This window comes from Mycobacterium sp. Aquia_216 (assembly GCF_026723865.1).
Lineage (GTDB): Bacteria > Actinomycetota > Actinomycetes > Mycobacteriales > Mycobacteriaceae > Mycobacterium.
In genome coordinates this window covers 4,187,191-4,648,563 of sequence record NZ_CP113529.1, presented here as the reverse complement: position 1 = coordinate 4,648,563, position 461,373 = coordinate 4,187,191, and the positions used below count along the sequence as shown (strand labels likewise).

The 461,373-nt window shown below is 64.6% G+C and carries 401 protein-coding genes, 7 tRNA genes and 9 pseudogenes (2 of these 417 cut by a window edge); 267 read left to right on the top strand and 150 right to left on the bottom strand.

Annotated elements, in window-relative coordinates; translation table 11 throughout:
* Nucleotides 1–1,196: the 3' portion of an MFS transporter gene (locus OK015_RS21685; RefSeq protein ID WP_268126034.1), read on the top strand. Its footprint begins 142 nt before the window's first position; only the last 1,196 of its 1,338 coding nucleotides appear in the window; its start codon lies beyond the left edge, outside the window; its stop codon occupies nucleotides 1,194–1,196.
* Here the strand turns inward: OK015_RS21685 and OK015_RS21680 are convergent.
* The 3 genes from OK015_RS21680 to OK015_RS21670 form a co-directional block, all read right to left on the bottom strand.
* Nucleotides 1,193–1,981 carry an MmpS family transport accessory protein gene (locus OK015_RS21680; RefSeq protein ID WP_268126033.1) on the bottom strand — a complete coding sequence of 263 codons (789 nt, stop codon included), beginning with the start codon at nucleotides 1,979–1,981 and terminating at the stop codon, nucleotides 1,193–1,195. The two genes, OK015_RS21685 and OK015_RS21680, sit on opposite strands and share 4 nt — an antisense overlap.
* Before the next feature lie 68 nt (nucleotides 1,982–2,049).
* Entirely contained in the window at nucleotides 2,050–2,694 is a 645-nt protein-coding gene (locus tag OK015_RS21675; RefSeq protein WP_268126032.1) for an SACE_7040 family transcriptional regulator, read from the bottom strand.
* A gap of 131 nt (nucleotides 2,695–2,825) precedes the next feature.
* On the bottom strand, nucleotides 2,826–3,764 hold the full coding sequence (locus OK015_RS21670; RefSeq protein WP_268126030.1) for an alpha/beta hydrolase fold domain-containing protein: 939 nt from the start codon (nucleotides 3,762–3,764) through the stop codon (nucleotides 2,826–2,828).
* 254 nt (nucleotides 3,765–4,018) lie between these two features.
* Here OK015_RS21670 and OK015_RS21665 point away from each other — a divergent pair, with 254 nt between their 5' ends.
* The 9 genes and pseudogenes from OK015_RS21665 (at nucleotide 4,019) to OK015_RS21625 (ending at nucleotide 12,076) form a co-directional block, all read left to right on the top strand.
* Nucleotides 4,019–5,605 carry a carboxyl transferase domain-containing protein gene (locus OK015_RS21665; protein ID WP_268126029.1) on the top strand — a complete coding sequence of 529 codons (1,587 nt, stop codon included), beginning with the start codon at nucleotides 4,019–4,021 and terminating at the stop codon, nucleotides 5,603–5,605.
* 5 nt (nucleotides 5,606–5,610) lie between these two features.
* The gene (locus tag OK015_RS21660; RefSeq protein WP_268132975.1) at nucleotides 5,611–7,596 is read left to right on the top strand and encodes an acetyl-CoA carboxylase biotin carboxylase subunit; all 1,986 of its coding nucleotides are present in this window, start codon (nucleotides 5,611–5,613) and stop codon (nucleotides 7,594–7,596) included.
* 6 nt (nucleotides 7,597–7,602) lie between these two features.
* The gene (locus tag OK015_RS21655; protein WP_268126027.1) at nucleotides 7,603–8,769 is read left to right on the top strand and encodes an acyl-CoA dehydrogenase family protein; all 1,167 of its coding nucleotides are present in this window, start codon (nucleotides 7,603–7,605) and stop codon (nucleotides 8,767–8,769) included.
* A complete protein-coding gene (locus tag OK015_RS21650; RefSeq protein ID WP_268126026.1) occupies nucleotides 8,766–9,287 on the top strand; it encodes a MaoC family dehydratase in 522 nt (173 codons plus the stop codon). The genes OK015_RS21655 and OK015_RS21650 overlap by 4 nt, the downstream gene beginning before the upstream one ends.
* Complete coding sequence (locus tag OK015_RS21645; RefSeq protein WP_268126025.1) at nucleotides 9,284–10,099, top strand: HpcH/HpaI aldolase/citrate lyase family protein; 816 nt, start codon at nucleotides 9,284–9,286, stop codon at nucleotides 10,097–10,099. The genes OK015_RS21650 and OK015_RS21645 overlap by 4 nt, the downstream gene beginning before the upstream one ends.
* Nucleotides 10,089–10,223: pseudogene (locus OK015_RS21640) on the top strand (hypothetical protein); the annotation flags it as partial. The gene OK015_RS21645 and the pseudogene OK015_RS21640, both read left to right, overlap by 11 nt.
* Nucleotides 10,204–10,350 (top strand): hypothetical protein, encoded by a 147-nt coding sequence (locus OK015_RS21635; protein WP_268126024.1) that lies wholly within the window; start codon nucleotides 10,204–10,206, stop codon nucleotides 10,348–10,350. The pseudogene OK015_RS21640 and the gene OK015_RS21635, both read left to right, overlap by 20 nt.
* A gap of 217 nt (nucleotides 10,351–10,567) precedes the next feature.
* Complete coding sequence (locus OK015_RS21630) at nucleotides 10,568–10,990, top strand: hypothetical protein (RefSeq protein WP_268126023.1); 423 nt, start codon at nucleotides 10,568–10,570, stop codon at nucleotides 10,988–10,990.
* 186 nt (nucleotides 10,991–11,176) lie between these two features.
* Nucleotides 11,177–12,076 carry a bile acid:sodium symporter family protein gene (locus OK015_RS21625; RefSeq protein ID WP_268126022.1) on the top strand — a complete coding sequence of 300 codons (900 nt, stop codon included), beginning with the start codon at nucleotides 11,177–11,179 and terminating at the stop codon, nucleotides 12,074–12,076.
* Nucleotides 12,077–12,079: 3 nt separating this feature from the next.
* On the opposite strand, the gene OK015_RS21620 is transcribed toward OK015_RS21625, so the two are convergent.
* Nucleotides 12,080–12,850: an enoyl-CoA hydratase gene (locus tag OK015_RS21620; protein ID WP_268126021.1), complete on the bottom strand. Its 771-nt coding sequence runs from the start codon at nucleotides 12,848–12,850 to the stop codon at nucleotides 12,080–12,082.
* 131 nt (nucleotides 12,851–12,981) lie between these two features.
* Here OK015_RS21620 and OK015_RS21615 point away from each other — a divergent pair, with 131 nt between their 5' ends.
* From OK015_RS21615 to OK015_RS21605, 3 genes are all read left to right on the top strand, one after another.
* Nucleotides 12,982–13,221: a hypothetical protein gene (locus OK015_RS21615; RefSeq protein ID WP_268126020.1), complete on the top strand. Its 240-nt coding sequence runs from the start codon at nucleotides 12,982–12,984 to the stop codon at nucleotides 13,219–13,221.
* Nucleotides 13,222–13,241: 20 nt separating this feature from the next.
* Nucleotides 13,242–13,511 (top strand): YdeI/OmpD-associated family protein, encoded by a 270-nt coding sequence (locus OK015_RS21610; RefSeq protein WP_268126019.1) that lies wholly within the window; start codon nucleotides 13,242–13,244, stop codon nucleotides 13,509–13,511.
* A gap of 209 nt (nucleotides 13,512–13,720) precedes the next feature.
* Nucleotides 13,721–13,915 carry a hypothetical protein gene (locus OK015_RS21605; RefSeq protein ID WP_268126018.1) on the top strand — a complete coding sequence of 65 codons (195 nt, stop codon included), beginning with the start codon at nucleotides 13,721–13,723 and terminating at the stop codon, nucleotides 13,913–13,915.
* A gap of 107 nt (nucleotides 13,916–14,022) precedes the next feature.
* On the opposite strand, the gene OK015_RS21600 is transcribed toward OK015_RS21605, so the two are convergent.
* The 4 genes and pseudogenes from OK015_RS21600 to OK015_RS21585 form a co-directional block, all read right to left on the bottom strand.
* Nucleotides 14,023–14,712: a cutinase family protein gene (locus OK015_RS21600; protein WP_326498494.1), complete on the bottom strand. Its 690-nt coding sequence runs from the start codon at nucleotides 14,710–14,712 to the stop codon at nucleotides 14,023–14,025.
* A 176-nt stretch (nucleotides 14,713–14,888) separates the two neighbouring features.
* The gene (locus OK015_RS21595; RefSeq protein WP_268126017.1) at nucleotides 14,889–15,176 is read right to left on the bottom strand and encodes a hypothetical protein; all 288 of its coding nucleotides are present in this window, start codon (nucleotides 15,174–15,176) and stop codon (nucleotides 14,889–14,891) included.
* A gap of 16 nt (nucleotides 15,177–15,192) precedes the next feature.
* A pseudogene (locus OK015_RS21590) lies at nucleotides 15,193–15,369 on the bottom strand (class I SAM-dependent methyltransferase); the annotation flags it as partial.
* A 237-nt stretch (nucleotides 15,370–15,606) separates the two neighbouring features.
* Nucleotides 15,607–15,680, bottom strand: a tRNA-Arg gene (locus OK015_RS21585).
* 186 nt (nucleotides 15,681–15,866) lie between these two features.
* On the opposite strand from OK015_RS21585, the gene OK015_RS21580 reads away from it, so the two are divergent.
* From OK015_RS21580 to OK015_RS21555, 6 genes are all read left to right on the top strand, one after another.
* A complete protein-coding gene (locus OK015_RS21580; RefSeq protein WP_268132972.1) occupies nucleotides 15,867–17,114 on the top strand; it encodes an alpha/beta hydrolase in 1,248 nt (415 codons plus the stop codon).
* Nucleotides 17,115–17,259: 145 nt separating this feature from the next.
* The gene (locus tag OK015_RS21575; RefSeq protein ID WP_268126016.1) at nucleotides 17,260–18,732 is read left to right on the top strand and encodes a WS/DGAT/MGAT family O-acyltransferase; all 1,473 of its coding nucleotides are present in this window, start codon (nucleotides 17,260–17,262) and stop codon (nucleotides 18,730–18,732) included.
* Complete coding sequence (locus OK015_RS21570) at nucleotides 18,729–20,507, top strand: HAD-IB family hydrolase/lysophospholipid acyltransferase family protein (protein ID WP_268126015.1); 1,779 nt, start codon at nucleotides 18,729–18,731, stop codon at nucleotides 20,505–20,507. Before OK015_RS21575 ends, OK015_RS21570 begins: the two co-directional genes overlap by 4 nt.
* The gene (locus tag OK015_RS21565) at nucleotides 20,504–22,858 is read left to right on the top strand and encodes a glycerol-3-phosphate 1-O-acyltransferase (protein WP_268126014.1); all 2,355 of its coding nucleotides are present in this window, start codon (nucleotides 20,504–20,506) and stop codon (nucleotides 22,856–22,858) included. Before OK015_RS21570 ends, OK015_RS21565 begins: the two co-directional genes overlap by 4 nt.
* 37 nt (nucleotides 22,859–22,895) lie before the next feature.
* Nucleotides 22,896–24,938, top strand: coding sequence for a cytochrome c oxidase assembly protein (locus tag OK015_RS21560; RefSeq protein WP_268126013.1), 2,043 nt, complete (start codon nucleotides 22,896–22,898; stop codon nucleotides 24,936–24,938).
* A 101-nt stretch (nucleotides 24,939–25,039) separates the two neighbouring features.
* On the top strand, nucleotides 25,040–25,834 hold the full coding sequence (locus tag OK015_RS21555; protein WP_268126012.1) for a PhzF family phenazine biosynthesis protein: 795 nt from the start codon (nucleotides 25,040–25,042) through the stop codon (nucleotides 25,832–25,834).
* 248 nt (nucleotides 25,835–26,082) lie between these two features.
* On the opposite strand, the pseudogene OK015_RS21550 reads toward OK015_RS21555, so the two are convergent.
* Nucleotides 26,083–27,315: pseudogene (locus tag OK015_RS21550) on the bottom strand (HNH endonuclease signature motif containing protein); the annotation flags it as partial.
* Nucleotides 27,316–27,612: 297 nt separating this feature from the next.
* Here OK015_RS21550 and OK015_RS21545 point away from each other — a divergent pair.
* The 5 genes from OK015_RS21545 (at nucleotide 27,613) to OK015_RS21525 (ending at nucleotide 35,813) form a co-directional block, all read left to right on the top strand.
* Entirely contained in the window at nucleotides 27,613–28,095 is a 483-nt protein-coding gene (locus OK015_RS21545) for a single-stranded DNA-binding protein (protein WP_268126011.1), read from the top strand.
* A 91-nt stretch (nucleotides 28,096–28,186) separates the two neighbouring features.
* On the top strand, nucleotides 28,187–29,863 hold the full coding sequence (gene ettA, locus OK015_RS21540; protein ID WP_268126010.1) for an energy-dependent translational throttle protein EttA: 1,677 nt from the start codon (nucleotides 28,187–28,189) through the stop codon (nucleotides 29,861–29,863).
* A 48-nt stretch (nucleotides 29,864–29,911) separates the two neighbouring features.
* A complete protein-coding gene (locus OK015_RS21535; RefSeq protein WP_268126009.1) occupies nucleotides 29,912–34,744 on the top strand; it encodes an NAD-glutamate dehydrogenase in 4,833 nt (1,610 codons plus the stop codon).
* On the top strand, nucleotides 34,741–35,154 hold the full coding sequence (locus tag OK015_RS21530) for an acyl-CoA thioesterase (RefSeq protein ID WP_268126008.1): 414 nt from the start codon (nucleotides 34,741–34,743) through the stop codon (nucleotides 35,152–35,154). The genes OK015_RS21535 and OK015_RS21530 overlap by 4 nt, the downstream gene beginning before the upstream one ends.
* A 32-nt stretch (nucleotides 35,155–35,186) precedes the next feature.
* A complete protein-coding gene (locus OK015_RS21525; RefSeq protein ID WP_268132970.1) occupies nucleotides 35,187–35,813 on the top strand; it encodes a hypothetical protein in 627 nt (208 codons plus the stop codon).
* 8 nt (nucleotides 35,814–35,821) lie between these two features.
* Here the strand turns inward: OK015_RS21525 and OK015_RS21520 are convergent, their stop codons facing one another.
* Genes OK015_RS21520 through OK015_RS21510 form a run of 3 tightly spaced genes read right to left on the bottom strand, consistent with a single transcriptional unit; the run spans nucleotide 35,822 to nucleotide 38,918 of the window.
* The gene (locus OK015_RS21520) at nucleotides 35,822–36,859 is read right to left on the bottom strand and encodes an FAD-dependent oxidoreductase (RefSeq protein ID WP_268126006.1); all 1,038 of its coding nucleotides are present in this window, start codon (nucleotides 36,857–36,859) and stop codon (nucleotides 35,822–35,824) included.
* A gap of 55 nt (nucleotides 36,860–36,914) precedes the next feature.
* Nucleotides 36,915–38,483 carry a glycoside hydrolase family 13 protein gene (locus OK015_RS21515; protein WP_268126004.1) on the bottom strand — a complete coding sequence of 523 codons (1,569 nt, stop codon included), beginning with the start codon at nucleotides 38,481–38,483 and terminating at the stop codon, nucleotides 36,915–36,917.
* A gap of 39 nt (nucleotides 38,484–38,522) precedes the next feature.
* A complete protein-coding gene (locus OK015_RS21510) occupies nucleotides 38,523–38,918 on the bottom strand; it encodes a globin (protein WP_268126002.1) in 396 nt (131 codons plus the stop codon).
* Between the two features lie 144 nt (nucleotides 38,919–39,062).
* Here OK015_RS21510 and OK015_RS21505 point away from each other — a divergent pair, with 144 nt between their 5' ends.
* The 3 genes from OK015_RS21505 to OK015_RS21495 all read left to right on the top strand — a co-directional run bounded on the left by OK015_RS21505 (nucleotide 39,063) and on the right by OK015_RS21495 (nucleotide 40,507).
* Complete coding sequence (locus OK015_RS21505; RefSeq protein WP_268126001.1) at nucleotides 39,063–39,761, top strand: HNH endonuclease; 699 nt, start codon at nucleotides 39,063–39,065, stop codon at nucleotides 39,759–39,761.
* Between the two features lie 67 nt (nucleotides 39,762–39,828).
* Nucleotides 39,829–40,053 (top strand): aa3-type cytochrome oxidase subunit CtaJ, encoded by a 225-nt coding sequence (gene ctaJ / locus OK015_RS21500; protein ID WP_268132968.1) that lies wholly within the window; start codon nucleotides 39,829–39,831, stop codon nucleotides 40,051–40,053.
* On the top strand, nucleotides 40,040–40,507 hold the full coding sequence (locus OK015_RS21495) for a DUF5130 domain-containing protein (RefSeq protein ID WP_268126000.1): 468 nt from the start codon (nucleotides 40,040–40,042) through the stop codon (nucleotides 40,505–40,507). Before ctaJ ends, OK015_RS21495 begins: the two co-directional genes overlap by 14 nt.
* A gap of 9 nt (nucleotides 40,508–40,516) precedes the next feature.
* Here OK015_RS21495 and pepN read toward each other — a convergent pair whose 3' ends face one another.
* Nucleotides 40,517–43,099 (bottom strand): aminopeptidase N, encoded by a 2,583-nt coding sequence (pepN, locus tag OK015_RS21490; RefSeq protein WP_268125999.1) that lies wholly within the window; start codon nucleotides 43,097–43,099, stop codon nucleotides 40,517–40,519.
* A gap of 119 nt (nucleotides 43,100–43,218) precedes the next feature.
* Here pepN and OK015_RS21485 point away from each other — a divergent pair, with 119 nt between their 5' ends.
* The 4 genes from OK015_RS21485 (at nucleotide 43,219) to OK015_RS21470 (ending at nucleotide 45,612) form a co-directional block, all read left to right on the top strand.
* On the top strand, nucleotides 43,219–43,842 hold the full coding sequence (locus tag OK015_RS21485) for a mycothiol-dependent nitroreductase Rv2466c family protein (RefSeq protein WP_268125998.1): 624 nt from the start codon (nucleotides 43,219–43,221) through the stop codon (nucleotides 43,840–43,842).
* 70 nt (nucleotides 43,843–43,912) lie between these two features.
* Nucleotides 43,913–44,392: a ribose-5-phosphate isomerase gene (locus OK015_RS21480; protein ID WP_268125997.1), complete on the top strand. Its 480-nt coding sequence runs from the start codon at nucleotides 43,913–43,915 to the stop codon at nucleotides 44,390–44,392.
* Between the two features lie 19 nt (nucleotides 44,393–44,411).
* Complete coding sequence (locus tag OK015_RS21475) at nucleotides 44,412–45,212, top strand: Fpg/Nei family DNA glycosylase (protein ID WP_268125996.1); 801 nt, start codon at nucleotides 44,412–44,414, stop codon at nucleotides 45,210–45,212.
* Nucleotides 45,213–45,300: 88 nt separating this feature from the next.
* Entirely contained in the window at nucleotides 45,301–45,612 is a 312-nt protein-coding gene (locus OK015_RS21470; protein ID WP_267734332.1) for a hypothetical protein, read from the top strand.
* 81 nt (nucleotides 45,613–45,693) lie between these two features.
* Here the strand turns inward: OK015_RS21470 and OK015_RS21465 are convergent, their stop codons facing one another.
* On the bottom strand, nucleotides 45,694–46,884 hold the full coding sequence (locus OK015_RS21465; RefSeq protein WP_268125995.1) for a serine hydrolase domain-containing protein: 1,191 nt from the start codon (nucleotides 46,882–46,884) through the stop codon (nucleotides 45,694–45,696).
* Between the two features lie 31 nt (nucleotides 46,885–46,915).
* Nucleotides 46,916–46,986, bottom strand: a tRNA-Gly gene (locus OK015_RS21460).
* A gap of 133 nt (nucleotides 46,987–47,119) precedes the next feature.
* Here OK015_RS21460 and OK015_RS21455 point away from each other — a divergent pair.
* From OK015_RS21455 to clpP2, 4 genes are all read left to right on the top strand, one after another.
* A tRNA-Pro gene (locus OK015_RS21455) sits at nucleotides 47,120–47,196 on the top strand.
* 54 nt (nucleotides 47,197–47,250) lie between these two features.
* Nucleotides 47,251–48,642, top strand: a complete 1,392-nt coding sequence (tig, locus tag OK015_RS21450) for a trigger factor (protein WP_268125994.1) — start codon at nucleotides 47,251–47,253, stop codon at nucleotides 48,640–48,642.
* A gap of 125 nt (nucleotides 48,643–48,767) precedes the next feature.
* Entirely contained in the window at nucleotides 48,768–49,358 is a 591-nt protein-coding gene (gene clpP1 / locus OK015_RS21445; protein ID WP_268132967.1) for an ATP-dependent CLP protease proteolytic subunit ClpP1, read from the top strand.
* On the top strand, nucleotides 49,355–49,990 hold the full coding sequence (clpP2, locus tag OK015_RS21440) for an ATP-dependent CLP protease proteolytic subunit ClpP2 (protein WP_268125993.1): 636 nt from the start codon (nucleotides 49,355–49,357) through the stop codon (nucleotides 49,988–49,990). Before clpP1 ends, clpP2 begins: the two co-directional genes overlap by 4 nt.
* Here clpP2 and mmuM read toward each other — a convergent pair.
* Nucleotides 49,987–50,865, bottom strand: coding sequence for a homocysteine S-methyltransferase (mmuM, locus tag OK015_RS21435; protein ID WP_268132965.1), 879 nt, complete (start codon nucleotides 50,863–50,865; stop codon nucleotides 49,987–49,989). The two genes, clpP2 and mmuM, sit on opposite strands and share 4 nt — an antisense overlap.
* Nucleotides 50,866–51,156: 291 nt before the next feature.
* On the opposite strand from mmuM, the gene clpX reads away from it, so the two are divergent.
* From clpX to OK015_RS21410, 5 genes are all read left to right on the top strand, one after another.
* Nucleotides 51,157–52,437, top strand: coding sequence for an ATP-dependent Clp protease ATP-binding subunit ClpX (gene clpX, locus OK015_RS21430; RefSeq protein ID WP_268125992.1), 1,281 nt, complete (start codon nucleotides 51,157–51,159; stop codon nucleotides 52,435–52,437).
* A 341-nt stretch (nucleotides 52,438–52,778) separates the two neighbouring features.
* Nucleotides 52,779–54,722 carry a 2-oxoacid:acceptor oxidoreductase subunit alpha gene (locus OK015_RS21425; protein WP_268125991.1) on the top strand — a complete coding sequence of 648 codons (1,944 nt, stop codon included), beginning with the start codon at nucleotides 52,779–52,781 and terminating at the stop codon, nucleotides 54,720–54,722.
* Between the two features lie 49 nt (nucleotides 54,723–54,771).
* Complete coding sequence (locus OK015_RS21420; RefSeq protein WP_268125979.1) at nucleotides 54,772–55,875, top strand: 2-oxoacid:ferredoxin oxidoreductase subunit beta; 1,104 nt, start codon at nucleotides 54,772–54,774, stop codon at nucleotides 55,873–55,875.
* A 69-nt stretch (nucleotides 55,876–55,944) separates the two neighbouring features.
* Nucleotides 55,945–56,481, top strand: coding sequence for a molybdenum cofactor guanylyltransferase (mobA, locus tag OK015_RS21415; RefSeq protein ID WP_442791319.1), 537 nt, complete (start codon nucleotides 55,945–55,947; stop codon nucleotides 56,479–56,481).
* 1,121 nt (nucleotides 56,482–57,602) lie between these two features.
* A complete protein-coding gene (locus OK015_RS21410; protein ID WP_268125976.1) occupies nucleotides 57,603–58,148 on the top strand; it encodes a transglycosylase family protein in 546 nt (181 codons plus the stop codon).
* A gap of 84 nt (nucleotides 58,149–58,232) precedes the next feature.
* On the opposite strand, the gene OK015_RS21405 is transcribed toward OK015_RS21410, so the two are convergent.
* Both OK015_RS21405 and OK015_RS21400 read right to left on the bottom strand, forming a co-directional pair.
* The gene (locus OK015_RS21405; protein ID WP_268125975.1) at nucleotides 58,233–59,201 is read right to left on the bottom strand and encodes a quinone oxidoreductase family protein; all 969 of its coding nucleotides are present in this window, start codon (nucleotides 59,199–59,201) and stop codon (nucleotides 58,233–58,235) included.
* Between the two features lie 50 nt (nucleotides 59,202–59,251).
* Entirely contained in the window at nucleotides 59,252–59,818 is a 567-nt protein-coding gene (locus OK015_RS21400; protein ID WP_268125973.1) for a TetR/AcrR family transcriptional regulator, read from the bottom strand.
* Nucleotides 59,819–60,053: 235 nt separating this feature from the next.
* Here OK015_RS21400 and OK015_RS21395 point away from each other — a divergent pair, with 235 nt between their 5' ends.
* Together OK015_RS21395 and OK015_RS21390 are read left to right on the top strand one after the other, a co-directional pair.
* A complete protein-coding gene (locus OK015_RS21395; RefSeq protein ID WP_268125971.1) occupies nucleotides 60,054–60,602 on the top strand; it encodes a hypothetical protein in 549 nt (182 codons plus the stop codon).
* Nucleotides 60,603–60,653: 51 nt separating this feature from the next.
* Nucleotides 60,654–61,556: a LysR family transcriptional regulator gene (locus tag OK015_RS21390; RefSeq protein ID WP_268125970.1), complete on the top strand. Its 903-nt coding sequence runs from the start codon at nucleotides 60,654–60,656 to the stop codon at nucleotides 61,554–61,556.
* 93 nt (nucleotides 61,557–61,649) lie between these two features.
* On the opposite strand, the gene OK015_RS21385 is transcribed toward OK015_RS21390, so the two are convergent.
* The 4 genes from OK015_RS21385 to OK015_RS21370 form a co-directional block, all read right to left on the bottom strand.
* The gene (locus tag OK015_RS21385) at nucleotides 61,650–62,099 is read right to left on the bottom strand and encodes a lipocalin-like domain-containing protein (RefSeq protein ID WP_268125968.1); all 450 of its coding nucleotides are present in this window, start codon (nucleotides 62,097–62,099) and stop codon (nucleotides 61,650–61,652) included.
* The gene (locus OK015_RS21380; protein ID WP_268125966.1) at nucleotides 62,096–62,962 is read right to left on the bottom strand and encodes an MBL fold metallo-hydrolase; all 867 of its coding nucleotides are present in this window, start codon (nucleotides 62,960–62,962) and stop codon (nucleotides 62,096–62,098) included. The genes OK015_RS21385 and OK015_RS21380 overlap by 4 nt, the downstream gene beginning before the upstream one ends.
* 349 nt (nucleotides 62,963–63,311) lie before the next feature.
* Nucleotides 63,312–66,131 (bottom strand): helix-turn-helix transcriptional regulator, encoded by a 2,820-nt coding sequence (locus OK015_RS21375; protein ID WP_268125964.1) that lies wholly within the window; start codon nucleotides 66,129–66,131, stop codon nucleotides 63,312–63,314.
* Nucleotides 66,132–66,189: 58 nt separating this feature from the next.
* Complete coding sequence (locus tag OK015_RS21370) at nucleotides 66,190–66,720, bottom strand: hypothetical protein (protein ID WP_268125963.1); 531 nt, start codon at nucleotides 66,718–66,720, stop codon at nucleotides 66,190–66,192.
* A 314-nt stretch (nucleotides 66,721–67,034) separates the two neighbouring features.
* Here OK015_RS21370 and OK015_RS21365 point away from each other — a divergent pair, with 314 nt between their 5' ends.
* From OK015_RS21365 to proB, 11 genes are all read left to right on the top strand, one after another.
* Entirely contained in the window at nucleotides 67,035–67,580 is a 546-nt protein-coding gene (locus OK015_RS21365; RefSeq protein ID WP_268125961.1) for a DUF937 domain-containing protein, read from the top strand.
* Between the two features lie 53 nt (nucleotides 67,581–67,633).
* Nucleotides 67,634–68,260: a LysM peptidoglycan-binding domain-containing protein gene (locus tag OK015_RS21360; protein ID WP_268125959.1), complete on the top strand. Its 627-nt coding sequence runs from the start codon at nucleotides 67,634–67,636 to the stop codon at nucleotides 68,258–68,260.
* An 86-nt stretch (nucleotides 68,261–68,346) separates the two neighbouring features.
* Nucleotides 68,347–70,995: a valine--tRNA ligase gene (locus OK015_RS21355; protein WP_268125958.1), complete on the top strand. Its 2,649-nt coding sequence runs from the start codon at nucleotides 68,347–68,349 to the stop codon at nucleotides 70,993–70,995.
* Nucleotides 70,992–72,437, top strand: a complete 1,446-nt coding sequence (gene folC, locus OK015_RS21350; RefSeq protein ID WP_268125957.1) for a bifunctional tetrahydrofolate synthase/dihydrofolate synthase — start codon at nucleotides 70,992–70,994, stop codon at nucleotides 72,435–72,437. Before OK015_RS21355 ends, folC begins: the two co-directional genes overlap by 4 nt.
* The gene (locus OK015_RS21345; protein WP_268125956.1) at nucleotides 72,434–72,817 is read left to right on the top strand and encodes a DUF4233 domain-containing protein; all 384 of its coding nucleotides are present in this window, start codon (nucleotides 72,434–72,436) and stop codon (nucleotides 72,815–72,817) included. The genes folC and OK015_RS21345 overlap by 4 nt, the downstream gene beginning before the upstream one ends.
* A gap of 29 nt (nucleotides 72,818–72,846) precedes the next feature.
* Nucleotides 72,847–73,257 (top strand): nucleoside-diphosphate kinase, encoded by a 411-nt coding sequence (gene ndk, locus OK015_RS21340; protein WP_268125954.1) that lies wholly within the window; start codon nucleotides 72,847–72,849, stop codon nucleotides 73,255–73,257.
* Between the two features lie 308 nt (nucleotides 73,258–73,565).
* On the top strand, nucleotides 73,566–76,376 hold the full coding sequence (locus OK015_RS21335; RefSeq protein ID WP_268125953.1) for an Rne/Rng family ribonuclease: 2,811 nt from the start codon (nucleotides 73,566–73,568) through the stop codon (nucleotides 76,374–76,376).
* Nucleotides 76,377–77,057: 681 nt separating this feature from the next.
* Nucleotides 77,058–77,369 (top strand): 50S ribosomal protein L21, encoded by a 312-nt coding sequence (gene rplU / locus OK015_RS21330; RefSeq protein ID WP_268125951.1) that lies wholly within the window; start codon nucleotides 77,058–77,060, stop codon nucleotides 77,367–77,369.
* Nucleotides 77,370–77,416: 47 nt separating this feature from the next.
* Entirely contained in the window at nucleotides 77,417–77,683 is a 267-nt protein-coding gene (gene rpmA / locus OK015_RS21325; RefSeq protein ID WP_268125950.1) for a 50S ribosomal protein L27, read from the top strand.
* 42 nt (nucleotides 77,684–77,725) lie between these two features.
* Nucleotides 77,726–79,168 (top strand): GTPase ObgE, encoded by a 1,443-nt coding sequence (gene obgE, locus OK015_RS21320; protein ID WP_268125949.1) that lies wholly within the window; start codon nucleotides 77,726–77,728, stop codon nucleotides 79,166–79,168.
* On the top strand, nucleotides 79,165–80,268 hold the full coding sequence (gene proB, locus OK015_RS21315; protein WP_268125948.1) for a glutamate 5-kinase: 1,104 nt from the start codon (nucleotides 79,165–79,167) through the stop codon (nucleotides 80,266–80,268). Before obgE ends, proB begins: the two co-directional genes overlap by 4 nt.
* Nucleotides 80,269–80,272: 4 nt before the next feature.
* Here proB and OK015_RS21310 read toward each other — a convergent pair whose 3' ends face one another.
* Nucleotides 80,273–80,923, bottom strand: a complete 651-nt coding sequence (locus OK015_RS21310; protein WP_268125947.1) for a TetR/AcrR family transcriptional regulator — start codon at nucleotides 80,921–80,923, stop codon at nucleotides 80,273–80,275.
* Between the two features lie 103 nt (nucleotides 80,924–81,026).
* On the opposite strand from OK015_RS21310, the gene OK015_RS21305 reads away from it, so the two are divergent.
* Complete coding sequence (locus OK015_RS21305) at nucleotides 81,027–82,295, top strand: cytochrome P450 (RefSeq protein ID WP_268125946.1); 1,269 nt, start codon at nucleotides 81,027–81,029, stop codon at nucleotides 82,293–82,295.
* Here OK015_RS21305 and OK015_RS21300 read toward each other — a convergent pair.
* From OK015_RS21300 to OK015_RS21280, 5 genes are all read right to left on the bottom strand, one after another.
* Nucleotides 82,292–83,137 (bottom strand): SIR2 family NAD-dependent protein deacylase, encoded by an 846-nt coding sequence (locus OK015_RS21300; protein WP_268125944.1) that lies wholly within the window; start codon nucleotides 83,135–83,137, stop codon nucleotides 82,292–82,294. The genes OK015_RS21305 and OK015_RS21300 overlap by 4 nt on opposite strands.
* 155 nt (nucleotides 83,138–83,292) lie before the next feature.
* On the bottom strand, nucleotides 83,293–83,706 hold the full coding sequence (locus tag OK015_RS21295; protein ID WP_268125943.1) for a GlcG/HbpS family heme-binding protein: 414 nt from the start codon (nucleotides 83,704–83,706) through the stop codon (nucleotides 83,293–83,295).
* Complete coding sequence (locus tag OK015_RS21290; protein ID WP_268125942.1) at nucleotides 83,703–84,905, bottom strand: glutathione-independent formaldehyde dehydrogenase; 1,203 nt, start codon at nucleotides 84,903–84,905, stop codon at nucleotides 83,703–83,705. The genes OK015_RS21295 and OK015_RS21290 overlap by 4 nt, the downstream gene beginning before the upstream one ends.
* 85 nt (nucleotides 84,906–84,990) lie before the next feature.
* Nucleotides 84,991–85,347, bottom strand: a complete 357-nt coding sequence (locus OK015_RS21285) for an EthD domain-containing protein (RefSeq protein WP_268125940.1) — start codon at nucleotides 85,345–85,347, stop codon at nucleotides 84,991–84,993.
* A 139-nt stretch (nucleotides 85,348–85,486) separates the two neighbouring features.
* Nucleotides 85,487–86,479: a helix-turn-helix domain-containing protein gene (locus tag OK015_RS21280; protein WP_268125939.1), complete on the bottom strand. Its 993-nt coding sequence runs from the start codon at nucleotides 86,477–86,479 to the stop codon at nucleotides 85,487–85,489.
* Nucleotides 86,480–86,691: 212 nt separating this feature from the next.
* Between OK015_RS21280 and OK015_RS21275 the strand changes: the two genes are divergently transcribed.
* The gene (locus OK015_RS21275; RefSeq protein WP_268125937.1) at nucleotides 86,692–87,060 is read left to right on the top strand and encodes a hypothetical protein; all 369 of its coding nucleotides are present in this window, start codon (nucleotides 86,692–86,694) and stop codon (nucleotides 87,058–87,060) included.
* A 218-nt stretch (nucleotides 87,061–87,278) separates the two neighbouring features.
* Here OK015_RS21275 and OK015_RS21270 read toward each other — a convergent pair whose 3' ends face one another.
* The 4 genes from OK015_RS21270 to OK015_RS21255 all read right to left on the bottom strand — a co-directional run bounded on the left by OK015_RS21270 (nucleotide 87,279) and on the right by OK015_RS21255 (nucleotide 90,450).
* Nucleotides 87,279–87,776 (bottom strand): CHAP domain-containing protein, encoded by a 498-nt coding sequence (locus OK015_RS21270; RefSeq protein WP_268125935.1) that lies wholly within the window; start codon nucleotides 87,774–87,776, stop codon nucleotides 87,279–87,281.
* Between the two features lie 246 nt (nucleotides 87,777–88,022).
* Nucleotides 88,023–88,418: a hypothetical protein gene (locus tag OK015_RS21265; RefSeq protein WP_268125933.1), complete on the bottom strand. Its 396-nt coding sequence runs from the start codon at nucleotides 88,416–88,418 to the stop codon at nucleotides 88,023–88,025.
* Nucleotides 88,419–88,446: 28 nt separating this feature from the next.
* A complete protein-coding gene (locus OK015_RS21260; RefSeq protein WP_268125931.1) occupies nucleotides 88,447–89,667 on the bottom strand; it encodes a WXG100 family type VII secretion target in 1,221 nt (406 codons plus the stop codon).
* Nucleotides 89,668–89,910: 243 nt separating this feature from the next.
* A complete protein-coding gene (locus OK015_RS21255) occupies nucleotides 89,911–90,450 on the bottom strand; it encodes a cysteine hydrolase family protein (RefSeq protein ID WP_268125930.1) in 540 nt (179 codons plus the stop codon).
* A 58-nt stretch (nucleotides 90,451–90,508) separates the two neighbouring features.
* Between OK015_RS21255 and OK015_RS21250 the strand changes: the two genes are divergently transcribed.
* The gene (locus OK015_RS21250) at nucleotides 90,509–92,551 is read left to right on the top strand and encodes an NAD(+) synthase (protein ID WP_268125929.1); all 2,043 of its coding nucleotides are present in this window, start codon (nucleotides 90,509–90,511) and stop codon (nucleotides 92,549–92,551) included.
* 149 nt (nucleotides 92,552–92,700) lie between these two features.
* On the opposite strand, the gene OK015_RS21245 is transcribed toward OK015_RS21250, so the two are convergent.
* Nucleotides 92,701–94,035 (bottom strand): aminotransferase-like domain-containing protein, encoded by a 1,335-nt coding sequence (locus tag OK015_RS21245; protein WP_268125928.1) that lies wholly within the window; start codon nucleotides 94,033–94,035, stop codon nucleotides 92,701–92,703.
* A gap of 213 nt (nucleotides 94,036–94,248) precedes the next feature.
* On the opposite strand from OK015_RS21245, the gene OK015_RS21240 reads away from it, so the two are divergent.
* The gene (locus tag OK015_RS21240) at nucleotides 94,249–94,542 is read left to right on the top strand and encodes a hypothetical protein (RefSeq protein WP_268125927.1); all 294 of its coding nucleotides are present in this window, start codon (nucleotides 94,249–94,251) and stop codon (nucleotides 94,540–94,542) included.
* Nucleotides 94,543–94,730: 188 nt separating this feature from the next.
* On the top strand, nucleotides 94,731–95,099 hold the full coding sequence (locus OK015_RS21235; RefSeq protein WP_268125925.1) for a hypothetical protein: 369 nt from the start codon (nucleotides 94,731–94,733) through the stop codon (nucleotides 95,097–95,099).
* Nucleotides 95,100–95,591: 492 nt separating this feature from the next.
* Here the strand turns inward: OK015_RS21235 and OK015_RS21230 are convergent, their stop codons facing one another.
* From OK015_RS21230 to OK015_RS21205, 6 genes are all read right to left on the bottom strand, one after another.
* Nucleotides 95,592–95,999, bottom strand: a complete 408-nt coding sequence (locus OK015_RS21230; protein ID WP_268125923.1) for a hypothetical protein — start codon at nucleotides 95,997–95,999, stop codon at nucleotides 95,592–95,594.
* A 127-nt stretch (nucleotides 96,000–96,126) separates the two neighbouring features.
* Nucleotides 96,127–96,672, bottom strand: a complete 546-nt coding sequence (locus tag OK015_RS21225; RefSeq protein WP_268125922.1) for a YbhB/YbcL family Raf kinase inhibitor-like protein — start codon at nucleotides 96,670–96,672, stop codon at nucleotides 96,127–96,129.
* Complete coding sequence (locus tag OK015_RS21220; RefSeq protein ID WP_268125921.1) at nucleotides 96,672–97,232, bottom strand: LeuD/DmdB family oxidoreductase small subunit; 561 nt, start codon at nucleotides 97,230–97,232, stop codon at nucleotides 96,672–96,674. The genes OK015_RS21225 and OK015_RS21220 overlap by 1 nt, the downstream gene beginning before the upstream one ends.
* On the bottom strand, nucleotides 97,229–98,476 hold the full coding sequence (locus OK015_RS21215; RefSeq protein ID WP_268125920.1) for a 3-isopropylmalate dehydratase large subunit: 1,248 nt from the start codon (nucleotides 98,474–98,476) through the stop codon (nucleotides 97,229–97,231). Before OK015_RS21215 ends, OK015_RS21220 begins: the two co-directional genes overlap by 4 nt.
* On the bottom strand, nucleotides 98,467–99,360 hold the full coding sequence (locus OK015_RS21210; RefSeq protein ID WP_268125919.1) for an isocitrate lyase/PEP mutase family protein: 894 nt from the start codon (nucleotides 99,358–99,360) through the stop codon (nucleotides 98,467–98,469). Before OK015_RS21210 ends, OK015_RS21215 begins: the two co-directional genes overlap by 10 nt.
* 10 nt (nucleotides 99,361–99,370) lie before the next feature.
* Complete coding sequence (locus OK015_RS21205; protein WP_268125918.1) at nucleotides 99,371–100,801, bottom strand: MmgE/PrpD family protein; 1,431 nt, start codon at nucleotides 100,799–100,801, stop codon at nucleotides 99,371–99,373.
* A gap of 78 nt (nucleotides 100,802–100,879) precedes the next feature.
* Between OK015_RS21205 and OK015_RS21200 the strand changes: the two genes are divergently transcribed.
* A complete protein-coding gene (locus OK015_RS21200; RefSeq protein ID WP_268125917.1) occupies nucleotides 100,880–101,698 on the top strand; it encodes a GntR family transcriptional regulator in 819 nt (272 codons plus the stop codon).
* Nucleotide 101,699: 1 nt separating this feature from the next.
* Here the strand turns inward: OK015_RS21200 and OK015_RS21195 are convergent.
* Both OK015_RS21195 and OK015_RS21190 read right to left on the bottom strand, forming a co-directional pair.
* Nucleotides 101,700–102,120 (bottom strand): annotated as a pseudogene (locus OK015_RS21195) (methyltransferase family protein); the annotation flags it as partial.
* Nucleotides 102,120–103,001: a ribokinase gene (locus tag OK015_RS21190; RefSeq protein ID WP_268125916.1), complete on the bottom strand. Its 882-nt coding sequence runs from the start codon at nucleotides 102,999–103,001 to the stop codon at nucleotides 102,120–102,122. The gene OK015_RS21190 and the pseudogene OK015_RS21195, both read right to left, overlap by 1 nt.
* A gap of 125 nt (nucleotides 103,002–103,126) precedes the next feature.
* Here OK015_RS21190 and OK015_RS21185 point away from each other — a divergent pair, with 125 nt between their 5' ends.
* The 10 genes from OK015_RS21185 (at nucleotide 103,127) to OK015_RS21140 (ending at nucleotide 114,024) form a co-directional block, all read left to right on the top strand.
* A complete protein-coding gene (locus OK015_RS21185; protein WP_268125915.1) occupies nucleotides 103,127–105,331 on the top strand; it encodes an adenylate/guanylate cyclase domain-containing protein in 2,205 nt (734 codons plus the stop codon).
* Nucleotides 105,331–106,734 carry a mechanosensitive ion channel domain-containing protein gene (locus OK015_RS21180; protein ID WP_268125914.1) on the top strand — a complete coding sequence of 468 codons (1,404 nt, stop codon included), beginning with the start codon at nucleotides 105,331–105,333 and terminating at the stop codon, nucleotides 106,732–106,734. The genes OK015_RS21185 and OK015_RS21180 overlap by 1 nt, the downstream gene beginning before the upstream one ends.
* Nucleotides 106,735–106,792: 58 nt before the next feature.
* Nucleotides 106,793–108,040, top strand: a complete 1,248-nt coding sequence (locus OK015_RS21175; RefSeq protein WP_268125913.1) for a glutamate-5-semialdehyde dehydrogenase — start codon at nucleotides 106,793–106,795, stop codon at nucleotides 108,038–108,040.
* A gap of 35 nt (nucleotides 108,041–108,075) precedes the next feature.
* A complete protein-coding gene (locus OK015_RS21170; RefSeq protein ID WP_268125912.1) occupies nucleotides 108,076–108,951 on the top strand; it encodes an AAA family ATPase in 876 nt (291 codons plus the stop codon).
* Nucleotides 108,951–110,399: a vWA domain-containing protein gene (locus OK015_RS21165; RefSeq protein WP_268125911.1), complete on the top strand. Its 1,449-nt coding sequence runs from the start codon at nucleotides 108,951–108,953 to the stop codon at nucleotides 110,397–110,399. The genes OK015_RS21170 and OK015_RS21165 overlap by 1 nt, the downstream gene beginning before the upstream one ends.
* Before the next feature lie 268 nt (nucleotides 110,400–110,667).
* Entirely contained in the window at nucleotides 110,668–111,318 is a 651-nt protein-coding gene (gene nadD / locus OK015_RS21160) for a nicotinate-nucleotide adenylyltransferase (RefSeq protein ID WP_268125910.1), read from the top strand.
* Nucleotides 111,315–111,701 carry a ribosome silencing factor gene (rsfS, locus tag OK015_RS21155; protein ID WP_268125909.1) on the top strand — a complete coding sequence of 129 codons (387 nt, stop codon included), beginning with the start codon at nucleotides 111,315–111,317 and terminating at the stop codon, nucleotides 111,699–111,701. Before nadD ends, rsfS begins: the two co-directional genes overlap by 4 nt.
* A complete protein-coding gene (gene gpgP, locus OK015_RS21150) occupies nucleotides 111,698–112,357 on the top strand; it encodes a glucosyl-3-phosphoglycerate phosphatase (protein WP_268125908.1) in 660 nt (219 codons plus the stop codon). Before rsfS ends, gpgP begins: the two co-directional genes overlap by 4 nt.
* 5 nt (nucleotides 112,358–112,362) lie before the next feature.
* Nucleotides 112,363–113,187, top strand: coding sequence for a diglucosylglycerate octanoyltransferase (gene octT, locus OK015_RS21145; protein WP_268125907.1), 825 nt, complete (start codon nucleotides 112,363–112,365; stop codon nucleotides 113,185–113,187).
* Between the two features lie 3 nt (nucleotides 113,188–113,190).
* Entirely contained in the window at nucleotides 113,191–114,024 is an 834-nt protein-coding gene (locus OK015_RS21140; protein WP_268125906.1) for a DegV family protein, read from the top strand.
* Here OK015_RS21140 and OK015_RS21135 read toward each other — a convergent pair.
* The 7 genes from OK015_RS21135 to OK015_RS21105 form a co-directional block, all read right to left on the bottom strand.
* Nucleotides 114,021–116,930 carry an MMPL/RND family transporter gene (locus OK015_RS21135; protein WP_268125905.1) on the bottom strand — a complete coding sequence of 970 codons (2,910 nt, stop codon included), beginning with the start codon at nucleotides 116,928–116,930 and terminating at the stop codon, nucleotides 114,021–114,023. The genes OK015_RS21140 and OK015_RS21135 overlap by 4 nt on opposite strands.
* Nucleotides 116,927–117,355, bottom strand: coding sequence for an MmpS family transport accessory protein (locus OK015_RS21130; protein WP_268132964.1), 429 nt, complete (start codon nucleotides 117,353–117,355; stop codon nucleotides 116,927–116,929). The genes OK015_RS21135 and OK015_RS21130 overlap by 4 nt, the downstream gene beginning before the upstream one ends.
* A gap of 196 nt (nucleotides 117,356–117,551) precedes the next feature.
* Nucleotides 117,552–118,610 carry an NAD(P)H-dependent amine dehydrogenase family protein gene (locus OK015_RS21125; protein ID WP_268125904.1) on the bottom strand — a complete coding sequence of 353 codons (1,059 nt, stop codon included), beginning with the start codon at nucleotides 118,608–118,610 and terminating at the stop codon, nucleotides 117,552–117,554.
* 100 nt (nucleotides 118,611–118,710) lie between these two features.
* The gene (locus OK015_RS21120; RefSeq protein ID WP_268125903.1) at nucleotides 118,711–120,450 is read right to left on the bottom strand and encodes an AMP-binding protein; all 1,740 of its coding nucleotides are present in this window, start codon (nucleotides 120,448–120,450) and stop codon (nucleotides 118,711–118,713) included.
* 56 nt (nucleotides 120,451–120,506) lie between these two features.
* A complete protein-coding gene (pe, locus tag OK015_RS21115) occupies nucleotides 120,507–121,625 on the bottom strand; it encodes an acyltransferase PE (protein WP_268125902.1) in 1,119 nt (372 codons plus the stop codon).
* A 57-nt stretch (nucleotides 121,626–121,682) separates the two neighbouring features.
* Nucleotides 121,683–124,682 (bottom strand): MMPL/RND family transporter, encoded by a 3,000-nt coding sequence (locus tag OK015_RS21110; protein WP_268125901.1) that lies wholly within the window; start codon nucleotides 124,680–124,682, stop codon nucleotides 121,683–121,685.
* 142 nt (nucleotides 124,683–124,824) lie between these two features.
* Nucleotides 124,825–126,246, bottom strand: a complete 1,422-nt coding sequence (locus OK015_RS21105) for a condensation domain-containing protein (protein ID WP_268132962.1) — start codon at nucleotides 126,244–126,246, stop codon at nucleotides 124,825–124,827.
* 301 nt (nucleotides 126,247–126,547) lie between these two features.
* Between OK015_RS21105 and OK015_RS21100 the strand changes: the two genes are divergently transcribed.
* On the top strand, nucleotides 126,548–137,617 hold the full coding sequence (locus tag OK015_RS21100; protein WP_268125900.1) for a type I polyketide synthase: 11,070 nt from the start codon (nucleotides 126,548–126,550) through the stop codon (nucleotides 137,615–137,617).
* Nucleotides 137,618–137,747: 130 nt separating this feature from the next.
* Here OK015_RS21100 and OK015_RS21095 read toward each other — a convergent pair whose 3' ends face one another.
* Both OK015_RS21095 and OK015_RS21090 read right to left on the bottom strand, forming a co-directional pair.
* Nucleotides 137,748–138,854 (bottom strand): acyl-CoA dehydrogenase family protein, encoded by a 1,107-nt coding sequence (locus tag OK015_RS21095; protein WP_268125899.1) that lies wholly within the window; start codon nucleotides 138,852–138,854, stop codon nucleotides 137,748–137,750.
* Nucleotides 138,855–138,861: 7 nt separating this feature from the next.
* Nucleotides 138,862–140,022 (bottom strand): acyl-CoA dehydrogenase family protein, encoded by a 1,161-nt coding sequence (locus OK015_RS21090; protein WP_268125898.1) that lies wholly within the window; start codon nucleotides 140,020–140,022, stop codon nucleotides 138,862–138,864.
* A 195-nt stretch (nucleotides 140,023–140,217) separates the two neighbouring features.
* Between OK015_RS21090 and OK015_RS21085 the strand changes: the two genes are divergently transcribed.
* From OK015_RS21085 to holA, 3 genes are read left to right on the top strand one after another with little or no spacing between them, the layout of a single operon-like run.
* The gene (locus OK015_RS21085; protein WP_268125897.1) at nucleotides 140,218–141,069 is read left to right on the top strand and encodes a ComEA family DNA-binding protein; all 852 of its coding nucleotides are present in this window, start codon (nucleotides 140,218–140,220) and stop codon (nucleotides 141,067–141,069) included.
* Nucleotides 141,070–141,115: 46 nt separating this feature from the next.
* The gene (locus OK015_RS21080) at nucleotides 141,116–142,678 is read left to right on the top strand and encodes a ComEC/Rec2 family competence protein (RefSeq protein WP_268132960.1); all 1,563 of its coding nucleotides are present in this window, start codon (nucleotides 141,116–141,118) and stop codon (nucleotides 142,676–142,678) included.
* A 14-nt stretch (nucleotides 142,679–142,692) separates the two neighbouring features.
* Nucleotides 142,693–143,643: a DNA polymerase III subunit delta gene (gene holA / locus OK015_RS21075; protein ID WP_268132958.1), complete on the top strand. Its 951-nt coding sequence runs from the start codon at nucleotides 142,693–142,695 to the stop codon at nucleotides 143,641–143,643.
* Between the two features lie 16 nt (nucleotides 143,644–143,659).
* On the opposite strand, the gene rpsT is transcribed toward holA, so the two are convergent.
* Entirely contained in the window at nucleotides 143,660–143,920 is a 261-nt protein-coding gene (gene rpsT, locus OK015_RS21070; protein ID WP_268125896.1) for a 30S ribosomal protein S20, read from the bottom strand.
* Nucleotides 143,921–144,066: 146 nt separating this feature from the next.
* Between rpsT and OK015_RS21065 the strand changes: the two genes are divergently transcribed.
* From OK015_RS21065 to OK015_RS21055, 3 genes are read left to right on the top strand one after another with little or no spacing between them, the layout of a single operon-like run.
* The gene (locus OK015_RS21065; RefSeq protein WP_268132956.1) at nucleotides 144,067–145,776 is read left to right on the top strand and encodes a circularly permuted type 2 ATP-grasp protein; all 1,710 of its coding nucleotides are present in this window, start codon (nucleotides 144,067–144,069) and stop codon (nucleotides 145,774–145,776) included.
* Between the two features lie 17 nt (nucleotides 145,777–145,793).
* Nucleotides 145,794–146,768, top strand: coding sequence for an alpha-E domain-containing protein (locus tag OK015_RS21060; protein WP_268125895.1), 975 nt, complete (start codon nucleotides 145,794–145,796; stop codon nucleotides 146,766–146,768).
* The gene (locus OK015_RS21055; RefSeq protein ID WP_268125894.1) at nucleotides 146,768–147,607 is read left to right on the top strand and encodes a transglutaminase family protein; all 840 of its coding nucleotides are present in this window, start codon (nucleotides 146,768–146,770) and stop codon (nucleotides 147,605–147,607) included. The genes OK015_RS21060 and OK015_RS21055 overlap by 1 nt, the downstream gene beginning before the upstream one ends.
* A 23-nt stretch (nucleotides 147,608–147,630) precedes the next feature.
* Here OK015_RS21055 and OK015_RS21050 read toward each other — a convergent pair whose 3' ends face one another.
* The gene (locus OK015_RS21050; RefSeq protein ID WP_268125893.1) at nucleotides 147,631–148,473 is read right to left on the bottom strand and encodes a ribonuclease Z; all 843 of its coding nucleotides are present in this window, start codon (nucleotides 148,471–148,473) and stop codon (nucleotides 147,631–147,633) included.
* Here OK015_RS21050 and OK015_RS21045 point away from each other — a divergent pair.
* Both OK015_RS21045 and OK015_RS21040 read left to right on the top strand, forming a co-directional pair.
* Complete coding sequence (locus tag OK015_RS21045) at nucleotides 148,472–148,672, top strand: hypothetical protein (protein ID WP_268125892.1); 201 nt, start codon at nucleotides 148,472–148,474, stop codon at nucleotides 148,670–148,672. The genes OK015_RS21050 and OK015_RS21045 overlap by 2 nt on opposite strands.
* Nucleotides 148,672–149,100, top strand: a complete 429-nt coding sequence (locus OK015_RS21040; RefSeq protein ID WP_268125891.1) for a CBS domain-containing protein — start codon at nucleotides 148,672–148,674, stop codon at nucleotides 149,098–149,100. The genes OK015_RS21045 and OK015_RS21040 overlap by 1 nt, the downstream gene beginning before the upstream one ends.
* A gap of 104 nt (nucleotides 149,101–149,204) precedes the next feature.
* Here OK015_RS21040 and OK015_RS21035 read toward each other — a convergent pair whose 3' ends face one another.
* On the bottom strand, nucleotides 149,205–149,807 hold the full coding sequence (locus OK015_RS21035) for a type II toxin-antitoxin system PemK/MazF family toxin (RefSeq protein WP_268125890.1): 603 nt from the start codon (nucleotides 149,805–149,807) through the stop codon (nucleotides 149,205–149,207).
* 63 nt (nucleotides 149,808–149,870) lie between these two features.
* Here OK015_RS21035 and lepA point away from each other — a divergent pair, with 63 nt between their 5' ends.
* Nucleotides 149,871–151,781: a translation elongation factor 4 gene (gene lepA, locus OK015_RS21030; protein WP_268125889.1), complete on the top strand. Its 1,911-nt coding sequence runs from the start codon at nucleotides 149,871–149,873 to the stop codon at nucleotides 151,779–151,781.
* A complete protein-coding gene (locus OK015_RS21025; protein WP_268125888.1) occupies nucleotides 151,778–152,506 on the top strand; it encodes a sensor domain-containing protein in 729 nt (242 codons plus the stop codon). Before lepA ends, OK015_RS21025 begins: the two co-directional genes overlap by 4 nt.
* A 6-nt stretch (nucleotides 152,507–152,512) precedes the next feature.
* Here the strand turns inward: OK015_RS21025 and OK015_RS21020 are convergent, their stop codons facing one another.
* The 3 genes from OK015_RS21020 to OK015_RS21010 all read right to left on the bottom strand — a co-directional run bounded on the left by OK015_RS21020 (nucleotide 152,513) and on the right by OK015_RS21010 (nucleotide 156,485).
* Nucleotides 152,513–153,094, bottom strand: a complete 582-nt coding sequence (locus OK015_RS21020; RefSeq protein WP_268125887.1) for a metallopeptidase — start codon at nucleotides 153,092–153,094, stop codon at nucleotides 152,513–152,515.
* A 38-nt stretch (nucleotides 153,095–153,132) separates the two neighbouring features.
* Entirely contained in the window at nucleotides 153,133–155,169 is a 2,037-nt protein-coding gene (locus OK015_RS21015) for a glycoside hydrolase family 15 protein (RefSeq protein WP_268125886.1), read from the bottom strand.
* 65 nt (nucleotides 155,170–155,234) lie between these two features.
* Nucleotides 155,235–156,485 (bottom strand): FAD-dependent oxidoreductase, encoded by a 1,251-nt coding sequence (locus OK015_RS21010; protein ID WP_268125885.1) that lies wholly within the window; start codon nucleotides 156,483–156,485, stop codon nucleotides 155,235–155,237.
* 46 nt (nucleotides 156,486–156,531) lie between these two features.
* On the opposite strand from OK015_RS21010, the gene OK015_RS21005 reads away from it, so the two are divergent.
* The 5 genes from OK015_RS21005 (at nucleotide 156,532) to OK015_RS20985 (ending at nucleotide 160,871) form a co-directional block, all read left to right on the top strand.
* A complete protein-coding gene (locus tag OK015_RS21005; RefSeq protein ID WP_268125884.1) occupies nucleotides 156,532–156,735 on the top strand; it encodes a hypothetical protein in 204 nt (67 codons plus the stop codon).
* Nucleotides 156,736–157,054: 319 nt separating this feature from the next.
* Nucleotides 157,055–158,092, top strand: a complete 1,038-nt coding sequence (locus tag OK015_RS21000) for a sulfate ABC transporter substrate-binding protein (RefSeq protein WP_442791143.1) — start codon at nucleotides 157,055–157,057, stop codon at nucleotides 158,090–158,092.
* Nucleotides 158,089–158,982 carry a sulfate ABC transporter permease subunit CysT gene (gene cysT / locus OK015_RS20995; protein WP_268125883.1) on the top strand — a complete coding sequence of 298 codons (894 nt, stop codon included), beginning with the start codon at nucleotides 158,089–158,091 and terminating at the stop codon, nucleotides 158,980–158,982. The genes OK015_RS21000 and cysT overlap by 4 nt, the downstream gene beginning before the upstream one ends.
* Nucleotides 158,979–159,797, top strand: coding sequence for a sulfate ABC transporter permease subunit CysW (gene cysW / locus OK015_RS20990; RefSeq protein ID WP_268125882.1), 819 nt, complete (start codon nucleotides 158,979–158,981; stop codon nucleotides 159,795–159,797). The genes cysT and cysW overlap by 4 nt, the downstream gene beginning before the upstream one ends.
* A 15-nt stretch (nucleotides 159,798–159,812) precedes the next feature.
* On the top strand, nucleotides 159,813–160,871 hold the full coding sequence (locus OK015_RS20985; protein WP_268125881.1) for a sulfate/molybdate ABC transporter ATP-binding protein: 1,059 nt from the start codon (nucleotides 159,813–159,815) through the stop codon (nucleotides 160,869–160,871).
* A gap of 7 nt (nucleotides 160,872–160,878) precedes the next feature.
* Here OK015_RS20985 and OK015_RS20980 read toward each other — a convergent pair whose 3' ends face one another.
* The 5 genes from OK015_RS20980 to OK015_RS29315 all read right to left on the bottom strand — a co-directional run bounded on the left by OK015_RS20980 (nucleotide 160,879) and on the right by OK015_RS29315 (nucleotide 164,546).
* The gene (locus tag OK015_RS20980; protein ID WP_268125880.1) at nucleotides 160,879–161,208 is read right to left on the bottom strand and encodes a hypothetical protein; all 330 of its coding nucleotides are present in this window, start codon (nucleotides 161,206–161,208) and stop codon (nucleotides 160,879–160,881) included.
* A 36-nt stretch (nucleotides 161,209–161,244) separates the two neighbouring features.
* Nucleotides 161,245–161,985 (bottom strand): sirohydrochlorin chelatase, encoded by a 741-nt coding sequence (locus OK015_RS20975; RefSeq protein WP_442791142.1) that lies wholly within the window; start codon nucleotides 161,983–161,985, stop codon nucleotides 161,245–161,247.
* Entirely contained in the window at nucleotides 161,964–162,710 is a 747-nt protein-coding gene (locus OK015_RS20970) for a phosphoadenylyl-sulfate reductase (RefSeq protein WP_268125878.1), read from the bottom strand. The genes OK015_RS20975 and OK015_RS20970 overlap by 22 nt, the downstream gene beginning before the upstream one ends.
* Nucleotides 162,707–164,377 carry a nitrite/sulfite reductase gene (locus OK015_RS20965; RefSeq protein ID WP_268125877.1) on the bottom strand — a complete coding sequence of 557 codons (1,671 nt, stop codon included), beginning with the start codon at nucleotides 164,375–164,377 and terminating at the stop codon, nucleotides 162,707–162,709. The genes OK015_RS20970 and OK015_RS20965 overlap by 4 nt, the downstream gene beginning before the upstream one ends.
* Nucleotides 164,378–164,489: 112 nt before the next feature.
* A complete protein-coding gene (locus OK015_RS29315; protein WP_442791318.1) occupies nucleotides 164,490–164,546 on the bottom strand; it encodes a hypothetical protein in 57 nt (18 codons plus the stop codon).
* A gap of 342 nt (nucleotides 164,547–164,888) precedes the next feature.
* Here OK015_RS29315 and hemW point away from each other — a divergent pair, with 342 nt between their 5' ends.
* Entirely contained in the window at nucleotides 164,889–166,061 is a 1,173-nt protein-coding gene (gene hemW / locus OK015_RS20960; RefSeq protein ID WP_268125876.1) for a radical SAM family heme chaperone HemW, read from the top strand.
* A gap of 6 nt (nucleotides 166,062–166,067) precedes the next feature.
* Here the strand turns inward: hemW and OK015_RS20955 are convergent, their stop codons facing one another.
* Complete coding sequence (locus OK015_RS20955) at nucleotides 166,068–167,306, bottom strand: sodium-dependent bicarbonate transport family permease (protein ID WP_268125875.1); 1,239 nt, start codon at nucleotides 167,304–167,306, stop codon at nucleotides 166,068–166,070.
* 282 nt (nucleotides 167,307–167,588) lie between these two features.
* Nucleotides 167,589–167,795, bottom strand: a complete 207-nt coding sequence (locus OK015_RS20950) for a hypothetical protein (RefSeq protein ID WP_036470305.1) — start codon at nucleotides 167,793–167,795, stop codon at nucleotides 167,589–167,591.
* A gap of 551 nt (nucleotides 167,796–168,346) precedes the next feature.
* Here OK015_RS20950 and OK015_RS20945 point away from each other — a divergent pair.
* Nucleotides 168,347–169,699, top strand: coding sequence for a salicylate synthase (locus tag OK015_RS20945; protein ID WP_442791141.1), 1,353 nt, complete (start codon nucleotides 168,347–168,349; stop codon nucleotides 169,697–169,699).
* A gap of 3 nt (nucleotides 169,700–169,702) precedes the next feature.
* Here the strand turns inward: OK015_RS20945 and OK015_RS20940 are convergent, their stop codons facing one another.
* The 13 genes and pseudogenes from OK015_RS20940 to OK015_RS20890 all read right to left on the bottom strand — a co-directional run bounded on the left by OK015_RS20940 (nucleotide 169,703) and on the right by OK015_RS20890 (nucleotide 181,281).
* Nucleotides 169,703–170,647: a MerR family transcriptional regulator gene (locus tag OK015_RS20940; RefSeq protein ID WP_268125874.1), complete on the bottom strand. Its 945-nt coding sequence runs from the start codon at nucleotides 170,645–170,647 to the stop codon at nucleotides 169,703–169,705.
* 7 nt (nucleotides 170,648–170,654) lie between these two features.
* Nucleotides 170,655–172,157, bottom strand: coding sequence for a flavin-containing monooxygenase (locus OK015_RS20935; RefSeq protein WP_268132951.1), 1,503 nt, complete (start codon nucleotides 172,155–172,157; stop codon nucleotides 170,655–170,657).
* On the bottom strand, nucleotides 172,154–173,074 hold the full coding sequence (locus tag OK015_RS20930; RefSeq protein WP_268125873.1) for a ferritin-like domain-containing protein: 921 nt from the start codon (nucleotides 173,072–173,074) through the stop codon (nucleotides 172,154–172,156). The genes OK015_RS20935 and OK015_RS20930 overlap by 4 nt, the downstream gene beginning before the upstream one ends.
* A gap of 26 nt (nucleotides 173,075–173,100) precedes the next feature.
* On the bottom strand, nucleotides 173,101–173,961 hold the full coding sequence (locus OK015_RS20925; protein WP_268125872.1) for an SDR family NAD(P)-dependent oxidoreductase: 861 nt from the start codon (nucleotides 173,959–173,961) through the stop codon (nucleotides 173,101–173,103).
* Nucleotides 173,961–174,737: pseudogene (locus OK015_RS20920) on the bottom strand (alpha/beta hydrolase); the annotation flags it as partial. The gene OK015_RS20925 and the pseudogene OK015_RS20920, both read right to left, overlap by 1 nt.
* Nucleotides 174,738–174,863: 126 nt before the next feature.
* Nucleotides 174,864–175,133, bottom strand: a pseudogene (locus OK015_RS29310) (acetyl hydrolase); the annotation flags it as partial.
* 205 nt (nucleotides 175,134–175,338) lie between these two features.
* Nucleotides 175,339–175,842 (bottom strand): cupin domain-containing protein, encoded by a 504-nt coding sequence (locus tag OK015_RS20915; protein WP_268125870.1) that lies wholly within the window; start codon nucleotides 175,840–175,842, stop codon nucleotides 175,339–175,341.
* A gap of 456 nt (nucleotides 175,843–176,298) precedes the next feature.
* A complete protein-coding gene (locus OK015_RS20910; RefSeq protein ID WP_268125869.1) occupies nucleotides 176,299–177,306 on the bottom strand; it encodes an AraC family transcriptional regulator in 1,008 nt (335 codons plus the stop codon).
* 273 nt (nucleotides 177,307–177,579) lie between these two features.
* Nucleotides 177,580–177,819 carry a hypothetical protein gene (locus OK015_RS29305; protein ID WP_442791317.1) on the bottom strand — a complete coding sequence of 80 codons (240 nt, stop codon included), beginning with the start codon at nucleotides 177,817–177,819 and terminating at the stop codon, nucleotides 177,580–177,582.
* Between the two features lie 241 nt (nucleotides 177,820–178,060).
* Entirely contained in the window at nucleotides 178,061–179,179 is a 1,119-nt protein-coding gene (locus OK015_RS20905) for a methyltransferase (RefSeq protein ID WP_268125868.1), read from the bottom strand.
* 438 nt (nucleotides 179,180–179,617) lie between these two features.
* Complete coding sequence (locus tag OK015_RS20900; protein ID WP_268125867.1) at nucleotides 179,618–180,025, bottom strand: hypothetical protein; 408 nt, start codon at nucleotides 180,023–180,025, stop codon at nucleotides 179,618–179,620.
* Nucleotides 180,026–180,256: 231 nt separating this feature from the next.
* Complete coding sequence (locus tag OK015_RS20895) at nucleotides 180,257–180,775, bottom strand: SCO family protein (protein WP_268125866.1); 519 nt, start codon at nucleotides 180,773–180,775, stop codon at nucleotides 180,257–180,259.
* Nucleotides 180,776–180,828: 53 nt separating this feature from the next.
* On the bottom strand, nucleotides 180,829–181,281 hold the full coding sequence (locus tag OK015_RS20890; protein WP_268132950.1) for a nitroreductase family deazaflavin-dependent oxidoreductase: 453 nt from the start codon (nucleotides 181,279–181,281) through the stop codon (nucleotides 180,829–180,831).
* A gap of 89 nt (nucleotides 181,282–181,370) precedes the next feature.
* Here OK015_RS20890 and OK015_RS29300 point away from each other — a divergent pair, with 89 nt between their 5' ends.
* Nucleotides 181,371–181,970, top strand: coding sequence for a DIP1984 family protein (locus OK015_RS29300; RefSeq protein ID WP_442791140.1), 600 nt, complete (start codon nucleotides 181,371–181,373; stop codon nucleotides 181,968–181,970).
* Entirely contained in the window at nucleotides 181,858–182,640 is a 783-nt protein-coding gene (locus OK015_RS20880) for a 3-hydroxybutyrate dehydrogenase (protein WP_268125865.1), read from the top strand. Before OK015_RS29300 ends, OK015_RS20880 begins: the two co-directional genes overlap by 113 nt.
* A gap of 101 nt (nucleotides 182,641–182,741) precedes the next feature.
* Here OK015_RS20880 and OK015_RS20875 read toward each other — a convergent pair whose 3' ends face one another.
* From OK015_RS20875 to OK015_RS20860, 4 genes are all read right to left on the bottom strand, one after another.
* Nucleotides 182,742–183,293 (bottom strand): hypothetical protein, encoded by a 552-nt coding sequence (locus OK015_RS20875; RefSeq protein ID WP_268125864.1) that lies wholly within the window; start codon nucleotides 183,291–183,293, stop codon nucleotides 182,742–182,744.
* A 138-nt stretch (nucleotides 183,294–183,431) separates the two neighbouring features.
* Nucleotides 183,432–186,260: an MMPL/RND family transporter gene (locus OK015_RS20870; protein WP_268125863.1), complete on the bottom strand. Its 2,829-nt coding sequence runs from the start codon at nucleotides 186,258–186,260 to the stop codon at nucleotides 183,432–183,434.
* Nucleotides 186,257–186,655: an MmpS family transport accessory protein gene (locus OK015_RS20865; RefSeq protein ID WP_268125862.1), complete on the bottom strand. Its 399-nt coding sequence runs from the start codon at nucleotides 186,653–186,655 to the stop codon at nucleotides 186,257–186,259. Before OK015_RS20865 ends, OK015_RS20870 begins: the two co-directional genes overlap by 4 nt.
* A 331-nt stretch (nucleotides 186,656–186,986) precedes the next feature.
* Nucleotides 186,987–187,412, bottom strand: coding sequence for a hypothetical protein (locus OK015_RS20860; RefSeq protein ID WP_268125861.1), 426 nt, complete (start codon nucleotides 187,410–187,412; stop codon nucleotides 186,987–186,989).
* A gap of 221 nt (nucleotides 187,413–187,633) precedes the next feature.
* On the opposite strand from OK015_RS20860, the gene OK015_RS20855 reads away from it, so the two are divergent.
* On the top strand, nucleotides 187,634–189,082 hold the full coding sequence (locus OK015_RS20855; protein ID WP_268125860.1) for an FAD-binding oxidoreductase: 1,449 nt from the start codon (nucleotides 187,634–187,636) through the stop codon (nucleotides 189,080–189,082).
* A gap of 66 nt (nucleotides 189,083–189,148) precedes the next feature.
* Here the strand turns inward: OK015_RS20855 and OK015_RS20850 are convergent, their stop codons facing one another.
* Nucleotides 189,149–190,783: a (2,3-dihydroxybenzoyl)adenylate synthase gene (locus tag OK015_RS20850; protein ID WP_268125859.1), complete on the bottom strand. Its 1,635-nt coding sequence runs from the start codon at nucleotides 190,781–190,783 to the stop codon at nucleotides 189,149–189,151.
* A 100-nt stretch (nucleotides 190,784–190,883) separates the two neighbouring features.
* Here OK015_RS20850 and OK015_RS20845 point away from each other — a divergent pair, with 100 nt between their 5' ends.
* The 10 genes from OK015_RS20845 (at nucleotide 190,884) to OK015_RS20800 (ending at nucleotide 213,398) form a co-directional block, all read left to right on the top strand.
* Complete coding sequence (locus OK015_RS20845; protein WP_268125858.1) at nucleotides 190,884–194,423, top strand: non-ribosomal peptide synthetase; 3,540 nt, start codon at nucleotides 190,884–190,886, stop codon at nucleotides 194,421–194,423.
* 20 nt (nucleotides 194,424–194,443) lie between these two features.
* Entirely contained in the window at nucleotides 194,444–195,184 is a 741-nt protein-coding gene (locus OK015_RS20840; RefSeq protein ID WP_268125857.1) for a thioesterase II family protein, read from the top strand.
* Nucleotides 195,177–196,520 carry a beta-ketoacyl [acyl carrier protein] synthase domain-containing protein gene (locus OK015_RS20835; RefSeq protein WP_268125856.1) on the top strand — a complete coding sequence of 448 codons (1,344 nt, stop codon included), beginning with the start codon at nucleotides 195,177–195,179 and terminating at the stop codon, nucleotides 196,518–196,520. Before OK015_RS20840 ends, OK015_RS20835 begins: the two co-directional genes overlap by 8 nt.
* A complete protein-coding gene (gene mbtD / locus OK015_RS20830; RefSeq protein ID WP_268125855.1) occupies nucleotides 196,520–199,576 on the top strand; it encodes a mycobactin polyketide synthase MbtD in 3,057 nt (1,018 codons plus the stop codon). Before OK015_RS20835 ends, mbtD begins: the two co-directional genes overlap by 1 nt.
* Before the next feature lies 1 nt (nucleotide 199,577).
* Nucleotides 199,578–206,192 (top strand): non-ribosomal peptide synthetase, encoded by a 6,615-nt coding sequence (locus OK015_RS20825; RefSeq protein ID WP_268125854.1) that lies wholly within the window; start codon nucleotides 199,578–199,580, stop codon nucleotides 206,190–206,192.
* Nucleotides 206,189–210,658 carry an amino acid adenylation domain-containing protein gene (locus tag OK015_RS20820; RefSeq protein ID WP_268125853.1) on the top strand — a complete coding sequence of 1,490 codons (4,470 nt, stop codon included), beginning with the start codon at nucleotides 206,189–206,191 and terminating at the stop codon, nucleotides 210,656–210,658. The genes OK015_RS20825 and OK015_RS20820 overlap by 4 nt, the downstream gene beginning before the upstream one ends.
* A complete protein-coding gene (mbtG, locus tag OK015_RS20815; protein WP_268125852.1) occupies nucleotides 210,655–211,935 on the top strand; it encodes an NADPH-dependent L-lysine N(6)-monooxygenase MbtG in 1,281 nt (426 codons plus the stop codon). The genes OK015_RS20820 and mbtG overlap by 4 nt, the downstream gene beginning before the upstream one ends.
* Complete coding sequence (locus OK015_RS20810; RefSeq protein WP_268125851.1) at nucleotides 211,932–212,159, top strand: MbtH family protein; 228 nt, start codon at nucleotides 211,932–211,934, stop codon at nucleotides 212,157–212,159. The genes mbtG and OK015_RS20810 overlap by 4 nt, the downstream gene beginning before the upstream one ends.
* 160 nt (nucleotides 212,160–212,319) lie before the next feature.
* Nucleotides 212,320–212,838, top strand: coding sequence for a hypothetical protein (locus OK015_RS20805; RefSeq protein ID WP_268125850.1), 519 nt, complete (start codon nucleotides 212,320–212,322; stop codon nucleotides 212,836–212,838).
* Nucleotides 212,839–212,900: 62 nt separating this feature from the next.
* Nucleotides 212,901–213,398, top strand: a complete 498-nt coding sequence (locus tag OK015_RS20800) for a hypothetical protein (protein ID WP_268132947.1) — start codon at nucleotides 212,901–212,903, stop codon at nucleotides 213,396–213,398.
* Between the two features lie 117 nt (nucleotides 213,399–213,515).
* Here OK015_RS20800 and OK015_RS20795 read toward each other — a convergent pair whose 3' ends face one another.
* Nucleotides 213,516–213,857, bottom strand: coding sequence for a type II toxin-antitoxin system VapB family antitoxin (locus OK015_RS20795; RefSeq protein WP_268125849.1), 342 nt, complete (start codon nucleotides 213,855–213,857; stop codon nucleotides 213,516–213,518).
* Between the two features lie 155 nt (nucleotides 213,858–214,012).
* Here OK015_RS20795 and hrcA point away from each other — a divergent pair, with 155 nt between their 5' ends.
* The 9 genes from hrcA to era are packed head-to-tail and all read left to right on the top strand — an operon-like array spanning nucleotide 214,013 to nucleotide 222,530.
* Nucleotides 214,013–215,044, top strand: coding sequence for a heat-inducible transcriptional repressor HrcA (hrcA, locus tag OK015_RS20790; RefSeq protein WP_268125848.1), 1,032 nt, complete (start codon nucleotides 214,013–214,015; stop codon nucleotides 215,042–215,044).
* 59 nt (nucleotides 215,045–215,103) lie between these two features.
* Entirely contained in the window at nucleotides 215,104–216,249 is a 1,146-nt protein-coding gene (gene dnaJ / locus OK015_RS20785) for a molecular chaperone DnaJ (protein WP_268125847.1), read from the top strand.
* Between the two features lie 24 nt (nucleotides 216,250–216,273).
* On the top strand, nucleotides 216,274–217,080 hold the full coding sequence (locus tag OK015_RS20780; protein ID WP_268132945.1) for a 16S rRNA (uracil(1498)-N(3))-methyltransferase: 807 nt from the start codon (nucleotides 216,274–216,276) through the stop codon (nucleotides 217,078–217,080).
* A 55-nt stretch (nucleotides 217,081–217,135) separates the two neighbouring features.
* Nucleotides 217,136–218,194 carry a PhoH family protein gene (locus OK015_RS20775; protein WP_268125846.1) on the top strand — a complete coding sequence of 353 codons (1,059 nt, stop codon included), beginning with the start codon at nucleotides 217,136–217,138 and terminating at the stop codon, nucleotides 218,192–218,194.
* Nucleotides 218,195–218,212: 18 nt separating this feature from the next.
* On the top strand, nucleotides 218,213–218,746 hold the full coding sequence (ybeY, locus tag OK015_RS20770; protein ID WP_268125845.1) for an rRNA maturation RNase YbeY: 534 nt from the start codon (nucleotides 218,213–218,215) through the stop codon (nucleotides 218,744–218,746).
* Between the two features lie 23 nt (nucleotides 218,747–218,769).
* Nucleotides 218,770–220,011 carry a hypothetical protein gene (locus OK015_RS20765; protein ID WP_268125844.1) on the top strand — a complete coding sequence of 414 codons (1,242 nt, stop codon included), beginning with the start codon at nucleotides 218,770–218,772 and terminating at the stop codon, nucleotides 220,009–220,011.
* Nucleotides 220,012–220,016: 5 nt separating this feature from the next.
* On the top strand, nucleotides 220,017–221,321 hold the full coding sequence (locus OK015_RS20760; RefSeq protein ID WP_268125843.1) for a hemolysin family protein: 1,305 nt from the start codon (nucleotides 220,017–220,019) through the stop codon (nucleotides 221,319–221,321).
* Entirely contained in the window at nucleotides 221,314–221,634 is a 321-nt protein-coding gene (locus OK015_RS20755; RefSeq protein WP_268125842.1) for a cytidine deaminase, read from the top strand. The genes OK015_RS20760 and OK015_RS20755 overlap by 8 nt, the downstream gene beginning before the upstream one ends.
* Nucleotides 221,631–222,530, top strand: a complete 900-nt coding sequence (gene era, locus OK015_RS20750) for a GTPase Era (protein WP_268125841.1) — start codon at nucleotides 221,631–221,633, stop codon at nucleotides 222,528–222,530. Before OK015_RS20755 ends, era begins: the two co-directional genes overlap by 4 nt.
* 6 nt (nucleotides 222,531–222,536) lie before the next feature.
* On the opposite strand, the gene OK015_RS20745 is transcribed toward era, so the two are convergent.
* Nucleotides 222,537–224,012, bottom strand: coding sequence for an amidase (locus OK015_RS20745; protein WP_268125840.1), 1,476 nt, complete (start codon nucleotides 224,010–224,012; stop codon nucleotides 222,537–222,539).
* A gap of 61 nt (nucleotides 224,013–224,073) precedes the next feature.
* On the opposite strand from OK015_RS20745, the gene recO reads away from it, so the two are divergent.
* The 3 genes from recO to OK015_RS20730 are packed head-to-tail and all read left to right on the top strand — an operon-like array spanning nucleotide 224,074 to nucleotide 226,194.
* A complete protein-coding gene (gene recO, locus OK015_RS20740) occupies nucleotides 224,074–224,871 on the top strand; it encodes a DNA repair protein RecO (RefSeq protein ID WP_268125839.1) in 798 nt (265 codons plus the stop codon).
* A gap of 16 nt (nucleotides 224,872–224,887) precedes the next feature.
* On the top strand, nucleotides 224,888–225,766 hold the full coding sequence (locus OK015_RS20735; RefSeq protein ID WP_268132943.1) for a decaprenyl diphosphate synthase: 879 nt from the start codon (nucleotides 224,888–224,890) through the stop codon (nucleotides 225,764–225,766).
* Entirely contained in the window at nucleotides 225,766–226,194 is a 429-nt protein-coding gene (locus tag OK015_RS20730) for a hypothetical protein (protein WP_268125838.1), read from the top strand. The genes OK015_RS20735 and OK015_RS20730 overlap by 1 nt, the downstream gene beginning before the upstream one ends.
* 86 nt (nucleotides 226,195–226,280) lie before the next feature.
* Here the strand turns inward: OK015_RS20730 and OK015_RS20725 are convergent, their stop codons facing one another.
* Together OK015_RS20725 and OK015_RS20720 are read right to left on the bottom strand one after the other, a co-directional pair.
* A complete protein-coding gene (locus OK015_RS20725; protein WP_268125837.1) occupies nucleotides 226,281–226,673 on the bottom strand; it encodes a Fur family transcriptional regulator in 393 nt (130 codons plus the stop codon).
* On the bottom strand, nucleotides 226,670–227,062 hold the full coding sequence (locus OK015_RS20720; protein WP_442791316.1) for an ArsR/SmtB family transcription factor: 393 nt from the start codon (nucleotides 227,060–227,062) through the stop codon (nucleotides 226,670–226,672). Before OK015_RS20720 ends, OK015_RS20725 begins: the two co-directional genes overlap by 4 nt.
* Before the next feature lie 180 nt (nucleotides 227,063–227,242).
* Between OK015_RS20720 and OK015_RS20715 the strand changes: the two genes are divergently transcribed.
* The 5 genes from OK015_RS20715 to OK015_RS20700 all read left to right on the top strand — a co-directional run bounded on the left by OK015_RS20715 (nucleotide 227,243) and on the right by OK015_RS20700 (nucleotide 231,417).
* The gene (locus OK015_RS20715; protein ID WP_268125836.1) at nucleotides 227,243–228,634 is read left to right on the top strand and encodes a glycine--tRNA ligase; all 1,392 of its coding nucleotides are present in this window, start codon (nucleotides 227,243–227,245) and stop codon (nucleotides 228,632–228,634) included.
* 155 nt (nucleotides 228,635–228,789) lie between these two features.
* Entirely contained in the window at nucleotides 228,790–229,968 is a 1,179-nt protein-coding gene (locus OK015_RS20710) for a PPE family protein (RefSeq protein ID WP_268125835.1), read from the top strand.
* Nucleotides 229,969–230,559: 591 nt separating this feature from the next.
* Nucleotides 230,560–230,871, top strand: a complete 312-nt coding sequence (locus tag OK015_RS29100) for a hypothetical protein (protein WP_326498556.1) — start codon at nucleotides 230,560–230,562, stop codon at nucleotides 230,869–230,871.
* Nucleotides 230,852–231,091, top strand: coding sequence for a WXG100 family type VII secretion target (locus tag OK015_RS20705; protein ID WP_442791315.1), 240 nt, complete (start codon nucleotides 230,852–230,854; stop codon nucleotides 231,089–231,091). Before OK015_RS29100 ends, OK015_RS20705 begins: the two co-directional genes overlap by 20 nt.
* 41 nt (nucleotides 231,092–231,132) lie before the next feature.
* Entirely contained in the window at nucleotides 231,133–231,417 is a 285-nt protein-coding gene (locus OK015_RS20700) for a WXG100 family type VII secretion target (protein ID WP_268124020.1), read from the top strand.
* Between the two features lie 93 nt (nucleotides 231,418–231,510).
* Here the strand turns inward: OK015_RS20700 and OK015_RS20695 are convergent, their stop codons facing one another.
* Nucleotides 231,511–233,493, bottom strand: a complete 1,983-nt coding sequence (locus tag OK015_RS20695; protein WP_268125834.1) for a TPM domain-containing protein — start codon at nucleotides 233,491–233,493, stop codon at nucleotides 231,511–231,513.
* A 122-nt stretch (nucleotides 233,494–233,615) separates the two neighbouring features.
* Between OK015_RS20695 and OK015_RS20690 the strand changes: the two genes are divergently transcribed.
* Genes OK015_RS20690 through dnaG form a run of 3 tightly spaced genes read left to right on the top strand, consistent with a single transcriptional unit; the run spans nucleotide 233,616 to nucleotide 237,519 of the window.
* Complete coding sequence (locus OK015_RS20690) at nucleotides 233,616–234,881, top strand: deoxyguanosinetriphosphate triphosphohydrolase (RefSeq protein WP_268125833.1); 1,266 nt, start codon at nucleotides 233,616–233,618, stop codon at nucleotides 234,879–234,881.
* A 30-nt stretch (nucleotides 234,882–234,911) separates the two neighbouring features.
* The gene (gene sodC / locus OK015_RS20685) at nucleotides 234,912–235,547 is read left to right on the top strand and encodes a superoxide dismutase[Cu-Zn] (protein ID WP_268125832.1); all 636 of its coding nucleotides are present in this window, start codon (nucleotides 234,912–234,914) and stop codon (nucleotides 235,545–235,547) included.
* A gap of 55 nt (nucleotides 235,548–235,602) precedes the next feature.
* Nucleotides 235,603–237,519 (top strand): DNA primase, encoded by a 1,917-nt coding sequence (dnaG, locus tag OK015_RS20680; protein WP_268125831.1) that lies wholly within the window; start codon nucleotides 235,603–235,605, stop codon nucleotides 237,517–237,519.
* Here the strand turns inward: dnaG and OK015_RS20675 are convergent.
* Nucleotides 237,494–237,772, bottom strand: a complete 279-nt coding sequence (locus tag OK015_RS20675; protein ID WP_268125830.1) for a hypothetical protein — start codon at nucleotides 237,770–237,772, stop codon at nucleotides 237,494–237,496. The two genes, dnaG and OK015_RS20675, sit on opposite strands and share 26 nt — an antisense overlap.
* 175 nt (nucleotides 237,773–237,947) lie before the next feature.
* Here OK015_RS20675 and OK015_RS20670 point away from each other — a divergent pair.
* The 9 genes from OK015_RS20670 to OK015_RS20630 all read left to right on the top strand — a co-directional run bounded on the left by OK015_RS20670 (nucleotide 237,948) and on the right by OK015_RS20630 (nucleotide 245,766).
* Nucleotides 237,948–238,023: transfer RNA gene (locus OK015_RS20670), tRNA-Asn, on the top strand.
* Nucleotides 238,024–238,054: 31 nt separating this feature from the next.
* Nucleotides 238,055–238,381 (top strand): helix-turn-helix domain-containing protein, encoded by a 327-nt coding sequence (locus OK015_RS20665; RefSeq protein WP_268125829.1) that lies wholly within the window; start codon nucleotides 238,055–238,057, stop codon nucleotides 238,379–238,381.
* Between the two features lie 376 nt (nucleotides 238,382–238,757).
* Nucleotides 238,758–240,470, top strand: a complete 1,713-nt coding sequence (locus OK015_RS20660) for a class I adenylate-forming enzyme family protein (RefSeq protein WP_268125828.1) — start codon at nucleotides 238,758–238,760, stop codon at nucleotides 240,468–240,470.
* The gene (locus OK015_RS20655; protein ID WP_268125827.1) at nucleotides 240,470–241,156 is read left to right on the top strand and encodes a TetR/AcrR family transcriptional regulator; all 687 of its coding nucleotides are present in this window, start codon (nucleotides 240,470–240,472) and stop codon (nucleotides 241,154–241,156) included. Before OK015_RS20660 ends, OK015_RS20655 begins: the two co-directional genes overlap by 1 nt.
* Nucleotides 241,153–241,983: an SDR family NAD(P)-dependent oxidoreductase gene (locus OK015_RS20650; RefSeq protein WP_268125826.1), complete on the top strand. Its 831-nt coding sequence runs from the start codon at nucleotides 241,153–241,155 to the stop codon at nucleotides 241,981–241,983. Before OK015_RS20655 ends, OK015_RS20650 begins: the two co-directional genes overlap by 4 nt.
* Nucleotides 241,984–242,115: 132 nt before the next feature.
* Nucleotides 242,116–242,928, top strand: a complete 813-nt coding sequence (locus OK015_RS20645; RefSeq protein ID WP_268125825.1) for an enoyl-CoA hydratase/isomerase family protein — start codon at nucleotides 242,116–242,118, stop codon at nucleotides 242,926–242,928.
* Nucleotides 242,929–243,025: 97 nt separating this feature from the next.
* Complete coding sequence (locus OK015_RS20640) at nucleotides 243,026–243,787, top strand: SDR family NAD(P)-dependent oxidoreductase (RefSeq protein ID WP_268125824.1); 762 nt, start codon at nucleotides 243,026–243,028, stop codon at nucleotides 243,785–243,787.
* Entirely contained in the window at nucleotides 243,784–245,310 is a 1,527-nt protein-coding gene (locus tag OK015_RS20635) for a flavin-containing monooxygenase (protein ID WP_268125823.1), read from the top strand. Before OK015_RS20640 ends, OK015_RS20635 begins: the two co-directional genes overlap by 4 nt.
* 159 nt (nucleotides 245,311–245,469) lie before the next feature.
* Nucleotides 245,470–245,766 carry a DUF3349 domain-containing protein gene (locus OK015_RS20630; protein ID WP_268125822.1) on the top strand — a complete coding sequence of 99 codons (297 nt, stop codon included), beginning with the start codon at nucleotides 245,470–245,472 and terminating at the stop codon, nucleotides 245,764–245,766.
* A gap of 13 nt (nucleotides 245,767–245,779) precedes the next feature.
* Here the strand turns inward: OK015_RS20630 and arr are convergent, their stop codons facing one another.
* Entirely contained in the window at nucleotides 245,780–246,208 is a 429-nt protein-coding gene (gene arr, locus OK015_RS20625; protein ID WP_268125821.1) for an NAD(+)--rifampin ADP-ribosyltransferase, read from the bottom strand.
* A gap of 171 nt (nucleotides 246,209–246,379) precedes the next feature.
* Between arr and mtnA the strand changes: the two genes are divergently transcribed.
* From mtnA to mtnC, 3 genes are read left to right on the top strand one after another with little or no spacing between them, the layout of a single operon-like run.
* Entirely contained in the window at nucleotides 246,380–248,011 is a 1,632-nt protein-coding gene (gene mtnA / locus OK015_RS20620; RefSeq protein WP_268125820.1) for an S-methyl-5-thioribose-1-phosphate isomerase, read from the top strand.
* Entirely contained in the window at nucleotides 248,008–248,580 is a 573-nt protein-coding gene (locus OK015_RS20615) for a 1,2-dihydroxy-3-keto-5-methylthiopentene dioxygenase (RefSeq protein ID WP_268125819.1), read from the top strand. Before mtnA ends, OK015_RS20615 begins: the two co-directional genes overlap by 4 nt.
* Entirely contained in the window at nucleotides 248,577–249,278 is a 702-nt protein-coding gene (gene mtnC / locus OK015_RS20610; RefSeq protein WP_268125818.1) for an acireductone synthase, read from the top strand. Before OK015_RS20615 ends, mtnC begins: the two co-directional genes overlap by 4 nt.
* On the opposite strand, the gene OK015_RS20605 is transcribed toward mtnC, so the two are convergent.
* From OK015_RS20605 to OK015_RS20590, 4 genes are all read right to left on the bottom strand, one after another.
* Nucleotides 249,266–249,544, bottom strand: a complete 279-nt coding sequence (locus OK015_RS20605) for an ANTAR domain-containing protein (protein ID WP_268125817.1) — start codon at nucleotides 249,542–249,544, stop codon at nucleotides 249,266–249,268. The two genes, mtnC and OK015_RS20605, sit on opposite strands and share 13 nt — an antisense overlap.
* Before the next feature lie 284 nt (nucleotides 249,545–249,828).
* Nucleotides 249,829–250,512: a serine O-acetyltransferase gene (gene cysE, locus OK015_RS20600; protein WP_268125816.1), complete on the bottom strand. Its 684-nt coding sequence runs from the start codon at nucleotides 250,510–250,512 to the stop codon at nucleotides 249,829–249,831.
* Between the two features lie 8 nt (nucleotides 250,513–250,520).
* Nucleotides 250,521–251,453 carry a cysteine synthase A gene (gene cysK / locus OK015_RS20595; protein WP_268132940.1) on the bottom strand — a complete coding sequence of 311 codons (933 nt, stop codon included), beginning with the start codon at nucleotides 251,451–251,453 and terminating at the stop codon, nucleotides 250,521–250,523.
* The gene (locus tag OK015_RS20590) at nucleotides 251,440–252,711 is read right to left on the bottom strand and encodes a TQXA domain-containing protein (RefSeq protein ID WP_268125815.1); all 1,272 of its coding nucleotides are present in this window, start codon (nucleotides 252,709–252,711) and stop codon (nucleotides 251,440–251,442) included. The genes cysK and OK015_RS20590 overlap by 14 nt, the downstream gene beginning before the upstream one ends.
* Nucleotides 252,712–253,077: 366 nt before the next feature.
* Between OK015_RS20590 and OK015_RS20585 the strand changes: the two genes are divergently transcribed.
* The 13 genes from OK015_RS20585 to OK015_RS20525 all read left to right on the top strand — a co-directional run bounded on the left by OK015_RS20585 (nucleotide 253,078) and on the right by OK015_RS20525 (nucleotide 267,553).
* Complete coding sequence (locus tag OK015_RS20585) at nucleotides 253,078–254,001, top strand: family 2A encapsulin nanocompartment shell protein (RefSeq protein ID WP_268125814.1); 924 nt, start codon at nucleotides 253,078–253,080, stop codon at nucleotides 253,999–254,001.
* A complete protein-coding gene (locus OK015_RS20580; RefSeq protein WP_268125813.1) occupies nucleotides 253,988–255,919 on the top strand; it encodes a family 2A encapsulin nanocompartment cargo protein cysteine desulfurase in 1,932 nt (643 codons plus the stop codon). The genes OK015_RS20585 and OK015_RS20580 overlap by 14 nt, the downstream gene beginning before the upstream one ends.
* Before the next feature lie 721 nt (nucleotides 255,920–256,640).
* Nucleotides 256,641–257,408 (top strand): MlaE family ABC transporter permease, encoded by a 768-nt coding sequence (locus OK015_RS20575; RefSeq protein ID WP_268125812.1) that lies wholly within the window; start codon nucleotides 256,641–256,643, stop codon nucleotides 257,406–257,408.
* Nucleotides 257,405–258,253, top strand: a complete 849-nt coding sequence (locus tag OK015_RS20570) for an ABC transporter permease (RefSeq protein ID WP_268125811.1) — start codon at nucleotides 257,405–257,407, stop codon at nucleotides 258,251–258,253. The genes OK015_RS20575 and OK015_RS20570 overlap by 4 nt, the downstream gene beginning before the upstream one ends.
* 4 nt (nucleotides 258,254–258,257) lie before the next feature.
* Nucleotides 258,258–259,526 (top strand): MCE family protein, encoded by a 1,269-nt coding sequence (locus tag OK015_RS20565; RefSeq protein ID WP_268125810.1) that lies wholly within the window; start codon nucleotides 258,258–258,260, stop codon nucleotides 259,524–259,526.
* Nucleotides 259,523–260,551, top strand: a complete 1,029-nt coding sequence (locus OK015_RS20560; RefSeq protein WP_268125809.1) for an MCE family protein — start codon at nucleotides 259,523–259,525, stop codon at nucleotides 260,549–260,551. The genes OK015_RS20565 and OK015_RS20560 overlap by 4 nt, the downstream gene beginning before the upstream one ends.
* Nucleotides 260,548–261,732 carry an MCE family protein gene (locus OK015_RS20555; protein ID WP_268125808.1) on the top strand — a complete coding sequence of 395 codons (1,185 nt, stop codon included), beginning with the start codon at nucleotides 260,548–260,550 and terminating at the stop codon, nucleotides 261,730–261,732. Before OK015_RS20560 ends, OK015_RS20555 begins: the two co-directional genes overlap by 4 nt.
* On the top strand, nucleotides 261,729–263,099 hold the full coding sequence (locus OK015_RS20550; RefSeq protein ID WP_268125807.1) for an MCE family protein: 1,371 nt from the start codon (nucleotides 261,729–261,731) through the stop codon (nucleotides 263,097–263,099). The genes OK015_RS20555 and OK015_RS20550 overlap by 4 nt, the downstream gene beginning before the upstream one ends.
* Nucleotides 263,096–264,220, top strand: a complete 1,125-nt coding sequence (locus OK015_RS20545; protein ID WP_268125806.1) for an MCE family protein — start codon at nucleotides 263,096–263,098, stop codon at nucleotides 264,218–264,220. Before OK015_RS20550 ends, OK015_RS20545 begins: the two co-directional genes overlap by 4 nt.
* Nucleotides 264,220–265,695, top strand: coding sequence for an MCE family protein (locus tag OK015_RS20540; protein ID WP_268125805.1), 1,476 nt, complete (start codon nucleotides 264,220–264,222; stop codon nucleotides 265,693–265,695). The genes OK015_RS20545 and OK015_RS20540 overlap by 1 nt, the downstream gene beginning before the upstream one ends.
* A gap of 9 nt (nucleotides 265,696–265,704) precedes the next feature.
* Nucleotides 265,705–266,382 carry an Mce protein gene (locus tag OK015_RS20535; RefSeq protein ID WP_268125804.1) on the top strand — a complete coding sequence of 226 codons (678 nt, stop codon included), beginning with the start codon at nucleotides 265,705–265,707 and terminating at the stop codon, nucleotides 266,380–266,382.
* Entirely contained in the window at nucleotides 266,379–267,032 is a 654-nt protein-coding gene (locus OK015_RS20530; protein WP_268125803.1) for a hypothetical protein, read from the top strand. The genes OK015_RS20535 and OK015_RS20530 overlap by 4 nt, the downstream gene beginning before the upstream one ends.
* Nucleotides 267,033–267,046: 14 nt before the next feature.
* Entirely contained in the window at nucleotides 267,047–267,553 is a 507-nt protein-coding gene (locus tag OK015_RS20525; RefSeq protein ID WP_268125802.1) for a CAP domain-containing protein, read from the top strand.
* A 6-nt stretch (nucleotides 267,554–267,559) separates the two neighbouring features.
* On the opposite strand, the gene OK015_RS20520 is transcribed toward OK015_RS20525, so the two are convergent.
* From OK015_RS20520 to OK015_RS20500, 5 genes are all read right to left on the bottom strand, one after another.
* The gene (locus OK015_RS20520) at nucleotides 267,560–269,206 is read right to left on the bottom strand and encodes an NAD-dependent malic enzyme (RefSeq protein WP_268125801.1); all 1,647 of its coding nucleotides are present in this window, start codon (nucleotides 269,204–269,206) and stop codon (nucleotides 267,560–267,562) included.
* A 109-nt stretch (nucleotides 269,207–269,315) separates the two neighbouring features.
* A complete protein-coding gene (locus tag OK015_RS20515; RefSeq protein ID WP_268125800.1) occupies nucleotides 269,316–269,894 on the bottom strand; it encodes a rhodanese-like domain-containing protein in 579 nt (192 codons plus the stop codon).
* Nucleotides 269,895–270,013: 119 nt separating this feature from the next.
* Entirely contained in the window at nucleotides 270,014–271,363 is a 1,350-nt protein-coding gene (locus OK015_RS20510) for an MBL fold metallo-hydrolase (RefSeq protein ID WP_268132939.1), read from the bottom strand.
* 171 nt (nucleotides 271,364–271,534) lie between these two features.
* On the bottom strand, nucleotides 271,535–271,786 hold the full coding sequence (locus tag OK015_RS20505; RefSeq protein WP_268125799.1) for a hypothetical protein: 252 nt from the start codon (nucleotides 271,784–271,786) through the stop codon (nucleotides 271,535–271,537).
* Between the two features lie 110 nt (nucleotides 271,787–271,896).
* Nucleotides 271,897–276,066, bottom strand: coding sequence for a bifunctional nitrate reductase/sulfite reductase flavoprotein subunit alpha (locus OK015_RS20500; protein ID WP_268132937.1), 4,170 nt, complete (start codon nucleotides 276,064–276,066; stop codon nucleotides 271,897–271,899).
* 368 nt (nucleotides 276,067–276,434) lie between these two features.
* Here OK015_RS20500 and OK015_RS20495 point away from each other — a divergent pair, with 368 nt between their 5' ends.
* The 3 genes from OK015_RS20495 (at nucleotide 276,435) to OK015_RS20485 (ending at nucleotide 280,177) form a co-directional block, all read left to right on the top strand.
* The gene (locus tag OK015_RS20495) at nucleotides 276,435–276,902 is read left to right on the top strand and encodes an LppP/LprE family lipoprotein (protein ID WP_268132935.1); all 468 of its coding nucleotides are present in this window, start codon (nucleotides 276,435–276,437) and stop codon (nucleotides 276,900–276,902) included.
* Between the two features lie 406 nt (nucleotides 276,903–277,308).
* Complete coding sequence (locus tag OK015_RS20490) at nucleotides 277,309–278,718, top strand: nitrate/nitrite transporter (RefSeq protein ID WP_268125798.1); 1,410 nt, start codon at nucleotides 277,309–277,311, stop codon at nucleotides 278,716–278,718.
* 100 nt (nucleotides 278,719–278,818) lie between these two features.
* On the top strand, nucleotides 278,819–280,177 hold the full coding sequence (locus tag OK015_RS20485; RefSeq protein ID WP_268125797.1) for a PP2C family protein-serine/threonine phosphatase: 1,359 nt from the start codon (nucleotides 278,819–278,821) through the stop codon (nucleotides 280,175–280,177).
* Between the two features lies 1 nt (nucleotide 280,178).
* Here OK015_RS20485 and OK015_RS20480 read toward each other — a convergent pair whose 3' ends face one another.
* Nucleotides 280,179–282,128 carry an acyl-CoA dehydrogenase family protein gene (locus OK015_RS20480; RefSeq protein ID WP_268125796.1) on the bottom strand — a complete coding sequence of 650 codons (1,950 nt, stop codon included), beginning with the start codon at nucleotides 282,126–282,128 and terminating at the stop codon, nucleotides 280,179–280,181.
* 104 nt (nucleotides 282,129–282,232) lie between these two features.
* Between OK015_RS20480 and OK015_RS20475 the strand changes: the two genes are divergently transcribed.
* Nucleotides 282,233–282,955 (top strand): VIT1/CCC1 transporter family protein, encoded by a 723-nt coding sequence (locus tag OK015_RS20475; RefSeq protein ID WP_268125795.1) that lies wholly within the window; start codon nucleotides 282,233–282,235, stop codon nucleotides 282,953–282,955.
* 98 nt (nucleotides 282,956–283,053) lie between these two features.
* On the opposite strand, the gene OK015_RS20470 is transcribed toward OK015_RS20475, so the two are convergent.
* Together OK015_RS20470 and OK015_RS20465 are read right to left on the bottom strand one after the other, a co-directional pair.
* On the bottom strand, nucleotides 283,054–285,645 hold the full coding sequence (locus OK015_RS20470; protein ID WP_268132933.1) for an ATP-binding cassette domain-containing protein: 2,592 nt from the start codon (nucleotides 285,643–285,645) through the stop codon (nucleotides 283,054–283,056).
* A gap of 101 nt (nucleotides 285,646–285,746) precedes the next feature.
* Nucleotides 285,747–286,223: a MarR family winged helix-turn-helix transcriptional regulator gene (locus tag OK015_RS20465; RefSeq protein WP_268125794.1), complete on the bottom strand. Its 477-nt coding sequence runs from the start codon at nucleotides 286,221–286,223 to the stop codon at nucleotides 285,747–285,749.
* 97 nt (nucleotides 286,224–286,320) lie between these two features.
* On the opposite strand from OK015_RS20465, the gene OK015_RS20460 reads away from it, so the two are divergent.
* The 4 genes from OK015_RS20460 to OK015_RS20445 are packed head-to-tail and all read left to right on the top strand — an operon-like array spanning nucleotide 286,321 to nucleotide 291,524.
* On the top strand, nucleotides 286,321–288,393 hold the full coding sequence (locus tag OK015_RS20460) for an ATP-binding cassette domain-containing protein (RefSeq protein WP_442791139.1): 2,073 nt from the start codon (nucleotides 286,321–286,323) through the stop codon (nucleotides 288,391–288,393).
* Nucleotides 288,390–289,247, top strand: a complete 858-nt coding sequence (locus OK015_RS20455; protein WP_268125792.1) for an energy-coupling factor transporter transmembrane component T family protein — start codon at nucleotides 288,390–288,392, stop codon at nucleotides 289,245–289,247. The genes OK015_RS20460 and OK015_RS20455 overlap by 4 nt, the downstream gene beginning before the upstream one ends.
* A gap of 35 nt (nucleotides 289,248–289,282) precedes the next feature.
* The gene (locus OK015_RS20450) at nucleotides 289,283–289,735 is read left to right on the top strand and encodes an SRPBCC family protein (protein WP_268125791.1); all 453 of its coding nucleotides are present in this window, start codon (nucleotides 289,283–289,285) and stop codon (nucleotides 289,733–289,735) included.
* On the top strand, nucleotides 289,728–291,524 hold the full coding sequence (locus tag OK015_RS20445; RefSeq protein WP_268125790.1) for a sulfatase-like hydrolase/transferase: 1,797 nt from the start codon (nucleotides 289,728–289,730) through the stop codon (nucleotides 291,522–291,524). The genes OK015_RS20450 and OK015_RS20445 overlap by 8 nt, the downstream gene beginning before the upstream one ends.
* 186 nt (nucleotides 291,525–291,710) lie before the next feature.
* Here OK015_RS20445 and OK015_RS20440 read toward each other — a convergent pair whose 3' ends face one another.
* The gene (locus OK015_RS20440) at nucleotides 291,711–292,157 is read right to left on the bottom strand and encodes an Lrp/AsnC family transcriptional regulator (protein WP_268125789.1); all 447 of its coding nucleotides are present in this window, start codon (nucleotides 292,155–292,157) and stop codon (nucleotides 291,711–291,713) included.
* A gap of 122 nt (nucleotides 292,158–292,279) precedes the next feature.
* Between OK015_RS20440 and ddaH the strand changes: the two genes are divergently transcribed.
* The 3 genes from ddaH to OK015_RS20425 all read left to right on the top strand — a co-directional run bounded on the left by ddaH (nucleotide 292,280) and on the right by OK015_RS20425 (nucleotide 295,853).
* Nucleotides 292,280–293,158 carry a dimethylargininase gene (ddaH, locus tag OK015_RS20435; protein ID WP_442791138.1) on the top strand — a complete coding sequence of 293 codons (879 nt, stop codon included), beginning with the start codon at nucleotides 292,280–292,282 and terminating at the stop codon, nucleotides 293,156–293,158.
* Entirely contained in the window at nucleotides 293,155–294,396 is a 1,242-nt protein-coding gene (gene rocD / locus OK015_RS20430; RefSeq protein WP_268125788.1) for an ornithine--oxo-acid transaminase, read from the top strand. Before ddaH ends, rocD begins: the two co-directional genes overlap by 4 nt.
* 62 nt (nucleotides 294,397–294,458) lie before the next feature.
* Nucleotides 294,459–295,853: an amino acid permease gene (locus OK015_RS20425; protein WP_442791314.1), complete on the top strand. Its 1,395-nt coding sequence runs from the start codon at nucleotides 294,459–294,461 to the stop codon at nucleotides 295,851–295,853.
* On the opposite strand, the gene OK015_RS20420 is transcribed toward OK015_RS20425, so the two are convergent.
* The 3 genes from OK015_RS20420 to OK015_RS20410 are packed head-to-tail and all read right to left on the bottom strand — an operon-like array spanning nucleotide 295,850 to nucleotide 298,876.
* Complete coding sequence (locus tag OK015_RS20420; protein WP_268125786.1) at nucleotides 295,850–297,184, bottom strand: ABC transporter substrate-binding protein; 1,335 nt, start codon at nucleotides 297,182–297,184, stop codon at nucleotides 295,850–295,852. The genes OK015_RS20425 and OK015_RS20420 overlap by 4 nt on opposite strands.
* The gene (locus tag OK015_RS20415) at nucleotides 297,181–298,005 is read right to left on the bottom strand and encodes a carbohydrate ABC transporter permease (protein ID WP_268125785.1); all 825 of its coding nucleotides are present in this window, start codon (nucleotides 298,003–298,005) and stop codon (nucleotides 297,181–297,183) included. The genes OK015_RS20420 and OK015_RS20415 overlap by 4 nt, the downstream gene beginning before the upstream one ends.
* Nucleotides 297,992–298,876: a carbohydrate ABC transporter permease gene (locus OK015_RS20410; protein ID WP_268125784.1), complete on the bottom strand. Its 885-nt coding sequence runs from the start codon at nucleotides 298,874–298,876 to the stop codon at nucleotides 297,992–297,994. The genes OK015_RS20415 and OK015_RS20410 overlap by 14 nt, the downstream gene beginning before the upstream one ends.
* 59 nt (nucleotides 298,877–298,935) lie before the next feature.
* Here OK015_RS20410 and OK015_RS20405 point away from each other — a divergent pair, with 59 nt between their 5' ends.
* From OK015_RS20405 to OK015_RS29295, 4 genes and pseudogenes are all read left to right on the top strand, one after another.
* The gene (locus OK015_RS20405; RefSeq protein WP_268125783.1) at nucleotides 298,936–300,453 is read left to right on the top strand and encodes a TldD/PmbA family protein; all 1,518 of its coding nucleotides are present in this window, start codon (nucleotides 298,936–298,938) and stop codon (nucleotides 300,451–300,453) included.
* 73 nt (nucleotides 300,454–300,526) lie between these two features.
* On the top strand, nucleotides 300,527–301,900 hold the full coding sequence (locus tag OK015_RS20400) for a TldD/PmbA family protein (protein ID WP_268125782.1): 1,374 nt from the start codon (nucleotides 300,527–300,529) through the stop codon (nucleotides 301,898–301,900).
* Nucleotides 301,901–301,916: 16 nt separating this feature from the next.
* On the top strand, nucleotides 301,917–302,777 hold the full coding sequence (locus OK015_RS20395; RefSeq protein WP_268125781.1) for a carboxymuconolactone decarboxylase family protein: 861 nt from the start codon (nucleotides 301,917–301,919) through the stop codon (nucleotides 302,775–302,777).
* Nucleotides 302,774–302,932 (top strand): annotated as a pseudogene (locus OK015_RS29295) (CDGP domain-containing protein); the annotation flags it as partial. The gene OK015_RS20395 and the pseudogene OK015_RS29295, both read left to right, overlap by 4 nt.
* Nucleotides 302,933–302,993: 61 nt before the next feature.
* Here OK015_RS29295 and OK015_RS20390 read toward each other — a convergent pair.
* Nucleotides 302,994–303,314, bottom strand: a complete 321-nt coding sequence (locus OK015_RS20390) for an EthD family reductase (RefSeq protein WP_163793953.1) — start codon at nucleotides 303,312–303,314, stop codon at nucleotides 302,994–302,996.
* Between the two features lie 189 nt (nucleotides 303,315–303,503).
* Between OK015_RS20390 and OK015_RS20385 the strand changes: the two genes are divergently transcribed.
* Nucleotides 303,504–303,577, top strand: a tRNA-Ile gene (locus OK015_RS20385).
* Nucleotides 303,578–303,902: 325 nt separating this feature from the next.
* On the opposite strand, the gene OK015_RS20380 is transcribed toward OK015_RS20385, so the two are convergent.
* Both OK015_RS20380 and OK015_RS20375 read right to left on the bottom strand, forming a co-directional pair.
* The gene (locus OK015_RS20380) at nucleotides 303,903–304,658 is read right to left on the bottom strand and encodes a hypothetical protein (protein ID WP_268125780.1); all 756 of its coding nucleotides are present in this window, start codon (nucleotides 304,656–304,658) and stop codon (nucleotides 303,903–303,905) included.
* Between the two features lie 36 nt (nucleotides 304,659–304,694).
* On the bottom strand, nucleotides 304,695–305,438 hold the full coding sequence (locus tag OK015_RS20375; RefSeq protein ID WP_268125779.1) for a hypothetical protein: 744 nt from the start codon (nucleotides 305,436–305,438) through the stop codon (nucleotides 304,695–304,697).
* A 99-nt stretch (nucleotides 305,439–305,537) separates the two neighbouring features.
* Between OK015_RS20375 and OK015_RS20370 the strand changes: the two genes are divergently transcribed.
* Nucleotides 305,538–306,101: a hypothetical protein gene (locus OK015_RS20370; RefSeq protein ID WP_268125778.1), complete on the top strand. Its 564-nt coding sequence runs from the start codon at nucleotides 305,538–305,540 to the stop codon at nucleotides 306,099–306,101.
* Between the two features lie 130 nt (nucleotides 306,102–306,231).
* Nucleotides 306,232–306,702: a hypothetical protein gene (locus tag OK015_RS20365; RefSeq protein ID WP_268125777.1), complete on the top strand. Its 471-nt coding sequence runs from the start codon at nucleotides 306,232–306,234 to the stop codon at nucleotides 306,700–306,702.
* Here the strand turns inward: OK015_RS20365 and OK015_RS20360 are convergent.
* On the bottom strand, nucleotides 306,676–307,704 hold the full coding sequence (locus OK015_RS20360; protein WP_268125776.1) for a hypothetical protein: 1,029 nt from the start codon (nucleotides 307,702–307,704) through the stop codon (nucleotides 306,676–306,678). The genes OK015_RS20365 and OK015_RS20360 overlap by 27 nt on opposite strands.
* Before the next feature lie 261 nt (nucleotides 307,705–307,965).
* Here OK015_RS20360 and OK015_RS20355 point away from each other — a divergent pair.
* The 5 genes and pseudogenes from OK015_RS20355 (at nucleotide 307,966) to OK015_RS20335 (ending at nucleotide 314,770) form a co-directional block, all read left to right on the top strand.
* A tRNA-Ile gene (locus OK015_RS20355) sits at nucleotides 307,966–308,036 on the top strand.
* 113 nt (nucleotides 308,037–308,149) lie between these two features.
* Nucleotides 308,150–308,379, top strand: a pseudogene (locus OK015_RS20350) (leucine zipper domain-containing protein); the annotation flags it as partial.
* Nucleotides 308,380–308,384: 5 nt separating this feature from the next.
* Nucleotides 308,385–310,928: an excinuclease ABC subunit UvrA gene (locus tag OK015_RS20345; RefSeq protein ID WP_268125775.1), complete on the top strand. Its 2,544-nt coding sequence runs from the start codon at nucleotides 308,385–308,387 to the stop codon at nucleotides 310,926–310,928.
* A gap of 369 nt (nucleotides 310,929–311,297) precedes the next feature.
* Entirely contained in the window at nucleotides 311,298–311,843 is a 546-nt protein-coding gene (locus OK015_RS20340; RefSeq protein WP_442791137.1) for an MmpS family transport accessory protein, read from the top strand.
* Nucleotides 311,840–314,770 (top strand): MMPL/RND family transporter, encoded by a 2,931-nt coding sequence (locus OK015_RS20335; RefSeq protein WP_268125773.1) that lies wholly within the window; start codon nucleotides 311,840–311,842, stop codon nucleotides 314,768–314,770. The genes OK015_RS20340 and OK015_RS20335 overlap by 4 nt, the downstream gene beginning before the upstream one ends.
* 295 nt (nucleotides 314,771–315,065) lie before the next feature.
* On the opposite strand, the gene OK015_RS20330 is transcribed toward OK015_RS20335, so the two are convergent.
* Together OK015_RS20330 and OK015_RS20325 are read right to left on the bottom strand one after the other, a co-directional pair.
* Entirely contained in the window at nucleotides 315,066–315,542 is a 477-nt protein-coding gene (locus OK015_RS20330) for an EXPERA domain-containing protein (RefSeq protein ID WP_268125772.1), read from the bottom strand.
* 230 nt (nucleotides 315,543–315,772) lie between these two features.
* Nucleotides 315,773–316,420: a TetR/AcrR family transcriptional regulator gene (locus OK015_RS20325; protein ID WP_268125771.1), complete on the bottom strand. Its 648-nt coding sequence runs from the start codon at nucleotides 316,418–316,420 to the stop codon at nucleotides 315,773–315,775.
* A gap of 60 nt (nucleotides 316,421–316,480) precedes the next feature.
* Here OK015_RS20325 and OK015_RS20320 point away from each other — a divergent pair, with 60 nt between their 5' ends.
* Both OK015_RS20320 and OK015_RS20315 read left to right on the top strand, forming a co-directional pair.
* Complete coding sequence (locus OK015_RS20320; RefSeq protein ID WP_268125770.1) at nucleotides 316,481–317,119, top strand: O-methyltransferase; 639 nt, start codon at nucleotides 316,481–316,483, stop codon at nucleotides 317,117–317,119.
* Between the two features lie 64 nt (nucleotides 317,120–317,183).
* Complete coding sequence (locus OK015_RS20315; protein ID WP_268125769.1) at nucleotides 317,184–317,414, top strand: DUF167 domain-containing protein; 231 nt, start codon at nucleotides 317,184–317,186, stop codon at nucleotides 317,412–317,414.
* A gap of 892 nt (nucleotides 317,415–318,306) precedes the next feature.
* Here the strand turns inward: OK015_RS20315 and OK015_RS20310 are convergent.
* Nucleotides 318,307–319,308, bottom strand: a complete 1,002-nt coding sequence (locus OK015_RS20310; protein ID WP_268125768.1) for a class I SAM-dependent methyltransferase — start codon at nucleotides 319,306–319,308, stop codon at nucleotides 318,307–318,309.
* Between the two features lie 493 nt (nucleotides 319,309–319,801).
* Here OK015_RS20310 and OK015_RS20305 point away from each other — a divergent pair, with 493 nt between their 5' ends.
* Nucleotides 319,802–320,461: an HAD-IA family hydrolase gene (locus OK015_RS20305; RefSeq protein ID WP_268125767.1), complete on the top strand. Its 660-nt coding sequence runs from the start codon at nucleotides 319,802–319,804 to the stop codon at nucleotides 320,459–320,461.
* A 486-nt stretch (nucleotides 320,462–320,947) separates the two neighbouring features.
* Here the strand turns inward: OK015_RS20305 and OK015_RS20300 are convergent, their stop codons facing one another.
* Both OK015_RS20300 and OK015_RS20295 read right to left on the bottom strand, forming a co-directional pair.
* Nucleotides 320,948–323,884, bottom strand: coding sequence for an MMPL/RND family transporter (locus OK015_RS20300; protein ID WP_326498493.1), 2,937 nt, complete (start codon nucleotides 323,882–323,884; stop codon nucleotides 320,948–320,950).
* Nucleotides 323,881–324,303: an MmpS family transport accessory protein gene (locus OK015_RS20295; RefSeq protein WP_268132927.1), complete on the bottom strand. Its 423-nt coding sequence runs from the start codon at nucleotides 324,301–324,303 to the stop codon at nucleotides 323,881–323,883. The genes OK015_RS20300 and OK015_RS20295 overlap by 4 nt, the downstream gene beginning before the upstream one ends.
* A gap of 532 nt (nucleotides 324,304–324,835) precedes the next feature.
* On the opposite strand from OK015_RS20295, the gene OK015_RS20290 reads away from it, so the two are divergent.
* The 3 genes from OK015_RS20290 to OK015_RS20280 all read left to right on the top strand — a co-directional run bounded on the left by OK015_RS20290 (nucleotide 324,836) and on the right by OK015_RS20280 (nucleotide 328,118).
* Nucleotides 324,836–325,105, top strand: coding sequence for a hypothetical protein (locus tag OK015_RS20290; protein ID WP_268125766.1), 270 nt, complete (start codon nucleotides 324,836–324,838; stop codon nucleotides 325,103–325,105).
* Nucleotides 325,106–325,652: 547 nt separating this feature from the next.
* Nucleotides 325,653–326,966 (top strand): NtaA/DmoA family FMN-dependent monooxygenase, encoded by a 1,314-nt coding sequence (locus OK015_RS20285; RefSeq protein WP_268125765.1) that lies wholly within the window; start codon nucleotides 325,653–325,655, stop codon nucleotides 326,964–326,966.
* Nucleotides 326,967–327,023: 57 nt separating this feature from the next.
* Nucleotides 327,024–328,118, top strand: a complete 1,095-nt coding sequence (locus OK015_RS20280; protein ID WP_268125764.1) for an alpha/beta fold hydrolase — start codon at nucleotides 327,024–327,026, stop codon at nucleotides 328,116–328,118.
* A 35-nt stretch (nucleotides 328,119–328,153) separates the two neighbouring features.
* Here OK015_RS20280 and OK015_RS20275 read toward each other — a convergent pair whose 3' ends face one another.
* From OK015_RS20275 to OK015_RS20265, 3 genes are all read right to left on the bottom strand, one after another.
* Nucleotides 328,154–329,161: a C1 family peptidase gene (locus tag OK015_RS20275; RefSeq protein ID WP_268125763.1), complete on the bottom strand. Its 1,008-nt coding sequence runs from the start codon at nucleotides 329,159–329,161 to the stop codon at nucleotides 328,154–328,156.
* A gap of 417 nt (nucleotides 329,162–329,578) precedes the next feature.
* Entirely contained in the window at nucleotides 329,579–329,920 is a 342-nt protein-coding gene (locus tag OK015_RS20270; protein ID WP_268125762.1) for a hypothetical protein, read from the bottom strand.
* 719 nt (nucleotides 329,921–330,639) lie between these two features.
* Nucleotides 330,640–331,725: a GGDEF domain-containing protein gene (locus OK015_RS20265; protein ID WP_268125761.1), complete on the bottom strand. Its 1,086-nt coding sequence runs from the start codon at nucleotides 331,723–331,725 to the stop codon at nucleotides 330,640–330,642.
* Nucleotides 331,726–331,954: 229 nt separating this feature from the next.
* Here OK015_RS20265 and OK015_RS20260 point away from each other — a divergent pair, with 229 nt between their 5' ends.
* The 5 genes from OK015_RS20260 to OK015_RS20240 all read left to right on the top strand — a co-directional run bounded on the left by OK015_RS20260 (nucleotide 331,955) and on the right by OK015_RS20240 (nucleotide 336,076).
* The gene (locus OK015_RS20260; RefSeq protein WP_268125760.1) at nucleotides 331,955–332,959 is read left to right on the top strand and encodes a glycoside hydrolase family 6 protein; all 1,005 of its coding nucleotides are present in this window, start codon (nucleotides 331,955–331,957) and stop codon (nucleotides 332,957–332,959) included.
* 67 nt (nucleotides 332,960–333,026) lie between these two features.
* Nucleotides 333,027–333,530 carry a hypothetical protein gene (locus tag OK015_RS20255; protein WP_268132925.1) on the top strand — a complete coding sequence of 168 codons (504 nt, stop codon included), beginning with the start codon at nucleotides 333,027–333,029 and terminating at the stop codon, nucleotides 333,528–333,530.
* Nucleotides 333,531–333,560: 30 nt separating this feature from the next.
* Nucleotides 333,561–334,484, top strand: coding sequence for a TPM domain-containing protein (locus OK015_RS20250; RefSeq protein WP_268125759.1), 924 nt, complete (start codon nucleotides 333,561–333,563; stop codon nucleotides 334,482–334,484).
* Between the two features lies 1 nt (nucleotide 334,485).
* Nucleotides 334,486–334,881 (top strand): YchJ family protein, encoded by a 396-nt coding sequence (locus tag OK015_RS20245; RefSeq protein ID WP_268125758.1) that lies wholly within the window; start codon nucleotides 334,486–334,488, stop codon nucleotides 334,879–334,881.
* A gap of 52 nt (nucleotides 334,882–334,933) precedes the next feature.
* Nucleotides 334,934–336,076, top strand: coding sequence for a zinc-binding dehydrogenase (locus OK015_RS20240; RefSeq protein WP_268125757.1), 1,143 nt, complete (start codon nucleotides 334,934–334,936; stop codon nucleotides 336,074–336,076).
* Between the two features lie 9 nt (nucleotides 336,077–336,085).
* Here OK015_RS20240 and OK015_RS20235 read toward each other — a convergent pair.
* Nucleotides 336,086–336,159 (bottom strand) — tRNA-Cys (locus OK015_RS20235).
* Nucleotides 336,160–336,262: 103 nt separating this feature from the next.
* Here OK015_RS20235 and OK015_RS20230 point away from each other — a divergent pair.
* The 3 genes from OK015_RS20230 (at nucleotide 336,263) to OK015_RS20220 (ending at nucleotide 339,927) form a co-directional block, all read left to right on the top strand.
* Nucleotides 336,263–337,318 (top strand): alpha/beta hydrolase fold domain-containing protein, encoded by a 1,056-nt coding sequence (locus tag OK015_RS20230; protein WP_268125756.1) that lies wholly within the window; start codon nucleotides 336,263–336,265, stop codon nucleotides 337,316–337,318.
* 70 nt (nucleotides 337,319–337,388) lie between these two features.
* Nucleotides 337,389–338,444, top strand: a complete 1,056-nt coding sequence (locus OK015_RS20225) for an aldo/keto reductase (protein ID WP_268125755.1) — start codon at nucleotides 337,389–337,391, stop codon at nucleotides 338,442–338,444.
* Between the two features lie 220 nt (nucleotides 338,445–338,664).
* Nucleotides 338,665–339,927, top strand: a complete 1,263-nt coding sequence (locus OK015_RS20220) for a fatty acid desaturase family protein (protein WP_268125754.1) — start codon at nucleotides 338,665–338,667, stop codon at nucleotides 339,925–339,927.
* 13 nt (nucleotides 339,928–339,940) lie between these two features.
* On the opposite strand, the gene OK015_RS20215 is transcribed toward OK015_RS20220, so the two are convergent.
* The 3 genes from OK015_RS20215 to OK015_RS20205 are packed head-to-tail and all read right to left on the bottom strand — an operon-like array spanning nucleotide 339,941 to nucleotide 342,265.
* Nucleotides 339,941–340,753, bottom strand: coding sequence for a transglutaminase-like domain-containing protein (locus tag OK015_RS20215; RefSeq protein ID WP_268125753.1), 813 nt, complete (start codon nucleotides 340,751–340,753; stop codon nucleotides 339,941–339,943).
* A 47-nt stretch (nucleotides 340,754–340,800) separates the two neighbouring features.
* Nucleotides 340,801–341,499, bottom strand: coding sequence for an N-formylglutamate amidohydrolase (locus OK015_RS20210; RefSeq protein ID WP_268125752.1), 699 nt, complete (start codon nucleotides 341,497–341,499; stop codon nucleotides 340,801–340,803).
* A 10-nt stretch (nucleotides 341,500–341,509) separates the two neighbouring features.
* The gene (locus OK015_RS20205; protein ID WP_268125751.1) at nucleotides 341,510–342,265 is read right to left on the bottom strand and encodes a peptidase; all 756 of its coding nucleotides are present in this window, start codon (nucleotides 342,263–342,265) and stop codon (nucleotides 341,510–341,512) included.
* Between the two features lie 515 nt (nucleotides 342,266–342,780).
* Here OK015_RS20205 and OK015_RS20200 point away from each other — a divergent pair.
* From OK015_RS20200 to OK015_RS20175, 5 genes and pseudogenes are all read left to right on the top strand, one after another.
* Nucleotides 342,781–343,049: pseudogene (locus tag OK015_RS20200) on the top strand (class I SAM-dependent methyltransferase); the annotation flags it as partial.
* A 154-nt stretch (nucleotides 343,050–343,203) separates the two neighbouring features.
* Nucleotides 343,204–344,910, top strand: coding sequence for a serine/threonine-protein kinase PknH/PknJ (locus tag OK015_RS29090; protein ID WP_442791136.1), 1,707 nt, complete (start codon nucleotides 343,204–343,206; stop codon nucleotides 344,908–344,910).
* Between the two features lie 19 nt (nucleotides 344,911–344,929).
* Nucleotides 344,930–345,421 carry an Rv0361 family membrane protein gene (locus OK015_RS20185; protein ID WP_268125750.1) on the top strand — a complete coding sequence of 164 codons (492 nt, stop codon included), beginning with the start codon at nucleotides 344,930–344,932 and terminating at the stop codon, nucleotides 345,419–345,421.
* A gap of 12 nt (nucleotides 345,422–345,433) precedes the next feature.
* Nucleotides 345,434–346,681: a DUF7373 family lipoprotein gene (locus OK015_RS20180; protein ID WP_268125749.1), complete on the top strand. Its 1,248-nt coding sequence runs from the start codon at nucleotides 345,434–345,436 to the stop codon at nucleotides 346,679–346,681.
* An 86-nt stretch (nucleotides 346,682–346,767) separates the two neighbouring features.
* Nucleotides 346,768–347,700, top strand: coding sequence for a class I SAM-dependent methyltransferase (locus OK015_RS20175; protein ID WP_268125748.1), 933 nt, complete (start codon nucleotides 346,768–346,770; stop codon nucleotides 347,698–347,700).
* Between the two features lie 113 nt (nucleotides 347,701–347,813).
* Here the strand turns inward: OK015_RS20175 and OK015_RS20170 are convergent, their stop codons facing one another.
* Nucleotides 347,814–348,644 carry a chitin-binding protein gene (locus tag OK015_RS20170; protein WP_442791135.1) on the bottom strand — a complete coding sequence of 277 codons (831 nt, stop codon included), beginning with the start codon at nucleotides 348,642–348,644 and terminating at the stop codon, nucleotides 347,814–347,816.
* A gap of 361 nt (nucleotides 348,645–349,005) precedes the next feature.
* Between OK015_RS20170 and OK015_RS20165 the strand changes: the two genes are divergently transcribed.
* From OK015_RS20165 to OK015_RS20155, 3 genes are all read left to right on the top strand, one after another.
* Complete coding sequence (locus OK015_RS20165) at nucleotides 349,006–349,620, top strand: TetR/AcrR family transcriptional regulator (protein ID WP_268125746.1); 615 nt, start codon at nucleotides 349,006–349,008, stop codon at nucleotides 349,618–349,620.
* A 274-nt stretch (nucleotides 349,621–349,894) separates the two neighbouring features.
* Nucleotides 349,895–350,674: a hypothetical protein gene (locus OK015_RS20160; RefSeq protein WP_268125745.1), complete on the top strand. Its 780-nt coding sequence runs from the start codon at nucleotides 349,895–349,897 to the stop codon at nucleotides 350,672–350,674.
* A 154-nt stretch (nucleotides 350,675–350,828) separates the two neighbouring features.
* Nucleotides 350,829–351,494 (top strand): TetR/AcrR family transcriptional regulator, encoded by a 666-nt coding sequence (locus tag OK015_RS20155; RefSeq protein ID WP_268125744.1) that lies wholly within the window; start codon nucleotides 350,829–350,831, stop codon nucleotides 351,492–351,494.
* Between the two features lie 210 nt (nucleotides 351,495–351,704).
* Here OK015_RS20155 and OK015_RS20150 read toward each other — a convergent pair whose 3' ends face one another.
* The 3 genes from OK015_RS20150 to OK015_RS20140 all read right to left on the bottom strand — a co-directional run bounded on the left by OK015_RS20150 (nucleotide 351,705) and on the right by OK015_RS20140 (nucleotide 353,078).
* A complete protein-coding gene (locus OK015_RS20150; protein WP_268125743.1) occupies nucleotides 351,705–351,926 on the bottom strand; it encodes a hypothetical protein in 222 nt (73 codons plus the stop codon).
* 174 nt (nucleotides 351,927–352,100) lie between these two features.
* Nucleotides 352,101–352,250 carry a hypothetical protein gene (locus tag OK015_RS20145; RefSeq protein ID WP_268125742.1) on the bottom strand — a complete coding sequence of 50 codons (150 nt, stop codon included), beginning with the start codon at nucleotides 352,248–352,250 and terminating at the stop codon, nucleotides 352,101–352,103.
* A gap of 219 nt (nucleotides 352,251–352,469) precedes the next feature.
* A complete protein-coding gene (locus OK015_RS20140) occupies nucleotides 352,470–353,078 on the bottom strand; it encodes a DUF305 domain-containing protein (RefSeq protein WP_268125741.1) in 609 nt (202 codons plus the stop codon).
* Between the two features lie 900 nt (nucleotides 353,079–353,978).
* Here OK015_RS20140 and OK015_RS20135 point away from each other — a divergent pair.
* Genes OK015_RS20135 through OK015_RS29085 form a run of 10 tightly spaced genes read left to right on the top strand, consistent with a single transcriptional unit; the run spans nucleotide 353,979 to nucleotide 365,267 of the window.
* Complete coding sequence (locus OK015_RS20135) at nucleotides 353,979–354,776, top strand: MlaE family ABC transporter permease (protein WP_268125740.1); 798 nt, start codon at nucleotides 353,979–353,981, stop codon at nucleotides 354,774–354,776.
* Entirely contained in the window at nucleotides 354,773–355,636 is an 864-nt protein-coding gene (locus tag OK015_RS20130; protein ID WP_268125739.1) for an ABC transporter permease, read from the top strand. The genes OK015_RS20135 and OK015_RS20130 overlap by 4 nt, the downstream gene beginning before the upstream one ends.
* A gap of 5 nt (nucleotides 355,637–355,641) precedes the next feature.
* Nucleotides 355,642–357,054 (top strand): MCE family protein, encoded by a 1,413-nt coding sequence (locus tag OK015_RS20125; RefSeq protein WP_268125738.1) that lies wholly within the window; start codon nucleotides 355,642–355,644, stop codon nucleotides 357,052–357,054.
* Between the two features lie 33 nt (nucleotides 357,055–357,087).
* Nucleotides 357,088–358,116 carry an MCE family protein gene (locus OK015_RS20120; protein WP_268125737.1) on the top strand — a complete coding sequence of 343 codons (1,029 nt, stop codon included), beginning with the start codon at nucleotides 357,088–357,090 and terminating at the stop codon, nucleotides 358,114–358,116.
* Nucleotides 358,113–359,540: an MCE family protein gene (locus OK015_RS20115; RefSeq protein WP_268125736.1), complete on the top strand. Its 1,428-nt coding sequence runs from the start codon at nucleotides 358,113–358,115 to the stop codon at nucleotides 359,538–359,540. Before OK015_RS20120 ends, OK015_RS20115 begins: the two co-directional genes overlap by 4 nt.
* 50 nt (nucleotides 359,541–359,590) lie before the next feature.
* Entirely contained in the window at nucleotides 359,591–360,931 is a 1,341-nt protein-coding gene (locus OK015_RS20110; RefSeq protein WP_268132921.1) for an MCE family protein, read from the top strand.
* The gene (locus tag OK015_RS20105) at nucleotides 360,928–362,079 is read left to right on the top strand and encodes an MCE family protein (protein ID WP_442791134.1); all 1,152 of its coding nucleotides are present in this window, start codon (nucleotides 360,928–360,930) and stop codon (nucleotides 362,077–362,079) included. The genes OK015_RS20110 and OK015_RS20105 overlap by 4 nt, the downstream gene beginning before the upstream one ends.
* Before the next feature lies 1 nt (nucleotide 362,080).
* Entirely contained in the window at nucleotides 362,081–363,592 is a 1,512-nt protein-coding gene (locus OK015_RS20100; protein WP_268125735.1) for an MCE family protein, read from the top strand.
* On the top strand, nucleotides 363,556–364,260 hold the full coding sequence (locus OK015_RS20095; RefSeq protein ID WP_268125734.1) for an Mce protein: 705 nt from the start codon (nucleotides 363,556–363,558) through the stop codon (nucleotides 364,258–364,260). Before OK015_RS20100 ends, OK015_RS20095 begins: the two co-directional genes overlap by 37 nt.
* Nucleotides 364,257–365,267, top strand: coding sequence for a hypothetical protein (locus OK015_RS29085; protein ID WP_326498492.1), 1,011 nt, complete (start codon nucleotides 364,257–364,259; stop codon nucleotides 365,265–365,267). Before OK015_RS20095 ends, OK015_RS29085 begins: the two co-directional genes overlap by 4 nt.
* A gap of 2 nt (nucleotides 365,268–365,269) precedes the next feature.
* Here OK015_RS29085 and OK015_RS20085 read toward each other — a convergent pair whose 3' ends face one another.
* Both OK015_RS20085 and OK015_RS20080 read right to left on the bottom strand, forming a co-directional pair.
* Nucleotides 365,270–365,695 carry a hypothetical protein gene (locus tag OK015_RS20085; RefSeq protein WP_268125733.1) on the bottom strand — a complete coding sequence of 142 codons (426 nt, stop codon included), beginning with the start codon at nucleotides 365,693–365,695 and terminating at the stop codon, nucleotides 365,270–365,272.
* Nucleotides 365,696–365,815: 120 nt separating this feature from the next.
* Entirely contained in the window at nucleotides 365,816–366,328 is a 513-nt protein-coding gene (locus OK015_RS20080; RefSeq protein ID WP_268125732.1) for a CAP domain-containing protein, read from the bottom strand.
* A gap of 278 nt (nucleotides 366,329–366,606) precedes the next feature.
* On the opposite strand from OK015_RS20080, the gene OK015_RS20075 reads away from it, so the two are divergent.
* The gene (locus OK015_RS20075) at nucleotides 366,607–367,032 is read left to right on the top strand and encodes a lipoprotein LpqH (protein ID WP_268125731.1); all 426 of its coding nucleotides are present in this window, start codon (nucleotides 366,607–366,609) and stop codon (nucleotides 367,030–367,032) included.
* Between the two features lie 48 nt (nucleotides 367,033–367,080).
* On the opposite strand, the gene OK015_RS20070 is transcribed toward OK015_RS20075, so the two are convergent.
* Nucleotides 367,081–367,974, bottom strand: a complete 894-nt coding sequence (locus tag OK015_RS20070; RefSeq protein WP_268125730.1) for an alpha/beta hydrolase-fold protein — start codon at nucleotides 367,972–367,974, stop codon at nucleotides 367,081–367,083.
* 946 nt (nucleotides 367,975–368,920) lie between these two features.
* Here OK015_RS20070 and OK015_RS20060 point away from each other — a divergent pair.
* Nucleotides 368,921–369,970 (top strand): LLM class flavin-dependent oxidoreductase, encoded by a 1,050-nt coding sequence (locus OK015_RS20060; protein ID WP_268125729.1) that lies wholly within the window; start codon nucleotides 368,921–368,923, stop codon nucleotides 369,968–369,970.
* A 49-nt stretch (nucleotides 369,971–370,019) separates the two neighbouring features.
* The gene (locus OK015_RS20055; RefSeq protein ID WP_268125728.1) at nucleotides 370,020–370,292 is read left to right on the top strand and encodes a hypothetical protein; all 273 of its coding nucleotides are present in this window, start codon (nucleotides 370,020–370,022) and stop codon (nucleotides 370,290–370,292) included.
* A 4-nt stretch (nucleotides 370,293–370,296) separates the two neighbouring features.
* On the opposite strand, the gene OK015_RS20050 is transcribed toward OK015_RS20055, so the two are convergent.
* Nucleotides 370,297–371,046: an enoyl-CoA hydratase gene (locus tag OK015_RS20050; protein WP_442791133.1), complete on the bottom strand. Its 750-nt coding sequence runs from the start codon at nucleotides 371,044–371,046 to the stop codon at nucleotides 370,297–370,299.
* Between the two features lie 261 nt (nucleotides 371,047–371,307).
* Between OK015_RS20050 and OK015_RS20045 the strand changes: the two genes are divergently transcribed.
* From OK015_RS20045 to OK015_RS20020, 6 genes are all read left to right on the top strand, one after another.
* On the top strand, nucleotides 371,308–371,931 hold the full coding sequence (locus OK015_RS20045; protein WP_268125727.1) for a cytochrome c oxidase subunit 3 family protein: 624 nt from the start codon (nucleotides 371,308–371,310) through the stop codon (nucleotides 371,929–371,931).
* Between the two features lie 11 nt (nucleotides 371,932–371,942).
* Nucleotides 371,943–372,209 carry a cytochrome C oxidase subunit IV family protein gene (locus OK015_RS20040; RefSeq protein ID WP_268125726.1) on the top strand — a complete coding sequence of 89 codons (267 nt, stop codon included), beginning with the start codon at nucleotides 371,943–371,945 and terminating at the stop codon, nucleotides 372,207–372,209.
* A 75-nt stretch (nucleotides 372,210–372,284) separates the two neighbouring features.
* Nucleotides 372,285–372,959: a TetR/AcrR family transcriptional regulator gene (locus OK015_RS20035; protein ID WP_268125725.1), complete on the top strand. Its 675-nt coding sequence runs from the start codon at nucleotides 372,285–372,287 to the stop codon at nucleotides 372,957–372,959.
* A 298-nt stretch (nucleotides 372,960–373,257) separates the two neighbouring features.
* The gene (locus OK015_RS20030) at nucleotides 373,258–375,213 is read left to right on the top strand and encodes a flavin-containing monooxygenase (protein WP_268125724.1); all 1,956 of its coding nucleotides are present in this window, start codon (nucleotides 373,258–373,260) and stop codon (nucleotides 375,211–375,213) included.
* A 38-nt stretch (nucleotides 375,214–375,251) separates the two neighbouring features.
* Complete coding sequence (locus OK015_RS20025; RefSeq protein ID WP_268125723.1) at nucleotides 375,252–376,424, top strand: acyl-CoA dehydrogenase family protein; 1,173 nt, start codon at nucleotides 375,252–375,254, stop codon at nucleotides 376,422–376,424.
* Between the two features lie 153 nt (nucleotides 376,425–376,577).
* Nucleotides 376,578–377,780 carry a phosphotransferase gene (locus OK015_RS20020; RefSeq protein ID WP_268125722.1) on the top strand — a complete coding sequence of 401 codons (1,203 nt, stop codon included), beginning with the start codon at nucleotides 376,578–376,580 and terminating at the stop codon, nucleotides 377,778–377,780.
* A gap of 52 nt (nucleotides 377,781–377,832) precedes the next feature.
* Here the strand turns inward: OK015_RS20020 and OK015_RS20015 are convergent, their stop codons facing one another.
* The 5 genes from OK015_RS20015 to OK015_RS19995 form a co-directional block, all read right to left on the bottom strand.
* On the bottom strand, nucleotides 377,833–378,987 hold the full coding sequence (locus OK015_RS20015; RefSeq protein ID WP_268125721.1) for a CaiB/BaiF CoA transferase family protein: 1,155 nt from the start codon (nucleotides 378,985–378,987) through the stop codon (nucleotides 377,833–377,835).
* Nucleotides 378,984–380,552 carry an aldehyde dehydrogenase family protein gene (locus OK015_RS20010; protein WP_268125720.1) on the bottom strand — a complete coding sequence of 523 codons (1,569 nt, stop codon included), beginning with the start codon at nucleotides 380,550–380,552 and terminating at the stop codon, nucleotides 378,984–378,986. Before OK015_RS20010 ends, OK015_RS20015 begins: the two co-directional genes overlap by 4 nt.
* A 2-nt stretch (nucleotides 380,553–380,554) precedes the next feature.
* Nucleotides 380,555–380,749: a ferredoxin gene (locus OK015_RS20005; RefSeq protein WP_268125719.1), complete on the bottom strand. Its 195-nt coding sequence runs from the start codon at nucleotides 380,747–380,749 to the stop codon at nucleotides 380,555–380,557.
* A 19-nt stretch (nucleotides 380,750–380,768) separates the two neighbouring features.
* The gene (locus tag OK015_RS20000; RefSeq protein ID WP_268125718.1) at nucleotides 380,769–382,007 is read right to left on the bottom strand and encodes a cytochrome P450; all 1,239 of its coding nucleotides are present in this window, start codon (nucleotides 382,005–382,007) and stop codon (nucleotides 380,769–380,771) included.
* 165 nt (nucleotides 382,008–382,172) lie between these two features.
* Nucleotides 382,173–383,336, bottom strand: coding sequence for an acyl-CoA dehydrogenase family protein (locus OK015_RS19995; RefSeq protein WP_268125717.1), 1,164 nt, complete (start codon nucleotides 383,334–383,336; stop codon nucleotides 382,173–382,175).
* A gap of 282 nt (nucleotides 383,337–383,618) precedes the next feature.
* Here OK015_RS19995 and OK015_RS19990 point away from each other — a divergent pair, with 282 nt between their 5' ends.
* Genes OK015_RS19990 through OK015_RS19980 form a run of 3 tightly spaced genes read left to right on the top strand, consistent with a single transcriptional unit; the run spans nucleotide 383,619 to nucleotide 386,834 of the window.
* Nucleotides 383,619–385,112 (top strand): carotenoid oxygenase family protein, encoded by a 1,494-nt coding sequence (locus tag OK015_RS19990; RefSeq protein WP_268125716.1) that lies wholly within the window; start codon nucleotides 383,619–383,621, stop codon nucleotides 385,110–385,112.
* Nucleotides 385,113–386,252, top strand: coding sequence for an acyl-CoA dehydrogenase family protein (locus OK015_RS19985; protein ID WP_268125715.1), 1,140 nt, complete (start codon nucleotides 385,113–385,115; stop codon nucleotides 386,250–386,252). It begins immediately after the preceding gene.
* 12 nt (nucleotides 386,253–386,264) lie between these two features.
* A complete protein-coding gene (locus tag OK015_RS19980) occupies nucleotides 386,265–386,834 on the top strand; it encodes a TetR/AcrR family transcriptional regulator (RefSeq protein ID WP_268125714.1) in 570 nt (189 codons plus the stop codon).
* Here OK015_RS19980 and OK015_RS19975 read toward each other — a convergent pair.
* Nucleotides 386,824–387,627: an alpha/beta fold hydrolase gene (locus tag OK015_RS19975; RefSeq protein WP_268125713.1), complete on the bottom strand. Its 804-nt coding sequence runs from the start codon at nucleotides 387,625–387,627 to the stop codon at nucleotides 386,824–386,826. The genes OK015_RS19980 and OK015_RS19975 overlap by 11 nt on opposite strands.
* Nucleotides 387,628–387,707: 80 nt before the next feature.
* Here OK015_RS19975 and OK015_RS19970 point away from each other — a divergent pair, with 80 nt between their 5' ends.
* Entirely contained in the window at nucleotides 387,708–388,505 is a 798-nt protein-coding gene (locus OK015_RS19970; protein WP_268125712.1) for an enoyl-CoA hydratase/isomerase family protein, read from the top strand.
* Between the two features lie 129 nt (nucleotides 388,506–388,634).
* On the top strand, nucleotides 388,635–389,024 hold the full coding sequence (locus tag OK015_RS19965) for a DUF732 domain-containing protein (RefSeq protein ID WP_268125710.1): 390 nt from the start codon (nucleotides 388,635–388,637) through the stop codon (nucleotides 389,022–389,024).
* Nucleotides 389,025–389,046: 22 nt separating this feature from the next.
* On the opposite strand, the gene OK015_RS19960 is transcribed toward OK015_RS19965, so the two are convergent.
* Complete coding sequence (locus OK015_RS19960; protein WP_268132913.1) at nucleotides 389,047–389,844, bottom strand: SDR family NAD(P)-dependent oxidoreductase; 798 nt, start codon at nucleotides 389,842–389,844, stop codon at nucleotides 389,047–389,049.
* Between the two features lie 98 nt (nucleotides 389,845–389,942).
* Here OK015_RS19960 and fabG point away from each other — a divergent pair, with 98 nt between their 5' ends.
* The 11 genes from fabG (at nucleotide 389,943) to OK015_RS19905 (ending at nucleotide 400,480) form a co-directional block, all read left to right on the top strand.
* Nucleotides 389,943–390,677 (top strand): 3-oxoacyl-ACP reductase FabG, encoded by a 735-nt coding sequence (fabG, locus tag OK015_RS19955; RefSeq protein WP_268125708.1) that lies wholly within the window; start codon nucleotides 389,943–389,945, stop codon nucleotides 390,675–390,677.
* The gene (locus tag OK015_RS19950) at nucleotides 390,674–391,441 is read left to right on the top strand and encodes an enoyl-CoA hydratase/isomerase family protein (protein ID WP_268125706.1); all 768 of its coding nucleotides are present in this window, start codon (nucleotides 390,674–390,676) and stop codon (nucleotides 391,439–391,441) included. The genes fabG and OK015_RS19950 overlap by 4 nt, the downstream gene beginning before the upstream one ends.
* Nucleotides 391,441–392,244 carry an enoyl-CoA hydratase/isomerase family protein gene (locus tag OK015_RS19945; RefSeq protein ID WP_268125704.1) on the top strand — a complete coding sequence of 268 codons (804 nt, stop codon included), beginning with the start codon at nucleotides 391,441–391,443 and terminating at the stop codon, nucleotides 392,242–392,244. Before OK015_RS19950 ends, OK015_RS19945 begins: the two co-directional genes overlap by 1 nt.
* Nucleotides 392,241–393,026 carry an enoyl-CoA hydratase/isomerase family protein gene (locus OK015_RS19940; RefSeq protein WP_268125702.1) on the top strand — a complete coding sequence of 262 codons (786 nt, stop codon included), beginning with the start codon at nucleotides 392,241–392,243 and terminating at the stop codon, nucleotides 393,024–393,026. Before OK015_RS19945 ends, OK015_RS19940 begins: the two co-directional genes overlap by 4 nt.
* Entirely contained in the window at nucleotides 393,023–394,672 is a 1,650-nt protein-coding gene (locus OK015_RS19935; protein ID WP_268125700.1) for a class I adenylate-forming enzyme family protein, read from the top strand. Before OK015_RS19940 ends, OK015_RS19935 begins: the two co-directional genes overlap by 4 nt.
* Nucleotides 394,669–395,940: an aromatic ring-hydroxylating oxygenase subunit alpha gene (locus tag OK015_RS19930; protein ID WP_268125698.1), complete on the top strand. Its 1,272-nt coding sequence runs from the start codon at nucleotides 394,669–394,671 to the stop codon at nucleotides 395,938–395,940. Before OK015_RS19935 ends, OK015_RS19930 begins: the two co-directional genes overlap by 4 nt.
* A gap of 62 nt (nucleotides 395,941–396,002) precedes the next feature.
* Complete coding sequence (locus OK015_RS19925) at nucleotides 396,003–396,467, top strand: aromatic-ring-hydroxylating dioxygenase subunit beta (RefSeq protein ID WP_442791313.1); 465 nt, start codon at nucleotides 396,003–396,005, stop codon at nucleotides 396,465–396,467.
* 6 nt (nucleotides 396,468–396,473) lie between these two features.
* Complete coding sequence (locus OK015_RS19920) at nucleotides 396,474–396,728, top strand: hypothetical protein (protein ID WP_268125695.1); 255 nt, start codon at nucleotides 396,474–396,476, stop codon at nucleotides 396,726–396,728.
* Nucleotides 396,725–397,933 (top strand): acetyl-CoA C-acetyltransferase, encoded by a 1,209-nt coding sequence (locus tag OK015_RS19915; protein WP_268125694.1) that lies wholly within the window; start codon nucleotides 396,725–396,727, stop codon nucleotides 397,931–397,933. The genes OK015_RS19920 and OK015_RS19915 overlap by 4 nt, the downstream gene beginning before the upstream one ends.
* Nucleotides 397,933–399,291, top strand: a complete 1,359-nt coding sequence (locus OK015_RS19910; protein ID WP_268125693.1) for an OB-fold domain-containing protein — start codon at nucleotides 397,933–397,935, stop codon at nucleotides 399,289–399,291. The genes OK015_RS19915 and OK015_RS19910 overlap by 1 nt, the downstream gene beginning before the upstream one ends.
* Complete coding sequence (locus tag OK015_RS19905) at nucleotides 399,284–400,480, top strand: acetyl-CoA acetyltransferase (protein WP_268125692.1); 1,197 nt, start codon at nucleotides 399,284–399,286, stop codon at nucleotides 400,478–400,480. Before OK015_RS19910 ends, OK015_RS19905 begins: the two co-directional genes overlap by 8 nt.
* A gap of 24 nt (nucleotides 400,481–400,504) precedes the next feature.
* Here OK015_RS19905 and OK015_RS19900 read toward each other — a convergent pair whose 3' ends face one another.
* On the bottom strand, nucleotides 400,505–401,068 hold the full coding sequence (locus OK015_RS19900) for a TetR/AcrR family transcriptional regulator (protein WP_268125691.1): 564 nt from the start codon (nucleotides 401,066–401,068) through the stop codon (nucleotides 400,505–400,507).
* Between the two features lie 485 nt (nucleotides 401,069–401,553).
* Here OK015_RS19900 and OK015_RS19895 point away from each other — a divergent pair, with 485 nt between their 5' ends.
* From OK015_RS19895 to OK015_RS19875, 5 genes are all read left to right on the top strand, one after another.
* Nucleotides 401,554–402,273, top strand: coding sequence for a hypothetical protein (locus tag OK015_RS19895; protein WP_268125690.1), 720 nt, complete (start codon nucleotides 401,554–401,556; stop codon nucleotides 402,271–402,273).
* A 10-nt stretch (nucleotides 402,274–402,283) separates the two neighbouring features.
* A complete protein-coding gene (locus OK015_RS19890; RefSeq protein ID WP_268125689.1) occupies nucleotides 402,284–402,901 on the top strand; it encodes a TetR/AcrR family transcriptional regulator in 618 nt (205 codons plus the stop codon).
* A gap of 54 nt (nucleotides 402,902–402,955) precedes the next feature.
* Nucleotides 402,956–403,831 (top strand): PaaI family thioesterase, encoded by an 876-nt coding sequence (locus OK015_RS19885; RefSeq protein WP_268125688.1) that lies wholly within the window; start codon nucleotides 402,956–402,958, stop codon nucleotides 403,829–403,831.
* A 446-nt stretch (nucleotides 403,832–404,277) separates the two neighbouring features.
* On the top strand, nucleotides 404,278–405,141 hold the full coding sequence (locus tag OK015_RS19880; protein ID WP_268125687.1) for an SDR family oxidoreductase: 864 nt from the start codon (nucleotides 404,278–404,280) through the stop codon (nucleotides 405,139–405,141).
* 30 nt (nucleotides 405,142–405,171) lie between these two features.
* Nucleotides 405,172–406,854: a class I adenylate-forming enzyme family protein gene (locus OK015_RS19875; protein WP_268125686.1), complete on the top strand. Its 1,683-nt coding sequence runs from the start codon at nucleotides 405,172–405,174 to the stop codon at nucleotides 406,852–406,854.
* Between the two features lie 811 nt (nucleotides 406,855–407,665).
* Here the strand turns inward: OK015_RS19875 and OK015_RS19870 are convergent.
* Nucleotides 407,666–408,268, bottom strand: a complete 603-nt coding sequence (locus OK015_RS19870; RefSeq protein WP_268125685.1) for a TetR/AcrR family transcriptional regulator — start codon at nucleotides 408,266–408,268, stop codon at nucleotides 407,666–407,668.
* A 274-nt stretch (nucleotides 408,269–408,542) separates the two neighbouring features.
* Here OK015_RS19870 and OK015_RS19865 point away from each other — a divergent pair, with 274 nt between their 5' ends.
* Both OK015_RS19865 and OK015_RS19860 read left to right on the top strand, forming a co-directional pair.
* A complete protein-coding gene (locus OK015_RS19865) occupies nucleotides 408,543–409,292 on the top strand; it encodes a hypothetical protein (RefSeq protein WP_268125684.1) in 750 nt (249 codons plus the stop codon).
* A gap of 145 nt (nucleotides 409,293–409,437) precedes the next feature.
* On the top strand, nucleotides 409,438–410,121 hold the full coding sequence (locus OK015_RS19860) for a hypothetical protein (RefSeq protein ID WP_268125683.1): 684 nt from the start codon (nucleotides 409,438–409,440) through the stop codon (nucleotides 410,119–410,121).
* 58 nt (nucleotides 410,122–410,179) lie between these two features.
* Here the strand turns inward: OK015_RS19860 and OK015_RS19855 are convergent, their stop codons facing one another.
* Nucleotides 410,180–410,893 (bottom strand): hypothetical protein, encoded by a 714-nt coding sequence (locus OK015_RS19855; RefSeq protein ID WP_268125682.1) that lies wholly within the window; start codon nucleotides 410,891–410,893, stop codon nucleotides 410,180–410,182.
* Between the two features lie 172 nt (nucleotides 410,894–411,065).
* Between OK015_RS19855 and OK015_RS19850 the strand changes: the two genes are divergently transcribed.
* Genes OK015_RS19850 through OK015_RS19825 form a run of 6 tightly spaced genes read left to right on the top strand, consistent with a single transcriptional unit; the run spans nucleotide 411,066 to nucleotide 416,669 of the window.
* Nucleotides 411,066–411,470: an SCP2 sterol-binding domain-containing protein gene (locus tag OK015_RS19850; protein ID WP_268125681.1), complete on the top strand. Its 405-nt coding sequence runs from the start codon at nucleotides 411,066–411,068 to the stop codon at nucleotides 411,468–411,470.
* A 4-nt stretch (nucleotides 411,471–411,474) separates the two neighbouring features.
* Nucleotides 411,475–413,013: an acyl-CoA synthetase gene (locus OK015_RS19845; RefSeq protein ID WP_268125680.1), complete on the top strand. Its 1,539-nt coding sequence runs from the start codon at nucleotides 411,475–411,477 to the stop codon at nucleotides 413,011–413,013.
* Entirely contained in the window at nucleotides 413,010–414,275 is a 1,266-nt protein-coding gene (locus OK015_RS19840; RefSeq protein ID WP_268125679.1) for a cytochrome P450, read from the top strand. The genes OK015_RS19845 and OK015_RS19840 overlap by 4 nt, the downstream gene beginning before the upstream one ends.
* Before the next feature lie 7 nt (nucleotides 414,276–414,282).
* Nucleotides 414,283–415,074 carry a coniferyl-alcohol dehydrogenase gene (locus OK015_RS19835; RefSeq protein WP_268125678.1) on the top strand — a complete coding sequence of 264 codons (792 nt, stop codon included), beginning with the start codon at nucleotides 414,283–414,285 and terminating at the stop codon, nucleotides 415,072–415,074.
* 18 nt (nucleotides 415,075–415,092) lie between these two features.
* Nucleotides 415,093–416,478, top strand: a complete 1,386-nt coding sequence (locus OK015_RS19830; protein WP_268125677.1) for an aldehyde dehydrogenase family protein — start codon at nucleotides 415,093–415,095, stop codon at nucleotides 416,476–416,478.
* Complete coding sequence (locus tag OK015_RS19825) at nucleotides 416,478–416,669, top strand: ferredoxin (protein WP_268125676.1); 192 nt, start codon at nucleotides 416,478–416,480, stop codon at nucleotides 416,667–416,669. The genes OK015_RS19830 and OK015_RS19825 overlap by 1 nt, the downstream gene beginning before the upstream one ends.
* 81 nt (nucleotides 416,670–416,750) lie before the next feature.
* Here the strand turns inward: OK015_RS19825 and OK015_RS19820 are convergent, their stop codons facing one another.
* Nucleotides 416,751–418,454 (bottom strand): phytoene desaturase family protein, encoded by a 1,704-nt coding sequence (locus OK015_RS19820; protein WP_268125675.1) that lies wholly within the window; start codon nucleotides 418,452–418,454, stop codon nucleotides 416,751–416,753.
* 323 nt (nucleotides 418,455–418,777) lie between these two features.
* Here OK015_RS19820 and OK015_RS19815 point away from each other — a divergent pair, with 323 nt between their 5' ends.
* From OK015_RS19815 to OK015_RS19780, 8 genes are all read left to right on the top strand, one after another.
* Nucleotides 418,778–419,917: an epoxide hydrolase family protein gene (locus OK015_RS19815; protein ID WP_268125674.1), complete on the top strand. Its 1,140-nt coding sequence runs from the start codon at nucleotides 418,778–418,780 to the stop codon at nucleotides 419,915–419,917.
* A 110-nt stretch (nucleotides 419,918–420,027) separates the two neighbouring features.
* Nucleotides 420,028–421,656 carry a pyruvate, phosphate dikinase gene (locus tag OK015_RS19810; protein WP_268125673.1) on the top strand — a complete coding sequence of 543 codons (1,629 nt, stop codon included), beginning with the start codon at nucleotides 420,028–420,030 and terminating at the stop codon, nucleotides 421,654–421,656.
* Nucleotides 421,649–422,254 carry a MarR family transcriptional regulator gene (locus OK015_RS19805; protein ID WP_268125672.1) on the top strand — a complete coding sequence of 202 codons (606 nt, stop codon included), beginning with the start codon at nucleotides 421,649–421,651 and terminating at the stop codon, nucleotides 422,252–422,254. The genes OK015_RS19810 and OK015_RS19805 overlap by 8 nt, the downstream gene beginning before the upstream one ends.
* A gap of 74 nt (nucleotides 422,255–422,328) precedes the next feature.
* Complete coding sequence (locus tag OK015_RS19800; protein ID WP_268125671.1) at nucleotides 422,329–423,483, top strand: acyl-CoA dehydrogenase family protein; 1,155 nt, start codon at nucleotides 422,329–422,331, stop codon at nucleotides 423,481–423,483.
* Between the two features lie 65 nt (nucleotides 423,484–423,548).
* Complete coding sequence (locus OK015_RS19795; protein ID WP_268125670.1) at nucleotides 423,549–424,310, top strand: hypothetical protein; 762 nt, start codon at nucleotides 423,549–423,551, stop codon at nucleotides 424,308–424,310.
* 239 nt (nucleotides 424,311–424,549) lie between these two features.
* Nucleotides 424,550–425,440, top strand: a complete 891-nt coding sequence (locus OK015_RS19790) for a hypothetical protein (RefSeq protein WP_268125669.1) — start codon at nucleotides 424,550–424,552, stop codon at nucleotides 425,438–425,440.
* Nucleotides 425,441–425,450: 10 nt separating this feature from the next.
* The gene (locus tag OK015_RS19785) at nucleotides 425,451–427,076 is read left to right on the top strand and encodes a PEP-utilizing enzyme (protein ID WP_268125668.1); all 1,626 of its coding nucleotides are present in this window, start codon (nucleotides 425,451–425,453) and stop codon (nucleotides 427,074–427,076) included.
* A gap of 188 nt (nucleotides 427,077–427,264) precedes the next feature.
* A complete protein-coding gene (locus tag OK015_RS19780; RefSeq protein ID WP_268125667.1) occupies nucleotides 427,265–430,135 on the top strand; it encodes an MMPL/RND family transporter in 2,871 nt (956 codons plus the stop codon).
* Nucleotides 430,136–430,150: 15 nt separating this feature from the next.
* On the opposite strand, the gene OK015_RS19775 is transcribed toward OK015_RS19780, so the two are convergent.
* The gene (locus OK015_RS19775; protein WP_268125666.1) at nucleotides 430,151–430,405 is read right to left on the bottom strand and encodes a hypothetical protein; all 255 of its coding nucleotides are present in this window, start codon (nucleotides 430,403–430,405) and stop codon (nucleotides 430,151–430,153) included.
* A gap of 303 nt (nucleotides 430,406–430,708) precedes the next feature.
* Between OK015_RS19775 and OK015_RS19770 the strand changes: the two genes are divergently transcribed.
* Complete coding sequence (locus tag OK015_RS19770) at nucleotides 430,709–432,328, top strand: FAD-dependent oxidoreductase (RefSeq protein ID WP_268125665.1); 1,620 nt, start codon at nucleotides 430,709–430,711, stop codon at nucleotides 432,326–432,328.
* A 36-nt stretch (nucleotides 432,329–432,364) separates the two neighbouring features.
* Here the strand turns inward: OK015_RS19770 and OK015_RS19765 are convergent, their stop codons facing one another.
* Complete coding sequence (locus tag OK015_RS19765; RefSeq protein WP_268125664.1) at nucleotides 432,365–433,003, bottom strand: TetR/AcrR family transcriptional regulator; 639 nt, start codon at nucleotides 433,001–433,003, stop codon at nucleotides 432,365–432,367.
* 209 nt (nucleotides 433,004–433,212) lie between these two features.
* Between OK015_RS19765 and OK015_RS19760 the strand changes: the two genes are divergently transcribed.
* The 8 genes from OK015_RS19760 to OK015_RS19725 all read left to right on the top strand — a co-directional run bounded on the left by OK015_RS19760 (nucleotide 433,213) and on the right by OK015_RS19725 (nucleotide 441,768).
* Nucleotides 433,213–434,256 (top strand): hypothetical protein, encoded by a 1,044-nt coding sequence (locus OK015_RS19760; RefSeq protein WP_268125663.1) that lies wholly within the window; start codon nucleotides 433,213–433,215, stop codon nucleotides 434,254–434,256.
* A gap of 166 nt (nucleotides 434,257–434,422) precedes the next feature.
* The gene (locus tag OK015_RS19755) at nucleotides 434,423–435,160 is read left to right on the top strand and encodes a hypothetical protein (protein WP_268125662.1); all 738 of its coding nucleotides are present in this window, start codon (nucleotides 434,423–434,425) and stop codon (nucleotides 435,158–435,160) included.
* Nucleotides 435,157–435,759, top strand: a complete 603-nt coding sequence (locus OK015_RS19750) for a cytochrome c oxidase subunit 3 (RefSeq protein ID WP_268125661.1) — start codon at nucleotides 435,157–435,159, stop codon at nucleotides 435,757–435,759. The genes OK015_RS19755 and OK015_RS19750 overlap by 4 nt, the downstream gene beginning before the upstream one ends.
* A 3-nt stretch (nucleotides 435,760–435,762) precedes the next feature.
* Nucleotides 435,763–436,032, top strand: coding sequence for a cytochrome C oxidase subunit IV family protein (locus OK015_RS19745; protein ID WP_268125660.1), 270 nt, complete (start codon nucleotides 435,763–435,765; stop codon nucleotides 436,030–436,032).
* A 1-nt stretch (nucleotide 436,033) separates the two neighbouring features.
* Nucleotides 436,034–437,041: a hypothetical protein gene (locus tag OK015_RS19740; RefSeq protein WP_268125659.1), complete on the top strand. Its 1,008-nt coding sequence runs from the start codon at nucleotides 436,034–436,036 to the stop codon at nucleotides 437,039–437,041.
* Between the two features lie 174 nt (nucleotides 437,042–437,215).
* The gene (locus OK015_RS29080) at nucleotides 437,216–438,871 is read left to right on the top strand and encodes a PEP-utilizing enzyme (protein ID WP_326498491.1); all 1,656 of its coding nucleotides are present in this window, start codon (nucleotides 437,216–437,218) and stop codon (nucleotides 438,869–438,871) included.
* Nucleotides 438,872–439,335: 464 nt separating this feature from the next.
* The gene (locus OK015_RS19730) at nucleotides 439,336–440,343 is read left to right on the top strand and encodes an alpha/beta fold hydrolase (RefSeq protein WP_268125658.1); all 1,008 of its coding nucleotides are present in this window, start codon (nucleotides 439,336–439,338) and stop codon (nucleotides 440,341–440,343) included.
* Nucleotides 440,344–440,376: 33 nt separating this feature from the next.
* Nucleotides 440,377–441,768, top strand: a complete 1,392-nt coding sequence (locus OK015_RS19725; RefSeq protein ID WP_268125657.1) for a wax ester/triacylglycerol synthase domain-containing protein — start codon at nucleotides 440,377–440,379, stop codon at nucleotides 441,766–441,768.
* 7 nt (nucleotides 441,769–441,775) lie between these two features.
* Here OK015_RS19725 and OK015_RS19720 read toward each other — a convergent pair whose 3' ends face one another.
* From OK015_RS19720 to OK015_RS19695, 6 genes are read right to left on the bottom strand one after another with little or no spacing between them, the layout of a single operon-like run.
* Nucleotides 441,776–442,009 carry a hypothetical protein gene (locus OK015_RS19720; protein WP_268125656.1) on the bottom strand — a complete coding sequence of 78 codons (234 nt, stop codon included), beginning with the start codon at nucleotides 442,007–442,009 and terminating at the stop codon, nucleotides 441,776–441,778.
* On the bottom strand, nucleotides 442,006–443,052 hold the full coding sequence (locus OK015_RS19715) for an acyl-CoA dehydrogenase family protein (protein ID WP_268125655.1): 1,047 nt from the start codon (nucleotides 443,050–443,052) through the stop codon (nucleotides 442,006–442,008). The genes OK015_RS19720 and OK015_RS19715 overlap by 4 nt, the downstream gene beginning before the upstream one ends.
* A complete protein-coding gene (locus OK015_RS19710) occupies nucleotides 443,049–443,816 on the bottom strand; it encodes an SDR family NAD(P)-dependent oxidoreductase (RefSeq protein WP_268125654.1) in 768 nt (255 codons plus the stop codon). The genes OK015_RS19715 and OK015_RS19710 overlap by 4 nt, the downstream gene beginning before the upstream one ends.
* 24 nt (nucleotides 443,817–443,840) lie before the next feature.
* Nucleotides 443,841–445,034: a thiolase family protein gene (locus OK015_RS19705; RefSeq protein WP_268125653.1), complete on the bottom strand. Its 1,194-nt coding sequence runs from the start codon at nucleotides 445,032–445,034 to the stop codon at nucleotides 443,841–443,843.
* A gap of 29 nt (nucleotides 445,035–445,063) precedes the next feature.
* Nucleotides 445,064–445,483, bottom strand: coding sequence for a nuclear transport factor 2 family protein (locus OK015_RS19700; RefSeq protein WP_268125652.1), 420 nt, complete (start codon nucleotides 445,481–445,483; stop codon nucleotides 445,064–445,066).
* A 51-nt stretch (nucleotides 445,484–445,534) separates the two neighbouring features.
* The gene (locus OK015_RS19695; RefSeq protein WP_268125651.1) at nucleotides 445,535–446,008 is read right to left on the bottom strand and encodes a PaaI family thioesterase; all 474 of its coding nucleotides are present in this window, start codon (nucleotides 446,006–446,008) and stop codon (nucleotides 445,535–445,537) included.
* A 191-nt stretch (nucleotides 446,009–446,199) separates the two neighbouring features.
* Between OK015_RS19695 and OK015_RS19690 the strand changes: the two genes are divergently transcribed.
* From OK015_RS19690 to OK015_RS19660, 7 genes are all read left to right on the top strand, one after another.
* Nucleotides 446,200–447,030 carry a mycofactocin-coupled SDR family oxidoreductase gene (locus tag OK015_RS19690; RefSeq protein WP_268125650.1) on the top strand — a complete coding sequence of 277 codons (831 nt, stop codon included), beginning with the start codon at nucleotides 446,200–446,202 and terminating at the stop codon, nucleotides 447,028–447,030.
* 44 nt (nucleotides 447,031–447,074) lie between these two features.
* A complete protein-coding gene (locus tag OK015_RS19685; protein ID WP_268125649.1) occupies nucleotides 447,075–448,250 on the top strand; it encodes a spirocyclase AveC family protein in 1,176 nt (391 codons plus the stop codon).
* Nucleotides 448,250–450,013 carry a nitric oxide reductase activation protein NorD gene (locus OK015_RS19680; protein ID WP_268125647.1) on the top strand — a complete coding sequence of 588 codons (1,764 nt, stop codon included), beginning with the start codon at nucleotides 448,250–448,252 and terminating at the stop codon, nucleotides 450,011–450,013. Before OK015_RS19685 ends, OK015_RS19680 begins: the two co-directional genes overlap by 1 nt.
* Before the next feature lie 47 nt (nucleotides 450,014–450,060).
* Nucleotides 450,061–450,852, top strand: coding sequence for a CbbQ/NirQ/NorQ/GpvN family protein (locus tag OK015_RS19675; RefSeq protein WP_268132911.1), 792 nt, complete (start codon nucleotides 450,061–450,063; stop codon nucleotides 450,850–450,852).
* Between the two features lie 138 nt (nucleotides 450,853–450,990).
* A complete protein-coding gene (locus OK015_RS19670; protein WP_268125645.1) occupies nucleotides 450,991–452,079 on the top strand; it encodes a spirocyclase AveC family protein in 1,089 nt (362 codons plus the stop codon).
* Nucleotides 452,076–453,161 (top strand): spirocyclase AveC family protein, encoded by a 1,086-nt coding sequence (locus OK015_RS19665; RefSeq protein WP_268125643.1) that lies wholly within the window; start codon nucleotides 452,076–452,078, stop codon nucleotides 453,159–453,161. Before OK015_RS19670 ends, OK015_RS19665 begins: the two co-directional genes overlap by 4 nt.
* A 4-nt stretch (nucleotides 453,162–453,165) precedes the next feature.
* Nucleotides 453,166–453,957 (top strand): hypothetical protein, encoded by a 792-nt coding sequence (locus tag OK015_RS19660; RefSeq protein WP_268125641.1) that lies wholly within the window; start codon nucleotides 453,166–453,168, stop codon nucleotides 453,955–453,957.
* 21 nt (nucleotides 453,958–453,978) lie between these two features.
* On the opposite strand, the gene OK015_RS19655 is transcribed toward OK015_RS19660, so the two are convergent.
* Nucleotides 453,979–454,728 (bottom strand): hypothetical protein, encoded by a 750-nt coding sequence (locus OK015_RS19655; RefSeq protein WP_268125639.1) that lies wholly within the window; start codon nucleotides 454,726–454,728, stop codon nucleotides 453,979–453,981.
* A 178-nt stretch (nucleotides 454,729–454,906) separates the two neighbouring features.
* Nucleotides 454,907–455,134, bottom strand: a complete 228-nt coding sequence (locus tag OK015_RS19650; RefSeq protein WP_268125637.1) for a helix-turn-helix domain-containing protein — start codon at nucleotides 455,132–455,134, stop codon at nucleotides 454,907–454,909.
* A 272-nt stretch (nucleotides 455,135–455,406) separates the two neighbouring features.
* Here OK015_RS19650 and OK015_RS19645 point away from each other — a divergent pair, with 272 nt between their 5' ends.
* A complete protein-coding gene (locus tag OK015_RS19645) occupies nucleotides 455,407–456,720 on the top strand; it encodes a protoporphyrinogen/coproporphyrinogen oxidase (RefSeq protein WP_268125635.1) in 1,314 nt (437 codons plus the stop codon).
* A 136-nt stretch (nucleotides 456,721–456,856) separates the two neighbouring features.
* On the opposite strand, the gene OK015_RS19640 is transcribed toward OK015_RS19645, so the two are convergent.
* A complete protein-coding gene (locus OK015_RS19640; RefSeq protein ID WP_268125633.1) occupies nucleotides 456,857–457,477 on the bottom strand; it encodes a TetR/AcrR family transcriptional regulator in 621 nt (206 codons plus the stop codon).
* Between the two features lie 89 nt (nucleotides 457,478–457,566).
* Between OK015_RS19640 and OK015_RS19635 the strand changes: the two genes are divergently transcribed.
* The 4 genes in view from OK015_RS19635 to OK015_RS19620 are tightly spaced (at most 46 nt apart) and all read left to right on the top strand, a layout consistent with a single transcriptional unit that may run on beyond the window.
* Entirely contained in the window at nucleotides 457,567–458,913 is a 1,347-nt protein-coding gene (locus OK015_RS19635; RefSeq protein ID WP_268125631.1) for an FAD-dependent oxidoreductase, read from the top strand.
* Entirely contained in the window at nucleotides 458,910–460,034 is a 1,125-nt protein-coding gene (locus OK015_RS19630; RefSeq protein ID WP_268125629.1) for a spirocyclase AveC family protein, read from the top strand. The genes OK015_RS19635 and OK015_RS19630 overlap by 4 nt, the downstream gene beginning before the upstream one ends.
* A 46-nt stretch (nucleotides 460,035–460,080) precedes the next feature.
* On the top strand, nucleotides 460,081–460,866 hold the full coding sequence (locus OK015_RS19625; protein ID WP_268125627.1) for a hypothetical protein: 786 nt from the start codon (nucleotides 460,081–460,083) through the stop codon (nucleotides 460,864–460,866).
* Nucleotides 460,867–460,900: 34 nt separating this feature from the next.
* On the top strand, nucleotides 460,901–461,373 hold the start of the coding sequence (locus tag OK015_RS19620) for a spirocyclase AveC family protein (RefSeq protein ID WP_268125625.1). Its footprint extends 721 nt past the window's final position; only the first 473 of its 1,194 coding nucleotides appear in the window; its start codon is at nucleotides 460,901–460,903; the stop codon falls past the right edge of the window.

The following is a 461,373-nucleotide window of genomic DNA, read 5'->3' as shown; positions in this document are numbered from 1 at the left end:
TGCCCGGCAGCACCACGCCGGAGAGCTGGCTGGGCCGCGCGGGGGCGCTCGCCGGGTTGACGGTCGCACTGCTGGCGCCGCTGGTCGGCGTGTGGGTGGAATCACCGCAACGCAGACGAGTGGCCCTGAGCGTGTTGACCGGGCTGGCGGTGACGCTGACCTGCGCAATGTTCCTGATCCACGACCGGCCCGCCTACATGTGGGCCGGGTTGGCGCTGCTGGGCGCGACGGCGGCCTGCGGTGACCTGGCCAGCGTCCCGTACAACGCGATGCTGCGGCAGCTCTCGACCCCGGGCACGGCCGGCCGGATTTCCGGTCTGGGCTGGGCGGCGGGCTACCTCGGCAGCGTCCTGCTGCTGTTGCTGATCTACACGGGTTTCATCGTGGGCGCCGGATCCGGGCCGGGCGCGGTGCGCGGGCTGCTGCGCGTGCCGCTGGCTGACGGGCTCTACGTCCGGGAGGCCATGCTGGCCGCCGCGGCGTGGTTGGCGGTGTTGGCGCTGCCATTGCTCTTGGTCGCGCACCGGCTGCCCGACACCGGCGAGGTGTACCAGCCGACGACCATGCTCGGCGGCTATCGCAAGCTGTGGACCGAAATCTCCGCCGAATGGCGGCGCGACCGCAACCTGGTCTACTTCCTCGGCGCCAGCGCGCTTTTCCGCGACGGGCTTGCGGCGATATTCGCCTTCGGCGCCGTGTTGGGCGTCAATGTGTACGGCATCTCGCAGGCCAACGTGCTGATCTTCGGTGTGGCGGCCAGCGTGGTGGCCGCCGTCGGGGCGGTGGCCGGCGGCTTCGTCGATCACCGGATCGGATCCAAACCGGTCATCGTCGCGTCGCTGGTGGCGATCGTCGTCACCACGCTCACCATGATGGTGCTCTCCGGTCCGGTCGCCTTCTGGACCTGCGGGCTGTTGTTGTGCCTGTTCATCGGGCCGTCGCAATCATCGGCGCGTGCGCTGCTGTTGCAGATGGCCACCAACGGCAGGGAAGGCGTGGCATTCGGCCTGTACACGATGACGGGCCGGGCGGTCGCGTTCGTGGCACCGTGGCTTTTCTCCGTGTTTGTCGACGTGTTCGGCGCCGTCCGCGCCGGGCTGGGCGGGATATCGCTGGTGCTGATCGCCGGACTACTCGCGATGCTGGCGGTGCGTGTCCCGCCGCGCCATGCCGCCGCGGCGGTGGAACGGTCTTAGCGTCCCGCGGCGTCGCAGACGGTGATGCCGCCCCCGACGCGTTGGCGCACCTGCACCCCGTCGACGGTGACCGAGCAGGTGACGTTGTGGCCGATGTTGATGATCGTGACGCTGGCCGGATGGACGGCCGACTGCGACAGACTGACCTGCTTGCTCCACGGCAGCGCGACATTGAACTCGGTCTGGATCACGTCGCCGGTGTCCCAGTAAGTGATGCTGATGGCGCGACCCTCGCCGCTGACGTTGTAGACGACGTTTTGCGTCGCGCCCGGGGTGGGCGCGGCTGACCCGCTCGGTGGCGGCGCCGGCACGACGGTCCGCGGCGGCGGCGCCGCGCGTGTCGAGGGGGTGGGCGTCGGGCTTTGCTCACTCGATCCGGGCATCGCCGGCAACGGCGGCACGGCGGTCTGGTTCTTGAGCGCGCCGTTCGTGAGGACCAGCGCGATCAACAGCGCGACAACCAGCAGCACCGCCGCGCCGGCGCCGATCAACAACCAGCGGGGCGACCTCGGGCCTTCCGGCGGCGGGGGAGCCGAGCCCTCGGGCGGAAGCCCACCCGGCGGCGGCTGGTCTTGCTGCCAATACGCCGGCAACCGTTTGGTCGGGTTGGTCTCGTTCAGCCCCGGCGCCCATTGCGGCGCGTACCCGCCGTAGGCAGGCGCATACGGCGCTTGGTCGGCATAGGCCGGATCAGCGAGCGGCGCGTTCCGCGGGCCAATCGGCCCGGTCGGTTCGGATCCCGTTTGAAGGGGACTAACCCGCTCGGGTCGACGTGGATCGTTCATGTCCACCTCACAAATTGCAGGGTACCTAAGCCGAGCGGCTGGGCGCGGATTCGTTCGATGACGCCCGATTAGCGGACTTGGCTTCCGGCTCCCAGTGCGGCGACCGTCATGGCGCGCATGACGGCGCGCGACCGCGCCCCGCGGGTCGGCTTTTCTGCCGCCTTCATGCTGTGCGGTGTCGAGTTCAGCAAGCCGAATACCGCGTGCGCCGCCAGCCGGGCATCGGCTTCCGCCAGTGCCGGGTCCAGCTCGCGCAGCACGCCGACCCAGACCTCTACGTATTGGCGTTGGGCTTTGCGTACCTGCCGTTCGGCGGCCGCGGGCAGGTGTGCCAGGTCGCGGTCCTGGATGCGGATCAGGTCGGGCTCGCCGATCGCGAAGTCGAGGTGAAAATCGATCAGGCCATCGAGCGCGTCGGCCGCGTCGGCGCTGCGGCCGGTCACCTCGCGAGCCCCGGCGAGGAGTCTGGCGCTGATCCCGACCAGTAACTCGACCAGCATCGACTCCTTGTTGGGGAAGTGGCGATAGATCGCCGGGCCGCTTACCCCGGTGGCGGCGCCGATGTCTTCGAGTCGCACCGCGAGAAAGCCGCGTTCGGCGAAGAGCCGTTCGGCCGCCGCCAGAAGTTGCAATCGCCGGTCGGATTTCAACTGGCTGCGGCGATTTGGCGACTCGGGCTGACCCGGCGAGGTGTCCGGGGTGGACGCTGTCATGACGGCCCTCCGCCTACGTCCGGAAGTTCCGGTTAATCGTCGCTAACATAACACGAGTTATTGGTGATTAACTCAAGCCCCTGATCGCGATTCATCGTTTTCCTTCCGGCTTTCCAACCACGCTCGGCGAACTAGGTGCCAAGCAGCTGGTGGTAGATCTGCGAGCGGACCCCGCGCGCCTCGGGCAGCCACGAGGTCATGGCCCAATCGTGCATTTCGCCGTAGCGCAGGTCGAAGCTGAACTTGGTGCCCGGTGTGGCGAGTGATTTCGCTTGCAGTGCAACGGCATCGGGGCCAAGTACGTCCAACGATCCGGCGTAGACCGCGGTCGCTCCAAGGCCGCTCAACGATCCGTGCAGCGGGCTGACCAAGGGATCGGCCAGGTCGAGGTCTGCGGCCCAAAGCGCGAAATTCACTTTGAGCGCATCTGTGCTGAGGACAGGGTCGTTGACGAATTGAATGTCCGGGTTGCTCAACGTGGCATCGAGCAGCGGTGACAGCAGAACCATCCGGGCCGGCGGCGTTGCGTTGCGCCGTACCAATTCCTGCGCGGCACAGAGCGCGATCCCGCCGCCGGCGGAGTCGCCGTAGACGCTCACGTTGTCTAGCCCGTGTTCGCCGATCATCCAGGTGATCAGGTCCGCCATCTGTGGGACGACGGTACCGGCGGTGCCGTGCGGTGCCAGCGGGTACGCGGGTACGACGACCGTCGCGGAGGTCTGGCGGGCGATCGCCGCATAATCTCGCCAGTGCAAGACGGTGGCTTCACACACAAAGGCGCCACCGTGGATGGCCAGCACGTGTTGGCCCGACAGCGACTCGGGTCGCAGAGTGCACACGTCCCAGCCATTGAACTCGCGATGTCGCACGGTCACGGCACGGGTGGTACGCCGCGGCGGGTGGCGGCTGGCAATCAACGTGTTGATGCTGGTGCCCAGGTCGACCCCGACCAGGCCGGCAATCGAGCGCAGCAGCCGCAGCGTCGGCGCACTGATCCGGGCCTGCACCGAGGGTCGACCGGTGAATCCGGACGACCGTGCGTCGTTCGAGTGGGCTGGAGTGGCGGCCATGACTTCCCCCGAGGTAATTGCGCTCTCTCGATAGCGATAATCGACCAAAAGAGTCGGGAATTTGGGGAGGTCCGGGAAAGCAAACACGCGTTGTCTTTCCCGCGCGGGTTTGTTCGCCCAACGGTCGACTGGTCCCTGGACGCCGTAGCGTCGCCGATGGTATTGTCGGCGCCAGTTAATGAGGATTAACTGAAGTGCCTAGACCCCAATGGCGAGGAGGCTGCCGCGGCGATGGACGAGCTCCCGGAACAGTCATGAGCGCGTCCGTGCAGGCCGCACCGTCGTTCGCCGATGAGCACCGTCGGCTGGTCGGCGAGTTGAACGCCAAGCTGGCCGCCGCCGCGCTGGGGGGCAATGAACGCGCACGGGAACGTCACGTCAGCCGAGGCAAGCTGTTGCCCCGCGAGCGGGTGGACCGGCTACTCGACCCGGGCAGTCCCTTCTTGGAGCTGACCCCGCTGGCGGCGAACGGGATGTACGACGACGAATCCCCGGGTGCCGGGATCATCACCGGCATCGGGCGGGTCGCGGAGCGCGAGTGTGTGATCGTCGCGAACGACGCGACGGTCAAGGGCGGCACCTACTACCCGATCACGGTCAAAAAGCACCTGCGCGCCCAGGAAGTCGCGTTGCAGAATCGACTGCCGTGCATCTACCTGGTCGACTCCGGCGGCGCCTTTTTGCCCCGCCAGGACGAGGTGTTTCCCGATCGCGAGCATTTCGGACGAATCTTCTACAACCAGGCGACCATGAGCGCCAAGGAAATTCCTCAGGTCGCCGCGGTGCTCGGCTCGTGCACGGCGGGCGGCGCCTATGTGCCGGCGATGAGCGACGAGGCCGTCATCGTTCGCGAGCAGGGCACGATCTTCCTCGGCGGCCCGCCGCTGGTCAAAGCCGCTACCGGAGAGATCGTTTCGGCCGAAGACCTCGGCGGCGGCGACCTGCACTCGCGGGTCTCGGGGGTCACCGACCATCTCGCCGACGATGACGAGCACGCACTGCGCATCGTGCGCGCGATCGCGGCAACGTTCGGTCCGCGCGCGCCCAGCCCGTGGGAAGTGCGTTCCCCTGTCGAACCCAAGCATTCGCAGACCGAGCTCTACGATGTCGTACCGCCCGATCCGCGGGTGCCCTACGACGTGCACGAGGTCATCGTGCGGCTGGCCGACGGCAGCGAATTCAGCGAATTCAAATCCAAATACGGCAAGACCCTGGTAACCGGATTCGCCCGCATCCAGGGCCACCCGGTCGGGATCATCGCCAACAACGGCGTGCTGTTCAGTGAATCCGCGCTCAAGGGAGCGCATTTCATCGAGCTCTGCGACAAACGCAAGATCCCGCTGCTGTTCCTGCAGAACATTGCCGGCTTCATGGTCGGCCGCGACTACGAGGCCGGCGGCATCGCCAAGCACGGCGCCAAGATGGTGACCGCCGTGGCGTGTGCCCGGGTGCCGAAGCTGACCGTCGTGATCGGTGGATCCTATGGCGCGGGCAACTATTCGATGTGCGGCCGGGCGTACTCGCCGCGCTTTTTGTGGATGTGGCCCAATGCCCGCATCTCGGTGATGGGCGGCGAGCAGGCGGCTTCGGTGTTGGCCACGGTGCGCGGCGAACAGCTCAGTGCGGCGGGCAAACCGTGGTCACCCGACGAGGAAGAGACATTCAAGGCGCCGATCCGCGCCCAGTACGAGGACCAGGGCAACCCGTACTACTCGACGGCCCGGCTCTGGGACGACGGCATCATCGACCCGGCCGACACGAGAACGTATGTCGGGCTTGCCCTTTCAGTGTGCGCCCAAGCGCCCCTGGAGGGGGTCTCCTACGGCGTCTTCCGGATGTGAGCGCAGTGTTCGACACCGTCTTAGTGGCCAACCGCGGCGAGATCGCCGTGCGGGTGATTCGGACCTTGCGCCGGCTTGGCATCCGCTCCGTTGCCGTCTACAGCGATCCCGACGCTTCCGCGCGACACGTACTGGAAGCCGACACGGCGGTGCGGCTGGGACCGGCGCCCGCGCGCGAGAGCTACCTCGCTATCGAGAAGGTGCTCGATGCCGCCGTACGCACCGGCGCTCACGCGATCCACCCCGGTTACGGGTTTCTTTCGGAGAACGCCCATTTCGCGGCCGCATGTGAGCGCGCCGGGGTGGTGTTCCTGGGGCCACCGGCCCGCGCGATCGAGGTGATGGGCGACAAGATCACCGCCAAGAACGCGGTCGCCGCGTTCGATGTGCCGGTTGTCCCCGGTGTGGCGAAGTCGGGCCTGACGGATGACGAACTCGCCGCCGCGGCCGACGAGGTCGGTTATCCGGTGTTGATCAAGCCCTCGGCCGGTGGCGGAGGCAAGGGCATGCGGCTGGTGGAAGATCCGGCCCGGCTGCGCGAAGCGTTGGTCGGCGCGCGGCGTGAGGCCGCGTCGTCATTCGGCGACGACACGCTGTTCCTGGAACGATTCGTGTTGCGGCCCAGGCATATCGAGGTGCAGGTACTTGCCGACGGCCACGGCAACGTGGTGCACCTCGGCGAGCGTGAGTGCAGCCTGCAGCGCCGTCACCAGAAGGTCATCGAGGAGGCGCCCTCACCACTGCTGGACGCGCCGACCCGCGCGCGGATCGGGGCGGCGGCCTGCAACACCGCTCGCAGCGTCGACTACGTCGGGGCCGGCACGGTGGAGTTCATCGTCTCCGCCGAGCGACCCGACGAGTTTTTCTTCATGGAGATGAACACCCGCCTGCAAGTGGAACACCCGGTCACCGAGGCGATCACCGGCCTCGACCTCGTTGAGTGGCAGTTGCGCGTGGGCGCCGGCGAGAAACTCGCCTTCGCCCAAGACGACATCGAGTTGCGCGGGCATGCGATCGAGGCCCGGGTGTACGCGGAGGATCCGGGGCGGGGATTTCTACCCACCGGCGGACGGGTGCTCGACGTCTTCGAACCCTCGGGTCCCGGTGTGCGAGTGGACTCGTCGCTGTTGGCGGGCACAGTGGTGGGCAGCGACTACGACCCGATGCTGAGCAAGGTGATCACCCACGGAGCCGACCGCGACGAGGCGCTCGCCGCGCTCGACCTTGCGCTGGCGCAGACGACGATTCTGGGCGTGCAGACCAACGTCGAATTCCTTCGCTTTCTGCTCGCCGACGAACGAGTGCGGGCCGGCGATCTGGACACCGCACTGCTCGAGGAGCGACTGCCGGACTTCGCTCCGCTACCCGCGCCCGATGACGTCCTCGCGGCGGGCGGCCTGTACCGCCAGTGGGTGTTGGCCCGTCACGCGCGGGGGAACGTATGGGCGGAGCCGACGGGCTGGCGCGTCGGCGGTGATGCGGCGCCGGTGCGCACCGCGATGCGAACCCCGCTGCGCACCGAGACTGTCTCGGTGTCCGGACTGCCGGCGGCTGCCACCGTGCGGGTCGGCGATGGCGAAACCCACTCGGCGAGTGTGGAAGTCGAGCCACGAAAGATGAGCGTGGCGCTGGACGGGCTGCGCCGCGAGTACCGCTGGGCCCAGGCCGACCGCCACCTGTGGGTCGCGGACGAACGGGGAACGTGGCACCTGCGCGAGGCTGAGGAAACCAAGATCCAGCGCGCGACCGACACAAGGCAGGCCGAGGTCCTCAGTCCCATGCCCGGCAGCGTGATCGCCGTGCAGGTCGACTCCGGTGCCGAGGTATCCGAAGGCGATGTGGTCGTGGTCGTCGAGGCGATGAAGATGGAACATTCGTTGGCCGCACCGATTTCGGGACGCGTGGAGTTACAGGTGTCCGTCGGTGATCAGGTGACGGTTGACCAAGTGCTGGCCCGCCTGGTCCCAGACTCCGAAGAGAACAAGGATTAGAGGATCATGACGACAACGATCACCGCGGGGACGTTACCCAAGGAATACGAAGATCTTCGTGACACCGTCGCCGAGTTCGCGCGCACGGTGGTCGCACCCGTATCGCCCAAACACGATGAGGAGCACAGCTTCCCGTACGAAGTCGTCGCCAAGATGGGCGAGATGGGGCTGTTCGGCCTGCCGTTCCCCGAGGAGTACGGCGGCATGGGCGGCGACTACTTCGCGCTGGCGCTGGCCCTCGAGGAACTGGGTAAGGTCGACCAGTCGGTGGCGATCACGCTGGAGGCTGGGGTGGGCCTGGGCGCTATGCCCATCTACCGGTTCGGCACCGAAGAGCAGAAGCAAAAGTGGCTGCCGGATCTCGTGTCCGGCCGCGCGCTTGCGGGCTTTGGGCTGACGGAGCCGGGCGCGGGTTCGGACGCCGGCGGCACCCGCACCACGGCCAAACTCGACAACGGCGAGTGGGTGGTCAACGGATCCAAGCAGTTCATCACCAACTCGGGCACTGACATCACCTCACTGGTCACCGTCACCGCGGTGACCGGGACGATCAGCGATACCAAGAAGGAGATCTCGACGATCGTCGTGCCCAACGGCACACCGGGATTCACCGTCGAACCGGTCTACAACAAGGTCGGCTGGAACGCATCGGACACCCACCCGCTGTCCTTCGCCGACGCCCGGGTCCCGGAGGAGAACCTGCTCGGCGCGCGTGGACGCGGTTACGCGAACTTCCTGTCGATCCTTGACGAAGGCCGCATCGCGATTGCCGCACTGTCGACCGGTGCGGCGCAAGGCTGCGTCGACGAGAGCGTCAAGTACTCCAAAGAGCGCCAATCCTTCGGGCAGCCGATCGGCTCCTACCAAGCGATCAGCTTCAAGATCGCCCGGATGGAGGCCCGTGCCCACGTCGCACGCACCGCCTACTACGATGCTGCTGCAAAGATGTTGGCGGGCAAGCCATTCAAAAAGGAGGCGGCGATCGCGAAGATGATCGCGTCGGAGGCGGCGATGGACAACGCCCGCGACGCTACCCAGATTCACGGCGGCTACGGCTTCATGAACGAGTATCCCGTGGCGCGTCACTATCGCGACAGCAAAATCCTCGAGATCGGCGAGGGCACCACCGAGGTGCAACTGATGCTCATTGCGCGATCGCTGGGACTCTCATGACCGACGCCGAACGAGGCGGCACATCGGTTGTGCAGCGGGGCTTGTGGTTTGAGGAGTTCGAGATCGGCACCACCTACCTGCATCGGCCCGGGCGCACCGTCACCGAGGCCGACAACGTGTTGTTCACCACGCTGACCATGAACACCCAGTCGCTGCATCTCGACGCGGCGTGGGCCGCCGAACAGCCGGGCTTTCGCGGCGAGCGGCTGGTCAATTCGATGTTCACTCTTTCGACGCTGGTCGGGCTTTCGGTCACCCAGCTGACGCTGGGCACCGTCGTGGCCAACCTTGGTTTCTCCGAGGTGTCCTTCCCCAAGCCGGTCTTCCATGGCGACACGCTGTATGCCGAGACCGTCTGCACCGGCAAGCGCGAGTCGAAGAGCCGGCCCGGCGAAGGCATCGTCGCGCTCGAGCACACCGGCCGCAACCAGGATGGCGATATCGTGGCGCGTGCTGTGCGCACCACCCTGGTGCACAAGCGACCAGCCTCCGAAACAAGCGGGGAGGAGCCCCGATGAATCTCGCTGCCGCCGGCCCCGGGTGGCTGTTCTGCCCGGCCGATCGGCCCGAGCGTTTCGCGAAGGCCGCCGCGGCGGCCGACGTCGTGATCCTCGACCTGGAGGACGGGGTGGCCGAGGCGGACAAGCCCGCCGCCCGCAAGGCGCTGCAGGAAACCCCGCTGGACCCGGAGCGCACCGTGGTCCGGATCAACGCGGCCGACACCGCGGAATACCCCCGCGACCTCGAGGCCCTTGCCGGTACCGCGTATACGACGGTGATGCTGTCCAAGACCGAATCGGCGGCGCAGGTGGCGGCGCTCGCGCCGCGCGAGGTGATTGCGCTGCTGGAAACGCCGCGCGGCGCGGTGTTCGCCACCGAAATCGCGGCGGCGCAGGGCACGGTGGCGTTGATGTGGGGCGCCGAGGACCTCATCGCCACCCTCGGCGGCAGCTCCAGCCGCAAGGCCGACGGCAGCTACCGGGATGCCGCCCATCACGTGCGGTCGACGACGCTGCTCACGGCAAACGCATTCGGGCGGGTTGCGCTCGACGCGGTGCACCTGGACATCCCGGACTTGGACGGGTTACGGGCCGAGGCCGAAGACGCCGTGGCGCTCGGCTTCGCCGGTACCGTCTGCATCCACCCGACCCAAGTGGCGGTGGTGCGCAAGGCCTTTCGTCCCACCGAGGAGAAGCTGGACTGGGCCCAACGGGTATTGGCGGCGGCGCAAAACGAACGCGGGGTGTTCGCGTTCGAAGGGCAGATGGTCGACTCGCCCGTGCTCAAGCACGCGGCAACACTGGTGCGGCGAGCGGGAGATTCCGGCTAAGAGCTCACCCACGGGTGCAACGCAGTTTGACGGCAAGGTTGCATTCGTCACCGGCGCCGAGCGCGGGCAGGGCCGGTCGCACGCTGTTCGGTTCGCCGAAGAGGGTGCCGACATCACCCGCCTTCGGCGCCCAGGGCAATGAGATGGGGGCGTTCGCCGATGCGGTCGACACTTTGCTCAACGGGCCGATGATCGAAGCTGCCGACGTGACCGAAGCGATGGTTTATCTGTGTGGGCAATCCGGGCGCTAAATCACCGGTACCTCACTTCCCGTCGACGCGCGTTACACGGTCAAATAGCGGCCCTGGCCACCGGTTGCGGCATTGCGGACCCGGTGTTTCGTGACTTAACGAGATCGCAAAAGAGCGGAAACATTTGCGAACGCCCAGTCCGCAAATCTGTCGTAATCTGTGATCCACCAGAACAGTTGCTCGTTGCACTGACTAGCTCCACGGAAGGAACGAAACCATGACCATCGCGCGGGGCTTCGCCGCCACGGTTGTCTGCGCCGGTTTAGCTGTCGGGTCAGCCGGCACGGCGTGGGCCACACCGACGATGAGCGGCAGCTACACCGAGACCGTCACGACGCCGAGTGGCAAGTCCATCGACAACAGCTGGGCCGTCAACTCCTGCGGTGACGGATGCCTCTGGATCAAGGCGGGCTTGGGCGCCAGTCAGGCCCGGCTGGTCGATGGTCAATGGGTCCTGGACACGATGAGCAACGTCAGTTGCCCGGACGGTTCCTACACGATCTACGGCACGAACACTCACACGGTGTGGGATCCCAACAGTCTCACCGGCACGTCCGCTCACACCTACATCATGGGAGCCTGCGGCAACCCGCCGGGATTCACGCAGGTCGACCAGATTGCGATCAAGTCGGCGTCCTGACGCATTCTTGCTCTCAAAACCCCTGAAACCCTCGGGATTCAGGGGTTTTGAGTCGTTTGTCGGCGTTTGGTCCCGTGTCTTCGGGCAGCCCGGCCGGTTGCGCGCCGGGCAAATAGCTGCTGTATAGGGCAAGCTAACCAACCGTGCCGGCCAAATGGCGGCAGCGCAACGACACCGTGGAGCGTTATGGGCAACCAGTACTTTCCGTTGGTCATTGCGGTGGTCATGCTCGCCCTTGGGCTGACACTCACCGTGGCCGATTTCAAGCGGGCCGCCACGCTGCGGCGACCGCTGGCGGTAGCGCTGTTCTGCCAGACCGTGCTGTTGCCGAGCCTGTGCCTGCTGATCGCCGAGGCCTTCCACCTCGAGCCGCATCTGGCGGTCGGGCTCATGCTGATGGCCGCCACTCCGGGTGGGACGCTGGCCAACATCCTCAGTCATCTGTTCAACGGGGACCTGGCGCTCAATCTGACACTGGCCGCGATCAACGCCGCGCTGTCGATCGTGGCCCTGCCCGCGATCCTGGCCGCATCGATGACCTGGTTCCTCGGCGAGGGGCGCTTCATCCCGCTCCAGCTGGACAAGTTCGTCACGGTGTTCGCCCTGGTGCTCATCCCCACCGCGATCGGCATCGCGATCCGCCACCGCTTCCCCGAGCTGGCCCGGCGATTGAAAACGCCCGTCAAAATCGTCGCGGTAGTGCTGATGATCGTCGCGGTTCTCGGGGCCATCGCCGGAGGAAAAACGACGCTGTTGAACAACTTCGGCGTGGTGAGCGGGGCGGTCGTGTCCTTCTGCGCGATCAGCCTGACCGTCGGCTATCTGGTGCCGCGTTTGATGCGCCTGGGTCCACCGCAGGCCATCGCCATCAGCCTGGAGATCGGACTGCACAACACCGTGGTGGCGCTGGGCGTGGCGCTCAGCCCGCAACTGCTTAATAGCGCCGAGATGGCAACTCCCGTAGCGATTTACGGCGCTTTATCGCCGCTGATGGCGCTGACCTTCATCTTCGCGGTCCGCCTGCTGGACCCGGCGTTCCGGGTCAAGGCGCAGCCCGACGCCGTCGCGAGCGAACCCGGGGCCTAGGCCCTACTTACGCCGTGCCGCGGCCAGCCGGTCGGCGAACTCCGGCGACTGAATCGAGGACACCTGCGGCCCGAGCTCCGTGTGCATGGCGAGCTCGTGGTGCTCGTTGTCCAGCGATCCCGGGCTGGCGGTAGCGCGCATCGTGGCCTTGGTGGCCAGCACGACCTCGCGCGGGGCGGCCGCGGGTCCGGCGGCGAGTTCCAATGCCGCCGCGACCGGATCGTCGGCAACGCGGAGCGCCAACCCGTGCCGCACCGCGGCTTCGGCGTCGAAGCGCATGCCGAACAACAGGGCCGCACGAGCGGCCTGCGGGCCCACCGCGCGCTGCAGCATCCAGGTCGCACCGCCGCCGGGATGCAGTCCCAGCTTCTGGAAACGGGGGTCGAACAGTGCGCCGGGCCCGGCGATGCGCACGTCAGCGGCCAAGGCCAGGTTCAGGCCCGCGCCGACCGCCGCGCCGTTGACGGCGGCGATGGTGGGCAGGGTGCAACTGCCCACGGCCATGAAGCCGTCGTAGAGCTGCTGCAGGGCTGATTCCGCGGCTCCGGCGCCCGCGGCGCCCAGGGCGCTCAGGTCGGCGCCGGCGCAAAACGCCTTGCCCGCCCCGGTGACGACGACGGCGTGCACACCGGGGTCGGCTTCGGCCTGCTCGACGGCGGCGCGCAGCTGCGTCGATATCTCGCCCGTCAGCGCGTTGCGCCGATCAGGGTCGTTGACGGTGATCAGTGCGACGCGATTGTTCACGCTGAACAGGACGGAATCGGACTGGGCCATCGCGCACCTCCGCGGTCGGTCATCGGGCGAGCTAAAGGGTACTTGGGGCTGCGGCTTCAAGAATCCGTAGAGGATGCCTCAAGCCTGGCTGGTGATGCTGAAGACACCGCATCACGACGAGGGGGCAGCCAATGCGCACGACGACCATCACCACCAAATCGCAGGCGATCCGTTGGGCGATCTTCTCGGCGGTGGCGGTGGGGTTGACCGCACTCGGCCTCGGTGTCGCGGAGGCCAACCCGCCACGGCAGGACCAGCCGTGCTCCCTGCGATACGCGACGATGCGCGACGCCGACGGACACATGATGCAATGCGAGCGGATGATGAATGGAACCCACGGCTTGGTGTGGCAATACACCCTGGGGTCGTAGTCACTGGCTAATCTGGCCGGGTGAGCGGCAACCAAGTGCCAGGTGGGGTAGTGCACAAGCTGCCCGCGGACCTGCGCGAGGCGCTGACTACGAACTCCACCGCACTCGCGGCGTGGAACGACATCACGCCGCTGGCGCGCAACGAGTTCATCTGCTGGGTCGAAGACGCCAAGCAAGCGGCGACGCGCCAGCGCCGCATTCGCCGGACCCAGGAGGAGCTGGAAGAAGGTCAGCGCCGGCCGTGCTGCTGGCCGGGCTGCAAGCACCGCGAGCGCACCGGCCGGCCGTAAATCTGAAACAGGCTGCCCGCCAACGGTTTTGTGGGTAGCCATCGCCATCGGCGGCTCCGGGGGGTTCCTCGAGTTGCGATTTGCCGTGGCCTATTTCAGGCTTGGGGATGACCGACCCGACCGCGAGACAACCCCGGATCCGCCGAACGCCGGGTGGGAGAGCAGTCAAGCTCGTCTTCCGACTCATTCGTCCGGCGATAGTCACCGGGATGATTGCGGTCCCGATTGCTGGCGCCGATGCACCCGCGTTCTTGCCGCTGGCGTGCGGGATTACGTGGACGATGGTGGCGGGCACCATCATCTTCGAGCCCGACTGCGCGCATCCGGTGCCGGGCGGCCCGCCGCCATATCCCCCCGACCCGCCGCCGGATCCCGGTGCGCCACCCGCCCCGCCGCCTCCGTAGGCGTTTGCTGCTGCCGACCGTCGTGGTGGCGTGCTTACCTCGGCTGCGCTGAGCTCAACGCACAGAGCACCGGTGTGACGAGCCGCGGGTTCGCAGTTACACGAGCGTCAGAGATGGCTCGCTACGAAAGTCGCTGCCTGACCGGGCATTCCGGACTGCGCATAAGACAGGTGCACCGGCGAAAACAGCTCGTCGTGTGAAGGCAATGCCAGCGCCCCGCCCGGCGTGCAGACCGGATCGGCCGCCGCGCACAGGTCAATGGCCTTGGGCCCGTACCACGGGCTGACCTCGCTGACCGGTCCCCCCAGGTATCTGTCCGACGGATTACCGAAGAGCGCGAGTGCCGCGACGTGGTCAGCTTCGTCCGCCGTGAGGATGTCGGGGATCAGGCCCGCAATCGGTGCCCGGGCGATGGTGGCCTCATCTATCGCCATGGCGCCCAAGGAATATCCACCGAGCACCAGCTTGGTGTTGGGGCAGTTGGCAACCATCGACGCAACGTGCGCGTGGACATCGCTGCCGCCGGCGGAGGCCGACGGGGCGAAATCCTCGCCGGCGGAATAGTTGACCGGATACACCCCGAGGCTTCGGCCACCAACCTGCGAGCGCAGTGCATCGATGAATCGCTGTCCGACCCCGCCGACACCGGGCGGCTCGTTGGTGCCGCGGGCGAACGTCACCTCGACGTCGGGGCAGGGAGCAGCCGACGCGGGCGCAATGAGGATCGGTGCACTCAGCAGCGCTGTCGAAGTCAGCACTGCGACACCCAGCGAATAAGCGAACTGGCGTGCATTCACGCCCCCATGCTGGCATACCGTTCGCCGACACTAAGGGTCGCCTTACCGATTCGGCCGCGGTTCCCAGCTGTCGGTCGGGTACGCGCAGAACAGCGCGACACCTTCGGGGGACTGGGCGGTAAACGACCCGTTGTTGTCGGGAGCAAGGGTGAATCACCCTCCTGCGGGGCCGACCGTCAGTCGACCAGGCTGTCCGCGAATCTCCGAAGCAACTTCGCGATGGCCGGTCCGTCCGGCAACGGCGCTTGATGTTCCAGATGGGTTGCGGCGTCTCTCAGCTGACTAGCGGTGTCGAACACCTCAAGAAGCCTGCTGCGTACTGCACCCCTGGTCGACGGGAGGCTTAGGGCCTGCTCGATTTCCTGAGGCGAGCCAACGAGGTGAATTCGTTTGGAACCGACTTCATGGATGACGTAGATGTCGCCGAGCTGTTCGAACTCGTAGATAAATGAATTGCAAGCCATCGGGTGTCCTTGTCGACTACTTGACCAGGGTGAACTGGCAGACGTTGGTGTATCGGTCGCCGGACAGGTCCGGGCAGCCGGTCAGATAATGCATGTAGATGCCGTACCTCTCCTGCCCCTGGAGCTCGATGGCCTTGTCGGCTTCCAGCGCAGCCGCCCGCGCGTTCAGAGTCGGCACGTAGTGCTCTCCGATGTGCTCTCCGATCACGTGGTGGCGTTCCGGGAAATTCGGTTGCCGAGCTCGGGCCGGGCAGGAGCCAACCGCCTCCCGACACCCGCAAAACAGCGCCACCCGAACCGGCGCTTACAAGCGATTCGTAGCTACGTGCCCGTCGGATGGGTGCGAATTAGGGCCGGGCGCTCGTCTGGAGTCTTGGCGGCCAGTTTTTCCTGGTAGTCAGGCCGAAACTGGCCAAAGTGTCGATATGAGTGCCCCCGGCACGACTCGAACGTGCGACCTAGGGATTAGAAGGCCCTTGCTCTATCCACCTGAGCTACGGAGGCAATGCGCAGGTCAGTCTATCCAACTAGCGACGCTACCCCGACTCGCCGACACGACACGCGCGAAAAGCCTTGCACCGCTATCGAAACCGGATATTGTATTGAACCTCGACACACGTACAACACCAGCTGGTAAACAGCTGTTAACCGCAACGAGGCGTGTGCATAAGGTCGAGGAGACCGGTGTCAATGGGCGTGGCCATGAGTATGACTGCGCGGTACGCGAGGGCGGGTTCCCAAGCGTTCCGCCTGGTAGCCGATGCCAGAGGTGCCTCCCGGGCAGCTGGCCTGCTGCTGCGTGGATCGCCGTTTGCGCTGGGCTGGTTTGCCGGTTGGCTGACCACGGAGTTTCCTCCACACGTGGTGACCGGGCACGCGTTGTCCCGGGTATCGGCCCCTTCCATCGGCCGCGTCGGCGCCTCGTGGGCCGGGCAGCGGGCGGAGCAAACGCTGACCGCCGCCCTCGAGGAATCTTTCGGCTCCGGGTACACCGAGCAGGTTTCCCATCCGGCCTGCGAAGCATCCGAGTGCGCACCCCGCGGCGGCCTGTTGCGCCGGCCGGGGCCGCACGCCCGGTACGCGGCGCAGACCTCGGACATTTCCTACGGTCCGGGTGGTCGCGACAACCTGCTCGACATCTGGCGGCGCCATGACCTGGCGCCGGGCCGCCGCGCGCCGGTGCTGATCCAGGTCCCGGGCGGCGCGTGGGCCGTCAACGGCAAACGCGGCCAGGCGTACACACTGATGAGCCGGATGGTCGAACTCGGCTGGATCTGCGTGTCGATCGACTACAGCAAGAGCCCCCGTTCCACGTTTCCGGCCCACCTGATCGACGTGAAGCGAGCGATCGCGTGGGTCCGCGAGAACATCGCCGACTACGGCGGCGATCCCAGCTTCATCGCGATCACCGGCGGCTCGGCGGGCGGGCACCTGGCCTCACTGGCCGCGCTCACCCCCAACGACCCACGGTTTCAGCCCGGATTCGAACACGCCGACACCAGAGTCCAGGCGGCCGTGCCCTACTACGGGGTCTACGACTTCACCAACGCCGAGGTCATGCACGAACTGATGCTGCCGTTCCTCGAGCAGTTCGTCATGCGCGCTCGATACGCCGACACGCCCGAGCGGTTCGAGGCGGCGTCGCCGATTTCCTACGTGCACGACGAAGCACCCCCGTTCTTCGTGCTGCACGGCGAGAAGGATGAGCTGGTTCCCTGCACCCAGGCCCGGACCTTCTGCGCGGCGATGCGCGCCGCCGGAGCCCCGACCGTGACGTACGCCGAGCTCGCCAACGCCCACCACGCATTCGACATCCTGTCCACGGCCCGGTCGCGGCACGCCGCCAACGCGGTGGCCGACTTCTTGGGCATCGTCTACGGGCGGCGGGAGAGCGCGCTGCTTGATTCGTGGCCGCTGTCGGTGACGTCGGCCAGCTGAGTTGAACGCCTGCCGCGACGTTTCATCTGCCACGCCGCTGCGCCCGCTGTAGCGACCGAATCGTGCCTTTCACCAGCGCGTCAACGCGACTAGCGTTGGTGTGTCTATCCGGTTGGCGGAGCTGAGGCAGGAGGCTTGACGGATCATGACTGAGCCCGAGGGGCTCGTCGGATTGTCCGACGAGCTCGGACCGGTCGACTATCTGCTGCATCGAGGCGAAGCGAATCCGCGGACCCGCTCGGGGATCATGGCGCTGGAGCTCCTCGACACCACGCCGGACTGGGACCGGTTCCGGACGCGGTTTGAAAACGCGTCGCGAAAGGTGCTGAGGCTACGGCAGAAGGTCGTCGTGCCGACGTTGCCGACGGCCAATCCGCGCTGGGTGGTAGACCCCGACTTCAACCTGGACTTCCACGTCCGGCGGGTGCGCGTGTCCGAACCCGGCACCCTGCGCGAAGTATTCGATCTCGCCGAGCTGATCCTGCAGTCACCGCTGGACATCTCGCGGCCACTGTGGACGGCCACCCTGGTCGAGGGTCTGCCCGACGGCAAGGCCGCGACGTTGCTGCACGTCAGCCATGCGGTCACCGACGGCGTGGGCGGTGTCGAGATGTTCGCCGAAATCTATGACCTCGAGCGCGATCCGCCGGCCCGCCCGACCCCTCCGCTGCCCGTCCCGCAGGACCTGTCACCCAACGATTTGATGCGGGAGGGCTTCAACCACTTGCCGATAGCCCTTATCGGCGGCGTCGTCGGTGCGGTCTCGGGAGTGGTGTCGACGGCCGGGCGTGCGCTCTTGGAACCGGTGTCGACGGTGTCGGGGGTCGTGAACTACGCCATCTCCGGCATGCGGGTGATCAACCGGGCCGCCGAGCCGTCGCCGTTGCTGCGCCGGCGCAGTCTGGCCACCCGTTCCGAAGCGATCGACATCCCGCTCGCCGATCTGCACAGGGCCGCAAAAGCCGGCGGAGGATCGATCAACGACGCCTATCTGGCGGGACTGTGCGGTGCCCTGCAGCGCTACCATCAGGCGCTCGGCGTCCCGATCGGCACGCTGCCGATGGCGGTGCCGGTCAGCCTGCGGGCCGAAGCCGACACGGCCGGCGGCAATCGCTTCACCGGCGTCAACCTGGCGGCACCGGTGGGTGCCGGCGACCCGGTGTCCCGGATGCGCAAGATTCGCGCCCAGATGACCCAGCGCCGTGACGAGCCCGCGATGAACATCATCGGGTCGTTGGCGCCGGTGCTCAGTGTGCTGCCCACAGCCGTGCTGGAGGGAATCACCGGCTCGGTGGTCGGCGCCGACGTGCAGGCCAGCAATGTTCCGGTCTACCCGGGGGACACCTTCATCGCGGGTGCAAAGGTATTGCGGCAGTACGGCATCGGCCCGCTGCCCGGGGTGGCGATGATGGTGGTGCTGATTTCCCGGGGCGGGTGGTGCACGATCACCGTGCGGTATGACAGAGCATCGGTACGAAAGGAAGCCTTGTTCGCTCAGTGCCTCTTAGAGGGCTTCGACGAGATTCTCGCGCTGGCCGGTGATCCGGCGCCGCGCGCGGTGCCGGCTTCGTTCAGTGCGCAAACCGATTCGGTGTCTCGATCGGTTTCGGGCTCATGAGCGCTGCCGAAGCGCGCGGGAAGTCAACGCCGGCAAAGGATTTGCGGCTACCCGGCTCGGTCGCCGAGATCCGCGCCAGCGCCCCCGGTCCCAAAGTCGGCGCCTTCTTCGACATGGACGGAACGCTGGTCGCGGGGTTTACCGCGGTCATCCTCACCCAGGAACGCTTGCGCCGGCGCGACATGGGGGTGGGGGAGCTGCTCAGCATGGTTCAGGCCGGTCTGAACCACCGGCTCGGGCGCCTGGAATTCGAAGACCTGATCAGTAAGGCATCCGAGGCGCTGCGCGGCCGGATGCTGACCGACCTGGACGAGATCGGCGAGCGGCTCTTCGCCCAACGGATCGAGTCGCGGATCTACCCGGAGATGCGTGAGCTGGTCCGCGCCCACGTGGCTCGCGGCCACACCGTGGTGCTCAGCTCGTCGGCGCTGACCATCCAGGTCAATCCGGTGGCCCGCTTCCTCGGGATCACCAACACGCTGACCAACAAGTTCGTGACCAATGAAGACGGGTTGCTGACCGGCGAGGTGGTCGAGCCGATCCTATGGGGGCCGGGCAAAGCCACTGCGGTACAACGGTTTGCGGCCGAACACCAAATCGACCTCAAGGACAGCTACTTCTACGCCGACGGCGACGAGGACGTCGCATTGATGTACCTGGTCGGCAATCCGCGGCCCACCAACCCCGAAGGCAAGATGGCTGCCGTCGCGAAGCGCCGCGGTTGGCCGGTCCTGGAATTCAGCAGCCGGGGCAGCGTGGGGATTCGGCCCCAGGTGCGCACGCTCGTCGGCATCGGTTCGATGCTCCCGGTCGCGGCCGGTGCGCTGGGGGTCGGTCTGCTGACCCTGAGCCGTCGGCGTGGCGTGAATTTCTTCACCTCGACCTTTCCCCAGACATTGTTGGGGGCCAGTGGTGTGAGCTTGAACGTCATCGGCAAAGAGAACCTGACCGCGCAACGTCCGGCGGTGTTTATCTTTAACCACCGCAACCAGGTTGACCCCGTCATCGCCGGAGCGTTGGTGCGCGACAACTGGGTTGCCATCGGCAAAAAGGAGCTGAAGAAGGACCCGATCGTAGGCACCCTCGGTAAGCTCACCGACGGTGTGTTCATCGACCGTGATGATCCGGTCGCCGCGGTCGAGACGATGCACGAGGTCGAAGAGCGGGCCAAAAACGGCCTGTCCATCCTGATCGCTCCCGAGGGTACCCGGATCGACACCACCGAGGTCGGGCCGTTCAAGAAGGGGCCGTTCCGCATCGCGATGGCGGCGGGAATTCCCATCGTCCCCATCGTGATCCGCAATGCGGAGATCGTCGCCGCACGAAACTCCACCACGATCAATCCGGGCACGGTCGATGTCGCGGTGTTCCCGCCGATACCGGTGACGGACTGGACGGTCGGGACGCTGCCCGACCATATCGCCGAGGTGCGCCAGCTGTACCTGAACACCTTGGCCAACTGGCCCGACGACGAACTGCCCGAAGTCGATCTGTACACCGAGAAGAAGGCGGCAACAAAGGCCCGCGCCAAGCCCGCCGCCAAGGCCGCCAAAGCCAAGGCTGCCGGGACCAAGGCACCGGCGAAGAAGGCCGCCGCGAAGAAAGCCGCTCCCAGGAAATCTGCGGCAAAAGCCAAACCCGCGGCCAAATCAGAACCGCCGCAGCCTAATCCGAACGAGTCCAAAGTTGTTCGCACCGACGGCGAGCCGCCACAGCCCGGTACGGACCAGCCCGGCAGCGCCGAATCGACGGCTCGGCCCCGAGGGCGCGCGTGACACAACCGGCGGCAACTACCAGCGCAGTCCTGACCGCGCAAGATTCGCTGGTACTGGCGTCCATGGGGTCCGGCGTCGAAACGCAGCTGGTGATGGACTGGCTCAGCCAGCAGCGCGCCCAGCATCCGGATGTGAAGCTCGACGTGCTCAAACTGCCTTCCGGCGATGCTCCGCCGGCGGCGTTGAATCTGCTTGTGGACCAGCTCGACTCCGGAGAAGACCGCTCGATCGTGCCGGTCCGGGTGTTCTGGCTGCCGGCGCCTGATCGCGGCAGGGCCGCGAAGCTGGCCGGGCTGCTTCCGGGCTGGGATCCCTACCATCCCAACCAACGCCGGCAGCGCAGCATCGTGCGCAACGATCGCCACCGCGCCCGGGTGGTGGCCGGCGAGGCGGCCAAGGTGTCCGAACTCCGTCAGCAGTGGCGCGACACCACCGTCGGCGAAGACGAGCGGGATTTCGCCCAGTTCGTCACGCGCCGTGCCCTTTTGGCGCTGGAACGGGCCGAGTATCGAATCCTCGGACCGCAGTACAAGTCCCCGCGATTGTTGAAGCCAGAAATATTGGCGTCCACGCGGTTTCGCGCTGGTCTGAAAAAGATTCCGGACGCCGGTGTCGACGAAGCGGGCAAGATGCTCGACGAATTGGCCACCGGATGGAGCCGGGTGTCGGTCGACCTGGTTTCCGTTCTGGCCAGGGCGATTTGCCGCGGATTCGAACCGGAGATCGACTACGATGCGTTTCAGATCGCCGCGATGCGCAATGGGCTGGAAATTCATCCGGCGGTGCTGCTGTTCTCGCATCGGTCCTACATCGACGGCGCGGTGGTGCCGGTTGCGATGCAGGAAAACCGGTTGCCGCCGGTGCATGTGTTCGCCGGTATCAACCTGTCGTTCGGATTGTTGGGCCCGCTGTTACGCCGCTCCGGTGTCATCTTCATCCGCCGCGACATCGCGAATAATCCGCTCTACAAGTATGTCCTGCGCGAATACGTCGGCTACATCGTCGAAAAGCGATTCAACTTGAGCTGGTCCATCGAGGGCACCCGCTCCCGCTCCGGCAAGATGCTGCCCCCCAAGCTCGGTCTGATGTCCTATGTGGCGGACGCTTATCTGGACGGCCGCAGTGAAGACATTCTGCTGCAACCGGTTTCGATCGGTTTCGACCAGCTGCACGAGACCGCCGAATACGCCGCCTACGCCCGGGGCGGAGAAAAGACACCCGAGGGCGTGCTGTGGTTGTACAATTTCATCAAGGCCCAAGGCGAACGCAACTACGGCAAGATCTACGTCCGGTTCCCCGAAGCGGTCTCGATGCGGCAGTACCTCGGGCCGCCGCATGGCTCACTGGCCCAAGACAGCGATGCTAAACGACTTGCGCTGCAAAAGATGTCGTTCGAAGTCGCGTGGCGGATCCTGCGCGCAACCCCGGTGACGGCGACGGGTTTGGTGTGCGCGTTGCTGCTCACCACCCGGGGCGCGGCGCTGACCCTCGACCAGCTGCGCCACACGTTGCAGGACTCGTTGGACTACCTCGACCGCAAAAACACCCCGGTGTCGACGAGCGCGTTGCGGTTGCGCACGAGCGACGGTGTGCGCGCGGCCGTCGATGCGCTGTCCAACGGACATCCGATCACCCGTGTGGACAGTGGGCGCGAGCCGGTTTGGCTCATCGCGCCCGACAAGCAGCACGCCGCGGCGTTCTACCGGAACTCGGTCATCCACGCTTTCCTGGAGACATCGATCGTCGAACTCGCGCTGGCGCATGCCCGGCACACCGAAGGCGACCGCATGGAGGCGTTCTGGGCTCAGGCGATGCGGTTGCGCGATCTGCTGAAATTCGACTTCTACTTCGCCGATTCGGCGGCATTCCGCGACAATATCGCCGAAGAGATGGCGTGGCATGGCGATTGGGAGGCCCACGTCGCCGCCGGCGGCGAGGAGATCGACGCGATGCTGTTCGCCAAGCGGCCGTTGATGTCCGATGCGATGCTGCGGGTGTTCTTCGAGGCCTACGAGATCGTCGCCGATGTGTTGCGTGATGCGCCGGCGGATGTCGAGCCGAAGGAACTCACGGAGTTGGCGCTCGGGGTCGGCCGGCAGTACGTCGCGCAGACCCGGGTGCGCAGCAGCGAATCGGTGTCGACGCTGCTCTTTGCCACTGCCCGTCAGGTCGTTGCCGATCAGGACCTGATCGCACCGGCCGCGGATCTCACCGAACGCCGGACCGCATTCCGCCGGGAATTGCGATCGATTCTGCGGGATTTCGGCTACGTCGAAAAAATCGCGCGCAACCAATTCCTCGCGCGCGAGGTCCAGGCGCGTCGGGAGCGCACCGCTCGCCAGGACGGGTAGCGCGGGCCTCGCGGGCGCGCGCCCATACCCTGGACGCATGACGGTTGGCCAGTCCGGCGCCAAGACCCGAGAGCTGGTCTGGCCGCTGCTCACCGGCGTCGCGGTGTTGGCCGGTTGCACGGCGGCCGGCATCGGGGTGTTGTCGCTGGCCGACGCGCTGACCGCCACCGGATTACCCAATCCGGGTCCGGCGACCACGCTGGGGCTGCCGTTCGTCCGCGCGGCGGGCGAGATCGCCGCGGTGCTGGCCGTGGGCTCGTTCCTGTGCGCAGCCTTCCTGGTGCCGCCGCAAAAGTCCGGCGTGCTCGACGCCGGCGGGTATCGGGCCCTTCGGCTGGGCACCGTCGCGTCGGGTGTGTGGGCGGTGTGTGCCGCCGTGTTGATCCCGTTGACCATTTCCGATGTGTCCGGTCACCGGCTGGCCGAGAACCTCAATCCGGTGCGACTCTGGTCGTTGGCCAGCCTGGTCAACACCGCCTCCGCGTGGCGCTGGACCGCGGTCCTGGCCGCCGTCGTGACGCTGGCGAGTTTGGCGGTGCTGCGCTGGTCGTGGACGCCGTTGCTGTTGGCCGGGTCGCTGATCACCCTCATTCCGCTGGGCTTGACCGGCCACTCGTCGGCCGGCGGTTCGCACGACCTGGCCACCAACAGTCTGTTGATCCATCTCGTCGCCGCCAGCCTGTGGGCCGGGGGGCTGCTGGCCCTGCTCGCCCACGCGCTGCGCGGCGGCGACCACCTCGCGCTCGCGGCCCGGCGCTTCTCGGCGATCGCGTTGTGGTGCTGGGTGGCGATGGCGCTCAGCGGTGTGATGAACGCCCTGGTGCGGGTGTTGCCATCGGACCTGCTCACCACCACCTACGGGCGCCTGGTGCTGGCCAAGTTCGTCGCGCTGTGTGCGCTGGGCGTGTTGGGCTGGCGCCAGCGGCGCACCGGAGTCGTTGCGCTGCAAGCCGATCCGGGCCTACCCAAGGCGCGTGGTGTCCTGATCCGGCTGGCGCTCGTCGAGGCGGCCCTGTTCGGCGTGACGTTCGGTATCGCCGTCGGGCTCGGCCGCACCCCACCGCCGCCGCCGCCGATCCGCCTCCCGTCGATTCCCGAGGCCGAGATCGGCTATGACTTCGATGGCCCGCCGACGGTGGTGCGCGTCCTGCTCGATTGGCGCTTCGATCTGGTATTCGGCACGGCGGCGATCATTTTGGCCGCACTCTATGTGGCAGGGGTGCTGCGACTGCGCCGGCGCGGCGATCACTGGCCGCCCGGCCGGGTCCTGGCGTGGTTGCTGGGCTGTCTGACATTGCTGTTCGTGACGTCGTCCGGGGTCGGCCGCTACATGCCGGCGATGTTCAGCATGCACATGGCCGCGCACATGGGGCTGTCGATGCTGGTGCCGATCTTCCTGGTGTTGGGCGCACCGGTCAGCCTCGCATTACGCGCGTTGCCCGCCGCCGGCCGCGACGACCCGCCGGCCATGCGCGAATGGCTGTTGGCCGCCCTGCACAGCCGGTTGTCCCGCATCCTGACCAATCCGATCGTGGCCACGGTGCTGTTCATCGCGGGCTTCTACGGCCTGTATTTCGGGAGCATCTTCGACGACGCGGTGGGCAGTCATGCCGGGCACCTGGCGATGAATGTGCATTTCCTGGTCAGCGGCTACCTCTTCTATTGGGTGGTGATCGGTGTGGACCCCACCCCGCGACCGATCCCGCCGCTGGCCAAGGTGGGCGTGGTGTTCGCGTCCCTGCCCATGCATGCGTTTTTTGGCGTGGAGCTGATGGGCACCCCAACCGTGCTCGGGGAGGCCTACTACCGGTCACTGGGCTTGAGTTGGCATACCGATCTGCTGGGCGATCAACGGTTGGGTGGCGGAATCGCTTGGGCGGCAGGAGAAGTGCCGCTTGTGATCGTGATGCTCGCTTTGCTGGTGCAGTGGGCACGCAGTGACGCGCGGACCGCGCGGCGCCTGGACCGGGCAGCCGACCGCGACGACGACGCCGACCTGACCGCCTATAACGCGATGCTGGCCGAAATGGCCCGCGGAACAGGACCGCCGGGGCGGTCTTCGCGCCACCCGCGAGCATAACGTTACGGCGGTCACCGGCGGATTTTCGCAGTGGTGCTCCGCTCGCGGGACCGGTCGGGAGCGGATGTGGGTCTGACTAGGTGTCGGGCAGGATTACCGAGATGCGTATCTTCACCGTGGACACGTTCGCCGACCAACTTTTTGCCGGTAATCCGACGGCGGTGTGCCTGCTGGATTCGGGTTGGCCGCCGACTGAATGGCTCCAGCGACTCGCAAGCGAATTAAACTTGCCCGCAAGTGCATTCGTGTATCGCACTGGTGCCAATACGGCATTACGTTGGTTCAGTCCGCGCAGCGAGCTTGAACTGTGCGGCAGTGGCACGCTGGCCGCAGCGCACATATTGTGGGAAGTCGGCGACTGTTCTGAGACCCTTCTATTCACAACTGCCGGCGGCCTTCTCGGCGCTCAACGAGAGCCGGGCGAACGGATCACCTTGGACTTCCCGTCCGACAACCTTCGGCCGGTGTCGGCACCGCCGGGATTGGCTGCGATGCTTGGCGTTACGCCCCTCGCGGTTTGGCGTGGACGGTTGGACCTGCTTGCCGAGTTGGACGGCGCGCAATCTGTCGCCGTCTTGAAGCCGGACTTGGAAGCTCTGGCCGAGCTCGATGCCCGCGGTGTGATTGTCACCGCCCGCGGCGACGCCGATGTCGATTTTGTCTCCCGATTTTTTGCGCCCGCCGCAGGGATAAACGAGGACCCCGTGGCGGCTTCGGCTCACTGCAGCCTGGGCGCCTTCTGGTCGACGATCCTTGGGAAGCAAACGCTTACCGGTTCTCAGTTGTCAGCGCGTGGCGGGCGAGTCGAGGTCCGCCTCCGCGATGACCGAGTGAATCTGACCGGGCAAGCGGTCACCGTGATCAGGGGTGCGCTGGCAATACAACGTGCCACCTAGTGCTTCGGTGCTGTTACGACCGTGGATGCGTCGAGGACCCCGGTTCGACGTCCCGAGCCGACGCCTGTCAAACCCGACTTGGCTCACATCGGTGTGCACGTCGGCGCGGATCGGGGCGAGCGGCGTTGTGGGTGTGGTGGTCGGCTGCGACTGTCGCGGTGCGGTGGATGCGCCTGTCGCGGACGTATGTCTTGCTGCTCGACTTCGTTTGAATGTTGGTCCCGGATCCGGTAACTGGCCTCGTTATGTGGTGGTGGTTGGGGTTGGAAGGGTTGGTACCACCACCAGTGGGCGCGTTCGCCGGTGGGCCCGGGCCATGGTGGGACCGCGGGCGGGGGACGGTTGGGTGGGCGCGCGAGCGATCCGGTGCTGAGCTGTCGGCCGGCGTTGTCGGTGACGATGAGATGGTCTGCGGGTCCGGTGATGGTGATGATGCCGCGGTGGTGCAGCCGGTGGTGGTAGGGGCAGACCAGTACCAGGTTGGCCAACTCGGTGGGGCCGCCGTCTTCCCAGTGGCGGATGTGGTGGGCGTGTAGGCCGCGGGTCGCCCCACAGCCGGGGACCGCGCAGGTGGGGTGGCGGTGCTCGAGCGCGCGGCGAAGCCGCCGGTTGACGGTGCGGTTCGCCCGCCCGGCGCCGATGACCTCGCCGTCACGTTCGAACCAGACTTCACAGGTGGCATCACAGGTCAGGTATCGGCGTTCGGCGTCGGTGAGCAGCGGACCCAGATGCAGCGCCGCAACGTGCTGGGCCGCGTCGACGTGGACCACCACTGTGGTGTGCTGCCCGTGTGGGCGGCGGGCCGCCTCGGCGTCCCACCCCGTCTCGACTAGGCGCATAAACGCGTCGGTGGCGTTCGGGAACGGGGGCCGCTGATCTGATTGGCGGTCGCCGTGGTCGTGTTTCCACTGGGCGATCAGCGCATCCCGATGCGACGCCAGCGCGGCGTCGAACTTCGCCGCATCCAGGTGCCCCAGTGTGATCCGCCAACAGCTGAACTGCTCGTCGGAGGTCATGGTGATCGAGGGCTGCGGTTCGGGCCGAGGACCGGGTTGGGGTCGTGGTTCCAGTTTGACCGCGGTGCGCAGTTGGCTGACCGTCGCGACCTCGGCCAGCTGCGCATAGTGCGCATCGGATCCCTCGCCGGCCCGCGCGGCGATCACCCCGACCTGATCCAGCGACAGCCGACCCTGGGCCATCGCCTGCACACAGCGCGGAAACTCCTCAATCCGACGCGCCACCGTGGCGATCGTGTGCGCATTTCCTGACGACGAGCCAAGCTTCCAGGCAATCAACGCCGCCACCGACCGCGCGCCCGTCGCGCCGCACAGCTCGTCGCGATCGATCTCAGCGGCAATCTCCACGATGCGCCCATCAATCGCGTTGCGCTGACCCGCCAACTCCGCCAACTCCTCGAACAACACCTCCAAACGCTCAGCAGGACTCACCACCACGGCGCCAGCGGATGCGATCGAAGACATAACCACATCATCGCAACCGGGTACGACAAATCTCGGCGCCATCCGCGCCGGGCTCGTCGGTGACGTGGCCGCCGCTTACAACGCGATGCTGGCCGAAATGGCACGCGGAACAGGACCGCGGCCGGCGTCACAGGGACCGGCCGCCGGGGAGTAATCCCCAGTCGCGGCTTTCTGCACAGGCCGGCCGCGCACCGGTCGAGATCGGACCGGATGGGCGGCGACTCGTCGGTGTCCGGGCGCTCAATGAACACCAAGCAAGAGCGCTACCGCAGAAAAGTGCGAAAGGAAACTGAGCCCATGTTCGAAACCCAGCTGACCGTCGTCGGTCACATCGTCAACGACCTGCAGCGCCGCAAGGTCGGCAATCAGGAACTCATCAAATTCCGGGTGGCCAGCAATTCCCGCCGTCGTACCGGCGACGGCAGTTGGGAGCCGGGAAATTCGCTGTTCATCACCGTCAACTGCTGGGGAAAGCTGATCACCGGGGTCGGCGCCGCCCTGGGCAAGGGCGCACCGGTGATCGTGGTGGGCCACGTGTACACCAGCGAGTACGAGGACCGGGACGGCAATCGCCGGTCGTCGTTGGAGATGCGAGCGACGTCGGTCGGCCCGGATCTGTCGCGCGCGATCGTGCGCATCGAAAAGCCCGGCTATACCGGCCCCGACACGGAACCGGTCGCCGATGTCACGGACACCGGCGTCGAGCCGGCCGTCGATGATGACCCGGCCGAATCCGGCGACGGCGCGCAGAACCCCAGTCCGCTATCTCTGTCGGCTTAGCTGACGGTCGGGCGTCGGGGTAGCGCCGTCCGGTGATGCCTAGGATGGTCCGCGAGATCATTCTCAAAGACCAGAAAGGCAAAACCGCGGCATGGCTGAGTTCATCTACACGATGAAAAAGGTCCGCAAGGCGCACGGCGACAAGGTGATCCTGGACGACGTCACGTTGAGTTTCTTCCCGGGCGCCAAGATCGGTGTCGTCGGACCTAACGGCGCCGGTAAGTCGAGCGTCTTGCGGATCATGGCCGGTCTGGACAAGCCGAACAACGGCGACGCGTTCCTGGCCAACAACGCCACGGTCGGCATCCTGCAACAGGAACCGCCGCTGAACGAGGAGAAAACCGTTCGCGGCAACGTGGAAGAGGGCCTGGGCGAGATCAAGGTCAAGCTCGACCGCTACAACGAGGTCGCCGAATTGATGGCCACCGATTACTCCGACGAGCTGATGGAGGAAATGGGCCGACTGCAAGAGGACCTGGACCATGCCGACGCGTGGGACCTCGACTCTCAGCTGGAGCAGGCCATGGACGCGCTGCGCTGCCCGCCGCCCGACGAGCCGGTGACCAACCTGTCCGGTGGCGAGCGCCGCCGGGTGGCGCTGTGCAAGCTGCTGCTGTCCAAGCCCGACCTGTTGCTGCTCGACGAGCCGACCAACCACCTGGACGCCGAAAGCGTGCAGTGGCTCGAAGCGCATCTCGCGGCCTATGCCGGCGCGATCCTCGCCGTTACCCACGACCGTTACTTCCTGGACAACGTCGCCGAATGGATCCTGGAACTCGACCGCGGCCGCGCGTATCCCTACGAGGGCAACTATTCGACCTACCTGGAGAAGAAGGCCGAGCGCCTCTCGGTCCAGGGCCGCAAGGACGTCAAGTTGCAGAAGCGATTGACCGAAGAGCTGGCCTGGGTCCGGTCCGGGGCCAAGGCGCGGCAAGCCAAAAGCAAGGCCCGCCTGCAGCGCTACGAGGAGATGGCCGCCGAGGCGGAGAAGACGCGCAAACTCGATTTCGAGGAGATCCAGATCCCGGTCGGGCCTCGGCTGGGCAACGTGGTCGTCGAGGTCGAACACCTGGACAAGGGCTACGGCGGACGCACCCTGATCAAGGATCTGTCGTTCACCTTGCCCCGCAACGGCATCGTCGGCGTCATCGGTCCCAACGGCGTCGGCAAGACCACTCTGTTCAAAACCATCGTGGGTCTCGAGGAGCCGGACAGCGGCACGGTCAAGGTCGGCGAGACCGTCAAGCTGAGCTACGTCGACCAGACCCGCGCGGGCATCGATCCGAAGAAAAACGTCTGGGAAGTCGTCTCGGATGGACTGGACCACATCCAGGTCGGCCAGACCGAGGTGCCATCGCGCGCCTACGTATCGGCATTCGGCTTCAAGGGTCCCGATCAGCAGAAGCCTGCCGGTGTGCTCTCCGGTGGCGAGCGCAACCGGCTCAATCTCGCGCTGACGCTCAAACAGGGCGGCAACCTGATCCTGCTCGACGAGCCGACCAACGACCTCGACGTCGAAACCCTGGGTTCGCTGGAGAATGCCCTCGAGCAATTCCCGGGCTGCGCGGTGGTGATTTCGCACGACCGCTGGTTCCTCGACCGCACCTGCACGCACATCCTGTCGTGGGAGGGTGACGACGACAACGAGGCCAAGTGGTTCTGGTTCGAAGGCAACTTCGGTGCATACGAGGAAAACAAAGTGGAACGACTTGGCGCCGAAGCCGCCAGGCCGCACCGGGTCACCCACCGCAAGCTGACGCGCGGCTAATGTCAGCTCTGCCAACGAAGGCATGAGTCGTGAATGGGAGCTAGCGGCATGACGATCGGTTCCGGACCGAAGCAGGAAACTACGCCGTGGACCGCGTTCACCAAGATGTCGGACATTCCCGATTGGATTTCGAAGGCCTACATCGAGTCCTATCGGGGCCCCCACGACAAAGAACCCGGAACCATCGAAACCGGTGTCCTCGACCTGACCATCCCGGCCGCCATCGTCACCCCCTCGCTGCTCAGCGCGCACTACCGGCTGGGCCGGCACCGCCCGCCCGGCGAGAATTGCGTCGCCGTCTACCCGCCCGACGATCCCGCGGGTTTCGGGCCCGCGCTGCAGGTCGTCACCGACCACGGCGGCATGCTGATGGACTCCGTCACGGTGCTGCTGCACCGGCTCGGCGTCTCCTACACCGCGCTGATGACGCCGGTGTTCGAGGTGCATCGCAGCTCGACCGGAGAATTGCTCAGCATCGACCCGAAAGCGCCCGGCGCCTCGCAATACGTTGGCGAGGCCTGGATCCACATCCAGTTCGTGCCATCCGTCGATACCAAGGCACTCGCGGAGGTTGAGCGGGTACTGCCCAGGGTCCTCAGCGACGTCCAACAGGTGGCCGCCGACGCGGCCGGGATCATCGCCGCCCTGAGCAACCTGGCCGCCAATGTGGAAGCCAACATCGACGGCCGCTATTCGGCGCCCGACCGCGAGGATGTCGCGGCGTTGCTGCGCTGGCTGGGTGACGGCCATTTCCTGTTGCTGGGCTACCAGCGTTGCCGGGTGCATGACGGTCTGGTCTCCGGCGACGGGACGAGCGATCTCGGCGTGATGCGCAGCCGGATCGGGTCCCGCCCGCGGCTGACCGACGACGACAAGTTGCTGGTGCTGGCCCAGGCCACCGTCGGCAGCTATCTGCGCTACGGGGCGTATCCGTACGCCATCGGGGTGCGCGAATACGTCCAGGGCGGCGTGATCGAGCACCGCTTCGTCGGGCTGTTCACGGTCGCCGCGATGAACGCCGACGTCCTGGAGATCCCGTCGATCTCCCGCCGGGTCCGCGACGCGCTGGCGATGGCCGACAGCGACCCCGTCCATCCCGCTCAGTTGATCCTCGACGTGATCCAGACCGTCCCGCGCTCGGAGCTGTTCACCCTCAGCGCCGAACGGCTATTCGCGATGGCCAAAGCCGTGGTGGATCTGGGATCCCAACGGCGGGCGCTGTTGTTCGTGCGTGCCGACCGGCTGCGCTACTTCGTCTCCTGCCTGGTTTATGTGCCCCGCGACCGCTACACCACGGCCGTGCGGTTGCAGATCGAGGACATCCTGGTTCGCGAATTCGGCGGCACGCGATTGGAATTCACCGCGCGAGTCAGCGAATCGCCTTGGGCGCTCATGCATTTCATGGTGAGGCTGCCGGAGGATGCGGGTCCGGTCGACGTCTCCGAAACCAACCGGATGCGAATCCAGGCGCTGGTCAGCGAGGCCGCGCGCACCTGGTCGGACCGGCTCGTCGCCGCCGCACCCACCGGCGCGATCTCGCACGCCGATGCCGAGCACTATTCCGTGGCGTTCTCCGAGGCATACAAGTCGGCGTTGACTCCCGACGACGCCATCGACCACATCGCGATCATCAACGGGCTGACCGACGATTCGGTCAAGCTGGTGTTCGCGGATCGGGGCGAGGAAAACGCTCAGCTGACCTGGTTCTTGGGTGGACGCAGCGCCTCGCTGAGCCAGCTGCTGCCGATGCTGCAGAGCATGGGTGTCGTCGTGCTCGAGGAGCGCCCGTTCACGGTCACCCGGCCGGACGGTTTGGCGGTGTGGATCTATCAGTTCCGGATCTCACCGCACCCGACCATCCACCTGGCGCAGACGCAGGCCGAACGGGACGCGATGGCACAGCGTTTCGCCGACGCGGTCACCGCGATTTGGCACGGCCGGGTCGAAGTCGATCGGTTCAACGAGCTGGTAATGCGCGCCGGACTGACCTGGCAGCAGGTGGTGCTGCTGCGCGCCTACGCAAAGTACTTGCGGCAGGCCAACTTTCCCTACAGCCAGTCCTATATCGAATCGGTGCTCACCGAGCACCCCTCGACCGCGCGATCGTTGGTGCGGCTGTTTGAAGCGCTGTTCGATCCCAGCAACTCGGGATCGGCGACCAGCCGCGAAGCGCAAACGGCGGCCGCCGCGGTCGCCTCGGACATCGACGCGTTGGTCAGTCTGGACACCGACCGCATCCTGCGCGCCTTCGCGTCGCTGGTCCAGGCCACCTTGCGCACCAATTACTTCGTGACAGGCGAGGCTTCGGCCCGAGCCCGCAATGTGTTGGCGATCAAGCTGGATGCTCAGCTGGTCGACGAGCTGCCGATGCCGCGGCCCAAGTACGAGATCTTCATCTACTCACCCCGCGTCGAGGGCGTGCACCTGCGGTTCGGCCCGGTGGCCCGCGGCGGGCTGCGCTGGTCGGACCGGCGCGACGACTTCCGCACCGAGATCCTGGGCCTGGTCAAGGCGCAGGCGGTGAAGAACGCCGTCATCGTGCCGGTCGGGGCCAAGGGGGGCTTCGTCCTCAAGCGGCCGCCACTGCCCACCGGCGACCCCGCCGCCGATCGCGATGCGACCCGGACCGAAGGTGTCGCCTGCTATCAGCTCTTCATCTCCGGACTGCTCGACGTCACCGACAACGTCGACCACGCCACCGGGAAGGTCAGCCCGCCACCGCAGGTGATACGCCGCGACGGCGACGACGCCTACCTGGTGGTGGCCGCGGACAAGGGCACCGCCACCTTCTCCGACATCGCCAACGACGTCGCCAAGTCCTACGGCTTCTGGCTGGGCGATGCCTTCGCGTCCGGCGGATCGGTCGGCTACGACCACAAGGCCATGGGCATCACCGCCAAGGGCGCGTGGGAGGCCGTCAAACGACACTTCCGCGAGATGGGTGTCGACACCCAGACCGAGGACTTCACCGTGGTGGGTGTCGGCGACATGAGCGGCGACGTGTTCGGCAACGGCATGCTGCTGAGCAGGCACATCCGGTTGATCGCCGCCTTCGATCACCGGCACATCTTCCTGGATCCCGATCCCGACGCGGCGACGACGTGGCCGGAACGCCGGCGGATGTTCGAGCTCCCACGGTCCAGCTGGGAGGACTATGACAAGTCGTTGATCAGCGAGGGCGGCGGGGTGTACAGCCGCGAGCAGAAAGCCATCCCGGTCAGCCCGCAGGTGCGTCTGGCCCTCGGCATCGACGACGAGGTCGAGGAGATGGCCCCGCCGAACCTGATCAAAGCGATTCTGCTCGCGCCGGTGGACCTGCTGTTCAACGGCGGCATCGGTACCTACATCAAAGCCGAATCCGAGTCCGACGCCGACGTGGGCGACAGGGCCAACGATCCGGTGCGGGTCAACGGAAATCAGTTGCGCGCCAAAGTGATCGGCGAGGGTGGCAACCTCGGCGTGACGGCCTTGGGCCGCGTCGAGTTCGACCTGGCGGGCGGGCGGATCAACACCGACGCGATGGACAACTCGGCCGGTGTGGACTGCTCGGACCACGAGGTCAACATCAAGATCCTGATCGACTCCCTGGTCACCGCCGGCAAGGTGAACGCCGACGAGCGCAGCCGGCTGCTGGAATCGATGACCGACGAGGTCGCGCAACTCGTGCTCACCGACAACGAGGACCAGAACGACCTGATCGGCACCAGCCGCGCCAACGCCGCCAGCCTGCTCCCGGTGCATGCGATGCAGATCAAGTACCTCGAAGAACGCGGCGTCGACCGCGCACTGGAAGCGCTGCCGTCGGAGAAGGAAATCGCGCGGCGTACCGAAACCGGTATCGGGCTCACCTCTCCGGAGCTCTGCACGCTGATGGCCCACGTCAAGCTGCTGCTCAAAGCGGAAATGCTGACCACCGAACTGCCGGAGCAGGACGTCTTCAAGTCCCGGTTACCCCGTTATTTCCCGGCACCGTTGCGGGAGCGGTTCACCCCGGAGATCCGCACTCACCAGCTGCGCCGGGAAATCGTCACGACGATGTTGATCAACGACATGGTGGACACCGCCGGCATCAGCTACGCCTACCGGGTCACCCAGGACGTCGGTGTCGGGCCGATCGACGCGGTACGCACCTGGGTCGCCACCGACGCCATCTTCGGCGTCGACCAGATCTGGCGGGGCATCCGTGCGGCCGACATCCCGGTCGCGCTGTCGGACCGGATGACCCTGGATACCCGACGGCTGATCGACCGGGCCGGACGCTGGCTGCTCAACTACCGCCCGCAACCGCTGGCCGTTGGTGCCGAGATCAACCGGTTCGCCGCCAAGGTCAAAGCGCTGACGCCCCGGATGTCGGAGTGGCTGCGCGGCGACGACAAGGCCATCGTCGAACAGGAAGCCGCGGCGTTCGCCGCCGAGGGTGCCCCCGAAGATCTGGCCTACCTGGTGGCGGCCGGCCTGTACCGCTTCAGCCTGCTCGACATCATCGACATCGCCGACATCACCGAGACGGACACCGCCGACGTCGCCGACACGTATTTCGCCCTGATGGACCGGCTGGGCACCGATGGCCTGCTCACCGCGATATCCGCGCTGCCCCGGTACGACCGCTGGCATTCGTTGGCGCGCTTGGCGATTCGCGACGACATCTATGCCTCGCTGCGGTCGCTCTGCCTGGACGTGCTGGCGGCGGGGGAGCCGGACGAAAGCGGGGAGGAGAAGATCGCGGAGTGGGAGCACATCAGCGCATCCCGGGTGGAGCGGGCGCGGCGCACGCTCACCGAAATTTACGAAAGCGGCGATAAGGATCTCGCGACGCTGTCGGTGGCCGCGCGCCAGATCCGCCGCATGACCCGCACCAGCGGGCGGGGGACTTCGGGATGACCGTCGGGTTCGTCGCGCCGGTGCTGGTGCGCTGGTCGGACATCGACATGTACCAGCACATCAATCACGCCACGATGGTCACGCTGCTGGAAGAGGCGCGGGTTCCCTTCCTCAAACCGGCCTTCGAGATAGACATCTTGGAGATCGGGCTACTGATCGCCGACGTGCGGGTCACCTACAAGGCGCAGCTGCGGCTGGTTGATTCGCCTCTGCAGGTGACCATCTGGACCAAACAACTGCGGACGGTCGACTTCACGCTGGGCTACGAAGTACGTTCGGTCAGCGCCGATCCGGAGTCCAAGCCGGCCGTCATCGCCGAGTCACAGTTGGCCGCTGTTCACATCGAGGAGCAGCGGCTGGTGCGACTCTCGCCCCAGCATCGGGAGTACCTGCAACGGTGGCTGCGCTAGCTGATCGCGGATTGTGGCTGGGCCCGGCATCGATGGAGGCCCACCGCGCCGATCTGGCTGCATTCGTCGATCACTCGATGCGCCTTGACGATGCCGCGGTCATTCGGTTGCGGGCCCGCTCTTCCGGTTTGCTAACGGCATGGATGGCAACCGGATTCGAGGTGCTGGCCAGCCGCGTGGTGGAGGGCAAGGTGCGCCCGGTCGACGTGACGGTCGCCGCGGACGGCTTGGCGCGCGGGCTGTCCGCGATGGACGACACCGGTTATGTCGATCCGGGTTTCGCGATGGACTCGTCGTGGCACAGCGCGCTGCCCCCGGAATCCGGCTTCACCTACCTCGACGATGTGCCGGCCCAGGTGATGCTGGACCTGGCGCAAGAAGGCGCGCGGCTTGCGAAGGAGCACAGCAGCTCCCATGGTCCGCCGGTGTCGCTGCTCGACCAGGAGGTGATCCGGGTCAGCTCGGCCGACACCAGCGTCGGGTTGCCGATGCGTTGTGTATTCGCTTTGACCGCAATGGGTTTCCTGCCACAGTCAAGGGATGCAATCGACGCGAGCGAAATGATCCGGGTTCGGACGCTTCCGGCGTGGTTGCGTCTCGACGCCCGGTTCGGTTCGGTGTACCGCCGCCGCGGCGAGGCAGCGCTGGTGCTGCGCTGAGCGGTGCGTCAGGTCCGGTACAGCAGCCACAACGGCAAGACGGAATCCAGGTAATCCATAAACTTTTTCAGCCCGACCCGGTATTGGCCGAACCCGTAGGGGTCCTTCGCATATTCCGGAAACGCAATGCCCAGGCCGAACAGGCCGGGGGCGATGATTCCGTTTTGTTGGTTGTAATCCAGCTGACCCCATTGGGGCGTCTCGGGAAGCTTTCTGCGCTGGAAGCCGACCGTATAGACCGCGCGATCGCACAGCGCGAGTTTGTCGTCGAATTCCGGGCTGGACACCCAGCACCTGTCCAGCCGGTCCGGGTAGACGCCGTCGATGTTTTCCCGGGCCCAGTCGGCCGCTCGGCCCTTGAGCCCGGTGTCGTCGAAAAGAATCCAATCATCAAGATAAACAGCATATTTCAGTGGGCTTTGGTAGAAATTGATCACCCGCTCGACGGGATGGCGCAGCAGGTTCGGCAACACGATCATCGACGAGTGCGACGAGCCGAACACGGCCACCGTCGCGCCGTCGAGCGACTGCTGGGCGAGCTTGTCGGGATCCAGAGCGACCTCGACCGGAATTTCATCCAGCCCCGGGTAAGCAAGCTTTTTGGGCACCGCCCCGACGGCGAGGATCACATTTTCGGAGACGATTTCTTGTTGCTCGGTGGCAATGGTCCATTGCCGATTACCCAGATGGAGCGACGTCGCCGTCGTTTGGAAGACGTGTATTTGCTCGCGCAGGTGCTCAGTAATCCAGACCAACGGATCTGCGACCAGGTCGAGGGCGCACGTGTCGGACGGATCGATATCGTGCAGCGGCAGGTGCGGTGCCTCCGAGAACCGAAACGCCTTGGAGCCGTTCAGAAAGCCGAGGAAGGTCTCGGCGATGGTGTTACTCGACACGGGCCGCCACTTCTGACCCAGATCGCCTGCCGCAAAAGCGGGATCGATCCAGGCGATCTTCTCCGTCGCGATGCCTTGATCTAAAAGCCTTCCCACCGCCGCAATTCCGGCGGGGCCGGCTCCGACGACTGCCCACGCATACGCTGCCATGTAACACATATAGAGGAGCGCGGGCCGCGGCGCGAATCGGCTGCTGACGGAAAAGCTAGACCAGCCAGGCCACCGCGTCGGCCGGGAGTTGACCGTCGACCAATGGTGCGCTGGTCAAAATGAGTTCGCCGGCGGGCAGTTCTATCGGACGCTTTCCCGAGTTCAGCGCGCATACCAGACCGCCTGCGCCCCGCCGGAATACCAGGGCTTCGGGCGTTACGGTCAGCCATTCCAGTTCGCCGCCGTCGAATTCGGCGCGCTCCCTGCGCAATTTGAGCGCCGCGCGGAAAAAAGCCAATGTCGAGTCGGGATCGGCCTCCTGCTTTTCGACCGTCAGCGACGCCCAATCGGCGGGTATCGGCAACCAGGTGTCGGGCGAGCTGGAAAACCCGAATGGGGGAGCCTCGCCCGACCACGGCAGCGGAACCCGGCACTTGTCGCGGCCCCGCTCGGTGTGGCCCGAGCGCTCCCACGTCGGATCTTGCAACACCTCCTCGGGCAGGTCCAACACGTCGGGCAGGCCCAGCTCCTCGCCGTTGTAGATGAACACTGTGCCCGGCAGGGCGAGCATCACCATCGCCATCGCGCGCGCCCGGCGCAACCCGACCTCGCCACCGCCGTAGCGGGTGACCTCGCGATCCACATCGTGGTTGGACAGTGTCCAGGTCGGAACCGCGTCGTAGATCGCGGTGGCCGCGAGTGAATTCTCGATGGCGTCGTGGACTTCGCCGGCGTCGAAGCCGATCTTCGTCAGCCGGAAGTTGAAACCCAGATGCAGTTCGTCGGGCCGCAGATACTCGGCCCACTGCAGGTTGTCCATCACCCACACCTCGCCGATGGTCACCGCCCCGGAATAGTGATCGACGATCTTGCGGATCTTGCGGTGGATGTCGTGGACGCTGGGGTTATTGAACCGAGGGTCGTCGTCGCTGTGACTCAGCACCTTGACGTCTTCGTTCGCGTCGGGCAGGCCGGGTGGCTTTGCCATCCCGTGCGCCACGTCGATGCGGAAGCCGTCCACGCCGCGTTCCAGCCAAAACCGCAGCGTCTTCTCGAAGTCGTCGAAGACTTCGGGGTTCTCCCAGTTCAGGTCCGGTTGCTCGGTGTCGAAGAGGTGCAGGTAGTACTGGCCGGGGTTGCCGTCCGGCTCCACCACCCGCGTCCAGGCCGGCCCGCCGAACACCGACGTCCAGTTGTTCGGCGGCAGCGCCCCATCGGGACCCTGGCCGTCGCGGAAGTAGTAGCGCTCTCGCGCGTCGGTGCCCGGGCCGGCGGCCAGCGCGGCCTGAAACCACGGGTGCGCCGAGCTGGTGTGGTTGGGGACCACGTCCATGGTGATCTTGATGCCCCGCTCGTGCGCAGCCGCGATCAGCCGTTCGACCGCGGGCATCCCGCCGAACAGGGGGTCGATATCACGGGGATCGGCGACGTCGTAGCCGTGGTCGGCCATCGGCGAGACGGTGACGGGGCTGAGCCAAATCGCGTCCACCGCCAGCCGCTCGAGGTGATCCAGATGGGCCACCAACCCATCGATGTCGCCGACTCCGTCGCCGTTGCTGTCGGCGAAAGACCGTGGATAGACCTGGTAAAAGACCGCGTTCGACCACCATGCTTCGGGGCTCATGCTGCTCCGTTTCAGTTGCTGGGCATCAAAGGCTAGAGCTCAAATAGGCGCATTGACGAGTGAGTGTGCAGCCATTTCCAAATAGTTGAGCAGCTCTCGGCGGTGCTCGTCGTCGAGAGTCTGCGAGTCGATCGACGCGACCGCGGTGTGCATGCACCGCAGCCACGCGTCGCGCTCGATCGGGGTGATCCGGAACGGAACGTGGCGCATCCGCAGCCGGGGATGCCCGCGCTGGTCGGAGTACGTGCGCGGGCCGCCCCAGTACTGCTCGAGGAACATGCGCAACCGTTCTTCGGCGCCCTCCAGATCATCCAGGGGGTACAGCTCACGCAGGATCTCGTCCTCGGGGACCTGCGCGTAGAAGCGCGCGACGATCGTCTTGAATGTCTCAGCACCGCCGACGGCGTCGTAGAACGACTGTTGTACCTGTTCCATCACCGCCCATTGTGGTGCATCCGCGGTGCAGCGACATCAGGCAGGCCCCGACCGCTCCTTTCTGTTAACCGGCTGGTCACGGCGCGCACCAGCAATAGGCGTGCGATCGGCGGCGAATCATGGTGGACTATCCGCGGAGGATTTATGGCGCAGGGCAAGAGACGCCGCAGCCACCGAGGTTCCGGGGCCGCGGCAGGGTTAACCGGTCCCGCAACCGCGCCGTCTCTGCACAGTGTTGGTTCCCACCGCCCCACCCCGGTTGGGCCGCACCGCCCCTCCCCGGGGGCCGACACCCATCCACCCACCCGGCACGAGAGCGCGTCGATCTGGAGTCGCCGCCGGGTGCTGCTGCTGAATTCCACTTACGAGCCGCTGACCGCGCTGCCGATGCGGCGGGCGATCGTGATGGTGATCTGCGGCAAGGCCGACGTGGTGCACCACGATCCCACCGGACCGGTCATCCACTCGGCGACCAGCTCGATCCCGGTGCCGTCGGTGATCCAGCTACGCTCCTATGTCCGGGTTCCGTACCGGGCCCGTGTCCCGATGACCCGCGCCGCGCTGATGCACCGCGACCGCTTCTGCTGTGCCTATTGCGGAGCGAAGGCCGACACCGTCGACCACGTCGTGCCCCGCAGCCGTGGCGGCGGCCACTCCTGGGAGAACTGCGTCGCCTGCTGCTCGACGTGCAACCACCGCAAGGGCGACAAGCTGCTCACCGAACTCGGTTGGACACTGCGTCGCGCGCCGCTCCCGCCGACCGGACAGCACTGGCGACTGCTGTCGACGGTCAAGGAGATGGATCCGTCCTGGGTCCGATACCTCGGCGAGGGCGCGGCCTGACCGCCAATCTTGTGTCCAAGCGCGCCGCGGCATCACTCGGTGGGATACGGTTTCCGTCGTGAGCGCAATGGAGATTCACCTGTACTTGGTTGGAATCCCGGCGTTGCTGGTGATCGTGCTGGCGGCGCTGATCTGGTCGCGCAAGGGGCCGCACCCCGCGACCTACAAGATGTCCGAACCGTGGACGCATCCGCCGATCCTGTGGGCTGCCACCGACGAAGCGGTCGGCGGCGCGCATGGGCATCACGCATCGGAGTTCTCAGTCGGAGGTGGCGCCAGTGGCACATGGTGAGGTAGCGACGAGAGAGCACGCCGCGCTGCCCGCGGGCTTTGCGATCACCAGCAGCGGACGGGTGTCCGGGGTCACCGAGCCCGGTGAGCTGTCGGTGCACTACCCGTTTCCGACCAAGGACCTCGTCGCCATCGACGACGCCCTGAAATACGGCTCGCGCCAGTCGATGACGCGGTTCGCCATCTACCTCGGCGACCTGGGTAGCGACACCGCGGCCCGGGCTCGCGAGATCCTGGCCGACGTGCCCACCCCGAACAACGCGGTACTGCTGGCCGTCTCGCCAGATCAGGCCGTCATCGAGGTGGTCTACGGCTCGGAGGTCCGCGGACGCGGTGCCGAGTCCGCCGCGCCGCTGGGCGTGGCCGCCGCGTCGTCCGCATTCGAGCAGGGCCACCTGGTCGACGGGCTGGTCAGCGCGATCCGCGTGCTCAGCGCGGGGATCTCTCCGGCGTAACAGCGCTAGCTACGCACCGTCGAAGGTGCGGGCTCGCAACGCCCGCTTCACCCCGGCCTGGCCCTCCAGCACCAAACGGCGCAAGGCCGGCGGCACCTCGGATTCCGGCGCACTCAGGAACTTCTCGGCGGCGGCGATGCCGTCCTCGCTGATGTCCCACGACGGGTAGAGACCGATCACCACCGTCTGCGCGACCTCGCTGGAGCGCCGCGCCCAGACGCCGGGAATGGCCCGGAAATAGCGCTCGGCGAACGGCTTGAGCAACTCACCCTGGCCGGGTGCCCCGAAGCCCGCGATGATCGCGCGTGCCGACGCGTTGGCCACGGTGTCGTCCTCGACCACCGTGGTGAACGCTTGCTCCTTGACGTCGGGCTGCGGGCGGGCCGCGGCCGCCTGGGCGCCGTAGCGCTTGCCGGTCGCCGTCGGGTCGCGCTGCACCTCGGCATCGATGAACGGCGTCGCCGTGCCGTCGGCGTCGATATCGCCGGCAGTGGCCAGGGCCGTCACGATGCGCCAGCGCAGGTCGGTGTCGATGTCGAGGCCCGCCAGGCCCAACTCGGACGGGTCCTGATCGAGCAGATCGGCCATCGTCGCGATATGCCTGGGGGACAGCACCGAGGAGCACAGCGTGTTGACGAAGGCGAGCTGGTGATCCGATCCCGGCTGCGCCGCGCGGGCCAGCTCCAGCACCCGATCGGCGAACTGCGGCCAGCCATGCTCACGGGCCCAGCCCGGCTCGGCGTAGGAGCCCAGCGCTGTCTGCGCCTGCAACAGCAGCCGTTGTGCCACACCGACTTCCGTCTCGGCCTGCACGCCACCGGAAACCAGTGCCACGAAGTCGCGGGCACGCAGTTCGGCATCGCGGGTCATCTCCCACGCCGCCGACCACACCAGCGAGCGGGGCAGCGGCTCCGCGATGTCGGCGATGCACTCCAGCGCGGTGCGCAACGACTTCGCGTCCAGGCGAAGCGAGCAATAGGTCAGGTCGTCATCGTTGACCAGAATCAACTTTCCGGACGAAATACCAACCAGCGCAGGGACTTCCGTCTCTGAACCGTCGACGTCGAGTTCCTCGCGGTGCACCCGCACCAACTTGCCCGCGTCGTCTTCGTCGTAGATACCGACCGCCAGCCGGTGCACCCGGGTTTCGCCGGCCCCCGGTGCGGCGCCGCTCTGGCTCACCGCGAACCGGGTGAATTTCCCGTCGGCGTCCACGTCGTATTCCGCGCGCAGGGTGTTGAGACCGGTGGTCTTCAGCCACTGCTGACCCCAGTTCGACAGGTCCCGACCCGACGCCTGCTCCAGGGCGGACAGCAGATCGCTGAAGGTGGCGTTCCCGAATGCGTGCGTGCGGAAGTAATCGCGCAGCCCGGCCAGGAAGTGCTCCAGCCCGACGTACGCGACGAGCTGCTTGAGTACCGAAGCGCCTTTGGCGTAGGTGATGCCGTCGAAGTTCACCTCGACGGCGGCCAGATCGGGGATGTCGGCGGCGATGGGGTGCGTCGACGGCAATTGGTCCTGGCGGTACGCCCACGATTTCTCGACGGTCGCGAATGTCGTCCAGGCCTCGGTGAATTCGGTTGCCTCGCTTTGGCACAGCACCGAAGCGAACGTCGCGAACGATTCGTTCAGCCACAGGTCGTCCCACCAGGTCATGGTGACCAGGTCGCCGAACCACATGTGCGCCATCTCGTGCAGCACCGTCTCGGCGCGTCGCTCGTAGGAGGCGCGGGTGACCTTGCTGCGGAACACGTAATCCTCGAGGAAGGTCACCGCCCCGGCATTTTCCATTGCGCCGGCATTGAATTCGGGCACGAACAGCTGGTCATATTTGCCAAACGCGTAGGGAAGACCAAAGTTCTTGTGGTAGAAGCCAAATCCCTGCTTGGTTTGGGTGAATAACCGCTCGGCGTCCATGTGTTCGGCCAGCGACGCCCGGCAGTAGATGCCCAGCGGGATCTCGCCGTACTCGTCGCTGTAGGAGTCCTTCCACTGTGCATACGGACCCGCGATCAACGCCACCAGATAGGTGCTCATCCGCGGTGTGATCGCAAAACTGTGTACGCCGTCCTCGATCGAGGTGGTGGCCCCGTTGGAGATCACCTTCCAGTGCCCGGGCGCGGTCACCCGCAGATCGAACGTGGCCTTGAGGTCGGGCTGGTCGAAGCAGGCGAACATGCGCTTGGCGTCGGCGGTTTCGAACTGCGAGTACAGGTAGGTCTCGTTGTCGACCGGGTCGACGAAGCGATGCAGTCCCTCGCCGGTGTTGGAGTAGCGGCAGTCGGCGTCGACGACGACGACGTTGCGGTCGGCCAGTCCGCGCAACGGGATGCCGGTCGACTCGTCGTATCCGGAGACGTCCACGTCGCGCCCGTTGAGGGTGGCGCTGCGAACGGTTTCGGCGGCGAGGTCGATGACCGTGTCGGCGCCGGCGAGTGCGTCGAACACCACGGTGGTGGTGGAGCGAAAGGTTCGTTCGCCGGGACCGCCAGAAATACCGTCGGTGACATCGAGGCTGATCTGGTAGCTGTCGACGGTGATCAGGGACGCTCGCTCGACGGCTTGGTCTCGGGTGAGGTTAGGAAGGGCCACCCGTCCAACTTAGTAGCGTCCCGGGCCGACGGTGTGGAACGGGAACACGTGCGCGGCGACTACGGTTGTGCAGGACGGTGTTATGACCGTTCCTGATCTCATTCGGAGAGGACTGCGCAATGTCCGAGAAGGCCCCCGCGAAAAGCCAAGCCGGTTTCTGGTTCGACCCGCTGTGCCCATGGGCATGGATCACGTCGCGCTGGATCCTCGAAGTCGAAAAGGTTCGCGACATCGAGGTGAACTTCCACGTGATGAGCCTGGCGATACTCAACGAGAACCGTGAAGACCTGCCCGAGCAATACCGCGAGAACATGAAGCGGGCCTGGGGACCGGTGCGGGTGGCGATCGCCGCCGAGCAGGCGCACGGCGCCGAGGTGTTGGCTCCGCTGTACACCGCGATGGGCACCCAGATTCACAACAAGGGCAACAAGGAGCTCGAAGACGTCATCAAGCTGGCGCTGGACGAGGTTGGTCTGCCCGCCGAGCTGGCGGACGCGGCAACCAGCGACGCCTACGACGAGGCGCTGCGCAAGAGCCACCATGAGGGCATGGACGCGGTCGGCCCGGACGTCGGGACGCCGACCATCCACGTCAACGGCGTGGCGTTCTTCGGCCCGGTGCTGTCGCGGATTCCTCGCGGCGAGGAGGCCGGCAAGCTCTGGGACGCCTCGGTGACCTTCGCGGCCTATCCGCACTTTTTCGAGCTCAAGCGCTCGCGACACGAAAAGCCCGAGTTCGACTGATCCCGTTGCCCTCGGGCGACGCGGCACCCCGGCGTTGCGTCGCCCGGGCATGCGGGTAAGGATTGCGGGCATGCGCGTCTACCTGGGTTCTGACCACGCTGGATTCGAGCTCAAGCAACAGATCATCGAGCATCTCGGGCAATCCGGACACCAGCCGATCGATTGCGGCGCCTTCACCTACGACGCCGAGGACGACTATCCCGCGTTCTGCATCGACGCCGCAACGCGCACGGTGGCCGACCCCGAAAGCCTGGGCATCGTGATCGGGGGATCGGGCAACGGTGAGCAGATCGCGGCCAACAAGGTCCCGGGAGCACGCTGCGCGCTGGCCTGGAGCGTCGAGACCGCGTCGCTGGCGCGTCAGCACAACAACGCACAGCTGATCGGCATCGGCGCTCGCATGCACACCGTGGCCGAGGCACTGACGTTCGTCGACGCTTTCCTCACCACGCCATGGTCGAAAGCTGAACGACACCAACGGCGTATTGACATTCTCGACGAGTACGAGCGCACTCACCAGGCCCCGCCAGTGCCCGGCGCGCAAGCTTAAGGACTGCTGAGAGGATCCCGTGCCCGAAGGGCATACGCTGCACCGGTTGGCCCGGTTACACCAACGCCGATTCGGGCGGTCGCCGGTCGCGGTGTCCAGCCCGCAGGGGCGTTTCGCGGACGCGGCAGCCAAGGTGAACGGCCGCGTCCTGCGTAAGGCCAGCGCCTGGGGCAAGCATCTTTTCCATCAGTATGCAGATGGCCCGATCGTGCACGTACATCTCGGTCTCTACGGCACGTTCACCGAATGGGAACACTCCGGCGTGCTTCCGGAACCGGTCGGGCAGGTACGGATGCGGATGGTCGGCGCCGAGTACGGAACCGACTTGCGTGGCCCGACGGTGTGCGAGGTGATCGACGAGGCGCAGGTAAGCGAAGTCATCGCGAAGCTCGGTCCCGACCCGTTGCGCAGTGACGCCGATCCGGCCTGGGCGTGGAGTCGAATCACTAAGTCCCGCAGGCCTGTTGGTGCGTTGCTGATGGATCAGACGGTCATCGCGGGCGTGGGCAATGTGTACCGCAGCGAGTTGTTGTTCCGGCACCGCATCGACCCGTACCGGCCCGGTCGCGGCGTCGGTGAAGCGGAATTCGACGCGGCCTGGACCGACCTGGTGGCGCTGATGAAGGTCGGCCTGCGGCGCGGCAAGATCGTCGTGGTGCGCCCCGAACACGATTACGGCCCGCCCTCCTATGCGCCCGGCCGGCCTCGCACGTACGCGTACCGGCGCACCGGTGAACCGTGCCGGGTGTGCGGCACGCCGATTCGCACGGCGGTGTTGGAGGGTCGAAATGTGTTCTGGTGCCCGACGTGTCAAAAGTGACACACACCGGCAAATTGACAGGAAACTGACAGGAAGAAACGCTGGCGTCTACAGTTTGGGACGTCGCGCTCTCGGGTAAGACCGGCTGGTGAAAACAATTCCACGTTTTGCTGCAACGATTTTGGCCGGAGCCGCCGTGGGGCTGGCCGGCGTGGGTGTCGCCGCAGATGCTCAAGCGCAGCCAGGTCCCTTCCCGCAGTGGTGTCCGGGGGAGTACTGGGATCCGGGCTGGGGCAACAACTGGGACTGGAACGGTTGCCACGACTGGCGCGGCGGTCCGCCCGGCTATGGGCCCGGAGGCTGGAACCCGCCTGGACCGGCCGGGGGACCTGGCTGGGGTCCCCCAGGACCGCCGCCTCCGCCTTGGGGACCGCCGCCGCCTCCCGGTTGGCACCCCTGATAGATACAGCACACCAACAATCGCGCCCTGCCGACATCGTTCGGCGGGGCGCGGTTTATGTCGCGGTTTGTGTCGAGGGAGTCAGGAGACGTCTACGCCCAGCGCGGCATAGACCTCGTTGCTGAGCGCGAGGCTGCGTGGGTCCGCGTTGGCCTTGGTGGCGTCGAATCGATTCGCCACGTACGCGTAACCGATGCGGTGCTCCAGGTCGACGAACCCGAATGAACCGCCCAGCCCGCCGTGGCCGAAGATCCGCGGGTTGGGACCGTTGACGCGGCGTTGGTTGAGCATGTAGCCAAGCCCCCAGCCGTGGTCGGCGACCCGGGGTCCGAGCACCAGATCCGTCGCCAGGCCGCCTTGGCACTCCCGGATCACGTCCATGTGCTCGCGGCTCAGCAGTTTCTCCTGGGCTAACGCGTTGTAGAACGTCGCCAACCCCAGCGCGGACACCTGGCCATTGGTGCCGGGGAATTCGAGCGCGCGCCAGCGGTCGAGATCGTAGGAGCTGACCTCGTCGTCGGGTGCGAACCCCATCGCGACCGCCAGCCCTGCCTTGGGGTGGTCGTCCAGGCTGGTGGGGTGGCTGGGGACGTGCGTCAGCAGGTCGCGCATGTGCGGCTTGTTCACCCGCTCGGCGCAGCGTTGCTGGTCGGCGGGGTACAGGCCGATGTGCACGTCGGCACCCAGCGGTTCGGCAATCTCGGTGCGCAGGTACTGGCCGATGGTGCGGCCGGTCACCCGGCGAAACACCTCGCCAAGGATGAAGCCGAACGTGGTCATGTGGTAGCCCTGGGCGGTGCCCGGCTCCCACCACGGTTCGGCGATGACCAGTTGTTCACAGACGTAGTCCCAGTCGCAGACCTGTTCCCAGCTCATCGGGACTCGCGGCCCGATGGCGCCGGACCGGTGGCTCAGCACCATGGCCAGCGTGATGTCTTCCTTGCCCGCCTGCCCGAATTCGGGCCAGTAGCGCGCGATCGGAGCATGCAGGTCCAGCTCGCCGCGGTCGACAAGCTGGTGAACGCAGGTCGCCGACAGGCCCTTGGTGCCGGACAACACGGTGGTCAGGGTGTTTTGTTGCCAGGGCCGGGTGCCGGCCGCGTCGGCCCAGCCGCCCCAGAGATCAACGACGAGGTCCCCGTCGACCCACACCGCGACGGCCGCGCCCTGCTCGAGTCGCAGCGTGAAGTTGCGCTCGAACGCGTCGCGAACTCCGGCGAACGCCGACGCGCATGAGCCATTGATGTCAGTGTCCGTTTTCAGGTCGCTCATGGCGCCTTTCTGTGGAGCACTACTTACCCCGAGCGGGCGACGGGAATCGAACCCGCGTAGCTAGTTTGGAAGACTAGGGCTCTACCATTGAGCTACGCCCGCATGCATTAGTCGAGCGAGACTGTATCTGGCGGCGAAGATCAAATCTAATCGAAGCAGATTCGTGATGGCTTCGTAAGGTCTTGAGGTCGCTTCGAAGCCGATGCTGTCGGCCCGTAGGATCGCGAGGTCAGCGCGGGGTGTAGCGCAGCTTGGTAGCGCATCCGCTTTGGGAGCGGAAGGCCGCAGGTTCAAATCCTGTCACCCCGACCAGGACCGCGCCGCAACCCGCCAGGCCACCGAAGACATAGAACGAGGAGTACACCCGTGAAGAGCAGCGTCGAGCAGTTGAGCCCCACCCGGGTGCGCATCAACGTGGAGGTGCCTTTCACCGAGCTCGAGCCCGACTTCCAGCGCGCGTACAAGGAGCTGGCCAAGCAGGTCCGGCTGCCCGGGTTCCGGCCAGGCAAGGTGCCGATGAAGTTGCTGGAGGCCCGCTTCGGCCGCGAGGAGATGCTCGAGCAGGTCGTCAACGAGGCGCTGCCCACCCGGTACGGACAGGCGGTCACCGAGACCGAGGTGCACCCGATCGGCCGGCCCGAGATCGAGGTGACGAAAAAGGAGTACGGCGAGGACCTCGCATTCACCGCCGAGGTCGACGTCCGTCCCAAGATCACCCTGCCGGACCTCAACGCGCTGAAGGTGTCGGTGGATCCCATCGAGGTCAGCGACGACGACGTCGACGCCGAACTGCAGTCCCTGCGGGCCCGGTTCGGCACCCTGACCGGAGTGGATCGGCCGGTCGCCGACGGTGACTTCGTGTCGATCGACCTGTCGGCGACGATCGATGGCGAGGAGATTCCGGGTGCCGCCGCCCAGGGCCTGTCGCATGAGGTCGGCTCCGGCCGGCTCATCGAGGGTCTCGACGACGCGATCGTCGGCCTGTCCGTCGATGAGTCCAAGGAATTCACCGCCAAGCTGGCGACCGGCGAACACGCCGGCCAGGACGCCCAGGTCACCGTCACGGTCAAGTCGATCAAGCAACGCGAACTGCCGGAGCCCGACGACGAATTCGCGCAATTGGCAAGCGAATTCGACACCATCGACGAACTGCGCACCAACCTGCGCGACCAGGTGGGCAACCTCAAGCGCGCCGAGCAAGCGGGGAAGATTCAGGAAGCCACGGTGGAGGCCCTGCTCGAGCAGGTCGACGTACCGCTGCCGGAGGGCATCGTCGCCGAGCAGTTCGACAGCGCGGTGCATGGCGCCATCGACAGCGTCAACCACGACGAGGCCAAATTCGCGGAGGTGCTGGCCCAACAGGGCAAGACGCGCGAGGAGTTCGAGGCCGAGACACGCAGCGCGGTAGAGAAGGACGTCCAACGGCAGCTGTTGTTCGACGTGCTGGCCGATGAGCTGGAAGTCCAGGTCGGCCAGGAGGACCTGACCGAGCGACTGGTGGCGACCTCGCGGCAGTACGGCATCGAGCCGCAGCAGTTGTTCGCCTACCTTCAAGAGAACAACCAGCTACCGGCCATGTTCGCCGATGTGCGCCGTGGTCTGGCGATCGCGGCAGTGGTGTCGAAGGCGACGGTCACCGATACCGACGGAAACGCCATCGACACGAGCGAGTTCTTCCCGGACCGCGCGAAAAGCGATGCCGCCGACGAAGACGCAGATGCCGTCGACCACGTGGCCGATGAGTCCAGCGAGGAATGACCCAGCCGTGACGCTGTGAGCGAACGCGCCCGGTTCAAGGGTGCGTGGCCGCGAAACGGTGTGCTTGGTTGGTTAGTGTCGTGAGTACAGATCTCGAGAAAGCAGGTAACCCGGTCGTGACTGACATGCGTTCGAATTCGGTGGGTCTTAACCTCACGGACTCGGTCTATGAGCGCTTGCTCTCCGAGCGCATCATCTTCCTGGGTTCTGAGGTGAACGACGAGGTCGCCAATCGGTTGTGCGCGCAGATTCTGCTGCTCGCCGCCGAGGATGGCGACAAGGACATCAACCTCTACATCAACTCTCCTGGTGGATCGATCAGCGCCGGAATGGCGATCTACGACACGATGGTGCTGGCGCCCTGCGACATCGCCACGTACGCGATGGGCATGGCCGCCTCGATGGGCGAGTTCCTGTTGGCGGCCGGGACGAAGGGCAAGCGTTACGCGCTGCCGCACGCCCGCATCCTGATGCACCAGCCGCTGGGCGGCGTGACCGGTAGCGCGGCCGACATCGCTATCCAGGCCGAGCAATTCGCCGTCATCAAGAAGGAGATGTTCCGGCTCAACGCCGAGTTCACCGGCCAGCCGATCGAGCGCATCGAGGCTGATTCGGACCGCGACCGCTGGTTCACCGCGCCGGAAGCGCTGGAGTACGGCTTCGTCGACCACATCATCACCCGCGCCGCTCACATCACCAATGGAGAACCTCAGTGAACCCCGAAACCCAACCCCAGGCGCGCTACATCCTGCCGTCGTTCATCGAGCACTCCAGCTTCGGCGTCAAGGAGTCCAACCCGTACAACAAACTGTTCGAGGAACGCATCATCTTCCTCGGCGTCCAGGTCGACGACGCGTCGGCGAACGACATCATGGCCCAGTTGCTGGTGCTCGAGTCGCTGGATCCCGACCGCGACATCACCATGTACATCAACTCGCCCGGTGGCGGTTTCACGTCGCTGATGGCGATCTACGACACGATGCAGTACGTGCGGGCCGACATCCAGACGGTTTGCCTGGGTCAGGCCGCCTCTGCGGCCGCGGTGCTACTGGCCGCGGGGACACCGGGTAAGCGGATGGCGCTGCCCAACGCGCGGGTGCTGATCCACCAGCCGTCGCTGTCGGGCGTGATCCAGGGTCAGTTCTCGGACCTCGAGATCCAGGCCGCCGAGATCGAGCGGATGCGCACGCTGATGGAGACCACGTTGGCTCACCACACCAACAAGGACGCCGCGGTGATTCGCAAGGACACCGACCGGGACAAGATCCTGACCGCCCAAGAGGCCAAGGACTACGGGATTATCGACACCGTTCTCGAGTACCGGAAGCTCTCCGCGCAGACCGCCTAAGGGCTTTCGGCGACGGCCCCCAGGCCGGCGATGTCGGCCGGACCGACGCGGCAGCAACCGCCGACGATGCGCGCCCCGGCCGCAATCCACTGGCGGGCAAGCTCGGCGGAGTATTGCGGGGCGCCGGTCCACCTGCCGCCGTCCCATCGTTCGCCACTGTTCGGGTAGACGATGACGGGCTTGCCGATCGCCGACGCGATGTCGATTGCCGGCAGTACGTCCGCGGGCGCGCAGCAGTTCACGCCGACCGCGACGATCTCGTCGACGCCGGCGGCCACCGCGAACGCCTCGGCGAGCGGTTGCCCGGCGCGTGTCGCGGTCCCGTCGATGGTGTAGCTGAGCCAGGCCGGGACACCGACCGTACGGACCAGGTCGACCAGGGCCTCGGCTTCGTCGGCGTCCGGAATCGTTTCGCACGCCAGCACGTCGGCGCCTGCGGCCGCCAGCACCTCCAGTCGCGGTCGATGCCACCGCGTCAACGCCTCGACGGAGAGACCGTAGCGTCCGCGGTATTCGGATCCGTCGGCCAGCGCCGCGCCGTAGGGTCCGATCGAGGCGGCGACGAGAAGGTCGCCGGCACCGGTCTCGTCACGCGCCGCCTGGGCGAGTTCGACGCTGCGGCACAGCAATTCGACGGCCCGGTCGCGGTCAATTCCGTGGGCCGCAAAGCCTTCGAACGATGCTTGGTAGCTGGCGGTCGTCGCGATCTTCGCGCCGGCCCGAAAGTAGGCGGCGTGCACCGCGACGATTTCGTCCGGGGCGTCCGCCAGCAGCCTCGCCGACCACAGCGGGTCCGACAGGTCGTGACCGCGTGCTTCCAGCTCGGTGGCCAGGCCGCCGTCGCTGATCAGCGCGGATTTGGCGGGACGAGAAATTTCCGCAGCCAATCCCACTCGGCCACTGTAGGGTGGTGGCCTGGCAACCAGCTCATTTGGCGTAGCCAGCATCGGTCGGGTAACGGCCGCGACACGCCAAAGACACGGAAAGCGCGTCTCAGCCAGCGACGGGGGGTGTCGGGCTATATGTTTTCGGACAGGCATGAATACCACCGACGCGATTCGGCGCTAATGGTCGCGGCGGGCCCGATCTAGCGGGTAGCGTCGTGGGGATACATGCGGCAGGCAGGTTGAGGCGTACGGCGAACAGGAAGTAGGCACTGAGGCACCATGGCGCGCATCGGAGACGGCGGTGATCTGCTGAAGTGCTCGTTCTGCGGAAAGAGTCAGAAGCAGGTCAAGAAACTCATTGCGGGCCCGGGCGTCTACATCTGCGATGAATGCATTGATCTCTGCAACGAGATCATCGAAGAGGAGCTTGCTGACGCCGACGACGTCAAGCTCGACGAGCTGCCCAAGCCTGCTGAGATCCGCGAGTTCCTCGAGGGATACGTCATCGGGCAGGACACCGCCAAGCGGACGCTGGCCGTCGCGGTCTACAACCACTACAAGCGGATCCAGGCCGGCGAGAAGGGTCGTGACTCCCGGTGCGAGCCGGTCGAGCTGACCAAGTCCAACATCCTGATGCTCGGCCCCACCGGCTGCGGCAAGACTTACCTGGCCCAGACCCTGGCCAAGATGCTGAATGTGCCGTTCGCGATCGCGGATGCCACCGCGCTGACCGAGGCCGGTTACGTCGGTGAAGACGTCGAGAACATCTTGCTCAAGCTGATCCAGGCCGCCGACTACGACGTCAAGCGCGCCGAGACCGGCATCATCTACATCGACGAGGTCGACAAGATCGCCCGCAAGAGCGAGAACCCGTCGATCACCCGCGACGTGTCGGGCGAGGGCGTGCAGCAGGCCCTGCTGAAAATCCTGGAAGGTACGCAGGCCTCGGTTCCCCCGCAGGGCGGCCGCAAGCACCCGCACCAGGAGTTCATCCAGATCGACACCACCAACGTGCTGTTTATCGTCGCGGGTGCGTTCGCCGGCCTCGAGAAGATCATCTACGAGCGCGTCGGCAAGCGTGGCCTGGGCTTCGGCGCCGAGGTTCGGTCCAAGGCCGAGATCGACACCACCGACCATTTCGCCGATGTGATGCCCGAGGATCTGATCAAGTTCGGCCTGATCCCCGAGTTCATCGGGCGGCTCCCGGTCGTTGCTTCGGTCACCAACCTCGATATGGAGTCGTTGGTCAAGATCCTGTCCGAGCCGAAGAACGCGTTGGTCAAGCAGTACACCCGTCTGTTCGAGATGGACGGCGTGGAGCTGGAGTTCACCGAGGACGCGCTGGAAGCGATCGCCGACCAGGCGATCCACCGCGGCACCGGTGCTCGTGGTTTGCGCGCCATCATGGAAGAGGTCCTGCTGCCGGTGATGTATGACATCCCGAGCCGCGACGACGTCGCCAAGGTGGTCGTGACGAAGGAGACTGTGCAGGACAACGTGCTGCCGACGATCGTGCCGCGCAAGCCGTCGCGCACCGAGCGCCGCGACAAGAGCGCCTAGCCAGAGCGCCGTTGACCCTTCGGGTAACCCCGCAAGGGTCAACGACTTATTTGTGATGCCGTCGGAGGAACAATGCCTGGACGGTGGCGGATTAGGGCGCGGCGACGTGACCAAAACCACAGTTTCGTGTCGTACTCGCCGGTAGCCCTCGCTGACTACGCGTTTTGCCTAAGATATTGGTAAGTATGCGCAGTCAGAGACGTCCTTCTGACCCGACAACGAGTGCAATAATTGGTACTACCAGTCTCATACAACCGTATGAGCGCGGGGACTCCTTTGATGGCGCGTAACCTGAAGCTTCGGCAGAGTGCCTGTCCGGTTAACAAATGGAAGGCGGAGACGTGGATTTGAACGGCAGTGGAGCCGGGTCAGATTCTCATGGCGGGTCGTCGGACCGTCAACGCCTAGAACAGGTCGTCATCCGATTCGCCGGTGACTCCGGTGACGGTATGCAGCTGACCGGTGATCGGTTCACGTCGGAGGCAGCGCTTTTCGGCAACGACCTGGCGACCCAGCCGAACTATCCCGCCGAGATCCGAGCTCCCGCAGGCACATTGCCCGGCGTCTCGTCGTTCCAGATTCAAATCGCCGACTATGACATCCTGACCGCCGGCGACCGGCCGGACGTGCTCGTCGCCATGAACCCGGCCGCATTGAAGGCCAACATCGGCGACCTGCCGCGCGGCGGAATGGTGATCGCCAATTCCGACGAATTCACCAAACGCAACCTGACCAAGGTGGGTTACGTAGCAAACCCGTTGGAGACCGACGAGCTGTCCGACTATGTCGTGCATTCCGTCGCGATGACCACGCTGACCCTGGGGGCCGTCGAATCGATCGGCGCGACCAAGAAAGACGGGCAGCGGGCCAAGAACATGTTCGCGCTGGGCCTCTTGTCGTGGATGTACGGGCGGCCGATCGAGACCAGCGAGACCTTCATCAGGGAGAAGTTCGTCCGCAAGCCCGACGTCGCGGAGGCCAACGTCCTCGCGCTCAAGGCCGGCTGGAACTACGGCGAAACGACCGAGGCTTTCGGCACCACCTACGAGGTGTCCCGGGCCACCTTGCCGACCGGCGAGTACCGCCAGATCTCGGGCAACACCGCGCTGGCCTACGGCATTATCGCGGCCGGTCAGGTTGCCGACCTTCAGGTTGTGCTGGGTAGTTACCCGATCACACCGGCGTCGGACATCCTGCACGAGCTGTCCAGGCACAAGAACTTCAATGTGATCACCTTCCAGGCCGAGGACGAGATCGGTGGCATCTGCGCCGCGATCGGTGCCTCCTACGGCGGTGCGCTCGGTGTCACCACCACGTCGGGGCCGGGGGTATCGCTGAAGTCCGAAGCGATCGGGCTCGCGGTGATGACGGAACTGCCGTTGCTGATCGTCGACGTGCAGCGAGGCGGGCCGTCGACCGGTCTGCCCACCAAGACCGAGCAGGCCGACCTGCTGCAGGCGCTGTTCGGCCGCAACGGAGAGTCGCCGGTGGCCGTGCTGGCCCCGCGGTCGCCGTCCGATTGCTTTGAAACCGCTCTCGAGGCGGTGCGCATCGCGGTTTCCTATCACACGCCGGTGATCTTGTTGTCCGACGGCGCAATCGCCAACGGCTCTGAGCCCTGGCAAATACCGGATGTCGGCTCGTTGCCGCAGATCCAACACACCTTCGCCAAGCCCGACGAGCCCTTCCAGCCGTACGCCCGCGACCCGGAAACACTGGCTCGCCAGTTCGCCGTGCCGGGCACTCCCGGCCTCGAACACCGCATCGGTGGACTGGAAGCGGCGAACGGTTCGGGTGCCATCTCCTACGAACCGGTCAACCACGACCTCATGGTGCGGATACGCCAGGCCAAGATCGACGGCATCTCGGTTCCCGACCTGGAAGTCGACGACCCGACCGGCGACGCGGAGTTGCTACTGATTGGGTGGGGCAGCTCGTACGGCCCGATCGGCGAGGCGTGCCGGCGCGCGCGCCGTAAGGGCATCAAGGTTGCGCACGCCCATCTGCGCTACCTCAACCCGTTCCCCACCAACCTCGGCGACGTGCTGCGGCGTTATCCGAGGGTGGTGGCACCGGAGATGAACTTGGGCCAGTTGGCGCTGCTGCTGCGGGCTAAGTATTTGGTCGACGTCCAGTCGGTCACCAAGGTCCAGGGCCTGGCGTTTTTGGCCGACGAAATCGGGCGGGTTATCCGGGCCGCACTGGCCGGGACGCTGCCCGAAATCGAGCAAGACAAGGCGATGGTCGCCAGAATGGCGGCAGCAACGGTTGGAGCTAACGCATGACGCGCGACGGCGACGATGCAGAGCGAAGCGATGGGGAGGAGCGGCGCTCGTGACTAACGCGATCGGCAGTGACCTGACGGGCACAGACCTCGGCTTGACTCCGAGGTTGAAGAAGAACGACGGTGTGCCCACATTGTCCGTTGACGACCAGCCGCAGAAGGGCAAGGACTTCACCAGTGACCAAGAGGTGCGCTGGTGCCCGGGCTGTGGTGACTACGTCATCCTCAACACGATCCGCAACTTCCTGCCCGATCTGGGCCTGCGCCGCGAGAACATCGTGTTCGTCAGCGGTATCGGCTGCTCGAGCCGTTTCCCCTATTACTTGGAGACCTACGGGTTCCACTCGATCCACGGCCGCGCGCCGGCGATCGCGACCGGCCTGGCACTGGCCCGCGAGGACCTGTCGGTCTGGGTGGTCACCGGCGACGGGGACGCCTTGTCGATCGGCGGCAATCATCTGATCCACGCGCTGCGCCGCAACGTCAACATCACCATCCTGCTGTTCAACAACCGGATCTACGGGCTGACCAAGGGCCAGTACTCGCCGACCTCCGAGGTCGGCAAGATCACCAAGTCGACGCCGATGGGCTCGCTGGACCACCCGTTCAACCCGGCCTCGCTGGCGCTGGGCGCCGAAGCGACGTTCGTCGGCCGCGCGCTGGACTCCGATCGTGCCGGGCTCACCGAGGTATTGCGCGGCGCCGCCGAACATCGCGGGGCCGCCGTGGTCGAAATCCTGCAGGACTGCCCGATTTTCAACGACGGTTCGTTCGACGCGCTGCGCAAGGAGGGCGCCGAGGACCGGGTGATCAACGTCCGACACGGCGAACCGATTGTGTTCGGGGCCAACGGCGAATACTGCGTGGTGAAGTCCGGCTTCGGCCTCGAGGTGGCCAAGACCGCCGACGTCGCGACCGAAGAGATCGTGAAGCACGACGCGCACGCCGACGACTCCGGCTATGCGTTTGCGCTGTCGCGGCTGTCGGACCAGAACCTCGACCATACGGTGCTGGGCATCTTCCGAAACATCAACCGCCCCACCTACGACGACGCGGCCCGCTCCCAGGTCGCCGCGGCCCGCGAAGCAACGCCGTTCGACGCCGCCGCGCTGCAATCGCTTTTGCGTGGGCGCGACACCTGGACCGTCGACTAGGGGGCTGTGCTGGTGCCCGACGCAGTGTCATTGGCCGGCGTAGTACTCGCCGGAGGCGAATCGCGGCGCATGGGCCGCGACAAGGCCACCTTGCCGGGTCCCGGCGGAAGCGCCACGATGGCCGAGTACGTCGTCGGCGTTGTCGCGCAGCGCTGCGACCCGGTTTTCGCCGTGGCTGCCCCGGGCCAACCGCTGCCCCGGCTTGACGCGCGTGTCATCCGTGACGAAATACAGGGGCTGGGACCGCTGCCGGCGACGGGGCGGGGACTGCGTGCAGCCGCGGAAGCAGGCGCGCAGTTCGCGTTCGTTTGCGCCGTCGACATGCCGCTGCTGACAGTCGAATTGATCGACGAACTCTTGGCGCTCGCCACCAAGACCGACGCCGAAGTCGTGTTGCCGTGGGACGGTCGCAGCCACTACCTTGCCGCGGTGTACCGCACCGATCTGGCCGACCGGATTGACGCGCTGGTGGCCGCGGGCGAGCGCAAGATGAGCGCCCTCATCGATGCTTCCGACGCTCAGCAGATCGTGTTGCCGGATTCGCGCGTGTTGACCAATGTCAACACCGACTCCGAGTTCCGCGCCCTGGTGCAGCCCGGAGCCTGAGTGACGCTCGTTGGATTTCGCAGAATTAAACTAATTCTTTAGCCAATTTCTTGTATTACATTCCTGACTTACGTATTCGTCGTCGTTAACTGTTTGTTCATAAGAAACACTATTGGTTTTCTCGCGCCCTATCGATTAAGTTCCTCGCCAACTCGGTGGCAAATTCAGCTTGAGGCTGCTCAACGCCCCGCATAGTCCTGGCGCACAACAAATTTCGCGCAGTGGTGGCGGATCCAGGGTGAGCTCGGCGGGGTGTGGCACTGCCGAGTCCGCCCGGAGTGGACTCGGCGAAATCATTCATGGCTAATTCGATTGCACCAATTCGCTCGGGTTAGGTTTCTGGGCCGCCGTGCTTGGCGCCGGGCCTGCACCATGGCACCAGCGGCAGGCACTGGCGCAACGACCGTGACTAAAGCTGTAGCGACAGTGCGTAATTCAAGGTCAAGTCGACGACCAGAAGTGTTTGTGCGCGCCTAACCCGGTTCTGTGCAGGAGTTTTCGAAGGACGCCGAACATCCAGTTCGATGAACGCCGTTGTCGTGAAGCGTATTTGACCTCCAGAAACGGCATGACAGGCCTAGATCACAATCAGCATGTACTGTGCGCCATCGCACGACGGCCCACCTATGTGATGCTCGGCGGGCTAATTGCCGCGCCCATCAGCCAACCGATCCACACTGTGGCAAATGCGTGGCTCAGCTCACAAATATGGTGTGAGTCGTATCACAATTGTGTAGTCTTCACGTCAGATGGATACGCGCGAAAAAGGTACTGTTGACCTGCGTTAATATTTCCGCGGTCGCGTCGTAATCGGCTCGTTATTGGATTGAGATATCGGCGTGTCGGAGATGACGAACGCAATCTGGTCTCCTACTGTGCCCTTTAGCCCGAACGGGTTAATGAAAAATTCAATCCACGAGTCCGCGTGTGAGCGGGGCTGCGGGCGGCGACGGTCGCGAGCAGCCACCGGCTATCAGCCGACTGGGCAGATGCAGATCATGCCCGCCGCTGTCGTGCCCGAACGAGACGGCACGAGCCAAAGCACCTATTTCACATCGACATAGCACCTCGACCCACGCCCATGGGTTGAGTTTGGCGCGCGCGCATGCGAAAGGAACAAGTTGAAGAACGTCCGCAAGACGCTCATCCTGGCCGCGGTCACAGGAACGCTGGTAGCTGTGCCGTCAGCCACCGCCAACGCGGAACCGGTGGGCTTTGACCCGAACGTTGCTCCGGCGGCGCCTGCCCCTGACGCGCCGCCGCCACCGGCCCTGGACGCCCCGGCTCCTGACGCCCCGCCGCCACCCCCGGCTCCTGACGCACCGCCGCCACCCCCGGCGCCGGACGCCCCGCCGCCCGCCCCGGTGGGTTTCGACCCGAACGTCTCCCCGCCGCCGCCCGCCCCGGCTCCGGAGGCTCCGGCGCCTATCAAGGCCTATAGCGTCAACTGGGACGCCATTGCCCAGTGCGAGTCGGGCGGAAACTGGGGGATCAGCACCGGCAACGGCTTCGCCGGAGGCCTGCAGTTCACCTCGAGCACCTGGCACTCCAACGGCGGCTCCGGTTCGCCCTCCGGTGCGAGTCGCGAGGAGCAGATCCGGGTGGCCGAGAACGTGCTGCACTCGCAGGGCATCGGCGCGTGGCCAGTCTGCGGCCGCCGCGGCTAACCAACTGCTGTCATTGGCGGCCTCGCCGTCCTACCGAACGGGAAATGCCGGGCTGCGTGCCCGGCATTTCCCTGTTAAGGCCGATCACGGCACCAGTAGCAGCTTTCCCACGGTCTTGCGGTTCTCGATGTCGGCATGCGCATTCATCGCGTCTGCCAGGCGATACTCGCCGAAGATCCGCACCTCCAGCTTCCCGTCCGCAATCCAGTCGAAGAGTCGCTGCGTGCGGGCGCGCAGCAGTGCGGGGGTAGCGATGTGGTCGGCGAATACCGCATAGCCGATCTTGATGCTCTTCGGCAGGCTCATGATGTCGATCGGACCGGGGCCGCCGAGGACCGGGCTGTACCAGCAGAACGTGCCCGACCGGCGCAGCACGTCGAGCGAGCCTTGGAACGTCGCGGGTCCGGAGCCGTCGTAGACGACGTGTACGCCTTCGCCGTCGGTGAGCTGCAGCGCCTCCTCGGCGAACCGGCCCTCGGCATCGACGATCACGTGGTCGGCGCCGGCCTCCTTGGCCGCGGGGGCCTTGGCATCGGAGGAGACGCGGCCGATGACGTGGCCACCGCGTAGTTTGATGATCTGGGTCAGCAGCAGTCCCAGCCCCCCGGCGGCCGCGTGGACGAACGCGGTGTCTCCGGGCCGCACCGGGTAGAAGTCGGTCGCGAAGTGGCTTGCGGTGAGTCCCTGCATCATCACCGACGCGGCCACGCGGTCCTCGATCGCGTCCGGGATCGGGACCAGCGACGTGGCCGGAATCGCGATCCGCTCCGCATAGCTTCCGGGCGCGTACACCCAGGCGACGCGCTGGCCGATGGAAATGTCTTGGACGCCCTCACCCACCGCCAGGACGCGCCCGGCCCCTTCGACTCCGAGGATCTTGGGGTTGGGGATTTCGGTCCACGCCATGCCTTGTCGCACACCGATGTCCATGAAGTTGACGCCTGCGTAGGCGATCTCCACCAGGGCTTCGCCGGGGCCTGGGGTGGGCTCGGGACGCTCGACGTATTCCAGCATCTCCCGGCCGCCCGTGGCTTTCATGATGACTGCCTTCATGTAACCGCTCCCATCGTGAATGATCGTTCAATAAATCGGTGAATTCGACGCTACCGAATCGCTCGCAGTGTCATGTCGGCCATCCCGGTCAGGATTGTGGGGCCCGCGCCGCCGCGGCCCGCGACTCGGATGCCGGAGATACTGGCCATGAGGAACTCGGCGGCGGTTTCAGGATCGATGTCGACGGCTCCGTCACCCTCCTGCTGTGCATCGCGGATGCGGCCGGCGACGGCTGCCCGCAGCCCGGTGCCGAGTCGTTCGTTGATCTGTGCGAGGTCCGGGCGTGAGGAGCCGAACTCGTAGATCGAGCCGACCCCGAGGCAGGGTTGATCAGCAGTTTCCACGACGCGGCGCAACATCGCACCGATTCCGTCGATGGCTCGCGGGCCGCTGCGCAGGGCGTCGAGATGGGCGGCGCATTCGCCCATTCCGTACCGCCGTACCGCCGAGCGATACAGCTGCCACTTGTCGCCGAAGGTCGCGTAAAGGCTCTGGCGTCCGATCCCCATCGCATCCACCAGCAGCTGTGCTGAACTGCCCTCGAATCCATGCTCGCGAAAGACGCCAATCGCGGCGTCCAGCGCCGCGTCCGCGTCGAACTCTCGGGTTCTGGCCATGCGCGAATTCTATTGTTTCGGGAATGAACATTCAAGAATAGCGGCCTGAGGCATTAGGTGCCCGCTTCACGACGGCGCTCGCCTTCGCGCGTAGCCTGCCCGCCGATAGCTGCCCCGCCCGCTATAAGCGTGGTCGATGGCAGCCACTGGAAATTGCGATTGGACAGGCTACGTAGGTCGTCGCAAGAATTCTGTACAGGTCGGCGGCGATGAACGCGCCCGATAGGAGCGGACGATGAGCGTGACGGTTCGGCAGGATTTGGTGCTCTCGCACATCGTGGTGACTGCCGATGTCGAGGCGCCGTTCGAGCGGGTCGATATCGCTCAGTGGCTCAAGACTTTACCGACGCATGAGTATCAGCGCTGCGCGCCGCCGGACCATAAGGCGGCCGGCTACACCGTCGATGACGATGGCACGCCGATGTCGATCAATGTGGAGATGATCGGTACCGGGCTCGTGGTGCAGCAGTATCGGTTTGAGGTCGCCGAGCCGCACTACTGCAAGATGGTGTCGCTGTCGGATGTCCTCACCCCGCACGGATGGACCACCAGCCAGGTGATCTGGGAATTACGGATGGAGCAGCTCGAAGGTGAGCGTTGCCGCTACACCAACACAGTGACCTCCCATCCCACCGAGGGTTTCCTGGAGTTCATCACCGCACAGGGGCAGACGTTTCAGGAGGCAGCCGAGGCCCGCCAAGACGCCTCTGGACGGCATTGTCGAATGGAGACTCCGCTGTACGCACAGAGCATCGCGCGGTGGGCGGTGGCCCAAGAAGGCTGAGACCTGGGGCGTGGTGGTCGAGGTTGGCGCCCGCGCCTCATGCTGAACCCCATGGATTTGCGCAGTCTGGAGTATTTCGTCGCGGTCGCCGACGAGGAGTCGTTCACGAGGGCCGCGGCGCGCTGCCGGGTCACGCAGCCCTCGATCAGCGCCCAGATCCAAGCATTGGAGCGCGAGCTGGGCGAGTCGCTGTTCGAGCGGCTTCCGCGGGGAATCAGTTTGTCGGTCGGCGGTCATGTCCTGTTGCCGTATGCGCGGCAGTGCCTGGCTGCCGCGGCGGCCGCCAAGTCGGAATTCTCCGCGCGTGCGGGTCTGCTGCAGGGAGAGCTTCGCCTTGGCACGGTCAGCGGAATCGAATGCACGCTGGTGCCGGAATTGTTGGGGACCTTTCATGAGCAGTTCCCCGGCGTCGATGTGACCGTGACTGAGGGGACCTCCGCCCCATTGTTGGACCTGGTGAATCACGGCGGGCTCGACACCGCGGTGATCGCGCGTCCGATATCGCCTCTGCCGCCTACAATCTCGGCGGCAACGCTGCTGGCCGACCAACTATTTGCGGTGTTCAACCCGGAAGTCTTCGCGTTCGACTCGCGGCCCGTTCCGGTGGCGGTGCTGCACGCCCATTCGATCATCAGCTACGCGCCCAGCAGCGGGCTACGTTCCATCATGGACGCCGCGTTCGCCGCCGCGGGTCTCGCGTTGCATGTCAACCACGCCGCCAATGACGTCCGGCTACAGCTCGCCCTCGCCCAGCAAGGCGTCGGGGTCGCCATCAGCGCCGGCTCCGACCCCGTATTGGCTGATGTCACCGGGCTGTCCAAATGCAGCATCGACCCCGCGATCGGCTACGAGAAGATCCTGATCTGGCGTAACGACTCGACACCGCGGGCCTCGCTGCGGGCATTCCTACGCCTCTGGACGGAGCTTCGGGCCGGGACCGAACATCAACGCTGAGGTGGCTTCACCGATAAAAGGAGTGACGCGACGGTTCCACGTCAACGGCGAGATCGCAGGGTTTCCCGGACGGCTGGCCACCGTCGCCTGCGATCACCGGTCGCGTTCGACTGGTCGGGCCCACACCAGCGTCGATCGGATCATGCGACCGTGTGACGGTGCCTCGGCAATCAGTGTGAGCCGGTTCGACTCGAGGATGCTGTGGCGTAACTGCAAGGTTCCCAACCAGTTCGGCAGCAGCGAGACGACCACTTCGTGGTGCACGATGCCGGTGGCCTCGTCAACAGCGTAGGGACCGCTATAGGCAAGATATCCCGCCGCGGCAGCCGCATGCTGTGCCTCGGTGCCGCCGGCGGTGTCGGGCTGCTCGTAGTCCGGCCGGTCGGGCCTCATCAGCTGCGCGGACATGTAGCCGTCGTGGGTGTACATGATCAATCCCAGGGCATCGGGGCCCAGCGGGTAGCTGACGGGTCCGCCCCGTTCGTCCTCTGTCGTGTACGAGACCAATGCCCAGCTGCCGCGGATGTCGTCGTGCAGCGTCACGATGCTGGGATGGTGTTGAGGGGGAAACCGAACATGAGCCACGACTGGTGACTTACCCAATCCGGGTAGAGCCTCGCCATCTCGTTATACAGATCTTCGTCGGAGAGTGCCGATTCCTTAAGGCGCCCAAAGTCTTTGAGATAGCGTTTGGAACCCTCGATGGCGTCCGGAGTATCCGGTGCCCCGGTCTTCTTGTGACCGGCAATGGCGATCTTGGGATTAAGGTCGGCCAACCGATCCAACGCGGCGATCCAATTGGCCCGGCTTTCAGCGGTGCTGTCGCCGACGAACATGTGGCATTGGTTGTACAGAACATCTCCACCGACAACAAGGTCGATCGAGGGCACGTGCAACGACGTGCTGTCCAGGGTGTCGGTCCAACCCTGCTCGATGATCCGAATCTCGTTGCCCTCGAGGAAGAATGTGTCGTCGGGGTAGGGTTGGGGCAGCGTGATCTTGGCCGGGAACTGTCCCGGGAAGAGGCTGGCGAAGAAGCGGCTGAGCTCCGGGTCTGTCCGCGCGACCAGTTCGATCGATTTTGGCGTCGCGATGGCCTTGGCGTCGGGAAAGCGGTCCAGTAGGACGCTGAGCCCGAAGAAGTGGTCGAAATGTCCGTGGGTGATGTAGATGGTGGTCAGGTTGCGATGATGCAGCCCAACCCATTCCGCGAGTGCACTGGCTTCCGCCACGGTGGTCAGCGGGTCGACCAGGACAGCGTCGTACTCACCGTAGATGAGGGTCGAGGTGATGGGGTCCCAACCCAGCGGTGGTCCGAAGGGTTTGGGGCGTTCACCGACCACGGCCTTGCCAGGGGCAGTGAATACGTTGACGCCCAGCGTGTTCGACGTAGCAGGTTCAGACATCGCGGTGGTCCTTTCTAGGCTGAATAACTATGGGTTTCGATACTGCGGTGAGCCTGAAACCATCCGCCGACGCTCACGAGGCGGTTGGACGCTGGGCGCGTGGCGGGATCTGTATCCGCCGCACGCCTGAACTGTCGTCGCGCCGTGGGGTGACGATGAAAAAGCACCCTCATGGCTGTCCGCCTTAGTATTCGCGGGTTATGACTACGCCAGCGTCGCATCGGCGCTCAGTCCGGCGCATCACTCGTTCGAGTACTTCTGGGAGCAGGTTGAATCCAGCGCGCCCAGGGATCCATCACTCGATGCTCGTAGGTGTGCGGATCTAGCTGACGATGCTCGATCTCAGGGTTCAGCGTGCGTCGCGTTGCGCGGTGAGCCGGGCCAGTTCAACCCGCGAACGGAGACCGAGCTTGGCGAATATCTGCCGAAGGTGAGCGTTAACAGTATGCGGTGAGAGAAATAGTTGTTCTGCGACTTCACGATTGGTCGACCCGGTTGCCACCAGCCGCACCACCGCGAGTTCCGAGTCACTCAGTTCGGGCCAAACGGCTGACACGGTGGTCCGAAGGTTCATCCTGCGGACGCCACGTTGGCGCAGCAGGGCTCGAACCCGAGCCGCATCGCGGCGCGCGCCCACTTGCACATAGATCTCCAACGCTGACTCGAGCCGCTCGACGGCTTCGTCCCGCAGATTCCTCGGTCGAAAGTGTCCGGCGTCTTCAAGAGCGCGCGCGATCAGTACCGGCTCCTCACCGCCTTCGTACAATGCCGCCGCTTTGTCCGCCAGACCGAAGTCATTGTCCAGCAGTGCATCGGTGTGAGTCGACGTCGCGGCCAACAGGGGGAAATCCGGGTCGTTGGCCGCCATGGCGCGGAGGCGACCAGCCACTGCGATGGCGTCTTCGCGGTGGTCGCCGGCCAGCAGCACACGCACCAGCTCTGGTTGATCGACATAACGACGTGGGCTGCTGACGTGTGGGGTTCCGTTGATCAGCGGATCGAGCAGAGCAATGTCAAGTTGTCGGGACTGTGCCGGAGTACCTTGTGCCGCATCCAGTCTGGCGAGCATCCACGCGGCTAGAGGACGGGCGCGACCGTGGGTCACCTGCTGCATCTGGATGGCAGCCCGCCTTGCTGCCGACAACCCGGCAGTGTCGCCGGTGTGCAGCGCGATAGTGCAGAGCACATGGGAGGCGATGTGATTGATGTAGCCGCGCCCGCCTTCGCCGATCTCGTCTGACATCTCCATGACTGCCTCGGCCTCGGCGGTCGCGTCGGCGAACCTGCCCAGCGCGAGCATAGTGCGGCAGCGTAGCATCGACCACACCCGTAGATTGGCCGAAATCCCTTCGCGTTCAGCTGATCTCGTTCCGGCGTTGATAAGCTGCAACGCCTGCTGATGCTGGCCGAGGGCGATCAGGATCAACGCATACCATGCGTCGAACATCCATGCGCGACGGGCGGGTACATCGGCAAGATCCTGATCCCTGACTCCCCGGTCGGCGAGGTCTACGGCCGCCCGCCAGTCGCCACGATCGAATGCGACCAGCGCCCGCGGCGGAAGCGTGACGACCGCCTCGAACGTCTCGTCCAAGACATACGCCGCGGCGGTTGCCTCATTTGCGCACGCCGCGGCGGCATCGATGTCCCCAACCATCTCCAGCGCGCACGCGCGCAGTGATAGCAAAGCGACCCGCAGCTGCGGTGGCAGATCAGGAAGCTCCAGCCCTCTGCCGCAGTGTTCGGCGCAACCCGCTGGGCCGTATTGAAGTTCCAGCGACCCCAGGGTCATTCGCGCCGCAGCCTCAGCTTCGCGATCGATCCGTCCTGTGGTTTGGGCGATCAGGTTCTCAGCCTCAGCCGCCTGACCCGAGTGCACCAACAAGTCTGTCGTCTCGACCACCCGCGCGCTCCAGTCCGGGTCGCTATCCGGTGTGAGCTCCAAAAGGCGACGGCTCAGCTGCGCCGCGACCGTAGGGGACACTCGCCCGATTTCCACGGTCGCCCGATGCAGCAGGTCGATCGCCGGCCGGTCACCAGGGCGGGCAACCTCCATTACCAATGTTGCGGCATCGGCCGCCGGTGCGCCGTGCTCGAGCAGCACGTCAAGTGCTCGGCGTTGCAGGCTCCGCTTCAGCGCCGACGGGAGTTCGGCCTCAGTTGCTTCTCGGATCAGGTCATGACGGAACCCGAGCCGGTCGCCGTGATCGACGATCAGCCCGGCGGCGAGCGCTTCGCGCACAGGTTCGATGACGGCAGCGGCGGGAAGGTCCATCAGGCTGGCAAGCTCGTCCACAGAGAAGCTTCGTCCCAACACCGCGGCCATCTGCAATCCGCGTCGAGTCTGAGGCGACAAACGTGCGAGCTGATCACTGACAGACTCCAGCAACCGGCGCGGTATCGCGTCGCCCAGCAGGTATGCCACATCGCCGACCACATCAACCAGGCGTTCGTCTCTAAGACCTCGAAGCAGTTCCACCAACCAAAGTGGTTGACCGCCAACCCGGTTGATGATGCTTTGCAACCTGGCGTCGGGGTCACCGCCCAAGGTATCGCGACAGACGGCCCGGATAGCGCTGTCGTCGAGCGGGTTCACAGTGAGAATGTCGGCATTCTCAGCGCGGATGCGCGCTACCGCCAGTTGTGCCGACGTCGAAAGCTCACCGGATCTCACGACGAACAACCACAAGATCCGGTGTGTCGCCAGCCGCCGGGGCAGGATGGTAATCGCGTTGAGGGTCGCGGCATCAGCCCATTGGATGTCATCGATCCCGATCACGATCGCATCTGATAGCGCCGCTCGTTCCAGCCGCTCCTGCAGCTCACGCAACAGCCAGTAGCGCTGGTCGACCGATCCGCTGAGCTCACGCAGCACCGTAACGTCCACCGGCGGGTCATCGGCGGTGACCAGCGCGTCCAGCAGAGGTCCGAGCGGAAGCGAGCGATCAGCGACATGACTTCCTCCGTGATACACGCGCGCGCCCCGCTTGCGGGCCATGGCTTCCGCTTCGGTCAACAGAGCGCTCTTGCCCAACCCAGCGGTGCCGCGGATCAACACCACGCCGCCTCGGCCCTGACCGAGCTCATCCAGTCGACGTGACAACATACCGATTTCGGGGTCACGGCCCCGAAGCCGGCGAGGTCGCCCGCTGTCCACCCGCTTCGTCACATCGCAACCGATCCTTTCACGCGTTCACCGGTCACGGCGCGGGAACGACGCGCGCTCGTCAGGAGACGTGGGCGAGCTCGGGCGGCACGGGAACGTCCAACTGAATCAGCAGCGCCACCAACACCCGGCAGAACTCTTTGGCCACCGAATCGAGTACGGGATCCCCATACGCCGAGAGCAAATCCGCCGGATGATCGATCGTCAGCTGCGCATCTCCGGCATCGTCACTGGCGATCACAACTCGCAGGGGCACGTAGAGAAAGCATCCCGGATGCTGCCGAAAACCCGGCTCCGCCTTGATGATATTGCCGATCAAATACGTCACCGCGTTCCCTGTGGAGCCGTTCAAATGCATGACGGGACTCGGGTCGAAAACAAAGAAGTTAACGAAACCCTCAACGGCCGTCGCCTCCGAAAGGCGCCTGATCGCGTCCCAGCCGCTGCCGCTCAACGCCACACCGACCGCCTCCAAGTGGTCGAAGTGCGGTACTGCCCGCTCATAATCGCGTCGGAACTCCGACCACGGCCGCCGGGTGCTCAATGTGATCTGACGGACCGGGCGGGTCACGACCTGAATGTCGCGCGGCATGTGTGGCTCCCTCGATTCCGTGCGCTACTTCCTCCTAGCCTGCCGAAACGGCGACGCAACCTCATCACTCGATCGAGTCGTCGGCACTCTTGTGTGCGTTCGCCGCATAGCGTGGCCCGGACGGTCAGACCGTGGGCCGCGCGGCAATATCGGAAACGGACTGCGGCGCGTAGCCCCTCACCCAAGGATGGACGCAAGGGCCCGTACCGGCTGGATTAGACAAGCTGCCGCAACGGGTTTCGATCCGCATTGAATCGGACTAGTGTCGTAGTCGACTTGCCTGAAACATCCGTGCAATCAAGGTGGAGATACCGATGGCCGGTCTCGATGATCTGTACGCCCAGATTCCTACCGCCGACATCGCAAGCACGCTCGGTGCCGACGAAGGCGAAGTCGACACGGCGGTGCATACGCTGGTGCCGGCGCTGCTGAGCGGCCTGCACCAGAATTCGCAAGACCCCGAGCAGGCCGGCCGGATCGAATCCGCCGCCACCGCTCCCGAGAGTGACGGGCACCAGGCAATCGCGACGCTGTTCGGTGGCAGTGACGCCGACCAGGTCGCGTCGGCGCTGGCCCGCGGGGGAGCGGGCAACAGCGAGCTGCTGAAGCAGCTGCTGCCGGTTGTGCTCCCGATTGTGCTGGCGTACATCGGAAAACATCTTTCCGGCGGTGCCGTGCCGCAGGACAATGCGCCGAAGACCACGCACGCGCAGTCCGGCGGCCTCGGTGAAGTGCTGGGCAGCATTCTGAGCGGTGGCGGCGGTGACAAGTCGCTGGGCAACATCCTTTCCAGCGTGCTGAGCGGCAAAGGCGGCGCATTCGGCGACATCCTTGGTGGCCTGCTCGGCGGCAAGAAGTAACCGAACCCAAGTCCGGCGCCAGCGCGCGGGACTCGATCAAGAGAGGGAAAGCCATGTCAGACACGCTTACTGAGGGACAGCAGCTGCAGCGGGGACAATCGTTGGCCTCCAGCAACGGGGCCTATACCCTCACGCTGCAAGACGACGGCAACCTCGTGCTGGCGGCGCGGGGCGAGGCGCTATGGGCAACCGCGACCAACGGTCAGGACGTGGTGCGCGCGGAGGTGCAGCGGGACGGCAACTTCGTGTTGTACACGTCGGACAAGCCGATCTGGCACACCGACACAAAGGGCAAGAAGGACGTCCGGCTCGTCCTTCAGGACGACTGCAACCTGGTGCTCTACGCCGCTGACGGACCGGCGTGGTCCAGCCACACGCACACCGACGGTCCGCCGCCCCCGCCGCCCGCGGCCGAGCCCGGCGCCCCGGATGTGACAACCGCCACGGCCGAGCCCGTGCCCGAACCGACGTCCGGGCCCGTCGACGGCGCCCCGGAACCCGTCGGCGAAGCCGCGCCCGGCCCCACTCCGCGCACGTACACCGTCGTCTCCGGCGACACGATGTGGGCCATCGCGGAGCGCTTCTACGGTGACGGGAGCAAGTATCAGGTGATCGCCGACGCCAGCGGAGTCGCCGATCCCGACCTGATCCATCCGGGCCAGGTGCTCACCATTCCCTGATTTGGGGCGGCCGAACCGAGTCAGACCGATCACGTGCGTGTTCGGGCGCTTACACGCGGGCCCGTCACGGTTCCTAGAATTGACCGGTGACCGCCAGCCGCAACTCCGCCGCCGACCTGCCCAAGTCGTGGGATCCCGGCGCGACGGAGACTGCGATCTATCAGAAGTGGCTGGATGCCGGCTACTTCAAGGCCGACCCAGCAAGCTCCAAGCCCGGGTACTCGATCGTGCTGCCGCCACCGAACGTCACGGGCAGCCTGCACATGGGCCACGCCCTGGAACACACGATGATGGATGCCCTGAGCCGCCGAAAGCGCATGCAGGGATACGAGGTGCTGTGGCAGCCGGGGATGGATCACGCCGGCATCGCGACCCAGAGTGTGGTGGAAAAGCAACTCGCGGTCGATGGCAAGACCAAGGAGGACTTCGGCCGGGAGCTCTTCGTCGACAAGGTGTGGGACTGGAAGCGTGAGTCCGGCGGCGCCATCGGTGGCCAGATGCGCCGTCTCGGTGATGGGGTCGATTGGGACCGCGACCGCTTCACGATGGACGAGGGTCTGTCCCGCGCGGTGCGGACGATCTTCAAACGGCTCTACGACGCGGGGCTGATCTATCAGGCCGAGCGACTCGTCAACTGGTCGCCGGTGCTCGAGACCGCCATCTCAGACCTCGAGGTCAACTACGTCGACGTCGAAGGCGAACTGGTGTCGTTCCGGTACGGCTCGCTGGACGACTCGCAACCGCACATCGTGGTCGCCACCACCCGGGTCGAGACGATGCTGGGCGACACCGCGGTCGCGGTGCACCCCGACGACGAGCGCTACCGAGACCTGGTCGGCACCACGCTGCCGCACCCGTTCATCGACCGGCAGCTCATCATCGTGGCCGACGAGCACGTCGACCCCGAATTCGGTACCGGTGCAGTCAAAGTCACGCCCGCTCACGACCCGAACGACTTCGAGATCGGGCTGCGCCACGAGTTGCCGATGATCTCGATCCTCGACACCAAGGGCCGGATCGTGGACACCGGTACGCAATTCGACGGCATGGACCGTTTCGAAGCTCGGGTCGCGGTTCGCGAGGCGCTGGCCGCGCAGGGGCGGGTGGTTCAGGAGAAACGGCCCTACCTGCACAGCGTCGGGCACTCGGAACGCAGCGGTGAGCCGATCGAGCCCCGGCTGTCGCTGCAGTGGTGGGTCAGGGTGGAATCGCTGGCCAAAGCCGCTGGTGACGCAGTGCGCAACGGGGACACCGTGATTCACCCCGCCAGCTTGGAGCCACGCTGGTTCGCCTGGGTGGATGACATGCACGACTGGTGCATCTCGCGTCAGTTGTGGTGGGGCCACCGCATCCCGATCTGGTATGGCCCCGATGGCGAGCAGGTGTGCGTCGGCCCGGACGAGACTCCGCCGGAGGGCTGGGAGCAAGACCCCGACGTGCTGGACACCTGGTTCTCGTCGGCGCTGTGGCCGTTCTCCACCTTGGGCTGGCCGTCGCGGACCTCTGAGCTGGAAAAATTCTATCCGACAAGCGTTTTGGTGACCGGATACGACATCCTGTTCTTCTGGGTGGCGCGGATGATGATGTTCGGCACATTTGTCGGCGGCGACGACGCGATCACGCTCGGCGGCACCCGCGGCCCGCAGGTGCCGTTCACCGACGTCTTCCTGCACGGGCTGATCCGCGACGAATTCGGTCGCAAGATGAGTAAGTCCAAGGGCAACGTGATCGACCCACTGGACTGGCTGGAGCTGTTCGGGGCCGACGCGTTGCGCTTCACGCTCGCTCGCGGCGCCAGTCCCGGCGGCGACCTCTCCGTCGGCGAGGACGCCGTGCGGGCTTCGCGCAATTTCGTTACCAAGCTGTTCAATGCGACCCGCTTCGCTTTGCTCAACGGAGCGCAGCTGGCACCGCTGCCGCCGCATGCCGAGCTGACCGATGCCGACCGGTGGATTTTGGGACGGTTGGAAGAGGTTCGTGCTGAGGCGGATTCGGCTTTTGACAGCTACGAGTTCAGCCGGGCCTGCGAAGCGCTCTATCACTTCGCGTGGGACGAATTCTGCGACTGGTACGTCGAAGTGGCGAAGGTGCAGCTTGCCGATGGGTTCACCCAGACCACCGCGGTACTGGCCGCGGTGCTCGACTCGCTGCTGCGGCTGCTGCATCCGGTCATCCCGTTCGTCACCGAGGCGCTGTGGCAAGCGTTGACCGGCGAAGAGTCCCTGGTGATCGCCGAGTGGCCGAAGCCGTCCGGTGTCAGCCTGGATCCTGTTGCAGCCCAGCGTGTTAGCGATATGCAACGGCTGGTGACCGAGGTGCGCAGATTCCGCAGCGACCAGGGTCTGGCGGACCGGCAGAAGGTGCCGGCCCGGTTGGCGGGTGTCGAGGACTGCGATCTGAGCGGTCAGGTGCCCGCGGTCACGTCGCTGGCTTGGCTCACCGCGCCGGGGCCGGACTTCGGGGCCTCGGTTTCCCTGGAGGTCCGGCTCAGCGGCGGCACTGTCGTCGTCGAACTCGACACGTCGGGCACCATCGACGTCGCCGCCGAGCGGCGCCGCCTCGAAAAGGAACTGGTCGCCGCACAGAAGGAATTAGCTTCCACCGCAGCTAAATTGGCCAACGCGGACTTCTTGGCCAAAGCACCGGAACCGGTCGTCACCAAGATCCGCGATCGTCAGCGACTGGCCCAAGAGGAAACCGACCGCATCACCACCAGGTTGGCGGGGCTGCAATGACCGAGCAGCCCGACTGGCTCGACCATCCCGAGGTCACCAGCGTGGCTCCGACACCAGACGAGATCGCGGCGCTTCTGCAGGTCGAGCACCTGCTGGACCAGCGCTGGCCCGAGACCAAGATCGAACCGAGCCTGACCCGGATCAGCGCCCTGATGGATCTGCTCGGCTCGCCTCAGCTCGGCTATCCGTCGATCCACGTCGCGGGCACCAACGGCAAAACGTCGGTGGTGCGAATGATCGACGCGCTGCTGACCGCGCTGCACCGGCGCACCGGCCGCACCACCAGCCCCCACCTGCAGTCGGCGGTCGAACGCATCGGGATCGACGGAAAGCCAATCAGTCCAGCACAATACGTGGCGACCTATCGCGAGATCGAACCGTTCGTGCAGATGGTCGACACACAGTCGCAGGCCGCGGGCGGTCCGGCGATGAGCAAGTTCGAGGTCCTCACCGCGATGGCGTTCGCGGCCTTCGCCGATGCGCCCGTCGAGGTCGCGGTCGTCGAAGTGGGAATGGGCGGTCGCTGGGATGCCACCAACGTGATCAACGCACCGGTCGCGGTGATCACCCCGATCGGCATCGACCACGTCGAATATCTCGGTGCGGACATCGCCGGAATCGCCGGCGAGAAAGCGGGCATCATCACCAAGGCCCCGGACGGCGCACCCGACACCGTCGCGGTCATCGCGCGGCAGGTGCCGGAGGTTACGGAAGTGCTTCTGGCACAGTCGATTCAAACCGAAGCTGCGGTCGCGCGCGAGGATTCGGAGTTCGCGGTGCTGGGCCGTCAGGTTGCGATCGGCGGGCAGGTGCTGCAGCTCCAAGGCCTGGGCGGGGTGTACTCCGACGTGTACCTGCCGCTGCACGGCGAACATCAGGCGCACAACGCGGTGGTGGCGCTCGCGGCGGTCGAGGCCTTCTTCGGCGCCGGCGCTCAGCGCCAACTCGACGTCGAGGCGGTGCGGGCCGGTTTCGCCGCCGTCACCAGCCCCGGCCGGCTGGAGCGCATGCGCAGCGCGCCCACGGTGTTCATCGACGCCGCGCACAATCCGGCCGGCGCGGCCGCGCTGGCGCAGACGCTGGACGGTGAATTCGACTTCCGATACCTGGTCGGGGTTCTCAGTGTGATGGCCGACAAGGACGTGGACGGCATCCTTGCCGCGCTGGAGCCGGCGTTCGATTCGGTGGTGGTGACCCACAACGGGTCGCCGCGGGCACTGGATGTCGAGTCGCTGGCACTCGTCGCTCAGCAGCGGTTCGGGCCTGACCGGGTGCTGACCGCTGAAAACCTGCGCGACGCCGTCGACGTCGCGACTGCGCTGGTCGACGACGCTGCGACCGACGGCGAGGCTGAGTCGTTTTCCGGCACCGGAATCGTGATCACCGGGTCGGTTGTCACCGCCGGTGCCGCGCGCACCTTGTTTGGTCGTGATCCGGAATGACCGACAGCGACCAGAATCCGCCACCGGCGGACCCTTGGAAGAGCTTCCGGGGAGTGATGGCCGCGACGCTGATCTTGGAGGCGATCGTGGTGCTGCTGGCCATCCCGGTGGTGGGTGCGGTCGGGGGCGGCCTGACCACGGCATCGCTGAGCTATCTGATCGGGCTTGCTACGCTGCTGATCCTGCTGTGCGGAGTGCAGGGCAGGCCTTGGGCGATCTGGGTGAACTTGGGCGTCCAACTCTTCGTCCTCGCCGGATTCGCGGTCTACGCGGGTGTGGGGTTCATCGGTGTGCTGTTTGCCGGACTGTGGCTCTTGATCGCGTACTTCCGTGCCGAGGTCCGGCGGCGGCAGGAGCACGGCCAAACACCGCCGGGCTGACCGCCGATCGGTTGGGTACGCTGACCGCCGTGACGGAACGGACCCTGGTACTGATCAAGCCCGACGGCGTCGAGCGCCGGCTGATCGGCGAGATCATCAGCCGCATCGAGCGCAAGGGCCTCGCCATCGTGGCTCTCGAGTTGCGCAATGTCAGCACTGAGCTGGCAACCCAGCACTACGCCGAGCACGAGGGCAAATCGTTCTTCGAGTCGCTGCTGGACTTCATCACGTCGGGGCCGGTCGTGGCGGCGATCGTGGAGGGACCGCGTGCGATTGCGGCGTTTCGGCAGATCGCAGGGGGTACGGACCCGGTGGAAAAGGCCACGCCCGGCACCATCCGCGGCGATTTCGGCCTGGAAACGCAGCTGAATCTGGTGCACGGATCCGATTCGATCGATTCGGCAAAGCGCGAAATCGCGCTATGGTTTCCCCGCGCTTAGGCTCCTGGCAACCGACCGCTCCAGGTCAGGCTCGTTTGGACCAGCGGCGTGATGTGGGATACTGACAGCGGGTGAACGTCGCCGGACCGGCGTCAGACACCCGAATGAAGACTTAGACAAGCGCGACCATTGCCAGCTCGCGATGTTGCGCCGCATGTCAGGCCGACATTCAGCACGGCGCCGAGTCGGTTCTAGCCGAATCGCTCGGGGCAAGACCATCACAAGACCGGGAGAAGTGACCCGGGCACATAGCGAAGCCCTCGCGTGGCCGCGTCGACGTGACGCGCCCGGGGGCTTGAGGAGAATACGTGATAGACGGTGACCAAACTTCAAACCCATCAACAGCGCCGGCCCAGGCCCAGGATGACCTGCCGGACCGACTGAGAGTCCATTCGCTGGCCCGAGCGCTGGGAACCACCAGCAAGCGAGTGCTGGACGCACTGAGCGCCCTGGATGGACGAATCCGCAGCGCGCATTCCGGCGTGGACTACGAGGACGCGATCCGAGTGCGTGACCTGCTGTCGGCCCGGCCGCCGGAGAACTTCGTGGCCTTCAGCAGCGCCGAAGTCGCCACGCCTGGCGAACCCGAGTCCCGGTTGATGCTGGAGACCGCGATAGACCGCCCGGCCTATATGCCGCTGTTCGTCGCGCCGCAGCCGGTCGCGGCCGAGGTTGGCACCCGCGCTGACGACGACACCGACGCCGACACCGACGATGCCGACGGTGACGATGACGACGACGATCAGGCCGATCGGCCCGCTAACCGGCGGCGGCGCCGGGGCCGGCGGGGACGTGGACGGGGCCGCGGTGAACAGGGCGGATCCGACCAGGACGACGACGGCGAGACCGAGCAGCGCGGCTCGAAATCCGCCGACTCGGATGACTCTGACGATGACGACCAGGATGACGCCGATGACGGTGACGGCCCCGATGACGGTGGGTCGGACGGCGGTAGTCGGCGTCGTCGTAGGCGCCGTCGGCGTAAGTCGGGTTCGGTTGACGACAACGACGAGGCCTCGTCGCCCGATGATCCGCCGAACACCGTGGTGCACGAGCGAGCACCACGCGGCAAAGGCGGCTCCTCCGACGACGGCGGCCGGGGCAGCAACGGCTCGAGCAATGCCGAGATCAAGGGCATAGACGGGTCGACGCGGCTGGAGGCTAAGCGGCAACGTCGCCGGGACGGGCGTGACGCCGGACGGCGCCGCCCACCGGTGCTGACCGAGGCCGAATTCCTGGCGCGCCGTGAGGCCGTCGAACGGGTCATGGTGGTGCGCGACCGGGTCCGCACCGAGCCGCCGCATCCGGGTGCTCGCTACACGCAGATCGCCGTGCTCGAAGACGGCATCGTCGTCGAGCATTTCGTCACGTCGGCGGCATCTGCGTCACTGGTCGGCAACATCTACCTCGGCATCGTCCAGAACGTGCTGCCGTCGATGGAGGCCGCCTTCGTCGACATCGGCCGCGGCCGCAACGGCGTGCTCTACGCCGGCGAAGTCAACTGGGAAGCCGCGGGGCTGGGCGGGGCCGAACGCAAGATCGAAAAGGCTCTCAAGCCCGGCGACTACGTCGTCGTCCAGGTCAGCAAGGACCCGGTCGGACACAAGGGCGCGCGGCTGACCACCCAGGTGTCGTTGGCCGGCCGATACCTGGTTTATGTGCCCGGCGCGTCGTCGACCGGGATCAGCCGCAAGCTGCCCGACACCGAACGCCAGCGGCTCAAGGAGATCCTGCGTGAGGTGGTGCCGTCGAACGCGGGCGTGATCATCCGCACTGCGTCCGAGGGCGTCAAGGAAGACGACATCCGCGGCGACGTCACCCGTTTGCAGGAGCGGTGGGCGCAGATCGATGCGAAGGCGGTCGAGACCAAGGCGAAGGCCGCCGGCGCTGCGGTGGCGCTCTACGAAGAGCCCGACGTGCTGGTCAAGGTCATCCGCGACTTGTTCAACGAGGACTTCGCGGGCCTCATCGTCTCCGGCGACGAGGCTTGGAGCACCATCAACGAGTACGTGAATTCCGTTGCACCCGACCTGGTTTCGAAGCTGACCAAGTACGAGCCCCCCGCCGGAGCCGACGGCCAGCCCGGGCCGGACGTGTTCGCCGTGCATCGCATCGACGAGCAACTAGCCAAGGCGATGGAGCGCAAGGTGTGGCTGCCCTCGGGCGGCACGCTGGTCATCGACCGCACCGAGGCGATGACGATCGTCGACGTCAACACCGGCAAGTTCACCGGGTCCGGAGGCAACCTCGAGCAGACGGTCACCAAGAACAACCTCGAGGCTGCCGAGGAGACCGTGCGCCAGCTGCGGCTGCGCGACATCGGCGGCATCGTGGTCATCGACTTCATCGACATGGTGCTGGAATCCAACCGCGACTTGGTGCTGCGCAGGCTGACGGAGGCATTGGCCCGCGATCGCACCCGCCACCAGGTCTCGGAGGTGACGTCCCTGGGTCTGGTTCAGCTGACCCGCAAGCGGCTGGGCACCGGGCTGATCGAGGCTTTTTCGACCACGTGTCCAAACTGTGGCGGGCGCGGTCTGCTGCTGCACGGTGACCCGGTCGACTCCGCTCCGGCGAACGCGCGCAAGCCGGAGTCCGGTGGGCGCCGCGGAAAGCGGTCGAAGAGGAACCGATCCGACGAGCAATCCGAGCAGTCCGTCGTGGCCAAGGTGCCCGTGCATGCGCCGGGCGAACATCCGATGTTCAAGGCGATGGCCACCCGCGAGAACGGCGAGGCCGACGAGACCGGTGAGGAAATCACCACCGAGATCGACGAGCAGACCAAGGTGCCGGTTCCCACTGACCTGGAGGACGCCGACTCCGATGACTTCGAGGACGACGACACCGATCAGGACACCGACGACGTCGACGAGGAGGACGCGGTAGACGAGGACCTCGACGATGAGGATCTCGACGACGAAGATCTCGACGACGACGACGACGACGACGAGGACGAGGACGAGGACGAGGATCTCGACGACGAGGACCTCGATGGCGACGAGGACTCCGACGACGGGAACGGCGACGCCGACGATTCCGCTAACGGGTCAGATTTTGGACGTCCGCGCCGGCGCCGCGCGGCCGGCCGGCCGGCCGGTCCGCCCATCCACGCGGAGTAACCGGAGTCAGCACCTGGCGCCGCTCGTCCTCGGGCTCGTCGATCATGGTCAGCTCGCCGAGGGGATCCCTGTAGATTTCCGGGCATAATCTCTCGCTTCACATATGGGCGTAGTGGTACCGCGTTGCCGATCTCGCGGCACCACTCAACAATGGCGACCGCAGAGTCTTTCGGATCCTGGCAGTCGAGGAACCACTGAGGCCGCGTGAGGGAACTATCACCTATTCGTGCAGCAGACCCGAGCCGCTATCGACGACCATGCGCGTGTCGGTCCCGACTGTGATGCTGCTGGTCGGAACGGTGCCAGTTTGGCTGGACGGGATGGAGGGCCGACGCTGCCGGCGGGCGTGTAGTTGACGGCTGGGTGCGTTTATCTTCCGCTCGCGGTAGTGGGTGTGGGAGGTGGCGCTGGCGGTGGCTGGACCTGCGCGCGGCCGCACAGCGCCTGCTGAAATAACGTGAGGGGGGCCATTCAAACTGACCGGCGGCCGCCCACAGTGCCGGTTTGACCCTGTAGCCGCTGGTCACGTACCCTTGGACAGTTGTCGTCAAGCCGGGCGGCTGACTTCGGCCGACGACAGCGGGACTCCCGGGCAACCGGCGCAGACCCGCAACCCAGACCCAGCACGCGCATCGCAGCTTGCACGCGCGCGGAAGACGTGAGGAAGAGGCAGGAGCAACGATGGCGACCTACGCAATCGTCAAGACCGGTGGCAAGCAGTACAAGGTCGCCGTTGGTGACGTCGTCAAGGTCGAGAAGCTCGAATCGGACCCCGGAGCCAAGGTGTCGCTGCCGGTCGCGCTCGTGGTTGACGGTGCCACCGTCACCACCGACGCGCAGGCGCTGGCCAAGGTCGCGGTGACCGGCGAGGTGCTCGAGCACACCAAGGGTCCGAAGATCCGTATCCACAAGTTCAAGAACAAGACCGGCTACCACAAGCGTCAGGGGCACCGTCAGCAGCTGACGGTCCTGAAGGTCACCGGAATCAAGTGATGAGCCACCAGGCGAAGAACAGACAATACTGAGCGGAGACCAACAAGATGGCACACAAGAAGGGCGCTTCCAGCTCGCGCAACGGTCGCGACTCCGCCGCCCAGCGGCTCGGCGTCAAGCGGTTCGGCGGCCAGGTCGTCAAGGCCGGCGAGATCATCGTTCGCCAGCGTGGCACCAAGTTCCACCCCGGCACCAACGTGGGCCGTGGCGGCGACGACACGTTGTTCGCCAAGGAAGCCGGCGCCGTGGAGTTCGGTCTCAAGCGCGGGCGTAAGACCGTCAACATCGTCGCGGCCGGCCAGACCGCCGACTGAGCGTCGCGGGTGCGCATTCACCCGTGATTAAGGGGAGCCCCGATGCCTCGGTTTGTCGATCGGGTCGTCATCCACGCGCGGGCGGGTTCCGGCGGTAACGGCTGCGCGTCTGTCCATCGCGAGAAGTTCAAGCCGCTCGGCGGCCCCGACGGTGGCAATGGCGGTCGCGGCGGCAGCATCGTCTTCGTCGTTGACTCCGCCGTACACACGCTGCTGGACTTCCATTTCCGTCCGCATGTCACCGCGCCCGCGGGCAAGCAGGGGATGGGCAGCAACCGTGACGGCGCCGCCGGTGCGGACCTGGAAGTCAAGGTCCCTGACGGCACCGTCGTGCTGGACGAAAATGGTCGGCTGCTGGCCGATTTGGTCGGTGTGGGCACCCGCTTCGAAGCCGCCGCAGGCGGCCGCGGGGGTCTGGGCAACGCGGCGCTCGCGTCCCGTGCCCGTAAGGCCCCCGGCTTTGCACTGCTGGGTGAGCCCGGCCAGACTCGCGACCTCACTCTCGAGCTCAAGACCGTCGCCGACGCCGGGCTGGTCGGTTTTCCGTCTGCGGGGAAATCGTCGCTGGTATCGGTGATTTCGGCGGCAAAACCCAAGGTCGCGGACTATCCGTTCACCACGCTGGTTCCCAATCTGGGTGTCGTCTCGGCCGGCGAGCAATCGTTCACCGTCGCCGACGTCCCCGGTTTGATCCCGGGTGCTTCCGAGGGCCGCGGCCTGGGGCTCGATTTCCTGAGGCATATCGAGCGCTGCGCGGTGCTGGTGCATGTCGTCGACTGCGCCACTGCCGATCCCGGTCGCGACCCGATCTCCGACATCGATGCGCTGGAAGCCGAACTCGCCGCATATACGCCCACCTTGCAGGGGGACGCGGCGCTGGTCGACCTGGCCGAGCGGCCACGGGCGGTGGTGCTCAACAAGATTGACGTGCCGGAGGCGCGTGAGCTCGCCGAGTTCGTCCGCGACGAGATCGCCGCGCGTGGCTGGCCAGTATTCCTGGTGTCGACGGCAACCCGGGAAGGCGTGCAGCCGTTGATCTTTGGGCTCTGGAAGATGATTTCGGAGTACAACGCGGCTCGCCCTGCCCCGGTAGCGCGACGCCCGGTGATCCGTCCGGTGCCCGTCGACGACAGCGGTTTCACCGTCGAGTCCGACGGCGAGGGCGGCTTCGTCGTCACCGGGGCACGCCCCGAGCGCTGGATCGGCCAGACGAACTTCGACAACGACGAAGCGGTGGGCTATCTCGCCGACCGCCTGGCGCGCCTCGGCGTCGAGGAGGAGCTGCTGCGGTTGGGCGCGCAACCCGGCTGCGCGGTGACCATCGGCGAGATGACATTCGACTGGGAGCCGCAAACGCCTGCGGGCGTTCAGGTTCCATTGACCGGCCGGGGCACCGACGCGCGGCTGGAACGCACCGAGCGCGTCGGTGCCGACGAGCGCAAGGCCGCGCGGCGCCGGCGCCGCGAACGCGGAGACGAGTTGTGAGCGCCCACCGCGACGCCATCCGCACCGCGCGCAGTCTGGTCGTCAAGATCGGGACCAACGCGCTGACCACGTCGTCCGGCGTGTTCGACGGGGGCCGACTGGCCGGCCTGGCCGATGCGATCGAGGCTCGGATGAAGGCGGGCACCGATGTCGTCATCGTGTCCTCGGGTGCCATCGCCGCCGGTATCGAGCCGCTCGGATTATCCCGTCGGCCAAAGGATTTGGCGACCAAGCAAGCCGCGGCGAGCGTCGGCCAGGTCGCGCTGGTGAACGCGTGGAGTGCCGCGTTTTCCCGGTATAGCCGCACGGTCGGGCAGGTGCTGCTGAGCGCGCACGACATTTCGATGCGGGCCCAGCACACCAACGCGCAGCGCACCCTGGACCGACTGCGCGCGCTGCACGCGGTGGCGATCGTCAACGAAAACGACACCGTGGCTACCAACGAGATCCGGTTCGGCGACAACGACCGACTTTCGGCGCTGGTGGCTCACCTGGTGGGCGCCGAGGCCCTGGTGCTGCTCTCCGACATCGACGGGCTCTACGACACTGATCCGCGAAAGACCAAGGGCGCACGCTTCATTCCCGAGGTGGCCGCGTCGTCGGATCTCGTTGGCGTGGTGGCCGGCCCGGGAAGCGCACTGGGCACCGGGGGAATGGCGTCAAAGATGTCCTCGGCGCTGCTGGCCGCCGACGCCGGCGTGCCGGTGCTGCTGGCCGCGGCTTCGGATGCCGCGACGGCGCTCACCGACGCCTCGTCGGGCACGGTGTTCGCCGCCCGGCCCGTGCGGATGTCGGCCCGCCGCTTCTGGGTGCGTTACGCCGCCGAGGCCACCGGCTCGCTGAGCCTCGATGCGGGGGCGGTGCGCGCGGTGGTGCAGCAACGCCGCTCGCTGCTGGCCGCGGGCATCAGCGCGGTGTCGGGCCGGTTCTACGCCGGAGACGTCGTCGAACTGAGCGGACCCGACGCGACGGTGGTGGCTCGTGGCGTGGTCGCCTACGACGCCGCCGAACTCGCGACCATGATGGGCCGGTCCACCTCCGAGCTGCCCGACGAGCTGCGCCGGCCCGCGGTGCATGCCGACGACCTGGTCGCGGTCTGACGTGTCAGCCCGCCGACTGCGGCCTGAGATACAAAGTGGCCCAGATGATTTCGGCCAACGTTGTGGCCAGTTCGGCATCGTAGGAGTCCGGCGCCCCCGGCAGATTCTGCTGGCATGCCCGCTCGGCCATCCAGGTCAGCGCGCTGGCCGTGCTGGCAGCGGGTAATTCCGGGCGGATCGAGCCGTCGGACTGGCCGTCTTCGATCACCCGGGTCAGGCGCGCGGTGATCGCGGTCAACAGATTGCGGTATGTCGCGCCAACCACCGGGTCGTAGGCGGCCATTTCGTTCAGTGCGACGAGCACCGGCTGATGGCGGCGATAGCTGGCGACGAGGCCCGTCATTGCCGCGCGCACGTCGGCGGGATCGTGCCGCCCCGCCACGCTCCACCAGCGATTCGCGCTCTCGGCCAGATCGGCGAACACCTGGCCGGCGAGCCGGCGCAGCAGATGGCCCTTGTCCTCGAAATAGATGTAGAAGCTCGCCCGCGAGATACCGGCCTCGGTCGATAGCCGGTCCACGCTGAGCTCGGTGAAACTAGACCCGCCGTGCATCAGGCGCTCGGTGGCGTCGAGCAGCCGGCGCTCCATCTCCTCGCGCCGCTGCTGGCGCGTGGACTCCCGCCTGGGCTGCGGTTTGCGGGTGACCGACGGCATTGTCCGAGCATAACCGACCATTCAACATATTGACTAGACATAGCGTCTAGGCATACTGTTCGACACAGTTCACGACTGGCTACCAGGTGATGGAGGACCAACGATGGCAGTGCTGACCGGGCGGTCCAGCCGTCCTCGTGCCTACGACGCGATTGACCTGTCCTCACGGGCGTTCTGGTCGACGACGGCCGCCGACCGAGAACGCTCGTTTGCCGTGCTGCGGGCCGAGCGGCCGGTGAGCTGGCATCCCCCGGTCGAAGATTCGTTGATGCCCGATCCCGACGATCCTGGCTACTGGGCGGTGACCCGGCGCGCGGACATCGTCGCGGTCAGCCGCGATAGCGAGGTGTTCCTCTCCGGTAAGGGAGTGATGTTCGAGAGCATTCCGGTGGAACTGCTCGAGGCATCGCAATCCTTCCTGGCGATGGACCCGCCCCGGCACACCAAGTTGCGCAAGCTCGCCCACGCCGCATTCACGCCACGGCAGGTGCGCCGCATCGAGGAATCGATCCAGGCGAATGCCAAGGCCATCGTCGAGGAGCTTCGCGATGCCGGTAGCGGTGCGGATTTCGTCGATCACTGTGCCAAGGAACTGCCCATCCGCACGCTGTCGGACATGGTGGGGATTCCGGATTCCGAGCGCGAGCGCATGGCCCACGCCACCGACGCGCTGGTGTCGTGGGCCGATCCCGACTTCCTCAATGGGCGCCCGGCGCTGGAGGTCATCTTCGAGCATCAGATGTACCTGCACCAGGTCATCGGCACGCTGGCCGCCGAACGCCGCGAGAACCCGGGCGACGACCTGATCAGCAGCCTGGTGCACGCGGAGGTGGACGGTGACCGGCTGACCGACGCGGAGGTCGCCGCCTTCTTCGTGTTGCTCTCGGTGGCCGGCAATGACACCACACGGCAGACCATGAGCCACACCATGAAGGCCCTCACCGACTTCCCGGACCAAAGGGCTTGGCTGCTGGCCGATTACGAGAACAGGATCGGCGCGGCGGTCGAGGAGTTCGTGCGGTGGGCGACGCCCGTCATGACCTTCCGCCGCACGGCGGCAACCGATTTCGAGCTCGGCGGCCAGGCCATCGCGGCGGGGGAGAAGGTGGTGATGTTCTATCCGTCCGGCAACTGGGACACCGAGGCGTTCGAACATCCGGACCGATTCGACCTGAGCCGCAGCCCCAATCCGCACGTCGGCTTCGGCGGCGGCGGACTGCATTTCTGCCTCGGCGCGCATGTGGCACGTGCGCAGCTGCGTGCGATCTTCGGTGAGCTGCTGAGTCAGCTACCCGACATTCAGGCAACCGACGCGACGTATGTGGCGGGCAATTTCGTGCACGCCGTCCGCAGCCTGCCCTGTACGTTCTAGCGCAATGCCAGCGGCGCCAGCTCGTCGCACAGCAGCACCAGCAATTCGGAACACCCACCGTCGAGCTTGACGGCGGCCAGGTCATCGCCACGGGTGGGGCCGCGGTTGACGATGGCGACCGGGATCCCGCGCGCCGCGGCATGCCGCACGAACCGGTAGCCCGAGAACACGGTCAGCGACGAGCCCGCGACCAGCAGCGCCTCTGCCTGATCGACCAATGAAAAAGACTGCGCCACAATACCTTTAGGAACATTTTCACCGAAGTAAACGATGTCGGGTTTGAGCATGCCGGCGCAACGTGGGCAGTCGAGATAGTGGAACGACATGGTGTCGGCGACGACGGCGTCGGCGTCTGGAGCCACCGCCAAGCCACCGATCGCCTCGGCGCGCTCGATGAATCCCGGGTTCAGTGCCTCGAGCTTTTCGGCCAGTGCGGCGCGGCTCATGGTGTGTCCGCAGCTCAAGCAGATCACCTGCGCGTAGGTGCCGTGCAGATTGATCACGTTCGAGCTGCCCGCCTTGGTGTGCAGCAGGTCGACGTTCTGGGTGATCACGCCGGTCACCACCCCGGCGTGTTCCAGCGCGGCCAGCGCCCGGTGCCCCGCATTGGGTTGGGTGTCGGCCATGTGCCGCCAGCCGACGTGGTTGCGCGCCCAATAACGCTGGCGGAATGCCGCATCCGAGGTGAACTGTTGGATGGTCATCGGGTTGCTCGGCGGCGAATCAGGCCCCCGGTAGTCGGGAATGCCCGAGTCGGTGGAGATTCCCGCGCCCGTCAGCACCGCGATCCGGCGTCCGGCCAATAGCGCGACTAGCTCCGGAGACTCAGGGCGCGCGGTCACGTATTCGAGAGTACGGATCTAACCGGCGCAATACGCCGACGCGGTCCGAGAACCGTGGGGTAGTCAATCCGGGAGAGTATGGCGCCGGCATGGATCGTCCGTGGCGCAAAACCGCCACGGACAGCGCGCACACTCACTGATCACGGCCTAGAAGGTCACAGTGCCGCTGCAGCGGCCTCGGCGACGGCCTGGTCCTGCTCGCCGCTGCCGCCACTGACACCGACGGCACCTATTACCCGGCCATCTTGGCGCAGCGGCACCCCGCCGGCGAAGATCATCACCCTGCCACCGTTGGAAGCGTGGATGCCGAAGAATTGGCCGCCAGGACCGGCATTGCGAGCTAAATCGCACGTGGACGTGTCGAAGGCCCGGGCCGTGAACGCCTTGTTGATCGAGACATCAACACTGCCCAGCCATGCCCCGTCCATCCGGATATGGGCAACTAGGTTTCCGCCGGCGTCGACGACAGCGATGTTCGATGGTTGGCCGGCCTCTTCCGCTTTGGCCTGCCCCGCAGCGATCACTCGCTGCGCGTCGGCCAGCGAGACTGACACTTGCTGTAGCGTCACAACCCACTACCGTTCTTCGTGCCGGGCAAGGTATTCCCGCTTTGCTCACCGCTCACGAGTTGCGGCTTGAGCACAACCTTGGTCCAGCCGTTATCTCGCGCGTCGAAATGCCGGTAGGCATTCGGGGCTTCCGAGAGTGGTAATTGGTGGGAGATGATCCACGACGGCTTGGCCTTGCCATGGTGGATCAGATCCCGGAGCGCGCGGTTGTAGTGCTTGATATTGGCTTGACCGGTTGCCATCCGTTGACCCTTGAACCAAAACTCGCCCATCTCGAAGGTGATGCGTCCCTTCTCTTTGTCGTCGTCAGAAGCGCCGGGGTCTTCGGGCAGGTACAGGCCGACCACGCCTATCCCGCCGGTGAACTTCACCGCTCTAACAAGATCATTGAGCACCATCGCCGGATCCTCGTCGCCCTGCGGGTCGTGTGCCTGATAACCGATGCACTCGCAGCCGCAGTCGGCGCCCTTGCCATCGGTGTGATCGAGGACCTGCTCCACGGCGGGCCCTTTGGAGTCGTCGATCGCAATGACGCCGATCTGCTCGGCCAGCTCGAGCCGGTCCGGTTGGCGGTCGACGATCATCACCTTGCCCGCGCCCTTGATCACGGCTGAATAGGCGGCCATCAGTCCGACCGGGCCGGCGCCGTAGACGACCACGGAGTCACCGGGGCGCATCCCGGCAAGCTCAGTGCAGTGCCAGCCTGTCGGGAAGATGTCCGAGAGCATGACGTAGTCGTTTTCTTTTTCCGCCGCGTCATCGGGAAGCTTGAGGCAGTTGGAGTCGCCAAAAGGCACCCGCAGGTATTCGGCCTGTCCACCGTTGTAGGGCCCCATTCCGGCGAAACCGTACGCAGCCCCGGCCATGTCGGGCGATGGGCTGGTCGTTAGGCAGTAGGCCGTCAGACCCGCTTCGCAGTTGCGACAGAAGCCGCAGCTGATGTTGAACGGAAGGCACACCCGGTCTCCCTCTTTGACCGAGACGACAGCGGACCCAACCGCCACCACTTCGCCCAGGTTTTCGTGGCCGAGCACCAGTCCGCTATCCAATGCGGTGCGGCCCTCGTACATGTGCAGGTCCGAGCCGCAGATGTTTGTGGTGGTGATCCGCACGATCACGTCAGTCGGATGCTGGATCGTCGGGTCGGGTACATCCTCGACCCGCACATCCTTAGGGCCCTCGTAGACAACAGCTTTCATGGCTTACCCCTTTTTCGATGGCTTTCATCTGTGCATGCACCCCGGCTGGGCCGCGGCCCAGCCAGCGCGGGCGCAACTGGGTGGGCTAGTTCGTGGGGTTCCATACGGGGTTTTCCACTGCTAGCAAGATTTCGGACTTGGGCAGATCGATGAACTTCTGCTCGTCCGGGCGGATGTTGGCGTTGTAGGTAGCCGAGGTGAATGCTTCGTTGAAATCTTCGAGTGTGTCGAACCAGATCTCGGTGACACCGTCGAAGGTTGAATCGGGATATCCGCGCAGTCCCGATGGGATGGTGTGGCTTTGAATGTACTTGCGGCACAGGCGCTGTACCGTCGGATCCGCCATGAACGTCTTGGCGTGGATCGTGCGGTGGTAGTCGATGAACTGTTCGTGCGTCATGCTCGCTGGTCGCCGCATGAGGGCAATGAATTTGACGGTCACGGCTGTCTCCTTCCAAAGTGATTGACGCCGATCACCCGCAGCGTAAGAACGAGATCACCGCCTCGTCACTGACGATCAGTGCCACGGCACTATCAATCCGTGCCGGGGCATTGTCGCCCTCCAGTGCGCCGGGCGGGGTCTACCGGGGACGAGGTGATGACCGGTACGTGGCCGGGGTCATCGCGGTGAGCTGACGGAAGGCTCGGTAGAACTGCGCGTCGGTGGCAAATCCACAAGCTTGGCCGACCGCACTCACCGGACGATCGGGCTGGTTGCGCAGCATGAGCATCGCCGTCTCCACACGAAGTTGACGCAGGCGGCCCATGACCGAATGCTCGCTGCCTTCGAAGAGTCGGTACACGGTCCTTCTCGACAGCAGACAGCCGTGCGCGATGGCATCGACGTCTAGCCGCGGATCGCCCATGTGCGTTCGAAGGAAGGACATCACCTGCTCGCGCCGCACGAAATCGGGCAGGTCGGTAGGTGTATGGCGCATGGCCGCTAAACCGAGCAGGGAGGTGATCAGCCCCGTGGCGTGCCGGGCGAGCAACGCCGCACCGTGCGGGTCGGTGGTCTGCCTCGCGGCGAGTGATCCGAAGAAGGCGTTCGCCGCGCCTGCCGCCCCCTCAGAATCGAGCGCCACCGCAAGCAGTTCGTCCGAACGCCGAAGACCGGCCATCGCGTAAGCCTGCTCGACAGGAAGGTGGACGATCACTTGCTCCCAAGGTCCATCGAAGGTGAGGGAGAAGGGTTGTGAAGTCTCGTAGAAAACCATCGAGCCCGGTGTGAGCACAGCCGTATGTCCGGCCTGTTCGAGCACACCCCGCCCCACGGCTTGGAAGGTCCCGTAGAGGTATTCCTCATCCTCGCGGCTGCGAGCAATCAGTGACCTGCTACGGCTGACCCGTTCTCCACTCGCGCGGATGACGGACAGGTCGAAGTCCGGGTATCTGCCGTGAATGACCTCGCCTGAGAAGGTCTGCTTCGAGTGGGGCGTGGTGCTTAGCCTGACGTAGATGTCGCATACCACCTCACGCCAGTAGTCGACCGCCTCGTCTTGTCGCACTGCCGCGGTGGACCATACGGCGACCCCGGTCGCAGGCTGTTTCGAACTGCCATTGCGCAGACTCATCGCGACCGCCTCCCAGAGGCCTCCGTTTTTGAAATGGAGCCCCTCTGCTCACTGAAGTAATTCTGCCGCACGCCAAACATCGTTTGGCTGCTGGTCGCCGCGCGGACAGCGGTGAACGCCCGCCTCGGGTCTTTCGAAACGTGTTTCGGCTGATCCTTCGCGGGTAGCCCACAACAGCCACGCCGCAGCTAGCGGTGGCTTCAGGAGTCAAGATGAGTACCACGAAACAAAATGGGTCGCAGGAAACCGGGCAGCACGAGGTCAGCGAAGGCACAGATCGGCCGGAAGGCACCGTTGACGAGGACGCTAACGCGCCGCTCACCGATATGACAAAGACAGACGTGCAGCGCAACCCGGAAACAATTCCTCCGCAGGCCGCGGGATCAGCCGTGCCGCCCGACGAGGGACGCCAGCAAAGCTCCGCCGAGGAGGGCACCGCTGGCCGCGGGGAGAACGAACAACAAAGCCCGGACACGGGCGACGCGGGGAACTCGGCTGCCGCTCACGGATCCGGGCACGAACACGATGATCACGGCGTCGGTCCGACCCACACGCCGGGGACGGGTCGCGCCGAAAACTGATCACGCCGAATGACGGACTTGGTCGGCTTACCGCATCGATTTCTGTTCGGCGCCTGACATGTTCGCTGCGACGATGGACGCCGCCCACCGTGCTGACCGAGACGTTGCGCGGAGGGCGTGAGCGTTGCGCCCACGCCGATGCTGTCGGCTCATGACTACGAACCCACGGACGACTGCGGCGTTGGCCTAGCTGGCCGGGACTGTATCGGTGCGGCAATTCAGGGGATCAGGATGTAGCTGATCCCCGGGACTTGTGCGACGGTGCGCGTGTCGAATTCGTGGAAGCCTGTGGTGCGGTATCCGTTGGCTGCGCTGGCCCCGTAACCGGCGTTCATTTCGGTGATCGTTATGTTGTTGCCGTTGACGGCGTCGACCCAGGCGACGTGTCCGACGCCCCCGACGAGCGAGCTGCTGAAGACAGCGATCGAGCGGGGTTGCGCGTCGTTGACGACGGTCCAGCCCGCCGCTTGGGCTTGGTTCGCCCAGTTTTCGGCATTCCCGGTAAGCGCCCTGATGTAGTAGCCGGTGTGGGCGTGTATCTGTTCCTGGGCCCCCCAAGTGCAGTAGCCCTCGTAGTCGCCGCTAAGCGGGTTGTGATCGATCGTGCGACCTATGGTCGCGGCCGGATCCCCGCTGGCCGGTGCCGGCGCCATCGATGCTCCCAGTGAGATTGCGCTGCTCACGGCGACGGCGGCCACAACTCCGCTGCGCTTCATACGCGTCCTCTCGCAGGACCATCAACCCGTTACCTTCCTGTTATCGCCGCGAGACCAATATTCGTTTCACGCGTCGGATCCGAGCACAATCAGCCGGTCGCAGCGAGGTTGTCACTCGGGTACGAGTTTGATCGCGATGTGCAGCTATTGCTTCCGGTTGAGAAGCTGGCAGAAATGAACCACCTTGCGGTGCCGTCTGTTACTAGCGTTCGCAACATCGGTATGGCCGCCGCTGTGCCGGTGGCGTTAGCCTTGTCCGTCAGCTTGTTCGGACAAAAGCAGATTTCCTCCGACGCCATAACGACCGATCTTCCCTTGGATGGAGCGCATTAGCGGGGCCGCTTGGTCGTCGTGAAAGTTCGATCTGAAATCCAGGCCGGAGCCAACCAAGTTGCTCGCCCAGGAAACTTCGGTGAGAAATACCGCGCGAGCCCAGTCAATCTTCGAGAGGGGTTCCTTCCGCCAAATGGCCTTCCCGAGTCGGGCCACAAGGGTGTCGAAGCTTTCACGGTCGGGTAGACCTAGCGCTCGTACCATGACGAGTTGATTGCGGATCGGCCCACCGTATTCGTTGAGGCCGTGGGAAAGTAGGTCCCGCTCATCGTCCGTCAGGTCGATGTCGACGAGCTCCGTCGTGGTCATGGATTCAGCCTAACCAGGCGTCTGGGGATCAATGGTGGTCGTCTTCCCAGGGTTCTTCGGCGGCGTCGCCAAGCACGTGTGGTCCGTGCCAGTGTGGTGGCGGTGCCAACGTGGGCCCAATGGGTGCGCCGGGGCCACCGGGAAGCATTGGTCCTTCCTTAATCGACGGGGCTGTCGACTTTGGGACTGGTTGTGCTTCAACTGGTGGTCGCGGGGCGGCGGGCGGCGTGGACTCAGCTGGGGCAGGTTTCGGCGCGGGAAGAGGGCCGTCAGAAAGTTGTCCGGGCGGAATGGATGGTTCGCGGGCAACAATCTTTGGACGATTGTTCTCGTCGCCTAACACGTACCCGATACCGTCTTGCGGCTTGAACACGGTTCCGCAGTCGAGACCGCCCGGATCACGGATCACGATCACATTATTTTTCGGGTCATACAGCACTGGCGCACCGTCTCTCGCTCGACCAACTATCAGATCCTTGGGATCGCGGGTGAACATGTTGTGTATGAGGTCGGCAAGCTGATCCTTGGTCATCCCAGGGAACTCAGCGAGGTGGCCGTCGGGCCCACTTGCGTGTCCATATGCGATCTTTTGCGCGGCCCGCATCAACGGGTCGTTGCTCCAACCGCCTGGCGGAGGTTCGGGTTCTGGATTCGGAGCGTCCTTGAACGTGTGCAGATCAACTGCGTGAATTTTCGGCTTGTTGTCGCGGGGCGCAGCTGGCGGTTCAGGGAAGGTCACCGCGTTGAGGGGCGCCGTGGCCGCGCTGATCCTGCCGGCGACCTCTTGGTCGAGGGTGGCCAACTGAACCGCGCGTTCGCGAATCTGGGCGGCGTACATCTGCGCTTGAGCCTGAGCTGCGGCACCACCGCGCGACGGGGTCACCGAAAGGTCTTCACCCACAACATAACCGGCGGCGCTGGCGTCCCTGGCCACATCCAGCACACTCCGCTTGGCTGAATGGAGGGTCTCGGCACCCCGACACGCGATCGCCGCCGACTCATGCAGGACATCGGCCAGTCCCCGCACCTTTACAAGATCAGCGAAGGCGCGCTCCTGTGCGGCCTCGGCAGCAACACCTTCCCAGACCGTCCCACCCGGTGACACGGAAGCCCGATGAATTGAGGTAAACGACGTTTCCCAATGCTGTGCGGTGGCGGTCCAGTCCCTGGCTGCGTTTTCTAGGTGGGCGACGTCCCACGCTTGGATTTCTGACAGGCTGGGCACCCCCACACCGACAACCCCGGCCACTGGTCACACCTGAGTGATCGAGGTACCTAGAGCAGCAACGCTCTGGGCCCCAGCGCAGTCGCTTGCAACGAACTCAGCGCCGGCTACAGCGGCTCTGACCGCGCTTGCCTGCGCTCTTGCCGCCAAGGTGGTGATCACGGCGCGAGGTCATGCGGCGTCATTGCGGGGTGTGGCAGATGCCGCCCGGATTTGTCTCGACGGATAGCCCTTGGGGCACCGGCAGATTCGCGCATGAGGTGGTCCTTAACCGAGGCAGTCTGCGGCCGTCGTCAGTTCCGCCGACATGTTCCGCTCCATCATCTTGAGCGCCGCCGTGCCCAACTGTTCGTCGATGTGGGCGACCGCGTCCGTCGGAACGACGATCTGCAAATGGCGCACATAGGCGTCGAGGGCGGTGTACAGGATGCACTGCTCGGTAACCTGCCCGGTCAGGATCAACCGCTCGGTGCCGAGGCGATTGAGTAGGTATTCCAGCGAGGTCGAATAGAACGCGCTGTGGCGAACCTTGGTCATCACCCGGCTGCCCTTCGCCGGCACGATCGGGTCCACCAGCTCGGGACGTGCGCCGTGGCACGCTGATTCGACGAGGTCGGAGAATTCGGCGGTGAAGTCACCGTAGTTGTCGTTCACATAAATCAGATCGACGTCCTCGGACTCGCGGGCGCATCGGACCAGAGCGGCCAGCGGATCGATAATTTCGCCGACATTGGGTATCAGTTCTTCGGCGTCGGGATGCTGATAATCGTTCATCATGTCGACCACCAAGACAGCGGTATCACTCATGCTGAGGTGATACCCGGCGAATACTTGTTGACACGGCTCGGGCGACAATGGAAGGGCGATGGACTTTTACAACAGTTACAGCCACGGGTTCGTCCGGGTCGCCGCGTGCACACACCACACGACGCTCGGCGATCCGGCGGCCAATGCTGCGTCGGTGTTGCGGTTGGCCGGCGAGTGCCATGACGAGGGTGTCGCCCTGGCCGTCTTCCCGGAATTGACGCTGTCCGGCTACTCGATCGAGGACATCGTCCTGCAAGACCTCTTGCTCGACGACGTCGAAGCGGCGCTTGCCGACGTCGTCGCCAGCTCTGCCGACCTACTGCCCGTCCTGGTCGTCGGCGCCCCCCTGCGCTCCCGGCAGCGCATCTACAACACCGCGGTCGTCGTCCACCGAGGCGCGGTGCTCGGGGTGGTACCCAAGTCGTATCTGCCCACCTATCGCGAGTTCTACGAGCGCCGCCAACTCACACCCGGCGACGACGAGCGCGGCGTCATCCGCATCGGCGATATCGAGGCGCCATTCGGACCCGATCTGCTGTTCGCGGCATCCGACCTGTCCGATTTCGTGCTGCACGTCGAAATCTGCGAGGACATGTTCGTGCCGATTCCGCCGAGTGCGGAAGCGGCGCTGGCCGGTGCGACGGTGCTGGCGAACCTATCCGGCAGCCCGATCACGATCGGGCGTGCCGAGGACCGTGCGCTGCTGGCCCGTTCGGCGTCGTCGCGATGCCTGGCCGCCTACGTCTATGCCGCCGCAGGGGCGGGCGAGTCGACGACCGACCTGGCCTGGGACGGGCAGACCATGATCTTCGAAAACGGGGTGCTGCTGGCCGAATCCGAGCGCTTCCCGAAGGGAGAACGTCGTTCGGTGGCCGATGTCGACACCGGGCTGCTTCGCTCGGAGCGGCTCCGGATGGGAACTTTCGACGACAACCGGCGCCATCATCGCCCGTCGGCGGAGTCCTTCCGGCGCATCGAGTTTCGGCTCGATCCGCCCGCCGGTGACATCGGACTACGGCGAACGATCGAGCGCTTTCCGTTCGTCCCCGCGGATCCGAAACGGCTGGAACAGGATTGCTACGAGGGCTATAACATCCAGGTGTCCGGGCTCGAACAACGGTTGCGTGCGCTGGACTTCCCGAAGGTTGTCATCGGGATCTCCGGTGGGCTGGATTCGACGCACGCGCTTATCGTCGCCGCGCGCGCGATGGACCGTGAGAACCGGCCCCGCAGCGACATTCTCGCGTTCACCCTGCCGGGTTTCGCGACGGGCGATCGCACCAAACGCAATGCGACCGAGCTGTGCCGCGCGCTCGGCGTGACCTTCTCCGAAATCGACATCCGCGACACGGCACAGCTGATGCTCAAAGAGATGGATCACCCGTTCTCCCGCGGCGAGAAGGTCTACGACGTTACCTTCGAGAACGTTCAGGCCGGCCTGCGCACCGACTACCTGTTCCGGCTGGCCAATCAGCGCGGCGGCATCGTGCTGGGTACCGGCGATCTCTCCGAGCTCGGACTGGGCTGGTCGACATACGGTGTCGGCGACCAGATGTCGCACTACAACGTCAACGCGGGAGTACCCAAGACGCTGATCCAGCACCTGATTCGCTGGGTGATCGCATCGGGGCAGTTCGAGTCGGACGTCACCGAGGTGCTGCAGTCGGTGCTCGACACCGAGATCACTCCCGAACTCATTCCGAGCGGCGAGGAAGAAGAGCTGCAGAGCAGCGAAGCCAAGGTCGGACCCTTCGCCTTGCAAGACTTTTCGCTGTTTCATGTGCTGCGCTACGGATTCAGGCCGTCTAAGATCGCGTTCTTGGCCTGGCATGCGTGGAGCGATCCCGAGCGTGGCCGCTGGCCGGTGGGGTTCCCCGAGGACAAGCGGCCGTCGTATCCGCTCAAGGAGATCCGACACTGGCTGCAGATCTTCGTGCAGCGGTTCTACTCGTTCAGTCAGTTCAAACGTTCGGCGTTGCCCAACGGTCCCAAGGTGTCCCACGGCGGCGCGCTGTCGCCGCGCGGAGACTGGCGTGCCCCGTCGGACATGTCCGCGCGTATCTGGCTCGACGAGATCGACCGCGAGGTGCCCGAAGACTGACGGCGCGCGAAACAGATGTGCCGCGAGATGCGGGCACCTCCTGCGCGAGCGTAACGCCACGGCGAAAAATCGGATGGTGGATTCGCCGCGGCGTTACGCTCGCGAGCGGGGCGTAGATCGCTCGCGAGGTGCCCGAAGACTGGCGCCGTTCACGACGGTGCCGAAAGAACGACCTCGCGTACCCGGTCCAGTGCGTTGGCCAGTTCGGTGAGTGACGGTGTGCCCAGTGCCAGCCGCAGTGCATTGGGCGGATGTGCTGTGACGCAGAACGCCTCGGCGGTCGAGACCAGAATGCCTTGGTCTGCCAACTCGTGCGCGACGTAGTCGCCGCGCACATTCTCGGGTAGCGGTAGCCAACCGTAATAGCACGAGGAATGGGCATGGTATTGAAGCCCTTTCAACGCGCGACGGGTGATCCCCTGGCGTTCTCGCGCATCGTTGCGGCGCTGTTTTTCCAGCCGGGTGACCGTGCCGTCGGCGAGCCAGCCGGTGACCAGTGTGGACACCAGGCTCGAAGTACCCCAACTCGAGGTTCGCACCGCCTGTTTGGCCCGCGAGATGTGTTCGTCCGGCACCACGACGAACCCGAACCGCAGTCCGGTGGCAACGTTTTTCGACAGACCGGCGACGTGCAGAGTGCGCTCCGGGGCCAGCGTGTACATCGTTGGCCCACTGTGGGGTTCCAGGAACGCGTAGGTGCCGTCCTCGATCACCGCGCAATCGTGACGACGGGTGATCTCGGCCAGGCGTGACCGCTGCTCGCGCGACATGACGTATCCGAGCGGGTTGTGCAGCGTGGGCATCGTGTAGACCGCCACCACCGGGCGGGTGGAGCACAGCGCCGCCAGCGCGTCGAGATCCGGACCGTCGGGACCGGAGGGAAACGAAACCAGTTCCAGGGCGCGGTCGTCGGCGATCAGCTTGATCCCGGGATAGGTGAGTTCCTCGACCGCGATGATCGCCCCGGGGCGCGCCAGCACCCGCAGCGCGATGTCCAGCCCATGCTGGGATCCCGCCGTCAACACGACATTGTTGGGCGGCACGTCGATCCCACGGTCGAGCAGATACGTGGCGACCGCAGACTTGTCGCTGGTTCGTCCACCCGGGGAGTGCTGGATTAGCACCGATTGCAGGTCGCCGGTTGCGGCCAGGTGCCGCAGGGCCCCACGCAACTGTTCGGTCTGATCGGCGGATAACGGCTGGTTGAACGACAAGTCGGCAACTCGGGATGCCGGCGGGATTCGGCGCCCGTCCAGTCCACCGTAGCCACCCTGGTCGCGGACGAACGTGCCGCGACCCGGCTCACCGGCGACCAGGCCCGCCCGGCCGAGCTGGGCATAGACGCGAGTCGCGGTGGCCAGGGCGATGCCATGCCGGCGGGCCAGTTCCCGATGGGTGGGCAGCCGGGTGCCGGGTGGCAGCCGACCGTTGCGGATCTGCTCGGTCAGCTGATCCACGATCGTGGTGTAGCGACTGGGCGGCACCGATAGCCCACCTTGTATCTAGGACAATTTCTCGATTGTTCTATCACACCTGGATACGCTGACGGAAGAGCGCCAACCAGCCCGTGAGTCGCGTGGACGGCGCACTATCAGAGGTAGGAGTCATCCATTTCGACGATCGAAATCAGCACCGGCACAATCTATTACGAAGCCTTCGGGCCTGCGCACGGCAGGCCGATCGGTCTGGTCGGGTGGATGCCGGAGTTTTCCGGAGCCACCCGGGTGTTCGGGTCTCGCGTCGAGTCGCTCTTCGTCGGTTGCGGCTTGATCGGCTGGTGGCTGGCCGTGGTGCCATCTGTGCGGCACGCCGGCATCGGCGTTGTCGTCGCCATCTTCCTCCACACGATGGCAGCAGTCACTCTTGTAGTCGCGAAAGCCTTGCCGTGCAACGACAGTGGCTTGACCTTCGCGTTGGCGTCCGCCGTCTACACACTGCTGTTCGCTCAACTGCAATACCTTGGCCGGCTGCGCATCGAGAGTTCGCGATGATGCCGGCCGCACGCGCCGCCACGGAGACGGTGGCCATGCCCAGCACTACGCGGGGGTGCCGAGGGTTCACCGAACACGACCCGCGTCAATCGCCGTTGGTGTCTCTGCGGCGAGTCAGACCGAACGACGGACCTGCTTTGATTCGCATGCATCAACGTTGCAGTCTTGCAACCCGGTATTCCAGATGGTTGGCGCCGAGCTCGATCTTCCCGGGGTCGTATCTCCGATCGCTGCTTGCATGCAGTCCCGAACATATCGCGATCGCGGCGGTGTGTGGCGGCCGGTCATCGCGCATAGTCGGATTGGCCAGTGCCGCAGCGACTCCGGATGGTTGCCGCGAGCTCGGCTTCCTGATTGAGGATCAGTATCAGCGGCTGGGGATCGGCAACGCAATGCTCAGCACGCTGATGAATCTGATCGGGCCGGACGAAGGCCTGCAGGTATCCGCGCTGTTCGAGAATCACTGGTTGGTGGGCAAGCTGTCCCGATTCGGGACGGTCGTGACTCACCTCGACAACAACATCATCGATGCGCGGGTGATCCGAGCGCCACGCTGACCGCATGACCAGTTTCGTCAGGGAAGGTGTTCTCCGGCGGGGGAACCGTGGTCCAGTCGGCTTTCCGCACGATAATCACGATGTGACGCGAAAGTTGCTGCTGCGCTGCAAATGAAGGAGGGCGTGGACCGCATCGTCGTCACCGGGCGTATTTCCTCCACTACCGCAACGATATTGGCGACACGATCCGTCGCCTCACCGCGCTTGCGGAGGTCGGTGTGGATGCGCCGTTAACTCCCTACCCGCCGGACATGGCCGCGATCGTTCAACGCGGTCGCCGCTAAGCCCGTCACCATCGCGATGGGTACCAAGACGGAGATGCCCTCGGTGGGGCCAACTGGCGGCAGCCGGGATCAAGCGGGGCGGCGCTTTAACACCACGCTGCCGCAGCGGGCAGGCCGCTGCGGCAGCGCTGGCTCGAGTGGCCTCCCGGGTGCGATGACACGGGGATGCCGGTCCGAGATGTGGCCGCCTCATCGAGTGGTCAAGGGGCTACGCCCTTGCGCGGCGCCAGCCCTGGTATTGCAGCTCGGCAAAGAACAGGGTGTAGATGCCGGATCCCAATGTGACGACCACACCGGTGGCGGTCAACGGAAAGATGTCCGCGAGCACCAGAACGACGGCGGCCACGGTGTAGAGCAGGTTGCCGAGCACGACGGCCATGCCGGCGCGACGCACCGACGGCAGTGCGGCCAGCCAGAGCACGAGCACGCCGTAACCGATCAAGAACGCGGCCATGCCGTACTCGAACTCCTTCGTGGTGCCGGACACCTCGGCCAGGTAACCGGCCAATGGGACGCCGGCGAGGCCGACCAGGCCGCTGATGGCGGCGTCGGCGCGCATCGCGAGGCGAAGAAAGCCGTCGCGAGTGGCTTTGCGGTCAAGAGTGGTGGCGGACATAACGTTCCCTTCTGGTTGGGTGGTACCGAGGTCATCGACGTTGCTCGGAAACCACTGCCAGATGGACGCCAGACGCTGCCACCTACTGCCAACCGCAGGTCAGCCGGGGTGCGACTCCAGAGCGGGCCTACCGCTCGTAGGTGCCGGTGAGTGTGCCGCGGGCCAGTACATGCCCGGCCATCACGGCCAGCAGGGCCTTGGCGGTTCCGACGGTGTCCGGGATCGGCTGGTCGATCGCGAACACGTGGAAGCGGTAGCGATGTACCCCGTGGCCGGGAATCGGTCGTGGACCGGCATACCCGCGATGACCCAGGTCGGCCCGGATGAATCGAATCCCCGGTGTTCCCGGCTGCAACGCGCCCGCCGCGACACTGGCCACCGTCGGGTCGATCACCGCGACCGTGTGCAACAGCGGTCGGGGCAGCGGCACATCGACGTCGTCGATGATGAGCACCACCTGCCGGGTTTCGGGTGGCAGCCCGTCCCAGCGCAGGTGTGGTGACGTGTTGTCGCCGACGCCCTTGCCGGCGCTGGACGCCGGCAGCGCGGCGCCGCCGGTGAAGGCCGCGCTGGTCACCACGATCGATTCCGGCGCAGCAAAGCCACTTCCGGACAACGGGCTGCGATGTTCGCTGGATCGAACTCCGCGTAGTAGCTTCCCCAGCAATGCCATTACGCGCCGCTCCCGGTGCCGCGCATAGCGACCGCGCTCGACCGCAGCAGGTCGCCGAGTTCGGCGGGCAGGTAGCCCTGCGCCGCCAGCCGGGGCATGACGCCGCCGCTTTCGATGATCTCGAGGATCAGGTCGGGCAGCCGGGGCACCGTCCCCGACTTTCCGGTGCTGTCGTTGCGCCAGCTGCCCTCGGACAGGTTGAACGTTCCGGTATCGCCCTCGCTGAACACGGTGGTGGCGTTGGGCAAGGTGATCGCGGGCAGCCCGGCGTTGACGGCATTGCGAAAAAATAGCGAGTTGAACTCTTCGGCGACGAGTCCGGCGATGCCAAGCTCGGTGAACAACGATGCGACCGGTCGCGACGATCCGATCCCGAAGTTCATGCCGGCCAGCACGATATCGCCCGGTGAAACCTGATCGGTCCAACCCGGTCGGACCTCGTAAAAGATGTGCTTGGCCGCTTCGGGGGGATCCATCTTCATCGCGAAGGCGGGGTACATGGCATCGGTGTTGAGGTTGTCGCCGAACACCCAGACCTTGCCGGAGAAGCTCACCGTCATGCCGCCACGCTCCTCGGGTCGGTGATGTACCCGGCGATCGCCGACGCCGCGACGGTGGCCGGTGAGGCCATGAAGATCTCGGCCTCGGTGCTGCCCATGCGTCCGGTGAAGTTGCGCGTGCTGGAGGTGATGCACACCTCGCCGGGCCCGATGACCCCCATGTGATAGCCGAAACAAGCGCCGCAGGTCGAGTTGGTGATGACGCCGCCCGCGTCGGCGATGTCCTGTAAATACCCCAGCCGCATGGCTTGTCGATACACCGCCTGGGAGGCCGGCGTGACCAGCAGCCGCACCCCCGGGGCGACCGTCTTGCCGCGCAGCAGTTGTGCGGCGATTTCGAGGTCCTCGAGTTGACCGTTCGCGCACGATCCGATGAAGGCCTGGTCCACCCTCTGCCTACTCAACTGCGAGACGGGCAGCCCGTTGCGGCTGACGGTACCCGGCCGCGCCACATAGGGCTCCAGCATCGACAGGTCGACGTGCCGCACGTCGTGGTAGGTGGCGTCGGAATCCGGTGCCGCCGAGGTATATCCGGCGACTCCGGTGCCGTCGAGGAAGCGCGCCAACACGTCGTCGGCTTCGAAGGTGCTGAAGTCGGCTGACACCTCGGCGCCCTGGGTTGCGATGGTGCGCCGGTCGTGCATCGGGATGCCGGCCAGGCCCGGGCCGCCGAATTCCAGGTTCAGGTTGGCGGCGTCGCCATACTTGTCGGCGATGTGCAAGAAAATGTCCTTGCCACTCACCGTGTTTGGCTTGACGCCGTCGAGCTCATAGCGGACCGTCGGTGCGACTTGGAACCAGGTGGTGCCGGTGCACATGATCGAGTACACCTCGGCAGGGCCCAGCCCACGGGCAGCGGTGTTGTAGGCACCGGCGGCGCAGGTGTGAGAGTCGGTGCAGGCCAGTACTTCTCCGGGCCGGGCCAGGCCGTTCTCGGCAATGACCTGATGGCAGATGCCGTGGCGGCCGACGTCGTAGAACCGTTCGATGCCGAAGTCGGCCACGAATTTGCGGGCATGCGGACCGCCGGCAGCGTCCTTGATGGTCGGCGCCGGGACGGCGTGGTCCATGACAACAGCCAGCTTGTCCGGGTCATTGATCCTTTTCGGCTGTATCCACATGGTGGCGAACTGCAGATCGATCAGCACGGTCATATCGACGTCGACGACGATGGTGTCACCCGGCGACACGGACTCCAGGCCGGCTTTGCGTGCAAAGATCTTTTCGATGATGGTCATGCCCATGATGGGTCCTTACCTGCGTAGCGGGTGTCGAGCTCTAGCCACTCGGACATGCCAACCAGGTTGAAGAAGTCCGCGGGGCTGGTGGGCAGGTAGTCTGCAACATCGCTGCCATTGAGCTGGCAAAGGCTTTGCAGCATACCGAATGTCGCCTGCATCAGCAGGTTGCTCGGATGGATCGCGATTGCGTAACCCAGTTCGTGCAGCCGTGACGCCGATTCCAGCGGCGTCAGCCCGCCGAGCACCAGATTGATCAGCAGGGGAGCGTCGACTTCGTGCGCGATGCGTTCGATTTCCTGCTCGTCCTGTGGGGCCTCGACGAAGATGATGTCCGCGCCGGCGTCGGCATAGCGATTGGCCCGCTCGATCGCGGCGTCCAGTCCGAGCGGAGCGCGAGCGTCGGTGCGGGCCACGATGAGGAGGTTGTCGTCGGACCTGGCATCCAGCGCGGCCGCCAGCGTCTGTTCGAACACCGCGGCATCGACGACCTGTTTGTCGGGCAGATGACCGCACCGCTTCGGAAATACCTGATCTTCCAACTGAATTGCGGCTACCCCCGCTGACTCATAGGAGCGGACGGTACGGACGACGTTCATCGGTGCGCCGTAGCCGGTGTCGGCGTCGGCGATCAGGGGAACATCGCCGAGGGCACCGGCGATCGTCCGGACCCGGTCCGACATTTCCGTCGCGGTGACCAACCCGATGTCGGGCAGGCCGAAGCCCGATGCGGCGACGCCTGCGCCGGTCATATACGCCGCGGCGTGGCCGGTGCGCTTGGTCAGCTGCGCGGAGATACCGTCGAAAACTCCTGGCGCGATGATCAGTTCGTGCGCGTTCAGTAGCTCTCGCAGCCGTTGGCGGGCCTTAACAGTGCCAGTGCTGGCCATGGCCGTCCTTTCAGTCCAGGGCGCCCGCGACGGGCGCCGCGAGCAGATCGATCAGGTCCTCAACGTCGTCCAGGTTTTCGAGACCGACCACCGCCCGTTCGATCGCGTCGGCGCGGGCGCGGCTGGTCACCCGGTCGGCCAGGGAATGGAACTTCGCGACGAGTTCGTCGTTGGTGACCGGGTCGGTGGGCGCGCCATGTGGCAGATCGACGCGAACGTGGTGCACGGTGCCGTCGCGCGTGGTCACCGCGACGTCGGTGCGAAACCGCTCGGTGATGGGCGCGTTGGCCAGTGATTCGTCAAGACGCACCGAGGTGTTCGCGATCAGCGACCAGATGTCGTCGGAGTCGAGCCGTGCTCCGGTGAACTGCTCGGGCAGGACGTTGCCGTCCAGCAGCGCCGCGGCCGTGGCGTACCCGATATTCATTTGCGCGCCGATCGCCGTGAGCGGACGCTCGGGGGTCCACCAGCCGTGCTTGTAGACGGTCTCGCCGACGGTGATGTCGACCTTCGAAATATCCTTGGGTGCAACTGAACTCCGCAATTTCCTGGCCGCGTCGATCGCCCCGTGCAAGCCGCCCATCGCGGCGTAAGACTTGACCACGATGAGCGTGGTCTCCCAGCGTTGTCCGAGTTGGCCGGTCAGCAGCGCGGCGTCGGGATCGTGGCCTTCACCGAAAACACTGAGAAATCCGCCATATTCACGCTCGAACACCCGCTTGATGCCGGTATATCCGGCCGCGGCCAGCCCGGCCGCGTAGAAGCCGTTGCGCGCCGCCAGGCCGTGGTGCATGCGCTTGCTCATCGCCTCGTACTGCGCGGCCATCAGCCCCGCGGATTGGGTGCCGGCCAGACCGAGGGCGTCTTCGAGCTGTGCCGGGGAGAGCCCGCGTACCTTGCCCGACGCCATCGCCGCCGAGTGCGTGCCGAAGACCGAGCCAGAGTGCCAACCCCGGTCGAGCATCTGGGTTCCGTGCAACGTGTATCCGACGCGCGGACCCACTTCGAAGCCGGCGATCGTCCCGAGCAGCAGTTCGGCGCCCGTCGTCGAATGCTGCCGTACCGACGCGGTAGACAGCAGCGCCGGGATGAGCAGCGAACAGCTGTGCAGCGGGGCCAGCGGATGGAAGTCGTCGAGTTCGAAGCCCTGGATGAACGTGCCGTTGAGCACCGCGGCCGCGGGCGCGCCGCTGGTCTGTCCGGTGCCGATGATCGCGGTGTCACCGGGGCCCTCCAGCCCCAGGACCGCTTCGGTGGCGACACGCGACCACGGCAATTGGGCTCCGACCAGGGCGCAACCCAGGCCGTCGAGGAGGAGGTATTTCGCCCGCGCGACCACGTCCCGCGGGACATCGCCGAGGGTGAGGTCGGCGACCCAGGTGGCTAATCGCCCGGTAGGGCCCGCCGGATCGGTGGCGGACTGCTGCTGCGCCGTGGTCATCGGATCTCCCCAAAGTCGAGCGGTTGTTATATACATATAACAACCGCTGCTAAGGCGCAAGGGAGACGGTGTGGGAGCATGACCACTATGCAGCAGGCCAATGCCGAAACCGGACCGGTGTCGGCGGGCGCCGGGGTGCCACTGCACCGGCAGCTCTTCCTGGTGTTGCACGACGAGATCGACCGCGGCGTGCTGGCTGCCGGCGACCCGCTGCCCACCGAGCAGTCCCTGTGCGATCAATTCGGGGTTTCGCGCATCACGGTTCGGCGCGCGCTGGCGGACCTGGCCGAGCAGGGATATATCGAGCGCCGCCACGGCGTCGGTTCGTTCGTACGGGACCACCCTCCGGCGGAACTGCCCGTGGCGGGCGGCTCCTACCTGGACGGGTTGCGGCAGGCCCAGTTCGAGACCGAGGTCGACGTGCTCGAACTCGACTCGCACCGCCGCCCTCCCCGGGTCGTCGCCGACGCGCTCGAGACGTCCGGCGAGCTGCTGCACATCGTGCGGGTGCGGCGTCAACGCAGGACGGGTGAGCCGTTGATGGTCACCGAAGCCTGGTTGCCCAGCGCGTTGGCGGACCATTTAACCGAGTCGGCATTGCAACGTGAACCGCTCTACGAACTGCTGGCGAATGTCGGGGTCGTGGTCGAACACATGCGGCACGAGATCACGGCCGAAATCGCAGGCCCTCGCCACGCCCGCCTGCTCGACACCGCGATCGGCGCCGCGCTGCTGCGCGTCAACCGCCTCGCTTTTGCGGCGGACCGGCCGCATCACTATCTGTCGATTCTGTTGTCGCCGAACCGCAGTCGCGTGTGGATGAGCCAGTCGGCGGCCGAGTTGGAAACGGGTGACGGCCTGGCCATCGCCCACGACGTGCGTCGAGAATCGCGCTAGCGAAGCCGCCGACACCCGGGACGAAGCGCCCGACGCTGGTCGCGTAGGCCCGATACGCATCACCATGGGCTCGCGACAAGTGTAAGGGAAAGCCCACGCAGGCAACAAAGTTCGGCGTCACCAGGGCGACCCCAGGCCGAACGTGAAGATGGCGGTGCAGATCGGATTGCGGATCCGACCGAACACGCCGGTGCGCTCCAGCGTGGTGGTCTCCCGTTCGTCCACCCCGATCCGCCAGGAACCACCCATCTCGAGTTGCGCGTATACCGTCGCGATCGCGATCCCGACGACCCACTCGGTGGGCCCACCTTGACCCGGTGAAAGCCCGTCGACCCCGTGTGCCGGTGCTGTAGCCCACTGCGCCAACCGAATCCGAGCACCCCGAAAACCGCAAAGAGCACCACGGCGATGACGGCGGCAATTATCTTGCGGGGCGGGCTAATGCCGAATCGATGGCTTCGGCATCCGGTGCGCAATCACCGGCTCCAGGAACCAGGGTCGAAAGCGCGCCCGCGGTGCAGGCCCGCTGCAGCGCTGCCAGTCGCTCGGACCGCGAACCCGGGTCGCGTGGCCAGCTCGCCGCCAGGACTCCGGCAAACACGTCGCCGGCGCCGGTGGTGTCCACCGCTTTGACCGCCGGAGCCGGTACCCAGAACTCGTCGTCGGCACTCACACAGCCGGCACCGCGGGCACCGAACGTAGTCACCAAGTAGGTTGGCCGCCAAGGCCATTCCTCGGCTTCGGCTTCATTGGCGACCACCACGTCCGCAAGCTGCGCCAGTTCGGCCAGCGCGCTTCGCTCCTGACCGCCCGGCGAGGCGTTGACGATGACGAGCGCACCGGCGGTTTTGGCCTGGCGCGCCGCGGCCACCGCGGTGGCGACCGGAATCTCCAACTGGGTCAACAACACCTCGCACTCGGTGACCATCGCGCGGGGGGCCGCGCTGGTCAGGGCCAGCTGCCCATTGGCCCCCGGCGCCACCACGATGGTGTTCTCGGCGCCGGCATCGACCACGATGATCGCCGTGCCACTGGGGCCGGGCAGCGCAACGGTCGCGTCCAGCCCAACGCCATTGGCCGACAGATGCGCCCGCAACGGTTCGGCCGCGGCGTCGTCGCCGAACGCGCCGACGAATTGCACCTGTGCCCCCGCGCGTGCCGCGGCCACGGCCTGGTTGCCACCTTTGCCGCCGGGTGCGTAACTCAATGAGGACGCGAGCACTGTCTCGCCTGGGCGGGGAAGGGCGTCGACCTCGCAGGTGATGTCCATGTTCACGCTGCCGACCACGCAGACCCGAGCCATCTCGTCAAGGCTAGTCGCGTCCGGCTTGCCTTTCGAAGGCGATCGCATGCCGCAAACGCCGATTTTGTGATGCCCGCACGCTAGTGTGCTGCGTGAGCAGCGCCTCTTAGGGAAGGGGGAAGCGATTGACATCGAGTGAGCTGACCGACGCCACCGAGTCCGTCCCGGAGCAAGAGGCAGCGACTCAAGGCAGTGAGTCGCGCAGTATTGCGAGGTTTCGCCGTCGCCGGCTGTTCCGGGTGGGCATCCAGTCCAAGCTGCTGATGACGCTCTTGATCTGCAGCATCTTTTCGGTCGCGGTCGTCGGACTCATCGGGGCGCTAACCGGCCGCAACGCGCTGCGGCAAGTCGAGGCCGAACGCCTTATCGAGCTGCGCGAGTCGCAGAAGCGGCAGTTGGACACGCTGTTCAAGCAAATGACGAATTCGCTGATCGTCTACAGCAGCGGGTTCAGCGTGGTTCAGGCCATGGAGGCCTTCACCGCAGGCTTCAACCAGTTGGGCAACGCGACGATCAGCCCCGCTCAGCAGCAGTTGCTCGTCAACTACTACGACAACCAGATGATCAAACCGATCAAACAAATGACCGGCGAAACAATCGACATCAACGCGGTGCTGCCGACTTCCAACGCGCAGAAATACATTCAGGCGAACTACACCGCGCCGCCTCGGCCCAGTGGGGACGCGTTGCCCGTCGTCGATGCGGGCGACGGCAGTGCATGGTCGGCAGCCAACGCCCGGTTCGACTTCTACATGCGCGGAATCGTCACCCGCTTCGACTATCGGGACGTGCTGTTGCTGGACAACCAGGGCAATGTCGTCTATTCCGTGGCCAAGGGCCCCGACCTCGGCACCAATATCTTCACCGGCCCGTATCGCGAATCCAATCTCCGGGATGCCTACCAAAAAGCCTTGCGTTCCAACGATGTCGACTACGTCTGGATTACCGACTTCCAGACGTATCAGCCGGCACTGGACGCTCCCACCGGTTGGGTGGTATCGCCGATCGGCATGAACGGCAAGATCGACGGCGTGATGGCATGGCCGTTGCCAACGCCGAAGATCAACAAAATCATGACCGCCGGGAAACAGTGGGAAGCCGCCGGCATGGGCCCGTCGACCGAGTCGTATCTGGTAGGCCCCGACGGCTTGATGCGGTCCGATTCTCGGCTGTTCCTCGAGGACCCGCAGGAATATCGGCGCGATGCCGTGGCTGCCGGAACTCCGCCCGACGTCGTGAACAGGGCCATTCAGTTGGGTACCACGATCCTGGTGCAGCCCGCACAAACCGCGGGTTTTCGTGCCGCCCAACGCGGGCAGACCGGAACGGTCACCGGCACCGATTACACGGGCAATAGCGAGATGGAAGCCTATACGTCGTTGACGGTGCCGAACTCCGATCTGCATTGGTCGATTCTGGTGACGCGCGATGACTCCGATGCTTTTGCGCGCCTGGGCAGATTCAGCCAAACATTGGTGGTCGGTGTCGCGACCATGATCTTCATCGTGTGTGTCGCCTCGATGGTGCTTGCCCAGATAATGCTGAGGCCGGTCCGCCGGCTCCAGGCCGGTACGCAGAAGATCAGCTCCGGCGATTACGAAGTCAACATCCCGGTAACGTCGCGCGACGAAATCGGGGACCTCACCCAGGCTTTCAACGAGATGAGCCGGAATCTGGCGATCAAGGACGAATTGCTCACCGAGCAACGCAAAGAAAACAACCGTCTTTTACTGGCGCTGATGCCGGAGTCGATGGCCCAACGGTACCGCGAGGGCCAGGAGACCATCTCACAAAAGCACCAGGACGTGGCCATCATCTTCGCCGATATCGTTGGCCTGGACGAGATTTCCATCGATCTAACCGGCGACGAACTGGTGGGAATTGTCGACGAATTATTCCGGCAGTTCGACGCGGCAGCCGAATCCCTCGGGGTTGAACGGATTCGCACCTTCCACAACGGCTACCTCGCCAGCTGTGGGGTCGTCACACCGCGGCTGGACAGCATTTACCGAAGCCTCGACTTTGCTCTGGAAATGCGTCAGATCATCGACCGGTTCAACAGTCAAAACTCACACGAGCTGAAGCTCCGAGTTGGCATCAACACCGGCAACGTGATCAGCGGACTGGTGGGACGATCGAGCCTCGTCTACGACATGTGGGGCGGGGCGGTAAGCCTGGCCTACCAAATGCACAGTGGCGCACCGCAGCCCGGTATCTACGTCACCTCGAGTGTGTACGAGGAGATGCGGGATGTCCGGCAGTTCACGCCGGCCGGCACGATCTCGGTCGGCGGAAAAGACCAGGCGATCTATCGGCTGTCGGAGCGGTAATGAACGCATTCCACTCGTCGTGGTTCTACTGGGCGGTTGGCGTCGCGATCGGATTTCCGGTCGCGCTGATTCTGCTCACCGAGCTGCACCACGCACTTGTGCGCCGACACAATCGCCTGGCCCGGCAGGTCAGCCTGCTACGTAACTTTCTGCTGCCGCTGGCCGCGCTGTTGCTGCTGTTGGTCAATGCCGCGCAGGTCTCGGCACGAGACGGTGCGGTGCGCATCCTGTCCACGCTGTTCGGCTTCCTGGTGTTGGTCATGTTGCTGTCCGGGCTCAATGCGACCTTCTTTGAAGGCGCACCCCAGGGCAGCTGGCGGAAACGACTACCCACGATCTTCCTCGACGTCGCCCGATTCGCGCTGATCGGTGTTGGCCTGGCCATCATCTTGTCCTTCATTTGGGGTGTCCGGGTCGGCGGTCTGTTCACCGCGTTGGGCGTGACCTCGGTCGTGCTTGGTTTGATGCTGCAGAATTCCGTCGGCCAGATCGTGTCCGGCCTGTTCATGTTGTTCGAGCAGCCATTCCGTATCGACGATTGGCTCGACGCGTCCAATGAGCGCGGACGAGTCGTCGAGGTGAACTGGCGGTCCGTGCACATCCAAACCGGCGATGGAATACGGGTGATGCCGAACTCGATGCTGGCCAGCACCACCTTCACGAATCTGAGTCGCCCGCCGGGCACCCACAAGCTGACGATGAAGACGACATTCGCGGCCGCGGACCCGCCCGATCGCGTCTGCGCAATGCTGACGCGGGTCGCCCGCGAGCTGCCGCAACTCAAGGCCGGCAGCGTCCCGCGCTCGGTGCCCGTCGGCAACGGCGAGTACGCCACGAGCATCGGGCTGAACTCGCCCGCCGAGGATGGCAGCGCGCGAGCGACGTTTCTGCGCTGGATCTGGTATGCCGCACGGCGGGAAGAACTGCACCTCGACGAGGCCGACGACGACTACTCGACGAGGGAACGGGTCGAAGACGCGTTGCGATCCGTGGTGGCGCCCGCGCTGCGGCTCAGCGTCGCCGATCAGCAGTCGCTGCAATCCTCGGCACGAATCGTCCTCTACGGTGCCGACGAAATCGTCGAGTACGCAGGTCAAGTGCCGGCGGGTATGACGTTCCTGGTGGCCGGGCGGGTGCGGATATTGGCGACGGCTGCGGACGGGTCGGCCGTGCCGATCAGCACGCTGGAGGCGGGCTCGTTTTTGGGCCTGACCGCGCTGACGCGGCAACCGAACCTCGCCAGCGCGTATGCCCTGGAAGAGGTCACTGCGTTGATGATCGATCGCGAACACCTCGAGCATCTCGTGATGCGTGAACCGTTGCTGCTACAGGACTTTGGCAACATCCTGGAAGAGCGGCAGAGCAAGGTGCGCCAAGCCGAGCGCGGTGAGCGGGTCGGCTGAGGCCGAGCGCCGCCCGGGCCGACTTACTTGGTTGGCTCAAGCCCGTTACCCTGGATCAATGAGTCTGCAAGCACCATCGCGTCCTGACTTGCGTCAGGAGGTCCACAACGCCGCCCGCCGCGCCCGCGCCGCGTCCCGGACGCTCGGGTTGTTGCCGACGGTTGCCAAGGACGAGGCGCTGCACTCAGCGGCCGAGGCGATCACGGCCAACACCCGGCAGATCCTGGCGGCCAACGCCGAAGATCTGAAGGCCGCGCGGGCCGCGGGGACGCCGACCGCCATGCTCGACCGGTTGGCGCTGGACGCCGCCCGCGTGGACGGAATCGCCGCTGGTCTGCGGCAGGTTGCCGGACTGCCCGACCCGGTCGGTGAGGTACTGCGCGGTTACACATTGCCCAACGGGCTGCTATTGCGTCAGCAACGGGTACCGCTGGGCGTGGTCGGGATGATTTACGAGGGCCGGCCCAATGTCACCGTCGACGCTTTCGGATTGGCCCTCAAGTCCGGCAATGCCGTGCTGCTGCGGGGCAGTTCCTCCGCGGCGCGATCCAACCAGTCGCTCGTCGAGGTGTTGCGGTCGTCGCTGGTCAGCGAGGACTTGCCGGCCGACGCGGTCCAGCTGCTGTCGGCGGATGACCGGTCCACCGTCACGCATCTGATCCAGGCGCGCGGCCTGGTCGACGTGGTGATCCCACGCGGGGGAGCGAGCCTGATCGACGCGGTGGTCCGCGACGCGCAGGTACCCACGATCGAGACCGGTGTCGGCAATTGCCATGTCTACGTGGATGCGGGTGCCGACCTGGATGTGGCGGAACGTGTTCTGCTGAACTCCAAGACCCGGCGGCCCAGCGTGTGCAATGCCGCCGAGACGCTGTTGGTGGACTCCGCGATCGCCGGAAACGCGGTGCCCCGGCTGGTGGCTGCCCTGCAAGACGCCGGTGTGACGGTGCACCTCGACCCGGACGAGGACAACTTGCGCCGCGAATACCTGTCGATGGACATCGCGGTGGCGGTGGTCGACGGCGTCGATGCCGCGATAGCCCACATCAACGAGTATGGCACCGGACACACCGAGGCTATCGTGACCAGCAATATGGCTGCGGCACACCGGTTCTCCGACGGTGTCGATGCGGCCGCGGTGATGGTCAACGCATCGACCGGGTTTACCGACGGCGAGCAGTTCGGTTTCGGCGCCGAGATCGGTATCTCGACGCAGAAGCTGCATGCGCGCGGTCCGATGGGCTTGCCGGAACTGACCTCGACCAAATGGATCGCGTGGGGCGACGGCCAGGTCCGTCCAACCTGACCCCGACCCCAAAAGTGTTTTAGGAGAACCTGATTGTGAGCGTGCCCGCCCGGCCCACTCCGCTGTTCGCGGACATCAGCGACGTCTCGCGGCGGTTGGCCGAGACCGGTTATCTACCCGACACGGCCACCGCGACGGCGGTGTTCCTGGCCGATCGGCTGGGCAAGCCATTGCTGGTGGAGGGTCCCGCCGGCGTGGGCAAGACCGAGTTGGCTCGCGCCATCGCACAGGCCACCGGCTCGGGTCTGGTTCGGCTGCAGTGTTACGAGGGCGTCGACGAGGCTCGCGCGCTTTACGAGTGGAATCACGCCAAGCAGATCCTGCGCATCCAGGCCGGCTCGGGGGACTGGGACCAGACCAAAGACGACGTGTTCAGCGAGGAGTTCCTACTGCAGCGTCCGTTGCTGACCGCCATCCGGCGCACCGAGCCGACCGTGCTGCTGATCGACGAGACGGACAAGGCCGATATCGAGATCGAGGGCCTGCTGCTGGAGGTGCTGTCCGACTTCGCGGTGACCGTTCCCGAACTGGGCACGATCACCGCGACGCGGACGCCGCTGGTGGTGCTGACCTCCAACGCCACCCGCGAGCTGTCCGAGGCGCTCAAGCGTCGCTGCCTGTTCTTGCACATCGACTTCCCCAGCCCCGATCTAGAACGCCGCATCCTGCTGTCCCGGGTCCCCGAGCTGCCCGCGCATCTCGCCGAGGAGTTGGTGCGCATCATCGGCGTGCTGCGCGGCATGCAACTGAAGAAGGTGCCGTCTGTCGCCGAGACCATCGACTGGGGCCGCACACTGCTGGCGCTGGGCCTGGACACCATTGACGACGCGGTCGTCGCTCAGACGCTCGGCGTCATACTCAAACACCAATCCGACCAGCAACGCGCGGCCGGGGAACTCAGGCTGAACTGATGCCCCCGCGCCGGATCCGCCCCGCCAGGCCACTCGCCCCGTACGGGCTGCCGGGACACTTGGTGGGATTTGTGGAAGCGCTTCGTGGAAGCGGGATTTCGGTAGGCCCGTCGGAGACGGTGGACGCCGGCCGGGTGATGGCGACCCTCGGCCTCAGTGATCGCGATGTGCTGCGCGAAGGCATCGCCTGCGCGGTGCTGCGCCAGCCGGACCACCGCGAGACCTACGACGCGATGTTCGACCTGTGGTTCCCCGCGGCGCTGGGTGCGCGGGCGGTTGTCGCCGAAGACGGCGGGGAGGGCGGCCCGGACAGCGACGCCTTGCCCGCCGACGACGTCGACGCGATGCGCCAGATGCTGCTCGACCTGCTCACCCAGAACGAAGACCTGGCCGGCATGGACGAGCGCCTGGTCGCGATGATCGCGCGGATCGTGGAGGCCTACGGCAAATACAGTTCCAGCCGCGGCCCGTCGTTCTCGTCGTATCAGGCGCTCAAGGCGATGGCACTGGACGAGCTGGAAGGCAAGCTACTCGCGGGCCTGCTCGCCCCCTACGGCGACGAGCCGACCCCCACGCAGGAGCAGATCGCCAAAGCGCTTGCCGCGCAGCGGATTACCCAGCTGCGCAAGATGGTCGACGCCGAGACCAAGCGGCGCACCGCCGAGCAGCTCGGCCGCGATCACGTCCAGATGTACGGCATTCCACAGCTTTCCGAGAACGTAGAGTTCTTGCGCGCCTCCGGTGACCAGCTGCGCCAGATGCAGCGAACCGTGGCGCCACTGGCCCGTACCTTGGCGACCCGGCTGGCTGCCCGCCGGCGCCGCAGCCGCGCCGGAACGATCGACCTGCGCAAGACGCTGCGCAAGTCGATGTCCACCGGAGGGGTGCCCATCGATGTGGTGCTGGCCAAACCCCGTCCGGCCCGCCCGGAACTGGTCGTGCTGTGCGACGTGTCCGGTTCGGTGGCCGGGTTCAGCCACTTCACCCTGCTGCTGGTACACGCGCTGCGCCAACAGTTCTCACGAGTGCGGGTGTTCGCGTTCATCGACACCACCGACGAGGTGACGCACATGTTCGGGCCGGAATGCGACCTGGCCGTGGCGATCCAGCGGATCACCCGTGAAGCCGGCGTGTACAGCCGCGACGGCCATTCCGACTACGGCAACGCATTCGTCTCCTTCGTTCAGGCCAATCCGAATGTGTTGTCGCCGCGCAGCTCCCTGTTGGTGCTGGGGGACGGGCGCACCAACTACCGCGATCCGGCCATCGACGTCCTGTCCGACATGGTCACCGCCGCCCGGCACGCACACTGGCTCAATCCCGAGCCCAGACATCTGTGGGGCAGCGGCGACTCGGCGGTGCCGCGCTACGAAGACGTGATCACGATGCACGAATGCCGGTCGGCCAAGCAGCTCGCTACGGTGATCGACCAACTGCTGCCGGTGTGACGCCCATTCGGCTCAGTCGCGGTTCGTCACTTCAGCCACACGCAGCGCTGCGGGGAGGGCGACCGAAGTGCCCGCCTCCGAGCGACAATTCCCAGGGCGCTGCGCAACTCGCGTCTACGGCGCAGGTTGTCGCTGTGAGGCGGGCACAACGCCTACCTCCCGACCCGGCGGTTGATGTGGCGGATGTGATCACAGCGCGGCGACGGGCGGGTCGAGCGGCCCGGTAAGCTGGCAAATCGTGCAAAAGCCCCGTCGCAGGCTGGGAGTAATGGGTGGGACGTTCGATCCCATCCATTACGGGCACCTGGTCGCCGCCAGTGAGGTCGCCGACCTGTTCGACCTCGACGAAGTGGTTTTTGTGCCCAGCGGTCAGCCGTGGCAGAAGACCCGGAATGTCTCGGCGGCCGAGGATCGGTACCTGATGACGGTGATCGCCACCGCCTCCAACCCCCGGTTCTCCGTGAGTCGGGTCGACATCGATCGCGGCGGCCCCACCTACACCAAGGACACCTTGCAGGATCTGCACGCCCTCAATCCGGATTCCGAGCTGTTCTTCATCACCGGCGCCGACGCGCTGTCATCCATCCTGTCCTGGCAGGGCTGGGAAGTGCTGTTCGAGTTGGCGCGGTTCATCGGCGTCAGCCGGCCCGGCTACGAGCTGCGCCACGAGCACATCACCGAGGTGCTTGGCGAGCTGGCCAAGGATGCGCTGACCCTGGTTGAGGTTCCGGCGCTGGCGATCTCGTCGACCGACTGCCGTCAGCGTGCGGCGGAGCGCCGTCCGCTGTGGTACCTGATGCCCGACGGTGTCGTGCAATACGTCTCCAAGCGCCGGCTCTACCGGGGGCCCGTTGAGGGAGAGGCGACCGCGACGCTCGGCCCCTCGCAGTCCACCCTTTCCGCGGGGAACAACACATGAGCGCCACCCCGGAAGCCATCGACATGGCCACAATTGCGGCGAATGCGGCGGCCGCAAAGCTCGCCAACGACGTCGTCGTCATCGACGTCTCCGGGCAATTGGTCATCACCGACTGCTTCGTGATTGGCTCGGCGTCCAACGAACGGCAAGTCAACGCGATCGTCGACGAGGTCGAGGAGAAGATGCTCAGGGCCGGTTACAAGCCCGCGCGCCGCGAGGGTGCCCGGGAAGGACGCTGGACGCTGCTGGATTACCGCGACATCGTCGTGCACATTCAGCACCAGGACGATCGCAACTTCTACGCCCTGGATCGCCTGTGGGGTGACTGCCCGGTCGTGCCGGTCGACTTGGCCGGTCCGCACGATTCGGCGAGTACGCAATGAGCATCCGTCGCCTGGTGATGTTGCGGCATGGGCAAACCGACTTCAACGCCGGAAGCCGGATGCAGGGGCAATTGGACTCCGCGCTCACCGAACTGGGTCGCGCTCAGGCGGTCGCCGCCGCCGAAGTGCTGGGCAAGTCGCAGCCGTTGCTGATCGTGTCGTCGGATCTGCATCGCGCCTACGACACGGCGGTCAAGCTGGGGGAGCGGACCGGGCTACGAGTGCGGGTGGACGAGCGGCTACGCGAGACGCACCTGGGAGATTGGCAGGGTCTGACCCACACCGAGGTCGATGGACAGGCTCCGGGCGCCCGGCTCACCTGGCGCGACGACGCCACCTGGGCACCGCACGGCGGGGAAAGCAGGGTTGACGTCGCCACGCGCAGCGTGCCGCTGGTCGAGGAGCTGGTGTCCCGCGAATCGGAATGGGGCAACGCGGACGAGCCGGATCGGCCCGTGGTGCTGGTGGCCCACGGTGGCTTGATCGCGGCGTTATCGGCTGCGCTGCTGAAGCTTCCGGTCGCCAGCTGGCCGATCCTGGGCGGCATGGGCAATGCTAGTTGGGTGCAGCTCTCCGGCCACTCCCGCGACTCCGGCGCCGACTTCGACAACATCCGCTGGCGCCTCGACGTGTGGAACGCTTCGGCGCAGGTCTGAAAACGATGTCCTCTGACGTACGCCCCACATTGCTGGTCTTCGCCGATTCGTTGTCCTACTACGGCCCCACCGGGGGATTGCCGGCCGACGATCCTCGCATCTGGCCCAATATCGTTGCTGCACAACTGGGTTGGGATGTGGAGCTGATCGGTCGCATCGGCTGGACCTGTCGCGACGTATGGTGGGCCGCTACGCAGGACCCGCGGGCCTGGGCGGCTCTGCCCAGGGCGGGCGCGGTGATTTTCGCGACCGGCGGGATGGATTCCCTGCCGTCGGTCTTGCCGACCGCGTTGCGTGAACTGATCCGCTATGTTCGCCCGCCGTGGCTGCGGCGCTGGGTTCGCGACGGCTACGGCTGGGTGCAGCCCAGGCTCTCGCCGGTGGCCAGGGCCGCACTGCCACCGCATTTGAGTGCCGACTATCTCGAGCAGACCCGTGGCGCAATCGATTTCAACCGCCCGGGTATCCCGATCGTGGCGTCGCTGCCATCCGTGCACATCGCCGAGACCTATGGCAAGGCGCACCACGGCCGCGCCGGCACCGTGGCAGCCATTACGCAATGGGCGCAGAACCATGACGTGCCCTTGGTTGACCTCAAAGCTGCTGTGGCCGAACAGGTTATGAGCGGACGTAGCAATCCTGACGGTATCCACTGGAATTTCGAAGCCCACCAGGCGGTCGCGGAGCTGATGCTCAAGGCGCTGGCCGCGGCCGGTGTGCCGACGATGCAGTGGGGGCACCCCCAGCCGCCCGGCGGCGAGGGGGACGCGCAGCGCGAGGAGGAGGCGCGCAATCAAGCCGGGGTACCGAACGAGAAATCGCGCGGCTAAGCCATGACAGTCGTGGTGGTGACCGATGCCTCGTCGCGCCTCCCGGCCGAGCTGCTGGAAAAGTCAGGGATCCGCGTAGTCCCGCTGCACATCCTGCTCGACGGTGAAGATCTGCGCGACGGCGTGGACGAGATCCCCGACGACATCTATCGGCACCACGCCACCACCGCGGCGGCCACTCCGGCCGAACTCGAAAAGGCCTACCGCCAGGCACTGGCTGACGCCTCCGGGGATGGTGTAGTGGCAGTGCATATTTCGTCAGCGCTCTCCGGCACTTACGGCGTGGGGGAACGGGTCGCAGCCGAGATCGGTTCGGCCGTACGGGTTGTCGACTCGCGCTCGGCGGCGATGGGCACCGGCTTTGTCGCGCTGGCCGCCGCGCGGGCCGCGGCCGCGGGTGGGGGCTTGGACGCGGTCGTCGCCGCCGCGAACACGGCGGTAAGCCGAAGCCACGCCTTTATTGTGGTGCACGGTCTGGACAACCTGCGACGCAGCGGCCGGATCGGCGGGGCCAAGGCATGGCTGGGCACCGCGCTGTCGCTCAAGCCGTTGCTGCGCATCGAGGACGGCAAACTCGTTCTGGCCCAACGGGTACGAACCGTCAGCAAGGCGACGGCGGCGATGCTCGATCGGGTCTGCGGGGTCGTCGGCGACGGCTCGGCGGCGGTGGCGGTGCATCACGTCATGAACCCGGACGGTGCCAACGAGGTGGCGGCGGCGCTGGCCCAGCGGCTACCCGCGTGCGAGCCGGCGATCGTCACCCCGTTGGGGCCGGTGCTGGGCGTGCATGTCGGACCGGGAGCTGTCGCGATCTGCGTGGAAGTGGCTGCGCGCTAAGCGGATACCCATTTGCGGGCGTTGTCGCCGCGCGGATGGACGACCTGCGGCCACCAGAACCAACGCCCGAGCAGCGTGGCGATCGACGGCATCAACAGCGTGCGCACGATCAGCGTGTCCAGCAGCAGGCCAATGCAGACGGTGGACCCGAACTGGCCCAACACCCGCAAGTCACTGCCGAGCATCGACGCCATCGTGAACGCGAACACCAGACCCGCGGCCGTCACCACCCCGCCGGTGCCGGCCATCGACCGGATGATCCCCGTCTTGAGTCCGTGATGGATCTCCTCCCGGAACCGGGATACGAGCAGCAGGTTGTAGTCGGATCCGACTGCCAACAGGATGATCACCGAGAGCGCGGCGACGATCCAGTGGATCCTGATGCCGAACAGGTCCTGCCAAATCAACACGGACAGACCGAACGACGCGGCAATAGAACTGGCCGCGGTACCGACGATGACCAGGGCGGCCACCACGCTCCGGGTGAGCAGCAGCATGATCATGAAGATCAGCGTCAGCGCCGATACCACCGCGATCATCAGGTCGTACTTCTCGCCGTCGGCCATGTCCTTGAACGTCGCTGCGGTTCCGCCGAGATATACCCTGGCGTCGGATAGCGAGGACTGCTTCAACCCCTCCTGTGCGGCGATGCGTTCGGCTCCGACCCGTGAAATGCCTTCCGGCGTCATGGGATCGCCCTGATGGGTGATGAAGAACCGTGCCGACTTTCCATCCGGCGACAAGAACATTCGAAGACCCGTCTGGAAGTCAGGGTTCTGGAACGCTTCCGGCGGCAGATAGAAGAAGTCGTCGTTCTTCGACTGGTCGAAGCTCTGCCCCATGACGATCGCGGTGTTGCTCATCGCCTCCATCTGGTTGATCATCGCCTTGAACGTCTGGTAGAGCGTCAGCGTGATGCCCCTGGTGGTCTTCAGCGTCGTGATCAGCGTGGGAAACAGCGCATTCAGGTCGTGGGTGGCCTGGGCGGTGTGCTTGATGTCAGCCGTGAGGAAGTGGAACTGCTCGGCGAGCTGGTCGAAGCCGTCCAACGTGTCGAACAGGGATCGCAGTCCGTAGCACAACGGGATGTCGAAGCAGTGTTTCTCCCAGTAGAAGTAGGTGCGCACCGGCCGGAAAGTGTCGTCGAAATCCGCGATGTGGTCGCGCAAATTATCGGTGATCTGCGATGTCACCGCCGTGGTATTTGCGCTGTCGTCGGCGGCATGAGCGAGGTCTAGCGATACCTCGTATTGCCGTTGCGTGGTGTCGATTTGGGTCTGCAGGTCGTCAGCCATCTTCAGGATGTCGGCAATGCGCTCCTTGAGGAAGTCCATATTCTGCATGGTCGTCTGGCTTTGAATGCTGTTCTGGAACGGAATCGAGCTGTGCTGAATCGGAATGCCCAGTGGCCGGGTGATGTCCTGGACCATGGCGATGCCGAGCGTGCGCATCTCGTTTTTAGCTACCCGGTCCAACACCAGCATGTCGGCCGTGTTGCGCATGTCATGGTCGGATTCGACCATCAACAGGTCCGGGTTCATCCGGGCCTCGGAGAAATGCCGGTTCGCGGCCTCCTGCCCTTGGTTGGACGGAGCCGAGAGCGGTAGGTAATGGCGGTCGTTGTAGCTCGTCGTGTAGCTCGGGAGGGCAATCATGCCGACCAGCACGACCGCGGCGCTGACGGCCAGAATCGGTGCGGGCCAACGCACTACCGCGGTGCCCACCCGGCGCCAGAGCCGCCCTTGTTTGGCGGCGCGCTTGGTCTCGAAGAGATGGAAACGGCTGCCGATGAAGATCACAGCGGGGCCCAGCGTGAGGCCGGCAGCGACGACAACCAGCATGCCGATCGCCACGGGAGCGCCCATGGTGTTGAACCAGGGCAGCCGGGAAAAACTCAGGCAGTAGGTCGCGCCGGCAATCGTCAGGCCCGACCCCAGGATAACGGGGGCAACTCCCTTAAATGTGGTGTAGTAGGCGCTTTCTCGATCTTCGCCGGCGCGCAGGGCCTCCTGGTAGCGGCCGACGAGGAAGATGCCGTAGTCCGTGCCCGCCGCGATCGCCAGCATGGTCAGGATGTTGGCGGCAAAGGTGGTGAGCCCGAATGCGTTGTGGTACGCCAGAACCGCGACGACTCCCCGCGAACAGGCCAACGCGACAAAGGTCATGAAGAGCTGGACCAACGTGGTCACGACGGACCGGTAGACCAACAGCAACATGATCGCGATCGCACCCAGGGTGAATAGCGTGATCGTGGCCAGGCTGGCGTTGCCGATGATGTGCATGTCGTCGGAGAGCGCGGCGGGACCGGTGACGTAGGCCTTCACCCCCGGTGGCGCCTTGTTCTCGTCGATCACCTTGCGAACGGCGTCGACGGACTCATTCGCCAGCGTGGTGCCTTGGTTACCGGCTAGGTTCACCTGCACGTAGGCGCCCTTGGCGTCGGCGCTCTGCGCGCCCGCCGCCGTCAGCCGGTCTCCCCAGAAGTCCTGGATGTGCTGGATGTGCTTGGGATCCTGGCGCAGTTGCCGAATCAGCTTGTCGTAGTACTGGTGTGCATCGGCGCCAAGCGGTTGTTGGCCCTCCAGCACGATCATCACGGTGCTGTTGGAGTCGAATTCGTGGAAGTTTTGGCCCAGCCGCATCATCGCCTTCATGGACGGCGCGTCCAGGGGTGTCATCGGGGCCGAGTGCGCCTCGCCGACGACTTCCAGGGTGGGGACGATGACGTTCACCAGGATCGTCACGGCTACCCAGATCAAGATGATCGGCACGGCGAAGATACGAATGGTGTGCGGGAGGTACGGCCGGTGGCCGCGTTCCGGCCTCCCGGACCCCTGCGTGTCGATCGGACCGGTGTCGACGGCGTCGTCGACTCCCAGCTGGCTCTTGCTATTGAGATCGCTCATGCGGACTTCACCAAGCAGAAGGTCTGGGCGTTGTGGCCATCGGAGTTTTGCTCGTCGCGGACGACGCCGTCCACGGTGATCTTGCAGGTGATTCGGCTGCCGTCACTTTGCGCCATGATGTTGGCGCTCACCGACGGCAGCGTGGTCGAGATCGTGGTCGACCACGGGAGCGGGGCGTTGTTGATCTGGTGGGTGTTGGCATCCGCATCCCAGTAGTTGATGTTCGCGGTGGCTCCCGGCGGGCCGCCGATCTCGTACAGCACAACCTTCGGGTTGAACTGCACGATCTCGATCCCCTTGCCCGCATTCGCGTTGAGGTCCTGGGAGCCGAAGATTTTGTGCAGTCGCGACACCATCAACGCCGAGACTGCCAGTACCACAATTAACAGCAGAGGAATCCACGCCCGTTTGAGCGCTCGAGTTATGGCATCCGAATTCGGCGAAGCCCTCACCTTGACCGCCTTCCGCTTACCGCTGCGGGGGCCTGCCATCCTGCCTTGGAAAGCTCACCACCGCGTCGACAACCCTCATTGTCGCGGAACCTTTGCTTGGCTAAGTACTCTAACCTAGAGGACGGAACCGTTCCTCCGGGGTGGCTTGCATGTGGCCAGCGCCATAGGGTCAGCGCGCCACCCGGCCGGTGACCGGCGGCAAGTCGGCAAGGGTCACGATCCCGGGCCTGGCGGCCACCACCCCGGGCACCGCGTTGGTGACCGGTAGAGCGGTATAAATCATGCCGAGGCCCATGAACCCGGGCTCCGTCCAATCCTTCGGCGGCAGGCAATGCAGTACGGTCCGCATGTTGGGCAATCCGAAGACCTGAATGACGTGGCCGTGCTCGAGCGGCTTGGGCGGGACCACGTGGCTGCCCATCGTCCAGTTGAATCCGACGCTGACGACGTTGCGGTCACCTTCCCAGCCGCGGTGGAAGCCGTACACGCCGCCGACCGTGCCCGCGGGGATCTTCATGAAGCCCAGATCGGAGTCGCCGGTGGCCGCGGTGAATGTCACGTCGAAGGTCATCTTGTCCAGCTTGGCGCCGATCGCGTCGGCCATCATCGCCGCCGACTCCGCGAAGACCTCGCTTTCCCGCCGCACGTTCTCGGCCAAGCCCGGTGCGTCGGGGTCTTGTGAGAATCCCATTGCCGTCTGGGTTTCCGCGGATTCGTAGGTCGAGCAGTCCACCGACTCGGTGATCCGGATTTCGTCGACGCGCTCACACGAGGCGGACAACACCATGCCGACCATGTTCGTCATGCCCGGGTGCGCACCGCTGCCGAAGATCGTCGAATTGCCCTTTTGGCAGGCGTCCTCGATGCGCTGCCGGTCCTGCGGCGTCTGCTTACCGCCGGTGATCCAGGCCGCGCTGGAGCACACGTTGACCCCTGATTCCAGCAGTCGCACCAGTTCGTCGACGTTGGGCCACAACGGGTTATAGCAACACGCGTCGGCGCCCAGCGCGATCAGCGCGTCGATGTCGTTGGTGGCTTGCACCCCGGTCGGTTCCGGCCAGCCGGAAAGCTCGGCGGCATCGACACCGACCTTGTCCGCCCCGTGCGCGTAGACCCCGACCAGTTCCATGTCGGGCCTGCCGATGATGGCGTGCAGCGAGCGCCGCCCGATGTTCCCCGTTGTCCACTGGATGACCCGTAGGGGACGGTCTGTGCTGGCTGTGCTCATCGTGGCTCCTTTGCCGGTGCGGATGGACCCATTATGCGAATAGCGGTTCCCCGCCGTGCGCGGACGTCGACTTCAGGCGGACCCGCGCAGACCGGCCGGCTTAGGTGTCCAGCCGGGCGAATTGGTGCCGGTTGTACAGCTCGACACAGGCAGAGCGCCGGATCTTGCCACTCGTGGTGGTGGGAATAGACCCGGGCGGTACCAGAACGAGGTCCTCGACGTTCACCCCGTGCGCATTGGAAATCGCGGAGATGACGTCGCTCTTGACTCCGCTCAGCCAGCGCCTCGCCTCCTCGGCCGAGTCGCCTCGCTTCTTGAGCTCGATGACGGTGACGAGCTTCTCGGTGCTGTTCAGCGGGACCGATATCGCCGCGACCCGACCACGGGTGATCTCTTGGACCGTCGCCTCGATGTCCTCGGGATAGTGATTACGCCCACGGATGATCAGCAAATCCTTGATGCGACCGACGATGAACAGCTCACCCTCGGAGATGAAACCGAGGTCACCGGTCCTCAGCCAGGGTCCGACCGGCGTACCCGGCGACGCGTCCAAAAGCGTTGCGCCAAAGCATAACTGCTCCTCGGGCGGTTTGCGCCAGTAGCCCTCGGCGACGTTCTCGCCGTGCACCCAGATCTCACCGACCAAGTCCGTCGGGCACTCGCGATGGGTTTCACTGTCGACGATCCGCAGTGTGGGCGATTGCGGCACGTCGTATTTGACCAGTGCGGTGCCGGTCCCGTGCGCGCACCGCTTGACGCGGCCTGCGGACAGCTCTTCGGTGTCGAAGCGGGCCGCCGGCGACGATTCACTCCAGGTGCCGGTCGCCACGAAGACGGTTGCCTCCGCCAAGCCGTATGACGGACGCATCATATGGTCGCGAAAGTTGAAGTGCGCGAACCGATCAACGAAGCGCCGCAGGGTGACCGGTTCGACACGTTCGGCACCGCTGATGATGCCCAGCACCCCACCCAGGTCGAGCCCGGCCAGGTCAGTATCACTCGTCTTGCGCGCGGCCAGATCAAAGGCGAAATTAGGTGCCGACGACCAGGAGTGCGGATTTGCGGCAAGAGACCGCATCCACCTCGCCGGGCTTTCCAAGAAAGCCACCGGGCTGGTCAGATCGGCGCGGTAGCCGCCCAGGATCGGGGCGCAGACACCCAGTACCAAACCCATATCGTGGTAGAAGGGCAGCCAGGACACCAGCGTGGCATTCGAGGGGATCGCGAACCGGGAGTCGGTGAAAAAGCTTCGCATCAACTGTTCGAAATTCACCTGGAGGTTGCGATGCGAAAGCATGACCCCGGTCGGCGTGCGGGTCGAACCCGAGCTGTACTGCAGATACGCGATGCTGGGCAGATCGGCCGCCTCAACGCTCGGTCCGCCCTCGGCGTCCAGATTCAACGAATCGATTTCGACGATCTTGGGAGCAGTGTCCAGCCGCGATTGGTCGACATAGTCGCCGACATCTTCCGCGGCTGCGGACGTGGTGAGAACTATCGAGGGCGACGTATCGGCAAAGACCGCGCCCACCCGATCATGACTCGAGCCCCGGTGCGGCAACGGGAGTGGAACGGCGATGAGCCCGGCCTGCATGGATCCCAGGAAAGCCAGAATGTAATCGAGGCTCTGCGGAGCCAGGATTACTGCCCTGTCTCCGACCGATGCGTGCAGGCTGAGCTCGCGCGCCACACTGAGTGTGCGGCGCGATAGCTGCGACCATGTGACACTCTCGGCGACGCCCGCCCAATCTTGTTGGTAATCGGTGAAAGTGAACGCGACGTCGTTGGGGCGCATGCTGGCGCGCCCGTGCAGCATCGAGAGCACAGGTGGCTGAGACATGGGCGTCAAGTTAAATCCGTACCAGTTCGTCGAATCCGTTTGCTCGGAGTCGGATGTCAGCCCGTGCCATGGGACAGCACGGACGTTGCTCCGCTGAGAATTTGGGAAAGAGGATCGGCGCCGCCGCCGAATGTCGCCTGGTTGGCCGGTGCAGTGACTTCGGCTGGGTCGAAGCCGTGCACCGGGTCCACCTGAACGGGAGCGGTCGACGGGTCGTCGTTTCGCGAGTAACCCGCGTTCACCCGGGGGATCAGGATCGCGTCGAGCTTGTTCAGCGTGTCCTCGTCGATCCCGACGTACTTCAGCGGCATGACGAGAGGAAGGTGCTGTTCCGGGACCATGATCGTGGTGTCTTTAGCACCCCTGGAGTTGATGGTCGTCCTGATGTTCTGCGGCGGTACCATGCTCGGGTTTGTGAAGGCCACCGCGGTGTGACCCGTGGCGAGTCCCAGGAGCGTGTTGGCCAGGGCGAACATGTTGTCCGGCCGGTCGGGGAAGTCCGCGATCGAGTCGTAGGCGGCCACGAATCTGTTTGTGTCGTACTGACTCTCATAGGGCGGTGGCATGGTGTAGTCGAGTGCGGGGACCACGCTGCCGACCGGGAACATGGCGGACAGGAAGCTCTGACCGAAGGCGTGACGCCCAATCGGGTCGCCGAATGTGGCGAAGTTCAGTTTGTCCGGCGGGGGAGCGGTCGGGTCATTCGCGAGCCGAGCCTGCTCACCATCGACCACGAACCCGCCCTCGGACAAGCCGATCGCCGTCCCGGGGCGACCGGTGCTGCGAATCGCCGCATCGAGGTTGTTGATGCCCTCGTCGACCGACTCTCCGACGCTGGGGCCATCCAGACCCAGGCCCGGGAAAAATGCATCGAAGCGGCCGATGCCCGGGAAGAGCCGCTCCAGCACGTGGCCCTGAACCTGGCCAGCCGGGTAGCGGACGATTTGTCGCTGCTGGCCGGGGAACCAGTCGGCGCCCTCCATGCGGATGTACTGGTCGTAGGGGATCCCCAGGACGTGAGCGCCTCCGAGCGCGTAGGCGGTCTGGTCGCCCGGCGCCCCGGGGGTCGGCGGGCCGCCGATCGGCGTGTCGTCGGCCGTCGCGGCTCCGACGCCGAAACATGCTGTGGCACCCACAGTTACCAGCGCCGTAACTCCTGCGAGTAGTTTCTTCATGCCTACTCCTGACCGCTTGAACTCGTCTCGTAGTCTCACACACGTCATGGGTATGTGCTAACCGGGCTGCGGCTCGGCGCGTCCGGCCGGCGACCGCCGCACACCCATTTGGGACGGCCACCAGTTGGCCCGTCCGACCAGTGCAGCGATGGCGGGAACCGTGATGGTGCGTACCAAGAAGGTATCCAGCAAGATTCCCACACCGATCACGACACCGCCCTGAACCACGGTGCTGATGCTGGAAAACAACAGACCGCACATCGAGGCGGCGAAGATCAGACCGGCCGCAGTGATCACACCGCCCGTCGAACTCAGCGTCCGAATGATGCCGTACCGCATGCTGCGCGCAGACTCCTCACGCATTCGCGAGACGAGCAGCATGTTGTAGTCGGCCCCCACCGCGACCAACACCACGAATGCCAGCGGGGGCACGCTCCAATGTAATGGCTGGCCGAGCAGATATTGGAACACGAGTACGCCGATACCCAACGCCGACAAATACGAAATGACCACGGAAGAAACCAGATACAGCGGCGCGACAATCGCACGCAGCAGCGCGATCAAGGTCACAAACACGACGAAGAGGGTTACCGCGATGATGAACCGGATGTCGTGTTGGTAGTAGTCGCGCGTGTCCTTCAGCCCGACCGTGTATCCAGCCATCGATACCGTGGCGTCCGCCAACGCGGTATTCGGTTGGGCCGCGCGGGCGGCCGCACTGATCGCGCTGACCTGATCCATGGCCTCGGTGCTGAACGGATTCAGTTTGGTTTGAACCAAGTACCGTGCGGAGTGGCCGTCCGGCGAAATGAATACCTTGGCCGCCTTCTGGAACTCCTCTAAATGCAGCAGCTGAGGGGGGATGTTGAACCCGGCCATTGCAGGTTGCGCCGCATCACGTTTCAGCGACAACAGAAACTCCGCTGACTCACCGAGCCCGGCACCGAGCTGTTTGACTTGGTCGACGAGTTGAGCAACTGCGTCGGCCACTTGGCGGCTCCCACCCGCGAATCTGTTTGCGCCATCTTGCAGGCTGTTCAAGTTCGCCTGCAGGCCACCGGGTTTGTCCATCCCCATGGTGTGCATCACGGCGGTGAGCCTGCCCAATGCGGCGCGCACGCGGTCCGTCGACGCTTTGAGGGCACGTTTGTCCTGGTAGTCCTGCAGTTGGTGAGCCAAGTCGTTGATCGCGTCGAGGTCTGCTTGATCGCGCGAGCCAACCAGCTGCTCAAATGCTCCGCGGGTGGCACTGCACGATTGATCGGCATCGCAAATGGGGTTGCCCTGCAGCGCGGTCAGCACCGGACCTATCCAGGCGAAGATGTTCTTGGCCGCTGAGAAGTTCCAGCCCATGGCATTGCTGAGCGAGTTGACATGGTCGACGAGCTGGGCCGCGATGTCGACCTGTTTGACCAGCGCGTCGCCGCTGTACTGGCTCTTCGCCGAGGAGAAGGCATTTTCCAGTTCCTGCAAGCTGGCAGCGAGCTGGCTGACCTGGCCGCGGACTTCGCTGAGGCTGTTGGCCAGCGTCCCCGTCCCGGCGACCAGCCGGTTGAGGTCATTGGTGTGATCGTTGATCAGGTTGGACCCGCCGGCCAGCAGGGTGCCGATGGCGCCGGCCTGATAGGTCGCCCTGAATTGTTCCGGCACACTTCCGGTGGGACGCGTAATGCCGCTGACCGCAGCGATATTCGGCAGTTGGCTGACTCGGTCTGCCATCTGTTCCAAATCTGCAAGGGCTCTCGGCGTACGAAGGTCATGCGGTGATTGGACGAGGATGTACTCCGGAATGGACTGGTTCACCGGGAAATGCCGATCCAGCGCGGCATACCCGATCGAGCTCGGAGCGGACGGCCGCAGGGCCTTGCGATCGTCGTAGTTGTAGCGCACCAAGCCGGCGCAGCTCGCCAGGATGATCAGAACAAGCACGCTGGCAAGCAGATTGACCTTCGGCCGGCGCACGATGCGGATGCCCGAACGTCGCCAGAACGCAGCGGTTAGTTCGCGCCGTGGCTTGACCCAGCCGCGCGGCCCAGCCAGCGCGAGAATTGCCGGCAGCAACGTCACCGCGGCGAGGAATGCCACCCCGACCCCGATCGCCGAGGATGCTCCGACCGTCTTGAACACTCCCATTCGGGCGAAACTGATGAGGAGAAAAGTGATACCGACGGTGGCGGCGGATGCGGCCACCACTTTTCCGATAGAGATCATTGCGCCCTTGACCGCCTGATCGGAATTCGCACCTGACCGCAAATAGTCGTGATAGCGGCTGATGAGAAAGACCGCGTAATCCGTTCCGGCACCGGCCATTATGGCGCTCAGAAATACGATGGACTGGTTTGAGACGCCCGCGCCGGTCAGTTGGGAATAGCCCGCCACCACTGCCTGCGCGATCACCAGGGATATCCCGATCGTCAGCAACGGCAGCAGCATCGTGATCGCACTGCGGTAGATCACCAGCAGGACGATGAGCACCAGAACGGCGATCGCCAGCTCGATCGGAACTCGATCGTGATCGCCCGCGACCGTGAGGTCGGCGACGGTTGCCGCGGGGCCGGTGAGGTTTGCCGTCAGGGCCGTTCCGGAGACGGCGTGTTTGACGATGTCGCCGATCCTGTTGAAGGCGGCGTACGACCGTGGGGTGCCCAACTCGCCGGCAACGCCGACCGGCAGTACCCACGCTTTGTGGTCTTTGCTGGTCACGACCGAGCGCAGCGGTGGCGTGCTGAGGAAATCCTGCACCATCAAGACATCTCGCGGGTCTTGGCGCAGCGCGTCCACCAGTTTGCGATAGGCGGCTTCGTCGGCGGGGTTAAGCCCCTTGTCGTCGGTCAGGACCACCAATAGCAGGTCTTCCGAGCCCGATTCGTGAAATGCCTCGGTCATCTTCCGGGCGGTGGCGTTCGAGGGTGCATCGCTGGGCAAGATGGCGAGCGGATGCTTCTGGGCCATCTCGCCCAGGGATGGCAACGTCAGTGGTAGCGCGACCGCAACCGCGACCCAGAACCCGATTACCGCCCAGGGCCATCGCACCACGAAATCGGCTAGCCGTCGCATGTTGCCCTCGCCCCCGATCGGCGCAGTCGTGCGCGCCCGTCGCCGACGCTCGTCGACGCTTCGTCAAACCGCGCAATTTCGTCGCGTGCCCGACCGAAAACTGCGCGTCTCAGACGAGCCCTAGCCATCGAATGCGTCCACGCTACGCGACGCGTCCCCAGTGTCCGGTGCCAGCAACGCGCCCGCACACGGACTTCACGGCCGCCATGTACCGGACAACTGATTTCTGGGCGATCGGGTTGTCGGGATGCATGATCGCCATTACCGTGCCCTCCCCGTAGCGAAATACATAGATGGTGAGCTGGTACGAATAACGGCCGTCCGGATAGATTCCGATGTTGTTCGCCAGACCCAGGTCGGCCGCGGCCAGAATGGCGTTGAGCGGAGCAGCGCCGCCGTGCAGGAAGTTCGACACCGGAAAGTTTGGCCGTGGCCAGCTCAACCACGGCGCTAATTCCAATACGCGGTAGTAGGGCACCTTCGCCATGTCCAGACCTGAGTCGAAAGAAGCCTGCGCGGCCCATGCGGCGTCGCCGAAAGAGGCCGCTGCTATGGGCACGGTGATCGGAATCAAGCCGGTGAACCAGCCCTGCGTCATGAAATTGTCCGCGGCTGTGCGGGAATCTCTGGGGGTAAGCCCGTAATACGTGAGAGCGCCCGTGAATTCGTGCTCTACCAGGGCCAGGCAGGCGAACAACCCGCCGACGAAGCGCGCGCCGGCCGTCGTGCAGGCAGATTCGAATCGCTCTGTCTGCGCCGCATCCATCAGAAGTTCGGAGGTCATGTCACTGCTGCTCGACTCCAACGGGTTGCCCAGGGGCAATGGGAACTCGGGGAAACTGCCATTGTTGTTCTCGGCGAAGTCAATCCACGCGCGCACCTCGGGCGAATCCACGGTGAGTGTTGACGTGTACTCGCGTTCGCGGGTGCAGAAGTCGTCGAAGCTGCCGGCATCGGGAAGGACCAGCGCCTCGCCGCTTCCGCTCAACGCGGTGTACATACCGTTGGCTTCCATCATCGTGGTGCCGATCAGCGTCGCGTCCCCGTGTACATGATCCATGGCGGCGAAGAATGTGAAGTGGCTCTCACTTTGGACGATCCCGAAGGTGAAGCAACCCCACTCCAGCGGGTTCGGTATGGCCACCACATGAGCGTGTATTTCGTCAACGGTCATCCGGCCGTGATCGATCGGAATGAATTCAATATCGGCGGGATCGCTGAGGGTATGCCTGACGAACTGCCCCCCACCGGTGTGCTCGAACCAACTGCGGAACGTGTCATGTCGACGCAGGTACGCGTTGACGGCATGATCCATGGCAGCGATGTCGCAATTCCCAGGCAACTCACAGGTGGCGATGATCTGCCGGGAAAAGTTCAGGCCAGCGGCCGTACGTTCACAGTAGTTACGGAGATGTTGGCCCTGCATGTAGCTGACCGGCACCGAACTGACCGGCGCCTGCCGAACCTTCTCGCTGGCAGCGGTTGTCGGGTGCCACGACGTGACCGAACCTGGCGTCAACGTCCACTCGTCAAGCGAGCCGACCGTAATCTTCCCGATGCGCAAAACTACGTCCCCCTGGTTTTCTACCGCTCCCGTCAGCGGCGCTGGTGGCGACACCAAGATAACCCGCCCGGCGGTCGCCTCCGCAGAGATGCGCGTCCTACCGCCTACACTCACTGACGGATCCGATGGGCCGTTGTGGTGATCAAACGGCTGGGCGGGGGACGGAGGGCGGCAGCCGCACGGGCTGTCGTTGCGCGACGCGGGTGCTGCAATTGCAGTGCTGGCCTTCGGAAATGATTCTCCGAGCGCAACCGGCTTCCCGTGGGGATCGAATCTTGACCGGCCAAGGGAGGACAAGGGCATGGCATCTGTCGAAGATCTCAGGGAGCCGGCATCGAGTTTTGCGATCGTCGGCTACGCGGCACGCTTTCCGGGCGCTGCGGACGCGGATGAGTTCTGGGATGTGTTGCGGCAAGGCCGGGATGCGATATCCGAGGTGCCGCAGGACCGATGGGACGTCGACGAATTCTTCGACCCGGAACCCGGTGCGCCCGGCAAGGTCGTGACCCGTCGCGCCGGGTTCGTCGACGATGTGACGGGATTCGACGCGCCGTTTTTCGGTATGTCCACGCGCGAGGTCAGGTTGATGGACCCGCAGCATCGGCTACTACTGGAGACGGCATGGCGGGCGGTGGAGCACTCGGGCACCGCGCCAACGGCTCTGGCTAACACCAACACTGGTGTCTTCGTCGGTTTGGCCACCCACGACTACCTGGGAATGGCATCCGACGAGCTGACTTACCCCGAGATCGAAGCCTATATGGCAATCGGGACGTCGAATGCCGCGGCAGCGGGCCGGATCAGCTATCGGTTGGGGCTGCAGGGTCCGTCGGTCGCCGTCGACACGGCCTGCAGCTCGTCGCTGGTGGCGATCCATCAGGCGTGCCAAGCGCTGCGCTTGGGCGAATGTGACCTCGCGCTGGCCGGTGGCGCGAACGTCCTGCTCACCCCGGCGACCATGATCACGTTCTCCAGCGCACACATGCTCGCGCCCGACGGCCGGTGCAAGACATTCGACGCGGCCGCCGACGGCTACGTGCGCGGCGAGGGATGCGGCGTCATCGTCATCAAGCGGCTTGAGGACGCGATCCGCGACGGCGATCGGATCCGGGCCGTGATCCGCGGCAGCGCGATCAACCAGGACGGCGCGTCGGGTGGACTGACCGTGCCGAACGGCGTTGCCCAGCAACGAGTCATCGCCGACGCGCTGAGGCGTGCCGATCTCGAACCCCGCGACGTCGGATACCTGGAAGCACACGGCACCGGGACATCGCTGGGCGATCCCATCGAGGCCCAGGCTGCTGGTGAGGTGCTCGGCGCCGGACGCGAAGCCAGTCAGCCGCTGTTGATGGGCTCGGTGAAGACGAACATCGGACACCTGGAAGCGGCCGCCGGAATCGCGGGTGTGATCAAAGTCATCCTGTCGCTGGAGAACGAGTTGCTGCCGCAGCACCTCCACTTCGAGAACCCGTCGCCCCACATTCCCTGGGATCGACTGGCGGTGCGGGTGGTCGAGGAGGCCACCGCCTGGGAACGCAACGGGCATCCCCGCATCGCGGGAATCAGCTCATTCGGGTTTGCCGGGACAAACGCTCACGTCATCCTCTCCGAAGCGCCCGAGCAAGCGGCGCGGCCCTCCGCGGCACCGGTTGCGCTCGGGCGGCCCAGGGACCGGCGGTTCAGTATTCTTCCGCTCTCGGCCCGGACTCCCGGCGCGCTGGTGGATCTCGCCGACCAGTACCGCAGCTGGCTGAGCGCGCACCCGGAGGCCACCTTGGCCGACGTTTGCTTCACGGCCGGGGCGGGGCGAGCACACCTGCAGCAACGGGCCGCGTTGGTGGTCGACTCGAGAGAATCCGCAATCGAGCTCCTCGGCGCGCTTGCCGATGACCGCCCGGCGCCCGGTCTGGTTCGCGGAGAATCCCACGACACTCCGAAGACGGCGTGGCTGTTCACCGGCCAGGGCAGCCAGTACCCGGGCATGGCCCGGGAGTTGTTCGACACCGAGCCGGTGTTCGCCGAGACGGTGAAGCGTTGCGCCGCAGCGATCGCGGGCGTTCTCGAAAAACCGTTGATTGATCTGATTTTCGATCTGGACAGCCCGCAGAGCGAAGAAACGCTGCGACAGACCTCTTACGCACAGCCCGCCCTGTTCGCGGTGGAGATGGGCTTGGCCCGCCTCTGGCAGTCGTGGGGTTTCGAGCCGGACGTTGTGCTGGGCCACAGCGTCGGCCAGTATTCGGCGGCCTGCGTGGCGGGCGTGTTCAGTCTCGAGGACGGCGCGCTGCTGATGGCCGAACGCGGTCGCCTCTTCGGCAGCCTGCCTGCGGGTGGCCGGATGGTCGCGGTGTTCGCCGCCGCCGAGCGTGTCGAGAGTCTGACCGACGAATTTCCGAGTCTGTCGGTCGCCGCCTACAACGGTGTCAACACCGTATTGTCCGGACCGGCAGGAGATCTGGAAAAGGCGGTGGCCTTGGTGGCGGCCGACGGCGTCCGGTGTGATTGGCTGGACACCAGCCACGCGTTCCACTCGGCATTGCTGGACCCGATCCTCGATGAGTTCGAGTCTTATGCAGGACGGTTCAATTTTGGTGCGCCGCAACGGATTCTGATTGACAATCGCACCGGCGCCGCGCTGGGGCGGAGCGTGAAGCTCGATGGCGCCTATTGGCGCCGTCACGCACGCCAACCGGTTGAGTTCGCCAAGAGCGTGCGCACCCTTGCCGATCTGAATTGCAAACTGCTGGTCGAGATAGGCCCACGGCCGGTGCTCACGGCGGCGGCCCTTGGCGCATGGCCCGACCCGGCCACCGCACCGCGGGTGATCACGTCTCTGCGCCGAAACACCGCCGACCACCGGCAGATCATCGAAGCCGTCGCCGACGCGTATGTCCTGGGTCACCTGCCCGAGTTCACCGCTTTCCGGCACGCGGACGCGCGAAAGCTCGACCTGCCCACCTATCCGTTCGAGCGCCGCCAGTACTGGTTTCGGGACAATCAGGATTCCGTCAGCCAACAACAGCAGCCCTCCGCGCGGACTCAGGCAGTCCGCCTTCTCGAGGACGGCCGCATCGAGGAACTTGCGGCTCTGCTGGACGGTTCAAGCGAAGATCATCACACCCTGCGTGTGCTGACCAAGCTTGCGGCACAACACAACCAACAACGGACAACCCAGTCGATCGTGGACGACCGATACGAGATCCACTGGGAGACATCCACTGCGCCACTGTCCGAAGCCGAATCCGGCGAGGGATCCGCCTGGATTCTGGTCGGCGATGACTCGGCTGCGATCCAGCCCGTGGTCGACGTGCTGACGGCACGTGGCCACCGGCACCAGGTCGTCGGGTTGCCGGTGTCCGACGCGGACACCGAACAGCTCGCGGTCGCGTTGAGCGCTGCGGCGGCCGATGATTCGACACTACGCATCCTGCACGTCGCGGGCCTCGACTCCGAGGCCGAACCATCGATGCGCTCCCTGTTGCGGATGCAACACCGAATCCTCGGTGGAACGCGGCGGCTCTTCCGTGCTGCCATCGCCGCTGAGCTGCGGAGCCCCATCTGGATGGTGACCCGTGGTGCACAACGCGTTACCGATGCGGACACCGTGGCGCCGGACCAGAGTTGCCTGTGGGGATTCGGTCGCGCGGCGTCGCTGGAGCTTCCGTACGTGTGGGGCGGACTGGCGGATCTGGCGGAGGGCACGGCCGACGAGTGGTCTCGGTTGATCGATCGGATCACCACGCCGCGCGCCTCGGCTGCCGTGGAAGACCAAGTGGCGCTGCGTGATCAAGCTGTCTACGTTCCCCGGCTGGTTCGGCGGTCCGGGCAGCCGAGCGGTGCACCGCTGGAATTGCACGCTGAAGCAACGTATCTGGTGACTGGCGGGCTGGGATCGATCGGACTGGAAATCGCCGGCTACCTGGCCGCGCACGGCGCCAAGCATTTGGTGTTGACCAGCCGGCGCGCGCCCAGCGAGGCTGCCCAACGACGTATCGATGCACTTGGCGAACAACACGGCTGCGAATTCCGGGTGCTGAGTGCCGATGTCGCCGATGCCCACGACGTCGCTCGCCTGTTGGGCGCCATCCGGGCCGAGCTACCGCCGTTGGCCGGCATCGTCCATGCGGCGGGTGAAATCGGTACCACGGCCCTGAGCAACCTGGACGACACCGAAGTGGACCGCGTGTTCGCTGGGAAGGTCTGGGGTGCTTGGCATTTGAGTGAAGCAGCGGCTGACCTGCAGCTGGACTTCTTTCTCAGCACCTCCTCGATCGCCTCGGTTTGGGGCGGATTCGGTCAGACCGCCTACAGCGCGGCGAATGCCTTCCTCGACGGGCTGGCCTGGCGCCTGCGTGAGCGGGGCATCTGCGGGATCAGTGTCAATTTCGGCCCCTGGTCGGCGGGCATGGCCGACGCCGAGTCCCGTGCGCGACTGGACCAGCGCGGCGTCCAGACGATGTCGCCCGCCGATGCGCTGGCCGGCCTGGCCGATGTGGTGGCGGCTGTCAAGGCTTCGTCGGCTACTTCGGCGCAGGGTGTCGTGGCCCGAATCGACTGGGCCCGCTTCCTGCCGCTCTACCAGCAAGCCGGCAGGCGGGCCTTCCTGTCGGAGCTGGAGCGTGAGGTGCCCGACGCGGTGCCGGCGGTGGCGCCGTCCGGGAAGACCCATCTGGTCGAGCGGCTCTCCGGTGCTCCGGTGCAGCAGCGCAAGAGACTTCTGACGGACTACCTGCGCGACGCGGTCGCAGAGGTCACGCGCGTCGATGCCGACGAGATCCGGGAGGACGCTGGGTTTTTCGACCTCGGCATGGATTCGCTGATGGCCGTCGAATTGCGGCAGCGCATCGAACAAGGAGTGGGCAAGCAGATACCGGCCACCCTGGCGATGGATCACCCCCGGCTGTCCGACGTGGCCGACTATCTGCTCGGCGAGGTCCTTGGGCTCAGCGAGCAGACATCCGCCAAATCGGGGCCTCGCCCAGTGGTGACGACGCGGACCGACGAAACGATCGCGATCGTCGCGGTGTCGTGCCGCTTCCCCGGCGCACCCGACCCGGAAGCTTTCTGGGAGGTGCTGGCCGGCGGTGTCAATGCGATCCGGGAAGTCCCGGAGGACCGATTCGACATCGACGAGTTCTACGACCCGGATCCAGAGACCGCCGGCAAGACTTACACCCGCTTCGGCGGATTCCTGGATGAGATCGACGGATTCGATCCCGAATTCTTTGGCATTTCCCCGCGGGAGGCCGTCTGGATCGAGCCGCAGCAACGACTGATGCTCGAAATGGCATGGGAGGGTTTGGAACGCGCTGGGTACTCGCCGGTGGCACTGCGCGGCAGCGCAACCGGAATCTTCGTCGGGGTGGCCGCCAACGAGTACGCGCACTTGCTGTCGTCGGAATCGATAGACAAAATCGAACCCCACTTCATCACCGGCAATGCGCTCAATGCGATTTCCGGTCGGGTTGCCTTCGCGCTGGGACTCGAAGGGCCGGCGGTCGCGGTGGACACCGCATGCAGCTCGGCATTGGTGGCCGTCCATCAGGCCTGCCAGGCACTGCACTCCGGCGATTGCGACCTGGCGTTGGCCGGCGGTGTGAACGTCTTGCTGAGCCCGGTGACAGTCGTCGCCGCCTCACGCGCCAGGATGCTTTCGCCCGTCGGGCAATGCAAGACCTTCGACGCCTCCGCTGACGGCTACGTGCGCAGTGAAGGCGCCGGCATTCTCGTGCTCAAGAGGCTGAGCGACGCCGTGCGTGACGGCGATCGTGTTTGCGCGGTAATTCCCGCCAGCTCGGTGAACCAAGACGGTGCTTCCAGCGGTCTGACAGTGCCCAATGGTGGTGCACAGCAACGGCTTATCGGGACAGCGCTGGCTCGCGCGGGTTGGGCAGGCGGCGACGTCGACTACCTCGAAGCCCACGGAACGGGTACACCGCTGGGGGATCCGATCGAGGTGCAGGCGGCCGCCGCCGCCTACGGCGGCTCGCGTGACGCGGACCGGCCGCTGCTGATGGGATCGGTGAAGACCAATATCGGCCACCTCGAGTCGGCTTCCGGGGCAGCGGGTCTGATCAAAGTCGTGTTGTCACTGCAGCACGAATTGCTACCGGAGAGCTTGCACTTCGAGAAGCCGTCGCCACACATCCCGTGGGACTCGCTGCCGGTGCGGGTCGTGGACAAAGCGACTCCGTGGCAGACCAACGGCAGGCCGCGTCGCGCGGGCGTGAGTTCCTTCGGATTCACCGGCACCAACGCACACGTGCTGATCGAGGAGGCGCCGCCGCAACCGGTGCCCACCGATGACGCAGGCTCGGACAGTGATGTCGCGGTGACCACGGAGCAGGACACTCCCGAGCAGCCGGTCAATGTGCTGGCGTTGTCCGCGCGGTCACCGGAAGCACTGATGGCATTGGCGCAGCGGTACGAGGACTGGTTGGAAGCGCGCCCGGACGTCGACCTTGCCGACGTATGCCGCACCGCTGGGGCCGGTCGTTCACATTTCGAATATCGCGCCGCGCTGGTCGTGGATTCGGTCGAGGGAGCGCGTCAGGGACTGGCCGAACTGGCCGCGAACCGCCTGCGACCCGGTGTCGTACGTGGCGAGCATAGGCACCACCCGACGACGGCGTGGCTGTTCACCGGACAGGGTAGCCAGCATCCGGGGATGGCGCGCGAATTGTTCGACACTGAGCCGGTTTTCGCCGAGACCGTCACACGCTGCGCGGACGCGGTCCGCGACATGCTGCCGCGGCCGTTGCTGGAGGTGCTGTTCGCCACCGATCGCGAATCCGGAGAAACGCTGCGGCACACATCGTTTGCCCAGCCAGCGCTATTCGCCATCGAGATGGGCCTGGCCCGCTTATGGCAGTCGTGGGGCATCGAGCCCGACGTGGTGCTGGGGCACAGTGTGGGCCAGTACGCGGCGGCATGTGTGGCCGGTGTCTTCAGCCTCGAGGACGGCGCACGGCTGATGGCCCAGCGCGGCCGGATGTTCGGCAGCCTGCCCGAAGGTGGCCGAATGGTCGCGGTGTTCACCGATGCCAAACATGTCGAAGAGATCGCCGGCGAATTCCCGCGAGTGTCGGTCGGCGCCTACAACGGACCCAATACCGTGCTCTCGGGCCCGGGTGAGGACCTGGAACAGGTAGTCGCCAGGTTCGCCGACGACGGGATCCGCTGCACCTGGCTGGAGACCAGCCACGCTTTCCACTCGGAATTACTGGACCCGGTACTCGATGAATTCGAGTCGTACGCAGCACAGTTGGAGTTCGCTGCCCCGACGTTGCCGCTGGTCTGCAATCGCACCGGTACCGTGTTGACGGCGCAGACCCCGCTCGACGCGGGGTACTGGCGGCGGCATTCCCGCCAGCCGGTGCAGTTCGCCGAAAGTGTGCGCACCGTGGCGGCGCTGGGCTGCTCGGTAGTGATGGAGCTCGGTCCGCAACCGGTGTTGACCGGGGCTGCGGTGCAGGTCTGGCCCGAGCACCTGGCCGCACCGCGGGCGATCGTCTCGCTGCGCAAGGGTGTCAGCGACCGGCGCCAGATCGCCGATGCGTTGGCCGCGGCCTACGTCGGCGGCCATGATCCCGATTTCGCTGCGCTGCAACGCCGGCCCGGTCGCCGACTCGAAATGCCGACCTATCCGTTCCAGCGCCGCCGCTTCTGGCCCAAGACGTCCGGAATCACCGTCGACGGTCCCGCCGTATCCGGAATCCTGGGTAGTGCCAAGGACCTCGCTTCGGGCGACGTCGTCTACACCAGCCGGCTGTCCGTCAAATCGCAGCCGTGGCTTTCCGACCACGTCATCTACGGCACCGTTGTCGTGCCCGGGGCGACCTACGCGGCGATGGCGTTGGCCGCGGTCGGTACCCCGGCGCGGGTGCGCGACGTTTTCTTCTACGAGCCGATCATCTTGCCCGAGAAGAGTTCTCGAGAGGTGCAACTGACATTGCATTCCCTGGAGGACGGCGGTGAGTCGAAGTTCCAGGTGCACAGTCGCCCGTACGGTGACCGCGGCGCCGAATGGTCGTTGAACGCCGAAGGCAGGGTGGTCACCGGCGTCGATGACGGGCCGCTGACCGAGGAGGCCGGGCCGGTCGACGAGGCGATCGAGCGACTGAGCCGCATGCGTCCGCAGGAGTTGTTCGAGACCTTCGCCGACTTGGAGCTGGCGTGGGGGCCGACCTGGTCCGGGTCGCTGAAGTCGTTGTGGCTCGGCGAGGGTGAGGCGATCGGCGACATTATCGTCGGTGAGGAACTCGCCGAACAACTCGGAACCGAGCCGATGCACCCGGTGCTGATGGACCTGTGCACCGGAGTCGCTTTCCCAGCGTTCCCGGCACTTCTCGCCGCCGAACAGGGCGTGAACGATCTGTTCCTGCCGCTGCGGTACGGACAGGTGATGCTTCGGGAGAAGATGCCCCGACGGTTCTACTGCCGCGCGAAGTGGCACACCAGCGGCCTGGACAGCGAAACGCAGGTCTTCGACCTCGATTTCGTCGATCGGGATGGCCGTCACCTGGGTGGAATCCGCGAGTTCACGGTCAAACGTGCACCCCGCGAGGCATTGTTGCGGGGCCTCGGCGGTGACGCCACCCGGCTGCTCTACACCCTTGGTTGGCACGAGGTGCCGCCGCCGGCCACGGACGACGACACCGCGGGCGCGAATGGCACCTGGCTGATCGCCGGCTTCAACGAACTGGCGGCCAACGTGCCGGGCTGCATCCCGTTCGACCGGATGGCCGATCCGGAGTCGTTGGGACAGCTCTTGACTCAGGCTCACCAGCGGGGTCTGCCGTTCTCCGGTGTCGTCTGGCGCGCCACCGCACCGACCGGCGACGAGTCGAGCGCCGATGTCGCCGCACGCCTCGAGACCGAGATCGCCGACCTGCTCAGCGCTGTGCACACCGTACAAGGCGGCGAGGTGAAACTGCCTGGCGGACTGTGGATCGTCACCGAGCGGGCCGTGGCCACCGAATCCGGCGAGCCGGTCGATCCGGTGCAGGCGGCGCTGTGGGGATTCGGGCGCACCACGATCAACGAGGAACCGGCGCTGCGCTGCAAGCTGGTCGACAGCGACGGATCAGAGCAGGCCGTGCAAGCACTTGCCAACCTCTTGACCACACCTGTCGATGAACCGGAATTAGCGCTGCGACAAGGAAAGCTGCTGGCATCCCGGTTGTTGCCGTGGGCGCGCAGCGGTCATCTCACGGTACCGCGCGGGGCCGACTTCGTCCTGGCGCCCACCGAACGCGGTGCGATCGACAACCTGCGGCTGACCGAAAAGGAAGTACCGCCACCGGACGAGGGCTACGTGCAGGTTCGGGTGGAGGCCGCGGGTCTCAACTTCCGGGATGTGCTGAACGTGCTCGGCCTGTACCCGGGTGACCCCGGACCGATCGGCGGGGATTTCGCCGGTACCGTCACGCAATTGGGCACTGGCGTCACCGGACTCGCGGTGGGCCAGCGTGTCTACGGCTTCATGCAGGGTGCATTCTCCAGCCGTTTCAACGTGCCGGAGCAGTTGCTTGCGCCCATTCCCGATGGGGTGAGCGCGGTAGACGCCGCGACCATTCCCGCTGCGGCGTTGACGGTCCGACTCGCGTTCGACTGGGCGCAGGTGCGGCCGGGGGAGCGGGTCCTCATTCACGCCGCCAGCGGTGGCGTCGGGTTGGCCGCGATCCAGATGGCCCAGCAGCAGGGCGCTGTCGTCTTCGCGACGGCCAGCACCTTCAAACGCGCGACGCTGCGCAAGATGGGGGTGAAGTACGTCTACGACTCGCGCACTACGGAATTCGCCGACCAGATCCTGGCTGACACCGACGGTGCCGGCGTCGACGTGGTGCTCAACAGCCTGACGAACGAGGGGTTCCTCGAAGCGACCGTGCGAGCCACCGCCCAGAACGGCCGGTTCGCCGAGATCGCCAAGCGCGATATCTGGACGCCGGAGCAGATGGCGGAGGTCCGACCCGATATCGACTACGAAATCGTGGCGCTGGACACGGTGACCTTCCAAGAGCCCGAGCGTATTCGTGGCTTGCTGACCGAGGTGTCGGAGGGCTTGGCGAAGGGCGAGTGGACGCCACTGCCCGCCGAGATCTATCCGCTGACCGAGGCGAGGGCCGCGTTCCGCCGGATGCAGCAGGCCCGGCACATCGGAAAGATCGTGTGCCAGATTCCGAACCCGTTGCAGCCGCGGCCAGATCGGAGCTATCTGATCACCGGCGGGCTCGGTGCGATCGGCCTGCATACGGCGTCGTATCTGGCCCAACTCGGTGCCGGTGACATCGTGCTGACCAGCCGCCGCGCGCCCGATGCGGATGCGCAGCGGGTGATCGAGGAGATCGCCGAGCGCTACAGGTGCCGCGTCCACACCTACGCGGCCGATGTCGGCAACGAGTCGGAGGTCGCGACGCTGCTGGAGCGCGTTCGCGCCGAATTGGCACCCCTGGCCGGAGTGGTGCATCTGGCCGGCGTGCTCGACGATGCGCTGCTGTCCCAGCAGGACCTGGAGCGATTCCGAACGACGTTGGTGCCCAAGGCGTTCGGTGCCTGCCATTTGGACAGGTTGACGAAGGGGGACGAGCTGGACTTCTTCATCGTGTCCTCTTCGGTCTCCAGCTTGTTCGGTCCACCCGGACAGGCCAACTACGCGACGGCCAATGCGATGCTCGACGGCTTGGTCGCACAGCGAAGAGCGCGAGGCCTGCCGGCCACGGGTGCCAACTTCGGTCCCTGGGCCCAGGGCGGTATGGCCTCGTCGGAGGCCGCGAGCGCCAATATCAGTGCGCAGGGCCTGATTCCGCTGGATCCCTCGGCTGCCCTGAGCGCCCTCGCCGAGGTCGTCGCCAACGGAACCGGTCAGGCCGCCGTCCTCAAGGCCAACTGGCAGCGAGCCGCGAAAGTGCTGGGCAGTTCACGCCCACCGCTTCTCGACCTCGTGTTGCCCAGTGCCGTCGGCGAGGTGACCGGCGACAGTGAGTTGCTCAAGCAGCTGATGGAGATACCGGTGCCGCAGCGCGCCGGGTTCGTGACCGAGTTCCTCCAGCGCGAGGTGCAGAACTTCCTGCGACTGGCGCAACCGCCCGCCGCAACCAGCCGGTTCCTCGACCTGGGTACGGACTCGTTGATGGCGATCGAACTCCGCAACCGGTTGCACAGCCAGTTCGGCGGAAAGTTCACGATCAACGCGACCGCGGTGTTCGACTATCCGACCATCGGGGGCCTCGCGGAGTATCTGGTGGGCCAGCTGTCCGAGTCGGATTCGCCGCAGGAGGAGACGGAAGACTCGCCGCAGGAGGCCACGGAAGATTCGCCGCAGGAGGCGACGGAATCGGTTGCGGCGCCGGAGCCTGCTACGAACGCGTAGGGCGCATGGGGGTCGTCGACGTCGAGTGTGTGCCGAGGGCGTCGACTGCGCGGTGCGGGTCGGACTCGATCGGCGTGTCGCTGCCCTGGACGCACAGTCAACGCCCCGTACGCACGACCGGAGCGACCAGCTAGAGCCTGGCCAAGTCGTAGTTGCCGAGGTGGTCGATCAGGTTGTGCAGGTGATCACCGGAAGTGCCCAGGGTGTGCTCGATCGCCGTGAGCCGGGCCGCGTAGTGGCTGACCGGGTATTCCGCGGTGACGCCGATGCCACCGTGCAGCTGGATGGACTCCTGCGCAATGTGCCGGCCCGACCGGCCGATCTGCACCTTGGCCCGCGACGCGATCAGCGGGTCGAGGTTGCCGTCGGCGACCGACATCGCGGCGTAGAGGCTCATGCTGCGTGCCAGCTCCAACGACACGTACATGTCGGCGGCCCGCTGGGTGAGCGCCTGGAACTTGTTGAGCGTGACGCCGAACTGCTTGCGGGTCTTGAGGTAGTCGGTGGTCAACCGGAGCGCCTCCTCCATCGCCCCGACCGCTTCGGCGCACAACGCCGACTGGATGCGAACGACGACGTCGCGGATGGCGCCTGACGCGTCGACCGCTTCGCCCAGAGGTTCGGCGGTTGCGCCGTCCAGATCGACCTGCGCGCCCCGCTGTCCGTCGAAGGTTCGGTACGGATGACGGGTGACGGACGTCGCGTCGACCAGGAACAGGCCGGTGCCGCCGTCCGGCAGCGCGGCGCTGACCACCAACGCATCGGCGCAGTCGCCGGCGAGCACCGGGTTCTTGCGTCCGGTCAGCGTCCATGAATCACCTTGCCGCGCAGCCTGAGTCGTAACAGTTGCGGTCGGTTGGCGCTGACCCGGCTCCACGTGGGCGAAGGCCAGCAGCCGTTGGCCCGCCGCGACGTCGTCGAGCTGTTCTTTCTGGGCGTCGGTGCCCAGCTCGGCGATCAGCGCGCCGGGCGCCAATGCGGCGTGCAGGATCGGTTCGGGAGCCAACCGGCGACCGACCTCGGTGAGCACGACCATGATCTCGATCTGGCCGGCCTCGTCCGGATCGAAGCCCAGGCCGAGAATCCCGGTGTCGGCGAGCTGACTCCACACTTCGCGGCTCCACCCCAGATCGGAGCCGATGACCTTGTTGCGGCTCTCCGGGTCATAGCTGCGGGACAGCAGGTCGCGGGTCGTGTTGCGCAGTAGGTTCTGCTCGTCGCTCAACTGAAAGTCCATGGCTGCCTCACAATCCGAGAATGGTGGACGCGATGATGTTGCGCTGCACTTCGCTACTGCCGCCATAGATCGACGTCTTGCGGTAGTTGAGGTAGCGCGGCGCACTGCCTTGTGCCCAGTCCGGGGACGAGATGCCTTCCCCGTCGACGGGCAGCGCGTCAGGGCCGGCCACCTCAACCAGCAGCTCGGTGGCCACCTGCTGCAACTGGCTGCCGCGCAGCTTGAGCACCGACGAAGCCGGGTTGGGCTGCCCGTCCGCGGAATCGGTAACCACCCGCGCCTGGGTGAGTTCCAGTGCCAGCACCTCGTTTTCGGCCTCGGCCAGCCGGGCCGCGAACAGCGGATCGTCGAGCACCCCGGTTTCCGCGGCGAATCTCTTCACCTCGGCGAGGCGCACTTTGGTCCGCCCCACACCGGCGATGCCGGTGCGTTCGTTGCCCAGTAGGAATTTCGCGTATGTCCAGCCCTGATTCTCTTCTCCGACAAGCTGGTTGGCGGGCACCCGGACGTCGGAGAAGAACAACTCGTTGACTTCGTGGCCGCCGTCGATCGTCTTGATGGGACGCACCGTGATGCCAGGTGTCTTCATGTCGAAGAGCAGAAACGAGATTCCGGCCTGGCGCTTGGGCGCCTGCGGGTCGGTGCGAACCAGGCAGAAGATCCAGTCGGCGTACTGGCCGAGCGTGGTCCAGGTCTTCTGGCCGTTGACGACGTAGCTGTCGCCGTCGCGGACCGCGGTGGTCCGCAGCGATGCCAGGTCCGAACCGGCCTCGGGCTCGGAAAATCCCTGGCACCACCAGATGTCGAGGCTGGCCGTCGGGGGCAGGAAGCGTTGTTTGATTTCCTCCGAGCCGAATTCGGCGATCACCGGGCCCACCATTTTGGTGTTGAAGTTCAGCGGCTCCGGGACGCAGGCCAGTTGCAGCTCGTCGGCCCAGATCTGGTGCTGGGTGGGTGTCCAGTCCTTGCCGCCCCACTCGACCGGCCAGCCCGGCACCGCCAGACCGTGCTCGTGCAGGATCTTGTGGCTGGTGACCACGTCGTCGTGCACCACTTCCGCCGAGCCCGCGCGTACCCGGTCGCGCATCTCCTGGGGAATCTTGGTGGTGAAGATGGTGCGGAGTTCGTCGCGGAACGCGGCTTCCTCCGGTGTGAGCGCCAGTTGCATGCAGACTCCTTCGCCTGGTGTTGAGCGTGGCGACCGCTTTCCGACGTTGGGCGTTGCGTCCGGTCGTGCGCTCCGAGTTCCATCTTGACCCATCCGCTGCTGTATCTGTGCACAGCCTCCGGTTAATCCACAGCCGGCGGTCGAGGTGCCGTCGGTCGCGACCGTGATGGCGGCCGGTGCACCTACCGTCGGCGCATGCGAACAGAACTTCCCGCCGAGCGACTGCACCGACGGCTCGGCGCCGACCCGGATGTCAATCCCGCTGACAATCCGAACTCGCAAGCCGACGCGGACGCACCGGATGAGGATCAGAACTCGTTGCTCCCGCGCTGGGTTCCCGACGCTTCCGAGGGCGGAGGCTGGCTGGCCCGGATGCGTGCCGATCCGGGTCGCGCCGGTGCGATCGCATTGGCGGTGGTGGCCGCCCTGGCGGTGCTGATCACGATATTCACGCTGATCCGCGACCAGCCCGCGCCGGTGATGTCGGCGAAACTGCCGCCGGTCGAGAAGGCGTCCACGGCAAGCCCCAAGTCCTCGGCGAGTCCCGGTCCGGACCGCCCGGTGGTGGTCAGCGTGGTGGGACTGGTGCACAAGCCCGGCCTGTTCACGCTGACGCCCGGCGCGCGGGTTGCCGATGCCGTGCAGGCCGCCGGGGGAGCGGTGGACGGCGCTGACACCATCGGACTGAACATGGCCCGTCCGCTTGGTGACGGCGAACAGATCGTGGTCGGGCTGGCCCCCGTGGCGGGGCAGCCCGCTGCGCTGGGCAGCTCGGTGACCGGCGGCTCGGCCCCGGGAACCAAGACGCCGGCGCCGACGGGGTCGGTCCAGGGATCCGGGAGGCCGAAGGCGGCCGAGGTGGTCGACCTCAATACCGCGACGGTGGAGCAGCTGGACGCGCTGCCCGGAGTCGGGCCGGTCACCGCCGCCGCGATCATCGCGTGGCGGCAGGCCAACGGCAAGTTCACCAGCGTCGACCAGCTCGCCGACGTCGACGGCATCGGGCCATCGCGGCTGGACAAACTGCGCGCGCTGGTCCGTGTCTGACACCATCGCGCCGCCGCGAGTTCCCGCGGTGCTCGCCCAGGTCGATGTGCGGCTGGTCCCCGCGGCACTCACCGGCTGGACCGTCACCGCCTCCGGCATCGTGTGGCCGGTCGGCCGGGTGCTGGCCTGGTGCTGCGTGGCGTTGGTCGTCGCGGCCGGGACGCTGGCCGGCTACGCATGGCGCCGGGCCGGCCGAAACCCCGGGCTGCGGGCCGTGAGTGCCGGCCTGGCGGCCATCGGTGTGGTCGGCGCGGGATTTGGATTCGCGATCGCACTGCGCGCCGACGCCGTGGCTCGCCACCCGATCACCGCGGCATTCGGGTCGGTTGCCCCGGTGACGGTGACGCCCAGCGAGAGTGCGCTGTCGTTGGGTTCCGGACGGCTGATGTTTCGAGCCACGCTGCAGCGGCTGCGTGATGACGAGATATCCGGCCGGGTAACCGTTTTCGCGCGGGCATCGGACTTCGACGTGACGGTGGGCCAGCCGGTGCGGTTTTCCGCGCGCATCAGCCGTCCCGCTCGCCACGACCTGACGGTCGCGGTGCTCAACGCGGCGGGTCGGCCCGCGCTGGGACGGGCCGGTGCGGTGCAACGTGCCGCACACGCGGTGCGCGGCAGGTTCGCCGCCACCGCGCGTGAAGTTCTGCCCGCCGGGCAGGCGGCGATGTTGCCGGCTTTGGTCCTCGGTGACACCTCGGCGGTCTCCGCCGACACCGGCCGTGAATTCCGTGCGGCCGGAATGACGCATCTGACGGCCGTATCGGGAGCCAACGTCACGATCGTGTGCGCGGCGGTGCTGTTCTCCGCCCGGCTGATCGGCCCGCGGGCGGCCGTGCTGCTCGCCGGTGTGGCACTGCTGGCCTTCGTGATCGTCGTCCAGCCGACGGCGAGTGTGTTGCGAGCGGCCGTGATGGGTGCCATCGCGCTGGCAGGGATGCTGACTTCACGTCGGCGGCAAGCGATTCCGGCGCTGTCGGCCGCGGTACTGATATTGCTCGCCGTCGCACCCCAGCTGGCTGTCGATGCCGGCTTCGCGCTGTCGGTGCTGGCGACCGGCGCGCTGGTCGCCGTCGCGCCGGTCTGGTCGCGGCGCCTGGCCGCCAGAGGCTGCCCCAAGCCGCTGGCGGATGGACTCGCGGTTGCGTTGGCCGCGCAGGTGGTGACCGCGCCACTGGTCGCCGGGATCTCGGGTCGGTTCAGCCTGGTGGCCGTGGCGGCCAACCTGGCCGCGGCGCCCGTCATCGCACCGATCACGGTGCTGGGCAGCGCGGCGGCCGTTTTGTGCGTGCCGTGGCCGCCCGGCGCGCAGCTGCTGATGCGTTTCACCGGACCGGAAGTGTGGTGGGTATCGAAGGTGGCGCACCTTGCGGCCGGCGTGCCCGCCGCGACGGTGCCGGTACCCGACGGTCTCGCCGGTGTGCTGCTGGTCGGCTGTGCCACGGCCCTGCTGCTTGCGCTGGCCCTGCTGCTGTGGCGGCACCCCTGGTTCCGCGCGTCGGCCCGGGCAGCCGGCCTGGTCGCGGTGGTGTGCGTGCTGGCCTGGTCGGCGTCGGAGCTGCTGGATCCCAGAGCGGACTGGTCGGCCCTTCGTGACACCATCGTGGGGTGAGCGAGGCTTCGCCGTTGCACTTGGTCCTGGGAGACGAGGATCTGCTGGTCGAACGGGCCGTGGCCGACGTGCTGCGCGCGGCGCGCAAACGCGCCGGCACCGACGACGTTCCGGTGAATCGGATGCGGGCCGGCGACGTCGGTACCTACGAGCTCGCCGAGCTGCTGAGCCCATCGCTGTTCGCCGAGGAACGCGTCGTCGTGCTCGAGGCCGCGGCCGAAGCGGGCAAGGACACGGTCGCTATGGTCGCTGCGGCCGCCGCCGACCTACCGGCGGGCACGATATTGGTGGTGGTGCACTCCGGCGGCGGGCGCGCCAAGGCGCTGGCCGACCAGCTGAAGTCGCTCGGCGCCCAGGTGCATCCCTGCGGACGGATCACCAAGTTGAGCGAACGCGTGGACTTCATCCGCAGGGAGTTTCGCGCGCTCCGAGTCAAGGTCGACGAGGAGACCGTCACCGCCTTGCTGGATGCGGTCGGCTCCGACGTGCGTGAGCTGGCCTCAGCCTGCTCGCAGCTGGTCGCCGACACCGGCGGTGTGGTGGACGAGGCCGCGGTCCGCCGCTATCACAGCGGCAAAGCGGAGGTGAAGGGCTTCGATATCGCGGACAAGGCCGTGGCCGGCGATGTCGCGGGGGCGACCGAGGCGCTGCGGTGGGCAATGATGCGCGGCGAGCCGCTGGTGGTGCTGGCCGACGCGCTGGCCGAAGCCATCCACACGATCGGCCGGGTGGGTCCGCTCTCCGGCGACCCGTATCGCCTGGCCGGGCAGTTGGGGATGCCACCCTGGCGGGTGCAGAAAGCGCAGAAGCAGGCCCGGCGCTGGTCACGCGACAGTGTGGCAACCGCGATGAGAGTGGTGGCGCAACTCAACGCCAATGTGAAGGGAGCGGCCGCGGACGCCGATTATGCGCTGGAATCCGCGGTGCGAGAGGTGGCCGAGCTGGTGGCCGATCGGAGCCGCTGAATAGGGACGCCCGGGCTCAGATCTTGTTGAGGGACCGCGCCAGCGCCGACTTCTTGTTGGCGGCCTGGTTCTTGTGGATGACGCCCTTGGTGGCAGCCTTGTCCAGCTTGCGGTTGGTGGACACCAACAACTCCGTGGCCTTTTCCTTGTCGCCGGCCTCAACAGCCTCGCGGAGTGCGCGCACGGCGGTGCGCAGCGAGGATTTCACCGACTTGTTGCGCAGACGGGCGCTCTCGTTGGTCTTGATGCGCTTCTGCTGCGACTTGATGTTGGCCACGCGGAACTGTCCTTCGTCGATTAGGTATTTGCGGTGTCGTTTCGGGGGCGCCCCACACCCTATTGCGACTGCTCAGGTTAGCAGTCGGTTACGTTTTCTCCCAAAACGGGAACTCGTGGCCTGCCATAACCGCAATGTGAGGCAGCATCCTAAAAGTGAGTCTTCCGAACCAGGTTGAAAAGGCCCGGCGGGGTTCGCGCGGCGCGGCACGGGCGCAGGCGCGCTCCGAGCGCATCTTCGGCGGGTACAACACGTCCGACGTCTACGCGATGGCCTTCGATGAAATGTTCGATGCCCAGGGCAACGTCCGTGCCTTGTACAAGGGCATCTATGCCGAACTCGCGCCGTCGGACGCGTCGGACCTGCGGGCCCGCGCCGAAGCGCTGGCCCGTGCGTTCATCGACCAGGGCATCACGTTTTCCCTGTCGGGCCAGGAGCGGCCCTTTCCGCTGGACCTGGTGCCGCGGGTGATTTCGGCGGCCGAGTGGAACCGGCTCGAGCGCGGCATCGTGCAACGTGTCAGAGCCCTCGAGATGTACCTCGACGACATCTACGGGGATCAGGAGATCCTGAACGACGGGGTCATCCCGCGTCGCTTGGTCACCTCCTGCGAGCACTTTCACCGCCAGGCCGTGGGTATCGTCCCGCCCAACGGCGTCCGCATCCACGTCGCCGGCATCGACTTGATCCGCGATGAGAAAGGCACCTGGCGGGTTCTCGAGGACAACCTGCGCTCACCCTCGGGCGTGTCGTACGTGATGGAGAACCGGCGCACGATGGCGCGGGTCTTCCCGAACCTGTTCGCCACCCACCGGGTGCGTGCCGTCGACGACTACGCCTCGCACCTGCTGCGGGCGTTGCGCAACTCCGCGGCCACCAACGAGGCCGACCCGACCGTGGTGGTGCTGACCCCCGGTGTCTACAACTCGGCGTACTTCGAGCATTCGCTGCTCGCCCGGCAGATGGGTGTCGAACTCGTCGAGGGACGCGACCTGTTCTGCCGCGACAACCAGGTGTACATGCGCACCACCGAGGGTGAGCGCCAGGTCGACGTCATCTACCGGCGCATCGACGACATCTACCTCGATCCGCTGCAGTTCCGCGCCGACTCGGTGCTGGGGGTGGCCGGTTTGGTCAACGCCGCCCGCGCCGGCAATGTCGTGATCTCCAGCGCGATCGGCAACGGCGTCGGCGACGACAAGCTGGTCTACACCTATGTGCCGACGATGATCGAGTACTACCTGGGCGAGAAGCCGCTGCTGGCCAACGTCGATACCTTCCGCTGCTGGTTGGACGACGAACGCGAGGAGGTGCTCGACCGGGTCGGCGAGTTGGTCATCAAGCCCGTCGAGGGATCGGGCGGCTACGGCATCGTCTTCGGTCCGGAAGCCTCCGAGAAAGAACTGGCGGCCGTCAGCAAGAAGATTCGCGACGACCCTCGGAGCTGGATTGCCCAGCCGATGATGGAGCTGTCGACCGTGCCGACGCAGATCGGCAACACACTCGCACCGCGTTATGTGGACCTACGGCCGTTCGCGGTCAACGACGGCAACGAGGTGTGGGTGCTACCGGGTGGACTGAGCCGGGTGGCCCTGGTCGAGGGCTCGCGGGTGGTCAACTCCAGCCAGGGTGGTGGCTCCAAGGACACCTGGGTGCTGGTGCCGCGGGCGTCGGCCGCCGACCGTGAGCTGGGCGCCGCCGAGGTCGTCCGGTCGTTGCCGAAATCCAAGTCGGACCCGGAGGCCGACGACTCGCCGGGGTCGACACAGCATCAGCCGTCGCACGGTGAGCACCCGCACGAGGAGAAATCCCCGCACAAGCAAAAGCAAAAGCAAAAGCAAAAACAGCAGCAATAGCAGAGGACGGTCCGCTGATGTTGGCCCGAAATGCCGAGGCGCTCTACTGGATTGGCCGCTACGTAGAGCGGGCTGATGACACCGCGCGCATTCTGGATGTGGCGTTGCATCAATTGCTGGAGGACTCCAGCGTCGATCCCGACCAGGCATCGCGGCTGCTGCTGCGAGTGCTCGGCATCGAGCCCCCGGATCACGACTTGGATGTCTGGTCGTTGACCGATCTGGTCGCCTACAGCACCCACGACAAGGGCGGCTGCTCGATCGTCGACGCGATCACGGCGGCGCGCGAAAACGCCAAGTCGGCGCGCGAAGTGACGTCCATCGAAATCTGGGAGTGCCTCAACACCACTTACAATGCCCTGCCCGAACGTGAACGCGCCGCCAAACGCCTTGGGCCACATGAGTTTCTGTCTTTCATCGAAGGCAGGGCCGCGATGTTCGCCGGGCTGGCCGACTCGACCCTGTCGCGGGACGACGGCTACCGATTCATGTTGTTAGGCCGTGCGATCGAGCGCGTGGACATGACGGTGCGGCTCTTGCTGTCTCGGGTGGGGGACAGCGCGTCTTCCCCGGCCTGGGTGACACTACTGCGTTCGGCCGGTGCCCACGATACTTATTTGCGCACCTATCGCGGGGTGTTGGACGCGGGCCGGGTGGTCGAGTTCATGATGCTCGATCGGCTCTTCCCGCGATCGGTCTTCTATTCGCTGAAGCTGGCCGAAGAAAGCATCGACGAGTTGGTGCGTGACCCGACGAGCCGGGTGGGGGCCACCGCCGAAGCGCAGCGCCTGCTTGGGCAGGCCCGCAGCGAACTGGAGTTCCTGCCACCGGGGGTGTTGCTCGACACTCTGGAGACTCGTCTGGACGGCTTGCAGACGACCTGCCGAGATGTCGGAGATGCGTTGTCGCTGCAGTACTTCCATGTCACGCCGTGGGTGGCGTGGTCGGATGCCGGTCATACCGGCCTGGTCGTGCGGAACGGAGATACCTGATGTGGCGGCTGCGCGTGGTGCACACGACCGGGTTTGCCTACCAGTCGCCGGTGACCGCCTCCTATAATGAGGCCCGGCTGACCCCGAGTTCCGACACGCGGCAAAACGTGATCCTCAACCGTGTCGAAACGATTCCGGCAACCCGGTCCTACCGCTACATCGACTACTGGGGCACCGCCGTCACGGCGTTCGACTTGCACGCACCGCACACCGATCTGACGGTGACGTCCTCGTCGGTCGTCGAGACCGAGCAGCCAGAGCCGGCCGCGAAGGATGTCAGCTGGAGCGACCTGCAGTCCGCGGCCGTGATTGATCGGTTCGACGAATTGCTCCAGCCCACGGAGTACACGCCGGTAAGCAAGCGCCTTCGATCCATCGGCAGGAGGATCGTCAAAAGCCATGAGCCGCAGGAAGCCGTCATCGCCGCGGCGAGCTGGGTGCACGAAGAGCTGGACTACCTCCCGGGAACCACCGGGGTCCGGTCCTCCGGGCTCGATGCCCTGAAGGACGGCAAGGGTGTCTGCCAGGATTTTGTCCACCTTTCGCTAATGCTGTTGCGCGACATGGGAATTCCGGCCCGCTACGTGTCCGGCTACCTGCATCCCAAGCGCGACGCCGTCATCGGGGACACCGTGGACGGCCGAAGTCACGCGTGGGTACAGGCCTGGACCGGTGGCTGGTGGAACTACGACCCCACCAACGACACCGAGATCACCGAGCAATACATCAGCGTGGGCGTCGGCCGCGACTACACCGATGTGGCCCCGCTGAAGGGCATCTACTCGGGGCAGGGCGCGACCGATCTCGATGTGGTCGTGGAGGTCACCCGACTGGCCTAGCGACACCGTTGCGGCCGAAAAAGCTATGGCCGCGGCTTTACTTCGACCCGATGCAAGTCGTCGCCGAGTTCGATCCGCCCGCCGAATCCCGAGGCGGCCAGGGTCCGCCACTGTTCTTCCTGGCCGGGTACCAGCGCCGGCACATAGTGGGTCATGACCAACGTGTCGACCCCGGCGCGGGCCGCGGTCGCCGCGGCTTGTTCGACCGACGAGTGGTAGTCGCAGATGTCCTGCAGCCGCTGCTGCGGGATCTGAGTGACGATGTCCTTGCGGATCACGGTGTGTACCAACGCACCTGCCCCGGCCGCCAACTCGTCCAGGCCGGCGCACGGGACCGTGTCGCCGGCCAGCACCACCGAGGCGCCGTCGGAGTCGACCCGGAACCCGATGGTCGGTGCCACCGGCCGGTGGTCGGTGGGCGCCACCCGAATCGAGACGCCGTCGCGGTCCCACACCGGGCCCTCGGTGTGTTCGTGCACCTCGATCAGCGGTGGCGTGTTCAGGTCGTCGTGATGGGCGATCCGGTAACCGATGTCGTGGCCGAACGCCTTCAGCGTGGCCTCGACCGTCTCCGCGGTGCCTGGCGGCCCGATGATCGGGAACGGCGCGGGATCGGGGGTGAACGTGGTGATCCAACGCGTGATCAGCAGGTCGCCGAGATCGCCGATGTGGTCGCTGTGCAGATGAGTGAGCAGCAGCGCCGACAAGCCGGCGGCGCCCACGCCGACGGCCGCCGCACGCTGAAGGACGCCGCGCCCGCAGTCCACCAGGAACACCTGGCCGCCGGCCCGCACCAGCGTCGCCGGTCCCGCGCGGTTCGGGTCGGGGATGGGACCGCCGGTTCCCAGCAGGGTGATCTCGATCATGGCCCTATCCTTCAAGACCCGTCGGCGCGTCGTGGCCCGTTCGGCGGATCCCAGCGATGTGCCGGTGGCATCCGCGCTGGTGACCCCGGACCGGCGAGTATCGGTGGGTGACCGGCTGCCGGTTTTCGTGTTGCCTTTCCCGCCGCTCGACTTAGCCGTAGCCTGGTGTGAAGCAGATCACAACCAGCTGGAGGCTTGATGCGGATAGCGGACGTTTTGCGTAACAAGGGTGCGGCGGTCACGACGATCAATCCCGAGGCGACGGTCCGGGAACTGCTCGCCGGCCTCGCCGAGCAAAACATCGGTGCCATGGTGGTGGTCGGTGACGAGGGAGTGGTCGGCATCGTGTCCGAGCGCGACGTCGTGCGCCAACTGCACGCGCATGGCCCCAGCATGCTCACCCGCCCGGTCGCCAAGATCATGACCGCGACGGTTGCCACCTGCGCGAAGTCTGACACCGTCGATGAGATCAGCGTGCTGATGACCACGAACCGGGTGCGCCACGTGCCCGTGCTCGACGGCAAGAAGCTGATCGGCATCGTCAGCATCGGTGACGTGGTGAAGACGCGGATGGAAGAGCTCGAGGCCGAACAGCAGCAGCTGCAGTCCTACATCACGCAAGGCTGATCGCCCGGCGATCACGGTCCGCGCCGCGACCGTCGAAATCGACGTTATCGATGACGGCTACGGCGTGTCGTCGCGCTGACGTCGATGTCGCGGCGCAGCAGAAGCTAGCGCCAGGCGTAGTCGGAGCGCAGGCGGGCGGCCACCACGTCGAAGATCTCGCGTTCCAGGATCGCGCCCTCGCGGCGAATACCTTCCTCGGGTACGTCGAGCACCCGATCCAGCCGCACCCAGCTTTGCCGGCCCTCGTAATCCCAGTCGCCGGCGCCGATCCCGACCCAGTCCGGGTCGGAGGCGTAGTGCTCCTGGCTGGACAGCATGAGGCCGAGCAGGACGCCGCGGTCGCGGCCGACGACGAGGACCGGGCGGTCCTTGCCGCGGGTGGGATCGTCCTCGTAGACCACCCACGTCCAGACGATCTCGCCGGGGTCGGCCCGGCCGTCGAGATCCGGCGCATAGACCACCTTGCGGGCCCGCTGCGCGGTGGGGAAGCTGGCGTCGGTCACCGGCCGGCCCTCGGTGATCGATGCCGATCCCGACTCGCCGTCGGCGCCTCGCGCGCTGGCGGTGGTTTTCACGACCTGTTCGATTTCCCGCATGACGGCCTGCGCGGTCTGCACGTGCTGGACGAGCCGGGGAATCCCGTAGACCACCGCGTTCTGGGCAAACCGCTGGAAGGTCTTCCACTGCGATTTCCGGGCAGGGGCCATAGTCGCAGCATAGACGTCGGCAGTGGGCGGCGACTGTGTCCGAGTGTGTCCAGACCAGCACGCATGGATACCCTGGACGTACCCGCGAACCGCCGGTCAAGCAGCGACAACAGCACTAGCCAGGAGATCCCCATCAGCAGTTTCGCCGACAAGACATTTACGGCGCCGGCGCAGATCAGGAACTTCTGCATCATCGCTCACATCGATCATGGCAAGTCCACGCTGGCCGATCGGATGCTTCAGCTCACCGGCGTCGTCGCAGACCGGGACATGCGTGCGCAGTACCTGGACCGGATGGATATCGAGCGCGAGCGCGGCATCACCATCAAGGCGCAGAACGTCCGGCTGCCCTGGAAAATCGGTGACGAAGAGTACGTTCTGCACCTGATCGACACCCCGGGCCACGTCGACTTCACCTACGAGGTTTCCCGCGCGCTGGAGGCCTGCGAGGGTGCGGTGCTGCTGGTCGACGCGGCGCAGGGCATCGAGGCGCAGACGCTGGCCAACCTGTACCTGGCGCTGGACCGTGACCTGCACATCATCCCGGTGCTCAACAAGATCGACCTGCCGGCCGCCGACCCGGACCGCTACGCGGGTGAGATCGCGCACATCATCGGCTGCGAACCCGGCGACGTGCTCCGCGTGTCCGGCAAGACCGGGGCGGGCGTGGCCGACTTGCTCGACCACGTGGTGCGCGAGGTGCCGGCGCCGCAAGGCGATGCCGACGCGCCCGCTCGCGCGATGATCTTCGACTCGGTCTACGACATCTATCGCGGCGTGGTCACCTACGTCCGCGTGGTGGACGGCAAGATCTCGCCCCGCGAGCGCATCCTGATGATGTCCACCGGCACCGTCCACGAACTGCTCGAGGTCGGCATCGTCTCGCCCGAACCCAAGCCCAGCGTCGGCCTGGGTGTGGGCGAGGTGGGCTACCTGATCACCGGGGTGAAGGACGTTCGCCAGTCCAAGGTCGGTGACACCGTCACGACGGCTCGCCACGGCGCCAAGGAGCCGCTCACCGGTTACCGCGAACCCAAACCGATGGTCTATTCCGGACTGTATCCCGTGGACGGTTCGGACTACCCGGACCTGCGCGACGCGCTGGAAAGGCTGCAACTCAACGACGCGGCGCTGACCTACGAGCCGGAAACCTCGGTTGCGCTGGGCTTCGGATTCCGGTGCGGCTTCCTGGGCTTGCTGCACATGGAGATCACTCGGGAACGGCTGGAGCGGGAATTCGACCTGGACCTGATCTCGACGTCGCCCAACGTCGTGTACCGGGTGGTCAAAGAGGACGACAGCGAGATCGTGGTGACCAATCCGTCGGACTGGCCCGAGGGCAAGGTCCGCGAGGTTTACGAGCCAGTGGTCAAGACCACCGTCATCGCTCCCAGCGAGTTCATCGGCACCATCATGGAGCTGTGCCAGTCACGCCGCGGCGAGCTCGGCGGCATGGACTACCTGTCACCGGAGCGAGTCGAGCTGCGCTACACAATGCCGCTCGGCGAGATCATCTTCGACTTCTTCGACTCGCTGAAGTCGCGCACCCGCGGCTACGCCAGCTTGGACTACGAGGAGGCCGGCGAACAGGCGGCGCAACTGGTCAAGGTGGATATCCTGTTGCAGGGCGAGGCCGTCGACGCGTTCAGCGCGATCGTGCACAAGGATTCGGCGTTCGCCTACGGCAACAAGATGACCACCAAGCTCAAGGAACTGATCCCGCGCCAGCAGTTCGAGGTGCCGGTGCAGGCGGCCATCGGGTCGAAAATCATTGCGCGCGAGAATATCCGCGCGATCCGCAAGGACGTTCTCTCCAAATGCTATGGGGGAGACATCACCCGCAAACGCAAACTTCTGGAAAAGCAGAAGGAAGGCAAGAAGCGGATGAAAACCATTGGGCGCGTGGATGTTCCGCAAGAGGCGTTTGTCGCCGCGCTGTCCACCGATTCCGCAGGGGACAAAGCCAAGAAATGACGAGCCGGTGGTCCACCGTGGCGCCGTTGGCGGCCGTGCTGCTGGCCACCGGGTGCACCTCGACGATCGGCGGCACCGCAGTTCCGGCACCGGTTCCGCCCATCATGCGAGTCCTGCTCGATGGCGCTACGCTGGCCAAGCTGCTTGCCCAGCCGTTCAAGAGCGCCCCACTCTTCCCGCCGTCCTACGGCGGCCGCGAAAAGTTCGGAACCGCTTGGGAAGACGCCACGCCGCCGGAGTGCATCGGCGTCGCGTTCATGATGCAGAAGATCGTCTATCAGTCCGTCCCGGTGCAGGACGTTGCCGACGCGATGTGGACGAACGACGGTCAGTCCGTGAAGGTGGATGACGTTGGCGAGGGCGTGATCTCGTTCCGGTCGTCCAAGGACGCCGCCGGTGCGTTCGCGACTTTTTCCGGGCAGTGGCGAGGATGCGATGGCACGACGCTGACCGCGCACTCGGTTACCTCCGCGAGAACCGTCGTCTCCGACGTACACGTCGCGGATTCGGTGGTCGCCGCGAGCCTGTTGGTGCACCCACACGAGCACTCGATTCTGGCGTCGACGCCGGTTGCCCGCGCCCTCGGCGTACGGGGCAATTACTTGGTGGAGGTCGCGGTGCGGTTCTTCGGTAACGACAACCCGGCGGCCCGGGGGACCGGGGATATCAACACCAGCGCCGTCGACATCGCGCACGCCATGATGGACAGGCTCTCGCTGAGCTGACGGCGCTCACACCTGCTTGTTGGCGATCACGTCGCCGGATACCGCATCGATGGTGACCCGGTGCTCGACGATGTAGCGGTCCCAGGCAACGGCTTGCCATACGGTGGTGCCGTTGCTGTCGCCGAGGCTCAGCTCGCTGATCGAGGCGCCCGCGATGCTCGCCAGAATTTTCTCCGCCGCCGCACGGTAGTCGACCCGCGCGGCCTGTACGCGAGCGCGGGTTTGGGTCTTGTCGGCGTCACTTTCGTTCGTCGGGGTCGGCCCGATCATCAGGGTCACACCGTCGGACGACACGTCCATGGACTGGTTCACCCCGTCGACAGTGGCCACCAGGATCCGCCATGATCCCGTGTCTTGGGATCTGATCAACGTCAGCTTGCCGTTCGGAACCGCCGCCAGCGCAACGGATCCGGCGTGCAGCAAGGTCTGCGGGTCGGGTGGTGCGTCCGGACGGGTCCAGTTGGAATGCGGCTTGGTTGAGGTTGACGTCGCGGTCGAGTCGCCGCTGTGGCCGCACCCGGCCAGCCACGCGATCGCCGCGCACACCAATACCACGGTTCGTGTTGCTGTTCTCATCGCCTCGCTCATCGTGTCGAGTGAATTGTCCTGCAGTGCAATGTTTTCCGCTACATAGGCGCGTTCGCGGGCTGGAACATCCCGGAGCCGTCGGATTCCTCCTCCGCACGGATCACATGTACCACCGCGTTGATCAGCGCCAGGTGGGTGAACGCTTGCGGGAAGTTGCCCAGGTGCCGGCCGGTGCGCGGCTCGATCTCCTCGGCGTAGAGATGCAGCGGGCTCGCATAGGACAGCAGCCGCTCGCACAGTCGCTTCGCCCGCGCCACCTCACCGATCTCGACCAGCGCCGACACCAGCCAAAACGAACAGATGGTGAAGGTGCCTTCCTCGCCGGACAGCCCGTCGTCGGTCTGCTCGACCCGGTAGCGCAGCACCAGGCCTTCCTCGGTGAGTTCGTTGGCGATGGCCAGCACCGTGTTGCGCACCCGCGGGTCGTCGGGTGGCAGGAAGCGGGTCAACACCACGAGCAGCAGCGAGGCATCCAGCGCGTCGCTGCCGTAGCGCTGGGTGAACACACCGCGGGAGTCCACACCGTTCTTCAGGATGTCGGCTTTGATCTCCTCGGCGATGACCCGCCACTGCTGGGCATAGCTCTTCTCGCCCTGGCGCTCGGCCAGTTTGGACCCGCGGTCCAGCGCCACCCAGCACATCACCTTCGACGAGGTGAAGTGCTGTGGCTCCCCGCGCACCTCCCAGATGCCGCGATCGGGCTCGCGCCAGTGCGCGATCGCCTCTTCCACCTGCTTCTTCAGCACCGGCCACAGCGTTTCCGGAACCTGTTCGCGTGACTTGGCGTGCAGGTAGAACGAATCCAGGATCGAGCCCCAAATGTCGTGCTGGATCTGGTCATAGGCGCCGTTGCCGATCCGTACCGGACGCGCATGGTCGTAGCCGGACAGGTGGTTCAATTCCTCTTCGACCAGGCTGCGCTCGCCACCGACTCCGTACATCACCTGCAGCGGGTGACGCTCGTTGTTGTTGGCGCCGGACACGTCGGCGATGAACGCGAAGAAGTCGTCGGCTTCGCGATCCAGGCCCAGCGTGTAGAGGCCCCACAACGCGAAGGTCGAGTCGCGGATCCATGCGTAGCGGTAGTCCCAGTTGCGCTCGCCCCGTGGCGTTTCCGGCAGCGACGTGGTGCTGGCGGCCAGCAGCGCGCCGGTGGGTGAATAGGTCAAGCCCTTCAGGGTGAGCGCGCTGCGCTGCAGATACGCGCGCCACGGATGGTCCGGGAAGTTGCCGATGTTGATCCACTGCCGCCAGCACTCGGTGGTTTGCCACATCTTGTCCGCGGCCTCTTCGAAGGTCTGCGGCGCCGGGTGTTTGGTCCAGCTCAGGGCGACGAACACGTCGTCGCCCTCCTTCATCCGGGTGCGCGCCCGTGCTTCCCGGCCTTCCAGCCCGATGTTCAGGTTGCTGGTCAGCCGCAGCTGCGGATGGTCGTCCGGTTGCTTGCTGGCGCGAGCGAGCACCTCGCCGTATGCGTTGGCGGAGTATTCCCAGGTGGGGCCGATGCGGTGGTAGTCGAAGGCCGGCTCGCAACTCATTACCAGCTCGACGGTGCCGCTGACACATCGCACGGTGCGCAGCAGGATGTGCTCGGCGTCCCAGTCCATCGGGGTGCGGCGATGGGTGCGTGAGCGCCGCTCGATGTCATGCCAGGGGCCCATTACCAGCGCATCGCGCACAATCAGCCACCCGGTGTGGGTCTGCCACGTGGTTTCCATGATCAGGCTGCCGGGCAGGTAGCGCCGGGCCGAGGGCACCGAGACGCCATAGGGGCCGAGCCGGAAATGGCCCGCGCTGCGGTCCAGGATCGCGCCGAACACGCTTGGCGAGTCCGGCCGGGGCACGCACAGCCACTCGACCGAACCGGCGGGGGAGATCAGGCACGTCGTTTCCCAGTCGGACAGAAATGCGTAGTCGGCGATCGGCGGAAACGGGTTGCGCAGCTGCCCGCCTGAGGCAAACGGTGCCGGCGCGCTGAAGTCGAGCGGCGAGGCCAGCGCTGCTTGGCGGGCCGATGGCAACGCCTCTTCGGCGGCGTCGGCAGGCTGGTCGGCGGGTTGGGCATGCAAGACCATCTCGACATCATCGACTGTCGACCCGTCCGGCGTCCATGCTTTTGCCGGGGTCGCGGGTCGTGTGACTATTCGTGGGGCCGGGCAAACTTCGGCGCGTGCTCGGGCAGCGGACCGATCGCCATCATGTAGCCGATCAACCGCTGCAGTGCGGGCGCCCGGCCGACCAGCCGCAACACCCTTTCAACGCCGAGGTCGCCATTGCGGCCGCCCGTCCGATCAGGCGCTTCCACTGCGACCGCAATCACTCGGGCGTGGACCGCGCGTTGCGCCGCCTGCAGCAGCGCGGTCGGCATCCAGCGGCGCAACTGCACCCGGGCCAGCTGCCGGGTGGATACCCGTCCGCGTTGCAGCGGGCCCGCCAGCAAGCGCCCCGCCGCGACCGCGTCGGCCACCGCCAGGTTGATGCCGATGCCTCCGACCGGCGACATCGCGTGCGCCGCGTCACCGATGCACAGCACACCGTCTGAGTACCAGCGAGGGAGCCGATTGAGTTGTACGTCAAGCAATTTCACGTCGTCGAACGAAGACAGCGTGTCGATCCGATCGACGAGCCAAGGCACCAGGCTCAACAACACGCGGTGGAACGCCTCGATACCTTCGGCGCGCACCTGCGCGTCGGCTCCCTTGGGAATGACGTAGGCGATCTGGTAGTAGTCGCCGCGGTCGATCATGATCGTCCCGTGTCCGGCCTCGAAGGTGCCGGCCAGTCCAGCCGGGTCATCGGGTTGGCGCGGCAAGCGGAACCACCACACGTCCATTGGTGCGCCGAAACTCCGCGGTGTCAGTCCGGCCGCTGAGCGCACGGTCGAGCTGCGGCCGTCACAAGCCACCGTCAGCTCGGCCCGCATTTCTTTGTTTTCGCCGCTCTGGTCGCGATAGGTGACGCCGACGACGCGGTCGCCTTCGCGAACCACGCCGGTCACCTCGGTGCCGCGCAGCAACCGGAAGGTGGGTTCGGACTCGGCGGCGCTGGCCAGCAGTTCCAGCAGATCCCATTGCGGCACCAGGGCGATGTGCTGATGCGCGCCGGGAAGGTGGGTCAGATCGAAGCTGACCGGCTGGCCGTCCAGCTGCATCCGCATGGAGTCGATGAGACGATGCGGGAGCTGGGCGAACCGCGATCCCAAACCGAGTTCGTCAAGCAGTCGCAGGGTGCTCGCGTGCACGGTGTCACCTCGGAAGTCACGCAGAAAGTCAGCGTGTTTTTCCATCACCGTGACTCTTACGCCACCGCGCGCCAGGAGCAGGCCAAGCACGATCCCGGCCGGACCGCCGCCGGCGATGACAACGGTGGTTTCGTCCGATGCGTTTGGCACGCGCCGATCTTGACACATTGGTGTTTCCGGTGCTGGGACGAATAGTGTGGGCCCGGTGAACGGGTTCCTCAATTGGTGGGACGGCAACGAACTGTGGATCTCCGGACTTCCGTTCGTGCTCCAGGCCATGGTGGTGATGCCCGTCGTGTTGGCGGTCGCCTACGGCGTGGCGGTGGTGTTGGACGCCGTGCTCAACAAGGGCATCGAATTGATGCGCCGCGCCCGCCAGCTCGACGGGACGCCCAGGTAACCGCGATGCCTCGGTCTCACGTGACGCTGATTCTCGTCACGCTCGTGGCGTTGGTGCTCGTCGCGTGGCTGGTGACGCACTGAGGCGCGTGCCGACTCGCACCCAGACCCGGCCCGGTGGCGGCCCTGCGAATTCCTGTTAGGCTTCGCGCCATGCACGTGACATCCGAAGCTCCGGATTGTGATGTCTTCGTGCGCTGTTGTCGCTGACTACCACCCCCGCGCGGTTTGGTAGGGAGTTAGCAAATCCTCCTGACATCTTCAAAGCCTTTCCGCAGCAACGGGACCGTTACCCATAAGCCCGCACTGGAAGGCCGTCAATGCATATCGACAACGACAGCGCACCGCGCTGGCGGCCTTTCGTCGCGCTCGCACTGACCATCGGTGTGGCCGCGGCATGTAGTCCGGGTTCGAGTGATGCCGTGGGCGGCGGCGGCTTGGCCAATGCGCATACGAGCATCACCCTGGTCGCTTATTCGGTCCCAGAACCCGGATGGAGCAAGGTGATTCCCGCTTTCAATGCGTCCGACGAGGGTAAGAGCGTGCAGGTGGTCACCTCGTACGGGGCGTCCGGCGACCAATCTCGCGGGGTTGTCGACGGCAAGCCGGCCGATGTGGTCAATTTTTCGGTCGAACCGGACATCACCCGATTGGTCAAGGCGGGCAAGGTCTCCAAGGACTGGAATAGCGATGCCACCAAGGGCATCCCATTCGGGTCGGTGGTGGCGTTGGTGGTGCGCAACGGCAATCCGAAGAACATCAAGGATTGGGACGACCTGCTGCGACCCGATGTGGAGGTCATCACCCCCAGCCCGTTGAGTTCAGGTTCGGCCAAGTGGAATCTGCTGGCGCCATACGCAGCCAAAAGCGATGGCGGGAACAATAGTCAAGCTGGCATTGACTTTATCGGCAAGCTGGTGCGTGAACACGTCAAGCTGCGTCCCGGGTCGGGACGCGAAGCTACCGATGTCTTCGTCCAGGGCAGCGGCGACGTGCTGATCAGTTATGAAAACGAGGCCATCGCCGCGGAGCGGGCGGGCAAACCGGTCGAACATGTCATCCCGAAGCAGACTTTCAAGATCGAGAACCCGGTGGCGGTGGTGACCACGAGCCCGCATCTCGACGCCGCGACCGCGTTCAAGAACTTCCAGTACACCGCGGCGGCGCAGACGGTGTGGGCACAGGCCGGCTACCGCTCGGTCGATCCCGCGGTCGCCGCCCAGTTCCGGGACCAGTTCCCGCTCCCGGCGAAACTGTGGACGATCGCCGACCTGGGTGGTTGGGCCACGGTGGATCCTCAACTGTTCGATAAGAACAACGGCAGCATCACCAAGATCTACACGAAGGCCACGGGATGACGGCGGCGATCACGCCGGGTTCCGGGACGATCCGCCCACCACTCGGCCCGCCCGGCGGCGCCAACACGGCTGGGCGGCGCGGTCCGCGTTCTTACGGGCTTGGCGCCGGCACGTCACTGCGGGTCGGTGTGGCGACGGTGTGGCTCTCGGTCATCGTGCTGTTGCCGCTGGCCGCGATCGCTTGGCAAGCCGCCGGTGGTGGCTGGCACGCCTTCTGGCTGGCGGTCACGTCGCACGCGGCAGTGGATTCGTTCCGGGTGACGCTGACCATCAGCGTCGGGGTCACGGTGGTCAACACCGTGTTCGGTCTGCTGATCGCGTGGATCTTGGTGCGCGACGACTTCATCGGGAGAAGGCTCGTCGATACGGTCATCGACCTGCCGTTCGCGCTGCCGACGATTGTCGCCAGCCTGGTCATGTTGGCGCTCTACGGAAACAACAGTCCGGTGGGCTTGCACCTGCAACACACCGGGTGGGGTGTGGCGGTGGCGCTCGCATTCGTCACCTTGCCATTTGTGGTGCGGGCAGTCCAGCCGGTGTTACTGGAAATCGAACGCGAAACCGAGGAGGCGGCGGCGTCTCTGGGCGCGAGCGGCCCGAAGATCTTCACGTCCGTCATCCTGCCGTCGCTGCTGCCGTCTTTGTTGTCCGGGGCCGGCCTGGCATTCTCCCGGGCCATCGGCGAGTTCGGTTCGGTGGTGCTGATCGGTGGAGCGGTACCCGGCAAGACCGAAGTCTCGTCGCAGTGGATACGTACCCTGATCGAGAACGACGACCGCACCGGCGCCGCGGCAATATCCATTGTGCTGCTGCTCATTTCATTCGTCCTGCTGTTCGTTCTGCGCATCGTGGCTGCCCGGGGTGCGCGACGGGAGGAGAGGGGCTCGTGACGTCGTCGCCGTGGGTTCGCTACCTCACTCGTTATGTCGGGCTGGCGTACGTCTTTGTGCTGCTGATAGTTCCGGTCGCCCTGATCCTCTGGCGGACCTTTGAGCCGGGGTTCGGCCAGTTTTACGACTGGGTGAGTACCCCGGCGGCGCAGTCGGCGCTGGATTTGTCGCTGCTGGTGGTGGCCATCGTGGTGCCACTGAACGTTATTTTCGGGATTCCCACGGCGCTTGTGTTGGCGCGCAACAAGTTCCGCGGCAAGGGTGTGCTGCAGGCGGTCATCGACCTGCCGTTCGCTGTCTCGCCGGTGATCGTGGGCGTCGCCCTGATTCTGTTGTGGGGATCGGCGGGGGCGTTCGGCTTCGTCGAGCAAGACTTTGGGTTGAAGATCATCTTCGGCCTGCCGGGCATAGTTCTCGCCAGCATCTTCGTCACGCTGCCCTTCGTGGTTCGCGAAGTCGAGCCGGTGCTGCACGAGTTGGGAACCGACCAAGAACAGGCAGCCGCGACACTGGGCTCAAGTTGGTGGCAAACGTTTTGGCGGGTCACCCTGCCGTCCATCCGGTGGGGCCTGACCTACGGCATCGTATTGACCATCGCACGCACACTCGGCGAATACGGCGCGGTGATCATCGTGTCGTCCAATCTCCCCGGGAAATCGCAGACACTGACGCTGTTGGTCTCCGACCGCTATAGCCGGGGTGCCGAGTACGGCGCCTATGCACTATCCACGCTGCTGATGGGAGTCGCTGTGGCGGTTTTGATCGTCCAGGTGATTCTCGACATTCGCCGAGCACGCGCGAACAAGGTTGCTTGACAAGGAGACACGAAAATGACTGCCACCGAAACAGACGATGCGATCATCGTTCGCGACGCCAACAAACGCTATGGCGATTTCGTTGCCCTGGACCATGTGGATTTCGTCGTGCCCACGGGTTCGTTGACCGCATTGCTTGGTCCCAGTGGTTCGGGGAAGTCGACCCTGCTGCGCACCATCGCCGGCCTCGACCAGCCCGACACCGGGAAGATCACGATCAACGGCCGTGACGTCACTCGGGTACCGCCGCAGCGACGCGGCATCGGGTTCGTGTTCCAGCATTACGCGGCGTTCAAACACATGACGGTCCGCGACAATGTCGCGTACGGATTGAAGATCCGCAAGCGACCCAAGGCCGAGATCAAGGAGAAGGTCGACAACCTGCTGGAAGTCGTGGGGCTCAGCGGATTTCAGGGCCGCTACCCCAACCAGCTCTCCGGTGGTCAGCGACAGCGGATGGCGTTGGCGCGCGCGCTGGCCGTCGACCCGCAGGTGCTGCTGCTCGACGAGCCGTTCGGCGCGCTGGACGCCAAGGTTCGCGAGGATCTGCGGGCCTGGTTGCGGCGCCTGCACGACGAGGTCCACGTCACCACGGTGCTGGTGACTCACGACCAGGCCGAGGCGTTGGACGTGGCCGACCGCATCGCGGTGCTCAACAAGGGTCGCATCGAGCAGGTCGGATCCCCGACCGATGTCTACGACGCCCCCGCGAACGCATTCGTGATGTCTTTTCTCGGGGCGGTCTCCGCTTTGAACGGCAATTTGGTTCGCCCCCATGACATCCGGGTTGGACGCAGTCCGGAGATGGCCGTCGCCGGCGGCGACGGCACCGCCGAGGCCATAGGCGTGGTGCGCGCTACCGTCGAGCGGGTCGTGGCACTGGGTTTCGAGGTGCGCGTCGAGTTGACCAGCGCGGCCACCGGCGGCAATTTCACCGCCCAAATCACCCGGGGCGACGCCGAGGCGCTGGCCCTGAAGGACGGGGACACCGTCTACGTGCGGGCCACCCGGGTGCCGCCCATCGCGGATGTTTCGCCGTCCGACGCAGATCAGAGCACGCTGACGTCGGCCTGATCCGCGCTCATCCCAGCGTCGACCAGTAGGGCGGCTGCTGTGTCAGCCGTTCGAGATATTCGGCGACCCGCTCCTCGTCGGATTCGGCGGTGTCGTCACCGTGGGCGAACGGGCACCATCGCGGATCGGATTCGATAATCCACACCGCGTCGAGTTCCACCTCGGGCACGGGAGCGCCCGGCGCCGGTGAGATCAAGTCCGCGGCGAATCCTTCCGCCCCGGCCCAGGTGAACCCGTCGCTGTAGATGAGCTCGTTGTTCCGGTTTGCGGCGACGACATGGTAGTGGGGCAGGCCGGCCAGGTGCTCGGCGAGCCGGTGCGGGTCGTGGTCACCCATTGCGCCATGTTAGTGGGCAGGCGAATCGACGTCCTGTTAGGCGGCTGCGGCCGCGATCTGTTCGGCGGCCGCCTGATCGAAGCGATCCAGCACGGTTTCGGCCACCAATCGGTGGGCGCCCAGCGGGGCCGCCACCTCGATGCCGGCCTTGGCGGCGAATCGTTGCACCTGGTCGGGTAGCCGTCCGGGTGCCAGGAACCACGGCGCGACGACCACCCGGCGCGCGCCCTGGCGGCGCAGCCTGCCGAGCGCTTCGGCCAGCGAACGGTCCTGCTGGGTGGCGAACGCGGTCGTTGCCCCTGCCCAAGACGTGCCGGCCAACAGCTTTGGCGCGACCCGGCCGGTCCGAGCGTTCACGGCCAGGTCGGATGTGCCGATCGCCACGACGAGAGCACCGATACCGTCGTCGAGGTGTGAGACGCCCAAATCCGTCATGCGCTGACGCAGCACCGACACCAGCCGGTCGTCCTCACCGAGCACAGGTGCTTGCCACACGTGTTGGGACGTAACGCAACTGGCGATCTGGCGGGGGATGTCGGCCCGGGCGTGATACGCGTTGGCCAACAGTAGCGGGGTGACGACCGCCGGGCCGTCCAGCGACATGAGCGCATCGGCCAGGCTCGGCGAACTGTGGTCCAGGAACGCCAGTCGCACATCGAGATTCGGCCGCATCCGCGCCACTCGGTCGGCGACGGCACGCGCATTGGCCGCCGACCGTGGATCCTTGCTTCCGTGTGCGGTCAGCAGGAGAGTGGTCACGACGCGTGCAACCCACATTCGGTCTTGGACAGCCCCTGCCAGCGCCCGCTGCGCGGGTCTGCACCCTCGACCGGCTTGGCCGTGCAGGGCGCGCAGCCGATCGACGGATAGCCTTCGTAGACAAGCGGATTGACCAGCGCGTCGTGCTCGTCGATGTAGTTCTGCAGCTGCTCGTCGCTCCACGCCGCCAGCGGGTTGATCTTCACCAGCTTGAAAGCCTCGTCGAAGCTGATCAGCGGCGCGTTGGCGCGGGTCGGTGCCTCGACGCGGCGCAGCCCGGTCACCCACGCGGAGTAACCGCTGAGTGTCTTGCCCAGCGGAACGACCTTGCGTAACCGGCAGCACTCGCCGGGATCCCGCGCGAACAGGTCCTTGCCCAGCAGCTCGTCCTGCTCGGCGACCGTGTTCTCCGGCGTGACGTTGAGAACCCGCACGTCGTAAACGGATTCGATCGCATCACGGGTGCCGATGGTTTCGACGAAGTGATAGCCGGTGTCCAGGAAGAGCACCGGTACGCCGGGCCGCACCTTGGACGCGAGGTCCACCAGCACGGCGTCCTGCATATTGGAGGCGACGACATAGTTGCAGGTCGCCCAGCCGCGCGGGCCGTTGACACCGCCGAAGTTCTCGTCGGTCCAGCGCAACAGCTCGTCTGCGCTCGCGCCGTCGAGTTCGGCGGCGCCGCGGGTCGCCATCTCGCGCAGTTCGTCTTCGGTCGGCTTGGTCGCCGCTTGGCTGGTCATCGGAGGTCGCCCTCTTCCGCGCGAAGTGCCCACTGCGCGAACCGCTCCCCGTCGTTACGGTGCTTGACGAAGTTGCGCGCCACCCGATCGATGTAGTCGCCCAGCTCGTCACTGGTGACCTTGTGCTGACGCAGTTTGCGGCCGAATCCGCTGTCCAGCCCGAGGCTGCCGCCCAGGTGCACCTGGAAGCCCTCGACCGAGTTGCCATCGCCGTCGTCGACCATCTGGCCCTTGAATCCGATGTCGGCGATTTGAATTCGCGCACACGAGTTGGGGCAGCCGTTGATGTTGACCGTGATCGGCACGTCGAGCTGCGAGTTGATGTCTTCCAGCCGGCGCTCCAGCTCGGGCACCAAAGTCTGTGCCTTGACCCGGGTTTCGGCGAAGGACAACTTGCAGAACTCGATCCCGGTGCACGCCATCAGATTCCGGCGCCAATGCGATGGCTGTGACTGCAGGCCGAGCGCGTCCAGGCCGGCGATGACTTCGTCGAGCTTGTCGTCGGGGATGTCGAGGACGACCAGCTTCTGATAGGGCGTGAACCGGATCCGGTCCGACCCGGCCTGCTCGGCGAGGTCGGCCACTTTGGTGAGGATGGTGCCGGATACCCGTCCCGCGATCGCGGCGACCCCGACGGCGTTCAGTCCGTTCTTGAGCCGTTGCACGCCGACGTGGTCGATCGGATGCTTGACCGGCTCGGGGGCCGGCCCGTCGATGAGGGGACGCTTGAGGTACTCGGTTTCCAGAACTTCGCGGAACTTCTCGATGCCCCAGTCTTTGAGCAGGAACTTCAGCCGCGCCTTGGCCCGCAGTCGTCGGTAGCCGTAGTCGCGGAAGATCGAGGTTACCGCGGCCCATACCTCGGGCACTTCTTCGAGCGGGACCCAGGCACCGACTCGCTGGCCCAGCATCGGGTTGGTGGACAGGCCGCCGCCCACCCATAGGTCCAGCCCGGGACCATGCTCGGGGTGGTTGACACCGATGAACGCGATGTCGTTGACCTCGTGCACGACATCCTGCAGACCGGAGATCGCGGTCTTGTATTTGCGCGGCAGGTCGGCGAACTCGGGTTTGCCGATGTAGCGACGCACGATCTCGTCGATCGCCCAGGTGGGGTCGAGCACCTCGTCGAGCGATTCACCGGCCAGCGGTGAGCCCAGGATCACGCGGGGGCAGTCGCCACACGCCTCGGCGGTCTGCAGTCCGACCGAGTCCAGCCGCCGCCAGATTTCGGGGACCTTTTCCACCTCTATCCAGTGGTATTGCACGTTCTCGCGATCGGAGATGTCGGCGGTGTCGCGAGCGAATTCGATCGAGATCTGCCCCAGGGTGCGCAGTGCAGCGGCCGACAGCGCGCCGCCGTCGCAGCGCACCCGCATCATGAAGTATCTGGCTTCGAGCTTGTCCATGTTCTCGTCGCCGGTCCAGCTGCCGTCGTAGCCCTGCTCTCGCTGGGTGTACAGGCCCCACCAGCGCATACGTCCGCGCAGGTCGTTTTTCTCGATGCTGTCGAAGCCCTCTTTGGCGTAAACGTTTTCGATACGTTCTCGCACCTCGAGCGGGGGCCCGGCTTGCTTGAACGCCTCGTTGGGGTTCAGTGGCTCGCGTTCTCCGAGCGCCCACTGGCCCTCACTCCGGGCCGCCTTGGCGGGACGGGCTGTGGTCATTCGAAGGTCTCCTTCGCGGACTGAGCGGGCATGGACGCGCGACGCACCGGAATTTCTCAGGCGGGCGCAGATCCGGCGCCAGCTGGACGTACAGGTGGGCGGGTCTACGAGATCAAACCGGACAGCTACAGCTGCAGACACGTTTGAGATCGATGTGCCGCCGCGCCACGAGCGCAATGCGCACGCTGGGCTGGGCGACGGTCACGCGACCATTCTGCCATGGATAGCGACTGCCAGTGCCACCAGGTCGGATTTGTTCTCACGGTGAGCAAAACTACCCGATAATCTTGGGTAATTCGACATACAAAACCGAGAAAGCCCTGAGAGATCGCCCACTTGTGCGCCTGAAGTGGTCAATTGGCTCCCGGCCCGAGCGGGTGGCTGCGAGCGCCTCCGCTCAGCGCCGACGAGGTGTAACTCGTACAATCGCGCGCTTGCCCAGGCGTGAATTTGCTCACCCGCATCCTCGCCGAGCGGCGGGCGCGACCCGCAGGTCGTGCAATCATTTGGCATGGCCCTTCGCGCGGAACCGGTTGAGCTACCGGGGATACAGCGGAGTCCTGGGCAGTCGTTCGGGATGTATGTGCACGTCCCGTTCTGCATAACTCGTTGCGGCTATTGCGATTTCAACACCTATACGCCCGCCGAGTTGGGCGGTGTCAACCCGGACGCCTGGCTGCTGGCACTGCGCACCGAGTTGGCGCTGGCCGCCGCACGCCTGGACGCACCGACGGTGAACACGGTGTTCGTCGGCGGCGGGACGCCGTCGCTGCTGGGCGGTGCGCGCGTGGCCACGCTGCTGGACATGGTGCGCGAGCATTTCGAGCTGGCGCCGGACGCCGAGATCACCACCGAGGCGAACCCCGAATCCGCGTGGCCGGACTTCTTCGAGGCCGCCCGAGCGGCCGGGTACACCAGGGTTTCCCTCGGCATGCAGTCGGTGTCCCCATTCGTGTTGGGTGTGCTCGACCGGATCCACACGCCGAACCGGTCGGCGTCCGCAGCCCGCGAGGCCCTGGACGCGGGCTTCGAACACGTCAGTCTCGACCTGATCTATGGAACGCCGGGTGAGACCGATGACGAGCTACTGCGCTCGGTCGATACGGCGATCGCGACCGGCGTCGACCATGTGTCCGCGTATGCGCTGGTCGTCGAGGAGGGAACCGCACTGGCCCGCCGGGTTCGCAGCGGCGAGCTGGCTGCACCCGACGACGACGTGCTGGCGCACCGCTACGAGCTGCTCGACGACCGCCTGTCTGCCGCCGGCTTCGATTGGTACGAGGTGTCCAACTGGTCGCGCCAGGGCGGTGAGTGCCGGCATAACCTCGGCTACTGGGATGGTGGCCAGTGGTGGGGCGCGGGACCGGGTGCGCACGGATACGTGGGCGCAACGCGATGGTGGAATGTCAAGCACCCCAACGCTTACGCGGAGATGCTGGCCGGTTCGACCTTGCCGGTAGCGGGTTTCGAGCAGCTCGACGCCGAGGCGTTGCACACCGAGGATGTGCTGTTGAAAACCCGATTACGCCAAGGGCTTCCGTTGGCGGGACTAAACGCCGCCGAACATGAACGCGCCAAGGCCGTTGTCGCCGACGGCTTGTTGGTGGCCGACGGCGACAGGCTCGTCCTCACGCCGCGTGGCCGGTTGCTCGCCGACGCGGTCGTGCGGACGCTGTTGGGGTGAACGGCGTCAGACGCCGAACCACTGTTCGATGACCCGGGCAATCTCGATGTAGAGCGGGATTCCGATGGTGACGTTGTAGGAGAACGTCAGACCCAGCGACGCGGCCAACGGCAGTGTCGGGCTTGCTTCCGGGATCGCCAGTCGCTGAACCGCCGGCACGGCGATATAGGACGCCGCGCCGCACAAGACCGCGAACAGCACATAGGTGCCCGTCTTGAAGTCGGTGTGAGTCACGCTGGCGTAGGCGCAGGCAGCGAAGATCCCCAGCGTCGCAAAGACATTCGGAGCCAGCACCGCGAAGAAGATGAACCCGGGCCCCGCCGTTCTCAGGTCCTTCAACTTGCGCGAGGCCGTCATGCCCATCTCGAGCAGGAAAAGACATAACACGCCCTGGAATGCCAAGACGAAGAACTTGTCGTCGTCTTGCACGACCTTCTGGCCCTGCAGACCACTGACGAGGCCGATCACAATGCCGCCGATCAGCAGCACCAACCCGGGATTGAGGAACACCTCCTGGAAGAGCTCGCGGGAGAAAATGGACGGCTTCTTTTTGGTGAGCTGGGTGCTCGGGCTCACGTCGAGTTCCTCTGTGCGCTCGCCCTTTTCCAGCGAAAGCTCGAGCTCTTCCTCGATTCCCAATGCGCGTTCGGTTTCCAGGCTCTGGCCGTGTGGGGGCCGTGCCGCGGTGCCGGGGCCGACCCCGACCTTCACCGGCGTGTAGCCCGGCTCGTCGGCCATATTGCCCGCCGGGTCCATGCCTCGGTGCCGCAGCCGCGCCACCAGGATCAGCGCCACCAGGCAGCCGGGTATCTCCATCACAGCCAGCATCACCGGCATGTAGGCATTGAAGGCGATGTTCACCGCGGCCAGGACCGCCACACAGGTGGCAAACGTCCCGGCCGAATCCGAGCCGTAATAACCGGCGATGGTTCCCCGGTCGATTCTCCGCAATTTGGTCAGCCAACCGAGCAGGAAGTAGGCGATTACGCCGAGCAGGAAATTGAGCACGAAGCCCAACACCATGAATCCCACGATCGCCCCGACGCTGGAGGCGCTGACCTGGGCAAGTTCTTCACCGCCATGCCAGCCGATAGCCAGCAACAGATACATGGTGAGGCCTTGATAGATCACATACGGGAACTCGAATCGCACCTTCAAGATCGGAATTAGGAAACCGAAGTAGAAGAAAAGCAGGAGTGGCTTGAACAGGTTATGCGTGAAGTTATTCCAGAACTCTTGCAGCATTTGGTGCCTCTCTTCGTCCGTCCGGGGCCCGGGGGAAGCACCGTCCGCAAGCGGGGGAGACCACGAGCATCCCGACGACCGTGGAAAATTTAGCTCTGCCGCTGCCAAACCGCCACTCGGATCGCACCCGAAATGTGCAACTCGTTCCAAGCCGCGACGAAATGGGCCCGCATCATAAAACCCGTGGTCACAGCGGTGCTGGTAGGACCAGGTATGCTGGGATTAGCGTGAATGTGTTGTGAGTTCGCTGTGCATTTACTGTCAGGATTAGCGTGTCGGCGTTCAACCGGAAATTAGCGAGGGCCTGACCCCGGCGCCCCGTTTGCGGTGCGTCACCGAGAGCCACGCGGACGGCGAGTAATGCGTAGTAATTTCTTCGAATCCATCGACACGGGAAACGGTAAGAACACCGGTTTCCTGGTTAATTTCGAGTTCGTCGCCGTCGGATGCTTGAACTTCTTCACCGTTCGCGAGCCTGATCACGAACATAATGTTCCTCTCGATCGATCGGGGACAGATAGTGATCGGGCGTTAGCTGGGCGATCCCCAAACCCGATCATATGAACGTCTTGTTACGCCTTTCTGTCATCAGTCCAATGAGGCCTCTGGTGCGAGCCCCACTGCCCCCAAATGCGCCGAGTGCGCTTCTGAACGTGATGGACGTTCGCCGAGCCCCCGCTCCGCGCCGCTGGGGCTTGGTCGAGTCGCTCAGCAACCCCGCTTTGCCCGGAGAACTCAGGTTATGGTAGCCCGTCGCGCCGGGACCGGTAGGTTAACGATCGGGAAACGTTTATGCACCTCGGCGCCTACCCAGGCACCGTCGCGCAGCATCGGATACGCGGCGATTTTATGCCGCCTAGCTGCGGAAACTGTGGCAGACGAACCACCGGTCAGTTGTCGTCGCGCCCCCTCGGAGCGATAGCCTGACAACGGCCGATGCTTTAACTCCCCGCGATGCTTACCGACTGTGCAGGCAACGAGACGGAGCACACAGGACCACTGCTTGGGGACTTTCATAGGTTAGGCTACATTTACTAGCTGTGACCGAGGCCAGCGTCGAAACAACCCCCAAAGGCATGACGTCATTGCCGATTCCCCTTCCCGCGCATATCGACCCGGCCGACCTGGCAGCTCAGCTCGCTATGGTTCTGCCCGAGCGCCTTGGCGAGGACTATTTGCTCTACGAATACGCCGGTCAATGGGTGCTCGCCAGCGGTGTGCACGCGATGATCGAGCTGGACAGCGACGAGCTCCGGGTTATCCGCGACGGCGTGACGCAGCGCCAACAGTGGTCCGGGCGCCCGGGATCCGCCCTGGGCGAGGCCATTGATCGTCTGCTGTTGGAAACCGATCAGCTTTTCGGTTGGATCGCATTCGAATTCGGTGTCTACCGTTATGGATTACAACAACGGCTGACGCCGGGTACGCCACTGGCGCGACTATTCTGGCCCAGTTCTCGCATCCTGGTGAGCCAGGACGGCGTGTGGCTTCTCGACGCGGCCCAGGGCCACCGGGAAGCGGTCCTGGAAATACTGCGGGAGGGCGTGTCCAACCTGCGCGAAACCCGCGAGATCGATATCACCGCCGACGGGTCGGACTACCGCGATCGGGTGACCACGGCCGTGAATGAGATCGCCGCCGGCAAGTACAACAAGGTGATCCTGTCCCGTTCCGTGGAAGTGCCTTTCACGCTCGACTTCCCGTCTAGCTATCGGCTGGGCCGTCGGCATAACACGCCGGTGAGGTCGTTTTTGCTGCAGCTGGGCGGAATTCGCGCGCTGGGCTACAGCCCCGAACTCGTCACCGCCGTCCGTCAGGACGGCGAGGTGATCACCGAGCCGTTGGCGGGCACCCGCGCGCTGGGTCGTGGTCCGGCGAACGATCGGCGGGCTCGCAACGACTTGGAGTCGAATTCTAAAGAGATTGTCGAGCATGCTATTTCGGTCCGCAGCTCGCTGCAGGAGATGAGCGAGATCGCCGAACCGGGAACGGCGGTTGTGACCGATTTCATGACCGTGCGGGAGCGGGGGAGTGTGCAACACCTGGGCTCCACGGTCAGCGGGCGGTTGGATCCGTCCAGCGATCGGATGGACGCCTTGGAAGCCCTCTTCCCGGCGGTTACCGCGTCGGGCATCCCGAAAGGCGCCGGTGTCGAGGCGATCCTACGTCTCGACGAAGGGCCACGGGGGCTGTATTCCGGTGCGGTGGTGATGGTTTCGGCTGACGGCGCGCTGGATGCCGCGCTGACGCTGCGAGCGGCCTACGAATGCGACGGAAAGACGTGGCTGCGAGCCGGCGCTGGAATCATCGAAGAGTCGCTAGCCGAGCGCGAATTCGAGGAAACCTGCGAGAAACTGTCTACGCTGGCGCCATACCTGATTGCACGGCAATAGCTTTCAGTTGGCTGTCCGTCGGCGTGCGGACAACTCGTCGGTACCGGCTTCCGGCGAGTGTTCCAGGTAGTCGGCGAGGATGCGGCTGGCCAATGACTCGATGTTCGACTCGATCGACGACGCCAGTGTTTCCGTGACGGTCGCTACCGCCTGAGTGCGAAAGCGAACCAGCATCGTGATCAGCTCGGCGATCTCGGCATCCGCGGGCAGCGCCTGACCGGGCTTGATCTTGTCGATGACGTGTTCGGCGCCGGCGCGCACCAGCAGGTCGCTGATCTTGTCGATCTCGGGCACGATCTGCTCGTGCAGGTCGACCAGCTTCTCCAATTTGACGCCGTAGCTGCGGATCTCGTTGAATGCGTCGATCAGCTTGGGCCGGGTCACGGTGGCTCGCTCGCCGTCCACCCGGATCACCTGCAGGGCCACCAGTCGCTGGAACGCGGTCGGATCGTCGACGAGCCGCTCGGCGTCGACGAGTGCCATGGTTTCCGGCTTCTCGGTGGTCCAGGTACCCACGATGGCCGTCTCGAGACCCAGAACATCGCCGAGGTTCTTGCCTTCTTCCCATGCGCTGAGCATTTCCCGGACGTGAGCGATGTTGTAGCCGCGGTCCAGCATCGAGGTGATCAGTCGCAGCCGGGTCAGATGGGTGTCGTTGAACAGGGCGATGCGGCCGACCCGCAGTGGCGGCGGCAGCAGCCCGCGATCGCGGTAGACCCGGATGTTGCGGGTGGTGGTGCCGGCCAACCGGGCCAGATCGTCGATCCGGTACTCCCCGGACGCCGCGAGCCCGTGCGGCTGGCGGGCGGCCGCGTCGAAAAGTTGAGACACCGCGGTCTCGATGAAGTCCCGCGATTGGCGGCGTACGCGTTTGGGAACCCGTCGCACGTTGTACAGGACGCTGGCGATCGTGCCGGGTTCCGGCCGGGGCGGTCGGTTCTGTGCCATTTCAGCTTCAGGCGCTCGAGGTGACGCGCGCCTGGGCATGGCGCGCCACCGCCTGGTAGTCCGCGTAGCGGAAATCGCCCATCTGACGAAGATACTGCGTGGCGAAGCCCGGGTACATCGAGCCGTTGAAGCCGTCCTTGGTGAGGTACCAACTCTGGCAGCCCGACATCCAGGTCGTCTTGGTGAGCCGGCGCTGAATGTTCTCGTTGTGGCGTAGTTGGACGTCTTGGCGCACATCCAGATAGCGCAGGTCGTCATCGAGAATGGTGCGGATGCCGCGTACCGCGTAGTCGAGCTGGCCCTCGATGTAGACCAGCAGCGAGTTATGACCCGGCCCGGAGTTGGGGCCGGTCATGAAGAACAGGTTCGGGTAGCCGTGCGCGTTGATGCTCTTGTAAGCCTTTGCGCCGTCGGACCATTCGTCGGCCAGCGACCGGCCGCCGAGACCGGTGACGGCGAACGGCGGCCCGGTGAGGTGGACGTCGTAGCCGGTGGCGAACACGATGCAGTCGAGGTGGTGTTCGATGCCGTCGCTGGTGCGGATGCCGACCGGGCTCAGCGTCGCGATGGGCCAGGAGATCAGTTTGCAGTTGCTGCGTTGCAGCGCGGGGTAATAGTCGCTGGAGACCAGCATGCGCTTGCAGCCGGGGGCGAAATCGGGGGTCAGCTGCCGGCGCAACCACGGGTCGGAGACCGTGGCGCGCAAATGGGCCTGGCCGAGTCGAGCCACCAGCGAGGTGAGCGGGGTGTCCCATACCAGAGCCGTGGCACTGGCCTCGTGTCCCCAGAACAGCGCTTGGCGGGCAAGTTGTTGAACGGCAGGAACTTTGGCGAACAGGGTCTGTACCGCCGACGGGGTCGCGATATCCAGGCGGGGCAGCACCCAGCCGGGGGTGCGCTGGAACACCTTGACGAACCCGGCCTGCTTGACCAGTTCTGGAACGATCTGAATGGCGCTGGCACCGGTTCCGATGACGGCAACTCGCTTACCCGCGAAATCGTAGTCGTGATCCCAGCGGGCGCTGTGAATCTTGTGTCCGCGATAGCTGTCCAGGCCGCGGATGCCGGGGAAGCTGACATCCGACAGCGGGCCGGACGCCAACACGACGGTGCGGGCCTTAAAACGCTTGCGGTTCTTCGTCTTTGCCGTCCATACCCCCGCGTCCTCGTCGAAGGTCAAGTCGCTGACCTCGTGCTTGAAGCGGATGTGACGACGGATGTCGAATTTGGTCGCCATGTCCTCGAGGTGACGGTAGATTTCCGGGGCGGGTGAATAGGTCCGCGACCACGTCGGGTTCTTGACGAACGAGTACGAGTACAGCAGCGACGGGACGTCGCAACTTGCCCCCGGGTAAGTGGTGTCGCGCCAGGTTCCGCCGACCCGGTCGGCGCGCTCCAGGAGGACGATGTCGCTAACCCCGGCCTCGGCCAACCGGATTGCGGTACCGAGCCCGGTGAAACCGGCTCCGACGATCAGTGTTGCGTAGGTGTGGTCGGCGCCCATGATCACGCCGCCGGGTCGTGGGTGAGTTCCCTGGACCAGCTGGGCATCGGCCTCAGCAGCGGTTTGGGATAGAAGTCCGACAGCCACACCATGGAATTGGCCAGCAGTTGGTAGGGGTGTCGCGGGTTGACCACCCACATGCCGTGCCGCTTGAGCAACTTGTAGGTGGGCACCCGCCGGGTCCGTTCGCCCCGGTCGCCGAGTTGCTTGAAGCGGTTGACCGCGTTGAACAATCGCTCCGAATCCATACCCATGCCCGCCATCTCGTTGCGTACCCGGTTAAGTAGCGGTACGTACATGACCATGCCGAGGATCAGGCCCGGTGATGCGAAGCGGCCGACGAGTTCGATGGCCAGCCGGCGCGCCTTTGCGTTGCCGATCATCTCCAGCACTTCGAAATCGACGGTGATATGCCGAGATTCGTCGTTGTTGATCTTCTCGAACACCTGGTGGCAGACCGGATCCTCGACGGATTCCAGCAGGAATTTCAGCAGCGCGCCGTCGAGTGCCACCTCCAGCATCGGTATCACGGTGCCCAGCACCGACAGCGGCATGTCGTCGGCGAAGGTGTCCAGCCATTCGATGGCCAACCGAATGTTGACGTTGGGCGTCGGGATCTCGCCGTCCTCGAGCATGCCCCAGCGATTCATCAACGCCAATTCCGCGTTGGCGTGGCGTTGCTCCTCGGCATGAAAATATCGGTAGATTTCGGCGATGGTGGGGTTCGGCGCCTTCTTGGCGAGCGCCGCAAATCCGCGGGCTCCGATGTTCTCGATCCAGCACAAGTCGGCCATGAAGGCCTTGAGCTTGGGCCGGAACTCGGGCTTGATGGTTTCGGCACCCGGTGCGTCCCAATCGATATCGGCGAGCGCCCACTGGCGATCCTTGATCTTGGCGAGCATGGCTTCCATGTCTATGGCCACCAGCAGCTCCTCTTCTCTCGTGGTTATCAGTGCATGTTCGCGCGGGAAACCAGGCCGGCGACCCGTGTATAGGACTGTGGGGCAAGCCGTTTGATGTTCCAGCCGATCTTGGCGTCGAGTTGTGGCATGCAATACAGCTCGCCCCGGTCGTGGGCGTCAAGGCAGGTGGCCGCCACTTTGTCGGGCGAGAGTCCGGTCCAGCGCATCAACTTGTCGGCCAGTTCGCCGGATTCCTCGGTGATGCGGCCGGATTCGAGGATATTGGTCTTGACGAACGTCGGGCACAGCACGGTGACCCGGATGCCGGTGCCGGACAATTCGGCGGCCAGGGTTTCGGAAAGCGACAGCACGCCGGCCTTACTGACGTTGTAGGCCGCCATGCCCGGTGCAGCGGCGAACGCGGCCGCCGAGGCGACGTTGATGATGCCGCGCGGGGTGTCCGACGGTCCGGCCTCGCGCAGGATCGGGGTGAACACGTGGCAGCCGTGAATCGGTCCCCACAGGTTGACACCCAGCGTCCACACCCAATCATCCAGCGGCACATCGCCGATCCCCGCACCGCCGGCACCGACGCCGGCGTTGTTGACGACCAGGGTGGGCGCGGTCCCGAAGAATGACTGCGCCTCCTCGGCCAGCGCGCTCACGTCGTCGAATCGCGAGACGTCGCAACGGATCGCCACTGCTTTCGCGCCCCGTTCGCCGATCGTATCGGCGGTCTTTTGCGCGGCGGCTTCGTCGATGTCGCTGCACACCACCGTGCCACCGCGGCGAGCGAGCTCGACGGCGAACGCGGCGCCGATGCCGCTGCCGGCGCCGGTCACCACCGCCAACGCGCCGCGGCTAGTGGTTTTCGACTTGCCGAGCAGTTTGTCCAACGGCCTGAACATCAGCCCACCTCGTCGGCCAGGGCGCGCGCATCCTGCAACGCGTGGGCGACGAACCGGGCGACGTAGGCCATGGCCTTGGCGGCTTCGGGTGTCATGCGCGGGAGGGCCTGGAACACATGGACTTGATGCGGCCACACTTGCAGCTCGCAGCGGCCACCGGCCGCCTTGATGTCGGCGGCCAGCTGCCGCGCGTCGTCCTGCAGCATTTCGGCGCCGCCGGCCTGGATCAGGGTCGGCGGCAGCGTCGCACCGCCGGCGACGTCGAGCGTCAAGCGCGGGTGGGTGAGATCGAGGCCGGGGTGATACAGCCGGACCAGTCGGGCCGCGTCGGCGACCCGGATCGCGGGGTCGGGGCGTACCTTTTCGCGGGCGAGCGACAGCGCGAACGTGAGGTCGATCAGCGGCGAGAACAGCACCAGTGCGGCCGGGGATTGCGCGGCGACCTCGGGCTGCAACAGCATGTCGACGGTCAGGTGACCGCCCGCCGAATCACCAGCTACCACAATCTGTTTCGTCGGCACCCCGCACGTTTCGACCAGCCAGTCCCAGGCTGCCCGGACATCGTCGGCGGCGGTGGGGAAGCGATAGCGTGGCGCCAGCCGGTAGTCGACGCAGAACACTGGCAAGCCGGTCAGCGACGACAGCCAGGATGTCAACCGCCGGTGGGTCTTCGGGGAACACACGGCGTAACCGCTGCCGTGCACGTAATAGATCGCTTCGGTGACGGTCGACGAGCGGGCTTGCCCGCGAGGAGAGCCGGCGCCCATCGCTTCGGTGACGGTCGACGAGCGGGCTTGCCCGCGAGGAGAGCCGGCGCCCATCGCTTCGGTGACGGTCGACGAGCGGGCTTGCCCGCGAGGAGAGCCGGCGCCCATCGGTCGAGTGACGGTCGACGAGCCCGGTGCCTTGCTGGTTGGCGTGCGGGGCCCGTACACCCATTCGCCCTTGACCCGGCGGCCGTCGGGCAGCCTGGTGTCGACCGGCACGACGCGGGTGCCCGCCAGCGAGGGCCCGAAGGTGGCCATCACCCGCGCGATCGTCCGGCGCGACAACCAGATTCCCCACGCCCGCTCGGGCGGCACCAGCCCGCTGAACGGCCGCAATGTGTATGTGCTTACCGCCGCCGCGCCGCGGGACCGCAGTGACCCGCGGGCCGGAACGATGTCCGCCATGCCACGGAGTCAACCGCAAATGGTGACATTCGTCAATGGCAGCTTTAGCGAATCTCCGGCTTGCTGATTACTCTGCCTGGCTGTTCACGGCGATGTAAGTGCAGCTTCCGCGTCACCGCGTTGAAGTCACTCGGCTGTCGCCTCCGTTGTGCCGTGGGCGCACCATCGTCGTTTCTCGGAGTCCTGTTCCGATGCGGCGACGTGCTCAACTGACGAAGGTTTGAGGCATCTCGTCATCCGGCGCGAGCGGTGGTCCGAGCACGATCTGTCCGCCGGCGGTGGCCGCATCCTGCAGGGCCTTGCGGGTGACCGACCAGTCCTCGGGTGGGGCACCTTGAGACAGATCCCAGCCGGCCCGCTCGAAGAACCGCTCCATGCCAGACGGTGTGCAGATTGTGAGCAGATCGGCGTCGGCGAGGACAGTGTAGGTGTGTGGGATGCCGCGAACCAGAAATACCGTGTCGCCTTCAGCAGCGGTCCACTTGTCGGTTCCCGCCCAGATGACCATCTCACCAGACAGAAGAACGATCGTCTCGTCCTCGTTCGGGTGGATATGGACCGGGGAGGCGCTTCCGGCGCGCAGACGCGACCGCATGACCGTCAGTCGGCCGTCGGTCATGTCGCCGTCGAGTATCACCCGGTGCTCGCTTCCCCCGATCCAGCCGATCGCCCGAGCGTCGGACAGGCTGGTGAGGCACGGCTGAACCATGAGCACTCCTTTCGGATCGCGGTGGCCATTCACCCGGCAGGCCGTCGAACGACGACTCGTCGTTCGACAACGACACCATGACGACTGTCGAGAGCAACGCCCGCGATTCATCGGGCAATCCCAGCCGGGCATGATCGTCGATGGTCACGAATGGGATCCTTCCGGTCGAAGACGCGTTTCGGTACCTGCGCGCGGAGGCGAATTGTGTCGATGACTGTTTTCGGACCTTAGGGAAGCGTCGCCCTACGAGCTATCCGGTCAGCGCAGTCTCTATCCCGTTCGCGCCGTCGGCGAAAGTACTAAGTCGCCGGACCCCGTCAACTAGTCGAGCCGATCGAGGTCAGGCCACCAAGAAACGACATTGGTGTGCGGCACTATTCAGACGACACGACGCGGGCATGGTCAGAGCTTCGCGCGAGGGATCGGATGTCGATGAACACCATCGACGCGGTGTCGTCAGCGGCGCAGGGTTTGGGAGGGGGATTCACCAAATGTGGCCCGGTATGTGCTGGAAAATCGGCCGAAGTGGGCAAATCCCCACCCGAGCGCGAGCCGGGACACCGTGTGATGGGCAGGATCGGCCGCCAAGAGTTCAGCGTGTACGCCATCCAGACGGGCTTGGCGCAGCCGCGCCGTCGGAGTGGTACGTAGATGCCGGCGAAATCCGTCCTGCAGACTTCGCACGGAAATGCCCACTGCTTCAGCCAAATCGTGGACGGTCAATGCCTCGTGAGCGTGGTCGCGAATAAGCTGGTCCGCACGGCGGATCAGTCGTGGTGTCGCCGGCGCGCCCGCCCCGAGCGCATCAAGCTCGGTGCTGCATGAGTGCGTAATCGCGGTCAACGTCTGGCTCATCACGAGCTGTTCGGTGTGATGCCGCAACGCGGCATGCGAAAGACCCTGTGGTCCATCAAGATCGCGACACACCATTTGCAGTGTCGAGAGCCAAGAGCGGGCGGCCGGCGTGGTCATGTCGACGCACGAGTCGAACCGCAGGCGTTGTCCGCCGGGACGGCCCAGCATGCGGTCGAGCTGATTCTCCAGCTTGTCGCGGTCGAGGCGAAGCATTATTTGCTCGGTGCCGCCCTCAAAGTACATATCGACGTCCATGTCGGGATCGAGTATCGCGGCACACTGGGCATCGGATTGGATTTCGATCCCGCCACCACGAACACTCGCCCGGCCCGCCCGGGGAATCAGCACAACGAAAAACGATTCTGGCGGCTCGGGGCGGACCCGCATCGACGCGCCATACGTTATGTAACTGAAAGCAACCGACTCGATGCTCGCGGAATTGAAACTGGTAGGTTCGGTCCGCTCGCAGGGGTAGCAATGCGCCCGATGGGAATTAAGCACCTGGCCAACGGTTTCGCACAGTTCGTCAATATCGGAAGTGTGTATGCGGCGATGGGTAGCCAGCAGTTCACGCTTTTCGCTGCCGCGGCAGTCGTCGTCCCTTCTCATCTGCGTCGTCCTCTTCGTGAGGCCATCGTGTCTACCTAACTGTCCTTGCGTCGCCCCCGCCCCCGATACGAATCGCGCATCGTCATGGAGCCCCGGTTTCGTTGATACCAGAACAGCCTGTTGCGGCCTGCTGAAGGCGCCGCAGCCGCGATCTATCCCACGGCGCGAGAGGTCCTTCGTAAACGTCGTCGGTTTGACGGCGGCTCTCACTGGCGTTTCGGCCCGAGTCAGGCTTGCCAGCTCGTCAAGTCGCGAGGGGTGCGGGGCGCAAGTTCAAGGCCGGCAGGCAGTTTCAGCGAGAGGGTGCGCCGCATACCGGTTCGATTTTCCAGTATTCAAAAAGTCATCGGATCGGTGTGAGCGGAATCCAGGGGCTGTCGGCGCTGCCGATGTAGTTGACGTCGAGTTGTTGTGCAGTCTGCATCCCAATCTCGTGTCATGGATCGTTGTGTTGGGGTGCACAGTGAGTCGCTGAGCGGCTCGGGTACGGCTGCGGTCAGCCTGTAGATACATCGCCAACGTCGTCGCAAAGCAGGGTGTTTCGCCGTGGTCGTCGGATATGGGCACAGTACTCGGTGGAGAACCGACAGGGTATGTTCGCGGTCCGCACAGGCCGGGGCTGCCACCGCGACGTCACGCTGGCAAGTGGCCGCGCGGCCGGAGTGTCCGTACAGCGACGAATACCAACCGGCGGCCACCGCGCCGCCACGGATTGAATCGTGCGCCGCGGCCTAGAAACCGCTGACACTGCTGCTTAGACGGGGACCGCTGTCGCCTCAACGATGCTGAAAGGTGATGCCGTTTGGACCACCCGGTTCATCCGGAGGCCGGCTCTCTGCAGCAATCGATCGTATTGTGCGGCGGTGCGTTCGCGGGCGGAGGCGCAGACCAGCATCTCCAGGTCTGCCCACTTACCCAGAAATTCTCGGTTATGGTCGGGGATAACGAATTCCACTAGCAAAACGTTCTTTCCGGCGCCGGTCGCCTTGCGCACGTTGCGCAGGATTTGCACCGCCTCGTCGTCGGGCCAGTCGTGAATCACGTTCTTGAGGACGTAGGCGTCACCACCCTCCGGCACGGAGTCGAAGAACGATCCCTCGTCGACGCGCACCCGGTCGTCGACACGATGTTGGCGTAGCAATGCCGGCGCCCCAGCCACCACCTGAGGTAGGTCGAAGAGCACACCGCGTGCGTCCGGGGCGGCCTGCAATATCGCTGCCAGCAGTCGGCCATGGCCGCCGCCGACGTCGACGACGGTTCGGTAGGTCTGAAAATCGTACGCGGCGATCAAAGGCGCGATCGACAGCTCGGAGACACTCGTCATCGCTTGGTTGAAGATGGCGGCGAGCTCAGGCTCGTCGGCGAGGTATTCGAACATCGACTTTCCTCGCAACTTGGGCACGACGGCGCGCCCGGTGCGGACCGCGTCCGTCAGATGGCTCCAGTGTTCTCGGTGCTGTGCAGCGCCGAGCCATCGTGCCTCGCCGGCCAGTGACACGTCAGCGTCGAGCCGCAGGGTAGCGGCCAGTGGTGTCAGGTCGTAACGACCGTCGCGGCGTTGGCGAAAGACACCTCGCGTGATCAGGGCCCGCAGCAGTCGGCCCAGCGCATCGGCGTCAGCGTTGATCTCAGTGGCCAGCGCCTCGGCCGATAGCGGCCCTTTCGCGAGTGCATCCGCGATACCGAGATCGGCTGCCGCGGTGATGGCCTGGGCGGTCCAGGCGCCCATGAGCAGGTCGATGATCACCGCCTGCGGAGGCGCCAGCGCGCGGTGGATTCGATCGAGGTAATGACGAATGGCCTCGATTGCCCGCACCATCTTGGCGGGCGGTGTCTGAAGGCCAATCTTGCTGTTGAAACTGAGCATGCGCATCAGTGACGTCCTTGTCTGCCAACTACCGAAGTGGGAGAGGTGGCCACCCGAAGCTCAAAGATGTACGGCGCGTTCACTTCTGAACCTGCCGGATCACGGTGTGCGTTGTGGGCGAGCCCATTTTTCCCTGTCGCTACGTGTGGGCCATCGGTAGCGGGCGGGTAATACGTCTGGGCGCGGCGGTTGACAACGACGGACAGCCCAGCCGCACCGGCCCGAGTTGGACCGTACGGCAGTGCTGTCCCAATAGCTATCCCGTCCGCGCATCGTCTATCCGTTTCGCGCTGTCGCTGCGAGCAGCGCATGCCCGGAGCGGGTAAGTGCGTTGAACCGAGGTGCACTAAGCCACGAATGCGCCTTCGGGCCAATATGATTCGTTCTTTGGTGGATACGTGATCCCGAACCGGGCTGTTTCCCAACCTGATACGCGGGTTCGATTCACGTCATCGACACGAATACACTCGCCGGTACGGACGCGCCCGACGGTCGCGTGCCTGACCGCACTCGAGGGGAATCGAAATAGCCGAAGCGATGCCTCAAGTCACCGACGGTGAACTGAGAATGATCAACAGCACCGATGATCAGGGCGCCCTGATGCGTTGTGACACCACTTGCGGCGTTGTCGGTGTGGACCATCGCCACCAGCGGGTCGAAACCGACTGCGGAAATGCGGTCACGCAGTCCTCGTCCGTACGCAGTTGTCATGGCGGGACTGTTGGCGGGGACACCCACCGCTCGCACAGCCGCGAAATACGCGGTGTCGTCGTCGTCAGCATGAGCCACCGGGGCCGCAGCCATAACCAGCACGGACACAATTGCCAGTAACGCGCATTTCACACTTCGCATTTAGCCGACGGTGTCTTCTCCGGCCTGCGCCGCCGAGCATGCCGTTCAACACAGGTCTGCCTAGCTGTTAGAAAGTGAAATCGAAGCGAGTCGTCTGCATGCCGATCTGTTAGGGCCCTGCGACTTCTCGTCGTCCCCCGAACCTATGCGATCAAAACAAGCCGGCAGCTCAGCCTGTCAAGAAAGTCACGGTCGTCATTTGAGGAGAACTGTGGAAGGCCGCGTAGCTGCTCACTCGTCGACGATCGAGAACAAGGCCGCGGTCAGCACTTCTTCCTCGACGGCGTCGCTGAAGTGCGTCAGGTAGGTGCCGTCGGGTCCCAGGACGTAGGTGAACGCCGCATGGGGCATCCGGTAGCCGCCGGGTTCCCCATGGTCGGAAACCCCGGTGGAAAACACTCGAAATGATCTCTTCGCCCACTCGATCTGCTGCGTCGAGCCGGTGAGACCCGTGAAGCGCGGATACGCCGATGCCAGAAACTCTTTCATCACCGCAGGGGTGTCGCGTAGCGGGTCCACCGTCACGTATAGCGGGTGTATGCGCTCGGCTCGCGGGCCCAGGCGATCGAGCACCGCCGAGAGCCGCGACAGAGCCTGCGGGCATACCCCTTTGCAGTGAGTGAAACCGAAAAAGACCACGACATGTTTGCCCCGGTAAGTCCGTCTGTTGACTTCGCGCCCGTTGTGGTCGATTAATTCGAATGTTCCACGAACGTGGTGTGGGGCAAGCTGGGGGGAGGTCTCATGCATTGTCGGATCTACTCGCTGGCTGGGTTTGAGGCTCGAAAGCCATTCGTGCTTAGTCAATTACGGCGTTGCAGTATGAACACCGGGATGGTGCGCGTGGTCTTGCTTTGGTACACACCGAAATTCGGCTGCTTGGACACGATGTCGCCGAACAGCGAATCGCGCTCTGCGCCCTTCGCTTCTAGAGCGTTGGCCGTGAACGACTCGGTGCCCACCTCGATGCGTACGTGCGGATTGGCGCGCAGGTTGTGCACCCACGCCGGATCTTTCGGCGCGCCTCCGCGGGAGCCGACGATCACCATTGCGCCATCGATGGTGACGTACGCGAGAGGGGTCAGGCGGGACAGGCCCGACTTGGCGCCGGTCGTGGTCAGCAACAACAGGCCGATGTTTTCGAAGACGCCACCGACCTTGCCGTTGTTTTCCCGAAACTCCCGGATGATCTGCTTGTCGAAGGTCTTCAGCGCGACCGTGTCGGTGCGGAATCGTTCAGGATCAAACTCCTGCATCCTGGCGAGAGTAGAACGCCTCGCGCCGTATGTGTGGTCGACGAGCAACCAGATAACGACCGTTGTCAGCGGCTCCGGTTGGCAGCGGCATGTCGACATCTGAGCGCGAGGTGCTCGACGAGTTCGAAACTCTGATGCGGCGTATCAATCGCACCAACGCTGCCGCCGTGATCGATGCGGGTGGCACGCTGACCGATGCACTGGCACGCCGGGACGCGCCGCGCCACCGTCACTACGTGGTGACCACGGCGGCCGATGCGGCCGCCGGCGCCACCCAGCCCGGCTACTCGCGGCAACTGCGGTCAGAGCTGAAAATGCTGTCCGCGTTGCCCGTTGCCGATCTGCGCGCCCAGGCCGATGTATTGGCGCGAGAGCTTCGTGAGGTCGACGCGAAGGGCAGTGCAGGGGGTTCGATTCCCTCAGTACATCGCAGCCCAGCATTGCGCACCGGTGACAGCACACAGCACATCACCGCGTGCAGATTCGTGACGATGAGGGCGGGCGCGGGGCATCCACCTCCGGCGGCGGATAATCTCCTGCTGTGGCCGAGATGCGTCGCGAAGGAGAAGTGTGGAGATGATCCGCGGAAAGTCCGTTGTCGTAACCGGTTCCACCTCGGGTATAGGTCTCGCCGTCGCGCGGGCCTTCGCCGCGGAGGGAGCGACGGTAACCCTCAACGGTTTCGGTGACCTGGAGGCCATCGAGCAGCAGCGGCGAGATATCGAAGAGACTTTCGCGGTGCGCGCGGCTTATTCGGGCGCCGACGTGACCAGGCCGGCCGAGATCGCCGAGATGATCAGTGATGCCGAAAAGGCCTTCGGAGCGGTCGACGTCCTCGTGAACAATGCGGGCATCCAATTCGTGGCCAAGGTCGAGGATTTCCCGGTCGAGAAGTGGGACGCGGTGATCGCTACAAATTTGTCGGCCGTTTTCCACACATCACGTTGTGCGCTGCCCGGGATGAAGCGCCGCGGCTGGGGCCGAATCATCAACGTCGCCTCAGCGCACGGTCTGGTCGCAAGCGCCGAGAAGTCGGCCTACGTCGCGGCCAAGCACGGCGTTGTCGGGCTGACGAAGGTGGTGGCAATCGAAGCCGCCGAGGCCGGCATCACCTGCAACGCGATCTGCCCGGGGTGGGTCATGACACCGCTCATCGCGCAGCAAATCGAAGCGTTCGCCAACACGGCGGGAAAATCCTTCGAAGAGGCCACGCAAGAATTCGTCGCCGAAAAGCAGCCGATGGCCCGTTTCACCCGCCCGGAAGACGTTGGCGCACTTGCGGTCTTTTTGGCCGGTGAAACGGCCGCTACGATCACCGGTGCGAGCTACTCGATCGACGGCGGCTGGACCGCCCAATGATGTCCCGTGGCCGCGCTACGACGCGGTTTCCGTGGCGAAACCGGCTCTGGCCAAATGCAATTGGCCACACTGGTCAGCCCGGATGATGCGAGTTGAGCGTGCTAGCGGCCTGGGAAAGCGAACGGGCTCGGCGCAGCGGGGCCACCTAGCAGCGGCATCTGCGGGACAGGGTTGGCCCCCGGTAGCTGGAATGGCATGGACGGATTGGCGCCGGGCATCGGGAACGGCATCTTTCCGTTGGCCAGCGATGTCATCACGCCCGGGCATTCCATCTGGATCGCCATGCTGGCGACCATTCCGGCCATGTTCGGCGGAAGTCCTTTAATGAGACCCAATTGCGATGTCACCGACGCGAGGGTCGCACCCGGCTTGACCAGTGACGGGCAGATGGACTGGCCAATCCCGGCAAGACTGTTGCTCAGTGAGCCGTTGGTGCCCGTTCCCGAGCCGTTCAGCGCGGCAGTGATGGGGTCGGTAGACGGGTCGGCCTGCGCGAGAGCGGGCAAGGCCGCCCCGGCGGTGAGTATGCCCGCCGCAACCGCGAGCGGACGCAGCGCCGCGGCAGCCGCATTGATGAAATCTGCCCGCGCCGTCGAGTGCCGAACCTCGCAGCGACGACGAATCGTCTGGCTCGTCCATGGGCGGTACGTCATCAGCGCGGTCATATTGCTCCAAGGTGGTGGTGGATGCGCACATCGGCGCACTGCCCATCACTTCGGTAACAATCGGCAATCCGTTACAAAACGGTTTGATGTACCGCTGCCGTGCTGGTGGGGTGCGGTTTCGCGACCTTAGCGCTGCGCCAGCGGCCGGCTACGCACCAGCGTCGGCCACCAGAACCACGGCCCGAGGATCCGCAGGATCGACGGCACCACGAACGACCGCACGATCAGCGTGTCGAGCAATAGGCCGATGCAGACGGTGGAACCCACCTGACCGATGGTTCGCAGATCGCTGGTCAGCATTGCCAGCATCGTGAACGCGAACACCAGCCCGGCCGACGTAACCACACCGCCCGTGCTTCCCAGCGCGCGGATCAGGCCGGTGTGAATTCCGCCGTGGAGCTCCTCTTTGACCCTATTGATCAGCAGCAGGTTGTAGTCCGACCCCACCGCCACCAGGATGATGAACGTCAAGGGTAGGACCAGCCAGTGCAGGTGCAGGCCGATCAGGTGCTGCCAGAGAAGTATGGACAACCCGAACGCCCCGGCGTAGGAGAACGCCACCGTTCCGGGAATCACCAAGGCCGCCACCAGACTTCGCGTGATGAACATCATGATCAAGAAGATCAGTACGAAGGCGGCGATTGCCGCGATCATCAGATCGGACATCGCGTATTCCTTGATGTCCTTATCGTTGGCCCCCGAACCGCCGATGTAGATCCGCGCGCCGGCCAACGAGGTCTCTTTCAGAATCGTCTTTATGGCATCGGGGAACTGTTCGACGTGTTCGACCCCTTCGGGGCCCATGGCGTCACCCTCGTGGGTGACGATGAAGCGGGCCGCCTTACCGTCCGGCGACATCATCAACTTCATGCCCGTCTTGACGTCGTCGTTGTCGAAACCCTCGTGCGGGATGTAGAAGAAGTCGTCGCTACGGGACTTGTCGAAGTCGTTGCCCACGTTGATCGAGTCATCGAACGTCTGCTCGGTCTGCAGGGACTGCAGATCCGCCGATCCGTAGCTGTTGACCAACTTCGACTGCAGGGACTCGGTGTCGTCGGCAGTGGCTTTCAGTTGAGCGATGATTTGAGGGAAAGCCTTGTCGACCTCCACGAGGGAGATTCTGGCGAACTTGATGTCTTCGGCCAGGTGGTCGATGTGGTCGATCGTGTCCCACAATGACCTGAACGTCCAGCAGATGGGGATGTCGAAACAGTGCTTCTCCCAGTAGAAGTAGCTCTTGATCGGGCGGAAGAAATCGTCGAGATTTGAGACTTCCTCATTCATCTCGTTGCTGACCCGTTCCAGGTCCTCAATGGTGAGCACCGTTTGGTGCAGTTCGTCGGACACCTTCTGGAAGAAGCCGATCTCCTTGCGCAAAACCGTGACCGAGTGCGCCTGGATCTCGGCCTGGGCATCGGTGTTGGAGTTCTGCTCCCTGTTGAACGGGAGTTGCTGACCGTTACCGCTGCCTTGCGTGGTGAACAGGTACGGGATGCTGGCGTGCTCGAGCGCCCGACCCAAGGGCCGCGTCATGCCTTGCACCATCGCCACTCCGTGCAGGCGTATCAGAGCTCTGGCGACCCGGTCCAGCGAGATGAAATCGGCCGAGTTGCGCATGTCGTGATCGGTTTCGACCATGAGCATCTCGGAGAACAGTTTGCTCTTGGGGAAGTGCCGATCGGCGGCTTGGAATCCAAGGTTGGCGGGCGCACCGGCCGGCTGGTACTGCCTGTCGTCGTAGTTCTGCCGATAGGTGGGAACGAAGATCGCCCCGACCATGACGACGGCGGAACTGGCCACCAGGATCGGTACCGGCCAGCGCACCACGCTCGCCCCGATGCGCCGATACAGTCGCCCGTGGACGGCGGTTCTCGGGTCGAACATCCCGAACAGGCTGCCGACGGTCAAGACCGCCGGGCCCAGCGTCATCGCTGCCACGATGGTGAACAGCATGGTGATCGCCACGGCCGGCCCCATGGTGTGGAAGTAGTTCAGGCGGGCGAACGTCAAGCAGTAACACGCGCCGGCGATCGTCAGGCCAGAACCGATGATGATGGGCGTGACACCCTTGTACGCGATGTAGAAACTGTCCTCCCGGCTTTCGCCCGCTTGTCGCGCCTCGTGATATCGGCCCATCAAGAAGATGCCGTAATCCGTTCCCGCTCCCAGGGTCAGCGCGATAACGATGTTCACGGCGAACGAGGAGAGTTCGATGTACCCGTAATGCCCGAGCGTCGAGACAATGCCCTTCGCGACGAGCATCTCGATGAGCACCCCGAGCAAGGGCACCAACAGCGTGGACGGGGCGCGATACACCAACAGCAGCATCACCACGATGAGCAGGATCGTGACGATCGTGACGTTGTTCAGGCTCGCATTCGCAATAGTCAAAGTGTCGGAGGCCAGGGGGGCCGCGCCGCTGACGAAGACCTTCAGGCCCGGCGGTGGGGTGTCCTTCTTGATGATGTCGCGGACGGCGTCCACCGATTGGTTCGCCTCAATCTGGCCGATGTCGCCGGCAAGACGCAAGAGCACATAAGTGCATTTGCCGTCCACGCTTTGCGCCCCCGCCGCGGTGAACGGCTTGCCCCACAAATCCATCACGTACTGCACGTGCTTGGTGTCGTGCTCGAGGCGGCGCATCAGATCGTCGTAGTACCGGTGATCTTGATCTGCCAGTGGCCGGTTCGCCTCGAACACCACCATGGTCAAGTTCGTCGAATTGGATTCATGAAACTTCTCGCCGATGTGCAGGAGCGCCCGCTGTGAGGGCGCGTAGTGGGGGACCATCGGTCCCGCGAGTTCTTCTGCGACCCGTTCCACTTGGGGCATAAAGGCATTCGTCGTGACGGCGAGAAGGGCCCAGAAGAAGATGATCGGTATCGCGAAAGTGCGGACCATCCTGGGGATGAAGGGTCGCTTGACCCGGGGCTCGTCAGGGCGATGCTGACTCATGCCGATTTCACTCTGCACTCGACATCGGCGTCCTGATGGTCACTCGACTGCTCGTCGCGGACGACGCCATCCACCAGCATTCGGCAGCCCACTTGACCGCCGTGTACGTGTACCGAGATGCTGCCGGAGGCCACCGTGAGTGTGGTGGTCTCGGTGTGGGTCCACGGCAGAGCCGTGACATCGACCTGATGCGGGTGGCCGTCGATGTCGACGTAGACGAGCTTCCCACCTTGTCCGGGGGAGCCGAAGACCTCATAGGTAATCCGTTTGACGTTGAACTCCTCGGGTGCCTGCGGACCGTTGACGGTGATGACCGGCTCCGGTTCGGAGAACTGGTGCACCTTGTACATGCACAGCAGGCCCACGCCGATCGCGACGACGGCAACAAACGGCATCCAGGCTCGCCCCAAGACGGTCCTGCCGACTGAACGAGGGCTCACTCGATCGCCTGTTCGGACTTCGGCCCCGGAGCTTCTGCTCTCATCCCACCCCACCTGTGGTCTGGATAGTAGACGGTTATGTACTCAATGAGATGGACTGACCGTACAGGATGACTACGGACGTTGCCATCCGCCGGTGCCCCCGGCAATAGCGACGAGCCGCACCCGGACTCGACGGAACCGGTGACGCCACGAATGGACATCGATAAGTGCTTTGCTGCGAATAGCGTCGCGAACCAAAAATGAGACGTCAGAATGGCTGCGGACGAGGCCACACTCCGTTGCGCTACGCCATTTGCCGTACGCGCCTCTTCAGCCGCGCGTGGCGGAGAAGTTGAATGGCCAGGTTCGTCGAAGTCAACATTGGAATCACCCCGAGGAATGTCCGCTCGGACGGAGTCGCTCCGTGCAGGTGGTACAGGCTGCCGAAGACGAAGTAGCAGCCCAACAGGAACAACGTCCCGGGAATGCACACTGCCCGCAACGAGCCGCGATTGGCGACGATCTGCTTCGCGTAGTCCATCTCGTCGGGCGACATCGGCTCGCGTTTTCGGAGTTTATGGATAACCGTTTTGGCGCTACCGATTTCTTCGCTGAGAGGAGCGGGCACTTGGCGTTGCAACTGCATGACGTACACCGTGGCGACGGTGGCCAACACCAACGCCAGTGCGAGGGCAACAAAGGTCAACAATCCATACAGACCCTCTGGCACGGCCTCGCTCCTTCATTTCAAGGTCGCCTCCCGATTGTGGACGCGACCGGTCACTAGCTTAAGCCCGAGCGGGCTGCGCGGGGAATGTTGCGTGTCCCAGCGTTCGGTCAGGCGCCGGTAACGGTTCGGGCTCGGTTCGGTTATGCCGCCGCACGTCGGACGCGGCCGCGGATTTCGCGGTTTAACAATGCGGGACATGACGCAATCGCGGAAGACCGACGATGGCGCGTGAGATCTCGCGGCAGACGTTTCTGCGTGGTGCCGCCGGAGCGTTAGCCGCCGGCGCAATGTTCGGATCGGGCCGACTCGGTTCGGTCCCGGCTGCTGCCGCACCCAATGCCACTGGCTGGGACGGACTTTCGACCGCTCTTGGTGGGAAGGTGCTGCTGCCGGACAGCCCGAATTTCGGGGCCGCCAAGCAGGTGTTCAACACCAACTACAACGGCTTCACCCCGGCGGCGATCGTCACCCCGACATCGGCGGCGGACGTGCAAAAGGCGATGGCATTCGCGGCCGCCAATCACGTCAAGGTCGCTCCGCGCAGTGGCGGGCACTCCTACATCGGTGCGTCAACGGCGAACGGCGCCATGGTGTTTGACCTGCGCCAACTGCCCGGCGGAATCAACTACGATGCTTCTACCGGCCAGATCACGGTGACACCGGCGACGAGTCTGTACTCGATGCACGAGACACTGGCCGGTGCCGGGCGGGGCCTGCCGACGGGTACCTGCCCGTCGGTCGGTGCGGCGGGACACGCCCTGGGCGGCGGCATGGGCGCCGATTCCCGGCACGCCGGTCTGCTCTGTGACCAGTTGACGGCGGCGACGGTGGTGCTCCCCGGCGGCCAGGCGGTCACCGCGTCTGCCAACAGCAACCCCGACCTGTTCTGGGCCCTGCGCGGCGGGGGTGGCGGCAACTTCGGGGTGACCACCTCGATGACCTTCAACACGTTCGCCACCCACGATGTCGACGCCGTGAACCTCAACTTCCCGCCACAGTCGTTCGCGCAGGTTCTCGTCGGCTGGGCCAACTGGCTGCGCACCGCCGACCGAAACAGCTGGGCGTTGGCGGACAGCACCACCGAAGCGACGGGCACACACTGTCGGATCCTCGCCACCTGCCCGGCCGGGTCGGGTCCCAGTGTGGCGAACGCCATCGCCGCCGCCGTCGGGATACAGCCGACCGGGACAGACAACCACACCTTCAACCGGATGGACTTGGTCAGGTATCTAGCCGTCAACAACCTCAACCCGGCCCCGCTCGGATATGTCGGCGGGTCGGATGTCTTTCCGAGTCTCACCCCGGCCGCTGCTCAGGGCATCGCCGCCGCGGTCAACGCTTTTCCGCGCGGCGCGGGCCGCATGCTGGCCATCATGCACGCCCTCGACGGCGCGCTGGCCACCGTGGCGCCGGGAGCCACCGCCTTTCCCTGGCGTCGCCAGTCCGCCTTGGTGCAGTGGTACGTCGAGACCGGCGACCCGGCGGCGGCGACCAACTGGCTCAGCACGGCTCACCAAGCGGTGCAAGCGTATTCGGTGGGCGGGTATGTGAATTACATCGAGGCCAACCAGTCGCCCGGGCGCTATTTCGGCCAGAATCTGTCCCGGCTGTCGGCCGTGCGACAGAAGGTCGACCCCGGTCGGGTCATGTTCTCCGGCCTGAACTACTAGCCACGCGGGGACAACCCGCCGTCACCCACACCGAAAGCCGTGAGTTCACACTCGATATGCGGCCGGCTACCCGTTGTCGAGCTGGCGGACGATCGCCTTCTTGTCGATCTTTCCGATCGGCGTGGTGGGCAGCGCCGGCATCGCGACCAACATGTCGGGCCGGGCGTGCGCGGCGACACCGCGCTGGTCCAGGTATGCGTTCAACTCGGCGAGTCCTATCGGTTCCGCGGTGAAAACCACCGCGGCACAGATTTTTTCGCCTAGATAGGGATCCGGCAACGGCACGGCTGCCGCCGCGAAGATCGTCGGGTGGCTCAGCATCTGCTCTTCGAGATCCTGGGCGGCGATCGTTTCGCCCGCGCGGGTGATGACGTCTTTTATCCGGCCGGTGACCACCAGGTTGCCGTCTTCGCGTTGACGGACGAGGTCGCCGCTGCGGTAAAACCCGTTGCGGTCGAAGCTGCGTTGGTTGTCGCGCTCGGCCCGGAAGTAGCCGTTGAGGGTGTAGGGACCACGCACCAATAGCTCGCCCTCTTCGCCGGGCGCCACCGACTCACCCGCGCCGTCGACGATGCGCAACTCGTCGGCCGCGCACAATGGCCGGCCCTGCGTTTGTTCAACCACGTCTGGCGGGTCGTCGAGACGGGTGTAGTTCAGCAATCCCTCGGCCATCCCGAACACCTGTTGCAAGCCCGGAGTCAGCGTTTCGCGGATCCGTCGCGCATCGCCGGGCTCCAGCCGCGCCCCGCCAACCTGCAAGAGTCGCAATGTCTTCGGGGTCACCGGCTCCCAGTCGCAGGCTTGCGCCCACAGCTTGGCCAATGCCGGGACCAGCGCGGTGACGGTGACGCCGTGGCGGGCGATGGCGTCGAAGGCGGCCTCCGGACTGGGATCGGTGCCGAACACTGTGGTGGCACCCACCGTCATCGCGCCGAGCAGACCCGGACAGGCCAGCGGGAAGTTGTGGCCCGCGGACAGCACCACCAGATAGACGTCGTCGGGGGTGAGCCCGCAGATCTCGGCGCTCGCGGTCGCGTTGAACACGTAGTCGTCGTGCGTGCGGGGGATGAGCTTGGGTAGGCCGGTGGTGCCGCCGGAAACCAGCAGCAACGCAGGCGATCCCGGGTCCGCCGGCAGTTCGGTCGACTCGGTGGGGGCCGAGTCGCATAGCTGCGTCCACGAAATGAACGACTCGGCATCTCCGTCGACGATGACGTGCTGCAGGCCCGGGTGCTCCCGGACCAGCTCGCGTGCCATCGCCCGGTAGTCGAAACCGTTTGCCTTTTCGGCGACCAGCAACCCGGTGGCCTCGCCGACGGCGGCGAAGTGGCCCAACTCCGCGGCGCGGTGACCGGGCAGGCACATCACCGGTGTCGCACCGGCCCGCAACAACCCGAACAGCGCCACCGCGAACTGCGTGCCATTAGGCAGCTGCAGCAGGATCCGATCGCCGGGTGCGACGCCGAGCCCGCGCAGCCCCGCGGCCGCACGGTTGGCCCGGTCGTCGAGTTCGGCGAACGTGAGGCCCCGGTCGGCGGCCGCGTCCAACACGGCAAGCTTGTCCGGCCAGCGTCGTGCCGCGTCGGTCAGGATGGAATCCAGGGGGCGGCCAGTCCAGTAACCGGCCGCGCGGTAGGCGGCGGCGCGGTCCGCGGGGAACGGGACGAAGCCCTCGACGGACTGCGCTGTGTTGGGGATCACCTGGGCTCCTTAGAGGGGGGCTTGGTAGCAACGGCCCAGGGATAGAGGATAGGGTAACCAACAAAATTAGGGCAGCCTGTGCTAATTCAGGAGGGATTTCGTGGTGCGTGCCCCCGCGTGCTCGGAGGACATCCGTGCGGAGGTAGCCGAATTGCTCGGTGTCGGCGTCGACGCTGTTCAGCCAGCTGACAACCTGATCAGTCAGGGCCTGGATTCGATCCGGATGATGTCGCTGGCCGGTCGTTGGCGCCGCCAGGGCATCGATGTCGACTTTGCCGCGCTTTCCGCGACTCCGACCATCGAGGCCTGGTCGGAGTTGGTCGTGGTAGCCGCAGACTCTCAGGCGGCCGCTGCCGACGCGTCCTGCGACGAGCCGGCCCCCACCGCCGACGGTGCCGACACAGAGCCGTTTCCGCTCGCCCCGATGCAGCATGCGATGTGGGTGGGCCGTCACGACAACCAGCAGTTCGGCGGAGTGGCCGGGCACCTGTATGTCGAATTCGACGGGGGGCCTATCGATCCGGGCCGACTGCGCGCCGCGGCCACCCGGCTGGCGCTTCGTCACCCGATGCTGCGCGTGCGATTCCTGCCCGACGGCACGCAGCACATTGCCGCGGCCGACGAATGCGGAGACTTCCCGCTAGCCGTCGAGGATCTGCGGCAGCTGGACACCGATCGTGTCGCTGCGCGGCTTGACGCGATCCGGGAGACCAAGTCGCATCAGCAGCTCGACGGCGCCGTGTTCGAGCTGGCATTGACGCGGCTGCCCGGCGAGCGTTCGCGGCTGCACGTCGACCTGGACATGCAGGCCGCCGACGCGATGAGCTACCGCACCCTGATGTCCGACCTCGCCGCCCTCTACGTCGGTCGCGAGCTGGACGAATTGGGCTACACCTACCGGGAATACCGCCTGGCCACGGTGCGTGACGAGGAGCGCCCGCAGCCGGCCCGCGATGCGGCTCGGGACTGGTGGGCGCAGCGCATCCCGGAGCTGCCCGACCCGCCGATGCCGCCGGTGGTCGGCGGTCGGGACTCGCACCGGGGCACCCGCCGCTGGCACCGGCTGGACGCGGCGACCCGCGACGCGCTGTTTGCCCGCGCCCGGGCGCGCGGCATCACCCCGGCCATGGCGCTGGCCGGGGCCTTCGCAAATGCCCTGGCCCGCTGGTCGGCCACGTCGCGCTTCCTGCTGAACGTCCCGCTGTTCGGACGCCAGGCCCGGCACCCCGACGTGGACCTGCTGGTCGGCGACTTCACCTCGTCGCTGCTGCTCGACATCGACCTGACGGGCGCCGCGACCCCGGCCCAGCGGGCGCGGGTGGTGCAGGACGCCATGCAGAGCGCCGCCGCGCATTCGGCCTACTCCGGGCTGTCCGTGCTGCGCGACCTGAGCCGCCACCGCCGCACCCAGGTGCTGGCGCCGGTCGTCTTCACCAGCGCGTTGGGGCTCGGCGAACTCTTCAGCGCCGACGTCACCGAGCAGTTCGGCACGCCCGGATGGATCATCTCCCAAGGCCCCCAGGTGCTGCTCGACGCGCAGGTCACCGAGTTTGACGGCGGAGTCCTGGTGAACTGGGACGTGCGCGACGGAGTGTTCGCGCCGGGCGTCGTCGACGCCATGTTCGCCTACCAGATCGACGAGCTGCTCCGATTGGCTTCCGACGACGAAGCCTGGGAGTCCGCGGGTCCGTCGGCACTGCCCGCCGAACAGCGCGCGGTGCGCGACGCGGTCAACAGCCGCGCGGCGACACCGAGCGCAGAGGCGTTGCACGATGGGTTCTTTCGGCAGGCCGAGCAACGTCCCGACGCTCCCGCGGTGTTGTCCAGTTCCGGCGACCTCACTTATGCACAGCTGCGTGATCAGGTGCTAGCAGTGGTCGCGGCATTGCGCGGGGCGGGCGTCGAGGCCGGCGACACGGTCGCGGTGGTGGGCCCGAAGACCGCCGAACAGGTGGCCGGCGTGCTGGGGATTCTGGCCGCGGGCGCGGCTTACCTACCGATCGGTGTCGACCAGCCGCGTGAGCGGGCCGAGCGCATCCTCGAAACGGGTGGGGTGCGGCTGGCCCTGGTGTGCGGCGGCGAGCAACTCTCGTTGCCGGTGGCCGCGCTGACGCTGGCCGACGTGCTTGCGGACGTGGCTGCCGGTGCCGGGATTCAATCCGCGAGAGTCGATCCCGCCGACCTGGCCTACGTCTTGTTTACTTCGGGCTCCACCGGTGAACCCAAGGGCGTCGAGGTGGCACACGACGCCGCCATGAACACGGTGGAATTCATCGGCCGTCACTTCGAGATCGGGCCCCGGGACCGCTGCCTGGCGCTGTCGACACTGGAAGGCGACATTTCGGTGATGGACCTCTTCGTCACCTTGCGAACCGGCGGGTCGATCGTCGTGGTCGACGAGGCGCAGCGCCGCGATCCCGATGCGTGGGCCCGGCTGATCGAGACTCACCACATCACCGTGCTGCACTTCATGCCCGGTTGGCTGGAGATGCTGATCGAGGTCGGCCGCGGACGACTGTCCTCGGTGCGGGTGATTCCCACCGGGGGCGACTGGGTGCGGCCCGAGGTGGTTCGCCGGTTTGCGGCCGAGGCACCCAACCTGAGATTCGCCGGCCTGGGCGGTGCGACCGAAACCCCGGTGCACAACACGATTTTCGAGGTGCTCGACCCCGCCGCATTACCGGCGGATTGGACCTCCCTGCCCTTCGGGACGCCGTTGGCCAACAACGCCTGCCGCGTCGTCAGCGACACCGGCGACGACTGCCCGGACTGGGTGCCCGGGGAGTTCTGGGTGTCGGGCCGTGGCATCGCGCGTGGTTATCGCGGACGTCCCGATCTCACCGCGCAGCGCTTCGTCGAGCACGACGGCAAACGGTGGTACCGCACTGGCGATCTGGCCAGGTACTGGCCGGACGGCACGGTGGAGTTCGTCGGCCGCGCCGATCACCGGATCAAGATCAGCGGGTACCGCGTCGAACTCGGCGAGGTCGAGGCCGCGATGCGACGGTTGCCCGGAGTGCGGATCGCGGTGGCAGCGGCGCTTTCCGGGTCGGGTGGATCCGACGTGCTGGCCGCTGTCGTCTGTGCCGAGACCGCCGGCGACGTCGAGCCCAGTCCCGAGCAGATTCGCGATGCTCTCGTCGATGTGCTTCCCGCACACATGATTCCGCGTCATATCCTGCTGGTGGAGAACATCGGATTCACCGACGCCGGCAAGATCGACCGTCGTGCCGTCGCCGCCCTGCTGGCCGACGCGTTCTCCGGTTCGGACACCGACCTGCCCGGCTACCGCGCTCCGTCGACGGCACTGGAATCCGCTCTTGCCAGCATCATCGCGGACTTGCTCGGTGCCGAACGCGTCGGTCTTGACGACGACTTCTTCGCCCTCGGTGGCGATTCGGTGCAGGCCACCCAGGCGGTGGCGCGAATTCGCTCCTGGCTGGACAGCCCGGATGTGATGGTTGCCGACATCTTCGCCAATCGGACCGTTTCGGCGCTCGCCGGGTTGCTCGGTCGGCGCGAGCGCGACCCTGGCCGGCTCGACCAGGTCGCTGAGTTGTATCTGGAGGTTATCGGCATGGACGCTGACTCGGTTCTGAACGCCTCTGGGCAACCCGCTAAATATGAAGCAGCACAATGACATTCCGTGATCTGATCAGCATGCCTTCAACATTTCCGTCCTGGATCAAGCTCGTGCCGGGGCGTGGTGAAAAGCCGCCGGTGGGCGCCACCGTGGTGTTCCCGCATGCCGGGGCTGCCGCCGCGAGCTACCGGGTGCTGGGTGCCGCGCTGGCCGCCGGTGCTGACACCTACATCGTGCAGTACCCGCAGCGCGCCGACCGGCTCGCCGAGCCTGCCCACGAGACCGTGCATGACCTTGCCCTGGGGCTCTTTGCGGCCGGCCCTTGGCGCAACGTCGCGCCGTTGCGCTTGTTCGGGCACAGCATGGGCGCCGTGGTGGCATTCGAATTCGCCCGGGTGGCCGAAGAGCACGACGTAGCCGTGCAGAAGCTGTGGGCCTCGGCGGGTCCGCCACCGTGCGTCGTCGCCGACATGCCCGAGCTGCCGACCAGCGATGACGGAGTGCTCGCTGAGCTCGCCGACCTGGGTGGCACCGATCCCGAACTGCTTGCCGACGAAGAGTTCTCCGAGCTGCTCACCACCGCAATGCGCGCCGACTATCAGGCGTTCAATCGCTACGACCCCAGGCCCGACATCCGGATCGGCACCGACATCCACGTGCTGGGCGGCCGCGACGATCACCGCATTGAAATCGATGTGCTGCGGCAGTGGGAACGGCACACCGCCGGGTCCTTCGAGTTGTCGCTGTACGACGGCGGACACTTCTACGTCTACGACCATGTCGACGCGATTGCGGCCCAGGTGAATGACAATGTCTGACAAGGGATTCCAGCACGACGTTGAAGCAGTCCTGGAACGAGACGAGACCGACCCGGTCGTGATCGTCGGGATGGCCGTCGAAGCGCCCGGGGGCATCGACACCGCCGACAGCTACTGGGAGCTGTTGGCGCACGGCCGTGAGGCGCTCGGCCCGTTCCCGGCCGATCGTGGTTGGTCGGTCGAGGACCTGCTCGCCGGATCACGTCGGAGCGGATTCAAGCAGATCCATGATCGCGGTGGATTCCTCAGCGGGGCAGCCACATTCGACCCTGAGTTCTTCGGCATCTCGCCTCGCGAGGCGATCGCGATGGACCCGCAGCAGCGGGTGACGCTGCGGGTGTCCTGGCGCGCGCTGGAGAACAGCGGGATCAACCCCGACGACCTTGCCGGACACGACGTGGGTTGCTATGTCGGCGCGTCCATGACGGGGTACGGCCCCGAGATGGCCGAGTTCTCCCGGCACAGTGGCCATCTGCTCGCCGGGACGGCGCTGAGCGTGATCTCCGGCCGGGTCGCGTACACGCTGGGACTGACCGGTCCGGCGTTGACCCTCGACTCCTCGTGTGCCTCGGCGCTGGTGGCCTTCCACGTTGCGGTTCGCGCCCTGCGGGACGGCGATTGCGACCTGGCGCTGGCCGGCGGCGTCAACGTGTTGGGATCGCCCGGTTTCTTCGTCGAGTTCTCCAAACAACATGCCCTCTCCGACGACGGCTACTGCCGCCCTTACAGCGCGCAGGCCAGCGGAACCGTATGGGCAGAGGGGTCGGCAATGTTTGTGCTGCAACGTAAATCGGCCGCTATCCGGGACGGCCGGCAGATCGTGGCCGAAGTCCGCGCCACCGCCGTCAACCAGGACGGCCGCAGCGCCGGCCTGTCCGCCCCCAGCGAGGACGCGCAGATCCGGTTGTTCCGCCGGGCGATCACCCAAGCCGGGATCAAGCCCGAGGAAGTGGGAATGGTCGAGGGGCATGGCACCGGTACCCGACTCGGCGACCGTACCGAACTGCGCTCGCTGGCAGAGACTTACGGCGACACCGAACCCGGCACCGGAGCTCTGCTGGGATCGGTGAAGTCCAACGTGGGTCACTCGTTGGCCGCTGCCGGCGCACTGGGACTGGCCAAAGTCCTGGTCTCCGCCGAACACGGCGCCATCCCGGCCACCCTGCACGCCACCGAAGCCAGCCCTGAAATCGACTGGGAAGGACAAGGTTTGCGTCTCGCGCAGAGCCTGACGCCGTGGCCGGCCATCGCCGGACAACGGACAGCCGTGGCGTCGGCATTCGGGATCGCGGGCACCAACGCACATCTGATCGTTTCCGTGCCAGAGGTTGCCTAGTGCTCGATCACGTGTTGCCCGACGGTCGTGTCCCGGTGCTACTCACCTCGCACGACCGAGTGCTCATTCGCCAGGATGCGGTGGCCATCCTCGACTACCTCGACCGCAGCGGCGGCGCCGCACCGGATGTGGCGGCGGCGGTCGCGTCGACCCTGCTGCGGCTGCGGCGGGTGCGACGTCACCGCGCGGTGGTCCGGGCGGCAGACCGTACCGAGCTCGTCGACGGCTTGTCCGCGCTCGCCCGCGACGAAGAACACCCCCTGATCACCTGGTCCGCGAAGTCCTCGGCTCCGCACATCGCGTTCGTGTTCCCGGGCCAGGGCAATCAATGGCAGGCGATGGGAGCCGACGCCTACCGGTGCCTGCGGGCCTACCGGGAGATCGCGGACGAGTGTGGGCAGGCGTTCGTCGCGGCCGGGTTGTCGTCACCGCTGCCTTACCTGGTGGGCGAGCTGGAGCAGAACTGGTCGCGCACGCAGATTCAGGGTGCACAGTTCACGCACGCAGTCAGTCTGGCCGCTGCATGGCGAGACTTCGGGGTGGTTCCCGATATCACCATCGGGCACAGCCTCGGCGAGGTGGCGGCGGCATATGTGGCCGGGGCGATCACGCTGTCGGACGCGGTCGCTTTGGTCGGCGCGCGGGCTACCGTCGTCGATCGGCTCACCGGCCGGTACGCGATGGCGGTGCTGGGGGTCGGCCTCGAAGAGGCGGAGTCCGTGCTCGCCGATGCGCCTGGCTGGCTGGAAGTTTCGGCGGTCAACGGGCCGTCGTCGACGGTGGTGTCCGGTGACCACGACGCCGTCGCCGCCGCGGTGCAACTGGCGGGGCGCCGGGGCATCTTCACTCATCAACTGTCCGTCGACTACCCGGGCCACACGAGTGCGTTGCGGCAGTTGCGTACGCCGCTGATCGAAATGATGCCCGACTCGGCCTTCCGGCGCTGCGACGTGCGGTTCGTCGGCTCCACATTCGGCACCGAGGTGGGAAGCGACATCGACTTCTCCGAGTACTGGTATGAGAACCTCTGCGGCACAGTACGCTTCGACCGGGCCGTGCGGTACGCGCAGAAGGTCGGAGTCGACACGTTCGTGGAGCTGTCCGCGCACCCGTCGCTGCTGTATCCGCTCGCCGACATCGTCGACGAGGAGTCGGCCGTGATTGTCGGATCGGGGCACCGCGACAAATCCATCACCGACTCGCTATCGGCGAACATCGCCGCTGTCGCGACCGCTCACCCCGGCAGCCCGTGGGCCAACGCCATTCCGGAGGGAATCCAAGCGCCGCTGCCGAGGTTCCCAAACGCGCCGATGCGAGCGGTGCATCTCTGGGCGACACCGGAACCGCTGACCGACACGGTGGCAGCTCCAGTGCTTACCGCTGCCGTCGAGGACTGGCAGCAGGTGACGTCACCGACCCCGTCCAGCGCAACGGACTGTGCCATCGGATTTTTCGGCGAGGCGGCTGCGGGTGCGCTGACCCAGCGACTGATCGACGCCGTTTCCACCCACGACGGTTGTCGGGCGGTGCCGCTGGGCGAGGCGGAAATCGTCGTGGTGATCGCCCCGGAACTCGACCAGCTGGATGCGCTTGCCGCGATCGAGCAGATCGCGGGCCGGGCCGATGCGGGCCTACCCGACTATGCGGCGGTCATCGGCCCACGATGCCGGGCCGTCTGGTTGCTCACCGTCGGTGCCGAACAGATCGATTCCGAGGAACCGAACGTCTCCCCGGCACAGGCGGCGTTGGCCGCGATGCATCGCAGCGTCGGCTTCGAATTCCCGGACCAGATCTTCGGGCACCTGGACCTCGCCAGCCGAGACGTCGACGTCCAGACCGCCGCCGCGGTCGTCGACGTGTTCCTCGGCGAGGGGGCCGAGATCGCGTTGCGGGGTCCCGAATCGACCCGGCGCTATGTCCGGACGTTCCGGGAGTGCCGCGAATCGGCAGCCAGCCGTCCATTGGATGCGGCTGCGCTGGACAATGTGGTGATCACCGGCGGCAGCGGAGCCATCGGCCTGCAGTATGCGCGGTACTGCATCGAGCACGGCGCGCGGACGGTTACCCTTTTGAGCCGCAACGGTGTTGACCCGGACACGTTGGCGCACCTCGCCGAAAACCATGATGCGGTGGTCCACGCCCCGCGGTGCGACATCACCGACCGTGCCGCGTTGTCCGCTGCCGCCGCCGAATATGCCGGGCCCGGTGCGTCATTGCTGATCCACACCGCAGGCATCGCCAAAGCGGTTGCGCGCCAGGACCTTACCGGTACGGATGTGGCAGAGGTATGTGACGCGAAGGTTCGCGGACTGGCGTTGCTGGCCGAGGTCTGGCCGGCGCAGCCCGACTGCCGGATTCTGGCCTGCTCGTCGGTGTTCGGCGTCTGGGGCGGCTACAACCACGCGGCTTACGCGGCATCCAACCGGATGCTCGACGTGCTGGCCGGCCAGTTGCGTGCCGGGGGCCGGGACTGCATGGCGGTTCGATGGGGACTGTGGCAGGCCGCCGGGGTGGTGGCGGCCAACGAGATCACCCGCACCGAGCGGTCCGGTCTGATTGCCATGGACCCCGAACTGGCGATAGAAGCCAGCCTGTACCGTTACGACGGTGATCCCCTGATTTTCGACGCAGACTTCGATCGGCTCGCGGTCTTCTTCGAAAGCCAGGGAATGCCAATGCCGTTCAGCGGACCGGGCAGCAGCGACAGTCCCGAGAGTGAGAACGGCTCCGCCACGAAACCGCTTGCCGACGTGGTACGCGCCGAGCTGGCCGCGACATTACATTTGGGTGATTCGTCATCGATCGACCCGAGTGCGTCCCTGATCGACCTGGGCGTGGACTCGTTGCTCGCGCTCGATCTGCGTAAACGGCTGCGCCGGACGGTGGGGGGCTCGGTTCCGGTGGCCCGGATGCTCGGCGGCATCACCGTGCACGAATTGATCGACGCGTTGGGCGCCACCGGCGGGCCGAAGGCACCGCCGAGGTTGGCAGCCACCGCCGCTCCGAACGGGGCGCAACACTCGACGCTCGCGATGCTAGAAAGGTTGGACTCCTAGCGTGACTGAAACCTCCGGTGCCAGCGCCCGGCTCGACGAACAGCGGCTGGAATTATTGCGCCGCAAGATCGCCGAACGTGGCCTGGCCAGGCCCGCGGCCGAGGGATCCGTGGCGACCTACGACGAGCCGCGCATGTCCGGCGGTCAGCACCGGATGTGGTTCGTGCAGTCGGTCGACCCCGACAGCGCGCTGCTCAACATCTGTGTCTCGTATCGCGTTACCGGCACCGTCGATGTCGCACGCCTGCGCGATGCGGTCGAGGCCGTAGCCGCGCGTCACCCGGTCCTGCACACCACCTACGAGACCGACGCCGACGGCTACCCGTATCCGGTGATCCGCGAGGGGCTGCGGCCGGACTGGGCCGAACATGACCTGTCCGCCTTGGGCGATCAGTCCCGGCGGTTGCGGCTGGACGTGCTCGCGCAGCGGGACTTCTCCCGCCCCTTCGACCTGGCCAAGGATTCGCCGCTGCGCGTCACCGTGGCGCGCTTGTCGGCCGACGAGCTGATGCTGCTGATCACCGCGCATCACATCGCGTGGGACGACGGGTCGTGGGCGCCTTTCTTCGCCGACCTGACGCGCGCGTACACCGACCCCGACGGTTTCGCGGCGGCGCCGGCCGCGCCGGCACCCGTGGTCGAGCCGGCTTTCGCCGACGCCCCCAGTCACGACGAGGATGCGAACTACTGGAGGCCGCTGATCACGAATCTCCCGGAACCGCTTGAGCTTCCGGGCGCCAACGGTTCGGTGGTGCCGAGTTCCTGGCGCGCGCAGCGCGCGACGGCGCAGTTGTCGGCTGAGGTTGTCGAGCGGGCGGCGGCACTGGCCCGGGAAACCGGCGCCACCCCCTACATGGTCCTGATGTCCGCCTTCGCCGCGCTGGTGCAGCGCTACACGCAGTCGAGTGACTTCCTGGTTGCAGTCCCGGTGCTCAATCGCGGCGTCGGGACCGAGGATGCCATCGGCTACTACGGCAACACGGTGGTGCTTCGGCTACAACCGCACTCCCGCCAGACGTTCCGGCAACTGCTGGTCCAGACTCGTGACAGCGCCGTGGGCGCCTTCGCGCACTCGCGCGCCGACTTGGACTGGCTGGTGCGCGAATCCAATCCCGATCGCCGACACGGCGCGGACCGGATGACCCGGGTGAGCTTCGGGCAGCGCGACGGCGACGGCGCCGGCTTCTGCCCGCCGGGCGTGCGGTGTGAGCGCGGCGAGTTGCGCGGTCACTTCAACCAGCTGCCACTGAGTTTCATGGTGGAGCTGGAGCGCTCACCGAACGGCGGCGGAGTGGTCGAGGCCGAGTACCTGGTCGAGGTGCTGGATCGCCCGCTGGTGGAACAGCTGCTGCGGCACTACGTCGTCTTGCTGGACAATGCGCTGAGCAACCCCGACGCGGCGCTGTCCGCGTGCGCGCTGATGAGCGACGACGACGCCGAGTGGCTGCGCCAGGTGTCGACGGGAGAAGAGTTCAGCACGCCGGCTGCCACGTTGCCCGAGTTGGTCAGCCGGCGTGCGGCTGCCTCGCCCGATGCCATTGCCGTCGGCTACGAAGGTCGCAACTACAGCTATCGCGAGATCGACGAAGAGTCGAACCGGGTGGCGCACTGGTTGATCGAGCAAGGCGTCGGCACCGAAGATCGGGTCGCGCTATTGCTGGACAAGTCGCCCGAACTCGTCATCACGGCGCTGGGCATCCTCAAAGCCGGCGCGGTCTATCTGCCGGTGGACCCCACCTATCCGGAGGATCGAATCTCGTTCATCCTGGGCGATGCGGACGCCAAACTGGTTCTCCGCGAACCGGTTGCCGGCTTGTCGAACTACCCTGTCACCGCGCCCGCAGAGTTGATTCGGCCACTGAGCCCGCACAACACCGCCTATCTGATCTACACCTCTGGTTCGACGGGGTTGCCCAAGGGTGTTCCGGTGCCGCACGCGCCGATCGCCGAGTACTTCGTATGGTTCGGTGACGAATACCAAGTCGACGCAACCGAATCGCTGCTGCAGGTTGCTTCGCCTAGCTTCGACGTGTCGATGGGCGAGATCTTCGGCACGCTGATCATGGGCGCCCGACTGGTGATTCCACGGCCCGACGGGTTGCGCGACATCGGCTATCTGACCGACCTGCTCAGCCGCGAAGGCATCACCTCGATGCATTTCGTGCCGTCGCTGTTGGGTCTTTTCCTGTCGCTGCCGGGTGTCAACCAGTGGCGCACCCTGCGGCGGGTCCCGATCGGCGGGGAGGCACTGCCCGGCGAGATCGCCGACAAGTTCCACGCCACCTTCGACGCGCTGCTGTACAACTTCTACGGACCGACCGAGACCGTCGTCAACTGCACCAGCTACCCGGTGCAGGGCACGCAGGGCTCCCGAATCGTGCCGATAGGCAGACCCAAGATCAATACCCAGGTGCATCTGCTCGACGATGCGCTGCAGCCGGTCCCGGTGGGAGTGATCGGCGAAATCTACATCGCCGGAACACATGTCGCGCACGGGTATCACCGTAGGCCGGGACTGACGTCCGAACGTTTCGTCGCGGACCCATTCACTGCGGGCGGGCGGATGTACCGCTCCGGGGACCTGGCCCGCCGCAACGGCGACGGAGACATCGAGTTCGTCGGCCGCGCCGACGAGCAGGTGAAGATACGCGGCTTCCGCATCGAGCTCGGCGAGATCGCCGCCGCGATCTCGGTCGACCCCAGCGTCGGACAAGCAGTCGTGCTCGCCGTGGATTTGCCGCGGCTGGGCAAGAGCCTGGTCGGATACATAACCCCGGCCCCGGACTGCGGCACCGAATCCGTTGACGTCGAACGTATTCGCGCCCGGGTCGCCGCGGCGCTGCCGGACTACATGACTCCGGCCGGCTACGTCGTGCTCGACGAGATCCCGATCACGGCGCACGGCAAGATCGACCGTGTCGCGCTCCCGCAACCGGAGATCGCGGCCGGCGCCGAATACCGCGAGCCGACGACGCCCACCGAACGCCGGATCGCCGCACTGTTTTCCACATTGCTCGGCCACGACCGAGTGGGTGTCGACGACTCGTTCTTCGACTTGGGCGGCCACTCACTGGTGGCCACCAAACTGGTCACCGCGATCCGCTCGGATTGTGAGGTGGAGCTCGGCATCCGCGACGTCTTCGAGTTGGGGACGGTGGGCCTGCTGGCCGAGCGGATCGACCAGCTGCGCTCCGGCGAGCGCGCACGGTCGCGACCGAAACTCGTCGCGACCGCTCACGACGAACCGTCCCCCGCGGGCGGGAGGTATCCCCAGCCGCTGTCGGCTTCGCAGCTGCGTAGCTGGTTCGCGTACCGCATCGACGGGCCCAGCTGGGTCAACAACATTCCCTTCGCCGCGAAGCTGACCGGGCCGTGGGACATCGAGGCGCTGATTGCCGCCATCGGCGACGTCGTCGCCCGCCACGAAATCCTGCGCACGAGCTACATCGAAATCGACGGTGTCCCTTACCAAGTGGTCAATCCGGTCGGTGATCTGCCGGTCCGCCGCGCCGCCTTCGACGGCGCTGCCGAGGAGAAAGAAGCCTGGCTGACCGAACAACTCGACGCGGAGCGTCGGCACAGCTTCGAACTCGATAGCGAACGGCCGATTCGGATCGCGGTGCTGCGCACGGGCGCTGGCGAACATGTGATGTCGTTCGTGGTTCACCACATCGCCTCCGACCACTGGTCGGCAGGGGTGCTGTTCGCCGACGTGCTCACCGCGTATCGGGCCCGGCGCTGCGGAGAGGTTCCGTCCTGGGCGCCGCTTCGCGTGCAGTACGCCGACTACGCGGCCTGGCAGAGCGCGTTCCTGGGCGACGCCGGTGGTCAGGAGTCCGCGATTGCCAGCGAGCAGCGGGACTACTGGACCCGGCAGTTGGCCGGGATGCCGGAGGACACCGGGCTGCGGCCCGACTTCCCGCGCCAGCCGGTGCCCAGCGGCGCGGGTGAATCCGTCGACTTCAGCATCGACGCGACCACCCGGGGCAAGCTTGCCGAGCTGTGCCGCGAGTTGGGCATCACCGAATTCATGCTGCTGCAAACGGCCGTCGCCGTGGTGCTGCATAAGGCCGGCAGCGGTGTGGACATCCCGCTGGGCACCCCGGTAGCCGGACGTACCGAAGCCGAATTAGACCAATTGATCGGCTTTTTCGTCAACATCCTGGTGCTGCGCAACAATCTGGACGGCAATCCGACGCTGCGCGAAGCGCTGGCCCGGACCCGGGAGACGGCTTTGGCCGCCTACGCCCACCAGGATCTGCCGTTTGACCGGGTGGTGGACAGCGTCAGCCCGGTGCGTTCGTTGTCGCGTAACCCGCTGTTCCAGGTGGTGGTGCACGTCCGCGACCAACTACCCGCCACCCGGGTGATCGACGTGGGGCCCGATGGGCGCGACGGCGGCGAGGACACCGTGTGCACGTCGCTGGATCCCGTCTTCGACATGGCGCATGCCGATCTCAGTGTCAACTTCTTGGGCAGCGACGGCACCGACGGTGCCGGGTACAACTGCAACGTCATCTTCCGTACCGAGTTGTACAGCCGGTCCACCATCGAGCGATTGGCCGGCTGGCTGGCCCGGATCGTCACCGAGTTCGCCAACAACGTCGACCAGACTCTGCGCGACGTTGCGGTGATCGACGCCGACGAGCAGCACCGCATCCTCGACGAGTGGAGCCGCGGTGCCCGGGCGCCACACGACCGACCCCGCACCATCCCGGAATTACTTGGCCCCAGCCGGAATTGGGGACCCGACCGCATCGCGGTGCGCTGCGGTAGTGAGCAGATCGACTACCCCGCACTGCACCGCCGTTCGGACAACCTGGCGGCGCTGCTGCGCGAGCACGGGGTGAAACCCGGATCGCTGGTCGGGCTCTCGACACGACGCGGTATCGACATGGTGGTTGCCCTGGTGGCCATCATGAAAGCCGGCGGTGGTTACTTCCCGATCGATCCCGGCTATCCGCTGGCGCGCAAGCAATTCATGCTCGACGATGTCCAGCCGCCAGTGCTGCTGGCGACGGCCGAAGCGGCCGACAGCACGCCGGAGGTGCCTGGGGTTGCCGTGATTTCGCTGGACGACCCGCAGGTGCGTGCCGTCGTGGAGAACACCGACGCGGCCGAGTCACCGACCCAGGACCTGCCGCACCCCGACGACCCGATGTATTTGGTGTTCACGTCTGGATCTACCGGGAAACCAAAGGGCGCCGTCGGCACGCATCGGTCCATGTCGGCCCGGCTGGATTGGCAGTTGCGGCATTACCCGCCGTGCGCCAACGACATTCGATTGGCACAGGCGTCCATCACCTTCCTCGAGGGGGGTATGGAGTTGCTGGCCGGCCTGGCGGCGGGGGCCACGATGATCCTTGCCGACGATGCCGAGCACCGGGACGCCGAAGCCCTGGGGGCGTTGATGGATCGGCATTCGGTGGCGCAGGTGACCGCGGTGCCCAGCCTGGTCTCCGCGCTGGTAGACAGCCGGCCGGATGTGGTGCGCTCGCTGTCACGCCTGGTCTGCGGTGGTGAGCCGGTGAGCGCGTCGCTGCTGGAGCGGCTGACGGCCGCGTGCGCCGACAACGCGGAGATCCAGCTGTTGAACAACATCGGTTCCACCGAGACCTCCGGTGCGGTGTCCCGCGGGCTGCTCGGCCTGCCGAATCCGCTTGTGGGCAGGCCGGTACCGGGTGCGGAGGCTTATCTGCTCGACGATGGTCTGCGTCCGGTGCCGGTCGGTGTGGTCGGCGAACTGTATTACGCCGGCGACCAGCTGGCCCGGGGCTACTGGAAGCGGGCCGGTTTGACCGCAACGCGGTTCGTGGCCAATCCGTATGCGCTGGAACCCGGGTCGCGTCTGTACCGCAGCGGCGACTTGGCCCGGTGGACCGAGGACGGCGAGCTGGAGTTCGCCGGCCGTGCCGACCATCAGGTCCAGGTGCGTGGCTTCCGCGTCGAGTTGGCCGAGGTCGAGTCCGCGCTGGCGGCCGCTGACGGCGTGGCCGCGGCGGCGGCTCGGACCTGGGAGGTGCACGGCGGGGTCTCGCTGGCCGGATATGTTGTGCCGCAACAGCCGATCGTTGACGACGCCGAGAAGGCGGCCTTCGCGGGTGCGGTGCGTGCCGCGATCGCGACGACGCTGCCGGGATACATGATGCCCTCGTCGTTGACGGTGCTCGAGGCGATGCCCAAGACAGACTCGGGCAAGCTGAATCGGCCCGGACTGCCCAAGCCGGCCGTCAGCACCAGCGGCCAGATCGAACCGTCGCGCACCGACACCGAGCGGGCCCTGGCCAAGGTGTTCGCCGAACTGCTGTCGACGCCCGAGGTCGGGCGGTTCGATGACTTCTTCGCCCTCGGCGGTGACAGCATCCTTTCGGTGCAGCTGGCGTCGCGGGCCCGCGCGGCCGGCCTGGCGGTCAGCCCGCGGATGGTCTTCGAGCATCCGACCGTGCAGCAGCTGGCCGCCGCCCTGGATGCCCTGGGCGACGCGCAGACCGACAGCGAGCAGACCGACGAGCCGGCGGATACCCGCTTCGAGCCGATGGCCGCATCCGGTCTGTCGGCCGACGATCTGGCTGCCGTGACGCAACTGTGGTCGTCGTCGCGTGACGGGACGTCATGACCGCCACCAAAACCGATGTCGCACCGGACATCGAGGACGTGATGGCGTTAAGCCCCCTGCAGGAGGGTTTGTATTCGCTGAGCGCGCTGACCGAATTCGTCGAGGGCGAAGCGGCCGACGATCCGTACATGATCGGAATGGCCGCAGACATCTCCGGTGTGCTCGACGTCGAGCTGTTGCACGCCTGCGCGACAAAGATGTTGGCGCGACACCCGAACCTGCGGGCCAGCTTCTTCAGCCGGGGGATTGCGCGTCCGGTGCAGATCGTGCCGTCCCGGGTCGAGTTGCCGTGGCAACTCGTCAAGGCCGACTCGCCCGAAGATGTGCAGGCGCTGGAGGTTGGCGAACGACGGCGACCGTTCGATTTGGAACGCGGTCCCGCCATCCGTTTCCTGCTAGTCGAATTGCCCAGCGCGCGATGGCGTTTGGTGATCACCGCCCACCACATCGTGATCGACGGCTGGTCATTGCCGGTGTTCGTCAACGAGATGATGATCTTGTACGGCGCCGGCGGAGATCTCGCGGCGCTGCCTGTCGAACCGCGGCCGTACCGCGATTACATCGGGTGGCTGGCGAGCCGCGATCCGGTGGCCAGTCAACAGGTTTGGCGCCAGCACCTGGCCGGCCTGCCGGGCCCCACCTTGCTGTCGGCTTCGCTCGGCTCCGCCGAACTGGCCGACGGGCAGCAGGCGGGTTTGCCGCGCACGACCGAACTGCGGCTGCCGCCCGAGGGCGCCGAGCGACTGGTCGACGGCACCCGGTCGCGTGGCATCACCGTCAACACCTTGATGCAAATGGCGTGGGCGCTGGTGTTGTCGCGGCTTACCGATACTCACGACGTGGTCTTCGGGGTAACCGTTTCGGGCCGGCCGCCCGAACTCGCCGGCGTCGAGACGATGATCGGCCTGTTCATCAACACCGTGCCGATGCGGGTCCAGCTCGATCCGGCCGCCGGCGTCGGCGAACAATGTCGCGCGGTGCAGCGCAACGCCGCACTGCTGCGCGAGCACGGTTATCTCGGTCATGCACAGCTGCGTGCGCTTGGCGGGGTGGGCGAGATGTTCGACACCCTGCTGGTCTACGAGAACTTCCCGATGGACGGGCTGGTCGCGGGCGGCGAATTAACCGCTGGCGGTGCGTCATTCCGGCCATCCGCACTGGAGAGCCTGTCCCACTTCCCGATCGCGGTCGCTGCCCACATGGAGGGGCGCGAACTGGTGGTGCTGGTCGAGGTACTGGACGGCGCGCTGGGTGCCACCAGCGCCGAGCGGCTGGGCCGGCGAGTGCTGACCGCCGCCGAACGCCTGCTGCAGGGCTGGGAGCGGCCGCTTCGTGAGGTCAGCGTCCTCTTCGAGGACGAGGCCGTCGCGCTGGACACCGCAGCTGTGGCGGCCCCACCGGGGCTCGGCATCCACACCCGGTTCGCCGAGGTCGCGGCGAAAGCGCCGGACGATGTCGCGATCAGCTGGGCGGGCGGCACGCTGAGCTACCGCGAGCTCGACGCGCGCGCCAACGGGCTTGCGGCCCGGCTCGCGGAGCGCGGGGTGAAGCCCGAAACCCCAGTCGCCATCAGGCTTTTCCGCGGCCCGGAGTACATCGTCGCGATGCTCGCGGTGCTCAAGGCCGGCGGCATGTGCGTACCGATGGAGCCGGGGCTGCCGCCGGAACGGGTGGAGTCGATTCTTCGCCAAACCGGGGCGTCGATCGTCTTGGACGAGGGGCTGGCCGCGGAACTGCTGGGCGCCGGCGACCAGGGTGGCCCCGACTTCCGCCCGGTCGAGGTGCCGCCTGGGCACGCCGCGTATGTCGTCTTCACATCGGGTACTACGGGAGAGCCCAAGGGCGTCATCGGAACTCACGCGGCTGTCGGCGCGTATGCCGACGATCATCTGGATAGCGTGTTGCGACCCGCCGCCGCCCGGCTGTCTCGGCCGCTGCGCATCGCGCATGCCTGGTCGTTTGCGTTCGACGCCGCCTGGCAGCCGCTGGTCGCGCTGCTGGACGGCCACAGCGTGCACGTCGTCGACGAGCGGACCCAGACCGACGCCGAGGCACTCGTCGGGGCGATCGCCGAGCACGGTGTCGACATGATCGACACCACGCCGTCGATGTTTGCCCAACTCACCGCGTGCGGTTTGCTCACCACGGTTCCGCTGGCGGTGCTCGCGCTGGGCGGGGAAGCGCTCGGCAGCTCCGCGTGGGCCCTGATCCGCGGCGAGTGCGCCCGAACCGGGTTGCGGGCCTACAACTGTTACGGCCCCACCGAAACCACCGTCGAGGCAGTGGTGGCCGTCATCACGGAGTACGACGAGCCGGCGATCGGACGGCCGACCCGGCAGACCCGCGGGTACGTGCTGGACTCGGCGCTGCGACCGGTGCCCATCGGCGCGACCGGCGAGCTCTACCTGGCCGGCGCGCAACTGACCCGCGGCTATCTCGGCCGCGCGGGGGAGACGAGCCACCGATTCGTCGCCGATCCGTTCGCCACCGGCGAGCGGATGTATCGCACCGGCGATGTGGTGCGTCGGGGGCCGGACGGCGCACTGCAGTACGTGGGGCGCGCCGATGCGCAGGTGAAGATCCGGGGCTACCGGGTCGAACCAGGCGAGATCGCCGCCGCCCTCGAATCCCACCCCGCGGTCCAGCACGCCGGCGTCTTGGTGCGCAAGCGCGGCGCGGTCGCGCGGCTGACCGCCTACGTGGTGATCGCCGATGCGGCGCCTGCACCGTCGGCGGCCGAGCTGCGCGGCATGCTCGGTACCCGATTGCCGCGCTATATGATTCCGCAGCGCATCGTCACGGTCGACGAGATCCCGCTGACCGCCAACGGCAAACTCGACGAGGCCGCGCTGAGTGCTTTCGATGCGGCCGATGTCGCGGGCTCCGCCGGGGCCGAGCCCGAGACGCCCACGGAAGCCGCACTGGCCGAAGTGCTTTCGGAGATCCTGCACCTGGGGGCACCACCCGCTCGCGGGGGACCCGGCGTCGACGTGACCGCGGACTTCCTGCAGCTGGGCCTGGACAGCATCATGGCGTTGTCGGTGGTGCAGGCGGCGCGGGCGCGGGGTATGGCGTTGCGCGCCAGGCTCATCCTCGAATGCGCCAACGTGCGAGAACTCGCCGAGGCGATCGATTCCGAACAGTCCGCTGCCGCAACGGATGTCGAGGAAGAATTCGGGCCTATGCCGGTGCTGCCCAACGGCCGCTGGCTTTACGAATACGGCGAGGCTCGCCGGCTGGCGCAGACCGAGGCGCTGCGGCTGCCCGATGACGTCAGCCGCGAGCAACTGGATGCGGCGCTGGCCAGCATCGTGGCGGGGCACGAAGTGCTGCGCGCTCGTCTGGACCGGGCCAGGATGACCCTGGTCCCGACGCCGGCCACCGATACCGTCGGGGAGCTCGTCAACGAGGTGGCGGTCAGCGGCGATCTGCAAGCCGTAGTCCCCGGGCACGTCGCGCAGGCCGTCGACCGGCTTGACCCCGAACGGGGCGTGCTGCTGGCCGCCGTGTGGCTTCGACCCCCGACGGGGGGAAGCGTGCTGCTGCTGGCCGCCCACGTTTTGGCGATGGATCCGGCGTCCTGGCGGGTGGTTCTCGGCGAACTCGACGCTGCCCTACGGGCGTTGGGGACCGGCCACTCGCCCGCACCGGTCCGCGAGCACACCAGTTACCGGCGCTGGGCCGGTGCGCTGGCCGAGCGTGCCGACCAGTTGGACACCGCACCGTTCTGGGCGGCTCAGCTCGAAGGTGATGATCCCAATCTCGGTGCCCGACGGGTGGATCCGGCCCGCGACCGGGCCCGCGATCTGATCGTTCGCATGGTCGCCACCGACGCGGACATCACCCGCCGGCTGTTGGACTCCGGCCTGCCGTTGCCCCACCTGCTGGTCGCGGCCACCGCGGCGACAGTGACGCGCTGGCGTCAGGGAAGAAACCAAACCACGCCGCCGCCGCTGCTGGCGCTGGAAACCCACGGCCGCGCAGACAGTCTGGTCGACAAGCCCGGCGCGCACACGGTCGACACCGGCGACACGATCGGACTGCTTAGTTCCATCTACCCGGTGCGGGTCGCCTCGGCCGACCCGCGAGCAGTGGGGGAGCAGTTGGCCGCCATCCCGGGTGACGGACTCGATTACGGCTTGCTGCGCTATCTGCGGACGGACACCGCCGCGCGCCTGGCGGCGTTGCCCGACCCACAGTTGCTGCTCAACTATCTCGGCGCGGCCCATACCGGAGGCGGCACCGTGCTGATGCCGGAGCGCGGGCTGCTCGCCGGCGTATCGCCGCAGCCGGAACCGAATCTGGCGGTACGGCACGAACTTACGATTATGGCCACCGTGTTGACGTATGACGGGCAACGTGTCCTGGCCGCCCAGTGGCGCGCCTTGCCCGACATTCTCGATGATGCGGATATCTCTGCGTTACAACAACTTTGGATTGAATCACTTCGGGAGGTGGTGACATGAGCACGCTAGCGATTCTCGGCGCCGGCGCCAAGGCGGTGGCCGTGGCCGCCAAGGCAAAGGCGCTGCGCGACATGGGTGTCGAGGTCCCCGACGTCGTCGCCGTCGAACGCACCGGAGTCGGGGCCAACTGGCAGGCGAGCGGCGGTTGGACCGACGGGGCGCACCGGCTGGGTACCAGCCCGGAAAAGGATGTCGGGTTTCCGTACCGGTCGGCGCTGGTGCCGCGGCGCAACGGCGAACTCGACGAGCTGATGACGCGGTACAGCTGGCAGTCCTATCTGATCGCGACCGCGTCGTTCGCTGAGTGGATCGACCGGGGCAGACCCGCACCGCCGCACCGTAAGTGGAGCCAGTACCTGGGTTGGGTCGCCGATCAGGTCGACATGTTAGTGGTGCACGGCGAGGTCGACGGACTGGGCGTCGCCGGTGACCGCTGGGCACTGCACACCCACGAGACCACCGTGCACGCGGACGCGCTGATGATCACCGGGCCGGGCCAGGCGGAGAAATCGCTGCTGCCCGGCAACCCGCGAATGATGTCGATCGCCCAGTTCTGGGACCGTGCCGCCGGCCACGACCGGATCACCGCCGAGCGAGTCGCCGTGATCGGCGGCGGCGAGACGGCCGCCTCGATGCTCAACGAGCTCTTCCGGCACCGGGTTTCGACGATCACCGTCATTTCGCCCCAGGTGACGTTGTTCACCCGCGGCGAGAGCTTCTTCGAGAACTCGCTGTTCTCCGATCCCACCGATTGGACCGCCCTGACGCTGGACGAGCGTCGCGACGCGCTGGCCCGCACCGATCGAGGAGTGTTCTCGGCGAACGTGCAGGAGGCCCTGCTGGCCGATGACCGTATCCGCCACCTGCGCGGCCGCGTCGCCCACGCGGTGGGCCGCGACGGGCAGATCCGGCTGACGCTGTCCACCAACCGGTTCAGCGAGAACCTGGAAACGGTGCACGGTTTCGACCTCGTCATCGACGGCTCCGGCGCCGACGCGCTCTGGTTCACCTCGCTGTTCAGCCAGGATGCGCTCGACACCCTCGAGCTGGGGCTGGGCGGACCGCTGGCCTCCGATCGCCTGCAGGAGGGGATCGGCTACGACCTGTCCCTCACTGACGTCACCCCCCGGCTGTTCCTGCCCAACCTGTCCGGCCTCACCCAGGGGCCCGGATTTCCCAACCTGAGCTGTCTGGGCCTGCTCTCGGACCGGGTGTTGGGGTCCTGGGTCGGTCCTGCGAATTTGTCCAAATACCAAACGATGGTGGAGAAGCGATGAGCACTAACCCTTTCGACGACGACAACGGCACGTTCTTCGTCCTGGTCAACGACGAGGAGCAGCACAGTCTGTGGCCTACTTTCACCGACGTTCCGGCGGGCTGGCGCGTGGTGTACGGCGAAGCGACCCGGGCGGCGTGCCTGGACTACGTCGAGCAGAACTGGCCCGACATCCGGCCCAAGACTCTGCGTGATTCTCTCGCCGGAACCCGGTCGGCGGGCTAGTCAGCAAACCCGAAATTCTGGGCTGCTACACAGGTTGCGCACAGATTAGTCGGTGTGATCGCGCGTAGCATCTGTCCCAAGGTGCACAACCACACCATCTACACCAGGTGGGCGGTGTGGGTGACATTCCGTCACGTCGCTGCACTTCGAAGGGGGAATCATGAAATCCGTCAAAGCCATCGCCACTAGTGTGGCGGCGCTCGGCGCGCTGGGCGCCGCAGCCCTCGGCGTCACCTCGATTGCGGCCATTCCGGCTGGTAGCACGCTGCAGCTGACCGCGGTCGGCACGCCGTTGCCGCAAGACCCGCCGCCGCCCGCCCCGGCTCCCGCCGCCGGCGTCCCGACTGCCGATGAGCTAACCGGGCTGCTCAACACCCTCGCCGACCCCAACGTGTCGTTCACCAACAAGGGAAATCTGGTCGAAGGTGGCATCGGCGGGACCGAGGCACACCTGGCCGACCACAAGTTGCAGAAGGCGGCCAAAAACGGCGACCTGCCCTTGACGTTTAATATCACCAACATCGCGCCGGGCCCCGGCGGTACGGCAACGGCGAACGTCGCGGTGTCGGGCCCCAAGCTGCCTAACCCGGTGATGCAGAACGTCACGTTCATCAACCAGGGCAGCTGGATATTGTCGCGCTCCTCGGCGATGGAGCTACTGCAAGCGGCCGGACACTGACTAACATCTGGCAGGTTGGCGCAACGAAGGGCCCAGAAGGGGGAACCGTGAAATCCGTAGCTATGAGCGTGGCGGCGCTGGCCGTCATCGGCGGCGCGGCCGTTGGCATCGCTTCCGTCGCATCGCCCATGACACAGGTGCAACTGGCGGCGGTCGGCGCGCCCTTGCCGCAGGACCCGCCGCCGCCCCCGCCCCCGCCGGGCCAAAACCTGCCGAACCCGGACCAGTTGGTGAACCTCTTAAACCAGGTCACCGATGCCGGTGTGTCGTATACGACGAAGCAGAATCTGGTCCAGGGCGGCATCAGCCCCGATGAGGGCCACGGAGCCGACCACGACCTGCGGAAGGCCTACCGGAACGGGAACTTCCCGGAGACCTTCACCGTGACGAACATCCAGCCGGCCGGCCCGAATGCGGCCACCGCCGACGTCGCGATCGCGGGCCCGAAGTTCGCCGGGCCGGTCACCAAGAACCTCGCGTTCGTCAACGAGGGTGGCAACTGGATCCTGCAGCACGATTCCGCGCTCGCCCTGATACAGGCGGCGACGGCGACGAGCTAGCCGGAAACGGCGCTCAGGTCGAGCCGGGCGACGCGCTCCGGGTCGGCCAGGACGTCGATCGCGGCGACCAGCCGGCCCTCGCTACGTCGAGACCCCGCGACGGGCAAACGTGACCGGTCACTGCCCGAAGGTCGAACCCGATCCCTGGGTTTGCTGGCTCAGCGGTACGTCCATGTCGTACACCCGAGCATGGAACACGGTGCGATTGCGCAGCGCGGCCTGCACCGCACGATGCAGGCCGTCTTCGAGGTAGATGATGCCTTTCCACCGCACGGCGTGCGGGAATAGATCGCCGTAAAAGGTGGAGTCCTCCGAGAGCAGCCGGTCCAGGGCCAGCACCGTGGTCGTGGTGACCAATTCATCGAGCCGGATCTGCTGCGGCGGTATCTGGGACCAATCCCGGTAAGACAGCCCATGTTCCGGGTAGGGCTTACCGTCGCGTACGCCCTTGAAAATCATTGGCGGATCGTCTCCGATGCGTCGTCGAGGCCCACAGACACCTGGTGAACAGGCTAGCCGCACGGTAAACGACAGCGCGCGGGGGACGCTCGCGCAAGGAAGTCAGTGTGTCGTGTGAGACCGTAAAATGAACGCGATCAAGGAGGTGGGAACCAATGGGCAGTGCTGATGACCGTCGCTTCGAGGTGCTGCGCGCCATCGTCGCCGACTTCGTCGCCACCAAGGAACCCATCGGTTCGAAGTCGCTCGTCGACCGGCACAATCTCGGCGTGTCCAGCGCCACCATCCGCAACGACATGGCGGTGCTGGAGGCCGAGGGTTACATCACGCAGCCGCACACCAGCTCCGGGCGGGTGCCCACGGAGAAGGGCTACCGCGAATTCGTCGACCGGATCGACGACGTCAAGCCGTTGTCGTCGGCCGAGCGGCGGGCGATCCAAGGCTTTCTGGAATCCGGTGTCGACCTCGACGACGTCTTGCGCCGGGCGGTGCGGTTGCTGGCTCAGCTGACCCGTCAGGTGGCCGTGGTTCAGTACCCGACATTGTCGACGTCGACGGTTCGGCATCTGGAAGTAATCGCACTGACTCCGGCGCGGCTGTTGATGGTGGTGATCACCGAGTCCGGGCGGGTGGATCAGCGCATCGTCGAACTCGGCGACGTCATCGACGATCACCAGCTCTCCCAGCTGCGGGAGATCCTCGGCCAGGCGCTGGAAGGCAAGAAGCTGGCCGTGGCCTCGGTCGCGGTGGCCGACCTCGCCCAGCAGCTGGGCGGCGCCGGCGGCCTGGGCGACGCGATCGGCCGTTCGGCGACGGTGTTGCTGGAGTCGCTGGTGGAGCACACCGAGGAGCGCCTGCTGATGGGCGGCACCGCCAACCTGACCCGCAACGCCGCGGACTTCGGTGGTTCGCTGCGCTCCATTCTGGAGGCCCTCGAGGAGCAGGTCGTGGTGCTGCGGTTGCTGGCTGCCCAGCAGGAGGCCGGCAAGGTGACGGTGCGCATCGGCCACGAGACGGAGGCCCAGCAAATGGCCGGCACGTCGATGGTGTCTACCGCGTACGGCACCATTGACACCGTGTACGGCGGGATGGGCGTGTTGGGACCCACGCGGATGGACTATCCGGGAACTATCGCCAGCGTAGCCGCGGTTGCTCTCTATATTGGCGAAGTCCTGGGTGCTCGATGAGCGCGCACCCGCAGAGTTTGAGGACAGCCGCGTAACGCGCGGCGCAAGAAAGGTCAGGCGTGGCACGCGACTATTACGGGCTGCTGGGCGTCAACAGAAACGCCGGCGATGCGGAGATCAAACGCGCGTACCGGAAGCTGGCACGCGAGCTGCACCCCGACATCAACCCCGATGAGGCCGCGCAGGCGAAGTTCAAGGAAATCAGCGTCGCCTACGAGGTGCTGAGCGATCCCGAGAAACGCCGGATCGTCGACCTCGGCGGGGACCCGCTGGAGAACGCGGCCGCTGCCGGCGGATTTAGCGGCTTCGGCGGTCTGGGCGACGTATTCGAGGCCTTCTTCGGCGGCGGCTTCAGCGGGGGGGCGACGTCTCGCGGTCCGATCGGCCGGGTCCGGCCCGGCTCGGATTCGCTGCTGCGGATGCGGCTGGACCTGGAAGAGTGCGCGACCGGCGTGACCAAACAGGTCACCGTCGACACCGCGGTGTTGTGCGACCGCTGCCAGGGCAAGGGCACCAACGGCGATTCCGCGCCGATCCCGTGTGACACCTGCGGTGGTCGCGGCGAGGTGCAATCGGTGCAGCGCTCGTTGCTGGGCCAGATGGTGACGTCGCGGCCGTGCCCCACCTGTCGCGGCGTCGGCGTGGTCATCCCCGATCCGTGCCATCAGTGCATGGGCGACGGCCGGGTCCGGGCCCGGCGCGAGATCAGCGTGAAGATTCCCGCCGGTGTCGGCGACGGTATGCGGGTTCGGCTGGCCGCGCAGGGTGAGGTCGGGCCCGGGGGAGGGCCGGCCGGTGACCTGTACGTCGAGGTTCACGAGCAGGCCCACGACATCTTTGTCCGTGACGGCGACGACCTGCACTGCACCGTTTCGGTGCCGATGGTCGACGCCGCGCTCGGCGCCACGATCAGCGTCGACGCCATCCTGGACGGCGTGAGCGAGATCGCCATTCCGCCTGGCACGCAACCGGGTTCGATCATCACGCTGCGCGGCCACGGGATGCCGCAGCTCCGGTCGGCCACCCGGGGCAATCTGCACGTCCACATCGAGGTGGTGGTTCCCACCCGGCTGGACAACCACGACAGCGAACTGTTGCGTGAGCTGAAGACCCGTCGAAGCCGCGACGTGCCCGAGGTCCGCTCGGCGCACAACGGGAGCGGCGGGCTGTTCAGCCGGTTGCGCGAGACCTTCACCGGGCGCTAGCCACGGTCTTTGGAGCCCCTGCACATGGTGGCGACGCTGTTCTACGTCGAAGCACTGCCCGACCCCGGTGGACTGGCCGTCGTCGACGGTGACGAGGGGTTTCACGCCGCGACGGTGCGCCGGATCCGGCCCGGCGAGGAGTTGGTGCTCGGTGACGGGGCCGGCGGCTTGGCGCGCTGCGCGGTCGAGCAGTCCGGGCGCGACGGGTTACGGGCCCGGATACTGGATCGCTGGACCATCGCCCAGGGAAAGCCGCCGGTGACGGTGGTGCAGGCGTTGCCCAAGTCCGAGCGTTCGGAGTTGGCGATCGAATTGGCCACCGAGGCCGGCGCCGACGCGTTCCTGGCCTGGCAGGCGGCGCGATGCGTGGCCAGCTGGCAGGGGGCCCGCGTCGAGAAGGGGTTGCGCCGCTGGCGTGCGGTGGGCCGGTCGGCGGCCCGGCAATCGCGGCGGGCGCACATCCCGTCCGTTGACGGCGTGCTGTCCACGGCGGCGCTGATCCAGCGGGTCCGCGACGAAGTGGCCGCCGGTGCCGCGGTATTGGTGTTGCACGAGTCGGCGACCGACCGGATCGCAGATGTTGCTGTGGCGCAGGCGAGCTCGCTGTTCGTTGTGGTCGGCCCCGAAGGAGGCATCGCGCCGGATGAGCTGGCGGCGCTGACCGACGCGGGTGCCGTAGCCATCCGGCTGGGCCCGCAGGTACTGCGGACCTCGACGGCCGCCGCGGTGGCTCTGGGCGCGCTGGGGGTGCTCACCCCGCGATGGGAGCAAACCGTCGAGGTCGGGCCAACTCCGCCGCTCGCGGCTGACCAGGCGGAGCCCTCGGCGTAGACTGAGGCATCCGAACCACCCTTGACGAGGCGAGAAGGCAGGCATCGAAAACCACGTGACGCCACGCGAGACCAGCGCTGTTGACGCAACTGGGGCCGTGCAGGCCGATGCTCAGGTTCGCAGCAGTGTCGACGTTCCGCCCGATCTGGTCGTGGGCTTGCTGGGTGCGACGGACGAAAACCTACGCGCGTTGGAACGCACGCTGAACGCTGATCTACATGTGCGTGGCAACACCGTCACGGTTACGGGTGAGCCGGCCGACGTCGCGTTGGCCGAGCGGGTGATCTCCGAGTTGGTCGCCATCGTCGCGAATCGGCAGCCGCTGACACCGGAGGTGGTGCGCCACAGCGTGGCCATGCTCGTCGGAACCGGGAACGAATCGCCGGCCGAAGTGCTCACCCTGGATATCTTGGCGCGCCGCGGCAAGGCGATCCGGCCCAAAACGCTCAACCAGAAACGCTACGTCGACGCCATCGATGCCAACACCATCGTCTTCGGAGTCGGCCCGGCCGGTACCGGCAAGACGTATCTGGCGATGGCCAAGGCCGTCAACGCGCTGCAGAGCAAGCAGGTAAGCCGCATCATCTTGACCCGTCCGGCGGTGGAAGCCGGTGAGCGCCTTGGCTTTTTGCCGGGCACGTTGAGCGAAAAGATCGATCCGTATCTGCGGCCACTGTACGACGCGCTGTACGACATGATGGATCCCGAACTGGTCCCGAAGCTGATGTCGGCCGGGGTCATCGAGGTCGCCCCGCTCGCATATATGCGTGGACGCACGTTGAATTCGGCCTTCATCGTCCTCGACGAGGCGCAGAACACCACCGCCGAGCAGATGAAGATGTTCCTCACCCGATTGGGTTTTGGTTCCAAGATCGTGGTCACCGGCGACATCACCCAGATCGATCTGCCCGGCGGCGCCCGGTCCGGCCTACGCTCGGCGATAGACATCCTCGACAACGTCGACGACATTCACATCGCGGAGCTGACCAGTGTGGATGTGGTGCGCCACCGGCTGGTTTCGGAGATCGTCGACGCTTATGCCAGGCACGAAGAGCCGGATTCGGGACTGAATCGGGCGGCTCGGCGGGCCTCGAACGCCCGCAGTCGCCGATGATGGTGCGGTGAGCGGGCCATGACGATCGAGGTCTCCAACGAATCCGGTATCGACATCTCCGAAGCGGAGTTGGTGAGCGTCGCGCGGTTCGTCATCGCCAAAATGGACGTGCATCCGGGCGCCGAGCTGTCAATGGTCCTGTTGGACACCGCCGCAATGGCCGACCTGCACATGCGCTGGATGGACCTGCCCGGACCGACCGACGTGATGAGTTTCCCGATGGACGAGCTCGAACCGGGTGGCCGTCCGGACGCGCCGGAGCCGGGGCCGTCGATGCTCGGCGACATCGTGCTGTGCCCGGAATTCGCGGCCGAGCAGGCCGCCGCGGCGGGCCACAGTCTCGGACATGAGTTGGCGCTGTTGACAATTCACGGCGTCCTGCACCTGCTCGGCTACGACCACGCCGAGCACGACGAGGAGAAGGAGATGTTCGCCCTGCAGGGGCGACTTCTCGAAGAGTGGGTAGCCGAACAGGTCGAGGCGTACCACTACGACCGGCAGGACGAGAAAGACCGCCGGTTGCTGGACAAGTCAAGGTATTTCGACAATTGAGCCTTTTAAAGAGAGCACTCGGGATGGCGGTCGCGGCCGCCTTTACTTTGGCGCCGTTGACGGTGCTGGCTATTGCGCCCGGGGCGGCACAGGCATCTCCGTGTGCCGGCGAGGGGTCAAACCCCGTGTCCTGCCAGCACTGTCTGTTTTATGTGCAGGCGTATCACACGGCGAATGTGTGCAACGCCCCCGCGCCCCGGCCGGCCCCGGCGCCGTCGAGCACCATCCCGGCATATATTCCGGAGCCTCCGCCGTTGCCCCCGCCGACTTCCACGCGTCCGGCGCCGGTTCCGGTGCAGACCCCGAAGATCAATCCACCGGCCCCGGGGACGCCGAGAAACGTCTCGGTGGTGGCACCACCGAAGAAACTGGATGCACCACCGCAGGCGGTCGCGGCCGCCAAGGCCGCACCGGCGGCGCGGCTCAATCCCGCCGACCCGCCCAAGCCGCCGACCGAGACGGACTTCAACCAGCAGGTGCAGAACGTCGTCAGCGCCCATAGCGAGAACATCGAGCTCGTCAAGGCCGACAACAAGGCGCTGGTGCGGCCTCGACACTGGGACTACGTCGATTACGACGAGTACCACCGCCCGACGCTGTACAACCCGCTCAGTCAGGCGATGACCTTCCGCTACACCTACGACGGCGCTTCCCGGGAGGCGTACCTGCCGGCCGGCGGCCGGATCGTGCTGGATGCCGCCACCGTGGGCCTGGTCCCGTTCACCGCGGTCGGCGAGAGCTATCTGGCGGCGGGCAGCTTCTACGGCGGGGCCTTTGTGCCGCCGCCCAACTGGCAGGGCCCACCGCCGCCGGAATACGCCATGCCGTCAGCTCCGACTCTGTATCAGAATGTCCTGGCCGAGGTCCCCGCCGATAACCAGATCCTGCAAGTCGGCCAAGTCGCGGTGGTTGGCCGCGACGAAAGCCAATCCGTGGGTAGTCAGGACACCTTCCTGCTCGACGATTCCACCGTGGCCTGGGGCCAGGTCGGCGATCCGGCCACCGGCGTGCAGATCAGGGTGAGCAAGACCCAGTCGCTGCCGGGCTTCGGGCCGACCGACAACGGCGACTTCTTGGTAGCGCTAGCCGTTCGCGGGGAGCCCGCTCAACCTGCTCAGCCCGCCCCGGCGGCCCAAGCGTGGTGGCCGTGGGCGGTGCGGTACGGGTTGTTGGTGTTGGCAGTTGTCCTCATCGCCGGGTTGCTCAATCGTCGAGGCAAGAGCGACGATCCCAATAAAGAATCCGCGACTGAGTCAAGGCATTAGCACAATTGACCGGCATAACTCAGCTGCTCGGCGCGCTCGCGTTGATCTGCCTGGGCGGCGTTTTCACCGCGATTGACGCCGCGATGAGCACCGTGTCGCTGGCTCGGGTGGCCGAGCTGGTGCGCGATGAGCGGCCCGGCGCTCGGTCCCTGTCGAAGGTCATGGCCGACCGGCCGCGCTACATCAACCTGGTGGTGCTGTTGCGCATCACCTGTGAAGTCACCGCGACCGTGCTGCTCGTGGTGTTTCTCTACGACAACTTCGGTCTGAACTGGGCGGTGTTCGGTGCGGCGACCATCATGGTGCTGACCAGCTTCGTCATCATCGGGGTGGGTCCGCGGACCCTCGGCCGCCAGCATGCGTATTCCATTTCGATGGCCACAGCCATTCCGCTGCAAGTGATCTCGTCGCTGTTGATGCCGATCAGCCGGCTGCTGGTGGTACTGGGTAATGCGCTGACACCCGGCCGGGGTTTCCGCAACGGGCCGTTTGCATCCGAAATCGAGTTGCGCGAAGTCGTCGACCTGGCCCAGCAGCGCGGCGTGGTCGCCGCCGACGAACGCCGGATGATCGAGTCCGTATTCGAACTCGGCGACACCCCCGCGCGCGAGGTCATGGTGCCGCGGACCGAGATGATCTGGATCGAAAGCGATAAATTCGCCAGCCAGGCAACCAACTTGGCCGTGCGCAGCGGGCATTCCCGCATTCCGGTGATCGGCGAAAACGTCGACGACATCGTCGGAGTGGTGTATCTGAAAGACCTTGTGGAGCAGACGTTCTTGTCGGCCGACGGGGGCCGGGACACCAAGGTGTCGCAGGTGATGCGTCCGGCCGTGTTCGTGCCGGACTCCAAGCCATTGGATGCGCTGCTGCGGGAAATGCAGCGCGACCGTAACCACATGGCGCTGCTCGTCGACGAGTACGGCGCGATCGCCGGTCTGGTCAGCATCGAAGACGTGCTCGAGGAGATCGTCGGCGAGATCGCCGACGAGTACGACCAAGCGGAGACGGCCCCGATAGAGGACTTGGGCGACAAGCATTTCCGCGTGTCGTCGCGGCTGCCGATCGAAGACGTCGGCGAACTGTACGGCGTGGAATTCGACGACGACCTCGACGTCGATACGGTGGGCGGCCTGCTGGCCCTGGAGTTGGGCCGGGTTCCGCTGCCCGGCGCCGAGGTGGTCTCGCACGGCCTGCGGCTGCGTGCCGAGGGCGGCCCCGACCATCGCGGCCGGGTGCGGATCGGTACCGTTCTGCTCAGCCCGGCCGAGTCGGAGGATCACGAGTTTGAGAGCACTCATCATGGCTGAGCAGCTGGATCCCGACGACGCCGAGCTGGTGGCGCTGGCCCGCGCCGCCATGGCCCGTGCGGAGACCGGCAGCGGCGCCGCGGTCCGTGATGCCGATGGCCGCACGTATGCGGCTGCGCCAGTGGACTTGTCGGCGCTGAAGCTCACCGGGCTGCAGTCGGCGGTGGCCGCGGCCGTATCCAATGGGGCCACCGGACTGGAGGCCGCCGTGCTGGTGGCAGGATCGGCCGACGACCCCGGCATCGCCGCGGTGCGCGAGCTCAGTGCCACTGTGGCGATCATCCTCACCGATCGCGTCGGCACCCCGCTATGACCGAATTCCGTTCGGGCTTCGTGTGTTTGGTCGGCCGGCCGAACACCGGCAAGTCGACGCTGACCAACGCTCTGGTCGGCACCAAGGTGGCGATCACCTCGAAGCGGCCGCAGACCACCCGCCACACCATCCGCGGCATCGTGCACCGGGAGAACTTCCAGATCATCCTGGTCGACACCCCGGGTCTGCACCGGCCGCGCACTCTGCTGGGCAAGCGGCTGAACGACCTGGTCCGCGACACCTACACCGAAGTCGACGTCATCGGGCTGTGCATCCCGGCTGACGAGGCGATCGGTCCCGGCGACCGCTGGATCGTCGACCAGATTCGTTCGGTTGCACCCAAAACCACCCTCTTCGTGATCGTCACCAAGATCGACAAGGTGCCCAAGGACCGGGTGGCGGCCCAGCTGGTTGCGGCCAGTGAACTCGTCGACGGATCGGCCGAAATCGTCCCGGTGTCCGCGGTGGCGGGCACGCAGGTCGACATGCTGATCGACCTGCTGGCCGCGGCACTGCCCGTCGGCCCGGCGTATTACCCCGACGGCGAGCTGACCGACGAGCCCGAAGAGACCTTGATGGCCGAGCTCATCCGCGAGGCCGCCCTGGAGGGAGTGCACGACGAGCTTCCGCATTCGCTGGCGGTGGTGATCGACGAAGTCAACCCGCGCGAGGATCGCGACGATCTGATCGACGTGTACGCGCTGCTTTATGTCGAGCGAGACAGCCAGAAGGGCATCATCATCGGCAAGGGCGGGGCCCGATTACGGGAAGTGGGAACGGCGGCGCGCACTCAGATCGAGAAGCTGCTAGGCACCAAGGTCTATCTCGACCTGCGCGTCAAGGTTGCCAAGAACTGGCAGAGCGACCCTAAACAGCTTGGGCGGCTCGGCTTTTAGCGCGTCTCAATCTTGCGGCGGGGCATGGTCGTGCTCCCACCACACCTTCGGCTGCTTGGCGGCCCAGCCGCAGACGGCCTCCAGCTCGGCGGCCAGCGAGATCAGCATGCCCTCGCTGTTGGCCGGACCCATTAGCTGCACGCCGATCGGCAGGCCGTCCGAGGTGAACCCGGCCGGCACGTTGATCGACGGCCAGCCCAAGACATTCCACGGCCAGGTCGCCGGGCACAACTTGATCATGGCGCGGTCGGTGCCGAAGCCGCCCAACCGGTCGAAGGATCGTGCCAGTGGCGGCGGCTGCGCGGTCGTCGGGGCCAAAACGACGTCGACGATGTCGAAGATCGAGCCCACTCGGCGCTGCAGAGCGGCCTCGTGTTGGCGTGCGTTGCGCAGGATCGCCTGCCCCAGCACATGACCCATCCTCAGGTTGGACAAGGTGCGAGGGTCCAGGACGACACCGTCGCCCAGCCGCTCCTCCCATTCCCGCAGTCCGGCGGTCGACCTGGCCAGAAAGTCCCACCCCAACCGCAGGCCGTAGTCCGGGTTGCCGGTCACGACCGCGTGGCCGAGCAATTGGAGCTGCTTGCCCACCGCACGGGTCGCGGCCAGGATCTCGGGATGCAGCTTGGCCCGAAAGAAGGTGTAGGCGAACCGGGTTGACAGCGCGATGTTCAGCGGCCCGGGCGCGATGCTGACGTAGTCGGACGCCGTCAGTGGCGGCGGCTTGTGCCGGTCGCCCTCGACGTTTCCCGAGGCGGCGTCGAGCACCAGCGCCGCGTCGGCCACCGTGCGGGCCAGCACGCCGTTGACCGTGATCCCGTTGAACGCCTCCGGCAATGGCCAGGTCGAGATGCGGCCACGCTGCGGCTTGATGCCGACCAGGTGCGTCCAGGCCGCCGGGATGCGGACGCTGCCGGCGCCGTCGGAGCCGATCGCGGCGGTGACCAGACCCGCGGCGACCGCGGCCGCGCTGCCGCCCGACGAGCCACCCGGGGTGTGCCGCCGCGACCACGGATTGCGGGTGTACCCGAACCCGGGCCCGCTGGTGAACGGCCACTGGCCCAGCTCGCAGCTGTTGGTCTTGCCGACGATCACCGCCCCGGCGGCCTTGAGGCGGCGGACCACCTCGGCGTCCTGGGTGGCGGGCCGGACGTAGCCGTCGGTACCGAAGGCCGTCGGCACGCCAGCAACATCGACGTCGTCCTTGACGGCGATCGGGACGCCCAGCAACGGCGCCGTGTCTCCGGCGGCCCGTCGCCGGTCGGCCTCGGCCGCGTCGGCCAGCGCGGACTCGGTCAAGACCACCCGGAATGCGTTCAGCGTGGACTGGCTGGCATCGATCGCGTGCAGCGAACGGCGCACCAATGTGTCGGATGTCACCGACCGGCTGGCCAGCTGATAGAGCAGGTCAGTGAGTGTGGGCAGGCGCGTGCCGCGGGATCCGGAAGCGGACCCGGAAGCGGACTCGAAAGCGCCAATCACGGGGTACGAGACTATCGGCGCGGATCCCCGCGATGTCGCGGCGGGGTGCAAAACTGTTGAGATGCGGCTGTATCGAGACCGAGCGGTAGTGCTACGCCAGCACAAGCTCGGCGAAGCCGACCGGATCGTCACCCTGTTGACCCGCGAGCACGGGCTGGTCCGCGCGGTGGCCAAGGGGGTGCGTCGCACCCGCAGCAAATTCGGCGCGCGGCTGGAGCCGTTCGCGCACATCGATGTGCAGCTGCATCCCGGCCGCAATCTCGACATCGTCACCCAGGTCGTTTCGATCGACGCGTTCGCCACCGACATCGTCAGCGACTACGGCCGGTACACCTGCGGGTGCGCGATGCTGGAAACCGCCGAACGCCTCGCCGGTGAGGAGCGGGCGCCCGCCCCGGCACTGCACCGGCTCACGGTGGGCGCGCTGCGGGCGGTGGCCGACGGACGCCGCCCCCGCGAACTGCTACTGGACGCCTACCTGCTGCGTGCCATGGGTATCGCCGGCTGGGCGCCGGCGCTGACCGAGTGTGCCCGCTGCGCCACACCCGGCCCGCATCGGGCGTTTCACATCGCCGCCGGTGGCAGCGTCTGCGGTCACTGCCGCCCGGCGGGCTCGACCACGCCGCCGCTGGGCGTGCTGGAACTGATGTCCGCGCTGCACGATGGCGATTGGGAGGCCGCCGAGGCGACGCCGCAATCCCACCGCAGCCATGTCAGCGGATTGGTGGCCGCCCATCTGCAATGGCATCTGGAACGCCAGCTCAAGACGTTGCCGCTGGTGGAGCGCAATTATCGGGTAGACCGGACCATCGCCGATCGGCGCGTCGCGCTGATCGGGCAGGATGAGGCCTGTGGCTAAGCACCACGAGCGCACCCTGAAGTCCAAGGACTACCTGGCCTTCCCGCAACTGCCCGCCGCGTCCGACGACTACCCGACATTTCCCGACAGGTCGACATGGCCGGTGGCGTTCCCCGAGCTGCCGCCCGCTCCCGGCGGCGGCCCGAGCCGGCCACCACAGCACACGTCGAAGGCGGTCGCGCCGCGGATCCCGGCGGATCGACTGCCGAACCACGTGGCCATCGTGATGGACGGCAATGGCCGCTGGGCTACCCAACAGGGATTGACCCGTACCGACGGCCACAAGGCGGGCGAGGCGGTCGTCATCGACGTCGTGTGTGGGGCAATCGAAATCGGGATCAAGTGGCTGAGCCTTTACGCCTTCTCCACCGAAAACTGGAAGCGGTCCCCAGAGGAGGTCCGCTTCCTGATGGGATTCAACCGCGACGTGGTCCGGATGCGTCGGGTGAACCTCAAGGCGATAGGGGTCAAGATCCGGTGGGTGGGGTCACGGCCGCGCCTGTGGCGCAGCGTGATCAATGAATTGGCGATTGCGGAGGAGATGACGAAGGGCAACGACGTCATCACCGTCAACTACTGCGTCAACTACGGTGGCCGCGCCGAAATCGCGGAAGCTACAAGGGAAATCGCGCGCCTGGCCGCTGCCGGCCGGCTCAACCCTGAGCGCGTCACCGAGACGACGGTGGCGCATCACCTGCAACGGCCCGACATCCCGGACGTGGATCTATTTCTGCGGACCTCGGGGGAGCAGCGCTCCAGCAATTTCATGCTGTGGCAGGCGGCCTACGCCGAATTCATCTTTCAGGACAAGCTGTGGCCCGATTACGACCGTCGCGACCTGTGGGCCGCGTGCGTTGAATACGCGGACCGCAACCGACGGTTTGGGAGCGCCTAATGCCATCGCTGCAGGAGCGCCTGGGATCGATCCTCCGCGACGTGCTGACCGTCGAGGACGAACCCGATGGCGGGCTGACGGTTCACCACGACGGCACCTTCGCGTCGTTGCGGGTGGTGAACATCGCCGACGGACTCGACCTGGTGTCGCTCACCCAGATCGTGGCGTGGGATCTGCCGCTGACCAAGAAGCTCAGCGACCAGGTGGCCAGGCAGGGGCACGACAGCAACTTCGGCAATGTGACCGTGGTCGAGAAGGTCAGCGACAAGGCCGCGCAGCGCAACTCCGGCAAAGGCGCGTCAAAAACCGCCGACGTGATGCTGAGATACAACTTTCCCGGTGCGGGTTTGGCCGATGACGCACTGCGCACCCTGATCCTGCTGGTGCTCGACACGGGCGCCCAGATGCGGCGCGTGCTGACGGCCTGAGCCTCTCTGACGACCGAATGCGCGGCCAGCCGTGCATTCGGCGCTCAGCGCGCGGCTGGCCGCACGCTCGGCGCGCATCGAAGCCCTCAGCGGGCGCAGTCCGAGCACATCCCGAAGATCTCTATGGTGTGGCTGACATCGGAATAACCATGCTTGGCGGCCACCTGCGACGCCCACTCCTCGACCTCGTGGTCACCGACTTCGATCGTGGACCCGCAGTGGCGGCACACCAGATGATGGTGATGGTGTTCGGAGCACCGGCGGTAGACCGACTCTCCGGTGTCGGTGCGCAGTGTGTCGACCATTCCCGCCGACGCCATGGACTGCAGCGTTCGGTAGACGGTGGTCAGCCCGATGTTCTCGCCGCCGCGGCGCAGCTCGTCGTGCAGTTCCTGGGCCGAGCGGAAATCGTCGAGCGTCTCGAGCAGGGTGGAAATCGCCGCCCGCTGGCGGGTGGACCGGACGCTGGTTCCTGTCATGGTGTGTCCTCACTGGCGTGGGCGACGGCATCGACGACGATGTGCGCCAGGTGGTGGTCGGCCAGCCGGTACAGCACTTCGCGGCCAGACCGCTCCCCGGCGACCACGCCCGCCGCCTTGAGAATCTTCAAATGCTGGCTGACCAGCGGTTGTGGCACTCCCAGCGCGTCGACCAGCTCGTGCACGCAGCGTTGCGATTCGCGTAGCTGCAGCACGATGGCAATCCGCACGGGTGCGGCCAGTGCGCGTAACAGTTCGCCGGCGGCATCGAGGATCTCGCGTGCCGGCGGCACCGGATATTCAGCGAACGGAGAAAGCTCGCCGCCCACCGCCTCGCCGTGCCGGTGGGCACCCAGAGCCGATGATGAGCCATGGGCTGCGGTCGGCATCACCATGCGAAAGTAATCACCTCGAGAAGTACCGGGTATGTGGAGCTCCACGAACAGGGAACGACTTCCACTGTCACATGCATGATGACGCATGTCAAAGACCCCGGGCCGGGTCGATACCATTGCTGATGTTTCGCGGGCGACGATTCGCCGCTCCGCCTCCGAATCATCCGAAAGGGAGTGGACCACCCCGTGGCGTCCGTCATCGACACCGTCGTTAACCTGGCCAAACGGCGTGGATTCGTCTATCCGTCGGGGGAGATCTACGGCGGCACCAAGTCGGCATGGGACTACGGGCCGCTGGGCGTGGAACTCAAGGAGAACATCAAACGGCAGTGGTGGCGCGCGGTGGTCACCGGTCGCGACGACGTCGTAGGACTCGACTCGTCGATCATCCTGCCGCGACAGGTGTGGGTGGCGTCCGGGCACGTCGAGGTGTTCCACGACCCGCTGGTGGAGTCGCTGATCACCCACAAGCGCTACCGCGCCGACCATCTGCTCGAGGCCTATGAGGCCAAACACGGCCACCCGCCGCCCAATGGGCTGGCCGATATCCGTGACCCGGAGACCGGCGAGCCCGGTCAGTGGACCGAGCCGCGCGAATTCAACATGATGCTCAAGACCTACCTCGGGCCCATCGAGACCGAGGAAGGGCTGCACTACCTGCGGCCCGAGACCGCGCAGGGCATCTTCGTCAACTTCGCCAACGTCGTGACGACCGCGCGGCGCAAGCCTCCGTTCGGTATCGGGCAGATCGGCAAGAGCTTCCGCAACGAGATCACGCCGGGCAACTTCATCTTCCGCACCCGCGAGTTCGAGCAGATGGAGATGGAATTCTTCGTCGAGCCCTCTACCGCCAAGGAATGGCACCAGTACTGGATCGACACCCGGCACCAGTGGTACGTCGACCTCGGCATCAACCCGGAGAACCTGCGGCTCTACGAACACCCCCAAGAGAAGCTGTCGCACTATTCCGACCGCACCGTCGACATCGAATACAAGTTCGGTTTCCAGGGCAACCCCTGGGGTGAGCTGGAAGGTGTCGCCAACCGCACCGACTACGACTTGTCCACGCACGCAAAGCATTCCGGTGCTGACCTGTCCTTCTTCGACCAGGTCAGCGACACTCGGTACACCCCGTACGTGATCGAACCCGCGGCCGGTCTGACGCGGTCGTTCATGGCGTTTTTGATCGATGCCTATGCCGAGGACGAAGCCCCGAACGCCAAGGGCGGTGTGGACAAACGCACCGTGCTCCGCCTGGACCACCGGCTGGCTCCGGTCAAGGCGGCGGTGCTGCCATTGTCCCGGCATGCCGATTTGAGCCCCAAGGCCCGAGACTTGGCCGCCGAATTGCGGAGATCGTGGAACATCGATTTCGACGATGCCGGCGCGATCGGGCGCCGTTACCGGCGCCAGGACGAGGTCGGGACGCCGTTCTGCGTGACAGTGGATTTCGATTCCCTGCAGGACAACGCGGTCACCGTGCGCGAACGCGACGCGATGACTCAGGAACGGGTGGCGATGGACGCCGTCGGCGACTACCTGGCGGTTCGGCTCAAGGGCTCCTAGCTGGCCTTATTCAGGCATTTGGGCAAACGCGGCAATTTGGTGTAGTGCTGCCCTACGATCCGGCCTTAGTCTTATACGCAGTGTCCAGTCGCCGTATGACTGTAGGGGTGCAGTTGTGAAGCCGTAGAAACGGCTGGGCGTGTCCGAGGTACTAGATGGTTCTGGATTTTGCGTTTTTGCCGCCGGAGATCAATTCGGCCCTGATGTATGCCGGCGCGGGTTCCGGGCCGCTGCTGGCTGCTGCCGCGGGGTGGGACGGATTGGCCGCCGACTTGTGGGCGTCGGCCACGTCGTTCGACTCCGTGGTGTCGGGCCTGGCGTCGAGTGGGCAGTGGATGGGCCCGTCCTCAGAGGCGATGGCGCAGGCAGCGGCGCCGTATTTGCAGTGGCTGCACACGGCGGCGGCGCACGCCTCCATGTCTGCCGCCCAGGCTCGGGTCGCGGCGATGTCCTACGAGTCGGCATTCGCGGCGACGGTGCCGCCCGTGGCGGTGGCAGCGAATCGCATCCAGCTGATGACACTGATCGCGACGAATATTCTGGGCCAGAACACGGCGGCAATCGCGGCCACCGAATTCCAGTACATCGAGATGTGGCTTCAGGATGTGCTGGCGATGTTCGGCTATCACGCGGGAGCGCAATCGGTCGTGTCGGCGTTGCCGTCGATCAGTGCGGCGCCGTCGAGTTTGGCGGGGTTGTTCACCACGCCGCTGAGTACGCTGGCGTCGCAGTTCGCCGGGGCGTTGTCGTCGGTGGGTGGTCAGATATTCGGTCCGGGGTTCTCGTCCGCCGTGACCGCGATTCAGTCCGCGCTGACCCAGGTGGGGTCGATAGTTTCGTCGGCGCCGGTGTCGTCATTGATGTCGGTGGCCCAGATCGGAATGTATCCCGCGAGCGCGTTGACGACGCCGATGATGGCGCTGGCGCAGGGCACTGTCCCCGCTACGTCGCTGGCCAGTGCGACGAATATGACGGCCGCCGGGGCGTCGCAATCCGTCGGTTCGACCGCTCCGACGATGCGGATGCTGAGCGGCGACGGGAGCTGGGGCTCGTCAATTTCGGCCAGTCTGGGCAGGGCGCGGTTGGTCGGGTCGATTTCGGTGCCCGCGGTGTGGCAGGGGTCGACGCCCGCTCCGGTCCTCAGCGCGGCGATGGCGGGAGCGGGAGCGCCCGGCGCCGTCGCAGAGCCGGTCGGATCCCCCGGTGGCATGCCGGTGCCCGCGCGGGCGGGCGCCGCGAATGACAAGCCGGCCGAAATGTTGGGTCGTGCCGGAGAAAGTCCGCCCCACGTGGTGCAGGGCCGGCCCAAGGTAGTGCCTCGCAAGGGGGCCTGAGCGAGCCGGAGCAATTGCCCGGGCGGGCCAAACGAATGGATCGGGCTGCCGCGAATTTCCCAAATGTGTTGCAGGCGAGTATTCATCGGTTAATCGCTTAAGCAAACTATTAGGTACGGTTTGCGCGGGTGAACCATTACGTTCGCCCGCCATGCTCGGCAGAACGCCCTGGCCGCGGGCCGCGGCATCGTGGACACCGACCCGGCCGCACGCGGCCCGTGGGATTCGACGAACTGTCGCGCCGACGTGGCGCGGCGCGGGCCGTCGCGAACGCGCCTGCTCGGCCCTGCGGCCACATCGCCGCAGAACCTTTGCCGAGCAACATTTTTCGCAGTACATGCCGAGTGTGTGGTTCGGCGCGGCGCGTCACATCGTGCGGTCGCGTCCTGCCGACGCTTCGGTCGGCCGGGTGTGACGGCGGTCGCGGTCGCGGGCACCTACCGGGCGCGAAATTCCGAGTGTGGCGGCGCAAAAGCCGGAGATTCCGAACAATTGTCCGTGGTTTTGATTTAGTATCGGAAATACTTGGTGGTGATTTTTTGCACCGTTGGGGATGGTGTTAACAGAGTTTCGGGTGTGGAAGGGGGCATCGTGCTATTGCCTCTCGGTTCACCCCTGCCGGACGATTCGGTCGCGGCAGTTCGGGGTGAGTCAGGCATGCTCGGTCGCTTAACGGTTCCGCTCAGTTGGGGCGTGGCTGTTCCGCCGGACGACTATGACCATTGGGCACCGGAGCGCGAAGAGCGCACCGCTGACGATGACAAAGCGACCGACGGGCCGGATTCAGAGGCCGCTTCCGAAGGCATGAGCGAAAAGTGGGGCGAATGGGGAGGCGAAGCCGAACCTCGCTTCGAAGCGCCGCGACCCAGCAGCGTTGTACCGCATTCTCCGTGGGCAGGTTGAGATAAAAAACTGCCGGCCAATTGGCCCGGCACGTCGGTGTATTGAGTCCGCGGGCTGGAGTGGGCAGGCCCAGGCGACGTCCTACGACACCATGGGTCAGATGAACCAGGCGTTCACCAACATCGTCAACATGCTCCACGGCGTGCGTGACGGACTCGTCCGGGACGCGAACAACTACGAGACGCAAGAGCAGGCCTCGCAGCAGTCCCTCAGCCACTAGTGGCGAAAGTCGTTGCTGCCCAACAATTGAGGACGTAGACAATGTCGATCAATTACCAGTTCGGAGACGTGGATGCGCACGGCGCGCTGATCCGCGCGCAGGCCGCTTCGCTGGAGGCCGAGCACCAGGCCATCGTCCGCGATGTGCTTGCTGCGGGGGACTTCTGGGGCGGTTCCGGTTCGGTGGCTTGCCAGGAGTTCATCACCCAGTTGGGTCGTAACTTCCAGGTGATCTACGAGCAGGCCAACCAGCACGGGCAGAAGGTGCAGAGCGCCGGCAACAACATGGCCAGCACTGACAGCGCCGTCGGGTCCAGCTGGGCCTGAACGATGTCGATCGCGGGGCCGCACCGAGTCATCGGTGCGGCCCTGATTCCGTGATGGCTCAGAACACGCGCCCGCCACCCATGATGGGGTGGCTCAGAAGCGGCCGCCGCCACCCATGAAGCCGCCGTCGGAGCCGCCCGGCGACGAGTTCGACGAGCCGCCGAACGACGCGGGGCTCCAGCCCCCGAAGCCGCCCCCAATCCCTCCGCCGAGCAGGTCGCCGATGATGATCCCGCCGAGCATCGCGCCGGTGTCGTTGCCGCCGCGGCCGGTGTAGGCGCGCTGAGCCGACACCACGTCGGCGTTGGCCAGCGATTGCGCGTTGGCCGCCAGTGTCGATGCCGCATTCGCGTGGGCGATCGCCTCGGCCGGGTTGGTCGACTTTGTGGCCTCGGCGGCTTCGAGATGTCGTTGGGCTTCGGCGAGCCGGGTTCGAGCGTCGGGTCCGATGCTGCCCCGACGGGTGTCGATGTAGTCGGAGACCCCTCGTACGCGAGCCTGGGCGGTGAACAACGCCTGTTCGAGCGACCGATTGAGCCGTTCGGCGTCCGCCCGTTCCTTGGCCAGGGTGGCCAATACCCGGTTGAGCTCGGCGTCGGCCTTGGCCAGCGCAGCGAAGGTGCCCAGCGGATCGGCGGATCCACCCCCGGCGGCGTCGACGGCTCTGGTCGCGGCGTCACGGGCCGCGACGAGCTCGCTGATATGCGGGGATTTCGTGTTCTGCCCGTGCAGCTGCTCGGCGGCGTGCGCAATGCCCGCCTTGGTGTCGGTCAGCACCGCCGGCAGCTTCTCGACGGCACGCCGGATGTCGGTGGCCACATTGTCCACCGCATCGAGCAGCGCGCGAGCCTGCCCGAGCGCCGACTCGGCGGCACGCACCGCGTCGACCAAACCGCCCTGCTGTCCGCTGACCGCGTTGCCGGCCAGCGTTCGGGCCGAGCTGATGTTGCGGTCGGCAAACGCCAGCCGCTCCTTAGTGGTGGAGATATTGCCCGATACCGAAGTCAGTGCCGCAGGACCGAATTCCGTGTTCAACTCGGCGAGCCGCTGTTCGGCCGGCTCGATGCGGCTGGTGAGTTCGACGACCTGCTGGGTCAGCGCGTCGAGCTTCGATTCGGCGTTGACCACCAAATCCCTTAGCTGCTCGAACGCCTCGGTCTGTGCTTCCAGTTCGCGGTCGGCGCCGGCCGCCGAGACGATGACCTGGGTGAGCAGCTGGCGCTGCTGCGCGGGTGTCTCGGGTGTGGTGTCGTCAAGCTGCTGGCGCACCGTAAAAGCTTCGGACAGAGCGGCTTTGGCGTTGTTGACGGCCCGGGTAAAAGGTTCGGTGCGCTCGGCGCCGAACTCGTCGATCGCCAGGGCAAGCTCGTTGGAGCTGGTGCGCACCGCGTTGTCGACCGCGACCACCATCGACCGCGACAGGTCGTCGAGTGCTCCCAGTGGCACGGCGGCCAGCGCCGTGGGATCGGTGGGGTCGACCCGTCGCGCGGCTGCCAATTCGGCGGTGCGGCGTCGCCGGCGCCGATAACGCGTGACGAGGACCAAAGCCACCACCGCGAGCACGATCACGCCCAGTGCGCCGAGCAGCCAGAATCGGTTCGACGAATTCGGCGTCGCGTTGAGGCCGTTCGCCGCGGAAACCGCGGCCCCCCGCCAATCCCCGTCGCGCAGATCGGGTTCGATCTCGTTGCGGCGCAATTGGTCCACCTGAGTTTGGGTCACGCCTTTCACCCCGGACGGCACCAGGAAGGCATACGCGCGTCCGGTGGTGGCGACCGCCAATACCGCGTCGTAGGTACCCAAATCGCTTTCGTGGACCGTGCGCTGCGCCCAGCTCATCGCGTTCTGGCCGGAGAAGTCGTCGACGTAGACCACCCACAGCCGGATGTGGCGGTCGGCGTAGAGCTTGTCGATCGCCGCGCTCACGTCGGCGTGACCGGAGGGCGACAGTGCGCCCGCGTTGTCGGTGACATACCCGGGCAGCCGGAACGGGGGCTGCGCGTCGGCAGCCGGTGCCACCAGCAGCCCGGTGATGAGCGTTGTCAGGATCACGCCGAGTAGGCGGCCAGTGCGCATAGGTCAATTTAGCCCCGCGACCGCACCGGCCCGCAGGGCGTGAGGCGGGGTGCCGCGGGCCGCGGAACGGCCCGGGCCAGAGCGGAGCCACTTCCCGGCATTCCCTGGCAGACTGTGCGTCGGTGATCACGAACCTGCAAGACCCATACGACGACTTCGACCGGCAACGGCGGGTACGGGAAGCGCCGAAGACCGCGGGTCTGCCGGGCACGGAAGGTCAGTACCGCAGCGACTTCGCGCGGGACCGGGCGCGCGTGTTGCACAGCGCCGCGCTGCGCCGCTTGGCGGACAAGACGCAAGTCGTCGGGCCTCGTGAAGGCGACACCCCGCGCACCCGGCTGACGCATTCGTTGGAGGTCGCCCAGATCGGGCGCGGCATGGCGATCGGGCTGGGCTGCGATCTGGATCTCGTCGAGCTGGCCGGGCTGGCCCACGACATCGGGCATCCGCCCTACGGACACAACGGCGAGCGCGCACTCAATCAGGTGGCTGACAAGCACGGTGGTTTCGAAGGAAATGCCCAGAATTTCCGGATCCTGACCAGCCTCGAGCCCAAAGTGCTTGATGAGCAAGGCAATAGCGCCGGATTGAACCTGACCCGCGCTTCGCTGGACGCGGTCACGAAATACCCGTGGATGCGTCGTGACGGGGACCGCAAGTTCGGGTTCTACGAAGAAGACGGGCTGGCGGCGGACTGGATGCGCGCGGGAGCGCCGCAGGATCGAATGTGCCTGGAAGCACAGGTGATGGACTGGGCCGACGACGTCGCGTACTCGGTGCACGACGTCGAGGACGGCGTCGTCTCGCAGCGCATCGATTTGCGAGTGCTTGCCGACGATGACGAGGCGGCGGCGCTGGCCAAGCTGGGGGAGAGCGAATTCTCCCGGGTGAGTGCCGACGATTTCATGGCTGCCGCGCGCCGGCTGTCGGGGTTGCCGGTGGTTGCCGCGGTTGGCAAGTACGACGCCACGCTGGCAGCGTCGGTCGCACTCAAGCAGTTGACCAGTGAATTGGTGGGGCGATTCGCCTCGGCCGCGATCGCGACCACGCGCGCGGCGGCGGGCCCCGGTCCGCTGGTGCGTTTCCAGGCCGATCTGCAGGTGCCCGACTTGGTTCGCGCCGAGGTTGCCTTGCTGAAAATCCTGGCGCTGCAGTTCATCATGTCCGATCCGCGGCATCTGGAAACTCAGGCTCGTCAGCGCGACCTTATTCATCACGTGGCGCAGTGGCTCTACGCCGGAGCGCCCCGAACGCTCGATCCCGTCTTCGCCTCGGCATTTGCCACCGCGGCCGACGACGGCGCCCGGCTACGGGTGGTCATCGACCAAATCGCCTCGTATACCGAAGGTCGGCTGGAGCGAATCGCTGCCGGCCCGACGAGCCCGTAACGGCCGCATGGCACCCGTTAGGCTGCGGGCATGAGCAGACACACCGCCGTTGCCGCCGCCCTGTTGTCGATCCCGATCGCGGCCGTCAGCGCCTGCAGTTCGCCCCAGCATGCGAGCACCCAGCCGGGCACCACGCCTCCCGTCGCGAGCGGCTCTGCCAGCTCGTCGGTGACATCCAGCCCGTCGTCGAGCGGCCAAGCCCTGACCGCCGCTCTGAAGGCGCCCGACGGCCGGCAAGTGGCCACGGCCACCTTCGACTTCGCCGACGGCTACGTCACCGTCACCGTCAAGACGGACACCCCCGGCATCCTGGCGCCCGGTTTCCATGGTCTGCACATTCACGAGATCGGCAAATGCGAGCCGAACTCGGTGGCCCCGACCGGCGGTCCACCCGGTGACTTCTTGTCCGCGGGCGGCCACCTCCAGGCGCCCGGGCACACCGGGAAGCCCGAAAGCGGCGACCTGACCTCGCTTGAAGTGCGCCAGGACGGCTCGGCTTACCTGGTGACCACCACCGATGCGGTGACCAGGGACCTGCTGCTGGGACCGAACAAGACCGCTTTGATGCTGCACGGCGTGGAAGGTGGCGACATGCCGGGAATGCCCGGCATGCCCGGTGGGGCAATGGAGCGCGTCGCCTGCGGCGTGATCAACCCGGCCAGCTGAGCTGGTCGTCACTGGTTGATGGGAGGGCGCGGATCCGGCGTCCTAGACTGAGCCGATGGCTGGCCGGATCTCCGATCGTGATATCGCCGCCATCCGTGAACGTGCCCGCATCGAGGAAGTCGTCGGCGATTACGTCCAGCTGCGCCGCGCGGGCGCGGACTCGCTGAAGGGCTTGTGCCCCTTCCATAACGAGAAGTCGCCGTCGTTTCACGTCCGCCCCAACCACGGCCATTTCCATTGCTTCGGCTGCGGCGAGGGTGGCGACGTGTACGCGTTCATCCAGAAGATCGAGCACGTCAGCTTCGTCGAAGCCGTCGAACTGCTCGCCGACCGGATCGGCCACACGATCAGCTACAGCGGCCCGGCCACCAGCGTGCAGCGCGATCGCGGCAGCCGCAGCAGGCTTGTCGCGGCGAACGCCGCCGCGGCCGAGTTCTATGCGGAGGCGCTGGAGTCCGACGAGGCGGCACCGGCCCGTCAGTATCTGAAGGAGCGCGACTTCGACGCCGAGGCCGCCCGCCGGTTCGGCTGCGGATTCGCGCCGTCTGGCTGGGACAAGCTGACAAAACATCTGCAGCGCAAGGGTTTCGAATTCAAGGAGCTGGAGGCGGCCGGCCTGTCGCGGGAGGGGCGGCGCGGGCCGATGGACCGCTTTCACCGCCGGCTGTTGTGGCCCATCCGCAGTTCGTCCGGTGAGGTGATCGGGTTCGGGGCCCGGCGGTTGTTCGACGACGATCCGATGGAAGCCAAGTACGTCAATACGCCTGAGACGCTGCTCTACAAGAAGTCGGCGGTGATGTTCGGCCTCGACTTGGCTAAACGTGACATCGCCAGGGGACATCAGGCGGTCGTCGTCGAGGGCTATACCGACGTGATGGCGATGCATCTGGCCGGAGTCACCACCGCGGTCGCGTCGTGCGGCACCGCATTCGGCGACGAGCATCTGGCGATGCTGCGCAGGCTGATGATGGACGACAGCTTCTTTCGCGGGGAACTGATCTACGTTTTCGACGGCGACCAGGCGGGACGCGCGGCCGCGCTCAAGGCCTTCGAGGGCGAGCAGAATCTGGCGGGTCAATCCTTTGTCGCGGTCGCCCCGGACGGCATGGATCCGTGCGACCTACGGCTCAAGGCCGGCGACGGTGTTCTTCGCGACCTGGTGGCACGACGAACGCCGTTGTTCGAGTTCGCCATTCGCACCGCGATCGCCGAGATCGACCTGGACAACGCCGAAGGCAGGGTCGCCGCGCTGCGCCGCTGCGTGCCGATGGTGGGCCAGATCAAAGACCCCACGCTGCGCGACGAGTACGCCCGTCAGCTTGCCGGCTGGGTGGGTTGGGACGACGTCGCGCAGGTCATCGACCGGGTGCGGACCGAGGCGAAAAAGTCCAAGTCTCCTGCGACCCGGGGTGGGTCGGCGCCGACTCGTCGCGGCACCGAGCAGCCGGCGCACAGCGCCCCCGCCGAGCCCGCCGCGCGTCCCGACCCGCGCGACCCGACCCTGTGGCCACAGCGTGAGGCACTCAAGTCGGCGCTGCAGTACCCGGCGTTCGCCGGCCCGGTGTTCGACACCCTCACCGTCGAGAGCTTCACCCACCCCGGCTACGCGGCGGTGCGCGCGGCCATCGACGCGGCCGGCGGAACGTCGGCCGGCGTCACCGGTGCACAGTGGATCGACGCGGTGCGGCACCACACCACCTCGACCCTGACCGCCGGCCTGATCAACGAGCTCGGGGTGGAGGCCGTCGCCGTCGACGACGACAGACTGCCGCGCTACATCGCCGGGGTGCTGGCCCGTCTGCAGGAAGTCTGGATGGGCCGCCAGATCGCCGAGGTGAAGTCCAAGCTGCAGCGCATGTCGCCGATCGAGCAGGGCGATGAATATCACGCGCTGTTCGGCGACCTGGTCGCGATGGAGGCATACCGGCGCAGCCTGCTGGAGCAGGCTAGCGGCGACGATCTGACGGCGTGAGGGCCTCATCGGCCGGCCGCTCGGCTTCGCGTTGCACCACGGCGGTCTCGTTGTCGATCTCGGCCACGGTGACGAATCCGGCGTCCGGTGAGATCCGATTCGCGATCTTGCGCCGGCCACCCTCGATCATCGACTGCGCTACCGGGCTGCTGGTCAGCGCGCGGTACGTACCGACGAGCTGCTCGTATCGGCGGCGTCCGGCTTTCGAGCCCAGCACGTAGCCCAGTCCGAGCACGACGACATATCGGATCAAAACGTCCCTCCCCACGACGGTGCGGATGCGTCCATCCTGCCTCACTCGCCGGGGTGCGTGCGCCCCGATCGATCTAGCTGGGCATGCGCGGGCTGGCCCGAACTTGGGCGCGGGTATCCCGGTACGCTAAAGTCGTCCAGCGATCCGCGCCAGACCTCGCGCGCGGGCCAGGTAATCCCCTGTAGCTCAATTGGCAGAGCATTCGGCTGTTAACCGAAGGGTTGGTGGTTCGAGTCCACCCGGGGGAGCCAGGTCAGGGGGCATTTTCGCCACCCGTGGGCGATGACCGGGCTATTTTGCTCGATGCGCGGCGTCCGCGATCCTGCTGAGGTAGCCGCGGTAGCGGTGGTCTTTTCGTCAGGGCCGGAGCTGAGGGATTCATCGAGCGGGGCCACCGGGGACGCCGTACGCCAGCCACCACCCCTGGGATTCCGCATCCAGTCGAGAGTTGTTCATCAGCCCTCCGGCGGCGGGCACACCAATCAAGCGATCGCCGTGCGACTGTTCATCAGCCCGCGGACCGTCGAACGGCATCTGAACAAGATCTTCCCCAAGCTCCATTCGGCCCGCCGACAAGAGTTACGCACCACGCGAGGCGACGCCACCTAGGCACCTGGACGCGCGGGAACCGTCGTCGAACGGCTAGGCGGTAGGTCCCCAGCAGCGGCGGTCGCCCAAAGGTGTAGCGGCGCAACCCCATTCCCGCCAGCGCCGCGCCTCCGACCACCATTCGCAGCACATCGGCATTTCGAGATATCGGCAGAGCGGGTGCACGGACGGGCGCCGGATCGGCCGGAATATGTTCTGCGGCAGCAACTGCCGTCTTGATCGCCACACAGGCGCACAGTGTCGGTGCTTACCACACCACCACTAAGGCGCTAGACGGATGGGCGTGTACCGCGTGCACTCGCTTTCGTCCCGTGCGGAGGCCGCTACGGATTGACCAGGATTGATACGAGTAGTCGAATAGTTTACGATTCGTAATATGAACGCAGATCTTCGTCAGTGGTTCGAGGGGATCGGCTACCCCGCGAACTGGCTCGCCGAGGCCGACTGTTACGCGCCCGACGACGCCTACGTGATGTTCGACCCGCAGTGGGCCGAACCGTTGCCACCGATACCCGAGCAGACCGTCGACGTAGTCGTTCGTCGTCAAGCCGCCGAGCGGCCCGATGAGCTGGCGATCATCTACCTGGACCGCAGCATTAGCTACGGCGAGCTGCACGAGCTGGTCGGTCGCGCGGCCGCCGTCCTGCGCGGGTGCGGAGTGACCCGCGGCGATGTCGTTGCCGTGATGGTGCCCACTTCGGCGATGCATTGGGTGATCTTCTTCGCGCTGGCCCGCCTCGGTGCGGTTCACTGCGGCGTCAACGTCATGTACCGCGCCGAGGAGCTGCGCTTCCTGCTCGATGACGCGGCGCCCCGCGTCATCATCTGCCTCGACGAGCTACTGCCCGTCATCGAACAGGCAGCGGACGGGCGGAGCCAAACGACTGTGTTCACCGTGTCGATCACCGATCTGGCCGACCCTGAGTTCGCCCCGTACCCGGGGCTGGACGCGTGGTGGCCGTCGCCCGGACGCCGGCCCGCTGCCGCGCCGGCACTTCTGGACGAGATGATGACGGCCCAGCCGTTGCTAAACCCCGCTTGCGTCGCCGACGTGCGAGAGCAGATCGGCCAGATCGTGTACACGGCCGGCACCACCGGCCGTCCCAAGGGCGTCCTGCAGTCCCACTACAACCTGATGCACAATGCCGTCACACACACTCTGGCCATGCCGGGGGTGAGCATCCCGGTTACCCTGTCGATCCTGCCCCTGTTCCACACCGGCGGCTTCTTTGTGTACTCGCTGCCGACCTTTGTGCGTGGGGGGACTGTCATCCCGCGGCCGTTGTTCGACCCGGGCGATGTATTGCGCTGCGTGCAAAGACATTCGCTCAACGTGCTTTTCGGTCCGCCCACCTTCTATGTCGCCCTGTTGAAGCATGGATTGGAGCACACCGATCTGTCGGGCATTCGAGTCTGTTCGACGGGTGCGGCCCCGATCCCTGCGGCCTTGCCGCAGCGATGGAGAGAGGCGACGGGATTGCAGCTGCACGGCGGATGGGGGATGAGCGAACTGAACAGTCTCGGGACATTCAACGGTCTGCCCGGCAAACCCACTCATGGCACGCTCGGCGTGCCGGTCGTCGGAGAGGTACGGGTCACCGTCGACGGGTGTGTGGCGGCCCGCGAGATCGAAGGCGAGATTGAATTTCGTGGCCTGCAGGTCTCCAAAGGCTATCTGGGCAGGCCGGAGGACACGGAAGCGTCGTTCGGTGCCGACGGCTGGCTGCGCACTGGCGATATCGGCTACCTCGATCAACACGGCGCGCTGCGCTACGTCGACCGCAAGAAAGAGCTTCTGTTCGTCTCCGGTTACAACGTCGCCCCAGCGGAGATCGAGGCGACACTGCTGCAACACCCTCGAATCACCGATGCGGCCGTCGTCGGAGAAGACGATCCCTATCGCGGTGAGATCCCGGTCGCTTTCGTCGTCGGTGACGTCACACCCGACGAGGTGGAATCCTATGTGCGAGAACATCTTGCGGCTTTCAAGGTGCCACGCAGAGTCGAGGTGGTCGACGCATTGCCCAAGAACGCAATGGGCAAGACGCTAAAGCAGGAATTACGCGCGCGGCGAACGGAGCAGCAGTGATGGCGCGAGCAAACGAGTTATCGGTGGTGGCGCGCGGCCGGCGCGAACGTGAGCGTATCGCGCGACGGGACAGCATCCTGGCCGCAGCGCAGGAGACGTTCAGCACCCGGGGGTTCGCCGGTTCCACGATGGAGGAGGTGGCGCTTCGGGCCGAGATCACCAAGCCCACGCTCTATGGATACTTCCACACGAAAGACGAGCTGCTGCTCACACTGATGCTTCCGGTATTCGCCGACATCGGGGCCCAACTGCAGGCACTCCAGCGAGACCTCGAGGCCGGGTTGATCGGCAGCTGCCGCGAACTGATCCGCGAGTACCTCGATGCGGTGCTCACCCCATACCGCACCGACCCGGCACGGTTTCGGCTTACTCAGCTGCTCCATCAAACCCGGCTGGTGGAGACCCTGGACCCGGCCACCGTCGCCGCCCTGGACATCCAAGGGCGACAGGACTTTACGGTGGCGCGCGCGATCCTGCGCACCGCCGTGCAGAAGGGGTTGATTCGGGATGTGCCGGTAGCGCCGCTTGCGGACGTGATCTGGGGAATCGTCGTCGGAACCATACAGGTCGAGGACATCAAGAACCGCACCGGCGGTCATCCGCAACATACCGCCACGCTGAAACTCGCGGCGGACCTGCTCACCGCGGCCCTCACTCCCCACCAGACCGAAGGAGAACAGCGATGACCGACGATCTCAGCGGCAAAGTCGCGATCGTCACCGGCGCCGCCCGCGGCATCGGTGCTGCGATTGCCCGACAACTGTCCGAGCGCGGTGCCACGGTGGTCCTCGCTGACATCGACGACGTCGAGCTGCGCTGTGCGGCTGGGGAATTGCCGGGACCTTCGACACCGGTGGCGGTGGACCTGACCGCTCCCGAGGCCCCAGGCGCCGTTGTCGATACCGCAGTGCGCGCGCACGGCCGGTTGGACATCGTGGTCAACAATGCCGGCTACACCTGGGACGGCCCAATACATACGATGTCGGACGAACAGTTCCAGGCCATGCTCGACATCCACACCGTCGTCCCTTTCCGCCTACTGCGCGCGGCGGCCAAGCCGATGCGCGCTGCCGCCAAGCAGGAGATCGCCGCGAATCGGCTCGAGCACCGCAAGGTGGTCAACGTGGTGTCGTTGGCCGGCCTGATGGGCCAGGGCGGCCAAATCAACTACTCCGCCGCCAAGGGCGCGACAATCGCGATGACCAAGGCGCTGGCCAAGGAATGGGGACACCTTGGTATCAACGTTAATGCGGTGGCTCCCGGTTTCATCGAAACACGGCTGACCGCCAGCCCGGACCCCGACAATCGTATCGACATCGGCGGGCGCACACACCAACTCGGCATCTCGAACGCAGTACGCGATACCGCACTAGCCACCAATCCGTTGGGACGTGTCGGTTTTGCCTCCGACATTGCGGAAGCGGTCGCATGGCTCGCATCACCCGCCTCCGACTACGTCCAGGGCCACGTGCTGACCGTCAGCGGGGGCCAAATCGGTGGGATGACGTGCTGAACCCGTCAGTCCGGTGACGGGGCAGCGGCCCGCCTTCCGCTAGCCCGGATCCGCGTCGCGCAGCCACCCTCGAGCAGTCCTTACGGCTAGTAAAAGTAGCTAACTACTCATCAATTATCGAAAGGATTTCCCGTGACTGATGCTCTCACCGAGACCGACGTCGTCAAGTACGAGGTGCGAGGCCACATCGCCATCGTGACCCTGAACCGGCCAGACCAACGCAATGCGTTCGACCTCGAGCAGTCCGCCGCCACGCTAGCCGCCTGGGACCGCATCAAAGCCGACCGCAACATCCGCGTTGCCATCATCAGCGGCGAAGGCTCCGCGTTCTCTGCCGGTGCGGACTTGAAGAAACTCATCCCCTACATCCGAGACGCCAGCGACGAGGACAACCGCCGCCGCGCGCTGGAAGGACCGGGATGGGCGGGAGTCTCAGGTGGCTACACGATCAACACACCGATCATCGCCGCGATCAACGGCGACTGTATCGCCGGCGGACACGAACTCGCCGAGTTCTGCGATATCCGGATCACCGTGCCGCACGCGCGATTCGGTCATCAGGAGATCAAGTGGGGGCTGATGCCCGGCGACGGCGGTTGTTCACGACTGCCGCGCATCATCGGGCTCGGCCGCGCGATGGAACTGATCCTGACCGGACGAATCTACGACGCCGAGGAAGCACTCCGAATCGGCTTCGTCACCAAGATCGTGGAACCGCAGCACCTCATGCGGGAAGCCATGACCATCGCACAAAGAATCGCCTCCAACGGCCCACTGGCAGTACGAGCCGCCAAACAAACCATCCTTCGTGGAGTCGGCCGGCCGTTGAACGACAACATCCCCTTCGAAACCGAGACATTCAGCTACCTGTGCAGATCCGACGACTGGGCGCGGGGTCAGCGTGCATTCCTCACCGGCGAGGAGCCGGATTACCAGGGCCGATGAACGCGCGCGCAGTGCCCGAAACCGCTACGGCTACCCAAGACGAAGGTCGCCCGATTCGCATCGCCGAAAGCCTGCCAACCCGAAAGGAGGTGGCAGTTTGTCACCGCTGCCGTCACTGACCCCCGTCTCCGCCAAGGTCGTCGTCACCGGAGCTGTCGGTGGCGTGGGCTCAGCGCTCATGGCCGCACTGGCGCAGTTGAACTGTTCCGCGATCGGGATCGACCTTCCCGACGCTGTGCAATCCGCGCCGGACCGCGACCGTTTGATCGCAGCTGATCTTTCCGACGCAGAATCAGCATCCCGCGCCATCACGTCTGCGGTCGATCGACTCGCCGGCCTGGACTGCCTCGTCGGCGCCGCGGCGGCAGTTGCCACACTGCACCGGGCCGACAGCTTCCCCGCCGCCGCGTTCCGCGATGACGTCGCAGCCAACTTGCTCAGCCAGTTCTGGACCGCCCAAGCGGCCTACCCCGCGCTGACCGCAAGTGGCGCCGCGAGCGTAGTCATGCTGTCGTCGATAGGAGCGCTCGACGGCCTGCCTGGACAGGCCTCCTACGCGGCGTCGAAAGCAGGGATCCTCGGGCTCGTGCGTACCCTGGCTGCCGAGTGGGCCCACGCGGGGATACGGGTCAACGCGATCGTGCCCGGGCTCACCGCCACCCCGAAAGTCCTAGCCATGCCTGAGGAAATCCGGAGACGAGCGGTCGCGAACGTGGCGCTGGGACGGATGACCTCGGTCGCCGAGGTCGTTGCCAGTATCGTGTTTCTGCTGTCGCCGGCTGGTGCTGCTATCACCGGCCAGAGCATCCGTGTCGACGCCGGTTCGGGGCTGAACACCACCGTTGGGCTGCACCGATGAATGGGCAGAACGAGCCGCATGTCACGAAAATCGATGAGACCACGAACGGATACGGTGGTCGGGGCGAAGTCTGCTACGACGTCGTTATCGTGGGGGCCGGATTTTCCGGGCTGGCGGCGGCCGCCAAGATCTCGCGACGCACGCGATGTTCCTATGTCATCCTCGAGCAGGGTGGCGACGTCGGCGGTACCTGGCGAGACAACACTTATCCCGGATGCGCATGCGACATACCGGCTCCGCTGTACTCGTTCTCGTTCCTGCAGAATCCCGACTGGCACCAGCTATTTGCCACCCAGCCCGAGATCCTCGACTACCTCCGCGTCGCGAGCACGCGCCTAGGACTCGTCGGAAACATCCGATTCAACACCACCGTCACCTCCGCTGACTGGGACGACGCCTCTAGCAGATGGCAGGTGGCGACGGCGAACGGTACCCGGTTCTCGGCACGCTACCTCGTCAATGCCGTTGGTATCCTTCACCATCCATTGATTCCGGAGCTGCCTGGCATCGATGAATTCGACGGCCCGGTGTTTCACTCCGCGGCCTGGGACCACGACGTCGACCTGCGCGGCAAGAAGGTGGTTGTCGTCGGTACGGGGGCCAGTGCGATCCAATTCGTACCTGCCATCGTCGACACCGTCGCCGCACTGACAGTGGTGCAGCGAACGCCCCCGTGGATCGTCCCGAAGACTAACCGCCAATTCAGCGAGCGGGAACGCGCCCACATGCGGAATAGTGCCCTGGCCCGTTGGAAGCGTCGGGCCGAACTTTTCTGGGTCCACGAGAAGCGGGTGAAGGGCTTCCTCGGAGACGAATCCGCGATGGAGCCGACTCATCAACTGGCGATGAAACACCTCGAGAAACAGGTCCGCGATCCCGCCCTCCGCGCAAAGCTCACTCCGAGCTATGCGATCGGGTGCAAGCGCTTGCTGATTTCGAGTGATTACTATCCCGCATTGGCCAAATCTCACGTTAGCGTGGTCACCGACCCCATCGGTCGGGTGGAGTCCGGCGCGGTAGTCACCGCGACCGGGCAGCTGATCGAAGTCGACGTCTTGATCTACGGCACGGGTTTCGACGCTCAGCATGCGGTAACCCGCGTTCCGATCCGCGGGCGCCAAGGCATCTCACTGGAACAGGCGTGGTCCTCGGGGCCAGAAGCTTATCTGGGGACCTTTGTGAGCGGCTTTCCGAACTTGTTTCTCATGTGCGGACCCAACACTGGGCTGGGCCACAATTCGCAGATCCTCATGATCGAAGCCCAGGCCAACTATCTGACCCGCTGCATTCGTTTCGCGCGGGGCGAGGCGGTGGTGGAGGTCCGTCGTGGCGCTCAGGACCGCTACAACGATGAACTCCAGCTCGGGATGGTCGGGACGGTATGGCAGGCAGGAAGATGCCGAAGCTGGTACCAGGACGCCGAGACCGGCAGAAACACGCTGCTGTGGCCGAAGTCCGTCGCGGCGTTCTGGCTGCGCACGCGTCGCGTGCGACGAGCCGACGTTGATCGGCTGCTTGCCTAGTCGCGTCACGGGGGGCTTGGCAGCATCGATGATTCGAAATTTGGCACCCGTAGAAGGCGTGTTCCGCGCACTTCACCGTCAGTTAAGCGGCGGCGCGTAAGGTTTGGCGGTCGCACCCGAGTGCGTCCGCACATGACGGTAGGAGGGAGGTACCGCCGGATGCCGTTGACCGGTTTGGTGACCACCTTCGACGCTGTCATTCGCGCCGGATACCCCCATGGTGTGCCGCGCGCCGACTACGTTCCGCTATTGGCGCTGTTGCGCCGCCGCATGCCCGACAACGCGGTGGCCGCGGTGGCCACGCACGTGGCGGCCCGCGGCGACTTGAATGCCGACGCCGCCGACATCCGCGCGGCCATTACCCGGGTCGCCGATCAACTTCCGTGCACGGCCGATCTCGAACGCGTCCAGCGGCGGCTCGCCGCGATCATCGAATTGGCCCGTCAGCCAGCGTGATTGAGCTAGGGCGCTAGTCGTAGATGACGGCGAGCCCACGCCGCTCGAGGTCAGCCAAGCCGTCCCGCATGGCTTGCAGCTGTTCGGCGGAATGCCCCACCCAGTCCATGATCTCGCCAACGATTTTCACCGGCTCCCGGGTGCGATAGGAGCGAGTCGGGTTTCCGGGTAACTTTTTGTCGGTCACGTTCGGGTCGTCCTCCACCGTTCCTTCCGGTTCCACGATGTAGATGCGACCCCGTCCCGAGCCTTTGGCGAGTTCGGCTCCCCACACCGCGGCATCCAGTGTCTGCGTCACGTAGACATGGTTCGCAAGGCGTCCTTCGCCGTAGTTCGACTGACGTCCGGGCACCAGGAGATCACCTATCGCGAGGTCGGCCTTGGTGCCGTGCAAGAACGCACCCGACTCGTGCACTTCGAAAGGTTTCGGCGCGGTCGTCACAACGATCCGCCCTGGGACGCCCCCGCGGTGATCGCCACTCTGACTTGATCGTCGGTCACTGACCTTCCCCCGTCACCGGTCCGGTGATGTCCGCCGCGCTTTGCGAATGCTATCCGGTCTCGCCGAGTCAAAATCTGGTCGCCGCAGGGGCCTGCGAGTTCCATAACCGATGTGGCGGCAGCTGCACAGCGAACGGAGCGCTTCGAGGAGAGTTCGATCGCGTGGTCAGATGGCGCGTTGGTGGTCATCGACCAGCGCGCGCTCCCGCATGAGCTGCGTACGTTGCGGATCACCACGGTGGACGACGTTATCGACGCGATCAAGACCCTGGCGATTCGGGGGGCGCCGGCGATCGGAGTTTCCGGGGCCTTCGGGGTAGTGCTGGCGGCGTATGCGCATCCGGGTGATTACGAGAAGGTCGAGTTGGAAGCGACCCGGATCGCGTCGGCCCGTCCCACCGCAGTCAACCTGGCCTGGGGCGTGCGCCGCGCACTGGCGAAACTACCCGAGGGCCCGGAGGCCGTGCTCGAGGCAGCGTTGGAGATGTTGGAGGAGGACGCCCGCGTCAATCGCGCGGCCGCCACCCACGCGGCGGACCTCATCCAACAGCTGCGCCCGGGCCGCCCGTTGCGCATCCTTACCCACTGCAACACCGGCCGACTGGCCACGACCGCGTTCGGTACCGCGATCGGCGCATTGCGCGTGCTGCACGAACGCGCGGTGCTTGAGAACGTCCTGGTCGACGAGACCCGGCCCCTGCTGCAGGGAGCCAGGCTGACCGCATGGGAGTTGGCCGAGGCCGGCATCCCACACCGGCTGACCATCGATTCGGCTGCGGCGTGGGCGATGGCCACCGGGCAGGTGGACTGTGTGATCGTCGGCGCGGATCGCATCGCCGCCGACGGCTCGGTGGCCAACAAGATCGGCACCTACGGCTTGGCAGTGGTGGCTCACCGGCACGGCATTCCGTTCATCGTGGTCGCCCCAGAGTCGACGCGCGATCCGGCTACGCGCAGCGGGCGCGAGGTCGTGGTGGAAGAGCGGGCCGCGGGGGAGATCACGCATGTCGGTGGCGTTGCCATCGCCCCGGCCGGAGTCGGGGTCTTCAACCCGGCCTTTGACGTCACTCCACCGGAGTTGGTTACCGCGGTCGTCACCGAGAATGGCGTAGTCCCCTCACCGATTTCCTTTGTCGAGCAACAGATTGCGGCTCTCGCCCGCAGCCTCTACGCACAAGGCTGGATGCCGGGCACGGCCGGCAACATCTCCGTGCGCACCGGCCACACCGTGGTGATCACGGGAAGTGGATTGTCCAAGGGTGAGCTCACCGCCGACGACATGGTGAGGGTCGATGTCGCTGACTCTCGGCCCTTATCGGGAACCCGCCGTCCGTCGGCAGAGACCGCGATCCACACCGCCATCTACCGGGCCACCCACGCCCAGGCCGTGGTGCACATCCATCCGCCGCATGCCACCGCCCGGTCAATCGGTGCACCAGATACGCTGCGGTTCAGCGGATATGAGCTGACCAAGGGTTTTAGACCCGGCCCCTTCGTCGATATCCCGGTCTTTGCCAATCACTCCGACGTGTCGCGCATCGGTGCCGAGATCGAGCGTCATCTGACCAACCATCCAGACGAGGCGCCGGTGCTGTTCATCGCCGGCCACGGCGTCACCGCGTGGGGCGACGACCTCGCGCAGGCCCGCGACAGGGCGGAGTGTCTGGAGGCGATATGCGAGTTGGTGACGCTGACGGGGCACCGCGAAATAGGTTCCTACACTGATGGTTTGGAGTCCGCATGACCCTGCTGCAGGTCATGGCGGAAAACGATGCCGCAGACATTCGGTCGCGTACCGATGAGGCGGAGGCGATCGGTGTCGAACTGAGCAAGCGCGGCATTGTGTTCGACCGCTGGCCCAGCGAGCCCGGGATCGGTGCGGCCACGCCGTCGGCGGAAATCCTGGCCAACTACCGCGACTACGTCACCAAACTCAATGCCGACGGCCGCTACCGGCACATCGACGTCGCGCGGTTGCAGCCCAACCTGAGCGATCCGCGCTGGCCGGACACGGCCAAAGCCGCACGCGAGAAATTTCTCTCCGAGCACCGGCACGCCGAGGACGAAGTACGTTTCTTCGTTGCCGGCCGTGGCTGTTTCTACCTGCACCTGGCAGCGGAAGTTGTCGCGGTGGTATGCGAAGCCGGTGACTTGCTGTCGGTGCCGGCGGGCACTCGGCATTGGTTCGACATGGGCGTGCGGCCCGATTTCATTGCGATCCGCTTCTTTGAAGAACAAGACGGCTGGGTTGGCGATTTCACCGGCGACTCGATCGGCGCACGTTTCCCGACGCTGGATCAGCTGACCGCGTGATAGCTGCGATCGTCATCGACATCGAGGGCACCACCAGCCCGACCAATTCTGTGCGTGAAGACCTGTATGGCTATACCCGACAGCATCTTCCGTCCTGGCTGAGCGACAACCGAAACGGCGAAGCCGATCCGGTGATTGCCGGCACTCGAGGCCTGATGCGTCGACCCGACGCCGATCTGACGGAGATCGCCGAAACCCTGTGCGGATGGCTGGCTTTGGATGTGAAGGCCGAGCCTCTCAAAATCGCCCAAGGCTTGATATGCGCGGAGGGTTTCCGCACTGGAGTCCTCCACGGAGAGTTCTTCGACGACGTCCGATCGGCGCTGACATCGTGGCACGAAAGCGGTATTACGTTGTCCATATTCTCGTCGGGTTCGGTGCGTAATCAACGGGATTGGTTCACTCACGCTCGCGGCGGCGAGCTCGCGTCATTGATCAGCGGCTGGTTCGACCTGGCCACGGCAGGGGGCAAGCGGGAGAGCACCTCCTACGACCGGATTGCTGACGAGATCGGTATTCCCGCCGAGCGGATTCTCTTCCTGTCCGACGCTCCCGACGAACTGGATGCCGCGGTCCGCGCCGGCTGGTCGGTACTGGGTGTGGACCGAGACGGTGAGCCGAATTCCCCTCGCCCTCCGCACCGTTGGGTCCACTCGTTCGCTCAAGTCGACGTTCGGGGATACCCTCACAGCAAGTAAGTCAGGCCCCACTCCCGCTCGGCGGCGAGCTCGGCAGCCGTATCGCCCCTGACGTCGCCGTCCCGGCTGGCTAGGCTCACCAATGCACCGGCCAGGGCGAAAATCGGTACCCGGTGCCGCTCGCTGACCGAGATCAGTTCCCGGAAAGCGGTGTACGTGCCGCACCGACGCCACCCGACGAGTATTCCTACCGCGGTGTCGAGAACTCGGCTGTCTGGATTGCGCCCAGGGCTGAGTCGTACCTGACTCGTGAGGATTTCAGTCATTAGTTGGATCTCCTGGTCCGAATGTTGGCGAAAGGCACGAATGTAAGGGGATTGGACTAAGCGCCCGGTCTTCGGGGCCGAACTCGAATTGCTGTCCCAGCGGGGTGTCAGAGAGTCAGCGGCAACAGTGCGCCGCGAGGCGGCGCTGAACGACTAGAAGTCCTGAGAGCTGTTGCACAGCACCACTGTAGGACATTTATACCTTTTGAGGCAGATTCTAAGTGTTTGGCTCACAACAGATTTAATCCTTGCCGATACCTCGGCCGTGGATGTTGCCCGGTCGTTTAGATGGAGAAGTCTTCGCCGTGCCAGACGCCGGCCTCGGGCGGGCGGATGACGCGGCCGGTTTGCTGGTTGCTGTCGCCCTGGGCTTCGAGTTTGGCCACCCTGCTGAGCAACTGTTGCAGGCTGACACCGACGAGGTCGGGCAATGAATCGTCCGGGCTGCCGGGTCTGGCGCGGCTGATGATCTGCCCCGGTACCCCGACGACCACGCTGCTCGACGGGACCTCTTTGACGACGACGGAGTTGGCGCCGATGCGACTGTCATCTCCGATTTTGATCGGGCCCAGGATCTTGGCCCCGGCGCCGATGATCACCCGGTCGCCGATGGTGGGGTGTCGTTTACCCGGGTCCGTACTGGTGCCGCCGAGCGTCACGCCGTGGTAGATCGTGACGTCGTCGCCGACTTCAGCGGTTTCCCCGATCACCACCCCGGTGGCGTGGTCGATGAACAGACCGGTGCCGAGTATCGCGCCGGGATGGATCTCGACCCCGGTGAGGATTCGGGTCAGTTCCCCGACAACCCGTGCGGCGACCTTGGCGCCCCGGTTCCACAGCCAATGACTGATCCGGTGGCCCCACAGGGCGTGTATGCCGGGATAGGCGAAGATGACCTGCAGCGCCGACGGCCGGGCCGGGTCGCGCTCGGTGGCCGCCCGGATGTCCTGCCGTATCGCTGCCAGCACACCTACTCCTACTCCGTCACGTCGTCGAAAAGCGGCGTGCTCAAATACCGCTCGCCGAAGTCGGGGAGCACAACCACGATCAGCTTCCCCGCGTTTTCGGGCCGGTGGGCGATCTGCAGTGCGGCCACCACGGCCGCACCCGAGGAGATGCCGACCAGTAACCCCTCTTCGCGAGCCAGCCGCCGGGCCAGGTTGATCGAGTCGTCGTTGCCGACGGTGATGATCTCGTCGACCAGATCGAGGTCGAGCACCGGCGGAACGAAGCCGGCGCCGATGCCCTGGATCGGGTGCGGACCCTTCTTGCCGCCCGACAGCACCGGTGACGCGGCCGGTTCGACGGCCACGAACTGCACCGAGGGCTTGCGTTCCTTGATGACCTGGGCGACTCCGGTGATGGTGCCGCCGGTGCCGACTCCCGACACGAAGAAGTCGATCTTCCCGTCGGTGTCGCGCCACACCTCCTCGGCGGTGGTCTTGCGGTGAATGGCTGCGTTGGCCGGGTTTTCGAACTGTTGGGGCACGAAATACCGGTCGTCGGTCTTGGCCAGTTCCTCGGCCTTGGCGATGGCGCCCGGCATGCCCTCGGGGCCCGGGGTCAGGATGAGCTCGGCACCCAGGGCGCGCAGCAGCTTGCGCCGCTCGATGCTCATCGTCTCCGGCATGGTCAGCACGATCCGATAACCACGGGCCGCGGCCACGACGGCTAACGCAATGCCCGTGTTGCCGCTCGTCGGCTCCAAGATGATCGTGTCCGGTTTGATCAGGCCGGCTTCCTCGCCCGCGTCGATCAGAGCCACCCCGAGGCGGTCCTTCACGCTGTTTGCGGGGTTGAACGATTCCAGCTTGGCGACCACGTCCGCGCCTGCGCCGTCGGTGACCCGGTTTAACCGGACCAGGGGGGTGTTGCCGATCAGTTGCGTGATGTTCTCAGCGATGGTCACAAACGCCATTCCAGCGAATGTCGAAGTGGATTGCAACGTCGGAGGGTACGGCGAGGGCGACCGGAGTGAATTGTTCCGGTGCCTCGGGGGCCACGCCGGTCAGCACTCCGCCGGTGAGCCGGTGCGGAGTAGCTGTTGCGGTCAGCGTCGTCGCGGAGGTGCCCGGTGCCGGGCGCAGGTAGAAGTCGGTGCCCGGGTGGACTATCCCATCGACGGCGAAACCGTCGGCGTCGACCAGCGAGTGGCCGTCGGCAACGTTGAATGTCAACGGGATTCGTACCCGAAATGGGCCCACGAGCTCGGGTCCGGCGGCGGCCTCGGTATCGATGAGGGCGGACACGTCGGGTTCCTGTGGTGCCTTCAGTGCCCCGGAAAGCAGGTAGTTGTAGAGATGTACGACGGCGTCGGCGTTGCGATAGTGCCGCGTACCGGTCAGCCAGAAATCCACGTGGCCGACTTTGGGTGTGGTGCCATTCTCTGCTTCGGCGATGAGCCGGTAGTAGCGGTAGCCGCGTCCACGGTGACCGTGGCTGCTGCTCGACAAGGTGCTGCCTATTCCCAGCGCGCGTTGGTAGTGCCCCTTCGCTGGACTGACGGTCAGCTGTGAGCCGGAAACCTCTTGCCAGTCAATGCCATTGGCGGATTTCTGCAGCCGAAATGTGATGGCACTGTCGGACACGGTCCACACCGAGTAGCCGCCGAGTTGGGGTTGGCCGTCGAATTCGAAGGTGATCACCGGGCCGGGTGTGCGGTGCACCGCGACGGGTACGTTCAGCGGCTGGGTGTCCAGAGCCAAGCCGTTGGTCAGATACCAGATCGCCGCCTGAGTGGCCGCGATGGCTTCGTGTTCCTCGACATTGGCGTGTCCCAGCGGGTAACCGGCGTGGCGCAGCTGTTGACTGAGGTCCGCGGTCGTTTGCATCGGATACGAGTGGCGCAGAATCCAATCCACCTCCGCCTCGTAGTCGCGGCTGCGCAGATGGGGCAGTGCCGACCAGGTTCCCAACTGGTACCGCGATGGCAGATGCGGGGCGATGCCGGCGAAGTCGAGTGAATAGGCATGCAGATTCGGATGCAAGCGGATCAAATCGGTGCGCGCGGTGCTGCCGTCGCTGAACACGATCCTGTCGACGGTGTGGGAGTAGGTGCCGCCGCGGTAACGCGTCATGTGGGGCAGCTCGGTGGCCGGCCGGACCTCGATGCGCCTACGGGTCGCCACCGGCGCGAGGGCGCGGCTGGATATGGATAACACGGTCATCGCTGGTTGTTCTTCCCGGAAGATTTCGACTGTTGCGCGCTTCCGTACGCGCGGGCGCACGCCCGCTAGCGGGTAAAAAGCGCGACGATTAGAACGTCAGAATTGGGTCGTCAGGAAATCAACAACAGCAACAACAGTCCACGGCAAGGCAGCGCGAAGGGATAAGGCGCAGCTGTGCAGCGTGGTGCATGCGACCACTATAGGGCAATATCTCGACCGAGTTCGCTCGACCAGGAGCACCTACCCCGGTGATTGAAAAAATCTCGATGAGTTTTACACTTGCGTCGGCTCAGCGTGGCGCTTTCGGTTGGTGATCCTGTGGCTCTACACCCGTGCTAAGTATTCGACAACGACGGAAGGACCAAGATGACGTCGGCTCAAAATGAGTCTCAGGCTCTCGGGGATCTCGGTGCCAGACAGCTAGCGAACGCGACCAAGACCGTCCCGCAGCTTTCGACGATAACCCCCCGCTGGCTGCTGCACCTGCTCAGCTTCGTGCCGGTCGAAGCCGGTATCTACCGGGTGAACCGGGTGGTCAACCCCGAACAGGTTGCCGTGACGGCACAAGAGGGCGCCGCCCTTGACACACCGCTGGCGGAGACCTTCGTCGACTACGAGACCAGCCCCCGCGAATACACCCTGCGCAACATCTCCACGCTGCTGGATGTCAGCACCCGGGTCTCCGACCTGTACTCCAGCCCACACGACCAGGTCACCCAGCAGCTGCGGCTGACCATCGAGACGATCAAAGAGCGCCAGGAATTCGAACTGATCAACAGCCCGGAGTACGGGTTGCTGTCGCAGGTGACCCCGGAGCAGACGATCCAGACGCTGGGTGGCGCTCCGACGCCGGACGACCTGGACGCGCTGATCACTCGGGTGTGGAAGACGCCGAGCTTCTTCCTGACCCACCCGCAGGGCATCGCCGCCTTCGGTCGTGAAGCCACCTACCGTGGCGTGCCGCCCGTCGTCGTCAGCCTGTTCGGCGCGCAGTTCATTACCTGGCGCGGCATTCCGTTGATCCCGTCGGACAAGGTTCCGGTCGAGGACGGCAAGACCAAGATCATCCTGGTGCGCACCGGCGAGGAGCGCCAAGGAGTCGTGGGCTTGTTCCAGCCGGGCCTCGTCGGGGAGCAGGCGCCGGGTCTGTCGGTGCGGTTCACCGGCATCAACCAGTCGGCGATCGCGCGCTACCTGGTGACGCTGTACACGTCCTTGGCTGTCCTCACCGACGACGCGCTCGCCGTGCTCGAAGACGTCGCTGTGGACCAGTTCCATGAGTACAAGTGAGTATCGGTCGGTAGACGCCGAAAGCGACCTGCCCCTGGGCGCCGCGGAGATCGCCGCGCTGGCCAGCCAGTTGTACGCGGCCAGCATCCGCCCGGGTCCCGACAGCCCGCCGCAGTCGGCGCCGCTCGCCCCGCGGGGGAGCGTGCCGGACACGACGGCGGCCACCTCGGCCGGGCAGACCGCAGCGGGCAGCGCCGATCTGTACTCGGCGCCGGTTCCGCTACTCGGTATCACCGACATCTATGTCCCGGCTCCGACGTCTCCGGAGCCCGAACCGCCACCGCAGGCGGTGCCGGTCGCCCCGCGCGGCAACGTGCCGGGTACGACGGCAGCGCCTTCGGGCGCACACGCGGTCGGCAGCGTCGCCGACCCGTACTTGCCGCCGGCTGATTTCAGTGCGTTCGAGGTCCCCAGTGCGGGCATCGTTCCGACGGTGCCCGGCGTGCTGGCCGGTGCTTCGAATGCCGCAGCGCCACCGAGCGCTCCGGTGGCACCGCGGGGGTCGGCGCCGTACTCGGGAATCGGGTGGCTGCCCGATGCGCCGTCGGTGGTCGACGTGGGCTGGTCCGACGCGGTGCCCGCTGCGCCGGAGGCGCTGAACGCGCCGGCCGATAACGAGTACACCTATCACTTCCTGACCTCACCGGTCACGGAAGCCGGACCGGTGCCGCAGTTGCCGGACGACCACGAGGTGTTCGACGTCAACGCGGTCCGGGAAGACTTTCCGATCCTGAAGGAGACGATCAACGGAAAGCCGCTGATCTGGTTCGACAACGCCGCGACTACCCAGAAGCCGCAGTCGGTGATCGACCGGCTGTCGTACTTCTACGCGCACGAGAACTCCAACATTCACCGGGCGGCGCACGAATTGGCGGCGCGGGCCACCGATGCGTACGAAGAGGCTCGCGAGACGGTACGGCGGTTCATCGGCGCTCCCAAGGCTGAACAGAACATTTTCGTGCGCGGCACCACCGAAGCCATCAACCTGGTGGCCTACGCGTGGGGCGGTAAGCACTTGGGCCCGGGCGACGAGATCGTCATTACCCACCTGGAGCACCACGCCAATATCGTTCCGTGGCAACTGCTTTCGCAGCGGACCGGTGCAATTTTGAAGGTCGCACCGGTCGATGAGGCGGGCAACCTGCTGCTGTCGGAGTTCGAGGACCTGCTGGGCCCGAAGACGAAGTTGGTGGCGGCGACCCAGGTGTCGAACGCGCTGGGCACGGTGACGCCGGTGGAGAAGATCGTGCAGTTGGGTCATCGCTACGGGGCGCGCGTGCTGATCGACGGCGCGCAGTCGATTCCGCATCTGCCCATCGACGTTGCCGAACTCGGTGTCGACTTCTTCGTGTTCTCCGGACACAAGATCTACGGTCCCACTGGAATTGGTGTGCTGTACGGCTCCGAGGAAGCGCTGGCCGAGACGCCGCCGTGGCAGGGCGGTGGCAACATGATCGCCGACGTCACGCTGGAACGCTCTCTTTACCAAGGGCTTCCGAACAAATTCGAGGCCGGCACCGGCAACATCGCCGACGCGGTCGGCCTGGGGGAGGCGCTGCGCTATGTCGAGCGGGTGGGCGTCGACCGGATTGCGGCCTACGAGCATGCGTTGCTGGACTATGCGACGCCGCGCCTGGCCGACATCCCCGGTGTTCGCCTGGTCGGGACCGCCGACGAGAAGGCCAGCGTGCTGTCCTTTGTCTTGGCCGGACATGAGCCGCTCGAGGTCGGCAAGGCGCTTAATGCCGAAGGGATTGCCGTTCGGGCCGGACATCACTGCGCGCAGCCAATTCTGCGGCGGTACGGCCTGGAAGCCACGGTTCGTCCGTCGTTCGCCTTCTACAACACGTTCGAAGAGATCGACGTGTTCCTCAAGGCGGTGCGCCGGATCGCCGAGGGCGGCGCGAACGTCGGCTAGCGCGGGGCGAACGAACGTCGGCTGGCGTCGGCAGTCACGGCTTTGACTGTGCGCTCAGGGATTTGAGTGTCCGCCCGCGGCGGCCTCGGTCGGCGTGTCGGCGCCCCCACCGCACACTCGTCGCCAAGAACGCACACCCGACGCAGCCGGGGTAGAAATCCGGCTGTGATCGGGTAATTGCGCTCGGTCTGAACGAAACTGTTGCTTCGAGCTGCATTTGTCGCCGATTGTGACCTGCGGCGGCAATAGACCGGAGTCCGACGGCGGCCGCGAATCCTCAAGAGGGTTTTCGAGATGGCGGAAAGAAATTCGCGCAGCAATTTTAGCCTCGACGCTGGCGAACGGTCGTTAGTCGATTTCTGCTGCCGCCACAGTTCCGCCATTCCAGGGTTCGCCGAGTGGTGGCCGGGCCGCTGTCGAGCCCCTCCCTGCGGAACAAGTCAGTCTCTGGATGCCGCTTCGCCAGCGAGTTCGGTGTGATCGTCGGCCGGACACCCTCGGGCATCGGCCAGATTACTTTCTGGTTGATTGCAACCCTAACGCCGGGCATCGGTTTGCCCGTAAATTGCGGCGATGTTCTATGTGTGCAAACAGACGGTGCGGTCCACATGTGAACGATGCTGACCCGTTATGGGCCAGCTAGTTGCTCACGCGTCAAAATAATCTCGAAATTGGGGGACCGCATGAACCGATTGGGCCGTCGCTGGTCTGGGCAGGTTCTATGAACGGGTCTGCGGTAGCGAAGCCGATGAATGCGCTGGGGGAATTCTTCCTCCTCAGCGCCGAGGCATTGGTGACTGCGCTGCGCAAGCCGTGGGCCTGGCGCGAGATTCTCGAGCAGATTTGGTTCGTCGCCCGGGTGTCGATCTTTCCGACCATCATGTTGTCGATTCCGTACACGGTGCTCATCGTATTCGTGCTCAACATCCTGCTCGTCGAGATCGGCGCCGGGGACCTTTCCGGTGCCGGTGCGGGGCTGGCGTCGGTGACCCAGGTCGGGCCGGTTGTCACGGCGATGGTCGTTTCGGGTGCCGGGTCGACCGCCATGTGCGCCGATCTGGGCGCGCGCACCATTCGCGAGGAAATCGACGCGATGAAAGTGATCGGCGTCAATCCGATTCAGGCACTGGTGGTTCCACGCATCATTGCCGCCACCTTCGTCGCGGTTCTGCTCTATTCGGTGGTCGCGGTCACCGGATTGACCGGCAGCTACATCTTCGTGGTCTTCGTCCAGCACGTCACGCCCGGCGCCTTCATCGCGGGCATGACGCTCGTCACCGGTCTTCCGCAGGTTGTGATCTCGCTGATTAAGGCGACGATGTTCGGGTTGTCCGCGGGCTTAATCGCCTGTTACAAGGGCTTGTCGGTGGGCGGTGGGCCCACCGGCGTCGGTAACGCGGTGAACGAGACTGTGGTGTTCTCCTTCATGGCCTTATTCTTCATCAACATCGTGACGACCGCGCTCGGAGTGAAAGTGACTGCCAAATGACCGATCTCGCACGCGGGCCATCGTGGCTGGACACTCTTGGCCCGAAATTGGTGGCTTCCACCCGCAAGGTGGGTGAGCAGACCGAGTTCTACGGAAAGTCGTTGGCTGCCACCGTGGACGCGGTACGCCGCTACCCGAACGAATTGCTGCGCCTGATCGCCGAGATGGGGATGGGCACGGGAGCGCTGGCGGTGATCGGCGGCACGGTCGGCATCATCGGGTTTCTGACGCTGACGACCGGCGCGCTGGTCGCGGTGCAGGGATACGACACGTTGTCCAACATCGGTGTGGAGGCGATGACCGGCTTTTTGTCGGCATTCTTGAACGTTCGGATGATCGCGCCCTGCACGGCCGGTTTGGCGTTGGCGGCCACGATCGGTGCCGGCGCGACGGCGCAGCTGGGCGCGATGCGCATCAACGAGGAGATCGACGCGCTGGAGGTCATGGGTATCCGGTCCATCACCTACCTGGCGTCCACCCGGATCATCGCCGGCGTCCTGGTCGTGATCCCGCTTTACGCCGTCGCGGTCCTGATGTCGTTCATCGCGGCGAAGTTCCTCACCATATACGTTTACGGCCAGTCGCGTGGCGTCTACGAGCACTACTTCTCCACCTTCCTGCGTCCCAACGACTTGCTCTGGTCGTTCTTGTCGGCGCTCACGATGGCGACGGGTGTGATGGTCGTGCACACCTATTACGGCTTTACCGCGACAGGTGGTCCCGCCGGTGTGGGGGAGGCTGTCGGTCGTTCGGTGCGGTCATCGATGATCGTCACGGCGTTTGTGTGCCTGATGATTTCGCTGTCCGTTTACGGGCAGTCCGGCAACTTCAACCTGTCCGGGTAGCCCTATGAGCAACCACAGGGAAAGCGGACCCGCACGGCGAAACAGAGTCCGCAGCAGCAAGATTGACCCGATCTGGTGGGCGCCGACCTTGTTCATCCTTGTCGCCGCGTTGATCGTGCTGACCGCCGGAGCGTTCTCCGGCAAGTTCGGTGACTTCGTCCCGCTGACGCTGGTGTCGGACCGGGCCGGATTGGTGATGGAACCGGGCGCCAAGGTGAAGTTGCGCGGTGTGCCGGTCGGCACCGTCGCGTCGATCGGCACCGATGTGAAAGCGGCTCAGCTGCAACTGAAGATGGACCCGGGCCCATTCAAATATCTGCCGAGCAACCTCGAAGCCGAGATCAAGTCGACCACCGCCTTCGGGTCCAAGTACGTCGACCTGATCGTGCCGGACCAGGCCAGCCACACGCCGTTGAAGCCCGGCGCGGTGCTGCACTCACGCAATGTCACCGTCGAGGTCAATACGGTCTTCCAGAATCTGCAGTCCGTGGTCCAAGCGCTCGATCCGGCCAAGCTGAATTCGATTCTGTCGGCTTTCGCACAATCGGTGCGCGGCAAGGGGGATCGGATCGGACAGTCGATCACCGACGCGAATAACATTCTGCTCACCGTCAACCCGCGCATGGATACGATCCACCGGGACTGGCGTCTGTTCGGTAAGACCACGGCGATCTATTCGGATGCGGCGCAGGACATCCTGTCGATCCTCGAGTCGGCCTCGACCACCAGCACCACCCTCACCGAAAACCAGCAATCGCTGGATTCGCTGCTGTTGTCGGCGATCGGCTTCAGCCAGACCGGCATCAACGTCATCGGCAGAAACGAACCCAACATCGTGCAGTCGATGAAACTTCTCGACCCGACGTTGACGCTGCTGAACAAGTACTCGCCGACCTATACCTGCCTATTCCAGGGTGCGCAATGGTACGTCGACCACGGTGGCAGGGACATGCTTGGTGGCAACGGCTACTCGTTCATCATGGACGCGGCCTTGCTATTCGGCGACGACCCGTACCGCTACCCGAAACACCTTCCAAAAGTCAATGCAACGGGGGGTCCGGGTGGTAAGCCCAGCTGCGGTTCACTGCCTGACCCGAGCGCGAATTACCCTGTGCGCCAGCTAGTTACCGATACCGGTTGGGGGGCCGCCCCGAACGAGATCCGCAGCAACGTGGCCGCGGGCAATCCTTGGTGGGGCAACTGGTTCCCGACTACCAAGAACGCTCCCGAACCGCCACGCTACTTCTGGCGCGGGGGTCAGCCGCCGCCATGAGAAGGAAGCTCTCCAGCATCATCCTGCGGGTCGGCATATTCACAGCTGTCTGCCTGCTCTTTACCTTTACGTTGGTCGCCGTGTTCGGACAGTTGCGCTTCGAAGACCGAACCGACTATCAAGCGGTCTTCACGAACATCTCCGGTCTGAAGTCCGGCAACTTCGTCCGCATCGCCGGGGTGGAAGTGGGCAAGGTCGGCGATCTTGACCTGCATCACGATGGCACGGTCACCGTCGGCTTCGCGGTTGACAAGGGGATACGCCTCACGGAGGGCACCAAGGCCGTCGTGCGGTACGAAAACCTGATCGGTGACCGTTATCTGGCGCTCGAAGATGGACCTGGACCCCCACGCCGGCTGCCCCCGGGCGCGACGATTCCGCTGGCACGAACGTCGCCCGCCCTCGACATCGACGCACTCATCGGGGGATTCCGCCCGTTGTTCCGGGCGCTGGATCCCGATCAGGTCAACGCGCTGTCCGGTCAACTGTTGCGAATCTTCCAGGGACAGGGCGGCACCCTGGCCTCGGTGTTGTCCCAGACCTCGCTACTCACGTCGACGCTGGCCGGGCGCAGTGAATTGATCGGCCAGCTGATCACCAACCTGAACACCGTCCTGCACACCTTCGCCGCACGCGACCACGAGTTCTCCGACGGCTTGGACAAGCTGGCCCAGCTGGTCGAGGGCTTGGCGCAGCGCAAGGACGACATCTCGACGGGGCTGGCCTATATCAACGCGGCCGCCGGCTCGGTTACCGATTTGCTTGTCCAGGCCCGCCAGCCGATCAAGGATGTGGTGCACGAGACCGACCGCATGTCCGGGCAGATACTCTCCGACCGCGACTATGTCGACAAACTACTCAAGGATCTCCCGAACGTCTATCAAGTGCTGTCCAGGCAAGGCCTGACCGGCGACTACTTCGGTTTCTACTTCTGCGAGGTCTTACTCAAGCTCAACGGCAAGGGGGGCAACCCGATCTTCGTCAAATTGTTGGGCCAGCCCAGCGGGCGGTGCACGCCTCAATGAAGTTGAAGCTGCCCAAGATCAAACCGCTCGGCCGTCGGAGCCCCGTCATGTTGGGACTGATGGGCACCGCGATCTTGACCTGCGTGACCGTTGTCGCGTTTCAGTACAACAAACTGCCCTTTGTGAAGAACACCGATGACTACGCCGCGTATTTTTCCGAGGCCGGTGGCATCAAACCCGGTAGCACGGTGCGGGTTTCGGGGATGGGTGTCGGCAGGGTCTCCGACATCCGGCTGGAGGGCACCAAGGTTCGGGTCGGCTTCACCGTTCGCCAGGGCATCGAGTTGGGCGACCGCACCGAGGCGGCGATCAAGACGGAAACAATCCTGGGCTCCAAGATGCTCGAGCTCACGCCGCGCGGTGATGGGCGGCTATCCGGCCCCATTCCGCTGGCGCGTACCCACTCACCTTATGACCTTCCCGACGCGCTGGGTGATCTGACCACCACGATCAGCGGCCTCGATACCGCCCAATTATCCTCAGCCCTAACGACATTGGCGAACACATTCAAGGAGACACCGCCGAGCCTGAGGCCCGCTTTGGAGGGTGTGGCCCGGTTCTCGGACACCCTCAATGGACGTGACACCCAGCTGCGCAGCCTGCTGGGCAACGCCAATAAGGTATCGGCGGTGCTGGGCAAGCGCAGCCAGCAGATCGCCGGCCTGGTGTCCAACTCCAACGCACTGCTTGCCGCACTACTGGACGAGCGCGATTCCCTGGACGCACTGATGAACAACCTCACCGCGGTCTCGCATCAGATTTCCGGGCTGGTCAACGACAACAGAAGCCAACTCAAGCCCGCGCTGGACAAGCTCAACGGCGTGCTCGAGATTCTGGACAACCGCAAGGAAGATATTCAGCGGACCCTGCCCAAGTTCAAACGCTATGCGATGTCGTTCGGCGAAGTGTTGGGTTCCGGGCCATTTTTCAAGGCGTACGTGGCGAACTTGATCCCCGGCCAAATCGGGGGGCCGGTGCTGGACGCGGACATGTACGACCGGTTCCTGGATCCCAACCAAGGGCTGCCCTCGGAGGTGGTGGACCCGCCGACGGGAACGCCACCCGTGCCGCCGGAGAACGCACCGGTCCCGCTGTGGTCGCAGCCGCCCTCACCGCCGCCCTCGACGCCACCGATACGAACCATCCCGCCGCCCTCGCCCCACGAGTTCGACGGACCATGAACAAGAGTCGAGACACCCTTCGAAAAGCAACGGCGATCAGCTTAGTGCTGACGCTGGCCGTGGCGTCGTTTCTAGTCGGCAAGAAGCTGTGGAAAGACGTCGAAAAGAACACCTACTCGGCGTATTTCACGGAGGCGAACGGCCTGTTCGTCGGTGACGAGATTCGGATCCTCGGCGTCGCAGTCGGCGTGGTGGACAAGATCGAGCCCCAGCCCGCCAGCTCCAAGGTGACCTTCTCGGTGGAGAAGCAGTACGCGGTTCCCGCCGATGCCCGCGCCGCGATCCTGTCGCCGTCGCTGGTGACCTCGCGGGCAATTCAACTCGTCCCGGCGTACTCGGGCGGCCCCAAATTGAGCCCCGGCGCGTCGATCCCGCTGAGTCGCACCGCGGTGCCGGTCGAATGGGACGATTTCCGCAGGCAGCTAGAGAAGTTGACCGACGCCTTGCAGCCCACCAGTCCGGGCGGAGTGAACTCCGTCGGCGAGTTCGTCAACTCGGCCGCAGATAACCTGCGCGGCCAGGGAGATACCGCTCGCGATACCGTAATCAAGCTGTCCCAAGCGATCTCGGCGCTCGGTGACCACGCCGACGACATCTTCAGCACGGTGCGTAATCTGCAGCTTCTGGTGTCCGCACTGTCCTCCAGCAGCGATCTACTGGCCTCGTTCAATCGAAACTTGGCCAGCGTCACGACCGTGCTAACCAACAGCCCCAACGAAGTCGGCAATGCGTTGCAGGCCTTGGACGGCGCGCTCGTGGATGTCCGCGACTTTCTCGCCGAGAATCGGGAAGCAATAGGTGTCACGTTCGACCGACTGGGATCGATCACGACCGCGCTGAACGACAGCCGTGGTGACATCAAGCAGATCCTGCATGTAACTCCGACGGTGTTTCAGAACTTCATGAACATCTACCAGCCGGCGCAGGGCGCGATGTCGGGCATTATCGCGTTGAACAACTTTGCCGACATCCCGCAATTCATTTGCAGCTCAATCGAAGCAGCATCCCGAGCGCGCCTGGCGCGAGTCTCGAAGCTGTGCATGCAGTACCTCAACCCGATCATCAAGAACCGCATCTACAACTACATTCCGGCGGGAATCAACCCGTTTGTCGGCACGCAAGCCCGGCCGGGTGAGATCACCTACAGCGAGGACTGGCTACGGCCCGGCTACACGCCGCCTCCCGCGGCAACTCCGCCACCGCCCGATGCTCCGCAACCACCCGAGTCACCGCCGCCGCCGCTTCCTGGGCCGCCCGGGCTTGCCGATCAGCCGCAACCACCCGAGTCACCGCCGCCCCCGAGCGCCGGAATGAGCTCGATCCAGGTGCTACAGAACCTGATGCTCCCGACGGGGCCGCCGTCATGAGACGCGCGATAGCCGCAGTGTTGGGAATGGCCTGCGTCGCCGCACTTTCGGCGTGCGGCGGATGGCGCGGCCTGAATTCGTTCACGCTGCCCGGTACTTCCGGTGGCGGGCCGGGTGCGTACACGATCCAGGCGCAAATGCCCGATGTCGTGACGATTCAGCAAAACACCCGGGTCCGGGTCAACGATGTCAACGTCGGCAATGTCACCAACATTGAGCTGCAAGATTGGCATGCGCTGGTCACGATGCGCATCAACGGCGATGTCCGCTTGCCGGCCAATTCGACCGCCAAGCTCGGCCAGACCAGCCTGCTGGGTTCGATGCACATCGAGCTCACGCCGCCCAAGGATGAGCCGCCCGTCGGCCAACTCAAGAACGGATCTGTCATCCCTTTAAGCCGCGCGAGCTTGTATCCCAGCACCGAGCAGACATTGGCATCGGTGTCGATCCTGCTCAACGGCGGGGGAATTGGGCAGCTGCAGGAAATCAACCAAGCCGTCGCCAAGGCATTCGCGGGGCGTGAAAACGACATGCGCAGCCTGCTGAGCCAGCTGGATGAATTCATCGCCCGCACCAACGACCAGACCGACGACATCATCGCCGCCGCCGAGAATCTCAACGCCCTGGCGGGGCAGGTGGCCGCCAAAGATCCGGTAGTCGACAAGGCGCTGATGACCGTGCCCAAAGCGCTGGACGTACTGGCCAAAGAGCGCACGAAGATCGCCGATGCGATCGATCAGGTCGGTAAGTTCAGCGCGATCGCGGCCGACACCATCCACCAGAGCAAGGAATCTTTGGTCAACAATCTGCGCAATATCGCGCCGGTGCTGCGGTCACTCGCCGACGCGGGGCCGGCACTCACCAAGGGTCTGGACGGCTTGGCGACCTACCCGTGGCCGACATCCACAGTCACCAACTGGTTTCGCGGCGACTACGCGAACCTCACGATGATCGTCGATTTGACGCTGAGCCGCATAGACACTGGGCTATTCACTGGTTCGCGCTGGGAAGGTAACCTCACCCAACTCGAAATGTACTGGGGTCGCACCATCGGCATGCAGCCCAGTCCCGTTACCGGCGGTAACCCGCTGACCTACCCGTATCACTTCGGGGGGTACTGATGCTGCGCCTCAATCGCCGGACCTGGATCCAATTGGCCATTTTGACGCTGGTGACCGTAGTTTCTTGTGGCGCAATGGCATTCAACTTCATGAAACTACCCGAGACGTTGTTCGGGGTCGGGGAGTACAACGTCACGGTCGACCTGCCGCAGTCGGGCGGCCTTTACCAGACCTCGGTCGTCACCTATCGCGGTACCGATGTGGGCCAGGTCAAGTCGGTCGACGTCACGGCGACCGGGGTGCGCGCGGTGCTCGCCATGAGGTCCGGAGTGAAGGTGCCCTTCGAGGTTCAGGCTTCGGTGCACAGCCGCTCGGCGATCGGTGAGCAATACATCGAACTGACCCCGCAGCCCGGTAAGGACGGTGGACAGTCCCGACCGCTGCGGGCTGGCGACATCATTCCAGCCGGTCATGTCGACGTTCCTGTCGACATCGGTCACCTGCTCGACCTGACTAACCGTGCGTTGCAAGCGATTCCGCGGGACAACTTGCACACGGTGATCGACGAGACCAATCGGGCGGTCGGGGGCCTTGGCCCCGAGCTGTCTCGGATCGTCGATGGATCAACCGCATTGGCCATCGCCGGAGGTCAAACCGTCGATCCGCTGGCCACCTTGATTGACCAGTCCCCGGCAGTGCTGAACTCCCAGGTGCAGACGTCGGATGCGATCGCCACGTGGGCCAGTCGAACGGCGGCGCTGATGGCGCAGTTCAAGGCACAGGATGCGGCGGTGCGAGATCTGCTGACGCAGGGGACTTCCGGGATTGAGGAAGGTCGCGCGCTGTTGGACCGGGTGTCGCCGGCGTTGCCGGTGTTGTTCGCCAACCTGGTGAGCCTCGGTGACATCGCCGTCGTCTACCGCCACGACATCGAACAGCTCCTGGTGTTATTCCCGCAGGGTATAGCGGTGATGGCGGCGGCTTTGGTGCCGAACTTGAACACCAAACAGGAGTATCGCGGATTTTTCCTGGATTTCAACCTCAACCTGAACCTTCCGCCGCCATGCTCAACCGGATTTCTGCCGCCCACTCAGCGCCGCTCACCAGCCAGCGTGGATGCCCCAGATCGACCGGCAGCCGACCTCTATTGCCGGGTTCCGCAGGATTCCGAGTTCAATGTGCGGGGGGCGCGCAACATTCCGTGTGAGACCAAGCCATGGAAGCGTGCCCCCACCGTCGAGCTGTGCGATAGCGACGAGGAGTACGTGCCGCTCAACGAGGGCTACAACTGGAAGGGCGACCCGAACGCCACCACCAGTGGCCAAGGTGTGCCGCAGTATCCGCCGGGACAGGATCCGCGACTGCCACCCCCGCGGGGCACGGCACCGTCAACCCCGCCGCTTTCCGTGACCACCTACGACCCGGCCACCGGTGACTACATAGGTCCCGACGGAAAGCGTTACACCGAGTCCGACTTGGCGCACCCGCGTGCCAAAAACTGGCAGTCGCTTCTCGTGCCGCCAGGGCAGGGATAAAGGAGAAACATGGCCGACGAGCCCGATACCGCCGACGCCGACGAAAAGGTCGCTGAGCCAACGGATGCCGACACCGAGGACTACGACGACGCCGAAGACGACGCGGCGCTGGTCGACGAGACCGAGGAAAGGGACGGGACCGGTGAGAGCAATGGCCAGTCCGAAGGCCGCTTCGCTCGCTGGCGGCATCGGTTTACCCGTCGGCGCCTTTCCAGTACGGGATCGGCATTGGTAGCCGGCGCCGTGATTTTGGCGGGGGTGACCGGATTGGCTGGCTGGCTGGGATACTCCGCATACGAAAGGCATCAAGCGCAGGCGCAACGCGAGCAATTCGTCTCGGTTGCTCGCCAGGGCGCGGTGAACCTCACCACCATCAACTACACCGAGGTCGATTCGGACGTGCAGCGGGTCCTCGATCTGGCCACCGGGTCTTTCCGTGAGGATTTCGAGCAGCGGGCCAAGCCGTTCATCGAGGTCGTCAAGGCGGCGCAGTCGAAATCGGAGGGCACGGTCACCGACGCCGGTCTGGAATCGCAGCGGGGCGACTCCGCTCAAGTCCTGGTCGCGGTGGCGGTGAAGTCGCGGACCGCGGGCGGCGAAGAACCGCCGCGCGAATGGCGGATGCGGATTGAGGTCCACTCGGTCGGCGACGACGCCAAGGTGTCGAACGTGGTGTTCGTGCCATGACGACACTCAAGGAAGACGCCGAGGGCACCGTGAAGACCGATGACGCCGACACGGCTGACGCGTCCTCACCTGAGGCCGAAGCTAAAGACGAGGCGACACAACAAGAGTCGGAAGCCGTCGAGAACGCCGAGGCGTCCGGTGACGAGCCCAAGACCCGGAGGCGTTCGATCGCCTGGTCGCGGGTGCTCGCCTATGGCGTGTTGCCGGCGCTCGCATTGCTGGTAGCGCTGGGGGCGGGTTACTTCCGGTGGGTGGTCGGGTCGGCCGACGACCTTGCGGTGGCCCGCACCGAATCGGTCCGGGCGGCAAGCGAAGACACCGTCGCCTTGCTGTCGTATAAAGCGGACTCGGCAGACAAGGACCTCGGCGCGGCGCGTGAGCGGCTGACCGGCGAGTTCAAGGACGCCTACACCGCGCTGATTCACGAGGTCGTGATCCCGGGTGCGAAAGAAAAGCACATCTCGTCAGTGGCCAAAGTGACGGCGGCATCCTCGGTTTCGGCGACCGCCAACCATGCGGTGGCCCTGCTGTATGTCAACCAGACGGTGACCATCGGCGACGGCACGCCTACCGATACCCAGCCCGTCATCAAGGTGACGCTGGACAAGGTCAATGGCCGATGGCTGGTTTCGCGCTTCGACCCGGTGTGATTCGAGGAGGTCAGATGACGGTGTGGCTGCGCCGCGGTGCTCGCCTACTGCCCGTCGCTGTATTGCTCACGGCGGCAGGAGCATTCGCGGTGCCGGCCGCTCATGCCGACAACAAGCGGCTCAACAGTGCCGTCGTCTCCGCCGTGTACACCCTGCAGCACCAGGCGGGCTGCACGAATGACGTGATCAGAAACAATGCGCTCACGCTGGCTGCCCAATGGCACGCCGACGATATGATCAACAACCGAAATATCAATGACGACATCGGATCCGACGGATCCACACCGCAAGACCGCGCCAACGCCGCCGGCTTCCGCGGCAGAGCCGCAGAGACGGTGGCGATCAATCCGGCCATTGCCATCAGCAGCCTGGAGCTGGTCAACCAGTGGTACTCCAACCCCGACGACATGGCGATCATTCGCGACTGCGCCAACAACAACATCGGGGTGTGGTCGGACAACAGCCTGGACCGCACCGTCGTGGTGGCCGTGTACGGGCAACCGACCCCGCCCTTGCGATAGACCCGATTAGTCGTAGACAGGCGCCCACAACGTGTCGGCCACGGCTTGCGCGACATCGTCATGGCTCGTGCTGGCTGCGCCGTCTTCGACGGCAGCGTAATAGACGGCTTCGGCGACCGTCGTCGAGATCTCGTGCAGGTTCTGCACATCCGGCAACAGCGAGTCTCCGGTATCTTCCGGGCTCGCGTGCCGCACAATGGCTTTCGCCGCGGCTTGCAGCATCCCCGGGGTGACCGACTTGGCCCGTGCGACGATGGTACCCAGTCCGATTCCCGGGAAGGCCAGCGCGTTGTTGGCCTGGCCGATGATGTAGGTGGTCCCGTCGTAGGCGACGGGAGCGACGGGAGTACCGGTAGTGATCAGCGCCTTGCCGTGCGACCAGCCCAGCAGGTCGGCCGGCATGGCTTCCATGCGTGAGGTCGGATTGGACAGCGGGAAGATCATCGGCCGTTCGCAGGATGCGGTCATCGCTTCGACGACCTCTTGGGTGAAGGCGCCGAATACGGCCGAGGAGCCCAACAGAATGGTCGGTGACGCGAGCTTGATCGCATCCACCAACCCCACCCGGTCGGCGGCGGCCACCCCCAGTCGGTCGCGGTTCTTCGCGTACGGCACCTGGAATGCCCGCAGGTCGTCCATGTCGTCGAACAGCAGGCCTTGCCTGTCGATCGGCCATATCTGCGATCTGGCGTCGTCGACGGTGGCGCCGTCGGCGACCATCGCGTCTCGAATCTGATCGGCGACGCCGATGCCGGCGGTCCCGGCGCCGAACACGATCACCTTCTGGTCGCGCAGCGGGACGCCGGTGACATGACATCCGCCGTACACGGCGGCCACCACCACCGCGCCGGTGCCCTGGATGTCGTCGTTGAAAATGCAGTAGTCGTCGCCGTAGATCTGCAGGATCTTGCGTGCGTTGATGGGCCCGAAGTCCTCGAAATGCAGTATTGCGCGGGGGAACAGCCGGTGGGCGGTTTCGATGTAGCGCTGGATGAAAGCATCGTAGTCCTCGCCGCGACGCCGGGCATGGCGGTTGCCCAGGTAGTAGGGGTCCTGCAGCAGCTGTTCGTTGTCGGTGCCGACGTCGAGTGACACCGCGATGCAGCGGCGCGGATCGATGCCGCCGCCGGCGGTGTAAAGCGCCAACTTGCCTACCGCGATCTGGATGCCGCCCACGCCCCAGTCACCGATACCCAGGATGGCTTCGGCGTCGGTGCAGACAATCAGGTCGACGTCATCGGGTCCCAGTCCGAACGTTTCGAAGGCTTCTTCGATCTCATCGGGTTCATCGATGCTCAGGAACAGCCCCCGTTGCCCACGGTATTCGTCGGAGAAGCGTTGGATGGCCTCTCCGACGGTGGGCGTGTAGACCACTGGCATGAGTTCGGGCAGATGGTCGGTGAGCACCTTGTAGTACAGCAGTTCGTGGCGGTAGTGCAGTTGCTCGAGGAGTAAGTTACGGCCCAAATCGGTCGCCAGGCTTTGCAGTTGATGCCACACCCGGTCGGCTTGCTGTTCGAGGGTGAGAACGGCCGACGGCAGCCGCCCGGTCAGCCCCAGCCGCTGCCGCTGTTCATGGGTGAAGCCGACTCCGCGGTTGAGGCTCGGCGAGGACATCGCGAGGGGGATCCGGGGTGTGTGAGCGTCGCTCATCGCACCCTCCGTCCGATGACGTGGCGCATGCAGTCACGGTAGCGCTGATCAAGGTGAACGCACCCTGAAGAACACCTGAAGGGCTCATGTGCCCGTTTCAGCCGCCGTGTTACTCACCAAGTTGAGACAGGATCGTCTCGGCATCCGACGTGGCGCCGCGGTTGTACGGCAATTTGGAGAGCGCAGTTCCCATCGCGCAGGTGTTGGATACCGCGGCATAAGTCAGACCCGCACCGATTGCTGCGGCCAGCCATTTGAGTCGCGGGACGGCGACGCTGCCGAGAACGGACGAAAGCACGATCGATCCCGCCACCAGACGCACCTGACGTTCGAGGTCCCATCGTTGCGCGCCGCGGTCGACCGCGAACCCTCGCCCCTCCCAGTCGGTGATTCCGTTTTCGAGAACGCGCCCGGTGGTCAGTCCGGCGTTGCGCAGCAGCGTTTGAGCCTTGGTCGAGCGTTGACCCGAACGGCATAGCAACACGACATCGTGATCGCCGTCGAGCCGCTGAGCGATTTCGGGACCGTGCTCTTCCAGCACATCGAGCGGAACGTTGTAAGACCCGGCGATATGCGAGGTTTCGAATTCGGCGGGGGTGCGTACATCGACGACGCGCGGAGCCGTGGACGACTCCAGCAACGTGTGAAGCTCTGGCGAGGTGATGACGTCGGCGGTCGGTGCGCTCATTATTGGCTCCCAATGTGAGGTGGCAGTGAGTATTCACTACCCGCGGCGGCGGAAAACCACAGATTTATGTTCACAGTGATTTTCGGCGAGGCGTTCGGCTCCGCGGAATGCCGTGCCGGTCACGTCGCCGTGGTGATCTCCAGCTTTTCGGCGTTGTCATAGCTGTCGTCGATCAGCACGACGCGGCGATCGTGCCGGTCGAGCAGCGCAGCAGCGATCGACGCGCGGTAGCCGCTTGCGCAGTGGATCCACAGCTCGGGGTCGGCGGGAATTTCGTCGAGGCGTTCGGCCAATTCGTGCAACGCGACGTTGATCGCACCGCGCACGTGACCACCGTCGAATTCCCCGGGCTGGCGGACGTCGAGCACGATCACCGCGCCGTCGCCGAGTACAGCGGCAAGTTCTCCGAAGTCGGCCACCCGGTAACTACGCAGTGCCTCACCATCGGCCAGCTCGCGGATGTCACCGCTGGCGCTGCCGGTGAGGCGCTCAACGCCGATGCGGGAAAGCTGACGTTGCGCGTCGGCGATCTGCTTCGTGTCGTCGCCGATCAAGGTCAGCGGCGCGCCCCAGGCGTAGAGCCAGCCGAGGTAGTTGACGAAGGAACCGGACAGCTCGAATCCGTATGTGCCGGAAAGATGTCCGGCCGCGAAGGCGGTTCGGTTGCGTAGGTCGACCACCCATTCGCCGGCGTCGATCCGCCTGCGCAGCTCGCTCGGGTCGACCGGCGCAGGCGGCGACAGATCCGCAGCCGTGGGACCGTTCCGGTTGATCACACCCATATGCGCGTAGTACGCCGGGAAGGCGGCCAGCCCGTCGAGAAGCTCGTCAACGTAGTCCTGCTCGCCTTGAGTCAACGCGGGGTTTCTGCGGCGTTGGTCTCCGATGGTGGAGTCGTCACCGTCGGTGGGTGCGGCGGAGCAGAAGCTGCCGAAGCCGTGGGTTGGGTAGACCGGTGTCGCCGCGGGCAGCTCGTCGGCGAGGCGTCGGACCGAATGGTATTGCAGCCGAGTCAATTCCTCGGCGTGCTCGGCGCCGAGCAGATCGGTTCTTCCTGTGCTGCCGAAGAGCATCGACCCTCCGGTGAAAACCCCGACGGTGTCGCCGGACTCCTCGCGGAGGACGTAGCTGACGTGATGGTGGGTGTGCCCCGGCGTGAGTAGCACTTCCAAATGGATTGCGCCGCTGTCGATGCGGTCGCCATCGCCGACGGCGCGGCAGGAAAACTCGACGTCTTCTCCTGAGGGAATCACGTATTCGGCCCCGACCGCGTCGGAAAGCGCCAGCCCGCCGGTGACGTAATCGTTGTGGATATGCGTCTCGAGCACGTGCGTGATTCGCAGGTCGCCGGCTAGCTCGAGCACCCGATCGATGTCGCGCTGCGGGTCGATGGCGACCGCCACTTCACCGTCGCTCACCAAATAGCTGCGATCACCCAACCCGGAGGTCTCGATAATCGATACATCCAACACGTTTTGCGCCCGTCCACGGAGGTGGTGTTTCCCTGACGCTACGTGCCCACCGGTCGGTGTGCGTGAGTCGGCGAACGCCGCCGACATGCCCGCGTTGACAACCACTGCAGCACGGTATCCACCGTTTGTAGCGCGGATGTCGATCGCGACCAGCGGGTCGGGTGGGCGCTACCCGGCGTGGCGTCGGTCGTCGCTCAGCCACTCAACATGGATTTGACCCGTATCGGGGTCAACGGCCGCACCGTCGCCATCGTTCGAGTGCGCGCGCAGCGAGCACCAGCGCTTCCGGATCAGGTGCTGCGCGTAGACCTTGTCGCGCTGTGCCTGGGAGAAGGCGTAATCGAGGTTGATGGGCAATCCTGCCCAAGCGACATGGCCCGCCGGTAATTCCTGGTCAACCGGGTGGTCGTCAGTTGCCATGCGGACACCCCTTCATCGGCTACGCACCAGTTGTTGAGCACATCGTGCGATAGCGATGTTTCGGCCGCGGATGGCAGATGTTTCCGCCGTATTACGGGTTCGACGGGTGGCTAGTAGACGTCGCGGTGGTAGCGCTTGTCCGCGCTCAGCGACTGGACGTAGGCCGACGCGGCGTCGGGGTCGAGGTTGCCGTGTTCGGCGGCGATGTCGCACAGCGCGCGATCTACGTCTTTGGCCATCGGGTCGGCACTGCCGCACACATACAGCTGCGCGCCGTCCTGCAGCCAGCTCCACAGTTGCGCGCCACGCTTGCGCATCAGGTGCTGGACGTAGACCTTCTCCTGCTGGTCCCGGGAGAACGCCAGGTCGAGTTCGGTGAGGAGCCCGTCGGCGTGCATCTTCTCGATCTCGTCCCGGTAGTAGTAGTCGGTCTCGGCGTGTTGCTCCCCGAAGAACAGCCAGTTTGGTCCGGTGTGGCCGAGCGCGCGGCGCTCCTGCAGGAAGCCCCGGAACGGGGCGATACCGGTCCCGGGACCGATCATGATCATCGGCGTGTGTGAATCGCTGGGTGTCCTGAAATTGCTCGACGACTGCAGATAGACAGCGACTCGATCGCCGGGAGAGCGGTCGGCAAGGTAGGTCGAACACACCCCGCGGCGGGGGACGCCCTGGAAGTTATAGCGCACCGGTGAGACTGTCAGGTGCGCTTCTCCGGGGCACTCTTTAGGACTCGACGAGATCGAATACAGGCGCGGTTGAAGGCGTTTGAGGACCCTCAGCCACTCGTGGGCGGATGCCGAGACCGGCAGCTGCGCCAGCAGGTCGACGGACTGGCGCCCCCACGTCCAATTGCTCAGCGCGGCTTTGTTTTGCGGCTTCAATAGCTCGGCGAGTTTCGGATCGCCGGTGCGCTCCTGCACGAACCGCACCAGGTCCCGGCTGATGTGGGCGATCTCGAGCCGTTCGGTGAGCGCGGAGCGCAACGACATCAGACCATGCTCGCCGACCTCGACCGGGGTCTGTGCATCCAGTCCGGTGACCGACAGCCATTCGTCGACGAGTTTGTCGCTGTTGCGCGGCCATACCCCGAGCGCGTCGCCGGCCTCGTAGCTGACATGCTCGCCGGGGAGGTCAAACACGATCTGCCGCACGTCTTTTGCGGAGCTCGGTCCGCTGAGCGTGGTGTTGCGGATCATGTCGGTAACCAGCGGGCACTTTTTGTTATAGGTCGGCTCCTTGGGACGGGTTGCCGGACGGCGCGCGGGCGCCGCTGCCGAGGCCGCGGTTCCCTGGCCGACCGGGGTGGGTGTGCGTGTCAGCGCCCCGATGACTCCGCCCAGCCACCCATCGGCGGCCTCCTCGTAGTCGGGCTCGCAGTCGACGCGATTGACGATGCGGGTCGCGCCCAGCTCCGCCAACTTCTCGTCGAGCTTGCGCCCGTAGCCGCAGAAGTCGTCGTAGTTCGAGTCGCCCAGGGCGAGGACGGCGTAGCGGGTCTGGGTGAGCTGCGGCGCGCTGTCACCGGTCAGCGCTCGCCACAGTGCGGCGCCGTTGTCCGGGGCCTCGCCGTCACCGGTGGTGCTCGTGACCACCAACAGTTCTTGCGTGGTGGCCAAGTCGGCCACCGGGAAGTCGTCCATGCTGTGCGATGCCACCGACAGCTGAGCTTCGCCGAGTCTGGCTACGACCTGGGCGGCGAGCTCTTCGGCGTTGCCGGTCTGCGAAGCCCACAACACCACAATCGGAGCCCGCTTCGGCGCGGCGTCGACCTGGGGCGTCGTGGGTGGGTCCGCCGGCGCATCGACGGTGGGGGAGACCGGTGTAAAAGCCGGCATCGACGCGGGCGGTTCGGTACGCGCGAACATCCCCGCAAGCAGACCGTCCACCCACAGTCGGGTGTTGGTGTCGAATGGGGCATTGAGCGGCAGGGTGGGAACCCCGAGGTTGCGGCGGCCGGCTTCCGTCCGCAACCCGGCGAGTATCCCGGCCAGGTAGGTCCGGCCGAGCGGACCGAGCTGGGGCACCGGTTCGTTTGCCACACCAAGGATTTCGGCGAGGGCGTCTACCTGTGAACTGGTGATTTCGGTAACCTCCGTAGCTGCGGGGTCCGTCGCGCTGGTGGTCACCGCAGGCTCGGGTTCGGTGTCGACATCCGATGTGGTGACGGTGATCTTCGTGACAGTGACCGCACACGTCTTGAATTCCGGTTGGTAGGAAACCGGATCCACCGCGTCGTTGGTGACCGCGTTGATCGACAAGTACTCGCCGAACGAGTCGTTCCAGTGGAACGGTGCGAAGCAGTTGCCGGGCCGCACCCGGTCAGTGACCACGGCCGGTAGCACGGCTCGGCCACGGCGCGAGGCGATTTCGACCTGATCGTCGTCGGCGATCTCGAGCCGCGCCGCGTCGTCAGGATGGATTTCGACGAATGGTCCGGGGTTGAGCTTGTTGAGCTTGGCGACCTTGCCGGTCTTGGTCATCGTGTGCCATTGGTGCTGCAGACGCCCGGTGTTGAGCAGGAACGGGTAGTCGTCGTCCGGCATCTCCTCGGGCGACAGGTGCGGGCGCGCGAAGAACATCGCGCGACCGTTCGCGGTGGCGAAGGCCAACCGCGGCACGGTTCCGTCCTCTCGGACCAACTGGGTGTGGCTGACGCCGTCGTTCAGGTAGCGGATCGGGTTGCGATCGTCGACACCATCCGGCGGACACGGCCATTGCAGCGGGGTCTGCCGCAGCCGGGCATAGCTCGCGCCGCGCAAGTCGTAGCCCGTCTTGGGATTCCAGAACCGCTTGATCTCCTCGAATACGTCTTCTGCGCAGTCATAGCTGAAGGAGTCCGAAAAGCCCATCTCGCAAGCGATCTTGGCGATGATCTGCCAGTCCGGCATCGCCTGGCCGGGTGCTCGCACCGCCGGCTGGAACAGCGTCATGTTGCGCTCGGAGTTGGTCATCACCCCTTCGGACTCTGTCCACAGGGCGGCGGGCAGCAACACGTCGGCGTATTCGTTGGTCTCGGTCTCCAAGAACGCGTCCTGGGCGATCACCAGCTCGGCTTTCTCCAGGCCCGCCAGCACTGTTTTCCGATTGGCAACGCTGGCAACGGGATTGGTGCAGATGATCCAGCAAGCCTTGATCTCGCCAGTGGCCATGCGGGAGAACATGTCGACGGTGCCGGTGCCGACGTCGGTACGCAACGATCCGCGGGGGATGCCCCACTGGTCCTCGACGAAGTCGCGGTCGGCCGCCGAGGTCACCGCGCGCTGGCCCGGCAGCCCCGGTCCCATGTAACCCATTTCGCGCCCGCCCATCGCGTTGGGCTGGCCGGTGAGCGAAAACGGACCGCTGCCCGGCTTGCAGATCGCGCCGGTTGCCAGGTGCAGGTTGCAGATCGCGTTGGTGTTCCAGGTGCCGTGGGTGCTCTGGTTGAGCCCCATCGTCCAGCAGGTCATGAAGTTGTCGGCTTCGCCGATCCAGCGGGCCGCGGTACGGATGTCTTCGGCGGGAATGCGGGTGATTTCGCTGACCTTGTCCGGGGTGAACTGCTCGAGGAAACCGGGCATCTCGTCCCAGCCATCGGTGAATTCGGCGATGAATTCTGGGTCGGTGTGGCCGTTTTCGACGATCAGGTGCAGCAGCCCGTTCAGCAGTGCGAGATCCGTACCGGACGAGATCTGCAGATAGAGGTCGGCCTTCTCGGCGGTCGCGGTGCGGCGCGGATCGACGACGATCAATTTGGCGCCGGCCTTGACGCGTTCCATCATCCGCAGGAACAGAATCGGGTGGCAGTCAGCCATATTGGCGCCGATGACGAAGAACACGTCGGCCTTGTCGAAGTCCTGATAGGAACCGGGCGGCCCGTCCGCGCCGAGCGACAGCTTGTAGCCAGACCCCGCGCTGGCCATGCATAGTCGCGAGTTCGACTCGATCTGGTTGGTGCCGATGAAGCCCTTGGTCAGCTTGTTCGCCAGGTATTGCGCTTCCAGCGACATCTGCCCGGACACGTACAGGGCGAAGGCGTCTGGGCCGTGTTCGTCGATGATCGCCCGCAACTGCTTCGCGGATTGGGTGATTGCGGCGTCAAGATCGACCGGCGCGAGGGCCTCGCCGCGCTCCGCCCGCCAATAGGCCGAATCCATCCGGCCGGGTGCGGCCAACATGTCCGCGGTAGTTGCGCCCTTGGTGCACAGGCGGCCGAAGTTGGCCGGGTGGCTTTTGTTGCCAACAGATTTCGCGACGTGACTGTGGCCGTTTTTCGGGTCACTGGTGATCTGCAACACCATGCCGCAGCCCACGCCGCAGTAGGCGCACAGGCTGTTCACGGTGTCCTGACCACGCTCCGCAGCCACGCCTACTGCCCTCCTTTCGGGCGCGCAAGGGCCTATCGGCTAAATCGTGCGACATGGATGTTTCAGCGTCGGGCGTCCGATGTTTCCGCCGTTTTACGGCTTGATCTCACCGGAAGCGGACGCATTTGTGAGGTGTTTGCAAAACCCGCAGGCCGAGCAGGTAGCCGCAGGTCAGCACTGATCTGCGGCTGACGCCAGATTACTCGCGGACTCTTGGGAATTGCCCCTCGGAACAGGGGCTCGGACGAAACAAATGGGACATTCACAGTTTTCGCTAAGCTCACAAAGTGCGTCGTCACTTTGTGATTTTCTTGATTTTGTTGGCCTCGGCTTGCGGCGGAAAACCCACCACACCGCCGGCGTCGCGGGCGGATAGCTGCAAGGAGTCCGACGGACCGAGCGCCGACACCGTGCGCCAGGCGATCGCGTCGGTTCCCGTCGAGGTTCCCGGCTCGAGTTGGGTGGAGATCGCCCGGGGGCATGCCAAGAGTTGCCGGTTGTACTGGGTGCAGATCATTCCGACCATCGCCAGTGAGTCGACGCCCCAGCAGCTGGTGTTCTTCGACCACAACAGGCCGCTGGGCACACCGACGCCAAATCCCAAGCCGTACATCACCGTGCTGCCCGGGGGCGGCGATGCGGTCACGATTCAGTATCAATGGCGGGTCGGCAATGAAGAACCCTGTTGCCCCAAGGGAATTGGCACCGTCAAGTTCCAGATCGGTCCCGACGGCAAGTTGCAGCCCGTCGGCAAAATTCCACACCAATAGGGTTGTTGCACATTATGTTCCGATTTTCTGCGACATCCGGTCGCCCGCACCGCGCGGTGGGCACGAACGCGAAGCTGGCCGCACACTCGACGTCGAACGTGCGGCTGGCCGCACAGTCGGCGGTCCGCCGATATCCGGCCCTCGTCTCGAAGCGAATGCGGTGCCCCGGCGGCGGCGGGAACCCAGTACTTTTCCAGGAATTCACCAGGATTTTCCGGTCGACAATGACAACGACCTGCACGTTGGCCTGGCACCCTGGATTTCCGGTCTAGCCGACGGAGTAAGGAGAGTGATGGAACAGCGGGTGCTGCCGCACGGCGAGGAACGGCCGCGCGCCTCCGGGGCCTCGACGGCAGGGGCCGTCCCACGGGTCAATTCCGGGACCATCCTTCGGACGGTCAAGTGAGTGGGTAGGTCACGACACCTGTCTCATTGGGACGCAGAAGATCTGGTGGCCTGGGAGGCGGGTGGCAAGACCATCGCGCGGCGCAACCTGCTTTGGTCGGCCGTGAACGTGCATCTGGGTTACGCGGTATGGTCGCTCTGGCCGGTGATGGCATTGTTCATGCCCCGCGATGTGTATGGCTTCTCCGCAGGCGACAAGCTGCTGCTCGGTATTATCGCCACCCTGGTCGGGGCCTGTCTGCGGCCGACATATGCTGTGGCAACGGCCATCTTCGGTGGCCGGAACCTGGCGGTGTTCTCGGCGTTCGTCTTGGTGGTTCCGTTGATCGGCGCGATGGTGCTGCTGGCTCATCCGGGGCTGCCGTTGTGGCCGTACCTGGTGTGCGCGGCGCTGACCGGCATGGGTGGCGGTAATTTCGCGGCTTCGGCGAGCAACGCCAACTCCTTCTACCCGCACCGGCTCAAGGGTGCGGCGCTGGGAGTTGCCGGCGGCATCGGCAATCTCGGGGTGCCGATGATGCAGATCGTCGGCCTGGTGGTCATTGCCATCGCGGGCGACCGGCAGCCGTACTGGGTGTGTGGCCTGTATCTGGTGCTGTTGATCATCGCGGGCATCGGCGCCACGTTCTCGATGAACAACGTCGCCCAGCACCGGGTGGAGCCCGGCCGTCTGCGAGCGATCCTGTCGGTGGTGCTCTCCACCCGCGACACCTGGCTGCTTTCGCTGCTTTACCTCGGCAGCTTCGGCTCGTTCATCGGGTTCTCGTTCGCGTTCGGTCAGGTATTGCAGACCAGTTTCACGGCGGGCGGACAAACCACATCCCAGGCCTCGCTGCACGCCGCCGAACTCGCCTTCATCGGGCCGCTGCTCGCCTCGCTGGCCCGCGTGTACGGCGGCCGGCTGGCCGACCGAATCGGCGGGGGCCGTGTCGCGTGCGCGGTTTTTGTCGCGATGGTGTTGTCCGCCGGGATGCTGATCACCGTCGGCAGCATCGAGGATCCGCACGCGGGCCCGGTCAGCGGTTCCGCCATGGCGGGTTATGTGGCCTGCTTCATCGCCTTGTTCACCCTGGCCGGGCTGGGCAACGGATCGGTCTACAAGATGATCCCGACGGTCTTCGAAACGTGCAGCCAGAGCCTGGATATGGACGAGACCGAACAGCGTCAGTGGTCACGATTGATCTCGGGCGTCGTCATCGGCTTCGTCGCCGGCTTCGGGTCACTGGGCGGTGTCGGTATCAACGTCGCATTGCGACAGTCCTATGTCAGCACCGGGACGATGACGTCGGCGTTCTGGATCTTCCTGTCCGTCTATGTGTTTGCCGCCGCGCTGACCTGGATCAGGTATGTGCGCCGACCGCTTGCACCCGCCCCTGCCGGCAACGCGCCCGACGCGGTCGGAGCCGGTTGAAACGACACCGCCGTCGACGCAACGACGAACGCGACCGTATCCTGCAAACACTGGTCGGCGTCGGGTCGCTGGGCGGAAACGTGACCGATGAGGACTATTGATGCAGCGGGTGGATAGTGCCACCGAGGCGGGTCGGATCCGGGCCGTAACGCGCTACCGGATCTTGGACACCCCGCCCGAAGAGGTCTTCGATCGCATTGCGCGGATCGCGGCTCGAACTTTCCGGACATCAATGGCGACGGTGTCGATCGTCGACGCGAGCCGGATCTGGTTCAAAGCCGCCGTTGGGCTGCGCGGGATAGGGCAGACAACTCGCGGCCGAGGACTGTGCGCCAGTGCCATCCTCGATGATGTTCCACACGTGGTCTGTGATGCGCTGACCGATCCGCAAGCGTCGACCAATCCGCTGGTGCGCGGTCACTTGGGAATTCGGTTCTATGCGGGTGCTCCTATCGTCACCCCGGACGGGTATCGGTTGGGGGCTGTCGACGTGTTTGACTCGCGCCCCTATCAGCCCAGCGACGATCAACTCGCCACGCTCATCGACCTGGCCGCCGCCGTCATGGATCACCTGGAACTGCGGATGAGGAGGATAAGCGCTTCGCGCGTGCAGCAACGGCTGCGGGGCGCTGAGGATGAACGAGACACCGCACGGGCGGACCGCGACGTTGCCAAACGCGACCGCGACGCCGCTGAAGTCGGCCGCGACTCCGCCGAACGGGAGCGCGATGCCATCGAGGAATACGCGGCGGTGCTGCAACGGACGTTGCTTCCACCGTCGCTTCCCGATATTCCGGGGCTGGCTCTTGCGGCGCATTACCATCCGGCATCACGTCGGCAGGTTGGCGGCGACTTCTATGACGTGTTCGCCATCGGGCCCCGGCGGTGGGCTTTCTTCCTCGGCGATGTCGAAGGCCATGGTGCTGCAGCCGCGGCGGTCACCTCGTTGATCCGCTACACACTGCGTTCCGCCGCACTGCATTACAGTGATCCCGTCGAGGCGCTCGCCGAGCTGAACTCGGTGTTGATCCGTGATCCCAGTGAAAGACATTCCTGCACAGTGCTATTCGGAACGCTGGAGCCCAGCGTCGGTGAACCGGGATTCCAGGTCACCGTGGCCACCGGTGGCCACCCACCGGCGCTGTTACTCGACGACGCTGACGGCTCGGTGCGCGAGATCCGATCCAGCGGTGGAATGCTGCTCGGTGCACTCACCGAAGCGACGTTCGAATCCTGCAGTGTGCGACTGCGTCCCGGTCAGACGCTGCTGTTCTACACCGACGGTCTCATCGAAACCCGAAACCGAGGCGTCGGCCAGTTCGGCGAAGACGAACTCGCAAGCTTTGTCGCGAGTCGCGCCGGTCTAAGTGCCAGCGAACTCATCGACGACCTCGTCGCGCTGATCCTCACTCTGCGACCCAGCGACGATATCGCCTTGCTGGTGTTTGCCAGTCGCTGACTCAGTCGGCGTCGGGCAGGTTCTCCGGGTGCAGCATCTCGGCGTAGCGCAGCGGCTCAGGGATCCCGAAGCCGTCGACCAGCGTCTCGGCATGCGGGCGAAGAGCCCGGCACCGATCGTTGATCCCGCGGGTCACGGCCTTGGCCCGTCCGGTGGACAGGTAGCCGTGCTCGATGTACCAGGCCTTGTCATCCTCGATCACCGAAAGCGCGTACAGGTCGCAGAGCATCTCCAATACCTCACGGGCTTCGGTGTTTTCGCAGGCGTCGATGCCGGCGACGAATGCTTCCAGCACGATCCGGTCGATGTGTGCGTTCGCGGTGTGCAGCACATGGTCCTGCACGGCGTTGAATGCGTCGAAGGCCGACATCTCCTTGGCTTTGCCCTGCAGGCGCCGGGCGACCGACGAAAGCAGATACTCCTCGCGGGCTTCGAACATATTGACCTGCGTACCACGGTTGAATAGGCTGCCCTCTTCTTCGCTGTCCTGGCGGGCGTCAACGATCCTTTGCATAATCGCCTCGGCCGCAGTGCGTTTCAGTACCCTCTCACCGACGGTGTTGGCGGCAAACCGCACCCATTCGACCGGGCTCATGCTCTTGATGTCGTCGGCGTAGGCGGTTAGCAGCTCCTTGGCCACCAGCTGGGTCAGCACGTGGTTGTCACCCTCGAAGGTGGTGAACACGTCGGTGTCGGCGCGCAGGGCGATCAGCCGGTTTTCGGCCATGTAGCCCGCGCCGCCGCAGGCTTCGCGGGCCTCCTGAATGGTGCGGCTGGCGTGCCAGGTGTTGGCCGCTTTCAGGCCGGCGGCACGCGATTCCAGCTCGCGCTGTTCCTCGGCATCGGGGAAGTCCGACGTCTGCAGGTCGTGACACTTGGCCACCAGCTCGTTCTGCGCGAACTGCAGCGCGTACGACTTGGCTATCAACGGGAACAGCCGCCGCTGATGCACCAGGTAGTCCATGATCAGCACTTCATGCGCCTCGTCGTCAGGTGCACTGAATTGCCTGCGCTGCAATGCATATCGAGTGGCGATGTCCAACGCGACGCGGGCGGCCGACCCCGCGCTGCCGCCCACGGTGATCCGGCCGCGGATCAGCGTGCCGAGCATGGTGAAGAACCGCCGGTTGGGGTTGTCGATCGGCGAAGTGTAGGTGCCGTCGGGCGCGACGTCGCCGTACTTGTTCAGCAGGTTTTCCCGCGGCACCCGGACGTGGTCGAACATGATGCGGCCGTTGTCCACACCGGGCAGACCGCCCTTGTAGTCGCAGTCCGACGTTGTCACCCCGGGCAGGTCGTTGCCGTCGGCATCGCGGATCGGGACCAAGACGCAGTGCACGCCGTGGTTGACCGGCTTGCCACCTTCGGTGGTGATCAGTTGCGCGAAAACCGATGCCATGGTTGCGGTTTCGGCAGCGCCCCCGATGTAGTCCTTGCGGGCCGACGGGGTCTCGGAGTTGACGACGAACTCTTCGGTCTCGGGGTCGTAGGTCGCGGTGGTCTCCAGCGACTGGACGTCGCTGCCGTGTCCGGTTTCGGTCATTGCGAAACAACCGCGCAACTCGAGGCTGATGATCTTGGGCACGTAGGCCTCGTGGTGACGCTCGGTGCCCAGGTTCTCCACGGCGCCGCCGAACAACCCCCACTGAACGCCGGCCTTCACCATCAGCGACAGGTCCGACATCGCCAGCATCTCGATCATCGTGACCGCGGCACCGACGTCGCCGGTGCCGCCGTGCTCCTTGCGGAACGAGTCGGCGGCCGCACCGAACGCGGCCATGATCCGCATCTGCTCGGCCACCTTGGTGCGCGCGATCACCGTGTTCGGCGTGTAGTGCGGGCGGAACAGGTCCTCGCTCATTGTGGCCCGCATCCGGTTCTTCACGTCGCGCCAACGCCCGTCCAACGCGTTGCGTAGCTGTTCGGCAGTGTTTGTCGTGTCCGGCGCCATAACCCGACGGTAACCTGCCGCTGGCCGCGCGGGAACAGCCCGCGGGGTGTGATCGTGTGGCGTGGATCTTCCCGGCACGGCCCACATCACGTTTAGATGGCGTCATGTCCCAGCCCGGCAACCCGTCTCAGAATCCGGCGTACGACGTCGGACACACCCATCCCGATGTCAGCGGCGGCTGGCTGCGCGCGGCCACCTTTGGCGCGATGGATGGCCTGGTCAGCAACAGCGCCCTGATCGCCGGAGTGGCCGCCGGCGAGAGTGCACACACCACGTTGGTCAGCGGTATCGCCGGCCTGCTCGCCGGCGCGTTTTCGATGGCACTCGGCGAATACTCGTCGGTGACCACGGCCAACGAGCAGATCGACTCCGAGGTGCACGTCGAACACCGCGCCATACGTAACCACCCGCACGCCGAGCGCGCCGAACTCGTCGACTTGCTGGTCGGGATCGGCATGAGCGAGAAAACCGCGCAGATCGCCACCGACGAGATTCACCGTGACGAGAAGCGCGCTGTCGGCTTCCACCTGGTCCAGGAGATCGGCCTGGACCCCGCGGAAAAGCCCTCGCCCTGGGTGGCCGCACTCGCGTCATTTTTCATGTTCGCAATCGGGGCGGTCATTCCGCTGATCCCTTACCTTCTCGGATATGGGCTTTTGGCGGCCGGTTTGGCATGTGGCGCGATAGGGCTACTGGTCGCAGGCGGCCTGACCGCTCGATATACCCGCAAGCCGGTGTGGTGGGCCGCGGGCCGGCAGCTGGTGTTCGGCGGTGTCGCCGTCGCCGCGACGTACCTGGTCGGTCTGCTCGTGGCAGCAGTGATGTGATGTCGGCCTTGGCCGCTTTGCAACATCGAAGGCGTCACGCTGAGACCGAAATTGGCCGATGGCCGTCAGTCGGTCGTGTTGTCAGCGACAACGATTTCTCACCCTGACAGGTCACTCGGTTCCTGCTCTTCGTGATGTAGCGGCCGCTGACGAATTTCGTGCGCCGGCGGGCGAATCCGGTACCGGGCAAACCCGGCCCACGCCGCGCCGAAGACGGCGAGCACGATCATGTCGAATATCCACCAGCCCGCGTAGTGGGTCCACACCAAGATGTCGGCGGCCTGCGCGTCGACCCGGTGTAGATCGACGGTCGAGGCGGATGCCGCGAAGCCCCACTGGGCCGGGACCAGCCAGGAGACCTGGTCGTAGCCCCAGGTGCCCACCAGCGTGATCAGGCCTCCGGCGAACAGCGCCGACGCCAGGATCACCGGCACGACCAGCGGCAGCACTTCGCGCAGCGATTTGCCCAGCGTCGAGAGCGCGAGCCCGACGATCGCCGAGACGATGGCCGTGAGCGCCACGCTCGCATACAGCTCGACGGCGGCGTTCGGCAGCAGCGCGGCGCCGTGCACGGGCTGGCCTTTGTCGGCGATGACGATGGTGGACAGAATGGCGGCGAGGATGGCCGCGGCCACGCCGAAGAAGATGATCTTGGCCACCAGGTAGGCAGATGTCGAGAGTCCGACGGTTTGCTCGCGGCGGAAGACGCGCCGCTCGCCAACCAGGTCGCGAATGGTCAGCGCGATGCCCAGGATCACTGCGGCGATATTGAGTGCGGCCAGGATCTCGACGGCTTCATGCGGGTTGCGGCTGCTCTCCTCGGGACGATTCAGGCCGGAATCGCCGGGAATCAACAGAGTCAGCGCTGCCAACGCGAACGGCAGCGCCACCAGGAACAGGGAGTAGAAGGGGTCGGCGATGGCCAGCCGGGCTTGGCGGCGGGCCACCAGCCAGGCTTGCCGGGTCAGGGTGGCCGCTCGCTGCGGCGGCCAGGGTGCAGAGGTTTCGGGCGGTTCCGCCGGGCCTGGTTGGTGTGCGGTGAAGGCGCGGTGAGCACCGTCGGCATCGGCGCTTATGCGTGCGAGGGCTTCGGACCAGTCGGCGGTGCCCATCGTGGACTTGAGTCGTTGGGGAGCTCCGGCGAAGGCCGTGGTCCCGGCCGCGGTGAGCAGCAGTACCTGGTCGCAGATGGTGAGCTGGGTCCGCGATGTGGTTGCCACCACGACGACACAGCCGAGGTCGGCCTGGCGTCGCAACACCGCCATCACGTGATCCTGCTGCGCCGGATCCAGGGCGGTGCTCTGCTCGTCGACCACGAGCAGCGTTGGTCTGGTGATCAGTTCGATGGCCACCGATGCGCACCGACGTAGCTCCGGCGACAGCTTGCCGATCCTGGTTGTGCGGTACGGAGTCAGCCCGACTTCTTCGATCACCTGGTTGACGACTCGGTCGCGATGCTCGCGCGGGATGTCGGGCGGCAGCCGCAGTTCGGCGGTGTAGCGCAGGGCGCGTTCGACGGTCAGCCGTCGGTGAATCCGTTCGCTGCGCGAAACGATGCCGATGCGGGTGCGCATGGCCTCGGGTTCGGTGTACACGTCGTGGCTGTCGACGGTTACGCGCCCGGTGCTGGGCTCCCGGGTGCCCGCGAGCATCCCGAGCAGCGCCGAATTGCGGGCGGTTGACGGCCCGGCGACCGCGGTCAGCGTGCCCGGACGCGCCGTGAATGACACGTCCGTGAGCAGGTCGTGTCCGTCGGCGATAAGCCCCAGGCGGTAGGCGTTGACGCCGGCCGTGCGTGCGACGCCCTCGAGCGGCAGCCGGTAGGTCGTGCTGGGCTCTTCGGTTCCGACGGTGGCTTCGCTCGGGGGGCGGCTTGCGCGCAGCTTGCGTGTCGCGTCGGTCATTCGCTCGATCAGCCCGCGGCCTTTGCGCTGTTGCTCCGGCGCGATCGGCTGTTCCGGGATCGGTGGTGGTGCCGCGATCGGTGGTGGTGCCGCGATCGGTGGAGGCTCGGGCGGTTGTGGTGGCGACGGCGGGTGCGACGGCGGCGGCACGGGGGGCGCCGGCGGCGCGGTGGGCCCGACCGGGGGCGGCGCCGGCATCGGAGGCGGTGGCGCCCCCGGTGGGATGGGGCGCTCGACCGTCGGCTGTCGCGTCGGGGTGACGCGCATTCGCTGCGTTTCCTGCCTGGTCGGGATCTGCTGCGGGGGTTGGCTCGGCGCGACAGGTGGCCGCGGCGGCGGATGGGCCGGCATTTGCGGTGGCTGCGGCGGATGGGGCGGCATTTGCGGTGACCGCGGCGGCGGATGGGCCGGCGATGGCGGTGGTGGGGGTGGCATTTGCGGGGACGGCGGTGGATACGGTGCGCGTTGCGGGGGACCGGGCGGTGGCCCTGGAGGACCGGGCGGCAAGCCAAGGCGGAAAACCAGTCGCGGACCGCGCTGAGGGTCACCGAGCGCGATCGCCTGGCCGTCGCGGATGTCCAGCGCCGGAACCCGGGCGCCGTCGACGAAGATGCCGGCGCGGCTTCTGTCGATGGCAACCCAACGCGTTCCGGCGAACCGCAGCAGCAGGTCGGGTTGCGGAAACGGCGGGGGCGGGGCGGCGAAACCCAGGCGGTTCAGCGGGATGTCGCACCAATCGCCATACGCCACGATCACGTCGCGGCCCGGGGCAAAGACGTACCTCATCGATCCGACGAAGACCGTGAGCGGTGAGGCTGGGAACGCGGAAGCCACTGACTAAGTGTCTACCCGCTGGTGGTCGTGGACCGGCAAGGGGTGCGAGCCGGTCACAGCGTGTTGCGTCGCGGTGTCGCTGCGGCATTGTCGAGAAGCCGGCGCAACACTTGGACCGCCTCGACCAGTACCTGACGGTCGGCCGGCTCGAGCATGGCCAATTGCGGTTCGATGGCGGCGGCGCGGTCGGCCCGAACCGCGTTCAGGGTGCGTCGCCCTTCGGGCGTGATGCGGATCCGGACCGCGCGGGCGTCGCCGGGGTCGACGGTTCGGCTAACCAGGCCGGCGTCCTCGAGGCGCCGCACCTGCGTGGTCATCGTGGGTTGAGAACAGTGGTCGACGGCCGCAAGGTCGCCGATGCGCGCTTCTCCGTGAACCTCGATCGTCGCGAGCAGTCTGGCCTGTGCTGCGGGCAACGGCATCTGGATGCGTTGCGTGGCCAGCCGGTTAAGCCGAGCGACCACAGCGAGCAGGTCGGCGCCCAGCCCCTGCAGAAGCGTGGTGTTTGCGGTGTCGACGACGTTGTCCATGTACCCATGCTTGCATAGCTTTGCTATGCGAGACCAGCCGCTGCCCCACCTTTGTCTCAGCGGCACGGGCCAGCAAAGGAGGGCTAACCGGCGGCGCATGGGCTGTGGGCCTGGCACAATCGAGAAAGTGACCGCGCGCCCCCTTCGGCACCGTACGGGTGGACCGCTGCAGCCGAACGAATTAGCACAAGCCGCGGTGATGGGGGCGCTCTGTTCGGTGACCGCCATCATCGCCGCGGTCATCCCGTTCGCTCAGGGCCTTGGGGTCTTGGGCACGGTGCCGATGGGCTTGCTCGCCTACCGCTTCCGTCCTCGAGTGTTGGTCGCCGCGGCGGTTGCTGCGACGGTGATCGCGTTCTTGATCTCCGGGCTGGGCAGCTCCGCGATGGTCGTCGATGCTGCCTGGGTGGGCGGGATATGCGGAATCGTCAAACGCAAGGGCCGCGGCGTAGCCACGGTGATTGCCTCATCTATGGTCGCCGGATTCATCTGGGCCTCGGCCTGGGTCGGCCTGTTCGCGGTGCTGACTCGGTTGCGGCAGTTGATCTTTGGGGTGCTGACCGCGAACGTCAACGGCGTCGCCGCCTTCCTGCGTTGGGTCCACCTCCCGGCGGTCGCCGACGCCCTGAAACGCTATGTCGCCGAGGGGCTGCAGTACTGGCCGTGGTTGGTGCTGCCCTATTTGGTTTTCATCGTCGTCATCGTGACGTTGATTGGCTGGTCGGCGTTGTCGCGCCTGTTGGAGCGGATGGGCGACATCCCCGATGTGCACAAATTGGATCCGCCCGACATTGTCGGTCCTGCGGGCGGCGAGATCGGTCCGGTGCCGGTGCGGCTCGACCGGGTGCGGTTCCGTTACCCCAACGCCGGTCAAGACGCGCTGCGCGAGGTCAGTTTGGAAATCCGAAGCGGGGAGCATGTCGCGATCACCGGTGCCAACGGATCCGGGAAGACGACGTTGATGCTGATCCTGGCCGGCCGGCAACCGACATCGGGCACCGTGCACCGCCCCGGCACAGTCGGTTTGGGCGAGCTGGGCGGCACCGCGCTCGTCCTGCAACACCCGAAGAGCCAGGTCCTGGGCACCCGGGTCGCCGACGATGTGGTGTGGGGCCTACCGCCGGACGCTCACGTCGATGTGAGCCTGTTGCTGCGTGAGGTCGGCCTCGAAGAACTCGCCGAAAGCGACACCTCGAGTTTGTCGGGCGGGCAACTACAGCGCCTTGCGCTCGCCGCCGCCCTCGCCCGAGACCCCGAGCTGCTCATCGCCGATGAGGTCACCACGATGATCGACCAGCAGGGCCGCGACGGCTTGCTGGGCGTGATGTCGGGTCTTACCAAGCGGCACCGGACAACCTTGGTGCACATCACCCACTTCGACGACGAGGCGGCGTCCGCCGACCGCACGATCAATCTGAGCAATTCATCGGACAACACCGGCGTGGTGGGGACCGCGGACGCGGCGGTACCGACCCCCGCTACCGATCGACGGCTCGAAGCGGGAGCGATCGAACTCGTCGGCGTCGGGCACGAATATGCCAGCGGCACACCGTGGGCCAAGACCGCGCTGCGTGACATCAACTTCGTCGCCGAGCAGGGTGACGGGGTCTTGATCCACGGGCAGAACGGTTCGGGCAAGTCCACGCTGGGCTGGATCATGGCCGGGTTGACCGTTCCCACCACTGGCTCATGCCTGATCGACGGCGAGCCCACCGATGAGCACGTCGGTGTGGTGGCGTTGGCCTTCCAGTCAGCCCGGCTGCAATTGATGCGCAGCCACGTCAACCTTGAAGTGGCTTCGGCAGCTGGTTTTTCGCATCACGACGAAGACCGCGTGGCCGCGGCGCTGGCCCTGGTCGGACTGCAGCCCACGTTGGCCCAACGGCGCATCGACCAGCTCAGCGGTGGCCAGATGCGCCGCGTGGTGCTGGCCGGACTGTTGGCGCGTTCGCCGCGCGCGTTGATCCTCGACGAGCCGCTGGCGGGGTTGGACGTCGCCAGCCAACGCGGCTTGCTGACGCTGCTCGACCGGCTGCGGCGCGAGCAGGGCTTGACCCTGGTGGTGATTTCGCACGACAGCATCGGCCTGGAAGGGATTTGCCCGCGCACCCTGCATCTGCGCGACGGTGTGCTGGAAACGGTGTCGACCACGACAGGGGGCGTGGCATGACCGCGACTGCATCACCGGCCGCCAGGGGTCGGGCTAAGCGCCCTCGCCGTCCGGTGGTGTTGCTGGTTCCCGTCCCCGGAAACTCCGTCATCCACCAATTGTGGGCCGGCACCAAATTGCTGGTCGTTGTCGGTGTCGCGGTGCTGCTGACCTTCTATCCGGGCTGGGTGAGTATCGGACTGCTCGGCGCCGTGACGGTGGCGGCGGTGTGGCTTGCCCACATTCCACGCGGCGCCTTGCCGTCGGTGCCGCGCTGGCTGTGGCTCGTGATCGGGCTGGGCTTTGTCACTGCTGCGCTCTCCGGCGGTAGTCCGGTGGTCTCGGTGGCCGGGCTGCACGTCGCCCTCGGCGGCTCATTGCACTTCCTGCGGATGACCGCGCTGACGATCCTGTTGATCGCCCTCGGGGCGATTGTGTCCTGGACGACCAACGTCGCCGAAATCGGCCCCGCCCTAGCAACTTTGGGCCGCCCGTTCAAGATATTCCGGATCCCGGTCGACGAATGGGCGGCCGCGTTGGCGCTCGCGTTGCGCGCCTTCCCGATGCTGATCGAGGAATTCCAAGTGCTTTACGCCGCCCGCCGACTACGTCCCAAAGAGGTGCCCCTCAGTCGCAAGGCTCGACGCCAGCAGCAGGGCCGCGACTTGATCGACCTGTTCGCGACGGCCATGGTCGTGACGTTGCGGCGCGCGGACGAAATGGGCGACGCGATCACCGCTCGTGGCGGGGCCGGTCAGCTTGCCGCATCTCCGGCCCGGCCGAAAACGGCGGATTGGGTGGCGCTCGCTCTCTTTGCCGGGGCGGGCGCCGCCTCGGTCGCCATCGAGACGATCCTGCATATCACCCCGATTTAACGAGCCGGTTGTCGCTCTTCGCGTAACGTAAGCGGGTGGCCGACATCCAGCGCACACGTCTCATTGCGGCTCGCGTGCAAGAAGTCTGGGATGTCCTGGCGGACTTCGGCGCAATCAGTTCGTGGGCCGACGACGTCGATCACTCGTGCATCTTGTTCTCGGGTGCCGGCGGAGCACCGGTCGGTACGACGAGACGAGTACAAGTCAAACGTGACACTCTCGTCGAGCGCATCACCGCGTTCGACCCGCCACACGTGCTTGCCTACGACATCGAGGGCCTGCCCCGGTTGCTGCGCCGGGTGGCGAACCGCTGGACGCTCGCGGCCGGTACGGGCGACTCGGCCGTCGTGACCTTGACCAGCACGGTCGAAATCGGACCTCGCCCAACCCAAGAGCTTGCCGAACGCCTGGTGTGTCGCGTCGCTGTACGACTGTCCGACTCGTTGCTCGCCGGGCTCGCAAAACGATTGGAGAAGGCTCGTGTCTGATCGCCCCGACATCGTCATCCTGATGACCGACGAGGAACGCGCGACGCCACCGTACGAGACGCCCGAACTACTCGCCTGGCGGGATCGAATGCTGTTGGGGCGCAGATGGTTCGACGATCACGGCGTCAGCTTCGGCCGGCACTACACGGGCTCGCTGGCCTGTGTGCCTAGTCGCCCGACCATCTTCACCGGGCAGTACCCGGACTTGCACGGGGTCACCCAGACCGACGGCATCGGGAAGACGGCCGACGACTCCCGCATGCGCTGGCTGCGCCCGGGCGAGGTGCCCACGTTGGGCAACTGGTTGCGCGCGGCGGGATACGACACGCACTACGACGGCAAGTGGCACATCTCGCATGCGGATCTCACCGACCCGGACACCGGGGGTTCGCTGGCGACCAACGATGACGACGGCGTCGTCGACCCGGTGGCGGTGCAGCGCTACCTCGACGCGGATCCGCTCGGTCCGTATGGCTTTTCGGGATGGGTCGGTCCGGAGCCGCACGGGGCGCTGATGGGCAATGCCGGCATTCGCCGCGACCCACTGATCGCCGACCGGGTCGTCGCCTGGCTCACCGATCGTTACGCCCGCCGTCGCGCCGGTGACCCCGACGCGCTGCGTCCGTTCCTGCTTGTCGCCAGCTTCGTCAACCCGCACGACATCGTGTTGTTCCCGCTGTGGTCGCGGCGCAGTCCGGTCAAGCCGTCACCGTTGGACCCGCCGGCGGTCGCCCCGGCACCCACCGCCGACGAAGATCTGTCGACTAAGCCGGCCGCGCAGATCGCCTTTCGCGGGGCCTATTACTCCGGCTACGGCCCGGCGCCCGCTATCGACCGGACCTACGAGCGCGGCGCGCAGCGCTACCGCGATCTGTATTACCGCCTGCACGCCGAGGTGGACGGACCGATCGACCGCGTCAGACGCACCGTCACCGAAGCTGGTTCGGACGACGCCGTTTTGGTGCGTACCGCCGATCACGGCGATCTGCTGGGCGCCCACGGCGGGTTGCATCAGAAATGGTTCAACCTCTATGACGAGGCCACCCGCGTTCCCTTCGTCATTGCCCGCATCGGCACGCGCGCGACGCAGCCCCGGGCGGTCACGGCACCGACGTCGCATGTCGACCTGGTTCCGACGCTGCTCGGGGCCGCCGGAGTCGACGTCGCGAAAGCGGCTGCCACGCTGGCGGAGTCGTTCTCCGAAGTCCACGAGCTACCCGGCCGCGATCTGATGGCGGTCGTCGACGGCGCGCCCGCCGACGAGACCCGGGCCGTCTATCTGATGACCCGCGACAATATGCTCGAAGGAGACAGCGGCGCCTCGGGCCTGGCGCGCCGGCTGAAGATCACAGCCAATCCTCCTGCGCCGCTGCGTATCCGGGTTCCGGCGCACACCGCGTCCAACTTCGAAGGGTTGGTTGTCCGGGTTGACGAGGGCGCGGGCGCCGGACACCTGTGGAAGCTGGTCCGCACCTTCGACGACCCGGGCACCTGGACCGAACCCGGCGTGCGCCATCTCGCGGCTAATGGCATTGGGGGAGAAGCCTATCGGACGTCTCCCCTCGATGATCAATGGGAGCTCTACGATCTCACCGCCGACCCGATCGAAGCCGACAACCGGTGGACGGATCCCGATCTGCACGAGCTGCGGCAGCATTTGCGGATGCAGCTGAAACAGGCCCGGGCAGGTTCGGTCCCGCAACGAAACCAGCCGTGGCCCTACGTGACTCGTCGGCCGACAGCCAGGCCCTCGTGGCGCCGCATGCTCACGAGTCGCTCGCGAGCGTAACGGCAAGGCGAAAAATCGCCCCGAATCTCGCAGCGACGTTACGCTCGCGGCGGGAGGTGCCCCAGCCCGGGGCGGGAGGTGCCCCGGCTCGCGGGCGGCACGTGCCTCAGCGCGCGGCGGGAGGTGCCCCAGCCCGGGGCGGGAGGTGCCCCAGCCCGGGGCGGGAGGTGCTCGCGCGGCGCTTGCCTAGGTGCGCATCCGGTCGATGAGGTTGGACAGCACGACGATGCTTTCGCTGCGTTCGATGTCGGCACTTTCCCGGATGCGTTCGAGCGCCGACTCCAGGTGGCGCATGTCGCGGGCCAGAACGTGCAGGATCGCATCGGAGGTACCTGTCACCGTGGCCGCGCTGACCACCTCGGGCATTTCCACCCAGGCCGCCCGCAACTGATCGGGCGCGATGGTGCCGTGGCAGTACACCTGCACATAGGCTTCGGTGTTCCAGCCGAGCGCGTTGCGGTCGACGATGGTGGTGAAGCCCTTGATCACACCGTTGTCGAGCATTCGGTCGACTCGACGTTTCACCGCCGGTGCGGACAAATTCACCTTCTCGCCGATCTCGGCGAAGGTGGCCCGCGCGTGCTCGGTCAACTCGGTGAGGATGCGTTCGTCGGTGTCGTCCAGGCGGTCCATCGTCCCCCTTTTCGCCTGCGCACAACGAATCGTTGCAACTGGCATTTTAGCGCAATAAACCATTCATAGACACGCAAGAATCGGCGTTTGATTGTGTCCAGGCCCCAAAATACCCTGGAAATATGACGGATTACCATGTCGCCGACTCGGCGCCCCACGCCGCGCCCGCGGCATGGCAAGATGCCGCACCGAAGCGGTCCAGAACAGCTCAGACCCGTCGGTATGCGATGACGCCGCCGGCCTACTTCGCGGTCGAGTACGCGATCAACCCGTGGATGGATGTCAGTGCACCCGTCGACGTCGACGTCGCGCAGGCGCAGTGGGAAGGTCTTCGGCAGGCCTACCTGGGGCTCGGCCACCGCGTGGACATCGTCGAGCCGGTGCCCGGCCTGCCGGATATGGTCTACGCCGCCAACGGCGGGTTCGTCGCCGGCGATGTGGCCATCGTCGCCCGGTTCCGCTATGAGCAGCGCGCCGGTGAGGCGACCGCGTACGGCGACTGGATGTCGTCGATGGGCTATCAGCCGGTGACGACCCGTTACGTCAACGAGGGGCAGGGTGACCTGCTCATGGTCGGCGAAATGGTGTTGGCCGGTTATGGCTTTCGCACCCACCGGCGCGCACATGCCGAGATCTCGGCCGCGCTGCGCATGCCGGTGGTCTCGCTCGAGCTGGTCGACCCGCGGTTCTACCACCTCGATACCGCCCTCGCCGTCCTCGACGATCACACGATCGCGTTCTACCCTCCGGCATTCAGCACAGCGGCGCAGGACCAGCTGCACGCACTGTTTCCCGACGCTATGGTGGTGGGAAGCGCGGACGCCTACGTGCTTGGCCTCAATGTGGTATCCGACGGTCTGCATGTCGTGCATCCTTGTGCCGCAACGGGTTTCGCTGCCCAGTTGCGGGAAGCGGGCTTCGAGCCCGTCGGCGTCGACCTCTCCGAGCTGCTCAAGGGGGGCGGTTCCGTGAAGTGCTGCACTTTGGAGGTGTTTAGATGACGATTCTCGACCATCCGACCTCGGTGTCCACCAACGGAACCGCGGACGCGATCGCGCTCGTCGAAAAGCATGCAGCGCACAATTATTCGCCACTGCCCGTGGTGGCGGCCAGCGCCGAAGGCGCCTGGATCACCGACGTCGACGGACGGCGCTACCTGGACTGTCTGGCCGCGTACTCGGCGGTCAACTTCGGCCATCGCAACCCCGAGATCACCGCGACAGCCCATGCCCAACTCGACACCGTCACGCTGGTCAGTCGCGCCTTCCACGCCGCCAACCTGGGAACGTTCTGCGCTGGGCTTGCCCGGTTGTGCGGCAAAGACATGGTGCTGCCGATGAACTCGGGCGCCGAAGCCGTGGAGAGCGGCCTCAAGGTCGCGCGTAAGTGGGGCGCCGACGTCAAGGGAGTGCCCGAGGGGCGCGCGAACATCGTGGTGGCTGAGAACAATTTCCACGGCCGCACGATCAGCATCGTCAGCTTCTCCTCGGACCCGACGGCGCGGGGTGGGTTCGGGCCGTTTACGCCGGGGTTTCGTTCGGTGCCGTTCGGCGAGGCCGCGGCGTTGGCGGATGCGATTGACGAGAACACCGTCGCGGTGCTGCTCGAACCGATCCAGGGCGAGGCCGGCATCATCGTCCCACCCGACGACTACCTGCCATCCGTTCGTTCGCTGTGCACCCAACACGACGTCCTGATGATCGCCGACGAAATCCAGTCGGGACTCGCGCGTACGGGCTACACGTTCGCCTGCGACCGCTGGGGCGTCGTACCGGACGTCTACCTGCTCGGCAAGGCGCTGGGCGGCGGCGTCGTTCCGCTGTCGGCAGTGGTCGCGGACCGCGACATTCTCGGCGTGCTGCATCCGGGCGAGCACGGCTCGACGTTCGGGGGCAACCCGCTAGCCGCCGCGATCGGCGCCACGGTGGTCTCCATACTGGAGCGAGGTGAATTCCAGTCCCGCTCGGCCGAATTGGGCGCACACCTGCACCGGCGGTTGCGGGGCCTGGTCGGCGACGGTGTGGTGGCGGTGCGTGGCTTCGGCTTGTGGGCCGGTGTCGATATCGAACCCACGCTTGCCACCGGCAAAGAAATCAGCCGGCGGCTGGCCGAGCGCGGTGTGCTGGTGAAAGACACCCACGATTCGACGCTGCGCTTCGCCCCACCGCTGGTCATCACCGAGCAGGAAATTGACTGGGCCGTGGAAAAGTTCGCCGCCGTATTGCGGGAGGCAGCATAATCAGCTGATCCAGCACGAGGGGGCGCAATTTGCGAGCCAGCTCGATCAGCCTGACAGCACAGATGCTGCGGCGCCGCCCGGTGATGGGCGCGCCCGTCGCGCATGGCGCCGCGGATCACCTCAAACGTGGCATCAGTGCGTTCCAGCTGACCATGTTCGGGGTCGGCTCGACGATTGGCACCGGCATTTTCTTCGTGCTGTCGCAGGCGGTGCCCGAAGCCGGGCCCGGGGTGATCGTCTCGTTCATCATTGCGGGGATCGCGGCCGGGCTCGCCGCCATCTGCTACGCCGAATTGGCGTCGGCCGTGCCGGTTTCGGGATCGTCGTATTCCTACGCGTACACCACCCTGGGTGAGGTGGTCGCGATGGCGGTGGCGGCCTGTCTGCTGCTGGAGTACGGGGTAGCCACGGCCGCGGTTTCGGTGGGCTGGAGCGGCTACGTCAACAAGCTGCTGTACAACCTATTCGGACTGCAACTCCCACATGCGTTGTCGGCGGCGCCGTGGGATTCCAACCCGGGTTACGTGAATCTCCCGGCGATCGTCCTGATCGTGATGTGTGCGCTGTTGCTGATCCGCGGTGCCAGTGAATCGGCGCGGGTCAACGCGATCATGGTGCTGATCAAGTTGGGCGTGCTGGTCATGTTCGTGATCATCGCGTTCACCGCCTTTGACGCCAATCAGCTCAAGGACTTTGCACCGTTCGGCGTCGCCGGCATCGGCTCGGCGGCGGGCACGATCTTCTTTTCATACATCGGCCTTGACGCGGTGTCGACCGCGGGTGACGAGGTGAAGGATCCGCAGAGGACCATGCCGCGTGCGCTGATCGCGGCGCTCATCACGGTCACCGCCGTCTATGTGCTCGTCGCACTCGCGGCGCTGGGCACCCAGCCGTGGCAGGATTTCGCCGGGCAGGAGGACGCCGGACTGGCAACGATTCTCGACAAGGTCACGCACCAGGGCTGGGCCAGCACGATTCTGTGCGCGGGCGCGGTGATCTCGATCTTCACCGTCACGCTGATCACGATGTACGGCCAGACCCGCATCTTGTTCGCGATGGGCCGCGATGGGCTGCTGCCGTCGCGATTCGCGTCGATCAGCAGCCGCACCATGACGCCGGTGAGCAACACGGTGATCGTCGCGATCGCCGCCGGGACGCTGGGCGGCCTCGTCCCGCTGGACAAGCTGGCGGACATGGTCTCCATCGGCACGCTGACTGCGTTCATCGTCGTCGCGGTGGGCGTGATCGTCCTGCGGGTGCGCGAGCCGGATCTACCGCGTGCATTCAAAGTGCCCGGTTACCCTGTCACGCCGGTGCTTTCGGTGCTGGCCTGCGGATACATCCTCGCCAGCTTGCACTGGTACACCTGGATCGCGTTCAGCGGGTGGATCTCCCTTGCGTTGATCTTCTACTTCGCGTGGGGTCGCCACCACAGCGCGCTCAACAATGTCGACTAGCGACTAGCGGCGGCATTGGCAGCGGCCTGGGCCTGCTTCAGCGTGGTCGCGACGTCGCCGCGGCCAAGAAACATCTCGTCGAAATAGCTTTGCAGCGCCGCATTTCCGGCGGCGAAGCCGGCGCCGCCCGGTGCCGGGATACGCGGACCTTCCAGGACGGCGAAGAAGGGTGTGACGTCGACGCCGCGCTGCGCCCAGTAATTGAAGTAGACCTGCTGGGCTGACCGAACCGCCGGGATCGCCGCGCCCTGACTGCCCAGATAGGCGTTGCCTTCGTTGCTACCCATCCAGGCCAGCACCTGACGTACCGCATCGGGATGCGTGGTTGCCGAATTACCCGCTGCGGCAATGCCATTGGTGACACTGATCCGGCCCGAGGGGCCGATCGGCAGCATCGCGACGCCCCAGCGGAAGCGGGCATCGCGCGCTATCGACGCGAGGTTGTAGGTGCCGGACTGAAACAGCGCCATCCTGCCGGCCAGGAATTGGTTGCGGGAGAAGTCGCCGTTGGTGTTGGTGTCCGAGGCAGGTGGGGCGACGTGGTCCTCGTTGATCAGGCCGACCAGGTAGCGGAAAGCCGCGATGGCGCCGGGGTTGTCGAAGGCGAACTCGTCGCCGCGCTGGAACACGCCGCCCGCCGAGCCGATGTAGTTCAGGTAGATCGCCTGCGCGTCGTTGGCCGCGTTGTAGCCCCACTGCCGAACCCGGGCGGGATCGAAACCCGTTGTGCCCGCGTGATTTCCATTGGTATCGACGGTTAGCCGAGCCGCGAGCGGGCGCAAGGTGTCGTCCCCATTCGGATCCCAGCGCAGGGCGTTCAGCTGACCGGGATCCACCCCGGCGGCAGCGAGCAGGTCCGCGTTGTAGTACACCGCGATGCCGCCGTCGGTCAGCTGCGGGACGCCCCACAGCGCCCCGCCGCGGGTGAACTGATCGACCACCGCCGGCTCCCAGTCCGAAATCTCCTCGGGGCTCAGGATTTTGCCGATATTCAGCAGCCGGCCGTTGTCGGCGTAGGCCGACAGGTATGCGTTGGAGAGCCAGAAGATATCGTCGGCGCTGCCACCCGCGACGTCGGTGCGCAGCGTGTTGAAATACGTCGAGTAGGCCACCAGATCGATGCGCACCTCGATATCCGGATGCGTGCGGTTGAAGGCCGCGAACGACTCCCGGTAGGACTCGGTGAGCGGCGCATCCCACATCCGCACCCGCACCACGACCTTGTCACCGTGCGGCTCGCCGGAGTAGTTCAACAGCACCGCGATCGCGGCCAATAACACCACGACCAGGCCCAGCGCGCCGGCGGCAAGCGTGGAAAAGCGGGGCCTCACTTGACACCCGAGAGGACGATCGACGCGACGATGTGTCGCTGCGAAGCGATGAACAGCAGCACCAGCGGCACGATCGCGAGCGTGGTCGCCGCCATCACCAGCGTCCATTGCGCGTTGAAGCGCGACTGCAACTCGGCCGTCGCCACGGTCAGCACCCGCCACTTGTGGCCGCTGGTGATCACCAACGGCCACATGAAGTTGTTCCATTGCGAGACCACGGTGATCAGCGTGAGTGCCGCCAGCACCGGCCGGCTGGACGGAATGACCACATGCGTGATCACGTCCAGGGTGTTGGCCCCGTCGAGGCGCGCCGCGTTGATCAAGTCGTTGGGGATGAGGCGAAAGTGCTCGCGCAGCAGGAAAATCGCGTACGGGGAGCCGAACATGAACGGCAGCACCAACGCCCAGAACGTATTACGCAGCCCCGCCTGGGCCATCATCAGATACAGCGGCACCACCGTCACCGTCCCGGGCACCATCAACGTCGCGATATACACCCAAAACAACGCGTCGCGTCCGGCGAAATCCAGCCGCGCGAAGGCGTAGGCCGCCAGCACCGAGAAGGTCATCTGACCCACCAGGATCACCGCCGTCATCAACGCCGTCACCGCCGCGGCGCGGCCGAAGCCGGCACCGGCCAGGTCGCCGTAGTTGGCCAGCGTGGGCGGGCGGGGGAGCTGCAGCGGTGTACCCGTCTCGAACTGGTGTGCCGAGGTGAACGCGGTCAGCAGGCCAAGCCCGAAGGGCGCCAACGTGATCAGCGCACCGATCACCAGGCCGGCGTAGATCGCCGCATTGGCGACGCGACTAGACGAGGTCATAGGTGATCCGCCGCCGGAAGTACAGATGCTGAATGATCGTGATGCCGACCAGGATGACGAACAGCACCACCGCCATCACCGATGCCCGGCCGATGGCCGCCGAACCGAACGCCTCGGCGTAGATGCGGTGGGCCACCAGGTCGGTGCTGTCGCCCGGGCCGCCGTCGGTCAGCGCGTAGACGGTGTCGAAAACCTGTGCTGTGCTGACGATCCCGGTCACCAGCACGAAGAACATCGTCGGGCGCAGCATCGGCAGGGTGATGCGCCAGAACCGTTGCCAGGCGTTGGCGCCGTCGGTGCGGGCGGCGGCATGGATGTCGTTGGGAATCGCGAGCAGGCCGGCCAGGAACGACAGCGAGTTATAACCCACGTTCATCCAGACCACGACCGCCGACACCAGTGGCAGCGCGAAGGTGGGGTCGGAGAGCCACTCGATGCTGTGTCCCAGCAGCGTCGCGATCGCGCCGTCGGTGGGCGCCAGGATCCAGCGCCACAACACCGCGATCGCCAGCGGCGCGCAGATCCACGGCAGCACAAAAATCGTCCGGAAAAAGCCGGTCCCCGGAAGCAGCCGGGCCAGCATCGAGGCAACCAGCAGCCCAAGCACGGTCTGCACCGGGACCACGATCGCCACGAAGATCGCCGTGACGAACAGCGAGTGCCCGAAGCCGGAGTCGGTCAGCACCGAGCGCCAGTTGGCCACGCCCACAAAGCGCAGCGCACCCAGCAGGTCCCAGTGGTACAGGCTGAGCCAGACCACCACCAGGATCGGCAGCAGCAAGAAGATGACGACACCGAACAGGCTGGGCGCCAGCAGCCCGTAGGCCAGCACGCTGGATCGCGGCTGACTCCTGCGGGCGGCGCTGGCCATGCAGCCAATTAAAGCGGGCTCCGCACGGGTTTGGAGTGCGCACTCGTTACGGTGGAGCCGTGACACCGAATCGGGGGATCGATGCCGACTTCCTGGGCCTGCCGCGACACGAGCTCGCCGAAGCCGCGCTGTCGGCGGCCACCACGGCCGGGGCCAGCTACGCGGACCTGCGCATTCATCGCATCAACACCGAGATCATCCAGTTGCGCGACGGCGAGCTCGAGACCGCGGTGGTCAGCCGTGAGGTCGGCTTGGCGGTGCGAGTCATCGTCGACGGCACCTGGGGATTCGCGTCGCACGCCGAATTGGCGCCGTCGGTCGCGGCCGAGACCGCGCGCCGCGCGGTGCATGTGGCCACCACGCTGGCGGGGCTGAACACCGAGCGCGTCGAACTGGCGCCCGAGCCCGTCTACGCCGACGTGACCTGGGTGTCGAGCTATCGGAGCGACCCGTTCGACATCCCGGCGGCCGACAAGATCGGCGTGCTCGAGGAGTATTCCGGGCGGCTGCTGGGCGCCGACGGCGTCGACCACGTGGCGGCCAGCCTGACGGCCGTCAAGGAGCAGACGTTCTACGCCGACACCTTCGGGTCGTCGATCACCCAGCAGCGGGTGCGGATCATGCCGTCGCTGGAGGCGGTGACCGTCGATGCCGCGGCGGGCAGCTTCGACTCGATGCGTACGCTGGCGCCGCCGATGGGTCGGGGCTGGGAGGCGCTGGCCGGCGACGAGGTGTGGAACTGGAGCGACGAGCTCGCGCAGCTGCCCGCGCTGCTGGCCGAGAAGGTCAAATCGCCCAGTGTGATTCCTGGACCCACGGACCTGGTGATCGATCCCTCCAACCTGTGGCTGACGATTCACGAATCCATCGGCCACGCAACCGAATACGATCGTGCAATCGGCTACGAGGCGGCTTATGCCGGAACGTCGTTCGCCACGCCGGACAAACTCGGCACCATGCGTTACGGCTCGCCGGTGATGAACGTGACCGCCGACCGCACCGTCGAATTCGGTTTGGCCACTATCGGTTACGACGACGAAGGCGTGGCCGGGCAAAGCTGGGACCTGGTGCGCGACGGCATCTTCGTCGGCTACCAACTCGACCGGGTGTTCGCGCCGCGGCTGGGGCAGCCGCGTTCCAACGGCTGTTCGTATGCCGATTCGCCGCATCATGTGCCGATCCAGCGGATGGCCAACGTGTCGCTGCAGCCCGGCCGCGACGACCTCAGCACCGCCGATCTGATCGGGCGGGTCCAGAACGGCATCTACATCGTCGGCGACAAGTCCTGGTCAATCGACATGCAGCGGTACAACTTTCAGTTCACCGGCCAGCGCTTCTTCCGGATCACCGACGGTCGCCTGGATGGTCAGCTGCGTGACGTGGCCTATCAGGCCACCACGACCGATTTCTGGAATTCGATGGAAGCCGTGGGCGGACCGTCGACGTGGCGGCTGGGCGGTGCGTTCAACTGCGGCAAGGCCCAGCCCGGGCAGGTCGCCGCGGTCAGTCACGGCTGCCCGTCGGCGCTGTTCCGCGGCGTCAACGTGCTCAACACTCGGACCGAGGGGGGCCGATGATCCGCGTCGGCGACGATGCAGAACGAAGTGATGCTGTGGGGGTACCGCCCGCTTGCGGGGGAGAGTGGCGCCGATGATCACCGCGCAGCACGTCGTCAACCTCGTGTTGGAAGAGGCGGCGAAACTGGGCCATGTCGACGAGACCATGGTGTTGGTCACCGATAGGGTCGAGGCGACGTTGCGGTGGGCGGGCAATTCGATGACCACCAACGGGGTTTCGCACAGCCGCAACATCTCGATCATTTCGATTCTACGCAAAGGTGATAGCGCTTCCATCGGTACGGTGGTGTCCGCGGAGGTGGACCCTCGGGTGATCCCGGCTCTGGTGGCCGCGTCGCAAGAGGCAGCCCGTTCCGCGCCGGAGGCCGGCGATGCCGCACCGCTGCTGACCGATACCGGAGTGCCCGCGGATTGGGATGCGCCGGTGCCCGGCACCGGCGCCGAGGTGTTCGCCGATGTCGCGGGCTCGTTGAGCCGCGGATTCCGGGGCACCGATCGGCTGTATGGCTTTGCCCACCACAGTGTTTCGACGACGTTCCTGGCGTCGTCGACGGGGCTGCGCCGGCGTTTCACGCAACCCGCCGGTGCGGTGGAGATCAACGGCAAGCGCGGTGACGCCAGCGCCTGGGCGGGTATCGGGACGCCCGATTTCGTTGACGTGCCGACGGATTCGCTGCTCGAGGACCTGTCGCTACGGCTGGGCTGGGCGGAGCGCAGCGTCGAGCTGCCCGCGGGACGCTACGAGACGATCATGCCGCCGTCGACGGTCGCCGACATGATGATCTACCTGGGCTGGTCAATGGCCGGGCGGGGTGCGCAGGAGGGACGCACCGCGTTCTCGGCGCCCGGCGGCGGGACCCGGGTGGGGGAGCGGCTCACCGATCTGCCGTTGACGTTGTTCTCCGACCCGATGGCGCCCGGGCTGGCCTGCACACCGTTCGTGTCGGCGAGCAGCTCCACGGAGACCGTGTCGGTGTTCGACAACGGCATGGAGATCGGCCACGTCGACTGGATCCGCAATGGGGTGATCAACGCGCTGGCCTACCCGCGGGCCAGCGCCGCCAAGTTCGACGCCGAGGTCGCTGTCGCGGCCGACAACCTGGTGATGACCGGCGGATCGAAAGACCTCGCCGACATGATCGCCGGCACCGAGCGGGGCTTGCTGCTGACCACGCTGTGGTACATCCGCGAGGTCGATCCCACCACGTTGTTGCTCACCGGGCTGACCCGTGACGGGGTGTACCTGATCGAGGATGGCGAAGTCACCGCCGCGGTGAACAACTTCCGCTTCAACGAGAGCCCGTTGGATCTGCTGCGGCGCGCCACGGAGGCCGGTGTCAGCGAGAAGACCCTGCCGCGGGAGTGGGGCGATTGGGTCACCCGCACGGCGATGCCGACCCTGCGGATCCCGGATTTCCACATGTCGTCGGTGAGCCAGGCGCAGTAGTCGTAACGTATCGGGCATGGTGACTCCCGCTACGGTTCGAGATGCTCAGCTGACGCGGTTGGTGGCCCTGTCTCCGCCGGCTGATGCTCGCCTGGTGGGCTTGGTGCGTCGGGTGTGTGCGCAGACGATGTCGCTGCCGCCGCTGCCGGTCGAGGTTTCGGTCGACCAACCCGAATCCGAGGCCGAAGCCGTCGTCACCGAGTTCGCCGAGCAATTCAGCGCCGACGTTTCCGCGATCACTGGCGAGCAGCGGTCGCGATTGTTCAAGGCGTTGGGGGACAGCACCTTTGGTGTCGTGGTGGCGATGTACATCGCCGACTTCGTGCCGCGGGTGCGGGCCGGGCTGGAAGCGTTGGGTGTCGGCTCGGGTTATCTCGGCTGGACGGGCGGCCCGATCGAGTGGGATCACGCCACCGACCCGTCGGGTGAGGTGTTCAACGAGTTCCTGCCCGCGGTCGGCCGGATGCGGGCGCTTGACCCGGTGACCTCCGAGTTGGTGCGGCTGCGCGGGGCGGCGCAGCACAACTGCCGGCTGTGCAAATCGGTGCGGGAGAGCAGGGCGCTGGATGCCGGGGGTTCGGAGGCGCTGTACGACGACATCGTGCAGTTCGAGAGCTCGACGCTGATCGATGAGCGCGCAAAAGCAGCGCTGCGCTATGCCGATGGGTTAATTTGGACGCCGGCGCACCTCGACGCCGACGTTGTCGCCGAGGTGCGCGCTCGGTTTTCCCAGGTCGAAGCCGTCGAGCTCACCCTCGACGTCATGCGCAACGCCAGCAATAAAATCGCGGTCTCGCTGGGCGGGGACGCCCCCCGGGTTGAGAGCGGCACCGAGCGTTACCTGCTCGATGTCGACGGTCAGACGGTTTTCAGCTGACGTTGACGCGACGGTGGGTCGCAGAACTGGCTGCCGCGCTGATTGCCTTCGCGTCGGCGGCCAGCGCTGGGTGCCAGTACGGAGGGTTCGTTGCCAGCAAGTGCGACGGACCCGTTCAGGCTGACGGCACCTGGCAACGTTGCGTAGTACTCACCACGTCGCCGACACATATCGACGACTGAGCTGACCACGGCGGCGGCCTACGGCCGCTCGAGATCAGTGCTGCGGCACCTCGATGTCGGAGACCAGTACCCGTACCCCGCCAGTGGCGAGGCGCCCCAGCGCTTCGAAGAACGCGCCTGCTTCCGGTGTCGTCACCGCCACACTGACGTCGTCGTAAGTCGGGTAGTACAGGTCGATCATCCGGTAAGCGGGCGTCGGGCTGCCGTCTTCTTTCGGCCAAACCTTCGACGCCTCAAGCCGCAGATATCCCGGTATCCGCCGAGCGAGCTCCAATTGTTCTGCCTCATAGGCGCTTTCGAAGGCGGCCGGGTCGGTGGGGTTGTCGTAGATGACCGTAAGCTTGGTTTCGGACACTGGATTTCCTCGCATCGTTGTTGGTCGCGGCGTATTGCCGTGACCGCCGTCATGACCCTACCCTCGCGAACTGACTGCGCTTTGGTCGTGTCACTACGCTTATCCCGTTCGGCTTCGGCGGCGGGACTGGGCGACCATGGCATCGCCGGGCGTGGGAGCTGGCGCTAAGGTCGAACCCGTTAACCGCCGGGGGCGGTAGCTCAGTTGGTTAGAGCCGCGGACTCATAATCCGTTGGTCGCGGGTTCGAGCCCCGCCCGCCCCACAAGGTAAAAATGCAGGTGAGAGCTAGTTTCAGGGTTTGCTGGCCATTGATTAAATCCGGCTAAAAGCCCGCTCTGTCAACGCGCTGTCAACATACCAACCGTTGTACCAAGCAAGCGGTGCGGCGCTAGCAAACGCCGAGCTAGAGCCTGATTCGCCAGACGAAACGAGCCAAGTTGAATCCCGGCGGCTAGTTCTGACCACCTACGCAACGCAAGACCGCAACGGGACTGTTGAGCCGCGCTAGCGGCGAAACACCACCGGACCAAACCGAACGGCGGGGACACTCGCAATTGCTTCGTTTCAGCTCCGCGTGGCGCAGCGGGTCAACCCGGACATATAGGTTCAGGCGCACTACTGAAGACCTTCGTGATTGGCCTGCCTAACCAGGTCCAGTCGCCAATACAGGCGCTACGCGATTCTACAGACTCGGTTTTATACAATTTGATCTTTTTGTGGCTATCCAAAACCGTCGTCCAGTCACGGTCGTACGAGATCACATATGCAGCTTGAACATCTGAACCCCTGACTTTCACCGCCTCCGCCGGGAACCAACTTCCAGACGAACCGATCAAGCCTTGAAGTACTAGTCCGAACAAGAAGCCGCGAGCGCTCCAATATATCGGAGCTAATGTCTGCCCATGATTCGCTCCCCATCGAAGCTCTGCCTTCTTTCGCGCGCGGCGACGGCGAAAAAAGAGAAACATTAAAATGGCAATGCTTATGAGAATTTGAAACGTCGGCATGATTAGTACGATGAGCATTGCTGCGTTCCATATCGGTTGATCAAGCCACTCTGGCATGACCTGGTTGCGCACTGCGGCAGGCGTCCGCCGAATCCAGTCCAGCCACACAACATACGTCCAAAAAATTACTAGAGGCGCAAAAGGCACTACCGTCGCGATAACTAATTGCACCACGTTTAAATCGCGTAACAGAAACCGAAAAACTTCAGGATCACCTTCTGACACGGCGAACAACTTGATTCCAGCCAACACGAGCGGTAACAGGCCGAGAATCCAAATTATGTGGTCTCGAGCAAATTCTCGCCAGTTGGGAAATATCCGCTCAACAGGCTTCACTCACTCACCGCCTAATCGCGGGTCCGAGCCAAAACATTACGGTATCCATCGAAATTTCTTCTCATAATAGTCGGACAGAGCGAGGACCCAGGTTACCGCAGCGCTAAATGATATAGCGATAGCGCTACCTACCGCACCAAAAGACTTTCCAATATCTGCCACAAAAATTTTCGATGACAGAAAGTACACCGCTATCACCAGGGCAAAAATAAAGGGAATGGACAGCATGCGGAGAAATCGAACCAGGTCAAACTGATTAACTAAATCGACCGATTTCGATGGACGTGACCAGCCCTCAATCCTTCCAGTCACGTCGACTTTGGATGGACCTTCTGAGTCCAGAAGTATCTGTACCACAAACCCATCTCCTGCATTGATGGTTCTACAGAAAATTTCAACTTGCCCTTTTTCATCCACGATTAGGTGACGAACTATGCCACGCGGTTTTTCGACATCAAGTTGGGCGTCTGCCAACTTAGCGTCCTTGAAGTTGATTGAATAGTGTTGTAAAAACTCGACCTCTTTAATTACCTGGTTGCCGGTATTCCTGAATGCTGCGCGCAACAAGCGCGGGTGTTGAAGTTCCTCATCCTGGTACAACACCTTCAAATCGCTTGGACGAGTCCTGAGGATTGGCACATCAGAGATGATTTGGTAGTCGAATGTTTTCGATTGCTTATCGCGGTGCCGTTGAATCGCTCCGATTACGAACAGAACGACTGCGACCACAACGCCGGGGAGCCAACTGTTGTGCTCTAGAAAGCTGTTGGCGACTACCACCAGTCAAAGGTAGACAGGCCCGCAACCGCCCTGGTGATGACACGCCGGTTCAACTTACCCGGAAGGTCCTCCAAACAGCCAACGTCTAGGCTTAGCTCCATGGGTGCTGATGCGTGGGCGGCCTGGGGCATATGGGTTACTGCTGGGATTGCGGCCGTCGCCGCGTACCTCGCGCTGCGCCAGCTTCGCGAAATGCGGCTTACGCGCGAAAGAGTTGCGCAGCCGAACGTCGTCGTCTATGCCGATTTGAACCACCAAGACTGGCACTACCTTGACTTCGTAGTCAAGAACTTCGGCGAGACTCCTGCCTATGGGATCAGATTAACCCTACCGCCGTTAGATGTGGTGCCTTGGGACAATCTTGCTACCGGCGACAGAGTTACCTCGCTTTACCTACCAGAGAGCATCGTTGTTCTAGCACCCGGCCAAGAGTGGAGAACGATGTGGGAGTCGGGTATTGCACTCGATGAATACGAGAAGGAACGAAAACTCGCTCAGCAAGCTCCACAGTTGAATCGCCCTGTTCTTCCCGAACTACGTTCAGTATTCGTCGGCCGTGTCGAATACCAAGACAAAGACGATAGGCCACACCGCAACCCGGTCTACCTAGATACCAAGACTTTTCAAAACGTTACGCGTATCAAGGCCAGAGAAGAGGGTTAGCAACTGAGGGGAACGCGCAGAGCCGGCCGCGCCTGGGAACCCCAACCGCATTGGTGGATCGCGGACCAAAACCAAGCGCGGTGGTCGATGGATCGTTGACACCCCTAAATCGGCCAAATCGATTCGAACCGTGCCGCTAGATGGCTGGCTGGCCGATGACTTGCGCGACTACCTGGCCGAAACGCACCCGAACGCTGCGGACCTATATGCGCCGCTGTTTCCCGCCCGGTATTCAATGAAGGCCGCGCTAGATGCTGGCCTGGATACCCGCGATAGCGCCAGCCGGTACAACTACGCCGAACCAATCGATTGCTCCAACGTCTACAAGCGCTACCTTGCGCCTGCGTTGAAAGCACACAAGTTGCCCGCTGCGCGATGGCATGACCTGCGGCACAGCTTCGCGGTAATGAGCTTGTCTAGCGGTGAGCACTACATGCAGGTATCGAAATGGTTGGGGCACAGCACTTTTACCCTGACTTTGGACGTGTACGGCGATTACATTTCTAGCGCCGAAGGCGGTAAAGCTGCGCCGTTGGCCCGTCCTGTTGTCAAAGTCGCTGAAAACAACGTTGTGTCAATTGAAGCCAAGCGGTCGGGTTGACGGCTTTTCGGTAGGCGTGCTGGCGGCTGCGGGCCAGTTTTCTTCGTCGACTAGCTCCACGGCAGCTTTGAGTTCGGATAACGCCGTGACCGCTATGCTGGCTTCCTTCGGGTAATCGAGATTCGCCTGCCAAGGAAATCCTATAGCACCGCTGCCTGCACCGAGAAAGTATTTATCGAAACTTTCTTTACTCAGGTACGAGCATTCGCTTGCCCGCCTATAGCACGCAGACATATTCGAATAGGAGCTTGTAGCGCCCTCATCATGGATCGCGGAAAACCTGCTAACCGGATTTTCGATTGCGGAGAGACGATTACGTATGTCTGCATGGACTACGTAATCAAACCACGGCAGACTTCGTTCTAGCCGCTGCAACCGGACGTATTGGTCTAGCGTGCTCCAATTGGCGAGAATCGCAGACCAACGGAGTTGTATTTGTTTATGCGTTCCGACGCTTTGGGTGACGGTATTCAAAGCGTCTACCCAATTCGGCAATTGTTGACGTAAGTGAGCTTGTAGTTCATCAAAATCGTGGTCTGTATGAGGACTGATCCGGTACCTTTCAAATTCCTGGATAACTACGCGATATCCGTCATACACGCTTGCTGCATCGAAACGAAGGCCATAGAACCGCGACTCGGAACATAGGTCGTTGATCTCGTCGCGGAGCTGGGTCCACGCGAAGGTTGTTAAACGGTTGGCTCTATCAAGCGCTGTTCGCTCTTCGCGTTCGATGGTGAAGCTTGCCAATAAGACTAGGGCAACCGGCGCGCCGATAAGAAAACCTGTCAGGCCCGCAGCAATATTGGGTATGTATGAAAGGCTATGCCACCATTCTGATTTACTCAGATCCTCTTTGATCAATGCGTAGAGCAGAATCCAACCGGACAGAAACATACAAGTTAGCGTCCACTTGCTCACCGGGCCAAAGCTCTTAAAGGTTTTGACCGGACCAAATGATAGAAGTCTGCTACTGATTGCGCGGTCCTCGCCATCTGACACGCGCAGATACTAGCTACCCACCCCCCGCCCTGGTGGATGGCGCGCGGGTTCAACCTTGGGTTTTGAATCAGCAAACTTGTTCAGCTCGGACCGCCCGTCAACATGTCGTCAACATGGCGTGTTGACCCAGCTAACGCCGCTCCCACCTGCAAGTTTGCTGACTAACAGCTTGATTGATTGCTTGCAATCGTTGAAAGAGATTGAATAACAAGGGGTTTAACTGTCCAGAATGAATCCGTGGAAGATTCACTGATGCTTGCTGGTCCGACGCTAGCAACGCCGGATACGGACTCATAATCCGTTGGTCGCGGGTTCGAGCCCCGCCCGCCCCACCGTAAAAGTGTATGACCTCGGCTGTTGCTTGACATGTTGCCTTCGGGTGGTGCCTCACGGTGTTTCGGCTGATGGTTGACAGTTATTTCGGCTGATCCTTGACACTCCCTAGATGAGCGAGGTGAGCATGGCCGAGCAGAGGTATGCGGCTTGTTGGCGGTGATTGCCGATGGGTTGTCGGTGTCGCAGGCTCCCGAGAAGTTTGGGGTATTGCGGCAGACGTTGCACAGCTGGTTCGCCCGGAACGAGGCCGGCGGCCTTGAGGGCCTGATGGATCGGTCGCATCGGCCGGTGTCGTGTCCGCATCGTGCTTGCGTGGCCGCGGCACGGGTACCCGTCCGAGCACGATGACAGAGATGTCCTACAGACGCACGGATGACATCGACCCTTGTGTGCGCGTTTACGGGACGCGGGTCCACAACCTACGAGGTGTGGATGTCGTGGCGCCGCGTGATGCGCTGGTCGCGTTCACGGGGATCTCCGGATCCGGCAAATCGTCGTTGGCCTTCGGGACCATCTATGCCGAGGCCCAGCGCCGCTACTTTGAATCGGTCGCTCCGTACGCCCGCCGCTTGCTGTTGCCAACCGGCGCACCGAAGGTAGATGACATCACCGGGCTACCGCCCGCGGTCGCATTGCAGCAGCGCCGGGGTTCGGCGACGTCGCGGTCGACGGTCGGCACCGTCACCACTCTGTCTAATTTGCTGAGGATGCTGTTCTCCCGCGCCGGGACCTACCCGCCGGGAGCCACGGAACGACTGGACTCCGATGCGTTCTCCCCGAACACCGCGGTTGGGGCGTGCCCCGAATGCCACGGGCTGGGACGAATCCATCGGGTAACCGAAGAGACACTGGTACCAGACCCGTTGCTGACCATCCGCGAAGGCGCGGTTGCCGCATGGCCGGGTGCGTGGCAGGGCCAAAACCTACGTGACATCCTCGTCACGCTGGGGTACGACATCGACAAGCCATGGCGCAAACTTCCTAAGCGTCAACGCAATTGGATTCTGTTCACCGACGAGCAACCAACAGTCGAAATCGACCCGAGCCAGCACCCCGTGCAGGCCGATTATTACTACAACGGCACATTCTCCAGCGCCGAACGCCACGTCCGCCACACGTTGGCCAACTCCCATAGCGCGACGATGCGGCGCCGCGTACTGCAATTCGTCGACAGCGTCGAGTGCCCATTATGCGGCGGCTCCGGGCTGCGTGCGGAGGCGTTGAAGGTGACATTCGCCGGGCGGACCATCGCCGACTACGCTGCGATGCCGTTGGCCGACCTGGCTGATACGTTGCGGCCGACGGCTTCTCGGACCGATACCGCCGCCGCGTACGAGTCAACGAATTCCGGTGAGCTGACCGAAGTGGCGACCATGATCGCCGCCGATCTCGTCGCGCGCCTGCAGATACTCATCGATCTCGGCCTCGGTTATCTCTCGCTATGTCGCCGCACTCCGACGGTGTCGCCCGGCGAACTGCAGCGGTTGCGGCTGGCCACTCAACTGCGCGCCGGCTTATTCGGCGTGCTGTATGTGCTCGACGAGCCGTCGGCGGGACTGCATCCCGCGGACGCCGAACCGCTACTCGACGTGCTTGACCGCCTGCGGCGCGCCGGCAACTCGATATTCGTGGTCGAGCACGACATGGACGTCGTTCGCCGTGCCGATTGGATCGTCGACGTTGGACCTGGGGCAGGGGAGCTGGGCGGGAACGTGCTCTACAGCGGGCCGGTGCCGGGTCTCGCCGACATCGAGGGCTCGGTCACTCGTAGGTACCTTTTCGAGGAGGCCACGCCGCCGTGTCGTGAACCCCGCAGGCAGTCCGGGCGGCTGCGGCTGCGCGGGATCTGCTTCCACAACTTGAGAAACCTCGACGTGGACCTGCCACTTGGTGTGTACACCGCCGTCACCGGCGTGTCCGGTTCAGGCAAGTCGACGCTCGTCGTCAAGGTCCTCGGTGATGTCGTGAACGGCCATCTCGGGACGGGACGCCCGGCCGAGCCGGCCGAATCCGACGACGAAGCCGACACAAGCGTCGTCGATCTCGATCACGACGCGAGCGTCGGTGTGACGGCAGCGGGGATCGAGGAGATCAACCGACTGGTATCAGTCGACCAGCGCCCGATCGGACGCACGCCGCGCTCGACGCTGGCGACCTACACCGGCTTGTTCGACGCCGTGCGCCGCGAATTCGCTGCGACCCCGCAGGCGCGCCGCCGCGGTTGGACAGCGGGCAGGTTTTCCTTCAACGTGGCCGAAGGTCGCTGCCCCACCTGTCAGGGGGAGGGGTTTGTGTCGGTCGAATTGTTGTTCCTGCCAGGCACTTACGCGACCTGCCCGGCATGCAAAGGAGCGCGTTACTCCGACGAGACGCTGGAAGTGCGCTATCGGGACCGTACGGTCGCCGACGTCCTCGCGATGACCGTCGATGAGGCCTCGGAGTTTCTTGCCGACGTCGCCAACGCAGCGCGGAGCCTGACCACGCTGCGAGAGGTCGGACTGGGATATCTGCGTCTCGGACAGCCCGCGACCGAGCTGTCAGGTGGCGAGGCGCAGCGGATCAAGCTCGCCTCCGAACTGCAGAGACCCCGGCGAGGGCACACCCTCTACGTCCTCGACGAGCCGACCACCGGGCTTCACCCCGCCGATGTGGATCTGCTCGATCGTCAACTGCACCGCCTGGTCGACGCGGGCAATACCGTGGTGGTGGCCGAACACGATATGCGGATGGTCGCGGGTGCGGACTGGGTGATTGACCTGGGACCGGGAGCCGGTAGCGACGGTGGTCGCGTCGTTGCGGCGGGCCCGCCCAAGAAGGTGGCACGGGCGAAACACAGCCGCACGGCGCCGTATCTGGCAAAGCGATTGGCGCCATCTGCTCTTCGATGAAAAAAAGTTGTGGTTCTTGATGAACCACTCGAGGCGCTCCTCGTCGGACATGTCGGCGAGCTGCGCTATCCCCTTAGTGCCCACGCGGTGTGTCGGGAGCAGCAGTATCAAAATTGACGTCTGCGCCGTCACTCTTGGCGCCTCAGGCGGTCGCGCACCGCTTAATGGCCAGTGGATACTGTCGTTGCGCCGCACCTGTGTTTCACAAGTTGTCCTTGGCGAAGCAGCGGAGGCCCAGGAGAGTGTCTGACTTTGCGGACGGCTCGCTCGGGATGTGAAGCCGGACTATCCCGTTGTAGGTTAGAGTGCCTAAGCTTACTTCTAAGCTAATTAGTTGAGTAGCCTTCGCCCCTGGTTAGGAAAGCGCCCATGACGACCACCAAGCCATGGAGAGAGTCGCTAGCTCCTAGTGTGCCCCCAAGCACCGAGGAAAAACTCGGCCCACAGCGCACCCAGAAGAAGGGCGTGTTCAGCCGGTTCTGGCTGGTGCTTACGATCGTCGCTGTCGTCGCGCTGTCCGGGTTCGTCGTGCACCGGCTGCATGACATCTTCGGCGTCCACAGCGGTTCGTTCGGTGGTGGCACGTCGGGCGAGGTCCTCGACCAGTTCAACGCCAAGACCATCACGCTCGAGGTCTGGGGCTCTCCGGGCAGTACGGCGACCATCAACTACCTCGACGAGAACTCCCATCCGCAGCAGGCCCTCAACGTCCCCTTGCCCTGGAGCACAGTATTGAAGTCAACGAAGCCAGGCATCCCGGCAAACCTGGTAGCGCAAGGAGACGGGAGTTGGATCGCCTGCCACTTCGTCGTGGACAACCATGACGGGCGCGGTGCGGTGATCAAGGGTGCTAATCAATCGCCCGCCAACGAAAACGTCAATGCCATGGTCTACTGCCTGGACAAGTCCGCATGAGCGAGGCCACCGAGGCTGTGCCGCGCGTTGATCAGCCGCTGATCCCGCCGTTCCTGCCGCGGATGATCCATCGGCTTGCGTTGCCGATCGTTCTGGTGTGGTTGGGCCTGGTCTTCGTCACCAACACCATCTCTCCGCAGCTGGAGGTCGTCTCCAAGAGGCAGTCGGTGTCGCAGAGTCCCACGGACGCGGTGTCGTTCCAGTCGATGATGCGCGTCGGATCGACGTTCAAAGAGTTCAGTACCGATAGTTCGGCGATGATCTTGCTGGAGGGCGACAAGCCGCTGGGGGCGGAGGCGCACCGCTACTACGACGAGATCGTCAAGCGACTCGAGCAGGACAAGAAACACGTTCAGCACATCCAGGATTTCTGGAGTGATCCGCTGACCGCCGCGGGTTCCCAGAGCCACGACCAGAAGGCCGCGTACGTCCAGGTCTACCTCGCCGGCAACATGGGCAGCGCCATGTCCGGCGAATCCACGGATGCCGTCCGCAAAATCGTCAACTCGGTGCCCGCGCCGCCCGGAATCAAGGCCTACGTCACCGGGGCGGGTCCGCTGTTTGCCGATCAGTCGCACGCGGGTGAGAAGGGCGTTGCGAAGGTCACCATGGTCACCTTCCTCGTGATTATCGTGATGCTGCTGTACGTCTATCGGTCGGTGGTCACCATGCTGATCATGCTGGTCATGGTCTTCATCGAATTGGCCGCGGCCCGCGGTGTCGTCGCGACGCTGGGCAACTACGGCATCATGGGGCTTTCGACGTTCGCCAATAACATGCTCGTGCTGATGGCGATCGCGGCCGGAACGGACTACGCGATCTTTGTGGTCGGCCGCTACCACGAGGCCCGCGGCCTCGGTGAAGACCGCGTGAAAGCCTTCTACACGATGTTCCACAGCACGGCGCACGTCGTGCTGGGGTCGGGGCTGACCATCGCCGGCGCGATGTACTGCCTGAGCTTCTGCCGGTTGCCGTATTTTTCGTCACTCGGCATACCCTGCGCCGTCGGCATGCTGGTCGCGGTCCTCGCGGCCTTGACTCTGGCACCGGCGATTCTGACCGTGGCAACTTTCTTTAAGCTGCTGGACCCGAAGCGAAAGCTGCAGACCCAGGGCTGGCGACGCATCGGCACGGCCATCGTCCGCTGGCCCGCACCGGTTCTCGCGGTGACCATCGCCGCCGCATTGGTCGGCCTGCTCGCTCTGCCCGGCTACAAGACGGACTATGACACCCGCCACTTCCTGCCGGCAGATACTCCGGCCAATGTCGGTTATGCGGCTGCTGACCGGCACTTCAACCAGGCTCGGCTGAACCCCGAATTGTTGATGATCGAGACCGATCACGATCTGCGTAACCCGGCTGACTTCATCGTCCTGGACAAGGTCGCCAAAGCGATCTTCCACATCCCCGGTATCGGCCGGGTCCAGACCATCACCCGGCCGTTGGGCACGCCGCTCGACCACAGCACCCTCGGTTTTCAGATGGGTGCACAAGCCGCGGGGCGGCTCCAGACCCAGCACTATCAGGAAGAGCAGGCGAGAAACCTGCTGAACCAGGCGGACGAGCTTAAGAAAACGATGGCAACGCTGCATGAGCAGATGCAGGTCACCCAGGATCTGAGCAACACCACCCACGAAACCACCAAGCTCACCAAGCAAACCGTGGAAATCACCGAGAAGTTGCGAGACGACATCGCGAACTTCGACGACTTCCTCCGGCCGATCCGTAGCTACTTCTATTGGGAGAAGCACTGTTACGACATCCCGGCCTGCTGGGCAATCCGGTCGGTCTTCAACGCGCTCGACGGCATCGACCAGGTGGCTGAGAACATCGTGAACCTCAGCGCGAATCTCGACAAGCTGGATCAGATCCAGCCGAAGCTGGTGGCGCTGATACCGCCGCAGATCGAGAGCCAGCAGCACAACCTCGACACCATCATGTCGAATTATGCGATCACAAAGGGTCTCAACGACCAGGCGAAAGCGCAGGCCGACAATGCCACCGCGCAGGGCGACGCCTTCGACAAATCCAAGAATGACGACACGTTCTACCTTCCGCCAGAGGCGTTCCAGAGCCCGGATTTCGCGCGGGGTCTCAAACAGTTCATCTCGCCGGACGGGCACGCTGTCCGGTTGATCATCTCGCACGAAGGCGACCCGGCGACTCCTGAAGGCGTCAGCCACATCGAGCCGATCAAGCAGGCCGTGCACGAGGCGATCAAGGGCACGCCCTGGGAGGGCGCTAACGTCTACCTCGGCGGTACCGCCGCGACGTACAAGGACATGCACGACGGCTCCGACATCGACCTGTTGATCGCCGGAATTGCCGCGGCCACACTGATTTTCGTCATCATGTTGGTGATCACCCGAAGTGTGGTTGCGGCCTGCGTGATCGTCGGCACGGTGTTGCTGTCGCTGGGCGCCTCGTTCGGACTGTCCGTGCTCCTGTGGCAGTACATCCTGGGGATCAAGTTGCACTGGATGGTGCTGGCGATGGCGGTCATCCTGCTGCTGGCGGTCGGCTCCGACTACAACCTGCTGCTGATATCGAGGTTCAAGGAGGAAATTTACGCCGGGCTCAAGACGGGGACGATCCGCGCGATGGCCGGTTCGGGCTCGGTGGTGACCGCCGCCGGTCTGGTGTTCGCCGCCACCATGGCCACGTTCGCCTTCAGTCCGCTGCGGGTGATGGCTCAGGTGGGTACGACGATCGCGCTGGGTCTGTTGTTCGACACCTTGATCGTGCGGTCGTTCATGACACCGTCGCTGGCCACCTTGCTCGGGCGCTGGTTCTGGTGGCCGCAGCACGTGCGTCCACGGCCGGCCAGCACCATGCTGCGACCGTACGGACCGCGTCCCGCCGTGCGCGCGCTGATCCTCAACGACGTCGACGAAAACCCACCGGGCGGACTGGTCAAAAAGCGCTAAAGCTCTATGGCGAAAACCTCGGTGCGAACGGTTCCATTGAGATCTGTGCACGTCGATTGACCTTGCGTCGCAACCGATGTGGCCGCCACCGCCACCGGCGCAGACGTCGATGTGGTCTGGTGGGCGATAGGTGACCTACCGCACCCTGCCGCCTCTCCGACAATGACATAGTCCCCGACGATCGCCGAACAGCCGATTCGTGTCAGCGCGACGCCGGCCGGTGATGACCGCGTTTCTATCCGCGGCCACGAATCCACTTTCGAAATGTGCGGCAGTTGCTGGCAACGCCTCCTTCTCAGGCTGTGCGCGGCCAGAACCGGTACGCCACCAGCAGCGGCACGATCACCCAGGGGAGGTTGAGCGGCAGGTAGGTCGCCAGGTGTGAGGGACTGTCAGGTCCGAGGAATGTCTGCATGAAGTAGAAGTACATGTTCACCACCGCGCTGACGGCGTAGGCCATGGCCAGTGCGGGCAGCCACGGCCACGATTTCAGCTTCCAGATGCCGACGGTGAGCACGACGAGCAGCGGAAGTTGCACGAAACCGTCGTACAAAAGCGAGGCCCGCAAGGCGGGCGGCATGACGAGATGCTGCGGTTCTTGCTCGACACCCCAGGTGTGCAAGGCCCGCAAGGGTGGCCACGGGCTGTCAGTGGCCACAGGAATTCCGAGGGCTTCCGGCAGACTCAACACGAGCGCGTTGATGACGCCGAGCACGAAGGCCGGGAGCAGGACGTAGTCGAGCCGACGCCGGACAAGGGTGCGGGAGCTCATGGGGCAGCCGTCATCGCAGGATCGGCGGAATTGCCTCGGCCAGCCCGCATGTCGGCCGCGCGGGGGAGGCAGCAATGTCGCTCGTCGAGCGCGCGTGCGCAAAAGTTGGCCAGGAGATCGCGCTGCATCTGCTCATCTTGCATCACGGTCCTTGGGTTCGAACTCAACAGCGCCGGTAACGATGGCTCGACACACACGAGAATCATCGAGATCTGTTCGGTTAGCCCGTCTCACTCCGACCGCGCCATGTTGCGCTTCTTCTGCAGCGATGCATCCCCGGGTGACCAGCGACGGCACATCGATAGGACGTCATCGACGATGGCGCCAAGGAAGGTGTCATCGACCGATTCACCCGTCACGATCACCCGATAGTGAAGCGGGCCGATGAGCCATTCTGCCAGCGAGGCCACATCGGTTTCGGCCGATAGCTCACCGCGGGCAATCGCACGAATAAACGGCTTCTGGTCCCGGACCTGCTGATCATGCAGGTAGCGGGCCCGAAATGTTTGGGCGAGCTCCGCATCGTGTTGCGCTTGCCCCACGAGTGCGCGATACACAGCGCCCGCATCGTCTGAGATGAGAAATCGGGCCGTGTCGTGCAGATGTGCGCGCAGATCGGACTCGAGGCTGCCCGTATCGGGCGGTTCCAGATCGGCGGCGGCATCTTCGAGGAACGCGTCCATCAGGACTTCCGTCTTAGAGTTCCACCAGCGGTAAACGGTCTGTTTTGCCACCCCCGCCGCCCTGGCGATCCCTTCGACGGTGACGCCCGCGAAGCCCTTCTCGACGAGCAGGTCGTCGGCGGCGCGCAAAATGGCCTCGCGTGCGGCCTCGCTGCGCCCATGTCGGTTGCCGCGATGCGGTTGCGTATCTGCCACAGCTCGATCCAACACCATTTCACTCTAGACTAGACGCAACGTTACGTCTATTCTGGTGCCATGACCGCAACTTTGAATCAACCGGAATACGCTTCGATCATCGATCGGCTGTTCGCCGATGCGCAGCTGGACGCCGAACGGCGACAGGGGATTTCGCCGCGCGACTACGCCGTCGAACAACGCTCCGACGCATTCCAGCACGTCTACCTCTCGGTAGCCCCGGACACCGGCCGGCTGCTGTACAGCCTCGTCCGTGCGGTCAAACCGACGACGATCGTGGAATATGGCATGTCGTATGGAATCTCGACGCTGCACCTAGCCGCCGCGGTCCGCGACAACGGCATAGGTCACATCATCACCACCGAGATGAGCTCCCACAAGCTGGCGGCAGCCCGCGCGACGTTCTCCGACGCGGGAGTCAGTGATCTGATCACCATCCTCGAAGGCGACGCCCGCACGACCCTCGAAACAGTCAGTGGGCCAGTGCAATTCGTGCTGCTCGACGGCTGGCCGGACCTCGATCTGCCGGTTATCAAGATCCTCGAACCCGTGCTAACGTCCGGCGCGCTCATCGTCGGCGACAACGTCAACCTCGACCCGAACCACGACTACCTCAACTACGTCCGCGCCCCGGAGAACGGCTACGTCAGTACCCCGCTGCCCCTCGATAAGGGCTTGGAGCTGGCCGTCCGCGTGTAATCGCCACCCCGAGGCCGGTGACCGGGCCCCGCACTTGCGAGCGTGGACGGTACCCTAGCGCGGCATGGTCGACTACGTCATCGTCACGGTCAAACCCGGCAGTCGTAAGGGGCCCCTCGTCGAGATCGGCCCCAACGGTGAGCTGACCATCTACGTCAGTGAACGAGCGATTGACGGCAAGGCTAACGACGCGGTCACCAGGCTACTGGCAGCCCACCTTCAGTTGCCAAGGAGCCGAATCGAATTGGCATCCGGAGCGAGGTCGCGACTCAAGCGTTTCCGTGTGGACCGTTGAGGTACGAGACGAACGGCCCTATGGACCAGCCGAAACAGATCCGTCAACCATCAACCGAGTCTGAACAGCCCCACAGGGTGATTTTGTGCAGGTACAGACCAAACCGTTGAATCTTATCGGACGGAACGAGGGCGCCTATTCGCAGCCGATCCCATTGCCGTCTCGATCAAGGCCGTAGATGTCCTTGCCGATGACTCTTACAGGACCCTTGACGTAGGCCGGACCATTACCGCTACCGCCCGCACAGTCGACGTCACTAGCAATCGGCACGCAGGCACCCGAGTAATTGGGGTCGCACGACTGGCCTGGTGCTTGCGGAATGGGCGCCGCCGGGCCCATGAATCGTAGAAACGCCGCATCGCCCGTGTCCGCGTTCGCCGCAGGAGCGAACGTCAGTCCCATTGCGAATCCGATTGTCAGCGCCGCCAATCTGCCCATGGTGGCGAACTGTATCTGAGCTATTGCGGTCTGCTGGCCACTTTCGGCGATAGCCGCGTAGACAGCCGGTATTGAATCACTCGTCGCGGAGAAACTTTTTCAGGCGCTAGCAACATGTGACGGCTGTTGTATTGACCCGTCCTAAGCAATTGTCACTGCAGGTCAGACGTCTCCAGCCACCAAGGCCGACTACATCAGGGAGGACGACACCGCTTTGCTCGTCCGGTGGCAAGGCATCCCGATCAACACGCCGGCCTAGCCAGCCTTGAGAGCAATAACGCGGCGGAGTCGGTTACGCGGCTGGTTCTTGTGTTGTTCTGCTGTCACTTTGGACGCGGATTCGACCCCCGCCCACCACTCCACTTCAGTCATTTTGAGGTTGGCAGGTTCGGGAACCTAAAGGTGGACAACATCATGCAGACGCGCTTTTGTGGCGCGAATTCCATTGTGATGCTTACGATTCATCGCGATCGACGACGAAGCGAACCTGACAGGTTTTGTGGATATTACCTGGGCGGAAACCCGCGATTTCTGTGTCTACAATACGTAAGCCAAGGCTATCAAATAATGAATGCCACTCGCTAATCCGCTTGAACTGACAGCCGAAATTCATATCAACAAGGCCTTGAGCGACGGCGTTACCAAACAAATCAATCAGTACGAGAACTCGGAATTGATCGCTGTCATCCAATTTATTAAATTCGCGTAGCTCAATCTGGTCCCCCGCGGCCCCGAGTGACGCTGCGGGGACAGCGTAAGTGTCCTCCTCGATAATCAACCGCCGGGCAACGCGCCGCAAATTGATCAACAGCGGAATTAGATCGGCTGCGTCAACGTGGTGGAGGACAGTTTTGACGATCGCACTGTCGAACATGTCGTCCGCATAGGGCACATCAGCGGGTGATGCCATCTGGCGAAACGGTAGAACATCGGCGCCCGTGCCACGGTAGTCCATAACGTCGGTGGTGTAGCAGTCAAAGCCGGCGCGGGCGATCAGCGCAGCTAAATGACCGCGGCCGCAGCCGAAGTCGAGTACTCGGCCACCTCTAATGGCGTCTGCGAGATTATTGAAGTCCTGTATCGGCTTACGCTGTGACTTATACGCAGTGTAGCCCTCGCTGAACCATGACCCGATTCCTTCGGATGTGAAGAATTGTCCATGGACCTCTTCACATATTTGATACAGTTCATCCCCACTACGAGCTTCCAGCAAGTATTTGCATGCACCCTCTAAGAGCACACTCACATCGCTAGCATGATCAGGAAAGTGGGATTTATAACTCTTTTCCAACACTGACATCGTAAAGTTCAGTGCTCCCGCGTCATGCTGCAAAGTCTCGTAAATGAAGTCGTATTGATCGCGTTTGGTGGCTGTTAACACCAAGAATCCTTTCGCCGCCCATGATTCAAATACCTGACGCTGCGTCGTTGGGTAGCGGCAGGCAGTGGGCTCCAAGCAGTTGATTCAACCCATGATATCAGTCCAATGCAAATCGAAGATGTTGGGCCCAAAGTAGTTGAATTTCCTTTCATCCACCTTTACAAAAGTACGTAACGCGCGTAATGGCAACGATGTCCAACCTTAACGACGGGACGCGTCCGTTTTACCCAACACCCTTCAGAAGAGCCCGTTTGACGTGCGGTTTTCACTGCAGACCGCCCACGCGGTCCGCTCATGCCGGCCTCAATACCGCCGACCACTATCGTCGAGCGCAAACTGAGGCCGGCCGCATCGGCCAGGCGAAGCTCTGGGCGCCGCAGGCGAGGTGCCAGGGGCTGGTGCTGTGCCTTCGGGTGCTGTCGCGGGTGGGGAGGCCCGGCCATGGCGATTCCACTATGGGCGGACAGTGGTCGGCACGAGGTGTCATGGGAGCGTGCGGTGGTCGCAGGCCTGTTCGTCGCGAGACTCCGTCCGATGCACGGCCCTACCCCCATTAGGGTTGCTGTCCATGGCGGTGCTGCACGGCAAGAGAATTTTATTCGACATCGATGGCACCTTGATTGACTCAACCGCCACAGTCGAAGGGTCCTGGGGTACCTGGGCCAAGGAATACGGCGTCGATTACGAAGAGGTACTCAAGGTCTGTCATGGCAGGCGAACCGAGGACACTGTCGCGCAATTCGTCGCACCACAGCACCGAGCCGCAGCGACAGCTCGGCAACTCGCGCTACAAGAGCTGGCTGATCTCGATGGCGTCCTAGCGCTACCGGGGGCACGCCGACTGCTTGATGCCCTTCCAGGTAGCCACTGGGCGGCGGTGACCTCCGGGCCGCGCTCGCTGATGGCTGCTCGACTCGCGGCAGCGCGGCTCCCCGCTCCGAAGTTGCTGATCGGCGCAGAAGATGTATCAAACGGCAAGCCAAACCCCGAGAGCTACCTCAAGGCGGCTGCCGCGTTGGGATTCGAAGCACAGGAGTGCCTGGTGGTGGAGGATGCGCCCGCGGGCGTCGGTGCTGGCCGTGCGGCAGGGGCGCAAGTGCTAGCCGTCACGACCACTCACCACCCGGCCGAACTGGCGGATGCCGACGTCGTCGTGGCCGATCTATCCTGTGTCAGCGTTGAAGTCACTGATAGTGGTGTCGCCTTGCTGATCACCGAAAGCGGTTGACGGCATGGCATTTAACGTTGCGAAATCAGGCACACTCGGGGACCGGAGAGTGGAGCGCCACGCGGCCTTGTCAATCGCAGCCGGCGTCGCCAGGTTTGGGTCGCCGTCGCTGCGGGTAACGAGTGCTGCAGCAGACGTACAGTTTTGGGAGGGTGTAGCACCGTGACGATCGATATCTGCCCCGCGTGCGGGTATCCCACCATCGGCCACGATGTGTGCTCCTTCTGCCGCCCGTTGGTAGCGGGGCCCAAATTTGAGTCCGATCCGAAGCCGCTGTATCAACCGCTAGCCCGCATTACGGCCTAGCCTGCCGCCTGACTGCGGCCGCCTGGGCGGTTCTGTCGCTATCAGGGCCCTAAATTCTTGTCGGCCAAGGATTTACCGATTCCTTCAGGAGCCAACAGGAGCCTCGATTACTCCATTGGTCGCCGGTCCGAGCCCCGCCCGCCACAATCTCTAATCGCAACCCGCGTGCTGCGCCGGATGCTACGTCTGCGGATCCGGCGGGACCGCGTGCCGCGGCTGGTACAACAGTGCACGAACCAGCGGACGCGGCCCGACGGACCGAAGCATCTGACTGGCCGGGCGGACCCGTACCCGCTTCGGCCACCAGAACCAGCGCCCCATCACGGTCATGATCGACGGCGTGATGAGCGATCGGACGACGAAGGTGTCGAACAGGAGGCCGATGCCGATCGTCGTGCCGAATTGGCCGATCGCCCGCAGATCGCTGGTGATCATCGTGCCCATGGTGACGGCGAATACCACACCGGCGGCAGTGACCACCGGGCCGGTAACACCCATGCCGCGGATGAGTCCCGTTTTCAGGCCGGCTCCGATCTCTTCCTCGATCCGGGAGACTAGCATCAGGTTGTAATCCGACCCCACGGCCAAGAGCACGATTAATGCGAATTCTGTTGCCACCCAATGCAACTGGAAATTAAGAAGGTGCTGCCAGATCAATGTCGAGAACCCGAAGGCGGCCCCCAGCGACATCACGATCGTGCCGACGATGACGCCCGCAGCGACCAAAGCGCGGGTGACGATCACCATGATGATGAAGATGAGCACGATCGAGGCCACCCCGGCGATCATCAGGTCGTACTTGGCGCCGTTGGCGATGTCGTAAAAGGTTGCGGCCGTACCGCCGAGGTAGATGTCGGCGTTCTGCAGCGAGGTGAGTTTCAGCGCCTCCTTGGCCGCTTGGCGCTCCTTGTCGACGGACGAGATTCCCTCCGTCGTCGCCGGATCGACTGCGTGAGTGATGATGAAGCGAGCAGCCTTGCCGTCCGGCGACACCATCAAGCTCAACCCCAGCTGGAAGTCCGGATTCTGGAAGATCTCGGGCGGCAGGTAGAACAGGCTCTCCACCTGAGAGTCGTTGAAGGACTTGCCCATCACGGCGTTCGTGTCGGTCAGTCGGTCGAACTGATCGATCAGGCTGTCGAACGTGCTGTAGATGGTCAGCGTCGTATCGCGGATCGCCTTCGTGGTGGCGATATTCTCAGGAATGATCGCCAGCAGTTCGCGCGTGGCTCTCGCCGTGTCGCCGAGGTCTTTCGTGAGTGTGTGGAAATGCTCGGCGAGCTGATCGAACCCGTCCAGGGCATCGAACAGGCTTCGCAGCGACCAGCACATCGGGATGTCGTAGCAGTGCTTCTCCCAATAGAAGTAACTGCGAATCGGTCTCCAGAAGTCGTCGAAATCCGCGATGTGGTCGCGGATTTCGTCCGTGATGGCCGCCGTTTCGCCCGTGGTTTTCGAACTGTCGTCCGCGGCGTTCGCGAGCTGCTGGGTCACCGTGTACTGGCGTTCTAATAGGGCGATCTGGGTATCGAGGAAACCGGTGATCTTCTTGATGTCGCCGACACGGGCCCTCAGGTAATTGAGGTTGCTCCGGATCGGCGCACTCTGCACACTGAGCTGGAACGGAATGGATCCGTCTTGAATTGGTGGGCCAAGTGGCCTGGTGATGCTCTGCACCCGTTCGATGCCGGGCACCCGGAAGATGGCTCCAGCAATCTTGTCCAGGACCAGCATGTCGGTGGGATTGCGCAGATCGTGGTCCGATTCGATCATCAGAAGGTCCGGATTCAACCGGGCCTGGGTGAAGTGTTGATCGGCCGCGTCGTACGCCTGAACCGAGGACGCACTCTTCGGTAGGTAGTACAGGTCGTTATAGCGCGGGTTGAAGCCCATCAATCCCAGGGCGCCGACAATCGCCAGGATCACGGAGGTCGCGAGGATGGGTGCCGGCCACCGCACGATGGCCGTCGCCAGCCGGCGCCAACGGGTGTAGTTGAACTTTCGCTTCGGATCGAAGAGACCGAAGCCGCTCGCGAACACGATCAGCGCCGGTGTCAGGGTCACCCCGGCGGCCACCACCACCAACAGACCGATTGCGCACGGAAACGCCAGCGAACTGAAGTAGGGCAGCCGAGTGAAATGCAGACAGGCCAGCGCCCCGACGATCGTCAAACCCGAGCCCAGCACCACCTTGGTAACCCCGGCGAAGGTGTCGTAGTAGGCGCTTTCGCGGTCTAGTCCCCGCTCGCGACCCTCCTGATAGCGGCCCACCATGAATATCGCGTAGTCGGTACCGGCCGCGATGGCCAGCGCCGTCAGCAAGTTGACGGCAAAGGTCGACAGCCCCATGATGCCGGTTTCACCCAGCAGTGCCACCACGCCTCGGCCGGTAGCCAATCCGACGAACAGAATCACCATCGTCAGCAGCACAGTGCCGATGGACCGGTAGACGAACATCAGCATGATCGCGATGATGATGACGGTGATGATCGTCATCTTGAACAGGCTCGCGTTGCCGACAACGATCGTGTCGTCGGTCAGGGCTCCCTGGCCCGCGACGTAGGCCTTGACCCCCGGCGGCGGCTTCGAGTCCGCGACGATCTCGCGAACCGAGTCCACCGACTTGTCGCCGACGGCGCCGCCCTGGTCGCCGCGCAGGTTGACCTGAACGTAGGCGGACTTGTGGTCATAGCTCTCGACACCCGAGGCCGTAAACCGCTGCCCCCAGAAGTCAAGCGCATGCTCGACGTGTTTGGTGTCCTGCTTCAGCTTCTTGACCAGCTCGTCGTAATACCGGTGAGCGTCCGGGCCCAGAGGTTTGTCACCGACCAGGGTCACCAGGACGAGGTTGTCGGAGTCGTACTCCTTGAATTTCTCCCCGATGTGCTTCATCCCGGTCACCGACGGCGCGTCGGATGGCGAGAGCGGCACCGAGACGTCCTCGGCAACCGCCTCCAACTGTGGGACGAAGACGTTGACGCCGACCGCGATCAGCAGCCAGAACACAATGATCGGCAGCGCGAGGATGCGGATGCTGCGGGCTATCCGCGGTTTGCGCTCAACTTCGGTGCGTTGTGCGACGGGGATTTCGTCGGTGTCGCTGGTTTCGTTGCTCACGCGGATTTGTCCAGGCAGGAAACCTGCGCGTCACGCGTGTTGACCTGTTGTTGATCGACCAACTTGCCGTCGACGGTGATCCGGCAGCCGATGGAAGGGCCGTCACCTTGGGCGACGACGTAGGCAAAGATGCCGGGCATCTCGGCGACGATCGTCTGCGACCACGGCAACGTGGTGAAGTTGGCCTTCTGCGGCTGTGCCTCCGCATCCATCCAGTTGACGACGCCGGTCGTGCCGGGCGGTCCCAGGATTTCGTAGATGGCAGTCTTGGCCGCGTACGGCGGGGTCGCATCCCGGGGATCGGGCTTAGGCACACCCGGTCCGGGGAAGACGCCGTTGAGTCGGCCCACCGCAACCCCGCCGATGATCAGTGCCACGACCACGACCAGCAGAACCCACGCCCGCTTGAGAAGCGTCAACATCGTGCCTCCTGATCAGGAATGCTCGAAGAGCTGATATTAAGGCATGCCGTCGCGCGCGCCACCGCTAGGCGAACGCCCTAGCCGCCGAGTTAATTCCTTCGGTGCGCCGTTGCATCGGAGCGGCGACGGTTGTCGTGGCGCACCGCTCGTTGTGCTTCCACCTGATCGGTTTGCTGGGCGACTCAGTTTGCTGGGCGACGACGTGACGGCAGGTAGTGCGACTCTGGGCGGACAGCACAAAGCGACGCTCAACACAGTGATACGCACAACCGCCTTGTAAGGTGAAAGGTCCACGGAGGCAGTTGTTGAGTCGGACACACGGAAGCGTTATGCGCTACAGGCGATTTCACTGCGAGGCGCTGATTTTCTACCCGTTCGCCTGCTGCTCGTCGACCTCCTTGAAATGACCGCGCGGCCGTGTCGAGCTGCGGCGATAGCGAGAATCGAAGACGGCCGAGTTAGTTTAAGAAAGTAATTAATTCGCTGGCGCAAACGGTGTTGCTTTGAATTGCAACATCGAGTGTTTTGCGTGCGTGACGTCGATTGTTGTCGGTCTGAAACCGGCAGCGATTTTAGGGCCATCGCGCGTATCCTGATCGGCATGGCTACCAAGACCAAGGCCAAGGTCAAGACCTGCGTGCATTGCGGCCACGCGTTCGATCCGAGCGATCGTTGGCGTGACGTGTCCGATCCGGAATGGCTTCCGGCCGCGTCAGTTTATTGTTCGCGTGACTGCAGCGACCGGTACCATTGCGATATCGGGCATTGCTGCTCGACCCACGTGAAAGAGAAGGCTTAGCGCGAAGCCGACTTGAAGCGTAACTCCGCCATGAGTGAGCTTAAGGATATATATGTGAGCGGGATATTCGCGACAATCGAGTCTTCACGATAAATGTCGGTTTCGTGCGCGCCACGGCTCGGGGTTGACAGCCCCATCCATCGTTTATTTGACGACAATGTCCGCGAATGTCCGGAATCAACGAGATCCAGCGGGGCGGCGAGAACACGGAAGCCATTGCTTAGCAAGGCATAACACGACTCAAGATGGGGAAGGCAGGTCGCCACAGGCGACGGCCTCCGCCACCGAGCGGGGGGTCGAATCCTGGATCGGTGTTGGCACCTGGGTCGCCTCGGCCGCGAGGGTACGGCCAAGGTGCTCGATCTGGTGTGCTGGCTGGGAATTCATAATTCGTTGGTCGCGGTTCGAGCCCGCGCGACGAAGGACTATTTCAACCTCAGAGCATGTTGCGCTATCAGGATGCCTAGGGCTGCGGCCATGCCTTGACGATTGACATCGCTACGACGCCTCCCTCGCAAGTATTCATGCGCACGAAGGAGTCGAACCTATGAGCACGCGGCCTCTGCACTTCAACGCTTTCATCTGGCCGAACGGCTATCACGAGGCCGCGTGGCGCGTCGTCGACGGCGATGTGCGCGATGTCCTGGGCCTGTCCTACTACACGGATATCGCGCGGATCGCCGAACGCGGCTTGATGGACTCGATCTTCTTGGCCGACAACATCGCTATCGCCGAGTACCGCGCTACGTATCTCCCTCAGACGCAATTCGATCCGATAGCAGTGCTGTCGGCGCTGGCGGCGGTCACCAACCGCATCGGGCTGATCGGGACGGGCTCGACGACCTACAGCAAGCCGTGGGAGCTCGCCCGGCGGTTTGCGACGCTGGATCATCTCAGCGGCGGCCGCGCCGGCTGGAACATCGTCACCACCGTCACGCCACTGGCGGCGGCGAACTTCGGGGAACGGTTCCATCCTGAACATGCCGACCGGTACGCACAGGCCCACGAATTCGTCGACGCTGTCACGCGCGTGTGGGACAGCTGGGAGGACGACGCGGTCATCGGTGACCGCGAACGCGGCGTGTGGGCAGACCGCGCCAAGTTGCACGCCCCGCGCTTCCACGGCCAGCACTACGACGTCGAAGGGGTTCTGCCATTTCCGCGCAGCCCGCAGGGCCACCCGGTGCTCGTTCAAGCGGGACAGTCTGCCGCGGGCGTGGCCCTTGCCGCGCGATACGCCGAGGTTGTCTTCTCCGGGCCGCCGTCCCTCGAGGCCGCAGTGGCTTTCCGGGCCAATCTGCACGCGCAGGCCGCGGCTATCGGACGTAAGCCCGACGAGGTCCTGGTGCTGCCCGCGTTGATGGTGACGCTGGGCGACACCGAGGCCGAAGCCCGGGCGCGGGCACAGCACCTCGAAGACCTGGAAAATCCAGAGTTTCGGTGGCAAAACACTTTGTATACCGCCGGTCTCGACCCAGACGCTTTCGATCCCGATGCTCCGCTGCCCGCCGAGCTCTGGGCCGAACGGTCGGCACCGTCGAGTCGCGCCGAGCAGCTCTATGCGGCCGCGCGTGCGCGACCGAACGCTTCCTTTCGGGAGATCGCCCAGGAGGTGACCGGCGGGCTGGCGGGGCAGACGCATTTCATCGGCACGCCGGAGCAGCTGGCAGATCACGTGACCGCTTGGCAGGACGCGGGCGCAGTCGACGGGTTCACGATTATGGGATCGACACTGCCGCATGAGCTCACGACGTTCGTCGATCATGTCGTGCCCATCCTGCAGCACCGTGGCCGATTCCGCACCGAGTACGCCGGGCCTACCCTGCGCGACCATCTTGGGCTTGAGCGCCCGGCCAAATAGATCACCCCGATCGCGCGTCACGGGAATCGTTGGCCCAGTGCGGGGAGAATCGTTGTCATGGGGGACTCGATGGCCGTTAATCGGCGGCGTGTGCTGACTGGGGTGCTGGCGGGTGGACTGCTCGTTTCCGGATGCCACGCGGGGCCCGCAGTGCCCAGCGAGGGTGAACCGGTGATCCCGTGGCCTGCTGGCGACATCCTTGGTATCGGCTTGGAGAGCTATCCGTATCCGCACCCCGTGCGCTACCTGGATGTCACACACATCGCCCAAGCGGACTGGATCGACCATCAGGCCCCGGATTGGGAGCGGCGTGCGCGTCTGGCGTACATGGACGTTCCGCCCGAGAGCGCGCAGTCAAAGGGTGCCGTCCTGCTGGTGCACGGCAAAAACTTTTTCGGCGCGTACTGGACGGGAGTCATCGAATCGTTGTGTCGCGAGGGGTACCGGGTCATCGTTCCGGATCTGATTGGCTGGGGTAAGTCGACCAAGCCCTCGACGTTGACCGCGGCCTCGTTGGTGGCGCATCTGCAGACGCTGCTCGATCAGCTGAAGGTGGATTCCTTTGCTTTCCTTGGACATTCGACCGGGGGATTGGTCGGTATGCACATGGCGCGCGCGCTACCCGAGCGGGTGCACACGCTGGTGCTGGAGAACCCGATGGGCCTGGAAGACTATCGAAACGGGCTGACACAGCGGGTGCGCCATGAGGACTGGGCGCAGGACGAGCGCTCCATGACCTCTGATCAGATCCGCCAGTACATCGCGCACTATTTTGTGAACAAAGAGCCTCGGCTCGTCGAGCCCTTCGTCGCGGTACGCATGGCCATCGGGCGAGGGCCCGAGTTCGAGCGCTGGGTACAAAGCTCCGCGGCAGCCTCTGACATGCTTCTCAACGAGCCTGCCGTGGACTTCGTCGCTTCTTTGGCGACTCCGACGTTATTCGTCTGCGGCCTGTCCGATCGCACCTATGTGGGCGCGAAATACACTGCGCCCCAGGATCAAGGGACGAAGGGGAATATCGCGGAAATGGCCAAAGGGTTCGCGGCCCGGATGCCCAAGGCCCATTTCGTGGGTGTGCCCAACGCCGGTCACGTACCCCATCTGGAAACGCCGGCCGCGTTCAGTACGGCCGTGCTCGATTTTCTGCGTTGAACGCCCACTGGACTTGCTGTCCGGCCCAGACCGAGTTAGACGTCATCGGGCACAAAAAAACCTTGCCCTTGGGATATCGCCTCGAATGTACGGTAACTCATCCACACGAAACCCTTGTCGCCCCAACCTGTCCCAAAGCTGTTCTGGACTTTGACCGCACCGGTTCCGTCCTTGAAGTCGTTGTCATAGGCGACGATCAGCATCACATGGCCAACCTTCTTGCCCTGGCTTTCCATGAATTCTCCACTGCCGACGTAGGGCGAACGTTGGCCGCGGTAGTGCGGAAAGTCGGTGTAGAGGTTGACACCAAAAGCGATCGGGCTGCCCCGCGCGATGACGGTGCGCATGTTTTCCAGACCCTCTTTTCCGGTGATGGTCGTCGCTTTCCATTCTGGGATAAGGAATTTTGGATCGGGAGGGATCGGTTGCGACCCATATTTCGTCCAGTTCACATCGCAGGACGATTGGGATCCTTGCTTGCCGAAGTTCGGCGCCGCAGCTAACGACGGGGTCCCGCCATTTGCTTTGAGCCAGTCCAGCACCTTGCCGACTTGCCCTCCTTGACAGGTGTTTCGTGCCATCTTTATCGAGGTCTGGTATCGGATGTAGGCGTAGTCGGGGGCGGCCTGCAAGTCGGGAGTGGTCGGCGGCGTGTTGTTCTTGCGCGCCGCGTAGAAGGTCGCGAGACCGTAGACCGAGGCCCAGACGAAACAGTTCGGCATGTGTTGGTCGCCGACCGGCGGTAACCATTCCGCTCGCACCGATGCATTCGGCGGCACCTTGTCAAGACGTCGCGGCCTATCCATCGGCACCGCCTCGGGAACCGTGGCGTCGTACCCGTAGTCGGTGAGCTCGTAGGGCTCCTCGCTGGGAGCGTTCGACGGGCTTGCACAGCCCGGCAAGGCCGCCGCGAGGGCGCCCGCCGCTGACAGCGCCAGCATCGAGCGGCGGTCGAAACATTTATTCATGTTCATCCCCTCTGTCGGCGCTGAGGTTACCGTCATAGCTGCGCCCAAAGCGTGAATGGCATTCTCGGCGGACATATTTGCGCAATGGCGTCGACCCTCACCGAGTCGTCAACCGCACGACCTCAATCGCTGGGCCTGTGTCCGGCATATGAAACGGGCGGTAGCGGCCACCCGCGGCTGGGCTTCGGATTATTGTTCCGGTCTCTACGCAGGGAATATCGGATTGGGGTCGCCCGCGACCGCAGCCTCGAGGTTGGGATCGGTAGCGATCCGCGCCGCGTGTAATTGCCAGGACAACGCCAAACGCGCCGATCAGGAGAACACATCATGCAGCGAATCTTTGCCGGCGCACATTCTCAAGGGGACCCTTCTCCGGCGCACAAGGGATCGTCCATCTGTTTACCCGGACCGTAGGAATCCGCGCGTCGTTGCAGAGTCCCATGCGTGCGGGAGTGGTCCGGCGCCCACACGAATCGAACTTTCTTGACCGCGTCAATGCCCTTCGCCGCGTGGTTGGTTGACCACAAAGCACTGCACTCGTCTCACGGCATCGTCCGGCTTGACTCCCATGTCCTCTAACCTATGGGCGACTTCGGCGGGGGGTACGCCAGAATCGAGATCATTCGCGATCACATGAGCGCTGGGAAACCAAAATTCTGCATCTACCCCCGGCGGCGGGGGCTTCGCGTCGCCTCCTAGGCAACGAACGTAACCATCGATGCCGGTGTCGGCGTGCGCAGACGGTACCCCCATCAGCACGACCGGGGCGATGAGCAGTACGGCCGGGGCGGTGATGGCCTCGCCGACCGCCGCGGCGACATTGATGAAACGCATGCTCAAAGATACCTTGCTATCGCGATCGGTAACCGCCCTTGAGTCGTTTGCTGGCCGGTTGTTGGAATTCGCCGGGGCAGGCGGGGGTGTCCGCCCTCGGACTATCCACCGGTCGGACGACCCGCAGGGTAAATCCGTTGTCAACGGCCGATCGTTTGGATTACGTGAGGCTGTCCTCGAGGTAGCGCAGCGAGTGTCTACCCTGCGACTCGGACACACTCTCAGACAGCCAAAGGGCCCTCTCCTGAATCGCCTCCGTGGACCCATAAATTCGGCGACTACAGCCGGGGCAAGTCAGGTATGTGTACATTCTGTCGCCGCCTCGCGGCCATTCTTCGTGTGCACCGTCGGGCAACTGGATCTCGACGGCCTGTCGCCCTGCGTCCTGAATCAGCTGGCCCGCCACGTGTCCCTCCGGACACGTCAGGTCCATGGTCATCAGTCCTCGATCGCTCATTTGCTACCTCTTCAGTCGCTGATAACCCTGACGAACCCGGATCAAGTTGCGGTGGATGAATGCAGCTCACCGTATCCGCTGAAGTGACCTCGTGCTAGGGGACTCATGATGCTGATTAGAGAGCGTCGAGATACATTGCAAAACAACGGAATTCGACTTCTATCCGGACCGGGGGTCAAGTGATTGCAGGGTCGAATCCAATTCCCGGCGCCGCTTTCATGCCGGCGCGACCAACCGCGGCGCTGACGCGCAGAGGTTACGGTCAGCCTGGCGACGGTACATCGTCGCGATGGCGGATCCCGTTTCCTCCGGCACGCTTGGCGTCGTACATGGCGGCATCCGCCGCGCAAACGAGACTATCGATGAGGCTCCGATCGGCGTTGGTGTCCAGTGGCGCGCTGGCGGTACCGATGCTGGCAGTGATCTGAATCGGAAGATCGGCAATAGCTTGGCGAAGTCGCTCGGCCATAGCGGCGGGATTGGCCACACTATCGATGTCGGCGATGACGAACTCTTCGCCGCCGGTCCGGCCGATCACCGCGGTGGCACGGCAATGATTCCGAAGCATGGCGCTGACGTCGACTAACGCCCGGTCGCCCGCGGGATGGCCTTGGGCATCGTTGAGTTTCTTGAAGTTGTCCAGGTCGACCATTGCAACGACCAAATACCTGTCTGCCGCGCCGTGATGGCGCATCAGCAGTTCGTAGGCCGAATGGTAGAAGGACCGGCGGTTCAGCAGGCCGGTGAGCGAATCGCGATCGGAGCTGCGCAGATCAGTTCTCAGAGTGTGCACCAGCGAATGGATTCCGAAGGGCACTCCGATATTGAGTGCTCCAACAGTGATGAGAGACGCTGACACCAGCCATACGTCTCCGCTGGCGGCGGCAAGACGCCCCGCCAGGATCGCTGAGCAGGCCACGGCCACAGTCAGATTGGCGGTCAAGAGTTTGGAGGTGTGGAAGTAGGCAATGTAGCCACCGACCACAGCGAAGACGTGGCACCCCTCTAGTCCCGCGTACGGGTTGGACTGTGCCAGGCAGATCGCGGCGATCGAGGCACTGCCCATCAGACAGAGCAGGAGTGATTGTCTGCGGGTGGGCCAGCGTCTCAGCCAGAGGCTCGCGCTGATGGCACCGGATGCTGCCGCGACGATCGACAACCACACAGTGGCGATGTGGTTGGGCCCAAATGGGCTCCCGAGCATCAGGATCGGCAGCGCTGCCAGGAGTGCCGTGCAGCCGAACGTTGCTGCCCGCCACTGTGTTTCGAGGTTGCGATCTTGTAGGTAGGCGCTGAACCAGTCGAACTGATCGGACTGCTGCCACCACTGGCTTGCCCACCCAACCATTGCATACCTCCGCGCCTTACGAACCGAGGGCGCGCCCCCTGACCTAGGCTCGGCCATCGCGTCGGTACCTAATGTTCGGGACACTATATAGCGTCGAATTTGGCGATATGGCATGAACGAGCGGAGCGGCCAACCCTCGCCCGAGCGTCAGCGCCGGGAGGGGGTAGGCAAGCAGATCGCGCCCTCACCTGCCGTCGTCGATTGCCGCTCAGTGCGCTAATTTCCTGGGGTGATGTTCTCAGCTGCTGGTGCAGCCGCACGGTTGATCGCCCCCTTCGTCACGGTCGCGGCCGTCGTCGGCCTGGGTTTTCTTGCCGACACGGTGCGGCCCGGTCCTGCCCCGACCCTGCGCTTGGTCAGCGACGGGAACCCGCTGGACGGAGCGCCGTTCTACGTCAATCCCAACTCGGCGGCCATGCGCGCCGCGCAGCATGCCGATCCGCCGAGTCCCCAGTTGACCGCCATCGCCAACACGCCGCAGGCGTACTGGATTGTCCCGGGCGGATCTGCGGGCACGGTGGGGAAGTACGTCGGCGACGCGGCTGCTGCTGGCGCCATCCCGGTTCTGGCGATTTATGGAATTCCGCACCGCGACTGTGGCAGCTTCGCTGCCGGTGGCATGGGATCAGCCGATGCCTACCGCGGCTGGATCGACGGCATCGCAGCCGGCGTGGGCGCTTCGCGGACGGCGGTCATCCTCGAGCCCGACGCGCTCGCCATGGCCGATTGCCTGTCGGGCGATCAGCGCCAAGAACGCTATGACTTGATTCGCTACGCGGTCGACACGTTGACGCGCAATCCGGCCGCCGCCGTGTACGTGGACGCTGGTCACTTTCGCTGGCATAGCGCCGAGGACATGGCCGCCCGGCTCAACCAGGCCGGTGTCGGCCACGCGCGGGGTTTCAGCATCAATACGGCGAATTTCTTCACCACCGGGGACGAAATCGGTTATGGCGAAGCGATTTCCGGGCTTACCAACGGATCGCACTACGTGATCGACACGTCACGCAACGGCGCCGGGCCGGCGCCCGACGCCGAGCTCAACTGGTGCAACCCCAGCGGCCGAGCACTGGGCACCCCGCCCACCGCGGCCACCGGCGGCGCGCACGCCGACGCCTACTTGTGGATCAAACGTCCCGGTGAATCCGACGGATCATGCGGCAAGGGTGATCCTCCGGCGGGCGACTTCGTGAGTTCGTACGCCATCGAACTGGCCCGCAACGCCGGCCAGTAACTCCTCGACGGCGCGCTATCGTCTGCAGGTGGCCATACCTACTCCCTTGAGCACAGCGCTCGCGGCGATGCTGGCGATCACCGCGTGCGCAACAGCGCCCCACGGCAACGCCGATCCGACGACCCAACAGTCGCCGTTCCCGACCGGAAAATCCGGTGACACCATCCATGTCACGGAGTACAGCACCGCGACCGCTGACGTCACGCTCAACAACGCGACCTGGGTCTCGTCCGGCTGCTTCGGCGGCGGGGGCTGCAACGTCATCGAACTCACCATCGTCGGCAAGTCCGACTCACCATTCACCTACAGCCAGACCTCCGTGACAGCCGCCTCCTCCCCGTGGAGGCAAGACCCATACCGAGACATCCAGGGCGGCTCATCGATGGTCGACTACCAGCAGATCAACAAGACGCCGCCCCTGCGCTCGGGCACCGTCACCAACGGCCAAACCGCTCACGGTTTCATCGCCTACGACAGCACCGTAAAACAGGGCGACGTGTACATCGAGTTCAACGACCCCAACGCTCCGGCGGCACCCACACCCTTAGCCGGCTGGAAAATCCATACCTGACCGCGGCTGGCGGCGGACTAGATTGCCCGTATGCGGATTGTTCGCCTGTTCGGTGTCGTCCTGACGTTCCTCACAGCCGGATTGCTGATGGCAGCCCCTGCCGGCGCTGCACCGCCGTCCAAGCTCACCGATCACCTCACTGACAGCAGCGGGGTGCTGACGAATTCCGATCGGGCGACGGTCAGCTCCGCAATCGACCGGCTCTACCACGATCGGCACATTCAACTGTGGGTCGTCTATGTCGACAACTTCAACAGGTTTAAACCAGAAAACTGGGCCAACAAAACCCGCAGCGAAAGCGGGATGGGCGACAACGACGTGCTGCTGGCCGTCGGTACGAACACCAAGGCGTACGCGTTCGTCGTACCGCCGAAGGTGGACGTCCTCACGACAGCCGAGTTGAACAGTCTGCAGGCCAACAAGATTGAACCGGCAATCGGGGCCAAAAACTGGAGCGGTGCCGCGGTCGCCGCGGCCGATGGGCTGGACAAAACTGACGGTTCGACCAAACCGGCAACCTCGTCAAAGCGCAGCTGGCTCCCGATCGCGATCGGCGTGGTCGTCGTGGTCGTCGTCGTGGTGGTGGTCCTGTTGTTCCTTCGCGCGCGCCGCCGCAGGCGTGCCGCGCAGCCGGTCGGCCCCAGCGGTGGCCAGGCGGACATCGGCGGTCGGGTGGATTCCCTGGCGTCGGCGTTGGCCACGGCCGATGCCAGAGTGCGCCAAATCTCCGACTACGTCACCAGGCATCGCCAGAGCATCGGCGCCGAGACCAAGACCCGGCTCGAAGAGACGAAGCGTTCCCTGGCGTCGGCGCACAGCAAGGAAGCGAGAAACGCAGCCGAGGCAATCGCGGATGCTAACCGGGCGTCAACGCTGGCCGCGCAGGCGCAAACGCTGGCCAACGCCGACGTGCGGGCAGCGCACCGCACGCCCAGACGTCAAGGCACTGCTTGACGTGGACGAACTCGTCGGGCTGTCGTGTCCCTGCGGCATTGACGCCAACTATCGCGCCTGTTGCGGACCGCTTCACGATGGCGAGCTGCAAGCCCGATCGGCCGAGGAGTTGATGCGGTCGAGGTATTCGGCATACGCGCACGGCGACGCCGACTACCTATTCCGCACCTGGCACCCGCGAACCCGGCCGGTCGACGTGAGCATCGACCCCGGCACCACCTGGACGGGTCTGGCCGTGATCGACACCGTAGCCGGTGGTCCTGACGACGATGTCGGCGAGGTGGAGTTCAGGGCCCACTTCGAGTGCGCGGGCCGCGCCGGCAGCATGCATGAGCGCAGTCGCTTCGAGCGCCGCGCTGGCCGGTGGTTTTACCTCGACGCCATGGAAGATCTGTAGCCGCCTTCGGCGTTGACACGCCTAACACCCACGAGAGGAACGAGGCACCGCCATGACTACAGGTGTACCTGCCGAAGCGCTGGAGCTCCGTTCGTTGTTGACCTCTGACGGCACGCTTGAACTCTCGCTGCACGAGGTTCCGGTTCCGACCCCTGGCCCCAATGAAGTGCTGGTGCGGCTGGAAGCATCGCCGATCAACCCGTCGGACTTGGGCCTGCTCATTGCCGGCGCGGACATCACGAAGGCGACGGTCGCGGGAACGCCGGAGCGTCCCGTCGTCACTGCGTCGCTCGGCGACGCCGCCCTCGGGGCGTTTTCCGCGAGACTCGACAAATCGCTTCCGGTGGGAAATGAGGGCGCCGGCACCGTGGTGGCCGCTGGGTCGTCCGAAGCAGCCCAGGCGCTGATCGGAAAGAAGGTGGCGATCGCCGGCGGGGCGATGTACTCGCAATACCGAGCGGTCGACGCATCGGCGTGTCTGGCACTGCCCGAGGGCGCCACGGCCAGGGACGGAGCATCGTCGTTCGTCAACCCGATGACGGCGCTCGGAATGACGGAAACCATGCGCCGCGAAGGACATCCGGGCCTCGTGCACACCGCCGCGGCGTCGAACCTCGGCCAGATGCTGGTCAAACTCTGCCAGCAAGACGGCATACCGCTGGTCAATATCGTGCGCAAACCCGAGCAAGAGCAGCTGTTGAAGTCGCTCGGCGCAACCCATGTCCTCAACTCGACGTCGCCGTCGTTTGTGACCGACCTCGTCGAGGCGCTCAAAGCGACCTCCGCGACGCTTGCCTTCGACGCCACGGGTGGTGGAACCCTGGCAAGCCAGATCCTCAACGGCATGGAGCAGGCGGCCAACGCGACCGTGGCCGAATACTCGCGCTACGGCTCGACCGTCCACAAGCAGGTGTACATCTACGGCGCACTCGACACCAGCCCGACCGTGCTGACCAGGAGCTTTGGCATGGCGTGGGGAGTCGGCGGGTGGCTGCTCACCTCGTTCATTCAGAGCGCGGGGGCCGAGACCTTTGGCCGGCTGCGCGCGCGGGTTGCCGCGGAACTCACCACGACGTTCGCGAGTAACTACACCCGAGAGGTTTCACTCGCCGGCATGCTCAGCCCCGACGCGTTCAACGAATACGTCAAGCGAGCCACCGGCGAGAAATTCCTGGTGACGCCGCACGTTGCCTGACGGCTGTTGTGGAGCGAGTGACGGGACTCGAACCCGTGTATACGGCTTTGCAGGCCGCTGCCTAGCCGCTCAGCCACACCCGCACGATTAGATACCCTGCCAGCTCAGCGCGTTGCGGCCCAGTGTTTTTCTCGGCCCGATCATTTCGGTCTAGCCGCGTGGTGGCGGCGACAGTACAGTCACAAAATGGCCAACGGTCGTCTCGCTGATCAGGATTGTTGTCTTCGAACCGATCCTCGGGCGGACCCGAGAATGGTCGAAGCTCTTGCGCCGTTCGGACTCGACGGCAATGCGCCCACGGTGCCGCTGACCATCGATTCGCCGCTGGAGGAACGGCTCGCGTATGCGGCGATGGCTGAGGAGGGGATGGGCGCCGTGCTCGGTCTATTCGCGGCCGGCGTTCCGGACGCGAGCGGTGTCACGACTACGACGACAACGATCACCGGCGAAGACGGTAACGACGTGACGCTGTATATCAGCCGCCCCCATAATGATGGTCCGTTGCCGGCCGTCGTGCATCTGCACGGCGGCGGCATGGCCATCGCCAGCGCCGCCGACGCAACGTACATGCGGCTGCGTGAGCACATGGCGGGCACCGGCCTTGTCGTCGTCGGCGTCGAGTTCCGTAATTCCGGAGGAAAGCACGGTCCGCACCCGTTTCCCGCCGGATTGAACGACTGCGCGGCCGGCGCTCGTTGGGTAGCCGCGAATCGAGCTGAACTTGGCGTCAGCCATCTGATCGTTGCCGGCGAGTCTGGCGGAGGCAATCTCACTTTGACCGTGGCGCACAAGGCGAAACGCGAAGGGTGGCTTAACGAAATCGCGGGCTTCTACGCGCAGTGCCCGTACATCTCCAACCGGTGGCACGATGCTCCCGACGAGTTGCCGTCACTGCGGGAATGCGACGGCTACTTCATCAGCCTTCAGCAATTGGAGCTACTGGGTTCGATCTACGACCCCGAAAATCAGAACTCGAACGATCCGACCTGTTTTGCCGGCGCAGCGACCGACAAAGATCTGAATGGCCTTCCGCCGCACGTGATTTCGGTGAACGAAGTCGACCCGTTGCGCGACGAAGGGTTGGACTACTACCGGCGTCTGGTGCGCGCGGGCGTTCCCACGGTGGGCAGGTTGGTCGCGGGGACCTGTCATGGGGGCGATCTGATTTTCGCGGGTGCGATGCCCGAGGTTTTCGCGGCCAGCATGCGCGATCTCAGCGGTTTCGCCAAGAGCCTCGGTTAATCGCCATCGACCCACCAGGTCTCTGAGGGCCGTTGGCCGCGCGCGTGAGTTCGGCGCCTAGACTCGCTGTGTGGAATATCGGAGCTTAGGTCGAACAGGAATCCGGGTCAGCCCGCTTTGCTTGGGGGCCATGATGTTCGGCGCCTGGGGCGAGCCTGACCACGAGTTGTCCATCGCGACGATCCATGCGGCGTTGGACGCCGGGATCAACTTCATCGACACCGCAGACGTCTACTCTCAGGGCGAGTCCGAGGTCATCGTCGGGAAGGCGCTGGCCGGGACTCGGCGTGATGGCGTGGTCCTGGCAACCAAAGTCCACGGCCAAATGGGCGTTCCGACGGGCGGCGAAGGCGGGGATCCCAACATGCGGGGCAACTCGCGCCGCTGGATCGTGCGGGAGGTCGAGAACAGTCTGCGCCGGTTGGACACCGACTGGATCGACCTCTACCAGATACACCGGCCTGATCCGGACACCGACATCGAGGAGACGCTGTCCGCACTCACTGATCTGCAACGGCAAGGCAAGATTCGGGCCTTCGGCTCTTCGACCTACCCCGCTCACCAGATCGTACAGGCGCAGTGGGCCAGCGAGCGGCGCGGCCTCGGTCGGTTCGTCACCGAGCAGCCACCCTACTCACTGCTGGTGCGGGGGATCGAGGCCGACGTCTTGCCGGTTGCACAAGACTTCGGGATGGGCGTATTGCCGTGGAGTCCGTTGGCCGGTGGCTGGCTATCGGGCGGCTATCGCAAGGACAAGGACCTCCCGGAGTCCAAGCGCCGCAACCGGATACCGGGACGCTTCGACATGTCGAGTCCGGGCAATCAGCGCAAACTCGAGGCAGCCGATGCGCTCGGGCAATTGGCCGATGACGCTGGCTTGTCGCTGATTCACCTGGCATTGGCGTTCGTCATGCAGCACCCAGGGGTCACTGCGCCGATCATCGGCCCGCGCACGATGGACCATCTTCGTTCGCAGATCGGAGCGGCCGAGGTGACGCTGTCGACCGATATCCTGGACAGGATCGACGAGATCGTCCCACCAGGTGTAACGCTTTCCGATTCCGACACCGGGTATCAACCGCCATCGCTCGGCGACCCGTTCCTACGACGCCGTCGCACCGCGTGAGTTTGCGGCTCAGCAAAGCCCGAGTGGCGGCTTCAGTTTCGAACGCGTCAACGAACAGTGTTGATGCGCAATAAAACTGGCTCACCTGCGGACATGAGAATTACGTAAGTGTGTAACTTAGGGGGAACTGCAGAACCGTTCGCCGCGTTGAACGACGAGAGCAAGGGGGCTCGGCCGCCGATTACACACTGCAGATGGCGCAGCACGATGGGGGAGAACCATGGCGATTACTGATGTTCCGGTCTTCGCGCATTTAACAGAGGCCGACATCGAGAATTTGGCCGTTGAATTGGATACGATCCGGCTCGACATTGAGGATTCCCTGGGCGCGCGCGATGCCCGCTACATCCGTCGCACCATCGCCGCCCAACGTGCCCTCGAAGTAGCCGGCCGACTCTTGCTTGCCGCGAGTTCGAAACGCTCGGCGTGGTGGGCCGGAGCGCTGACCCTGGGCATGGCCAAGATCATCGAGAACATGGAGATCGGCCACAACGTCATGCATGGCCAGTGGAACTGGATGAACGATCCCGAGATTCACTCCACGACGTGGGAGTGGGACATGAGCGCGGCGTCCAAGCACTGGGTTTCCGCTCACAACTTTCAGCACCACAAGTACACCAATATCCTCGGAATGGACGACGATGTCGGCTACTTCATCTTGCGCGTCACGCGCGATCAGCCCTGGGAGCCATACAACGTCGGTAATCTGCTGTTCAATGCCCTTCTCGCGGTTGCATTCGAGTGGGGCATTGGCTTGCAGACCGTCGACCTCGAGAAGCTTCTCAAGCCTGGACCGGAGCGCGAAATCACTTGGCAGCGGACGCGCGAGTTCTCAATTAAGGCCGGCAGGCAGCTGGTCAAGGACTACGTGGCCCTTCCGGCGTTGACCTCGTTGTCGCCCGGCGCGACGTACAAGTCCACGGTGAAGGCCAACGCGGTCGCCAACGTGATCCGCAATGTGTGGGCCAACGCGGTGATCTTTTGCGGGCATTTCCCCGATGGCGCGGAGAAATTCACCAAGACCGACATGGTCGGCGAGACAAAGGGCCAGTGGTATCTGCGTCAGATGCTGGGCAGTGCCAATTTCGAGGGCGGATGGCTGCTGCGGTTCATGAGCGGCAACCTATGCCATCAGATCGAGCATCATCTGTTTCCCGACCTGCCGAGCAACCGTTTGCACGAGGTTTCGGTGCGAGTGCGCGAGGTGTGCGACAAGTACGACTTGCCTTACACCACAGGCTCTTTCCTGGTGCAGTACGGCAAGACATGGCGCACGATCGCCAAGCTATCGCTGCCGGACAAGTACTTACGTGACACTGCTGACAACGCGCCTGAGACCCGCAGCGAGCGGATGTTCGCCGAGTTAGAGCCTGGTTTCGCCAAGACCGACCGGGTCACAGGACGCCGCCGTGGGCTTAAGACAGCGATCGCAGCGGTCCGCCATTGGCGGGGAAGCGCTGGTCTCGCCGCGGACATCAGGTAGGCGTTGTTGCGGCTCAGCCGGCGGGTACCTCGTCAGCCCATACCTTGAAGCTCGTTAATGCGGCGGGGCCGAACGTGTTGCTGAGCGCGACGTCGGCGGCGTCGCGGCCACGCGCGATCAACACCCGGCCGATGCGTGGCGTGTTGTTGCGCGCGTCGAAGGTATGCCATTGGCCGCCGAGGAACACCTCGAACCAGGCGGCGAAATCCATCGGGTCGTCGACTGGGGGCACACCGATATCGCCGAGGTACCCGGTGCAGTAGCGCGCGGGGATGTTCATGCAGCGGCAGAACGCCACGGCAAGGTGCGTGAAATCGCGGCAGACGCCGGCCCGGTCGTAAAAAGCTTCCAGCGCTGTGCGTGTCATCCGCGCGTGCTCGTAGCCGAACGTGAGATGTTCGTGAACGTAGTCGCAGATCGCCTGAACACGAGCCCATCCGGGCGGCGTGTGCTGAAAGAGCCCCCACGCTATCTCGGACAGCCGATCCGTTTCGCAGTATCGGCTCCCGAGCAGGAAGACCAGGGTGTCCTCGGGTAGGTCCGGCACCGGAACTTGTTGTGCCTGAGGAACAATGGGGTCGGTTAGTCCAGTGTCCTGCACGTACGCGTCGGCCCGGACGCACGTGCGGCCCTCGGGTGCGACAATGCGGGTGCACCAGTTGCCGAAACCGTCCCGATAGGCCGCCAACGGGACCGGCGGGTCGACCACGAGGTCGTCCCGGCCGATCAAATCGGACACGCGGGTGAAGTGGACGTTGAGGTTGAAAATTATCGGCGTGGGCTGGGGGGAGTCGTAGATCATTTCGAAACCGACATGAATCTTCATTATTTCTCTCTATGTGTTTCTTGGCGCAGGGCGCCAATCATGTGTACTCAGGCCGCACATGCCGTGCGTAATGAGTCGATCAGCATGCGCCGCAACGCCGTCCAGCGCCGACCCGCCTCGAAAACGATGCCTTGGTTGACTTCCAGTTCGATGCCGACGTAATCGCTCGGCGCGAAGCACGCGCGCAAGTGCGACGTCAACCCGTCTCCTTTGCCGGCGTACGGGTAGTTGCGGCGCACGTGAATTTGCGGGGCCAGCGTCGCCAGGGTTTCCTTCCAGCGAGCGCACATTTCTGCTTCTGCTCGTCTCGCGGGGTGATAGAGCAAGCCGACATCGGTCCCGCGCACCTTGCCATCTAGCTGCGCGGTAAAGCTGTGCGATGAAAGGTGGATCACGCGATGCCCACGCGCTACTGCTTGGCCGACGAGACACTCGACCTGCATGCGGTAAGGCCGGTAATGCTTTTCGACGATCTGTGCCCGGCCCTGGGCCGGCACCGCGCGGGTCACAGCCGAAAACAGTTGTGGGTGACCAATCGAGCGGTTGAGATCGATGAGCAGACGGGTGACCGTCGAGGACACCAGGGGCGCCGCGAGGGCATTGGCGAGGGCCTTCGCCATGACCAGCGACCCAGGATCGTAGCCGCGGTGGGAATCCAGCAGCGCCCGGTGCCCGCGAAACAGCGGCCGATAGGGCGCGGGTACGCGGTTACCGCCGTGTTCACACGTGACGATGTAGGTATCCACCGGGAATCCATCACCAGCTCAACTCGGGTAAATCGCGGAACACTTGCCGCACCCCTTCACCCCAGTCGTCGCTGAGGGTGGTGAAATAGGGGTCACCCTCGTCGAATCGCCGCCGCCACTGGACTTCTAGGCTGTCCCGTTCGTAGCAAATCAGGTCGATCGGCATGCCCACTGACAGGTTGCTGCGCATGGTCGAATTGAAGGACACCAACACACACTTCGTAGCATCGGCCAGCGGTGTGTGTTCGGTGATGACGCGGTCGAGAATCGGTTTCCCGTACTTGGTTTCACCGGTCTGAAGGAAGGGCGTGTCGGTGCCCGCTTCGATGAAATTGCCTTCCGCATAGGTTCGAAACAGCCGTGGCGGCTCGCCGGCGATCTGGCCGCCGACGATGAACGAGGCATCGAAGCGGACGTTGTTCTCTTCTAGGTACCCGGCGTCGCGTTTCTCGATATCGCGCGTCGCGTCGGAGACCAGTCCCACGACGTCGAACATCGTCCGGGCACCAAAGAGATTGGTCTCCGCATCGCCGTCGGCGCAACGCTGCGTCAACACGCTGATAACGGCTTGAGTCCCGGCCAGATTTCCTGAACTCAGCAGAACGATGACGCGGTTGCCGCGACGCTCGAACACCGTCATCTTGCAGAACTTGGCGAAGTTATCCACCCCGGCATGCGTGCGAGAGTCCGAGGCGAAAATCAGCCCTTTGTCCAGCATTACGCCTATGCAGTAAGTCATGCGATGGGCCTGGTGTGCGATCGACATCGATTCATGGTGGCACGTGCTCTGTAATACATTGCTATGTAATGACTTTCGGTGAATTTTCTGCTTGAAATGGCCGCAACCTTGCTCTATCGCCGGCGGCTAATGGCTCGAAGCCAACGCTCCTAGCGTCTGCAGCGGACGGCTGAATGCCCAACCAGCTGAAATTCTCAGCACCCCTGACGCTACACCTGTGGAGACTAAACCGCTGAATGTCGGTTGGGGCGGACCTGCACGGTTCGCGTTGCTGGTGATCGACGGATTCTGGCGTGGTGAATCACCCCGTGGTGGTCGCGCCGCGGCTAGGTCGCCGAGTTCCGTTGAGGGATAATGGGTCCGGTGGTCTTGTAATGCCGGATGCGATGAACGGGTCGATCGCGCCAAGCTGGGGCACTCATCCCTTTGAGCCGGTCAATTTGGGCTGCGCGGGTTGGATAGCTTGCGTCAAGCGCCCTGGCGGGAATTCTTGGTGCGCTTCGTGCAAGCGTTCACGCCGCGCACCGCTAAGACTGACCTGCGTTGGGCAAGCAGGCCTGCGGCCCGCATGACGTTGCTCGACATCGGCTGCGGCCGGCGCGCCACGCTGCGGAGGGCGATCCAGAACTATGGCATTGATGGCGTCGGCTTGACGTTGTCTCAGAACCAGGGCCGCGCACGTGCAGAATCGTTCGACCAGCTGGACAGCACCCGCACTAGGCGAGTGCTGCTCAAAGGTTGGGAACAGTTCGACGAACCCGTCGACCGCATCTTCTCGATCGGCGGGTTCGAGCACTTCGGCCACGACCGCAGAGGTATATGAGGTACCTGACCGGCTGCGCCAAGGGCTTCCGGATCGGCTAGACCGACCTGCAGAAACAGTGACTGCCCGGGCTGAACGAAGGAGCAGCCGTTCACGGATGAAAACCTCGTCGGTGTCGGCTCTCGGACCGTAGGGTTGTTGGGTGCTGGCAATCGGGTCCCTGGTCTGCGGTTACCGCGTCCAGGCGGTGCTGGGCAGTGGGGGCATGGGCTCGGTCTATTTGGCCGCCGATCCCACCCTGCCCCGCCAAGTCGCGCTCAAAGTGCTGTCGGCCGAGCTGTCGCGCGATCGGGATTTTCGGGCGCGCTTCATCCGCGAGGCCGACACCGCGGCGGCCCTGCAACACCCTCAGATCGTGTCGGTTTACACCCGCGGACAAACCGACGACGGCCAACTGTGGATTGCGATGCAGTTCGTCGACGGCACGGACGCCGAGGCTGCGCTGTGTGACGGAACAATGACCCCGCACCGTGCCGTCCACATCATCACGCAGGTGGCCAAGGCGCTCGATTTCGCCCATTCGAACCACGTCATCCACCGCGACGTCAAACCTGGCAACTTTTTGCTGTCCGGCTCCGTCGGCCCCGACGAGCGGGTTCTGCTGGGCGATTTCGGGATTGCGCGCGCCCTCGACGACGTGGGGCTGACCGCCACGGGAGCGGTGCTGGCCACCGTCGGCTACGCCGCGCCTGAGGTGCTGTCCAATGCACCCATCGACGGCCGGGTCGACATCTATTCTTTGGGGTGCACCCTGTATCGGCTACTCACGGGCAACACACCCTTTGCGGCCACCAACGGGGCCGCGGCCGTGATGATGGCCCACTTGTTCCAGCCCCCGCCCCGGGCCAGCGACGCGGTGCCTTCGCTGCCGCCCGGCCTCGATCACGTGATTGCGGTCGCGATGGCAAAAGATCCCGCCGCCCGGTTCGCGTCGGCGGGCGCGCTTGCGGACGCCGCCGTGTCGGCGCTGCGCGATCCCACCCGCTACGCGCCGCTGCCGCCCACACCCAGTGGCGAGGTCAACTCCTACCCGCAGACGTGGCACCGACGGCCGCCGACGGCGTCCGCCTGGCCGGCACCGCCCGGGCCTCCGCCGTCGGCCACACCGCGTCGGCGCCGGCGCAGCCTGATCGCCGCCGCGCTGGCCGGCGTGGTGCTGTTGGTCGCCACGATCACCGTGCTGGCCTGGCCCGATCCCGCCGACCCTCGTCCTGAGGCCGGCCAGGGCTCCGGATCACCGGTGGCGTCTGCATCGCCTCAGGGGCCGCCGGCCACCAACGTCGCCCCCGCTCAACTACGCGCCATTTTGCTGTCCGCGGCCCAGCTTCCGGTCGCAGCGAATGGGGATCCGCTGGTGCTCGAGAGTGATAGCGCCAGCCTGCTCGATGACTCCGCGACCCTCGACAACCCGCAATGTGTGGGCGCCTGGGAGCCCGCACAGCAGAGTGTGTACGAGCAAAACGGCTACACGGGGGTGGCCGTACAAACGTTGCGGGGCATGAACGAACCGGCCTGGCAAGACAGTGTCACCCAAGCGGTCATCGCCTTTCCCGGTGAGAAGGCAGGCAGAGCCCTTGTCGCTCTGCGCGCTCAATTCGAAATGTGCGGCGGCAAATCGGTCACCGTGACCGAACCAGGCACCGCGGCGCAAACCTGGGACTTCGGCCAGCCCGTGACCACCGCGGGAGTGTTGACCCTGGCGGTGACGCTGCGCGGCACCGGATCGTGCCAACGCGGAATGTTGGTGCGCGGCAACGTTTTGGTGGATATTCGCCAATGCCGTGCTGGCGGTAGGCCCGATGTCGCCGCATTGGTCAACGCCACGGCCAACAGGGTGCCTCGACAATGACGGAACAAGGGGGACATCGATGAACACTTCCGCGCCGGTCATTACTCGCCTATGCGCCATCGGTCTGGCCTCTCTCCTGACCGCTTCGTGCACAACGGTGACCGGCGGTTCCGCACTGCCGCAACGCAACGGCGCCTCCACTTCCATGACCGCCGCAGCCCCGCCTGGCACATCAGCAGCGCCACCTGCCCCCTCGGCCGCCCCCTCTGCCGAGGATCAGATTCGCGAGACCTTGATGGCGTTTCAGGATGCGTACAACACCCAGAACTGGGACGCCTACTTGGAATTGATGTGCACCGCGATGCGGGCCCAATTCAGCGGCACCGCGATGAATTACGTCAAGAAGGCCCGCGCCCAAAACGGTGTCACCACAATCAAAAACATCTCCAAGATCGCGATCACCGGTGACACCGCCGTCGTCACGTTTGACGGTCAAAACGAAGCCATGGGCACTCACACTGTCAGCCTGCCGCTGAAACTCGAAGACGGCTGGAAAATCTGCCAGACCTAGCCACGGACTGAGATGAAAAGCAAACTACTGCAGGCTAACTCGATAATACTGGCGGTGATGCTCGCGGCTTGTAGCCACAGCACCGCCGGGGACGCCACCCGCGAGTCCGAGTCGCCATCCAACTCTCCGGCGCCGGTGAACACTTCCCGGCTCGACCCCGGGAACTATCCCGTCGTGCCGCAACCCGCGCTGGGCAACGCCGGCTCCGAACACGCCGGGCGACTCGTCGAAGGCCGACGGATGGCCGCCTACGTCGTCGGGCCCTGGGAAACCGAGCCCACGCTGGTCGGTGCGGTCTCGTCCGGCGCGGCCGTCATCGACGACGCCCATGGACTGTCGCGCGCGACGTGGCCGCCGATCGCCGGCGGCGCCTACAACTTGCCGTTGGTGGTCGGGTTCGTCACCGAGCGACAAAGCCCGGGCCCGAACCCGCAGATGTCGCTGCGCAATACCGTGCTGCGATTCATCAACCCTTCGGTGGCATCCGACGCGGCCCAGAACATGACTACGGCGGCTAGGAATATGCCCCGTATTCCCAGCGCCACCCCGATCGTGACGGAACCTGAACGCCCGCTGCCGATTCCGAATCATCCCGACGCCAACGGTACGGTGCTGACCTTCCAGGAGGGAACCGGGATCGTGCGTGAACTGACTGTGCTTACTGCGCACGGCCCCTACGTGCTCGTTCAGGTCGTGCGCTGCGCGTCCGGCCCGGACTGTGAAGCCCAACTCGCCGGGCACGCGCTGGATCGTCAGGTGCCGCTCATCGATACGTTTGTACCGACCGATCCCGCCGGGTTCCCAACGCTTGCACTGGATCCCACCGGCCTGGTCGCTCGCACCTTGCCGCCGCCAGCCGGCCAAGTCACTTCGATGTCCGGGGCCGCCTATCCGCCGGCGGCTGCCCTGCAGCTCGAAGACGATCCCGTCCAGGCCGGGCCCCTGCTTTCCGCGGCCGGCGTGGACTATGTTTCGGTCAACCTGACCACCGTCTACCAAACAAAAGATCCCTCCGCCGCACGGACCCTCGCCCAGGCCTTCGGCGACTTTGCCGCTAAAACACCTGCTGCACAAGTGTCTTCGCCGGTTCCCGGTCTTCCCGAGAGCGGCTGCACCCGAGTCGCCGGATCCAACGGTCTCGTACCCCGCTACTGGTGTCTAGCCACCGCGGGCCGCTACACCGTCAAAACGATTGCCCGTCAGCTCGACAACGCGCAACAACAGATGGCGGCCCAATATCGCATCCTGACGGCAAGCTAGCTCGAAGACCGACCGAGCGGCGGCCGCGCGGTTTTGTTATACTATCTAAATATCGAACGTATTGCCGACATCGGAGAATAGGGCGCATGCCACGTACAGACAATGACACCTGGGATTTGGCCTCTAGCGTGGGCGCGACGGCCACGATGGTCGCGGCTGCCCGGGCGATCGCCACGAAGGCCGACAACCCCGTGATCGAGGACCGCTTCGCCGAGCCCCTGGTCCGTGCCGTCGGCGTGGACTTCTTCACCCGCTGGACCGACGGCGAGATTGACGCCGCGGATGTCGACTACGACGAGTCCAATTGGAAGCTCGGGCACATGCCGGACGCGATGGCCGCCCGAACCCGCTTCTTCGACAACTTCTTTCGCGATGCGACTCAGGCGGGGATCCGTCAGGCCGTGATCCTGGCCTCCGGTCTTGACGCCCGTGCCTACCGACTGGAGTGGCCCGATGAGATGACGGTATTCGAGATCGACCAGCCCGAGGTGATCGAGTTCAAGACCACCACCTTGGCCGGGCTGGGTGCCGTTCCGCAGGCCGATCTGCGCACGGTTGCCATCGATCTGCGGCAGGACTGGCCGGCGGCTCTACTCGAGGCCGGTCTCGATAAGACACGGCCTACCGCATGGATTGCCGAGGGGCTCTTCGGGTATCTGCCGCCAGCGGCACAGGATGCGTTGCTGGACAACATCACCGCGCTCAGCGCTGAGGGCAGCCAGCTGGCCTGCGAAGCCACTCCGGACGGGCCGCAGGTCGACAAGGAACACGCACGGGAGCTGATGCGCAAGGCCAGCGCAAAGTGGCGTGAGCACGGCCTCGAGCTGGACTTCACCGACCTTGGCTTCGAGGGGGAGCGCAGCGACGTCGCGGCTCACCTGGAGAACTTGGGATGGCGGTCAGTCGGTACACCGATGCGCCAGCTGTTGGCGGACAACGGTCTTGAGGCGATTCCACAGCGTGATGACTCCGTGTCGGTCGCTGACACCGTTTACTACAGCGCTGTATTGGCGAACTGATTGTGCGATGCCGTTAAGCCGGGTTGAAACTGTCGATTAGCCACGCGCCATGACGGTTGCCCGCGGTGCCCGCTGCGCCAACGAGCACAGCGGGCACCGTGAAAAGCCGCCCCTTACAGCGGGATCCACACTCCGAAGAAGTTGATACCCCACTGGTTGAACCCCTGATTCCACGTGGGGGTTTCTTGGTACCCCCAGTAGTTGATCGGGCCGCCTGTCCACCGACCCCCGGGCGGGGGCAGCGGTCGATTCCATGCCGGGCGCGGCGGTTCGCCTGCTCCCCACGGTGCCTGCCCGTCTCCCCACGGGGCCCCGTGGAAGTAGCCGCGCTGGGCATCCCCGTGCCATGGTCCACCGGGTCCGCCCGGCCCATGTTGACCCGGTCCTCCCGGGCCGAATCCGCCAGGCCCATGTTCGCCGGGGCCGCCAGGGCCGCCTGGTCCGTGGTCGCCGAATCCGCCGGGTCCACCCGGGCCGCGTTGGCCGGGACCGCCGGGTCCACCCGGGCCGCGTTGGCCGGGACCGCCGGGTCCACCGGGGCCGTGTTCGCCGGGTCCGCCAGGCCCGCCCGGTCCACCGGGGCCGTGTTCGCCGGGTCCGCCCGGTCCACCGGGGCCGTGTTCGCCGGGTCCGCCAGGCCCGCCCGGTCCACCGGGGCCGTGTTCGCCGGGTCCGCCCGGTCCACCGGGGCCGTGTTCGCCGGGTCCGCCAGGCCCGCCCGGTCCACCGGGGCCGTGTTCGCCGGGTCCGCCAGGCCCATGCCCGCCGGGTCCGCCGGGTCCGGCTGGACCGCCGGGCGGAGGATTGGCGGGTCCACCCGGCTCATGGGGCCCAGGGGCCTGCGGTGCCGATACCGGATCGGCGTTCGCGACGCCGGCTCCCACCCCAATTGCCGCTGCGCCAACGGCGCCGGCGAGAGTTAACCCGCCGATTACTTGCTTCATTTTCATGGTGTTACCTGTCCCCCCAGGAGAATCCGTCCGGGCATTCGCCCCAACGGATTCTGAGGCTAAGTAACGTATGTATCGGTCTGCTCTCGGCCGCATCGGCAAGCCAACGATGGGATAACCGCATCTCCCAGTGTCAGCGCCGATAGCAAGCATTTTCGGAGTGGTCCAGCAAATCTGAGCACCTGGCGGAATGTTTGACAATCGTTATCTACGACAACGAAACCGCGGGCGAGGAACGTGTGCTCTGGCCGCACGAACCATAGGGCGCGACGTGAGTCAAAGCGCGGCGCGGCCGCGGCGAATGAGAGAACGCATATGCCTATTTTTGGAGAACGCGTGCGCCTACTATCGACAGATGCCGCACGCCACCGAAACAACGCCGAGCGGTATCCGCAGCCGTCGGCGGGGCGAGGTGCTCGAGCGCGCGCTCTACCAGGCGACGTTGGCCGAGCTGGCCGAGGTCGGCTACGGCGGGCTGACGATGGAAGGAATCGCGGCCCGCGCCCAGACCGGCAAGGCCGCGCTGTACCGGCGCTGGTGCAGCAAGCACGACCTGGTGCATGCCGCGCTGGTCTTCGCGCTGCCGTCGCTGCCCGAACCGCGGTCCGGCCGCTCGGCGCGCGAGGCTCTTTTGACGGTGTTCACCTCTCACCGCGACCTGTTGGCGGGCAAGACCGCTTTTCCCGGCCTGGACATCATGCATCAGCTGCTGCACGAACCCGAGATGCGCGCCATCTTCGCCGACGCGGTAGTACGTCCGCGGCTCAAGATCGTCGATTCGATCCTGCACGCCGCCGTCGAGGCCGGCGACATCGACCCGGCCACGCTGACGCCGCTGTCGGCGCGTATCGGCCCCGCCCTGATCAACCACCACTTCCTGTTGACCGGCGAACCACCGAATCGGCGCGAGCTGGCGCTGATCGTCGACACCGTGATCCCGCCGAGAGCATCGGACACAGCGGCCGACTGATACCCCGCACCTAATGCGGCCAAGTTCCAGGAGCGTACGAGCGTTTCGAATGCACTCCCGGACAACCCGGCCCAACATGGCCCGTCGGACGCTGGCGACAATGGCCAGAGGCACTACCCATCGCGGTTCAACCAGCGAGGGCTATTGACGAATCTATGCGAACGATCGTTATCATGGTCCGGTATCGTTCCGTTTGTGAAGCAGGGCACATCGCGCGTCGCATGTGACACGCCACGCCGAGCACGACTGATCGCATCGTTTGAGAGGGCAATTCATGACGTCATCTACCGCATCGCCGCCACACACCGCGGTCGATAATCGCGGCCACTTCTCCCTGGCGAGCCAGCGTGCCATCCTCTGGTGGGGCATCGTTCTGGCCATCGTCTACGGCCTCGCCTTTGTGCTCCTGTTGCAGCAGGCCCCACTGAAGAACCCGCAATGGTCGGCCGACCAGGTGGCCCAGTGGTACGTGGCCAACGGGACCAAGATCAAGTGGGGCGCGGTCATCTGCAGCTGGACCGGCTGCTTCATGCTGCCGATTTGGGCTGTGTTTGCCGCGCAGATGGCCCGTGTGGAACCGGGGCGCTGGAAGGTGTGGAGCGGGCTCACCCTGGTCAGCGGTGCATTGATGTCGATCTACCTGGCACTGCCTCCAATGATGTGGGGTGTGGCGGCCTACACGGCGCCGCGCAAGAATTCCGAGGTGACGACTCTCATGCACGAGTTGGCGTCTCTGACGATGACGACGACCGATCAGGCATACATCTTCGCCTGGGTCGCCGTCACTGTGATCGCCCTGCGGCCAGCCACGCAGCTGGTCAAGAACAATCCCTTCCCGCGGTGGTGGGCCTATGGCTCGCTATGGATCACGTTCATGTTCGAGGCGGGCGCGTTTGCGTTCCTGCCCCGTACCGGTCCGTTCGCCTGGAACGGGCTCCTGGTGTTCTGGTCGCCATTCGTGCTGTTCACCTTGTGGATCATCATCCAGAGCAACCTTTGCTTCCGGGCCATCCGAGCGCAGCGGGAAGACCCTGACGAGAACTACTTCGCTTAGCGCGTCGGTCGCCGATCCCGTGGGTGACCATCAGGGTCATCTCCTGGATCGTCCTGTCCTGACTGGGACCTCGGGTATCGCGATGCGGAATCCGCGACACGCGGCTGCCGACATTCGGGCGCCGGAAGATAGCGGTCAGTGCGAAAATGGCGGCGTGCCCGGTAAGCCAAAGGTCAACGGCCAGGCAGTGACGCGTGGTGAAGGAAGGCGCCTGCTGCTGGAATCGGCGCGCGCATTGTTTGCCGAGCGTGGCTACGCAGGCACGAGTACGCGGGAAATCGCTCGGGCCGCCTCGGTGTCGGAGCCAATGATTTTCCGACACTTCGGATCCAAGTCGAAGCTCTTCGAAGAGGCCGTGCTGGCACCGTTCAACACCTTCGTTTCCGAATATATAGCGGACTGGGCCGCACGGCCGCGCGGGATGAAAAGCGTCTACGTGGAGATGTATGACTTTTATCGCGGTGTATACGACGTGCTTTCAGCCAATAGGCGACTGATCCACGAAATGATCGGAGCCCGAGCCGTGGGCGGACCGTTGAGCGCCGACACCGCGTCGGCGCCGCAACTGGGCCGGCTCCTCGAGAGGTTCGAAGCCATCATGAACGACGAGATCGTGGAGCGCGGATTCCGTCCATTCGACCCCGCGGTCGTGACGCGGGTGGTCTTCGGGATGGTGTTCTCGATCGCGGTCTTTGGGGAGTGGATGTTTGAAGGCGCGACCCGTCCGCCACCGAGCGCCGAGGCGTTCATCGAGGAGATGGCTCGTCTGACGATTTTCGGCGCCTACCCAGAAGGTGCCAAACCGGCCGCGACACCGTAATCGGCACCAGTTCTCGTTCCTGCCGACGTCGATCCTCCAACGACAGGCAGCCGCCGAGGTATACAGCTAGGTTGACAAGCGGCGGTCCCGAACGCGTTGCCTGCCAGTCGAACCGCGACCGGAGCTGTGGCGTCGCGTGGGAAGAGGGTTTTGTCCATGCGGTAGTCACCGAGAAACACCACAGCCAGGACCGGTGGTCATCCTTGCGCCCTAATGCACCCCCGGCACCCGGATGGCGACGGCCGGTGCGATCTCTTGGTAGAAGCGCACTTCGCCTTCGCAACCAAGCGTGACACCAATTGCACCGCCGGACGGCAACTCGACCATGGCGGTCTGTGGGACTTCCGGCCCAGCACCCTCACAGCTGAGGGCCAACCGCGCGGCCGATCCCGGTTTGCCGACGCTTATCAGTTCGCTCGTGAGCGACGCCACGCGGACTCCGCTGCGACAACCCGCTTCGTGCAGTGCAACGGTAGGCCAAGCCCCGGTGATGTCGTCGACGGGATCTACGGTCCGCGCACCAGGTGGATGCAGAGCATCGGCACTTGGCCCGGGCTCGATCATCGGATCGCCTCATTATTGAATCTATGTTTGATTAAATTTAAGTTACCATGGGGCACACACCACCTCGGCACCCCGGTAGGCGGCCGTCGTGTCGAGGCTGTGGTTGGCGATGATCGGGACGCGTGTCGGATGCTTGAGCATCACCTCGCGCACCGATCGAGACAACATCACCAGCTGGTCTTGCCAACTCATGTTCGGATCGGGCAGCTCGATCTCGGCAGGTGGCGTTCGGGGCCGCACATGGCTCGCCGGAGTACATGTACGGTAGCGACACGAGTAGGGGTTCTGGCACGTTGGCACTGGGCAAAAAGTGTCTCATCGATATTGGAGCGGTGGCTAGGGGGCCGGCTGTGGTCGGTGAGTTCTGGGTCGGCGTGAAGCCGCCGTGAATAGCATTGCGCGCCAGTCTGATTAGGCGGCGAGGAGCTGCTGCATCTGGCCGACGTCGGCCTGTCGCGCTTTGACAATCTGCTTGGCCACGCCTGTCGCGTCTACGTTCTTCCCATTGGCGACTTCGCCATTGGCGAGGTCGATTGTTGCCTGGTACAGACTGATCATCGAATTCAGCCAGAGCGTGTCGAACTCGGGGCCCCCCATCGATGCAAGCTTGGCGAGCGTCGGGTTATCGCCCGAGTCACTCTGCGCGGTCGGGGAGCTGCTGGTCCCGGTTGGGTTGTCCTGGCTCTCTTTCCATTGCGCCCGCAAGGCTTTCAAAACCTGCGTGTCCACTTGCAGAGCTGCTGTGGTCTTGGCGGCGAACGCGACAACGTCGGGATTGTTGGAATGATCGGGGACTAGCCGCGACATACTGATCCCTTGCTCCTCACGCGCAGTTGCGTCGTTCGCGAAAACTACGTCGGCGGGGTTATAGGCGGCGGGTTCACCGGTGATCACGGGCTTGTCGTCGCTACGGGTGGAATGTGCGTGGTCGCCAGACGGCGAGCTACTACACGACGATAGGAGCAACGCGAGGCACCAGGCCGTGAGAGTCGCTGCGATGCGGATGGCGAACGATGGCACGCCGTCAGCGTAGTGGACTTGCCGGTATCCACTTTCGGCGTGCCGCTGTCGGTAGGTCCCCCGATTGATCGGTCGCGATGTCGATCGCTTCTTGCGCCACGGTGGATCACTGCGGGATCGAATGCGAGCGCAACCCCGAGCGCGCACGATCCGGGAGGTTGATAGGCGTACGTCGAATAGGTGGCCCGCTGGCTCCGGCGGCTCCGCCGGGACGAGCCGTCGGCATCGGCAGGTCGCTTTAGGGCGTGCGGCTATGAGTTCTGTGTGCGTCGACGCATCGCGAGATCACTTTTCCGACACGGCATCTGAAGGTATAGCGGCGCTAAACCCGACCACCGGAAGACCATTCGGTCTACCACGGCGACCAGGGCGGACACGCCAGCATTGGCCCCGGTGGCGCGCCCCGGAAACCGCTCCGACACCTCCCTTGCAGGCTTCGCCCGGTCTTTAATATTGATAAAATATTGGTTAAGCAACACTATATTTAAAGTCGCTCGCGCTTCCCTGGGTGGGCGCTCAGAATCTCTCGGCGAGTGCACCAAATTTAAAGCAAGCCAGGGGAAGTCGATTGAGCCACGGCGGCGGCCATGCCCGTTAGCGTGTGTTTTGAGACGACAAGGACAGAAAAGTATTGACTTGAGTCTGGTTGCTGCATAATGTGGTCCCGCACACATCAGACTCAGAGTGTGGTCCGGCACGCATCACCTCGAAGCTGGAAATCGCCGCACGAGGGAGATGGATACGGATGGGGGAGATTGACATAGCGCCAGCAGCGTATTCCTATCCGGCGACTGTGCGGCGGGCATGTGCGGCGGCCATACCTGGCCCGTTTTCGCCCTGCCGCGCCGAGTTCGCGCCAGCCCTTCCTGCCCGCACCGAGCAAACTAGAAGGGGTTGTTAGTGGTCTCGAATGCCCCACTGATCGGGCTCGCCAAGAAGCCGCTGGACAAACCGGTTCGCGAAGTTGGCAGCTTCATTGCATTGGCGCTGGACACCTTGGTTCAGGCATTCCACCCACCGTTCTTCTGGCGCGAGGTCGTCGAGCAGTGCTGGTTCATTGCCCGGGTCGCTACCTTCCCAGCGGTCGCGCAATCGATTGCCTTCAACGGTATGGTCGTGTTCCTCTTCGGCGTCGCGACGGTCTCGTTCGGTGCGGGCGACGTCACAGGCGCGGCCGCGGGGCTGGCGACGGTATCGCAGATCGGCCCAGTGACCACGGTGTTCGTTCTGAGCGGTGCCGCTGCCACGGCGATGTGCGCCGACTTGGGCTCCCGAACTATCCGCGAAGAGATCGACGCGATGCGGGTCTTGGGCATCGATCCGATTCACCGACTGGTGGTGCCTCGGGTGACCGCCCTACTTATCGCCGGCAATCTGATCAATGCCGTCGTGATCATCGCGGGACTCAGCGCGGACTACGGGTTCGCGATTTACGCGCTGAACGGTAATCCCGGCGCCTTCGCGTCGAGCCTTACGTTGCTCACGAACGGACCCACGGTCATAGTCAGTTTCGTCAAGGCCACTGTTTTCGGTGTGCTCGCCGGATTGATCGCCTGCTATAAGGGAATGTCCGCCGGCGGCGGCCCGCAGGGAGTCGGCAACGCCGTCAACGAGACCGTGGTGTTCACGTTTATGGCGCTGCTGATCGCGAACATCATCATCAGCGTTGTCACCGCGACACAGACGTTGGCGACATGACCGCCGACGCGAAGACCGTGGTGAGCGCCCGGTATCCGCGGCTGGCTCGCACAGCGCGGGGTTGGGCCAGCGGCTGGACTCGGCTCGGCGAGCAAATGGAGTTCTACGTCAAGGCCCTCCTTGCCATTCGCAGCACCGTCGTCAAATACAAGTCGGAGACATTGCGCGTCGTCTCCGAAATGAGCTTGGGCGTAGGTGCGCTTGCCCTGATCGGTGGCGAGGTAGTGATCCTTGCTGTGTTGACCGGCAGCGCGGCGGCCATCGTCGGCATCTTCGGCTACATCCAGGCCAGCAGCATCGGCGTCGGCGCGATCGCGGGGTTTTTCTCCGCATACGCCAATGTGCGCCTGCAGCTTCCGCTCATTGTCGCCAACGGCCTCGCGGCCACCATCGGTGCAGGTGCGACCGCGCAACTCGGGGCGATGCGGATCAGTGAGGAGATCGACGCACTGGAGGTCATCGGCATCCGTTCCATCCCCTACCTGGTGACGACCCGCGTGTTGGGTGGCCTCCTGGTGGTTCCGCCGTTGTACTGCATCACTTTTGTCGGATCGGTTTTTACGACTCGAAGCATCGTGCTCATCACCTACCACCAGGGAGCCGGCGGCTTCGACCACTACTTCAACACCTTCCTGCTGCCCAGGGACGTCCTGGTGTCGGGGCTCGAATGCACCGTGCAGGCGGTGATCGTCATGCTGATCCACACCTATTACGGCTACACCGCCTCGGGTGGGCCCGCAGGTGTCGGTGAGGCGGTCGGGCGCGCCGTGCGGGCGTCCATCGGTGTGTCCATCACCCTCACCTTCGTGCTGTCCCTTGTCCTCTACGGGCAGTCCGGCGACTTCCACCTGTCGGGTTAGCGACGATGAAAAAGACACGCGCGCTGCATGCGGGTTGGTATGCGCTGATTCTGGTTGTGTTGATTGTCGCGGCAATCCCGCTATCGGTGATGGCCTTTAAAAGAGACTTCGTCGACTACGCCGATGTGACCCTCGTGTCCGATCGGGCGGGTCTGGTCATGGATGTCAACGCGGTCGTCAAGTATCGCGGCGTGGAAGTCGGGCGGGTTTCATCGATCGACCCAAAGAATGGCGCGACTCTCGGGCTGGAGCTGAATCCCAGCCAGTTGCGCTACATTCCGGCCAACGTCGAAGCCCAGATAAGTTCGCCGACCGTCTTCGGTGCCAAATACGTCGATCTGCGCCCTCCGCCGGACCCGAGCCGCAAACGCCTCACGGCGGGGGCGGTGTTGACCACGAACAAGGTGAGCATCGAATCGAACACGGTGCTCAAGGATCTGGTCAGCGTGCTCAACCAGATCGATCCCGCCAAGATCAACGCGGTGGTGTCGGCGCTGGCGGAAGGGTTTCGCGGTAAGGGTGAAGCCATCGGCCAGGCCATCACCGATTTCAATCAGGTGCTGATGGAGGTCAATCCCCGCAGCGAGTTGCTGCGGTCCGACTGGCGCGCGTTCGGTGAGTTCAGTGACACCTACGCGGGTGCGGCGCAGAGTTTGGTGACCGTGCTGGATGCCGGGGCCGACGTCAGTACCACGATCATCAGACAATCTAAAGACCTTGATTTCGCTCTGGTCACCCTTGCGGGGCTTGGCCGGAGTGGTAACAAATTGTTCAACCCGGCCAACACCACAAACCTCATCCATCTGATCAAAGTGCTCGAGCCGACGACGCGGTTGTTGATGAAATACAACCCAGAGCTCACCTGTACTTTCCTCGGCGCCAAGCTCGTCATGGATCGCGGCTACGCCGATGCCTTTACGTTCAACGGGCGGTCGTTCCTCGCCGATGCCGGCCTGCTTTTCGGCGACGATACCTACAGATATCCGGACAACCTGCCCGTCGTGGACGTCAAGGGCGGGCCAGGCGGAACGCCGAGCTGTGGTTCGCTGCCCGACGTCGAGAAGAACTTCCCGCAGCGATACCTGATCACCAACTCCGGGTTCGGCCCCGGTATGGACGTGCGGCCGAATCCGGGCGTCGGATTCCCCGGCTACGCCCTCTACTCGCCGAGCACTCGTGGGACACCGCTGCCGCCGACCCTGAAGGACGAGGGAGGTCCGGCGCCTGGCCCGGTGCCCTACCCCGGGGCGCCGCCCTATGGCGCGCAGCGATACGCGCCGGATGGCACGCCGCTGTTTCCGGGTCTGCCTCCGGCTCCGCCCGCGGGCCGGCCGCGGGATCCGGGCATGGGCAAGCCGCCGGCCGGTTCTGAGCCATTCGTGCCGCCCTATCCAGGAACGCCGCCCAAGCCCCGCTAGCGCACCCCGATCCACGTCCAAGAAAGGCGAACATTGCGCAACAACTTCCGAGGCATACTGGTGCGGTTTGCCATCTACGCCACCGTGTGTTCGTTGGGCATCGCTTTGCTGCTTGCCGTTTTCGGCCAATTCCGTTTTGAGGAGTCGAACAACTACAACGCGGTTTTCGCCAACGTGTCGGGGCTGCGCGAAAACAATTTCGTGCGCATCGCGGGCGTCGAAGTAGGCAAGGTCAAGGCGGTTGCCGTGCAGCCCGATTCCACGGTGCGGGTCGAGTTCACTGCAGACAAGTCGGTGATGCTTACCGAGGGGAGCAGGGCGGTTGTCCGGTACGACGACCTCTTTGGGGGCCGATTCCTCGCCCTGGAGGAAGGTGCGGGCGGCGTCAAGAAACTCAACCCCGGGGCAACCATCCCGTTGAGCCGCACCCAACCGGCGCTGGATCTGGACGCGTTGATCGGGGGATTACGGCCTCTGTTCCGGTCCCTCGACCCCGATCAGGTCAATGCGCTGAGCGGGCAGTTGATACAGGCGTTGCAGGGCCAGGGCGCGACGATCGGATCGGTGCTGACTCAGGCCGCCGCGGTCACCGGGACCCTGGCGGACCGTGACCAGTTGTTTGGGCAGCTCATCAAGAATCTGAATACAGTGCTCGCCTCGGCTGGCGATCAGGACAAACAGGTCGCAAAGGCGGTGGACTCGCTATCGACTCTGAGCAAAACGCTCGGTGATCGAAGAAACGACCTCGCGAACGGTTTCAAGGGCGCCGCAAGGCTCTTCAGGGCGGGCAACGACGTTTTGGAGGCTGCCCGCGCTCCGCTCAAACCAGTGGTGGACGAAGGGGGTCGCGTCGCCGGAACCATCATGGCCGACAAGGACTTCGTCGACAACCTGATCAATACGCTGCCCGACGATTACCGGATCATCGGCAGAGAGGGCCTGTACGGCGACTTTTTCACCTTCTATCTGTGTGACTTGATCCTGAAGGTCAACGGCAAGAACGGGCAGCCCACGTACATCACGCTGGCCAGCCAGCGTTCGGGTAGGTGCACCCCGAAATGAAACGTGCATACCAACGCCTCTTCGAGACGAAGCAATTCTCCGAACGCAACCCCTATAAAATCGGCATCATCGGTATGGCCGTCGTGGCTCTGGCGATATTCATATCGCTGAATTACGACAAGCTGACCTTCCTCACCGGCGACAAGGAATACACGGCGTATTTCGCCGAGGCCGGTGGGCTGGAGACCAACAGCGTCGTCGAGGTCTCGGGTGCCCGCGTCGGGCTGGTGTCGTCGGTGGGCCTGGATGGACCGAAGGTCGTGGTCAATTTCCGTATTCCCGGCGACATACGGCTCGGCGATCGCACCGAGGCGTCGGTCAAATTGAAGACACTCCTGGGTAGCAAGCTCATCGAGCTCACCCCGCGAGGCGATCGTCCGCTCACCGGCCCGATACCGCTGGAGCGGACGACGTCGGCTTATCAGCTGCCCGACGTGCTGGGCGACCTCTCGAAGACGGTCGCCAAGTTGAATACCGACCAGCTGTCGACCGCACTTTCCGTGGTGGCCCATGAATTCAGTGGGACCCCACCGCAAGTCAAGGCGGCGGCGGAGGGAGTGGCCCGGTTCGCCCAGACTCTGGATGAGCGCGACAAAGAGCTGCGGAACCTGCTCAGCAACGCCGCAAAAGTGACGAAGGTCCTCGGCGATCGCAGTGAGCAGATAGTCAACCTCGTCGGCGACACCAACCTGCTGCTGGCTCGGCTTAAAGCTGAGGATCGCTACCTGGACACAATCTTCAACGACAACACCAACATCGTCCGAGCGCTGGTGAAAGTCGTCGACGACAACCACACAACACTGAAACCCACGCTGGAGAAACTCAACGGGGTGCTCGGGCTGCTCAACAACCGCAAGGCGCGCATCCAGGAGGCGCTCAAAGGGCTCAACAGTTTCGCGCTCGCGCTGGGCGAAGCGGTGGCCTCGGGGCCGTTCTTCAAGGCGTACATTGTCAACCTGCTGCCGGGACAGTTCGTGCAGCCGTTCATCGACTCCGCGTTCTCCGACCTCGGGTTGGATCCCGCGACGTTGGTGCCCTCGCAGCTCACCGATCCGCAGACCGGCCAGCCGGCCACGCCTCCGTTGCCGATGCCGTACCCGCGTACCGGTCAGGGCGGTGACCCGCGCTTGAACCTTCCCGACGCCATCACGGGTAACCCCGGTGACCAACCGTGCAGTGTGCCGGGCAGGCCAGGAGCCCCTGGCTGTTATCCACTTCGGCCCGAACCCCCGGCGCCGCCGGTGGGCGGGGCACCGCCCGGGCCGCCGGCACTTGGACCGGGGCCAGGCAACGCGTCGGTGGGCCCGATCCAGCAGCCCGCGCCCGGTCAAATACCGCCGGGCCAGGCGCCCGTGATCGCGCCGTCCGAGTCCTTCGGTCCCCGGCCTGGTCCCGGGCAACCGGGTCAAGGGGGTCAACAGTGAAATCCCGCAAGTCACGAATCATCTTGGTGTCGGTGTTGGTGCTGGCGCTCATGGGCGGGGCGGCGACCTGGATGTGGTCGCGGAGCGACCGTACAAATGTCGTCGGATACTTCGACAACGCCAACGGGATCTTCGTCGGCGACGACGTGGTGATCCTCGGCGTATCGGTCGGCAAGATCGAGAAGATCGAACCGCAGCCCGACCGAGTCAAGGTTTCATTCTGGTACGACGCCAAGTACAAGGTGCCCGCCGACGCCAAAGCGGTGGTGCTGTCGCCGTCATTGGTGACGGTGCGGGCCCTCCAACTGACCCCCGCCTACACGGGCGGCCCGGCGATGACCAACGGCACGGTGCTGCCGCTGTCTCGCACCGCTGTCCCGGTGGAGTGGGATGATTTGCGCGCGCAGCTCGAGAAGCTCACCGACGTCCTGCAGCCCACGCAACCCGGTGGTGTCAGTACATTGGGGGAGTTCATCGATACCGCGGCCAACAACCTGCGCGGCCAGGGCGGGGATATCCGAGAGGCCATAGTCCATCTGTCCCAGGCGGTTTCGGCGCTCGCCGACCACAGCGGCGACCTGTTCGGATCATTCAAGAACCTGGCGGCACTGGTGCATGCGCTGCGGGACAGCGGCGGACTGCTTCGTCAGCTCAACCAAAACCTGAACGCGGTGTCGGCGGCGTTGGCCGACAACCAGATCGGCCCGTATATGAAGGTTCTCAACGACAACATCGATCCGATCATCGACTTCGTCAACGACAATCGTGAGACGCTGGGCGTTACGTCGGACAAGCTGGCGGAGTTGACCGACGCACTGGTGCAGAGTCTCGATGACGTCAAGCAGGCGCTGCACCTGGGCCCCAACGTATTTCAGAACGTTTTGAACATCTATCAGCCGTCGCAGGGTGCATTCACCGGCGCGCTGGCGTTGCAGAACTTCGCCAATCCACTGCAGTTCTTGTGTTCGGCGGTGCAGGCGGCATCGAGGCTGGGCGCCGAGCAATCCGCGAAACGTTGTGTGCAATACATGGCGCCGATCATCAAGAACCGTCAGGCCAATTTCTTGCCGCTGGGATTGAACCCATTCGTCGGGCAATCGGCGCGACCCAACGAGGTCACGTACAGCGAAGACTGGCTGCGGCCGGACTACATTCCGCCGTCGGGCCCCGCGCCGACGGAGGCGTTCCGCAGGGTGCCGGATCCCGAAGGCCCGCTGCCGCCCGCGAATGAGATCTTCAACTTCTTCGGAAACGGGATGATCAACACGAACGCGCCCTACGTACCGGCCAAACCGGCAAACCCGCTCCCTGTCGATCCGGCCAGCGGCCTGCGTTCGATGATGTTGCCGAGTGCCGTGGAAAACATGGGAGACGTAGGAGGCGGGCGGTGAGCTCCAGTACCTGGCGCCGTTGTGGCGTGCTGCTCCTCATCACGGTGGCCGTAGCCACAGCTTCGGGTTGTGGTGCGCTCCGGGGCTTCCGGGGCGCTAACTCCCTTCCGCTGCCGGGCCGGGCGGGGGAGGGCTCGGGGTCCTACACGATCCAGGCGCAGATGCCGGATGTGCAGAACCTCAAGGAGAATTCGCGTGTCGAACTGAACAATGTGGTGATCGGCAACGTGGCCAAGGTCGAACGTCAGGGCTGGCACGCGCTAGTCACCATGAAGATCGAACCTGACGCCAAACTCCCGGCAAATGCGACGGCCACGATCGGTCAGACAAGCCTGCTAGGCACGCTGCATATCGAACTTTCCCCACCCCCTGGTGTCGCGCCGGAGGGCCGCTTGCGTGACGGATCGGTGATCTCATTGGCGTCGTCCAGTGGTTACCCGACCACCGAGCAGTCGCTGGGCGCCTTATCGCTCGTGCTCAACGGCGGCGGTTTGGGTCAGCTCCAAGACATCACCCGGGCGTTGAGTACCGCGTTTACGGGTCGGGAACAAGACCTGAGAAGCCTGATCGGACAACTGGATAAGTTCACCGCCTACCTCGATGACCAAAAAAATGACATCATCCAAGCATTGGACAGCTTCAACAACTTGGTCGGCCAATTCGCGGAACACAAGCCGGTTCTCGACAGGGCGCTGAAGACCATTCCGGATGCGTTGGCGGTTCTGAATAACGAGCGCGACAAACTTGGCGAGGCCCTTGATCAATTTGGCAATGCCAGCAACCCTGGTTCGGACGTTTTGGAGCAATCCAAGGACAACCTGATCAAGGAACTCGGCGATCTCGGCCCAGTCTTGAAATCGTTGGCTAATTCCGGCATCGCGCTAACCCGTAGCCTGGACTACCTCACGGTGCCTTTGTTCTCGAAACCTCCTGTGGCCAAATGGATCCGCGGCGACTACGGGAACCTGACAGGTATCTTCGACTTGACGCTGAGTCGCCTCGATTCGTCGTTCTTCACAGGCACTCGATGGGAAGGCAATCTCACTGAACTCGAGATGCAGTGGGGTCGCACCCTCGGGGTGATGCCCAGCCCCTACACCGCGCGCAACCCGCTCGTTGCGCCCTACCAGTTCAACCAGGGGCCGTGATATGCGACTGAGTCGGCGAACCTTTATCACATTGGCGATCTTCTGCGTGATTTCCATCGTCTCGGCCGGGCTGGTTGGCCTGTATTACGCGCATTTGCCCGCCGTGTATCTGGGAATCGGCCGGTACACGGTGAAGCTGCAACTGGAGCGGGCGGGGGAGTTGTATCGCGCCGGGAACGTGACATACCGGGGTGTCGAGGTCGGCAAGGTATCCAAAGTGCAGCTCTCCGACAGTGGGGTCGAGGCGGTGCTGTCGCTGAACTCGGATGTCAAGATCCCCGCCGATCTCACCGCGAGTGTTCACAGCGCCTCAGCGATCGGCGAGCAGTACGTGGATCTGGTGCCGCGTAGCGGCAAGGGGCCCATGCTCAAGAACGGTGACGTGATCCCGCAGGATCGCACCTCGATTCCGCCGAACATCAATTCGCTGCTGTTGGCGGCCACTCGCGGCTTGAACGCGATTCCGCGCGGCAACCTCAAGACGGTGGTCGACGAGTCCTACACCGCCGTGGGGGGACTTGGGCCGGAACTTTCCCGTTTCATCGGCGGCGGTGCCACATTGGCCACTGATGCCCGTAAAAACCTTGACGCGATTCTGACCTTGATCGATGAGCCGATGCCGCTTCTGGATAGCCAGATCGACTCCGCGGACTCTATCCAAGGCTGGGCCGCGCATCTGGCCCATGTCACCAAAGACATTCAGACGACCGAACAAAATGGCGGCAACTTCGGGGGATGGCTTCGCAAGATCGGCCCGACGTTCGACACGCTGCGCCAGGTAATCGACCGGGTGGAGCCGACGCTTCCGGATGCGGTGTCAAATCTGGACAAAGTCGGTGATGTCGGGCTGACGTACCGTGACAACCTCGAGGCACTGCTGGTCCAGGTGCCGCAGATCGTGGGGGATGCGCAGGCGATTCAGTTGGCGGACAAGGACCTTAAGGGTCCCTATCGAGGCCTGGGGTTGAGCTTCAATCTGAACCTGAACTGGCCGCCTCCATGTACGACTGGGTTCCTCCCGGTTCAGCAGCAGCGCTCGGCGGTGTTCGAAGACACCCCGCCGCGTCCGCCGGGCCTGGTGTATTGCCGGATCCCGCAAGATTCGCCATTCAACGCGGTTCGTGGTGCGCGCAATTATCCGTGTGAGACGCGGGCGGGCAAGCGGGCTGCGACGGTCAAGCAGTGCGAAAGCGATGAGCCCTATATTCCGCTCAACGATGGCTACAACTGGAAGGGCGATCCAAACGCGACGTTGACCGGACAAGGTGTCCCACAGTTTGACCCGGGGGAGCCGATTCCCGCGGGATTCCCTGGGGGGCCGCCGGCTCCGCCGGGGCAAGCCCCCGCGGCTTCGCTGGGGCAGGCGCCGCCGATCGCGGCAGCCGAATTTGATCCGGCCACCGGGGAGTATGTTGGTCCGGACGGGCAAAGGTACAAGCAGCCCACGCTGGCTGGGGGTGCCGGCAAGGAGCGAACATGGCAGCAGATGCTGACACCCCCGACGGGGAATTAAAGAAGACCGCGAAAAAGGTGCCCTCGGCGGTAGCATCGGACGCCGCGGAATCTGAAGAGGCGGATGGCGGCGTCGACGAGGCCGAGGACTACGACGCCGCGGTTGAAAACGACGTCGAAGACGACGACTCCGCTGAAGACGACGAAGATGCTAGTGACGACGATGCGGCACCGGTTAAGCGACGCATGTCGCACCTACGGTTGGCGGCAATCGTCGGGGCGGCCATCGTCGTCGCCTTGGCGGCCACCGTCGGTTGGCTGGGTTTCCGCTCGTACCAGTCCCATCAGGTAGAAGCGCAGCGCCAGATGTTTCTTCAGATCGGACGGCAGTGCGCGCTCAACCTGACGACGATTGATTGGCAGCACGCCGACGGAGACGTTCAGCGGGTTCTGGACTCGGCGACTGGTCAGTTTTACGACCAATTCTCGAAGCGCAAGCAACCTTTCATCGACGTGCTCAAGAAGGCGCAGTCCAAGTCGGTGGGAACGATCACCGAGGCGGGTTTGGAGTCCGAGTCGGGTGACAAGGCACAGGTGCTCGTCGCCGTGTCCATCAAGACCACGAATCTCGGGGTGGAGGACCAGGCGCCGCGCCAGTGGCGGATGCGAATCACGGTGGAGAAGTCCGGTAGCGAGACAAAAATCTCCAACGTCGCCTTTGTCCCATGACGAAGCCGAAATCCGATAAACCAGAAGGGGAATCAGCCGCTGTGGGGGTTCGAACCGACGCTCAACGCAAACAGGCCGCCGCGAAGGTGGAGACGACTGATCCGGTTGAAACCGACCGCGAAGACACCGAGAACACAGTTCGCGCAGAGGATTCCGGTGAGGTCGACACGATCGACCCTGATCGGGAAGACGACGAGCAGGGCAAGGAAGTCGTTGAACCGGGCGAGGCTAAACGCGGAATCAGGCGGCCGTGGGCACGGGCGCGCAGCGTTATGGGCCGACGAGGAAGCCATGGTCCGAAGCCTCGCGTTGGTGGCGAGAGCAAAGCGCCGTCCGAAAGCCCCGACGATGAATCCGGCGAACGGGACGAGAAATCATCACTCGACGCCGAAGCGGAAAAACTTTCGGACGACCCGGATGTCTTGGATGCCTTGGACAGTGACGAGGCCGAGGCCGCCGTCTCCGACGACACTGATGTCGAAGAGGCGGCCGAAGAAGCCGAGCCGACAAAGGCCAAACGCCACGTCAGCTGGCCGCAGGTGGTCGTGTACGGCTTGCTTCCCGCTCTGGCACTGGTGTTGGCCGGGGCCGCAGGCTATCTGAAGTGGCAGGATTCATCGGCGCGCGCTACGCAGCTCGCACGTATCGAATCACTTGCGGCCGCAAAGGATTCCACGATCACGTTGCTGTCATATAAGTCCGACACCGTGGAAAAGGATCTCGAAGGCGCCAAAAATCGGATGACCGGTGCGTTTAAGGATTCCTATTCGCAGTTGATCAACGACGTGGTGATCCCCGGCGCGAAGCGGGAGCACATCTCCGCGACGGCCACCGTGCCGGCTGCGGCTTCGGTTTCGGCGACTCCCAACCACGCGGTGACTCTGCTCTTCGTCAACCAGACGGCGGTCGTTGACAAGAGTCCACCCACTGACTCCGTGTCGAGTGTGCGGGTGACGCTAGACAAGGTCGATGGACGCTGGTTGATTTCTGGATTCGATCCGGTGTAGGTCTACAGGGTGACGCGCGACGGCGCGATATCCTGGCAAACAGTCGAAGGCGTGGCCGGGCTGTTGCTGCCCTCCAAGATGTCTGCGCATCCTTCGCCTTTGACGATATACGTCGCCCCCGGCCGGTAGGGGTAGTAGACCACCGCAGGCGTTGGGTCGTATCCCGATCCGCACTGCCCAGCCGAGTCGTCACCCACGATGGACAGGCATACGGTGGCTTCGGTGTGGGCATTCAGTGTGCACGCGCCCGCGTGCACCGATGCCATCACTTGATTCACACCCGAGTTATTGACCACTTTCGGCCCGTCGAGGACGAACGAACATTGCCCCTTCTCGGTCGGCGGAGACGCAGCCGAGGAACCCGCGAAACAGAGCCCCGCAGGGCAAATCGCAAGGGACGCCGCCAAAGCACCGAACGACCGAATCATCAGGCTAGCGTAACGCAGAGACGATTTTTTAACGACTGTGAAATTTCGAAGCCAGCAACACCCGACTGTATAAGCCCATATCTCACTCGGGCAGCTGCGTGCGGCTTGTGGCCTTAGTCGCTAGCCCGGTTGGCCGTAGACCGCGACGGCCACGCTGCGGTCAGCGCTATTCGATGAACGCACACCGATCTGGGTATTGGCGCAGTTGGACATGATCGCGAAGTAGTCGGGGCGGTAATACCAATTGCCCAGGATGTCAATGCCATTGATCGACGCTGATGGCAGGATGGCCACCGTCTCGGCTACCGTTCCACGGTAGCCGGCGGCTTGCACGCGGGCCTGCACCGTCGATCCGTCCGAGCCAATATCACCGTCCAGCGTCCGGTTGTTCAGGACGTCGTCCGCATGGCGCTGCGCCGCCAGCTCCAGCGCCGGGTTGTTCTTCAAGTCAGTCGTGCAGCCGGCCTGGCGCTTAACGGCGTAGACACTTTGGGCCACGCCATTGTTCAGACGGTTGTTGTCGGCGTTTGCTATTGGCGCGAAGGTGACGGCGCCCAGCGTAACGATAGCGGCACTAAACTTGGCCAAGGTCGGGAGCGCCGCGGCCTGCCGGGCGAGATCGCTGACGGTCATAACTCGTGATCATTTCACAGTTGATGCGGCAAATCCATGAGTTGCGGCCGCCTCGCGTGCCAGCTTCGAAATATGTTCCGCCACGGATCTACTGACCAGTTCGTCAATTGTTCCGGGCCCGCTCCGTCCCCGCCGAACCCATCTTTGATGCGCGATTAAAAAAGGTCTAGAAATTCTGAACCTCGTCGTCCTAAAATGCTTGTGGGTACGCGCCGGGTGGCGATAGACTTCGGGCACGATCCGCGAAGAGGGGGATTGCCGTGACGAATAGGGTTGCGTTGGTCGCTGCGGCCGCGCTGGTGATCGGCGGCAGCGCTGGCTGCTCGTCGGAAGCGCTGGCTGAGCAGGCGGCAGGAACGTTGCCCCCGGGTGCGGCGCAGCTCACCATCGACGGCAAAGAGCTCCCCACGATCCAGGCGGTCCAGTGCGCACCGCCCGAGCAGCACTTGAGGACCATCTCCGCGGGCAATGATGGGTCGGGCGCAACGGTGATGGTGTCTAACGCTGGGAAGCTAACCGTTGAATTTGTCCGGATCCGTAATCTCAATGGCTTTTCCGGTGATTACAACCGTGGCCTGACAGGCAGTAACGCCAGCATCGTTCTGAACGACAGCACGTACCAGATTGCTGGTGCCGCAGTGGGTTACGGTCCAGACTCGCCGGAGCCTACAACGACACGGTTCACGATGAAGGTGTCGTGCTGACCAACCAGCGCATCTGGTGACTAGCTGAACGTGTCGTGTGACCTGCACCTATCTGATGTTTGAGGCAAGGTCGCCCGACATCGCGCCCAGCTGCTGGCTCCACGTGCCCCAGTCGTTACCGCCGCCGGCTCCCAAATCGAAGTGGCCATTGTGGCCGCCGGCAGCGCGGTAGCCGGCGTAAAAATCGCGGCAGGTGCTCTGCCAGATATCCGGGAAGGCACCGACTGCACCGCCGTCGCTCGGGCTCCCCGCTGCCGGGCTGTACACCCACAGTCGGGTGTTCTGGTCCACCAATCGCACTACGTGCACATTTGGCGAATGCCACTGCCACCGGCCGAACTGGGGAGCCCCCCACATGTTCACCGGGTCGACGCCGCCTTCATTCTTCAGAACGTTGGTGATAGCACCGTTGACCCCGGTCCGTTCGGGAGCGAGCACGCCCGACAGCGACCCTGCGTAGCGAAACCGGTCAGGATGAAAAGTGGCGAGCGCTGCTGCGGCGTAACCGCCTTGCGCGACACCGACTACGCCGTGCCCGCCCGGCGCCAATCCCTTGTTGGCGGCCAACCAGTCCGGGAGCTCACTCGACAGAAATGTGTCCCACTGTTTACCGCGATCCTGATCCCAATCGGTGTACATACTGTAGGCGCCGTCAGCGGGTGCAACGACGGAGATACCTTTACCTGCAAGCGTATTCACTGCGTTTCCGGCTGTTACCCAGTTGCTCACGCCCGGCGCGGCATTGAACGCGTCCAGGAGATATACCGCGTGCGGGCCGCCGCCCACGAAGGCCACTGGGATGTCACGGCCCATCGCCGCCGACGGCACCATGAGCGATTCGAAGTTCGGGGCTGCCTTGACGGTAGCGGTAGGACCGTTCGTCACCGTGATACCCCACAGCGCGACGGCGAGGATGGCGGCGTAGATAACCGGTAGCCGCATCGACAAAGCTTTCACATCAACCTCATTCGTCTACCGCCGCACCAATTAGGGTAATTCAATTGGCAATTGCTAAACAGTCAACCATTCTTCGGTGGCGCGCGGCAAGATCCGGCTGCGGTAGGACGGCATGGCGCATGTCGGAGCCAATGCCGCGAGCCGGCGAACGATCATTTGCGCGGATCACCGGCTCGATCGGTCGTGTCGAACGCTGCTCGGAAGATCGTCACGCCGCTTCCCGGCCACCACTGCGCCCTGCGCGCACGCCCCGGCACGGACCGGATGCGCGAACGATCTTTCGCACAACGCGATCGAAGGCCTAGACTCGAGTCTGTTAGGTTGAGGCGTTGGCAATGCAGTACGGAAGGTGATCACATGGATCAGTACCCCGACTACGACGCGAGTGACGAGCTGGAATACGGCTTCGCGGCGCTCGCGTGGCTTGCCAGGGGGGTCTACCCGCCTCCGTACTACGGCTCCAATTAATGCACGTTTGAGGCGAGGCGCCCGCTGGCTGCCGGGCTATCCAGCAGAAACGCTGCCCGCTTGAGCACGCGAGTACGCAGGCGACAGTCCCGTAGTGACCGCAATCGACGCACGTCGGGCGTTGGCTTCCCCGCGACGCGATAAGCGCCACCCGGCTGCCATTTAACGACGCTTCAAATTTTCTCCGTGTACGCCTGGGGATGAGCGATCACGTCATCGCCGCGCGACGGCCACAACCCCCGCGGACGGGCCCTGGCTAGGGCTCCGCGAATGACCTCAGCAAGGCAGTGACACGGTCGCCGAGACCCTCCGCGACGCTCCCGTCGTGCTCGATCCGCCGGTGCATCCGTCTCATAGACCGGGCGCGGAGGGTGGGGATTTCTGCGCCGAGCGGATATGGTGAAGGCGCGAACGATCGTTCGCACTTTGATTGCACAATGAGGTCAATCCGAGGAGCGTAATCATGACGCTATTCGCTCACAGTCGCGTCGGGGTGTCGCTGCCGATGCTCAACCAGCCCTACGAGCGCTACCCTGAATTCGCCGCGCTCGCCGAAGACGCGGGCTTCGATTCGGTCTGGGACTACGAGTTCTACCGAAACCCATTCATTACCCATGCGCTCAACGCACGGGTGACATCGCGGATTCAGCTGGGCACCGGAATCGCGACCGCCGCACCGCGAACGCCCTACGAGATGGCCAATGCCGCAGCGGATGTCGACGAACTGTCCGCCGGGCGGGCCCTGCTGGGTCTTGGTACGGGCGGTGCTGGCTGGATGGAATGCTTCAACGGCACGGACATCGACCGTCCCCTTAAGCGCATCCGCGAATACGTGCATGTGGTGCGCCAACTTTGGCGGCACTTCGAGACAGACGAACCTTTCGACTTTCAGGGCGAGATCTACCGGGCATCCAGCCCACCTCTTAACCCATGGGGCACCCGAAACCTGGTGCGGCCGCAGATACCGATCTATCTGGCTGGATTGAGACAGGGGATGCTTCGGTTGGCCGGTGATGTCGCCGATGGTGTGCTCGGCTTCCTGCCCACGCCGACGTTTATCCGACAGCACGTACTTCCCAATGTCGCCGCCGGCGCCGCGAAGGTGGGTCGAGACCCGTCGGACATCGACGTCACCGCACTGGTGATCTGCAGCGTGTCGCGGGATCGCGACGAGGCGCTGCGCCGGGCCCGCATCAACGTCGGCAACTATGTCGCCTACCCGGTGAGCTCCACCGTGATCGAGTTCATGGGACTGGAAGAGGAGCGCAATTACGTGCTGCACCGGCTGCTCGAGGACGGGCCCGCGGCACTGGCCACTGCGGCATCCGACGCGTTGTTGCAGGCGTTTTCGGTCGCTGGCACTCCCGACGAGGTGGCCGACCAACTCACCGCCTATGACGGCGTGCTGCCGCACATCGTCTTGCACACGCCGTACGTGCCGCCGATCGATCAGGAGTCGAGCGAGGATGCATTCCGGTCGATGGTTCAGGCATTTGCGCGGGCCAACGTCTGATTCGGCCGCACTGTGTTTGGGCAAGCGCGTCTGGCACTACGCCCTGCGGATGCTGCCGCATCAAATGAGCCGGGCCGAGGTCGACGACGTGGTCGCCCGGGTGACACCAGAAATGGTCGAAAAGTCCTGGCTGATGGGAACACCCGAGGAAGTCGCCGCACAGTTGCGGCCGTGGGTCGACGCCGGCGCGGATTACATCGCGCCCAGCGATCTGGCGCCGTCGATCATGGAGCCCGAAGAACAGCCGGAGGTTCTTGCCGCCATGATCGAACTCTGCGCCCAGCTGCGCGTCGGCAGCGGCGCGGCGGTTTGCGCGCAGTAAACGACTATTTGCGCTGCGCCGCGGCGAGGCGCTCCGCGAATTCCGGTGTCTGAATCGAGGTGGCCTGCGGGCCCAACTCGGCATCAACGGCGGCCGCGTGCAACCGGGTGTCGAGACTGCCCGGACTGTGGGTCGCCCGCATTGTGGACTTGGTCGCGATCACGACTTCCCGCGGTGCAGATGCTGGACCGGCAGCCAGCTCTCGGGCCGCTGCCACCGGATCGTCGGCGACTTTGAGCGCAAGACCGTTACTGACCGAGGCGTCGGCGTCAAAACGTACCCCGAACAGCAGCGCGGCGCGGGCCACCTGGGGTCCGACGGCGCGCTGAAACATCCACGTCATGCCCCCGCCGGGGTGGATGCCGAGCTTTTGGAATCGGGCGTCGAACAGCGCTGCCGGCCCCGCGATCCGTACGTCGCAGGCCAGTGCGAGGTTGAGCCCGGCGCCGACGGCCGGCCCATTGACCGCCGCGACTGTCGGCAGTGTGCAGTCGGCCACCGCGAGGAAGCCGTCGTACAGACGGCGTAGTCCGTCCTGGGCAGCGGAGCCGAGGGCGCTGAGATCTGCGCCGGCGCAGAATGCCTTGCCCGCACCGGTGACGACCACGGCATGTACGTTCGGATCGTTTTGCGCATCGTTGACTGCGCGACGCAAACCCGCGGAGATCTCGTCGGTCACCGCGTTGCGCCGATCGGGGTCGTTGACGGTAATCAAGGCGACACGGCTGTCGACCTCGAGCAGTACGCGATCCACGTCAATCCGTTCCTTTCTAGGCCGCAGTCGCGGCTGGATATTGGGGAGCGCACCGAACGCTTGGAACGTTTTGCGCCGCAAGATTACGCCAGAACGAGCATTCATCGTCACGCTACGAGATCAGGTGTAACAAAATCAATTCTAATGTGAGCGATCGTTCATGGACGCGGGTTTCGTTGACGAACGGCCTGCTCGTTGCCTACTATTGAGACGCATTATCTCAAAGATGAGCTTCTTGCACCGACGGCAAAGGATCTGTACGTGACCGATGTGATCGGGGTGGCGCGTTCCGCCGACGACGCCGACGGTAACCGGTCACGGACCGCCGAACGTCATGTGCCAGGCGAGCCCGGCATCTGGGTGCTGCTATTCGGCGACATGATGGTGTTCACAGTCTTGTTCGCGGTGTACCTGCACCAGCGGGCCGGCCGGCCGGGGTTGTTCGCCGAGTCCCAGGGTGCGCTCAACCGAACGCTGGGCGCAACGAACACCCTGGTGTTGCTGACGAGTTCGATTCTCGTGGTTTTTGCCACGCGCGCTTTGCGTCGTCCTGAACTGCGCCACCTCGCGCGACCATTGATCCTGGCGGGCGCGCTGGTGGGCTCGTGCTTCGTTGGCATCAAGGCTTTCGAGTATCACGAAAAGGTAGCGGCCGGAATCACTCCGAGCACCAATGAATTTTTCATGTACTACTTCGTGCTGACCGGACTGCATCTGGCGCACGTGATCATCGGGCTGATCGTGCTGACGGTCCTGTCGACCTTGGCCCGCAAACCGGAGCCGACCAAAACTCATATGGCCTTCTTCGAAGGTGGCGCGTGCTTCTGGCACATGGTCGATTTGCTGTGGATTGTCATTTTTCCTTTGATCTTCCTGGTGAGGTGAACGTGAGATCGGTGGTACGGACCAACGCCTCGCTTATCTGGTTTCTGCTGTGCGCGCTGACTGTCCTGTCGTGGGCATTGGGCACCGACCACGGATTCGGCGAGGGTCATCATCTACCGGCAAGCCTGGCGATCTTCGCTGTCGCGATCTTCAAGGTCCGCCTGGTGGGCTTGTACTTCATGGAGCTGAAGATGGCTCCGCGCGCACTGCGCGGCCTTTTTGAGGGTTACTGTCTGGGGCTGCTAGGGCTGCTGACAGGCATGTTCGTCTTCGCCTGATGCTCGCCGCGAGCTCGACTTTTCACATTGTGCGACATGTAGCCTCTAAACTAGGCACAACTGTAAGGGAGCTCAGTGCCGAAAAATGTGAACGGTAGGACCAGTGGCCGCCCGCGAGGCCGGCCGCGCCTGACCATCGACCGGGACGCAGTCGCCGACGCGGTGGCGGAGCTATTCCACGCGGGCGGGTACGAGGCGGTTTCGATCGTCGACACCGCCGAGAAATTGTCGGTCTCACGCGCGACGCTGTATCGAACGGTCCCGACCAAGCAGGATCTCCTCGGCATACTCTTCGAACGTAGTACCCGCGAGATCACCGAGCGAGTCGAAGCCGCGATCCGCGATATTGCCGATCCCGCGGAGCGGCTCAGAGAAGTGGTTCGGCTACAGTCCGAAGCCGCGGTGCAAATGCGCAGCTACATGCCCGTTTTCTTCGATGGTGGCGACCTGCCCAACGATGTCGTCCAGCGTTGGCACAAATGGAGCCGGCAATTCGAAAAGCTGTGGGTTTCGGTGGTTGCCGCCAATATGGAGGCCGGCAACATCGAAAAAGGCGATCTGGTCATCACCACACGATTGATCCTCGGGATGATCCTTTGGGTATCGCGGTGGTATCGACCCAAGGAAAAGATATCCGCAGATGAGATCGCAGAACACGCAATTGGGCTGCTGCGGTTGGGATACGTGCCTGCGGAGGGTGGAAACCGCAAGTCCGGTGCGCCGCGGCGCAGGCGAACCACGGCCCGCTAGTCGACGGTCCACCGCTGGCTGTGCGCACGATCGTTCTCTTGAGGCTGAATCCTTGGGCCTAGTCTTACCCTCTGATCGTGCAGGTCAGAGCGGTTTCTGACCGGGCGAAGACAGCACCGACGGAGAACGAACCCTCGCGCGACGATCCGACCGCAGATGTTGCGCTGACCACGATATCTGCCTTATATTGAGACGCGATAGTTCAAAAAGAAAAATTGACGACCCTGCCACGAGAGGTTTCGCCGTCAGGCGTTGACCGTGGTGTCGTGAGGCAGAGGTCGGAGGCGGAGGAACGTTTATGACCACTGCCGTGTCGGCGCCCTGGGAGCGAGTTCCCGACTGGGTTGAGAGGCTTCGGGCAGCGCTCGAGGATGCCAATCTTCCTACGCTGCTGCTTGTCCTAAAGCATCTCACAGGTGACGGAAAGTGGACCAGCCCGCCGTTTCGGCCCTTGCGGGGAAAGCCATTGGACGACAACGACTCCGGCGGCCTTTCCCCCGAGCTTCAGGCAGAGGTGCGTGCTGCTGCCCTAGAGGCAGTGGTCGCGTTCTATGAAGGTCGACTTCAGCCGGTCACCCCTTCGCCGGATGAGGTGACGCGCATGCTTGGCTGCGCGATGGTAGAGGAAGTGCCCCTTGAGTATGGCGAACTGCTCTCGGAGGAAATGGATTTCATCTCGCGAGACATCGAGATACCCGCTGAGTCGATCCCCAGCGACTTCCGTGTTGCGATCATCGGAGCAGGCTTGTCGGGGATCTGCATGGCAATAAAACTCGCGACGGCCGGCGTCGACTTTGTCGTACTGGAAAAAGACGAAGATCTGGGCGGCACTTGGCTCGAGAACGTCTACCCCGGTTGTGGTGTGGACACGCCCGGCCATCTCTACGCCTTCTCGTTTGCGCCAAACCCGGATATCACCACCTACTTCGCCAAGCGTGACGAGGTCCAAGCCTACATCCAGCGCGTCGCGACCGAAGCCGATGTCAAGCGGCACATCCGATTCAGCACCGAGGTGGTGCGTGCACACTTCGAAACCGCCAATGCGACATGGCAGATCGAGGTCAAAAACCCCAACGGCGACGCGGAGACTCTCGCGGCCAACGTGCTGGTCACTGCCGTAGGCATGGTGAACCGGCCCTCGATTCCGCCGATCTCCGGGCTGGACGCGTTCCCCGGACCGGTCATGCATACCGCAGCGTGGGATACCTCGGTCGACTTGACCGACAAGCGCGTCGCCGTGATCGGGAATGGCGCTAGTGCAATGCAAGTGGTGCCATCCATCGTCGACACAGCGAGTCATGTGACCGTCTTTCAACGATCGAAGCAGTGGGCCATACCGCATCCCAACTACCATCGTGCGGTCAAAGAGTCCGTCCGATTCCTGATGAAGGAGATTCCCTTCTACATTCAGTGGTACCGGCTGCGGTCGTTTTGGAACTTCAGCGACCGGCTGCACTCAGCGCTGCGGATCGATCCGAACTGGCCTCATCCGGAGCGCTCTGTCAACGAGGCCAACGATCGCCACCGGATATTCCTCACCAAATACATCACCGAGCAGCTCGCCGATCGGCCGGATCTGGTGGACGCCTGCCTGCCGGATTACCCGCCCTATGGTAAGCGCCCGTTGATCGATAACCGCTGGTACAAGACGATGTGCCGGGACGACGTCACGCTAGTCACCGAGGCGGTGGAGCGGGTCGACGGCAACAACGTGGTGACCTGCTCAGGCGTTGAAGTGCCGGCCGACGTGATCGTTTTGGCCACCGGTTTTAAGGTGCTGCAATTTCTCTGGCCGATGGACATCATCGGAAACTCCGGCGAGACGCTGCGTGAGCAGTGGGGTGCCAATGATGCCCGGGCCTACCTGGGGGTGACCGTCCCGGATTTTCCGAATTTCTTCATTGTCAACGGCCCGAACACGAATGCCGGTCACGGCGGAAGCGCGATACACGCGACCGAATTTCAGGTCCGCTACATCATGCAGGCGATCCGTCATCTGCTGGTCAACGAGACCGACACCGTCGAGGTGGACCGCGGCGTATTCGAACGCTACAACGAAGAGCTCGATGAAGCATTGGCGCACTGCATCTGGTCGCACAAGGGGATGACGACCTATTACCGCAATGATGCCGGACGCGTCGTTGTCACCGGGCCGTGGAAGTACATCGAATACTGGGACCGGATAAACGAGTTCGACGTGAATGACTATCACGAAGTGACAGCCTCCTCGGAGGCCGCCGAACTGTTCGCGTAGCTGCACCGGTGATACGTCGCTGACGAGGATGAAGGTCGATGGCTGCTGACACGGGCACCCTTTTCACAACCGGACGAGAAGAGCAGGCGATTCGTGATGCCGTCGGCGGAATCGCCGGCGCATTTGGGCCCGCCTACTACCAACAACAGGTCGACGACGGCACCAATTGCGCGGAACTCTGGGATGCGTTGGGCACCAAGGGATACCTCGGCGTGCACCTACCCGAGGAATACGGTGGCGGGGGACTGGGGCTGCGCGAGCTGGCGATCGTCGTTCAGGAAACCGCTCTTGCCGGCTGCCCGTTACAGGCGATGCTGTTCTCGGCGGGAGTCACCGGAACCATTTTGAGTCGCAGTGCCACCGAGGAGCAGAAGGCAAGATGGTTGCCAGGGGTGGCCACCGGCGAAACACGTTTGGCGTTCGCGATCACCGAGCCGGATGCCGGGGCGAACGCCCACCGGATTTCCACCGTGGCTAGCCGCAGGGGCGAGCACTACGTTATCAACGGCCAGAAGGTCTTCATCACGGGTATGGAGTCGGCGCAGTGGGTGATGGTAGTCGCACGCACCAGCGTCGATGAACGCAGCGGGCGTGGACGTCTGTCGGTGTTCATGGTCGATGTCGATACGCCTGGCGTGTCGTGGACGCCAATCCGAACGGTAATGAACCAGCCGGACAAAAGCCATCAAGTCTTCTTTGACAGTGTTCAGGTTCCTGCCGTGAATCTAGTTGGGTTCGAAAACAAAGGGCTGGCAGTGGCTTTCACCGGACTCAACACCGAGCGAATCCTGACAAGCTCAATTTGCACCGGGATAGGACACTATGCGCTGCGGAAGGCGGTTGCTTACGCCAACCAGCGGCGGGTGTGGGATCAGCCGATCGGCGGGCATCAGGCGATCGCCCATCCGCTCGCCGCCGCGCACATCCACTTGCAAGCTGCGCAGTTGGTGGCAAACCGCGCCTGTGAACTCTACGATTCCGGAGCCGAGGTCGGAGAATTAGCCAATATGGCCAAATATCTTGGCGCCGCAGCCGGTTTGGAAGCGCTGGATGCGGCGGTCTCCGTGCACGGTGGCAATGGCGTGACCTACGAGTACCAGCTTGCGCCGTACTTCTGGCTGGTGCGCATGCTGAACATGGGACCCGTCTCGAAGGAGATGATCCTGAACTTCGTCGCCGAGCATTCCCTCGGGTTGCCCCGCTCGTATTGAATGTCGATGGGGAGGCTCCCGACCGCAGTGTCGAATTGAACGTGGTTGTACGGCAGTAATTCCTGTCGTGATCAATTAATGAGACATAATAAATCTAAAATATCGTTCCTGGACTACGTCTGTAGGGCAGCGCAATTGACAGGGAGCCACACCATGCCGGCATCGAGCGACGACCTCCGGCCCGCAAACTACAAGTTATGGCTCGCCAAGCGGGCCGTGGCGATCGGTGCACAGATGATCGGCGAACAATTCCGACCACCACAGCTACGCTCGCGTGCGGACGTCCCACGCAACGGGACCGAACTCAACGAACAGTGGCTGACCGACGTGCTTTGCCACGAGCATCCAGGTGCGCTTGTCACCTCCTACTCGACGCCGGGAGGCAGCGTCGGCACGTCCACCCGAACCGCACTGCGTGTGACCTACAACGCGGCTGGGCAGGCGGCCGGTTTGCCGACAATGCTATTCACCAAAACAACCGCGCAATTCAGCCAGCGTCTCGTGCTCGGCGCCGCCGACGTCCTTCACGGCGAGACTAACTTCTTTCTGAACTTTCGGCCCGCAGTCACGATGGAGGCTCCCAAAGGATATTGGGGCGGGGTAGACGAGTCCTCTTGGCGTTCGATGATTCTCATGGAAGACGTCGCTGTTACCAAGGGCGCCCGATTCATCCGGCCGACTACACCGCTGACCCGTGGCCAGGTCGAGGATGTCCTCCTCAACATGGCTGCTTACCACGGCGTCTGGTGGGAGGCTCCCGAGTTGAAAATTCTGAAGAACCCGATCGACCACTTCAACAACGTCTCACAGTTCATAGACTTCGAACGTCGTTGCGCTGTTGGTATGGAGCGTGCAAAGAGCATCATCCCCGCGCAGTTGTACGGTCAGGCCGACCGACTGTGGAAAGGCACCAAGAGGAGCCTTGAGATCTTGACCGAGGTCCTGCCGCCAACGCTACTGCATGGCGATAGTCACGCCGGCCAGACATACATCATCGGCAACGGCCGGATGGGCCTTGGCGACTGGCAGGCGACAATGCAGGGGGGCTGGGCCTACGACTACTCGTATTTTGTTGGATCGGCGTGTGAGCCCGACGATCGCCGCAAGTGGGAGAGGGATCTGCTCGGACTCTACCTAGAAGAGCTCGATAGGGCGGGCGGAAAGGCGCCCAGCTTCGATGAGGCGTGGTTACGCTACCGGCAGTGTCTTTTTTACCCATATTCCGCGTGGGCGTTCACCATTGGGCGGGCGTTCTACCAGCCAAAGATGCAGCCCGTGGATGTCTGTCTCACAATCATTGAGCGGATTGCCACCGCGATCGATGATCTCGACAGCTTCGAAGCACTCGGCATCTGACTCATCCATTGCATCCGCACCAGCCAGAAGTACGGCACAGGCTGCGTCGCTCCTACTGATCGCCGCCGTGGGGTGCGACCGCGCCCTCGGCAATCATCCAATCGCGCAACACATCCGCCGTGTCCGCACCGACCGGGCGAGGCGGTGTCGGAGCTTGCGGGACCGTTCGGCTGAACCGGGGGGCGGGCGCCGGTTGAGTCACGCCGCCGACTTCGATGAACGTGTCGCGCGCAGCCAGGTGCGGATGGGCGGCGGCTTCGGTCAGTGACAAGACGGGTGCGACGCAGGCGTCGGTGCCTTCGAACACCGCTATCCACTCGTCCTGGGTCCGCGTCGCGAATGCTCGTGCGATCGCCTCCCGCAATTGCGGCCACCTCGAAGGATCGTCACGTTCGGCGAGGTCGTCCGAAATCCCCAACAGGTCGGTGAATTGGGCGTAGAACTTCGCCTCCAGGGCGCCGACAGCCATCCACCGGTCGTCGGCGGTGCGGTAGGTGTCATACCACGGCACGCCGCTGTCGAGGAAGTTGTGTCCGCGCCGATCGACCCACTGCCCGGCGGCCATAAGTCCATGCAAAAGCGCGGTCAGCGAGCTGGCTCCGTCGACGATCGCCGCGTCGACGATTTGACCGCGGCCGGAGCGACTGGCCTCCCATACCGCGGCTAGCACGCCGATTACGAGAAACGTTGACCCACCGCCAAAGTCACCGACCAGGTTCACCGGTGGTACGGGCGCCTCTCCGGCACGACCGATCGCTGCCAGCGCCCCGGTTACGGCGATGTACCCGATGTCGTGGCCGGCGGCCGACGCCAACGGACCCGACTGACCCCAGCCGGTCATGCGTCCGTAGACCAGCCGTGGGTTGACGTTCCAGCAGTCGGTCGGACCGAGCCCGAGGCGTTCTGTGACTCCCGGCCGAAAGCCTTCCAGCAGGACATCAGCCTTGGCAGTCAATGCCAACACGGTGGCCACGCCTTCGGGCTCGCGCAGATCCACGACGATCGATCGGCGGTTGCGCCGCAACACATCCTGCTCGGGAGGAACCGCGCTGGCGGGAGGACCGGGACGCTCGACACGCACAACGTCGGCGCCCAGATCGGCCAGCAGCATTGCCGCATAAGGCCCGGGGCCGATACCGGCGAGCTCGATAATCCTGAGGCCGTCGAGCGGCCCGCGGCTCACCGGAGCGGTGGGGGGCCCCGTCACGACTTCGGGCGTCGGCCCAGCCGACGACGCCAGTCGTGCATTTCGAGCAACCGAAGCACAGCGCCGGTGATCCGCGCCTTGCGCGATGAGTAGGGGTACCAATGTGTTTCGGTGGGCAGGCTGATCTTCTCACTGACCAGCGCCTGTACCCGGCAGTATTTCCGGATGCCGTCGGCGCCGCCCATCCGGTGCCCAAGGCCGGATTGCTTCCAGCCGCCCATAGGCAGTGGAAACTGGAACACGTGCATCATGGCGTTGTTGATGTTGACGCCGCCGGCTTCGATGCGCCGGCCGACCCGCTCTCCACGGTCCTTGCTGGCTGTCCAGACGCTTGCGCCAAGGCCGTAAGGGGTGTCGTTGGCCAGGGCGACGGCTTCGTCTTCACTCGACACTTTCATGATCGGCAGCAGGGGTCCGAAGGTTTCCTCCCGCATGCAGGCCATCGTGTGGTCGACGTCCACCAGCACGGTCGGCGGGTAGAACAAGCCACGCTCTGCTCGTTTTCCGCCGGTGAGGATGCGTGCGCCGCGGGCTACCGCATCGCTGACGTGGCGCTCGACAATCGCCATCTGGGCTTCGTTGGCCAGCGCTCCGATGTCGGTGGAAAAGCTGCCGGCCGCGTCGTGGCCCTGGCGCAGCTTGTTGACCTGTTCGACTAGTCCCGATGTGAATTCGTCGTATAGCGGTTCCTCGACATAGATCCGTTCGACGGCGACGCAGGATTGGCCGGAGTTGAACAGTCCGGCCCAGATGGCTCCGCGGATAGTCCGCTGCAGCGGCGCGTCGGACAGCACGATCATCGCATCTTTGCCGCCCAACTCGAGGCTGACCGGAATCAGTCGTTCGGCGCACCGGATGCCCACTTGGCGGCCGGTCTTGGTGGATCCGGTGAACTGCACCATGTCGACGGCGTCCACGACCGCCCTGCCGGTTTCGCCTCGACCCGTTACGCAACCCAGCACGGGGGGCGCACCGATTTCGTTCCAGCCTTTCGCGACCTCGGCCCAGCCCAGTGGTGTTTCCTCCGACGGCTTGGTGAGGACGGCCGCACCGGCCATCAACGCTTGCGGCACGTCGAGCATCGGCATCCCCAGCGGGTAGTTCCAAGGGGTGATGACACCGACGAGTTCGTAAGGGCGGTAACGGATTCGGAGCCCCTTCGTCGCTGACGCCGGTCCGTGTGGGCGCCGGGTTTCGTCGGCCAGAAACTCCGCTCCGTGCTTGGTGTAGTAGTTGATGACCTCCATGCACACCAGCAGCTCGAGCTGCGCGTCGCCCCAGGATTTTCCGGCCTCGCGGTGGACCAGGCCAAGAATGCGGTCTTGGTTGTCGACGATCCAATCCAGCCAGCGCCGCAGATACACCGCACGGCCTTGTGGCCCCAGCGTCTCCCAGGCCGGCTGTGCTACTCGGAGTTCTCCGGCTAGCTTTGCCACTTGGTCGGCCGGCACGTTCGGCACCACGCCGGCGAGCGAACCGTCAGCGGGATTACGCACCTCGACATCTGAAGCGTCGAGAGCCTTGTCGGGCTGAATTTTCGGTGTGGTCTTGTTCGCAGTAGTCAACGTCAGTCCTCTATACGGATCGCACTCACCGGACACATCATTGCGGCTTCCTCGACTGCTGAGCGCCGATCCTCGCCGGGTTGCGCATCGAGCACGGTTACCCAGTCTTTGTCGTCTTCGATGGTGAACACGTCGGGTGCGGCGATCGTGCATTCCCCGTGAAGTTCGCAGCGGCCGGTGTCAACGATGACCTTCATTGCGCGTCAGTCCCGTTGCTCAGGCGGGGGTGACTGTGACAGGCAGCTCGTAAACCCCCCGCGAATAGGCGTCGCGGATGTAGCTGATGTCGCCATCGGGAGTGATGTCCTTAGTGCGTTGCAACAGTTCTTCGAGCAGGATTTTCATCTCCAGTCCCGCGACGTGCTTGCCCAGGCACTGATGCGGGCCGCGGCCGAAGCTGACGTGTGGATTCTTCTCGCGGGACAGGTCAAAGCTGTTCGGGTTGTCGAAGGCGCGCTCGTCGAAATTGCCGGCGGCGAACAGCATGAGCACGACATCGCCTTCTTTGATCTGTTGGCCGTGCAACTCGTGATCGGCGGTGGCGGTGCGAACCAGATGCGTGAACGGTGTTGCGATGCGCACGATTTCCTGGATTGCGCTTCCGGGGATGTCGTCGGCGTGGTCACGTAGCCAGGCCATCTGCTGCGGATTGCGCATCAGCTCGTGCATTCCGTGGCTCAGCGCGGTACGGGTACTTTCGGCGGCTCCGGAGGCCAGCAATGCCACGTTGCCCATCAGCTCGTCCTCGGAAATGACGTCTGCACCCGCCTGGACCAGCTGGCTGATCACATCATCCCCGGGTTCTCGGCGCTTGACCTCACCCAGCTCAACTGCGTAGCCAAGGAGGGCGAAGATGGCCTGCATCACGTATTCGAAGGAGGGGGTGATGCGGGTATCGAACGGCGCGGCGAATGTGTCGACCCAGGCGAAGAACTTCTCCCGGTCACCGGCGGGAACGCCCAGCACGTCGCCGAGCGCCTCCATCGGCATCGCGTGACCGATGTCGGTGACGAAATTGAAACTGCCCTTTTCCAAGGCCGCATCGACGATGTTGACGGCGTACTCGCGAAACTTGTCCTCGAGCTTTTTGACCATCCCGGGCGTGAACGCCTTGCTCATGACTCCACGCTGGGTGCGGTGCTTGGCGCCGTCCATCGTTAGCATCGCCGGCTTGCCCCCGACCTTGGGGTCAAGCGGAGTCACCTTCCACATGTTGACCCCGCCGCGGTCGGCGGCATAGAGCTCGGAATTTCGGTCGACCGCCCAGATATCGTCGTGGCGGCTGACGATCCAGGCGCGGTCGATGAGCATCGGATCGTTGAATTCGTGCAAGTAGCAGGGCGCCTCATCCCGCAGATAGGCGTATTGCTCCAACGGTAGCCCGAACGTCGTTGGGTCGCCGTTGGCGTATGTGTCGGCGTCCAGAACGCGAATGTCGGGCTTTGCCGTCGTCATCTATCGACTCCTAAGCGAGAAACACAAGGGCTCGGGGCCCGTGGGCCGATCCGCCCCCCTACGGATTATGAGTTAAGCAGTCTCAATTATGGTTCGTGGGTGCGGATAGTGTCAAGCGTCATAGTCGGTCCGTAACGTGTCGGGGGTCATATGCTCAAGGCCAGGTCAGCGGGCTGGACGCAAGCCGAATGTGGACGAGATTATGTCGCGTTGGATCTCGTTGGTTCCCGCATAGATCGTGGGCGCGATGCTGAGTCTCAGGTGTCGCTGCATGTCGAATTCGGTACTGTAGCCATAGCCGCCCATCATCTGAACGCCTTCTAGCGCAACCTTTTTCGCCGTTTCGGTCACTTTGACCTTCGACATCGACGTGGCACGGACCCATTCCTCGGGTGTCCCGACCTGGTGTTCGATGTGGTGCACAGTGGCATAGGTGAGCGCCCGTGCGGATTCGATCTCAATGGCCAGGTCGGCGATGCGATGCCGGAGCGCTTGGAACGATCCGATCGGGGCGCCGAACTGTTCGCGTTCGGTGACGTAGGCCAGTAGGTCATCGAAGGCCCGCTGCGCCATACCCAGGCCCTGTGCTGCGCAGACCATTCGCTCGCCGTTCAGTCCGGCCATGATCTGTTTCCACGCGTTGCCCTCGGTACCCACCACCGCCGATTCGGGCACGAAGACATCGGTGAAAAACAGGTCGTTGACCTCGCTCCCACCCATCGTTGAAATGGGGTGGATCCGCAGGCCCTCCGCATTGGCGGGCACCTGCAGCAGCGTCAGGCCGTCGTGCGGCCGGACGCCGCGTGAGCTGCGCACGACCACCAGGATTGTGGTCGCAAATTGCGCGTCGGAGCACCAGGTTTTCTGGCCCTGCACACGCCAGCCGCCGTCAACCTTCTCAGCTTTGCAGCTCACGGCGGCCGCATCCGAGCCGGCGCCGGGTTCAGAGAGGCTGATCGACATCACTTTGCCCGAGCAGATGGCGCCCAGCGCCGACGTTTTCTGCTCCTCGGTGGCAAACCGCTTGTAGATACCGGCGACGGTATGGGAGCTACCGGCTCCGTGGACCGGCGCCAGACCTCGCCAGAGTTGCTCGAACAAGATGACCTGCTCGGTCAGCCCACCGCCGCTGCCGCCGTATTGTTCAGGAATCGAAACCCCGAGATAGCCTGTCTCTGCGAGCTTTTGGTACAGACCGGGATGGTGCTGCTCGGCGCCATTGTCGGTCAACGCATCGCGCTGCTCGCGGGTGCCGCATTCTTTGCGACAAAAGTCGCGGACGGCGATGGCGAAGTCCCGCTGCTCGTCGGTGAGTCCCACCGCGTCCATCTCAGCTCCTCACAGAACGACCGCTCGCGTCACCACAGGCTAACGTAGCCCGGCACTTGTGGTCATCGTGGTTCGATTCGCTTCGAATGGTAGGCGGGGGCTTTTGACCGGTCAACAAAGGCTTTATCAGGCATTGCTACGGCTTCGACGGTTCACACGGCCGTCTGGGCCCCGTCGGCGCCGAGACGGGGCGGTGGTCGTCGGGCAAGCGTAGGAGATAACGGTCGTTTACGATGGATGAATAGCACTGATAAAGTCGGGCTCGGCTTATGAAGGAGCGTTATGGGATATCCGCTGCCGCGAGAGACGGCGCTTCGAGGTCCGTTCGCGCCAATGCGGTTCGAGGCGACCGTGGAGGAATGCATCGTCAGCCAGGGCGAGGTCCCCAAAGACCTCGCCGGTGGCTACTACCGCGTTGGGCCCACCTGGAAGCGTCCTACCAAACAAGGCACCAACCCGCTGCTGAGTATGGACGGAATGATCCAGGCCATCACGTTCGAAAATGGCCGCGCGGACTTCCGTAACCGCTGGGTCCGGACACCGAAATACCTGCTGGAGGAGAAGCATCAACGCGGCATGTTCGCCTGGACCGACGGTGGCTTCCACGACTGGCGCGACTTCGCGTACGGAGATGTCGAACGAGACCGTGACAACGCGTACACGCCGCAGGGTACGAACAACATCAACGTGTTCCCGTTCGCGGGCCATATGGTGGTGTCCGGGGAGCAGGGGGGCGCGCCGATCGCCATTGACCCGATCACGCTGGAGACCAAGGGCATTGTGAACTGGTCGCCGGCGCTGTCGCCGGGCCTGCACGAGCCGGTGGTGTTCGGCGACTGCTCGTTTGCCGCGCACCCGAAATGGGACCATGACACCGGCGTGCTCTACGGCTGGACCTACCGCGACGTTCCGCCGTTTGTCACCTTGCACACCGTCCATCCCGATGGCCGCGTCGACTCGCGCGAGGTGTGGGACGCGCCGTACAACACTGTGGCCCACGATATTTGGCTAACTCCGGAATGGATGGTGATGCCGTTTCAGCCGTTCACGGTGAGCAAGGAGCGGATTGCGAAGGGGCTCGGCATCTGGGGCTGGGAAACAGACCTGCCGATCACCCTGGCGCTGATTCCCCGCGACGACCCCGAAGCCGAGATTCGGTGGATCACCACCGGATTGCCCCCGCAGTACGTGATGCACACGATGCAGGCCAACGTCCGCGACGGCAAGCTGCTCTTGGACGCACCGATCTTCAACCGGCCGCCGTTCCCGTTCGAACAGGATTTCGCGGAAGGCGATGAGGTCGCATTGTTCTTCTCGATCGCCTCCAGCAGGCTGGGCCGCTGGACGGTCGACCTGGCCACGGGTGACACGACGAGCGAGTTGCTATCGGACCGGCCAAGCGAGCTTCCCAAGGTCGACGAGCGCTTCTTCGGCAAGGGTTACAGATGGGGCTATCAGGTTGGCGGCGTGGTCAAACGCAACGGAATGTCGATGAACAGCTTGGTGGTCACCGACATGGAGACATTGTCGGACCAGGTGTACCAGATCCGCGACGGGCAACCGGCCGCAGTGCTGGAGGCGAGCTTCGCGCCGCGTCACAAGAATTCGCCGGAGGGCGACGGCTATGTGATCGTCCCGGTCTCGTGGTGGGCCGAGAAGCGGGGCGAGTACCTGATTTTCGACACCGATGACATCACGCAGGGGCCGATCTGCACGATCGAGCTGCCGTTTGCCTTCGGCTGGACTCCGCACGGTCACTGGATGGATTTCCGGTAAGTGACGCTCACGCAGACGCGATCCGTTTTCACCCGGGAGCAGGAGCAGTTCCGCGACGAGGTGTGCCGGTTCCTCGACGACGACGTCGTACCGGAATATTCGAGTTGGCTGGCTGACGGAAAGCCCTCGCGACGGTTTTGGCGGGCCGCGGCCGAAGTCGGCATTTTGGGGATTGGCGTCTCCGAGCAATTCGGCGGCATGCCCGGTTCGGACTATCGACACAGTGTTGTCGTCACCGAAGAGATCCAGGCGCGAGGCCTCGCCATCGGCGGCTTGCGTGTGCAGACAGATATCTGTCTGCCCTACCTGCTTCACCATGGCTCTGCTGAGCAGCGCGCCACCTGGCTGCCCCGAATGGTGTCCGGTGATGTTGTGGTCGCGTTGGGGCTGTCCGAGCCGGGCGCCGGCTCCGATCTCAAGGCGATGTCGACGCGGGCCCGCCGAGGCGGGGATCACTATGTAGTGAACGGCGCCAAAACGTTCATCTCCAACGGCGCCGCCGCTGACTTGGTGATCCTGGCGGTCAAGACCGACCCGGGGGCGGGGCGGCGCGGCATCAGCCTGCTGCTCGTGGACACCTCGACACCCGGCTTTACGCGCGGCCGCAAGCTGGACAAGCTGGGCCTTCGTGCCCAGGATCTGGCCGAGATCTCGTTCACGGACATGCGCGTCCCGGTCGAAAACCTCCTGGGAGTGGAGAACGAAGGCTTTACCTATCTGACCTCGAATCTCGCGCAGGAACGGTTGTCGATTGCGGTGAATTCGCAGGCTGCGGCCGCCGCAGCACTTTCCTGGGCGCTCGAGGATCATCAGCACGGCGCGGGCGCCGGCCAGGACGTCAAGTTCACGCTGGCCCAGTGCGCGGCCGAGGTGGCGGCGGGTCAAGCGCTCATCGACCAGGCATTGCTGCGCCACGTCGAGGGGCGGCTCAGCGGCAGCGACGCCGCGATCGCCAAGCTGTATTGCACCGAGTTGCAGGGCCGGGTGGTCGATCGCTGTCTGACAGCGTCTGAACCGTCGAGTGCACTGCGCGGTGACTCCCGGTTGGGCAACGCCTATCTGGATGGCCGGGTGAGCCGGATTTATGGCGGATCCACCGAAATCATGAAGGTAATCATCGGACAAAGCCTCGGCTTATGAGAGGCTGCTAACGTGACGCCCGACGAAAAGATCCTGGCTGCTGCCGAGAAGCTGTTCTTTGAGCGCAGTTTCGACGGTGTCGGCGTTGACGAGATCGGCAAGGTCGCCGGCACTACCGGATCGGCGATCTATCGCCACTTTCCCAGCAAAGATGCGATCCTGGCGGCCCTTTTCGACAAGACGCTGGACACGATTCTGGTGCGCCTCGGGGAGCCCGACGAGGATCCCATCGCCGAGCTGAACAAACTGGTGCGCGCATTTGTGGGGCTGGCGAAAAGTCACGAACGATTGGTGTCAATTTGGTTGCGCGATCAGCGCTCACTTGCTGAGCGCTATCGCCGGGAACACGACCGTAGGCATCGCCGGATCAATCTGCGGTGGATCGATTGTCTCAAGCGGTGTTATCCCGATCGGTCGACCGACGAGATCACCACTGCCACACGGGGTGTGCAGTTGCTGTTACTGTCCGAGGCGCTGCGCCCGCCTGGGGGACGACGTGCCAAGCAAGCTGAGGAGCTGCTGGCCCAGATGGCATTGGCGTCGATTGGGGCCTTGGAATTGGAAGCCGCCGCTAAGCGCTGACGAATTCCAGCAGAGCGGATTCGAATACATCCGGTGCCTCGAGCATCGGGTAGTGCCCGCAGTCGGGAATCTCGACGAGGGCGGCGTTTTTCAGTTGTTTCTGTACCCAGCGGGCACCCTTCGCCGACTGCACGGGATCGTTGGTACCGATGATCTGTAGCACTGGTTGGTCGACCCGCGCGATGTCGGCCAGCAGATCGGTCGTCAGTAACGATCGGTAACAGGCCACCGCGGCCCATGAAGGCATTCGAAGCGAGCAGCGGACCAGCCATTCGACCGTCCGCGGGTCCGGCTCGTGCGCGAATGCCGAGGCGATCGTGCGGTATCGGGAGCCTACCCTGTTGGTGTGCTCTTCGGCGATCATTCCCGCCAGCAGTGGCTCGGGCGGTCCGCCGAACGGAAAGTCTTCGCTTCGGCTGGCGCGAACGCCGTTTGACCCGACCAGTACCAACTCCGTGATCAATTCGGGTGCGGTCGCGGCGGCCCGAAAGGCCATCTGGCCACCGAATGAGTGGCCAACCAGTGTCGCGGTGCCGATGTCGAGTCGCTGCAGGACGGTAATGAGATCTGCTGCAAGGCAGTCAATCTCGTACCCACGTAATGGATTGTCGGACAGCCCGTGGCCGCGTTGATCCACGCATAGGACACGAAATCCGCGCTCGGTGAGGACACGCACCTGGCGATCCCACAGCTCATGGTCGAGGCCGAAGCCCGAAATCAGCACCACGGCAGGCCCATCGCCGAGATCCTGAACGTGAATCCGTGCCCCGTCGTCGGCGTCGACAAATGCCACTTTAGGTATCACCTTCGATCATGTAGATTTACGCCCAGATTTATGAGCTTGTAGATCTTAATAATACGGGGGAAGGCCTGATGAGCACCAGCCTCGAAACATTATCGGTGGGCACCGCAAACGACGGCGTCTGCGAGATATCGCTGGCCCGTCCAAAGCTGTTGAATCGGTTCGACAATCAGGCTCAGGTCGAATTGGCCGCAGTGCTCGAAGACCTCGCCAAAGACGAGGGCGTTCGCGCTATCGTGTTGGGCTCTACCGGAAAGGCATTCTCCGCTGGTGGGGACTTCGCCTTGATGCAGGCGGCTCACGATGACGCCGATTCGCGACGCGAAACCGTCGAAGCCGGGTTGAGGCTGCTGCGGTCGTTTTTTGAACTGCCCCAGCCCATCGTTGCGGCTGTGCAGGGCCCGGCGATTGGACTCGGCGCAACGGTCGCGCTGATGTGCGATGTCGTGGTGGCGGCGCGGAGCGCGAAGCTGGCTGACACCCATGTGAAGGTCGGGCTCGTCGCCGGCGACGGCGGCTGTCTGGTGTGGCCGCAAGCGGTCGGAATGCTGCGAGCCCGGCGTCACTTACTTACTGGTGATGCACTCGACGCGACTACCGCCTACCAGCTCGGCATGGTGACTGACCTCGTCGATGAGCCTGACGAGGCGTTACCGTGCGCTCGCGAAATCGCAAGGCGTATCGCGGGTCTGGCGCCGCTGGCTGTCCAGGGTACGAAGCGCGCGCTCAATCATGTGACGTCGCTGCGGTCTGCGGAAGTGGTCGAGCTGGCATTCGAGCTTGAAGAGCGCACCCTGACGAGCGACGACCTACTCGAGGGTATTGCCGCGTTCAAGGAAGACCGTGCCCCGAACTTTGTCGGCCGATGACCCACTCTCGTCCTTGACAATTCCCCGCGTGAATCTAATTCTGATTCAACGAGCGCTGCACGCCGACGAAACTGCGACAGCGATCCGTCAGCGGCGTCCCCGCCGCCAGGACTGCAAAGGATGTCAGCCATGAAGCGTCGCACATCGCTGCTTGCCGTAACCGTCGCCGTCTGCGGCGTTGCGGGGACGCTGGCACCGCAAGCACATGCCAAGCCCGCGCCCGAGGTGGAGTACGTGTACAACGTCTCGGTGCGCCGGCATTACAACTTCCCGAACAACGACGCGGTCGGCTACGGCTACGGGATCTGCAACAAGGTCACCGCAGGCGAGGGCTACCCCCAGCTGATGGGCGATGTGAAGAACGACGTCACACCGAACGACGAGTTCGCGGCGAATTACCTCGTCTCGTATGCCATCGATAATTTGTGCCCGGCCCAGATCCCGCAGCTGCGAAACTCGGCCCAGGGATATCGCCCGCCGCCCGGCCAAGAATATTTCGGTAGCCCCGGCGCCGAATAGCGGCTGCTCGACGGCGGCATGCCTAGGGCATCGTGGAGCCGCCGCTGACCGAGATGAGTTGCCCGGTCACCTGCCGAGCCGCCGTCGGCGAACAGAACCATGCGGTGGCCCGGCCGATGTCCTCGGCGGTAGTCAGGCGCCGCAGCGGCGTGCCCTTGACCATGTAGTCGATCTGGTCCTCATTGAACACACTGTCTTGGCCGACGGCCCACAGGCTCGATTCACCGACCGCTTCGGGGCCCTCTGGAATCACCAGGCCAGGGCAGATGGCGTTGGATCTGATGCCGTGCCGACCGTGTTCGCGTGCCACGGTGCGCGCCAAGCCGATTAAGGCGGCCTTCGACGCCCCGTAGACACCCACACGGATCTGTCCGAATGCGGCATCGCTGGCGACGAACGCGATCGCGCCGCCGCCGGCCTCTTTCATCGGGCCGATTGCTGCCTGGGTGGCGGCGATCGCGGTAAAGAGATTGGTCTCGATGGTCTTTTGCCATTTGTCGCGGTCGGTTTCGGTAGCGAAGAATCCCTGCCCGCTCCACCCCGCATTGTTGACCAAGACATCGATGCCACCCCAGTTGTCGACGGCAGCGCCGATCGCGGTGTCGGCTCCGCCGGGCATCGTGAGATCGGCGATTGCGACTTCCACAGCGCCCGCGCCCTTTGCTTGGGCTTCGTCGCGAACCCGCTCCGCCTGTGCTTTGTCGATGTCGCTGATGACGACGCGGGCACCTTCTTCGGCGAACACGTGGACGATCCCGCGCCCGATGTTCGACGCGCCTCCGGTAACCACCACGCGTGCGCCAGCTAATCCGAGGTCCATGCTCTGCTCCCTGTCGTGGGCGGTTGTTGTGACCGCCATGTTAGTTTAACGTAGATTAGAAATCGTGATTACGTGGTGGGATGAGGAGGACTTGGTGCATGGTTGAGTCGCTACTCGACCAGCGTGTCGCCGTCGTCACCGGTGCAGGTCAGGGGATCGGACGCGAGATTGCGCGGTCGCTTGCCGGACACGGTGCCCGAGTTGTGCTGGCTGACATCGACGCCGAACTCGTCGCCGAGGCGGCCATCGAGCTCGGCGGGATCGGCGTTTCGTGTGACGTGACCTCCGAGGAGCAAGTGCACGACCTCGTCGCGGCCGCCGTCCGCAATTTCGGCCGTCTGGACGTGTTCGTCAACAATGCCGGCATCACCCGTGATGCGTCGTTGAAGAAGATGACGGTGACGGATTTCGACGCTGTCCTCGCCGTGCATCTGCGGGGCACCTGGTTGGGTGTGCGCGAGGCGTCAGCAGTTATGCGCGAACAGAAGTCGGGCAGCATCATCAACATGTCTTCTCTGTCGGGCAAGTCGGGTAATCCGGGGCAGACAAACTACAGCGCGGCGAAAGCAGGCGTAGTCGGACTGACTAAGGCCGCCGCCAAGGAAGTTGCGCACCACAACGTGCGAGTCAACGCGATTCAGCCGGGCTTGATCCGCACCGCGATGACGGCGGCGATGCCCCCAGCGGTCTTTGCCGAACGTGAGGCCGCCATCCCGATGAAGCGGGCGGGTGAACCCGCAGAGGTCGCCGGTGCGGTCGTTTTCTTGGCATCGGATCTCTCGAGTTACGTGACCGGCGCGGTCATCGAGGTCGGCGGGGGTCGCAACATATGACGCTCGTGCTGCGCGATGTCGCCGATGGCGTTGGCGCAATCACGCTCAATCGGCCCGAGCACATGAACGCCCTTACGGTCGCGCTGGGTGGCGAACTGGAACGGGCCATCGTCGAGCTGGGCGACGATCCGGCGGTCAACGTGGTCGTGATCCAGGGGTCAGGGGGAAACTTTTGCGCGGGAGGCGATTTCAATGAAGTCGAATCACTGCGCTCGAGCGGCCCCGAGGTGCTCCGCCCGTTGTTTGAGGCGTTTCGCCGCGCATGCGACGCCATTGCACGTGTGGAAGTCCCGGTGGTCGCCGCGGTAGAGGGTGTTGCCATGGCCGGCGGGTTCGAGCTGATGCAGGCCAGCGACATCGTGCTGGTCAGCGACGACGCCAAGATCGCCGACAACCACATCAAGTTCGGGATGATCCCGGGCGGGGGCAGCACCCAGCGGTTGAGCCGTTTGGTCGGTCGTCAGGAGGCGCTGGGCCTATTACTGTCCGGCGACCGCATGTCGGGAGTGGACGCCGTACGTCGCGGCCTCGCGTATCGGAGTTTTGCGCGGGACGAGTTCGCGTGCGGGGTCCACCGGTTCGTTACGGATCTGGCCGGGCGGCGCCGCGAGGCCGTAGTCTCGATTAAGCGGCTCGTGTACACCAGCCTCGGGGCTCCGTTATCCAGCGGGTTGGGGCACGAAATCGATTGTGTAGTCGACCACATCTGCGGTGGCGCCGGACAGAACGGTGCGACCGCCTTTCGGCAGCGAGGAAATAGCTGATGAGTGTTGCAGAAACCAGCGCGCCCGTCGCGCTCGACGTCGCCGATGGTGTCGCGCGGCTGCGCTTGAACCGGCCCGAGGCATCCAACGGGATGAACGTTGAGTTCCTCAAGGCGCTGCACGAGGCGGCGTTGACGTGCCACGCGGATCCCGCCGTGCGAGTCGTCCTCCTCACCGGTGAAGGCCGAAACTTCTGTGCGGGCGGCGACATTCATACCTTCGAGTCGAAGGGAGCGGACCTTCCGGACTACCTGCGCGAGGCGACTGCGTGGTTGCAGTTGGCCACCGCCGCGTTGATTCAGCTCCGCGCGCCAGTGGTCGCCGCGGTACAGGGTTTCGCCGCCGGCGGCGGCGGCTTGGGATTGGTGTGTGCATCCGACATCGTCATCGCGGCGCAGTCGGCGAAGTTCTTTTCTGGTGCGGTTCGAGTCGGCATGGCACCCGACGGCGGCTCCTCGGTCACGCTGACCCAGCTGGTCGGTCTTCGTCAGGCGTTGCGGATCCTGCTGACCAATCCGACGCTCAGCGCCGGGGAAGCGTTGCAGATCGGATTGGTCACTGAGGTCGTCGACGATGCCGAACTATTCAGTCGCGCAGAGCAAGTCGCGAACGAACTGGCTGCGATGCCGGGTCGGGCGTTGTCGGCTACCAAGCGCCTGATCTGGAGCGGGTTGGGCGCATCGGTCGAACAGCGATTAGCTGAGGAAGCGCGTACCGTCTCCGAGTTGTCGGGAACCGCGGACGCACTCGAGGGCCTGAGAGCTGTTATTGAACGGCGCAAACCGAACTTCACGGGACAATGAGTAGCGGTTCTGTCCTCGTCGAGAATCGCGGTCCGGTGCGGATCGTCACGCTGAACCGTCCCGACAAGCGCAACGCCATCGATATTGCGGTCCGGCTCGAGCTCGCCAGCGCGATCGAGGGTGCCGCCCAGGACGATTCGGTCCGGGCGATAGTGCTTACCGGCGCGGGCAGTGCCTTCTGCTCGGGTGGGGACATCACGTCGATGGAGCGAATGCCGCCGGAGCGAGCAATGGAGCGGACGCAGTTGGCCCAGAGGGTGATTCGGGCTATCTGGAACTCGGGCAAGCCCGTTGTCGCGGCGGTGGAGGGTAGTGCTTTCGGCGCGGGAGTCGCCCTGGCCGCCGCATGTGACCGCATCGTCGCGGCACGCGATGCGCGCTTTGCGACGACGTTCACCAACGTCGGATTAGCCGGTGACATGGGCACATTCGCATCGCTGCCAGCCCGGGTCGGAATCGCTCGCGCACGCCAGATGCTGATGATGCCGTCGCCCATCGACGCGTCCACGGCACTGGACATCGGACTCGTCGATGCCCTTGTCGAGCCCGGTACGGCCGTAGCGGCTGCACTGGCCGACGCTGAGCGTCTGGCCGCCGGGCCGACGCGGGCGTACGGGGTGATCAAATCGCTGTTGGCCGCCGGGACGGTGCTCATTCCTTCTGAACTTCTCGATCTCGAGGCCGAACACCAGGCTCAACTCTTCGACTCCGACGACTTCGCCGAGGGAATCGCGGCGTTCCGCGCGAAGCGACGCCCGCAGTTCGGATCGGCACCGCTATGACCACGAAGTTGCATGCGCGCCTTGCGTGGTCGTATCTGGACGCCGATACCAGCGTCACCCTCGAGGACTACACCGTAGGGGCCCTGCTGGCGGCACGCGCCCGCACACACGGCACCGTCACGGCCCTGGTGGGCCCGGCTCACGGCGACGGGGCGGAGGTGCGTCTGACTTACCGCGAGCTGTTCGACGAAGCCTGCCGCGTCGCTACCGCGTTGGTCCGCCTGACCACGCCCGGCGACTACGTCGCGCTGTGGGCGCCGAACGTGGTCGAATGGCCGATAATTCAATACGGCGCGGCGCTAGCCGGTGTCGTTCTGGTCGCGTTGAATCCGGCGCTTCGCCCCCCCGAACTGGCCTATGCGCTAGGGCATTCCCGCGCCAAGGTGCTGATCCACGCCGACCGCAGTCGCGACTACGACACCGCCGCGGTAGTCAGTGAGATCGATACGCGCCTCCTCGGTGCGCGCACGATCAGCCTGTCATCGCGCAGCGAATGGCGAAGCGACGATATCGATGCCGCTGCGATTGCCCGAGCGCCAGCCGATCCCGAGCTTCCGGTGATGTTGCAGTACACGTCGGGTACGACCGGCAGGCCCAAAGGGGTTCTGTTGCGGCATCGTTCGCTGATCAACGTCGCCAAGCTGACCCTGGAGACCGCCGGCATTTCCGCAGGCGCGGTGACCGTGAACCCCCTGCCGATGTTCCACACGGCGGCGTGTGTGGTCGGCACTTTGGGCCCGCTATGGATCGGCGGCACCGAGGTGTTGGTTGACCGGTTTGAGCCGAGCGCGCTGCTCGATACCATGCGCCGCGAACGCGTGAGGGTCCTGTTCTTCGTGCCCGCGATGCTGACAGCTCTCGTCGCCGCGCAGCGCGCCTCCGGTGAGCGGGCGCCACAACTTTCAAGTTGCCTGGGCGGCGCCTCTACCGTTTCTGCTGGCCTCATCAAGGCCGCCGAAGATACCTTCGGGACGACAGTGATCAATGTGTTTGGACAGACGGAACTTTCGCCAGTGCTCACCGCGACCCGGCCCGACGACAGCCGTGCTGACCAACTGCGCACCGTGGGCCGACCGCTTCCTCAGGTTGATTGCAAAGTCGTCGACCCGGCCACCGGGAGGGTGGTGCCCGTGGGGGAGCCGGGGGAGATTTGCGCACGTGGCTATCAGCAGATGGTCGGCTATCTTCACGACCCTGCCGCCACTGCGACGGCGGTGGATGGTGACGGGTTCTTACATACAGGGGATCTCGGTGTGATGGACGAACGCGGCTACTTGACTCTCACGGGCCGGCTCAAGGAGCTCATCATTCGCGGTGGCGAGAACATCGCGCCCGCCGAGATCGAGGCGTGCGTGGCGGATCATGAAATGGTTGCCGAAGCCTGCGCGTTCGGCCTCCCCGACGACCGGCTGGGCGAGATCGTTGCCGTCATGGTCGTTGCGCGCGGTTCACTGCCGGCGGATGCGGCCGACCAGCTCGTAACTCATGTAGGCCAATACCTGACACCGCATAAGGTTCCGCAGCGCTGGTTTGTCGCCGACGAACTGCCGAAAACGCCGACCGGGAAGGTGCGCAAGTTCGCCCTACCCGACCTGATCGCGCAGGGCAGCGTGCGCGAACTGTTCCGAAAGGAGCCCGACCAGTGACCTCACTCATCGACTCGGCCGCCGGTACCGGCAGCCGCTATGACCAGTTGATCAAGCGAGACAAGGTGCATGGGTCGCTATACACCGATCCCGGCATCTTTGCCGAGGAGCTACGCAGGATCTGGTACCGCACTTGGGTTTTCGTTGGACACGAAAGCGAAGTGTCGCAACCTAATGACTACGTGCGCAAGCGGCTCGGGCTGCAAGACGTGATCATGACCCGCGACCGCGACGGAGAGCTGCATCTGCTCCTCAACCGTTGTGCACATCGCGGGAATCAAGTCTGCGATGACGCCGAAGGCAATTCGTCGACGTTTCGCTGCCCTTATCACGGTTGGACCTACCGCAATAACGGTGAGCTCGTCGGGTTCCCGTTCTTCAAGGGCTACGGCGAGCGCAAGCTAGACCTGAATCTGGGACGGGTTCCTCGGATGGACAGCTACCACGGGTTTGTGTTCGGTAGCTTCGCGGCCGACGGCCCGGGGCTCATCGAGCATCTCGGTGCGGCCGCGGGCGAGATCGACCGGTTGGTGCAATTGTCTCCGGAGGGAAAAGTCGAGCTCACCGCGGGATGGCTGCAGCACCGGACGCGAGCAAACTGGAAGCTTCTCGCAGAGAACGAAACCGACGGGTATCACCCGCAGTTTGTGCACGGCTCGATTTTCGGTGTCACCGGCAGCCCGATCGGTGCCCTCTATAGTGATACGTCCACGGCGGTCACGCGCGACCTGGGTCAGGGGCACAGCGAAAACGATCTTCGTCCAGAATTCCGGAAGTTCGCCGAGCCGATGCGCTGGTTCGGGACCACTGAGGCACGGGTGCCTGGCTATGTCGCGGCGATGCGCAAGCGGCACGGCGAGGAAGCCGACAAGATCATGATCGAAGGCGGCCCGCACGTGATGATTTTCCCGAATTTGTTCATCGCCGAGATCCAGGTCTTCAACATTCAGCCGGTCGCCGTCGGTGAGTGCACGCAGTACTCCACAGCGGTGCAGATGGTCGGTGCACCAGAGCTGAACCAACGCATGGTCTCGCAGTGCATGGGCTCGGTGGGGCCCGCCGGCATGCTGCTGGCCGACGACACCGAAATGTATGAACGCAACCAACTTGGACTCGAGTGCCTGACACCGGAATGGCTCGACGTTCGTCGTGGGCTGAACCGCGAACAGGTCGATGAGAACGGTTTCACCGTCGGCGGAGCCACCGATGAGACGGGCATGAGGGGCTTCTGGTCACAGTACAAGATGCTGATGGAGGCTGAATTGTGACCCGTGCGTTGGATAATCCCGCCACTCTGGGGCCAGTACCTGACGGCTTCGACCGTTGGGAAGTGGAGCAGTTCCTCTACCGCGAAGCGCGCTACGCCGACGAGTCTGACTACGACTCGTGGGAAGCGTTATGGACCGACGATGCGCTGTACTGGGTTCCGGTCGCCGCGACCAGCGACCCGTCGCGCACGATGTCGGTGATCTATGACAACCGCAGCCGCATTGCCACCCGCCTAAAGCAGGTTCGCACCGGGAAGCGCTACGCCCAGGCGCCACCGTCAAAGCTCAGACGGCTGATATCCAACATCGAATTCCTTGGCGGCCGCGCGAATTCCAGCGATGGCACGGACTTGGAGGTGGCAGCGAACTTCATCGTGCTGGAGTCTCGGGCGCGGGGCACCCATCTTTGGGGCGGCCGGACCACGTACCGGCTGCGCCGCAAGGACGGTGACTTGCGGCTGGTCTACAAGAAGGTTGTCCTGGTGGACAACGGCGAGCCGATACCGACACTCGGTTTTCTCATCTGAGTCGTGATGGCGATTGAATTCGATGACAGCGATGCGGTGGACGTGCCCGGGGTCGGTCCGGTGATCGACAGTGAATTCGCGCAGATATCAGTGAGATTCGATACGGCCGGTAATTCGCCGCGCCTGCGGCTGGAGGATCTTCGCACCGGTCGTGTCCGTTACCTTGACGCATTGGAATTGGAGACGATTATCTGGTTGTCAGACGAGCAGCTGACCGCGTTGATCGATCCTTCCGCGGGACGCTGGCGAGGTGATACGTGAGGCGCGCCGCGATAGTAAGTCCGCTGCGAACCGCGGTCGGGACCTTTGGCGGGAGTCTGCGACCGCTGCGGGCCGAGGACCTCGCCGCCCGTGCGATTGAGGCAGTCGTCGCGCGCAGTAGCGTCGACCCCACCGCGATCGAAGACGTGGTATTTGCCCAGTCCTATGCCAATTCCGAGGCCCCGTGTATCGGACGCTGGGCCGCGCTGCACGCCAACCTCCCGATCACCGCGCCGGGATTGCAGATCGACCGGCGCTGCGGCGGCGGCCTACAGGCGATCGTCACCGCCGCGATGATGGTGCAGACCGGTGCCGCTGACGTCGTACTGGCCGGTGGTGTCGAATCGATGAGCAATATCGAGCACTACACCACGACCGCACGCTGGGGCTCGCGTTCCGGAAACCAGATGCTCTACGACCGGCTCGATCGTGGTCGCGAATTGTCCCAGCCGATCTGGCGATTCGGCCCGATTAGCGGCATGATTGAGACCGCCGAGAACCTGGCCGCCGATTACGGGATCGACCGTGAGGCCGCCGATAGCTTCGCGGCGCGCAGCCATCAACGCGCCGCCGCGGCTCAGCAGGCCGGCCGCTTCGACGACGAGATTGTTGCCGTGCAGGTGCCCCAGCGCAAAGGTGAACCGATGGAATTCGCCGACGACGAGGGCATCCGTCCCGATACCACTCTCGAAACGCTTGGCCGCCTGCGGCCCATGATGAAAAGCGGCACCGTCACGGCCGGCAACTCGAGTCAGCAGAACGACGCCGCGGCCGCGTGCCTGGTGGTGGCGGAGGACCGGCTCGAGGACCTCGATCTGGAGCCGCTGGGATTTCTCGAGGGCTGGGCGGCGGTCGGTTGCGAACCGTCACGGATGGGCATCGGACCTGTCGGCGCCGTCGAAAAACTATTCCGCCGAACGAGATTGGGGTTCGATGACCTGGATCTGATCGAGGTCAATGAGGCGTTCGCGGTGCAGGTGCTGGCCGTGCTGGCCGGCTGGGGCGTCAAGCTCAACGACGTCGACGACCGGCTCAACGTCAACGGTTCGGGCATCTCGCTGGGGCATCCCATCGCGGCGACCGGCGTGCGGATCCTGGCCACGATGCTGCACGAGCTGCGCCGGCGGGGCGGAGGCCTGGCGCTGGAGACCATGTGCATCGGCGGTGGACAGGGCTTGGCCGCGATCTTCCGCGGGGCCGTTTGATGAAGCCTCTCGTCGGCTATGCCGCGTACTTGCCTCATTACCGCCTGGCCGGCGCTGATATCGGCGTACGCCACGGTGATCGCGTCGTCGCTGGGTTCGACGAGGACAGCACCACGATGGCGGTTGCGGCCGTGGCCGATATACCGCAGGCACACCTGGCCAAAGCGCTGTATTTTGCCACGAGCACACCGGCTTATGCGGACAAGACCAACGCCACGGCGATCCACGCCGCGCTGGCTCTGCCCTTCGACGCCTTAGCCGTTGACTTCTGCGGATCGGGACGCAGCGGGTTTGCCGCCATCCTCGCGGCGGCGAGCACCGGCGGGATTGCGGCCAGCGCCGACGTGCGAGTGGGCCGGCCGGGGTCGGCCGACGAGAAACTCGGTGGCGACGGCGCGGCGGCCCTGCTGTTCGGAGACGACCAACCCGCCATCGCCGAAGTGCTCGCCGTGACGTCGCTGACGGCGGAGTTCCTCGATCGCTGGCGCGCAACGACTTCGGTGACCGGCGAGCAATGGGAGGAACGGTTTGGCGCCGAGCGTTACGCCGACCTCATCCGGGCCGCGGTCGAGCAGGTGCTAAACACCGTGGGGCTGAACGGGGTCGACCATGTCGTGCTTACCTGTCCCAACGGGGGGATCATCAAACGCGCGGCGACGCTGGTGAAGGGCGATAAGTCGGTAGTCACCTCACCCGTCGGCTTTTCGGGTGCCTGCGATGCCGCGCTAGCGCTATGCAGTGTCTTCGACACCGCCGATGCGGGCGAGACCGTGCTGATGCTGTCGGCCGTCGACGGTTGCGATGCAATGCTGCTGCGGACCACCAGCGCGCTACTCCAAGCGCGTCAGCCACATCCGGTCAGCGCCCAGCGGCAGGGCGGTGCGGCGGTCGCATATCTGACTTACCTGTCCTGGCGGGGGCTGGTCGAACTGGAGCCGCCGCGGCGTCCCGAGCCCGACAGGCCGTCAGGACCTGCCGCCGGTCGCTCGACGCTGTGGAAGTTCGGTCTTTACGGCTCACGTTGTGAGGAATGCGATTTCATCCATCTGCCGCCGGCGCGTGTCTGTAAGGACTGTGGCGCAACCGATCGGATGGCCGGTGTGCCCGTGGGTGGCCTGCGCGGCGTCGTCGCCACCTACACCGTCGATCACCTGGCATACTCCCCGTCGCCGCCCGTCGTACAAGCCGTCATCGATGTGGCTGGTGGTGGGCGATTCACCTGCGAGGTTGCCGACGCTGAGCCCGAGCGATTACAGGTTGGCTCGGCCGTGGAATTCAGCTTCCGCCGCTTGTTCACCGCGGGTGACGTCCACAACTATTTCTGGAAGGCCCGATTGGACGGGAGAACCCATGGCTAGCAAGGGAATAGCTGGCAAAGTTGCGGTTGTGGCCATGGGCTGCTCGCGGTTCGGCGAGCGCTGGGACAGCTCCGCCGACGACTTGCTGGTCGAGGCGGTCGCCGAATGTATGGCTTCGGCTCCCCAGCTGGGTAGCGAGGATATCGACGCCTACTGGCTCGGCACCCTCAGCTCGGGTATGTCGGGGTTGACGTTGAGCCGGCCGTTGGGGATCGGGGACAAGCCGGTCACTCGGGTCGAAAACATGTGTGCCAGTGGATCGGAAGCGTTTCGTAATGCATGCTATGCGGTCGCAGCCGGTGCGTACGACGTTGCGATGGCAGTCGGGGTGGAGAAGCTGAAAGATTCTGGCTTCTCGGGGCTGTTGCGCCAGGACCCACCCGGCGACGGCACTGCGCCCGAACTGTCGATGACCGCTCCCGCGGCATTCTCGCTGCTCGACCCGGCCTACTGTGCGAAACACGGTGTCCCCGCCGAAGAGATGCGTGACGCAATGACACACGTGGCGTGGAAAAACCACGTCAACGGAGCACGAAATCCTAAGGCGCAGTTCCGCTCTCCTGTCGCCAAGGACAAGATCGACAACGCGCCGAAGGTGGCCGGGCGCCTCGGTGTGTTCGACTGCTCCGGGGTTTCCGACGGGGCTGCATGCGCCATCGTCGTACCTGCCGAGCACGCGCTGCGGTACACCGATACTCCAATGTACGTGCGGGCGCTTTCGCTGGTCGCCGGCTCGGGATTGGGCGCGACGGACCCGGACTACGACTACACCAGCTTTCCTGAAGTCGTGCGCTCCGCGCGAGATGCCTACCAACAGGCGGGTATTGACGATCCGCGCACGGCGTTCTCGCTGGCCGAGGTGCACGATTGTTTTACCCCGACGGAGATCGTGCTGATGGAGGACCTCGGCTTCGCCGATCCCGGCCAGTCCTGGAAAGACGTGCTGACAGGCGATTTCGATGCCGACGGGCGACTGCCGATCAATCCCGACGGAGGGTTGAAGTCGTTCGGGCACCCGGTGGGTGCCAGTGGGCTGCGGATGCTTTATGAGGCCTGGTTGCAGTTCCGCGGCGAGGCTGGTCAGCGGCAGCTGTCCGATCCGCACACCGCGCTTACCCATAACCTGGGCGGGCGTCCGGGCAGCTGTGTCTCGTTCGTCTCGGTGGTAAGCCGGTCAGCTGATCGCTAAAGCGCGTTGCTCTAAGCCGCGAACTCAGCCGCGCGGGACAGAACCGAACCGGCCGCCGTCCAGCGCATCGAGGAGCTGGCCGACGATCCACTCAAGCGCCGCCTTGTCGGGGGGCAAGGTCGCTTGCTCGTAGCCGACGAGCAGGTAGACCGCCCAGTCGGCAAACAGCTGCGCCTGGCGTTCGTCGCACAGAATTTGCAGCGCGCACTCCCGAAGGATCTGATGGCGTTCGCGATCGACGTCCACCTGTACCGCATGCACATCGGGGTCAGCACCACTCCACGCGCGGATCGCGGCTTCGGCGCGGTGCGGCAGACTCAAGCCGATATCGATGATGCTGTCGATGCGTCGTCGTGGATCTGGTTCCGTGCGGATCCACTCCACCAGCCGGACGGTGTTGGCCTGCCTCCAGTGTTCGACCAACTCCCGTGTGTACGTCGGCCAGTTATCGAAGAAGTGATAAAAGGAGCCGGTGCTTACGCCCAGCCGATGGCACACCTCGGCTAGTTTCAGCCCGCCGTAACCAAGGTCGGACAGTACGTCCAGACCCGTCTCGAAGTAGGCCACCCGGGAGGCGCCGCTTACCATGGTTGGGACTTTAGTTCGTGTTTGGCGGCGCGCGATTTCAGGTAGCTGAGTGCCGCCTTGGCGCGGCGCGTCCACGTGTCAGTCAGATATTCGGGCGCACCGACGGTCTCGATGTCAGGCGGCGACGGTACGGTGCGCCCGTGATGGCTCTTAGCTGCAGCTTCGCCACATGACTGCCGAGACGCAAATGCGGACCGCGTCCGCCAAACGCTAGGTGCGGATTGGGCTTTCGGCTCAGGTCGACTCGCCCGGGATCGACGAAACCGAGGAGTCGCGCTGCGCGGAGTTCTAGAACATGAGCGCCTTGTCGCCGGGCTCGATGGTGACGCCGGAAAGCTCAGACGTCCGCAACGCGGTACGGCGGAAAGTCATAACCGGCGACGCCCAGCCGGTTGGCGTGGATCTTGCGATCGACTCCGCCTAATGTATTAATTACTACAGTAGTAATCACTACATTAGCTAAGTCGGAGCTGGAGGGGCCGGACTTGTCGACACCCGATCGCAGACTGATGGTCCTGGCGTGGAGCGGGCCCGTCGGAATTGCGCTGGTGCTGCTGGGCTGGATGGTGCTGGCCGGGTTCCTTCCGCCGCCCTCGCCGGATCTCTCGCTGCAGCAAGTGGCAGACCTGTGGTCGCACCATACGAACGCCAAGCGGCTCGGCATGGTCATGTGTGTTTGGGGCGGCACCCTCTACGTGCCCTTCACGGTCGCGGTGGGATTGCTGCTGCGCCGGGCCGAAGCGGACGACCGCGTCCTTTCGACGACCCAGACCGCGCTCGGCACCTTCGGAACCGTGTTCTTCACGCTGAATTTCCTGATCCTGGCCGTCGTCGCATTCCGACCGGCGCGGCCGTCGGAGATCACCCAACAACTTCACGATCTCGGTTTCATCATGACGTTTTCGCCTGTTGCGCCGTTTACCTTGCAGTACATCGTGATTGGTGCGGCGATTCTGCTGGATCGATCCGTCACGCCGGTCTTTCCGCGGTGGGTTGCCTACGCGAACTTCTGGATCGGGTTGCTGTTGGTCCCGGCCTGCCTCATTCCGTTCTTCAAAACCGGGCCCTTGGCGTGGAACGGAATTCTGAGTTTCTGGATCCCGGTGGTGGTGTTCGTGGCGTGGTTCGTGGTCATGTTCTGTGCGATAAGTGCGGCGGGTCGCGCTTCGCAAATCACGAAAGCCCATACCGATGCCGCAACATGACCTTCGGCCGGTGTCGCTCGCCGCCGCGCGACCGCAGCGGCCGGCGGGGGACGCCACCCGTCGTCGTCTGTTGGTCAGCGGTCGGCGGATCTTCGCCCAAAAGGGTTTCGCCGGCGCGGGAACTCAAGAGATCGTCGCGGACGCGGGCGTGGCGCCGACCGCGCTCTACCATCACTTCGGCAACAAATTGGGATTGTTTGTCGCGGTCGGCGCTGAGGTCTACGACATCTTCATCGATCATCTGAGCGCCTCGATCGCCTCCGCGCAATCGTTCGATGACCAGCTGGACACGCTGCTCCGGGCGGCCGGTGAGTTGCATCGATCGGATCCGACGTTGGCGCCGCTGACCTTCACGGTCCAACTGGAGGTTGCCCGTAGCGACCAGATCCGCGCGGCGATGGGCCCCACGTTGATGTCGTTCTCGACGTTCGTCACCGATCTCGCGCGGACAGCGCCCGCGGATCTGGTGGAAAGTGTCGGCGTGCGCGGGGTCGCCCTGGCGATCGTCGGTCTGCTGCAGGGGTTGGGCAGCCTGGGGGCGACATTGCACGATCCGGATGACTTGGTGGCGACCACCGTGGTGTTGCGCCGGCTGCTGTCCAATCGGACAGGTGAGGCCGGTCGGTGAAATTGCTGTCGACGTCTCTTGGAGCCAACATCGCGCGTGGAGGGATGTGCGCTGGTGCTTGATTCGGTCTGCGAGGTTGACGACCGCACGTCTGTCGAGGCGCGCTTCGGGCTTTCACGGTGCCGTGCGGACGGCGTCGGACGGTGCTGTGATGTTCTGGTCGGTGCATGGTCGCTGGACGGCGACGGCATGCCGCGGCCTGGCGCACTGGCCACCGCGCTCGACCATGTTCTCGGTGAGTCCCTGGCTATTCACCGCCCGGAGGGGTGGTGGACGACGACGTCCGAACTGACCATCGATTTCCTCGCCCCCTTCGACCGGCAGAGTCGGCTGCAGGCCACGGCCACCCCTGTTCAGGTCGAGCATCGCGGCGGCTACGCGCAGGCTCGGCTGATCGACGAGCATGGATCTGTCGTGGCCGAGGGCACGACATGGGCGCACCACCTGCCTCCTCGGGGCGACCTTGCACCGCCGGTCGTGCGGAGACGGAACGAGCCGGCACCGACGGCCGCGACGATCGAGGACTATCTGCGGCTCGAACGATCCACAGGCCCAGCTGATTCCGTCTTACTTACCTTGCGGGCCTCGGCTTCGTGGACCAATATCTTCGGCCTACTGCACGGCGGCGTCTGGACATGCCTGAGCGAGATCGCCGCAGCGCAACTCCTTGGCGAGCGCAATTCAAAACTCACCACTGCTCGTGTGCACGTCGCCTTCGTCCGGGCCGCACGGGGGGACGGCCCTGTCACCGTGACCGCACGGGCGCGCTATGTGGGAGCGTCGTTCGCTGTCGTCGAGGTGCTCGGCCGATCCGCCGACGACACGCTGTGCACGATCTCAACGGTTACCGCTCGGTCACGCACCGACAGGACCGTCCTCGTGCCGACCAAACCGCGGCCTATTATGTCAACCACCGCACCGGTTTCTTGATCGGTGTCGTGCTGTGCAGCGTCGGCATGGCATTCCTGCTGGCAGGGACTGTGCAGTTCGGCCTGATGCTGTGGCGACTGAGGGAGGCTCACGTGCGGTTCCGGCCGAGCGAGACAAGTCCAGACGTAACTCGTGCGATGAGTGATGTGGCATGGCTTGGCTCACAACGCATCTGGCCTATGCTGACGGGCGGTATAGGGCCGTGGACTCTGGCCGCCGGCGGGGCGATGTATCGGGTGCTCGGATAGCAGCGAGCCGACCTTCTACAGGGCGCGGCGCGGCTCGACTCGGGCTCGCTCGGTGCGTCCGCAACCCGCCCGATGACCGACCAACCCTGCTGCCGGTAGTCCGCAGGCCGCGGTCGGTGTGACCTTGACGGCCACAAAAATTCTAAACTAGATTAAACTCTGGAAGCAGTAGCGCGACACCACGTGGAGGAAGCAGAAGTGCCCGGAGTCCAGGACAAAGTCGTCATCGTTACCGGAGCCGGCGGGGGATTGGGACGTGCTTACGCGCGGTTCCTCGCCGACAATGGTGCTCTTGTGGTCGTCAACGACCTTGGCGGTGCTCGAGACGGCTCCGGGTCGGGCACCAGCATGGCCGACGCGGTGGTGGAGGAAATCCGCAGTCACGGCGGCCGTGCGGTCGCGAACTACTCCAGTGTGGCCACCCGGGAAGGCGCGGAGGCGATTGTCGCGACCGCCATCGAGCACTTCGGTGCCGTGCACGGCGTGGTCAACAATGCGGGAATCCTGCGCGACGGCGCGTTCCACAAAATGACCGATGAGAACTGGGATGCCGTGATCAGCGTCCATCTCTACGGCGGCTACCACGTTACCCGCGCGGTGTGGCCGCACCTGCGTGAGCAGAAGTTCGGACGCGTTGTGATGGCGGCTTCGACCAGCGGGATATACGGCAATTTCGGTCAGGCCAACTACGGCGCTGCCAAGCTCGGACTGGTCGGGCTGATCAACACCCTGGCAATCGAGGGCGCGAAGTACGGGATCACGGCGAACGCGATCGCCCCGATGGCGGCGACGCGGATGACCGCCGACATCGCGCCCCAGGAGGTCTTGGACAAACTCGACCCGGACCATGTTGCGCCGACGGTCGGCTACCTGCTCTCTGAGGAGAATCAGGAGTCCGGTTCGGTATTTGTCGTCGGCGGTGGACTAGTGCAGCGGGTCGCGCAGTTCCAGAATGATGGTGTCACGTTCGCCACACCGCCGAGTCTTGACGAGATCACCAAGCGCTGGTCGGAGATCAGCGACATGTCGAGCGCGAAGCTCGGCACCAATCCTGTGGGATAGCCACGGGGCCAGCGTGATTCGAGCGGTCAATTGACCACGAGCATCGAGGCGCGACGAGAATCGATACGCCGACGTTTCCCCGTTTGGAGACCGTGCACCCTGGCAGCGTGGTTGGACGGCTGCGCCGAACAATATGGGGATCGTCCCCTGGTATTCGCAGACGACTATCGGCTTAGCTACGCCGATGTGGCAATCGAGTCTCGACGGCTGGCCGACGGTCTCGCGGTACTCGGTGTTCGCCCCGGCGATCGGGTCGGCGTCATCATGGCCAATTACCCGCAGTTCGTCACAATCAAGTTCGCGATCGCGCGCGTCGGGGCGATCGCCGTTCCCATCAACTTCCTCTACCAGCAGGATGAATTGCGTTACGTCCTTGACGATTCCGGATGCCGGGTGGTCGTCACCATGACGGACTTCCGCGGCCTCGACTATCAGTCGATGCTTGATGAGATCGTGCCGGGCTGGGATATCCCAGGCCTCGATGCGCCGCGGGACGTGGTGCTGCTCGACACCAACGGCCAAGCGCGGCCTGGTTGCCTGACCGTGGCCGGGCTCGCCATCCTCGGAGATGAAAACCCCGGAGCCAGTGATGGCTTCGCCGTCGACCCGGATAGCGCGAGTGACATGCTCTATACCTCCGGCACCACCGGTTCACCCAAGGGCGTACTGGTCACTCACGATGCGGTGCTGCGGACAGCGTATGCATCGGCCTTGACGCGAGCCTATGAGGACGGCAGACGCATCCTGTTCTCGTTGCCCTGCTACCACATGTTCGGGTACATCGAAGGCTTGCTGTCGGCCACGTTCGTCGGCGGGGCGATCATCCCGCAGACGGCGTTCAGCGCCGAGGGTTATTTCGCCGGCATCGAACGCCACCGAGCCACCGACGTGCTGTGTGTTCCCACCATGGCTGTCGCCATGCTGGAGAGTCCGGCCCGCGGGCAGTACGACCTCAGTTCCCTGAATGCGATGCTGTGCGGATCGGCGCCGGCGCCTATCTGGTTGTGGCAGCAAATCAGAGAGGACATCGGCGTCCGCGAGATCGTCACCGGCTACGGGATGACCGAGACCGGTGGTGCGATGACACTGACCCGCCCCGATGACCCGTTGCACCTCACTTCCGAGACCGTCGGAAAGCCGAAGATGGCTGGCGCGGCCGCGGTTTCGGGCAGCGACGAACTTGTCGTATACCGGGCAGTGGATTCCGAAACCGGTGAACAGCTACCCGCCGGCGAGGAGGGAGAGTTGGTGTCGTCGGGGCCCACGGCGATGCTTGGGTACTGGAACTTGCCCGGTGAGACCGCGGCGACCTTGCGGGACGGATGGGTCCATTCGGGGGATCTCGGGCGGGTGCGTGCCGACGGCTACCTCGAGGTGACCGGCCGGAGCAAGGAGCTGTACAAAAGCGGTGGCGAACTGGTGATGCCCAAGGAGATTGAGGATCTGCTGGCGGCGCACGAGGAGATCAGTCAGGTCTTTGCCGTCGGATTGGTCGACGACCGCTGGGGTGAGATCGGTTGTGCCGTCATAGTCCCGGTGCCGGGCTCGGCACTTGCCGAAGACGAGGTGCTCGATCTTTGCCGCGCAAAGCTGGCTCGTTTCAAAGTGCCCAAGCGGGTGGTGTTTTACCGTGCTCAGGATCTGCCGACAACGCCGACCGGAAAGGTCCAGAAATATCGGCTCGTCGAGCAGCTCACCTCGACGCCTCGCTGACGACACGGTTCGGCTGATCAGCAAAGGGAGGCTGACAGCGTCGACTGCGGTGCCGGCTGATCAGATCGTGGATAGCACTTGTCGCCGGTTCGGCCACCACCTACCTTGATAGTGAATACTATCAAGGGGCGGGTATCCGCCCACAAAGGTTAGGACCGTTCATGCTTCCCCGGATACATCGCTGCGGCGCCTGGTGCGGCGTCGGTTTTCTGCTTGCCTACTTACTGGGCCTGTGGGTCCTAGCCGATTTCGTACCCGCGCATAGCCCCAACGCGAGCGCGGGGGAGATCGCAGAGATCTACCGCCTCCACAATGCGCGCATCAAACTCGGGATGGACCTGGTGATGATTGCGGCGTCGCTTTACCTGCCGTGGGTGGTGACGTGGTCTGCGATGATTCGTCGGATGGAAGGCACCGAGACATTCCTGAGCAAGTGCCAGATGCTTGGCGGTCTCGCCAGCAGTATGTTCTTCGTGCTGCCAGCCCTGGTCTGGCAGGTTGCAGCCTATCGAATTGACCGTCCGCCCAGCGAGATTCGCATGCTCAATGACTTCGGGTGGATCCTTACGGTCACTCCGGTACCGCCATTCTTGATCCAGTTCTTGCCGTTCGCCGTCGCTATCCTCTTGCAGAAGGCGTATCCGGGGCTGCTGCCGCGGTGGCTCGGCTACGCGAGCCTGTGGGCTTGCCTTCTGTACTCGCCCGCGGTGGCGGCGTATTTCTTCAAGGACGGCCCGCTTGCGTGGAATGGGCTGTTCTCATTCTGGATTCCGTTGTGCACGTTCGTAGTTTGGGAATGCGTAATTATCGCCTACGCTTTCCGTCTCACCCGGCGCGCGGTCGAACCGGACTCCTTCGCGCTGGCGGGCGCAGCGGGGAGCAGTCCGGCAGCGCCGATGAGTATGCGGGTGAGTTCGTCGACGATCCGTTCTCGATCGGGCACCTCTCCCGGCGGGTAGACCACATTCTCGAAAATCGCCATCGTGGCCACCATGGCGACCATTGCACGTGCCGCGATCGGAGTGTCCCACTCTAGGCCGTACTGCTCCTTGATCACGTTGCTGACCTGTTCGAGCCGGGCAAAGACGGGTTGAACTTCGGAACCGACAAGACCGTTGGTCATGATCGCGGTGAAGATCTTGCGGTGTTCGGAGACCAGATGGTAGAGATCGTAAGCGAATTCGCGGAGCGCCTCTTGAGGCGTATCACGCGTCGGTTCGGGTAGCCATTCACCAGCGTAGCGGGTCATGAAGTTCTCGAACGGTGCGAGGACCGCGGCCGTGAACAGTTCCTGCTTGGAGTTGAATGCGCGGAAGATGGCCGCCTCGGTGGTCTGAGCCATTCGGGCGATCTCCTTGGTGGTCGCCCCGCCGTAGCCTTTAGTCGCAAACAGTTCCTCGGCGGCCGCCAGCACGCCACGACGAAGTTCCTCAGTCGTGCGCTTACGCCGCTTGACTCGGTTCGAGCCGTCCTGCGTGACCACGATCCTAGTAAAGCGCACTCAACCGGGCACTGATGGCACCGTTGAGCCTGTCAAGGCAATTGCGAAGTTCCGCGCGCGAAATGACACCGCCCTGGTTGTCATCTCGATTGATAGTAATTACTATCATGTGTCACGGCGCGCGCCACTGTCGATATTGCGGCGGCGTCGAACCACACTCGCAGACGAGTCCGAAGGAAGTGGCAGCGTGACCACAGTCCTCGCCAGTTACGACCCAGCGTCCGTCCTGTACTCGGTCGATCACCACACGTTCGCCGTCATGGGTTTGATGACGCTGTGTCTAGGCGCCACATTCGTTTATCTGATCTCGGCCTTCCGGACCGCCCGTGCGCACCGCGCCTACCCCGCGCCGTTGGCGGCAGTCGGTTTCTTCGCCATTCACGATGCTTCCTTTGTGGCCTACTGGAACTCCTGGTTTCACACGTATAACCACTGGTGGCTTGAATTTTGGGCTATTGCACTGATTTTTACCTCAAGCATCGAATTCGTTTTGTGCTATCAGGTTTACCGCTATGGGCGCGCCGAGCTGATGCCTCGGCTGACCCAGCGGCAGTTCGGTGTGGCGATCATCGGGGCGCTGCTCGGCATTGCCGCGATGTGGCTGACTGTCAAAAGCATCCTCGATGATCCGCTGTTCCTCGTCGCATTTGCAGTCACCGCATGGATGCCGCCGGTGTTTTCCACCGTGCTGCTTGCCGGCCGCCGCTCCATGCGGGGCCAGACCATGCTGATGAACTGGTGCCTGCTCATCAACCCGATCGGGATGTTCGGCGCCTGGGCGTTTCTCGATCCCTACTTCCGGCAGCTTCCGTTCCTGTTGCTCGGGGCGGCCACCATTGGCTGGGCTGTGTTCAACCTGTGGGCCATGACTAAATATCCCGCCTACCGGCCCGATGGCGATCGGAACGTTCCTGAGGTGGCGACCGCACGTGGATGAGTACCTAATCCCTCCCGTGTACACGATGCCAGGGGTGTGGCAGTCTGTCGCCGAAGTGACGTTCGCGACCTCAGCTATCGCCACAGTGCTTGCCTCAGCGTGGATCTCGCGGAAGCGTGGTAGCTGGCAGCCGCTAATCTACACCGTGGCTGGTGGCGCGACCGTCGTCAACGAGGCGACGCTCGCGCATCTGTCCCACGCGACACATTCGCAGATCGGCGCGCATGTCGCCTGGCGGGCCCAGGGGCTCGGAATCCCCTTCTATCCGATAGGCGCCTATGTGCCGTATTTCGGGCTCGTGCTGCTGCTTGTCGTGCCGGTTTTTCACGCACGACGCCTGAGTCCGCGGGGTGTGTGGCTGCTCGCCGGGACCATTGTCATCGGCGTCTTCCTATTCGAAATGCCTTGGATGGCCGCCGATTTGTGGCACTACTACGGCCGCCAATCGGTGCAGCCGTTCGGCTGGATGCCGGTCTGGTACGCCTTTTCCAGTGCCATGCTTACATTCGTTCCCGCAGTATTCGTTGCCCGAGTACAGGACCGGCTCGGTGGCGTCAAGTCCCTTCTGCTGGTCCCGCTCGTCATCATGTCGTCGATCGGAGGCATAGTCGCCGTGTCGTGGCCGATGTATCTCGCAATGAGCAGCTTCTGGCCGGACTGGGCACAACACGTGGCGGCGGCTGCGGTGATAGGCCTTGTCGCACTGGTCGTCTGGCTCGCCATCCCGGTGGTTACCGCCCCACAACGCGCCGGGACCGAACCCCCGGCCACCCCGGACAGCCGGGGCAACCCGGCTACGGCCCTCGGTACGTCGACGGTACTTGGATAGTGGAGTTGGTCGATCGCCGAGGCGTGAGATCACCGGCCTGAACGGCTGGTGGCAAGCCTCAAACGAGGGTGGGGACTCGCTGTTCCGCGCTTGTCCGCATCCGGGCCACGGCGACAGTGACGCTGACCAGCATCACGAAGGCGGTAACACCCGTCAGCACGTACTGCCAGCTCGCAAAGCCGCCGCCGTAGCAGCTCGTCGTGACACCCCACCAGAACACCACCATCGCCGCGAAACAACCGTAGATAAGTGGAGACTGCGCTACAGCGGATTGTCGGCGCAGCAGCAGGGCCGTGGTCGCCACCGGAAGCAGGAACAGCGTGATCGCGGGCGCGGCTTGGTAGAGAGGATCGTCCCAGACGATTTTCATGTATTCCCAGACAATCACGAATGCCACGGCGCCGGTGATCACGAGTGCGGTCCATTGCGCCTGAGTGCCGCGCGGCAGGTATTCGGCACGTCCGACTCTGATCGCCTGGGCGAAGAAGATGAGCTCAAGGATCAGCGCGGTAAGCAAACCCATCCAGAACAACTTCAGGAACCAGTGGTCGTACACGTTGAACCAGGTATTGAAGCGGGCCACGACGCCGAGGTCGTGAGCAAACCACAGGAACGTGCACGGCAACGGGATCGAGATCCGGCGCTTCCGTCGGGTCATCACGACGGCGGTGATCATCGCCACGTTCTGCAGCACCATGGCAAAGCCGAAACCGATGAGGATGGGGACGGTGTGACGATTGATGGCATCGAGAATCGCGTGGGCGTCGTACATGTCGAGCATGGTATCCGCCGTTCTTGGGCACCTCGGCCCTTGACCATAAGTCGACTTATGGTACTGTTCCTGTGACGGGGGTCATAGGTGGCCGACCAAAGTCGATTGATGTCGTGGGCGCCGACTCGCATCAGAATTTAATCGAAAGTAAATTTAGGGAGAGCGAAGAACAATGGGGTTCAAGGACTCTGCGGAGGTCAGGAAGTACATCGGCGGGATATTCGAGACCGCCTTCGATGATGAGGAGATCGGTCCCAAGCTGGTCGCCACCGGCCTCGTCGTGGCGTTCGATTTCACCGATCCCGAGGCCGTCGTCGTGATCGACATGGGAAACAAGTCGGTGCGCGAGGGCGTGGACGGTGGGCCTGCGCCGACAGCGACGATGTCCATGACGGCCGACACCGGAAACGGGTACTGGCAGGGCAAGGTCAACTTGCCGCTGGCCATGGCCAAGAAGAAGATCAAGGTCGACGGCAATGTGGCGAGCCTGCTCAAGCTAGCTCCGCTAGGCAAGAAGCTCTATCCGAGCTATATCGAGCGACTCAAGCACGACGGTCGCGACGATCTGCTCGTCTAAACGCATGTTTCCAGGCACACATGCGGCGTCCGCGCCCGATCGGCCGGCCGTGATCCTGGCCGACTCTGGCCGGTCGCTCACTTACGGAGAGCTCGACGACAATTCGGCTCGGCTGGCGTCGGCGCTACACGCCTTGGGGCTGCGCAAAGGCGACGTCATCGCGATGCTTTCGGACAATGCTGCCGAAGCATTCGAGATTTATTGGGCTGCACTGCGTTCTGGCCTGTACATCACCGCTGTCAACTGGCATCTGGCACCGGAGGAAGCCGCCTACATCCTGCGCGACAGTGGCGCCCGGGTAGTCATCGCCTCCCATGGGGTACGGGAACTGGCCGACCAGTTGCTCGACCTGGTTCCCGAGGTCCAGCAGTGGTACGCGTTCGGCGGGGCTGTCACGGGGTACCGGCCGTACAGCGAGCTATTGGCCACGGCCGGAACACGATTGGCCGACCAACCGCGCGGTGCGGAAATGTTGTACTCGTCGGGTACCACCGGCCGGCCCAAGGGCATCAAGCCGCATCTGCTGCCGATCCAGGTCGACGAACCGGGGGACCCGCTCGTCGGGTTGTTGGCGCACGTCTTCAAGATCTCCAGCGATGACGTATACCTGTCACCGGCACCGATCTACCACACCGCCCCGCTGAAGTGGTGCGCCGGCGTCCAGGCACTGGGCGGCACGGTTGTTCTAATGGAGCGTTTCGACGCAGAGAGGGCGCTCGCTGCCATCCAGCAGTATCGGGTAACCGTCACCCAGATGGTTCCGACGATGTTCGTCCGGATGCTTCAATTGCCCGACGCGGTCCGCAACGGCTATGACGTCTCCTCGCTGCGCATCGCCGTGCATGCCGCCGCTCCCTGCCCACCCGAGGTGAAAGACGCCATGATCGGCTGGTGGGGCCCGATCCTGGTCGAATACTACGGTGCGACAGAGCAACACGGCACCACGGTGATTACCACCGCCGAGTGGAGAAACAAGCGTGGATCGGTTGGAAAGGCTGCGCTCGGCGTGCTGCACATCTGCGACGACGACGGCGTCGAGCAGCCATCTGGCACGGTGGGTACTGTCTACTTCGAACGCGATGTGGTGCCCTTCGAGTATCACAACGATGCCGAAAAGACCGCTTCGTCAAGGCATCCCGCGCACCAGAATTGGTCCACCGTGGGCGATATCGGTTATGTCGACGAGGAAGGTTACCTGTTCCTGACCGATCGCAAGGCATTCGTGATCATCTCCGGCGGGGTAAACATTTATCCGCAGGAAATCGAAAACGTCCTCGCGCTGCACCCGAAGGTCTTCGATGTCGCGGTGATCGGCGTACCCGATCCGGAAATGGGCGAACAGGTCAAGGCCATTGTTCAATTGAAGCCGCAGACAACACCATCCGCCGAACTGGCCGACGAGATCATCGCTTACGTCCGACACCGTATCGCTCACTACAAGGCCCCGCGCACCGTCGACTTTGTCGACGAGCTTCCCCGGACAGCCACCGGGAAGCTGGTGAAGAGGAGCCTCAAGGCCCGCTATCTGGAGGCAAACGCATGACAACTGAGACAACTCCGAAGATCGACCGGCCGCCCTTCGACCCGGTGAACATTTCGTCGCAGGCTTTCTGGGCGCAAAGCTTCGACGAGCGGGAGAAGTCCTTCAAGATCCTTCGCGACGAACGCCCGGTCAGCTGGCACCGCCCGATTGAGGGCTCCATGATGGAGCCCGAGATCGACGGTGTTTGGGTGGTCACGCGCCACGAGGACGTCTGCTACGTGAGCAAGACTCCGGAGATCTTCTGCTCTGGGCAAGGCATCACGTTTGAGGCCGTACCTGAGGAGATGCTCGATGCCACCCAGTCCTTTCTGGGCATGGACGGTGCGAAGCACTCGAGCCTGCGCCGGCTCGTCAGCTCGGTCTTCACGCCGCGACAGGTCGCCAAGATCAAGGACCAGATCGAGCACCAGGCGAGATCCATCGTCGACGACCTGATCAAGACGAAGGACGGCGATTTCGTCCAGCAGGTGGCCAAACGCCTACCGATGTGGACGATTTACGAGATGCTCGGCCTGCCCGAGGACCAGCGCGACGAGGCGGCGCACCTGGCCGAGGGCATGGTGGCGTGGGCCGACCCCGATGTAGCGGCTGGCCGCGAACCTGGGGAGGTACTGACCGATTCCCTTGTCGGACTGCTCAATATCGGGATCGGCTTGGCCGAGGCGCGACGTGAACATCCGCAGAACGACGTGATGACTTCGCTGGTGCAAGCCGAGATCGACGGACGGCAACTCACCGACGACGAGCTGGGCCCGTACTTCGTCCTGCTGTCGGTCGCGGGTAATGACACCACCCGTACCACCACCACCTTCACGACGCTTGCGTTGCAGCAGTTCCCCGAGCAGAAAGCGTTGCTGGAGAAGGATTTCGACGGGCACATCAAGGTCGCGATCGATGAGTTCGTCCGCTGGACAACCCCGGTGATGACGTTCCGGCGTACCGCAACCCAGGACACCGAGCTGCACGGCCAGCACATTCGCGAAGGTGACTGGGTGACAATGGTTTACTCTTCGGCCAACCGCGACGAGCGGGTCTTCAGTAACCCGCATGAGTTCGACATCACCCGATCGCCGAACCTGCACGTCGCATTCGGCGGCGGCGGACCGCACTTCTGCATGGGTGCCTTCATGGGCAAGATGCAGCTGGAATCGATCTTCCGCGAGCTGATCTTCCGGGCGCCGAACCTGCGGCTGGGCGAACCTGAGTATCTGACCGGCAATTTCATCACCGCAGTCAAATCGCTGCCCTACACCCTCGATTAGGAGAACCATGGCCGACTTCAAGGGCAAACGGTACGTCGTCACCGGCGCAGCATCGGGCATCGGCCACGCGGTCGCCGAGCGGTTGCTCGCCGCCGGAGCCGAAGTGCACTGCCTGGACCGCAACATACCGACCGCCAAGGTGACTCACCATGTCGAGGTCGACCTGGCGAACCCGAACAGCATTGACAGCGCCGTAGAGCAACTCGACGGCGAGTTCGACGGGTTGATCAACGTGGCCGGTATTCCCGGCACCGCACCCGCCGATGTGGTGATAGCCGTGAACAGCCTGGCGGTCCGGCATTTGACCGAGTCGTTCTTCGAACGCCTCAAACCGGGTGGATCTGTCACGATCGTGTCGTCGACGGCGGGCTTCGGCTGGCCGCTGCGGCTCGACTCGATTCGCGATCTGCTGTGCACCGATACCTTCGAAGAGGGTGCTGCGTGGTTCAAGGCCAACCCGCAGCAGGGCAACGCCTACAACTTCTCCAAAGAAGTCTCCACCGTCTACGCCATGTCGATGGGTTTGGCATTGGGCGAGATGGGATTTCGCATCAACGCCGTGCTACCCGGACCGGTGGAGACGCCGATCTTGGTCGATTTCGAGGAGTCGATGGGCAAGGACACCCTCGACGGTTTGAAGAACCTGTTGGGGCGCCACGCCGATCCGGAGGACATCGCCGATGTGGTGTTGTTCTTGGCCTCCGACGATGCCCGGTGGGTCAACGGGCAGGCGCTTGCTGTGGACGGCGGCATCAGCGGGGCGGTGGGCAGCGGCGTAGTGCCGGCCCCCGAAATCTGAGGCATTTCAGGAGATTCTGTGACTATTCACGCACTGGAGACAACTGTGAGCGTCAGCGCGCTTGCCGACCTCCGCCGGGTTTTCGCTACGAACCGAACCCGCAGCTTGGAATGGCGACTGGAGCAACTGCGTGGGATCGAGCGGTTCGTCGCGGAGCGGGAGCCGGACATCGCCGCGGCGTTGGCCGAAGACCTGGGTCGACCCCCGGCGGAGGCGTGGCTTGGTGACATCGCGTCAACCAAAGGCGAAGCCGTCTATGCCCGTAAGCATCTGAAGCGATGGATGCGCAGGCGGCGCGTGGCATTACCGCTCGCGCAGTTGCCCGGTCGCGCCTGGGTCCAACACGACCCGCTGGGCGTGGTGTTGGTCATAGGGCCGTGGAATTACCCGCTGTACTTGAGCCTGGCGCCGCTGGTGGCCGCGGTGGCGGCCGGCAACTGCGCGGTGATCAAGCCTTCCGAGCTGGCCCCCGCCACGTCGGCACTGTTGGCGCGGCTGCTTCCACTCTATGTCGACCCGGAGGCAGTTCGGATCATCGAGGGCGATGCCGCCGTCACGCAAGAGCTGCTCGCGGCGGGATTCGATCATATTCTGTTCACGGGCGGTACCGAGATCGGCAAGAAGATCATGGCCGCCGCGGCGCCGACCCTGACTCCGGTGACACTAGAACTGGGTGGCAAGAGTCCGGTGATCGTTGCGGCCGACGCCGATATCGACGTCGCCGCGCGGCGCATCGCGTGGGTGAAGTTGATGAATTCGGGCCAAACCTGCATCGCGCCCGACTACGTGCTGGCTGACCGTCGGATCGTCGACGACTTGGTCGGCAAGATAGTCGCCAATGTTCGCGATTTCCGCTCGGGCGAACCGGATCCGGCGTTACGCGTCGTCAACCAACGCCAGTTCGACCGCCTGGTTTCGCTGATCAGTACCACCGACGGCAAGGTGGTTACCGGGGGGCGGTCGGATGGTGCCACACTGCGGATCGAACCCACCGTGATCCTCAACCCATCGCCTACTGATCCGGTCATGACCGACGAGATTTTTGGCCCGATCCTGCCGGTCTTGGCGGTCGAATCGCTGGATCACGCAGTCGATTTCGTCAATGGTAGACCAAAGCCACTGGCGCTCTATGTTTTTGCTTCTGGCCCGATCGGCCGCGACCTGATCGACCGCATCGCTTCCGGCGGCGCGGTGATCAATCATGTTGCCATGCATTGCTTGGTGCCGTCGCTGCCGTTCGGTGGCGTCGGCGCCAGCGGCATGGGGGCCTACCACGGCAAGTGGGGCTTCGAGGCGCTGAGTCATCGCCGTGCGGTGCTGTCGAAGTCGGCCAAACCCGATCCCCGTCTCGTCTACCCGCCCTACAGTCAGCGGGCCCTGAGCATCATGCGGAGGATGTTCTGATGAAAGTGGCGGTCGACACCACCAAGTGTTCGGGAATCGGGTTGTGTGAGGTCGCGGCGCCCACGGTGTTTGAGATCGGCGACGACGGTCAGTCGCGGGCAATCAATCCCGAGCCATCCGAGGACGAGCGTGCCGCGGTCGAGCAGGCTGTGAGCGAGTGCCCGACCAGCGCGTTGTCGATCCAGGACTAGGGGTATTTATCTGTGCCCTCAGCCAGTTTGTTGGTGGGGAGCAGATCTCGACGGTGGAGCCGTCCCGATGCGGCCTCCTGGTTAGAGTTCGGCCGGGAATGGGTCGTTCTGTCCGCTGGAGTACGGGTCGCCGTCGACCTTCTTGCGGCGCGTCACCAACTCTTTGAGCACACCCAGTCGGCCACCCTTGTCCTCGAGGTGGAGATGCTTGAGCAAAACGCGTGCTGCGTTCTGACCGGGCATCCCGCTGATACCGGCGACGGGATGCGTGCCTGACCCGGTGAGGTAGAGCCCCTCGACCGGAGTCTTGTACCCGGCGAAGCCCGCCACCGGCTTGTTCGGGCCGAATCGAGTGATGGTCGGGTCCACGTGATACACCGAACCGTCGATCGCCCAGAACCGTTCCTCGATATCGGGGAGCATCAGCGGCCGCACGGCGACCTGCATATCCTCGACGCCCTTGTAATACAGCTCGGCGTCCTTGAGGATGCTGTCGGTGATGTGCTTGCGGGCGACATCCCAGCCGACCTCGGGGAAGGACGGCGTCAGGCCGGTCCAGAACCACCACAAGTCTTTGCCCGGGGGTGACATCGACGGGTCGAACGAGTTAGTCACCTGAGCCAGCCCCGGAATCGCGTCGGGCACTTTCCCGAGCACGCAGGAGCGCGCGGCATCCAGAGCCTCCTGGTAGGTGTGATAGCAGTTGCAGGCCTGCCGCAGGTCGATGCCGTCTCCGCGCCATTTCTCGTGCTTGGACATGTCGACGCGACCCGACAGGGCGACGTTGACCTTGGCGTCGGCGATACCGCGCTTGCGAGTCGGGATGTGGTCAGCGGCATTCTGCTTTTTGGGCTCCAGCACGCCGCGCGGCAACAGCCGGGTCAACGTGGTCTTCGGACTGCAGGCGGTCAGGACCGCGCGGCGGGCCCGGATTTCGGTGCCGCCCCTGATCCGCACGCCGGTGCAGCGGTTGTTGGCGACGATCAGCTCCTCGACGGGGGAGTTGGTGATCACGTCGCCGCGGTTGTCTTTGATGACGCCGATCAGCGCCTTCGGCAGGGAGCCGGTGCCACCGTGGAACATCGCGACGCCGTACTTGCTCAGCACCCCCAGGTAGATCAACGACCAGCCGGACATGTCGGCGTCGAACGGCATGAACGGCAGACTTGAGAGCAGGGGTGCGCGGATCATGTCGTGCTCGAAGCTTTCTTCGATGGCTTCGGCCTGCGAGCTCGACATCCAGCGGCCGAGGGCGGCCAGCTGCTTGCGGTTCTTCACCACCGCGCGCGCGGATTTCAGAATGTTCTTGATCTCCGGCTCGGCGACGCTGGTCTGCATCATCGGCAGGCCGATCTCGACCGCTGCGTCGATGACTTCGTAGAGTTCGAGCAGCGCGCGGGCGTCCTTCTTCGAGAAGTACTCGAGCTCGGCGGCGGTCTTGCGCGGATCACGCCACAGGCCCAGCGATGCGCCGTCGGCGGAGAGTTGGAAGTGGGCGGGATCAATGACGGTCTGGCGCAACCCGTATTTGCGCGACAAGCCCAAGTCCTGGTCGATGGTCGTGGTGCGGAACAGCGATGCCTGGATCGACGCCTCGTTGATCGTGTATTCGGGCGCCTCGGGGGCAAAGGGATTCGTTGACGTCATGCCGCCGGCGGTGGGGGCCGCCTCGACGACGAGGACGTCGAGGCCGGCTTTCGCCAGATACGCAGCCGCGACCAGTCCGTTGTGGCCCGATCCGACGACAACAACGTCGGCCTCAGCTGGTGGGGGAGCGTCCTTCATGAACAGCCCTTCGATTGCCGGGAGCGAGCATCGCCGCGTTCTGACGTGAATCTAACTGCGATTAAAATCATATCGGAAGGGGTTCGCCATGTCGATGAAGCCCTGTGCTACTTCGCCATTCTGGACCGGGGCAGTCCCACTGGCGAGCGGCCATCGATCTGACGTCGCGTCCGGTCTGATATCTCGAGACAGAATCTGCGAACGATTGTTCTTGACGACGACTACAGCGGAACTATTCTCATTGCAGCAGCACAGAAAACATCTCGACTGGCTCGCCAGCGTAGGTGCAAGTGGTCGTTAACTTAACGCAAGGGAGCGTCGGCATGGTTGAGATTCGCGACTTCCGTGTCAAGATTTCCGAGGCCGACATCGCCGATCTGCGTGCTCGTCTGGAACGGACGCGGTGGCCGCACACCGAAACCGTGACCGACTGGTCCCAGGGCATCCCCTCAGGCTATGTGCGCGAATTGGTCGGGTATTGGGCGAAGGACTACGACATGGACCGGGTCGCCAGCCGGCTCAATGCCTATCCGCAGTTCCACGCGACCATCGGTGACCTCGGCATCCACTTTCTGCACGTGCGTTCGCCGCTTCGTGACGCGCGGCCGCTGATACTGACGCATGGTTGGCCGGGATCGGTGGTCGAATTTCTCGACGTGATCGGCCCGCTGACCGAGCCCGAACGCTATGGCGGCTCGGCCGAAGACGCCTTTCACGTCGTCATTCCCTCGCTGCCGGGATATGGGTTCAGCGACAAGCCGACGACTCCCGGGGTGGGCATCGAACGAATCGCCGAGGCGTGGAACGCCCTGATGGTCGCGTTGGGCTACCCGCAGTACTTTGCGCAGGGCGGCGATTGGGGTGGGTTCGTGACCGCGATGATGGGCGTCAAGCCCCCCGCCGGCCTGCTCGGGATCCACGTCAACATGGCGCTGGCCTCACCGGAGGCGCTGGGAGGGCTCGGCGAACTGACCCCGGACGAGCAGGCCGTCGGAGGACTGCCGGCATACATGGAGCAGGAGGGCGCCTACGCCGTGCAACAGGCCACCCGACCGCAGACGTTGGGCTATGGGCTCGCCGATTCGCCGGCCGGTCAACTTGCCTGGATCGCCGAGAAGTTCTACGCCTGGACCGACTGCGATGGGCACCCGGAGAACGCTGTTGCGCGCGATGTCATCCTGGACAACGTCATGATGTACTGGTTGACGAACACCGCCGCCTCGTCGGCGCGGTTGTACTGGGAGAGCTTCTCGATGATCAGCTCATTTGAGGAGGTCCCCCTACCGTCGGCCTACACCCGGTTCCCGGAGGAAATCGTCAATGTCAGCGAACGGTGGCTTCGTACCAGGTTTACCGACCTTCGCTACTACCATGCCGTCGCCAAAGGCGGCCACTTCGCGGCTTTGGAACAGCCCGAGGTCTTCGTCGACGAGGTCCGCGCCGGCATCCGCGCGCTTACTTAGTCGGCACGGGATCCAAGCCGCCGGCCGTTCGGGCGGCCCTCGCAGACAGCCCAGCGCGCGAAACTTACGTCAGTACTGCAAATACACCCTGTCGGCTAGAATCTAATCTCATGTCAAAAATCCCGGGTGAGGCACACCCCCTCGTCGTCACGTTGGACGGCGGTACCAGCCTTCCTCGTATGGTCTTGGGCAACAAGGGCTATGGCATTGACTCGATGCGGCGACAGGGGTTGCCGGTCCCGCCCGCGTTCTGCATCACTACTGCGGTGTGCACGAAGTTCTTCGCCGACCCGGGAAGCTGTCTTGACCAGATCTGGAATGACGTGCGCGACAAGATGAGTTGGCTCGAAGCCGAGACATCACGCACGTTCGGGCACGGCCCGCGGCCTTTGTTGGTCAGTGTGCGCAGCGGTGCGGCGCAATCGATGCCCGGCATGATGGACACCGTGCTGGACCTGGGCATCGATGACGCGGTCGAAGATGCACTCGGAGTCGCTGGATCCGCGGAATTCGCACGCGACACCCGCGAACGCTTCAATGACATGTACCGCCGGATCGTGCTGGGCGGTGATTCAAGCGCCGAAGTCCCGGCCGATCCTTGGGTGCAGCTACGGGGGGCGATCGAGGCCGTTTTCGCCTCGTGGGAAAGCCCACGGGCGATCAGTTACCGGACGCATCACGCGCTGGGCGACGATGCCGGCACCGCGGTCATCGTGCAGGCGATGGTCTTCGGCAATTTGGCACGCGATTCGGGCACCGGCGTCCTGTTCTCCCGCAATCCCATCACCGGAGCCAATGAGCCTTTCGGCGAATGGCTGGCCAATGGCCAGGGAGAGGATGTCGTATCGGGCAATGTGGACGTCCAACCCGTCGCCGCATTGCGGAATGAACAACCCGTCGTCTATGAGCAGCTCATGGCCGCGGCGCGGTCGCTGGAGCGCGCCGGCGGCGATGTACAAGACATCGAATTCACCGTCGAAGAAGGCAAACTGTGGTTGCTGCAGACCCGGACCGCCAAACGGTCAGCTCAGGCCGCCGTCCGCCTGGCATTACAGCTGCGCCATGAAGGACTGATCGATGACGCGGAGGCGTTGCGCAGGGTGACTCCGGCACATGTCGAGACCTTGCTCGCACCCGCGCTGCAACCCGAAACACGGCTCGCTGCAACGCTTTTAGCGAGCGGACTACCAGCGTGTCCGGGCGTGGTATCCGGCAAGGCGTATACTGACCTCGACGATGCCCTTGATGCCGCCGACGAGGGCGAAGACGTCATCTTGGTGCGGGTGGCGACGAATCCCGATGACGTACAGGGAATGCTGGCCGCCCGAGGGATCGTCACGGAGATCGGCGGTGCGACATCGCATGCCGCGGTGGTGAGTCGAGAGATAGGTCGACCGGCGGTGGTGGGGTGCGGTGCGGGCGTGGCCGCTGCCCTGGCCGGCAAGATGATCACCGTCGACGGTGGCGAAGGCGAAGTGCGCGAGGGAATCCTCGAATGCACTGCGTGGTCCGAGACGGACTCACCCGATTTGGCCGAGCTCACCGAGATCGCCCGAGGAATCAGCCCGATCCGGGCCTACCCCCGTGGTGACTACGAAGAGCTTGCCGACACATCCGCAGCGGCGGTCGCCGACGCCCTCGCCGCCGGTCATACGGATGTCGTCTCGCCTCATCCTTTGGTCACCATGCTGATCGCACTTCGACTGAACGAGGACAAGAAAGGGCTGGCGAATGTCTGAATTGACTGTGTTGCAAGCAGTCCGGCTCAAGGGACGGGTCGGAGAAGAGGATCTGATCGCCACTCTGGACGAAGACCCTACCGAGGTGGCGGCGACGCTAACGGACTTGACCGCGGCGGGCCTGCTCATTCAAAACAAGACGCTCCGGGTCAGCCCCGAGGGGCGCGAGCGGCTCAATCTCCTGCTGGCAGAGGAGCGCTCGGAAATCGACCACAATGCTTTGGCCAAGTCGTACGACGATTTTCGGGCCGTCAACAGCACGTTCAAAGCGCTCGTATCGGACTGGCAGATCAAGGACGGCCAACCCAACCCGCACGATGATGCCGACTACGACACTGCGGTGCTGAACCGCCTCGACGACGTACACGAGCAGGTGTCACCCATCGTCGCCGCAGTCACCGCCCTGGTGCCAAGGCTCAGTGCGTACGGCAAGAAGCTGGCCGCGGCCCTGGGCAAGGTCAAGGCCGGCGACACAGCATGGCTAGCCCGGCCGATCATCGATTCGTACCACACGGTGTGGTTCGAACTGCACGAGGAACTCATCGCTGCCTCGGGTCTCACCCGTGAAGAAGAAGCCAAGGCCGGGCACGCGAGCTAGCCAATACCCAAACGTCCGACATCTGAGCCAAGAGTTTAATCTAGAATAAAATTTCTGGTGGAGAGGTGATGGATGTGAGCTCTGTGTTGACCGACGAAGAAACCCTGCTGGTCGAGACGGTCCGTGCCTTCATCGATCGCGACGTCAAACCGACGGTCCGCGAAGTCGAGCACGCCAACGAATATCCCGAAAAGTGGATCGAGCAGATGAAGCAGATCGGGATTTACGGTCTGGCTATCCCCGAGGATTATGGCGGCTCGCCGGTGTCGATGGCCTGCTATGTGTTGGTGACCCAGGAATTGGCGCGCGGCTGGATGAGCCTGGCCGGCGCGATGGGCGGGCACACCGTCGTGGCCAAACTGCTGACGCTGTTCGGGACCGACGAACAGAAGCGGACCTACCTTCCGGCGATGGCATCCGGTGAGCTCCGCGCGACGATGGCGCTCACTGAACCTGGTGGCGGTTCAGACCTGCAGAACATGACGACCACCGCAGTTTCCGACGGTGACGACCTGGTGATCACCGGCGCGAAAACCTGGATCTCCAATGCGCGACGCTCAGGCCTGATTGCCCTGCTGTGCAAGACCGACCCAAAAGCTACTCCGAAGCATGCCGGCATCTCCATCGTTCTGGCGGAACACGGCCCGGGCCTGACGGTTTCGCGGGATCTGCCCAAGCTGGGCTATAAGGGTGTGGAGAGCTGCGAGCTGTCCTTCGATGATTACCGAATCGGCAAATCAGCGATCCTCGGCGGTGCGTCAGGCAAGGGATTTGCGCAGATGATGAAGGGTCTAGAGACCGGCCGTATTCAGGTCGCTTCGCGGGCGCTTGGTGTGGCGACCGCCGCCCTGGAGGATGCGCTTGCCTACGCGCAGCAGCGAGAGAGTTTTGGTAAGCCGATCTGGAAGCACCAAGCGGTGGGCAACTATCTGGCGGAGATGGCCACGAAGCTGACTGCGGCTCGCCAGCTGACCCTCTATGCCGCCGAGCGCTATGACAGCGGTGAGCGCTCCGATATGGAGGCGGGGATGGCGAAGCTCTTCGCCTCGGAGGTGGCGATGGAGATCGCGCTGGATGCGGTGCGGATCCATGGTGGCTACGGCTACTCCACGGAGTTCGATGTCGAACGTTACTTCCGTGATGCGCCGTTGATGATCGTCGGTGAAGGCACTAACGAGATCCAGCGCAACGTGATCGCTGGCCAGCTCGTCGCCCGCGGCGGCATCTGAGATTTTGGTATTCACAGTCTCATAACCCCTTGAATGCGTCGGTTTGATCGATATTATTTGGTGTGGTGACTCGCACGGTTCAGAAGGCGTGCGTCTGGGCGGGCCCGCTCATGGGCGCACTATTTGTCGTCGGTTTTGTTGTGGCGGGCTTCTTCCCGCCACCATCCCCGAACCAGAACGCGGCACAAGTGGCGGCGTTGATCGACCAGCACCGCACGGCTATCCGCATCGGTATCGTGATCTGCCTGGCGTCGTGTCCGTTGCTGATGCCGTTCCTGGCGTCCTTCACGATGCAGATGCTGCGCATCGAAGGGCTGCGCCCAATCTTGGCGTATACACAACTGGCGCTCGGTGCGTTGGCCACGGTCGAATTCGTGATCCCATATGTTTTTATGCTCGTTTCGACCTACCGCGCCGATCAGCATCCTGAGGTCACCCGGGCGCTGTACGACATCAGCTGGTTTTTCTTTCTCGGTGTGGTCTCGACGTTTGTTCTGCAGCTGGCGGTCTTCGGTGTCGCCGTGTTGATCGACCAACGACCGACGCCGATCTTCCCGCGTTGGCTCGGGTACGTAAACCTCTGGCTGGCCCTCACATTCATCCCGGCGAGCTTCCTCGTGTTCTTCAAGACAGGGCCCTTGGCTTGGAACGGAATACTGGTGTGGTGGCTCCCGGTGTGCTCGTTTCTGTTGTGGTTCTTGCCCAACTTCGTTTTCCTCCTGCGCGCCATCGACGCCGACGACGATGACGACATGCCGATCCATCGACTAGACCGTGAAGTGGCCACGTTGCGCGCGCGGCTCGATGCGCTTTCGCCCAGTATTTGAGCCAGGACCTAACTCAGCATCTCGCCGCGGGCCCGCTCAGGTAGGCATGCCAACGTCGTTGTCGTCGTGACGCTCCGATCGCGGCATCAGCGCATGCGGTGTACGGCAGATGCGGTGCGCCGCCAATACAAGAAACCGTACTACGCCACCGGGCAATCGTGATAGATTTTAATCTCAGTAAAAAAAGACTGATCGGCCCAGCGGTGGGAGGATCCGATGCCGGGAGGAGCAGCAAGGCGATGACCGTTATCGACATCACCGACGCCTGGGGGCCTTTGGCCGAACCCATCCACTTCGCCGCCGCGGGTCCGACGGATCCGGTCTGGAAGGACAACGCCTACCTGTCCTTCTGGGACATCGAAAACGAAGTTTTCGGCAGCTTCCACGTTTCCACCTCGCCGAATGGCACCGGCGCGCGGCGTGCTCGGTGCAGCGTCTCGGTTCGGGCCAAAGTTTTGGAAATCATCGAGGACCTGCCACCGGGCAGCTTCGCCAGCGAGTCGATCGACTTCGGACTGGGCGGGGTGATATCGGTGCGGCACCCCCGGTTACGGGCCGATTTGGTCAACGCTCCGCTGTTTGTCCCGGCTGACTACGCAGTGGGCGGAGTAGTCCCCGAGCTGGTCCCGGGTAAGCCGTTGCAACATTTTCAACAGGCCTGTGAGTTGACGGGCACCCTGGTGCTCGACGGAGCTGAGTCACCGGTGCAGGCGCGCGGTATGCGGGATCGCACCTGGGGCTTCCGTGACGAATCCGCCCAATGGATCGAATACGCCGGTCTGGTAGCCGTCGTCGGCGACACCTTTATCACGGTGATGAAGTTCCTGGGTGCGGACGGCGCACTGCGATCCGACGGATTTCTGATCGACGCGGACGGGTTACGCACCATTGCCGACGTCACCTTCGGGCGCAACGCTGCCGGGCAGTTCCGGCTGGCCCGGCTACGCGACAAAGAGGGGGGCGTCGGGCTGGTCACGCTCTCGTCCCGGCTGGCGGGATTTTTCGTGCCGATGGGCGCCGACTCCGAGGGGCCGTCGTTTGGTACCTATGACGATTTTATGACTCTTGACAGCGAAAATAGCACGGGTGCAGGGTTTTTCGAGCAGGGCATCCTGCACCGGGTGTTCTGATCGCTAGCCGATGAGTAGCCGCCGAGTCGTTGCGCAGCAGCTGGACAATCCCGAGATCGATCCGGCACTGACCTGGACCACGGGTAACGTCGCCGAGGCCTTTCCCGGTGTTTTCACCACGTGGGGCTATACCTTCATCGAAGAGCCGATGGAGATGGCGTTCCGGAAGATGTTCGTCCGGCTGGGTGTATACAAGGCCGAAGACATATACCTGCCCGACCGCGCGGACGACATGTGCTGGACGTTGTTTGACGGCCGAGCCGCCGCGAATATCAACAAGTTTCGTGACATCGCGGGTCTGTTGCCCGGAACTTCGGCGTCCGCGACCGAACAGCAGCTATTCGGTTACGTGCGCCCCGACACCGTCGACAACAATTCCCGAAGCCGTTACCCGGCGATCGCCGCAAAGGCACCGCTGCTGGTGACCACCTTGCCCCGCGCTCACGACAGGATGGTCGCCGGCTTACGTTCCTGGCGGCTCGATGCGCTCGCACGTCTAGACGGACTCGACCGTGCCGGATGTCTGGCATTGGTCGACGACGCGAGGGATCGGTTCGAAAAGATCATGATTCTGCACTTGGTGGTGGCGTTGGTCAGCTCCGGGCTGGCCGAGCGGGTCAAGGCGGCGCTGGCCAGGCTTGGTCTTTCCGATCTGGAAACCGCGGTGCTAGCCGGAGTTGGGGCCGACGAGAATCAGGTCGCCGCTGATCTGTGGGCGTTGGCACACGACCGGATTACGTTGCGCGGCTTCACTGATCGACATGGCTACCACGGTCGCGATGAGGGCCAGCTGGCCGGCGTGTCATGGCGCGAGGACCCATCGCCGATCCTGGCGCGACTGGATGACTACCGATCGATCGACGCCAACGACCCGCGGGCCCCACACCTGCGCAGCACTCAACAGGTGGCGGCACGCCAGCAGGCGATGGCGCGGGTGCGGGCCGCCGCGCCGGCGTTGCAGCGACCGGCACTGAACTTGATCATGCGGGCCGCCGCACGTTTCCTGGCGCTGCGCGAGCAGGGCAAGGCCGGTTATCTGATGACGTTCGACGTGGCGCGCGCCGGTGCTCGACGGCTGGGTGCGGAGCTGGTCACGACAGGATCGTTGGAACAAACCGATGACGTGTTTCACCTCAGCTATGGGGCCCTGCGCAGCGGGCGCGTGGATGACGAACTTCGCGAGATCCCGAGTCGGCGTACTCAATTCGTAGATCGCCAGTCGCGACGGCTGCCCCAGGCGTGGCAAGGCCGGCCGCAGATCACTTCTGTGCACGACATTGCTGCCGATGAGGATGCGAGCCCCCTGACAGGTGTCGCCGCGAGTCCCGGCGTGGTGACTGGCCGTGCGCGGGTGGTCCGCGACCCGGCCACCACGGACCTGGACGAGGGCGACATTTTGGTGTGTGAGACCACCGATCCGAGCTGGGTTGCCTTGTTCCTGGTGGCCGGCGCCGTTGTTACGGACTACGGGGGCTTGCTCAGTCATGGCCCGATCGTGGCCCGCGAACTTGGGATCCCGTGCGTGTGCGGCACCGAGGTCGGGAGCCGTCGAATCCGGGATGGCCAACTGATCCGGGTGGATGGGGACACCGGGAAAGTGGAGATCGTGGAGCCGGCGGCAAAGGCTTTGAGTTAGATCTGAGTTTGCTAGGTGGGCGGGACAGGCCTAGACCGTGGCCGGGAACCTGTGGTAGAAACCACCCACCGTGTTTTTAACCGTGCTTAAATCCGTTGCTTCGCCCCGACAGCCCACGGTGGTGCTCCCCGCGATCAGGGGGACATCGATGGCGCCCGGGCCCGGACCTGCGGCCTGGTGACCGTCGGATGACCAACGTGGATACCAGGCGACCGATCCTGCCCCGCCTGATCCGTTTGTTTGCGGTGCCGATCATCATCGGCTGGATCGCGTTGACCGTCGTCGTGAACGTGGTCGCGCCGCAATTGGAAGTGGTCGGGGAGCGGCATGCGGCGCCGATGGCTCCAATGGATGCGCCGTCGATGAAAGCGATGATGCGCCTGGGCCATAACTTCCAGGAATTCGATTCCAACAGCACGGTCACGATCGTCCTGGAGGGCCAGCAGAATCTCGGCGATGCGGCACACCGATATTACGACAACATCATCAATCAGCTGAAGCAAGATCCCCGACACGTCCAGCACATCCAGGATTTCTGGAGCGATCGGTTGACCGCAGCCGGAGTCCAAAGCGCCGACGGCAAGGGTGCTTACGTGATATTGAACCTCGCCGGCGAGCAAGGCACGACGTTGTCCAACGAATCAGTCGACGCTGTCCGTGAAGTCGTGGCACGGACGCCGGCACCGCCCGGCGTTAAGGCCTACGTCACCGGCTCAACGGCGCATAGCTCCGATGAGTACATGATCGGGAACGCAAGCATGAACAAAATTACTTTGTTCACCCTTGCCGCGATAGCGATCATGTTGTTCCTGGTCTATCGCTCGATCGCTGCCACGTTGATCCAGCTTTTGATGACGCTGGTCGAATTGGCGGTCTCTCGCGGCGTCATCGCGGTACTCGGGAACTACGGGCTCATCGAGCTCGCGGTATTCGCCACAGCTCTCTTGACGATGCTGGGTATCGCCGCGGGAACCGACTACGGGATTTTCCTTATCGGACGTTATCGGGAGGCGCGCGCGTCGGGTGAGGACAGCGAAACGTCCTATTACACAACCTTTCACGGCGTCACACCCGTCGTGTTGGGCTCGGGTCTGACGATCGCAGGAGCGACGTTTTGCCTCGTCTTTACCCGACTGCCCTGGTTCACCACGATGGGGGTCCCGGTGGCAATCGGCATGCTCGTCGTCGTCGCCGCTGCGCTTACGCTGGGTCCGGCCGTTCTTGTGGTGGCGACCCGATTCGGCCTCTTGGAGCCCAAGGCATCGCGTAGCGGTCGACTGTGGCGACGGGTCGGTACTGCCGTTGTGCGTTGGCCGGCGCCGATTCTGGCCATGAGTACGGTGGCTGTGTTGATCGGCATGATCGGATTGCCGGGATACAAGACGCTCTACAGCGAGCGTTACTACTTGCCGGACAACGCGCCGGGCAATCGCGGGTATGCGGCCGCGCAGCGGCATTTCTCGGAAGGGCGGCTGAATCCCGACTTGCTGATGGTCGAGGCAGACCACGACATGCGCAACCCTGCCGACATGCTGGTGCTGGATCGGGTGGCCAAGAACGTGATCCGGGTCCACGGCATTGTGATGGTTCAGGACATCACCCGCCCCCTGGGAATTCCGATTGAGCACAGCTCGATACCGTTCCTGAACAGCATGCAAAGCCAGACCACGATGCAGAACATGGCGTTTCTGAAAGAGCGGATGGCCGACATGCTCAAGATGGCCGATGAGCAGCAGGTCGCAATCGACTACATGCAGCGGCTGTATGAGATCACCAACCGGCTGGCCAACGCGACGCACGATACGGTCCGTGACTCTACCGAAACGGCTGCGATCACCGATGGCTTGCGGGACCACATAGCGGATTTCGAAGATACCTGGCGGCCGGTCCGCAGCTACTTCTATTGGGACAAACACTGCTTCGACATCCCGATCTGTTGGTCATTCCGATCGTTGTTCGATGGCCTCGACGGGATCGATCAGCTTGACCAGCAGCTGCATGAACTGACGGCGGACATCAAGCGCACCGACTCGCTCACGCACGAAACGGCGCAGTTGTTGCCGCCGATGATCGCCAGCATGAAAACTACTCGTGGACTGACGCTTTCAGCGCACAGTACCTTCGAGGCGATGATCAACCAGATGGAGGCGATGAGCAACACGGGCATCGCCATGGGCCACAGTTTTGACGCCTCTCGAAACGATGACTACTTTTATCTTCCCCCGGAGGCCTTCGACAATGCGGAGTTCCAGCGGGGCCTGAAAATGTTCTTGTCACCGGACGGCAAGTCGGCGCGGTTTTTCATCAACCACGAAGGCGATCCTGCGACTCCGGAAGGCATCTCGCGAGTCGATGCGGAGCGAACCGCGGCGCAGGAGGGTCTCAAACAGTCATCCTTGTCCGGCGCGAAGGTCTATCTCGGCGGTACGGCAGCTACTTACAAGGACATGCACGACGGCAACATCTACGACCTGATGATCACCTCGGTGGCGTCGCTCACCCTGATCTTCATGATCATGCTCGTGCTGACGCGGAGTTTGGTCGCGGCGTTGGTTATCGTCGCCACCGCGGCTAGCTCGATTGCGGCGTCCATCGGTCTGTCCGTGCTGATCTGGCAAGATCTGTTCGGTATCAGGATGCACTTCTCCGTGATGCTCTTCGCGGTGATCGTCTTGTTGGCGGTCGGCGCCGACTACAACCTGCTACTGGTACACCGAATACGGCACGAGATCCACGCCGGACTCAAGACCGGGACGATCCGGGCGATGGCGGGGACAGGCGCGGTGGTCACCTCTGCCGGCTTGGTGTTTGCCTTCACGATGGCCGCAATGCTCGGCAGCGACGATCGCATCGTCGCTCAGATGGGTGCCACCATTGCTTTGGGTCTGCTGCTCGACACGCTCGTTGTCCGTACGTTATTCATGCCCTCGATCGCCACCTTGCTCGGCCGTTGGTTCTGGTGGCCGCAAATTGTCCACCCGCGCGGTGTCGACAATGTGCGCCCGCCTGGGGCCCCATCCGAGCACGCGCGGGCACTCCCGATGCCGGCGCGGCACTAGAGACCGGTTATCGGGTTATTTCGCTGGCTTTCGGGTTCGACCCGACCGCGATTCGCCGGAGTACTCGCGTGCCTTCACATCCTCGCGCAGCGAGCGCATCACCATTTCTAATCCCATGTCGAAGGAGTTCGGCGGATTGGTCCGGTCGGGCCGCTGGAGCCAAAGCCGCTCCTCTGCGACAGACCCGGCCTTCTGCAATGTGGAGATGAGGGCCCGGCGGACATCATCGAGCCGGACCATGTTGGCCTCGACGATGATCAGCTCGACCACCCGGGGTGCCGCTTCAAGGTGTCGTGGAATCGTGCATCGCCAGCGTCAATCTGGTTATCCCAGGCAAGATTTGTCTCACGGCGCATCTGGTGATCGCGGAAGCACGTGCATTCGCTTTCCTAGCCGGCGCTCATCGGCGTAGAGCCACCGGACAGCTACCATAAGCCAACTTATGGTAGCCTAGCGATAGAATTGAAGCCAAATTAAAAAGATGCGGGCTCGGCAGCCCGTCGGGGGGCTCCACTCGCCGAAGCGGCGAACAACCGCTGGGCCGCCGCAGTGTCGATGAAGGACTAGGACGCAGTGACTTTTGTTATCACCCAAAACTGCTGCAAGGACGCGAGTTGCGTGCCCGTATGCCCAGTCGACTGCATCCGTCCCGCGGGCGGGGCCGGTGAATCCACTGACACCGAGATGCTGTACATAGATCCCGCGACATGCATCGACTGCGGCGCATGCGCAGAGGAGTGCCCGGTCGACGCGATCTATTACGAAGAAGATCTACCGGCCAAATTAGAGCGGTTCCGTGACATCAACGCACGCTACTTCGAACATGCACCGCTGACGATGGACCTGCCGTCTCGCGACGGTGGCCACGCGGCAGTAGGACACGGTTCGTTGCGGGTAGCCATCGTGGGCGCGGGCCCGTCGGGCTGTTATGCGGCCAACGCCCTGGCTCGCGTCGGCGGGGTGGAGATCGCGCTATTCGAGCGCCTCCCCACGCCTTTCGGACTTGTCCGCGCCGGAGTGGCACCGGATCACCAACACACCAAGGCGGTCGTCGAGGTCTTCGATCCCGCCCTCACCAGCCGTACGCTGCGTTGTCACCTCAATGTCGCGATCGGGCAGGATCTCACGCACGAAGAGTTGCTAGAGCATCATCACGCCGTGATCTATGCGGTGGGGGCTTCGCTGAGCCGGGAGATCGGCATCACCGGAGAACACCTGCCAGGTAGCCACGCGGCCGCCGACTTCGTCGGGTGGTACAACGGCCATCCCGACCATGCCCATCATGTGTTCGACCTATCCGCGGAGCGGGCCGTCATCATTGGCAACGGCAACGTGGCGCTGGACGTGGCTCGGGTCTTGCTCACGGGGCCCGAGGAACTGAGGCAGACCGATATCGCCGAACATGCGCTGGACAGCTTGGCAAACAGCATGATTCGCGAGGTTCAGATCATTGCCCGCCGTGGCCCCCGCGAGGCTGCGTTTTCGGTCGGCGAATTTCTAGCGCTGGGACACCTGCCCGGAGTCGACATCGTCATCGACGGCGATGGCCTGGAGTCACTTCCCGACGACGATGTCGAGACGGCCATGAAGCTCGAGATCGCCCGCGAGTTCGCGCACCGCCCGCGGCAGCCGGAAAACAAGCGAATTATCTTCCGGTTCCGCACTTCTCCGCTGGAAGTCGCTGGTGACGACCACGCCCGAGGTCTGCACGTGCGACACCCGGGCGGCGAAACGGAGACGATCCCGGCTCGATTGATCCTGCGATCGGTCGGCTACCGGGGGGCACCGATCGATGGCCTTGCATTCGACAGTGGCAACGGTGTGGTGCCGAATGACAACGGTCGTGTCCTGAACGATGATGGGCTGCCCGTCCCGGGTGTATACGTCACCGGGTGGATCAAACGCGGTTCGCGTGGGGTGATCGGGACCAATCGGAGTTGCGCCGAAGAGTCGGTGACCAAGCTGTGGGAAGACTTCGATGCAGGTTTGCTCAATCGGGAAATTGGGGACCAGGCGGCCTTGGATTCCCTGCTCGCCAAACGCGTTTGCGACCCGGTGGACTGGCAGGGATGGTGTGCCATCGACGCCGCTGAGCGTCAGCGCGGCCAGCACGCCGACCGGCCCCGGGTGAAGTTTGTCGATCTCGCCGACATGCTGAGCGCCGCTACAGTGCGCACCGTCAGCTCCACCTGAGCTAAATCGTTGGGTCCCAGAATGAATGCCGCGGACCTATGCGGGTGCGTACAGGGTGCCGCGCCACATGGTGACCAACGCGTCGACGGCGGCCTCCTCGTCGGCGAGAGCCGGCTCCACTCCCAGTCCCGCGATGTAGAGCACTCTTTCGGTGCCCCAGAACAGGGTCGCGGCGAGGATTCGGCTCGGTACTGGGGAGGTGATGATGCCCGCGGCGCGTTCTCGGTCTATCTCGGCCGCCCCGGCCGAGATGAAACGTTCGGTGATTCCCAACCACAGCGTGCGCAACTCCGGCTCCGCGTGCCAATGGTGATTGGCCGCCTGCAGCACCGCGCGGTGGCGATGCCAGGCCTGCGTGACGGCCCGGATGCTGCGCTGCAGGGCGACCGTCGGTGAGTCGTCAGGGGATCGGGCAAGGAAGGGCTGCACGGTCTCGAAGATGTCGTCCATTGCGCGCTCTAGCAGCGCGCTCAGCACCGAGAACTTCGAGGCGAAATAGAAATAGAAAGTCGCTCTCGAGATCTTCGCCTCGGTGAGGATTTGGGCAACGCTGATGTCGTTGAACGATTGCTGCGCCAACAGACGCGCGGTGGCCGAGAAGATGCTTTCCGCAGCAGAGGTGTCGGTGTCCGCCACTCGTCGTCGACCGACCGCTCGTCGCGTCGATTCGGTCATCGCCGAAACCTTACAGGCGATCTACTCATCGGATCGTGTCCCACATAAAGAATGTAAGCGTTTTTGACCGCAGGTATACATGATGTCTGAACACCGTGTTAGTGTGAGCTGGTACACAGCTGCCGCGGGGGTTTGCCAGTCGCTACTGGCAGGAAAGCGGCACTTCAGCAGTGGTGCGAGACATTGGTAGCCAGAAAGGTCCGATATCGATGAGTGTGATGCTGAGTAGTAGTAGTTGGTGGCCGCTGGTGGGTGACGAAGGCTGGCCCCCGAATATCAAGCCGAGTCCCGGTGATTTCATCGCCAGCGCTCCGGCCCAACTCACCTTCTTCTTCGTCGCCGGCGCGGCCGCCGTGATCTTTGCGCTGCCGTGGGCGATCAGGGCGGCGGTGCGGAGCAAGAACTACATTCCTCTGCTCGTCATTGCCAGCGGATTCATTTGTAGCCAGTGCGAACCCATGCTCGACTTGCTGGGCCATTTGCACTGGGCCAAGAACCTGGTACCGGCCTTCACCAACTTCGGCATCACCGTGCCCGCGCTCATCCCGCTGTGCTACGTGGCGTTCCTCGGCCTGGAGGCCTACTTTTGCTATTTCGTCATCCGCAATGGCGCGCATGCCAAGCACTTCGTCATGATGCTCGGACTGGGCATCGTCACCGATGCGCTGATGGAGACGATCGGCATCAACCTGCGGACCTACGAGTACTACGGCGTGCAGCCGTACAAGTTCCTCAACTTCCCTTACTGGTGGGGCTTCATCAACGGCGGTTCATTCGTCACCATCGGCGCAATGTTGGCCTTCGCGGTACCGCGCCTGAAGGGCGCGCACAAACTGTGGTTGCTGCTCGTTGCGCCTACCGGCATGATGATGACCTACTTCGGGATCGGCTGGATTCACCTGCTCGCGCACAACTCGACGCTGCCGGTCGCGGCGCGCTGGGTAGCCACGACAGTCATGATGGCGATGATGGTCGGCTGGATGTTCGTCCTGCACAAGCTCGTCGGGCGGCCACAGTCGCTGCCGGCGCCGAACTGGACGCTGTGGCGGATCTTCGCGTACGGAAAGCTGACGCCGAAGCGCTCAACGCGGATGGCGATGTGGCAGAAGATGTGCGAGGAAGGCGGCGTGAAGGCCGGCGACGGGATCGCCACCAACCCCGAGGATCCAAATCAGGCGCTCATAGTGGGCCCGACCATAGTCTTCGGAGACGCCACCGGCGCCAAACCGCGTCGGCACGAAGCCTCGGTCTAAGCCGCCGGCGTCGTGGGTCGTGCGGGGCAGCGCTCGGCGACCCACGACGCGTGGGCGCTTGGCCGCACTCTTGCTCCCGCTGCTTGCGCAGGGGAGGATCGTTGACCGAGATGTGTTGTGAACTGGGGATTTTTGCTGTGCCCCTCGGGAACAAGGGAGTTCTGCGATGACACAGGGCATTCAGAAGACCATGGCGTTTTGCGGCGTAGCATTCGTGCTGTTGCTGTTTCCGGCGATCATCATGATCGGTCTGCTGCCGCCGGTATCACCGATGCGCAATGCCGCTGAGATTGCCCAGTTCTGGTCGACGAATACCGGCCTGAAACGGCTGGGACTCGTCTTACTGCTGGCCGCATCGGGCTTACAGGCGCCGTTTGGTGCCCTCATTGCGGTTCGGATCCGTCAGATGGAGGGAGGCCGGTACTCCGCGCTTGCTTACACCGAACTCGTCGGGGTGGGGCTCGCGGTGGTCGCGATCATCATGCCGTGTTTCTTCTTCGCCGCGGCGTCGTACCGTCCCGAGCGCGATCCACAGATAACCCAGGCGCTCAACGACCTCGGCTGGCTGCCGTTCGTGATGAACTGGCCGGCCGCCACCATCCAGTGTTTGGCGATTGGATTCGCAGTCTTCGGTGCCGCACGTGAGGTCTGGCCCCGATGGCTGGGCTACTTCAATGTCTGGTGCGGATTCATCTTTGCCGCAGGGGGTTTGGTGGTGCTGTTCAAGAACGGCGTCTTTGCCTGGAACGGTCTGCTCGCGTTCTGGTTGGTGGCGGTCTTCTTCGGAGCATGGTTCTTGATCATGGCGTGGCAGCTGTGGGTGAGCATCGCAGCCATAGAAGAGAACTCAGTGTCCGCGATGGCGACCGAGGACGAACCGCGACGGAGTCAGTTGCAGCGATGACCTTGATACGGCGATCGGACGCCCAGGATGTGGTCTCCGATCGAGCCCGGCGTATCCCTGGCGAAGAGGGAATCTGGGTTTTCGTACTCGGCGACATGACGGTGTTCGCCTTGTTCTTTGCGACCTTCATGTATTCCCGCGGCAAGAACCCCGAGATATTTGCGCGCGATCACGCCGCGTTGCATGTAGCGCTCGGAACGATCAATACCGTTCTGCTGCTATCTAGTTCGTTGCTCGTGGTCCTGGCCGTCCAGCGGGTTCTGGCCGGGCAGCGCGAGGGTGCGCGGCGGCCAATCGCGGTGGCGTTGGGCTGCGGCGTTGGTTTCGTCGTTGTCAAGGCGCTCGAGTGGACGCAGTTGTTCGCCGCGCGCAAAGGGGTCGGCAGCGGCGAATTCTTCTCGTATTACTTCATGTTCACCGGAATTCATCTGCTGCATGTGCTCATTGGCCTGGCCGTCTTGAGCCGGCTGATGGTGGTGATCCGGCAGCCGGAATTCGGAGAAAAGCAGTCCCGGCTGTGCGAGACCGGCGGAATCTTTTGGCACATGGTCGATCTGCTGTGGGTGGTCCTGTTCGCGCTGTTCTATTTGGTGAGGTGAACGATGACCGAAACTCGTCGGGTGACCTTAGTGTGGGTGTTGTTGCTGGCGTTGACCTTCGGCTCGTTTCTGGTTGGCGTCGAGCAAGGGGCGGGATTCGCTTCCGTCGGCGCGGTGATCATCGTGGGAATCGCGTTGTTCAAGGTGCGGCTCATCGGTATCCACTTCATGGATCTGCGAGTCGCCCCGCGCGCTCTGCGGGCGTTGTTCGAGGGGTACGTGCTTGTTGTCTTCGTGGTCCTGGTAGCACTCGATGCCTTCGTCAGGCCTTGAGATGGCCGAGCCGACGCATGCGATTGCGATCGATGCCGCGGACGAGCATTTTCATGCCCGAAGCGATCATCCACATTGGAACGAGAGCAGCTGGTTCGGCGTCATTCTGCCGGAGCGCCGGACCACGATCTACGTGTACTTTTTCCATCGGCCGAACATGAAGCTGTCCGCCGGCGGCGTGAAGGTCTGGGATCCCTCCGGAAGTAGCGAGTACGACTGCCTCGGCTACGACTACAACCGGCACCTCGCATTGCCCTCGGGCGCGGATATGTTCGACTTCACCCTCGACAACGGGCTTTCGGTGAAGATGCTGGAACCCTTCGGGCACTTCCGAATTCGTCACCGTGGTGCGCTGGACCTCGATCTCGAGTGGCGTAAGCTCAGTGCTCCCTACGCGTTCGGTCAGAACCAAGGCCTTGATGGTTGGACGACGGAGTCCGAGGGCTACACCAACGGTCACTATCAGCAGTACGGCCGGATGACCGGCACGGTTTACGTCGGCGGCGAGACGATTTCGGTGGATCATCCGGCGATCCGGGACCGGTCGTGGGGTCCGCGCGACGCCACCGCGGCGCGTCGGATGGAGCTGATGTGGTGTTGTGCTTCGGAGCGCAACTACTTCTCGGTGCTTTCGGTGAGCAACCATCCGCCCGCCGACGATGCGGTGCTCGGCGTCGACGACACCGTCGCCTTCGGCTTCTATTGCCGAGACGGCGTGAGCGGGCTGATTACCGGCGGGACCTGCCGTGTCACCGAGCGGGGATCCGATCTGCGGCCCCAGCGCGCTGAACTGCACGCCGTGGACGACTGCGGCCGCGTGCTCGATGCGACCGGGACAAGCCTGAATACGTTGGTATGGCCGGTCTATGACCGCACCTATCAACTATGCGCGGGGATGGAGTGGACGTTCGACGGCGTTACCGCGGGTGGCGAGGACTGGTCCTGCCTGCCGACTGAACAGGCTCGCGCACTGCTGCGGGGCTCATTGACCGCTCAGCGACTTCAGTAGGAACGTCTCGACCAGCATCCGGCCTCAGCGGAGATCTGCCGGCTGATCAAACAAGCTGGGCAGAAGAAGTAGAACACGCGCGATACCGTATCTGCTTGAATTTAATCGCAATTATAATCAACGGCATGCCTTCGCTCACCGAGATGGTGCCCGCCTTGGCAGGGGAGCGCTGACATGCCGTCGACCCAGCCGCAACCCGCCACGGATCTGACTCCCGAAGACCTGGCAAGCAGCCCGGTCCACTGTCCGGGGGAGAGGTTGCGTTGGACCACGGCAAATGTCGATGAGGGCTTGCCTGGAACCGTCACGCCGCTGACTTGGTCGATGTACTTCCCGCCGACCGAGGCCACGATGCGCGGATGCTGGGTAAATCTCGGTGTGCTGCCTAGATCGCAGCGGCCGATTCCCGACGACGTCGATGCTCGCTTTCTGTCTGTCGCCTATGGTCACGCCATCGCCAACCTCGATCAGATGGGCCGAATGGCGGCACGGGTGCCGGGCGGCTCGGCGGCGTTGATGGAGGCGCAGCTGTTCGGTTCGGTGCAAGGCGGCGGCGACCCGGAGCCCACCGGCCTGGGCAAGATGCGTCGTTACCCGTTCGTCCTGGCGAAGTTTCCCGTCGCCCTACGACGTGCGATGCGCGAACTCGATCCGTGCGCGCAGGAAACCACCCGATGGTGGCGAGCAACGGTCTTCGAATCCGAGGCACTGGCAAGCGATCTGGCGGTGGCCGCGCTCGTGGGTGCGCGTCGCCGGTTCGAGACGATTCTGGTCATCCACATGGTGCTGTCGATGGCATGCCAGGGGGTGATGGGTCGAGTCGAAACGATGGCGACCAACGCCGGGCTCGAAGGTTTGCAGAACGAGCTCATCAAGAGCGACGAGGGGACTGCCGAGTTCGATCTGGTCCGGGACCTGTGGCAGCTGTCGGACAATGCAATCACCATCGAGGACTTTTTGCATCGGCACGGCTATCATGGTCCGCGCGAAGGTTTGGTCGAATCGACGGTGTGGCGGGAGGATTCGCGGCCCGTTGTCGAACTTGCCGCCACCTACCGTTCGCGCCACCGCACCGAGGATGTGAATCAGCTTGTGGCGCGACGGCGGCGCGAACATGCGGCTGCCGTCGCGCGACTGCAGCGGGCTCTCGGTCCCGTCCGGTCTATCCCCGCCACAGCTCTCGTCCGCTTTGCCGCGCACGCGCCGATGTGGCGAGAGACCGGGCGGGCCAGCATGTTACGGGCGGTGGATGTCGCACGGGCCGCGTCGCGCATAGTCGGGCGTGATCTCGCCGATGCCGGAGTACTCGGGGACGCCACCGATATCAGGTTTCTGACCATCGACGAAATCGCCGGCAAGGACCGTGATCGCTGGCCTGAACTTGTCAGCCGTCGCCGCGCCCATCATGCGATGTTCGATCGGATTGCGCTGCCCCACGTCTGGCGCGGCACGCCGGTTATCGAGGTCACCGGGCCAGCCGTCGACGTCGTGCCGGCAGGTTCAAGGCCCGGCACGCTCGAGGGCTTAGGGGTGAGTGCCGGTGTGGCCGAAGGGATTGTCCGCGTCGTTCGCGATCTCGACGAAGCCGATATCGAGGAAGGTAGCGTGTTGGTGTGCTGGGCGACAGATCCCAGTTGGGCTTCCCTCTTCCCGCTGGCCGAAGCGGTGGTCACCGACGTGGGCAGTGCGATGAGCCACGCCGCCATCGTGTGCCGCGAATTGGGTCTCCCGTGCGTTGCCGGCACCCGCACCGGAACGACCGTCTTGCGCGACGGCATGCGGGTTCGGGTGGACGGCACAACCGGTCGAGTGGAGATCCTCAAGCCCTGACAACCAGCGCTCGGCTGCGCGCGGTGCGCCTCCGTCTTGGCATTCGGCCCCGAGGTTGTGTTGCGCTCCGGCATGTCCTGCCTCGGCGGCCACTCGCCACCAACACTGTGCGAGGTCGCGCAGAACACCGAGGCTCTATTGCACCTGGCGATCCCCGGATACCGCAGCACGCCGCCAGGCCTGCGCGGTGTTCGTTGTAATGCGGCGTCGCCTGTTTCGTAGAGCAGACGAGCATGTTCGCCGGACATGTCGCCAGCGGAGTGGAGCGGCTCGGCGGATGCGTCCGCCTCGGCGGCGCTGGCCGCCGAAACCTCAGATCGACCGCGGGGCATAGCCCGTCGTAGAGAATTGCGCGAACGATCGTTCCTTTATAGCATTGATTAATTCTGCACCACATATATTATTGCGCGGAATACTGATGTGAACGATCGGAAATCTATCGAACGATGGTCGGGGGAACGGTGATGCCGCGGAGCGTGAGGCACTGGCGCCAAAGGTTGCGCCGCCGCCACCGGGCGAACTCCGACACTGAGCAATGGGAATGTGCCGACCGTGCGTGGGCGGAAATCGATTGGGCCCCCCACATTCATGACGCCGATGTACGCGAGCGACACGTTCGCTACGTCGACCTCGGAGCGGGTCGGCCGGTGGTGCTGGTGCACGGTCAGGGTGGAGCGTGGCAATGGTGGCTGCGCGTCATACCCGTCGTGGCGCGTCACGTCCGTGTGATCGCGCTCGACCTCGCCGGGTTCGGTGCATCAGACCCGGTGGCCACCGGGGATGTCTTCGAGGAACAGGTCGCGACGGTAATCGGGCTGCTGGATGAGCTGCGCCTGGCGAGGGCGACAATCGTGGGCCACTCGATGGGAGGCCTCGTCTCACTCAAGGTTGCATGCGACCACCCCGAACGGGTCGACGGTTTGATGTTGATCGACTCCGGGAGCAACGTCATCGGCCCGGTGCGATTGCGTGTAATCCTGTTGGGATTCCGGCTTTTTGACCGAGTGTTCAGGTTTTCCGCCGTGCCGCGGGTTGTCGCGCGGTGGCGGTACTTGCGGGCCGCGTTTTTCGCACTCGCCGTGACCGAGCCGCGCTGCATCACGCGATCGCTAGCCGACGAGTTGGTGCCGCGGATGGCGGCTCCGGGGTTCATCGCCGGCATGCAAGCCGCGGGAAAAGCTGTGGCAGAGGCCACGCCTGAGACTGTCCGCGGTCCTGCATTGGTGCTGTGGGGTCGCGACGACCGAATCGTTCCGCTGTCGTCGGGCCGCCAGCTGGCGGACGCTATTCCTCATGCGCGGCTGGTCGTCCTCGACGACGTTGCGCACTGCGCGATGCTCGAAAAGCCCGATGAGACCGCGTCTCTCATAGCCGATTTCACCCGCAATCCGATGGCTGGCCAAGCCTCGACAGACTCTACAACGGATGCACTCGGTGGGGACAGAGGTCAGCTCGGCGTCCGTATTTGCTAGGCGGGAAACGGCTTTGGGAGGGGAGCGGTCGAGATGAACAGGAATGAACTTTGGTCCGACTTGGAGAACTGGGGTCGAGACCCGGTGTTGTCCGAACTGGATGCGCTGATGTGGCGCACGGATCGGCACCCGCAGGGTGCATGGTCTGGGGTTGTAGTTCAGATGCTCGACTCGGTCCCCGATTGGGACCGGCTTCGGGCCGCTCACGAGTGGTTCGTCGAGATCGTTCCGCGCTTCGCGCAGCGAGTGGTTGATCCGCTGCTTCCGGTGGGGCCACCGATGTGGGAGGACGACCCGTTGTTCGACCTCGACTTCCACCTGCGGCATGTGTCACTGCCTGCGCCCGGTGCGCAGAGTCAGTTGCTCGAACTCGCGCAAACGATCGGGTTGACGCCGCTGGATCGTTCTCGCCCGCCCTGGGAAGGCTATCTGGTGGAAGGGCTCGAAGGCGGGCGCGCGGCTTACGTTATGCACGCCCATCACGTCTTCATGGATGGGTTGGCGCTGGCCCGGTTGCATGAGCGTGTCCTCAACACGGGTCGGAAGCATCAACCCGACAAACCCTCGCCGCCGCACGAGCCGGTACGGCGCAGTGCGATCGGTGTGGCAGCTCAGCAGCTAGCCGAACAAATTGTCGCTACCCCGAAGGCTCTTTTTGGGGGCGGACGCGCCGTTGTTAAAGCGGTCGGCAACCTTCGCTCGACGGCTGACTACGTGTCTTCATTGGCGCGGGTGGCCGGACCGCCACCGAAGAATCCGTCCAAGGTCCTTCGTGGCGGGGCCCGAAGGATGTGGCGCTTCGGGACCATGGAGTGTGAATTCGACGACTTGCGACGTGCGGCTAAGGCGGTTGGCGGCTCGCTGAACGATGCATTCGTCAGTGCGCTGCTCGGAGGGCTCCGGCGGTATTGCAGCGCCAACGGCGAGGAACTGCAAGATGTTCCGATCTCCATGCCGGTGGCCATGCGCACCGCGGAGAACGCCACGGGTGGCAACGACTTTGCCGCGGCATATTTTCTTGTGCCCTCCGGCGTGGAGGATCCCGCCGAGCGGATCCGCGCGATGCGCGAGCGGGTGAGTCAAGTGCGATCCGAACCCGCATTGGGTTTCCTTGGCGCCATCACCCCGATTCTCAACCGCACCCCCTCGGGTGTGGCGGCGGCAATCCTTGGGGCAGTCGGCGGAGCAGTCCTCACCACCAGCTCATGGCCAGGTATTGCCGAGGATCGCTACATGGCTGGAGCGCGCTTCGACCGGATGTTCGTCTTCGCGCCCTTGCCGGGTACCGTTTTGACCTCGGCCATGTGCACTCATTGCGGCGTGTGTTGTATCGCGATGAACGCCGATGGTGAGGTCTTCAAAGACCTGGACCTGCTGTGGAACTCGATGCGAGAGAGTCTCGACGAAATCCTCGCGCTGGGCTAGAGCTCCTCTAACCGGCCGGGGTGTGAATGCCACGAAGTAAATGGTGCCGCAGCGGGTCGTGCGGCCACCACGGCGTGGTCATCCACAAAGCGATCGGATAAATCCGGTCGTGTTGTCCCATCCGGGCGCCCCCGATGACGAACACGAACAGGGCGACGATGGACAAGCCACCGATCATGACGACGGCAAATGCGTTGTGCGAGATCGCATCCAGGGTGGTCTGCGGATCGCAGGTATTCACTGCTGCGATACAACACCCAAAGTCACGGTCGATGCCAGCGTTTCGCGGGGATTGGAGTAGGCCGAGGCCATCACCTGGAGGAAACGAGCGTCGGCGAAGGCGTGTGAGATCGGGTATTCACGCATATACCCGTATCCGCCGTGCAGTTGCAGTGCCTGGTCGACCGTTTGACCGCAGACCCTGTTCGCGGTCAGGCGTGCGGCCGCCGCATCGGCGACATCGAGTGCACCGGTACCACGCTCCTGCACGCAGGAATCGACGAAGACCGTCAGGCTGGCCAGTTCGGCCCACAGCTCGGCCAGGCGGAATCGGGTGTTTTCGAATTCCGCCAACGGCTGGCCGAAGACCTTTCTGGCATGCACGTAATCGACCGCCAACGCCATCGCTGTGCGCGCGCTAGCCAACGCCAGCACGGCAAACCACAGGTCGAGGTCGCGACACGGCGTGGTCGGGTAGATCAGGTCGGTGTTCGCGCCGACGTCACCGAGTGTCACGTCTGCGAGCCCTGCGTCGCGTCCGGCTAGGTTCTCGTCTATTGGGGTGACGACGACACCGGGGCGGTCGAGGGTGACCAGGACAACGCCGTCGCGGTCGTTGTGCACCAGCAGCGCGTCCGCGATGCGCGCGGCAGCGACACCGGACAACGTGGCAGGTGCGGGAACCGCGATCAATTCACCGGTGGTGAGCCCCGGCAGCCACTGCTGCTTGTGCGCCGAACTGCCGTGCTCGAGCAAGAACGGAATCGCGACGCCGGCCTGCAGTGCTAATAGCAGAGCCAGACCCGTCGCCCCGGCGGCGACCGCTTCCTCGATGAGGACGACCAGGAAGCCGAGATCGTCGGCGCCGCCGCCGCCAAACTCCTCGGGTACGGCGGTGCCCAGAAACCCCGCTTCGCCGGCGGCTGAGACGATGCTGCGCGGCAGGCCATCGACCCGGCGCCATTCGTCCAGGTGCGGTACGACCTCACTGGCGATGAATCGCTTGACGCTGTCGCGGTAAGCCTCGTGATCGTCGCCGTAGATACGCCGGCGGCTCGAAATCACCTGGGTGCCATCCGGATTGCCCCGTCGAGGCGAATCGTTTCGCCGTTGAGCATGCCGTTGTCGATGATGGACAAGGCCAGACGAGCGAACTCGTCGGGCAGACCTAGCCGGCTTGGGTGCGGCACGCTCTTTGCCAGTGATGCCCGCACCTCGTCGGAGACCTTCGCCAGCAGTGGCGTGTCGAATGTGCCGGGCGCGATGGTGCATACGCGGATCGCCTTGGACGCCAGATCGCGCGCCGCGACGATTGTCATGCCGACAATGCCGGCCTTGGACGACGCGTACGGTATCTGACCGATCTGGCCCTCGAATGCGGCCACCGATGCGGTCATGATGACCACCCCGCGATCACCGTCGACCGGCTCGTTGGTCGCCATCTGCGCAGCGGCCAGGCGCAGCACGTTGAAAGAGCCGATCAGGTTGATCCCGATGACCTCGGAGTAGGTCTCCAGTGAGCCGGGCGAGCCGTCCTTGTTGACCACACGCACCGGACCGCCGCGTCCCGCGCAGTGCACGACTGCCCGAAGCGGCCCCGCCTCGACGGCCGCGGTGATCGCGGCGCCGACGTCGTCTGGGCTGCGCACGTCGGCGGCGACGAACTGCACGGTGTCGCCGAGCTCCTTGGCGACTGTCTCGCCGTCGGAGGATGCCAGGTCGGCGATGATCACTTTGGCGGCACCGGATCCGACAAGCCGTTCCACGGTCGCGCGCCCTAGACCGGAGGCGCCTCCGGTGACGACCGCGCTGATTCCCTCAATCTGCATGCGTTGCTTTTCCTTTCGGGGCCTTTACAGCCGTTCGATGATCGTGGCGTTGGCCATTCCGCCGGCTTCACACATCGTCTGCAGCCCGAAGCGACCGCCGCCGGCCTCCAGTGCGTGCAACATCGTGGTGAGCAGCCGGGCGCCGGACGCCCCGAGCGGGTGGCCCAGCGCGATGGCACCGCCGCGTGGGTTGAGTCTTTCCGGATCGGCGCCGAAATGCTGCGCCCAGGCCATGGGTACCGGGGCGAACGCCTCGTTGACTTCGTAGTGGTCAATGTCGGCCAGCGAAAGCTGCGACCGCCGAAGTACTCGTTCGGTCGCCGGGATCGGACCGGTCAGCATGGTGATCGGATCGTCGGCGGCCAAACCGAACGAGTGGAAGCGCGCGCGGGGGGTCAGGCCCAGCTCTTCGGCGATGTCGTCGCCCATGATCAGTACCGCCGCCGCACCGTCGGCGAGCTGTGACGAATTGCCCGCGGTGATGTGCCAGTCGTTGATCTCCGGGAAACGTTCCGCCATGTCGGCGGAGTAGAACGACGACTTGAGCGCTGCCAGGCCCTCGGCGGTGGTTGTCGGCCGGACGGTCTCATCGGTACTGACCACGCCGCCCTCCGGTGTGGTGATTGGCACGATCTCGGCGCTGAAGTCGGTGCTGGCCGCATTCGTGTGTGAGGCGGCGGCGAACTGATCGATGGACTCGCGATCAAGCTTCCAACGTGCGGCCACCAGTTCGGCCGAGATGCCCTGCGGCACCAGCCCGGGCGCATACCTTTCGGCCACCGACGGGCCATAGGGGTCTTGACCGATTCGCGCGGTGAACATCGGGATGCGGCTCATGGATTCGACGCCGGCCGCGACGACGATGTCGCACGCTCCGGCGATCACGGCCTGCGCGGCGAAATCGGCGGCCTGCTGGCTGGATCCGCAGGCGCGATGCACCGCCACCGATGGCACGCTTTCAGGTAGCCCTGCCGAGAGCCATGCCCAACGGCCCACCGGCCCGGACTGTTCCCCGACCTGGCTTACGCAGCCGGCGATCACATCATCGACGCGAGCGGGGTCGACGTCGTTGCGTGCCATCAGCTGGCCGATCACCTGACCCAGCAACTCGACCGGGTGTACACCGCTCAAGGCCCCGCCAGGACGTCCGTCCTTCGGAGGTTTGCCTTTGGCCATCGGTGAACGAATGGCATCGACAATGACTGCGCTACGCGACATTTGGTGACTCCTCGGTAATCGTCTGTGCCCTACGCGGGCTGCGGCTGGGTAATGGCCGCGGAGTCCCAGTAGAACGCCCGGATCTCTCGCACCAGGCCTTCGGAGAATGTCCACACCTCCAGCGCGGAGTTGGGAACGCCCACATCGGAGCCGGGGTTTTTCCACTCGAAGCTGATCCAGGCGACGACGTGGTCGCCGTCGCCGATCGTGCGTACCAGCGTGAGGTTCGTGGCGCCGGCCTGATTGCCTGCCTTGGCAATTCCGCTGAACAGCCCGCGCAGCCGTCGGCTTCCCTCTACCCGGCCGCCATGCGGAAGCGAGGGCGGCCACTCGATCGCGGCGTCCTCGGCAAAGTGGGCGTCGATGGCCTCCCCGATCGCGTCAGGGTCGGCGCCACTGAGCGCGGCATAGAAGTCGGCGACGATCTGGGCGTTCGGTTGCTGCGACATCGGGAACCTCACTGTCCGGGGGCGGGAGTATTTTAGAACATTATCGTCTCATTAAGTGCTCGGCAACGGCGGCTCGCCCGATCCGCCGGCGATCATCGTGCCCTGGCTCGTGGCGCAGCGATTGCCGTTTCGGTCCTCGATGACCACTTCGACGAACTTCGTTCGCCGACCGCCGCCCAACACGGTCGCGCGAAATGTCAACGGCGCTCGTGCCGGCAGATGAAACTGAATGTGCAGAGAGCCGGTGGCGGGCAAGAGTCCTTTTTCGCTCTGACGCATGGTGAGCGCGCCCATGATCTGGTCGGCCGCGGCGGTCACGGTGCCGCCGTTCACAGCACCGTTGGGATTGGTGGTCAGCGTCGAGCGTTCCATCCGAAAGGTCGCCGAAGCCACATTCAACTCGACGCATACCAGGCCGAGATCTTGGCAGTACGGCAGCGCGTTGACCCAGGTCAACCAGTCTTCCGTGGTGTCTGATGCCGGGTGCCACCACGCCATGTCGGGCGCGGGACCGTCGTGGGACATGGTCGGCTCCATTTCGTCGCTTTTCCTTTGCAATGTAAACGATCGTTCTTGCATGGCGATTGGCGCCCAGGTGCGTGTGACCATTGACACAAATGCGCCGATCGGCAATTATGAGACGTTGAACCTTAAAAACGCGGCCCGTCGGCAGAACGTCCGTTCGGGAGGGACAGAAGACAAGGACAGCTAGATACATGGGACTCGCCGACAACAAGGTCGCCTTCATTTCCGGAGTGGCGCGGGGGCAGGGCCGTTCACACGCGGTGCGGCTGGCCGAAGAGGGTGCCGACATCATCGGCTTCGATATTTGCGCCAACGACGATGCGGTGGAATACCCACTCGCCACCCACGAGGATCTCGAAGAGACGGGCAAGCTGATCGAGAAGTTCGGCCGCAAGGCGCTGCTCTCGGTTGCCGACGTTCGCGACCATGAGGCGGTCACGCGCATTGTCGACGACGGCGTGGCGGAGCTGGGACGATTGGATATCGTCCTGGCGAACGCCGGCGTCATGGCCATCACCGGGCAGCAGCGCCTGCAGCGCGACTCCTTCCTGGCGGGGATCGACATCATGCTCACCGGTGTTTTCAACACGGTGATGCCGGCGATCCCGCACCTGCAGGCCGGCGGGCGCGGGGGGTCGATCGTGATCACCAGTTCGACCGCGGGGTTGGTCGGCGGGCTCGGCGACGGCTCACCTGGCGTGCTGGGCTACACCGCCTCCAAGCATGGTGTGGTCGGCCTGATGCGTGCCTGGGCCAATGTTCTTGCACCAGATAACATTCGGGTGAACACCATTCACCCGACCGGGGTCAACTCCCCGATGATCGCCAATGAAGCCTTTGGGCGGTACGTGCAAGAGTTTCCGACGATCGCGCAAAACCTGCAAAATCCACTGCCGGTCCCCAACGGATTGCTTGAGCCGCAAGACGTGACGGACTCGATCATGCACCTGGTTTCCGACGCGGGCCGCTACATTACCGGCAGCACGTTCGTAATGGACGCTGGCTTCACCAACAACAAATAACTGTCGGAGTCGCTCTTTGACCGGGTTCTAGAAAGGGGCCAACGATGACCCAGATGGCTGAAAGGCTGGACATTCCGCGGAGCGCCGGCGCGCCTCGGCCAGTCGACACGGCGCCTCGCACGTCGGCGCCGGTGAAGTGGTGGGCGGCAGTCGGCGCCGCCTACCTGGTGTTCATGGTGGCCGTGCTGACCAATTGGGTGTTGGGCCCGTTGTTCAAGACTGTCCCGGTGGGCCCCACCCCCGTCCCGACTTTTATGAAGGTTGCGGTCGTATTTTTCGAGGTCATCTCGATCCCGGCGATCTTGGCCTGCTTTTATTTCATGGTTTTCAAGCCGTGGCGGCGCGAGGGCAAGCTCAGCGTGGATGGGGCGCTGACAATCGCGTTTGCGACGGTGTGGTTCCAGGATCCGTTGTCCGCGTACAGCGGCACCTGGTTCACCTATAACGCCTGGGCGCTCAACTACGGCTCCTGGGAAAACAGCATTCCGTTTGCGACCGGCAAGGCCGCACCCGGCGCGATGATCGTGGAGCCGATTCTGATCGTCCCCGGGGCGTACGTCTATTGCTTCGTGGTGGCGATGTTCGCCGGATCCTGGGTGATGCGCACCGCGCGCAAGCGCTGGCCGCAACTGAGCGCGGTCAAGCTCGGTGCGATCTGTGTCGTCGCGATGTTCGGTTTTGACATCGTCTTGGAAGGCGTCATGTTCATGCCGTTGGGGATCTGGGAGTACCCAGGCGGGCACTTCAACATTTTTCCGAACACCTATCACAAGTTCCCGCTGACCGAGATGATCACGGCCGGTTCGGCATTCGCATCGGTCGCCATTCTGCGCTTCTTCAAGAACGACCGCGGCGAGACGCTGGCCGACCGCGGCCTCGAGTCGCTGAAGGTCTCGGATCGTCGCAAGAGTGCCTTGCGCGGGTTGGCGATGATCGGTTTTGTCAACATGCTGTTCTTCGTCCTGTACAACGTGCTCAACACGTGGACCGCGACGCGGATGGCTGACTGGCCGGCGGACCTGCAGCAGCGCTCGTATCTGACCAATGGTCTGTGCGGCGAGGGAACCGACCAGATGTGCCCGGGACCCGCAGTGCCCCAGTTCCGCAACAACAATCAGGACCCCAACGGCGGATCGGCGCACCTAGACCCGAACGGTCACCTTGTGGTTCCCCCGAACACCACGCTGCCGGGCATGGTGCCCTTCGACCGCGGGAAGTAGTGCGAGGGCGCAATATTTCATCGATCACCAGATTCGCTGTCCTGGCATCCGCGATCGCCGCACGGCCCTTAACGGTCGAAGCAGCGCGCGTCGAGCCGACCCATACGGACGGGCGCGCGATCTTCGTCGCCGCTGACATCGATGCGGCGGATGTGTGTGACGCGGTCGCAGTGCAAGCCGCACTCTTGGCTGGCGGCACGCTGCGCAAAGATCTAATGATGCGGCTCGCGCGGCATCGCCCCACCGTGGCGCAGCGCTACCTCGCTTTGGAAGTGCACCGTGTGGCTGAGCAATTGGATCACGTGCTCCCGGCCCGAACCGCACGCCGGATGAAATCGACCGGACCGCAGCCGGTCTCACGCTCGAGCAATGAGTCGCTAGATCGGGCACTGGGTCGCGAGCGCATCGCGTCCCCTCCGGACTGGGCCGGCGCCTTGCGGCCTTCCCGACTGCGGCGGGTGAGTGCCGAGGACCTGCGGGCCTCGCCCACCGATCACGACCTGACGCGCCTCGACCAGCTCGAGGAAGAGAACCCCCAGCAAGACGACAACGCGACAGACGAGACTGACGAAAGCAAGATCGTCAATCTGTTGTCCGCCCCGGGAATACCGAATCCGCTAGGGGATGCGATCCAAAAGCTCCTCGGGATGGGCCGCAGTGGGCAGGACAAGAATCAAGGTTCGGCCGAAATCCCGGTCGGCAAGCAGCGCTTCGGACCCGTCGGGCGCAACGCAAAGATGGGTTCACTGGCTCGGCTGGTGTCGGCGGTACTTGACCCGGCCCCGGCTGTCGGCACCCGCTACCCGGAGTGGGATTGTCACAAGGGAGCCTATCGCTTTGATTGGTGCGCTGTGGCCGAATACGATCCGGCGAACGACGAGTCGGCGCGCGACGACGATCCCGCAAGACCTTTACTGCAGCGGCCTCTTGCCCGGGTCGGCATCGAGCCGCAGCGCCACCGGCGTCAGTCCGAAGGCGATTCACTGGACCTGTCCGCGCTGGTGGACTACGAAACCGACCGCCGACACGGCGACGACCCGGAGCCATACATCTACGAGAGCAGTCGGTTGACCAGACGCGACCTCTCGGTGCTTGTACTGCTGGATTGTTCGGGCTCAACCGCCGAAGACTCCGGCGGTCGGGTGGTGTTCGAGGAGGAACGTCGACTTGCCGGCGATCTCACTGTGGCATTGGAACGGCTCGGCGACCGGGTCGGAACCTACGGGTTCTACTCGCGTGGCAAGGACGCGGTGCGATTTCTACGGGTCAAGACCTTCAACGCGCGGTACGACACGGCCGCTAAACGCCGCCTGCAGTCGGTTCAACCGTCCGGCTTCACTCGGATCGGGGCCGCGATCCGCCACGCCACGCATGTCCTGCAATCGCAGGCGCTGGCAAAAAACATGGTGCTGTTGGTAATTGGCGATGGACTGCCTTACGACGACGGCTACGAGGATCGCTATGCGCGTGCGGACGCACGGCAAGCGATACAGGAAGCAGTGTTACAGGGGATCGGCGTTGCCGGTATCGGCATACGGTCGTCCACCGAACCAGAGGTTCTCGAGGATGTCTGGTCGGACGCATCGTTTAGGGTGATCGGACAATGCGGCGATATTCAGCGACACTTGCGGGGTCTGTTGCTCAATGCGCTCAGTGTGACGCGTAGCAATGGGCGGCGACGGGAGTTGCTTAGTGAAGAACACCACGGATACCTACGGTCGCTGCACGCGGCCAGGCGTAGCGCGATGAACACATATTCCTGAGCAGCGAGGTGGGGATGAGCGAATTGACGATGGATCAGCGGGATTTGATGCGTGACGGCGGCGAAGGCAGCCGGCCGTACATCCCCGTCGGCGATGAAGTCGATGTGTTCACGGCCGCCTGGCGGTCCGGTCTTCCGGTCATGTTGAAGGGGCCGACGGGTTGCGGCAAAACCCGGCTGGTTGAGCACATGGCTGACCAGTTCGGGGTCCCGCTGTTCACCGTGTGTTGTCACGAGGACATGACATCGTCAGATCTGCTGGGCCGCTTCGTGCTTCGCGATTCGCAAACGGAATGGGTGGACGGCCCCCTGACCCGAGCGGTGCGCCAAGGCGGAATCTGCTATCTCGACGAAGTCGTCGAGGCCCGCCAGGACGCGATCGTCGCGGTGCATTCGCTCGCCGATCACCGCCGCGAGTTGAATATCGAAAGATTGGGTGGGCTGAAGTTACTGGCGGCAGAAGGCTTTCAACTCGTGGTGTCGTATAACCCGGGTTATCAGAGCGTCCTCAAGGACCTCAAGATGTCGACGCGGCAGCGCCTCGTCGGCATCGATCTCGGATTCCCGCCGGCGGAGATCGAGAAGAAGATCTTGCAACAGGAGAGCGGGCTTGACTCGGGGGTGCTCGATGACATCATTCGGCTGGGTCAAGCAATTCGACGCCTCGATGACGCCGCGCTGCGGGAAACCGCTTCTACTCGCGCGCTCGTCGCGACCGCTACCCTCGTGCGTGCCGGTTTGCGGCCACGTGCGGCGGCGGTATCCGCGATCGCCAGCCCGCTGACTGACGATGCGGAAACATGCGACCGATTGACCGTGCTGATCGAGTCGTACTTCTGAGCACTCCCTTCGGCGCCGAGCGTGGGCGCTAAGCAAGGTGAACGTCTCGAATTCATTCCCAGGCCAGACGCTCGCGGACTCGAATATGATTTATAAATCATTCTTGAGTGCTTAATCAGTCAGCGGTACGGTGAAGCGATGACCTCTGACATCCGGATAGCGACCGTGGGTGAGGGTATGGATGCCGTCCGACGGCAGCCGCGCGCCGATGCGGAGGACCAGGTGCCACGCTCCTGGCGCCCGGTGAGCGCATGGGCGAGCGCCGGGGCGATGCTGCTGATCTTCGAAGTCGTGGTACTCGCGCGGTGGGTTTTCGGTCCCAACTTCAAATCCACCCCGCCCGGTCCCGATCAAATCTCATCGGGTCACCAGGTCCTCTTCATTGCGCTTCAAATCGCGGTGCCGCTCGCCGCGGTTGTGGCCCTATACTTTTGGGTTTTCCGACCGTGGCGCAGGGAAGGACGTCTGACCACCGACGGCATGCTCACACTGAGTGCCGGCATGGTGTTCTTCTGGGACATGTCGATGAACTACACGTCGGTATCCCTTTTGTACAACTCGCATTTGGTGAATCGCGGTGCCTGGGCAAACGGATCTTGGCCGGGGTGGGTCAGCCCGAACGCGAACTATCTGCCGGAATCGCTGTTCATCACCATCCCCGGCTACGTAGCGTTGGTGTTTTCACAGGTCATGCTGGTGTTGTGGATGCTCCGCAAGATCAAGGTGCGCTGGCCGAAGTTCGGCACTCCCGCGTCGGTGGCGTTTATCTTCTTCGGCCTGGTCGTGGTGGACACGATCATCGAAACGCTGCTGTTGCGCACCGAAATCTATGCCTATCCCGGGGCGATTCGGGCCATCACGCTATTTGCCGGCCACACCTACCAGGTGCCCTTGTCGGAGACCGTGCTATTCGGCGGCATCTCACTCGGTGCGATCGCCAGTCTGAGCCACTTCCGCGACGACCGAGGCCAAACAGTCGTGGAACGTGGGCTCGACAAGATCCGCGTGGGCCCGAAGTCCAAACAGCTGATCAAATTCCTCGCCATCTTCGGCGCCGTGCACCTGTCCTTCCTCGTGCTGTATATGGTTCCGCAGCAATGGTTTGCGGTACATTCCGGTCCGTTCCCCACCGACTACAAGTCCTACATGATCAACGACATGTGCGCCTCGGGCAGTGACGGGAAAACCTGCCCCGGGCCCGGCGTACCGATGCCGAGGCGGCCATGACAACCCTGGACCGCGCTTCCTCGGTCGATCGTCAAGTCGCCCAACGCAATACGGCGTCGCTGTGGGTGATCCACGGAGGTCTGTGGTTTGCCCTGATCTGCTATTGCTGGACCGCTTGGGTCGTGAGCGGCGATTTCAAGACGAACACCCTCGGGCGGGGTCAGGAGCCCGGCTGGTATGTGGGCTTGATGCGCGGCTGGGAAGTCTTCGCGCTCGTCGTCACCGTTGCCATCATGTGGGTCTTCGTGATCCGGCCCAAGCTCCGTGACGGCCGCCTGTCGTTTGACGGATTGTTTGTCCTTGGATGCGGTTTGATGTTCTTCCAAGAACCGTGGATCAACTGGACGAGTTACCAATTCCTTTACAGCACCACCTCGATCAACTTCGGTAGTTGGCTGGACCACATCCCCGGGTGGAGCTCGCCGAACGCCGCGCTGGTTCCCGTCTCGATGTGGGCGGGCACCGCCTACTTCTGGCTGGTCGCGATCCCCGCGATGGCCGGCTCACGACTCATGGGCTGGTTGACCCGGCGCAATCCCGGTATCAGCAAACTGCGCCTGATTGCGCTGACATATCTGGCGTTTTGCGCCTTCGACTTGGTGCTGGAAAGCTTCATCACCAGGACGAATCTGTTCAGCTACGCGAGCGTGATTCCGCAATTGAGCCTTTTCGCCGGAACCGATCACCAGTTTCCGCTGTACGAAACGGTCAGCTGGGCAGGCACCTATGTGTTCTTGTCCAGCGTCCACTTTTTCCGTGACGACCACGGCCGTTCGCTGCCGGAACGCGGAATCGACGCGTTGAGGTTCGGCGGCGTCCGGATGAAGACCTTCCTTCGGTTCCTTGCGATCGTTGGGATGTGTCAGCTGTCAATCCTGCTGACCTACAACATCCCGTACCAGCTCTATGCCCTGCACTCGGAAATGTCGAGTGTGTACCTGAAGCAGCCGTGGCGGCTGGGGGGCGTGTGCGGCCCGAACACAAGCTTCGATTGCCCGGGTCCGGGCGTTCCCATCCCTCGGCGGGACAGCACGACCAACAGGGTCGATCAGAGCCCGCCGAGCGTTGGCCCGAGGAGATGAAGTGATGCTCACACCGCAACCCCCACTGGACATGGTCGTCGATAAAACCGCGGAATGGGGCATCACCGTTGCCCTGGCCGGCATCGTCACTGTCGCGCTGGTCGTGTCGTTGGTCGACTGGTTTCGAACCGGTCGACCCCTGGTTCTGCTGCTGCTGATTTCAGGCGGCGCCATCATGATTTTCGAGCCGATGGTCGACACGGTCGGCGCCTGTTGGTTCCCGTCGAATTCGTGGACGGCCTTTACCGCCTGGGGCAGACCCTTGCCGGTCTGGTTGTGCCTGGCTTACTTCTTCTATTTCGGCATTGCAACCTCTGCGATCTGGAATGGCTTGCGTAAAGGGCTGACGCGGCAACAGATTTGGCTAGTTTTTTGCGCGGCGATGCTGGGGGATCTGCTCTTCGAGACTGTCTTGCTGACGATGAATCCCTATGTCTATTACGGCTATCAGCCCTTGCTGCTCGGCAAGTTTCCGCTCTGGTGGATGGCGGTTAATGCCGCCATCCCGCTCGTGCTGGCGGCAATAATCTACCGGTTCGATTCCTACTTCCGTGGCTGGCGAACCTTGGCGGTCATTCCCCTGGCGTTGAGCACCAGCGCGGCGGTGAACGCCGCGGTGGGTTGGCCGTCGTGGCTGGTCATCAACACAAAGGTGGGCTGGGTGCTGACGCAGGTGGGCGGGCTGGTTACCTTCGTTGCGGCTTGTGCGGTGGTCAAACTGGTGGCCGTTACTGTCGCCCATCCGCACGCGGCCCCTGAAGCGTTGCCGACCCCGACCCGGCCTGTACGAGCGTGACTCTGTCGCCTGGGGGTGTGCCTACCCTCCGGTGGCGGTGGGGATAGCGTCCAGGCTTTCGACGGCAGGGCGGGGATTCCGGGTGGCCCGCAGCACCGCGGCACGCATCAAGTAGAACGTCACCAGGAACCAGGTGCCGAACAAGACGACCGGGATCCACAATCCGAACAGTCCGTTCCACGACCACGGTCCCGAATGGAAGAAGAACAAAAGCTGGTCAGGGATGATCAGCATGACCACCATGAAATTGAAATAGCCTGCCCAGCGTGGGAATACCGGATCGGGACTCTTGTCGATGAAAGCCGCGAGAGCGATCGCGACGGGCATCGCAGCGAACATTGATACACCGCCGATGAACTGCAGCCACGCCATGTCGTTGAAAATGTACGTGAGGTCAGCCGCTCGCTCCGGACGGTAGGCGGCGACTAGCCACCAAACAGCCGGGTAGAACGTCAGGACCATGTTCCCGCAGCCGCCGATGAGTACGCCGTAGGTGAGCACACCGGCGCCGCCCTCGATCTTGGACAGAAACTGCCCGATGGCGGCGGCGAAGAAGATGAACACGCCGGCGGACCACATCACCAGCACCATGCCGATTCGGATGCCGTTGGTGTTGCCCTGGAAGATTTGCGCAATCTCGCCGGCAGTGCGCGACGGCGCAACTGGTGGCAGGAAGCCGGCGAAGGCGCCCCACCCGACGAAGAGAAGGAGCAGGTATGCGGGGCCGCACCAGGCCCCGAACAATCGAAGTTTGGCTTGAATGGGGGTCATGCGATCTCCTCAGCGAGCGCAACGAGTATGAACGTGCGTTCACGCTATCGCAGTAAAGCTCGTCGACAAAGATGTTCACCCTTATCCGTTCAGCGCGACTTCCGCGGACTGGACCTGTTCCTGCAATCCGATCGCCAGAAATATCAGGACCGCCATTACGACTATCACGCGAAGAACGTCACCACCGGTAACAAAAAGGCCGCAAGCCGTTCCATGCAAACGGATTCGCGGTGCGCGGGCGCTCATGCCGGTGCCATGTCGTTGAAGCGGTGAGTGAAGACCGCGGGAACAGCACGTCCTCTTCGGCGCCGAAATGCCGGTTTAGCGTGCTGCGCGAACACATCGATGCGTGGGCGATTTCCTCCATACCGACCGAGTCATAGCCATGCTGCGTGAACAGTTCCACGGCGGACGATCGTGGCACACAGCGCTGGTTTCTTTCGCTCCCGTAACGCGGTCATCGGGAGTCAGCATAGGCGCATAACTACGCGGGCAGTGGGGCGATGTTTTGCGATAGCCTGCCCGACGTTCAGTTCGATCTGGAATCGATGTCACGCGGTGAAGCTCTGTGGTAGCTTGGCCGATGATAACGACCGTTTACAACGTGGGCCGTGGGGGCCGGTGGAGTTGCGCCATGAAATCAAACAGGCAGCGAATCGAATGCCGGAGGGGCCGGTCGTGACCCCGGTCGTTGTTGTCGGCGCTGGGCTGTCCGGGCTAACGGCTGCGTATCGCTTGCAGCAGGGCGGGGCAGCGGTCACGGTGCTGGAATCGACGACCCGGCCGGGCGGTCGCGTGCAAACAGAGTCGTACGGGGACTACCTCGTCGACACTGGCCCGGACGCGCTGACCGCCGGGTACGCAAGCTATCTGCAGTTGGTCGACGACCTCGGGCTCGCGGATCGTCTGGTGGATACCAGCGCGGTCATTGGCTTGGTCCGGCGCGGACGGGTGATCGACATCGATCCGGGCAAACCATTGAGGCTGCCCTTTACGCCCGCGTTGTCCTTGCCGGGCAAGCTGCGTTTGGCGGCCGGACTCATCCGATTGCGCAAGGCCATCGGCGAAGTCGACTCCTACGATATGAGCCGCTCGGCGTCGCTAGACGATCCGGATGTGTCGGCGCACGCCTTCGCGCTACGTCATTTCGGTCGCGAGGCGGCCGAATATCTCATTGATCCGATGATGCGCCTGACCACAGGATCCGGCGCACACGAGGCCTCCAGCGTGAATGTGCTTGGTGCATTAGGGGCTTGGTCCGGCGGCCTGCACAGTCTGCGCGGCGGATTGGCGACAGTTACCAACGCGCTCGCGTCGCGACTTGATGTGCATTACGGCGCGACCGTCAATCGCATCGACGAGACCGAATCGGGCGTGACGGTGTCGTACTCCGACAGCAGTGGTACCCACGACGTCAGTGCGAAAAGCTGCGTCATCGGCGCTATGTATCACCGCGCGGTCGAGATGTGGCCGACATTGTTGACGGCGTCGCCGGCCTTCGGCGACAAGTTGCGCAACGTCAAATTGATCAGTGTCTCGCTCGGCTACCGTGTTCCGACCAAGAGCAGGGCCTACACGATCCTGGTGCCCACCGTCGAAAATCGCGAAGCCCTGTTGATCTTCCTGCAGCACAACAAATCCCTCGACCGTGCTCCACGTGGACACAGCCTGGTCACCATCTACACCGACACGACTGTCACCGACAGGTTTCTCGACGACACCGACGCTCAACTGGAGACGTGGGCCGCCAGCGTGGTCGAAGGGCTTTGCCCCGAACTTGCCGGGAACCGGGACTTGTCGGTGGTGACTCGTTGGCCATACGCGGGATACCTCGCGGATCCAGGCTTCTGGCGTCGCAACAGTGCGCTGCGTGATTCGCTGCCCACCGACGGCCCAGTGCAGGTCGCCGGGGATCTGTTTGGCGCAGGTTCCATGGAATCCGCCGCGCGTTGGGGCGAGAACGCCGCGCGGCGCATTCTCGACGGCCGCTGACCGCTGGTTGCACATCCGTTGTGACTTGGACATGCCATGTAGTTCGTTAACGATCCCAAAGGCTCGCCTTCTCGGACCGTTGGGAAGGCAGGCCGCAGCCGCGGATTTGGTAAAGCCGACAGACCGACAAGTAAAATCACGAAACCTTCTCGGCTGCACGCACATAACGCGCGGCTTGCTTCGGTGTCACTCCGGCCATTCGCAGCAGCATCTCGGCGCAGACCAGATCGGCGCGCTCGCTTAAACGCCCGTCGAGGATGCCCCTGATCACCTCGAAGGCCCCCGCTATCGACATCGTCAATGTGGTCTCGAGGTCGTTGATGACGAACCGCCCCTGGGCCACTCCTCGTTCGAGCAGCGCACCCGCCTGAGGGCGGATGATCCGTTCGAACCGCGACTCGGCTTGCTCGAGTTTCACCAGCAGGCGCGCCAGCGGGGGATCGTCGTAGGCAATACGGACCACGGCCCGGGTCGACGCGATCAGTGCTTCCGCGGGATCGCTGAACTCTCGCGATTCTTCGACCGACTGCGCGAGTCCGACGATGGTCTCGGCCACGACCGCTTCGACGATGTCGTCCTTCGTCTTGAACTGGTTGTAGAAGGTGCCAAAAGCGACGTCGGCACGCTTCGTAACATCGCTTACCCGTAGTGCCTCTACTCCACTTTCGGCGATGATTTCTCGCGCAGCATTGATCAGGTCTGCTCGAGTCTGCGCCTGCCGGCGTGCCGTGCGGGAAATCCCATTCGGTGCTGCCACCACTACAGCTTAGAAGAGCGTCCGATGGTTCTCAGATGATTTGTCGATCATTATTGATTTGACGATCATTTCTGGGTTACGTTGTGACGGTGAGGACAGACGCGAGAACAGCCGTCATCGGCGGTGGTATTGCCGGGCTTGCGGCCGCGCGACGGATACACCAAGCTGGCGGTACGCCCGTGGTGTTCGAGTCCGACGAGCGGGTTGGCGGGCGGATCAAGACAATCCGGCGGGACGGCTTTGTTTACGACGTCGGGGCGTTCATCTATCTCGGCAGTTACGCGGAGGCCACGCAGGAAATGCGTGAGGTCGGGCTAGGTCCGCAGATGCACAAGTTCAACGCCTTTGGGGCGATGCCGCGCGGGGGCGAGTTGAACTACCTGGACCTCAGCAAGCCGCTGAGTTTACTGAGAACGCCCTACCTGTCCGGTCGGGCCAAGCTGAAGCTGGCCAAGCTCTTGTTCTTCTTGGCCAAACATTGGAAAGACCTCAACTACGCCGACGCGTCGGGCGTTGCCGCCATCGACACTGACACCGTCACCACGTACAGCCGGCGTGAACTCAGCGAAGAGATCCTCGATTACGTTGCCGCCGTGGTAGTCCGGGGACCATGGCTGAGTGATCCTTCGTACGCGTCGGTGGGTCAGCTGTTGTGGACAATGAAGAATTTTTTCAAACCGTACTTCTACGGCCTCGACGATGGCATGGACGCGTTGCCGCGGGCGATGGCTGCTCGACTGAATGACGTTCGGCTGGCGACACCGGTCACCAACGTTACCGACACAGGAGATCGCGTCGAGGTTAGCTTCACCCAAGACGGTCGAGAGGTCACCGAGGAGTTCGCCAACGCCGTCGTGACGACGACAACCGGCACAGCTTTGGAGATCTACCCACAGCTTTCGGGATTTGCCCGCGAGTACTACGAGAACACCGACTATATCTGCAGCGTCAACTGCCACATCGCGTTGTCGGAGCGACCGTCGAATCCGGCGACGTACATCATGTGCTCCCCGAGGGAACAACCCGACCTGTGTGGCGTGATCGTCGATCACCTCAAGGCCAACAACCGATGCCCCGACGGTACGGGGATGATCACGACGTTCTGCCGCCACGAGTGGTGCCTGGACAATCTGGACAGCCCTGATGAGAAGCTCATCGACACCGTATTGGGTTTCGTCAAGCCCTATTACGGCGATTTGAGTTCCAAGGTTGCCGACTTTGAGATTGGACGCTGGCGCAATGTTGTCCCGATCATGCGCAAGGGGCGCTTTCACGCAGTCGACCGCTTCATGCGTGAGGTCGATCCTGCTGCCCGGGTCCAGCTGGCCGGCGATGTCGGGCCGATCCCAGGTGTGAACGGCGCCTTGGTATCTGGTCAAAGCGCGGGGGACCGGATCGTCGACCAGCTGCACGCCGATCGGAGGGTTCGGGCGTGAGCGCGATCGAGTTCGACAAACCGGCCACCCTACCCACCGTCGGCGTCGTGCGGCCGGTGCCGCCAATCAAGTGGTGGGCGGTCTTGGGTGTGGGAATTCTGACTTTCCAAGCATTCGTGCTGCTGCGATGGATCACCGGGCCGTACTTCAAACACGTTGATCCCGGCCCGACTCCGCTTCCGTCCTGGATGAAAGTGGCCCTGACTTTCTGGCAGATCGTGTTGCCGATCGCCGGACTCACGGTCCTGTACTGGTTCGTAGTGCGGCCCTGGAAGCGGGAACGGCGCATCGGACTCGACGGGCTGATGGTTATCGCGTTTCTGAACCTGTCCTTCCACGACCCGCTCAGCGCCTACGTCGGCCACTGGTACACCTACAACGCGTGGCAAGTGAACATGGGTTCGTGGCTCAACAGCTTGCCCGGGGCGCTGGCGCCCGGGACCCCGGACCACCAGGTCGCTTATCCGCTGCTCATCGTGCCGGGTGCCTACATCGTGGTCTTCCTGTTGGTGACGTCGATGGGCGCGGCGATCATGCGCCGGGCACAGGCGCGTTGGCCCGGTATTCCTCGAGTCGGGCTGGCAGCGATCTGCTTCGCGGTCATGGTGCCGTTCGACTTGGTCTTCGAGGGCGTCATCTTTATGCCGATGGGCTCTTGGGAGTACCCGGGCGGGCACGTCAAGATCTTCGCCGACACATACCACGCGTATCCGGTCAACGAGGCGCTGACAACCGGCGCGATTTTCACCATGTTCGCCTGCATCAAGTACTTCACCAACGACCGCGGGCAATCGCTGGCCGAGCGGGGCGCCGAACGGCTCGGCGGTGGACCGGTCAAGGTCACTGCCGCACGGATATTGGCGGTCACTGGGCTGGTGACTTTGGCGATGACGATCGGATACACATTGCCCAACACCTGGTTTGGGGCGCACTCAACCGAGTGGAACGGCGACATCCAGAAGCGGTCTTACCTGACCTACACGTGCGGCGAGGGTCCGGGTGTCGCTTGCCCGGGACCCGGTGTGCCGTTGTTACGCAACGATAACCAGGATCAGGGCGCTAGTGGTCGCGCGTTCGGCCGGAACTATCCGCCGCAGTTTGCGTACGACCGGGGCCGGTGACGCGCGCACCAGCGACGTTGGCGCCGATGGGGAAGGTAGGGATGTCATGAGCGGCAAGCGCGTGCAGCTGTGGAGCCTTTATTCGGTTTTCGGTTTTGTCGCTTTCTTTCTAATCGGCTGGGTGCTGCTGGCACGCATGGTTCCGCCCCCGTCGCCTACGAACACCCCCGAGCAGATGGCCGCCTTTTTTCGCGACCACCTCATTAGCATCCGGGTCGGATTGGTCCTTGCGCTCTTCGCTTCGGCACTGCTGCTGCCGTGGGGCGGTGCAATCTGCGCACAGATGTTGCGGACGGAAGGGAATCGAGCACCTTTGACGTGGGCATGGGCCGCGGCCCAAGGGTGCGTGGTCATCGAATTCGTTTATCCGTGCACATTCTGGCTTGTCGCCGCGTTTCGTCCCGATGACGCTGTGCGCGTACAGACATTCAATGACTTAGGATGGCTACCGTTTTTGGGCATTGTCTGCACCGGGATGTTCCAGATGGTCGCGCTGGCAGTGGTAACGCTGCGTGATCGCCACCCCGATCCCGTCTATCCACGGTGGTTCGCCTACTTTCAACTCTGGTGCGCGCTGGGGGTGGGCTTCACCTTCGGCGTCTGGATATTCAAGTCTGGGCCGCTGGCATGGAATGGCCTCATCGGCTTTTGGATTCCCGTCACCGTCTACTTCGTCTGGGTGGTCACCACAACCGTCATGACCGGGCGCGCCATCAGAAACGACGAATCGACCACTGGCGGAACCACAATCGAGGATCGTGTTGCGGTCCTCGAGGCCGAACTGGCCGCGATACGAACGCGTCCCGAACCACATGGAGCCAGGGCGGTATGAAACCCGCAACTCGACCACGATTGGGGCTGCGGCCGTGAACACTCCGTTGAGCGCTACGGCGACAGACCAGTCGAACGCCTCGACCGTCCACGGGCACACCATGGACCCCGCAGTCGAGCGGCGCCGCTCGCGGCCGGTGTTGTGGTGGGCGGCATTCGGCTCGCTCTGGCTTGCGTTCATGGCCTACGTACTCGTCCGGTGGATCACTGGCCCCTACTTCCAGCGGGTCCCGGTGGGGCCGAGCGATCCGCCGGCGTACATGAAGGTCTTCCTAATGACCTTGCAGGTCACCATGATTCCGGCCATGGCGGCGCTGGTGTGGTGGTTCGCCGTTCGGCCGTGGCGGCGCGAGCGAACAATCACCGTTGACGGTGCACTGACCCTCGCCTTTTGCACCTTGTTCTTTCAAGATCCGTTGTCCAACTACTTCGGCCCGTGGATCACCTACAACTCCTGGTCATTCAACCGAGGGTCATGGGTTACCAGTGTCCCCGGTTGGTTGTCGTT

Bases quoted from the DNA above. Each gene is read 5' to 3' on its own strand.
- OK015_RS21680 (WP_268126033.1), bottom strand. From the start codon at position 1,981: ATGAACGATCCACGTCGACCCGAGCGGGTTAGTCCCCTTCAAACGGGA.
- OK015_RS21675 (WP_268126032.1), bottom strand. From the start codon at position 2,694: ATGACAGCGTCCACCCCGGACACCTCGCCGGGTCAGCCCGAGTCGCCA.
- OK015_RS21670 (WP_268126030.1), bottom strand. From the start codon at position 3,764: ATGGCCGCCACTCCAGCCCACTCGAACGACGCACGGTCGTCCGGATTC.
- OK015_RS21665 (WP_268126029.1), top strand. From the start codon at position 4,019: ATGAGCGCGTCCGTGCAGGCCGCACCGTCGTTCGCCGATGAGCACCGT.
- OK015_RS21655 (WP_268126027.1), top strand. From the start codon at position 7,603: ATGACGACAACGATCACCGCGGGGACGTTACCCAAGGAATACGAAGAT.
- OK015_RS21650 (WP_268126026.1), top strand. From the start codon at position 8,766: ATGACCGACGCCGAACGAGGCGGCACATCGGTTGTGCAGCGGGGCTTG.
- OK015_RS21645 (WP_268126025.1), top strand. From the start codon at position 9,284: ATGAATCTCGCTGCCGCCGGCCCCGGGTGGCTGTTCTGCCCGGCCGAT.
- OK015_RS21630 (WP_268126023.1), top strand. From the start codon at position 10,568: ATGACCATCGCGCGGGGCTTCGCCGCCACGGTTGTCTGCGCCGGTTTA.
- OK015_RS21625 (WP_268126022.1), top strand. From the start codon at position 11,177: ATGGGCAACCAGTACTTTCCGTTGGTCATTGCGGTGGTCATGCTCGCC.
- OK015_RS21620 (WP_268126021.1), bottom strand. From the start codon at position 12,850: ATGGCCCAGTCCGATTCCGTCCTGTTCAGCGTGAACAATCGCGTCGCA.
- OK015_RS21615 (WP_268126020.1), top strand. From the start codon at position 12,982: ATGCGCACGACGACCATCACCACCAAATCGCAGGCGATCCGTTGGGCG.
- OK015_RS21605 (WP_268126018.1), top strand. From the start codon at position 13,721: ATGATTGCGGTCCCGATTGCTGGCGCCGATGCACCCGCGTTCTTGCCG.
- OK015_RS21595 (WP_268126017.1), bottom strand. From the start codon at position 15,176: ATGGCTTGCAATTCATTTATCTACGAGTTCGAACAGCTCGGCGACATC.
- OK015_RS21580 (WP_268132972.1), top strand. From the start codon at position 15,867: ATGGGCGTGGCCATGAGTATGACTGCGCGGTACGCGAGGGCGGGTTCC.
- OK015_RS21575 (WP_268126016.1), top strand. From the start codon at position 17,260: ATGACTGAGCCCGAGGGGCTCGTCGGATTGTCCGACGAGCTCGGACCG.
- OK015_RS21570 (WP_268126015.1), top strand. From the start codon at position 18,729: ATGAGCGCTGCCGAAGCGCGCGGGAAGTCAACGCCGGCAAAGGATTTG.
- OK015_RS21560 (WP_268126013.1), top strand. From the start codon at position 22,896: ATGACGGTTGGCCAGTCCGGCGCCAAGACCCGAGAGCTGGTCTGGCCG.
- OK015_RS21555 (WP_268126012.1), top strand. From the start codon at position 25,040: ATGCGTATCTTCACCGTGGACACGTTCGCCGACCAACTTTTTGCCGGT.
- OK015_RS21545 (WP_268126011.1), top strand. From the start codon at position 27,613: ATGTTCGAAACCCAGCTGACCGTCGTCGGTCACATCGTCAACGACCTG.
- ettA (WP_268126010.1), top strand. From the start codon at position 28,187: ATGGCTGAGTTCATCTACACGATGAAAAAGGTCCGCAAGGCGCACGGC.
- OK015_RS21535 (WP_268126009.1), top strand. From the start codon at position 29,912: ATGACGATCGGTTCCGGACCGAAGCAGGAAACTACGCCGTGGACCGCG.
- OK015_RS21530 (WP_268126008.1), top strand. From the start codon at position 34,741: ATGACCGTCGGGTTCGTCGCGCCGGTGCTGGTGCGCTGGTCGGACATC.
- OK015_RS21525 (WP_268132970.1), top strand. From the start codon at position 35,187: ATGGAGGCCCACCGCGCCGATCTGGCTGCATTCGTCGATCACTCGATG.
- OK015_RS21520 (WP_268126006.1), bottom strand. From the start codon at position 36,859: ATGGCAGCGTATGCGTGGGCAGTCGTCGGAGCCGGCCCCGCCGGAATT.
- OK015_RS21515 (WP_268126004.1), bottom strand. From the start codon at position 38,483: ATGAGCCCCGAAGCATGGTGGTCGAACGCGGTCTTTTACCAGGTCTAT.
- OK015_RS21510 (WP_268126002.1), bottom strand. From the start codon at position 38,918: ATGGAACAGGTACAACAGTCGTTCTACGACGCCGTCGGCGGTGCTGAG.
- OK015_RS21505 (WP_268126001.1), top strand. From the start codon at position 39,063: ATGGCGCAGGGCAAGAGACGCCGCAGCCACCGAGGTTCCGGGGCCGCG.
- ctaJ (WP_268132968.1), top strand. From the start codon at position 39,829: ATGGAGATTCACCTGTACTTGGTTGGAATCCCGGCGTTGCTGGTGATC.
- OK015_RS21485 (WP_268125998.1), top strand. From the start codon at position 43,219: ATGTCCGAGAAGGCCCCCGCGAAAAGCCAAGCCGGTTTCTGGTTCGAC.
- OK015_RS21480 (WP_268125997.1), top strand. From the start codon at position 43,913: ATGCGCGTCTACCTGGGTTCTGACCACGCTGGATTCGAGCTCAAGCAA.
- OK015_RS21465 (WP_268125995.1), bottom strand. From the start codon at position 46,884: ATGAGCGACCTGAAAACGGACACTGACATCAATGGCTCATGCGCGTCG.
- clpP1 (WP_268132967.1), top strand. From the start codon at position 48,768: ATGCGTTCGAATTCGGTGGGTCTTAACCTCACGGACTCGGTCTATGAG.
- clpX (WP_268125992.1), top strand. From the start codon at position 51,157: ATGGCGCGCATCGGAGACGGCGGTGATCTGCTGAAGTGCTCGTTCTGC.
- mobA (WP_442791319.1), top strand. From the start codon at position 55,945: ATGGGCCGCGACAAGGCCACCTTGCCGGGTCCCGGCGGAAGCGCCACG.
- OK015_RS21405 (WP_268125975.1), bottom strand. From the start codon at position 59,201: ATGAAGGCAGTCATCATGAAAGCCACGGGCGGCCGGGAGATGCTGGAA.
- OK015_RS21400 (WP_268125973.1), bottom strand. From the start codon at position 59,818: ATGGCCAGAACCCGAGAGTTCGACGCGGACGCGGCGCTGGACGCCGCG.
- OK015_RS21395 (WP_268125971.1), top strand. From the start codon at position 60,054: ATGAGCGTGACGGTTCGGCAGGATTTGGTGCTCTCGCACATCGTGGTG.
- OK015_RS21390 (WP_268125970.1), top strand. From the start codon at position 60,654: ATGGATTTGCGCAGTCTGGAGTATTTCGTCGCGGTCGCCGACGAGGAG.
- OK015_RS21380 (WP_268125966.1), bottom strand. From the start codon at position 62,962: ATGTCTGAACCTGCTACGTCGAACACGCTGGGCGTCAACGTATTCACT.
- OK015_RS21370 (WP_268125963.1), bottom strand. From the start codon at position 66,720: ATGCCGCGCGACATTCAGGTCGTGACCCGCCCGGTCCGTCAGATCACA.
- OK015_RS21365 (WP_268125961.1), top strand. From the start codon at position 67,035: ATGGCCGGTCTCGATGATCTGTACGCCCAGATTCCTACCGCCGACATC.
- OK015_RS21360 (WP_268125959.1), top strand. From the start codon at position 67,634: ATGTCAGACACGCTTACTGAGGGACAGCAGCTGCAGCGGGGACAATCG.
- folC (WP_268125957.1), top strand. From the start codon at position 70,992: ATGACCGAGCAGCCCGACTGGCTCGACCATCCCGAGGTCACCAGCGTG.
- OK015_RS21345 (WP_268125956.1), top strand. From the start codon at position 72,434: ATGACCGACAGCGACCAGAATCCGCCACCGGCGGACCCTTGGAAGAGC.
- rplU (WP_268125951.1), top strand. From the start codon at position 77,058: ATGGCGACCTACGCAATCGTCAAGACCGGTGGCAAGCAGTACAAGGTC.
- rpmA (WP_268125950.1), top strand. From the start codon at position 77,417: ATGGCACACAAGAAGGGCGCTTCCAGCTCGCGCAACGGTCGCGACTCC.
- obgE (WP_268125949.1), top strand. From the start codon at position 77,726: ATGCCTCGGTTTGTCGATCGGGTCGTCATCCACGCGCGGGCGGGTTCC.
- OK015_RS21310 (WP_268125947.1), bottom strand. From the start codon at position 80,923: ATGCCGTCGGTCACCCGCAAACCGCAGCCCAGGCGGGAGTCCACGCGC.
- OK015_RS21305 (WP_268125946.1), top strand. From the start codon at position 81,027: ATGGCAGTGCTGACCGGGCGGTCCAGCCGTCCTCGTGCCTACGACGCG.
- OK015_RS21290 (WP_268125942.1), bottom strand. From the start codon at position 84,905: ATGAAAGCTGTTGTCTACGAGGGCCCTAAGGATGTGCGGGTCGAGGAT.
- OK015_RS21280 (WP_268125939.1), bottom strand. From the start codon at position 86,479: ATGAGTCTGCGCAATGGCAGTTCGAAACAGCCTGCGACCGGGGTCGCC.
- OK015_RS21275 (WP_268125937.1), top strand. From the start codon at position 86,692: ATGAGTACCACGAAACAAAATGGGTCGCAGGAAACCGGGCAGCACGAG.
- OK015_RS21270 (WP_268125935.1), bottom strand. From the start codon at position 87,776: ATGAAGCGCAGCGGAGTTGTGGCCGCCGTCGCCGTGAGCAGCGCAATC.
- OK015_RS21265 (WP_268125933.1), bottom strand. From the start codon at position 88,418: ATGACCACGACGGAGCTCGTCGACATCGACCTGACGGACGATGAGCGG.
- OK015_RS21255 (WP_268125930.1), bottom strand. From the start codon at position 90,450: ATGAGTGATACCGCTGTCTTGGTGGTCGACATGATGAACGATTATCAG.
- OK015_RS21250 (WP_268125929.1), top strand. From the start codon at position 90,509: ATGGACTTTTACAACAGTTACAGCCACGGGTTCGTCCGGGTCGCCGCG.
- OK015_RS21240 (WP_268125927.1), top strand. From the start codon at position 94,249: ATGCCGGAGTTTTCCGGAGCCACCCGGGTGTTCGGGTCTCGCGTCGAG.
- OK015_RS21230 (WP_268125923.1), bottom strand. From the start codon at position 95,999: ATGTCCGCCACCACTCTTGACCGCAAAGCCACTCGCGACGGCTTTCTT.
- OK015_RS21225 (WP_268125922.1), bottom strand. From the start codon at position 96,672: ATGGCATTGCTGGGGAAGCTACTACGCGGAGTTCGATCCAGCGAACAT.
- OK015_RS21220 (WP_268125921.1), bottom strand. From the start codon at position 97,232: ATGACGGTGAGCTTCTCCGGCAAGGTCTGGGTGTTCGGCGACAACCTC.
- OK015_RS21215 (WP_268125920.1), bottom strand. From the start codon at position 98,476: ATGGGCATGACCATCATCGAAAAGATCTTTGCACGCAAAGCCGGCCTG.
- OK015_RS21210 (WP_268125919.1), bottom strand. From the start codon at position 99,360: ATGGCCAGCACTGGCACTGTTAAGGCCCGCCAACGGCTGCGAGAGCTA.
- OK015_RS21205 (WP_268125918.1), bottom strand. From the start codon at position 100,801: ATGACCACGGCGCAGCAGCAGTCCGCCACCGATCCGGCGGGCCCTACC.
- OK015_RS21200 (WP_268125917.1), top strand. From the start codon at position 100,880: ATGACCACTATGCAGCAGGCCAATGCCGAAACCGGACCGGTGTCGGCG.
- OK015_RS21190 (WP_268125916.1), bottom strand. From the start codon at position 103,001: ATGGCTCGGGTCTGCGTGGTCGGCAGCGTGAACATGGACATCACCTGC.
- OK015_RS21180 (WP_268125914.1), top strand. From the start codon at position 105,331: ATGAACGCATTCCACTCGTCGTGGTTCTACTGGGCGGTTGGCGTCGCG.
- OK015_RS21175 (WP_268125913.1), top strand. From the start codon at position 106,793: ATGAGTCTGCAAGCACCATCGCGTCCTGACTTGCGTCAGGAGGTCCAC.
- OK015_RS21165 (WP_268125911.1), top strand. From the start codon at position 108,951: ATGCCCCCGCGCCGGATCCGCCCCGCCAGGCCACTCGCCCCGTACGGG.
- nadD (WP_268125910.1), top strand. From the start codon at position 110,668: ATGGGTGGGACGTTCGATCCCATCCATTACGGGCACCTGGTCGCCGCC.
- rsfS (WP_268125909.1), top strand. From the start codon at position 111,315: ATGAGCGCCACCCCGGAAGCCATCGACATGGCCACAATTGCGGCGAAT.
- gpgP (WP_268125908.1), top strand. From the start codon at position 111,698: ATGAGCATCCGTCGCCTGGTGATGTTGCGGCATGGGCAAACCGACTTC.
- octT (WP_268125907.1), top strand. From the start codon at position 112,363: ATGTCCTCTGACGTACGCCCCACATTGCTGGTCTTCGCCGATTCGTTG.
- OK015_RS21140 (WP_268125906.1), top strand. From the start codon at position 113,191: ATGACAGTCGTGGTGGTGACCGATGCCTCGTCGCGCCTCCCGGCCGAG.
- OK015_RS21135 (WP_268125905.1), bottom strand. From the start codon at position 116,930: ATGAGCGATCTCAATAGCAAGAGCCAGCTGGGAGTCGACGACGCCGTC.
- OK015_RS21125 (WP_268125904.1), bottom strand. From the start codon at position 118,610: ATGAGCACAGCCAGCACAGACCGTCCCCTACGGGTCATCCAGTGGACA.
- OK015_RS21120 (WP_268125903.1), bottom strand. From the start codon at position 120,450: ATGTCTCAGCCACCTGTGCTCTCGATGCTGCACGGGCGCGCCAGCATG.
- pe (WP_268125902.1), bottom strand. From the start codon at position 121,625: ATGAAGAAACTACTCGCAGGAGTTACGGCGCTGGTAACTGTGGGTGCC.
- OK015_RS21110 (WP_268125901.1), bottom strand. From the start codon at position 124,682: ATGCGACGGCTAGCCGATTTCGTGGTGCGATGGCCCTGGGCGGTAATC.
- OK015_RS21100 (WP_268125900.1), top strand. From the start codon at position 126,548: ATGGCATCTGTCGAAGATCTCAGGGAGCCGGCATCGAGTTTTGCGATC.
- OK015_RS21095 (WP_268125899.1), bottom strand. From the start codon at position 138,854: ATGGACTTTCAGTTGAGCGACGAGCAGAACCTACTGCGCAACACGACC.
- OK015_RS21090 (WP_268125898.1), bottom strand. From the start codon at position 140,022: ATGCAACTGGCGCTCACACCGGAGGAAGCCGCGTTCCGCGACGAACTC.
- OK015_RS21085 (WP_268125897.1), top strand. From the start codon at position 140,218: ATGCGAACAGAACTTCCCGCCGAGCGACTGCACCGACGGCTCGGCGCC.
- OK015_RS21060 (WP_268125895.1), top strand. From the start codon at position 145,794: ATGTTGGCCCGAAATGCCGAGGCGCTCTACTGGATTGGCCGCTACGTA.
- OK015_RS21055 (WP_268125894.1), top strand. From the start codon at position 146,768: ATGTGGCGGCTGCGCGTGGTGCACACGACCGGGTTTGCCTACCAGTCG.
- OK015_RS21045 (WP_268125892.1), top strand. From the start codon at position 148,472: ATGGCCCTATCCTTCAAGACCCGTCGGCGCGTCGTGGCCCGTTCGGCG.
- OK015_RS21050 (WP_268125893.1), bottom strand. From the start codon at position 148,473: ATGATCGAGATCACCCTGCTGGGAACCGGCGGTCCCATCCCCGACCCG.
- OK015_RS21040 (WP_268125891.1), top strand. From the start codon at position 148,672: ATGCGGATAGCGGACGTTTTGCGTAACAAGGGTGCGGCGGTCACGACG.
- OK015_RS21035 (WP_268125890.1), bottom strand. From the start codon at position 149,807: ATGGCCCCTGCCCGGAAATCGCAGTGGAAGACCTTCCAGCGGTTTGCC.
- lepA (WP_268125889.1), top strand. From the start codon at position 149,871: ATGGATACCCTGGACGTACCCGCGAACCGCCGGTCAAGCAGCGACAAC.
- OK015_RS21025 (WP_268125888.1), top strand. From the start codon at position 151,778: ATGACGAGCCGGTGGTCCACCGTGGCGCCGTTGGCGGCCGTGCTGCTG.
- OK015_RS21020 (WP_268125887.1), bottom strand. From the start codon at position 153,094: ATGAGCGAGGCGATGAGAACAGCAACACGAACCGTGGTATTGGTGTGC.
- OK015_RS21015 (WP_268125886.1), bottom strand. From the start codon at position 155,169: ATGGTCTTGCATGCCCAACCCGCCGACCAGCCTGCCGACGCCGCCGAA.
- OK015_RS21000 (WP_442791143.1), top strand. From the start codon at position 157,055: ATGCATATCGACAACGACAGCGCACCGCGCTGGCGGCCTTTCGTCGCG.
- cysT (WP_268125883.1), top strand. From the start codon at position 158,089: ATGACGGCGGCGATCACGCCGGGTTCCGGGACGATCCGCCCACCACTC.
- OK015_RS20985 (WP_268125881.1), top strand. From the start codon at position 159,813: ATGACTGCCACCGAAACAGACGATGCGATCATCGTTCGCGACGCCAAC.
- OK015_RS20980 (WP_268125880.1), bottom strand. From the start codon at position 161,208: ATGGGTGACCACGACCCGCACCGGCTCGCCGAGCACCTGGCCGGCCTG.
- OK015_RS20975 (WP_442791142.1), bottom strand. From the start codon at position 161,985: ATGTGGGTTGCACGCGTCGTGACCACTCTCCTGCTGACCGCACACGGA.
- OK015_RS20970 (WP_268125878.1), bottom strand. From the start codon at position 162,710: ATGACCAGCCAAGCGGCGACCAAGCCGACCGAAGACGAACTGCGCGAG.
- OK015_RS20965 (WP_268125877.1), bottom strand. From the start codon at position 164,377: ATGACCACAGCCCGTCCCGCCAAGGCGGCCCGGAGTGAGGGCCAGTGG.
- hemW (WP_268125876.1), top strand. From the start codon at position 164,889: ATGGCCCTTCGCGCGGAACCGGTTGAGCTACCGGGGATACAGCGGAGT.
- OK015_RS20955 (WP_268125875.1), bottom strand. From the start codon at position 167,306: ATGCTGCAAGAGTTCTGGAATAACTTCACGCATAACCTGTTCAAGCCA.
- OK015_RS20950 (WP_036470305.1), bottom strand. From the start codon at position 167,795: ATGTTCGTGATCAGGCTCGCGAACGGTGAAGAAGTTCAAGCATCCGAC.
- OK015_RS20940 (WP_268125874.1), bottom strand. From the start codon at position 170,647: ATGGCACAGAACCGACCGCCCCGGCCGGAACCCGGCACGATCGCCAGC.
- OK015_RS20925 (WP_268125872.1), bottom strand. From the start codon at position 173,961: ATGTTCAGGCCGTTGGACAAACTGCTCGGCAAGTCGAAAACCACTAGC.
- OK015_RS20915 (WP_268125870.1), bottom strand. From the start codon at position 175,842: ATGGTTCAGCCGTGCCTCACCAGCCTGTCCGACGCTCGGGCGATCGGC.
- OK015_RS20910 (WP_268125869.1), bottom strand. From the start codon at position 177,306: ATGAGAAGGGACGACGACTGCCGCGGCAGCGAAAAGCGTGAACTGCTG.
- OK015_RS29305 (WP_442791317.1), bottom strand. From the start codon at position 177,819: ATGTATCTACAGGCTGACCGCAGCCGTACCCGAGCCGCTCAGCGACTC.
- OK015_RS20905 (WP_268125868.1), bottom strand. From the start codon at position 179,179: ATGCGCATGCTCAGTTTCAACAGCAAGATTGGCCTTCAGACACCGCCC.
- OK015_RS20900 (WP_268125867.1), bottom strand. From the start codon at position 180,025: ATGCGAAGTGTGAAATGCGCGTTACTGGCAATTGTGTCCGTGCTGGTT.
- OK015_RS20895 (WP_268125866.1), bottom strand. From the start codon at position 180,775: ATGCATGAGACCTCCCCCCAGCTTGCCCCACACCACGTTCGTGGAACA.
- OK015_RS20890 (WP_268132950.1), bottom strand. From the start codon at position 181,281: ATGCAGGAGTTTGATCCTGAACGATTCCGCACCGACACGGTCGCGCTG.
- OK015_RS29300 (WP_442791140.1), top strand. From the start codon at position 181,371: ATGTCGACATCTGAGCGCGAGGTGCTCGACGAGTTCGAAACTCTGATG.
- OK015_RS20880 (WP_268125865.1), top strand. From the start codon at position 181,858: ATGATCCGCGGAAAGTCCGTTGTCGTAACCGGTTCCACCTCGGGTATA.
- OK015_RS20875 (WP_268125864.1), bottom strand. From the start codon at position 183,293: ATGACGTACCGCCCATGGACGAGCCAGACGATTCGTCGTCGCTGCGAG.
- OK015_RS20870 (WP_268125863.1), bottom strand. From the start codon at position 186,260: ATGAGTCAGCATCGCCCTGACGAGCCCCGGGTCAAGCGACCCTTCATC.
- OK015_RS20865 (WP_268125862.1), bottom strand. From the start codon at position 186,655: ATGCCGTTTGTTGCCGTCGTCGCGATCGGCGTGGGCCTGCTGTGCATG.
- OK015_RS20855 (WP_268125860.1), top strand. From the start codon at position 187,634: ATGGCGCGTGAGATCTCGCGGCAGACGTTTCTGCGTGGTGCCGCCGGA.
- OK015_RS20840 (WP_268125857.1), top strand. From the start codon at position 194,444: ATGCCTTCAACATTTCCGTCCTGGATCAAGCTCGTGCCGGGGCGTGGT.
- OK015_RS20835 (WP_268125856.1), top strand. From the start codon at position 195,177: ATGTCTGACAAGGGATTCCAGCACGACGTTGAAGCAGTCCTGGAACGA.
- OK015_RS20820 (WP_268125853.1), top strand. From the start codon at position 206,189: ATGACCGCCACCAAAACCGATGTCGCACCGGACATCGAGGACGTGATG.
- mbtG (WP_268125852.1), top strand. From the start codon at position 210,655: ATGAGCACGCTAGCGATTCTCGGCGCCGGCGCCAAGGCGGTGGCCGTG.
- OK015_RS20810 (WP_268125851.1), top strand. From the start codon at position 211,932: ATGAGCACTAACCCTTTCGACGACGACAACGGCACGTTCTTCGTCCTG.
- OK015_RS20805 (WP_268125850.1), top strand. From the start codon at position 212,320: ATGAAATCCGTCAAAGCCATCGCCACTAGTGTGGCGGCGCTCGGCGCG.
- OK015_RS20800 (WP_268132947.1), top strand. From the start codon at position 212,901: ATGAGCGTGGCGGCGCTGGCCGTCATCGGCGGCGCGGCCGTTGGCATC.
- OK015_RS20795 (WP_268125849.1), bottom strand. From the start codon at position 213,857: ATGATTTTCAAGGGCGTACGCGACGGTAAGCCCTACCCGGAACATGGG.
- hrcA (WP_268125848.1), top strand. From the start codon at position 214,013: ATGGGCAGTGCTGATGACCGTCGCTTCGAGGTGCTGCGCGCCATCGTC.
- OK015_RS20780 (WP_268132945.1), top strand. From the start codon at position 216,274: ATGGTGGCGACGCTGTTCTACGTCGAAGCACTGCCCGACCCCGGTGGA.
- ybeY (WP_268125845.1), top strand. From the start codon at position 218,213: ATGACGATCGAGGTCTCCAACGAATCCGGTATCGACATCTCCGAAGCG.
- OK015_RS20765 (WP_268125844.1), top strand. From the start codon at position 218,770: ATGGCGGTCGCGGCCGCCTTTACTTTGGCGCCGTTGACGGTGCTGGCT.
- OK015_RS20755 (WP_268125842.1), top strand. From the start codon at position 221,314: ATGGCTGAGCAGCTGGATCCCGACGACGCCGAGCTGGTGGCGCTGGCC.
- era (WP_268125841.1), top strand. From the start codon at position 221,631: ATGACCGAATTCCGTTCGGGCTTCGTGTGTTTGGTCGGCCGGCCGAAC.
- recO (WP_268125839.1), top strand. From the start codon at position 224,074: ATGCGGCTGTATCGAGACCGAGCGGTAGTGCTACGCCAGCACAAGCTC.
- OK015_RS20730 (WP_268125838.1), top strand. From the start codon at position 225,766: ATGCCATCGCTGCAGGAGCGCCTGGGATCGATCCTCCGCGACGTGCTG.
- OK015_RS20725 (WP_268125837.1), bottom strand. From the start codon at position 226,673: ATGACAGGAACCAGCGTCCGGTCCACCCGCCAGCGGGCGGCGATTTCC.
- OK015_RS20720 (WP_442791316.1), bottom strand. From the start codon at position 227,062: ATGCCGACCGCAGCCCATGGCTCATCATCGGCTCTGGGTGCCCACCGG.
- OK015_RS20710 (WP_268125835.1), top strand. From the start codon at position 228,790: ATGGTTCTGGATTTTGCGTTTTTGCCGCCGGAGATCAATTCGGCCCTG.
- OK015_RS20700 (WP_268124020.1), top strand. From the start codon at position 231,133: ATGTCGATCAATTACCAGTTCGGAGACGTGGATGCGCACGGCGCGCTG.
- OK015_RS20695 (WP_268125834.1), bottom strand. From the start codon at position 233,493: ATGCGCACTGGCCGCCTACTCGGCGTGATCCTGACAACGCTCATCACC.
- sodC (WP_268125832.1), top strand. From the start codon at position 234,912: ATGAGCAGACACACCGCCGTTGCCGCCGCCCTGTTGTCGATCCCGATC.
- dnaG (WP_268125831.1), top strand. From the start codon at position 235,603: ATGGCTGGCCGGATCTCCGATCGTGATATCGCCGCCATCCGTGAACGT.
- OK015_RS20665 (WP_268125829.1), top strand. From the start codon at position 238,055: ATGACCGGGCTATTTTGCTCGATGCGCGGCGTCCGCGATCCTGCTGAG.
- OK015_RS20660 (WP_268125828.1), top strand. From the start codon at position 238,758: ATGAACGCAGATCTTCGTCAGTGGTTCGAGGGGATCGGCTACCCCGCG.
- OK015_RS20655 (WP_268125827.1), top strand. From the start codon at position 240,470: ATGGCGCGAGCAAACGAGTTATCGGTGGTGGCGCGCGGCCGGCGCGAA.
- OK015_RS20650 (WP_268125826.1), top strand. From the start codon at position 241,153: ATGACCGACGATCTCAGCGGCAAAGTCGCGATCGTCACCGGCGCCGCC.
- OK015_RS20635 (WP_268125823.1), top strand. From the start codon at position 243,784: ATGAATGGGCAGAACGAGCCGCATGTCACGAAAATCGATGAGACCACG.
- OK015_RS20630 (WP_268125822.1), top strand. From the start codon at position 245,470: ATGCCGTTGACCGGTTTGGTGACCACCTTCGACGCTGTCATTCGCGCC.
- OK015_RS20615 (WP_268125819.1), top strand. From the start codon at position 248,008: ATGACCCTGCTGCAGGTCATGGCGGAAAACGATGCCGCAGACATTCGG.
- OK015_RS20605 (WP_268125817.1), bottom strand. From the start codon at position 249,544: ATGACTGAAATCCTCACGAGTCAGGTACGACTCAGCCCTGGGCGCAAT.
- OK015_RS20590 (WP_268125815.1), bottom strand. From the start codon at position 252,711: ATGACCGTGTTATCCATATCCAGCCGCGCCCTCGCGCCGGTGGCGACC.
- OK015_RS20585 (WP_268125814.1), top strand. From the start codon at position 253,078: ATGACGTCGGCTCAAAATGAGTCTCAGGCTCTCGGGGATCTCGGTGCC.
- OK015_RS20580 (WP_268125813.1), top strand. From the start codon at position 253,988: ATGAGTACAAGTGAGTATCGGTCGGTAGACGCCGAAAGCGACCTGCCC.
- OK015_RS20575 (WP_268125812.1), top strand. From the start codon at position 256,641: ATGAACGGGTCTGCGGTAGCGAAGCCGATGAATGCGCTGGGGGAATTC.
- OK015_RS20570 (WP_268125811.1), top strand. From the start codon at position 257,405: ATGACCGATCTCGCACGCGGGCCATCGTGGCTGGACACTCTTGGCCCG.
- OK015_RS20565 (WP_268125810.1), top strand. From the start codon at position 258,258: ATGAGCAACCACAGGGAAAGCGGACCCGCACGGCGAAACAGAGTCCGC.
- OK015_RS20560 (WP_268125809.1), top strand. From the start codon at position 259,523: ATGAGAAGGAAGCTCTCCAGCATCATCCTGCGGGTCGGCATATTCACA.
- OK015_RS20555 (WP_268125808.1), top strand. From the start codon at position 260,548: ATGAAGTTGAAGCTGCCCAAGATCAAACCGCTCGGCCGTCGGAGCCCC.
- OK015_RS20550 (WP_268125807.1), top strand. From the start codon at position 261,729: ATGAACAAGAGTCGAGACACCCTTCGAAAAGCAACGGCGATCAGCTTA.
- OK015_RS20545 (WP_268125806.1), top strand. From the start codon at position 263,096: ATGAGACGCGCGATAGCCGCAGTGTTGGGAATGGCCTGCGTCGCCGCA.
- OK015_RS20540 (WP_268125805.1), top strand. From the start codon at position 264,220: ATGCTGCGCCTCAATCGCCGGACCTGGATCCAATTGGCCATTTTGACG.
- OK015_RS20535 (WP_268125804.1), top strand. From the start codon at position 265,705: ATGGCCGACGAGCCCGATACCGCCGACGCCGACGAAAAGGTCGCTGAG.
- OK015_RS20530 (WP_268125803.1), top strand. From the start codon at position 266,379: ATGACGACACTCAAGGAAGACGCCGAGGGCACCGTGAAGACCGATGAC.
- OK015_RS20525 (WP_268125802.1), top strand. From the start codon at position 267,047: ATGACGGTGTGGCTGCGCCGCGGTGCTCGCCTACTGCCCGTCGCTGTA.
- OK015_RS20520 (WP_268125801.1), bottom strand. From the start codon at position 269,206: ATGAGCGACGCTCACACACCCCGGATCCCCCTCGCGATGTCCTCGCCG.
- OK015_RS20515 (WP_268125800.1), bottom strand. From the start codon at position 269,894: ATGAGCGCACCGACCGCCGACGTCATCACCTCGCCAGAGCTTCACACG.
- OK015_RS20505 (WP_268125799.1), bottom strand. From the start codon at position 271,786: ATGGCAACTGACGACCACCCGGTTGACCAGGAATTACCGGCGGGCCAT.
- OK015_RS20500 (WP_268132937.1), bottom strand. From the start codon at position 276,066: ATGGTGTTGCAGATCACCAGTGACCCGAAAAACGGCCACAGTCACGTC.
- OK015_RS20485 (WP_268125797.1), top strand. From the start codon at position 278,819: ATGCAGCGGGTGGATAGTGCCACCGAGGCGGGTCGGATCCGGGCCGTA.
- OK015_RS20480 (WP_268125796.1), bottom strand. From the start codon at position 282,128: ATGGCGCCGGACACGACAAACACTGCCGAACAGCTACGCAACGCGTTG.
- OK015_RS20475 (WP_268125795.1), top strand. From the start codon at position 282,233: ATGTCCCAGCCCGGCAACCCGTCTCAGAATCCGGCGTACGACGTCGGA.
- OK015_RS20470 (WP_268132933.1), bottom strand. From the start codon at position 285,645: ATGAGGTACGTCTTTGCCCCGGGCCGCGACGTGATCGTGGCGTATGGC.
- OK015_RS20465 (WP_268125794.1), bottom strand. From the start codon at position 286,223: ATGGACAACGTCGTCGACACCGCAAACACCACGCTTCTGCAGGGGCTG.
- OK015_RS20460 (WP_442791139.1), top strand. From the start codon at position 286,321: ATGGGCTGTGGGCCTGGCACAATCGAGAAAGTGACCGCGCGCCCCCTT.
- OK015_RS20455 (WP_268125792.1), top strand. From the start codon at position 288,390: ATGACCGCGACTGCATCACCGGCCGCCAGGGGTCGGGCTAAGCGCCCT.
- OK015_RS20440 (WP_268125789.1), bottom strand. From the start codon at position 292,157: ATGGACCGCCTGGACGACACCGACGAACGCATCCTCACCGAGTTGACC.
- ddaH (WP_442791138.1), top strand. From the start codon at position 292,280: ATGACGGATTACCATGTCGCCGACTCGGCGCCCCACGCCGCGCCCGCG.
- rocD (WP_268125788.1), top strand. From the start codon at position 293,155: ATGACGATTCTCGACCATCCGACCTCGGTGTCCACCAACGGAACCGCG.
- OK015_RS20425 (WP_442791314.1), top strand. From the start codon at position 294,459: ATGCTGCGGCGCCGCCCGGTGATGGGCGCGCCCGTCGCGCATGGCGCC.
- OK015_RS20415 (WP_268125785.1), bottom strand. From the start codon at position 298,005: ATGACCTCGTCTAGTCGCGTCGCCAATGCGGCGATCTACGCCGGCCTG.
- OK015_RS20410 (WP_268125784.1), bottom strand. From the start codon at position 298,876: ATGGCCAGCGCCGCCCGCAGGAGTCAGCCGCGATCCAGCGTGCTGGCC.
- OK015_RS20400 (WP_268125782.1), top strand. From the start codon at position 300,527: ATGATCACCGCGCAGCACGTCGTCAACCTCGTGTTGGAAGAGGCGGCG.
- OK015_RS20395 (WP_268125781.1), top strand. From the start codon at position 301,917: ATGGTGACTCCCGCTACGGTTCGAGATGCTCAGCTGACGCGGTTGGTG.
- OK015_RS20370 (WP_268125778.1), top strand. From the start codon at position 305,538: ATGGGTGCTGATGCGTGGGCGGCCTGGGGCATATGGGTTACTGCTGGG.
- OK015_RS20345 (WP_268125775.1), top strand. From the start codon at position 308,385: ATGACAGAGATGTCCTACAGACGCACGGATGACATCGACCCTTGTGTG.
- OK015_RS20340 (WP_442791137.1), top strand. From the start codon at position 311,298: ATGACGACCACCAAGCCATGGAGAGAGTCGCTAGCTCCTAGTGTGCCC.
- OK015_RS20335 (WP_268125773.1), top strand. From the start codon at position 311,840: ATGAGCGAGGCCACCGAGGCTGTGCCGCGCGTTGATCAGCCGCTGATC.
- OK015_RS20330 (WP_268125772.1), bottom strand. From the start codon at position 315,542: ATGAGCTCCCGCACCCTTGTCCGGCGTCGGCTCGACTACGTCCTGCTC.
- OK015_RS20320 (WP_268125770.1), top strand. From the start codon at position 316,481: ATGACCGCAACTTTGAATCAACCGGAATACGCTTCGATCATCGATCGG.
- OK015_RS20315 (WP_268125769.1), top strand. From the start codon at position 317,184: ATGGTCGACTACGTCATCGTCACGGTCAAACCCGGCAGTCGTAAGGGG.
- OK015_RS20305 (WP_268125767.1), top strand. From the start codon at position 319,802: ATGGCGGTGCTGCACGGCAAGAGAATTTTATTCGACATCGATGGCACC.
- OK015_RS20285 (WP_268125765.1), top strand. From the start codon at position 325,653: ATGAGCACGCGGCCTCTGCACTTCAACGCTTTCATCTGGCCGAACGGC.
- OK015_RS20280 (WP_268125764.1), top strand. From the start codon at position 327,024: ATGGGGGACTCGATGGCCGTTAATCGGCGGCGTGTGCTGACTGGGGTG.
- OK015_RS20275 (WP_268125763.1), bottom strand. From the start codon at position 329,161: ATGTCCGCCGAGAATGCCATTCACGCTTTGGGCGCAGCTATGACGGTA.
- OK015_RS20270 (WP_268125762.1), bottom strand. From the start codon at position 329,920: ATGCGTTTCATCAATGTCGCCGCGGCGGTCGGCGAGGCCATCACCGCC.
- OK015_RS20265 (WP_268125761.1), bottom strand. From the start codon at position 331,725: ATGGTTGGGTGGGCAAGCCAGTGGTGGCAGCAGTCCGATCAGTTCGAC.
- OK015_RS20255 (WP_268132925.1), top strand. From the start codon at position 333,027: ATGCTGGCGATCACCGCGTGCGCAACAGCGCCCCACGGCAACGCCGAT.
- OK015_RS20250 (WP_268125759.1), top strand. From the start codon at position 333,561: ATGCGGATTGTTCGCCTGTTCGGTGTCGTCCTGACGTTCCTCACAGCC.
- OK015_RS20240 (WP_268125757.1), top strand. From the start codon at position 334,934: ATGACTACAGGTGTACCTGCCGAAGCGCTGGAGCTCCGTTCGTTGTTG.
- OK015_RS20230 (WP_268125756.1), top strand. From the start codon at position 336,263: ATGGCCAACGGTCGTCTCGCTGATCAGGATTGTTGTCTTCGAACCGAT.
- OK015_RS20220 (WP_268125754.1), top strand. From the start codon at position 338,665: ATGGCGATTACTGATGTTCCGGTCTTCGCGCATTTAACAGAGGCCGAC.
- OK015_RS20215 (WP_268125753.1), bottom strand. From the start codon at position 340,753: ATGAAGATTCATGTCGGTTTCGAAATGATCTACGACTCCCCCCAGCCC.
- OK015_RS20205 (WP_268125751.1), bottom strand. From the start codon at position 342,265: ATGTCGATCGCACACCAGGCCCATCGCATGACTTACTGCATAGGCGTA.
- OK015_RS20185 (WP_268125750.1), top strand. From the start codon at position 344,930: ATGAACACTTCCGCGCCGGTCATTACTCGCCTATGCGCCATCGGTCTG.
- OK015_RS20180 (WP_268125749.1), top strand. From the start codon at position 345,434: ATGAAAAGCAAACTACTGCAGGCTAACTCGATAATACTGGCGGTGATG.
- OK015_RS20175 (WP_268125748.1), top strand. From the start codon at position 346,768: ATGCCACGTACAGACAATGACACCTGGGATTTGGCCTCTAGCGTGGGC.
- OK015_RS20170 (WP_442791135.1), bottom strand. From the start codon at position 348,644: ATGAAGCAAGTAATCGGCGGGTTAACTCTCGCCGGCGCCGTTGGCGCA.
- OK015_RS20165 (WP_268125746.1), top strand. From the start codon at position 349,006: ATGCCGCACGCCACCGAAACAACGCCGAGCGGTATCCGCAGCCGTCGG.
- OK015_RS20160 (WP_268125745.1), top strand. From the start codon at position 349,895: ATGACGTCATCTACCGCATCGCCGCCACACACCGCGGTCGATAATCGC.
- OK015_RS20145 (WP_268125742.1), bottom strand. From the start codon at position 352,250: ATGAGTTGGCAAGACCAGCTGGTGATGTTGTCTCGATCGGTGCGCGAG.
- OK015_RS20130 (WP_268125739.1), top strand. From the start codon at position 354,773: ATGACCGCCGACGCGAAGACCGTGGTGAGCGCCCGGTATCCGCGGCTG.
- OK015_RS20125 (WP_268125738.1), top strand. From the start codon at position 355,642: ATGAAAAAGACACGCGCGCTGCATGCGGGTTGGTATGCGCTGATTCTG.
- OK015_RS20115 (WP_268125736.1), top strand. From the start codon at position 358,113: ATGAAACGTGCATACCAACGCCTCTTCGAGACGAAGCAATTCTCCGAA.
- OK015_RS20110 (WP_268132921.1), top strand. From the start codon at position 359,591: ATGGGCGGGGCGGCGACCTGGATGTGGTCGCGGAGCGACCGTACAAAT.
- OK015_RS20100 (WP_268125735.1), top strand. From the start codon at position 362,081: ATGCGACTGAGTCGGCGAACCTTTATCACATTGGCGATCTTCTGCGTG.
- OK015_RS20095 (WP_268125734.1), top strand. From the start codon at position 363,556: ATGGCAGCAGATGCTGACACCCCCGACGGGGAATTAAAGAAGACCGCG.
- OK015_RS29085 (WP_326498492.1), top strand. From the start codon at position 364,257: ATGACGAAGCCGAAATCCGATAAACCAGAAGGGGAATCAGCCGCTGTG.
- OK015_RS20085 (WP_268125733.1), bottom strand. From the start codon at position 365,695: ATGATTCGGTCGTTCGGTGCTTTGGCGGCGTCCCTTGCGATTTGCCCT.
- OK015_RS20080 (WP_268125732.1), bottom strand. From the start codon at position 366,328: ATGACCGTCAGCGATCTCGCCCGGCAGGCCGCGGCGCTCCCGACCTTG.
- OK015_RS20070 (WP_268125730.1), bottom strand. From the start codon at position 367,974: ATGCGGCTACCGGTTATCTACGCCGCCATCCTCGCCGTCGCGCTGTGG.
- OK015_RS20060 (WP_268125729.1), top strand. From the start codon at position 368,921: ATGACGCTATTCGCTCACAGTCGCGTCGGGGTGTCGCTGCCGATGCTC.
- OK015_RS20055 (WP_268125728.1), top strand. From the start codon at position 370,020: ATGCTGCCGCATCAAATGAGCCGGGCCGAGGTCGACGACGTGGTCGCC.
- OK015_RS20030 (WP_268125724.1), top strand. From the start codon at position 373,258: ATGACCACTGCCGTGTCGGCGCCCTGGGAGCGAGTTCCCGACTGGGTT.
- OK015_RS20025 (WP_268125723.1), top strand. From the start codon at position 375,252: ATGGCTGCTGACACGGGCACCCTTTTCACAACCGGACGAGAAGAGCAG.
- OK015_RS20020 (WP_268125722.1), top strand. From the start codon at position 376,578: ATGCCGGCATCGAGCGACGACCTCCGGCCCGCAAACTACAAGTTATGG.
- OK015_RS20005 (WP_268125719.1), bottom strand. From the start codon at position 380,749: ATGAAGGTCATCGTTGACACCGGCCGCTGCGAACTTCACGGGGAATGC.
- OK015_RS20000 (WP_268125718.1), bottom strand. From the start codon at position 382,007: ATGACGACGGCAAAGCCCGACATTCGCGTTCTGGACGCCGACACATAC.
- OK015_RS19995 (WP_268125717.1), bottom strand. From the start codon at position 383,336: ATGGACGCGGTGGGACTCACCGACGAGCAGCGGGACTTCGCCATCGCC.
- OK015_RS19990 (WP_268125716.1), top strand. From the start codon at position 383,619: ATGGGATATCCGCTGCCGCGAGAGACGGCGCTTCGAGGTCCGTTCGCG.
- OK015_RS19970 (WP_268125712.1), top strand. From the start codon at position 387,708: ATGAGCACCAGCCTCGAAACATTATCGGTGGGCACCGCAAACGACGGC.
- OK015_RS19965 (WP_268125710.1), top strand. From the start codon at position 388,635: ATGAAGCGTCGCACATCGCTGCTTGCCGTAACCGTCGCCGTCTGCGGC.
- OK015_RS19960 (WP_268132913.1), bottom strand. From the start codon at position 389,844: ATGGACCTCGGATTAGCTGGCGCACGCGTGGTGGTTACCGGAGGCGCG.
- fabG (WP_268125708.1), top strand. From the start codon at position 389,943: ATGGTTGAGTCGCTACTCGACCAGCGTGTCGCCGTCGTCACCGGTGCA.
- OK015_RS19950 (WP_268125706.1), top strand. From the start codon at position 390,674: ATGACGCTCGTGCTGCGCGATGTCGCCGATGGCGTTGGCGCAATCACG.
- OK015_RS19945 (WP_268125704.1), top strand. From the start codon at position 391,441: ATGAGTGTTGCAGAAACCAGCGCGCCCGTCGCGCTCGACGTCGCCGAT.
- OK015_RS19940 (WP_268125702.1), top strand. From the start codon at position 392,241: ATGAGTAGCGGTTCTGTCCTCGTCGAGAATCGCGGTCCGGTGCGGATC.
- OK015_RS19935 (WP_268125700.1), top strand. From the start codon at position 393,023: ATGACCACGAAGTTGCATGCGCGCCTTGCGTGGTCGTATCTGGACGCC.
- OK015_RS19920 (WP_268125695.1), top strand. From the start codon at position 396,474: ATGGCGATTGAATTCGATGACAGCGATGCGGTGGACGTGCCCGGGGTC.
- OK015_RS19910 (WP_268125693.1), top strand. From the start codon at position 397,933: ATGAAGCCTCTCGTCGGCTATGCCGCGTACTTGCCTCATTACCGCCTG.
- OK015_RS19905 (WP_268125692.1), top strand. From the start codon at position 399,284: ATGGCTAGCAAGGGAATAGCTGGCAAAGTTGCGGTTGTGGCCATGGGC.
- OK015_RS19900 (WP_268125691.1), bottom strand. From the start codon at position 401,068: ATGGTAAGCGGCGCCTCCCGGGTGGCCTACTTCGAGACGGGTCTGGAC.
- OK015_RS19855 (WP_268125682.1), bottom strand. From the start codon at position 410,893: ATGTACGACGCCCACGCGATTCTCGATGCCATCAATCGTCACACCGTC.
- OK015_RS19850 (WP_268125681.1), top strand. From the start codon at position 411,066: ATGGGGTTCAAGGACTCTGCGGAGGTCAGGAAGTACATCGGCGGGATA.
- OK015_RS19845 (WP_268125680.1), top strand. From the start codon at position 411,475: ATGTTTCCAGGCACACATGCGGCGTCCGCGCCCGATCGGCCGGCCGTG.
- OK015_RS19840 (WP_268125679.1), top strand. From the start codon at position 413,010: ATGACAACTGAGACAACTCCGAAGATCGACCGGCCGCCCTTCGACCCG.
- OK015_RS19835 (WP_268125678.1), top strand. From the start codon at position 414,283: ATGGCCGACTTCAAGGGCAAACGGTACGTCGTCACCGGCGCAGCATCG.
- OK015_RS19825 (WP_268125676.1), top strand. From the start codon at position 416,478: ATGAAAGTGGCGGTCGACACCACCAAGTGTTCGGGAATCGGGTTGTGT.
- OK015_RS19820 (WP_268125675.1), bottom strand. From the start codon at position 418,454: ATGAAGGACGCTCCCCCACCAGCTGAGGCCGACGTTGTTGTCGTCGGA.
- OK015_RS19815 (WP_268125674.1), top strand. From the start codon at position 418,778: ATGGTTGAGATTCGCGACTTCCGTGTCAAGATTTCCGAGGCCGACATC.
- OK015_RS19810 (WP_268125673.1), top strand. From the start codon at position 420,028: ATGTCAAAAATCCCGGGTGAGGCACACCCCCTCGTCGTCACGTTGGAC.
- OK015_RS19805 (WP_268125672.1), top strand. From the start codon at position 421,649: ATGTCTGAATTGACTGTGTTGCAAGCAGTCCGGCTCAAGGGACGGGTC.
- OK015_RS19790 (WP_268125669.1), top strand. From the start codon at position 424,550: ATGACCGTTATCGACATCACCGACGCCTGGGGGCCTTTGGCCGAACCC.
- OK015_RS19785 (WP_268125668.1), top strand. From the start codon at position 425,451: ATGAGTAGCCGCCGAGTCGTTGCGCAGCAGCTGGACAATCCCGAGATC.
- OK015_RS19780 (WP_268125667.1), top strand. From the start codon at position 427,265: ATGACCAACGTGGATACCAGGCGACCGATCCTGCCCCGCCTGATCCGT.
- OK015_RS19765 (WP_268125664.1), bottom strand. From the start codon at position 433,003: ATGACCGAATCGACGCGACGAGCGGTCGGTCGACGACGAGTGGCGGAC.
- OK015_RS19760 (WP_268125663.1), top strand. From the start codon at position 433,213: ATGAGTGTGATGCTGAGTAGTAGTAGTTGGTGGCCGCTGGTGGGTGAC.
- OK015_RS19755 (WP_268125662.1), top strand. From the start codon at position 434,423: ATGACACAGGGCATTCAGAAGACCATGGCGTTTTGCGGCGTAGCATTC.
- OK015_RS19750 (WP_268125661.1), top strand. From the start codon at position 435,157: ATGACCTTGATACGGCGATCGGACGCCCAGGATGTGGTCTCCGATCGA.
- OK015_RS19745 (WP_268125660.1), top strand. From the start codon at position 435,763: ATGACCGAAACTCGTCGGGTGACCTTAGTGTGGGTGTTGTTGCTGGCG.
- OK015_RS19740 (WP_268125659.1), top strand. From the start codon at position 436,034: ATGGCCGAGCCGACGCATGCGATTGCGATCGATGCCGCGGACGAGCAT.
- OK015_RS29080 (WP_326498491.1), top strand. From the start codon at position 437,216: ATGCCGTCGACCCAGCCGCAACCCGCCACGGATCTGACTCCCGAAGAC.
- OK015_RS19730 (WP_268125658.1), top strand. From the start codon at position 439,336: ATGCCGCGGAGCGTGAGGCACTGGCGCCAAAGGTTGCGCCGCCGCCAC.
- OK015_RS19725 (WP_268125657.1), top strand. From the start codon at position 440,377: ATGAACAGGAATGAACTTTGGTCCGACTTGGAGAACTGGGGTCGAGAC.
- OK015_RS19710 (WP_268125654.1), bottom strand. From the start codon at position 443,816: ATGCAGATTGAGGGAATCAGCGCGGTCGTCACCGGAGGCGCCTCCGGT.
- OK015_RS19705 (WP_268125653.1), bottom strand. From the start codon at position 445,034: ATGTCGCGTAGCGCAGTCATTGTCGATGCCATTCGTTCACCGATGGCC.
- OK015_RS19700 (WP_268125652.1), bottom strand. From the start codon at position 445,483: ATGTCGCAGCAACCGAACGCCCAGATCGTCGCCGACTTCTATGCCGCG.
- OK015_RS19695 (WP_268125651.1), bottom strand. From the start codon at position 446,008: ATGTCCCACGACGGTCCCGCGCCCGACATGGCGTGGTGGCACCCGGCA.
- OK015_RS19690 (WP_268125650.1), top strand. From the start codon at position 446,200: ATGGGACTCGCCGACAACAAGGTCGCCTTCATTTCCGGAGTGGCGCGG.
- OK015_RS19685 (WP_268125649.1), top strand. From the start codon at position 447,075: ATGACCCAGATGGCTGAAAGGCTGGACATTCCGCGGAGCGCCGGCGCG.
- OK015_RS19675 (WP_268132911.1), top strand. From the start codon at position 450,061: ATGCGTGACGGCGGCGAAGGCAGCCGGCCGTACATCCCCGTCGGCGAT.
- OK015_RS19670 (WP_268125645.1), top strand. From the start codon at position 450,991: ATGACCTCTGACATCCGGATAGCGACCGTGGGTGAGGGTATGGATGCC.
- OK015_RS19665 (WP_268125643.1), top strand. From the start codon at position 452,076: ATGACAACCCTGGACCGCGCTTCCTCGGTCGATCGTCAAGTCGCCCAA.
- OK015_RS19660 (WP_268125641.1), top strand. From the start codon at position 453,166: ATGCTCACACCGCAACCCCCACTGGACATGGTCGTCGATAAAACCGCG.
- OK015_RS19655 (WP_268125639.1), bottom strand. From the start codon at position 454,728: ATGACCCCCATTCAAGCCAAACTTCGATTGTTCGGGGCCTGGTGCGGC.
- OK015_RS19625 (WP_268125627.1), top strand. From the start codon at position 460,081: ATGAGCGGCAAGCGCGTGCAGCTGTGGAGCCTTTATTCGGTTTTCGGT.